414 protein-coding genes, 1 tRNA gene, 2 pseudogenes, 6 riboswitches and 1 other annotated feature (1 of these 424 only partly in view) are annotated in these 434,440 nt (G+C 35.0%); of the genes and pseudogenes, 118 read left to right on the plus strand and 299 right to left on the minus strand.

The window, feature by feature from the left end:
• From spoVE to BLQ56_RS04735, 13 genes are all read right to left on the minus strand, one after another.
• Nucleotides 1–106, minus strand: partial view of a stage V sporulation protein E gene (gene spoVE / locus BLQ56_RS04675; protein WP_090850456.1) — the start only. 995 nt of this gene lie to the left of the window's left edge; only the first 106 of its 1,101 coding nucleotides appear in the window; the start codon lies at nucleotides 104–106; the stop codon falls past the left edge of the window.
• A gap of 121 nt (nucleotides 107–227) precedes the next feature.
• On the minus strand, nucleotides 228–1,580 hold the full coding sequence (murD, locus tag BLQ56_RS04680; protein WP_090850458.1) for a UDP-N-acetylmuramoyl-L-alanine--D-glutamate ligase: 1,353 nt from the start codon (nucleotides 1,578–1,580) through the stop codon (nucleotides 228–230).
• Entirely contained in the window at nucleotides 1,581–2,558 is a 978-nt protein-coding gene (gene mraY / locus BLQ56_RS04685; RefSeq protein ID WP_090850460.1) for a phospho-N-acetylmuramoyl-pentapeptide-transferase, read from the minus strand. It lies immediately after the preceding gene.
• The gene (locus tag BLQ56_RS04690; protein WP_090850462.1) at nucleotides 2,558–3,025 is read right to left on the minus strand and encodes a hypothetical protein; all 468 of its coding nucleotides are present in this window, start codon (nucleotides 3,023–3,025) and stop codon (nucleotides 2,558–2,560) included. The genes mraY and BLQ56_RS04690 overlap by 1 nt, the downstream gene beginning before the upstream one ends.
• 2 nt (nucleotides 3,026–3,027) lie before the next feature.
• Nucleotides 3,028–4,491 carry a UDP-N-acetylmuramoyl-L-alanyl-D-glutamate--2,6-diaminopimelate ligase gene (locus BLQ56_RS04695; RefSeq protein WP_090851290.1) on the minus strand — a complete coding sequence of 488 codons (1,464 nt, stop codon included), beginning with the start codon at nucleotides 4,489–4,491 and terminating at the stop codon, nucleotides 3,028–3,030.
• 321 nt (nucleotides 4,492–4,812) lie between these two features.
• A complete protein-coding gene (locus tag BLQ56_RS04700; RefSeq protein ID WP_090850463.1) occupies nucleotides 4,813–6,750 on the minus strand; it encodes a stage V sporulation protein D in 1,938 nt (645 codons plus the stop codon).
• A 111-nt stretch (nucleotides 6,751–6,861) separates the two neighbouring features.
• The gene (locus BLQ56_RS04705; RefSeq protein WP_090850465.1) at nucleotides 6,862–9,093 is read right to left on the minus strand and encodes a penicillin-binding transpeptidase domain-containing protein; all 2,232 of its coding nucleotides are present in this window, start codon (nucleotides 9,091–9,093) and stop codon (nucleotides 6,862–6,864) included.
• Nucleotides 9,094–9,098: 5 nt separating this feature from the next.
• Nucleotides 9,099–9,455: a cell division protein FtsL gene (ftsL, locus tag BLQ56_RS04710; RefSeq protein WP_090850467.1), complete on the minus strand. Its 357-nt coding sequence runs from the start codon at nucleotides 9,453–9,455 to the stop codon at nucleotides 9,099–9,101.
• A gap of 17 nt (nucleotides 9,456–9,472) precedes the next feature.
• A complete protein-coding gene (gene rsmH / locus BLQ56_RS04715) occupies nucleotides 9,473–10,405 on the minus strand; it encodes a 16S rRNA (cytosine(1402)-N(4))-methyltransferase RsmH (RefSeq protein WP_090850469.1) in 933 nt (310 codons plus the stop codon).
• 81 nt (nucleotides 10,406–10,486) lie between these two features.
• A complete protein-coding gene (gene mraZ / locus BLQ56_RS04720) occupies nucleotides 10,487–10,915 on the minus strand; it encodes a division/cell wall cluster transcriptional repressor MraZ (RefSeq protein ID WP_090850471.1) in 429 nt (142 codons plus the stop codon).
• Between the two features lie 150 nt (nucleotides 10,916–11,065).
• Nucleotides 11,066–12,694 (minus strand): bacillithiol biosynthesis cysteine-adding enzyme BshC, encoded by a 1,629-nt coding sequence (gene bshC, locus BLQ56_RS04725; RefSeq protein ID WP_090850473.1) that lies wholly within the window; start codon nucleotides 12,692–12,694, stop codon nucleotides 11,066–11,068.
• 97 nt (nucleotides 12,695–12,791) lie between these two features.
• Nucleotides 12,792–13,178 carry a DUF3397 domain-containing protein gene (locus BLQ56_RS04730; protein ID WP_090850475.1) on the minus strand — a complete coding sequence of 129 codons (387 nt, stop codon included), beginning with the start codon at nucleotides 13,176–13,178 and terminating at the stop codon, nucleotides 12,792–12,794.
• 1 nt (nucleotide 13,179) lies between these two features.
• Entirely contained in the window at nucleotides 13,180–14,076 is an 897-nt protein-coding gene (locus BLQ56_RS04735) for a 2-dehydropantoate 2-reductase (RefSeq protein ID WP_090850477.1), read from the minus strand.
• Nucleotides 14,077–14,347: 271 nt separating this feature from the next.
• Here BLQ56_RS04735 and BLQ56_RS04740 point away from each other — a divergent pair, with 271 nt between their 5' ends.
• Nucleotides 14,348–14,833, plus strand: a complete 486-nt coding sequence (locus tag BLQ56_RS04740; RefSeq protein WP_090850479.1) for an N-acetyltransferase — start codon at nucleotides 14,348–14,350, stop codon at nucleotides 14,831–14,833.
• Nucleotides 14,834–14,907: 74 nt separating this feature from the next.
• Here BLQ56_RS04740 and BLQ56_RS04745 read toward each other — a convergent pair whose 3' ends face one another.
• The 3 genes from BLQ56_RS04745 to BLQ56_RS04755 form a co-directional block, all read right to left on the minus strand.
• The gene (locus tag BLQ56_RS04745) at nucleotides 14,908–15,537 is read right to left on the minus strand and encodes an RsfA family transcriptional regulator (RefSeq protein ID WP_090850481.1); all 630 of its coding nucleotides are present in this window, start codon (nucleotides 15,535–15,537) and stop codon (nucleotides 14,908–14,910) included.
• Nucleotides 15,538–15,740: 203 nt separating this feature from the next.
• Nucleotides 15,741–15,917, minus strand: coding sequence for a 50S ribosomal protein L32 (gene rpmF, locus BLQ56_RS04750; protein ID WP_090850483.1), 177 nt, complete (start codon nucleotides 15,915–15,917; stop codon nucleotides 15,741–15,743).
• Between the two features lie 107 nt (nucleotides 15,918–16,024).
• Entirely contained in the window at nucleotides 16,025–16,549 is a 525-nt protein-coding gene (locus BLQ56_RS04755) for a YceD family protein (protein ID WP_090850485.1), read from the minus strand.
• A gap of 226 nt (nucleotides 16,550–16,775) precedes the next feature.
• Between BLQ56_RS04755 and BLQ56_RS04760 the strand changes: the two genes are divergently transcribed.
• Nucleotides 16,776–18,020 (plus strand): nucleotidyltransferase, encoded by a 1,245-nt coding sequence (locus BLQ56_RS04760; protein WP_090850487.1) that lies wholly within the window; start codon nucleotides 16,776–16,778, stop codon nucleotides 18,018–18,020.
• A 245-nt stretch (nucleotides 18,021–18,265) separates the two neighbouring features.
• Here the strand turns inward: BLQ56_RS04760 and BLQ56_RS04765 are convergent, their stop codons facing one another.
• The gene (locus BLQ56_RS04765; protein WP_090850490.1) at nucleotides 18,266–19,279 is read right to left on the minus strand and encodes a SepM family pheromone-processing serine protease; all 1,014 of its coding nucleotides are present in this window, start codon (nucleotides 19,277–19,279) and stop codon (nucleotides 18,266–18,268) included.
• A gap of 1 nt (nucleotide 19,280) precedes the next feature.
• The gene (locus BLQ56_RS04770) at nucleotides 19,281–20,069 is read right to left on the minus strand and encodes a patatin-like phospholipase family protein (protein WP_090850492.1); all 789 of its coding nucleotides are present in this window, start codon (nucleotides 20,067–20,069) and stop codon (nucleotides 19,281–19,283) included.
• 211 nt (nucleotides 20,070–20,280) lie between these two features.
• On the opposite strand from BLQ56_RS04770, the gene ylbJ reads away from it, so the two are divergent.
• Nucleotides 20,281–21,504 carry a sporulation integral membrane protein YlbJ gene (gene ylbJ / locus BLQ56_RS04775; RefSeq protein WP_090850494.1) on the plus strand — a complete coding sequence of 408 codons (1,224 nt, stop codon included), beginning with the start codon at nucleotides 20,281–20,283 and terminating at the stop codon, nucleotides 21,502–21,504.
• A gap of 76 nt (nucleotides 21,505–21,580) precedes the next feature.
• On the opposite strand, the gene coaD is transcribed toward ylbJ, so the two are convergent.
• The 4 genes from coaD to BLQ56_RS04795 all read right to left on the minus strand — a co-directional run bounded on the left by coaD (nucleotide 21,581) and on the right by BLQ56_RS04795 (nucleotide 23,873).
• Nucleotides 21,581–22,060, minus strand: coding sequence for a pantetheine-phosphate adenylyltransferase (coaD, locus tag BLQ56_RS04780; protein WP_090850496.1), 480 nt, complete (start codon nucleotides 22,058–22,060; stop codon nucleotides 21,581–21,583).
• Nucleotides 22,053–22,631, minus strand: a complete 579-nt coding sequence (gene rsmD, locus BLQ56_RS04785; protein ID WP_090851293.1) for a 16S rRNA (guanine(966)-N(2))-methyltransferase RsmD — start codon at nucleotides 22,629–22,631, stop codon at nucleotides 22,053–22,055. The genes coaD and rsmD overlap by 8 nt, the downstream gene beginning before the upstream one ends.
• 404 nt (nucleotides 22,632–23,035) lie before the next feature.
• Nucleotides 23,036–23,311 carry a YlbG family protein gene (locus tag BLQ56_RS04790; RefSeq protein WP_090850497.1) on the minus strand — a complete coding sequence of 92 codons (276 nt, stop codon included), beginning with the start codon at nucleotides 23,309–23,311 and terminating at the stop codon, nucleotides 23,036–23,038.
• Nucleotides 23,312–23,429: 118 nt separating this feature from the next.
• Nucleotides 23,430–23,873, minus strand: coding sequence for a YlbF/YmcA family competence regulator (locus tag BLQ56_RS04795; RefSeq protein WP_090850499.1), 444 nt, complete (start codon nucleotides 23,871–23,873; stop codon nucleotides 23,430–23,432).
• Between the two features lie 246 nt (nucleotides 23,874–24,119).
• Between BLQ56_RS04795 and BLQ56_RS04800 the strand changes: the two genes are divergently transcribed.
• Entirely contained in the window at nucleotides 24,120–24,941 is an 822-nt protein-coding gene (locus tag BLQ56_RS04800) for an ATP-grasp domain-containing protein (RefSeq protein ID WP_090850501.1), read from the plus strand.
• Nucleotides 24,942–24,982: 41 nt separating this feature from the next.
• On the opposite strand, the gene BLQ56_RS04805 is transcribed toward BLQ56_RS04800, so the two are convergent.
• The 3 genes from BLQ56_RS04805 to ylbD form a co-directional block, all read right to left on the minus strand.
• Entirely contained in the window at nucleotides 24,983–25,417 is a 435-nt protein-coding gene (locus tag BLQ56_RS04805; RefSeq protein WP_090850503.1) for a hypothetical protein, read from the minus strand.
• A 77-nt stretch (nucleotides 25,418–25,494) separates the two neighbouring features.
• Nucleotides 25,495–25,734, minus strand: coding sequence for a YlbE-like family protein (locus BLQ56_RS04810; protein ID WP_090850505.1), 240 nt, complete (start codon nucleotides 25,732–25,734; stop codon nucleotides 25,495–25,497).
• A 26-nt stretch (nucleotides 25,735–25,760) separates the two neighbouring features.
• Nucleotides 25,761–26,174 carry a YlbD family protein gene (ylbD, locus tag BLQ56_RS04815; protein ID WP_090850507.1) on the minus strand — a complete coding sequence of 138 codons (414 nt, stop codon included), beginning with the start codon at nucleotides 26,172–26,174 and terminating at the stop codon, nucleotides 25,761–25,763.
• Between the two features lie 165 nt (nucleotides 26,175–26,339).
• Between ylbD and BLQ56_RS04820 the strand changes: the two genes are divergently transcribed.
• Both BLQ56_RS04820 and BLQ56_RS04825 read left to right on the plus strand, forming a co-directional pair.
• Nucleotides 26,340–26,828, plus strand: coding sequence for a PaaI family thioesterase (locus BLQ56_RS04820; RefSeq protein WP_090850508.1), 489 nt, complete (start codon nucleotides 26,340–26,342; stop codon nucleotides 26,826–26,828).
• Nucleotides 26,829–26,859: 31 nt separating this feature from the next.
• Entirely contained in the window at nucleotides 26,860–27,228 is a 369-nt protein-coding gene (locus BLQ56_RS04825; RefSeq protein WP_090850510.1) for a hypothetical protein, read from the plus strand.
• Between the two features lie 56 nt (nucleotides 27,229–27,284).
• Here the strand turns inward: BLQ56_RS04825 and BLQ56_RS04830 are convergent, their stop codons facing one another.
• Nucleotides 27,285–28,358 carry a CAP domain-containing protein gene (locus BLQ56_RS04830; RefSeq protein WP_238457173.1) on the minus strand — a complete coding sequence of 358 codons (1,074 nt, stop codon included), beginning with the start codon at nucleotides 28,356–28,358 and terminating at the stop codon, nucleotides 27,285–27,287.
• A gap of 226 nt (nucleotides 28,359–28,584) precedes the next feature.
• Complete coding sequence (locus BLQ56_RS04835; RefSeq protein WP_090850512.1) at nucleotides 28,585–29,019, minus strand: CBS domain-containing protein; 435 nt, start codon at nucleotides 29,017–29,019, stop codon at nucleotides 28,585–28,587.
• A 300-nt stretch (nucleotides 29,020–29,319) separates the two neighbouring features.
• Here BLQ56_RS04835 and BLQ56_RS04840 point away from each other — a divergent pair, with 300 nt between their 5' ends.
• Nucleotides 29,320–29,676, plus strand: coding sequence for a YugN family protein (locus tag BLQ56_RS04840; protein WP_090850514.1), 357 nt, complete (start codon nucleotides 29,320–29,322; stop codon nucleotides 29,674–29,676).
• Nucleotides 29,677–29,980: 304 nt separating this feature from the next.
• Here the strand turns inward: BLQ56_RS04840 and BLQ56_RS04850 are convergent, their stop codons facing one another.
• Complete coding sequence (locus BLQ56_RS04850) at nucleotides 29,981–30,337, minus strand: Asp23/Gls24 family envelope stress response protein (RefSeq protein WP_139163068.1); 357 nt, start codon at nucleotides 30,335–30,337, stop codon at nucleotides 29,981–29,983.
• 206 nt (nucleotides 30,338–30,543) lie between these two features.
• On the opposite strand from BLQ56_RS04850, the gene ytvI reads away from it, so the two are divergent.
• Entirely contained in the window at nucleotides 30,544–31,602 is a 1,059-nt protein-coding gene (gene ytvI / locus BLQ56_RS04855; protein ID WP_090850520.1) for a sporulation integral membrane protein YtvI, read from the plus strand.
• A 46-nt stretch (nucleotides 31,603–31,648) separates the two neighbouring features.
• On the opposite strand, the gene BLQ56_RS04860 is transcribed toward ytvI, so the two are convergent.
• From BLQ56_RS04860 to cyoE, 8 genes are all read right to left on the minus strand, one after another.
• Nucleotides 31,649–32,167 carry a GNAT family N-acetyltransferase gene (locus BLQ56_RS04860; RefSeq protein WP_090850522.1) on the minus strand — a complete coding sequence of 173 codons (519 nt, stop codon included), beginning with the start codon at nucleotides 32,165–32,167 and terminating at the stop codon, nucleotides 31,649–31,651.
• Between the two features lie 138 nt (nucleotides 32,168–32,305).
• On the minus strand, nucleotides 32,306–32,773 hold the full coding sequence (locus BLQ56_RS04865) for a DUF420 domain-containing protein (RefSeq protein WP_090850524.1): 468 nt from the start codon (nucleotides 32,771–32,773) through the stop codon (nucleotides 32,306–32,308).
• A gap of 127 nt (nucleotides 32,774–32,900) precedes the next feature.
• On the minus strand, nucleotides 32,901–33,800 hold the full coding sequence (gene ctaG / locus BLQ56_RS04870; RefSeq protein WP_090850526.1) for a cytochrome c oxidase assembly factor CtaG: 900 nt from the start codon (nucleotides 33,798–33,800) through the stop codon (nucleotides 32,901–32,903).
• Nucleotides 33,801–33,956: 156 nt separating this feature from the next.
• Nucleotides 33,957–34,289, minus strand: a complete 333-nt coding sequence (ctaF, locus tag BLQ56_RS04875) for a cytochrome c oxidase subunit IVB (protein ID WP_090850528.1) — start codon at nucleotides 34,287–34,289, stop codon at nucleotides 33,957–33,959.
• A 2-nt stretch (nucleotides 34,290–34,291) separates the two neighbouring features.
• Nucleotides 34,292–34,912, minus strand: a complete 621-nt coding sequence (ctaE, locus tag BLQ56_RS04880) for a cytochrome c oxidase subunit III (protein ID WP_090850530.1) — start codon at nucleotides 34,910–34,912, stop codon at nucleotides 34,292–34,294.
• Entirely contained in the window at nucleotides 34,912–36,789 is a 1,878-nt protein-coding gene (gene ctaD, locus BLQ56_RS04885; protein ID WP_090850532.1) for a cytochrome c oxidase subunit I, read from the minus strand. Before ctaD ends, ctaE begins: the two co-directional genes overlap by 1 nt.
• 33 nt (nucleotides 36,790–36,822) lie before the next feature.
• Entirely contained in the window at nucleotides 36,823–37,893 is a 1,071-nt protein-coding gene (coxB, locus tag BLQ56_RS04890; protein WP_090850534.1) for a cytochrome c oxidase subunit II, read from the minus strand.
• A gap of 296 nt (nucleotides 37,894–38,189) precedes the next feature.
• A complete protein-coding gene (gene cyoE, locus BLQ56_RS04895; protein WP_238457194.1) occupies nucleotides 38,190–39,062 on the minus strand; it encodes a heme o synthase in 873 nt (290 codons plus the stop codon).
• A gap of 856 nt (nucleotides 39,063–39,918) precedes the next feature.
• Between cyoE and BLQ56_RS04900 the strand changes: the two genes are divergently transcribed.
• On the plus strand, nucleotides 39,919–40,878 hold the full coding sequence (locus BLQ56_RS04900; protein WP_139163069.1) for a COX15/CtaA family protein: 960 nt from the start codon (nucleotides 39,919–39,921) through the stop codon (nucleotides 40,876–40,878).
• Nucleotides 40,879–41,125: 247 nt separating this feature from the next.
• Here BLQ56_RS04900 and ftsW read toward each other — a convergent pair whose 3' ends face one another.
• Nucleotides 41,126–42,334 carry a putative lipid II flippase FtsW gene (gene ftsW / locus BLQ56_RS04905; RefSeq protein WP_090850538.1) on the minus strand — a complete coding sequence of 403 codons (1,209 nt, stop codon included), beginning with the start codon at nucleotides 42,332–42,334 and terminating at the stop codon, nucleotides 41,126–41,128.
• 151 nt (nucleotides 42,335–42,485) lie between these two features.
• Complete coding sequence (locus tag BLQ56_RS04910; RefSeq protein WP_090850540.1) at nucleotides 42,486–42,767, minus strand: Fpa/YlaN family protein; 282 nt, start codon at nucleotides 42,765–42,767, stop codon at nucleotides 42,486–42,488.
• Between the two features lie 258 nt (nucleotides 42,768–43,025).
• Between BLQ56_RS04910 and BLQ56_RS04915 the strand changes: the two genes are divergently transcribed.
• The gene (locus BLQ56_RS04915) at nucleotides 43,026–43,523 is read left to right on the plus strand and encodes a molybdopterin-binding protein (RefSeq protein ID WP_090850542.1); all 498 of its coding nucleotides are present in this window, start codon (nucleotides 43,026–43,028) and stop codon (nucleotides 43,521–43,523) included.
• A gap of 94 nt (nucleotides 43,524–43,617) precedes the next feature.
• On the opposite strand, the gene BLQ56_RS04920 is transcribed toward BLQ56_RS04915, so the two are convergent.
• Nucleotides 43,618–44,946: a PhoH family protein gene (locus tag BLQ56_RS04920; RefSeq protein ID WP_090850544.1), complete on the minus strand. Its 1,329-nt coding sequence runs from the start codon at nucleotides 44,944–44,946 to the stop codon at nucleotides 43,618–43,620.
• 276 nt (nucleotides 44,947–45,222) lie between these two features.
• Between BLQ56_RS04920 and BLQ56_RS04925 the strand changes: the two genes are divergently transcribed.
• Nucleotides 45,223–45,816 carry a YhcN/YlaJ family sporulation lipoprotein gene (locus BLQ56_RS04925; RefSeq protein ID WP_090851303.1) on the plus strand — a complete coding sequence of 198 codons (594 nt, stop codon included), beginning with the start codon at nucleotides 45,223–45,225 and terminating at the stop codon, nucleotides 45,814–45,816.
• Nucleotides 45,817–46,034: 218 nt separating this feature from the next.
• Here the strand turns inward: BLQ56_RS04925 and BLQ56_RS04930 are convergent, their stop codons facing one another.
• On the minus strand, nucleotides 46,035–46,499 hold the full coding sequence (locus BLQ56_RS04930; RefSeq protein WP_090850546.1) for a pyridoxamine 5'-phosphate oxidase family protein: 465 nt from the start codon (nucleotides 46,497–46,499) through the stop codon (nucleotides 46,035–46,037).
• 166 nt (nucleotides 46,500–46,665) lie between these two features.
• On the opposite strand from BLQ56_RS04930, the gene BLQ56_RS04935 reads away from it, so the two are divergent.
• Complete coding sequence (locus BLQ56_RS04935; RefSeq protein ID WP_090850548.1) at nucleotides 46,666–46,866, plus strand: YlaI family protein; 201 nt, start codon at nucleotides 46,666–46,668, stop codon at nucleotides 46,864–46,866.
• Nucleotides 46,867–46,892: 26 nt separating this feature from the next.
• Here BLQ56_RS04935 and BLQ56_RS04940 read toward each other — a convergent pair whose 3' ends face one another.
• The 3 genes from BLQ56_RS04940 to typA all read right to left on the minus strand — a co-directional run bounded on the left by BLQ56_RS04940 (nucleotide 46,893) and on the right by typA (nucleotide 49,806).
• Complete coding sequence (locus tag BLQ56_RS04940; protein WP_090850550.1) at nucleotides 46,893–47,183, minus strand: hypothetical protein; 291 nt, start codon at nucleotides 47,181–47,183, stop codon at nucleotides 46,893–46,895.
• Nucleotides 47,184–47,197: 14 nt separating this feature from the next.
• Nucleotides 47,198–47,515 (minus strand): YlaH-like family protein, encoded by a 318-nt coding sequence (locus BLQ56_RS04945; RefSeq protein WP_090850552.1) that lies wholly within the window; start codon nucleotides 47,513–47,515, stop codon nucleotides 47,198–47,200.
• Between the two features lie 452 nt (nucleotides 47,516–47,967).
• On the minus strand, nucleotides 47,968–49,806 hold the full coding sequence (gene typA / locus BLQ56_RS04950; protein WP_090850554.1) for a translational GTPase TypA: 1,839 nt from the start codon (nucleotides 49,804–49,806) through the stop codon (nucleotides 47,968–47,970).
• Nucleotides 49,807–50,111: 305 nt separating this feature from the next.
• Here typA and BLQ56_RS04955 point away from each other — a divergent pair, with 305 nt between their 5' ends.
• Nucleotides 50,112–50,297 carry a DUF5325 family protein gene (locus tag BLQ56_RS04955; protein ID WP_090850556.1) on the plus strand — a complete coding sequence of 62 codons (186 nt, stop codon included), beginning with the start codon at nucleotides 50,112–50,114 and terminating at the stop codon, nucleotides 50,295–50,297.
• 25 nt (nucleotides 50,298–50,322) lie between these two features.
• On the opposite strand, the gene BLQ56_RS04960 is transcribed toward BLQ56_RS04955, so the two are convergent.
• The 8 genes from BLQ56_RS04960 to BLQ56_RS04995 form a co-directional block, all read right to left on the minus strand.
• Nucleotides 50,323–51,117 carry an inositol monophosphatase family protein gene (locus BLQ56_RS04960; RefSeq protein WP_090850558.1) on the minus strand — a complete coding sequence of 265 codons (795 nt, stop codon included), beginning with the start codon at nucleotides 51,115–51,117 and terminating at the stop codon, nucleotides 50,323–50,325.
• Between the two features lie 163 nt (nucleotides 51,118–51,280).
• Entirely contained in the window at nucleotides 51,281–52,912 is a 1,632-nt protein-coding gene (locus BLQ56_RS04965; RefSeq protein ID WP_090850561.1) for an ABC transporter substrate-binding protein, read from the minus strand.
• A 66-nt stretch (nucleotides 52,913–52,978) separates the two neighbouring features.
• Nucleotides 52,979–53,905, minus strand: coding sequence for an oligopeptide ABC transporter permease (opp4C, locus tag BLQ56_RS04970; protein WP_386756442.1), 927 nt, complete (start codon nucleotides 53,903–53,905; stop codon nucleotides 52,979–52,981).
• Between the two features lie 28 nt (nucleotides 53,906–53,933).
• On the minus strand, nucleotides 53,934–54,884 hold the full coding sequence (locus BLQ56_RS04975) for an ABC transporter permease (protein ID WP_090850565.1): 951 nt from the start codon (nucleotides 54,882–54,884) through the stop codon (nucleotides 53,934–53,936).
• A 17-nt stretch (nucleotides 54,885–54,901) separates the two neighbouring features.
• The gene (locus BLQ56_RS04980; RefSeq protein WP_274380204.1) at nucleotides 54,902–55,921 is read right to left on the minus strand and encodes an ABC transporter ATP-binding protein; all 1,020 of its coding nucleotides are present in this window, start codon (nucleotides 55,919–55,921) and stop codon (nucleotides 54,902–54,904) included.
• A complete protein-coding gene (locus tag BLQ56_RS04985; RefSeq protein ID WP_090850567.1) occupies nucleotides 55,918–56,937 on the minus strand; it encodes an ABC transporter ATP-binding protein in 1,020 nt (339 codons plus the stop codon). The genes BLQ56_RS04980 and BLQ56_RS04985 overlap by 4 nt, the downstream gene beginning before the upstream one ends.
• 23 nt (nucleotides 56,938–56,960) lie before the next feature.
• Complete coding sequence (locus BLQ56_RS04990; RefSeq protein ID WP_090850569.1) at nucleotides 56,961–58,160, minus strand: M20 family metallopeptidase; 1,200 nt, start codon at nucleotides 58,158–58,160, stop codon at nucleotides 56,961–56,963.
• Nucleotides 58,161–58,426: 266 nt separating this feature from the next.
• The gene (locus BLQ56_RS04995; RefSeq protein ID WP_090850572.1) at nucleotides 58,427–58,615 is read right to left on the minus strand and encodes a hypothetical protein; all 189 of its coding nucleotides are present in this window, start codon (nucleotides 58,613–58,615) and stop codon (nucleotides 58,427–58,429) included.
• Nucleotides 58,616–58,829: 214 nt separating this feature from the next.
• Here BLQ56_RS04995 and BLQ56_RS05000 point away from each other — a divergent pair, with 214 nt between their 5' ends.
• Nucleotides 58,830–59,459, plus strand: coding sequence for a YktB family protein (locus BLQ56_RS05000; protein WP_090850574.1), 630 nt, complete (start codon nucleotides 58,830–58,832; stop codon nucleotides 59,457–59,459).
• Nucleotides 59,460–59,493: 34 nt separating this feature from the next.
• Here BLQ56_RS05000 and BLQ56_RS05005 read toward each other — a convergent pair whose 3' ends face one another.
• Nucleotides 59,494–59,760, minus strand: a complete 267-nt coding sequence (locus BLQ56_RS05005; protein ID WP_338011838.1) for a UPF0223 family protein — start codon at nucleotides 59,758–59,760, stop codon at nucleotides 59,494–59,496.
• A 230-nt stretch (nucleotides 59,761–59,990) separates the two neighbouring features.
• Here BLQ56_RS05005 and BLQ56_RS05010 point away from each other — a divergent pair, with 230 nt between their 5' ends.
• Nucleotides 59,991–61,463 carry an aminotransferase class I/II-fold pyridoxal phosphate-dependent enzyme gene (locus tag BLQ56_RS05010; RefSeq protein WP_090850576.1) on the plus strand — a complete coding sequence of 491 codons (1,473 nt, stop codon included), beginning with the start codon at nucleotides 59,991–59,993 and terminating at the stop codon, nucleotides 61,461–61,463.
• A 156-nt stretch (nucleotides 61,464–61,619) separates the two neighbouring features.
• Here the strand turns inward: BLQ56_RS05010 and BLQ56_RS05015 are convergent, their stop codons facing one another.
• Nucleotides 61,620–61,739 carry a GapA-binding peptide SR1P gene (locus BLQ56_RS05015; protein WP_090850578.1) on the minus strand — a complete coding sequence of 40 codons (120 nt, stop codon included), beginning with the start codon at nucleotides 61,737–61,739 and terminating at the stop codon, nucleotides 61,620–61,622.
• 233 nt (nucleotides 61,740–61,972) lie between these two features.
• The gene (locus tag BLQ56_RS05020; RefSeq protein ID WP_090850580.1) at nucleotides 61,973–62,272 is read right to left on the minus strand and encodes a DUF3055 domain-containing protein; all 300 of its coding nucleotides are present in this window, start codon (nucleotides 62,270–62,272) and stop codon (nucleotides 61,973–61,975) included.
• 155 nt (nucleotides 62,273–62,427) lie between these two features.
• Between BLQ56_RS05020 and BLQ56_RS05025 the strand changes: the two genes are divergently transcribed.
• A complete protein-coding gene (locus BLQ56_RS05025) occupies nucleotides 62,428–62,835 on the plus strand; it encodes a DUF1885 family protein (RefSeq protein WP_090850582.1) in 408 nt (135 codons plus the stop codon).
• 162 nt (nucleotides 62,836–62,997) lie between these two features.
• On the opposite strand, the gene BLQ56_RS05030 is transcribed toward BLQ56_RS05025, so the two are convergent.
• Complete coding sequence (locus BLQ56_RS05030) at nucleotides 62,998–63,240, minus strand: hypothetical protein (protein WP_090850584.1); 243 nt, start codon at nucleotides 63,238–63,240, stop codon at nucleotides 62,998–63,000.
• Nucleotides 63,241–63,408: 168 nt separating this feature from the next.
• On the opposite strand from BLQ56_RS05030, the gene BLQ56_RS05035 reads away from it, so the two are divergent.
• Nucleotides 63,409–63,774 (plus strand): hypothetical protein, encoded by a 366-nt coding sequence (locus BLQ56_RS05035; protein WP_090850586.1) that lies wholly within the window; start codon nucleotides 63,409–63,411, stop codon nucleotides 63,772–63,774.
• A gap of 53 nt (nucleotides 63,775–63,827) precedes the next feature.
• Here the strand turns inward: BLQ56_RS05035 and lpdA are convergent, their stop codons facing one another.
• The 5 genes from lpdA to BLQ56_RS05060 all read right to left on the minus strand — a co-directional run bounded on the left by lpdA (nucleotide 63,828) and on the right by BLQ56_RS05060 (nucleotide 69,908).
• Nucleotides 63,828–65,237 carry a dihydrolipoyl dehydrogenase gene (gene lpdA / locus BLQ56_RS05040; RefSeq protein ID WP_090850588.1) on the minus strand — a complete coding sequence of 470 codons (1,410 nt, stop codon included), beginning with the start codon at nucleotides 65,235–65,237 and terminating at the stop codon, nucleotides 63,828–63,830.
• 3 nt (nucleotides 65,238–65,240) lie between these two features.
• Nucleotides 65,241–66,554, minus strand: a complete 1,314-nt coding sequence (locus BLQ56_RS05045) for a dihydrolipoamide acetyltransferase family protein (RefSeq protein WP_090850590.1) — start codon at nucleotides 66,552–66,554, stop codon at nucleotides 65,241–65,243.
• Between the two features lie 114 nt (nucleotides 66,555–66,668).
• Entirely contained in the window at nucleotides 66,669–67,646 is a 978-nt protein-coding gene (locus tag BLQ56_RS05050) for an alpha-ketoacid dehydrogenase subunit beta (protein WP_090850592.1), read from the minus strand.
• A gap of 3 nt (nucleotides 67,647–67,649) precedes the next feature.
• Entirely contained in the window at nucleotides 67,650–68,765 is a 1,116-nt protein-coding gene (gene pdhA / locus BLQ56_RS05055) for a pyruvate dehydrogenase (acetyl-transferring) E1 component subunit alpha (RefSeq protein WP_090850594.1), read from the minus strand.
• Between the two features lie 468 nt (nucleotides 68,766–69,233).
• Entirely contained in the window at nucleotides 69,234–69,908 is a 675-nt protein-coding gene (locus tag BLQ56_RS05060; protein WP_090850596.1) for a YkyA family protein, read from the minus strand.
• Nucleotides 69,909–70,175: 267 nt separating this feature from the next.
• Between BLQ56_RS05060 and def the strand changes: the two genes are divergently transcribed.
• From def to rnjA, 3 genes are all read left to right on the plus strand, one after another.
• A complete protein-coding gene (gene def / locus BLQ56_RS05065) occupies nucleotides 70,176–70,727 on the plus strand; it encodes a peptide deformylase (RefSeq protein ID WP_090850598.1) in 552 nt (183 codons plus the stop codon).
• Nucleotides 70,728–71,288: 561 nt separating this feature from the next.
• On the plus strand, nucleotides 71,289–71,498 hold the full coding sequence (locus tag BLQ56_RS05070) for a DNA-dependent RNA polymerase subunit epsilon (RefSeq protein ID WP_090850600.1): 210 nt from the start codon (nucleotides 71,289–71,291) through the stop codon (nucleotides 71,496–71,498).
• A 6-nt stretch (nucleotides 71,499–71,504) separates the two neighbouring features.
• Nucleotides 71,505–73,172 (plus strand): ribonuclease J1, encoded by a 1,668-nt coding sequence (gene rnjA, locus BLQ56_RS05075; RefSeq protein ID WP_090850602.1) that lies wholly within the window; start codon nucleotides 71,505–71,507, stop codon nucleotides 73,170–73,172.
• Between the two features lie 259 nt (nucleotides 73,173–73,431).
• On the opposite strand, the gene BLQ56_RS05080 is transcribed toward rnjA, so the two are convergent.
• The 5 genes from BLQ56_RS05080 to BLQ56_RS05100 all read right to left on the minus strand — a co-directional run bounded on the left by BLQ56_RS05080 (nucleotide 73,432) and on the right by BLQ56_RS05100 (nucleotide 79,288).
• Complete coding sequence (locus tag BLQ56_RS05080; RefSeq protein WP_090850604.1) at nucleotides 73,432–74,094, minus strand: potassium channel family protein; 663 nt, start codon at nucleotides 74,092–74,094, stop codon at nucleotides 73,432–73,434.
• 153 nt (nucleotides 74,095–74,247) lie between these two features.
• The gene (locus BLQ56_RS05085) at nucleotides 74,248–76,074 is read right to left on the minus strand and encodes an ABC transporter ATP-binding protein (RefSeq protein ID WP_090850606.1); all 1,827 of its coding nucleotides are present in this window, start codon (nucleotides 76,072–76,074) and stop codon (nucleotides 74,248–74,250) included.
• A 14-nt stretch (nucleotides 76,075–76,088) separates the two neighbouring features.
• The gene (locus BLQ56_RS05090) at nucleotides 76,089–77,843 is read right to left on the minus strand and encodes an ABC transporter ATP-binding protein (RefSeq protein WP_090850608.1); all 1,755 of its coding nucleotides are present in this window, start codon (nucleotides 77,841–77,843) and stop codon (nucleotides 76,089–76,091) included.
• Nucleotides 77,844–78,191: 348 nt separating this feature from the next.
• Complete coding sequence (locus tag BLQ56_RS05095; protein ID WP_090850610.1) at nucleotides 78,192–78,647, minus strand: TlpA disulfide reductase family protein; 456 nt, start codon at nucleotides 78,645–78,647, stop codon at nucleotides 78,192–78,194.
• 98 nt (nucleotides 78,648–78,745) lie between these two features.
• Nucleotides 78,746–79,288 (minus strand): peroxiredoxin, encoded by a 543-nt coding sequence (locus tag BLQ56_RS05100; RefSeq protein WP_090850612.1) that lies wholly within the window; start codon nucleotides 79,286–79,288, stop codon nucleotides 78,746–78,748.
• A gap of 290 nt (nucleotides 79,289–79,578) precedes the next feature.
• Here BLQ56_RS05100 and BLQ56_RS05105 point away from each other — a divergent pair, with 290 nt between their 5' ends.
• Nucleotides 79,579–80,427, plus strand: a complete 849-nt coding sequence (locus BLQ56_RS05105; RefSeq protein WP_090850614.1) for a mechanosensitive ion channel family protein — start codon at nucleotides 79,579–79,581, stop codon at nucleotides 80,425–80,427.
• Nucleotides 80,428–80,759: 332 nt separating this feature from the next.
• Here BLQ56_RS05105 and BLQ56_RS05110 read toward each other — a convergent pair whose 3' ends face one another.
• The 13 genes from BLQ56_RS05110 to BLQ56_RS05175 all read right to left on the minus strand — a co-directional run bounded on the left by BLQ56_RS05110 (nucleotide 80,760) and on the right by BLQ56_RS05175 (nucleotide 91,222).
• On the minus strand, nucleotides 80,760–81,005 hold the full coding sequence (locus tag BLQ56_RS05110) for a YkuS family protein (protein WP_090850616.1): 246 nt from the start codon (nucleotides 81,003–81,005) through the stop codon (nucleotides 80,760–80,762).
• Nucleotides 81,006–81,091: 86 nt separating this feature from the next.
• Nucleotides 81,092–82,219 (minus strand): N-acetyldiaminopimelate deacetylase, encoded by a 1,128-nt coding sequence (locus BLQ56_RS05115; RefSeq protein WP_090850618.1) that lies wholly within the window; start codon nucleotides 82,217–82,219, stop codon nucleotides 81,092–81,094.
• A 65-nt stretch (nucleotides 82,220–82,284) separates the two neighbouring features.
• Nucleotides 82,285–83,004, minus strand: a complete 720-nt coding sequence (dapD, locus tag BLQ56_RS05120; protein ID WP_090850620.1) for a 2,3,4,5-tetrahydropyridine-2,6-dicarboxylate N-acetyltransferase — start codon at nucleotides 83,002–83,004, stop codon at nucleotides 82,285–82,287.
• 303 nt (nucleotides 83,005–83,307) lie between these two features.
• Nucleotides 83,308–84,180, minus strand: a complete 873-nt coding sequence (locus BLQ56_RS05125; RefSeq protein ID WP_090850622.1) for a LysR family transcriptional regulator — start codon at nucleotides 84,178–84,180, stop codon at nucleotides 83,308–83,310.
• Nucleotides 84,181–84,294: 114 nt separating this feature from the next.
• On the minus strand, nucleotides 84,295–85,815 hold the full coding sequence (locus BLQ56_RS05130; RefSeq protein WP_238457174.1) for an MDR family MFS transporter: 1,521 nt from the start codon (nucleotides 85,813–85,815) through the stop codon (nucleotides 84,295–84,297).
• A 30-nt stretch (nucleotides 85,816–85,845) separates the two neighbouring features.
• Nucleotides 85,846–86,283 (minus strand): cyclic-di-AMP-binding protein CbpB, encoded by a 438-nt coding sequence (gene cbpB, locus BLQ56_RS05135; protein WP_090850624.1) that lies wholly within the window; start codon nucleotides 86,281–86,283, stop codon nucleotides 85,846–85,848.
• Between the two features lie 175 nt (nucleotides 86,284–86,458).
• Nucleotides 86,459–86,695, minus strand: coding sequence for an antirepressor AbbA (gene abbA, locus BLQ56_RS05140; RefSeq protein ID WP_386756438.1), 237 nt, complete (start codon nucleotides 86,693–86,695; stop codon nucleotides 86,459–86,461).
• 83 nt (nucleotides 86,696–86,778) lie between these two features.
• A complete protein-coding gene (locus BLQ56_RS05145) occupies nucleotides 86,779–87,297 on the minus strand; it encodes a ribonuclease H-like YkuK family protein (RefSeq protein ID WP_090850626.1) in 519 nt (172 codons plus the stop codon).
• A 509-nt stretch (nucleotides 87,298–87,806) separates the two neighbouring features.
• The gene (locus tag BLQ56_RS05155; RefSeq protein ID WP_090850630.1) at nucleotides 87,807–88,181 is read right to left on the minus strand and encodes a YueI family protein; all 375 of its coding nucleotides are present in this window, start codon (nucleotides 88,179–88,181) and stop codon (nucleotides 87,807–87,809) included.
• A 52-nt stretch (nucleotides 88,182–88,233) separates the two neighbouring features.
• Nucleotides 88,234–88,470 (minus strand): YkuJ family protein, encoded by a 237-nt coding sequence (locus BLQ56_RS05160; protein WP_090850632.1) that lies wholly within the window; start codon nucleotides 88,468–88,470, stop codon nucleotides 88,234–88,236.
• Between the two features lie 306 nt (nucleotides 88,471–88,776).
• Nucleotides 88,777–89,466 (minus strand): DUF3993 domain-containing protein, encoded by a 690-nt coding sequence (locus BLQ56_RS05165; protein WP_175490188.1) that lies wholly within the window; start codon nucleotides 89,464–89,466, stop codon nucleotides 88,777–88,779.
• A 232-nt stretch (nucleotides 89,467–89,698) separates the two neighbouring features.
• Entirely contained in the window at nucleotides 89,699–89,938 is a 240-nt protein-coding gene (locus BLQ56_RS05170) for a hypothetical protein (RefSeq protein ID WP_090850636.1), read from the minus strand.
• A gap of 69 nt (nucleotides 89,939–90,007) precedes the next feature.
• Nucleotides 90,008–91,222 carry an EAL domain-containing protein gene (locus BLQ56_RS05175; protein ID WP_090850638.1) on the minus strand — a complete coding sequence of 405 codons (1,215 nt, stop codon included), beginning with the start codon at nucleotides 91,220–91,222 and terminating at the stop codon, nucleotides 90,008–90,010.
• Nucleotides 91,223–91,414: 192 nt separating this feature from the next.
• Between BLQ56_RS05175 and BLQ56_RS05180 the strand changes: the two genes are divergently transcribed.
• A complete protein-coding gene (locus tag BLQ56_RS05180) occupies nucleotides 91,415–92,278 on the plus strand; it encodes a metallophosphoesterase (RefSeq protein ID WP_090850640.1) in 864 nt (287 codons plus the stop codon).
• Nucleotides 92,279–92,316: 38 nt separating this feature from the next.
• Here BLQ56_RS05180 and BLQ56_RS05185 read toward each other — a convergent pair whose 3' ends face one another.
• A complete protein-coding gene (locus tag BLQ56_RS05185) occupies nucleotides 92,317–94,419 on the minus strand; it encodes a bifunctional diguanylate cyclase/phosphodiesterase (protein ID WP_090850642.1) in 2,103 nt (700 codons plus the stop codon).
• 268 nt (nucleotides 94,420–94,687) lie between these two features.
• On the opposite strand from BLQ56_RS05185, the gene BLQ56_RS05190 reads away from it, so the two are divergent.
• Nucleotides 94,688–95,155 (plus strand): YkyB family protein, encoded by a 468-nt coding sequence (locus BLQ56_RS05190; RefSeq protein WP_090850644.1) that lies wholly within the window; start codon nucleotides 94,688–94,690, stop codon nucleotides 95,153–95,155.
• Nucleotides 95,156–95,284: 129 nt separating this feature from the next.
• Here the strand turns inward: BLQ56_RS05190 and BLQ56_RS05195 are convergent, their stop codons facing one another.
• From BLQ56_RS05195 to BLQ56_RS05225, 7 genes are all read right to left on the minus strand, one after another.
• Nucleotides 95,285–98,176 carry an ATP-binding protein gene (locus tag BLQ56_RS05195; RefSeq protein WP_238457175.1) on the minus strand — a complete coding sequence of 964 codons (2,892 nt, stop codon included), beginning with the start codon at nucleotides 98,174–98,176 and terminating at the stop codon, nucleotides 95,285–95,287.
• Nucleotides 98,173–98,535 (minus strand): response regulator transcription factor, encoded by a 363-nt coding sequence (locus BLQ56_RS05200; protein WP_090850646.1) that lies wholly within the window; start codon nucleotides 98,533–98,535, stop codon nucleotides 98,173–98,175. The genes BLQ56_RS05195 and BLQ56_RS05200 overlap by 4 nt, the downstream gene beginning before the upstream one ends.
• 13 nt (nucleotides 98,536–98,548) lie before the next feature.
• Nucleotides 98,549–101,785 carry a hypothetical protein gene (locus tag BLQ56_RS05205; protein WP_175490210.1) on the minus strand — a complete coding sequence of 1,079 codons (3,237 nt, stop codon included), beginning with the start codon at nucleotides 101,783–101,785 and terminating at the stop codon, nucleotides 98,549–98,551.
• A complete protein-coding gene (locus BLQ56_RS05210) occupies nucleotides 101,778–103,136 on the minus strand; it encodes a glycosyltransferase family 2 protein (RefSeq protein ID WP_386756444.1) in 1,359 nt (452 codons plus the stop codon). The genes BLQ56_RS05205 and BLQ56_RS05210 overlap by 8 nt, the downstream gene beginning before the upstream one ends.
• 70 nt (nucleotides 103,137–103,206) lie before the next feature.
• Nucleotides 103,207–104,241 (minus strand): HEAT repeat domain-containing protein, encoded by a 1,035-nt coding sequence (locus tag BLQ56_RS05215; RefSeq protein ID WP_090850650.1) that lies wholly within the window; start codon nucleotides 104,239–104,241, stop codon nucleotides 103,207–103,209.
• 1 nt (nucleotide 104,242) lies between these two features.
• Entirely contained in the window at nucleotides 104,243–105,868 is a 1,626-nt protein-coding gene (locus BLQ56_RS05220; protein WP_090850652.1) for a GGDEF domain-containing response regulator, read from the minus strand.
• Between the two features lie 178 nt (nucleotides 105,869–106,046).
• Complete coding sequence (locus tag BLQ56_RS05225) at nucleotides 106,047–106,697, minus strand: glycoside hydrolase domain-containing protein (protein WP_090850654.1); 651 nt, start codon at nucleotides 106,695–106,697, stop codon at nucleotides 106,047–106,049.
• Between the two features lie 145 nt (nucleotides 106,698–106,842).
• Here BLQ56_RS05225 and BLQ56_RS05230 point away from each other — a divergent pair, with 145 nt between their 5' ends.
• On the plus strand, nucleotides 106,843–107,241 hold the full coding sequence (locus BLQ56_RS05230; RefSeq protein ID WP_090850655.1) for a hypothetical protein: 399 nt from the start codon (nucleotides 106,843–106,845) through the stop codon (nucleotides 107,239–107,241).
• 113 nt (nucleotides 107,242–107,354) lie between these two features.
• On the opposite strand, the gene BLQ56_RS05235 is transcribed toward BLQ56_RS05230, so the two are convergent.
• Nucleotides 107,355–108,614, minus strand: coding sequence for an ATP-binding protein (locus BLQ56_RS05235; protein ID WP_090850656.1), 1,260 nt, complete (start codon nucleotides 108,612–108,614; stop codon nucleotides 107,355–107,357).
• Nucleotides 108,615–109,051: 437 nt separating this feature from the next.
• Complete coding sequence (locus BLQ56_RS05240; RefSeq protein WP_090850658.1) at nucleotides 109,052–110,311, minus strand: PLL family lectin; 1,260 nt, start codon at nucleotides 110,309–110,311, stop codon at nucleotides 109,052–109,054.
• A gap of 247 nt (nucleotides 110,312–110,558) precedes the next feature.
• Here BLQ56_RS05240 and BLQ56_RS05245 point away from each other — a divergent pair, with 247 nt between their 5' ends.
• The 4 genes from BLQ56_RS05245 (at nucleotide 110,559) to BLQ56_RS05260 (ending at nucleotide 112,706) form a co-directional block, all read left to right on the plus strand.
• Nucleotides 110,559–110,762, plus strand: coding sequence for a hypothetical protein (locus BLQ56_RS05245; RefSeq protein WP_090850660.1), 204 nt, complete (start codon nucleotides 110,559–110,561; stop codon nucleotides 110,760–110,762).
• Between the two features lie 159 nt (nucleotides 110,763–110,921).
• On the plus strand, nucleotides 110,922–111,161 hold the full coding sequence (locus BLQ56_RS05250) for an IDEAL domain-containing protein (RefSeq protein WP_090850662.1): 240 nt from the start codon (nucleotides 110,922–110,924) through the stop codon (nucleotides 111,159–111,161).
• 23 nt (nucleotides 111,162–111,184) lie between these two features.
• The gene (locus BLQ56_RS05255; protein WP_090850664.1) at nucleotides 111,185–111,433 is read left to right on the plus strand and encodes an IDEAL domain-containing protein; all 249 of its coding nucleotides are present in this window, start codon (nucleotides 111,185–111,187) and stop codon (nucleotides 111,431–111,433) included.
• A gap of 121 nt (nucleotides 111,434–111,554) precedes the next feature.
• Entirely contained in the window at nucleotides 111,555–112,706 is a 1,152-nt protein-coding gene (locus BLQ56_RS05260) for an aminotransferase A (protein WP_090850666.1), read from the plus strand.
• Between the two features lie 61 nt (nucleotides 112,707–112,767).
• Here the strand turns inward: BLQ56_RS05260 and BLQ56_RS05265 are convergent, their stop codons facing one another.
• The 8 genes from BLQ56_RS05265 to BLQ56_RS05300 all read right to left on the minus strand — a co-directional run bounded on the left by BLQ56_RS05265 (nucleotide 112,768) and on the right by BLQ56_RS05300 (nucleotide 122,514).
• Nucleotides 112,768–114,597, minus strand: a complete 1,830-nt coding sequence (locus BLQ56_RS05265; RefSeq protein WP_090850668.1) for a PAS domain S-box protein — start codon at nucleotides 114,595–114,597, stop codon at nucleotides 112,768–112,770.
• Nucleotides 114,598–114,717: 120 nt separating this feature from the next.
• Nucleotides 114,718–115,728, minus strand: coding sequence for a LacI family DNA-binding transcriptional regulator (locus BLQ56_RS05270; protein WP_090850670.1), 1,011 nt, complete (start codon nucleotides 115,726–115,728; stop codon nucleotides 114,718–114,720).
• A gap of 279 nt (nucleotides 115,729–116,007) precedes the next feature.
• Nucleotides 116,008–117,498: a UxaA family hydrolase gene (locus BLQ56_RS05275; protein WP_090850672.1), complete on the minus strand. Its 1,491-nt coding sequence runs from the start codon at nucleotides 117,496–117,498 to the stop codon at nucleotides 116,008–116,010.
• Between the two features lie 12 nt (nucleotides 117,499–117,510).
• Complete coding sequence (locus BLQ56_RS05280; protein ID WP_090850674.1) at nucleotides 117,511–118,980, minus strand: tagaturonate reductase; 1,470 nt, start codon at nucleotides 118,978–118,980, stop codon at nucleotides 117,511–117,513.
• Nucleotides 118,981–119,033: 53 nt separating this feature from the next.
• Nucleotides 119,034–120,458, minus strand: a complete 1,425-nt coding sequence (gene uxaC / locus BLQ56_RS05285; protein ID WP_090850676.1) for a glucuronate isomerase — start codon at nucleotides 120,456–120,458, stop codon at nucleotides 119,034–119,036.
• A 143-nt stretch (nucleotides 120,459–120,601) separates the two neighbouring features.
• Entirely contained in the window at nucleotides 120,602–121,003 is a 402-nt protein-coding gene (locus BLQ56_RS05290) for an acyl-CoA thioesterase (RefSeq protein WP_090850678.1), read from the minus strand.
• A gap of 369 nt (nucleotides 121,004–121,372) precedes the next feature.
• A complete protein-coding gene (locus BLQ56_RS05295; protein ID WP_090850680.1) occupies nucleotides 121,373–121,555 on the minus strand; it encodes a hypothetical protein in 183 nt (60 codons plus the stop codon).
• A gap of 71 nt (nucleotides 121,556–121,626) precedes the next feature.
• Nucleotides 121,627–122,514, minus strand: coding sequence for an NAD(P)-dependent oxidoreductase (locus BLQ56_RS05300; protein WP_090850682.1), 888 nt, complete (start codon nucleotides 122,512–122,514; stop codon nucleotides 121,627–121,629).
• A 154-nt stretch (nucleotides 122,515–122,668) separates the two neighbouring features.
• Here BLQ56_RS05300 and BLQ56_RS05305 point away from each other — a divergent pair, with 154 nt between their 5' ends.
• Both BLQ56_RS05305 and BLQ56_RS05310 read left to right on the plus strand, forming a co-directional pair.
• On the plus strand, nucleotides 122,669–122,776 hold the full coding sequence (locus tag BLQ56_RS05305) for a YjcZ family sporulation protein (RefSeq protein WP_090850684.1): 108 nt from the start codon (nucleotides 122,669–122,671) through the stop codon (nucleotides 122,774–122,776).
• A 27-nt stretch (nucleotides 122,777–122,803) separates the two neighbouring features.
• Nucleotides 122,804–122,923: a YjcZ family sporulation protein gene (locus tag BLQ56_RS05310; RefSeq protein WP_090850685.1), complete on the plus strand. Its 120-nt coding sequence runs from the start codon at nucleotides 122,804–122,806 to the stop codon at nucleotides 122,921–122,923.
• 68 nt (nucleotides 122,924–122,991) lie between these two features.
• Here BLQ56_RS05310 and BLQ56_RS05315 read toward each other — a convergent pair whose 3' ends face one another.
• Nucleotides 122,992–123,213 carry a hypothetical protein gene (locus BLQ56_RS05315; RefSeq protein WP_090850686.1) on the minus strand — a complete coding sequence of 74 codons (222 nt, stop codon included), beginning with the start codon at nucleotides 123,211–123,213 and terminating at the stop codon, nucleotides 122,992–122,994.
• A 93-nt stretch (nucleotides 123,214–123,306) separates the two neighbouring features.
• Between BLQ56_RS05315 and BLQ56_RS05320 the strand changes: the two genes are divergently transcribed.
• Nucleotides 123,307–123,969 carry a GNAT family N-acetyltransferase gene (locus tag BLQ56_RS05320; protein ID WP_090850688.1) on the plus strand — a complete coding sequence of 221 codons (663 nt, stop codon included), beginning with the start codon at nucleotides 123,307–123,309 and terminating at the stop codon, nucleotides 123,967–123,969.
• A gap of 284 nt (nucleotides 123,970–124,253) precedes the next feature.
• Here the strand turns inward: BLQ56_RS05320 and BLQ56_RS05325 are convergent, their stop codons facing one another.
• The 6 genes from BLQ56_RS05325 to BLQ56_RS05350 all read right to left on the minus strand — a co-directional run bounded on the left by BLQ56_RS05325 (nucleotide 124,254) and on the right by BLQ56_RS05350 (nucleotide 133,019).
• Nucleotides 124,254–125,054 (minus strand): S1 family peptidase, encoded by an 801-nt coding sequence (locus BLQ56_RS05325; protein ID WP_090850690.1) that lies wholly within the window; start codon nucleotides 125,052–125,054, stop codon nucleotides 124,254–124,256.
• 77 nt (nucleotides 125,055–125,131) lie between these two features.
• Entirely contained in the window at nucleotides 125,132–126,844 is a 1,713-nt protein-coding gene (ptsP, locus tag BLQ56_RS05330) for a phosphoenolpyruvate--protein phosphotransferase (protein WP_090850692.1), read from the minus strand.
• Between the two features lie 6 nt (nucleotides 126,845–126,850).
• Nucleotides 126,851–127,111: a phosphocarrier protein HPr gene (locus tag BLQ56_RS05335; RefSeq protein ID WP_090850694.1), complete on the minus strand. Its 261-nt coding sequence runs from the start codon at nucleotides 127,109–127,111 to the stop codon at nucleotides 126,851–126,853.
• A gap of 28 nt (nucleotides 127,112–127,139) precedes the next feature.
• Nucleotides 127,140–129,203, minus strand: coding sequence for a glucose-specific PTS transporter subunit IIBC (ptsG, locus tag BLQ56_RS05340; protein ID WP_090850696.1), 2,064 nt, complete (start codon nucleotides 129,201–129,203; stop codon nucleotides 127,140–127,142).
• A gap of 195 nt (nucleotides 129,204–129,398) precedes the next feature.
• Nucleotides 129,399–130,244 carry a glucose PTS transporter transcription antiterminator GlcT gene (gene glcT / locus BLQ56_RS05345; protein WP_090850698.1) on the minus strand — a complete coding sequence of 282 codons (846 nt, stop codon included), beginning with the start codon at nucleotides 130,242–130,244 and terminating at the stop codon, nucleotides 129,399–129,401.
• A 378-nt stretch (nucleotides 130,245–130,622) separates the two neighbouring features.
• Nucleotides 130,623–133,019: a sensor domain-containing protein gene (locus tag BLQ56_RS05350; RefSeq protein WP_090850700.1), complete on the minus strand. Its 2,397-nt coding sequence runs from the start codon at nucleotides 133,017–133,019 to the stop codon at nucleotides 130,623–130,625.
• 235 nt (nucleotides 133,020–133,254) lie between these two features.
• Between BLQ56_RS05350 and BLQ56_RS05355 the strand changes: the two genes are divergently transcribed.
• A complete protein-coding gene (locus BLQ56_RS05355) occupies nucleotides 133,255–134,034 on the plus strand; it encodes an alpha/beta fold hydrolase (RefSeq protein WP_090850702.1) in 780 nt (259 codons plus the stop codon).
• Nucleotides 134,035–134,096: 62 nt separating this feature from the next.
• Here the strand turns inward: BLQ56_RS05355 and BLQ56_RS05360 are convergent, their stop codons facing one another.
• The 4 genes from BLQ56_RS05360 to BLQ56_RS05375 form a co-directional block, all read right to left on the minus strand.
• A complete protein-coding gene (locus tag BLQ56_RS05360) occupies nucleotides 134,097–135,326 on the minus strand; it encodes a hypothetical protein (RefSeq protein ID WP_090850703.1) in 1,230 nt (409 codons plus the stop codon).
• Nucleotides 135,316–136,506: a DUF58 domain-containing protein gene (locus BLQ56_RS05365; RefSeq protein ID WP_090850705.1), complete on the minus strand. Its 1,191-nt coding sequence runs from the start codon at nucleotides 136,504–136,506 to the stop codon at nucleotides 135,316–135,318. Before BLQ56_RS05365 ends, BLQ56_RS05360 begins: the two co-directional genes overlap by 11 nt.
• On the minus strand, nucleotides 136,506–137,483 hold the full coding sequence (locus tag BLQ56_RS05370) for an AAA family ATPase (RefSeq protein ID WP_274380209.1): 978 nt from the start codon (nucleotides 137,481–137,483) through the stop codon (nucleotides 136,506–136,508). Before BLQ56_RS05370 ends, BLQ56_RS05365 begins: the two co-directional genes overlap by 1 nt.
• A 119-nt stretch (nucleotides 137,484–137,602) precedes the next feature.
• Nucleotides 137,603–138,886 (minus strand): ATP-binding protein, encoded by a 1,284-nt coding sequence (locus BLQ56_RS05375; protein WP_090850709.1) that lies wholly within the window; start codon nucleotides 138,884–138,886, stop codon nucleotides 137,603–137,605.
• A gap of 594 nt (nucleotides 138,887–139,480) precedes the next feature.
• Between BLQ56_RS05375 and BLQ56_RS05380 the strand changes: the two genes are divergently transcribed.
• On the plus strand, nucleotides 139,481–140,548 hold the full coding sequence (locus BLQ56_RS05380) for an AbrB family transcriptional regulator (RefSeq protein WP_238457177.1): 1,068 nt from the start codon (nucleotides 139,481–139,483) through the stop codon (nucleotides 140,546–140,548).
• Between the two features lie 74 nt (nucleotides 140,549–140,622).
• On the plus strand, nucleotides 140,623–141,675 hold the full coding sequence (locus BLQ56_RS05385; RefSeq protein ID WP_090850711.1) for an FUSC family protein: 1,053 nt from the start codon (nucleotides 140,623–140,625) through the stop codon (nucleotides 141,673–141,675).
• Between the two features lie 357 nt (nucleotides 141,676–142,032).
• Here the strand turns inward: BLQ56_RS05385 and BLQ56_RS05390 are convergent, their stop codons facing one another.
• Nucleotides 142,033–142,443 carry a VWA-like domain-containing protein gene (locus BLQ56_RS05390; protein ID WP_090850713.1) on the minus strand — a complete coding sequence of 137 codons (411 nt, stop codon included), beginning with the start codon at nucleotides 142,441–142,443 and terminating at the stop codon, nucleotides 142,033–142,035.
• Between the two features lie 173 nt (nucleotides 142,444–142,616).
• Here BLQ56_RS05390 and BLQ56_RS05395 point away from each other — a divergent pair, with 173 nt between their 5' ends.
• A complete protein-coding gene (locus BLQ56_RS05395; protein WP_090850715.1) occupies nucleotides 142,617–142,901 on the plus strand; it encodes a hypothetical protein in 285 nt (94 codons plus the stop codon).
• Between the two features lie 145 nt (nucleotides 142,902–143,046).
• Here BLQ56_RS05395 and BLQ56_RS05400 read toward each other — a convergent pair whose 3' ends face one another.
• Both BLQ56_RS05400 and BLQ56_RS05405 read right to left on the minus strand, forming a co-directional pair.
• Complete coding sequence (locus tag BLQ56_RS05400) at nucleotides 143,047–143,295, minus strand: MerR family transcriptional regulator (RefSeq protein ID WP_090850717.1); 249 nt, start codon at nucleotides 143,293–143,295, stop codon at nucleotides 143,047–143,049.
• Nucleotides 143,285–143,683: a DUF1540 domain-containing protein gene (locus tag BLQ56_RS05405; RefSeq protein WP_238457178.1), complete on the minus strand. Its 399-nt coding sequence runs from the start codon at nucleotides 143,681–143,683 to the stop codon at nucleotides 143,285–143,287. Before BLQ56_RS05405 ends, BLQ56_RS05400 begins: the two co-directional genes overlap by 11 nt.
• 372 nt (nucleotides 143,684–144,055) lie before the next feature.
• On the opposite strand from BLQ56_RS05405, the gene moaA reads away from it, so the two are divergent.
• A complete protein-coding gene (moaA, locus tag BLQ56_RS05410) occupies nucleotides 144,056–145,090 on the plus strand; it encodes a GTP 3',8-cyclase MoaA (RefSeq protein WP_090850721.1) in 1,035 nt (344 codons plus the stop codon).
• Between the two features lie 90 nt (nucleotides 145,091–145,180).
• Here moaA and BLQ56_RS05415 read toward each other — a convergent pair whose 3' ends face one another.
• Nucleotides 145,181–145,699 (minus strand): spore coat protein, encoded by a 519-nt coding sequence (locus BLQ56_RS05415; protein WP_090850723.1) that lies wholly within the window; start codon nucleotides 145,697–145,699, stop codon nucleotides 145,181–145,183.
• 107 nt (nucleotides 145,700–145,806) lie between these two features.
• Nucleotides 145,807–147,591 (minus strand): DNA helicase RecQ, encoded by a 1,785-nt coding sequence (gene recQ / locus BLQ56_RS05420; RefSeq protein ID WP_090850725.1) that lies wholly within the window; start codon nucleotides 147,589–147,591, stop codon nucleotides 145,807–145,809.
• 166 nt (nucleotides 147,592–147,757) lie between these two features.
• Here recQ and BLQ56_RS05425 point away from each other — a divergent pair, with 166 nt between their 5' ends.
• On the plus strand, nucleotides 147,758–147,841 hold the full coding sequence (locus BLQ56_RS05425) for a YjcZ family sporulation protein (protein WP_090850726.1): 84 nt from the start codon (nucleotides 147,758–147,760) through the stop codon (nucleotides 147,839–147,841).
• A gap of 60 nt (nucleotides 147,842–147,901) precedes the next feature.
• On the plus strand, nucleotides 147,902–148,042 hold the full coding sequence (locus BLQ56_RS23745; RefSeq protein WP_090850727.1) for a YjcZ family sporulation protein: 141 nt from the start codon (nucleotides 147,902–147,904) through the stop codon (nucleotides 148,040–148,042).
• A 71-nt stretch (nucleotides 148,043–148,113) separates the two neighbouring features.
• Here the strand turns inward: BLQ56_RS23745 and BLQ56_RS05435 are convergent, their stop codons facing one another.
• Complete coding sequence (locus BLQ56_RS05435) at nucleotides 148,114–149,355, minus strand: HD domain-containing protein (RefSeq protein ID WP_090850729.1); 1,242 nt, start codon at nucleotides 149,353–149,355, stop codon at nucleotides 148,114–148,116.
• A 179-nt stretch (nucleotides 149,356–149,534) separates the two neighbouring features.
• Here BLQ56_RS05435 and BLQ56_RS05440 point away from each other — a divergent pair, with 179 nt between their 5' ends.
• Together BLQ56_RS05440 and BLQ56_RS05445 are read left to right on the plus strand one after the other, a co-directional pair.
• Nucleotides 149,535–150,230, plus strand: coding sequence for a gamma carbonic anhydrase family protein (locus BLQ56_RS05440; RefSeq protein ID WP_090850731.1), 696 nt, complete (start codon nucleotides 149,535–149,537; stop codon nucleotides 150,228–150,230).
• A complete protein-coding gene (locus tag BLQ56_RS05445; RefSeq protein ID WP_090850733.1) occupies nucleotides 150,230–150,952 on the plus strand; it encodes a DUF421 domain-containing protein in 723 nt (240 codons plus the stop codon). The genes BLQ56_RS05440 and BLQ56_RS05445 overlap by 1 nt, the downstream gene beginning before the upstream one ends.
• Nucleotides 150,953–151,060: 108 nt before the next feature.
• On the opposite strand, the gene BLQ56_RS05450 is transcribed toward BLQ56_RS05445, so the two are convergent.
• From BLQ56_RS05450 to BLQ56_RS05460, 3 genes are all read right to left on the minus strand, one after another.
• Complete coding sequence (locus tag BLQ56_RS05450; RefSeq protein WP_090850734.1) at nucleotides 151,061–151,348, minus strand: hypothetical protein; 288 nt, start codon at nucleotides 151,346–151,348, stop codon at nucleotides 151,061–151,063.
• Between the two features lie 196 nt (nucleotides 151,349–151,544).
• The gene (locus tag BLQ56_RS05455) at nucleotides 151,545–152,090 is read right to left on the minus strand and encodes a VUT family protein (RefSeq protein WP_090850736.1); all 546 of its coding nucleotides are present in this window, start codon (nucleotides 152,088–152,090) and stop codon (nucleotides 151,545–151,547) included.
• 49 nt (nucleotides 152,091–152,139) lie between these two features.
• Nucleotides 152,140–152,183: riboswitch (PreQ1 riboswitch) on the minus strand.
• A 75-nt stretch (nucleotides 152,184–152,258) separates the two neighbouring features.
• Nucleotides 152,259–152,684 (minus strand): hypothetical protein, encoded by a 426-nt coding sequence (locus BLQ56_RS05460; protein ID WP_090850738.1) that lies wholly within the window; start codon nucleotides 152,682–152,684, stop codon nucleotides 152,259–152,261.
• A 208-nt stretch (nucleotides 152,685–152,892) separates the two neighbouring features.
• On the opposite strand from BLQ56_RS05460, the gene BLQ56_RS05465 reads away from it, so the two are divergent.
• Nucleotides 152,893–153,879, plus strand: coding sequence for a Gfo/Idh/MocA family protein (locus tag BLQ56_RS05465; RefSeq protein WP_090850740.1), 987 nt, complete (start codon nucleotides 152,893–152,895; stop codon nucleotides 153,877–153,879).
• Between the two features lie 103 nt (nucleotides 153,880–153,982).
• On the opposite strand, the gene BLQ56_RS05470 is transcribed toward BLQ56_RS05465, so the two are convergent.
• The 10 genes from BLQ56_RS05470 to BLQ56_RS05510 all read right to left on the minus strand — a co-directional run bounded on the left by BLQ56_RS05470 (nucleotide 153,983) and on the right by BLQ56_RS05510 (nucleotide 164,987).
• Complete coding sequence (locus BLQ56_RS05470; protein WP_090850742.1) at nucleotides 153,983–154,741, minus strand: hypothetical protein; 759 nt, start codon at nucleotides 154,739–154,741, stop codon at nucleotides 153,983–153,985.
• Between the two features lie 115 nt (nucleotides 154,742–154,856).
• Nucleotides 154,857–155,822, minus strand: coding sequence for a bile acid:sodium symporter family protein (locus BLQ56_RS05475; protein ID WP_090850744.1), 966 nt, complete (start codon nucleotides 155,820–155,822; stop codon nucleotides 154,857–154,859).
• 36 nt (nucleotides 155,823–155,858) lie between these two features.
• On the minus strand, nucleotides 155,859–156,647 hold the full coding sequence (locus BLQ56_RS05480; protein WP_090850746.1) for an ABC transporter ATP-binding protein: 789 nt from the start codon (nucleotides 156,645–156,647) through the stop codon (nucleotides 155,859–155,861).
• Nucleotides 156,648–156,721: 74 nt separating this feature from the next.
• Nucleotides 156,722–157,399 (minus strand): beta-phosphoglucomutase, encoded by a 678-nt coding sequence (gene pgmB, locus BLQ56_RS05485; protein WP_090850748.1) that lies wholly within the window; start codon nucleotides 157,397–157,399, stop codon nucleotides 156,722–156,724.
• A 169-nt stretch (nucleotides 157,400–157,568) separates the two neighbouring features.
• On the minus strand, nucleotides 157,569–157,721 hold the full coding sequence (locus BLQ56_RS23325; RefSeq protein WP_175490189.1) for a hypothetical protein: 153 nt from the start codon (nucleotides 157,719–157,721) through the stop codon (nucleotides 157,569–157,571).
• A gap of 145 nt (nucleotides 157,722–157,866) precedes the next feature.
• Complete coding sequence (locus BLQ56_RS05490) at nucleotides 157,867–158,643, minus strand: C39 family peptidase (protein ID WP_090850750.1); 777 nt, start codon at nucleotides 158,641–158,643, stop codon at nucleotides 157,867–157,869.
• A gap of 478 nt (nucleotides 158,644–159,121) precedes the next feature.
• A complete protein-coding gene (locus tag BLQ56_RS05495) occupies nucleotides 159,122–159,412 on the minus strand; it encodes a DUF6407 family protein (protein WP_090850752.1) in 291 nt (96 codons plus the stop codon).
• A 30-nt stretch (nucleotides 159,413–159,442) separates the two neighbouring features.
• Nucleotides 159,443–162,067: a DUF2309 domain-containing protein gene (locus BLQ56_RS05500; protein WP_090850754.1), complete on the minus strand. Its 2,625-nt coding sequence runs from the start codon at nucleotides 162,065–162,067 to the stop codon at nucleotides 159,443–159,445.
• Nucleotides 162,067–163,599 (minus strand): NADH dehydrogenase subunit 5, encoded by a 1,533-nt coding sequence (locus tag BLQ56_RS05505; protein ID WP_090850756.1) that lies wholly within the window; start codon nucleotides 163,597–163,599, stop codon nucleotides 162,067–162,069. Before BLQ56_RS05505 ends, BLQ56_RS05500 begins: the two co-directional genes overlap by 1 nt.
• A gap of 398 nt (nucleotides 163,600–163,997) precedes the next feature.
• Nucleotides 163,998–164,987 carry a YeiH family protein gene (locus BLQ56_RS05510; protein ID WP_090850758.1) on the minus strand — a complete coding sequence of 330 codons (990 nt, stop codon included), beginning with the start codon at nucleotides 164,985–164,987 and terminating at the stop codon, nucleotides 163,998–164,000.
• A gap of 120 nt (nucleotides 164,988–165,107) precedes the next feature.
• Between BLQ56_RS05510 and BLQ56_RS05515 the strand changes: the two genes are divergently transcribed.
• Both BLQ56_RS05515 and BLQ56_RS05520 read left to right on the plus strand, forming a co-directional pair.
• Entirely contained in the window at nucleotides 165,108–166,001 is an 894-nt protein-coding gene (locus tag BLQ56_RS05515; protein ID WP_090850759.1) for a selenium metabolism-associated LysR family transcriptional regulator, read from the plus strand.
• Between the two features lie 72 nt (nucleotides 166,002–166,073).
• Nucleotides 166,074–166,253 carry a small acid-soluble spore protein H gene (locus tag BLQ56_RS05520; RefSeq protein WP_090850761.1) on the plus strand — a complete coding sequence of 60 codons (180 nt, stop codon included), beginning with the start codon at nucleotides 166,074–166,076 and terminating at the stop codon, nucleotides 166,251–166,253.
• 96 nt (nucleotides 166,254–166,349) lie between these two features.
• On the opposite strand, the gene BLQ56_RS05525 is transcribed toward BLQ56_RS05520, so the two are convergent.
• Nucleotides 166,350–166,472, minus strand: coding sequence for a YjcZ family sporulation protein (locus BLQ56_RS05525; protein ID WP_090850763.1), 123 nt, complete (start codon nucleotides 166,470–166,472; stop codon nucleotides 166,350–166,352).
• Between the two features lie 183 nt (nucleotides 166,473–166,655).
• Between BLQ56_RS05525 and BLQ56_RS05530 the strand changes: the two genes are divergently transcribed.
• A complete protein-coding gene (locus BLQ56_RS05530) occupies nucleotides 166,656–167,348 on the plus strand; it encodes a Crp/Fnr family transcriptional regulator (RefSeq protein WP_090850765.1) in 693 nt (230 codons plus the stop codon).
• A 54-nt stretch (nucleotides 167,349–167,402) separates the two neighbouring features.
• On the opposite strand, the gene helD is transcribed toward BLQ56_RS05530, so the two are convergent.
• The 8 genes from helD to BLQ56_RS05570 all read right to left on the minus strand — a co-directional run bounded on the left by helD (nucleotide 167,403) and on the right by BLQ56_RS05570 (nucleotide 177,828).
• Nucleotides 167,403–169,745, minus strand: coding sequence for an RNA polymerase recycling motor HelD (gene helD / locus BLQ56_RS05535; RefSeq protein WP_090850766.1), 2,343 nt, complete (start codon nucleotides 169,743–169,745; stop codon nucleotides 167,403–167,405).
• Between the two features lie 274 nt (nucleotides 169,746–170,019).
• Nucleotides 170,020–170,634, minus strand: a complete 615-nt coding sequence (locus tag BLQ56_RS05540) for a protein kinase family protein (protein WP_175490190.1) — start codon at nucleotides 170,632–170,634, stop codon at nucleotides 170,020–170,022.
• 253 nt (nucleotides 170,635–170,887) lie between these two features.
• Nucleotides 170,888–172,291, minus strand: a complete 1,404-nt coding sequence (locus tag BLQ56_RS05545) for a PAS domain-containing sensor histidine kinase (RefSeq protein WP_090850768.1) — start codon at nucleotides 172,289–172,291, stop codon at nucleotides 170,888–170,890.
• Nucleotides 172,292–172,447: 156 nt separating this feature from the next.
• Nucleotides 172,448–173,374, minus strand: coding sequence for a DMT family transporter (locus tag BLQ56_RS05550; RefSeq protein WP_090850770.1), 927 nt, complete (start codon nucleotides 173,372–173,374; stop codon nucleotides 172,448–172,450).
• A gap of 196 nt (nucleotides 173,375–173,570) precedes the next feature.
• Nucleotides 173,571–174,545 (minus strand): aldo/keto reductase family protein, encoded by a 975-nt coding sequence (locus BLQ56_RS05555; RefSeq protein ID WP_090850772.1) that lies wholly within the window; start codon nucleotides 174,543–174,545, stop codon nucleotides 173,571–173,573.
• 115 nt (nucleotides 174,546–174,660) lie between these two features.
• A complete protein-coding gene (locus BLQ56_RS05560; RefSeq protein WP_090850774.1) occupies nucleotides 174,661–175,218 on the minus strand; it encodes a GNAT family N-acetyltransferase in 558 nt (185 codons plus the stop codon).
• Nucleotides 175,219–175,533: 315 nt separating this feature from the next.
• The gene (locus tag BLQ56_RS05565) at nucleotides 175,534–176,769 is read right to left on the minus strand and encodes a Zn-dependent hydrolase (RefSeq protein WP_238457179.1); all 1,236 of its coding nucleotides are present in this window, start codon (nucleotides 176,767–176,769) and stop codon (nucleotides 175,534–175,536) included.
• Nucleotides 176,770–176,874: 105 nt separating this feature from the next.
• On the minus strand, nucleotides 176,875–177,828 hold the full coding sequence (locus tag BLQ56_RS05570; protein WP_090850778.1) for a DMT family transporter: 954 nt from the start codon (nucleotides 177,826–177,828) through the stop codon (nucleotides 176,875–176,877).
• Nucleotides 177,829–177,936: 108 nt separating this feature from the next.
• Here BLQ56_RS05570 and BLQ56_RS05575 point away from each other — a divergent pair, with 108 nt between their 5' ends.
• Nucleotides 177,937–179,349 (plus strand): aminotransferase-like domain-containing protein, encoded by a 1,413-nt coding sequence (locus BLQ56_RS05575; RefSeq protein ID WP_090850780.1) that lies wholly within the window; start codon nucleotides 177,937–177,939, stop codon nucleotides 179,347–179,349.
• Nucleotides 179,350–179,523: 174 nt separating this feature from the next.
• On the opposite strand, the gene BLQ56_RS05580 is transcribed toward BLQ56_RS05575, so the two are convergent.
• The 15 genes from BLQ56_RS05580 to BLQ56_RS05650 form a co-directional block, all read right to left on the minus strand.
• Nucleotides 179,524–180,993: a glycoside hydrolase family 32 protein gene (locus BLQ56_RS05580; protein ID WP_090850782.1), complete on the minus strand. Its 1,470-nt coding sequence runs from the start codon at nucleotides 180,991–180,993 to the stop codon at nucleotides 179,524–179,526.
• Between the two features lie 116 nt (nucleotides 180,994–181,109).
• Nucleotides 181,110–182,543 (minus strand): sucrose-specific PTS transporter subunit IIBC, encoded by a 1,434-nt coding sequence (locus BLQ56_RS05585; RefSeq protein WP_090850784.1) that lies wholly within the window; start codon nucleotides 182,541–182,543, stop codon nucleotides 181,110–181,112.
• A gap of 177 nt (nucleotides 182,544–182,720) precedes the next feature.
• Nucleotides 182,721–183,698, minus strand: a complete 978-nt coding sequence (locus BLQ56_RS05590) for a LacI family DNA-binding transcriptional regulator (RefSeq protein ID WP_090850785.1) — start codon at nucleotides 183,696–183,698, stop codon at nucleotides 182,721–182,723.
• Nucleotides 183,699–184,114: 416 nt separating this feature from the next.
• On the minus strand, nucleotides 184,115–187,096 hold the full coding sequence (locus BLQ56_RS05595) for an EAL domain-containing protein (protein WP_175490191.1): 2,982 nt from the start codon (nucleotides 187,094–187,096) through the stop codon (nucleotides 184,115–184,117).
• Nucleotides 187,097–187,304: 208 nt separating this feature from the next.
• The gene (locus BLQ56_RS05600) at nucleotides 187,305–189,077 is read right to left on the minus strand and encodes a methyl-accepting chemotaxis protein (protein WP_238457180.1); all 1,773 of its coding nucleotides are present in this window, start codon (nucleotides 189,075–189,077) and stop codon (nucleotides 187,305–187,307) included.
• A 296-nt stretch (nucleotides 189,078–189,373) separates the two neighbouring features.
• A complete protein-coding gene (locus BLQ56_RS05605) occupies nucleotides 189,374–190,534 on the minus strand; it encodes a serine hydrolase domain-containing protein (protein WP_175490212.1) in 1,161 nt (386 codons plus the stop codon).
• 53 nt (nucleotides 190,535–190,587) lie between these two features.
• Nucleotides 190,588–192,507, minus strand: a complete 1,920-nt coding sequence (locus BLQ56_RS05610; protein WP_090850789.1) for a glycoside hydrolase family 127 protein — start codon at nucleotides 192,505–192,507, stop codon at nucleotides 190,588–190,590.
• Nucleotides 192,508–192,707: 200 nt separating this feature from the next.
• The gene (locus BLQ56_RS05615; protein WP_090850791.1) at nucleotides 192,708–194,906 is read right to left on the minus strand and encodes a DNA topoisomerase III; all 2,199 of its coding nucleotides are present in this window, start codon (nucleotides 194,904–194,906) and stop codon (nucleotides 192,708–192,710) included.
• 78 nt (nucleotides 194,907–194,984) lie between these two features.
• Nucleotides 194,985–195,716 carry a DUF2161 domain-containing phosphodiesterase gene (locus BLQ56_RS05620; RefSeq protein ID WP_090850793.1) on the minus strand — a complete coding sequence of 244 codons (732 nt, stop codon included), beginning with the start codon at nucleotides 195,714–195,716 and terminating at the stop codon, nucleotides 194,985–194,987.
• Between the two features lie 261 nt (nucleotides 195,717–195,977).
• Entirely contained in the window at nucleotides 195,978–198,098 is a 2,121-nt protein-coding gene (locus BLQ56_RS05625) for a glycoside hydrolase family 52 protein (protein WP_090850795.1), read from the minus strand.
• A 39-nt stretch (nucleotides 198,099–198,137) separates the two neighbouring features.
• Entirely contained in the window at nucleotides 198,138–198,992 is an 855-nt protein-coding gene (locus BLQ56_RS05630; RefSeq protein WP_238457195.1) for a carbohydrate ABC transporter permease, read from the minus strand.
• A 51-nt stretch (nucleotides 198,993–199,043) separates the two neighbouring features.
• Nucleotides 199,044–199,922 carry a carbohydrate ABC transporter permease gene (locus BLQ56_RS05635; protein ID WP_090850799.1) on the minus strand — a complete coding sequence of 293 codons (879 nt, stop codon included), beginning with the start codon at nucleotides 199,920–199,922 and terminating at the stop codon, nucleotides 199,044–199,046.
• Between the two features lie 262 nt (nucleotides 199,923–200,184).
• Nucleotides 200,185–201,507 (minus strand): extracellular solute-binding protein, encoded by a 1,323-nt coding sequence (locus BLQ56_RS05640; protein WP_090850801.1) that lies wholly within the window; start codon nucleotides 201,505–201,507, stop codon nucleotides 200,185–200,187.
• Between the two features lie 321 nt (nucleotides 201,508–201,828).
• Nucleotides 201,829–202,611 carry a response regulator transcription factor gene (locus tag BLQ56_RS05645; protein ID WP_090850803.1) on the minus strand — a complete coding sequence of 261 codons (783 nt, stop codon included), beginning with the start codon at nucleotides 202,609–202,611 and terminating at the stop codon, nucleotides 201,829–201,831.
• A complete protein-coding gene (locus tag BLQ56_RS05650) occupies nucleotides 202,604–204,349 on the minus strand; it encodes a sensor histidine kinase (RefSeq protein ID WP_090850805.1) in 1,746 nt (581 codons plus the stop codon). Before BLQ56_RS05650 ends, BLQ56_RS05645 begins: the two co-directional genes overlap by 8 nt.
• A gap of 203 nt (nucleotides 204,350–204,552) precedes the next feature.
• Between BLQ56_RS05650 and BLQ56_RS05655 the strand changes: the two genes are divergently transcribed.
• Nucleotides 204,553–205,608 carry a M42 family metallopeptidase gene (locus tag BLQ56_RS05655; RefSeq protein ID WP_090850807.1) on the plus strand — a complete coding sequence of 352 codons (1,056 nt, stop codon included), beginning with the start codon at nucleotides 204,553–204,555 and terminating at the stop codon, nucleotides 205,606–205,608.
• A 266-nt stretch (nucleotides 205,609–205,874) separates the two neighbouring features.
• On the opposite strand, the gene BLQ56_RS05660 is transcribed toward BLQ56_RS05655, so the two are convergent.
• From BLQ56_RS05660 to mnmH, 11 genes are all read right to left on the minus strand, one after another.
• On the minus strand, nucleotides 205,875–210,002 hold the full coding sequence (locus BLQ56_RS05660) for an alpha-amylase family glycosyl hydrolase (protein WP_238457181.1): 4,128 nt from the start codon (nucleotides 210,000–210,002) through the stop codon (nucleotides 205,875–205,877).
• 298 nt (nucleotides 210,003–210,300) lie between these two features.
• Nucleotides 210,301–210,732 carry a hypothetical protein gene (locus BLQ56_RS05665; RefSeq protein ID WP_090850809.1) on the minus strand — a complete coding sequence of 144 codons (432 nt, stop codon included), beginning with the start codon at nucleotides 210,730–210,732 and terminating at the stop codon, nucleotides 210,301–210,303.
• A gap of 93 nt (nucleotides 210,733–210,825) precedes the next feature.
• The gene (locus tag BLQ56_RS05670) at nucleotides 210,826–211,188 is read right to left on the minus strand and encodes a MazG nucleotide pyrophosphohydrolase domain-containing protein (protein ID WP_090850811.1); all 363 of its coding nucleotides are present in this window, start codon (nucleotides 211,186–211,188) and stop codon (nucleotides 210,826–210,828) included.
• Nucleotides 211,189–211,227: 39 nt separating this feature from the next.
• The gene (locus BLQ56_RS05675) at nucleotides 211,228–212,775 is read right to left on the minus strand and encodes a polyamine aminopropyltransferase (protein ID WP_090850813.1); all 1,548 of its coding nucleotides are present in this window, start codon (nucleotides 212,773–212,775) and stop codon (nucleotides 211,228–211,230) included.
• A gap of 26 nt (nucleotides 212,776–212,801) precedes the next feature.
• Nucleotides 212,802–213,197: a DUF350 domain-containing protein gene (locus BLQ56_RS05680; RefSeq protein WP_090850814.1), complete on the minus strand. Its 396-nt coding sequence runs from the start codon at nucleotides 213,195–213,197 to the stop codon at nucleotides 212,802–212,804.
• 14 nt (nucleotides 213,198–213,211) lie between these two features.
• Nucleotides 213,212–213,808 (minus strand): DUF4247 domain-containing protein, encoded by a 597-nt coding sequence (locus tag BLQ56_RS05685; RefSeq protein ID WP_090850816.1) that lies wholly within the window; start codon nucleotides 213,806–213,808, stop codon nucleotides 213,212–213,214.
• An 85-nt stretch (nucleotides 213,809–213,893) separates the two neighbouring features.
• Nucleotides 213,894–214,565 carry a PspA/IM30 family protein gene (locus BLQ56_RS05690; RefSeq protein WP_090850818.1) on the minus strand — a complete coding sequence of 224 codons (672 nt, stop codon included), beginning with the start codon at nucleotides 214,563–214,565 and terminating at the stop codon, nucleotides 213,894–213,896.
• Nucleotides 214,566–214,582: 17 nt separating this feature from the next.
• Entirely contained in the window at nucleotides 214,583–215,089 is a 507-nt protein-coding gene (locus BLQ56_RS05695; RefSeq protein WP_090850819.1) for a DUF4178 domain-containing protein, read from the minus strand.
• A gap of 223 nt (nucleotides 215,090–215,312) precedes the next feature.
• Nucleotides 215,313–216,167 carry an MBL fold metallo-hydrolase gene (locus tag BLQ56_RS05700; protein WP_090850821.1) on the minus strand — a complete coding sequence of 285 codons (855 nt, stop codon included), beginning with the start codon at nucleotides 216,165–216,167 and terminating at the stop codon, nucleotides 215,313–215,315.
• Between the two features lie 162 nt (nucleotides 216,168–216,329).
• The gene (locus BLQ56_RS05705) at nucleotides 216,330–218,117 is read right to left on the minus strand and encodes a S9 family peptidase (RefSeq protein ID WP_090850823.1); all 1,788 of its coding nucleotides are present in this window, start codon (nucleotides 218,115–218,117) and stop codon (nucleotides 216,330–216,332) included.
• A 33-nt stretch (nucleotides 218,118–218,150) separates the two neighbouring features.
• On the minus strand, nucleotides 218,151–219,209 hold the full coding sequence (mnmH, locus tag BLQ56_RS05710) for a tRNA 2-selenouridine(34) synthase MnmH (RefSeq protein ID WP_090850825.1): 1,059 nt from the start codon (nucleotides 219,207–219,209) through the stop codon (nucleotides 218,151–218,153).
• A 270-nt stretch (nucleotides 219,210–219,479) separates the two neighbouring features.
• On the opposite strand from mnmH, the gene BLQ56_RS05715 reads away from it, so the two are divergent.
• Together BLQ56_RS05715 and BLQ56_RS05720 are read left to right on the plus strand one after the other, a co-directional pair.
• Nucleotides 219,480–220,097: an acetate uptake transporter gene (locus BLQ56_RS05715; RefSeq protein ID WP_090850827.1), complete on the plus strand. Its 618-nt coding sequence runs from the start codon at nucleotides 219,480–219,482 to the stop codon at nucleotides 220,095–220,097.
• Between the two features lie 179 nt (nucleotides 220,098–220,276).
• On the plus strand, nucleotides 220,277–221,446 hold the full coding sequence (locus BLQ56_RS05720; protein WP_090851337.1) for a chromate transporter: 1,170 nt from the start codon (nucleotides 220,277–220,279) through the stop codon (nucleotides 221,444–221,446).
• Nucleotides 221,447–221,557: 111 nt separating this feature from the next.
• Here the strand turns inward: BLQ56_RS05720 and BLQ56_RS05725 are convergent, their stop codons facing one another.
• The 5 genes and pseudogenes from BLQ56_RS05725 to BLQ56_RS05745 all read right to left on the minus strand — a co-directional run bounded on the left by BLQ56_RS05725 (nucleotide 221,558) and on the right by BLQ56_RS05745 (nucleotide 226,253).
• Nucleotides 221,558–222,187 carry an exonuclease domain-containing protein gene (locus tag BLQ56_RS05725; protein ID WP_090850829.1) on the minus strand — a complete coding sequence of 210 codons (630 nt, stop codon included), beginning with the start codon at nucleotides 222,185–222,187 and terminating at the stop codon, nucleotides 221,558–221,560.
• A gap of 111 nt (nucleotides 222,188–222,298) precedes the next feature.
• A pseudogene (locus tag BLQ56_RS05730) lies at nucleotides 222,299–222,874 on the minus strand (peptide-methionine (S)-S-oxide reductase); the annotation flags it as partial.
• 189 nt (nucleotides 222,875–223,063) lie between these two features.
• Complete coding sequence (locus BLQ56_RS05735; protein ID WP_090850833.1) at nucleotides 223,064–223,429, minus strand: group I truncated hemoglobin; 366 nt, start codon at nucleotides 223,427–223,429, stop codon at nucleotides 223,064–223,066.
• A gap of 182 nt (nucleotides 223,430–223,611) precedes the next feature.
• Entirely contained in the window at nucleotides 223,612–224,562 is a 951-nt protein-coding gene (locus BLQ56_RS05740; protein WP_090850835.1) for a nuclease-related domain-containing protein, read from the minus strand.
• A 257-nt stretch (nucleotides 224,563–224,819) separates the two neighbouring features.
• Nucleotides 224,820–226,253, minus strand: a complete 1,434-nt coding sequence (locus BLQ56_RS05745; protein ID WP_090850837.1) for an amidohydrolase — start codon at nucleotides 226,251–226,253, stop codon at nucleotides 224,820–224,822.
• A 283-nt stretch (nucleotides 226,254–226,536) separates the two neighbouring features.
• On the opposite strand from BLQ56_RS05745, the gene BLQ56_RS05750 reads away from it, so the two are divergent.
• The gene (locus BLQ56_RS05750; RefSeq protein ID WP_090850839.1) at nucleotides 226,537–226,734 is read left to right on the plus strand and encodes a hypothetical protein; all 198 of its coding nucleotides are present in this window, start codon (nucleotides 226,537–226,539) and stop codon (nucleotides 226,732–226,734) included.
• Nucleotides 226,735–226,798: 64 nt separating this feature from the next.
• Here the strand turns inward: BLQ56_RS05750 and hpf are convergent, their stop codons facing one another.
• Together hpf and BLQ56_RS05760 are read right to left on the minus strand one after the other, a co-directional pair.
• Nucleotides 226,799–227,350, minus strand: a complete 552-nt coding sequence (hpf, locus tag BLQ56_RS05755; RefSeq protein WP_090850841.1) for a ribosome hibernation-promoting factor, HPF/YfiA family — start codon at nucleotides 227,348–227,350, stop codon at nucleotides 226,799–226,801.
• Nucleotides 227,351–227,559: 209 nt separating this feature from the next.
• Complete coding sequence (locus BLQ56_RS05760) at nucleotides 227,560–227,952, minus strand: thiol-disulfide oxidoreductase DCC family protein (protein WP_090850843.1); 393 nt, start codon at nucleotides 227,950–227,952, stop codon at nucleotides 227,560–227,562.
• Nucleotides 227,953–228,038: 86 nt separating this feature from the next.
• Here BLQ56_RS05760 and BLQ56_RS05765 point away from each other — a divergent pair, with 86 nt between their 5' ends.
• The 3 genes from BLQ56_RS05765 to BLQ56_RS05775 all read left to right on the plus strand — a co-directional run bounded on the left by BLQ56_RS05765 (nucleotide 228,039) and on the right by BLQ56_RS05775 (nucleotide 232,112).
• Nucleotides 228,039–229,757 carry a sensor histidine kinase gene (locus tag BLQ56_RS05765; RefSeq protein ID WP_090850846.1) on the plus strand — a complete coding sequence of 573 codons (1,719 nt, stop codon included), beginning with the start codon at nucleotides 228,039–228,041 and terminating at the stop codon, nucleotides 229,755–229,757.
• Between the two features lie 29 nt (nucleotides 229,758–229,786).
• Nucleotides 229,787–230,515 (plus strand): LytR/AlgR family response regulator transcription factor, encoded by a 729-nt coding sequence (locus tag BLQ56_RS05770; RefSeq protein WP_090850848.1) that lies wholly within the window; start codon nucleotides 229,787–229,789, stop codon nucleotides 230,513–230,515.
• 154 nt (nucleotides 230,516–230,669) lie between these two features.
• Nucleotides 230,670–232,112 (plus strand): carbon starvation CstA family protein, encoded by a 1,443-nt coding sequence (locus tag BLQ56_RS05775; RefSeq protein WP_090850850.1) that lies wholly within the window; start codon nucleotides 230,670–230,672, stop codon nucleotides 232,110–232,112.
• A gap of 49 nt (nucleotides 232,113–232,161) precedes the next feature.
• On the opposite strand, the gene BLQ56_RS05780 is transcribed toward BLQ56_RS05775, so the two are convergent.
• Nucleotides 232,162–234,225: a cation:proton antiporter domain-containing protein gene (locus BLQ56_RS05780; protein WP_090850851.1), complete on the minus strand. Its 2,064-nt coding sequence runs from the start codon at nucleotides 234,223–234,225 to the stop codon at nucleotides 232,162–232,164.
• 232 nt (nucleotides 234,226–234,457) lie between these two features.
• Here BLQ56_RS05780 and BLQ56_RS05785 point away from each other — a divergent pair, with 232 nt between their 5' ends.
• The gene (locus BLQ56_RS05785; protein ID WP_090850853.1) at nucleotides 234,458–235,684 is read left to right on the plus strand and encodes an MFS transporter; all 1,227 of its coding nucleotides are present in this window, start codon (nucleotides 234,458–234,460) and stop codon (nucleotides 235,682–235,684) included.
• Between the two features lie 76 nt (nucleotides 235,685–235,760).
• Here BLQ56_RS05785 and BLQ56_RS05790 read toward each other — a convergent pair whose 3' ends face one another.
• From BLQ56_RS05790 to BLQ56_RS05800, 3 genes are all read right to left on the minus strand, one after another.
• The gene (locus BLQ56_RS05790; RefSeq protein WP_090850855.1) at nucleotides 235,761–235,943 is read right to left on the minus strand and encodes a DUF4083 family protein; all 183 of its coding nucleotides are present in this window, start codon (nucleotides 235,941–235,943) and stop codon (nucleotides 235,761–235,763) included.
• 119 nt (nucleotides 235,944–236,062) lie between these two features.
• Nucleotides 236,063–236,833 (minus strand): membrane protein insertase YidC, encoded by a 771-nt coding sequence (gene yidC, locus BLQ56_RS05795; protein WP_238457183.1) that lies wholly within the window; start codon nucleotides 236,831–236,833, stop codon nucleotides 236,063–236,065.
• Nucleotides 236,834–236,861: 28 nt separating this feature from the next.
• On the minus strand, nucleotides 236,862–237,152 hold the full coding sequence (locus tag BLQ56_RS05800; protein ID WP_090850857.1) for a hypothetical protein: 291 nt from the start codon (nucleotides 237,150–237,152) through the stop codon (nucleotides 236,862–236,864).
• 264 nt (nucleotides 237,153–237,416) lie between these two features.
• Here BLQ56_RS05800 and BLQ56_RS23330 point away from each other — a divergent pair, with 264 nt between their 5' ends.
• Complete coding sequence (locus BLQ56_RS23330; protein ID WP_175490193.1) at nucleotides 237,417–237,743, plus strand: hypothetical protein; 327 nt, start codon at nucleotides 237,417–237,419, stop codon at nucleotides 237,741–237,743.
• Between the two features lie 94 nt (nucleotides 237,744–237,837).
• Here BLQ56_RS23330 and BLQ56_RS05810 read toward each other — a convergent pair whose 3' ends face one another.
• The 4 genes from BLQ56_RS05810 to BLQ56_RS05825 form a co-directional block, all read right to left on the minus strand.
• On the minus strand, nucleotides 237,838–238,116 hold the full coding sequence (locus tag BLQ56_RS05810; RefSeq protein WP_090850858.1) for a hypothetical protein: 279 nt from the start codon (nucleotides 238,114–238,116) through the stop codon (nucleotides 237,838–237,840).
• A 120-nt stretch (nucleotides 238,117–238,236) separates the two neighbouring features.
• Entirely contained in the window at nucleotides 238,237–238,818 is a 582-nt protein-coding gene (locus BLQ56_RS05815) for a YitT family protein (RefSeq protein WP_090850860.1), read from the minus strand.
• Nucleotides 238,819–238,938: 120 nt separating this feature from the next.
• Complete coding sequence (locus tag BLQ56_RS05820; RefSeq protein ID WP_090850862.1) at nucleotides 238,939–239,583, minus strand: SDR family oxidoreductase; 645 nt, start codon at nucleotides 239,581–239,583, stop codon at nucleotides 238,939–238,941.
• Nucleotides 239,584–239,677: 94 nt separating this feature from the next.
• Nucleotides 239,678–240,811: a CAP domain-containing protein gene (locus BLQ56_RS05825; protein ID WP_090850864.1), complete on the minus strand. Its 1,134-nt coding sequence runs from the start codon at nucleotides 240,809–240,811 to the stop codon at nucleotides 239,678–239,680.
• 283 nt (nucleotides 240,812–241,094) lie between these two features.
• Between BLQ56_RS05825 and BLQ56_RS05830 the strand changes: the two genes are divergently transcribed.
• On the plus strand, nucleotides 241,095–242,327 hold the full coding sequence (locus tag BLQ56_RS05830) for an aminopeptidase (RefSeq protein ID WP_090850866.1): 1,233 nt from the start codon (nucleotides 241,095–241,097) through the stop codon (nucleotides 242,325–242,327).
• Between the two features lie 64 nt (nucleotides 242,328–242,391).
• Here BLQ56_RS05830 and BLQ56_RS05835 read toward each other — a convergent pair whose 3' ends face one another.
• From BLQ56_RS05835 to nirB (BLQ56_RS05855), 5 genes are all read right to left on the minus strand, one after another.
• Nucleotides 242,392–243,198, minus strand: a complete 807-nt coding sequence (locus tag BLQ56_RS05835) for a uroporphyrinogen-III synthase (RefSeq protein WP_090850868.1) — start codon at nucleotides 243,196–243,198, stop codon at nucleotides 242,392–242,394.
• A gap of 150 nt (nucleotides 243,199–243,348) precedes the next feature.
• Complete coding sequence (nirD, locus tag BLQ56_RS05840) at nucleotides 243,349–243,672, minus strand: nitrite reductase small subunit NirD (protein ID WP_090850870.1); 324 nt, start codon at nucleotides 243,670–243,672, stop codon at nucleotides 243,349–243,351.
• 32 nt (nucleotides 243,673–243,704) lie between these two features.
• On the minus strand, nucleotides 243,705–246,116 hold the full coding sequence (gene nirB, locus BLQ56_RS05845) for a nitrite reductase large subunit NirB (protein ID WP_090850872.1): 2,412 nt from the start codon (nucleotides 246,114–246,116) through the stop codon (nucleotides 243,705–243,707).
• A gap of 39 nt (nucleotides 246,117–246,155) precedes the next feature.
• The gene (gene nasC, locus BLQ56_RS05850) at nucleotides 246,156–248,291 is read right to left on the minus strand and encodes an assimilatory nitrate reductase catalytic subunit NasC (RefSeq protein WP_090850874.1); all 2,136 of its coding nucleotides are present in this window, start codon (nucleotides 248,289–248,291) and stop codon (nucleotides 246,156–246,158) included.
• A gap of 35 nt (nucleotides 248,292–248,326) precedes the next feature.
• A complete protein-coding gene (gene nirB / locus BLQ56_RS05855; protein WP_090850876.1) occupies nucleotides 248,327–250,693 on the minus strand; it encodes a nitrite reductase large subunit NirB in 2,367 nt (788 codons plus the stop codon).
• A gap of 382 nt (nucleotides 250,694–251,075) precedes the next feature.
• Here nirB (BLQ56_RS05855) and BLQ56_RS05860 point away from each other — a divergent pair, with 382 nt between their 5' ends.
• The 7 genes from BLQ56_RS05860 (at nucleotide 251,076) to BLQ56_RS05890 (ending at nucleotide 258,326) form a co-directional block, all read left to right on the plus strand.
• Nucleotides 251,076–252,590 (plus strand): NarK family nitrate/nitrite MFS transporter, encoded by a 1,515-nt coding sequence (locus BLQ56_RS05860; protein WP_090850878.1) that lies wholly within the window; start codon nucleotides 251,076–251,078, stop codon nucleotides 252,588–252,590.
• A gap of 464 nt (nucleotides 252,591–253,054) precedes the next feature.
• A riboswitch (ZMP/ZTP riboswitch) is annotated at nucleotides 253,055–253,141 on the plus strand.
• An 86-nt stretch (nucleotides 253,142–253,227) separates the two neighbouring features.
• Entirely contained in the window at nucleotides 253,228–254,073 is an 846-nt protein-coding gene (locus BLQ56_RS05865; protein ID WP_090850880.1) for a bifunctional 5,10-methylenetetrahydrofolate dehydrogenase/5,10-methenyltetrahydrofolate cyclohydrolase, read from the plus strand.
• Nucleotides 254,074–254,432: 359 nt separating this feature from the next.
• Nucleotides 254,433–255,812 (plus strand): L,D-transpeptidase family protein, encoded by a 1,380-nt coding sequence (locus BLQ56_RS05870; RefSeq protein WP_090850882.1) that lies wholly within the window; start codon nucleotides 254,433–254,435, stop codon nucleotides 255,810–255,812.
• 128 nt (nucleotides 255,813–255,940) lie between these two features.
• The gene (locus tag BLQ56_RS05875; RefSeq protein ID WP_090850884.1) at nucleotides 255,941–256,336 is read left to right on the plus strand and encodes a DUF2500 domain-containing protein; all 396 of its coding nucleotides are present in this window, start codon (nucleotides 255,941–255,943) and stop codon (nucleotides 256,334–256,336) included.
• Between the two features lie 178 nt (nucleotides 256,337–256,514).
• Nucleotides 256,515–256,742 (plus strand): DUF1858 domain-containing protein, encoded by a 228-nt coding sequence (locus tag BLQ56_RS05880; protein ID WP_090850885.1) that lies wholly within the window; start codon nucleotides 256,515–256,517, stop codon nucleotides 256,740–256,742.
• A 14-nt stretch (nucleotides 256,743–256,756) separates the two neighbouring features.
• Complete coding sequence (locus tag BLQ56_RS05885; protein WP_090850886.1) at nucleotides 256,757–257,989, plus strand: DUF438 domain-containing protein; 1,233 nt, start codon at nucleotides 256,757–256,759, stop codon at nucleotides 257,987–257,989.
• A gap of 25 nt (nucleotides 257,990–258,014) precedes the next feature.
• Nucleotides 258,015–258,326 (plus strand): metal-sulfur cluster assembly factor, encoded by a 312-nt coding sequence (locus BLQ56_RS05890; protein WP_090850887.1) that lies wholly within the window; start codon nucleotides 258,015–258,017, stop codon nucleotides 258,324–258,326.
• Nucleotides 258,327–258,385: 59 nt separating this feature from the next.
• Here the strand turns inward: BLQ56_RS05890 and BLQ56_RS05895 are convergent, their stop codons facing one another.
• The gene (locus BLQ56_RS05895) at nucleotides 258,386–259,342 is read right to left on the minus strand and encodes a calcium/sodium antiporter (protein ID WP_090850889.1); all 957 of its coding nucleotides are present in this window, start codon (nucleotides 259,340–259,342) and stop codon (nucleotides 258,386–258,388) included.
• Between the two features lie 377 nt (nucleotides 259,343–259,719).
• Here BLQ56_RS05895 and BLQ56_RS05900 point away from each other — a divergent pair, with 377 nt between their 5' ends.
• The 3 genes from BLQ56_RS05900 to BLQ56_RS23335 all read left to right on the plus strand — a co-directional run bounded on the left by BLQ56_RS05900 (nucleotide 259,720) and on the right by BLQ56_RS23335 (nucleotide 261,200).
• Nucleotides 259,720–260,646: a CobW family GTP-binding protein gene (locus tag BLQ56_RS05900; RefSeq protein WP_090850891.1), complete on the plus strand. Its 927-nt coding sequence runs from the start codon at nucleotides 259,720–259,722 to the stop codon at nucleotides 260,644–260,646.
• A 100-nt stretch (nucleotides 260,647–260,746) separates the two neighbouring features.
• Nucleotides 260,747–260,938, plus strand: coding sequence for an alpha/beta-type small acid-soluble spore protein (locus BLQ56_RS05905; RefSeq protein ID WP_090850893.1), 192 nt, complete (start codon nucleotides 260,747–260,749; stop codon nucleotides 260,936–260,938).
• A gap of 88 nt (nucleotides 260,939–261,026) precedes the next feature.
• A complete protein-coding gene (locus tag BLQ56_RS23335) occupies nucleotides 261,027–261,200 on the plus strand; it encodes a hypothetical protein (RefSeq protein WP_175490194.1) in 174 nt (57 codons plus the stop codon).
• Between the two features lie 14 nt (nucleotides 261,201–261,214).
• On the opposite strand, the gene BLQ56_RS23340 is transcribed toward BLQ56_RS23335, so the two are convergent.
• Nucleotides 261,215–261,388, minus strand: coding sequence for a hypothetical protein (locus tag BLQ56_RS23340; protein ID WP_175490195.1), 174 nt, complete (start codon nucleotides 261,386–261,388; stop codon nucleotides 261,215–261,217).
• Between the two features lie 175 nt (nucleotides 261,389–261,563).
• Here BLQ56_RS23340 and BLQ56_RS05910 point away from each other — a divergent pair, with 175 nt between their 5' ends.
• A complete protein-coding gene (locus BLQ56_RS05910) occupies nucleotides 261,564–261,752 on the plus strand; it encodes a hypothetical protein (protein ID WP_090850895.1) in 189 nt (62 codons plus the stop codon).
• Between the two features lie 46 nt (nucleotides 261,753–261,798).
• Here BLQ56_RS05910 and BLQ56_RS05915 read toward each other — a convergent pair whose 3' ends face one another.
• Entirely contained in the window at nucleotides 261,799–263,418 is a 1,620-nt protein-coding gene (locus BLQ56_RS05915) for an ABC-F family ATP-binding cassette domain-containing protein (RefSeq protein ID WP_090850897.1), read from the minus strand.
• A gap of 243 nt (nucleotides 263,419–263,661) precedes the next feature.
• On the opposite strand from BLQ56_RS05915, the gene BLQ56_RS05920 reads away from it, so the two are divergent.
• Nucleotides 263,662–263,814, plus strand: a complete 153-nt coding sequence (locus BLQ56_RS05920) for a YpzG family protein (RefSeq protein WP_090850899.1) — start codon at nucleotides 263,662–263,664, stop codon at nucleotides 263,812–263,814.
• A gap of 63 nt (nucleotides 263,815–263,877) precedes the next feature.
• Here the strand turns inward: BLQ56_RS05920 and BLQ56_RS05925 are convergent, their stop codons facing one another.
• The 3 genes from BLQ56_RS05925 to BLQ56_RS05935 form a co-directional block, all read right to left on the minus strand.
• A complete protein-coding gene (locus tag BLQ56_RS05925) occupies nucleotides 263,878–264,630 on the minus strand; it encodes a glucose 1-dehydrogenase (protein WP_090850900.1) in 753 nt (250 codons plus the stop codon).
• A gap of 94 nt (nucleotides 264,631–264,724) precedes the next feature.
• A complete protein-coding gene (locus BLQ56_RS05930) occupies nucleotides 264,725–265,318 on the minus strand; it encodes a cell wall hydrolase (RefSeq protein WP_090850902.1) in 594 nt (197 codons plus the stop codon).
• Nucleotides 265,319–265,637: 319 nt separating this feature from the next.
• Entirely contained in the window at nucleotides 265,638–265,832 is a 195-nt protein-coding gene (locus BLQ56_RS05935; protein ID WP_090850904.1) for a hypothetical protein, read from the minus strand.
• A 183-nt stretch (nucleotides 265,833–266,015) separates the two neighbouring features.
• Here BLQ56_RS05935 and BLQ56_RS05940 point away from each other — a divergent pair, with 183 nt between their 5' ends.
• Nucleotides 266,016–266,729 (plus strand): hypothetical protein, encoded by a 714-nt coding sequence (locus BLQ56_RS05940; protein ID WP_090850906.1) that lies wholly within the window; start codon nucleotides 266,016–266,018, stop codon nucleotides 266,727–266,729.
• 6 nt (nucleotides 266,730–266,735) lie between these two features.
• Here the strand turns inward: BLQ56_RS05940 and BLQ56_RS05945 are convergent, their stop codons facing one another.
• Together BLQ56_RS05945 and BLQ56_RS05950 are read right to left on the minus strand one after the other, a co-directional pair.
• Nucleotides 266,736–267,380 (minus strand): NUDIX hydrolase, encoded by a 645-nt coding sequence (locus tag BLQ56_RS05945; protein WP_090850908.1) that lies wholly within the window; start codon nucleotides 267,378–267,380, stop codon nucleotides 266,736–266,738.
• Nucleotides 267,381–267,444: 64 nt separating this feature from the next.
• Nucleotides 267,445–268,293 (minus strand): patatin-like phospholipase family protein, encoded by an 849-nt coding sequence (locus tag BLQ56_RS05950; RefSeq protein WP_090850910.1) that lies wholly within the window; start codon nucleotides 268,291–268,293, stop codon nucleotides 267,445–267,447.
• Nucleotides 268,294–268,487: 194 nt separating this feature from the next.
• On the opposite strand from BLQ56_RS05950, the gene BLQ56_RS05955 reads away from it, so the two are divergent.
• Complete coding sequence (locus tag BLQ56_RS05955) at nucleotides 268,488–268,664, plus strand: YkvS family protein (RefSeq protein ID WP_090850912.1); 177 nt, start codon at nucleotides 268,488–268,490, stop codon at nucleotides 268,662–268,664.
• A 171-nt stretch (nucleotides 268,665–268,835) separates the two neighbouring features.
• Here BLQ56_RS05955 and queF read toward each other — a convergent pair whose 3' ends face one another.
• The gene (queF, locus tag BLQ56_RS05960; protein WP_090851342.1) at nucleotides 268,836–269,333 is read right to left on the minus strand and encodes a preQ(1) synthase; all 498 of its coding nucleotides are present in this window, start codon (nucleotides 269,331–269,333) and stop codon (nucleotides 268,836–268,838) included.
• A gap of 82 nt (nucleotides 269,334–269,415) precedes the next feature.
• A riboswitch (PreQ1 riboswitch) is annotated at nucleotides 269,416–269,460 on the minus strand.
• 90 nt (nucleotides 269,461–269,550) lie between these two features.
• Complete coding sequence (gene rarD / locus BLQ56_RS05965) at nucleotides 269,551–270,492, minus strand: EamA family transporter RarD (protein WP_090850914.1); 942 nt, start codon at nucleotides 270,490–270,492, stop codon at nucleotides 269,551–269,553.
• A gap of 257 nt (nucleotides 270,493–270,749) precedes the next feature.
• Between rarD and BLQ56_RS05970 the strand changes: the two genes are divergently transcribed.
• Complete coding sequence (locus BLQ56_RS05970) at nucleotides 270,750–271,229, plus strand: DUF2062 domain-containing protein (RefSeq protein ID WP_090850916.1); 480 nt, start codon at nucleotides 270,750–270,752, stop codon at nucleotides 271,227–271,229.
• Nucleotides 271,230–271,261: 32 nt separating this feature from the next.
• Here the strand turns inward: BLQ56_RS05970 and BLQ56_RS05975 are convergent, their stop codons facing one another.
• Together BLQ56_RS05975 and adh are read right to left on the minus strand one after the other, a co-directional pair.
• The gene (locus BLQ56_RS05975; protein ID WP_090850918.1) at nucleotides 271,262–271,621 is read right to left on the minus strand and encodes a DUF779 domain-containing protein; all 360 of its coding nucleotides are present in this window, start codon (nucleotides 271,619–271,621) and stop codon (nucleotides 271,262–271,264) included.
• Between the two features lie 4 nt (nucleotides 271,622–271,625).
• Nucleotides 271,626–273,146 carry an aldehyde dehydrogenase gene (gene adh / locus BLQ56_RS05980; protein WP_090850920.1) on the minus strand — a complete coding sequence of 507 codons (1,521 nt, stop codon included), beginning with the start codon at nucleotides 273,144–273,146 and terminating at the stop codon, nucleotides 271,626–271,628.
• A 296-nt stretch (nucleotides 273,147–273,442) separates the two neighbouring features.
• On the opposite strand from adh, the gene BLQ56_RS05985 reads away from it, so the two are divergent.
• Together BLQ56_RS05985 and pgmB (BLQ56_RS05990) are read left to right on the plus strand one after the other, a co-directional pair.
• Nucleotides 273,443–275,761: a glycoside hydrolase family 65 protein gene (locus tag BLQ56_RS05985; protein WP_090851345.1), complete on the plus strand. Its 2,319-nt coding sequence runs from the start codon at nucleotides 273,443–273,445 to the stop codon at nucleotides 275,759–275,761.
• An 18-nt stretch (nucleotides 275,762–275,779) separates the two neighbouring features.
• Nucleotides 275,780–276,451 carry a beta-phosphoglucomutase gene (pgmB, locus tag BLQ56_RS05990; RefSeq protein WP_090850921.1) on the plus strand — a complete coding sequence of 224 codons (672 nt, stop codon included), beginning with the start codon at nucleotides 275,780–275,782 and terminating at the stop codon, nucleotides 276,449–276,451.
• A 249-nt stretch (nucleotides 276,452–276,700) separates the two neighbouring features.
• Here the strand turns inward: pgmB (BLQ56_RS05990) and BLQ56_RS05995 are convergent, their stop codons facing one another.
• The 4 genes from BLQ56_RS05995 to BLQ56_RS06010 form a co-directional block, all read right to left on the minus strand.
• Entirely contained in the window at nucleotides 276,701–277,720 is a 1,020-nt protein-coding gene (locus BLQ56_RS05995; protein ID WP_090850923.1) for a LacI family DNA-binding transcriptional regulator, read from the minus strand.
• A 311-nt stretch (nucleotides 277,721–278,031) separates the two neighbouring features.
• A complete protein-coding gene (locus tag BLQ56_RS06000; protein WP_090850925.1) occupies nucleotides 278,032–278,874 on the minus strand; it encodes a sugar ABC transporter permease in 843 nt (280 codons plus the stop codon).
• 1 nt (nucleotide 278,875) lies between these two features.
• A complete protein-coding gene (locus BLQ56_RS06005; RefSeq protein WP_090850927.1) occupies nucleotides 278,876–280,159 on the minus strand; it encodes a sugar ABC transporter permease in 1,284 nt (427 codons plus the stop codon).
• 97 nt (nucleotides 280,160–280,256) lie between these two features.
• A complete protein-coding gene (locus tag BLQ56_RS06010) occupies nucleotides 280,257–281,534 on the minus strand; it encodes an extracellular solute-binding protein (protein ID WP_090850929.1) in 1,278 nt (425 codons plus the stop codon).
• A 348-nt stretch (nucleotides 281,535–281,882) separates the two neighbouring features.
• Between BLQ56_RS06010 and BLQ56_RS06015 the strand changes: the two genes are divergently transcribed.
• Together BLQ56_RS06015 and BLQ56_RS06020 are read left to right on the plus strand one after the other, a co-directional pair.
• Nucleotides 281,883–283,652: a glycoside hydrolase family 13 protein gene (locus BLQ56_RS06015; protein ID WP_090850931.1), complete on the plus strand. Its 1,770-nt coding sequence runs from the start codon at nucleotides 281,883–281,885 to the stop codon at nucleotides 283,650–283,652.
• Between the two features lie 197 nt (nucleotides 283,653–283,849).
• Nucleotides 283,850–284,185: a hypothetical protein gene (locus BLQ56_RS06020; protein WP_090850933.1), complete on the plus strand. Its 336-nt coding sequence runs from the start codon at nucleotides 283,850–283,852 to the stop codon at nucleotides 284,183–284,185.
• A 25-nt stretch (nucleotides 284,186–284,210) separates the two neighbouring features.
• Here BLQ56_RS06020 and BLQ56_RS06025 read toward each other — a convergent pair whose 3' ends face one another.
• On the minus strand, nucleotides 284,211–285,278 hold the full coding sequence (locus tag BLQ56_RS06025; RefSeq protein ID WP_238457184.1) for a YkvI family membrane protein: 1,068 nt from the start codon (nucleotides 285,276–285,278) through the stop codon (nucleotides 284,211–284,213).
• Between the two features lie 284 nt (nucleotides 285,279–285,562).
• Between BLQ56_RS06025 and BLQ56_RS06030 the strand changes: the two genes are divergently transcribed.
• Nucleotides 285,563–287,698 (plus strand): ATP-dependent Clp protease ATP-binding subunit, encoded by a 2,136-nt coding sequence (locus BLQ56_RS06030; RefSeq protein WP_090850937.1) that lies wholly within the window; start codon nucleotides 285,563–285,565, stop codon nucleotides 287,696–287,698.
• 50 nt (nucleotides 287,699–287,748) lie between these two features.
• On the opposite strand, the gene BLQ56_RS06035 is transcribed toward BLQ56_RS06030, so the two are convergent.
• Nucleotides 287,749–288,723 carry a DMT family transporter gene (locus BLQ56_RS06035; RefSeq protein ID WP_090850939.1) on the minus strand — a complete coding sequence of 325 codons (975 nt, stop codon included), beginning with the start codon at nucleotides 288,721–288,723 and terminating at the stop codon, nucleotides 287,749–287,751.
• An 89-nt stretch (nucleotides 288,724–288,812) separates the two neighbouring features.
• On the opposite strand from BLQ56_RS06035, the gene BLQ56_RS06040 reads away from it, so the two are divergent.
• A complete protein-coding gene (locus tag BLQ56_RS06040) occupies nucleotides 288,813–289,124 on the plus strand; it encodes a hypothetical protein (protein WP_090850941.1) in 312 nt (103 codons plus the stop codon).
• Between the two features lie 50 nt (nucleotides 289,125–289,174).
• Here BLQ56_RS06040 and map read toward each other — a convergent pair whose 3' ends face one another.
• A complete protein-coding gene (map, locus tag BLQ56_RS06045) occupies nucleotides 289,175–289,924 on the minus strand; it encodes a type I methionyl aminopeptidase (RefSeq protein WP_090850943.1) in 750 nt (249 codons plus the stop codon).
• A 148-nt stretch (nucleotides 289,925–290,072) separates the two neighbouring features.
• The gene (locus tag BLQ56_RS06050; protein WP_090850945.1) at nucleotides 290,073–291,767 is read right to left on the minus strand and encodes a M3 family oligoendopeptidase; all 1,695 of its coding nucleotides are present in this window, start codon (nucleotides 291,765–291,767) and stop codon (nucleotides 290,073–290,075) included.
• Nucleotides 291,768–292,010: 243 nt separating this feature from the next.
• Here BLQ56_RS06050 and motA point away from each other — a divergent pair, with 243 nt between their 5' ends.
• Nucleotides 292,011–292,805, plus strand: a complete 795-nt coding sequence (gene motA / locus BLQ56_RS06055; protein WP_090850947.1) for a flagellar motor stator protein MotA — start codon at nucleotides 292,011–292,013, stop codon at nucleotides 292,803–292,805.
• The gene (gene motB, locus BLQ56_RS06060; RefSeq protein ID WP_090850949.1) at nucleotides 292,798–293,559 is read left to right on the plus strand and encodes a flagellar motor protein MotB; all 762 of its coding nucleotides are present in this window, start codon (nucleotides 292,798–292,800) and stop codon (nucleotides 293,557–293,559) included. The genes motA and motB overlap by 8 nt, the downstream gene beginning before the upstream one ends.
• A 415-nt stretch (nucleotides 293,560–293,974) precedes the next feature.
• Here motB and BLQ56_RS06065 read toward each other — a convergent pair whose 3' ends face one another.
• The 3 genes from BLQ56_RS06065 to cbpA form a co-directional block, all read right to left on the minus strand.
• Entirely contained in the window at nucleotides 293,975–294,922 is a 948-nt protein-coding gene (locus BLQ56_RS06065) for an aldo/keto reductase family protein (protein ID WP_090850951.1), read from the minus strand.
• 255 nt (nucleotides 294,923–295,177) lie between these two features.
• Nucleotides 295,178–295,414, minus strand: coding sequence for an aspartyl-phosphate phosphatase Spo0E family protein (locus tag BLQ56_RS06070; RefSeq protein ID WP_090851351.1), 237 nt, complete (start codon nucleotides 295,412–295,414; stop codon nucleotides 295,178–295,180).
• Nucleotides 295,415–295,695: 281 nt separating this feature from the next.
• Nucleotides 295,696–296,325 (minus strand): cyclic di-AMP binding protein CbpA, encoded by a 630-nt coding sequence (gene cbpA / locus BLQ56_RS06075; RefSeq protein ID WP_090850954.1) that lies wholly within the window; start codon nucleotides 296,323–296,325, stop codon nucleotides 295,696–295,698.
• 285 nt (nucleotides 296,326–296,610) lie between these two features.
• Between cbpA and BLQ56_RS06080 the strand changes: the two genes are divergently transcribed.
• Nucleotides 296,611–297,402 carry a carbon-nitrogen family hydrolase gene (locus BLQ56_RS06080; protein ID WP_090850956.1) on the plus strand — a complete coding sequence of 264 codons (792 nt, stop codon included), beginning with the start codon at nucleotides 296,611–296,613 and terminating at the stop codon, nucleotides 297,400–297,402.
• 101 nt (nucleotides 297,403–297,503) lie between these two features.
• A riboswitch (SAM riboswitch) is annotated at nucleotides 297,504–297,658 on the plus strand.
• 120 nt (nucleotides 297,659–297,778) lie between these two features.
• Nucleotides 297,779–298,990 carry an S-methyl-5-thioribose kinase gene (mtnK, locus tag BLQ56_RS06085; protein ID WP_090850958.1) on the plus strand — a complete coding sequence of 404 codons (1,212 nt, stop codon included), beginning with the start codon at nucleotides 297,779–297,781 and terminating at the stop codon, nucleotides 298,988–298,990.
• A 118-nt stretch (nucleotides 298,991–299,108) separates the two neighbouring features.
• On the opposite strand, the gene BLQ56_RS06090 is transcribed toward mtnK, so the two are convergent.
• The 3 genes from BLQ56_RS06090 to BLQ56_RS06100 all read right to left on the minus strand — a co-directional run bounded on the left by BLQ56_RS06090 (nucleotide 299,109) and on the right by BLQ56_RS06100 (nucleotide 304,431).
• Nucleotides 299,109–300,899 carry a methyl-accepting chemotaxis protein gene (locus BLQ56_RS06090; protein ID WP_090850960.1) on the minus strand — a complete coding sequence of 597 codons (1,791 nt, stop codon included), beginning with the start codon at nucleotides 300,897–300,899 and terminating at the stop codon, nucleotides 299,109–299,111.
• 223 nt (nucleotides 300,900–301,122) lie between these two features.
• On the minus strand, nucleotides 301,123–303,417 hold the full coding sequence (locus tag BLQ56_RS06095; RefSeq protein WP_090850961.1) for a thiamine pyrophosphate-dependent enzyme: 2,295 nt from the start codon (nucleotides 303,415–303,417) through the stop codon (nucleotides 301,123–301,125).
• Entirely contained in the window at nucleotides 303,418–304,431 is a 1,014-nt protein-coding gene (locus tag BLQ56_RS06100) for a 2-oxoacid:acceptor oxidoreductase family protein (protein ID WP_090850963.1), read from the minus strand.
• Nucleotides 304,432–304,727: 296 nt separating this feature from the next.
• Between BLQ56_RS06100 and BLQ56_RS06105 the strand changes: the two genes are divergently transcribed.
• Nucleotides 304,728–306,500: a B12-binding domain-containing radical SAM protein gene (locus BLQ56_RS06105; RefSeq protein WP_090850965.1), complete on the plus strand. Its 1,773-nt coding sequence runs from the start codon at nucleotides 304,728–304,730 to the stop codon at nucleotides 306,498–306,500.
• Nucleotides 306,501–306,532: 32 nt separating this feature from the next.
• On the opposite strand, the gene BLQ56_RS23345 is transcribed toward BLQ56_RS06105, so the two are convergent.
• Entirely contained in the window at nucleotides 306,533–306,688 is a 156-nt protein-coding gene (locus BLQ56_RS23345) for a hypothetical protein (RefSeq protein ID WP_090850967.1), read from the minus strand.
• A 5-nt stretch (nucleotides 306,689–306,693) separates the two neighbouring features.
• Nucleotides 306,694–306,837, minus strand: a complete 144-nt coding sequence (locus tag BLQ56_RS06115) for a hypothetical protein (RefSeq protein ID WP_175490197.1) — start codon at nucleotides 306,835–306,837, stop codon at nucleotides 306,694–306,696.
• Between the two features lie 418 nt (nucleotides 306,838–307,255).
• Between BLQ56_RS06115 and BLQ56_RS06120 the strand changes: the two genes are divergently transcribed.
• Entirely contained in the window at nucleotides 307,256–307,618 is a 363-nt protein-coding gene (locus BLQ56_RS06120) for a DUF3905 domain-containing protein (RefSeq protein WP_090850971.1), read from the plus strand.
• Between the two features lie 40 nt (nucleotides 307,619–307,658).
• Here BLQ56_RS06120 and BLQ56_RS06125 read toward each other — a convergent pair whose 3' ends face one another.
• The 4 genes from BLQ56_RS06125 to htpX all read right to left on the minus strand — a co-directional run bounded on the left by BLQ56_RS06125 (nucleotide 307,659) and on the right by htpX (nucleotide 312,629).
• Nucleotides 307,659–308,795, minus strand: coding sequence for a zinc-dependent alcohol dehydrogenase (locus BLQ56_RS06125; RefSeq protein WP_090850973.1), 1,137 nt, complete (start codon nucleotides 308,793–308,795; stop codon nucleotides 307,659–307,661).
• Nucleotides 308,796–308,811: 16 nt separating this feature from the next.
• Complete coding sequence (locus BLQ56_RS06130) at nucleotides 308,812–310,056, minus strand: bacillibactin exporter BcbE (RefSeq protein WP_090850975.1); 1,245 nt, start codon at nucleotides 310,054–310,056, stop codon at nucleotides 308,812–308,814.
• A gap of 156 nt (nucleotides 310,057–310,212) precedes the next feature.
• On the minus strand, nucleotides 310,213–311,565 hold the full coding sequence (locus BLQ56_RS06135; protein ID WP_090850978.1) for a TrkH family potassium uptake protein: 1,353 nt from the start codon (nucleotides 311,563–311,565) through the stop codon (nucleotides 310,213–310,215).
• Between the two features lie 185 nt (nucleotides 311,566–311,750).
• Nucleotides 311,751–312,629 carry a protease HtpX gene (htpX, locus tag BLQ56_RS06140; protein WP_090850980.1) on the minus strand — a complete coding sequence of 293 codons (879 nt, stop codon included), beginning with the start codon at nucleotides 312,627–312,629 and terminating at the stop codon, nucleotides 311,751–311,753.
• A gap of 149 nt (nucleotides 312,630–312,778) precedes the next feature.
• Here htpX and BLQ56_RS06145 point away from each other — a divergent pair, with 149 nt between their 5' ends.
• Nucleotides 312,779–313,465, plus strand: coding sequence for a DUF1836 domain-containing protein (locus tag BLQ56_RS06145; protein WP_204381068.1), 687 nt, complete (start codon nucleotides 312,779–312,781; stop codon nucleotides 313,463–313,465).
• Nucleotides 313,466–313,481: 16 nt separating this feature from the next.
• Here BLQ56_RS06145 and BLQ56_RS06150 read toward each other — a convergent pair whose 3' ends face one another.
• Entirely contained in the window at nucleotides 313,482–314,045 is a 564-nt protein-coding gene (locus BLQ56_RS06150) for a DNA-3-methyladenine glycosylase I (protein ID WP_090850984.1), read from the minus strand.
• A gap of 109 nt (nucleotides 314,046–314,154) precedes the next feature.
• Between BLQ56_RS06150 and corA the strand changes: the two genes are divergently transcribed.
• On the plus strand, nucleotides 314,155–315,096 hold the full coding sequence (gene corA, locus BLQ56_RS06155; protein WP_090850986.1) for a magnesium/cobalt transporter CorA: 942 nt from the start codon (nucleotides 314,155–314,157) through the stop codon (nucleotides 315,094–315,096).
• Nucleotides 315,097–315,218: 122 nt separating this feature from the next.
• Nucleotides 315,219–315,410, plus strand: a complete 192-nt coding sequence (locus BLQ56_RS06160) for an alpha/beta-type small acid-soluble spore protein (protein WP_090850988.1) — start codon at nucleotides 315,219–315,221, stop codon at nucleotides 315,408–315,410.
• 337 nt (nucleotides 315,411–315,747) lie between these two features.
• On the opposite strand, the gene BLQ56_RS06165 is transcribed toward BLQ56_RS06160, so the two are convergent.
• The 4 genes from BLQ56_RS06165 to BLQ56_RS06180 all read right to left on the minus strand — a co-directional run bounded on the left by BLQ56_RS06165 (nucleotide 315,748) and on the right by BLQ56_RS06180 (nucleotide 319,326).
• Nucleotides 315,748–316,806, minus strand: coding sequence for an anti-sigma factor domain-containing protein (locus BLQ56_RS06165; RefSeq protein WP_090850990.1), 1,059 nt, complete (start codon nucleotides 316,804–316,806; stop codon nucleotides 315,748–315,750).
• Nucleotides 316,803–317,543: an RNA polymerase sigma factor SigI gene (sigI, locus tag BLQ56_RS06170; RefSeq protein ID WP_090850992.1), complete on the minus strand. Its 741-nt coding sequence runs from the start codon at nucleotides 317,541–317,543 to the stop codon at nucleotides 316,803–316,805. Before sigI ends, BLQ56_RS06165 begins: the two co-directional genes overlap by 4 nt.
• A gap of 123 nt (nucleotides 317,544–317,666) precedes the next feature.
• On the minus strand, nucleotides 317,667–318,461 hold the full coding sequence (locus BLQ56_RS06175; protein WP_090850994.1) for a TerC family protein: 795 nt from the start codon (nucleotides 318,459–318,461) through the stop codon (nucleotides 317,667–317,669).
• A 39-nt stretch (nucleotides 318,462–318,500) separates the two neighbouring features.
• Nucleotides 318,501–318,639, minus strand: a riboswitch (yybP-ykoY riboswitch).
• A gap of 54 nt (nucleotides 318,640–318,693) precedes the next feature.
• Nucleotides 318,694–319,326, minus strand: a complete 633-nt coding sequence (locus tag BLQ56_RS06180) for a DedA family protein (protein WP_090851354.1) — start codon at nucleotides 319,324–319,326, stop codon at nucleotides 318,694–318,696.
• Between the two features lie 144 nt (nucleotides 319,327–319,470).
• On the opposite strand from BLQ56_RS06180, the gene ku reads away from it, so the two are divergent.
• Nucleotides 319,471–320,376, plus strand: coding sequence for a non-homologous end joining protein Ku (ku, locus tag BLQ56_RS06185; protein ID WP_090850996.1), 906 nt, complete (start codon nucleotides 319,471–319,473; stop codon nucleotides 320,374–320,376).
• Nucleotides 320,377–320,411: 35 nt separating this feature from the next.
• Nucleotides 320,412–322,241 carry a DNA ligase D gene (locus tag BLQ56_RS06190; RefSeq protein ID WP_090851357.1) on the plus strand — a complete coding sequence of 610 codons (1,830 nt, stop codon included), beginning with the start codon at nucleotides 320,412–320,414 and terminating at the stop codon, nucleotides 322,239–322,241.
• Between the two features lie 42 nt (nucleotides 322,242–322,283).
• Here the strand turns inward: BLQ56_RS06190 and BLQ56_RS06195 are convergent, their stop codons facing one another.
• The 4 genes from BLQ56_RS06195 to BLQ56_RS06210 form a co-directional block, all read right to left on the minus strand.
• Entirely contained in the window at nucleotides 322,284–325,547 is a 3,264-nt protein-coding gene (locus BLQ56_RS06195; RefSeq protein WP_090850998.1) for an efflux RND transporter permease subunit, read from the minus strand.
• Between the two features lie 246 nt (nucleotides 325,548–325,793).
• Nucleotides 325,794–327,665, minus strand: coding sequence for a PAS domain-containing sensor histidine kinase (locus tag BLQ56_RS06200; protein WP_090851000.1), 1,872 nt, complete (start codon nucleotides 327,663–327,665; stop codon nucleotides 325,794–325,796).
• A 138-nt stretch (nucleotides 327,666–327,803) separates the two neighbouring features.
• Complete coding sequence (locus tag BLQ56_RS06205; RefSeq protein WP_090851002.1) at nucleotides 327,804–328,013, minus strand: methionine aminopeptidase; 210 nt, start codon at nucleotides 328,011–328,013, stop codon at nucleotides 327,804–327,806.
• Between the two features lie 246 nt (nucleotides 328,014–328,259).
• Entirely contained in the window at nucleotides 328,260–329,921 is a 1,662-nt protein-coding gene (locus tag BLQ56_RS06210) for a glycoside hydrolase family 13 protein (protein WP_090851004.1), read from the minus strand.
• Between the two features lie 249 nt (nucleotides 329,922–330,170).
• On the opposite strand from BLQ56_RS06210, the gene BLQ56_RS23350 reads away from it, so the two are divergent.
• Complete coding sequence (locus BLQ56_RS23350) at nucleotides 330,171–330,308, plus strand: hypothetical protein (protein WP_175490199.1); 138 nt, start codon at nucleotides 330,171–330,173, stop codon at nucleotides 330,306–330,308.
• 120 nt (nucleotides 330,309–330,428) lie between these two features.
• On the opposite strand, the gene BLQ56_RS06215 is transcribed toward BLQ56_RS23350, so the two are convergent.
• The 8 genes from BLQ56_RS06215 to BLQ56_RS06250 form a co-directional block, all read right to left on the minus strand.
• On the minus strand, nucleotides 330,429–331,277 hold the full coding sequence (locus BLQ56_RS06215; RefSeq protein ID WP_090851006.1) for a sugar phosphate isomerase/epimerase family protein: 849 nt from the start codon (nucleotides 331,275–331,277) through the stop codon (nucleotides 330,429–330,431).
• The gene (locus BLQ56_RS06220; protein WP_090851008.1) at nucleotides 331,274–332,251 is read right to left on the minus strand and encodes a DUF6005 family protein; all 978 of its coding nucleotides are present in this window, start codon (nucleotides 332,249–332,251) and stop codon (nucleotides 331,274–331,276) included. The genes BLQ56_RS06215 and BLQ56_RS06220 overlap by 4 nt, the downstream gene beginning before the upstream one ends.
• Nucleotides 332,248–332,520 (minus strand): petrobactin biosynthesis protein AsbD, encoded by a 273-nt coding sequence (gene asbD / locus BLQ56_RS06225; RefSeq protein ID WP_090851010.1) that lies wholly within the window; start codon nucleotides 332,518–332,520, stop codon nucleotides 332,248–332,250. Before asbD ends, BLQ56_RS06220 begins: the two co-directional genes overlap by 4 nt.
• A complete protein-coding gene (locus BLQ56_RS06230) occupies nucleotides 332,517–333,755 on the minus strand; it encodes an AMP-binding protein (protein ID WP_090851012.1) in 1,239 nt (412 codons plus the stop codon). Before BLQ56_RS06230 ends, asbD begins: the two co-directional genes overlap by 4 nt.
• Before the next feature lie 14 nt (nucleotides 333,756–333,769).
• The gene (locus tag BLQ56_RS06235) at nucleotides 333,770–335,482 is read right to left on the minus strand and encodes an IucA/IucC family protein (protein ID WP_090851014.1); all 1,713 of its coding nucleotides are present in this window, start codon (nucleotides 335,480–335,482) and stop codon (nucleotides 333,770–333,772) included.
• On the minus strand, nucleotides 335,454–337,271 hold the full coding sequence (locus BLQ56_RS06240) for an IucA/IucC family protein (RefSeq protein WP_090851016.1): 1,818 nt from the start codon (nucleotides 337,269–337,271) through the stop codon (nucleotides 335,454–335,456). Before BLQ56_RS06240 ends, BLQ56_RS06235 begins: the two co-directional genes overlap by 29 nt.
• A gap of 141 nt (nucleotides 337,272–337,412) precedes the next feature.
• A complete protein-coding gene (locus BLQ56_RS06245) occupies nucleotides 337,413–338,378 on the minus strand; it encodes an ABC transporter substrate-binding protein (RefSeq protein ID WP_238457186.1) in 966 nt (321 codons plus the stop codon).
• Nucleotides 338,379–338,481: 103 nt separating this feature from the next.
• Complete coding sequence (locus BLQ56_RS06250; protein ID WP_238457187.1) at nucleotides 338,482–340,029, minus strand: AraC family transcriptional regulator; 1,548 nt, start codon at nucleotides 340,027–340,029, stop codon at nucleotides 338,482–338,484.
• A gap of 161 nt (nucleotides 340,030–340,190) precedes the next feature.
• Between BLQ56_RS06250 and BLQ56_RS06255 the strand changes: the two genes are divergently transcribed.
• Both BLQ56_RS06255 and BLQ56_RS06260 read left to right on the plus strand, forming a co-directional pair.
• Nucleotides 340,191–341,237 (plus strand): FecCD family ABC transporter permease, encoded by a 1,047-nt coding sequence (locus BLQ56_RS06255; protein WP_238457188.1) that lies wholly within the window; start codon nucleotides 340,191–340,193, stop codon nucleotides 341,235–341,237.
• Entirely contained in the window at nucleotides 341,237–342,268 is a 1,032-nt protein-coding gene (locus BLQ56_RS06260) for a FecCD family ABC transporter permease (RefSeq protein ID WP_090851019.1), read from the plus strand. Before BLQ56_RS06255 ends, BLQ56_RS06260 begins: the two co-directional genes overlap by 1 nt.
• Before the next feature lie 227 nt (nucleotides 342,269–342,495).
• Here BLQ56_RS06260 and BLQ56_RS06265 read toward each other — a convergent pair.
• A tRNA-Val gene (locus BLQ56_RS06265) sits at nucleotides 342,496–342,572 on the minus strand.
• Nucleotides 342,573–342,726: 154 nt separating this feature from the next.
• Nucleotides 342,727–342,880: riboswitch (cyclic di-AMP (ydaO/yuaA leader) on the plus strand.
• Nucleotides 342,881–343,035: 155 nt separating this feature from the next.
• Here BLQ56_RS06265 and BLQ56_RS06270 point away from each other — a divergent pair.
• Nucleotides 343,036–344,259: a dicarboxylate/amino acid:cation symporter gene (locus tag BLQ56_RS06270; protein ID WP_090851370.1), complete on the plus strand. Its 1,224-nt coding sequence runs from the start codon at nucleotides 343,036–343,038 to the stop codon at nucleotides 344,257–344,259.
• 288 nt (nucleotides 344,260–344,547) lie between these two features.
• On the opposite strand, the gene BLQ56_RS06275 is transcribed toward BLQ56_RS06270, so the two are convergent.
• The 7 genes from BLQ56_RS06275 to BLQ56_RS06305 form a co-directional block, all read right to left on the minus strand.
• Complete coding sequence (locus BLQ56_RS06275) at nucleotides 344,548–345,081, minus strand: hypothetical protein (RefSeq protein ID WP_090851021.1); 534 nt, start codon at nucleotides 345,079–345,081, stop codon at nucleotides 344,548–344,550.
• Nucleotides 345,082–345,261: 180 nt separating this feature from the next.
• A complete protein-coding gene (metC, locus tag BLQ56_RS06280) occupies nucleotides 345,262–346,437 on the minus strand; it encodes a cystathionine beta-lyase (RefSeq protein ID WP_090851024.1) in 1,176 nt (391 codons plus the stop codon).
• Nucleotides 346,430–347,548 (minus strand): methionine biosynthesis PLP-dependent protein, encoded by a 1,119-nt coding sequence (locus BLQ56_RS06285; protein WP_090851026.1) that lies wholly within the window; start codon nucleotides 347,546–347,548, stop codon nucleotides 346,430–346,432. The genes metC and BLQ56_RS06285 overlap by 8 nt, the downstream gene beginning before the upstream one ends.
• A 576-nt stretch (nucleotides 347,549–348,124) precedes the next feature.
• On the minus strand, nucleotides 348,125–348,721 hold the full coding sequence (locus BLQ56_RS06290) for an SCO family protein (RefSeq protein ID WP_090851029.1): 597 nt from the start codon (nucleotides 348,719–348,721) through the stop codon (nucleotides 348,125–348,127).
• Between the two features lie 75 nt (nucleotides 348,722–348,796).
• Nucleotides 348,797–349,816: an aliphatic sulfonate ABC transporter substrate-binding protein gene (locus BLQ56_RS06295; protein ID WP_090851032.1), complete on the minus strand. Its 1,020-nt coding sequence runs from the start codon at nucleotides 349,814–349,816 to the stop codon at nucleotides 348,797–348,799.
• A 22-nt stretch (nucleotides 349,817–349,838) separates the two neighbouring features.
• Nucleotides 349,839–350,591: an ABC transporter permease gene (locus BLQ56_RS06300; RefSeq protein WP_090851034.1), complete on the minus strand. Its 753-nt coding sequence runs from the start codon at nucleotides 350,589–350,591 to the stop codon at nucleotides 349,839–349,841.
• A complete protein-coding gene (locus BLQ56_RS06305) occupies nucleotides 350,578–351,360 on the minus strand; it encodes an ABC transporter ATP-binding protein (protein ID WP_090851037.1) in 783 nt (260 codons plus the stop codon). The genes BLQ56_RS06300 and BLQ56_RS06305 overlap by 14 nt, the downstream gene beginning before the upstream one ends.
• 192 nt (nucleotides 351,361–351,552) lie before the next feature.
• On the opposite strand from BLQ56_RS06305, the gene BLQ56_RS06310 reads away from it, so the two are divergent.
• The 4 genes from BLQ56_RS06310 to BLQ56_RS06325 all read left to right on the plus strand — a co-directional run bounded on the left by BLQ56_RS06310 (nucleotide 351,553) and on the right by BLQ56_RS06325 (nucleotide 354,375).
• Nucleotides 351,553–352,281: an alpha/beta hydrolase gene (locus BLQ56_RS06310; protein WP_090851039.1), complete on the plus strand. Its 729-nt coding sequence runs from the start codon at nucleotides 351,553–351,555 to the stop codon at nucleotides 352,279–352,281.
• A gap of 103 nt (nucleotides 352,282–352,384) precedes the next feature.
• Complete coding sequence (locus tag BLQ56_RS06315; protein ID WP_090851042.1) at nucleotides 352,385–352,900, plus strand: YjcG family protein; 516 nt, start codon at nucleotides 352,385–352,387, stop codon at nucleotides 352,898–352,900.
• Between the two features lie 7 nt (nucleotides 352,901–352,907).
• Nucleotides 352,908–353,330 carry a GNAT family N-acetyltransferase gene (locus BLQ56_RS06320; RefSeq protein WP_090851046.1) on the plus strand — a complete coding sequence of 141 codons (423 nt, stop codon included), beginning with the start codon at nucleotides 352,908–352,910 and terminating at the stop codon, nucleotides 353,328–353,330.
• A 370-nt stretch (nucleotides 353,331–353,700) separates the two neighbouring features.
• Complete coding sequence (locus BLQ56_RS06325; RefSeq protein WP_090851049.1) at nucleotides 353,701–354,375, plus strand: DUF421 domain-containing protein; 675 nt, start codon at nucleotides 353,701–353,703, stop codon at nucleotides 354,373–354,375.
• 15 nt (nucleotides 354,376–354,390) lie between these two features.
• Here BLQ56_RS06325 and BLQ56_RS06330 read toward each other — a convergent pair whose 3' ends face one another.
• Nucleotides 354,391–354,630 carry a hypothetical protein gene (locus BLQ56_RS06330; protein WP_090851052.1) on the minus strand — a complete coding sequence of 80 codons (240 nt, stop codon included), beginning with the start codon at nucleotides 354,628–354,630 and terminating at the stop codon, nucleotides 354,391–354,393.
• 164 nt (nucleotides 354,631–354,794) lie between these two features.
• On the opposite strand from BLQ56_RS06330, the gene BLQ56_RS06335 reads away from it, so the two are divergent.
• Nucleotides 354,795–357,074, plus strand: a complete 2,280-nt coding sequence (locus BLQ56_RS06335) for an ATP-dependent helicase (RefSeq protein WP_090851055.1) — start codon at nucleotides 354,795–354,797, stop codon at nucleotides 357,072–357,074.
• A 62-nt stretch (nucleotides 357,075–357,136) separates the two neighbouring features.
• Here the strand turns inward: BLQ56_RS06335 and spoVIF are convergent, their stop codons facing one another.
• The 6 genes and pseudogenes from spoVIF to BLQ56_RS06365 all read right to left on the minus strand — a co-directional run bounded on the left by spoVIF (nucleotide 357,137) and on the right by BLQ56_RS06365 (nucleotide 360,238).
• Complete coding sequence (gene spoVIF / locus BLQ56_RS06340; protein ID WP_090851058.1) at nucleotides 357,137–357,391, minus strand: sporulation-specific transcription regulator SpoVIF; 255 nt, start codon at nucleotides 357,389–357,391, stop codon at nucleotides 357,137–357,139.
• Between the two features lie 104 nt (nucleotides 357,392–357,495).
• Nucleotides 357,496–357,729 carry a hypothetical protein gene (locus BLQ56_RS06345; protein WP_090851060.1) on the minus strand — a complete coding sequence of 78 codons (234 nt, stop codon included), beginning with the start codon at nucleotides 357,727–357,729 and terminating at the stop codon, nucleotides 357,496–357,498.
• A gap of 108 nt (nucleotides 357,730–357,837) precedes the next feature.
• Nucleotides 357,838–358,518: pseudogene (locus BLQ56_RS06350) on the minus strand (DUF421 domain-containing protein); the annotation flags it as partial.
• 77 nt (nucleotides 358,519–358,595) lie between these two features.
• Nucleotides 358,596–358,952: a stage V sporulation protein AE gene (spoVAE, locus tag BLQ56_RS06355; protein ID WP_090851063.1), complete on the minus strand. Its 357-nt coding sequence runs from the start codon at nucleotides 358,950–358,952 to the stop codon at nucleotides 358,596–358,598.
• Between the two features lie 83 nt (nucleotides 358,953–359,035).
• The gene (locus tag BLQ56_RS06360) at nucleotides 359,036–359,500 is read right to left on the minus strand and encodes a YhcN/YlaJ family sporulation lipoprotein (protein WP_139163073.1); all 465 of its coding nucleotides are present in this window, start codon (nucleotides 359,498–359,500) and stop codon (nucleotides 359,036–359,038) included.
• A gap of 384 nt (nucleotides 359,501–359,884) precedes the next feature.
• Nucleotides 359,885–360,238: a DUF1360 domain-containing protein gene (locus BLQ56_RS06365; protein ID WP_090851069.1), complete on the minus strand. Its 354-nt coding sequence runs from the start codon at nucleotides 360,236–360,238 to the stop codon at nucleotides 359,885–359,887.
• 184 nt (nucleotides 360,239–360,422) lie between these two features.
• Between BLQ56_RS06365 and BLQ56_RS23355 the strand changes: the two genes are divergently transcribed.
• From BLQ56_RS23355 to BLQ56_RS06380, 4 genes are all read left to right on the plus strand, one after another.
• A complete protein-coding gene (locus tag BLQ56_RS23355; RefSeq protein WP_175490200.1) occupies nucleotides 360,423–360,572 on the plus strand; it encodes a hypothetical protein in 150 nt (49 codons plus the stop codon).
• A gap of 113 nt (nucleotides 360,573–360,685) precedes the next feature.
• A complete protein-coding gene (locus BLQ56_RS06370) occupies nucleotides 360,686–361,111 on the plus strand; it encodes a spore coat protein (protein WP_238457189.1) in 426 nt (141 codons plus the stop codon).
• Between the two features lie 133 nt (nucleotides 361,112–361,244).
• The gene (locus BLQ56_RS23360; RefSeq protein ID WP_175490201.1) at nucleotides 361,245–361,550 is read left to right on the plus strand and encodes a hypothetical protein; all 306 of its coding nucleotides are present in this window, start codon (nucleotides 361,245–361,247) and stop codon (nucleotides 361,548–361,550) included.
• A gap of 92 nt (nucleotides 361,551–361,642) precedes the next feature.
• Nucleotides 361,643–362,113, plus strand: coding sequence for a spore coat protein (locus BLQ56_RS06380; protein ID WP_090851075.1), 471 nt, complete (start codon nucleotides 361,643–361,645; stop codon nucleotides 362,111–362,113).
• Between the two features lie 98 nt (nucleotides 362,114–362,211).
• Here the strand turns inward: BLQ56_RS06380 and BLQ56_RS06385 are convergent, their stop codons facing one another.
• Entirely contained in the window at nucleotides 362,212–362,457 is a 246-nt protein-coding gene (locus BLQ56_RS06385) for a hypothetical protein (protein WP_090851077.1), read from the minus strand.
• A 247-nt stretch (nucleotides 362,458–362,704) separates the two neighbouring features.
• Between BLQ56_RS06385 and BLQ56_RS06390 the strand changes: the two genes are divergently transcribed.
• On the plus strand, nucleotides 362,705–363,181 hold the full coding sequence (locus tag BLQ56_RS06390; RefSeq protein ID WP_090851080.1) for a CotY/CotZ family spore coat protein: 477 nt from the start codon (nucleotides 362,705–362,707) through the stop codon (nucleotides 363,179–363,181).
• Nucleotides 363,182–363,356: 175 nt separating this feature from the next.
• Complete coding sequence (locus BLQ56_RS06395; RefSeq protein WP_090851083.1) at nucleotides 363,357–363,779, plus strand: CotY/CotZ family spore coat protein; 423 nt, start codon at nucleotides 363,357–363,359, stop codon at nucleotides 363,777–363,779.
• Nucleotides 363,780–363,827: 48 nt separating this feature from the next.
• On the opposite strand, the gene BLQ56_RS06400 is transcribed toward BLQ56_RS06395, so the two are convergent.
• From BLQ56_RS06400 to mgtE, 5 genes are all read right to left on the minus strand, one after another.
• Complete coding sequence (locus BLQ56_RS06400) at nucleotides 363,828–364,265, minus strand: CotO family spore coat protein (protein WP_090851086.1); 438 nt, start codon at nucleotides 364,263–364,265, stop codon at nucleotides 363,828–363,830.
• A gap of 116 nt (nucleotides 364,266–364,381) precedes the next feature.
• Nucleotides 364,382–365,062 (minus strand): N-acetylmuramoyl-L-alanine amidase, encoded by a 681-nt coding sequence (locus BLQ56_RS06405; protein WP_090851089.1) that lies wholly within the window; start codon nucleotides 365,060–365,062, stop codon nucleotides 364,382–364,384.
• A gap of 116 nt (nucleotides 365,063–365,178) precedes the next feature.
• A complete protein-coding gene (fabI, locus tag BLQ56_RS06410; RefSeq protein ID WP_090851092.1) occupies nucleotides 365,179–365,952 on the minus strand; it encodes an enoyl-ACP reductase FabI in 774 nt (257 codons plus the stop codon).
• A 340-nt stretch (nucleotides 365,953–366,292) separates the two neighbouring features.
• A complete protein-coding gene (locus BLQ56_RS06415) occupies nucleotides 366,293–368,155 on the minus strand; it encodes a monovalent cation:proton antiporter family protein (protein ID WP_090851095.1) in 1,863 nt (620 codons plus the stop codon).
• 44 nt (nucleotides 368,156–368,199) lie between these two features.
• Nucleotides 368,200–369,528 carry a magnesium transporter gene (mgtE, locus tag BLQ56_RS06420; RefSeq protein ID WP_386756445.1) on the minus strand — a complete coding sequence of 443 codons (1,329 nt, stop codon included), beginning with the start codon at nucleotides 369,526–369,528 and terminating at the stop codon, nucleotides 368,200–368,202.
• A 331-nt stretch (nucleotides 369,529–369,859) separates the two neighbouring features.
• Here mgtE and BLQ56_RS06425 point away from each other — a divergent pair, with 331 nt between their 5' ends.
• On the plus strand, nucleotides 369,860–371,023 hold the full coding sequence (locus BLQ56_RS06425) for an FtsW/RodA/SpoVE family cell cycle protein (RefSeq protein WP_090851101.1): 1,164 nt from the start codon (nucleotides 369,860–369,862) through the stop codon (nucleotides 371,021–371,023).
• 143 nt (nucleotides 371,024–371,166) lie between these two features.
• Complete coding sequence (gene prpE / locus BLQ56_RS06430; protein ID WP_090851104.1) at nucleotides 371,167–371,904, plus strand: bis(5'-nucleosyl)-tetraphosphatase PrpE; 738 nt, start codon at nucleotides 371,167–371,169, stop codon at nucleotides 371,902–371,904.
• Here the strand turns inward: prpE and BLQ56_RS06435 are convergent.
• The 4 genes from BLQ56_RS06435 to BLQ56_RS06450 form a co-directional block, all read right to left on the minus strand.
• Nucleotides 371,901–372,797, minus strand: a complete 897-nt coding sequence (locus tag BLQ56_RS06435; RefSeq protein ID WP_386756441.1) for an RluA family pseudouridine synthase — start codon at nucleotides 372,795–372,797, stop codon at nucleotides 371,901–371,903. The genes prpE and BLQ56_RS06435 overlap by 4 nt on opposite strands.
• An 18-nt stretch (nucleotides 372,798–372,815) precedes the next feature.
• Nucleotides 372,816–373,610: an NAD kinase gene (locus BLQ56_RS06440; RefSeq protein ID WP_090851110.1), complete on the minus strand. Its 795-nt coding sequence runs from the start codon at nucleotides 373,608–373,610 to the stop codon at nucleotides 372,816–372,818.
• Between the two features lie 28 nt (nucleotides 373,611–373,638).
• Complete coding sequence (gene yjbM / locus BLQ56_RS06445) at nucleotides 373,639–374,274, minus strand: GTP diphosphokinase (RefSeq protein ID WP_175490202.1); 636 nt, start codon at nucleotides 374,272–374,274, stop codon at nucleotides 373,639–373,641.
• An 81-nt stretch (nucleotides 374,275–374,355) separates the two neighbouring features.
• The gene (locus tag BLQ56_RS06450) at nucleotides 374,356–374,739 is read right to left on the minus strand and encodes a UPF0738 family protein (RefSeq protein ID WP_090851113.1); all 384 of its coding nucleotides are present in this window, start codon (nucleotides 374,737–374,739) and stop codon (nucleotides 374,356–374,358) included.
• 156 nt (nucleotides 374,740–374,895) lie between these two features.
• On the opposite strand from BLQ56_RS06450, the gene BLQ56_RS06455 reads away from it, so the two are divergent.
• The 5 genes from BLQ56_RS06455 (at nucleotide 374,896) to BLQ56_RS06475 (ending at nucleotide 378,141) form a co-directional block, all read left to right on the plus strand.
• Nucleotides 374,896–375,474: a CYTH domain-containing protein gene (locus tag BLQ56_RS06455; protein ID WP_090851115.1), complete on the plus strand. Its 579-nt coding sequence runs from the start codon at nucleotides 374,896–374,898 to the stop codon at nucleotides 375,472–375,474.
• A gap of 12 nt (nucleotides 375,475–375,486) precedes the next feature.
• Entirely contained in the window at nucleotides 375,487–376,113 is a 627-nt protein-coding gene (locus BLQ56_RS06460; RefSeq protein WP_090851118.1) for a lytic transglycosylase domain-containing protein, read from the plus strand.
• A 251-nt stretch (nucleotides 376,114–376,364) separates the two neighbouring features.
• Nucleotides 376,365–376,775, plus strand: a complete 411-nt coding sequence (locus BLQ56_RS06465) for a globin domain-containing protein (protein ID WP_090851121.1) — start codon at nucleotides 376,365–376,367, stop codon at nucleotides 376,773–376,775.
• Complete coding sequence (locus BLQ56_RS06470; protein ID WP_238457190.1) at nucleotides 376,772–377,650, plus strand: ClpXP adapter SpxH family protein; 879 nt, start codon at nucleotides 376,772–376,774, stop codon at nucleotides 377,648–377,650. Before BLQ56_RS06465 ends, BLQ56_RS06470 begins: the two co-directional genes overlap by 4 nt.
• Before the next feature lie 305 nt (nucleotides 377,651–377,955).
• Nucleotides 377,956–378,141: a hypothetical protein gene (locus BLQ56_RS06475; protein ID WP_090851124.1), complete on the plus strand. Its 186-nt coding sequence runs from the start codon at nucleotides 377,956–377,958 to the stop codon at nucleotides 378,139–378,141.
• A 98-nt stretch (nucleotides 378,142–378,239) separates the two neighbouring features.
• On the opposite strand, the gene pepF is transcribed toward BLQ56_RS06475, so the two are convergent.
• The 4 genes from pepF to mecA all read right to left on the minus strand — a co-directional run bounded on the left by pepF (nucleotide 378,240) and on the right by mecA (nucleotide 383,888).
• Entirely contained in the window at nucleotides 378,240–380,057 is a 1,818-nt protein-coding gene (gene pepF, locus BLQ56_RS06480) for an oligoendopeptidase F (protein ID WP_090851127.1), read from the minus strand.
• Nucleotides 380,058–380,243: 186 nt separating this feature from the next.
• The gene (locus tag BLQ56_RS06485; RefSeq protein ID WP_238457200.1) at nucleotides 380,244–381,443 is read right to left on the minus strand and encodes a competence protein CoiA; all 1,200 of its coding nucleotides are present in this window, start codon (nucleotides 381,441–381,443) and stop codon (nucleotides 380,244–380,246) included.
• Nucleotides 381,444–381,573: 130 nt separating this feature from the next.
• Nucleotides 381,574–383,085, minus strand: coding sequence for a cardiolipin synthase (gene cls / locus BLQ56_RS06490; protein ID WP_090851382.1), 1,512 nt, complete (start codon nucleotides 383,083–383,085; stop codon nucleotides 381,574–381,576).
• Between the two features lie 134 nt (nucleotides 383,086–383,219).
• Nucleotides 383,220–383,888 carry an adaptor protein MecA gene (gene mecA, locus BLQ56_RS06495; RefSeq protein ID WP_090851132.1) on the minus strand — a complete coding sequence of 223 codons (669 nt, stop codon included), beginning with the start codon at nucleotides 383,886–383,888 and terminating at the stop codon, nucleotides 383,220–383,222.
• Nucleotides 383,889–384,225: 337 nt separating this feature from the next.
• Between mecA and BLQ56_RS06500 the strand changes: the two genes are divergently transcribed.
• Nucleotides 384,226–384,900, plus strand: a complete 675-nt coding sequence (locus BLQ56_RS06500; RefSeq protein WP_090851135.1) for a TerC family protein — start codon at nucleotides 384,226–384,228, stop codon at nucleotides 384,898–384,900.
• A gap of 517 nt (nucleotides 384,901–385,417) precedes the next feature.
• Here BLQ56_RS06500 and spxA read toward each other — a convergent pair.
• Nucleotides 385,418–385,813 carry a transcriptional regulator SpxA gene (gene spxA, locus BLQ56_RS06505; RefSeq protein ID WP_090851138.1) on the minus strand — a complete coding sequence of 132 codons (396 nt, stop codon included), beginning with the start codon at nucleotides 385,811–385,813 and terminating at the stop codon, nucleotides 385,418–385,420.
• Nucleotides 385,814–386,127: 314 nt separating this feature from the next.
• Nucleotides 386,128–386,697 (minus strand): GNAT family N-acetyltransferase, encoded by a 570-nt coding sequence (locus tag BLQ56_RS06510; protein ID WP_090851141.1) that lies wholly within the window; start codon nucleotides 386,695–386,697, stop codon nucleotides 386,128–386,130.
• A 151-nt stretch (nucleotides 386,698–386,848) separates the two neighbouring features.
• Here BLQ56_RS06510 and BLQ56_RS06515 point away from each other — a divergent pair, with 151 nt between their 5' ends.
• Complete coding sequence (locus BLQ56_RS06515; RefSeq protein ID WP_090851144.1) at nucleotides 386,849–387,028, plus strand: hypothetical protein; 180 nt, start codon at nucleotides 386,849–386,851, stop codon at nucleotides 387,026–387,028.
• A gap of 289 nt (nucleotides 387,029–387,317) precedes the next feature.
• Here BLQ56_RS06515 and BLQ56_RS06520 read toward each other — a convergent pair whose 3' ends face one another.
• From BLQ56_RS06520 to BLQ56_RS06540, 5 genes are all read right to left on the minus strand, one after another.
• Nucleotides 387,318–388,259, minus strand: coding sequence for an ABC transporter ATP-binding protein (locus BLQ56_RS06520; protein WP_090851146.1), 942 nt, complete (start codon nucleotides 388,257–388,259; stop codon nucleotides 387,318–387,320).
• Nucleotides 388,260–388,273: 14 nt separating this feature from the next.
• Nucleotides 388,274–389,311 (minus strand): ABC transporter ATP-binding protein, encoded by a 1,038-nt coding sequence (locus BLQ56_RS06525; protein ID WP_090851149.1) that lies wholly within the window; start codon nucleotides 389,309–389,311, stop codon nucleotides 388,274–388,276.
• Between the two features lie 19 nt (nucleotides 389,312–389,330).
• Entirely contained in the window at nucleotides 389,331–390,362 is a 1,032-nt protein-coding gene (gene opp3C, locus BLQ56_RS06530; protein WP_090851152.1) for an oligopeptide ABC transporter permease, read from the minus strand.
• A complete protein-coding gene (opp3b, locus tag BLQ56_RS06535; protein ID WP_090851155.1) occupies nucleotides 390,362–391,291 on the minus strand; it encodes an oligopeptide ABC transporter permease in 930 nt (309 codons plus the stop codon). Before opp3b ends, opp3C begins: the two co-directional genes overlap by 1 nt.
• Nucleotides 391,292–391,690: 399 nt before the next feature.
• Nucleotides 391,691–393,355 (minus strand): peptide ABC transporter substrate-binding protein, encoded by a 1,665-nt coding sequence (locus tag BLQ56_RS06540; RefSeq protein ID WP_090851158.1) that lies wholly within the window; start codon nucleotides 393,353–393,355, stop codon nucleotides 391,691–391,693.
• 361 nt (nucleotides 393,356–393,716) lie between these two features.
• Between BLQ56_RS06540 and BLQ56_RS06545 the strand changes: the two genes are divergently transcribed.
• Nucleotides 393,717–394,082 carry a DUF3899 domain-containing protein gene (locus tag BLQ56_RS06545; RefSeq protein ID WP_090851161.1) on the plus strand — a complete coding sequence of 122 codons (366 nt, stop codon included), beginning with the start codon at nucleotides 393,717–393,719 and terminating at the stop codon, nucleotides 394,080–394,082.
• A 50-nt stretch (nucleotides 394,083–394,132) separates the two neighbouring features.
• Nucleotides 394,133–394,367: a binding site (T-box leader), on the plus strand.
• A gap of 77 nt (nucleotides 394,368–394,444) precedes the next feature.
• Nucleotides 394,445–395,455, plus strand: coding sequence for a tryptophan--tRNA ligase (gene trpS / locus BLQ56_RS06550; RefSeq protein WP_175490204.1), 1,011 nt, complete (start codon nucleotides 394,445–394,447; stop codon nucleotides 395,453–395,455).
• 41 nt (nucleotides 395,456–395,496) lie between these two features.
• Here trpS and BLQ56_RS06555 read toward each other — a convergent pair whose 3' ends face one another.
• The 15 genes from BLQ56_RS06555 to BLQ56_RS06625 form a co-directional block, all read right to left on the minus strand.
• Nucleotides 395,497–396,249, minus strand: a complete 753-nt coding sequence (locus tag BLQ56_RS06555; RefSeq protein ID WP_090851167.1) for a YjbA family protein — start codon at nucleotides 396,247–396,249, stop codon at nucleotides 395,497–395,499.
• A gap of 138 nt (nucleotides 396,250–396,387) precedes the next feature.
• Nucleotides 396,388–396,603, minus strand: coding sequence for a YuzI family membrane protein (locus tag BLQ56_RS06560; protein ID WP_090851170.1), 216 nt, complete (start codon nucleotides 396,601–396,603; stop codon nucleotides 396,388–396,390).
• Between the two features lie 540 nt (nucleotides 396,604–397,143).
• Nucleotides 397,144–398,061 (minus strand): oligopeptide ABC transporter permease, encoded by a 918-nt coding sequence (gene opp4C / locus BLQ56_RS06565; RefSeq protein ID WP_090851172.1) that lies wholly within the window; start codon nucleotides 398,059–398,061, stop codon nucleotides 397,144–397,146.
• A gap of 15 nt (nucleotides 398,062–398,076) precedes the next feature.
• Complete coding sequence (locus BLQ56_RS06570) at nucleotides 398,077–399,027, minus strand: ABC transporter permease (RefSeq protein WP_090851175.1); 951 nt, start codon at nucleotides 399,025–399,027, stop codon at nucleotides 398,077–398,079.
• Nucleotides 399,028–399,167: 140 nt separating this feature from the next.
• Nucleotides 399,168–400,811, minus strand: a complete 1,644-nt coding sequence (locus BLQ56_RS06575) for a peptide-binding protein (protein ID WP_090851177.1) — start codon at nucleotides 400,809–400,811, stop codon at nucleotides 399,168–399,170.
• A gap of 101 nt (nucleotides 400,812–400,912) precedes the next feature.
• Nucleotides 400,913–401,935, minus strand: coding sequence for an ABC transporter ATP-binding protein (locus BLQ56_RS06580; RefSeq protein ID WP_090851180.1), 1,023 nt, complete (start codon nucleotides 401,933–401,935; stop codon nucleotides 400,913–400,915).
• Nucleotides 401,932–402,915: an ABC transporter ATP-binding protein gene (locus BLQ56_RS06585; protein ID WP_090851183.1), complete on the minus strand. Its 984-nt coding sequence runs from the start codon at nucleotides 402,913–402,915 to the stop codon at nucleotides 401,932–401,934. The genes BLQ56_RS06580 and BLQ56_RS06585 overlap by 4 nt, the downstream gene beginning before the upstream one ends.
• Before the next feature lie 694 nt (nucleotides 402,916–403,609).
• Nucleotides 403,610–404,500 carry an oligopeptide ABC transporter permease gene (gene opp4C, locus BLQ56_RS06590; RefSeq protein WP_090851385.1) on the minus strand — a complete coding sequence of 297 codons (891 nt, stop codon included), beginning with the start codon at nucleotides 404,498–404,500 and terminating at the stop codon, nucleotides 403,610–403,612.
• Nucleotides 404,501–404,544: 44 nt separating this feature from the next.
• Nucleotides 404,545–405,495: an ABC transporter permease gene (locus BLQ56_RS06595; protein WP_090851186.1), complete on the minus strand. Its 951-nt coding sequence runs from the start codon at nucleotides 405,493–405,495 to the stop codon at nucleotides 404,545–404,547.
• Between the two features lie 187 nt (nucleotides 405,496–405,682).
• On the minus strand, nucleotides 405,683–407,329 hold the full coding sequence (locus BLQ56_RS06600; protein ID WP_090851189.1) for a peptide-binding protein: 1,647 nt from the start codon (nucleotides 407,327–407,329) through the stop codon (nucleotides 405,683–405,685).
• 105 nt (nucleotides 407,330–407,434) lie between these two features.
• A complete protein-coding gene (locus tag BLQ56_RS06605) occupies nucleotides 407,435–408,460 on the minus strand; it encodes an ABC transporter ATP-binding protein (protein ID WP_090851192.1) in 1,026 nt (341 codons plus the stop codon).
• A complete protein-coding gene (locus BLQ56_RS06610; RefSeq protein WP_090851388.1) occupies nucleotides 408,457–409,431 on the minus strand; it encodes an ABC transporter ATP-binding protein in 975 nt (324 codons plus the stop codon). Before BLQ56_RS06610 ends, BLQ56_RS06605 begins: the two co-directional genes overlap by 4 nt.
• Before the next feature lie 527 nt (nucleotides 409,432–409,958).
• Nucleotides 409,959–410,762 carry a DUF2268 domain-containing putative Zn-dependent protease gene (locus BLQ56_RS06615; RefSeq protein WP_090851194.1) on the minus strand — a complete coding sequence of 268 codons (804 nt, stop codon included), beginning with the start codon at nucleotides 410,760–410,762 and terminating at the stop codon, nucleotides 409,959–409,961.
• A gap of 118 nt (nucleotides 410,763–410,880) precedes the next feature.
• Nucleotides 410,881–412,119 (minus strand): beta-ketoacyl-ACP synthase II, encoded by a 1,239-nt coding sequence (gene fabF / locus BLQ56_RS06620; protein WP_090851197.1) that lies wholly within the window; start codon nucleotides 412,117–412,119, stop codon nucleotides 410,881–410,883.
• Between the two features lie 37 nt (nucleotides 412,120–412,156).
• Entirely contained in the window at nucleotides 412,157–413,089 is a 933-nt protein-coding gene (locus tag BLQ56_RS06625) for a beta-ketoacyl-ACP synthase III (protein WP_090851199.1), read from the minus strand.
• 277 nt (nucleotides 413,090–413,366) lie between these two features.
• Here BLQ56_RS06625 and BLQ56_RS06630 point away from each other — a divergent pair, with 277 nt between their 5' ends.
• On the plus strand, nucleotides 413,367–413,708 hold the full coding sequence (locus BLQ56_RS06630) for a hypothetical protein (protein ID WP_090851202.1): 342 nt from the start codon (nucleotides 413,367–413,369) through the stop codon (nucleotides 413,706–413,708).
• A 53-nt stretch (nucleotides 413,709–413,761) separates the two neighbouring features.
• Here the strand turns inward: BLQ56_RS06630 and BLQ56_RS06635 are convergent, their stop codons facing one another.
• From BLQ56_RS06635 to BLQ56_RS06650, 4 genes are all read right to left on the minus strand, one after another.
• Nucleotides 413,762–413,944: a ComZ family protein gene (locus BLQ56_RS06635; RefSeq protein WP_090851205.1), complete on the minus strand. Its 183-nt coding sequence runs from the start codon at nucleotides 413,942–413,944 to the stop codon at nucleotides 413,762–413,764.
• Nucleotides 413,945–413,965: 21 nt separating this feature from the next.
• Nucleotides 413,966–414,928, minus strand: a complete 963-nt coding sequence (locus BLQ56_RS06640; protein ID WP_090851208.1) for a BMP family ABC transporter substrate-binding protein — start codon at nucleotides 414,926–414,928, stop codon at nucleotides 413,966–413,968.
• Nucleotides 414,929–415,036: 108 nt separating this feature from the next.
• On the minus strand, nucleotides 415,037–415,906 hold the full coding sequence (locus BLQ56_RS06645; protein WP_090851210.1) for an NAD-dependent epimerase/dehydratase family protein: 870 nt from the start codon (nucleotides 415,904–415,906) through the stop codon (nucleotides 415,037–415,039).
• Nucleotides 415,907–415,991: 85 nt separating this feature from the next.
• Nucleotides 415,992–416,723 carry an alpha/beta fold hydrolase gene (locus BLQ56_RS06650; RefSeq protein ID WP_090851213.1) on the minus strand — a complete coding sequence of 244 codons (732 nt, stop codon included), beginning with the start codon at nucleotides 416,721–416,723 and terminating at the stop codon, nucleotides 415,992–415,994.
• 232 nt (nucleotides 416,724–416,955) lie between these two features.
• Between BLQ56_RS06650 and BLQ56_RS06655 the strand changes: the two genes are divergently transcribed.
• The gene (locus BLQ56_RS06655) at nucleotides 416,956–417,141 is read left to right on the plus strand and encodes a YjzD family protein (protein ID WP_090851214.1); all 186 of its coding nucleotides are present in this window, start codon (nucleotides 416,956–416,958) and stop codon (nucleotides 417,139–417,141) included.
• A 65-nt stretch (nucleotides 417,142–417,206) separates the two neighbouring features.
• On the opposite strand, the gene BLQ56_RS06660 is transcribed toward BLQ56_RS06655, so the two are convergent.
• On the minus strand, nucleotides 417,207–417,398 hold the full coding sequence (locus BLQ56_RS06660) for a YjzC family protein (protein WP_090851217.1): 192 nt from the start codon (nucleotides 417,396–417,398) through the stop codon (nucleotides 417,207–417,209).
• Nucleotides 417,399–417,555: 157 nt separating this feature from the next.
• On the opposite strand from BLQ56_RS06660, the gene BLQ56_RS06665 reads away from it, so the two are divergent.
• On the plus strand, nucleotides 417,556–418,371 hold the full coding sequence (locus BLQ56_RS06665; RefSeq protein ID WP_090851219.1) for an undecaprenyl-diphosphate phosphatase: 816 nt from the start codon (nucleotides 417,556–417,558) through the stop codon (nucleotides 418,369–418,371).
• 72 nt (nucleotides 418,372–418,443) lie between these two features.
• Here the strand turns inward: BLQ56_RS06665 and argF are convergent, their stop codons facing one another.
• From argF to BLQ56_RS06725, 12 genes are all read right to left on the minus strand, one after another.
• Nucleotides 418,444–419,400, minus strand: a complete 957-nt coding sequence (gene argF / locus BLQ56_RS06670; RefSeq protein ID WP_090851222.1) for an ornithine carbamoyltransferase — start codon at nucleotides 419,398–419,400, stop codon at nucleotides 418,444–418,446.
• A complete protein-coding gene (locus BLQ56_RS06675; protein WP_090851224.1) occupies nucleotides 419,400–422,537 on the minus strand; it encodes a carbamoyl phosphate synthase large subunit in 3,138 nt (1,045 codons plus the stop codon). Before BLQ56_RS06675 ends, argF begins: the two co-directional genes overlap by 1 nt.
• A complete protein-coding gene (locus BLQ56_RS06680) occupies nucleotides 422,530–423,600 on the minus strand; it encodes a carbamoyl phosphate synthase small subunit (protein WP_090851227.1) in 1,071 nt (356 codons plus the stop codon). The genes BLQ56_RS06675 and BLQ56_RS06680 overlap by 8 nt, the downstream gene beginning before the upstream one ends.
• A 62-nt stretch (nucleotides 423,601–423,662) precedes the next feature.
• On the minus strand, nucleotides 423,663–424,823 hold the full coding sequence (locus BLQ56_RS06685; RefSeq protein ID WP_090851230.1) for an acetylornithine transaminase: 1,161 nt from the start codon (nucleotides 424,821–424,823) through the stop codon (nucleotides 423,663–423,665).
• The gene (argB, locus tag BLQ56_RS06690; RefSeq protein WP_090851233.1) at nucleotides 424,823–425,599 is read right to left on the minus strand and encodes an acetylglutamate kinase; all 777 of its coding nucleotides are present in this window, start codon (nucleotides 425,597–425,599) and stop codon (nucleotides 424,823–424,825) included. Before argB ends, BLQ56_RS06685 begins: the two co-directional genes overlap by 1 nt.
• Nucleotides 425,600–425,611: 12 nt before the next feature.
• The gene (gene argJ, locus BLQ56_RS06695; RefSeq protein WP_090851237.1) at nucleotides 425,612–426,844 is read right to left on the minus strand and encodes a bifunctional ornithine acetyltransferase/N-acetylglutamate synthase; all 1,233 of its coding nucleotides are present in this window, start codon (nucleotides 426,842–426,844) and stop codon (nucleotides 425,612–425,614) included.
• A gap of 18 nt (nucleotides 426,845–426,862) precedes the next feature.
• Nucleotides 426,863–427,903, minus strand: coding sequence for an N-acetyl-gamma-glutamyl-phosphate reductase (gene argC, locus BLQ56_RS06700; protein ID WP_090851240.1), 1,041 nt, complete (start codon nucleotides 427,901–427,903; stop codon nucleotides 426,863–426,865).
• Nucleotides 427,904–428,202: 299 nt separating this feature from the next.
• Nucleotides 428,203–428,919 (minus strand): YwiC-like family protein, encoded by a 717-nt coding sequence (locus BLQ56_RS06705; RefSeq protein WP_090851243.1) that lies wholly within the window; start codon nucleotides 428,917–428,919, stop codon nucleotides 428,203–428,205.
• Between the two features lie 149 nt (nucleotides 428,920–429,068).
• On the minus strand, nucleotides 429,069–429,302 hold the full coding sequence (moaD, locus tag BLQ56_RS06710; RefSeq protein ID WP_090851246.1) for a molybdopterin converting factor subunit 1: 234 nt from the start codon (nucleotides 429,300–429,302) through the stop codon (nucleotides 429,069–429,071).
• Nucleotides 429,299–429,769 (minus strand): molybdenum cofactor biosynthesis protein MoaE, encoded by a 471-nt coding sequence (locus BLQ56_RS06715; RefSeq protein ID WP_090851249.1) that lies wholly within the window; start codon nucleotides 429,767–429,769, stop codon nucleotides 429,299–429,301. The genes moaD and BLQ56_RS06715 overlap by 4 nt, the downstream gene beginning before the upstream one ends.
• A complete protein-coding gene (gene mobB, locus BLQ56_RS06720; protein WP_090851253.1) occupies nucleotides 429,762–430,292 on the minus strand; it encodes a molybdopterin-guanine dinucleotide biosynthesis protein B in 531 nt (176 codons plus the stop codon). Before mobB ends, BLQ56_RS06715 begins: the two co-directional genes overlap by 8 nt.
• On the minus strand, nucleotides 430,277–431,545 hold the full coding sequence (locus tag BLQ56_RS06725) for a molybdopterin molybdotransferase MoeA (protein ID WP_090851256.1): 1,269 nt from the start codon (nucleotides 431,543–431,545) through the stop codon (nucleotides 430,277–430,279). Before BLQ56_RS06725 ends, mobB begins: the two co-directional genes overlap by 16 nt.
• 475 nt (nucleotides 431,546–432,020) lie before the next feature.
• Here BLQ56_RS06725 and ric point away from each other — a divergent pair, with 475 nt between their 5' ends.
• Nucleotides 432,021–432,725, plus strand: a complete 705-nt coding sequence (ric, locus tag BLQ56_RS06730; RefSeq protein WP_090851259.1) for an iron-sulfur cluster repair di-iron protein — start codon at nucleotides 432,021–432,023, stop codon at nucleotides 432,723–432,725.
• Between the two features lie 66 nt (nucleotides 432,726–432,791).
• Here ric and modB read toward each other — a convergent pair whose 3' ends face one another.
• Complete coding sequence (gene modB / locus BLQ56_RS06735) at nucleotides 432,792–433,448, minus strand: molybdate ABC transporter permease subunit (protein WP_090851262.1); 657 nt, start codon at nucleotides 433,446–433,448, stop codon at nucleotides 432,792–432,794.
• Between the two features lie 245 nt (nucleotides 433,449–433,693).
• On the opposite strand from modB, the gene BLQ56_RS06740 reads away from it, so the two are divergent.
• Complete coding sequence (locus BLQ56_RS06740) at nucleotides 433,694–434,323, plus strand: Crp/Fnr family transcriptional regulator (protein WP_090851391.1); 630 nt, start codon at nucleotides 433,694–433,696, stop codon at nucleotides 434,321–434,323.
• Nucleotides 434,324–434,440: the final 117 nt, after the last annotated feature.

Below are 434,440 nucleotides of genomic sequence, written 5' to 3' on the forward strand. Positions count from 1 at the left end.
TAGCCCATATTGCACTTGCACTATAGACCATAATTAAGCCAACAGTTAAAAGAGATAGGGTAATAACAACTAAAATAATATCTGGTGTTGATTTTTTGGTCGACAATGCACACACCTCAACGTTCTTAAATTAAGAGCATGTGTTAAAAACGGTCTGAGTACTGCACGGTAAAGAGTAGCGCTGTTAAATGTGTCTTAACAGCTAAACCATTTATAAGACGAGCCCCTTACTTAAGCTTATGCACCGCGTTAATAAAAATGTCTCCTCTTTCTTCAAAAGTCTTATATTGATCCCAACTAGCACAAGCTGGTGATAACAATATAATATCCTTTTCAACAGACGTATCATATGCTTCTTGCACAGCTATTTCTACATTATCGACATGTTTTATTGTATCTATTCCAGCATCTTTACCCGCTTTACTTATTTTATCTGCCGTTTCACCAAAAACGATAAGCGTCTTTACATTCTTTAGTTCTGGAACTAACTCATCAAAATCATTCCCACGGTCTAGTCCTCCTGCAAGTAAGATAACAGGTTGATTAAAAGCTGAAATAGCCTTTTTTGTCGCAAGAATATTGGTTGCTTTTGAGTCATTATAAAATTTCCGATCTCTAACTGAGTCTACATACTGAAGACGGTGCTTCACACCCGTAAAAGTTTTTAACACTTGAACAATAGCCGTGTTATTCACATTCATAATCTTCGCTACCGCAACTGCTGCAAGTATATTTTCAAGATTATGCAGTCCTGGAAGTGCGATTGATGAAAGGTTTATGATCTCTTCTTGGTTAAAATAAAGCTTATCATTTTTTACATATGCACCTTGTTCTAGGACATCTTTCGTTGAAAATAAAACCTTTTTTCCTTTACTCTGTTGAGAAATTCTCATAACCTCAAAATCATCTGCATTTATCACACTGTAATCTTGTTCAGTTTGATTTTTGAATATGCTTCCTTTCGCTTTCACATAATCTTCTTTCGTTCCATGATAGTCTAAATGTGCATCAAAGATATTAAGCAGAACCGAAACTTTAGGTGCAAAAGTCGGAATTCCCATTAACTGAAATGAAGATAACTCTGTCACAATTACGTGATCGGTTTTTGCATTTTTAGCAACCTCACATGCCACGGTTCCTATATTTCCTGCTATTAAAGGATTTTTATTATCTTCATTCAACATCTCAAAAATCATTGTGGTTGTTGTTGTTTTTCCGTTTGAACCTGTAATTCCAATAAAGGGAGCATTTGTTAAGTGGTAGGCTATTTCTACCTCTGTAATCACTTGAATGTCCTTTTCGATAGCTAGCTTAACAATTGGATTTGAATAAGGAATGCCTGGATTTTTTACAACAACGTCAAAATGGTCATCCAAAATTGAGACTGGATGACCTCCACATATTACCTTAATCCCCTTTGCTTCTAAGTTCTTTGCAGCATCGTTTTGTTCATAAGGCTTTTGGTCGTTTACAGTAACCTTTGCACCAATACTATGTAATACTTCTGCAGCTGCAAATCCACTTTTAGCTAATCCGAGTACTAAAATCTTCTTATTTTGATATACTTCAATATTTTTCAATTAGATCCACACCTCTATATAGATTCCGAGTATGGCTAACAGTAAACCAACACTCCAAAAAGTTACAACAATTCTCCATTCATTCCAACCTACTAATTCATAGTGATGGTGTAATGGACTCATTTTAAAAACACGTCTTCCAGTCGTTTTGAAAGAGATCACTTGGATGATAACAGATAGTGTCTCAATCACAAACACACCACCAATAATAATTAACAGTATTTCAAGCTTTGTTAAAATGGCAACTGTCGCAATTGCACCTCCAAGTGCAAGTGAACCAGTATCACCCATAAAGACCTTCGCAGGATGCGCGTTAAAAACGAGGAAGCCTAGCACAGCACCCACTACTGCTACAGAGAAAATAGCAACCTCATATTCTGACTGGTACCAAGCTAAAACGGTAAAAGCACCAAATGCAATGGCAGCAGTTCCTGAAACTAGACCATCTAAACCATCTGTTAAATTTACTGCATTAGAAAACCCTACCAACCAAAATACAATGAATAGCACATAAAAAATACCTAAATCAATTCCATAATCGATTCCTGGGATGCTTACAACTGTCGAAAAATCATTTTGTTTAAAAATAATATAGAAAATGATTGAAATAACGATTTGTCCAAGTAGTTTTTGCATAGAAGTTAAACCAAGATTACGTTTCATGACAACTTTAATAAAATCGTCTAAAAACCCTAATAATCCAAACCCTACTGTAACCAAGAGTAACAATAACGTCTTTGCTGTAATCTCTTCACTGAATCTCCCATTCATCACCAAGGTTGTAATGATAATAGAAAGTAAGATAATTACTCCGCCCATCGTCGGTGTTCCGGATTTTTTTTGGTGTGATTTAGGACCTTCTTCTCTTATACTTTGCCCAAATTTAAGTCTTCTTAGGAAGGGAATAAACACAGGTGATAAAATCACACAAATGAAAAAGCCTAGAAAGATTGTAAATAGGATCACTTGTTCATTCATTACGATTCCCCTCCTTTCCTTTTATTTCTACTATCTTCAACCTTCTTTTTTAATTCATTTATTTGATTGATTACAGCACTATCATATGTGTTTCCTTTGTCAATATGAGTATTTCCATAAGAAAGAGAAATTCTTGTTTCAATATCATCACCTATCTCTTCTTCTTTCTTTTCACAAAATTCAATAACATTTTGTATAGCTGCTACTGGATTTACTACGATGAAAAGAGGAAAATGATTCGGAAGGAACCTAGGAATGTGGGATTCTTTTTTCCAAAGCGCGCCAATAGCTCCATTATATAATGCTGTCTTTAACTCTTCTTCTTGATTTTTATCACTAAGAGAAATAAATAGCCCTTTATTTACCTTCTGATCAGGATCAATGAATACCTCCTTAAACAGAATTTGATTATCAGGAATCCCTTTTGTTTCTGTAAATAAAGATTGCAAATCACTATAAGTCAACACAGTCAGTTCAACTCCTTAATTGCCTCTAAAGCAACAAGGCGATCATCGAAGTTATCTATTTTATCGCCAATAATTTGATATGTTTCATGTCCTTTTCCAGCGATAATGATAATATCATCTTCTTTAGCATGTGATATTGCATATTTAATGGCCTCTTTACGATCAACCAATGATACATACGCTTGACCTTGAACACCTTCTTCCATGTCCTGAAGAATAGCCTCAGGCTTTTCAGATCGAGGATTGTCAGAAGTGAAAATTGATAAGTCGGCATGGTCTACAGAAATTTTTGCCATTAATGGCCTTTTCGAACGGTCTCTATCACCACCACATCCAACTACAACAATCGTTCTTCCTTTTGCCAATTGATTAACAGTTGTTAACACATTTTCCAAACTATCTGGTGTATGTGCATAATCTACAACAACGGTGAAGTCTTGGCCACCATTCACAACTTCAAACCTTCCAGCTATTCCATCTATTTCTCCAAAAGATGAAATAATTTGCCCTAGAGGTATTCCTGATACTAAACAAGCAGTAATTGATGCTAAGACATTGTAAACACTAAATTTACCAATCAGTTTCATTGAAACTGACTGACTTTCAAATGGAGTAATCAACTCGAAGGTTGTTCCAGTAGAAGTCATTCTTATGTTTTTAGCCATGATATCACTTTTTGTATGAATTCCGTATGTAATAATGGTAGCCGCTGTGCTTTTACTATACTCCCCTGAGGCAGGATCATCAGCATTTAAAATAGCGAATTTAGGTTTCTTATGATTAAACGAGTTACCTAACCCCGAAAATAATAAGCCTTTTGCATGTCGATATTCGTCCATTGATTGGTGATAATCTAAATGATCTTGAGTTAAGTTCGTAAATACTGCAACATCAAAATCACAGCCATGAACACGCCCTAAATCTAAAGCATGTGATGAAACCTCCATAATAGCCGTTTCCACATTTGCCTCTACCATTTGGTGAAATGTCTTTTGAAGTGTTAGAGATTCCGGAGTTGTATTCTTAACATCTAGAGTTTCTTCTCCAATCTTCATGTACATTGTTCCTATAAGACCTGTCTTCTGTCCATAATCATTACAAATTTTATCTATTATATGTGTTGTAGATGTCTTACCATTTGTTCCTGTTACACCTATTAGATGAAGTTTCTGTGTAGGTTGTTTATAGAAGGCATCAGATAAAACTGCCATCACTCTCTTAGAATTCTTTACCCTGATCGTAGGAATACTAACGTTCACTTCTTTTTCGACGACTAATGCGACTGCACCATTTTCTTCGGCTTGCTTCGCATAATCGTGACCGTCCACAGTATACCCTTCAATACAAAAAAACAGACTGCCTTCCGTAACATTGCGTGAATCCATCTCAAGTGAAGTAATTACTGGATTTTCTTCAACATTCGGTATAAATTCATGTAAATAAGCGAGTAACGCTTTTAATTGCATCATTACCATTTCCTCTCAAAAAAAAATACAAAAGATACTTTCCAAAATTACATATTACGATAAATTCTTAATTTCTGTCTATAGGATACCTTACGTAATTTATTATCTTTATAAGTACGTAAACACTCGATTTTGAATAAAGTTATTTTGTATATGAAAAAATATCCCCAATTGCTATTGTAATGATAGATTGTATAATTGTAAATTATCCTGAACAAATAATCGAACTAATCTTACACAAAAATTTGTTTCTTATCTAGCAATTACTGAGAATTATAGAAAAAGAAGCCCATAGGTCAACCCTATAGACTTTTTTTATTTCTACTCTCCTCCTTGTTGTTTCTCGTCTCCTAACAGAATCCTTAAAGGTGTGCCTTGTTCAACCTTCTCACCAGGATTAGGCGCTTGATCGATAACAACACTTCCATCACCACTCATCTCGATCTTCAAATCAACTAATTGTTGCGCAAGCTCACTTTTACTTAGCCCAATCACATTCGGTACTGAAATTAATTGAGGGTCAAGCCAAGTCGTCTTCTTTTCGATTTGATTTTCTCTTGGTTTAACTCCTATCGCACGTAATGAGTCTTCCATAATATTTCCGACGATTGGAGCTGCTACTACACCACCAAATTGTACTGTGCCTTTAGGATTATCTACTGCTAAATAAACCACTAGCTCTGGATCATCTGCCGGCGCGAACCCAATGAAGGATACAACATGGTTATTCTCTAAATATCTACCACCTTGGGCTTTTTGGGCAGTCCCTGTTTTGCCCCCCACCCGATATCCTTCTACAAACGCCCCTCTTCCTGTTCCTAAGGCAACTACACTTTCTAGAGCATATCTAATTTCTTCAGATGTTTCTTCAGAGATAATTCTGCCTTTTGGCTGAGGTTCAGTTTTACTGACTACTTCACCAGTGATTGGATCAACCCATTCTTTAGCAATATATGGAGTATAAAGGATTCCTCCGTTAACAGCTGCTGCTACAGCAGCAACCTGTTGTATTGGTGTAACAGATACACCTTGACCAAAAGCAGTAGTTGCTTGCTCTACAGGACCGACACGATCAAGATTAAATAAGATCCCTTTCCCTTCACCTTGAAGGTCAATCCCTGTCTTTTGTCCAAATCCAAAGTCTTTTATATACTTAAATAACATGTCTTTCCCAAGTCTTTCCCCTAACTCAACAAAACCTGGGTTACAAGAATTCTGTACAACTTCTAAGAAAGTCTGATGACCATGGCCACCACGTTTCCAACATTTCAATCGTGCATTAGCAACTTTTACAAAACCAGGATCATTGAACTCGTCTTTTGTAAGGTCAACCTTTCCTTCCTCAAGTGCGGCAGCTAGTGTAATGATTTTAAAAGTTGATCCTGGCTCATATGAGCTCCAGATTGGCAGATTTCGGTTATAAATATCTGGTGATACATTCCTGAAATTTGCAGGATCATAGTCAGGACGACTAGACATTGCTAAAATTTCTCCTGTCTTAGGATTCATCGCTATAGCAATAATTGCATCGGGGTTATATGTCGCTTCCGCATTATCTAGTTCTCTTTCGATAATTGTTTGAACACGGGTGTCAATGGTTAAATTTAAATTTAAACCATCCTTAGGAGGGGTGTAATCATCTGCAATATCAGGAATTCTTTGTCCTTTTGCACTTGCATAAAATTTAACACTTCCTCTTTCTCCCTTTAGTTCATCATCGTAATAAAGTTCAAGACCTGTCAACCCTTGATTATCTATACCTGCAAACCCAAGTACATGGGATAAATAACTCCCAAACGGATAATGCCTTATTGAATCTTCAGCAATGTAAACGCCCTTTAAGCCCAGAGCACGAATTTCCTTTGCCTTCTCATGCGAGATTTTTCTACCCTCTGGATTAATCCGTTCTATATTTACTCTTTTGGTAACATGTTTATATGCTTCTTCTTTTGACATATTTAAAATCGCAGCTAGTTGCTCAGCGGCTTCTGCTGGATCTTCAATTTGCCTTGGTACAACCAGTACAGAAGGGGCACTTTGATTTGTTGCTAATGGGACACCGTTGCGATCTAGTATTTCTCCACGTTCCGGCTCAAATGGAATATCTCTACTCCAGGAATCCTCTGCCAGTGCAGTTAGCTTATTTCCAATAAAGAATTGAACATACCCTAATCTAATATCAATAATTAAGAAAATAAGGAAACCAAATAGTAATACAGTTGCTAATCTTTTTCTTACAGTAACATTTGAGACCCGCATATAGTAGAACCTCCCTTTAATCTAGGCTCGTTCCAATATATGCTTGTACCTTTAGTCATAGAACATTAAAAAAAGCCTAAAAAAAACAACACATGAAAGTGTTGCTTTAAATTATTCTGATTCTTTTTTCGAATCCTCAACCTTTTCCTCTTCTTCGGTCGTGTTATTATAAGGTGGTGAAAGTTTGACTTTAAGTAGGTCTTTCTCTTTTAGTATCGTACCTGGTTTTATACTTTGAGTTGTAACATAACCGTTACCTTCTACTTCTAATATGACTTTTGATAGGTTTGAGTATCTATTAAGATCGCGAAAAGACCATCCAGTCATATCAGGCATACTTACATCTCCACTAGTCTTTAAAAAGACTTTATCACCAGGTAAAGCAAACACGCCCTCATTAGGCAGTTGTTGAATAACTTGGGTACCATTTCCCAATACAACAGGAACAATGCTTTTTTCAACTAGGCGATCAGTTACTTTATTTACTGATTCATCCTCAAAACCACTTAATTCAAATCCTAACTTATCAACTTTCGCTTGTTCTGTTTCCTTTTGCTCTTCAGGTTCTATATTTAAATATTGTAAGCTATTTTTCATCACAGGATTAAAGATCTTCGATACAGGTTCTGCACCTGAAACCTCAAAACCTTTCAATTTTGGTTGCTGTACAGCAATATAAACGATTAGACGAGGGTTGTCTTTTGGTGCCATTCCTAGGAATGAGAATATGTTATTTCCATGACCAGTTAAGTAACCACCTTCAGGGTCAGGTATTTGAGCAGTACCAGTTTTACCTGCAACTTCATACCCTTCAATGTTATATAATTTTCCGGTTCCATTTTCAGTCGGAGATACAACTGTTCTCAATATTTCTAAAACACTTTGGGCTGTTTTTTCCGAGATTGGATTGCCCTTTATAACTGGTTCATGATCTTCAATTACTTCGTTTGTATCATGGTCCACAATTTGATCAATTACATATGGTTGCATCATTTTCCCATTATTCGCAATTGCAGTGGCTGCTTGTATTTGTTGGATTGGAGTAATTGCAGATCCTTGTCCAAAAGCAGTCGAAATCTTATCTCGTTCCCATTTGAAATTAATTGTACTATTAACTTCACCCTCAAGTTCGATTCCTGTAGGCTCTGTTAAACCAAAACGACCTAGGTATTGCTCTAGTCGATCGGTTCCTAATTTTTCATTCGCTAAAATCGCAAACCCTACATTTGATGACCTTTGAACACCTTCTAAGAACGAAATCGTTCCCCAGCCAACTTTATTATGATCTTGTATCGGTTTTCCACCTTTTATAGGATAGGAACCTGAATGGAAACGATCATCCCCGTTATATACACCTTCCTCTATTGCAGCAGCTAATGTAAAGATTTTCATAGTCGAACCTGGTTCAAACCGATAAGAAATCGCATCATTTAAGTAATTACTAATGTTCCTAATATTCGGGTCAAAGCTCGGTCTAGTACCCATCGCTAGTATCTCACCCGTTTTTGGATCTGCTACAATTCCAATGATTTTTTCTGGCTCATATTCTTCTATTACATTATTCATTGCATCCTCTAGAAAGGTTTGTATCTTTTGGTCAATAGTTAAATAGATATCATTTCCATTTTCTGGTGCTGTAATCTGTTCCTTGGCATCTGGTAAGCGAAACCCTTTTTTATCGCTTTTGTATGTCATAAACCCATCTTTCTCTTTAAGATAGGAATCTAATGACTTTTCCAACCCCAATTGTCCAATTAATTCTACCTTTGTTGGATCTTCTTCATCATATACTTTCTGAGCATAACCCACTACATTTGAAGCGAATGTTCCACTTGGATAATAACGCTTATAATCCCTGATAAAAGCAATCCCAGGTAACTCTAAGTCTTCAATTTTTTGTTTTAAGCTGTGGCTAATATCACGACCATTCGATCCAAACTCCACTTGCTTTTTATCTTTTGTCAAGATTTCTTCAACTTCAGCTACTTCCATATTCAAAAGAGGAGCAAGCTTTTTTGCAGAGTCTAGCGGATCTATAACATGACGAGGCTTATCCTCCTGGACAGTTAAGCTTTCATCCAAAATGGCTACAACCGTATATGCGGATGTATCTTGTGCAATCGATAATCCATTTCGATCAAAGATTGATCCTCTACGTGCTTCTATAATTCTTTTTTCACTATACTTCTCTTCTGCAATCGCAGCGAGGACTTGCCCATCGACTTCACCGTTTAATTGGATATACATAAATCTAGAAATCAATATAAAAAAGAGCACGGTAAAAAAAAGACTCACCAATGCTGCTCCTCTATTAATATTCTTATTCTTTATTTTCATTTTCATAAATATCAGTCTACAACCTTCACGTTATTCTCATTCAAGAACAAACCCATTTCTCTTGCTTTCGCCCATATACGCTCATACGAACTTTTTTCTTGTACCTGTACAGTTAAATCACTATTGATCTTAATTTGATCTTGTATGGAAGCTTCCATTGTTTGGATGTCAATGTTCTCATTATAAATCGTGACTTGATTAGAAATAATTTGAATCGACCCTAGAAGCATAGCACACACAAATATACTTGCCAATACTTTTTCCCCAAGAGTAATTTTTTTCCTTTTTCTAATAGCCACTTTTGTTTGAGGTGCTTCCTGTGGTTGAAACTGATGATTTGGTTTTGTTTTATAAGCTAAATTGCTCATGCTATACCCTCCCTAAGTTATACTCTTTCTGCAATCCTCAATTTTGCAGAACGTGCTCGATTATTCTCTTCGATTTCTATATCTGTTGGTATGATTGGTTTTCGTGTTATTAATTTTAATTTCGGCTTATATTCTTCAGGTATCATAGGAAGCCCATGAGGTAATTGCGGTCCTTCACTTCCCTTTTTAAAGACCACTTTACAAATACGATCCTCAAGAGAGTGAAAAGTAATCACACAAACTCTTCCATTTGGCTTAAGTAATTCGATTGATTGGGCAATTGCCTCTTCAAAAACTTTTAATTCATTATTTACAGCTATCCGAATTGCTTGGAACACACGTTTTGCGGGATGGCCACCTGTTCTCCTAGCTGGAGCCGGAATACCTTCTTTTATTAGCTCGACTAATTCTGTTGTTGTTCTTATAGGAGCTTGCTCCCGTGCGGCCTCAATCTTTCTAACTATTTGTTTTGAAAACTTTTCCTCACCATATTGAAAAAAGATTCTTAAAAGCTGCTCATAACTCCAATTATTGACTATTTCATAAGCTGTTAATGGCGAATCTTTATCCATTCGCATATCAAGTGGTGCATCGTGGTGATAGCTAAATCCTCGCTCTGGTGTATCAAGTTGTGGTGATGAGACTCCTAAATCAAATAAAATACCATCTACCTCGGTAACCCCATGCTCGTTTAACTTTTCAGTTATATGAGTAAAGTTACTCTTGATTAATGTAACTTTGTCAGTATACTTTGATAATTTTTCTTGTGCATGCTTAATTGCACTATCATCCTGGTCAAATGCATATAGTCTGCCATTACCTGTTAATCTTTTTGCAATTTCAGAACTATGTCCTGCACCACCAAGTGTACAATCTACATATATCCCATCTTCTTTAATATTTAAGCCTTGTACAGCTTCATCTAATAGAACTGTTTTATGTTGAAACATCGTAGCACCTCATTAAAAGACTTTGCTTAATTACTTATATTGTTTACAAAGAAAAGACTATTATATGTATCTAACAGAACATTAAATGTCAAATCCCATATTTTCAGCCATATCTGCGAAAGTATCTTCAGAATCTGTAAAGTACTCCTCCCATACTTCCTTGCTCCAAATCTCAATTCGGTTTGAGACACCTATAACAACGCATTCTTTTTCTAACTTCGCATATGAGAGTAGTGGTGTAGCAATGTTTATTCTACCTTGCTTATCCAATTCACATTCACTTGCACCAGAAAAGAAAAAACGTGTAAAAGAACGAGCATCCTTTTTGGTTAACGGGAGAGATTTTAATTTTTCTTCTAGTTGCTTCCATTCCTCGTAGGGGTATCCAAATAAACATCGATCCAAGCCTCTAGTCAAGACAAAGGCATCTCCAAGATGCTCTCTAAACTTAGATGGGATGATCATGCGGCCTTTGATATCAATATTATGATGGTATTCACCCATGAACATACCCTTGTCCCCCACTTTCTTCCTTCATGTTACCACAATCCCCCACTTTCCACCACAATAAATATAATTTTCCTCAAAATAAGAACTATTTTTTAATAATAAAAACCCCCTCTGGATCACCGAGGGGGTTTTGTACTCATATTTAAATCATTAGAGTCTAATGATTTTATGTTTACCATCTACTTCAAGTGGTACTTCTAACAGCTTATTTACAAAATCTAAACCATACTTATTTAAATAATAATAGATATTCCACACTCTTTCCTGTGGTGTTCTATTTGGTAAAATGGATGTTTCAATTCTTTCATACTTACTCAATTCAACATGATGTTTAAGCAGTATCTTTTTTTGAACAGCTTTAGTTACAAAGTCTAACTGCGATTGTATAAATTGGGAATTTTTTCCTAGTAGTTGTTCTAAACTATCGTCTACTCCCAACGCAGCTTCTCTTACCCTTTTATGAATTTGTTCTACTTGTTGTTTTGCTTCATCCACGATTTTAGTAATATCGTGGCCTGTTTGATTCATTAACCATTGTTCCTTGCTTGAGAATAATCCACCATTTAAAACGTTATTTATTGAAATATCTCGATCATCTAAGTCGGTTTCAATTGATCGCTCTAGGATCGTCATTGTTATACGCGGAACAATCGGTGGAAGTTTCATTCCCCATATCTCAAACATTTTTTTCAGTTCGGCCCAATAAGCAACTTCTCCGGGACCGGATATGAATGCGAGGGATGGAAATAATAATTCCTGCATTAAAGGTCTAGTGACTACATTATTACTTAATAAGGTCGGATGTTTTTTTGCAATCACCAATAGTTCTTCTTTAGTTATTTCTAATTGCTTATTTCTATTTCGAAAAAGCAGATTCTCTTTATCATATTCCAGTAAAAACCGTTCATTTTCATGATGATAGAATAAATTAGAGGATGATTCTGGCATTTCTATATTTAATGGATAACCTGCTTCCGTAAGGAATTCCTGCTGAGAACGAACAGCATCATACATTTCCTCATTTTTTTCGATCATTGAGACAAAGAATTCTGATTCAATTCCCCTTAATTCATTAGATGCAGAATCAAGCAACACAATTCCTGTGTGTCCAAACAAATCACTGATTATGGCTGCAAAAAAGTCAACATAGGATGTCGAGCGATCTAGATGTTGATTCAGCCTACTTAAAATATCTCTTGTAAAGGCTGTTTCGCCATACGATTCTAATACTTTATCAATCCACTTTTTGCATTCAACTTTGTCAATTTCAACTGAAGAAACCGGGGTTTTATCAAGTTGTTTTTGCTCAATCATCTTCTTTTTTATAGATTGTTTATTTTTGATATATATGTGGTTTATTTCTTGAAAATCGTGATCTTCACCAGCAATCCAGAACACTGGAATGACAGGAACATTCAGTTTTTCCTCCTGTTCCTTTGCAAGAGTCAATATTGAAATAATCTTATGTATTGTAAATAAAGGTCCTGTTAATAATCCTGCTTGCTGACCACCTATTACAACAAGACTTGTTGGATCAAGAAGTCTTGTGATATTATTAAACGTTTTCCTTCCAAGTCCGTACCTTCCATTAAACCCTTCTAAATATGAGGCTAATTTCTCTCGTGGGAATTCACGTAAAAGAAGATCTTTTTTTCTTTCCTCGTATATGAACTGGGATTGAAAATCATAATGAAAGAGTTCAGATGTATCCTTATCGGCCGAAACATAGTCAGCTACAAGTTTATTTGTAGAAGGAAGTGAAAGAGAGATAACCTCCATTATATTTACGTCCTTTCTAATATGTAAGTTTCTAGAATTGAGTATAGCATTTATTTTGAAGAAAGAGAAAAATCATGCTTACTCTCATACTTACTAATTATGTTGCACGTATAGCACTATAAATGACGCCAGTAACTAATAACACTAAATAACTTATGGCAAACAAAAGGAATGTAAAACGCCAACTTCCTTTTAATACTTTTTTCATATTAATTTCAGTGTTTTTTCTCCAATGAATCCAACCAAAAATTAAGACAGTACTTATCACTACAAGAATAATTAGCCATAAGTATGATTGATTCAACAAAACCAATAACAAATAATGAACAGAGAATATCAATAGAAGAGTACTTAAATCAATAGTGAGCAAAACAGTTTTTTTTCCATTTTTCAAGAATATAAATGATAAAAAATAGATAACTGCAAGTCCTATAATTGGCAATGTAATAATAGTTGCTGATAAGCTAGCTAATATTGAGACCATTTCAGTTCCTCCGTTCTTCTAGACCTTTAACTGCAGAATATAAGAAACTCGTTACCGGTAGTAACTTATTTTGTTCACGAGCTCTCTCCAATATATATCCTAGTATTGAATCAACTTCCGTTTCTCTACCTAAATCTATATCCTTAAGCATTGATGAACGGTTATTGGCGGTATTATGACAAATTGATACAATAAGGTCCCAAAGTTGTTCCTTATCCTGGATACTTATAACAGAGATCACTTCATCAAATAATTCCTGCATGGTTTTAATGAAAAACTGGTTGGACAATAGCCAACCATTCTCTACCCTGTAAAGAGCTGTTAATGGATTAATGACTGCATTAATAACTAACTTCGTATTCATGCTGGTTTGTAAACTCTTTTCGTTCCTTACATTTAACATATTTGCTTCTTCATAATTGAACATTGATATTAAATCATCAACACTGCCTTTATAAGCACTAATCTTAACTGCTCCAATGCCAGTATGCTTTACTGTCGTTACTGACATTTTCATTGCTCCATGTTCAACTATGCCGACCCCTACAGTTTTGTTATCCAATAAATCTAAAAGTCTCAAATGGCTCATTCCATTTTGTAGGAACAAGAGAGACGGTATCGTTCTTAATTCTTCTTCAGTTTCAATCAATAGATTTTCTAGATCATATTGTTTCACAGCTATAATAACAACCTGATGCTGTAACAGACCTGATGTCAAAGACTTTGAGTTAACCTTTCGATTTTTTAGTTCTCCCTCCCTTTCAAGAATAATACCACCTTGTCTCAATGCATTAGCTTGCATCTCATTTCTTGTATAAATTGTCACTTCATGAAAGGTTGATAAGTAGTATCCAAAAAGTAAACCTATTGATCCTCCACCGATTATACCGATATTCATTTCAATCTCTCCGTCAATTCAATATATTCTTATATTAACAAAAAGTAGGTCTTCCGTTTACTATTTTCGCTCTACTCTGACAAAATAAAGTAAAAAACAACAATCTCTTAGAAAAGGGCTTTGAAAAAATGTGAAATTCTACACAATAGTGAAAACGTTTTCTGTTACTTCCTATTACATTTATTGTATAGTATTAATATAGAATATTAGACATAAATATCAGAGTTAGATAACAGATTTAGTAAGAAATAGGCAGAGAGGATGTTGAGTTATGACTATTAAGGTTGAACGATTATTATTGAACTATAAAACACTCGAAGAGTTCAAAAAATTTAAAGAATATGGGATACAAGAGCTTTCGATGCTAGAAGATCTTCAAGCAAACATCATTGAAAATGACAGTGAATCACCTTTTTATGGAATTTATTTCGGTGGAAAACTTGTTGCTAGAATGAGTTTATATCAGGTAGATAAGAAATTTGATAAATATTTTTCTCCTCCTCAAGATTATCTTGAACTCTGGAAATTAGAGGTCTTAGGAGCATTCCAGGGTAACGGGTTTGGAAAAGCTCTAGTTGATTATGCGAAAGGTAAGGACCTTCCTATCAAAACAAATAAAAGAATACAATCAGGTGATTTTTGGCATAAAATGGGGTTTGAATCGGTAACTTATGATATGGAGAGAGATTTAGGGGAAAATCCACTCGTATGGTATCCAAAAGGTGTAAAAGAACAAAACAATTCTGAGCATGCCTAAAATTTTATTGCTATAATCCAAAAAACACGAGGAAGCTGTTTATAGAACGGCTTCCTCGTGTTTTTAGATCATCCTTATTTTTCAATTCGCTCTAAATTTCCGTTTCGATCCATTTGAAACTTCACTTTCTTACTTCTTTCATCTTCTTGCAATACAACCATTTTTCTTGCTCTTTCCATTATTTCAATTAAGGCTTTATAATCCTCTTCAATAATTTGAAGGTTATTTTCTAAAGCTACTTTCTCCGCTTTAATAGTATCTACTTCAACCTGCATCTGTAAAACCTGATTTTTCAACTGCTCATTTTCTTTCATTACATTGTGTAAATCCCTTTGTGAAGTTTCATATTTCTCTAAAAAGGATATAACATTTTGAATCGTTAAGGTGTTTGACTCTGCTTCAACTGGTTTTGCTTTACTACTATCCTTTGGTTCGTCTTGCTTTACAAACTCATCATCCATAGTAGGAACTTGTTTTCTCGATTCTTTTCTTTGTTTCTTGGCTAATTCAATACCTGATTTATATTGCTTACGCACATAGGAATTCCATCTAAAACCGCATGCAGCAGCAGTTCTTGTTAATTGTCTCCCTACTTCCTCAAATGCCGATAATTGAGTTCCACCTTCTCGAATATATCTTAATACAACCTCAGCAAGTAATAAATCTTCATCTTGTGACCATGCATCTTGACGAGTTGCAGTCATGTCTTCCCCTCCTAATACACGTTTTTTCTATACATATGCAAGTAGTAGAAAAGATAGACTAATGAACATTCTATTAAATGAAGAATTGGTTATTCTGTTATACCTTTAAATCTTAGAAAAAAGGAAGTTTAAGACTTTCTTTATTTATACAAAAAAAGTGATATCCCAGTCGGGATATCACTTTTTTGTTAACCATTAAGAAATTAATCGTTAACTACAACTTCTTTTCCTTTGTAAGTTCCACAAGCTTTGCACACACGATGAGCAAGTTTCATGTCACCGCAGTTTGGGCATTCTACCATACCTGGTACTGACAATTTGAAATGCGTACGACGTAGTCTTTTTCTTGTTTTAGATGTTCTTCTGAAAGGTACAGCCATATTCCCACCTCCTTAAAAGATAGTTAAGATGGATATGAAGGCCGGTAATATGCCGGTTCTTCTTTATCTTTTTAATCTTAGTTTTACATGAGTAATTTTTAAATTACTCACTTTTCTTTGTCGTCTTCAAAAAACTTAGCTAAGCCCGCTAGACGTGGGTCGACTTTTTTTGCCTTATCTTCTTCAGATATGACTTGCCAATCCTTCCCTTCTTGCGGTGCAGCTCCCTCAGCATTTAAGTCATTACTAAGGACTTGCATAGGTATTTCAAGGATTATAAGTTCCTTTATTAAAGGTAACAAATCGACAACGTCTCCTTGAACTTGGTGTGTTTCCTCGTCAGTATCATAATCTGACGTATGTCGTAGCAAAAATGTTTCAGTTGTAGTTATCTCAAACGGAAAAGGAACATCCACTAACGTTCTTGAACAAGGAAGTACCATTGAACCGGAAATTGTTAAATGAAAAGTTGCTTTTAAAGAACTAAGATCTACTCGACCTGTTACTCTCACAGGTGAAATATCTCTAATACTGTTCTTATCAAGTTCTTTTAAGTCTGTAACATCTACAATCTCATCAACAGTTAAACCTTTATGCTGCAACTGATTTAATTGACTAATTGTCCATTTCATATGAAATCACCTCAAGGCAACAAAGGTAATTATAGCTTTGCATAATATATTTGTCAATATTTTTTCTTTACACTATAATATAATCAATGTTGTTATTTATAAGTTTTACCATAAAAACAGGTAATATAGCAAGTAACGGTTTGAAAAATACAAATATTAATCTTACATTTAGGTGATATCCTTCCTTTAAATTGGAAGTTCACCTTATACTAAAGGAGTAGCTATTTTGAAAGCAGTTGGAGTGGTTGTAGAATATAATCCTTTTCATAATGGGCATGAATACCATTTAAGACAATCAAAATCGCAAACTGGAGCAGATCTTGTAGTCGCTGTGATGAGTGGAAACTTCCTTCAACGTGGTGAGCCTGCCCTGGTGTCAAAATGGTCAAGAACAAAAATGGCTTTGGAAAATGGTATCGACCTTGTTGTTGAATTACCATATGAATATGCTACACAAAAGGCAGAAACATTTTCAAACGGTGCTATTGCAATTCTAGATAAATTAAAATGTTCTTATTTATGTTTTGGAAGTGAACATGGTTCCATTCAATCATTTAATAATACTCTAAATTTGATTCAAAAAAATAGCAAAAGGTTTAATGAAATCATACGTACCGAAATGAAAAAAGGAATTAGTTATCCTATGGCAACATCACTTGCTTATCATTCACTAAATCCAGAATCCGCATACATTAACTTATCAACACCAAACAATATATTAGGTTTTCATTATTTGAAAGCTATAGACGAACAAAACTCAAAAATGCAACCACACACTATTCAAAGAACAAGTGCAAATTATCATGATGAAGATTTTACTTCCTCAACGATCGCAAGTGCAACGAGTATTCGAAAAGCATTATTTGAACAGAATAGAAACTTATTTATCGTACAAGACTATATCCCTCACACTACTTTTAAGGAACTGGAGAAATACATAGAAACGTATGGGCAATTACATCGTTGGGAAGATTACTTCAATCTTTTAAAATATAAGGTTCTTACCTCATCCCATGAAGAGTTATCAAATATATACGAAATTGAAGAAGGGCTAGAGTACCGATTCAAAAGAGAAATCATCGGGGCAACTAGTTTTAATGAGTTCATGGAGAACGTCAAAACAAAACGATACACTAGGACTCGACTACAAAGAGCATGCTTGCATATACTTACCAACTCTAGAAAATCTGTCATTAAACCTGATGATAATGATTGGAATAAACCAACATATATTCGCCTACTTGGCATGTCAAAGATTGGACAATCTTATCTACGTTCAATTAAAAAGGAAATTGACATTCCTCTCATATCCAAGTTATCATCATTTAATCAAAATCGAATTCAGCTAGACATAAATGCAACCTATACATATTCTATGGTCTTGCCTGAAGCAATAAGATCTCAGTTTATAAAAGAAGAATTCTCCACACCACCACTTCGATATGATGAAGATAAGGAGAAATACTTATAAAAAAGGCTGTTTTCACATAGATTGTGCTTTCATAGCCGCAGGCTGAATACACTCCGCGTCCGGCGGGTGACCAGTGAGCCTCCTCGTCGCTAAAGCTCCTGCGGGGTCTCACTTTGGCCACTGGTCCCGCAGGAGTCTACGTGTATTCCGCCTGCTTATAATTACTGTTTTAAATATTTTTGTCTAAAGCAACAAACTTTGAGAAAACAGCCTAAAAAAATGAAGCTATTAATAGCTTCATTTTTTTATTCCCTTATTGTTTCTAAATATTTAACTGCATCCTCAAAATAATCTACAGGTATAATCTTCATATCCGTGTTTATCTTCTTTGCAGTAGCAATTGCTTCTTTGTAGTTTGATCCCTCAATTCCTTCTTCGTTTGGAGCAAAGAATATATCTACTCCAGAAGAATCAGCTGCTACTATTTTTTGGGAGATTCCACCAATACGCCCGACTTTCCCTGCATCATCAATTGAACCCGTACCTGCAATTTGTAAGCCTCTAGTCATGTCTTCTTCAATTAATTGATTATAGATCTCAAGAGCAAACATTAAACCTGCAGAAGGACCACCTATTTTCTCAGTATCAATGACAATATTTGGTTCCGTGGTAACCTCTCGATCGGTCACTAAAGCAATACCAACTCCAATTTTGGTAGGATTATCCGGAAAAGGAACAATTGATATTTGGGTTGTAAGCTCGTTACCTTCCCTTTGATAGGATAAAGTAATTTGGTCCCCCTCTCTCTTTTGTCCAACATATTCTATAAATCCCTCAGCTGTTTGAAGTTCCTTCCCATCTACTTTAACAATTCGATCACCTGGCTCCAATTTATCTTCAGCAGGCATCCCCTCTATTAAGCTCATGACATAAATTCCATTATATTTATAATGAACATCTTTTTTTGCGTAATTATAAGCTACAATGACAGCTGACTCTTTAGAATCTTCCATTAAATGTAGTTGTCTATTCGTATATTCAGTATCACTTTCACCCTCCCTACGAATATCCTCTGTTGGATAAATCATATGGAAATCACTAACATGTGCCCATAAATATGAGAAAGGATTTGCTTTTCCCATTTTTACGGTTGTTAGCATGAAACTACCTTCTTCACTGAACCCATTTTCAACCTCTATGATTGGCTGGAGTTCTTGGGCCATACCTGGTTTTGTTATGTAATATGGTAGTTGGATAAATGATAGAATTAGCGCAATTCCAACTACTAATGCAAATACTCTAAAATAGGACCTATTCATTTTACATATCGTTCCCCTTCCAATTATCGATCAAATCCCTGATTTGTGGAATCATCACCCTAGCTGAATCTTCCCCAATCCTAATTATATCTTCAATATTTGTAAACGCACGTGAACTATATTGTGTTACAAGAGGACTAATCATAACATCAGCCTCCATAACCCTGTACTTCATAATTTCATTTTGCATAATTTCAATACTCTGCAAAATGACATCATAAATAGAAGTGATCTCTTCAATCATTTTAACCGAAGATACATCGACTGCAATAACGATATCTGCACCCATTTCTTTCAAAATGGATATAGGAACTTTATCTACTACCCCACCATCCACTAAAACTCTGCCGTCAATTCGTTCAGGAACAAGAATTCCAGGAATCGCGATACTTGCTCTTACAGCACTCGCTACAGGTCCTTTATTAAATACAACTCTTTCTCCCTTTAACAAATCAGTCGCAACTATTGAAAGAGGGATTTGGAGGTCCTCTATGTTTTTATTTTTGGTAAACATCCTTATAAGTTCTTTAACACGATTACCCGAGATAAAGCCCATTTTAGGAACTGTAAAATCTAAATAATATTTTCGTTTAAATGCATAGGCTAGCTTATAAAGTTTATCAATATCTAAACCTGTTCCATAAAAAGCACCTACTAACGCTCCCATGCTACTACCAGCTATAAGATCTATCGGTATATTTTCTTCTTTAAGTACCTTTATTACTCCTAAATGAGCAAAACCCCTTGCACCACCTGAACCTAGAGCTAATCCAATTTTAGGATTGTACAAACTATCCACCTCATCTCTTTATTTAAGAAAAAATAAATGTTGATTCAGAATATCTTGTACAATCTTATGGTCTAAATCCTGCACCTATACACGTATATTTAATTATATGTTTTAATTTATCTTCTTTTCATGTCCTGATGGTAAGTCATATTAATTTTACCATTTTGATTTAGTAAATGTATAGAAAGAAGAAAATAGGAGGCAGCTTGATTTGTTACATTCAAAAATAAAGACATTATTTTTAGCTTCTGGTGCATTATTTTTAGCAATCTCCCTTATATCTTTTCCAAAAGAATCGCTAGATGCTTCTATTCGGGGACTTAATATGTGGTGGGAGGTAGTATTTCCCTCACTTCTTCCTTTTTTCATAGTTTCAGAATTATTAATTGGCTTTGGGATCGTTAAGTTTATTGGTGTCTTACTTGAGCCATTAATGAGACCTTTGTTTCGGGTACCAGGTGTTGGTGGTTTTGTATGGGTGATGGGGCTTGCATCAGGATTTCCCGCTGGAGCAAAATTTACAGCAAGACTAAGACAGGAAAAGCAATTAACATCTTATGAAGCTGAAAGGTTAGTAAGCTTTACGAATGCTTCAAATCCACTTTTTATATTCGGGGCCATTGCTGTTGGCTTTTTTCATAATCCTCACGTAGGTGTAATCCTTGCAGTTGCACATTATATTGGTAATTTGTGTGTCGGATTAATAATGAGATTTTATGGACCTAATGAAAAAGGAAGTGCAAGGGATGGAAGGAAAGGTTCACAAATTCGGGAAGCTTTCAGAGCTCTACACTATACCCGTCTAGAAGAAAAGAGACCATTTGGTAAAATGCTCGGAGATGCAGTGACATCATCGATACAAACACTTTTAATGGTAGGAGGCTTTATTATCCTATTTTCTGTATTTAATGCTCTATTAGCACTCGTTAACTTTACTGATATATTAGCCCTTATGTTTTCATATGCACTTAAACTTTTCACTTTACCTGTAGAATTAGCAACACCTTTAATAGCAGGGTTATTCGAAATTACATTAGGTAGTCAAATGGCAAGCAATACGGCTGAGGCTTCATTGTTCTATCAGATTATCATTACAAGTTTTATTCTAGGTTTTTGTGGACTTTCAGTACAAGCACAAGTAGCAAGTATTTTGGCTGAGACCGATATACGCTTTAAGCCATTCTTTTTCGCTCGAATTCTTCACGGATTTATTGCAGCCTTCCTAACTATAATTTTTTGGAAACCGCTCTATATCAACCTTCAAGATCCAGCAAATGCAAGTCACGCTGTCACGGTATTCTTCCATAACCAAACAACCAATTGGGTCATACCCTTTTGGGAGAAAATATCTCAGTTCGGCCCAATTATCACCATCGCTTCTTTAGGAATTTATCTATGTATTTATGTCCTGAGAATGAGAAGTGTTCTACAATAGAGCCTGGGTTTTACAAATTATACTTTGTCTACACTCCGAAGAAGAGACTGTCCAGCGACAGTCTCTTCTCTATTTTCTATTTATACTTTGATATAAGCGCATTTTTAACCGTAGTTGGAACTAGTTCTGATATATCTCCTTTGTACTTAGCAACTTCCTTAACGATACTAGAACTTAGGAATGAATATTGATTATTGGTCATCATAAAAAACGTCTCAATATCTTCCTCCAGCACTCGATTCATTGAGGTAATTTGCATCTCATACTCAAAATCTGTTACTGCCCGTAGTCCTCTTAAAATAACATTTGCCTTTTTCTCCCTGGCATAATCAACCAAAAGACCACTAAATGCATCTACCTCAACATTAGGAATTTCTTTAGTAACCTCTTTAATTAATTCAATTCTCTCTTCAACTGTAAAGAGTGGACTTTTAGAAGAATTATTAAGTATACCTACATAAACGCGATCAAACACATTTGCCCCTCTTTTTATGATATCAAGATGTCCGTATGTAATTGGGTCGAAGCTTCCAGGACAGACTGCTATTCTAGCCATGGGTATTACTCCCTTCTAAGCCTTTATTACCATAAACTGATATAGCCGTTATTCCATATTTTTCATATTTCATACGACTATACTTTCCTAATGTATTTGATAATTCAACTTCATAATCATGTTCAGCAACTATGTAACCATGTTCAGCAAGAAGATGATGATCACTAATCACCATGATAAGCGCTTCCAATTGCTGATGATTGTATGGAGGGTCTAGAAATATATAATCAAACTGTATTTCTCTTTTTATTAATGCCTTTAGAGCTCTGGTAGCATCATTTCTATAAATTTCAACTCTACTTCCGAATTCACAATTCCCCACATTTTCTTTAATTGTTTGTATCGCTTTAAATTCTTTATCAACAAAAATCGTTTTTTCTATCCCTCTACTTAATGCCTCAATTCCTAAACCACCACTTCCACCAAATAAGTCTAATGCAATACCACCATCAAAATAGGGACCTATCATATTGAAAATAGCCTCTTTAACTTTATCGGTTGTTGGACGTGTAGATGTTCCCGGAACTGCCTTTAAGGGTCTTCCTTTACATATACCTGATATAACTCTCAAATAATCACCACATTTATCATTAAATATACTACCTATTAACACCATTCATATCCTACCATAAACGTTACTTTGATGCTAGAGATGGATTTATAACGTAAGTAGAATGAAAAGGACATCTCTTACTACTTCAATGTTATTGTCTACTGAATCTAAAAAAAACATAAACAATAGGTATACTCAAATAGCAATTGGTCATAATTAGTAAAGACAACATCGTTGATGATGTTGTTGCCAACCGCGGAGAAGACTTACGTTTCCCCATAAGTTCTTCCTCCGGTTTCTCCTCTCCCTTTGCCTTCTACCATGAAGAGGTTTGTTTGTACAAACTTCAAAATGGATATAGAAGGACCCTGCAGAACTTGTTTCTGCAGGGTTTTTTTTACCTTTATAGTTTAGACAATAAATTAAAGACCAATTTTATAATCGTATTCTTTAGCTTTATCAGGGTTTGAATTTTCATATTCAAGCTTCAAATACGGCTTATATGAAGGTTCTACCTGTTTTACATAAGGTAAGGCACGAATCTTTCCAATAATTGAGTCGATATTCTCCATATCATTATAAATCACCATGTATTTCAATCGTTTGGACACATAATGGATATTTCCAAATCTTCTCATCGATTTTATATGCTTTAAAGAATGTAGATAAACAATAATTCCTTGCCTTTGTCCGAACATTGTATTTTCTCCTTTTTAAATAAATCAGATGAAACACAAAAACTATTATTAGTGTAGCATAGTGGAGAATTAATTTAAATAAATACATTTCAGACAATTTAGAAGATCTGTGTGCCTTCTAACTACAACCACAACTTCCACCACTACCACATCCACCAGAACATGAGGATAGAGAATCAAAATATGGATTTCCTGTAGGCACTTTAATATTCTCGGAAACCGCAGTTCCAATCATTCTACTCACTTCATCCAAAAGTGTCTGAATTTCTTGTTCTGCTTTCTTAAAAGCAGCAATGGTTTCATTTAAATCCAATTGTCTCTTTAAGTCCCTGGTCTCTAAAGTGACTGTACGATAGTCTGGATGATATTTCCCAAAACGTTGTACTTCCTCATATTTATCTTTCATCTTTGAAAAATGCTTAATTAACTTTTGAGATTCTTGGTTATGTCTTAATGTATATAAAGAACGATTATATTCGTCCATTAATTCTGACTGTAGAATCATGTTCGCTATTTCATCACTTACATCTAGTATTTCTAATCTTTCTAATGTAGCAAGCATAATTTCACCTCCGACAATTAATATATCATGAAAAATGTGTTATAGCGACTTTTTCAGTAATCAGTCTTCTTAAAGCTCCAGTTTAATTGGCCTGCTCGAATGATCCCACAAATAATTGGGGAATTTTATTATAACTCAGCTTTAACAATGTTAAACCTAAAAATACTATTTGACGAAACATACACAACAAATTATACTTTTCTAGATTCAAAATAAGTTCACTTTCTTATAAAGGAGAAACACTTCATGAAACTTATTACATTTAATCCATTTAGAACCATCGGAATCCCAAATATAAGCTATATTAAACCTGAGCAAATGTTTAAAGAAATTGATCGCATTAAAGATGCAGACTTTATACTTTTCCCAGAAAACTGGCAGGTCAATTCTCTAGTTTATGGATTAAATAAAAACATCTTTCCTAGCATTCAGTCTATTCAATTAGGTTATAGTAAAATTGAGATGACAAGAGCATTATGGACAGTATGTCCTGAACATATTCCTTATACAGAGATCCTTGGCTCTTCTAGTGAAAATATAGAAAAAGTACTAAATACCTTCCCGTTTCCTTTTGTTGCGAAAGAAAATCGAAATTCAATGGGGAAAGGCGTATTTCTTATAGAAAATGAAGAGGACTTTTATGAATATGCAAAAAAAGTTGATACATTTTATATACAAGAATATTTAGAAAATGACGGAAGAGACCTAAGAGTTTGTGTAGTCGGAAATGAGATTGTTGCTTCTTATTGGAGAATTGGAGCAAATGGGGAATTTCTTCATAATGTTGCAAGAGGCGGAGAGATCTCTTATGATTTCGTCCCAAAAGAAGCTTGTGAATTAGTATTATCGATCGCAAAGAATTTAAATATTAACCACGCAGGTTTCGATATTATGTTTAGTGAAGGCAAACCTTATATTCTTGAGTTTAATACTCTCTTCGGTAATCAAGGAATGAGTAGACTTGACACTTCCATTGAGACAAAAATATTTGAGTATCTGTTAACACAATACAAACCACCATATCCAACAGGACCAATATCCCCATTAACAGGAGAACAAATATCATAAATACTTACTAAAAAGAGGCTTAACTGTTAGAGCCTCTTTTTCTATTCAATTGTAACCTTAAATTCTTTACTTAAATGATACCTTTTACCATGCATCCCTTTTAAGTCTAACTTTATATTATGTTTTCCCCTTTGCAAACCTTTAATTATAAATGCAGCAGTTGAGAATTGATCTACTTTTTTTCCGTCTACTGATAGTTCTATATATCCATCACCATATGAATTCTCCTGTTTATTAAGCCTAATATCAGAAATCATGCATTCTACATATACATCATTTCCTATAACTTGTTGACGAACGTCTAAGATTCTCTCAGTTTCTTTTCTCATTGCACTAACATGCCTGGTTTCTGGCTTAAATATTCTATTGTTCTCTAACATCACAATATGAACTACCAATGCTTCTGGAACTGGTTTATCGTTTGTACATGCAGTTAACAAAAAGGTACATAAGGCAATGGTAATGAATTTTTTCACTCTGTTTCACTCCTTCTTTTCCCTTAGTGTTATAAGCATGTCCGATTTTTAAACAAAAAAATAAGGGCTATGAGAATTCAATCACTTTTTCTCATAGCGCCATACATTTGCATCATCATTGAAGCAAACTCTAGCCCATTAGAAATCTTACCTACCTTATGTGGCCAAGTTTGTTTGAAATAGTCTTTTGTTTGTATTTCAAGCTGTTGCCTTTCATTCGGATATCTTGTTAGTTTTCGATACCAAATTGGATGACTTCGAACAAATTGTTTCATTTGTGGATTAGCTTGAAGCCATTCAAGTACATCCCTTCGCATAACAATCTCCTTTCTATACTAAATCTCTAATCTTTACGAAACGCAAAGGGATGGTTCTCTGTCTGTGCTTGCTTTTCGCTTCTTATAGAGTCTGATCCATTATTAGATCCACCTTGAAATTGTGTGATAACTTGTTGGATTGTCGAAATGGCGCTACCAACATTTGTAATCTGTTGTTGAACATCATTCATTTTTACATTTTTAAAAGACGAGAGAACTTTTTTCATCAAATCTGTTTTCGAAGTCTCTTTTTCGTTCGATTCTTCACGATTTTGATTGTACTTTGTCCATGAATCATCATTTTCTCCAAGCAAATACCAATCTTCATATATTTCTTGCCATGTTTTTTTCCCTTTACGAACTTCTTGTATTAAGCCTGGGTGTTTTTTTACAAAAAGTTTAAATTCTTCGATAGTAGGATTCTGACTTTGCTTTGCCATTTAAGTCACCTCTTCATATTACATTTGCCTACTATATCATATCTAAATAGCTCCTCATTTGTTCGCCCATTTCAGGTAATTAAATTTTTTGCAAAAAATTGCAAGAGATCATTAAACATTGTTAAAATAAATATGAAGAGATAATCATTCAAAGGATGGATAAAGATGAAGGAAGAGTTATTAAATCAATTAAATGAAGTCTATAGTGAAGCTTCTGAGGCAGAAAAAAAAACGATCGAAGAACTAATCAATGCAATATTGCGAAAACAAAAAAATGAAAACTCCTCTTATTTAAGTGAGATATTACAAGCTAAGGGAAGATTTATTGATAATCACTATGAAATAACAATTCCAAACTCCGAAATTATACAAAATTCTTTAAATATTGTTCATGGTGGTATTACTGCTACACTTATTGATTCTGCAATGGGGGGATTAGTTTTTGAATTGTTGCCAGAACATCAAGCAGCAGTTACAACCGAATTAAAAGTGAATTATCTTGCCCCTGGAATAGGATCTTCCTTAACTTGTATTGCTACTCTTATTAATAAGGGCACAAATCTAATTGTAACCGAGGGAAAAGTATACCGTGATGACGGAAAGCTAATGGCTCATGCTACAGGAAGTTTCTATATTATCAAGAGGAAGAAGTAAAATATAAATTATATCTAAATGGGGGAAATGAATGGTTGCTGCGATTTTAATTCCCATAATCTTCATTTATTTCTTTATAAAATCAAAAAAGGAAGCTAATAAGTATCATAGAGAGTGGATTACAATGACTGATATTAGAATAGATTCATCAGTCATTGGTACTGTTAGTCAAATATTCACACAGAAAGAACGTTTCTATTATAATAAATTTCTCTTCGAAACAACCTTAATTATTCAAACGACCGAAGGACGAACTATTAAATTAAAAAAAATTGAGCCAATTACACCAGAGTTTACACCGCCACTTTTCCTTCCAGGGGAGCAATTGGCTTTTTATGGATTTTGGGATCAAGATTATTTCCGCTTTTCTTTGTTTGAAAATTTCAATACCCAAGAATAATAGAAGGTATGATGGTTGTTTGATCCTTTCACACCTTCAGATTAGTTTGATTTAGATCATTCCCATTTCCGAACGAAATTTTGTGTATAGTGTTTCTCAAATACCCCAACACCAAGATGGGTGAATTCTTCATTTAATAGTGTTTCCCTATGTCCTTCACTATTTAGCCAACCTTCTACAGCGGCAATTCCATCTACATACATTGCCGCAATGTTTTCACCAGCAAGTTGGTAAATAATTTCACCTTTTGCCAGACGGTCTGCTAATCCACCAAATGTAGGTGAAGTATGAGAGAAATATTCATTTTGGTTCATATCCTTACTATGGTTATAAGCTACTGTAGAAGTACTTTCATCCCATTTCACAATTTCAAGTCCATGTCTTAATCTAATCACATTTGTAATATCTAGAATTTGAGCTGCATTTCCTTTTTCAACTTCCTCCCATTCTTCTTTACTAAGATCTTCTGTAGTTAACAGTTCCCCCCGATAAATAAGTTCATACGGACGTTGTTTAACAAGTGTATCACTATCCATATACCTAATACTCGATAGTTTATTTGTAAATGTATCAAAATAAAGTTGAACGAACACTTCACCCATTTTTAAAAGTGGCATCTTACTCATTTCAGTTTCATTTAATTCAAAACGATAGGAATTATTTTGTGAAATAAAGGAAACTTTATTTGAAAATGATACTTTTTCTTTTATTGCTTCTACAGTTTCATCAATCTGAAAAGGTTGTGTTTCTAATTTTTTGCCTATGGCGAAGATTGTTACTACTTTTTCATTTGCTATCCCTACTTGTAAATACTCTTCACTATTTTCATTATAGATCCACCAATCATAATCATATGAAGAACGATCCACTCTTACAGGTTTTCCTAATAACCCCTCAACTTCATCAGCATTCAAGCCAATATAAGAGATTAAACCCTCTTTTGGCTGTTGCTTAAATATATTATCTTCAGTTTCAAATGAATTTTCTATTTCGAGCTGCTTGTCCAGTTCCTGTGAGAGAAAGTGGGATTCTTCATCAACAGTTACTTTTTCAGTATTAATACTCTTAGCATAAATTAAAATAATAGAAACAATTACTAGAAAGATTATAATTATATTACTTGTTCTCAAAGGTATACCCCTCTCTAAAAGACTTGTCCATTGTTTCTATCATTATATTAATGGTTAGTAGATTTATGACTAATTGCTTTATTTTTAAAATAGCATTCTCAAAAATTGTTGTTTTAAAAATTTAAACATTGAAAAGGTAGTTTCTAGCAAGCTTAATCCACAGAATGGATATGAAGTATATCATAAAAAAAAACACCACAAGGGTGTTTTTTATCAAAAGAATATTCTAATGATGCACTTGCTCACTTTCTGATATCTCACTTAAAGCATAACCAGCACTTTCATCAGACATTTTTTCTACCGCAAGGTCACCAAGAGCAATAATACCTACTAGTTGGTCATTTTCAACTACTGGTAAACGTCGGATTTGATGCTCAGCCATAAGTTTAGATGCTTCTTGCAGTGAAGTATCAGGGCTAACTGTAATTAAGCTTTCACTCATTACATTAGTAACTTGATTAGATCCAGATCTTTTTTCAGCAATACCTCTTACCACTAAGTCACGGTCTGTTATCATTCCGATTAACTTACGTGTATCATTGTCTACAATAGGAATTGCACCTACATCTAAGTCCTTCATCTTTACTGCTACTTCAAATACATTATCAAGTTGAGTACAGCAATCCACATTAGATGTCATTACATCACGTACAGACTTCATTTAGTCAAACCCCCTTAGAACATTTTTAACTATTTAGAACCTAAAATCGTCATTTTTATGACGGTAACTATAGTATGGTCTTTAGCTATTCTGAACTATTCATTTAAAATTGTTTAGAATATAAACATTTTAAATGAATGGAGGTAATATTTCTTCTGCTTTGACAACTTTAATTCTTGCTAACATAAGCATCTTTATTACTATTTTAAACCATCTTAACATTGCAACTTATACGTTTTCATACTATTATTAAAAAGAAGGTATTTAACGGTTTATGTTTTCTAGGAGGGACTATAAAAAATGAAGTTTGATAATACAGGACTCGAAAATCAGACAATTGATTTATCTAGATTGAACGATGTAATGCAAGAACTAGGATTTGTTCTTGCAGGACAATGGGATTACGAACGTGTTACATATGATCGCAAGTTCGAACTTAAGGGAGACGTATTTTATTTGCGTGTTCAAGCTTTTACGACTGAAGGAGAAATTGAAGGTAAGCATGCCATTGTGAAACTTCTTACACCGTTATTAGGTAAGCATTATTATCCCCACGGTGTTGAATATGGTGATGGAGAAACATTCCCGAAAACCATTGTAGAGCAATCGACAAGATTGTTAGCACAACTATCAGATGCGCTTGAAAAAATAAAATAAATCAAGAAGAGGCTGTCCCAAAGTTATATTGATTGACATCATATTCACAAAATCTTAGACACCAAGGGTTAACCTGGGTACATAAGATTTTGAGGAATGATGTCCACCTTGGGGCAACCTCTTTTTATAATCTTAATAGAAAGCTGCTCACTATGTACTTGGAATTCGCTGCGAGCCACTCATCTACTGCAGGATTTGCGGTCCAAGTGAGACCTCGCAGGAGTGAAACGACGAGGAGGCTCACTGAACGCCCTGCGGAAAGGGAGTGGCTTGTAGCGAATGGAAAGTGTGCTAATTTCTTTTCTTAAATATCGTTTCTGTAAGAGATATCTTCAATTATAATATGAACGCGAGATACATGAATACCTGTTAGCTCTAGTATTTCATCCATAATAATTTTCTGAAGATGCACACAAGTATTTACAATATTCTCTCCTGAAATAATTGTTAGACGTAATTGAATTGTAATTCCATCATCATTCTCCAGTACACTGATTCCAGTTTTTTTTGTAATCTTCTGGATGAATCCAGTTTTTAAGCGAGTAGAATTAGTTGATATCTCTTCATACTCATTTATGCAAATCGTCGAAATGATTGATAATACCTCTTCTTTAATGTATAGAGAGCCCATAGTAAGTGCTTGTTTTAAGATGAATAACAACCTCCTTGTCAGGTTAGGAAATGTACAAAATACTGCTGAAATAATACACTTCTTCAGCTTATTGATATATGTAAAGATATACTATGTCACTTAACACTAAATGGGCACAAATTAGCTTAAATTATTACATTTTATAGTTGGTTTTAATTTTAATCTCAACTATAATTTAAAGTACTGAGTTTTTTTTGGAAGGGAGCAAACAGCATTTGTCTCAATTATTTAACAAACGCACTGCTATAATCACTTTTATTATTATATTGATTGTGGTTATTGCTTATTTCATTCTACCGATATCTCTACCACTAATCATTGCCTTTATTACCGCTCTTTTTCTTGATCCATTGGTAAAATTGCTACAGAAGAGGGCCGGTTTAAAAAGACATATGTCTGTTTTAATCATTTTTATTCTCTTTTTACTTTTAGTGACTGTAAGTGGTTACTTTATCATCACGAAAGTAATAGGTGAAGCCATAAATATTATTGAAAATGCACCTATGTATATCAATGAAATTAATCGAGTCATTCTTGATCTTGAAAAGAACCTTGCTTACCGATCACAAGATTTACCTCCTGAATTTGTTGAGGCCATCAGAAAGCAAATTGAAGGATTTTTAGTAACACTACAAACTTATATTGTTTCCTATTTTAATATCAATAATCTAAAGTCATTACTTACTGACATTCCGAATTATTTAGTTAGTTTTCTTGTTTATATGATTGCTTTATTCCTATTCATGTTAGATATTCCTAATATGAGACAACGAGTCAATGCTCATTTAACAGAAAAGACAGCGGACAAAGTCAATTTTATGGTATCTAGATTATCATATGTTGTACTTGGCTTTATAAAAGCACAATTTTTAGTAAGTGTTCTCATTTTTATCACATCACTAGTTGGCTTATTTATTATTGCTCCAGAGGTTGCCTTACTTATGGCCTTCATTATTTGGATTATTGATGTAATACCAATTATTGGTTCTATTATCGTAATGTTACCGTGGGCTTTATTCCATCTTATAACAGGTGATATTGTTTTAGGAACAAAACTTGCTATACTCGGTGCTATTTTACTAATCATTAGACGAACTATAGAACCTAAGGTTATGGGAACTCACATTGGTTTATCACCATTATCCACGTTAATCGCAATGTATTTAGGGCTAAAATTATTTGGAATCCTTGGCTTTATTATTGGTCCAATGATTTTAATTGCTTTTAATTCAGCTAGAGAAGCTGGAATCATTAAACTGAATTTTAAAATATAAGTTTAATATCAGCTAAAAGATAAAAGGAGGGAAATGCTCCCTCCTTTTATATTGCTTCTCCCATTTCCCACTTCAAAAATGCTCCTTCTTTTTTCGTGCATTTCATACCTAGTTTTTCAAACAGTCGAATCGTTTGAAAATTACTATCGCTACATTCAGTTATCACCTTTTTCGCTTCTGTTTGCGTGATTACCCATTCCATTAGGGCATCAATTGCTTCATAAGTTAAACTGGTGTCTTCTAAATCCTTTACCATATTGAAATGTATATTTACAATACCCCTTTTATCTGGCTTACCTTGTAAATAGATATCACCAATAATGGTCTTATCTGCATAATTAATGATTAACCATAATCCCCATCCATAAACAGACTCATCTTCTTCTAAATTCTCAATATAAATGGGAAGCATACTCTTAATCAAAGGAGACGGCCAGCCTTGAGGAATAATAATTGGTGACCTTTTTTCAAGTTCCTCTCTATGGAAGACAAGCGATTTTGCGATATCCAGGGAACAAGGTACAATTAATAAGCGCTCCGTAAAAATCTCAATCATTTTTATCATCTCTCCCTTTCTCCTAAGATGTTTCAGCAAAACTCAAAATCATAACTCAAAAATATGTAATGAAAAAATAACCACTATTAAAAACCAATAAAAAAAGTGTTATAGAATATCCTATTCCATAACACCTAATACATATTACTAAAAACCTAATATCGCTTTTATCACAGAGGTTGTTTCTCCCCCATGATAAAACACGTATAATAAAAGATATACAGCAACACCTGTAATTGCAGTAAAAAACCAAACAATACTCGTAATTGGTCCTAATTTCCTATGCTTTGCTAACTGATTCTTATATCCCGTCAGAAGTGTTATGATACCAAGAACAGCTCCAGTAGTAGCAAGACATATGTGAAAAATTAAAAAGACAGTGTAGTAAATTTTTATACTATCAGGACCACCAAATTGTGTATTTCCGACAAAAATTGTTCTGGATGCATAAATAATGAAAAAAATAATAGCAAAAATCGCTGCTAAAAACATCGCCTTTTTATGAGCTTCGATTTTTCTTCTAATAATAAGAGACCATCCAATTGCTACTGTAATTGCACTTAAAACAATAAAGATTGTGCTAATTGTAGGTAATAGCGGTAAAGAAATATTCATTAAGTTTCCTCTTTCTATATAAAAGTATCTTTATTAATTTTAGTAGAGATATTCGTAATTTGCAATCATTAGTTATTATATGAAAGCAAGTACCCATATTATTGGGTACTTGTCCAAAGAATTCAACCTATTTAATTGGCTGTGGGTTCAATAAGTCTGAATCCACTTGATCGTTTTCTTTTTCCTTACGAACCCATTGAAAAAAGATTACCCCTAGAATTATACCATAGACAATTTCCTGGATGATTTTCATGATCACTCCACCAAGCTGTTGATCCTCCACAAGTGGTAATGAATTAAACATCTGCGGTCCAACCAAGTCAATCGTTGCTAACATTCCAGGAGGTACACAGAGTTCTAGTGCAGTTGCCCATGCTGTAGCATCTGTGTATGTAGCGTATAGAGGAATATCAGCAAAAATAATCAACGCACAAGCCGGGGTAAGAAGAATACCATCAGCGAAAATATAACCAACTCTCTTAAGGCCGTTCAGTGTTTGCCATTCTGGTAACGGATTAATTAATGGCCACCACATCATAATCGAAGCAAAAAAGAGTATAAGTGTTGTGAATGTATGAAGCAACATATCAGTTTTGACGAAATCAAAAATTAATGGAATATGATAGAACGAAAATACACCGTTAAAGAATAGTAGTGCAAATAAAGGTAATGTTAAAAATTTAAAGATAGGTTTAACATACCGATTATTAACAAATGATCTTAGAATCCAATGAGGGATCCCTAGTATCAATAAGGGTGGAACTACTAAGTATAGGACACCCATTTGTATCATATGAGCACTAAACATTAAATGCCCCAAGAGGTCTACTGGACTCCCCTTACAAACATACACTAGTAGCATCGCTATCGAGAAGAAAATAATTTGTTTTTTAGTAGCTTTCTCTTCGATTCCTAAGCGCTGTCTTAACGGACCTATAATAACAAAATACCCGATTGTAATAGCCAGGATAACTAAAAAGAAATATGGACTCCATAATGCACGAAAACCAAATATTTCAATAGACATCTTCTACACCACCTAAAAAATTAAACATTCTATATTTAAATTATACAGCTCATTTTACATATATACAATTAACCAATACTGGGGAATTACATCCAATATAATCTCTTAAAAAAAGAAAATCGGCATATCCGCCGATTTTCTCCTAATCCCTTATGATTACCACCAAATGATCGTCATAAAAGCTAATACTGTAATTAATCCAACCAAAACACCTGAAAAAAGAAATAGAGTAGGTGCTTCATGTCCCTTGTGACTCATGTGCATGAAATAATATAGTTGGAAAATTAGTTGAACTACTGCTAACAGAATGATAAAAGGTACAGTGAACCAGCCACTAAAATCTGATGCAACTGCTAAGAATGCAGTAAGTGTTAAAAAGAGTGTGATTGCAAAAGTAACTAACTGATGCCTCATATCCTCTGCATTCTTTCTTCTGCGATAAGCTATGTCAACCTTTGGGTTTCCTGAATTCGAATGATTAGTCACCATTTTTATCCCACCATTCCCATTAAGTATACTACTGTGAAAATAAATATCCAAACTACGTCAATGAAGTGCCAATAAAGACTTGCTACATAATATTTAGGTGCATTATATAAATCAAGTCCACGACCAGCATTTCTAAACATTAACGTAAGGATCCAAAGTAATCCAAATGCAACGTGTGCTCCATGAGTTCCAACCAAAACGTAAAACGCTGAACCAAAAGCACTACTAGTAATAGTATGTTCAAGATGAATATAATGATTAAATTCATATATCTCAAGAGCTAAGAATCCAGCACCTAGTAGTACTGTAATACCTAACCACAATTGCATTTTTTTAAAGTCAAAATTCTTCATATGATACATAGCATACACACTAGTCAATGAGCTTGTTAAAAGGATCATTGTTGCAAAAAAGACTAGAGGTAACTCAAAAAGATCTTGACTAGTAGGTCCACCATTCGTTTTATCTCTGAGTGCTAAGAATGTAGCGAACAAAGAAGCAAAAAGAACCGTTTCTCCACCTAAAAATAACCAAAAACCTAAAAATTTATTTTTCCCTTCGAGGGTTGCCTTTTCCGGTGATGCAGGAAATGTTTCTGCAGTCAATTTTTCTTCAACATGCATTATGCTTTAACCCCCTTATTGTCATCATCATCCATTAAATCTTCTTTATGAATATGGAATCCATGATCATCAATTACTGAACGTAAGAACATTGAACCAAAGGTAATTGCCATACCAATGAATATGACTGGGATTGCCCAAGCATGCTCATCACCAAATTGATAAATAAATCCGAATGCAGCAATAAACAGTCCTAGAGACATTGTAAATGGTAAGAATGAGCCATTTGGCATATGAATATCACCAATTGGTTCAGCAGGTGTCATACCTTTCTTTCCTGCCATTTTCTCTACCCATAATGCATCAAGTCCTCTAACTAATGGTGTTTGCTTAAAGTTATACTCAGGAGGTGGTGATGGTATTGACCATTCTAATGTACGACCATCTCCCCAAGCATCAGCTTCTGCTATAGGACCATTAATAGATGTTTTCACAATGTTAATAAGTAGGATTAACGTTGAAATCGCCATAAAGAAAGCACCTACAGTACTAACTAAGTTTCCAAGTTCAAGCCCCTGTCCTGGTAGGAATGTGAAGATACGACGTGGCATCCCCATCAAACCTAAGAAATGTTGAATAAAGAATGTTAAATGGAATCCAATTAAGAATAGCCAAAAAGTCCATTTTCCTAATGTATCATTTAGCATACGACCAAACATTTTTGGCCACCAATAGGTAACTCCACCTAATAGACCAAAGACAACTCCTCCAACAATAACATAGTGGAAGTGAGCAACAACAAAGTAAGTGTCATGGAACTGATAATCAGCTGCTGCTGCTGCAAGCATAACACCCGTTACTCCACCCATTGTAAATGATGGGATGAATGCAACTGCATAAAGCATAGGAACAGTAAATGTAACCTGACCGCCCCACATTGTTAAAATCCAGTTGAAAATTTTGATTCCTGTTGGAACAGCGATGGCCATCGTCGCTACTGCGAAAATTGCGTTTGCGATAGGACCTAATCCAGTTGTAAACATATGATGCGCCCAAACCATGAATCCTAAGAATCCAATAAGTACAGTCGCAAATACCATTGATGAATAACCAAACAATCTTTTTCTCGAGAATGTTGCAAGAATCTCCGAGAATACACCGAAAGCAGGTAAAACAAGAATGTATACTTCTGGATGACCAAAGATCCAGAATAAGTGCTCCCATATAATTGTGTTTCCACCCATTTCAGGAACAAAGAAACCTGTTCCGAATAATCGGTCAAACATCATAAGTGCAAGCCCAACTGTTAATGGAGGAAAAGCAAATAATATTAGAGCAGAAGCTACAAAAGTAGACCATGTGAATAAAGGCATACGCATGTAAGTCATTCCTGGAGCTCTCATATTAATAATTGTTACGAGGAAATTAATACCACCAATTAAGGTACCAATCCCAGAAATTTGTAAACCTAATACATAAAAATCAATACCATGCCCAGGCGAATCTAATGCTAATGAAGCATAGTTAGTCCAACCTGCATCAGGTGCCCCACCTAAAAACCAGCTCATATTAAGGAATACTCCTCCGAAGAAGAATAACCAAAAACCTAGAGCATTAATAAAGGGGAACGCCACATCACGTGCACCAATTTGTAATGGCATAATAGCATTCATTAATGCAAACAGCAATGGCATGGCTGCTAAGAAAATCATTGTAGTTCCATGCATGGTTAAGATTTCATTATAAAAACCTGCGCTTACAAAATTATTATCCGGAACAGCAAGTTGAATCCGGATAAACATTGCTTCAAGTCCTCCGACTACGAAGAAGAAGCCACCGGCGATAAGATAAAGGATGGCGATTTTTTTATGATCAACTGTTGTTAAGTAATCCCAAACAGTTGCGCCAAATCCTTTTTTCTGAGTTAACGTACTCACTATGTAACCTCCCTTTTATTTTTATAAATACAATTAATCTTGTACTTTAAGATTTAAAAGATATTCAGATAACGCATCTAGTTCTTCTTCTGTCATACCTTCATGATCATAGCTACCTGTCATTTTGTTTCCAGGCTTAGCCGATTCTGGATCTTTTATCCATTTTTTGAGATTTTCTTCAGTAAACTCATAACGACCAGCTATACTAGAACGTTCACCAAAATTTGCTAAGTTTGGTGCAGTTGGTCTTTGTTCACCAGTATCAATCGCGTGACAGGCTATACAATTATATTGAGTGAATAACTCTTCACCTTGTGCAGCTAGTTCATTTACTGGCTCACTTACCTCAGCATTTTGCATATCAGATACCCATTGATCAAACTCTTCTCTTGGTAGAGGCTTTACCTTAAAGTCCATTAATGCGTGTGATGGTCCACAAAGCTCAGCACATTTGCCATAAAAAAGACCATTAGCTTTATCAGTACCTTCTTGGCTAAACTCTAACCAAAATTTGTTTACGTTATCTGTGTTTGTATCCATTTTCCCACCAACTGATGGAATCCAGAATGAGTGCTTCACATCAGAAGCCTTTAAGTTGAAATATACTCTTTCATCTGTAGGAACAATTAGTTCTTGTGCAGTTATGACACCTAGGTCAGGATATTCAAATTCCCACCAATAAAGATTAGCTGTCACATTTACAATGATTGCATTTTCATCTCTTGTCTCTTCTTCCATCGGTGAAACATCAGCTAATTTAAATGTCGCTGAAACAACAGGGACTGCAAACACAATAAGTAATAAGATTGGAATAATAGTCCAAATCATTTCAAGTTTATGACTGCCTTCCACTTGTTTAGGGATGATTGCTTCATCACCTTTCTTACGGCGGAATCGAACTAGTACATAAATAAATAGAATAGATACAACAATAATTACAAGAACCATAATCGATGTACTCAATAACATTAATGAATACTGCATATCCGCAACTTCACCTGCTGGTTGAAGTGTAGATAGATATGGTTTACCGCAACCTGCTAACAGTAGCGCCATTAAACCAATTAATGAAAAAAAGCGCATATTTGGTAGCCATTTTTTCATAGCGAAATCAAACCCCTCTTTCAATTTTAATGATTGAATATCACCCTATAATCGATACCATTTATTACCATCCCCAATGTTTAACTAAATTTCCGCAATAGTTCCTTAGGTGAGAACATGAATACACATTAAATTTATGTACGGCGCGAAAAATACCGCGCCCCAAAGGATCATTTGAACAAGAAACAGATAACAGTATGGTTTCAATTTCTAGGAGATACAAATTCCTTCTATATATAATTTTCATGGAGAAAGAATTACCTAATAAGTGTTTACCCTAGATTCTAGGTCAAACTCTAAATAGCAGTGACAATTACCATTGCTACAAACAGAATGGTCAAATAGTTAAGTGAGTATACAAACATATACTTTGCCCACTTAATATCATCCTGCATTTTAAATCCCATCATACCAATCACTAACCACCCTATATTCAATAGAGTAGCAAGTATTAAAAATGGAATACCTAGTGAAAATAGATAAAATGGTAGAGGTAATAGGCATGCTACCCACACAACCATTTGCCTTTTTGTAACAGCAAATCCATGTACTACTGGCAGCATGGGAATACCTGCCCTTCTGTACTCTTCACTTCTTTTCATCGCAATTGCTAGAAAATGTGGAGGCTGCCAGATAAACATAATTAGAAACAATACCCATGCTACTGCATGAAGACTTGAATCAATTGCAGCCCAACCTATTAAAGGCGGTACAGCTCCAGAAATACTTCCGATGACAGTGTTGATCGTATATCTACGTTTTGACCACATTGTATATAAAAAGACATATGTCACAAAACCAACTAGCCCAATAATAGTGGCTGTAATTGTAGTAAAAAGAAGAAAAACTGTTCCGATAAAAGTAAATATTATTCCCATGTATAAAACATGTATAGGAGTAACTTTACCGGTCACAGTAGGTCGATCCTTCGTACGTTCCATTAAATGATCTATATCTCGATCATAATAATTGTTTATAGCGCAGGAACCAGCTATGACTAAGGAAGAGCCAATTAGAGTAAAAATGACCGTACTCAAATTCTCTAATAAACCTCCTCCAGTAAAGTATAAAGCTAACCAAATACCGGTGAAGGTTGTGATAAAGTTCGAATTTACAATTCCAATCTTTATTAACGCTAGAAAATCCTTGAAAACGGTTTTTTCTTCCATTTTCTGAGGACTGATTTTTTCGATATGAGAAACTGCATCAGGCAATGTTCTCGTATTTTCCATGTTAAATCCTCCCTTTTATTGGACATCATGTTTAAATAGCATTTGCATCAGAAACGTTTTAGTCTTTATAACTTTTATGTCCATTGACTAAGGAAATATTTTTTAAACAAATCTATATATGATCCATCCACCATTTTATAACCGTTTGCAATTAATATATCCATTTAATACATTAGCAACGTCTTTATAGTATAAAGAAGTTTACAACTTTTACAATAAATTATATTAAAAAACTCCTTCTTTGTATATTAAACCATACTTTCTACCGGAATTGTGAACAATTTTTGAATAATATTTGACTTTTTTATGACCTATTTTCTTTAATACCCTCTATTAACTATTATACACGGTAAGATATAAAAACATATCACTTTACCTATTTTATCAATAAGAAAAACCGATAAGGTATCTCACTATTTCCACAATGTTTATAGTGGATACAACATGTGCTATTTATTGAACAACTTCTATAAAAAGTAACCCTTTATATTTCTAGCAAACTCTCTCGTAATTTTCAACCAATTTTGTGATTCAACAATAAAAAAAACTAAGGTAAATGAAACAAAATTTTCCTTACCTATAATTGTATGATGGATTATTTATACTTTGATATTTCATTTAAATTAATATATCATTATAGTCGTATATTTTTGATAGAATTTCTGCTTGTAATATTATTATACAACGCAAAAAATACCAAAACATACGATACGAATCGTTAATCTAAAGCTTCCTTCCTTAAGGGTATAGCTATAATTAACGGATGTAATCATACACGAAGAAGGTGGATTTAGTGCAGCGGTTTCTAAAATGGTTTGCTGTTTTAACAACGATTGGAATGTTATTCGTTTTGCTTGGTGGTGCATTAGTTACCAAGACTGAATCAGGAGCTGGATGTGGTGACTCGTGGCCATTATGCCATGGACAACTTGTTCCTAGCAACATTACCCCCGAATTAATTATTGAATTGAGTCACAGAGTCGTATCTGGTGCTGTGGGAATAATGGTTCTTACATTATCTGTGTGGGCTTATAGAGCGATCGGTCATATTAGAGAGGTAAAGTTTTTATCCATACTATCATTTACTTTTTTATTATTACAAGGCTTGATTGGGGCTGCCGCTGTAGTTTGGGGCCAATCTGATGCGATTCTAGCATTACATTTTGGTATATCCCTTATATCCTTCGCCTCTGTCTTTCTATTAACACTCTTAATATTTGAAGTTGATCGTAAATTTAGTGTTGATTCCGTTCAATTAAATAAAGTTATGTATTTTCATATCTATGGAATTACGATTTATAGTTACTTAGTTGTCTATACTGGTGCATTGGTTCGTCATAAGAGTGCTAGTCTAGCTTGTCCTGATTGGCCAGTTTGTAATTTTGACAACCCTGGGTTACCGACCACTACATATGAGTGGATTCAAATGGGGCATCGGTTAGCCGCGGGAATTATCTTTATCTGGATAATCATTGCAGTTATACATGCGGTAAGACACTATAAAGGACAACCTGTTATTTTCTGGAGTTGGGTAATCTGTGGTACCTTAGTTACATTACAGGTGATTTCAGGAGCTACTATTGTTTACACAAATCTTAATCTATTCGTTTCACTTGCTCATGCATTGTTTATTTCTTGTCTGTTCGGTGTACTAAGCTACTTAATATTAATTGCATCACGATGTAGAAGTAAAAAAATCAACAGTGCGAGTGATATAAACAAACAAGACAATGATCCATCGATTACATCATAAAAGGGAAGGGTAGTCCAATTAAGTCTAAGACTTTTTCGGACTACCCTTCTTTTAGTTTAACAATTTTATCAAAGTATGTTTTTATATAGATTGTTGCTAGCAAAGCCGCAGGCTGAATACACTCCGCGTCCGGCGGGTGACCAGTGAGCCTCCTCGTCGCTACTGCTCCTGTGGGGTCTCACTTTGGTCACTGGTCCCACTGGAGTCTACGTGTATTCAGCCTGCTTGTATGACCAGTTTAATTTAGTTAGTGTGAGCTATATTTCGAAGCGAATCTCGGTTCGGTATACTGCACTTTTTCTTTTGTTTTCTGACTATAGTTATCATGATAATTAACAAACATTGATACATTTACAAGAATCCCCATAGAAAGTAGTAACAAAATCAAAGAAGAGCCTCCATAACTAATAAAAGGTAGGGTAACACCTGTAATCGGTATAATACCAGTTAAACCTCCCAAATTAATGAAGGCCTGTATTGCAAGCATTGAGGATATACCAATCGCAAGGAGGCTTCCGAAAGGATCTTCGCATTTTCGAGCAATCATGAACCCTCTCAGTATAATGAATAAAAGAAGCAACAAAACAAATAAAACACCAACCACACCCAATTCCTCAGCTATGACAGCCATAATAAAATCGGTATGTGCTTCAGGTAAATACCCAAATTTTTGAACACTCTGCCCTAACCCTAAGCCGGTAAATCCTCCAGAACCTAAAGCAATATAAGAATTTACCAATTGATAACCAGCATCCTCTTCCGTTTCAAACGGGTCGATAAATCCATGAAACCTTGACATTCTTTCTTCTGTAAACACTTTGTCATATTGCATCATAATAATGGGTGAACTAATACCTATACCTATCATCGCTAGCAATGCCAACTTAGTCAATGTCTTACCACCCATTCCAGAGCAAAGAATAATTGTGACAGCAATCATCCCAATGATAAAAGCTGTTCCTATGTCTGGTTGGATAGCAACAAAGCCACATATTATCAAAGTAAATAGAATCGGTGGCATAACTGCCTTATCAAATTGATCAATATAGGACTGCTTCTTAGCGTATACCGCAGCTAAATAGATAATTACACTTAATTTTGAAAACTCAGAAGGCTGAATACCTCTTGTCCCTAACATTAGCCAGCTTTGAGCATTATTAGCGGTGTGCCCAAATGTATATACAATTACGAGCATTCCTATTGAAAATAAAGCCATTGCAATTAACAATTTCGTATATGAATACGCCTTATAAGGAAAAGCCATGGTAGCTAGGAATCCAAGGAATCCAAGAATTAGGGAAAATTTCTGTCGATCAAAGAAAAAGGTTGGATTACTAAACTTTGTTGCAGCTAAAACCATACTAGAACTATATACCATCACTAGTCCGAAAAGACAGAGTAAACAAACTGCTATGATTAAAGGGTAATCATAAGATTTAATTATTCGTTTTAACATAAATATCGCCTCTAACATTATAAAGAATCAATATAACCATTTTACTATACTTCTTCGATTTAAGATGCATTTATCCTGCAATAACTTCAAACTTTCATATAAAAAAAACCATAAAAAAACTCAAACTAGCTTTTAGTTTGAGTAGTTTGTTTTATTTCCGGGTAGAAGCATCATGCAAAGAAGATAATTCATGTTCTAATGTATCTAAAAGATCTTTTCCTTCTGAAACTTCAATTAAACCTAACCTTACAGCAAAATCTATTTCCCTTGATAACCCAAACATTTGAGTATCTAAAACTTCTTCGTATAAAGGACATTGAGGCATTGTGAGGTTATCCATTTGAACCTTTATCAATTTTAATATTTTATCAGCATCAGCTTTTAATATAGCATATGCTTTTTCACGATGATCAATTGCAATCTCAGACGCCAAGTTAAAACCCCTCCGTTCACGAGCGATTACCTTTTCTTATCTATAAATATTAACTCTAATATAGTAAAAAAGCAAGGAAAATCAAACAATATAATATGGTAGTGAAGTACTAATATATCATAAGATTTTTTAAAAGATAAATAAACAATTATCTGGAAAAACCAATTAACTTAAACACTTTCATAATAAAAAGGATTTATAACATGTGACAAACTAATTTTAATTCCTTATACTTTAGGAAGGAAGGTGGTATTTAAGGTGGAGACTATAATTTTATTGACAGGAAATGTCAAATATAATATTACATTAGACCCTGGTGTCTGGATTTTCGATGATAGGAAAGTGGATCTTACTACATATTTTGATTCTGAAAAAAAAAGTGAAAATCTTATAGAAAAATATACAAAAGAGGTTTCTGCACATTGGGACCGGGAAATTAAAGAAGGAGCTATTATACCTCCAACTACCCAATCAGAGAAAAAATTTAAAAAAACTGAGATCTTAAATGGAACATTCGGGATTCATTTCCATGACTTTCTAAAGCACTCTTCACCAACTCAGGATGCAAAGAATTTGAAAATAGTCACAACAACTGAAACCGTAGTAATTTCATTACAAGAAGCATTTGATGCAATTCTTGGATTTTCACTGAATGGAAAACCCTTAAAAGAAGATGGGCCAGTTCATTTTTACTTTGGTGACGGTTCTAATAGACATAACCCTATTAAAGGTATAACTAAATTTATTATTGAGTAGCATTAAGTAAGAGGGGCTACCATCATTTAACAAAGGGTAAGTCCCCTCTACATTGTTATAAACTAAATAATCTTAAAGCCTAAGAAATTAACCATTATAATAAGTCAGCCGCAAGTTGTGCTAGTCCCGAACGCTCTCCTTTAACTAAACGAATATGACCTGCTATTTTTTGCTCTTTAAATTTTTCAACAACGTAAGTGAGCCCATTGTTATATTCATCTAGGTAAGGATGATCAATTTGTTCAGGATCCCCCATCAATACAATTTTGCTTTTCTCTCCTACTCTAGTCAAAATTGTTTTTACCTCGTGTTTCGTTAAGTTTTGTGCCTCGTCAATAATAATGAATTGTTCTGGGATACTTCTTCCTCGTATATAAGTTAGTGCCTCAACCTCAATGGAACCCATTCCAGCAAGTATTGCATCAAGTTCTCCCGGTTTTTTCGTATTAAATAGATACTCCAAGTTATCATAAATTGGTTGCATCCATGGTCTTAGTTTTTCTTCCTTTTCACCAGGCAAGAAACCGAGATCTTTTCCAACTGGAACAATTGGTCTGGCTACTAATAGCTTTTTATATTCACCCAAATCTTCTGTCTGCATTAAACCTGCAGCAAGTGCCAAAAGTGTTTTTCCTGTTCCCGCCTTACCTATCAAAGTAACTAACGGAATATCTTTTCTTAGCAATAGTTCGAACGCCATTGTCTGTTGCGCATTTCTTGATCTGATTCCCCATATATGCTCATGATTAAAGATTAGTTTTTTGACCTTCTTACCTGTTGAATCAACAACACCTATTGCAGATGCTGAACCACCTAAGGAATCCTTCATTACGATGAACTGATTTGGATAAAATGGGTGATTAGTTAATTCTGTTACATTCAATTCACCCTTTTCGTAAAACCTATCCAAGAGGTCATTATTGATATAAAGATCAATTAAACCGGTATAAATGTGATCAACTTCAACAACACGATCACTTAGAAAATCCTCAGCTTGTAATCCAAGAGCGTCTGCTTTCACCCTAACTAACGCATCTTTACTAACAAGAATAACTGGTCTTCCATTTTCTTTTTCTTCTTCTTCAAGTGACAAATTTTTAGCAACCGCCAATATGCGATTATCATTTGTCTTTTCTACGAAGATATCCTGTAATTGATGAAATGATCGGTGGTTCAATTCAATTCGAAGAACACCACCATTTTCCAATGGTATCTTTTCATGCAATTTACCAGTTTCTCTCATATTATCGATTAATTTAGAAACTTGTCTTGCATTTCGCCCTATTTCATCCATATACCGTTTTTTTGAATCCACCTCTTCTAACACAACCGCTGGAATGACTACTTCATTATCTTCAAATGAAAAAATGGACCTCGGATCCTGCAATAACACATTCGTATCCAATACATAAATTTTACTCAAACTTTCGCCCCCTACTCCGACTTTTTTTTCTGTAATTAAGGGTGAAAAGAAGTCCACCTAGTTTCTATGTTGTATGATTTTCTCTTGGGTTCTTCATTATTTTCAACGAAGTTTAAGATGAATGGACTGACTATTGATAAAAATATATGTAAACATGCATAAAGATAGAAGAAATATTAAACAATAAAAAAGAAAAATATATAGTTTTCAAAAAAAAAAGAGATTTAGGAACTTATAAAAATCCAAAAAGATTTGAGGAGGGACTTCGTGAAGAAAATACCAATCCTTTTTATAGTGACAATAATACTATTGAGTACTGGATGTGCAAATAATAAAGATCAAGCTACCCAAGATCAAGATGATCGTATCCATGTAAAAAATACAACAGATCAGCATGTTGACAAAAAAACTGGAAAAGAGATTGCAGCACATCTTGTAGACCTTGCTTCAAGCATACCTGATGTAAATGATGCAACCGCTGTTGTGCTTGGACATTATGCAGTAGTTGGTATTGATGTTAATTCAAAAATGGACAGATCAAGAGTAGAATCGATTAAATATTCAGTCGCTGAGAGTTTAAAGGATGACCCACATGGTGCAAATGCAGTCGTTATAGCGGATGCAGATACTGTAGAGCGCTTAAGACAAATGGGTAATGAGATTCAAGAAGGCAGACCTATTGGTGGTATTTTAGATGAACTTGCACAAATTGTGGGAAGATTAATGCCAGATATCCCAAGTGATATCATTAATAACGAAAACGTAGATCCAACAGATACAAATAACAATCAACTCGAAGGGTCTCAACAAAAAGAACTAGAGAAAGAACAACAGGATCAGTCAAAGAACCATATGAAAGACCAAAACTAAATTAAACTCTAAATAAGTATTAGGCTGTTTCGTATAAATTGTTACTTTGAAAGCCGCAGTCTGAATACACTCCGCGTCCGGCGGGTGACCAGTGAGCCTCCTTCGTCGCCAAAGCTCCTGTGGGGTCTCACTTTGGCCACAGGTCCCGCAGGAGTCTACGTGTATTCAGCCTGCTTATAACTAACATTTCAATTTTGTAAACTTTGAGAAAACAGCCTTTACTTATAATAGCCTCCCTTTAATGCCTCCATCACCTGCTTATCAAGTTTTGCAGCAGCCAGAGCGTCATATGTCTTTTCATAAACTGGTTCTAAGGAAATCTTTGAACCATAGAACATTATATCTCTCACTTCTTGTATCGATAATCTAGCAGCCGATAATTTTAATGGAACTCCTTCAAGTATTTCTTTTACAATTTCCGTTTTGCCACTTATTGAATAAATAGAATCGTTAGCAATTAATGTGATGACAACATGCTCATTTTGCAGAATATTTTTTACAATCTTTGAACGACTATCAATTGCAAATAATATTTGCTTTTCATCTGAAGCGAACACCCAAGAGATAGCGTTTACATTAGGGCCTCCTGTAACATGATCTATCGTTGATATAGTTACTAATCGCTCTCTTTGTAAATAATTCTTTAAAGAATCTACTAATCGATCCTCTACTTGATTCGCCATAAAAAAAACCTCCCGTTTTTATAATCATCATACCCTTTCTTTATTTCATATGAAAGAGATTTAAGTAAAATCCTGTTTAGTTAACCAATCTATCATGTTATACTTAATTAAAAGATTTACCATGAAATGTAATAATCGAAATTGAATTTTTTAAGAGGGGTTTAAAATGAGAGTAAAATGTGTGATTTGCGATAAAATCGAAAATATAAAAGATGAATCTAGTATAGCCAAACGATTGAGAAATAGACCTATTCATACATATATGTGTGATGAATGTAATGCCCGAATTGAAGAACGAACAAAACAAAGAATTGATACAGGGAAATTTAAATTATATAGAAAGAAACAAACTGAAGAAGATTGGTAAATAAACCAAGCAAAAATTGACTTGGTTTATTTTTTTTGGTAATTTTTATATTTTTCAGGTTCTTGTTCAATTTGATTGTACATTATATCAATTAACTCAATTGGAAATCTTGTTTTTTTCGGCTCATCTTGAAGCAAATAAGAAAGATGGTAAAACGTATCGTCTTTGATAATCTTAATATCGGTTACACCATGTTCCTTAATTAATATTTGATCAAACAGCTCATAGGTTTCTATTGCTGCATGGTCATCTGGTCTTGCATCTGCAACAATCTTAATCGTAAGCCAATTATATAGAGCATCCTGAATCGAATTCACCCTCAATCACTCCTCTACTCTATAGGTGGAACATTTTGTTTCTTAGATTGGTAAAGACGCACTTTGTATATGATTAATATAAGAGCAGCTACTACAAGCCCTTCCGTTACAGGTAAGAATATCCCTAAAAACGTTAGGATCGTGCATCCTAATCCTAAAAACAGATAAATCAAGACTGACTTTAAAATGGGCAACTTTTGAGCAAATCCTAGCTTGTAAACTAAAATAGATAATCCGAAAATAGTCAGGTAGAGGAACCACATATTTAAATCGGGATTTTCATCCACTTTATACAAACTAGCAAAAAAGGATAAGCGATCACTTATATCCACGTAAATTCCTCCTTTAATTCTCATATAAACGTACCAAAAAGATAAATGGATAACAAGTCTTTTACTCAAAAAGAAAAGCGCAAGCGCCTTGTTCAGCCTCAGACAGGCATAAGGCGAAACACGCAGGAAATCTTGATTTCTGGAGTGATTTGACTTATGACCCCGAAGGGCTAGGCGCTGGAGCTAGACACTAAAACTTAGTTCAAATTTTATGCTTTCCTATAATTACAAAAAGGAGAGAAATAAATCTCTCCCTTCAGGCTGTTGAGAAACGCTCGCATTCTTCGTTGCAAACCCTCGCTCGGTGCTCATTACCCTCATGGTAACTCCGCTCCTCCCGAGGGTTTACGCCTCGACTTCAAGCGTTTTCAATCAGCCTGATTTTCCTAAGTAATACTTTGTCTAAACACTGAAAGGAGAGAAATAAATCTCTCCCTTCATAAATGGTATTATTATTTTGTTTCAGCCATTTTCTTTTTCTTAGCTGCTTTTTCACGCTCATTCTTGTCAAGAATCTTTTTACGTAAACGAATTGATTCTGGAGTAATTTCACAATACTCATCTTCATTCAAATACTCTAAAGATTGTTCCAATGACATTAGACGTGGTTTTTTCATACTAACTGTTTGATCTTTATTAGCAGAACGAATATTTGTCGCTTGTTTCATTTTACAAACATTTACTACTAGATCGTTCTCACGATTGTGCTCCCCAACTATCATACCTTCATAAACATCTACACCAGGTTCAATAAAGATAACTCCACGGTCTTCAATTCCCATGATACCGTATGATGAGCCTTTTCCATTTTCCATTGAAACTAGAACACCCTGGCGTCTTCCGCCAACTTGACCTGGTTGCATAGGTTGATAGCTATCAAATGAGTGATTTATAATCCCATATCCACGAGTAAGTGATAGGAATTCTGTTGAATAACCAATTAGCCCTCTAGCAGGAACCATAAAGATTAAACGAACTTGACCACTACCATTGTTAATCATATCAACCATTTCACCTTTACGGGCACCAATTGATTCCATAATTGCACCTGTATGCTCTTCTGGTACATCAATTTGTACTCTCTCAACAGGTTCACAACGAACACCATCTATGTCTTTTACAATAACTTCTGGCTTAGAAACTTGCAGTTCATAACCTTCACGTCTCATATTTTCGATTAAAATAGATAAGTGAAGTTCACCACGACCTGATACTACCCATGCATCTGGAGAATCTGTATTCTCAACACGTAAGCTTACATCTGTTTCAAGCTGTGCTCTTAGTCTTTCTTCAATCTTACGAGATGTTACGAATTTCCCTTCACGACCAGCAAACGGGCTGTTATTCACTAGAAAAGTCATTTGTAGAGTAGGCTCATCAATTCTTAATACAGGAAGTGCATCTTGGTGATCAACAGGACATACTGTTTCACCAACGTTTATATCTTCCATACCAGATAACGCTACAAGATCTCCTGAAATAGCTTCCTCAATTTCAACTCGCTTTAGTCCAATAAAACCAAAAAGCTTCGTTACTCTAAGTTGTTTAACAGTTCCATCAAGCTTCATTAATGCAACCTGTTGGCCAACTCTCATAGTTCCACGGAACACACGACCAATTCCAATACGACCAACATAATCGTTGTAATCTAATAAAGCAACTTGAAACTGAAGTGGCTCCTCACGGTTATCGATTGGTGCAGGAATATTATCAACAACCATATCGAACAATGCTTCCATGTTCTCATCTTGCTTTTCTGGATTAGTACTAGCCGTACCATTAATTGCTGATGCATAAACTACTGGAAAGTCTAACTGTTCTTCAGTTGCGTCTAACTCGATAAATAAATCAATAACCTCATCAACTACCTCTGATGGTCGGGCAAAATCACGGTCGATTTTGTTTACAACCACGATTGGAGTCAAGTTTTGCTCTAATGCTTTCTTTAAAACGAAACGCGTTTGTGGCATTGTACCTTCATATGCATCAACAACAAGTAATACACCGTCAACCATTTTCATAATACGCTCTACTTCACCACCAAAATCGGCATGTCCAGGCGTATCCATAATATTGATTCTTGTCCCTTTATAGTTGATCGCAGTATTCTTAGCTAAGATGGTAATTCCACGCTCACGCTCTAAATCATTTGAATCCATTGCACGTTCTTCTACCTGCTCGTTCGTTCTGAATGTCCCTGATTGATGTAGTAGTTTGTCAACTAGCGTTGTTTTTCCGTGGTCAACGTGGGCAATAATTGCGATGTTTCTTATGTCATTACGAATATTCAACCTCTGTCATCTCCTATATTTCCATTAATTTAAGTAGACGAATGAAGCCTAAATCTACAATTGTACGACTTATTAAATGGTTTATAATAAATTCCACATAAAAAGTGGTCCAGATTTATAGCTTAAATTTAGTCTAATTAGCAACTTTTTCAATAACTAAAACATTATACCATAAACATACTAGAAATGATGAATGTTATTTTGTTAAAATAAGCTTAAGAATTGTAAATTACGCATAAATATACCTTTTGGTATCATTTTTTGCGACTATTGTTATAAAAAATTTCAGAAAAAGAGGTGTTCAAGTGAAATCAATTAATGTAACTATGCTTATTTTTTCTTTTATAACTGTGTTTCTCATGATGGTTATTGGTATTGCCGTAGCTGAAAGAAGTATTTTAGGTATTATTATTTCCATTATCGCTGTAATTATAGTCACAGGTTTTGGTTTTGTTACAAAGAAAAAAATGCGCGAAAAAAGTACCTTATAAAATAGGGTACTTTTTTCAAACTGTTTTACTTTTTAAGTATATAAGATGATATGATTTCATCATGAATCTTAGTTTTTGCAACCAAGACACTGTTTTCTTCCAATAAGTTTACTGGTTTACCTTCGAGATTAGTTAATCTCCCACCAACTTCCTCAATAAGAACTATACCAGCCGCAAAATCCCAAGATGATAGTCGCATAGTCATATATGCATCCAGTCTTCCTGTAACCACGTATGCAATTTCAAGAGCAGCTGAACCATATGATCTTGTGCCTCGAACATCTTTTATAAGAGGTGCTAAAATTTGTGGATTTATTCGAGTGTTTTCGGTTACCCAAGTCGCATTTATACCAATAACCGCTTCACTTAAATTAGTGTCTCTGAGATCGGGAATCCTTGCATCATTTACGTATGCACCTTCCCCTTTGATTGCATGATATAATTCATCATGCACTACGTCATAGATATAACCTAATTTCCCGATACCGTTCTCAAATACAGCTACGGAAATCGCAAAGTTTCTTTGCTGATGAACAAAGTTCATCGTTCCATCAATAGGGTCAATAATCCAAATAATTCCTTCTAAATCTGTAAGCTTGTGACCAAATCCTTCTTCGCCCAATATTTTGTGTGAAGGGTATGTGTGATTAATATTTCTAATAAAGAATTGCTCTGTTTCTTTGTCCATATTTGTTACGAGATCATCTGCATTTGATTTAGTTTGTATGGTTAATACCTCTTTAAAAGACTCTCGTATTTTCTCTCCTGCTTCGGTAATCCACTGTTTAGCATATGTATCAACTTCATGCCAATTCATCATTGATCTACCCCACTTTACTAAAGTAACATTATTCCCTTTAGCTTACTAAAGTGTGTAGAGGAAATCAAGTATAAGTACATATCATTGAACAACAATAATATAGTAAAAAAGCACAAAGATCGAATGATCTTTGTACTTTTCATTGTTAAAGTTAGATTAATTACTACTTAGCCCCAGAAACAGCCCATTTTTGTAATTCATGATGAAAACCAAAAACTTTCGGTTTTCCAAATAAGACATCATTGGATACCGCTGAGTAATCACTATCTGAGTAAAGAGAAATATATGGTAACTCATTATGATGAATCTCTTGCAATTCATTATAAATTTCTTTCCTGACTTCTGCGCTAGGCTCTGCTTTCCCAAGAGTTAATAGTTCAGTCACTCTTTTATTTTCAAAACTCATAAAATTGTAAGTACCGTTAGGAGCATAGAGAGCGGAAATTTCAGGGTCAAGTGTAAATGTAAAACCAATTAAAAGTAGATCAAATTCACCAGCCGCTCCTTTTTGCATAATAGTCGGAAAATCATAAGTAGTCATCTCAACCTTCAAACCAATCGCTTCTAAATCTTGTGTGATTAAATCTGCAGATTGTTCACGAACTTTGTTACCAGTTGGTACAACTAACTTAATGGTTTGATCAAAATCCCAACTAACTTCCTCTAGCAACTCTTTTGCTTTTTCTTGGTTATACGTGTAAGATTCCACATCTTTATTCAAGTATGGACTTACTGAAGTATAAGGACCGTCCACCACTTCACCATTTCCCTTTAGTAAGTTATCAACAATTTTCTGACGATCGAGCGCGTAAGTTATAGCTTGACGGACCTTTACATCTTTTATTGTCTCTGTATTAAACATCATCGTCTGAAAACCAATTGTAGGCTCAATACTTGTCGTAATATTTTCCAGCTTATCAACAGTTTCATAATCAGTCGGGATGATTTTCCCGATTCCACCGGCAACATTCATATGAAGCTCACCAGTTTGAAGCTGTGCAACCATATTAGCTGCAGGCATAATTTTTACAAATAGCTTTGATAATTCAGGAGCCCCTAAGTAGTAGTCAGTGTTAGCTTCAAACTCAACATACTGGTCTTTAGCATATTGAACAAATTTGAAGGGACCATTTGTAACAGTTGGCTTTTGCATAAATGGATGCTGTGATAACTTTGCAGGATCAACCTCACCTAACACATGCTTAGGCAATATTAGCAACTTGGCACCTAGCTGTTCTTTAATCATGTTAGGGTCTACTGGTTTTACTGTTTTAAATTGGATCGTCTTCTCATCGATAATCTCAACAGAAGGAATTTCCGTCTCACCTTCAGGTAATTTCCCTCCTGAATCAAGTCCTTCAAATGTTGAAATATAAGCACCAACTGAAGTTTCAACTAGTGGATTTGCTACTAAGTTGAATGTGAATTCTACATCTTCAGCACTAACTGGAGTACCGTCTGACCATTTTGCATCCTTATTTAGTTTTATTGTAAATGTTTGATTATCTGTCGTTTCAAATGATTCTGCTAACTTAGGTTCAAAGTTTAATGCACCGTCCATTTCTAAAAAACTTTCAAACATAAACTTTTGAAGGAACACAGCTGCAACATCTCCAGAATTTATTGGATTGAATCCTGTAGGAGGATTAACCATCCCAAGGAACATAGTCCCACCACTTGAACCTGCTTCATTAGATGAACCAGAAGTTGTTGTTTTTTCCTCTCCACTACAAGCTGTTAAAAGAAATAAAGTTAGAATTACGAATAAATTCATTGCTAGCTTAACAGTTTTCATAATTTGCCCCCTTCGATATGTTTATACATTCGATTAAAATAAAAATATTAATCTATATAGTTGATCTTATTTTAAATTTTTAGGATCCATTGCATCTCTTAACCCATCACCCATGAAATTTATTGATAATACAGCCAGTAGAATCATTACTCCAGGCGGGATCCATAGCCAAGGTTGGGTAGACAATACAGTCAAAGACTGGGCTTCATTCAACATATTCCCCCAACTAGCTGTAGGTGGTTGTACTCCCATTCCTAAAAAACTTAGTGAAGCCTCTAGAATAATCGCTGAAGCAATCCCAAAGGTAGCATTAACTAATATAGGTGCTAGACAATTAGGTAAAATATGTTGAAATACAATTTTAGGAGTTGAATAGCCTAACGCGACACTAGCCTTAACATAATCCATCTCTTTAATTGATAAAACACTACCTCGAACTAAACGGGCAATTGAAGGCCAACCTAACAAACCAATCACTAAGATAATATTAAAGAGACTTGGACCCATAATGCTGACCAATACCAGAATAACCATTAAATAAGGAAATGACATAAAAATGTCGGTTATTCTCATAATAATCATATCTACCCATTTACCAAAATAGCCTGCAATTGCACCCAGTATTGTTCCGATTACAACATATATTGCTACAGCGCCTATACCGACAGAAAGTGATACTCTAGATGCATAAATTAATCGACTCAACAAGTCCCTTCCAACTTGGTCTGTTCCAAGTATATGTGTGGTCGATGGACTTGCTGCAAATACAGCATTAATCTTGTATGGACTTAAAGGCGCTATAAGTGGTGCCAATATGGCAGTTAATACGATTAAAGTAAATACAACTAAACCAAAAACTGCTAGTTTATGCTTAAAAAACCTTTTTCTTATTAATTGTAAATAACTTTCCTCCTCACCTAGATCTTCAATTGGTTTTAAAGGCGGATATTTATTATTTATTAGTAAACTCTCTTCAATCTTCGCTTTTGCCATTGACATTCAACTACCTCCCTCCATAGCATTAGTTATACTTAATCCGAGGATCTGCAACAGAATATAGAAAATCAGCAATTAAATTTGACCCTAATACGACAATCGCAGCCATAAAGTTAATAGCCATTAACGTCGGATAATCACGTGATCCAATGGATTGTATGGTTAATTGCCCTAAACCAGGCCATTGAAAGATTTGTTCAGTCACAACTGCTCCTCCTATTAACAGAGGAATATCAAGACCAATCACTGTGATAATTGGGATTAAAGCATTCTTCAAAGCATGCTTATTTGTGACTACAAATTCCCTCAACCCTTTTGCACGAGCTGTTCGTAAATAGTCTTGCCCAAGCACCTCGAGCATGCTAGATCTAACATAGCGCACCATATTGCCCGCTGAAGCAGTTCCTAATACTAAAGCAGGGAGAACTAAATGCTTAAACGTATCTACAATTCCTCCATCACCGCCAAGCGTATTCATTCCTCCAGTAGGTAGGACCTGAAATATAACTGCGAATACATAAATAGCTCCTAGTCCTAAGAAAAAGTTTGGAATCGATATCCCTAGAAATGAGACAGTCGTGGTAAAATAATCAATCCAAGAATATTGCCTGGTTGCACTTAAAATTCCAATTGGGATTGCAATTAAATATGCAACTACTAATGAAGCACCCATTAATAGAAGTGTAGGTCCGATTCGTTTCGCGATCATTTCACCGACAGGTTCATATGTAGAGAATGAATAACCAAAATCACCCTTTACAAGATTTTGGAGCCAATGGACATACTGGACATAGATTGGATCATTTAATCCTAGCGCTTCCTTTCTAATCTCTCTATCAGCTTCTGTTGCAAAGGGATTCACCTGCATATCAACTGGATTACCAGGTGCTAAATTCACAATAAAGAAGCTAAATATAGTTACTCCTATTAAGACAGGTATTGCGATAACTAGACGCCGAACAATATACTGAAACATCATATCCCCCCTAGCTTTTACGATATTGGAAAATGGCAAGCTACTGAATGTTCTATCCCATTTAACTCAGGTGTTTGCTCCCGACAAATGCTCTGAGCTATAGGGCATCTCGTATGAAAACTGCACCCTTTAGGAGGATTAGCTGGGCTAGGAACATCCCCTTCTATGACAATTCTTTTACGATTCCTAAGATGTGGATTAGGAATCGGATAAGCACTTAGTAAAACTTGTGAATAAGGGTGCTTCGGATTTTTGAAGATATCCTCTGTTTTTCCAATTTCCACAATCTTCCCTAAATACATAACGGCAATTCGATCACTGATATACTTAACGGCTCCAAGACCATGAGCGATAAAAAGATAAGTCAGATTGAACTCTTTTTGCAAATCTTTTAACAAATTAAGAACTTGAGCTTGAATTGATACATCTAGCGCAGATACTGGCTCATCACAAACAACTAATTTAGGATTCAATATTAACGCCCTAGCAATTCCAACTCTCTGTCTTTGACCCCCTGAAAATTCATGTGGATATCTAGCACGGTGACCTTTGGTTAAACCAACAATCTCTAATAATTCATCGACTTTCCTATTAACTTCAGCCCCATTAGCTAATTTATGTGCCAGTAAAGGCTCTGCTAATAAGTCCCCTACTCTCATTCGGGGGTTTAAGGATGAGTACGGATCTTGGAAAATGATCTGCATTTTGGTCCGAACTCCCCTTAATTCTGAACCCTTTATTGATGAAAGGTCCTTCCCATCAAAAATGACCTTTCCATCTGTAGGCTCTTCCAACTTAACAATACCTCGACCTGTCGTTGATTTCCCACACCCTGATTCACCAACTAGAGCAAGTGTTTCACCAGGATAAATATTAAAGTTAAGCCCATCTACAGCTTTTACATTACCAACTGTTCTTGTAATAATTCCTTTTTTTATTGGGTAATGAATTTTCAAATTTTGAACTTGCACTAACGGATCATTCATGTTGTGCTTACTGTTTTTATTCCTTTCCGAGTAGATGGTTGCGGTACTCATAATTTTACCTCCTTCCTTATATGTTTGTCGGAAGTTCCATGATCATTTACATATAACCAACACCTAACCTTATGTTGTAATTCTTTATCAACAGAAATAAGATTTGGTTTATCACTCAAACATTTTTTAGTTGCTTGGGGGCATCTTGTATGAAACCTACAACCCTCGGGCATATTTTGCAAAGTCGGTACTGAACCTGGAATAGAATACAATCGTTTATGATTTTCATATTCAAGATGTGGAATGGACTCAATCAGCCCTTTTGTATATGGATGTTTAGGCTCATCAAACAGAGTATAGACATCAGCTTCTTCTACAACTTGACCTGCATACATAACCATTACCTTATCGGCCATCTCAGCAATTACTCCTAAATCGTGTGTAATCATCATAATGGCGGTATTAGACTTTTCTTTTAATTGTTTCATCAATTCAAGAATTTGTGCTTGAATGGTTACATCAAGTGCAGTAGTTGGCTCATCCGCTATTAATAGCTTAGGCTGACAAGACAACGCCATTGCAATCATTACTCGTTGTCTCATCCCTCCAGATAATGCATGTGGGTATTCATCAACTATTGCCTCAGCCCTGGGGATCCCAACATTATTTAACATTTCTATCGCGTACAGCTTTGCTTTTTTCTTAGGCATCTTCATGTGTAATATAATTGATTCAATCATTTGGTTTCCAATCGTAAATACAGGGTTTAATGACGTCATTGGCTCCTGAAAAATCATTGAAATTTCATTTCCACGGATCGTTCTCATTTCAGCCTCTGTTAATTGAGTCAAGTCTTTTCCATTTAGTGAAACAGAGCCTCTCTTGATAAAGCCTGCCTTGCCAAGTAGTCTCATGATTGAAAGTGAAGTTACGCTCTTCCCACATCCTGATTCGCCAACAATACCAATTGTCTCTCCCGGATTTAATTGAAATGAGACTTCATCAACTGAAATCACTTCACCTTTTTCCGTTTTAAAAGCAGTTTGTAGTTTGTCTACCTTTAAGATACTCGTCACTAAAGTTCACCCCGAACATTATATTATAGTAATACCTCTTCCTTCGTCTTTTCTGATTGTTCAACTACATAATGATAAGCTAAGTTTAGAAAAGCCTTTCCGGCAAATAGCATTGCTTTTTCATCGAAATTAAACAACGGATGATGGTGTGGCGCATCCGCACCAATTTCAGTATTTTGAGCTCCTGTAAAGAAGAATGTACCTGGTCTTTCCTCTAAATAATAGGCAAAATCTTCACTACCCATAATAGGGCTCATTTCGAATACATGATTTTCTTCTTTCATTACTTGTTTAAAAACCTCTGTTTCTTCTTCATGATTATTGACTGACGGATATCCATTTTTATAAACTACTTCGTAGCTAGCATGAAAAGATTCGCAAACTCCCTTCACAATATGTTTTAATTCATTTTCCATATATCCTCTTAATTCTTTATCAAAAGTTCTGACCGTTCCTGTTAAACGAGCCGTATCAGCGATTACATTGTTTGCATTTCCTGCATGGAATGAACCTACAGATAATACCGCTGATTTCTGAGGATCAACACCCCTACTTACTATATATTGAAGTTGATTAACAATCTGAGTTCCGATTGCAATTGCATCAATCGTTTGATGTGGAGATGAACCATGTCCACCCTTACCTTGAACTGTAATATCAAATGAATCAGCAGCACCCATTGTATAACCTGAGCGGTATAGGTATGTTCCTGTTGGTGCTGAAGTGGTTAGATGAGTTCCATAAATGTAATCCACTCCGTCTAAACAACCATCTTCAATCATTGCAATTGCTCCACCAGGAGACAACTCCTCAGCATGCTGATGTATTAAAACAATATTTCCAGATATGTTTTCACGATGAGCACTCAATACTTTTGCAACTCCTAATAAAGTAGCTGTGTGACCATCATGACCACATGCATGCATGACACCTTCGACCTTCGATTTGTATGCTACCCCTTTTTCATCTTGAATTGGAAGTGCATCAAAGTCTGCACGAAATGCTATTGTTTTCCCCGGCTTGGCACCTCTTATGATTCCAACAACACCTCTTCCCCCAACATTTTTTCTCACTTCTATTCCATAGCCTTCTAAAATACTAACAATCATTATGGGAGTCTCTATCTCTTGAAAAGATAATTCTGGGTATTGATGCATGTACCGTCTCCATTCAACCATTTGTTCATACATACTTTCCAATTGGTCATGCCATTCTTTCAACATAAAAACTCTCCTTTTCAAATCGTTTTTAAAGTTAAAGTAAGATTTGTTACGAGTATACTTAAAGTTTTTTTATAAGACAACAAATTATTTTGTAAATTCAGAAAATTTAGTATATAATAAAAGCGCTTAACATAGTAGAAACACTTAGTTGTAACCACTTCCAAAAAATATTTTTTACTATGTAAGGAAAAGTTACAAGCTATGTTACTTATAAACTGCGTTTTTAAACATAAAAAAAGAACCTTAAAAGGTTCTTTTTCTAAAAATTATGCTTCTAAGTGAAGCATTTCTTGTCTTAGTCTTTCTAACTTCTGTTTACAACGCCTTTTTTTCTGATCATCGTTTTCCTTCATCGCATCATAAAGGGTAGCTAATTCATAATCTAATTCTAATCGAAGAACAGCAATTCTTTTCTCTCCATCATTCCTTTTAAACGTATTCATTACTTGTTTCATCCTTTAAGCACCCCTTCCATTTTTTTACACACACAGCTTGGTGATTTGTTTAAATTTTCAGTTTTTTATATATATTATGTTTACCTTGTCAACTATGCAACAAATATGTGCGTTAACCTATGGTGGATTTATTTATGAACTTATAATGCATCTATTTATCATTTAATATCATTTTATGCTAAAATATGATGAATATTGATACGGAGGTAAACAAATGGACTTTAATGGTTTCAAGGAAGCAGACTTTAAAGTATTTCAAATTGATGGGTTAGAACCAAGGATGGAGGCTCTTAAATCAACTATCCGACCAAAATTAGAGGCTCTTGGTTTTCATTTTGCCCCAACTCTATCTACATTAGTAGGTGATGAATTATTTCACCATGTAGCAAAACACGCTAGGCGTACCATAAATCCACCTAAGGATACTTGGGTAGCTTTTGCAAATAGTAAACGAGGTTACAAACAGCTGCCACATTTTCAAATAGGATTATGGGAAACACATGTGTTTATATGGTTTGCCATGATTTATGAAGCACCTAACAAAAAAGAATTTGGCCAAAAATTAAAACAGAAAGTCGAAGAGATTCAAGATATCATTCCAACACATTTTGTTTGGTCTGATGATCATACAAAACCAGAGGCTAAGTCATTAGATCAAGAAGGATTAGTCACTTTATTCGACCGTGTGATTAATGTTAAGAAAGCTGAAGTTTTATGTGGTCTTAATATTCCAAAAGCTGAAGCGATTGATATGGGAGAAAAGGAATGGATCAATTTAATAGATGATACGTTTAAGAAGTTAATACCATTATACGAAATTGCTAAACTAAATTCCAACAAATAAAAATAAAAAATTAGGGCATAAACCCTAATTTTTTTTAGCCTTTTATCTTTTCCGAAGAAGTTTCCTTTGCCTTTTTTAACAAAAGATAAGTTGAATATCCACTTCCCTCTTCAAAATCCTTACAAAGCTTCTTTTCTTCAGATTTCGATGGCACAATTTCTTTGAAACGCTGATAAGCTGCAATAAGAATATCCCTCTCAATCCCTTTCTCATATGCTAATTCAACACATTGAAAGAATCGGATTACATCAACAGTTTCATTCGTTTCCCAAGAATAATCAATTGGATATTGGTAATTCACATATATCACCTCTTTGTTTGTCTTCGACTTATTTTAGCATCTTTCTAGAAAAAATGTTTATTCACCGATTGTTTGTGTAAAGTAATAGAGAAGAAAAAAATTTTCCCTTTGCAAACTTGTCTATAAATGCTATAATTCATTTGTTTTATGTATAGAGACGGAATTCAATGTTAGATTGTATAATACCGTTAGAAAAATAAATATAAAAAATAAAGAGGTGTGATTATACATTGCAACAATCCGAAACACCATTATTCACTGGATTACTCCAACACGCAAAAAAGAACCCCATTCAATTTCACATACCTGGTCATAAAAAAGGAACGGGAATTGACCCGGAATTTAGGGACTTTATAGGAGATAATGCTTTATCTATCGATTTAATTAATATTGGTCCATTAGATGACCTTCACCAACCTAAAGGCATGATTAAACAAGCACAAGATTTAGCTGCTGAAGCCTTCGGAGCGGATCATACCTTTTTCTCAGTACAAGGAACAAGCGGTGCCATAATGACAATGGTCATGACCGTCTGTGGCCCTGGAGAGAAAATTATCGTACCTAGAAATGTACATAAATCGGTTATGTCTGCAATTGTCTTTTCAGGAGCAACTCCCATATTCATTCATCCTGACATCGACAATGATCTTGGAATTTCCCATGGAATTACAACAGAATCAGTTGAAAGAGCACTAGATCAACACCCTGATGCAAAAGGCGTCCTTGTTATTAATCCTACTTATTTTGGAATATCAGCGAACTTAAAAAAGATTGTTGAAATTTCTCACTCATATGGTGTTCCGGTTCTTGTTGACGAAGCCCATGGAGTTCATATTCACTTTCATAAAGACCTACCATTATCAGCGATGCAAGCTGGTGCTGACATGGCAGCAACAAGTGTGCATAAATTGGGAGGGTCAATGACTCAAAGTTCAGTCTTAAACGTCAGAGAGGGCCTTGTATCGTCTCATAGAGTCCAATCAATATTAAGCATGCTAACTACTACTTCAACGTCCTACCTCTTGCTAGCGTCATTAGATGTTGCTAGAAGAAGACTTGCCACTGAAGGTTTTGAATTAATAGAGAAAACGATAAATTTAGCAAATGAAGCTAGACGACAAATTAACGAAATAGATCGTTTTTATTGTGTAGGTAAAGAAATATTAGGCACAAAAGCCACTTATGATTACGACCCTACTAAGTTGATCATCTCTGTAAAAGGATTAGGTTTAACAGGTTACGATGTAGAAGGCTGGTTACGTGAAAAGTATAATATCGAAGTTGAACTTTCTGATTTGTACAATATCTTATGTATTATTACTCCTGGAGATACAGAGCAAGACATTCAGGCTCTTATAAAAGCATTAAAGGAATTATCACAAGAAGCTAATGATCACTCTGAAGATCGATTCTTACCTGAGGTATTATTACCAGATATTCCTGTTCTCGCTCTAACTCCAAGAGATGCATTCTATTCGGAAACAGAAGTAATTCCTTTTAAGGAATCAGTAGGGCGAATTATTGCGGAATTTGTAATGGTTTATCCTCCAGGCATCCCTATTTTTATACCTGGTGAAATTATCACACAAGATAATTTAACTTATATTGAAAAGAATATCGAAGTAGGACTTCCTGTACAGGGGCCTGAAGATTATGAACTTAAATCAATCAGGGTAATTAAAGAACACCGTGCAATTAAGTAAAAGAAAAGTAAGAACAAGGAAAAAAGCAGTGTATGACGCACTGCTTTTTTCTCATTTTACGGCTTTTTTCATATAGATTGTTGCTTTTAAAGCCTCAGGCTGAATACCATTTCAGTCATATGTTTAAAACAACAAACTTTGCGAAAAGAGCCTATTTTATCTATTCTCTGGCTTCCTACACTGACAATCCTTACTATCCACATAAAATGTAGTTACTTTTTCAACCTCAATGTGTTCGATTGTGTTATTACAAGTTTGGCAGACGACTGTTCCCATCTTTCAAAAACCCCTTCCAAATGTTTTTGTTTGTTAAGATATAAACCGTGTTCGTTACCATGCTTATAATTGAAAACGCTTACTACTACTAATAACAATAATAGTATGACACAATACTTTTGTCAATGATAAAAAGTATAACTCATTAAAAACAAAAAAATCCTAGCCCTTCAAATGTTATAGTTATAAAAACTAACATCATTTGAGAAGCTGGGACTTATCGGATTGCCCGATTATTCATATTGAGTTTCAAATGGGCTAGTAGGAAGTGCTTCACTAAAAAATTCTGCGAGGTCTGACGCTTCTTCAAGAGTGTCAATGCGGAACACTTTTTGTAGGTATTCTAGGTTCTCTATGTCCTTAGGGTCTAGTAATGTTGAGCGGCCAGTTTGCATACACACGACCAACGGTTTACCAAAAAACATATTTGTATAAACAATCCCGAAATCATATCTTACATTTTTTGTAGTAAAACCAACAAAACGAACACCTGCTTTTTCTTGCTCGTCATATAACTTGTCAAATAATTCCACTTCATTCACCTCCTTTTAAAACAATTCAGAATTTTATTATAACTTAATACCCCTTATAACTCAATAGACCATTCTATACAATTAGTTGGCACATAGAATAACAAGTGCTAGAATAAAGGTATAAAAGAGACAATGAAATAAGGAGTGTTTTAAGTTTGATAAATGCTTACATAAAATTAGTAGCTGGTTCGGTAACTCAAGAGGTTACCCTCGATGATGTCAAGGATTTATTGCACTATTATCAAGAAATTACAAGTAAAACAGGTTCACAATTAGACTGGGATTATTCAGAACATGCATTTCCATATAAAATAACAAAAGAACAAGAAGATTATTTTGTACTTGAGTCAAAAGACTCAAGATATCGCAGCATCATCATAGGAGTAGGCAAAGAACTTTCTGGTGGAAATACTCAAGCTTATATTCAGGTTTCTTTACCACAACAGTCCACACATGGTGATAAAGGTAAAGCCAATGAATTCTGTAAATTTCTTGGTAAAAAATTCGAAGGTGAACTACATATGTTTAATGGTAGAGTCATGTATTATTATAAACGTAAATAACTTTCCCCCCAAGTAAAAAAGAAACTATTCACAAAATTGTTAAAAGATGTCTAGAATGAATGATCCTTGTCCGTCAGACAAATCTTAAACAAAAAATTATATTTTCAAAACCATCTACCCTACCCTTTTCAATCTGAAAAGGGTTATTTGTTTACCGAGTAACTATATAATGATATTCCAGAATAACTGTTGAAAAATAAAGAATATACTAATAGTTGCTAATGTTGTTATGACAGCCCGTTTTCTAGTCAACCCAAATTTAGTAGCTGTCAAAAAAGCGAAATAACTAAAAATGATGAGCAGAATCATTTTAGACTTGTATCCATCAGACTGGGATATCCATTCCACAATTGAGTATATACTCCATATGATAAATTGAATGATAACAACTGTATAATTTTTCATTTATATAAGCTCCTTATAAGAACTGTTTGTAATATGTATGCACCTAATTCGTATACTATTTTTCATTTATGTAACAATTAGATAACAATTGCTTGTTCCATTTAAATCCATGATAAAATAACGGTGTATTTTGTCGGAATATTCTTTAGTCGAAAGAAGTGAACTTATTTGAAAAACGTTTTAGTTTTGATGATGTCTATGATTATACTTACTTCTTGTCAACGCGAAGTTAAGGAAACCGATTTATTTGCCCAAGAACGCGAAAAGTATATCGTATTTTTTTCAGATGAGGAAAATCTAGATAAAGAAGGAAATTATTATGATGCTTTACTTGAACTGAAGAAAAACTATCCAAGTAATTCATTAACAATGAAAGTAGTCCCTTTAAAAGAATATGATAAATATTCTAATTTTAATATTAACACATTCCCTACACTATTGGTTATGAAAAACGAAACAGTCGTTAAACAAATTGATGGTGATGCGGCAACTGAGGAAATCATAACTTCAATTGAAGAAGCATTAAAAAAATAAGGCTGCCCTATAGTGAAAACACCTAGGAAAGCCTTATTTTTTATTATTTCTATTTATTTTACGATATGAATCGGACTTCCCATTGCAACTTCTGCCGCTTCCATTGTGATTTCTCCCAATGTAGGATGAGCATGAATCGTCATTGCAATATCTTCAGCAGTCATACCTGCCTCAATAGCAAGACCTAATTCTGCAATCATGTCAGAAGCACTTGGTCCAGCAATTTGTGCTCCAATTACTAAACCATCCTCTTTACGAGTAATTAACTTTAAGAAACCATCTGAGTTATTTAATGCTAATGCACGACCATTTGCACCAAATGGGAATTTAGATGCAATAACATCAAGTCCTTCATCCTTCGCTTCTTTTTCAGTATAACCAACTGATGCAAGTTCTGGATCTGAGAACACAACTGCTGGAATACCATGGTAATCAATTTCTGAACTATGCCCAGCGATTGCTTCAGCAGCGATTTTTGCTTCATATGATGCTTTATGTGCTAAAGGTGGTCCAGGTACAATATCACCAATCGCATAAATATTACTTACACTTGTTCTACATTGTTTATCAATTTTAATAACGCCTCGGTCTAGGAATTCAATCCCAACCTGTTCTAATCCAAGTTCATCAGTGTTTGGTTTTCTACCAACTGTTACTAAAACATAGTCAGCATCAACTGTTTGAAGTTCACCTTTTACTTCAAAGGAAACAGTCACACCATCTTCCTTTTCTTCAACACCTTTTGCTAAGGCGTTTGTATGAATTTCGACACCCTTCTTTTTCAAGCGTCTTTTCACAAGTGAACTCATTGACTTTTCAAACCCTGATAGAATTTCGTCTGCACCTTCAAGAATGATAACTTCAGTACCAAAGTTAGCATATGCAGTACCAAGTTCTGTCCCGATATATCCTCCACCAATTACTATCATTCTTTTTGGAATCTCTTGTAATGCAAGGGCACCAGTTGAGTCAATTACACGTTTAGTATATTTAAAAGTTGGTAATTCTATCGGTCTTGAGCCTGTTGCAATTATTGCATTTTTAAACTTATAAGTTTGGGCTGAATTCTCATCCATTACTCGAGCAGTGTTGCCATCAACAAAGTATGCTTCACCTTTAACAATGTCAATTTTGTTACCTTTTAGTAAACCTTCAACTCCACCAGTAAGCTTATTAACAACACTTGCTTTCCAAGATTGTACTTTACTGAAATCAACTGTAACATTTTCAGCTTTTATTCCCATATCTTCAGAATGGAGTGCATGTTCATAACGGTGACCTGCTGAGATCAATGCCTTAGAAGGAATACATCCAACATTTAGACAAACTCCACCAAGAGTTGCTTTTTCTACTATAGTTACTTTTTGCCCTAATTGAGCTGCACGGATTGCCGCAACATATCCTCCAGGACCAGCACCGATGACAAGTGTATCAGTTTCGATTGGAAAATCTCCTACTACCATTTGTTACGCCTCCATTATTAATAATTGTGGATCATTTAATAAACGCTTGATATGGTTAAGTGCGTTTTGAGCTGTAGCTCCATCGATCATACGGTGATCAAAGCTTAGTGATAATGCTAAAACTGGAGCAACAACAATTTCTCCATTTTTCACTACTGGCTTTTCAGCAATACGTCCAATCCCTAATATAGCAACTTCTGGGTGATTGATGACCGGCGTAAACCATTGTCCACCTGCAGAACCAATATTAGAAATCGTACATGAAGCACCTTTCATTTCTGTAGGAGCTAATTTCCCATCACGTGCTTTCACAGCTAAATCATTAATTTCATTAGAAATTGAGAAGATAGATTTACGATCTGTATCTTTAACAACTGGCACTAGTAGGCCTTTTTCAGTATCAGCAGCAATACCGATATTATAATAATGCTTATGAACGATTTCATCAGTAGCATCATCAAGGGATGTATTCAATGCCGGATATTCACGTAGCGCTGAAGTTAAGGCTTTAACGACATATGGTAAATAAGTTAATTTAATTCCTTTGCTAGCAGCCACTTCTTTAAACTTTTTACGATTTGCAACAAGTTCAGTGACATCTACTTCATCCATCAAAGTAACATGTGGAGCAGTATGTTTAGAATTAACCATTGCTTTTGCAATTGCTTTACGAATTCCACTCATTTTTTCACGAGTTTCAGGGTATTCACCTGCAGGAATTGGTTGTTTAGCCGGTGCTGATGCTTTTTCTTCTTTAACAGGTGTAGACTCTTGAGCTGGCGCTGAAGCTGCTTCTGTCGTAACTGGTGCTGACTGTGTACCACCATTTTGGAATGCATCAACATCATCCTTTGACACACGACCATTTTTACCAGTTCCTGATACAAGACGGATTTCTACACCTTTTTCACGAGCATACTTACGAACCGATGGCATTGCAATTACACGCTTAGACTGATCAACCTCTACTTCTTCTTTAGCAGTTTCAGTTGAAGTAGCAGCAGTTTCTTCTTGCTTCTCAGCTTCTTTTGCAGGCTTCTTCTCATCATCATGGCCTTTAAAAACAAGGTCTTCATAACCAGGTGCATCAAAAGTGATTAGTGTATCTCCTACAATAGCAACTGTTCCTTCTTCAACTAGTACATCAATTACCTTTCCTTTTACAGGGGAAGGTATTTCTACAACAGCTTTATCATTTTGTACTTCACATAGTACATCATCTTCATTAACTTCGTCACCCGGTTTTACGAACCACTTGACAATTTCACCCTCGTGGATACCTTCACCGATATCAGGCAATCTAAATTCAAATGCCACGGTATTCGCCTCCTAATTAGTTGGAATTTATTTTTTTAAGCACATTTAAGTTAAAGGTAACTCTCAAACTCAATATAGTATTGTGTATAGAGAAGTTACCTAGCAATTTATGGATTAAAATTCCAATACTTTCTTTGCTGTTTCAATTACATCTTTATAATTTGGTAACCAAACTGATTCTGCTGCAGTAAACGCAAAAACCGTATCTGGTGCCGCTACACGAAGAACAGGAGCTTCCAAGCTAAGGATTGCACGGTCATTGATCTCTGCAACAACATTTGCAGCAATACCTGCTTGCTTTTGAGCTTCTTGTACAACAATCGCTCTTCCAGTTTTTTCAACAGAAGCGATTATTGTTGGAATATCTAACGGGCTAATCGTACGTAAATCAACTACCTCTACAGAAACGCCTTCTTTTTCAAGTTCTTCTGCTGCTTTTAGACATTCATGTACCATCGCGCCGTATGTAACCATCGTAAGATCAGTTCCTTCACGCTTTACATCAGCTTTTCCGATTTCGATTGTGTATTCTCCTTCAGGAACTTCTTGACGGAAAGAACGGTAAAGTTTCATGTGCTCTAAGAATACAACTGGATCATTATCGCGAATTGCTGATATTAATAATCCTTTTGCATCATAAGGAGTAGCAGGAATAACAACCTTAAGTCCTGGTTGTTGTGCAACCAAACCTTCTAAACTATCCGCATGTAGTTCTGGTGTGTGAACTCCTCCACCAAACGGTGAACGAATCGTAACTGGAGAATTATAACGTCCACCTGAACGGTAACGCATACGAGCCAATTGTCCACTTACCGAATCCATTACTTCATATACAAATCCAAAAAACTGAATTTCCATTACAGGTCGGAAGCCTTGTAAACTAAGACCAACTGCAAGACCACCAATTCCTGATTCAGCTAGTGGTGTATCGAAAACACGTTCTTCACCAAATTCAGCTTGTAGTCCTTCTGTCGCACGGAACACACCACCATTAAGTCCAACGTCTTCTCCAAAAACTAAGACATTTTCATCTTTCTTTAACTCGGTGCGTAACGCATCAGTGATTGCCTGAATCATTGTCATTTGCGCCATGGCTTACTTCGACTCCTTCTCTTTGTAGATTTCATACTGTTCTTGTAGGTTAAATGGTAATTCCTCATACATAATTGACATTAGGTCTGTAACCTTTTGTTTAGGTGTTTCATCTGCCTTTTTAATCGCTACTTTAATTTCCTCTTTTGCTTCTTCAATCACTTTATTTTCTTCTTCTTCACTCCATAATCCTTTGCCTTCAAGGAACTTTCGGAAACGAACAAGTGGATCTTTCTTTTCCCATTCTGTATCTAAATCTGAAGAACGATAACGAGTTGGGTCATCTCCAGCCATTGTGTGTGGTCCATAGCGGTATGTTAGTGTTTCAATTAGAGTTGGTCCTTCACCATTAATTGCACGTTCACGCGCGTCACGAACAGCCGCATAAACAGCAAGTGGATCCATACCATCAACTTGAACACCTGGGATACCAGCAGCTGCAGCTTTTTGCGCAATTGTTGTAGCAGCAGATTGCTTCTCAACAGGTGTTGAGATTGCGAAACGGTTGTTTTGAACAACGAAAATAGCAGGTGCCTTATACGCTCCTGCAAAGTTGATTCCTTCATAGAAATCACCTTGTGAAGCTCCACCATCACCAGTATAGGTGATTGCCACAGATTTACTACCACGCTTCTTCATTCCTAGCGCAACACCTGCACATTGAATAATTTGAGCACCGATAATAATTTGTGGAGAAATAACATTAACACCTTCTGGCATTTGGTTTCCAAGGAAATGTCCACGAGAAAATAAAAATGCCTGATATAGAGGTAGACCATGCCACACGATTTGTGGAACATCACGGTAACCAGGTAAGATAAAATCTTCTTTCTCTAATGCAAACTGTGAAGCAAGTTGAGAAGCTTCTTGTCCTGCTGTTGGTGCGTAAAACCCAAGACGACCTTGACGGTTTAGAGAAATTGAACGTTGATCCAAAATACGAGTGAACACCATTCTTCTCATTAATTCTTTTAATTGATCGTCACTTAAATCTGGAAAAGCTGCCTCATTTACGACAACTCCCTCTTCGTTAAGAATTTGTAATGTTGGAAATTGCTCAGCAACTTTTTGAAGTTGCTCTTGGCTATCAAATAAAACTTTTTTAGTTTTAGCCATTATAATGTCACCTCTTCCTTTCTATTAGGCGTTTCTTTAACCTTGACAATATCTTTAAACATCAGCATTAGGTTACCCAAAATTATCATTTAAAAGACATTTTTCGACTTTCTTATCAAGAAGAAAATAGACACAATTTGTATCCAATATGTATTAAAAATGCCATTTAAAGAACTGTATTAATTATTCTAATAAAAAAATTAATACAATATCGCTTACTTTTTAATTTTACAACAATACATTTTATCACGTCAATCTCTTTGTTTTATGATTTAAATTTGTTTTTATTCGCACAACAATATGTTTAACCGTAATTATTCACACCCAACTGTATTAATACAATAGTTGGAGCTGTATTATAATACTAACTCGTTCACATTTACATAACTCTAACCAATATTTTTACACTATTCGAACGATCTCGAGTCCTTTACGATAAAAAAAATGAGCATACAACAGTATGCTCATTTTTTATTCAGCTGAATCCTCGTAAACGACCTCAAGCCCTGCATTCTCGTAAAACTTAATTTTTGCTTGATTATAACTTTCTGTATAGTCATTGAACTTTTCATTTGCTGCAATAACCTTATCATAACTTTTATTAATCGTGTCAATTTGTTCTTGTAGATTTTCTATCTCTAACTCTTTATCTTGGAATAGTACATATAATTCTTTATCAAATTGAACTGCCTCGTTATAGCTTTCATAGAGTTCATCATATGAATTATATCGGTTTGTCATTAAATCAACTAATTCCATTGCATCTTGTTCAAGATCTTCATTTTCAAGCTTGCCAATTGACTCCAAAACTGTATCGAACTTTAGTTTTGATTCTTTAATGCTTTCATATTCAGTATCGATTCGTTCTTTACGTTCCTCGACTAAACTTTGCGCTTCTTTTGATAATGTAACAATTTTATCAAAATCTTTCATACTTAACGCAATAATCTCGTCATACAATTCCTTTTCCTTTTGTTCAAGTTCTACCAATGGATTTTGTTGTTCCTTAAAGCTCTCCTCTAATTTGACCACATCTTCAAGTACCGCATAGATCTCTTCCTCTGGAGTTGGTCCATTACTACATCCCGCTATTATAAGTAGAAGTACACTAATAAACACTGTTTTAAAAAAATAAACGTTTCTCACAAAACTACGCCCCCTTACTTCTCTACATGATAATACTATAAAAGTTAAAAGCTTTTTTAACAACAATTATAGATCTCTTTATTGATTTATATATAAAACTAATTACTTTAAATCTTATGTACTTGTCCAAACATTAGACCACAATTCCGAGTTAAGACACCTTATCTTTATTTTATTTCTTCTATTTAATTTTATTTTATTTTTTTAAATCATACGACTATAATCATACTAGGATATATACAATTTAAAAAGGAGTGACTACTATATATGATTACTATGGATGATATTATTAGAGAAGGACATCCATCCCTGAGAATGGTTGCCCAAGAAGTAGTAACACCTTCTGAAGTTGATAGGAAAACACTTAGACAAATGTTAGAGTTTGTTAAAAACAGCCAGGATCCAATTCTTGCCGAGAAATACGGTTTACGGCCAGGAATAGGAATTGCCGCTCCACAAATAAATGTTTCAAAACGAATGATTGCAATTCATCTAAAAGATCAGAATGAAAACTTATACAGCTATGCTCTTTTTAACCCAAAGATTATTAGTCATTCTGTTGAAAGAAGTTATCTGACAAATGGAGAAGGTTGTCTATCAGTTGATCGAGAGGTCAAAGGAATCGTCCCACGATATGCGAGAATTAAAATTAAAGCACTCTCTGTTGATGACGAAGAAGTAATCATTAAACTTAAAGGCTTACCATCAATTGTATTCCAGCACGAAATCGACCATTTAAATGGAATTATGTTTTATGATCATATAGACAAATCCGATCCTTACCGCATACCTGAAAATTCAATAGCGATTGAAATCTAATCTTTACCAAAAAGATAAAAGAGGGGCAATCTAGTCATCCCCACTTTTATCTTTTTTTCATTTATGTAGAATCGTGCTAAACTTTCCATTTTTACCCATGAAAAGGTTTTAATAAATACCACATACTATACATGAGAGAAAAATCCTCTGCAGTTATATATAAATCATTTGTACAAGTATTTCGAAAACACTGTAATCTGATATTTTCGTTTTAAAACGATAAAAAAAGGAGAAGATGTAACCATGCTTAAAAAGCTTAGAAAAAAAATAATGAAACAATGGTCTGATTTATTAAAAAAGAAAACCATCGCATGAATCATTCTTAAAAACTCTTCATTTTATATGATTCTTTTGGCCCTTCATTACAGAAGGGCCTATTATGTAAATTTAAGGTATAATTAAAACGAGCCATTATCTAGATATAATGATAAAATTAAAGAAATAGTCACTTAATATAAGAGTTTTTCAGTAATTGAAATAAAAAACATGAAAAACTTACTAATATTTTATATAATAGAAAAAGTGATTCTAACATTCGGAAATTAAGGAGAGATTTGGCAAATGATTTTTAAAGTATATTTTCAGGAACAAGCGAACGAGGTACCTGTTAGAGAAAATACAAAAACTGTATATCTTGAAGCAGAATCTGAACGTGACGTTCGTATTAAATTAGCTGACCGTAAAATTAATATTGAATATATTCAAAAAGTAGAAAACGCACACTTAGAGTATGAGCAACAAAATGAAGACTATAACGTATTGGAGATTTGATAACGTATGAAATTTGTAAAAAACGACCAGACCGCAGTATTTGCCCTAGGGGGACTAGGTGAGATCGGTAAAAACACATATGGTGTTCAATTTCAAGACGAAATTGTTTTAATTGATGCTGGAATTAAATTCCCAGAAGATGAGCTATTAGGAATCGACTATGTAATCCCTGATTATAGTTACTTATCTAAGAACATCGATAAAATCAAAGGACTCTTTATTACTCATGGACATGAAGACCATATAGGTGGTATCCCATATTTATTAAAAGAAATTAATATACCAATCTATGCAGGCAAGCTGGCTTTAGCACTTATTAGAAATAAATTAGAAGAACATGGCCTTTTAAGACAAACAAAGCTTATTGAGGTACAAGAAGATGATATCATTAAATTCCGCAAAACTTCTGTAAGCTTTTATAGAACAACTCACAGTATTCCAGATGCTTTCGGTATCGTTGTAAAAACACCTCCTGGGCAAGTTGTACATACTGGTGATTTTAAATTTGATTTTACACCAGTAGGTGAGCCTGCAAATTTAACGAAGATGGCTGAGATCGGTAAAGAAGGTGTGCTTTGCTTACTATCAGATAGCACAAATGCTGAAAACCCTGAATTCACAATGTCAGAACGCCGTGTGGGTGATAGTATTAATGATATCTTCAGAAAAGTAGATGGACGTTTGATTTTTGCGACATTCGCATCAAATATTCATAGACTTCAACAAGTAGTTGAAGCAGCTGTTCAAAATGGTCGTAAGGTTGCTGTATTTGGGAGAAGTATGGAAGCCGCAATTGATATAGGGATAGATTTAGGTTATATCACTGCACCAAAGGAGACTTTTATTGAAGCCTCACAAATCAATCGAATACCAGCAAACCGTGTGACCATTTTATGTACTGGAAGTCAAGGAGAACCAATGGCCGCTCTTTCAAGAATTGCTGGTGGTACACACCGACAAATTCAAATCATACCTGGAGATACAGTTGTTTTCTCATCTTCACCAATTCCTGGTAACACAATTAGTGTAAGCCGTACAATCAATATGCTTTCTCGTGCAGGTGCAGAAGTTATTAGTGGGCCATTAAATGACATTCATACGTCTGGACATGGTGGGCAAGAAGAACAAAAACTAATGCTTAGATTGATGAAACCAAAGTATTTCATGCCAATCCACGGTGAATACCGTATGCAAAAGATGCATTCTAAATTAGCGATAGATTGTGGAGTACCCGAAGAAAATTGTTTTATTATGGATAACGGGGATGTTTTGGCCTTAGGCGAGAATGAAGCATCTGTTTCAGGAAAAATTCCATCAGGAAACGTTTATATTGATGGAAGTGGAATTGGTGACATTGGAAACATCGTTCTTAGAGATCGACGTATTCTTTCTGAAGAAGGGCTTGTTATTGTTGTTGTAAGTATCAATATGAAGGATTTCAAAATTGCTGCAGGACCAGATTTAATTTCCCGCGGATTTGTCTACATGCGTGAATCAGGTGACTTAATTAATGACGCTCAGAGTCTAATCTCGAAGCATTTAAATAAAGTCATGGAGAGACGTACTACTCAGTGGTCGGAAATTAAAAATGAAATTACAGACACTTTAGCTCCTTTTCTTTATGAAAAAACGAAACGCCGTCCAATGATTTTACCTATCATCATGGAAGTATAATAAAAAGTGGACAACCTATATATTAGGTCGTCCACTTTTTTTATATGGCAGTTTGCGTATAGATTGTTGCTTTCAAAGCCGCAGGCTGAATACACTCCGCGTCCGGCGGGTGACCAGTGAGCCTCCTCGTCGCAAATGCTCCTGTGGGGTCTCACTTTGGCCACTGGTCTGAGCAGGAGTCTACGTGTATTCAGCCTGCTTGTATCTAGCATTTCAAAGTTTTATGTCTAAAACAACGAAAACAGCCTTTTATATAGATTTATTCATCAACTAAATTTTTCTCAAATCGGTTAATATCCGTATCCGCACCTATTACGATTAAAATATCCCCTTGATGAATTAGTTCGGTAGCTTGTGGAGAAACAATGATATTTTTACCTCGTTTAATGGCAACTATATTAATTCCATACTTTGCACGAATATCCATATCAATTAAGGTATTACCATCCATTCTTCTACTTGCAACAAGTTCAACGATACTATGTTCATCAGATAACTCAAGATAGTCCAATACATTATTTGAGATAATATTATGAGCAATTCTTTTCCCCATATCTCGTTCAGGATGAACGATTTGGTCTGCACCTATTTTGCTTAAGACTTTTTCATGATAGTCATTTTGAGCTTTAACTGTAATGTGTTTTACTCCTAATTCTTTAAGAATTAATGTAGTAAGTATACTTGCTTGGATATTATCTCCAATTGCAACTATTACATGATCAAAATTTCGGATTCCTAAACTTTTAAGAACAGATTCATCTGTTGAATCACCAACAACAGCATGTGATGCAATTGTGGAATAACCATTTACCTTATCTTCATCCATATCCATAGCCATTACTTCCATACCTTCTTCACTAAGTGCCCGGCAAATACTTCCGCCAAAACGCCCTAATCCAATGACTGCAAATTCTTTTTTCACAAGTAGTCCCCCAATAACTAAACATCCTTAATAACAATGACACAAGCATTCTTATTTCTTAGTTTATCATATTTAGAAATACTACTGCCATCCTTAGACTAATAAAAAGAAGGAAGAGGTTGCCCCTTCCTTTTATAATAGAATTGATTTTGATTAACCTACTTCTAACATCTTAAATTGTGCTTTAACAAGGTGATAGTATTCTCCTTGTAAATCCATTAATTCAGCATGAGATCCTTGTTCCAAAATTTCTCCGTGGTCAAGAACGAAAATGTTATCTGCTTCCCTAATGGTCGAAAGTCTATGTGCAATAATAATCGCTGTCCGATTCTTAAGCAATTTTCTAAGGGCAAGTTGGATATTCATTTCTGTCTCTGTATCTATACTTGCTGTTGCTTCATCCAGAATAAGAATTTTTGGATCTGCAAGTAATGCCCTAGCAAATGATAATAGTTGGCGTTCTCCAACTGATAGGATATTCCCTCTTTCTTCAACTTCTGTATGATAACCATTTGATAGTTTTTCAATGAAATGATTGGCACCTACGGCTTTTGCAGCGTCAATCACTTCATCATCAGTTGCATCTGGGCGTCCAAATCGTATATTTTCGATAATGGTACCAGAAAAAATAAAGGTATCTTGTAAGACAACACTAATTTGAGAGCGGACACTGTCCAGTTTCACATCTTTAATATCAATTCCATCAATCTTAACCGTACCACTTGTTGCGTCATAAAAGCGGCTAATTAAGTTAGCGATCGTTGTTTTACCTGAACCAGTATGTCCGACCAATGCCACAGTTTGACCCGCTTTCATTGTTAAAGAAATACCTTTTAAAGCCTTTCGTTTTTCATCATATGAAAACTCAACATTATCGAACTCGATTTTCCCTTTAATATGTGTTAAAGGCTTAGCATTTTCCATTTCAGAAACAATGGGCTTTTCATCCAGGTATTCAAAAATACGTTCAGATGAAGCCATACCCATCAGTAATTGATTATACACCTGCCCTAAACGTGAGATAGGCTCCCAGAACATCCCTAAGTATACGGCAAACGAAACAAATTCACCGATACTTAATGAGTTTGTACTCGTAATTAAATAGGCTCCATACCATAAAAGAATCGCAGTACCCAATGCATTTGTCATTTCCACGAAGGGGCGGAACATCGCATTCTTTCTTGTCGCATCTCTCCAACTTTCGAAGGTCTCTGTGTTCACACCGTCAAAAAACTCCATGTTTTCTTTTTCCTGTGTAAATGATTGAGTAACACGAATACCTTGTATACTTTCATTTAAATGTGAATTCAATTTTGCTTGTTTTATACGAACCATTTGCCAAGATCTGCGGATTTTTTTCCGTAGACTAGTAGAAATAAAGAACATCACAGGTAAAATAACCATAATCGCAAGTGTTAGCTCTGGACTTAGCGCAAAAAGAATAATGAAAATACCTATTAACAACAGGAAATCCATGAGTAGGTTTATGACACCATTCGTAAATAATTCCTGTAGCGAATTAATGTCGTTCATGATACGTACTAAAATAGATCCTGCTGAACGTTGATCAAAAAAGCGATGTGATAGGTTCTGGACATGTGTAAACAAATGTTTTCTAATATCATAAATGACATTCTGTCCTAACTGATTCATCCACCTAATTCTAAATACATTCGCTACATAAGATAATGTGTAAAGCCCAGCAATAATAAGAACAAGATTTATTAATAAATCGGTATCTTTGTTAGCTACTGCATGGTCTAATGTGTAGACCCCTATTAAAATAGGGACAACTAAGCGTACCGCAGTAGCAATGATAACAGCTAAGAAAGCCAGTGGTAACAAATTCTTTGAATAAGGCTTCATATAACTAAAGAGTCGGGACATTTGTAACCAGTTAAACGGTTTTTCGATTGCTTGGTCTGTTGAATAATGAAATCGTTCATTCACATTATTTTTTTCCTCTTTTTTTTCATTCATAGATCTCACCTACCTCATCCTGTTTGTGATTGAAGGATTGTTTTTTGGTCTTTATACTGAATATCGTAAATTCGTCGATATACCCCTTCATTTTGAACAAGTTCATCATGTGTGCCTCTTTCAACAATTGCACCTTCGTCTAATACAATAATCTCATCAGCATGTTTGAGTGAAGAAATTCGGTGAGCAATAATAATAGTTGTTCGCCCCTTCATGACTTCTTTTAAATCTCTTTGTATATTAAACTCAGTTTCCATGTCAACCGCACTTGTAGCATCATCAAGAATCAAAATGCTCGGATCAATACATATGGCTCTCGCAATAGCTATACGCTGCTTTTGCCCTCCGGAAAGCCCCATTCCACGTTCCCCAAGAAGGGAATCATAGCCATCTGGAAGTTCCATAATGAATTCATGCGCCTGCGCTCTCTTGGCTGCATCAATAATTTGCTCCATTGTTGCATCAGGGCGACCATAAGAAATATTTGATTTGATCGTTGAAGAAAATAGAAATGACTCTTGTAGTACAAAACCGATGTTTTTTCGTATTGTGTTTAATGAATAATCTTTTACATCACGACCGTCAAGAATAACTTGACCGTTCACAGGTTCGTAAAATCTAGTAATTAATTGAGTAATACTCGTTTTACCTGAACCAGTGGAACCAATTAGTCCAATTATTTTACCAGGTTGAGCGTTAAATGAGATAGATGACAGAGCTGCTTCATCATCTTCAGTATACTTTAATGTCACATTTTTGAATTCTATATGTCCTTCAAGGCGCTCTTTCGTTATGATTTGATTTCCTTCTACGATCTCTTGATCAGCTTCTAAGATTTCTAGTAGTCTTTCACCCGAAGCCTTTGATTGAGAAAATTGATTGATAACAAAACCAAGATTCATGATTGGCCACATAATATACCAAACCAGACTAAAGAATGCGACTAAAGCACCGTGAGAAAGATCCCCGATGATGACAAGATAACCTCCATATGACAGAAGAGCAACAACACTAATGTTACCAATGAATTCCATTAACGGAAAGAATTTCGCCCAAATATCAGCTGTATGCAAATGGTTCCCTTTATAATCATTGTTCGATGTATTAAATTTATTGATTTGGAACGATTCTCTAGATAAGGATTTTACTGTGTTTATACCACTAATATTTTCTTGAACATTTGTATTTAAACGTCCGAATGATTTTCTAATACCGCGAAAAGCAGGATGAACCTTTTTATCAAATTTATAAACAACGATAGCCAAAAACGGTAAAGCTGCAATTGTAACAAATGTAAGTGGGACTGAATAAGAAAACATAACGACTAAGCTAATACCTACAAGTAGGACAAATCGTAATAACTCGGAAAAGCCAAATGATAGGAAGAAACGAAATCCTTCAACATCCGCTGTCAGTCGAGACATTAAATCCCCTGTTTTAGCATTATCATAATATCTAAATGGTAAGTATTGTAGTTTTTTATACAATGCGTTCCTAAGCCCATAGACAGATTTAATCCCAAACATATCCCCTAGATACTGTTGAAAGTAAGTTGTAATCCCCTTCACAGTCATGATTCCAACAAAGCCTATGGCTACATATGGAACATAATCGTAATTCCCTGCGATGACAATCTCATCGATTGTATACTGTAATACAATTGGATATACGACAGTAATACCGGTTACAAATAAAAGAAAAAACATCGACCATAAAAATAAAGCTTTATTCGGCCAATAAAACTGTTTCAGTTTTTTAAACGTTTCCATTTTAAGCCTCCTCTAATTGTTGTATAATTTATATATATTTCCAACACATAGTAACTAATATATCGACTTTCGAAATAAATTTCTAGTGTAAAATTCAAAATACTCGAATTTTTACAAAGAATACGTGTTTTTTCCTATTTATTAATAAAGAAAAGCGCAAGGCGCTCGCTTATCAGCGACAGGCATAAGACGAGCCGACTAGAAGGGTGCTTTTAACCTTCTAGTCGGCTTGGCTTATGACCCCGAGCTGATAGCGCCTGGAGCTAGACACAAAAACACGTTGAAATTTGATATCCTTTGTTAACCGCCAAAAAAGGTTGACCATATTGGCCAACCTTTTGTTGTTTATTATTCTGATTTCTCATTTTCTTCTAGTACACGATTTACCCTCTTTGTTAACATTTTCATTCCACTACCACCAGCTTGGAAATGACGAAGCTTTCCTTCAGCATCAAACACATAATATGCAGGCACATATTGATTCTCAAAAGCATCAGTTAGTTTATGATCACTGTCCACAAAAATTGGTTGACTTATATCGTGCTCTGCAGCTACTGCTTTAATTTCTTCGAGATCTAAGTCTTTTTCAGATCTCGGCATATGTACAGCAACAACATTTAATTTATCCTTGTATGCATCTCTAAATTCATTTACTTGTGGCATTGCCTCTTTACATAGACCACAACTAATTGACCAAAAATGAAATAGTGTAGGTTTCTCTCCAATAAGATCTGACTTATTTAGTTCTCCATTTAACCATTCTGTCGCACCATTCAGTTCGGGCATTTGTTCTCTTAATTTCATTACATTACCTCCTAGTATTAAATTAGGTCAGTATTCATTAGGCTAAAAAGGCCTAACAAATCTGTTAGACCCTATCGTATGTATGCATTGTATGATTATTAAAGAGTAGCTTGACCTGGCTTCCAGTTTGCTGGACATAATCCACCAGTTTGTAGTGCTTGAAGTACACGAAGAGTTTCATCGACATCACGACCAATGTTGTTATGATTTACAACTGAATACATCATTTCACCTTCTGGGCTAATGATAAAAAGACCACGAAGTGCAATACCTTCTTCTTCAATTAGAACTCCATATTCACGAGAAACAACATGGTTTGTATCAGCTGCTAAAGGATATTTAAGATCACCTAAACCGTTTTCAGTACGGTCTGTGTTAATCCATGCTAAATGTGTATGTATTGTATCTGTAGAAACACCGATTACTTCTGCATCTAAATCTTCAAACTCATCATATCGATCAGATAAAGATGTTATTTCTGTTGGACAAACAAATGTGAAATCCATTGGATAGAAAAATAATACCGTCCATTTGTCATTCCTCATATTTTCTTCTAAACTTACTTTCCCAAATTCTTTGTTAGCAAATACAGCATCCATTTCGAATCTAGGCGCTTGTTTTCCTACCATACGTTCTGCCATGTGTAATCCCCCCAAAAATAAATTAATTAGCAATATTTAGTTCTTTTACAAGAATATTGCAGTTTCTTGACTCTAGTCATTATAGAATAACTATATTTGGTAGTCAAACTTATAGAGCCTTTAACTAACGAAGGTGGATCAGGCTAGGTGCATAACTGATAGTTGTTGGTATAAAATGTCATTTAAGAGCTATTACTTGAAATAGCTTGTCACTATGTTACAATTTCCAATATGTTTAAATTACACTTATAACATACAGTAGCAATGAATAATTGAAAGGATTGAATAATATGATATTGGACTACTTAAACCCCGCCAACTATGACTGGAAGCTTATTTTAGGAGGAGCAGGCCTAATTATTCTAAAACTAATAGGTATCATTATTGCTTTTCTTATTGTAAAGAGCATTGGAAAGCGAGTCATACAAAACTCTTTTAAGAAGGTTGTTGATCGTGAAAACATATCTCTGGGACGAGCTAGAACACTTGAAAGCTTAAGTCTCAACATATTCTCTTATGTACTCATCTTCATATTTGTTGTGATGATTTTTGAAATCTTTGATTATGATGCTACAGCATTACTTGCAAGTGCAGGTGTCATTGGACTTGCAATAGGTTTTGGTGCACAAGGACTTGTTAGTGATATTGTAACTGGCTTCTTTCTCCTACTTGAGAAACAGATCGATGTAAATGATTATGTTACGACTGCTGGATTTTCAGGAATTGTTGAAGCTGTCGGCCTTAGAACCACACAAATAAGAGGGTTTGATGGTACCCTTCACTTTGTACCAAATCGTCAAATCTCAAGCCTTAGTAATCACTCTCGAGGCAATATGAGAGCTCTTGTAGATATCGGCATATCTTATGACGATAATATTGATCAAGCGATTGAAGTATTACAAAGTACTTGTGATCGCATTGCAGCCGAAGATGATTCTATAAAAGAAGGTCCAAATGTAATCGGTGTTCAATCATTAGGCTCTTCTGATGTCGTCATTCGAGTAATAGCCAAAACTGAAAATATGGGACAATGGGCAATTGAAAGAAAGTTACGTAAAGCATTAAAAGAAGCATTAGACTCTAACGGAATAGAAATTCCATTCCCACATCAAGTATATATTGAAAAAAAATCAGAGTAACTAAAAAATATAAAAAAGCTATTCTCTAAAGGTTTGTTGTTTCAGACATAATAGAAAGTGTAATTACAAGCAGGCTGAATACACGTAGACTCCTGTGGGATCAGTGGCCAAAGTGAGACCCCACAGGAGCAAAGCGAAGAGGAGGCTCACTGGTGTCACACACTGGACGCGGAGTGTATTCAGCCTGCTGGCTTTAAATGCAACAATCCATACGAAAACAGCCTAAAGAAAAGACTGCTAAAAATACTAGAAACTTCTATTTCAATGTGAATAGATTGTTCTAGTATTTTTTTTACAGTCTTTACGATAAGTATATTTGATACGGAAATAGCTTATTTCCCTATTCTATTTTCAACTTCTTGACAAATTTCTTCTGCAGTTAGACCATTAGCTTCGATAACTGGACCTTTAATCACAGAATCAGCCATCCCCATTACATTAGAATCTAATCCTGTAACCACACAGCAATCACAGCCCTTAGCGTCATTCTCTTGACGAAGTTCTACAATCTCATACCCACGCTCTTGAAGAGCTTGTTGCACGTCAGTTAATGTTCCTTCAATACCTATTTTAGCCATTGTATCCACCTCCTATAAAAGTAATGTGTCTCATTAAGACGGTGTTTATTCTTTATTTACACATTACCGGAGCAAGATCAGTAAATTTAATTTCCTTTAAACTGTAGATACTTGGTAATAGCTTGAATCCCTAAATCAATTGCAGATTCATTAGGCATTAATTTTGAATGATGTAATCCATAATCTGACTCTACACCTAACCAAAACATAAAACCAGGTGTATCCTTAATCATATAACCAAAATCTTCACCAGTCATTGCTTCTCTACACTCAATTAAATGAATATTAGGCTGAGTTTCGATGAAGTCCATGAATTCGCGTGTTAAATACTCATGGTTGAAGACTTGATGATACATGGCACCATAGTCAATACTAGTTTTACATTGATACCCTACTTCTACCCCTTTTACAAGTGATTCGATTCTTTCCTTAACTTTTAACATGGAATCAACAGAGAGAGTTCGAATCGTACCTTCAAGCCTTGCATTCTCAGCAATCACATTTTGTACAGTTCCACCTGTAATTTTTCCAATTGTAATGACTGCACTATCTAATGGATCAACATTTCGAGAAATAATTGATTGAAGCTGTGTCACTAATGAACAAGCGGCAATAATCATATCATTTGTTTGATGAGGATAAGCAGCATGACCACCTTTACCTACAAAATCGATGAATAATTCAGAGGTATTAGCAAAAAGAAGCCCTTCCTTCGTAGCAATTGTTCCTAACGGTTGCTCAGGGGCAATATGTAAGCCGATAATAATATCTGGATTCCAATGTTTCATAATATCACTTTGTAACATTGGTAATGCACCACCCGGCCCTTCCTCTGCTGGTTGGAAAATAAACAATAAATCATCCTTTATTGGTGTTTGGACCATGTTAGTAAGCACGCCCAATGCTATACTCATATGAAAATCATGACCACATGCATGCATTTGACCTACATGTAATGAACGAAATTCATAGCCTGTCTCTTCTACAATTGGTAAACCATCGATATCTGCACGGTAACCTATCATTTTGGTTGGGGCTGTTCCATTGACCTTTACAAAGATCCCCGTTTCCCACGTCTTAATCTCAATTCGTTCCTGCGGTAAGCTTCGAATGTATTCCAATAAATAAGATTGAGTTTTAAACTCTTTAAACCCCAATTCAGGAATTTGATGAAGATCACGTCTAATCTTCACAAAAGGATTAATAGTAACCATCATACTCACACCATTTCTAATAGATATAATAGAAGCGTGGATGATTAAATCCACGCTTACAGGTCTTACTCTTCATTTAATTGACGAAGCTCTTGTTTAATTTCTGTTTTCGATTTAGTCTTTTCATCAATTTCCTTAATAACACGAGCAGGAGTACCTGCCACGACAGTGTTTGGTGGAACATCTTCAATAACAATAGCGCCTGCAGCAACTACTGCACCTTTTCCAACTCTAACACCTTCTAGAACAACTGCATTAGCACCAATTAACACATCATCTTCCAAAATAACTGGCTGAGCTGAAGGTGGTTCAATAACACCAGCTAATACTGCCCCTGCTCCAACATGGCAGTTCTTACCAACAGTTGCTCGTCCACCTAAGACTGCGTTCATATCAATCATTGTACCTTCACCAATTACAGCACCAATATTAATAGAAGCACCCATCATAATAACGGCATTATCTCCAATTTCAACTTGATCACGGATAATTGCTCCTGGTTCAATTCTAGCTTTAATTCCTTTTAGATCTAATAGAGGAATAGCTGAATTTCTGCGGTCATTTTCTACTACATAATCTTCAATCTTAGAAGAGTTACTCTCAATTGCAGCTTGAATATCCTTCCATTCTCCAAATACGATTCCTGTATTACCTGTAATAAAGGTCTTTGAATTAGCACCAAAATCTAGGTCAGCTAATTCCCCTTTAACATATACCTTAACCGGTGTTGACTTAACACTATTTTGAATAAATGAGATAATTTCATTTGCATCCATCATTTTCATATGTATATATCCTCCTTATGTAAAAAGTAAGTGAGTGGCAAAGATAGTAGCCAAGTTCACTATAGTTAATTTAACAAACTAAAGTGTACATGACAAGAGTAAAGTCTTATATGATGGCTATTTTCGTAAACATTGTTGCTATTAAAACAATGGTACGTTGATTTGCACTCCAGGTGTGTGCTTTCCGCGGGGCAGGTGATGAGCCTCCTCGCTCGTGCGGGGTCTCATCCTTCCTGCAATCCCACAGGAGTCACACACCTTACGTTCCAATCAACCGGTCCACATAATAATTAAAGGTATATATTATTGAGTAAATGTTTCTTCGATTATTTCAACAAATGCCTTCACTTGTTTCAACTCAAAGGCAGATTCATAACCGATTAACCAGGTATCCCTTTTAATTGGCTCATTCACTTCATTTAACAACGGAATTTTATAGATGGGTGAATCCTCTTGATCTAATGTAATTGATGGGAGAATTGCATAGCCAATTCCGTTTAGAACCATTTGCTTACATGTTTCAATTTGGTCCACAATAATCGTTCTCTTAGGTACCATTTGAAATGTACGATGCCACCATTCCTGAATTTCCTGATAATAGGTAGAGTCACTTTTAAATTGTATAAAAGGTCGATCTGTTTGTAGTACTTGTTCAATTGATTGGATTTCAGTGTCCACCATATACATTGTATCTGTGATTAGATGTTGCTTAATTCCCTTCCAATCTGGGTTACCACGGATAATACCAACATGTACGGTTCCGTCATATAAATTTTTCAGTATTTCGCTACTCCATCCAGTAATTAAAGAAATTTTTGCATGAGGATATTTCGTAACAAACTTTTTTAGTACCTCAGGTAACCAATTTTGACCAATAATTGTAGCACATGCAATCTTTAATGTTCCATGAACCTCTGAATCCAATGCATTGATTTGTTCTCTAATTCTTTCTTCTTTTTCAACTACCTCCTTCGCAAACTCTATAATCTTTTCCCCAGCAGGAGTAGGTGTTAAACCTTTTTGTGACCGTACGAAAATCTTGGTATCCCAGGATTTTTCAATTGATTGCAATCTTTGTGATAGTGCCGGTTGGGAAACAAATAATTTTTCTGCAGCCTTTCTCATGTTCATTTCTGTGTCTAAAACAACTAAAAGTTGAAATTCAGAAAATTGCATTTTTTATCCTCAATTCTACAACAATCCGTTTTTTAATAATTTATCGACTCTTTCACAGAGTAAATGGTATATAAAAATAGAATAGCATAAGCATATGCTATCCCTTTTCTTTGCCTAATTACTTGGCTCCTTCTCACCCTTTGGCAAGAAAAAGATAAAAAACAAACTAACAATTGCAAAAGTTAGCACACCCCAGTATACGTAATGAAGTGACAAAGTAAGTCCTTCTTGTAATACTGCTTTCATAGGAGCCGATAGTGCGCTTCGCCGTTCTTCGTCCAAAAGAATATTTGTTGAGTCTATGGAAAGATCCTTACTTAACCCTTTTGAGTTGATATATGATTGTAAGGTACTATTTAAGATTCCCCCTAATAAAGCGGCACCGATTGTACTTCCTAAGTTACGCATAAACATATTTGAAGCTGTAGCAACACCTCTTACCTGCCAACTAACAGTGCTTTGAATTGATACAATAAAAGCTGTTGTTGTTAGTCCCATACCAATTCCTATGAGAAATGATCCAAAAGCTGCCCAAACAGGTCCATTTGCTGGTGATAGAATAACAAAAACGACGCTTCCAAGAATCAAAGCAACTCCTCCAATAAGGGAAGTCATTCTATAACCAATTGTTAATAATAATCTTCCTGCAATAGTCGCAGCTATCGGCCATCCAATTGACATAGTGGTTAAGGTGAAACCCGCAACAATTGGAGATCGTTCCATCACCCCTTGAACAAAGGCTGGTAAAAAGCTGGATATTCCTATTAACATCACACCGGTTGTCAAAGAAGCAATATTTGCTATAAATATCGAGCGTTCCTTCCAAATAGAAAATGGCATCATAGGCTCTGCAGCTCTTCTCTCCTGAAAGATAAAACATGCAAGAGTGATTAAAAACAGCAAACTTAATAAAATAATCGGTATAGACGTCCATGGAAGGTGAACCCCACCTTCCACTAGGATAATCATTAGAGCACTCACAGAAATAAACAATAAACCAGCACCGATAAAATCAATGTCATGCTTTTTCTTTTCAATTCCCTCATGTAAATATAAGCTTAGAACAATAATGCAAATAATACCAATAGGGATGTTTATCCAAAAGACATATCTCCATGAAACATACTCAACAAGAATCCCGCCTAGGGCTGGACCAAGCACTGCAGATATCCCCCAGACACTTGATAAATACCCTTGAATTTTTGCACGCTCTTCCTTTGTGTACATATCACCCACAATTGTTGATGCAATTGGCATTACTGCTCCCGCTCCAAAGCCTTGGATAAATCGAAAGAAAATCATCCATTCCATCGATGGGGCAATACCACATAAAAATGAGCCTATCAAAAATACAATAATACCGAATGTTAGAATAGGTTTTCTTCCAAATAAATCTGACAGTTTTCCATAGATCAACACAGTTACGGCATTCATTAATAGATACGCAGAAAACACCCAGCTATATAATGAAAAACCACCAAGATCACCGACTATTGCAGGCATCGCTGTCGAAACAATTGTTGCCTCAATTGCTGCCATAAACATTGCAAGCATTACTGCAGCCAATGCTAGTGGGCGCCTAGTTTTACTACTTATATCTGTTTCACTCATTCTTTTCCCCTGCGAACTCCCCATCATTAACCCCCGACAAGTTTTCGTAAATCGTTATGATTTCTCTAAATCATTTTTTAATAGCTTTAATATGGATCTTCTAGTCAAAATCCCTTCAAATACCTGTTCATTATTCTCCACACATACAAAAGGATGGTCTACAACCAACTTTAATCCTTCCACCAATGTATCATTGAGGTTTAATCTAGGTATACTTTTGTTCATAACCTGCTCCACTTTCATTTTTTCAAGTTGTTCAAATTCGATGCGTTCAAGACCTAAAATTGAATCTAGTATTCCTGTAGTATTAATTAGACCGTGAAGCTTATAATATGGATCAAGAACAGGCACAGCTGTATAACCTGTTTTTGTAAGGACAAGTAAAGCATGCTCTAAATTATTTCCAATTTGAACATGTGCAACTTTGTCTGCAAGAATTAATAAATCCTTAATCTTATGCTCTAAAAATTCTTCTCTTTGAAGACTAACCATGATAGATTCTCCCTCTCATCTAGAAATTTCTCTATTGACATAAATAGCTTAATATTTCAGAGTAAAATAACATATGTTGATCATACACTTGTATTTCCCATCCTATATTTTACCACAACATTATTTCAATATCTTATAATTTCATTGTTTTATCAAAATTACATATAAAAAAAGACTACCCTTTGATAGTCGAAATGTGCGAACTATTATGTATATTTGAGATGCCTGTTTCTAACTTCTCGAATAATTGAGTGAATTTCTTATACTCTTCAATTGAAATTTTCTTGTCTCCGTTTTCAATATCAACAAATTCGCAGCAGAGTAGTTCAAGCGCATAGTTCTGACTAAATAAAATTTCCAATAACAAGTCCTTCTCATCACCTGATAGATCCATACGTTCAAGTACGTTCATATAATCCCCCTAATGACTAATTCTACATATAGACTTATATTTTATTATATTAGTCCAATTCAAAAACTATTACATGATAAGAGCTATTTTGTAAAACGATTAGCATAGCTAAATGCTGTATATGAATCAGGCTTAATCTTAGCTTCCAATCCCATAGCAGTAATTCTTCCTGTCATTTCTGTAATAAGATCCTTTGTTACGCCCCCTTTCCCTATGTCTAGATGTACTTCTAATGTAAGATCTGCACCATCATCTGTATACGGTATTAGTAGGTCCATAATATCCATCAAATAAGTATTGGTGAACATGTATGCCAATTCTTGACTAAATGAAGTTTCTAAGGAAATCTTTTCACGAACACTCCTAATGGGTCGATTCAATGTAAAATTACGTAGGCATCCCCATGCACCTTTTCCTACCCTGTGCAGGTGAACAGCAGTAATGAACCGTGTTTCTTCCTGATGAACTTGTGAATCGGTACCGATAGATAAAACATACTGTGAGCTTGGATCTTTTTGAATAAACGACTTTATTCGTTTAATAACATCTTCAATTTTCATGTTGTTATCTGAGATATTATAAAATTGTGAGGATAAGTCCATTTCCAGCTCCCTTTCTTTTTCCTTTTGATATTAATATATGTTTTTATTCATAGTATTGTTAATATTAAGAATTATTAACAATAAAAATATTATCAAAGGCTGTTTTCGTATAGATTGTTGCTTTTAAAGCCGCAGGCTGAATACACTCCGCGTCCGGCGGGTGACCAGTGAGCCTCCTCGTCGCTTATGCTCCTTTGGTGTATCACTTTGTCCACAGGTCCCGCAGGAGTCTACGTGTATTCAGCCTGCTAGGAACTACCGTTTTAATGTTTATGTCTATAACAACAAACTTTGAGAAAACAGCCTTATCATAAGAAATAAAAAAAGAGCCTTCAATAAATGAAAGCTCAGCCCTTACTAGTTTCTATATCTCTCTTAATAAAATTACATTCTGTACACTTGTAAATAACATTTTGGTTTGACTGTGCTGTCAAAACCTCTTCGAGACTAGCTTGTTTCCGGCAACTCGGACATATTACAAGAGGTTTAATAGTAAACCACTCCTTAAGCTAAAATTGTTCATTACTTACAAAGACTTCATCTTTATTAATTGCGTGTTTACTTGCCAAAACTAAACCAATATTAGTCTTTTTCTGAACATTATCCACAATTGTGAACGGTACATTTAAGCTATTGGCTAGTTTCACATATTTTGATAAATATGAATAGCTTATATCACCGTCCAAAAAAAGGTGACAATCAGAGTATTGTTTCATTAACTTTTTTATCGGTTCATATACAATTGATTTCATTACCTGACCATCTGTAAGAGCAATTATCACTCTCTCTCGAATGGTAGAAAGAAAAACCTGGCGTTCGTCAGACTTAATTTCTTTTGCACCATAAATCCCACGTTCAAGATAATCATCTATATTATCAGCCATTGTACACCTCTTTGACACCTCAGGAATTAGGTGTTCCTGAATTAATCATTAATTAGCTAATTAAATCAAAAATTTCAATCGCAATCATATCTATATTATCAAACTGATATGTTTTTGGCTTTTCACCTTGTTGGTAAACCTCTAATTCAAATGTAGTTGTTTTATCAAAATACTTTACACTGCAAATTCTTTCTCCATTCACTTCGAAAAATCGTTGTGGTGGCTCTCCTCCATTTGCGTTTTCTTGTAAACTAATGAGACGCGATATAATACCTTGTAATTGTGACATTATAGTCTCTCCTTCCTGACAATTAAATTGTTAACCCTATAACTAGTTTTAGCATTCCTGGTTGTTCTATCCAAGAACACGCTATTTTATTGCTAAATAATCTTAACAAATTCAGGGTTAGCTTCATGTAAATTGTATGTATTTAACTTAGCTTTAAAAATCCTACCATACCAAGTCATTCATTCACCATTTTAGTATATATAATTCAATAAGCAAAGGTATTTTTTATTGAAAGCGGAAACTCTTTCCGATTCAGTTCAGAAATCAGCCAAAATATTGTTGAGTTTTACATAGAAAATAGCCCCTTTATAAGGGGCTCACGGGACTAAATCTCTGATATTTGTATTCCATCTCTAAAATTCGATCGCTAAATAACAAAAAGCGATTCATGTTTTCCACAGGTTCATACCTTTTCTTGACCGATTTACTTTCACCCTTAGATTGTTTCGATTGAACAGGAACTTCTTCAGTGACCTGCTCTTTTAATTCTAAAATATCCTTATTAAGTTCTTCATTAATAGTTATATCTGAAATTTTCCAATCCAGTCCATCTTGTTGAATTGTAATAAGAGCGTAATGCTCATTATAGCTAACAGGACCGTCATTGCTTGCATCAAACTTTTCATAAACATAATACTTTTGATTACTACTATCGTATACGAACTTAGTACGTTCTGAATAAGAAAAATACGGGATATAATAGGGTGCAAAGTCAGAGCCGTATATAATAAAGCCATCTCCTTCTTCAAAGAGATTTTCATCTAAAAATTTCGAGATAAAATCCTTTGTAAAACTAGTTTCTAGAATTTCATTAATTTCTTCATATGTCCGAATATATTCACTTAGAGAAACTTGGGCCTGAAAACCTTCTTTAAGAAGTGAAAACACCTTGTCACGGTCTAGAGGTTCCTCTGTCGAAGTAGCAGTGACATTAGTACCTATAATAAGGACTGTGTACATTAAAATAAACACGCATATGAAATATATCTTCCTCAAAGTATCATTCCTCTCTACAACTCGTCCATTAGAATTTTATTTTACCAAGCTTTTTATTAAAATAGACATGTAATCGTGCCCAAAATAACTGCAACATTTGACACAGTATTATGTATATGTACAAATTACCCCTTTATGATTTGTATCTAACATAAAATTTGGCATATTATGCAACACAAAAAGAGAGACATATAAATGTCTCCCGAAAAAAGGATCTCCTTTATATCAAACATTACCAGTTTGAAATAATCGCCATATAAATGATATAAGCGATAGCTAAAGCGGCTGCTATTGCATAAGTTAAAAACACCGGATTCCGAGTATAAGGATGATCTTGAACCTTCTCATTAATTTCAGTATCAAATTGCTGTCTCATACTATGCTGTTTCTTTCCTAGCTGGTACGTATAGAATAGACCTATTGCTAAAATGAGGACTGATAATATGGTTAATATAAAATTTAACCGATCCACGGATAACACACCACCTTACTTCGGTATATAATCCTTACTTTTCCACATTTCCAATCATTCTATTCTAAATTACAGTAATCCATCATGCTCAAAAAGGAATTCATAGGGAATATCAATGAACAAAAAATGCTCATTGTTTAGTGGATAGGAAAATGTTCGAATGGTTTCCCCTGACTCGACATCACTATACAAATCGGATAAAATCCCTTTTTTATTATATTTCATTCTGACAATATTCTCTAAGAAATATGGTCTCCAGCTCCAATTCTTAAAATAATATTCTTCTTTAACACTCCAACCTTGGTCTTCTTTAATTACATTTGCAGACTGTTGAAAACCATCTCCATCACAAATATAGATTCTGAAGCATCGCTCATTTAACTCCACTGCTAATAACATGATTAATTCGTTATATTCTTCAACTTTTTTATATTTTTGCACTAAACCTTGAATTGTTCCATTCAATTGCTCCGATAAATCATACACCGAATACAACTTTTTCTTTTCATGTCTAATAAAGACTTGAGTATCATCTCTTAAACGTTCTTTCATGATATCATCAGCAACTAAATATTCTGAGGGCTTATGTAGCAGAAAGCCCTGATAGTATCTCCCACCATTTTTCCATGCATATTGGAGCTGAAACGAAGTTTCTACATCTTCATATAAAAGGGTTGCACCAATCTTTCGCGCCAATAGTGAAATGGAATATAAGACATCATGATAAGATTGTGCTGTTGTCGTTTTCAACAATTCCTTCAAATCAATTTTTAAGATATCTGGATTTAGCAATCCTATCCGGTCAAAATTGCTACTTTCTTTACCGATATTATCAACCGCAATTTTCAAACCATAGGTTCTATAATAAGTAATCAAATGATTTAGTCTTTCAAGATCACCAGTAAAATTATGTTCTGTTAACTCAATGACTACTCTATCAAGTGCCAATCCTTTTTCTTGATATACCAATAGTAGTTCTAGTAAAGATTCACCATGATCGATCATTAGTAAATTAGCATCTCTATTAATAAATAGAAATGGGTGATTCTCCAGTTCAATAAAATGCCCTAATGCTCTATGTAATATAATATCGTCTACTTCAATTCTATATTCTTCTGGTATGGCTTCATCATGAAAAAACGCACCTAGACTTCTATATTCTTCGTTAAACTTAATTCTTCCCAATACTTCATAACCTATAACTCTATGTTCATCAGCACTAAATACAGCTTGATAAAATGGAACGACAAGATGTAGGTTTGTCATTATATCTATTGCATCCATATACACTCTCTCCTCGGACCAAAACCTAAATAATTTTCATTATAACACAAAAAACAATCTGAATATTAAATCTTAAAATACCATAGTTGAAAGACTATAAAGGCTTTTGTAACTTAACTTTAAAATAAATAATATACATGATATGTTATAATCTTGCTTATAAAATAGATACATAGAATAGGTTGGTTACGCATGTCCAATATATATACAAGAAGGCAGTTTTTAAAAAAGGGCCTTAAATCTTTATTTACGACTGTTCTTGCTTCATCTCTAGGTTATTTTTATGCTAGGTATGTTGAACCCAAATGGTTACAAATTACAAAACATACAATTACCCATCCTCTTATCCCAAAGAGTTTTGATAATATTAAAATTGTTCAATTCAGTGACACACATATTGGTCATTCTTTTGACATTGATCATTTTAGAGTTGTTGCAAGTAAATTAAATGAGTTAGAGCCAGACATCGTCTTCTTTACCGGTGATTTGATTGATAACCCTAGCATCTTTCCAAGTCCAGACGAACTAATCCCTATCTTGTATAATATAAAAGCACCACTTGGAAAATTCTCTATCTATGGTAATCATGATCATGGTGGGTACGGTTCTGACATATATAGAGATGTAATGATTAATTCGAACTTTACTACTTTGTTAAATGAATCAATCGAAATTAAAAAGGAAAAAGGAAAAATCATTGTTGTTGGGTTAGATGATATCATGCTTGGTCGCCCTGATTTCACAGGTGCTTTCGAGAAAATTACCGGGGATCATTATACGATCGCTTTAGTACATGAACCCGATGTCGCCCCGAGAGTTGCGTCTTTTGGGGCCCATCTACAACTCTCTGGTCACACACATGGAGGACAAATCCAATTTCCATTCCTTGGTCCAATTATCACTCCTCCCTTAGGTAAGGATTATCCTGAAGGGAAGTTCACAATAGGTGCAACTAACACACTTCTTTATGTTAACAGAGGATTGGGAACCACGAGGCTTCCATTTCGTTTTTTATCAAGGCCTGAAATTTCTGTTTATACGTTAAAATCTATTTAAATGACCATTACAACAAGGATATCCCAATCACACACGTATTACCCATTGGGTATATCCTGTAAATAATGCTTTATAACAGCTTCTTCTGGAATAGGTCGACTAAAGTAATAGCCTTGAGCCTTCTGACATTGCTTTAATTTTAGTAATTCTAATTGTTCAAGCTGTTCTACTCCTTCTGCAATAACATTAAGACCTAGGCTATGCGCAAGATGGATAATGGTCGTGATGATCGCTTCATCTTTTTCATCTAAGAGAACATCTTTTACGAATGATTGGTCAATCTTCAATGTATCAATCGGATAACGCTTTAAATAACTCAGAGAAGAGAACCCTGTACCAAAATCATCCACTGCAATTTTAACACCTAATGATTTTAGTTGATTTAAAGTTGTTAATGCTTCCCTCGAATCTTGTATCGCACCTTCTGTTATCTCAAATTCCAATTGTCCTGGACTAAGTTTATTAATGATCATTTGCTTTTTAATAAACTCAACAAGACCTGCTTGTTGGAACTGAAGAGGAGAAAGATTAATAGCAATTGAAGCTGGTTTATAGCCTAACCTCTTCCAATCACAAAGTGAACTACAGACCTTTTTTATTACCCACTCTCCAATAGGACCAATGAGTCCTGTTTCCTCAGCTAGAGGGATAAACTCTAAAGGAGAGATAAAGCCTAAATGAGGATGTTGCCATCGTAATAATGCCTCAAATCCATCGACAACTCCACTCTTTAAGTCAACTTGTGGCTGGTAGTATAGAACAAGCTCATCTTTTACAATCGCTTTACGCAATGCTGTTTCAATTTTCATCGTATGTTTTGTACCACGTTTCATTTTCTCGCTATAAAAACGAAAATGGGATCTACCGCGGTTCTTGACTATGTAAAGAGCAGTATCAGCATTTTTGATTAACGTTTCTGGATCTTCTCCGTCGTAAGGGTATTGACTAATTCCAATACTTGCTGACACAAAGAACTCCTGATTTGCATAAGTAAAGGGATGTTTGAGCTTATCTAGCAACTTTTCAGCAAATTCAGCGGTTAACTCTCGCTCAGTGTTTTCAAGTAATACGATAAACTCATCTCCACCTTGACGATAAATATGATAATCAACAGTATGAGTAAGAGTTAATAATCGATCTGCTAAATCTTTTAATAACATATCTCCAATATCATGTCCCATTGTATCATTTATGAATTTAAATCGGTCTAGGTCGATATACATTAACGCAATTTCTTGCTGCTTATCCTTTGCATGTTCTAACGCAGTATGGAGATTTTTCATTAGCGAGCTTTTGTTTAAAAGACCTGTTAATTGATCATGAAAAGCCATGTATTGTAACATTTTTTCTGACAGATGCTGTTCAGTAATATCCTTTATAATAATATAAATCCCTAGCACCTTATCGTCTACTACGATTGGTACTGTCTTAACATGGACTGTTAATGTATTTCCATTAAAGTGAATTAATCTACAACCTTTAAACTCATTTGGTTGTCCAACCGCAGTTGTTTGAAAGATAGTATGAAAAGTAGCTCGGTCTGATTCATGTAATAATGAAAAGATTGCTTTATGAAGCAAAGCTTCTTTATGATACCCTGTAATCGTATAAGTTGATGGATTCATTTGTAAAAGGTTTCCTTTTAAGTCAACAGAAAAAACCGCATCCATATTATGATCAATTAGAGATTTATATCTTTGTCTTGTTTCATCTAATTTCCTTTTTTCTAATACACTTCCAGTAATATCTCTAGTCACACAAACAATAAACTGTATCTTATTATTTTCATCAAAAATTGGTGACAGTTTGGATTCACCATAAACAATTCCGTAGTTAGGTAGCGTAATATTATCCTCAAATGAGTAAGCATCTCGGATTCGTAAAACAGCACTATATTGTTCGCTTAGATGGTAAGCAATCTCAAACGGTAATGCCTCATAAAACGTTTTGCCTATATAGTCATCAGATATTCTTGCTTGAGTTAAGGCCATTTCATTCATAAATACATACCTAAAAGTATTTTCCTCTACCTTCATCACATAGACAAGATCGTTTATATGCTTGAGAATAATTTCAAAGATTACGTCCTGTATTTTTGTTTCGCTATTATTTGCCTTAAAAAAACTTTCGTTACTATCCATTTTTTACCATCCCTACTCACATGTATTTACTCTTTTTAAGGATCTAATCGGTATAATCATATGGTACTATGTTCAATATTAAAAGAATAAAAAAGAATATCATCTATTATTGTTCCTTAATCACTTAGTTTTTAACATGTTATATAAAAACAGCCTATTTTAAAAACAAGAATCTTTTAAAAATCAGCTTTATCTATTTAATCCTAAGTAATTGATTTGCAAATATATAAAACAACAGTATAATAAAAGTGAAGAAAGGAGAGAAAAAATGAGGAATCAGGATAGAAATAATACGCTTGAACAAACAGTTGATAACTTGGCAAGAGCCATTTTTATTGTTAATAAACACGCAAAAGCTGCACCAAATCCAAAGTTTTTGTATCTCTTAAAACGGAAAGCACTGGAAAAACTATTAAAAGAAGGTAAAGCAAAAAAAGAAGGTCTTCATTTCTCTCGAAACCCAAGGAACAGTCAGCAGCAATCTGATGTACTTGTATCAGCTGGTGACTACTACTTTCATATGCCTCCTTCAAAAGAAGACATCGAACAGCTCCCACACTTAGGGGACCTTAACGAAACATATAGAAACCCAAAAACTCAACTTTCACTTTCAACAGCTAAAAATTTGTTACAGCATTATGTTGGTCTAACTGAAAACCCCCAACAGCCTGTTAAAACAACAACTAAAAACTACAAAAAGCCAGTCTTTAAGAAACTTGGACAAAGTTATTTTTAAATCAAAAACTTCTCATATGTAATGGTAGCGATTTCACTTTCTAAGAAAAAACTAAAAGGATGACCATTAGGTCATCCTTTTAGAGTCTAGACAAAGTATACCTTGAAAACCCAGGCTGATTGAGGCTCTTTATTCTATCTCGGGGTTAGGCACATGAATTTGACCAGTACGATCTCTTTGTAAAATGGTCTGAAGAATGATCTTCGTTAACTTACTCGGACGATAAGGCTTGACCAAATATCCATTCGCACCAAGTGATAGTCCCTTTTCTTGTTCTTCAATTGCACTTGAAATAAAAATTGGTATGTCTAATAAGCTATCATCGGATTTAATCATTTTTAAAATGTCCCAGCCATCCATTCCTTTTTCTTCTAACATGATATCCAATACAATTGCATCTGGAATTGTTTGTTTGATAGCTTGTATAGCTGTTTCGCCGTTTTTAAAATGCCTCACTGTGAAACCACTATCCTTCAACTCAGCTTCCAATAAAGATGCTAAGCTAACATCATCTTCAACAATAATTACATTTGCATGCTTGATAGAATCACTCTCATCCGCTTGTATCTCTTCATTAGATTTACGGTTTTCAACCAACGGAAATGCTAAACTGAAGGTAGTTCCTTCTTTTAAGATAGAAGACACGCTAATATCCCCATCATGAGCCTTTACAATCTCTTTAACAATTGATAACCCTAACCCAGTTCCACCAATTCTACGACGATCTGAATTATCTACACGATAGAATTTAGTGAAAAGGTTCTTAATGGCTTCTTCAGGTATACCTAGTCCTTCATCACTCACATCTATTAGAAGACTATCCTCATTTTCTCTCAACACAATTTGAATTGTTCCACCCTCAGGAGAATACTTAATTGCATTATTTATTAAGTTATTAAATAACTGTGATAATTTATCTCTATCACCTAAAATCCAAGAATGCTCTGTTTCTTGTAAGATTTTCATTGTGTGTATTGAAGTATTTACTTTCTGAGAATCAATAACGGATTCAATAATAGGAATAAGATCCTCGTATTTTTTTTCATATGTTTGTTTACCTGATTCCATACGTTGAACATCTAAGAAATCATTGATCAATGCAGTTAACCTTTTTGCTTCTTGATAAATGGTTGTTAAATATTTCTTTTTTCTTTCGGGTTTTAATTCCTTATTAAGCATTAACTCGGTAAAACCAAGTACACTCGCCAATGGTGTTCTTAGCTCATGACTAACAGTACTTACGAATTCCGATTTCATTTGATCTACTTCATACTCTTTGGTTATATCACGATGAACAAATATAGTTCCTAATCTTTGTTCATTCCTAAATAGTGGTTCGCAATAAACTAATATGACTCTATTCAAAGGTGGCTTCGTATGGTAAATAAGAGTATGGTCATATGATCTAGCTTCCGAATCGACAGCTCTTCTTATGAAATCAGTTAGTTCAACACTATTTTCTACAACAGATCCTAAATTTAATGTCCACATCTCAAAGGGCTTGTTTATTAGTAGCTTATAGTCTTCAACATTCATTATTTGACACATCTTTTTATTTACCTGAAGAATTTCACCTCTTGTATCAATTAATTGAACACCTTCAAGAATCGTGTTTAATATGTCTTGTGTCATGACTCTATTTTCTTCGGTTTGGCCAAATAGCTTAACGTTATCGAGAGAAATCGATATTTGTTTTGATAATGATTCATATTCCATTACTTCTTGAGCATTGAAGCTTGAAGCAAATCTTGTATATACCATAACAGCGTTCACGTCTTCTCCAAATGACACAACTGGGATAAAGAGGTCACTACACTTCATCATCTGTTCGTGATACCCATTTTCTGCTGAGACCGCCTCTCTGTTTATAACAAATGCTTCTCTCTGTGTCTTAGCTCGATGAACATGCCCTGACTCAATATGCTCAAGGAACTGCTCAATTCCTTGCTTTGAAATTCCGTAACCAGCATATTCTTTTGTATCAAGCAAAACAATAAGCCCTTGATCAGCTTCAACAATCTTACACATACTTTCTACAATATTATTAAGAGTTTTTGTACGGTCTAGTGAATTAGATAGACCCTTTATTAATTCATTTCTTTTCTTAAGCGCTTCTTCTCTATCTTCCATTGTAGAAAGTGCATTCTCTAACTCTAATTGTTGTGAGTGTAATTCATCTTGCTGGGCAATGAGTTCTTCATTTTGTGCAGTTAAGTCTTGTTCATTATCTTGGATACTTCTGACCATCGTCTCAAAGGCTCTAGATAATACCCCAAGCTCGTCATCACGATTGGTTTGTTCTAACTTGAAGAAGTTCTTACCTTCGCTTATATCTGTTGCAGCAAGAGCTAATCTTTGTAGTGGAAGACCAATTCTCAGCACCATTGCACGTGATATTAATAAAAGTAGAACTAACATTAACCCAATATAAATAATATAGGCAATTTGACTATTTGTAATTTTATTTGACAACTCTTCAAAATTTTCTTCGAGTTGTTGGTCTTTGCTAAGCCGGAAGTTTTTTAAGGTCGTCTGAAAATCATTAATTTGATGTGTCGCACCACTTTGTGATAAGTCGATTAAGTCTACTTGATTCTCATCTTCATAATAGTTAATTGCTAATTGAAGTACATTTTCAAAGTAGTATGAAGTAAATTCTAATACATCATTATAAAATAATAGTTCTTCATCAGTATCAGCCATCTTATAGAGGTCGTTTGTTAAGTTAACAATAATTGTTTCTTGGCTTAATGCACTCTCTTTCATACTAGGATTCCCGTATGCAAAATAGCCACGACTATCAAAGAAAGCCGTATTAAAGGCTTGGTCTAAACGTTGACCAATCGCCTCCTTTTTCTCCAAAAATAGGTTTTTGTCACTATACTCCTCAGTAATCATGTGTTGATAAAAAAGCAACAATGATGCACCAAGCAAGGAGAATATAAAGAAGCTTATCAAGAGTCCAGCAAACTGCCTCGCCAGACTCTTGCGGAAATACTGTTGAAACTCTCTAATTTTCACCCCAAAATCTCCTCAATTCTATCAACTAATTCCTTTGGACTAAAGGGCTTTGACATAAAATAATTTGCTCCTGCCTCCATCACCTTTTGTTGGTCTGTTTTTTGGTTTTTAGCAGAAAGCATCATAATTTTTGCATCTGCTTTTCCTAGTTCCTTTCTTACTTTCTCAATCACATCTAACCCAGTGTAAATTGGCATCATATAATCAAGAAGAATCAAATTATAATTATTATTAGTAATGAACTGTATGGCTTCTTCACCATCTCTAGCCTCTTCAACTTCATGACCTTCATCCTCAAGTGTATCAACAACTAACATTCTTAAAACTTCTTCGTCTTCTGCTAGTAATATTTTCGCCAATATGATCATTCCCCTACTTTATTTTGTGAAATAGCTCTTGAAGAATGTAGTATGATTGCTTTAATCGCTCATGGTAGGTCGGAAGTTCCCACGTATCCCAACTATATTCTCTAAATTCTGAAGGAGGGATTATCCCATTTTCAGTCTGTGGAAATGATTGAACCACTTCATTATTACTATCGGTAACAACTGCCCCAATTTTTATACCTTTTACAAACTTACTATTTTTCAGACCCTTTTCTGACCAAACATCCCCCATTACTTCACGTTGACTTGGGTCTTTCACATTTAATAGTGCCCATGGTAGTCTTAACTCAAGTATGTTGGTATCCCGATTGAAATTTATATCTGTAAGCGAATTATAGTGGGTTGAACGAGGATCTCCGTTTCCGAAGTGGAGGATTCCCGTTTCATAGTAATCAATAGGATCTTTCATTAGAGCTAATCTAATGGGATGGAATACCCCATTATTTGTTTGGTCCACATATAACTCTTGCTTTAATCTCTTTTGTAAAAAGGCATAATCATAATAGAACGTATCATAGTAACTGTCGACCAATACACGTGAATCAGTTTTCCCATCCAATTGAACGATAAAATCGACTCCACCAGTAGAAACTCGATTAATACCTGGGATCTTGGATTGCCCCTGATTATCTATAGAATCCACTAAAATGGTCGTATTTAATTGATTGTTATCTATGTTTTTTTCTTTATCATACTGAATCTTTAAATATAGATATCGTTCATCATGGGTGACCGATAGGTTGCTAAGGAGCCCTTCAGATTCATACATCTTCTTAGTCATATTTTTTTTCCAATCATTCTCGTTACCGTCGACTTTTATCATTTTTTTGTAACTCTCTGCTGGATCAAAACTTAACATGCCGAACTGTTGTTCATTTGTTTGGGCGTTTGACCAATATACTCTTTGATTTTTATTGTCATATGCCATAGTGTTCCATGTACGTTTGAACCATTCGTCCTGCCACGTGAATACAATACCGCCAGCCATCGTTTCGTCCACAATGTTTTGATATAGTTTCGCATTGATTTGACCTTGTTCAGTTTCAGAATGATGGCCTTGATCCATACCATATACATTTCGATGTGTTAAGCCTCTTGAAGATGGCACACCAAACTCAGCGATAAGAATTGGCATTCTATGGGACTCTTTTAAGTGCTGTAAATATCCAGCATAATTATTTAATTCACCTTGCTGATCTTCATAGGAAATATATCTAGATTCAGTATTTAAGAAGTCTGGATAATATGGGTATGCATGATAAGATGCAAACAAACCTGATTTGTAATGATCAGTTTGGTAAATAGCATTGGGGTTTAAACCAACTCTATTTTCATTATTATCTTTTTCACTAGGATGTTCTAAATAATCAGTAGTTGGCCAATTAGTGAAACTCATTGGTCTTTGTACTTTATAGTTTTCAGTTTCATAAGCAATCGTTTCATCCATAGCCATAGCCAACCATTGCTCAAATGCTGAAGCACCTTTTGTATAAAGATAGTTACCGTTATATTCCGACTCACTATTATGCTTGAGGTTAGTAGATTCGACGACACCTGGATCCCACTCTATCCCCATGATCCAACCTAAAACATATGGTGAGATGTCACTAGTATATACACCACTAGAATGTCCTGCTTGGTCAGGAATTGTAATATTACCATGAACAACATCAACAGCATGTTTAATTTCACTTATAAACTCACTAATGACTTCTTTATCAAATGAATCTTGTGACTTTACAAGTTTTTCTTCATTTACCCATACACCATGAAATAGATAGATTGGTTCACTCGCTTTTAAATTATATTCCAAAAGAGCTTCGTAAAAGGATGGAGGATGAATCGTGTATACACGAATTGCGTTTGCACCCATTTCTCCGATTTGTTCAAACCAACGACTGTATTCAGTTTTGGTTATCGCTCCTTCCCCAGGCCATGTACCTGGCTTTGCCATCCCAAGATTAACTCCCTTTATAAGAAAATCGTCCCATTTGCCATCCTTATATATTTGAAGATAATCTTTACCGACTTGTCCGATTATTTCAAGGTCATCATCTGTATATACCTCTTGCTTATTCCCTGGGATCTCAGATGGAGGCTCTTTAATGTTTTTAAGTATTTTTGACATCATTGGAATATATGCCTTGTAATAAAACGGCAAAGTACTCTCTAAAGAGTTCGGTGTTATCCATTCTCTCAAAGTAGTCAATCCCACAGTTCGGTAGATTGAGGGAAGTTCTGCTTCATCCGCAAAATCACCTGCAAAGTAAAAAGATTCATATACAGGGTTTTTATGATGAATGACAGCAGGGAAAACAGCTGGAATTTCATTTTCTTTTAGTTTCTCATTCCCTTTTTTATTTACTGATACCGAATAAGTCGCTAATACTTCACCTTCACTTTTACTACTAATTACATCAAACCAATAGTTATAATTTACAGTTACATCTTCCTTAAAAAACTCTTTCCCTTTATCTGTGAAGGTAAAAACAACTCCTGTTCCGTTCATATCCTCTTGATCTAAGATTACAACCTGATCATTTTTAGCCACAAATACATAACCTGAACCAGAGAATTGATACTTTTCTTTAGTTTGATTTTCATAATTCTCTTTCACCCAAATAGGCACTTCACTACCATTTAAATCTGTGAAATAGCGCCCAATCCACCCAGACCAACTTAAATTCAACAGTTTATAAAACTCTTGCCTTACATCTTCATTAGTAGGACTTGCAAAAGTATTAAACTCGGCAATTAAGGTTGTCCCATTTTTGTATACTGCATCTCTTATTTGTGATATTTCTTTTCCTGTTATTCCACCATAAATCTGCTTTGAGCGTGTACCTGTAACGTTACCATCACCTTGAAATTCTTCTTCATATACACCATATCCATCTGCAAAATAAATAAGATTATACTTATCTAATTGATCTGGAAGTGGTCTTACCGCATATGTTTCATTCTCTTCTGGAACAAAACCAACATAATCCCTCTTAAATTGATAATTATGACCATCAGACTGAACATATTTCTGCTGATTTAACAACCACATTAGACCTTTATGTTCTCTATAGGTTTGGTCTGGTACAGTTTTATCGACAATTAGAACATCTAATTCTGTTTCCGATTTCAACTGCCATAGCCAGAAAGGAGCTATTATTAGCAAAATAAGAAGTAATATAGAAAGCATAAATAAGATATTACGAGTTGTTCTTTTACGCATGATCATTTGATACACCTTTTCTAATCATTTCTCCCCACCCTTTTTTTCGGATGATGAGATGAAATATCCCTTCACAACGCCAAAGCACAGTTAAGGGTCTGTACCATAAACTTTCTGTTAACGAAAATAAAAAGAGGATGATTACATCTTTGACTCGCGGGAATTTACGTAGACTCCATTCCTCTAGCAAAACCGCAGCCATTGAAAAAATAGAGCCATAAAGAATGGAGATTAAGAAAATCAAAATAGCATACTCAATATAGATTCCTCCGATAAATAAAGAAATCACCATAAAAAGATAACCAAGTAATTCGATAACCGGCCCAAGAAATTCAATAAAAATAAAATATGGCATCGAAACAAAACCGATTGACCCGTATTTCGGATTAAAAAATAACTGTCGATGGGTCCAAAGGCTTTCGAATAAACCTCTATGCCACCTACTTCTTTGCCGTCTTAGATATGTAATGGACTCAGGTGCCTCTGTCCAACAAACTGGATCTGGTACATAAACGATCTTTTTATTTAATTTCCTTTCTTTTATCATTCTATGTAGTCTCACAACAAGTTCCATATCCTCACCAACGGTATGTGAATACCCGCCTGCTTGGACAACCCAATGTTTTGAAAAAACTCCGAATGCGCCTGAAACAATTAAAAGTAAATTATGACGGCTTAAACCCACTCGCCCCATTAGAAATGCTCTTAGATATTCAATGATTTGTAAAACAACAAGAGGCCTTTGTGAGAGCCTTATTTTAACAATTTCTCCACTTTCTATTTCACATCCATTAGCAATTCGAATAGAACCTCCTGATGCAATGATTTCATCATCAGATTCAATAATCGGCTTCATTACTTTTAAGAATGCATCTCTCTCTAATATTGAATCACCATCCATCGAACAGAAATAAGGATATTGCGAAAAATTGATACCAGCATTTAACGCATCTGCTTTACCTCCGTTTACTTTGTCTACAACATATAAATTCGGATATATACTAGACTGGTATACAGCTTCAATTTCTTTTGTTGAGATTTGTTTCCGGATTACTTTATTAAGTTTAATAAGATTGAAACTTGTTTTTAATTTTTCTAGTGTATCATCTGTTGATCCATCATTAATAACAATAACCTCAAATTCAGGATATTCTATCCCCAATAGTGATCTGATGCTCCCATTAATGCCAATGGATTCGTTATATGCTGGAACAAGAATTGAAATAGGTTTTGTGTAATTAAGTGTTAATAATTCCTCATAAGGTTCCTGGTCATCTAATTGAAACTCCTTTCTTAAATGAAACAAAGAAATAATTAGCATAATAGAATAAAAGATGATTATAAAGACCATATATATAATGATAAATGTGCCTACAACACTCAGTAGATTTAGCCATATATTACTAATTATTGTCATACAATCACCCTCTTTCTAACCACTCAGTTGCTATATCCTTTGTATAAGAGTCAGGACTATTTTCAGATAGTTGACGCAAGATATCCTTGCCCTTCGGAAGCCTACCAATTGATTGAGCAGCTTGGGAACGAACCAAAAAATGCGAATCTGACATAAGTTCCTTTAGTATATCGATACAACTTAAATCATTACCTCCACCACACACCTTTGCTGCCATCATTCGTTCTTGCCATTGTGTTGCAAACAAATGCTTTACTAATGTATCAGTTGGAATAAATAAGCCTAATTCAGCAATTGCTTTTAAAGATCGTATACGAACTTCAAACTTTTCACTTGATAACAGCGCTATTAAGTGTTGTTTGTATGAGTATAAATTCTTCACTGCAATCAAATCAATCAATGGTAGTTGAAGCTCTACATCCAGATCATCGTATCTCTCAAGTAGATCATTAAATTTTTCTAGAGGCATTCTATTATAGATTGATCGAACCATAAATTCCGACAAAGGATATTTGGGATTACGTATATGTTCTTCAAGTCCCTCATACCCATATCCCGCCATTATTTTCAATATCTGGGTTTCTTCAGATGACGTCAGTCGCTTCGATTCATATAGTCTTAGAACCTCCGGGAATAAATTTTCCATATGAAAATCATCAATCATATACAATGTATTCATTCGAATGCTCCATCTTCGATGAAACAGACTTCTTTTATATGAATCTTTAAAATAAGTGGTTGCAAAAGTTCTTATTCTTTCAGTAGCTGTTTCACCTTCAAGTAACTTTGTATACCCAGCAAGAAGTTCCTCTAATGCTTTAAACTTTACCTGTGAGGTTGGAACAAAGTTTTGGGAATCTTCATTAGATGAAATGTATCGATACATTTGTTCTCTAGTTAATTCTTTATAAACATCTATTTTACATCTTCTATTATTAGCAATGGCTTTTTGAATGATTAAATAGAGAAGCAACATACTTAAAACAAAAAATAATCCAAGCAAAAGGCTTATAAAAAAATGAATTTCATTATAGAGCAAGCTATTTCACCCTTTTTAAAAGATGATGAATTCTACTTTCTAGCTCAAGTATCTTAAATGGTTTAGTGATATAATCGTCGGCTCCGAGTTGAAGCGCTCTTGATATATCTCGTTCACTATTTCTAGATGTCAGCATTAGTACAGTAAATCGATCAGAACGCTCAAATGCCCTTAAACGTTGTAATACCTCCAAACCATCCATCTTTGGCATAATACCATCTAGTACAACTAAATAAGAAGAATTCGTTTGCAAGTATTCTTCGTTTGCAAGGAACACTTGTCCATCTCTAAACACTGATATTTCCATATCCAACCCCGAGTTAACACTTACCTTATTAAACAAATCATTTAACATTGTTCTAATAATAGGGTCATCATCAACAATTGCTACTTTTATTTTCTTCCGATGAGGAACTGTTACTGTATCATTAGCTAATTTGATATTTTTACGACCATGTTCTTTTGCTTCATATAATGCACTATCCGCAAGATCAAGCCAATGGGATAAAGGCTTACCCGCTTGGTTAACTTCAACTATTCCTCCAGAAAAAGTACAAATAAACGAATCTTCTCCTCCAGTAAATTCCAACAATGAGAATTTATGTAACAGACGATTCAGGACATTATATGCATTGTTAATCTTCATTTGTGAGAACAGTAATACGAATTCTTCCCCACCAAATCGAACAACAAGATCACCATTTCTACTGTGATCATTCATAAATGTTGCAAATTGTTTCAATACGTTATCTCCAACAAGATGACCATATGTATCATTTATTTTCTTGAAATAATCCAGATCAAGCATAGCCATACAAAATGGATGGTTATTTCGACTTAAGTCTGCTTCTAACTGCTGGAAAGCTTTCTGTAAGTATTTTCTATTGTAGACTCTTGTTAATTCATCAATGAGTAATAGATTATCGATGTGCTTCTTTCTCTCTAAATGTCGATTAATTTTAACGATTAGTTCATCCAATTCAAAGGGTTTAGCAACAAATTCATCTGCACCCATTTCATAGCTTTTTAATCTAATATCTTTTTGATTTTTTACACTCATCATAATTGTAGGAACAAACTGTTGCTTCATCTTTTGTTTTAAAAAGGTAAGCACTTCAAACCCGTTATGTTCCTTCATAAAAACATCTATAATAAGACAATCAGGATGAACATCATAATACGTAGAAACAGCTTTTAAAGGATCTGCGATTGCAACAACATACCATCCTTGTTTTTGAAGCTCTTCTTTAAGATACATTAACATACTTGTATCATCATCAATAATCATTACAACTGATTCATCATTATTCAAAGTAATATTGTCTTCTAGTATTTGTTCAACTATGTCCTTTTCCTCATCAACCACTAAATTAAAATAAGAAATGAACGAAAATAGAAGTTCTTGGATTTCGGAGATTGTATACCTTTTACCTATAGAATCCTCTATTTCATTCATTATGTTTCTTGCAGCAGCGCCTAAGTTATCTAATCCAATTGTTGGAGCAGTTCCGGCTATTGAATGAAGAAACCGGTATAACTCTATATGATCAACATCCTGATCCTTTTGAAACCATGAATCAAGCTTAGCTTTATTTGTTTCCATAAATTTTTTCTTATACTTTTTCATGTTGTCACCATTCTTTCAAGCTGATTGTCCAAATTACACATTATCTTATTATACATTATCCTTATGATTTGCATTAGTTTGAAATCAAGCCAAAGAGTTATTATTAATTAGAAAAAAAAATGGAATAAAAGGCCCGGGCTCCTTAAGAGAAATAACTAACCGGACCCATTATTATTTGCTAATATAAATAATTAAATCCACGTTGATCAATTAAATTTGTATCAACTGGGCAATCTGGTGCATCACGCCCATATTGCCATACCCACACATTACTTTTGCATTTTGGAGAAGTGGGCTTATATTTGGGGGCATTTTTTTCTTTTGATACACCTAGGTGGGGGTCTGTACACCAAAGAATGGACTGAATTGCGATTTGTTTATTCTTTGAAACAGCTTCACAATATGACCTAGCAAAATCACCTTCCACTGGGTCATGATAGATTCCAGGTCGATAACCTGTTGGGTAGAGTGATTCAACCCAACCTCTAATCCAAGCCTCATCTACATTAAGAAAGCCCTCAATATCAGCGAATAAAGCTATATGATCAGGGATACCCAATCTCCTTGCATTGTAAACCGCATTCCGAGCTGATAATTGACCATTGGCGTATCCAATAGCCTCTGTTAAAACATTATAAATAGGCAATACCTTCATTCCTTTATTGTGAATGAAGGTAATTTCTTTTCTCGTTAACCCTTCTGAAACATTTGGTACTTCAGTTAAATATCTACCCCAATATTTAGGAGTCCCATAGTTTGACTTTACACATGAATAAAATTCTTCAGTAACAGTTGCCACCGAATCTACTCCCCACAAATACCTTGGCATCTATATCACATCTCCCAACATAATCCATGTTTACATGTATATGACATGAAAGATTGTCCCCATTAGTATTTTTGTGAATAAACTTTTACTCGTTTTAAATACTAAGATAGAAATGAAAATAGGTAAAAGAAAGGAAGGCTAATAAATGAACCGGTTTCTTTATGTATTTTTATGTTTAGTAATCCTATCTGCTTGTGGGCTATCAAGGAATGAATCTTCTCCTTCAGATATTGATTTAAATGAAGGAATGAGCGACACTGCTGAAGATGGAAATCAAAGTGATGAGGAGTTATTGGTTGAATCTAGATCTGCAAGAATTAACATTAATCATCAAAATGGATATTCCCGATTAGAATCAGAAAAATTGGTTCGTAATTATTTAAATATCAATGATAAAAGTAATGCTATTGTGTTATTTGATCGAGAAGAAAATGATAATTATATTCTAAAAGTAGTTGAAACTACAAACGATAATGAAAAATCAACACCATACAAATGGTACTCAGTTAATCCTCAAACCGGTGAAGTAAAGCCTTATAAATAAAAGTGAAAATACAACACACTTGCTATAAATGAACAAACTGATTGCGGTAAATGTGAGGACCTCAGAGTAGCCAAGTACGAGGTAACTCACAGACCGCTCTGAAGAAATTTTACCTAATGAATCCCTAGTACAGAAGAGGCTAAGGTAATTCGAACAATCGTACCTTTATTTGGTGTACTCACATATTCAATAGAACCATCCATTTCAAAAATTAACCGATTAGTGATCATACTTCCCAAACCTGTCCCTTTTGATTTAGTTGTAAAATACGGTAATCCCAATTTTGATAACTCGTCCCTAGTCATTCCCTTACCGTTATCCTCAATCTCAATTATAACTTTCCTTTTATCTTCAGTAGATCGTTTTGACACTTTAACATAACCGCTGCCATCACTCACAGCTTCAATCCCGTTTTTTATGACATTAATAATACTTTGCTTTAGATGATCTTCATCCCCAAGAACATAATGGGTACCTGAACCATTATAGAACAAAGACACATTTTGGTATGTTCCATATGGCTTTAGCAAATCAATCGAATCAACCAGTATTTTATTAAGATTGATCTCCTTCATTTTAAAATCATTTGGTTTAGATAATCTTAAATAGTTAGTTATAATCATATTTGTTCGATCCAATTCTTGTAGTATTAAGGGAGCATATTGCTTTAACTTATCGTCCATCGTGTCTTTTTCAAGAAATTGAATAAAACCTCGAACAGTTGTGATCGGATTTCTTATCTCATGGGCAATCGAGGCAGCCATCTGACTCACAGTTGAAAGTTTGTCAGAATAAACTGTTTCATTAAATTGTTCATTTACTTTTATTAATTTTTCGATAATAAATACCAGGGAAATTGAGGTGAGAATACTGCCTCCAAAATAAATAAAATAAAAATGGGTTTCTAAATTAGGAACAAAGTATAGGAGAGTGACAAAATAAAAACTGAAATAAATAAGGATAATTGTAACAGCTTTAGCAAATTTTCTAGCAGGAATGTACCATTGCCTTAACAACACGGCAATAACATAAGCCAAGAATGATACAAAAATACCAACTGGAGCCATTGTACCTCCAATAAAAAACCTAACAACTATGACAGTTATTGTACAGATCCCCCCAGCTTTAACGCCACCATAAAGTGTAACAATGAAAATAATAATCATACGCAAGTCAAAATGGGTTTCACCAATACCTTCAATAGGAAAGAGCATACAAAGGGTTGCAGCAAAAGCACTTATAACTCCGTAAATCAAGTTCTGCTTCTTAGTAGAAGGCTTCTTACTATTAAAAGGAAAGAACAAATTAGCATTGAAGGTAAGTGAAAACAAAATAGTTATATTAACGATGATTGGTTTAATAAGATCAATCATTAAAGTATCCTCCGTACAATCGAATTACTTTATTTTAACATAACTTTCAAACCATCACATCGACTAATATGTTCTTGTATTATTATCAAAGGCTGTTTTCTAAAAGTTTGTGTTTTAGACATAGAAACATCAGTAGTAACAAGCAGGCTGAATACACGTAGACTCCTGCGGGATCAGTGGCCAAAGTGATACACCAAAGGAGATACAGCGACGAGGAGGCTCACTGGTCACCCGCCGGACGCGGAGTGTATTCAGCCTGCGGCTTTAAAAGGAACAAACAATCTATACGAAAACGGCCTTATCAAAAAAATAGAGGCTTTCCTATAAGTCATGACACAGGCCCTCTTCACAGTATCTAGTCAATGAACGTCATTTATTGACTAAATATTGGAGTGCCTGGAACTAATAGAAAAGCCTTTATTTGTATAATGATTTAACTAGCCAAGGTATTTATATAAAAGTTGATTGTTTTTTCCTTTCGCAAATAAATAAATTTGATTTTCCTGACACAGGGTACAAGTTGGTTCAGATGTAATCTCTCCTTCAATTACTTCTCCATCAGTCCAATCATTAGTATCCCATTTTTTATAAACCATTTGATTTTCACTACCTTTTGCAAAAACATAGATATGAGATTCACTTGAGATCATAGCTGACGGACTTGAGAGAATTACACTTCCCAAACCTTCCCATTCGCTCCAACAGTCTCCATTCCAAAATGCATGTTTAAGCTCTCGATTAACCCCCCTTGCAAAAAGGTGGATCTTATCCCCATCTAATGTTACTGCTGCAGGTGCAGACGTAACTTGCCCTATAACGGTAGGGTTCCACCTACTCCATTCTTTCCCATTCCATTGGATGTGTTGAATCTGTTTATTTGTATCTCTAGCAAACACATCAATACAATTACCACTACTTTTTGTGACAGCCGGAGATGACGTCAATTGTCCACCCAAATCCTCCCATTTACTCCATTTTCCATTCTCGAACCAGCGATGAACAAGCTGACTAGACTCTCCCCTTGCAAATACATGAATACGTGACCCATTATTTGATGTGATCGCAGCAGGAGAAGAAGTTATAGTTCCACTATACTTTTTCCAATCTAACCATGAAATTCCATCCCAATCTAATGACACTAATCGTTTATTCCTTCCCCTTGCAAAAACTGTTAATTTATTATGTCCCACATTCACACCTGAAAGACCCGATGACAATGTTCCTTCTATCTCATTCCATTTTGACCATACCTTATCGACTGAAGGATAGCGGATACGAAGGGTTTTTATTATTACATCTTTAAAAATCTGCTCAAGATTCTTTTTAGGTATTCGATACGGATTTAATATAGAGAATAACTGTCGATATTCCTCTTTTATCTTTGTGTACAAGATTTGTGCCTTTTCTCCACTTGTTCCCGATAGATCTTCTTCATTCTCTAAAGTATACCGAACAGTTTGAATGAATAGGCTCTGTGATATAGTTGGACTAACGTTATACTGAAGTAATTGGTTCATAAAATAATTTAATTCCTTTTTCCTTAGCTTCCATATTAACTCATCACTCTCTCTTCCTAAGTGGTTATAGGTAAATTGCTGCTCATTCATATGGGGTCTTGGTTTTGGCGGTGAGTAGAAATGTGCTTGTTGAAATACTTGTTGTTTTGGCCCATATGGTAATTTACTGTAATGTACCATGATAAAACCTCCTTCTAAGCTAACAAATTACTATTAGTCTATAAATCAATTGTATGACACACCATTGATGGTTAATCACAGAATTTTAAACCTTTATTAAGATACCCATCCTAATGTGTGTATTTCTAACTATATACACAATCATATGGAAATTTTGTGAACCATATCTTACACATATAGACGTTTCAGTTTAATACAAATACAATATAGATGTTTGAATATTAACTAGATGAGAAGGTGAATAGCTGTGACGGGAACAGCCATTTTATTTCAGCCAGATCAACAAATTCGTTTTATAGAAAATATCGAGTTAGCACAGTATGAACAATTACGAAGCCAATGTGGATGCACAAATTGTACATGTGATTTAAATGGAACAAAGGTCGTCTTTGATGAAGTTTCACCTGTTTATTGGCATGAAGATGAGATCGATTGGGATTATGGATATTAAAAAATGATGAATGAAATTATAGTTAATTTTTATAATACATCTCAGTTTGAGATGTGTTTTTTTATGATTGTTCTGATATATCTAAATTTTCTAAAAAAACTCTTTACTTTCACTTACTTTTCTAGCATAATATAAAAAAGGATTGAAGGAGTGAATGTAATGAGCCATTTAAATAAACACCAAAAAAATGAAATTGTCCCTTTCACCGCTGTAACAAATGAAACAAGTATGTATCAAAAAGAAGCTGAAATGGTTCTCTTGAAATCACAGATATCCTTCCAAAAAGGACAACTTTTGGATAAAATCGACAAAACCCTTATTAATCGTGACGAACAAAAATTTTCGGAACTTTCCAAGCAATATATACAGTTATTAAACCAATATAGTTATCTTAATTAAAATTTTCAAATGGAGGGTTCCTCATGTACACATACAAAAAAACACTTAAATTAATGAAATATAAAAAAACGACTTCAGTTTGCTATACCTTAACAAAAGAACAATCTTTTGCATTCAGCTTATATGCACAATTATTCTTAGATGAATGCTGTTATAAATTTAACCAAGAAAAGCTTAAATCTTCTATAAATGACGCATTGGATATGAAAGATAGCAAAACTTTTATGAAATTATCAAAAGATTATAATAGACTACTTGAAATCAACACATGATAGATAAAGATACTCAAAAAAGAAACAGCCTCATAACAGGCTGTTTCTTTTTATTTTAGTGGTGAATCTTCTATTCAAGATGGTAAAATAATTAAAACTACTTATTGAAAGGAAGTATGATTTGGAACATCTTATTAATTCACGTATAAAAGGCATTGAAATTTCTGGTATAAGAAAGTTTTTCAACTTGGTATCGCAATATGATGATGTCATATCTCTTACAATTGGACAGCCTGATTTTGAAACACCGGGTCATATTAAAGAAAGTGCTAAGAATGCAATTGATCAGAACTTCACTACATATACACAGAACGCTGGAATCCTTGAACTAAGGAAAGCTGCAACAACCTTCATGAAAATTAAATACAATCTTGATTACGATTTTGAAAATGAAGTAATCACAACAACCGGTGCTAGCCAAGCAATAGATATTACTTTTCGAACTATATTAGAAGAAGGTTCCGAGGTTATTCTACCCGCTCCTGTATACCCTGGATACGAACCACTAATTAAACTGTGTGGAGCAATTCCCATTTTTGCTGATACGAGAGATACTCAATTCAAGTTAACCGCAGATTTAATCGAGAAATTATTAACTGATAAAACTCGTTGTATTGTTCTACCATATCCATCAAACCCAACTGGTGTAACCTTAAGTTCACATGAGCTAGAAGAGATTGCTGAACTTATTCGAGGAAAAGATATCTTTGTTGTTTCTGATGAAATCTATAGCGAGCTCGTCTTTGAAGGACAACATCAATCAATAGCTTCAAACTTAAGAGAGCAAACCATCGTTATTAATGGACTATCTAAGTCTCACTCGATGACAGGATGGAGAATAGGATTTACCTTCGCACCTAAAGAAATCACTCAACACATGTTAAAAGTACACCAGTATAATGTTTCATGTGCTTCATCCGTTTCTCAGATGGCTGGTATTGAGGCACTTACAAATGGCATAAATGATGCACATGAAATGAAGGAACAATATATGGAAAGGTTAAACTATGTTTATGATCGACTAGTTGATATGGGAATTTCTGTTGTAAAGCCAAATGGTGCCTTTTATTTATTTCCATCCATAGAAAAGTTTAATATGACATCTTTTGAATTTGCAAGGAAGCTTTTACAAGAAGTAGGACTTGCAGTTGTTCCTGGTGATGCATTTTCAATTTACGGTGAGGGGTATATACGTATATCCTACGCATATTCAATGGACACGCTTGTAGCTGGAATGGATCGACTCGAGAAGTTTATTATGAAACTTAATTAAATAAAAATATAATGGAAATTTTTTCCCATAAAAAAAGAGCAAGGTAATAGAGCTTTAATCTCTATTTATCTTGCTCTTTTTTTGTTAGTTCAGCCCTTGGGAGCACTAACTTAAACGTTGTACCTTCATTCATCTTACTTCTAACTGAGATCATCCCATTGTGGTTTTCAATGATCTTATAACTAACCATTAAACCTAAACCTGTCCCCTTTTCTTTAGTTGTATAGAAAGGTTCTCCTATACGATCTAAAATGGTTTCAGGAATGCCACAACCGTCATCTTTGAATTTCAGGACAACTTTCTCATCACAAAAGCATATATGAATATATAAGTTGCCCCCATTTTGCATCGCCTCAATCGAATTCTTTATTAAGTTAACAAAGACTTGTTTTATTTGATTTTCATCACAAATAATAAAGGTTTCAACGCTCGGAATCTCTAAGTGTATTTGGATATTTTGTAAGATTGCTTGGGTATCCAACAGTGTAACAACATCTTTTAAGATTTCTCTAACATCCACTTGACGGAAAGTATCTTCAGTTGGTTTAGCTAGTACTAGCAATTCACTTAAGATCAGTTCTACCCGGTTTAATTCTGAAAAAATGATTTGAAAATAGTTGTTATTCGCCACCGAAGTAGTTTGGATCAATTGCAAAAATCCCTTAATAGATGTTAATGGATTTCTTATTTCATGAGCAATCCCAGCAGCCAGTTGACCAGCGATGGACAGCTTTTCTGATTTCACCATTAAATCTTCAGCATTTTTCCGATCGGTTATATCCCGAATAATAACTTGAACAGCTGGCTTGTCTATGAAGGTAGCCGGAATACAAACAAACTCTGTATAAATTTGCTTCCCTTTTAATGTTGACCATGATTGTTTTGTAATCGTATGCTCTCGATTTTCTTTCATTACATAATTGATCATATCTTTTGTTTGTTTATGGTATTTAGGATCTAAAAACGTATAAATATTTAAGCCTAATAATTCAGTGTAACTATCAGCATCAAACATTTTCACGCCCGAATCATTAATAAACATCCAAGTATCATTATAGATAACAGCTATTGCGTCAATAGAATTATGTATAATTTTTTGATATCGCTCACGGCTATTTTGTAGTACTCTTTGAAACTTCTTTTTTGAACTGATATTATTAACAACAAAGTATTCAATTTTTTGTTCTTCTATCGAAATAGGGACCGCTTTTAACTCAACATCAATAATTTCACCATTTTTTTTGATCCACCTTTGCTCGCTTAAACCAAAATTATGCCCTTTTGATAAAAGGTAGATTCCTTTTGATATAACAGAATGATAGTCTTTATGAATAAACTGGAGCAATGATATCCCCTTTAAATCTGAAAGATTACTAACCCCCAGTAATTCTTTTGCATACCTATTCAAGTAGTTTATTTTACCGGAACTTGTAATAATAACAGAAACAGGTGCCATATCAATTAATGGACTATTAAAAACTGAAGGATATATATAGTCTTTTTCTCGCTCGCTTTCTAATTCCGGTGTTTCATTGATTTTACTCATGGTCATTAGAACTTCATCACATATCTGATCATCTTTCCCATATATAAATCGAATGGTGGCTGCAATCCAAATAAATCCATATTTCTTTGTCTTAATCCTAAACACCAAAGATTCAAGTTGCTTTTGTTCAAAAAAGCTACTTTCTACTAAAAACATATCCTCTAAATGGATTAATTCTTTCAAGCTAGTCCCAAATAATTCCTCCTGTGTAAACCCAAGGAAATTAGTTATACTCTTAGACACATATATAAACTTCCCACTTAATGTTAAAGAAGTAACTAAATTTATTGGAACAGCATCGTTATCTTGAACGGAAAATGGTGAAAGTTGATTACTAGAGTTCATTATTGCACCCCTTTGGTAAGTTATGGCTCAATTTGCCTCTTTTAACCACGGACTATATTAGTAACTTACGAATTGCCATATGTATACAATAATTTACAATAATAGTGATATCTATAGGTATTAAGATTCATATTTCGTCCTATTTACTGAATTTCTAATAACCAGCTCGGTATTAAGAAAGAACCTATTTTGAGTTGGTGCTTCCCCATTAATTAATGAAAATAATTTTTGAAGACCCATAATGCTAATTTCCTCGATAGGTCTCTTTATAGTTGTTAATGAAGGCGTCGTATATTTTGCAAATCCAATATCATCAAACCCTATAATAGATAAATCCTCTGGTACTTGATATCCAAGTTCTAAGGCAGCATTAAGACCACCTATTGCCATTTCATCATTTGAACAAAAAACAGCTGTAGGTTTTACTGGTTTATTTAGAAGCTCCTTCATTGCATTATAACCACTTTCCATATCATAATTACCTTTGACAATTAATTGATCATTAATAGATATGTTATTTTCAATGAGAGCCTTTAAATAACCATCTCTTCTTTCTTGGCTGGATTTAAATCCTTCTACACCCTCAATTAATCCAATCTGGCGGTGCCCATACTTAATTAATGTGCTAATCGCTTCGTAAACTCCTTCTTTATCATTTGACAAAATGTTCAGAATGGAAGGGTCTTCTATTTCCCTATTCAAAACGATAAGCGGGATCTCTTTTTGTATAACATCATATATAAAAGGGTTATCTATATTACTTTGACTCATTAGAATAATTCCATCAAACCGTTTACTATTTACGATTGAAAAATCTTTAATATCGGATACTGCACGTATATACAGATTGTAATTCTCATCAATAACACGGTTTACCCCTTTTATTGTATCAGCTAAGAAGGATGCGGACGTCCCATCACTTATATATGAAAAGAATAATCCAATTGTATAGGATTTTTGCATTACTAAGCTCTTTGCATTAAAATCTGGAGTATAGTTAAGCATGGTAGCGATTTCCATAATCTTATTCTTTGTATCTGGTTTGATTAAAGGACTATTATTTAATGCTCTAGAAACTGTTGTATGAGATACATTTGCTAATTTTGCAATATCTTTGATAGTTACTCCCATTCTTATTCCTTCCTTAATAAAGACTTACTACAGATAGAATATTATAAGTACAACATCGATAATCATATCATACCAATTTTTTGAAGTTATAGGGTGAATAGTTTGTATATTTTTTAAAACATACACTAAAATTGTGTGAATTACTAAAGTTACTATTTCTTCACCCTTGTAAGGTTTCCAATTTATCTTCTTTTTTATTTAGTTTTCGTAAAAAAGAAGCACCTGATACCTTTCACAGTAGGCTATCTGGTGCTTTTTTATAAAGGTACATAAAAAAATCTATAAAGTTACCCCAGATTTAAAAATAGCAATTTCCCTAAAGTCATTTTTCTCATTGTTAACTAATTCTCCACTAGCAACCCGTTGAATATACTCAATAAATTCCGAAAGTACAAGTTCGGGATCTTTATCTTCCACTAAGGTGCCTGCATTAAAATCAATCCAGTGTGGCTTATTTTGATATATTTGTGAATTAGTTGAAATCTTCACAGTCGGTACAAATGCACCGAAAGGGGTACCTCTACCTGTAGTAAATAAAACAATTTGACAGCCTGCTGCAGCTAATGCAGAAGATGCGACTAAATCATTTCCTGGCGCGCTTAATAGGTTTAAGCCTTTTGTTGTAAGTATTTCTCCATATTTCAGAACATCTACTACAGTTGAAGTTCCTGCTTTTTGAGTACAGCCAAGTGATTTGTCCTCTAATGTTGTAATTCCACCTGCTTTATTTCCTGGTGATGGGTTTTCATAGACAGGCTGATCATGACGAATAAAGTACTGTTTAAAATCATTAATTAGATCTACTGTTTTATGAAACACTTCTTCATTAGCTGCTCTTTCCATTAAAAGTGTTTCAGCACCGAACATTTCAGGCACCTCTGTTAATACTGTTGTTCCACCTTGGGCAACTAAAAAATCTGAAAGACTACCAAGTAATGGGTTAGCTGTTATCCCAGAAAATCCATCTGATCCCCCACATTTTAAACCTATTTTAAGCTCAGAGAATGGGACTTCTTCACGTTGATCATTTTTCGCTTGTTGATGAATCTCAATTAATAGCTTCAGACCCTCTTCAACTTCATCACTAACGTCCTGGGATAACAGAAACTTTACTCGATCTTCATCATATTCACCAAGTGTATCTCTGAATTCAATAATGTTATTATTTTCACACCCAAGCCCGAGAACCAATACTCCACCAGCATTGGGATGCTTAACTGCATTCCCTAAAATCGTTCTTGTATTCACATGATCATCACCGAGCTGTGAACAGCCATAGTTGTGTTTTAGTACTTGTATGTTCTCAAAAGGAGCAATATCCCCTACCTCCTCTTTGAATCTCCTAATCATCAATTCTGCAACTCCATTAACACATCCCACAGTCGGTACAATCCATAGTTCATTTCTAATTCCAACATTTCCATTTTTTCGTTTATACCCTTTAAACGTAAGATTTTGTTTTGCCATTGTATTTGCTACTACTTTTGGTTCATATTTATATTCCTGAACACCACTTAAGTTTGTTTTTGTATTAAGAGTGTGAACCCATTCGCCAGTCTTAATTGTTGTGGTTGCATGACCTATAGGGAAACCATATTTCACAATATTTTCATCTTGATTTATTTCTCTTATTGCAATCTTATGGCCTCTGTCAACCTGTTCTTTTAACTCAATTTCATTATCATCAACAATAAGTATTTCTCCTTTTGTCAATGGCTTTAAAGCCACAATCACATTATCTTTTTCATTTATCTTAATAAACGTTTTCATAAGATCCCCCCCTTAATTTCCTAAACTAATTTTCGTAACATCCTTAATTGCTACTTTCATCCCACTTCTCTCAATTTTCACAAGAAATTCGGTTACCATATCCGTTAAACCAGGAATGATAGTAAGATCCAGCTCCCAGTTTTTCTCATAGGCTAAAACAGTAGTTACTATTTCTCTTATTCTATCTTCAGATCCATCATAGTCCTTCCATAATGATGAATAAAGCTCCATTACATGATCATCATCCTGTAGATTTATTTCCTCTGAATCTCGCTTTCCCTTATATAAAGCAATTAAAGCACTGAGTGAGAACACTAGTCTTCTAGGAAGTTCCCCTGTTCTTCCGTGATATTCGATTAGTGTAGGTAAATCTCTTGTTTTAAATTTAGACATAGAGTTTAAAGCAATGCTAAGTAGATAATGATTAACATATGGATTCATGAATCGTTCAAGAACAGCTGAAGCAAATGATTTTAGTTCTTCTTCTGGCAAGTCTAAGGTAGGGATAATTTCATCAAAAATTAACCGCTCAATAAAATCCCTTGTCACTTCATCCTTCATAGAATCACCAACCGTATCCAATCCATAAAGATAACAAACAGGTGTCATTGCTGTATGCGCCCCATTTAAGATTCTTACCTTTCTTGTTCGATATGGTGTCATATCATTAACAACCTTGACATTCAATCCTGCTTGATTTGTTGGAAATTCATCACTAATCCATTGAGGACCTTCTATCACCCATAAATGAAATTGTTCTCCAACTACGACTAACTCATCTTTATAGCCAAGTTCTGTTGTGATTTCATCGATTGTATCTCTTGGATAACCAGTAACTATACGGTCAACAAGTGTACAACAGAATGTATTAGATTGTAGCACCCATTCTTTAAACCCTAGTTCTAAATTCCACAACTCTATATATTTCAAGACAATTTCTTTTAATTTTTCACCATTACGGTCAATTAGCTCACACGGTAAGATAACAAATCCTTTATCCTCTGCACCTGCAAAAGTATTGAAACGATGATATAACAAAGCTGTCAATTTCCCAGGAAAGCTTTTTTGTGGGCTGTCACTCAGTCTATCGTTTTCTTCAAAAGTAATACCAGCTTCAGTAGTATTTGAAATAATGAACCTAAGTTCTGGATTTTCTGTTACCTCTAATAATTGATCATAATTTGCATAAGGATTTATTCCATAATTAATACAATCAATAACCGAGTGTTCACGAACAGCCTCTTCATTTTTTATTCCTTGTAAAAAGAGTGTATATAAACCTTCTTGTTCATTTAATTTGTCAATTAAGCCAAATTCAATGGGTTGTGCAACAACAACTCCACCGTTAAAATCAGTCTCCTTATTCATCTTATCTATTTGCCAATTCACAAAGGCTCTTAAAAAGTTCCCTTCCCCGAATTGTAATACTTTTACTGGATACTTCTTAGACTCTTTCCATGTGTTTCTATTCAGTTTTTCCATTGATATATCCCCCATCACCTTTTTTTGCACACGTTAACATTTTATTTATTAATCTAGCTGGATGAAACAGTTGATCTAACGAAGCCAAAGTATTCCTTCGCATTATTGTAGGAGATGCCCTGGATGATTTCTCCTAATAATTCCATGTCGTTTGGAACTTCTCCATTCTCTACCCAATTACCGATTAAATCACAAATTAATCTTCTAAAGTATTCATGTCTTGTATACGATAAAAAGCTTCTGGAATCTGTAAGCATCCCTATAAAACGACTAAGTAACCCTAAGTTAGCGAGTGCTTTCATTTGATCCAACATTCCATCTTTCTGATCATTAAACCACCAAGCCGTACCTAGCTGCATTTTCCCAGGTACTCCGCCCCCTTGAAAACTTCCTAATAAAGTGGCTAAAACATAATTATCTTTTGGATTTAAGGAATATAAAATTGTTTTTGGTAGTGCATCTTCTCGGTCAAGTGAATCTAATAATTTGCAAAGTGGTTTTGCAAGTTCTCCATCATTAATACTATCAAACCCTGTATCAGGGCCTAATCTATTAAGCATTCTTGAATTATTATTTCGATGTGCACTAATATGGTATTGCATTGCCCATCCAAAGTCAGAATATAATTTCCCTAAGAACTGTAATGTGAATGTTTTATATTTGCTTTCTTCTTCTAAGCTGACTAGTTCACCATTGAGTGCTTTTTCAAAAATAACAGCTACTTCTTCCTCGGTGGTCTCTTCGAAAACGATATCGTCTAAAGCATGGTCTGCCACTTTACCTCCAAGTGAATTAAAAAATTCAACTCTTGATTGTAACGCTTTCAAAAGCATACGATAATTTGTAATTTGTAAACCACTAACCTCTTCGAGTTTATGTACCCATGTTGAGTATCCTTCACGATTAATTTCTAAGCCTTTATCAGGTCTAAAGCTTGGATATACACTTGTATTGAAATCGCCAACATTTTGTAGCATTTGATGATATTCTAAAGAATCTGTTGGATCATCTGTTGTGCAAATAACCTCTACGTTAGATTTCGTTATTAAATCTCTTACTCTATAACCTTCACTATTTAGTAATTGATTAACTGTATCCCATATTTGTGGTGCGGTTGATTCATTTAGAATTTCATCGATTCCAAAAAAACGTTGTAGTTCAAGGTGTGTCCAATTGTATAAAGGATTTCCAATGGTCATTGGGACCGTCTTCGCCCAAGCAATAAATTTATCATAGTCACTAGCCTTACCTGTTATATACTCTTCATCAATCCCATTAGCACGCATTGCTCTCCATTTATAATGATCTCCATATAACCAAACTTCTGTAAGATTAGTAAATCTCTTATTTTCATAAATTTCTTTCGGATTTAAATGGCAGTGATAATCAATAATAGGTTGATCTTTTGCGAAATTGTTATACAACTCAACTGCCGTCTGATTTGACAATAAAAATGAATCATCCATAAATTTCTTCAATACTATCAACTCACTTTCTTTAAAATTGTTCACGTTAACATCAAAGTAAGATAAAGATGAAAGAAAAATGTTAACGTTAACATTGCTTACCTTTTATTCTAATCAGTTTCGTAATTAATTGCAATATTTTATTTAAAGTTCCTTTATTTTGTCAAAAATTGATTTAGTTGTCCACGAAGAACCTCTGGAATTGGTTCACTTCTTTGCATATCAAAATTAAAATAGACCATCACCACAGAACCTGTTGCAATTAGACGATTCGTGCTTTTCTCGAAAATATTATGTTCCAGTTCAAAACTTTTGTTACCAACCTTAGATACTCTAGTCGTAACCGTTAAGTTGCGATTAAAATAGCCTTGACCAACAAAATCACACTTTATTGAAGCTACTATGAATTTCCAATCAGAAAGATCTGAGCTGGTCCCAAGCATCTCGAAAAACTTAACCCGAGCATCCTCTAAATAGATAAAATAGCTTACATTATTAACATGACCGAGAGCATCTGTCTCACAAAAACGAACGGAAATATCTAATTCATGCTTCATTTGAAACCTCCTAGAAATCGCGAATAAGCTTACGCTTACTCAATTAAAACGAAACTTAAAAACCTATATATTAATAATATTGTATTTCCCTTAAATTATTCAAGTAAAGTAAATTATTATTTGAGCTGTTTAAAAAGACCACAACCTAATTGAGTTGTGGTCTCAGGCTGTTGACAAACGCTCGCATTCTTCGTTGCGAACCCTCGCTCGGTGCTCATTACCCTCATGGTAACTCCGCTCCTCCCAAGGGTTCGCGCCTCGACTTCAAGCGTTTTCAATCAGCCTGGGTTTTACAAATTATACTTTGTCTACACTCTGAGACCACAACCTTATTGTGTTGTGGTCTCTTTTAGGAGTAATAATTCCTACTTATAACGAACCTTTATACTTTCCATCATTTTTTGAAGACGTCTGTTTCTTATGTTTTTCTTTTTTCTTCTGATTCGCATCATGACTTCCTACTTCGTGACTGAATTCAGAATCAGTTTTAGCAGAATCAAAACCTTGCTTATTTTTTTGATCTGCATCATTCTTCTTTGTACGTTTAGCCAATATACTCACCTCTTTGCTCAAAGTAACATCATTCTATTTTTTTACAAAGAGGTATTATTCATTCCTATTTTTTAAAAAGTCTTTTTCGACAAAAGTGTAAATAAAGCTTGGGTACCACTATTCTCTTCGCCCAAATTTGCTAACTCTTCGTAAAGGGATTTCGCCAGTTCCAATCCTGGGGTGTTCATATCCATTAGCTCAGCTTCATCAAGAGCAATCTGCATGTCCTTGATAAAGTGCTTCACATAAAACCCAGGTTCGAAATCTCCAACGATCATCCGAGGTGCTAGATTACTTAAAGACCAGCTACCTGCCGCGCCAAAAGAAATACTTTTCAATACATTTTCAGGATTAAGCCCTGCCTTAGTTGCATATGCCATAGCTTCTGATACCCCTATCATATTAGAAGCAATAGCAATTTGATTGCACATTTTTGTATGTTGACCAGCTCCAGCATCTCCTTGTAGTACTATATTGTGCCCCATACATTCAAGGACTGGCAAACAGGCATTATACGCTCTTTCTTCACCACCGACCATAATCGTTAGTCTAGCTTCTTTCGCACCAACATCTCCTCCTGAAACAGGAGCATCTAATGAATTTATATCTCGTTCTTTTGCTTGACGAAAAATCTCTTTAGCTAATGAAGGAGTTGAGGTAGTCATGTCAATTATGTATGTACCTTTCATAGCGTTATTTAGCACGCCATTTTCCCCTAAATACACTTCTTCAACATCACTTGGATAACCTACAATCGTAATAATCACATTCGCTTCTTTTGCAAGATTTGCAACCGAATCCTTCCAAATTGCCCCACTTTCGAGGAGCTCACTAGCCTTTTCTTTCGTTCGAGAATAAATAACTACTTTATACCCCGCCTTTAATAAGTGACCTGCCATACTTTTTCCCATAACTCCAGTTCCAATAAAGCCAATAACAGTATTATTCGTTGTTAACATTAATCTTTCCTCCTCATCATATTAAGTCTGTTCCTAAATATTATCATACCTATTATCAAATCATTTATTTTTTTATAAATTTGGGGATTTGTACCTGTCGAAAGAGTTTGTTATTACATAAATTATATCAAATCGCTTGAGGAGGTGTTTCGTAATGGGTGCAGTTGCAGGCGCTGGATATGGAGCAGGTTTTGCATTGATTGTTGTATTATTTATTTTATTGATCATTGTAGGTTCTGCTTACGTAGGTTACGGATATTAATTTTTTGAGATAAAGGAGATAAAAATAATGGGCTATTGTGGATATGGATATGCTGCTCCAACAGCACCGGTAGGTTATGGTGGAGGATTTGCTTTAATCGTTGTATTGTTCATTCTTTTAATCATCGTGGGAGCCGCTTGGTTATAAGATAAGATAAAGCCACTTGGTTTGTGAGTAAATCACATACCAAGTGGTTTTTTATATTAAAATCTTGGTTACTGTTTACCATTAAATAGCTTGCTAAATCTTTTCAGTTCCTTATCTTCTTTAGGCTTTAGATGATATGGATTTTTTGGTTGGTTTATATTCTCCGGATTTACATCACTGCGAATTCCCATCTTTTGACCTGCAGAGGATAGGGAATCATTAATTACACCTTCATACCGTCCGTCATTGTTTGGTTCATGTTCATGTATGATATCTTCATCTTTTACCATGAATACACCTCCTCAGTTTTAAAGTTTGTTTCTTACTAAAATTTATGTATAGTATTTATAAGAAACTCTTAATACTTGAAAGAGGTGTATTAGATGTATAAAAAAGAGTTCTATGTATTTGAAGGTTCTATTCCAAAAAAAGCAATCATTCGTAATTATACAACTGATGACTTTGAGGATTTAATTAGGATACAACAAGAAACTTTCCCGCCACCTTTCCCTTCTGAACTTTGGTGGAACAAAAATCAATTATCCAATCATATTGAATTATTTCCTGAAGGAGCACTTTGTGTTGAGGTAGACGGCGTCCTTTGTGGATCAATGACTGGATTAAGAGTGGATTATGCCCCTCAACAACCTAATCATACATGGGTCGAGATTACCGATAATGGATACATCACAAACCACTCTGCAACAGGAAACACATTATATATTGTAGACATATCTATAAGTCCCAAATATCGTTCATATGGACTAGGTAAATGGTTAATGCAATCGATGTACGAGGTTGTTGTTTACCTAGGTATAGAAAGATTGTTAGGAGGGGGCAGGATATCTGGGTATCACAGATATGCCGAGACCTTGACAGCACAACAATATGTCAATCAAGTGCTAATAGGGAAGCTAAAGGATCCAGTGATTACATTTTTACTAAGATGTGGCAGAACACCTGTCCATTTAGTTGCTGACTATTTAGAGGATAATGAATCGTCAAATTATGCATTATTAATGGAATGGAAAAATCCTTTTAAATAAATGCGGTTTTAAAAGTTTGTTGTTTTAGAAAAAAATAAAGAAATGATAGGTACAAGCAGGCTGAATACACGTAGACTCCAGCGGGACCAGTGGCCAAAGTGAGACCCCACAGGAGCATGAGCGACGAGGAGGCTCACTGGTCACCCGCCGGACGCGGAGTGTATTCAGCCTGCGGCTTTAAAAGCAACAATCTATACGAAAACAGCCTAAATAAAACCTAAGCTTATATAACAGCACTTACAATGTTTCTTTATACCTGAAACATGTGTAAGTGCTAATTACATTTAGGGCGTTCTATCCTCTGTTAAATATTTTGAAAACTGCTCAATCGGTGTTGCAAAGCCTTGGACTAGATCTTCTTTCCCAACTTTTGGTATGCTCTTTGCATAGATAACACCAATTACCATTCCATCTTCATTAATTACAGGACTCCCACTGTTTCCTTTATGAATTGGAGCTTCGATTTTAATAGACCCATTAGGTTCCTCACTAACAATTTTCCCGTCAATAGCAATTCTAGTATATGCAAGCGGATTCCCAATAATATACACACGATCGCTAATATTCCACTTACCTTTTTGTTTTTCTGCAAGTGGTAAGTAGGGTAATTCTTGCTCAGGACTTATGTTAACGATCGCTATATCAATTTCTTTCTCATCCAAAACAACGTCGCCTTTATAAAAATCACCATTAGGAAAACTCACTACAATTTGGTTCATCCCATCAATAACATGAGAATTTGTAATAATTAACCCATCTATTGAGATGTTAAAACCTGTACCCTTAACCCCATTTCCCTCAATCGTAACAACAGCTTGCTTATATTCCTGAATCATCTCTTCCTTTGAAAGCACTGAAGATCTTTCTAAGAAATCAAATGACGGAAGATTAAACACCTTTATCCAAACCCCAAATATACTTGATAATAGGGAAAGTGAGATTAACACAACTATAATTTTAATAAAGATTGGTCTTATTATAGGTTTTTGAACTTTTTCATCATCTTCTTCGAACAAAAAGTCTTCTATTGAAGGTTCTTCATATACATTTTCTTCAACCTGTTCTGGCTCATTTTCATGTTTCATCCACTTCACCCTATTTACGTATTATTATGTTTAGTATATCAAAAAAATCAGACCCTATTGGATCTGATTTTTAATGTTTATAAATTTTTCTGAACAAAATCAACTACTTCTTCAGTCGTACTCATTGAAAGAATTTTTTCTTTTAGGCTTGAAGCTTTTTCTTTTGAAAGCTTCTTTATTTGTGAGCGTGCTGGGAGAATTGATGTTGCACTCATACTGAATTCATCTAAACCAAGGCTTAAAAGAATCGGGATAGCAATTGGGTCTCCTGCCATTTCCCCACACATACCAGCCCATTTTCCTTCCTTATGAGCTGCATCAATAACAGTGCTAACTAGTCTTAGAATCGACGGATTATATGGTTGATATAAATACGAAACTCTTTCATTCATACGATCTGCTGCCATAGTATATTGGATGAGATCATTTGTACCAATGCTAAAGAAATCTACTTCTTTAGCAAACTGATCCGCAAGAACAGCTGTTGATGGAATTTCAACCATAATTCCTATTTCAATATTCTCTGATACTTGAATTCCACTCTCTACTAATTTTTTCTTTTCGTCTAAGAGTATTGCCTTTGCCTGACGAAATTCATCAAGTGTAGCAATCATAGGGAACATGATTTTCAAGTTACCATAAGTACTAGCTCTCAATAATGCACGTAGTTGAGTACGGAAAATCTCTTGTTCTTCAAGACATAGACGAATTGCTCTAAATCCTAAGAATGGGTTCAATTCCTTTGGAAGGTGGAGGTAAGGAAGTTCTTTATCTCCCCCAATATCAAGAGTTCTAACAACTACAGGCTTACTTTCCATTCTTTCAAGAACTGTCTTATATGCCTCGAATTGCTCTTCTTCAGTAGGAAGTTGATCTCTACCCATATACAGGAATTCTGTACGGTAAAGCCCAACACCTTCTCCACCATTTGCTAAAACACCTTTTACATCTTCTGGTGTCCCAATATTAGCAGCTAACTCTACATGGTGATTATCACTCGTAACAGTTGACTCATTTACTAGCTTAGCCCACTCTACTTTTTGTACTTCATACTTTTCTTTCTTTGCTTGATACTCAGAAATAGTTTCATCATTTGGATTAACAATTATTTGGCCATCTAGACCATCGACAATTACAGTTACACCATTTTCAATGTCAGAAGTAACTGTCTTCGCACCAACAACAGCAGGGATTTCCATTGAACGAGCCATAATTGCTGAATGTGATGTACGTCCACCAATATCTGTTGTAAAGCCTAAAACAAAATCTCGATTAAGCTGTGCTGTATCAGATGGTGTCAAGTCCTCTGCAATGATAATAACTTCTTCAGAAATCATACTTGGGTTAGATATTGTAACACCCAACAAACGTGCCAATACGCGTTTCGTAACGTCTTTAATATCTGCAGCACGTTCTTTCATGTATTCATTATCCATAGACTCAAACATTTGGATAAACATGGTAGCAGTTTCATTTAACGAATACTCCGCATTCACATTTTCACTTTTAATTCGATCTTTAATTGGGTTTATTAATTCTGGATCACTTAATACAAGAAGATGCGCAGCAAAAATTGCTGCTTTATCTTCTCCTAGGTCTTTATTTGCTTTTTCTTTAATTACTTCAAGTTCTTGCTTAGCTGTTTCCAGTGCATCATTGAAGCGCTGGATTTCTTCTTCTGGGTTGGAAATCGACTGCTTAACAATCGTTAAATCAGGATTTTCTAACCGGTAAGCTTTAGCAAATGCTATTCCTGCTGATGCGGCAATACCTTTAATAATCTTAGACATATATTTTTACAGCCCTTCGTTTTTGAATGCTTCTGAAATTGCTTCAATTGCTTCTTGTGCATCTGCACCTTCAACAATTACTTTAATTTCTGCCCCTTGGCCAATACCAAGTGACATAACACCCATAATTGATTTCAAGTTCACAGAACGACCATTAAATTCTAAATTGATGTCTGAGTTAAATTTACCTGCAGCTTGTACCAATGCAGTTGCTGGACGTGCATGGATTCCTGATTCACTTGTTACTTTAAATGTTTTTTCTGCCATTTCTATTCTCTCCTTTGTTTTTAAGCAATTATTTGATGGTAATGATGTTTTCTTCACTTAGATTAACATTACCTTCTTTAACAATTTTAACTTCTTGTCCGTTTTTAAGGTTTGTAAATACAATTGGTGTAATAATTGAAGTTGCATTTTTTTCTACAAATTCAAGGTCAACCTTAAGTAGAGGTTGCCCTTTTGTAACTTTATCTCCTTGAGAAACAAGTGTCTCAAAGCCCTCACCTTTTAAGTTCACTGTGTCAATTCCGAAATGAATCAAAATTTCACGACCAGTTGTTGTTTCAATTCCAATTGCATGCTTCGTTGGGAATAAGTTAACAATTGTACCATCTGCTGGAGACACTACAGTTCCTTCTTCAGGTAATATTGCGAATCCGTCTCCCATCATTTTCCCCGCAAATACTTGGTCAGGAACTTCTGTAATAGGTAAAATTTTACCTTTTATGGGAGCAACGAATGAATTTTCATTTTCTTCAATATCATTTCTCATTTCTTCTGGAACAACATCTTCAATTTGTTCATTTACTTCTTTGTTTGCTGATACTTCAGTTGGAACAGGCGTATTCCCATCCATAATGTCTTTAATCTGTGACTTTAATGTATCAGACTTAGGACCAAATATAGCTTGAATATTGTTACCTATTTCAAGAACTCCAGAGGCACCAAGTTGTTTTAAACGATTCTTATCAACACTTTTAATATCATTTACTGATACACGAAGTCTAGTGATACAAGCATCAAGGTGTGAAATATTTGCTTTTCCACCCATTGCCTGAAGTACATTAAAAGGTAATTCGCTAACTTGTCCTTTGTTTGCTACTGCACCTTCTTCTACATCTTCACGACCAGGTGTTTTAAGATTAAATTTTCTAATAGCAAATCTGAACCCAAAGTAATAAATAGCTGCAAACACTAATCCAACTGGGATGACTAACCACCAATCAGTTCTGTTTGGTAGAACTCCGAAAAGAAGAAAGTCAATAACTCCCCCTGAGAAAGTCATTCCAATCTTGATATCTAGAATGTGCATGACCATAAACGATAAACCAGCAAAGATTGCATGGATTCCGAATAGAATTGGAGCAACAAATAAGAATGAGAACTCTAATGGCTCAGTAATACCTGTTAAGAAAGAAGTAAGAGCTGCAGAACCCATAATTCCAGCAACTAATTTCTTTTGTTCTGGACGAGCTTCATGATAAATAGCTAGTGCAGCTGCTGGTAATCCAAACATCATAAATGGAAACTTACCTGTCATAAATGTCCCAGCTGTAAATTCAGCACCATCTCTAAGTTGCGCCATGAAGATACGTTGATCACCACGGAATGTTTCACCTGCAGCATTTGTCCATTGTCCAAACTCATACCAAATTGGTGAGTAGAAAATATGGTGTAAACCAAATGGTATTAATGAACGCTCGATTACACCGAAAATAAACGCAGATACTGTACGGTTAGCATCAATTACATAATATGAAAAATGATTAAGACCTGTTTGAATTGGAGGCCAAATGAAGACCAATGCAACACCTACAAGCAATGCAGTTACAGCAGTAATAATTGGCACAAAACGTTTACCTGCAAAAAATCCTAAGTATGCTGGTAGTTCCATTTTGAAGTATTTATTATACATGGTGGCGGCTAGTACACCTATTATGATACCACCAAACACCCCAGTTTGTATTGTTGGTATACCCAACACAGTCGCATATGCTGCTGAATTTTCAGCAACCATCTCGGGTGTTACTCCAATAATTGCACCCATTGTTACATTCATGATTAAGTAACCAATAATTGCGGCTAGAGCTGCAACACCTTCTCCTCCCGCTAGACCTACAGCTACCCCAACTGCGAATAGCACTGGAAGATTTGCGAAAACAATATCTCCAGATCGTTCCATAACTGAAGCTATAAGTACAATCCATCCATTAGCAAGAAACGGTAATCGTTCTACTGTGTCTGGATTTTTCATCGCATTACCAAAGGCCAGGAGAAGTCCAGCAGCCGGTAATAAAGCAACCGGTAACATAAGAGCCTTACCAACCTTTTGTAATGTTCCAAATAAATTCTTGAACATCTTAATAGTTCCTCCTTTTACTAATTTTGTGATACTAACAAACTCCTTTAACCGTTTACACATTTTGGATATAGAAAAAGGCATGAGAGAACGATGATAAAAATTGTATAAGGATATAGTACCCCTATTACAAAATTTAAATCATCAAATTCACTCATGCCTGATCGAATCAGTAACACGTAAATTTTTACGTAATTATTCAGATTTAGATACCAATCGTTGTAAATGCATTGTTAAATAAACAGCTTCTGCTTCATATACAGGTAACTTTAATGTTTGTTGCATCACTTTAATGACTTTCCACGAAAGATTATAACATATAGGATATTCTTCCTTCAATACTAAAGCTAATTTTTCTGGTTCTTTCACATTTTCGCCTTTTTTTACTCGCTCAATTGTATAGCGCAAGTGTCTGATCAACCGTAAATAATGGACGCTTTCTTTATCAATCTCAATTTTTAAACTTGTTTCAATAAGAATGAGTAATGCATTAATTAGCTGAGAATGTTTATTGATTTCAGATATTTCTTTATTTACAATTGCACTATGAATGTGCAATGCAATAAAACCGATCTCGCCTTCAGGCAGAGTTACACCAATACGGTCAGAAATAATATTTACTACTTCACCAGCAACGTTATATTCAAGGGGATAAAGAGATTTAGTCTCAATTAGAAATGGATTAGCCATCTCTAACCCTTGCTTTATACGTTTTATAGCAAATGAAATATGATCAGTGAGTGCAACATGGATATGTTCATTTAATGGTGCATGCACAGATTGATTAATGTAATGTATAATTTCATTCATTACCTCAATCACATTCTCATCAATATGAGGTACTAGCTTTTTGTATTGCTCCTGCTCTTTCTCATTTTCTAATATAAATACCTTTTCAGCGGCAGTGGGTGTTACTTGATCTCCACTTTTTTTATTAAAACCTATCCCTTTGCCAATTAAAACCACTTCTTTATAAGAAGTATGTGTAGCTATAAGCACATTATTATTTAATACTTTCTTTATTGAAAAGGACTCACTCATCGAATCCCTCACTCCTTTAAGGTAATCCTCGAATTTAATAAATATTACAAGTAGTTACCGTTATAGTCAAATATAAAAAAAACAAATTGAAAAACCTTCCTTTTATATCAAGAAATAGTTGTAGAAGACTTTTTCAGAAAAACATGAATAAAGAACAAAACTTAAACAAAGTATATACACAGATAATACGAAAGGAGGTCAAGAATCTGTCGGCATACAGTCACTAGCAAGTGATGATTTTTAGCCAAGTAAACTGAAAATACACTTTACTTCACTATACTTAACTACACACAATAACAAACATACACCCATGACTACACACACCAAGAAAAAGGAAGCGGACTATGTAATCCGCTTCTTTTTTATATTTAAACTCATTCAACTTATTAATAAAGGTTTTAAAATTTGCGTTTCGAAATCATGACTGGATAATGGTTGAGAAAAATAAAACCCTTGAATTTCTTCACAGCCGAGTTTCATTATTAAATTCAATTGTTCATCCGTTTCTACGCCTTCAGCAATAACTTTTAACTGAAGATGATGTGCCATAGCTATGATTGTTGATACTATAGCTTCATTCTTATACATCTCATGAATGAAAGATTTATCAATTTTCAATCGATCTATAGATAGTTTGTGAAGATAACCTAATGAACTGTATCCAGTACCAAAATCATCCATGCTAACCTCTATCCCTATTTCTCGAAGCTTTTGTAGTGTTTTATTAGTCTCACTTTCGTTATGCATCATCATTGTTTCTGTAATTTCTATTTCTAAACAATTTGCGGCTAAACCATTCTTAGATAATATTTGTGAAATTGTTTGAACAAGATCACTCTGATAAAAGTGAATGTGCGAGATATTAACAGAAATTCTTCCATAATCAACACTTGTGTATTCCCACTTTTTTATTTGTTCACAGACAGACTCCAACACCCATTCTTCAAGTTGAATAATTAAACCAGTTTCCTCAGCCAACGGTATAAATTTACCGGGAGAGATCAGCCCTAGAGTAGGATGATTCCATCGTACCAAAGCCTCCGCCCCTAATAGTAGATTCGTTTTAGCATGGAATTTCGGTTGATAATGTATGGTTAATTCACTTGCACCTATTGCTCGCCGTAAATCATTTTCCATTTTAATTTTTTCAATTGTCTTATCATTCATTCCATTATTATAGATTTTGAAATCATTAGTCCCGTTTTCTTTAACCTCATACATCGCAATATCGCTATATTTAACAAGGGATTCTAAATCATTAGTATGCTCGGGAAATAAGACAATACCAATACTAACGGTTAATAGAAAATCTTGATTTTTAACCTTTAATGGTTTTCTAAATTCATCCAAGATTAATTCAGCAAGATTAGTAATTTTTTCCCTATTTTGTTCATTTTGTACAATAACTGAAAATTCATCCCCACCCATTCTCGCAATAAAATGATGATTTCCAAGTAGATTCTTCAAGCGATCTGCAATTACAACAAGTACTTGATCTCCAAATGCGTGACCGAACAAATCATTAATCTTTTTAAAGCGATCAAAATCCAAATTCATTATGGCAAATTGACTATTTTGCATTTTTAATTGATGCAGCCTTTTTGTATATAATCTCCTGTTTGGAAGGTTCGTTAATTCATCATGATAAGCTAGGTAATTTATCGTCTTCTGAGCTTTATCACTTTCAGATATATCTTTAACAATATTATAAAAACCAATGATTTCATCTTTGATATAAATAGGAAATGAAGTAATCTTGACATTTGTTATTTGTCGATCTTTTCTCACTAAACGGATTTCAAACACGTTCTCTCTGTCACTATTTTCATTTTGATAGTAACGGATAAATTCCTTTACATCATCTCTTTTGACAAGTCTTGAAAAATACATACCTAGTAACTCTTCTCGTTTGTAATAAGTCATTTGAGTCGCTACTTTATTTACGCTTATGATTTTGCCTTCCATGTCAATTGAAAAAACAGCATCCGGATTATAATTAAAAAGTGATTTAAAGTGCTCCCGATTAACATGAAGCTTATTCTTATTTTCCAGGAAACTCTTATGGCCAAGGAAATCTGGAAGGACCATTAGAATTAGGTATGAAACTAGTATGATAAAAACCGCGATAAGTTGTAATGATTCCATCTGAGAACTTGTGAATGACGGAATATCTAGTATAGAGTTCATATATAAGTAAGCTATCCCAACTGCAGATATGCCAGAGATAACGCTTGCTATCTTCCCCCAAGTCTTAGAGAATGATTTCTTTTCACTTTGTTCCATTTGTGCTTTAAATCGAAGTAATGAGAAACAAATTCCTAGTGTTAATAGGATAGCTAAAATAAGATGTGGAATATTTGTTTGGACGAATGGTTGAAACAGTATAGAGAATAGGAAATAATTCTTCGTTAGTATTATGATTGTCAAAAGAATACTCGTAATAAGACTCATTAAAGGGATTACAATATTGATTTTCATCATCTTAAAAAAAATAAAAAATGCGACCATGTTTATTGCACTTAGCCAAATAATTGAAAAGAAAATATCACTAAACACAAGTTGGATATTTAAAGACAAGACCATAAAAACATTTGAGGTTGTAATAAGGAATGATACTAGAATAAAGATTATCTGATTAGAAATGTGCAAGGATATTAGACGTCTTTTCCTATAAAAGCTACTCCCAATCGTGAAATACAATCCTAAACTACTAAATATGATCGATATTACCAAAAATATATAATTAAGATTAATTAAATGAAATCCTTCGAACAATAGAAAACCTCCTTAAAGGAACAACCTTGCGCCAAGAAAGTCGTAATAACCTGAATGTATCACAAACTTAATAAACATATTAAAATTATAATTGATATATCAGACTATATCTACAAAATTCAACACAAAATAACAAATTCAGCACACTGACAGAGGAAGATCTATCGTTCATGTACATAATTTCTTGTCACGAAAACAATACTACATAAAAATACTTCATTTGGGAGTGTTATCAATGCCTGTAGCATATTTAAGTGACCAATCCGAAATTTATTATGAAATCCATGGGAGTGGAAAACCTATATTATTCATTCACCCACCTGGAATGGGGTTAGTAACCTTTAAACAGCAACTACCTCTCTCCGAATCCTATCAAGTCATTACATATGATATGAGAGGAAATGGGAATAGCAAGGCTAGTAGAGAGGAAATTTCAATTTCTCTGTTAGCTAAGGATATTAATGAGTTATTGAACCACCTTAAATTAGAAAAGGTTTGCATTTGTGGATATTCTAACGGGGGCTCGGTCGCGTTAGAGTTTGTTCTTACTTTCCCTGAAAGAGTAGACGGTGTCATATTATTGGGGGGGTTCCCAGAAGTAAATACATTTCTATTACGAACTGAATTTCTTTTAGGGATTTATACCGTAAAAATGAGGGGCCTTTCTGTTTTAGCAAGAGTACTAGGTAAAGCACATGGGAAGTCAAAAGAGTATCAGAAAGAGATAGAGAATGATGTCTTAAAGGCAAACCCTACTATTTTGCATCGAATGTATGTAGAAGGCCTTTCATATAAATGCACAGATCGGTTGTCAGAAATTAAATCTCCCGTCTTACTTGTTGATGGAGCAGTGGATTTTTATTTACATAAATATCAAAAACACCTAGAACAAAATATTAAAGATTCTACATTAGTGTTCATCAGTAAAGCCAAACATCAAATTCCAACTAAACATGCAAAAGAACTAAATCAGATTATCGCAGGGTTCCTGGAAAAAATAAGCTATACTACCTAATAAGAATAAACTAAAACAAATCCAACTAACTAAAAATCTCGCTAGTTGGATTTTGTATCACTCTATTTCTTTAAAGAACGAAGTTGTAATTTAAGTTGTTTTACAATATCTTCACAAATCTCAATTTCGGACTGTGTCAGACTATTACCACCATATCTGACTTTTTCATAAGACTCAACAAGCTCACTGTTTAAGAAATGATTTCGTTCTAACCATTCTTTGACTGTTTCAGCCTGAAGTCTTCCTTTCCCTTTTTTCCCTGATAGAAGTTCTAGCTCTAAGATGAGTTTTCTAATTTTTTCAGTAGGGTATGATTTTTTGTTAATCACACTTACTCTAGGACTATTAACAGTATCTCTTCTAAATGCATATTTAGGTACTTCAACATTGTCAGCGTTCACCATAAACCTTTTCCTAGAAAGAAGGATAAAAATGATTCCTAAAATGATAAGCCCTATTATTGATAAGACGGTCCAGATATTAATAGCTGAAAGAAACTTAAAGTAGTCTTGTAGTGGGGTTAATTCCTCTAACGCTCCATCAAGTCCAACACGATCATCTTCCTGTCCATTTGGTCTTATTTTAAAGTCAGCATTTTCAACAGCATTAAAGAAGGGTACTGACACTGTATACAGGATCTTTCCAGCAATAGAAAAAAAGAGAGAGAGTAGATTCTTAACTATAAAAGGCAAGGCAAAAGCAAGGATGACTGCGCAAATGATCAATCCTCCAAAAACCCCAAATAAAGACCCTGAATGATTGGCTAGATGTTTTGATAGGATCCCATTTTCTTGTATTAAGGAATTGTTTAAAAAAGAGACCAGCATCTTACTCATAATCATCCATAATAATTGAGTTATGATTAAATAAAGGATAATGTCACTATATTCGTATCCTTGTACAACTGCCCCTAAATAGATAAGTAGTCCGACACCAAGTGTAAGAAATAAAAGCAAAAAATCTGAGAGTTTCGAATCTCTCTGAAAGTGACCAACCATTCTCCAACAAATAACCCCAGCTAAAAAGAAGCAAATCCCAAAGCTAAGCCCAAAATTACTTCCAAAAAAGGCTAGGATCGGAACAAACATCATCACAAGAATATAGGGTGAATTTGATTTCATTAGATAAAGTAAGAACGAAAACAGCCCCCCTCCTCCAATCACAATAATCATAAACGGTAGTAAAGGAGGTAATACCTCAGTATGAAAATAAAATAATACGAGAATGATATATAACAAAATAATCTCCATCATATATAAATAAAATCTAGAGAATGCATGTTTATATTGCATCGTAGTCCACCTTTCTATTAGATAGACTATAGTTTGATAGTAAAACTGAGCCATCACGCTCGTGTAATTGATAACAAACTACTCCGTTTTTTCTAAACCTGAGTAAAATTTCTCCGAGATCCTCCTCTTCGTTTCCGCAAAAAATGACATAAGGAGAAAGTTGAAATTGTCTTTTTGCACTAAATACCATTTTAGAAAAAGGAACGATTACACTGTGCTTACTAAGTCTTGCAATCATCTCAAGAGCCTTTTGTAGATGCTCTCTACCAGTACCTAATGGGTGATGAACAAATGGGATTCTCCCTGCTTTTCTTACATTTACGAATAATTCAAATGGGATATTCTTTATTGTTGCATACTCTAATAAGTAAGTAAGTCCACTTAGTAAATCTTCAAGCTTCCCCTCTCTTACATTAACAAAGATCGACCATGAATATTGAGAGGTTCTTTCATAGATTCTTGTTTGTAGGGTGTTCGTTTTCGCAGAGGCTTTCCAATGCACTCGATTGAAGGGGTCTGTTGAAACGTACGATCTAGCTCCAACCAATGCAGACATATCTTCAAAATAGGATTGTTTCATTGGATACTCACCAAGATTTTTAGGAACGATTCGGTTAATTCCTCCAATTGTTTTGGGTGAAGAATATACAACCGTTTCAAAAGGCAGCGGTTGATCATATTTAAGATAAACATCCCCAAATCCAAACAAATGCGGAATTCGGATCTCTAACGTCCTTACTTTAGCTACTCCTCTTTCAACAGCTTGAAAGGGCAAATGAATACTAGCACTTTGTCTACCTAATAAAGATAACGGAAATTCAATTTCATTTTGTTCATGGTTAATCATTTTACGTTCATGTTCAAATTGAAGGACACTATCTATTGTCATCCTTACCCTTGCACCAAGGATGGGATAAATACCATTTTGGTTAAAAGAGATGGAGAAAGTATCCTGTTCATTTTTAAATAATTTAATTAAATCCTTATCAATACTAACAGTTAATCGATTAGCTACACGCTTTAAATACAGTTGATTCGTATATGAAAATAGTAAAAACAATAATCCTATCATAACAAGAAAAAAGTTTGATCCTATAAGACCTATAAGAAGGGTAATTACGGACAATCCAACGGTAAAAGAAATCTCATTCCCTAAAGAAATTTGGTTTTTCCAGTTCATTAATTTACAGCTCCTGCCTCAACTGGTACAGACACAGAAGTTAAGATTTCCTTAATCACCTGTTTATTCGTTTTCTTTAAGGAACCGTCCATTGTTAAGACCAATCTATGGGGTAAAACAAATGGTGCCATAAATTTAATATCCTCTGGTGTTACGAAGTTCCTGCCTGAAATATAAGCCCTGCCCTGCACAGCTTTCATAAGAGCAAGGGTGCCTCGAGGACTCACTCCTACTTCAACGTCTTGACTATTTCTAGTTGCATGAACGATACGTACTAAATAATCCTCTACATCTTCGCTAATCTTCACCGCTTGAACATCCTGTTGCATTTGTTCAATTTGCTCTTTCGTAAACACTGCTTTTATTGTATCAATTGGATTTCCAGTTCTGTAGGTTCTCATTATTTCTTTTTCCTCTTCCAAAGAAGGGTATCCAAGATCAATTTGGACAAAAAAACGATCCATTTGAGCTTCTGGCAATGGAAATGTACCTTGTTGAGATTCAATCGGATTTTGTGTAGCAATGACAATAAAAGGGATAGGTAATTTTCTTGTTTCACCATCAATTGTAACTTGTCTCTCTTCCATAACCTCTAAAAGACTTGATTGTGTTCTTGGAGTTGCTCGATTAATTTCATCTGCTAATAAGATATTTGTCATAACAGGACCTGGACGAAGTTGGAAGTCTTGTTCTTTAGGATTAAAAAACTGTATTCCTGTGACATCACTTGGAAGTACATCTGGTGTAAATTGTATTCTTTTAAATGTAGCACTTATCGATGCAGCAAAACTTTTAGCTAACATTGTTTTACCTGTACCTGGTACACTTTCTAGTAATATATGACCTTTGTTAATTAACGCATTAAGCACTAACTCTATTACATGACCTTTTCCAATAATGACTTGACCTATATTTTCTTTAATTTGCTTTACATTTTCATTTATATTATTCATCATATCTCTCCTTAAATCTTGTATTCTCAATAATAACAATTTTCCTACAATAATTTGTATTAGTCAATTAATTCCAAATAAAATATTTAACGTAAAAAAAGAAGCGAGAACAATTAATTATGATAAAAAAAAGATAACATCAGTTATCTTTTTTTTACCTTTTGTTGAATTTTATATACAGGTAAGAGAATTTTAACTGTTGTCCCTTTTCCTAATCTACTTAAAATTTGCATTTTCCCTTTATGATTATGAATAATTTTGTTACTAATGGTCAGACCAAGGCCCATGCCTTTCTCTTTTAACGTAAAAAAGGGTTCACCAATTTTGTTAAGTCTTTCTTCTGGAATTCCCGGTCCGTTGTCACTAATACTAATAGCTATTTCTTGATCTTCTTGTTCAACCAAGATAATGATATTTCCACCTTTAGGCATTGCTTCAATTGAATTTTTAATAATATTAATAAAAACTTGAATGAGCTGATTACGATCTCCATACATAGTAGGGTCTTTTGTTCTATCGTTAATAGTAATGTCAATTCCATATAATAAGGCTTCATGAGATGTTAGCTTAATTACATGCTCAATTAAATTCTTTAGTTTAAATGGATTAAAAATTTTCATTTGTGGCTTTGCCAGAATAAGCATCTCACTTACAATTTGGTTAATTCGATCGAGTTCTGACAAGACTATATCAACATGCTGTTCAGGAGTAGATTTCGTTTCTTTCATTAATTGTACAAATCCTTTAATTGAAGTTAATGGATTTCGGATTTCATGAGCGATTCCTGCCGCTAATTCTCCCACAACAGACAATTTTTCCTTTCTTAGAAGCATTGATTCTGCAGCCTTTAGTTGTGTAATATCTCTTCCTATTGTTAGTAAGCCCTTCCTATTATTGGAGTCATCGTATAAAGGAACCTTTATTACATCAAAGGTCATAATCTCACCAGACAATGCTGCAAAAGACTCTTCACACCGAGAAAGCTTACCAGCTTCCCATGCTTTTTGATCAGATTCCATACAGTATAAAAATGCTTCTTCAAAAAAAGGAACAACCTTCACCAGTTCTGCATCAGTTTTACCGTAAAAGTCTACCCCATCAAGAGCATACAGTTGTTTACCAAAGTCATTAACCTTTAACCATCTTCCTTTACCATCTTTGAAATTAACAAAATCAGGCATCGAGTTAATCAGAATTAATAACTCGTTTTCATTTTCTTCTGCCTGTTTATGGGCTTTATGCTTTTTTATAATAAAATGAATTAATATAGCAGTGACAATTGCAAATAGTAACCCTTTAGTAAATTGTAAATTTTCATATAAAGGCGATGATTGTTCAATTTTATTAATAAGCATGTCTGTTAATGTAATCCACACAAAGCTTATTATTAAATATATTAGTGCCAGATATTTTGAAATAAACCTCATTTTACACCCACTTACTTGTTTAAAAAAAGCTAACCGTTCCATTCGATCCGATTATCATTTTTTACATATAATTATTACCAATACTCTCGATTATATCTCACATTTGACAAAATGCAAAAGTGATTATATAATTAGTAATTGTTGTACTCTTAATTTAAACGTAATGTTACATTTCATATATGAATTATTTGCAAATTAAAATTTTGGCATTCCACTCAGTACTTGAGATGAGCTTATTCACACTGGATCGGCTTCGGAGCCGTTAGGACGAGAGAGAGGTAGGGCTTTCGTTGTTTAAGGATTTCAGCAGCTACCAAGGAACATTACCGCGGCCATTTGGTAATGATAATGTATTACATTTACGGATTAATTTCGTGTCTCTTAATAAACAGGAAGTTCTCTAAGTGCAAATAGCATATGAGAACTTCCTTTTTTTATATAAATTAATGTAGGCTATATTGAAAAGAAAACTTGTTAATTCAAGTCTGGATGAAAAGCTTTTGCTCAACCTAGTCACTTTGTTGTTTCGTGTATAGAAATATTGTCTTACTCATGATAAACTTTTTATATTCTACTTAGAAAGGTCGACATACTATGACTTCTAATAAAATAATTCAAGTTCTGCTTATGTTTTCTATCGCTTCTCTTGGAGCTTTTCTGTTTTACCTCTTGTCTTTTCCCATTCCTTGGATTCTCGGACCACTTTCAGTCATTCTGCTTACGAAACTCATTACTAAAAAATCAACCAACCTTCCAATAGTCTTTAATAACATCGCATTGATGCTAATTGGTATTTACTTTGGTCTTTCGTTTACCAATAGTACAATTGAAACAATTATTCCTTACATCTTCCCTTTTTTACTTTCCACCGTATTATTACTTATAGTGAGTATTGGTATAAGTATTATTTTATCAAAATTCATAGAGTTAGATCCTATTACTAGTGTCTTTGGGTCCATACCTGGGGGATTATCTGAAATGGTAGCAGCGAGTGAATCGCTTTCTGCCAATTCTGCGATGGTAACGATTCTTCAAACGGTTAGACTTTTGACTGTTGTGTTTACAGTACCTTTCCTTGTTGTACATATGTTTTCTTCTAATACAGTTCAATTTGAGCCGATTGTCTCGATCACTCAAACAGGCAACTTCCTTCATTATGGATGGTTTTTGTTAGCTATGCTAGTCGGTTGGTTGATAAGAGACCTTTTGCCAGCTGCATTCGTACTAGGCCCACTTATCGTAATTGCCAGTTTAAGTGTTATAGGAATCCCACTCCCTAATCTTGCACCTATATTATTAATTGCTGCTCAAATAACAGTAGGAATGAGTATGGGTAATAAAATATCTATCAAAGATCTAAAACTAGCTGGTAAGTACGGGGGATATTATTTCGCTTTAACACTTCTATTAATTTTGACTTCCTTTGGTATTGGATACCTATTTTCAAACTTATCGACGCTTTCGTTATCTACATCTATTCTAAGTTTAGCTCCAGGTGGTATGGTAGAGATGGTACTAACAGCTCAAAGTGTAGGTGCAGATTCTTCTGTTGTCAGTGCACTTCAACTTATTAGACTTTTATTTATTATCTTGGTTGTACCGAGCTTCTTAAAATTCATGTTTAGGAAGGCGGAAAATAAAACCGTTAAAACAACAGTCTAAATTATTCCTATAATTTTTCATAAATTAGACGATACTACCAAATGTAACTTCTCTCCAGAATTGAGTGAATTTAGATGAAAAGACTAACTAATTTATTAGGAAGTAGAATATTAAAAACAGGACTAGCGGTATTTATAACTGCTTCAATATGTCATTTACTTGGTTTGTCTTCAATTTTTGCGGTGGTAACAGCGATTGTAACAATTGAACCAACCGTATCAGACTCGATACGGAAGGGAATTGTTAGATTACCGGCTTCTGCAATAGGAGCTGGGATATCAATGACATGTGCGTCTCTCTTAGGCGATGCTCCAATTACTTATACTCTTTCTGCAATTCTTACGATATTTTTATGTCATAAATTCAAACTGGATGCCGGAATACTTGTTGCTACTTTAACTGCTGTCACCATGATACCCTTTACTCCAGATCATTATTTATTTGCCTTTTTCACAAGACTAGGTACAACTACTATAGGACTATTTGTTTCAACAATTGTCAATTTATTAATTTTACCACCTGATTATTCAAAGAGGATTACTCAAAACATTCTTGATGGATATGAAAATTGTTCAATCATACTATCTGAGCAATCAACAAACCTTGTAAAAGGAACACTTACATATAATCATCTAGAATCCCAGCTAAGCATGATTGAAAAAACAATTAAAGATACATTGGTGCTTTGTGAATATAAGCGTGAGGAATGGAAATATCATCGATTTACGAAAAAGGAAGAAGATCTATTTCAATTTGAATGCAACCATCTTAAAACACTAAAACAAATACATAATCATATGCAAAATCTGTTTAACGTTCCAAACGATCGCAAGTTTTGGTGTGAAAAAGAGGAATTAAAAGTGATTACTGGAGTTAGAGCACTTTCAAATGTATTAAAGAATCCATTATGTCCGACTTCAAATAACCACCTTCTATTGATTAATGAATTAGATAAATTGTTTATCGAAGCTAAAGGATCTAAACAACAATATACCGACTCTGGGACAAGATTTGTCCCGGAGATGATCATTTTGTTTGAAATTATTACAATTAATGATCTAATAATTGAAGTAGCAAATAGATCAACTCAAAATACAAGTGAAAGTCGTTCAAAAATAGAAGCTTGAACTAGGTTTTGAATGAGCAAAAAAAAAAGACACTCTTTGCATAATTGCAAATGGGTGTCTAAATAAATAGGAGAGTTAATTAAATATAATTAACATCTTGGGTGGCCCAACCATTCATCTTCAATCCACAACAATCCTTGATTAAGATTTACCAAATCAATTTAAGTCTAAATTAGTAAGCGTTTACTAAATATCACAGGATTTTTACGTTCAAACTCAGCTGGTTGAACCACCAAAGATGTTATTTATTTTATCTAACACTTTACATTCTTACTATAACATACCAAAGCGTCGGATAACGCTTACATTATGGCTAATTTGTGAATTAATAGCGGTGTTTTACCACCGCTATTTCCCTTATGCAACCATAATCGCTTTTCCAAATGGAACCTTTGGTAAAAATTCGTCCGGTACAAGCCAAAATACTTCCGTTTTCACTTTTAATTCTTCATAAAAGTAACCTGTTACATCTGTTATATAGAACAAACTATCAATATTTTCTTTTTCTGCCCATTCAAACACTTCTGTATATGAGGATTTACCATGCGTAAAATATTTTATCTGAGGCGCCTGCTTTATAGGTGATACCTCTCTAATTTTATAATCCGCCTGTACAAGTAATGATTCTGGATTCATTTCTCCAAAAAATGTAACAATATTATTAATCAGGATTGACCTTACTTGATTACTTGAAGTATCTATTGCTAAAGCTACCTTCTTATCTTTACGATCTTTTAACATAGTAAGTAAAGACCTTTGCCATCTCATCTTGTTGACCTCCTCATTATGTTTTTCTAGGGCAAGGTTATTGTACCCTTTAATTTAGTGGAATTATCATAAATTGCGAGGAAAGAAATAGTAGGCCTACCAAATTATAATTTTTTCTTTGTACATTCTTTACACCTAATGACCAAATGCTAAATAAAATGGAGGGATACAATATGCTTGTCACTAAAGAAAAACTACTTAATCTTGTAAAAGCTAACGGAGATAAAGGAATCATAACCATTAATGATATCCCCTACGAAATTGAACTAACAGAAGAAGGAAACGTCAGCCTGACCGGTTTTTCCTGGTCTTGGGAAAAAACTGAAGTACCGTCTGCCCACCAAGATTATGACATAAAGACAGATGATTTAGTAAAGAACAATGTTGATGACTTACCGTCATTAAATAATGTAAATCATTATAATTACTACAATAATGTTAACGAGTTAATGATTTAAATATCTTGCACACATATTTTTTCAAAAAAAACATAAACTATATTTAGCCGCCCACTACCAAAAGACGCTTCGTTGCGGGACTAACCAGTTCGGATGTGGGCGGTTTTTTTATGCCCCAAGCAAAAAAGCCCGGAATCCGGACTATTTATTCATCAACTTTCATTTTTGAATAGTATGTTTTTTCCACATCAATGGTTTGATTAACCGAGGAAGACCATTCCAAAAACTCCTTGCCATTAATAGTAGTCAACCCATTTTTATCTATTCCTGTTAATTTGCCCTCATTAATTAGCTTTTCAATGGTATTTTTCCCTAATCCGGTAAGTCCCATCAATACATCTATTGGGTAATCTGTGTAATCATCAATTTCCTTCACATGCATTTTATATTCCATATGAATCACTCCTCAACACAAAGGTTTGACAGTTGGTATCTTGACATTCATTACTGTTCATCCCATTAACCTCGATTGCTTCTGCAATACAGATTGAACCTTCACCCCAATATTTGCAACTAGATACACTGCACATTACGTTCGGATTTACTTGATATTCTGGGTTTACCAAACCCGCTGCCGTTCCTAAAACATTAATATTATCGGCAGAACCTAAGTAACTCCATACGTTTTTAGCATCATGAAATGTCTTACACATTGTTTGATCAACAATTTCTGACATTTGTGTTTCTTGTTCATGAAGAATATCAATATTTGCTGCACCACATCTGTCACCGTATAGATAATGTGTACATGTATTCACATTACATTTAACATTTGGATTCATTTTCATCACCTCTAAAATAGGTTACCCAAAAACCTGTTTAAAAAATGTGCTAAATCATTAGAGGTACATGCACTACAACAAATACGATCATAAACATAAGATAAAGCAAGGTGCTAGTCACCATTTCTCCTACTCTGTCTTTCGAGGAAGTAATCTCCTTACTTCCTCTCCCTACATAAATCAAATGTATTTTAACTGTGAGGAAACAGTTGTATAATAGAAAATACTATATTGAACTTGTTTTTTACTTCTAAAAAGTAAAAAGTGACCTAAATCACGAGATCATGTTTCAAGAACTGCTATTATGAAACTTATGTAATTTAAATATCAAAATAAAAAAACTATTGTTCTTAAATTAAGGGATGTGTTTTTATGAAAGAACTAAATCATGAATCATTGCTGGATAAGCTAAATCGTCCATTACGTGACTTAAGAATATCTGTGACAGATAAATGTAATTTTAGATGTCAATACTGTATGCCCGCTGAAATATTTGGTCCTGATTTTCCATTTTTAAAGAAAAATGAAGTTCTCTCCTTTGAAGAAATTTATAAGCTCGCTAAATTATTTGTTGACTCATTTGGAGTGAAGAAATTGCGTATTACTGGAGGAGAACCAATTATGCGCAAGGAGTTATCAACGTTAATTCAAATGCTATCATCAATAAAAGGTGTAGAAGATATTGCGATGACAACAAATGGTTCCCTTTTATCCAAACATGCCAAAGACCTTAAAAAAGCAGGACTATCACGAGTAACGATTAGTCTTGATTCTTTAAACAATGAAATCTTTGGAAAGATGAACGGTAGAGGTGTAAAAGTTGAGGAAGTTTTATCAGGTATCTCAGCAGCAGAAGAGGCTGGGTTGGGTATAAAGATAAATATGGTTGTTCAAAAGGGAGTTAATGAAACCGAAATTATACCTATGGCTAAATTCTTCAGAAAGAAAGGCCATCCGCTTCGGTTCATAGAATTTATGGATGTAGGTAATTCTAATCAATGGAATTTAAAGGATGTCTATCCTAAAAAGCAAATAATAGAAGATATTCATTCTGTAATGCCCATTGAGCCCATTGACCCTAACTATACAGGTGAAGTTGCGACAAGATACCGATATATAGGATCTTCAGACGAAATAGGTGTCATATCATCTGTGACTGATGCATTTTGTTCAACATGTAATCGAGCAAGACTCTCGGCAGAAGGAAAGCTTTTTACTTGCCTATTTGCTTCAAATGGACATGATTTACGTGAACCTCTTCGTTCAGGCTTTTCAGATAAACAATTAATTAACCTCTTATCTACTATTTGGGGTAGTAGAAATGACCAATATTCCATCGACAGAAACTCTTATCTAAAAGAAAACAAAAAAAGAGAAAAAATTGAGATGTCTCAGATCGGAGGATAAGATACTCTAAGGGGGGCAATAACTAGAGGATCTCCCAAAGCATAAGCGCTAGTTACTAATGGGACATCCTCTTTTTTATGATGAAATCTGTTAATATCTCATTGATAAAGCTTGTTTTGCTAGCATAACATCATTATTTAATAATTGCCCTAAATCATATGCAGGATACATGCCACGTTGATACATATAATTGAATACTTGGGTATGACCTTTAATTGCTCTTTGTAATTGCTTAATTAACACAGCCTTTAATTCAGGAGTGGCTGTTTCAGTAATCGCAATTGCATAATTTCTCACAGATGCCTTTAAGAATCCTAATAAATCTCCAGCATAAAAAGCTTTATCCCAATCAGACGTTTGGTCGCTGTTATTCCTAGGTGTCATTGGGTAAAAAACCAGTAGTTCGTTTAAATTTGTTTCCAAATCATTGATCATTTTTAAATAGATTCCCTTTAAGGTACTACATTTTATTTTCCCAACTGCCATTTTTAACTTCATTAAACCATTAGATTGGAATGCCACTAGCTCATGAAGTTCTAAAGTTTCATGGTACGCTAATGTTTTTTGACGTTGTTCCACGCTATAATTTGAATTTGGTAAATAATTCATCCTTTGTTCCTCCTCATGTGAATAAGTCTTTACACTTATATTCAGAAGTAACAGAAGTGGCCAATTGTCCAATAAAAATAGGCTTCTTACCAAATCTAATATGATTATTATACTCCTTCAGAACCTTCGAGATATTTCTTTATTCTCTCGAGAAACCTAATTCCGTAACGTTCAAACTTCATTTCAGCAATTCCCTTAATTTCAAGCATATCTTTTTTCTCCCTCGGACAAACTTGACTCATCTCTCGTAGCGTACGATCAGAAAAAACAATGTATGGAGGGAGATTTTCTTCTTCCGAAATTTGCTTTCTCAATGCTCTTAATTCCTCAAATAGTTGGTTATCCTCTACAAGCTGACGCTGATTCATCTGTACTTTTCTAATAACTTGTAAATCACCTTTAAAAACTAAATATGCCTTTTTATCTAGAGTTAAAACAGGATATTGTCCAGACGTTAATTCAATGTATCCTTCGGCAGCAAGAAAATCAATCATATCAACAATGTCTTTTTCTGTTTTGTTTTTCAGAAGTCCATAAGTTGAAAGTTTCATAAAATTAAATTGTGTAATCCTTTTATTTTTTGAGCCCTTTAACACTTGTGCTACAAGCGTTTTACCAAATCGTTCATTCATCCTCTTTATGCAAGAAAAGATCATCAAAGCCTCAGTAGTCATATCATGCTTTTCTCGTTGATCTGTACAATTAAGACATTTTCCACATCTATATGTTTGGTTATCCTCTCCAAAATAAGCAAGAATATATTGCTGAAGGCATTTATCGGTATGACAATAATCAATCATTTGTTGAAGTTTTTTGTATTCGAATGTTTTTACATGATCATTCATACTTGATTGTTCAATAAGGAATTTCTGAAGTTGAACATCCTGAGGATTAAAGAGCAATAAGCATTCTCCTGGTTCTCCATCTCGACCTGCCCTACCAGCCTCTTGGTAATAAGCTTCAATATTCTTTGGAAGATTATGATGAATGACATATCTTACATTCGATTTATCAATTCCCATACCAAATGCATTCGTAGCAACCATAATGGTAATTCGATCAAATAAAAACATTTCCTGTGCTTTATATCTTTCTTCTTCAGTCATTCCAGCATGATATTTACCAACTAAATAGCCCGTTTTTTTCAAAAACTGATAAAGCTGGTCGACTTCTTTTCTTGTTGATGCATAGATAATACCAGCTTGTCCTTGATTTCTTTCTAAATATCTAAGAATAACATCACGTTTATTCTCGCCTTTTACAAGAGTAAATGATAAATTTTCTCTTGTAAAACCTGTAACAAATACATGCTCAATTGGGATATCTAAAATGTTACATATGTCGGAAATCACTTCTCTTGTGGCTGTTGCTGTTAGAGCTACGATAGTCGGTTGATTCTGTAATTCATTGATCACCATTTGAATATTTCTATAACTTGGTCTAAAGTCATGCCCCCATTGAGAAATACAATGGGCTTCATCAATGGCAATAATCTTAATTGGTAACTCTTTAAGAAGTTGGCGGAATGCTCTTGATTCTAATCTTTCTGGTGCTACATATATAAATTTATATCTTTCTAATTTCGCATCATTTATTCGATCTTCAATCTCTAATGAGGATAGTGAACTATTAATATAAGTTGATGGTATTCCATTATCATTTAGAGCATCTACCTGGTCTTTCATTAACGAAATTAATGGACTAATTACCAAGGTAACACCATCAGAAATCATACCTGGTACCTGATAGCATAGAGATTTACCACCCCCAGTGGGCATTATTGCTAGGGTTGGCACTTTTAATATCACATTACTAATAATCTCTTCCTGACCTTTCCTGAAAGAGTCATATCCAAAATAGTTTTTTAATACCTTTTTTGCTTCATTAATCAACTAAACTCACCTCAAAATTCAAATTATAAACTTATCCTTAATTCCCAGTTACTCCACAGCGTTGGAACGGCTAATTCATCATTTATTAGAAAAAAGGGCAAATACCCAAACATTTCTGAATCAATCCCATAGTATGAATGTATAACACGTTAGGAGGTGTTATTGAATGAGTCACGCATACGGAAGTGGATTTGCATTAATCGTCGTGCTGTTCATTTTGTTAATCATTGTTGGTACAGCATTTGTTTAAATTGAATCGACAAAATTAAATGGAAGATAAAAAATAATTATTAAAAGGAGAGATTTATTCATGCATTGTGGATATAATACAGGATTAGCTTATGGTTACGGAGCTCCAGTTGCAGCACCTACTACAGGTGGTATGGGAGGATTTGCACTTATCGTTGTGCTTTTCATCCTTCTTATCATTGTTGGCGCTTCTTGGATGTAAATTAAAATATAGTTTAACAGAAGCTATCTCATGAGTCTATAATACTCATGGGATAGCTTTCTATTATTAATTTACTTTATCTCTTCTGTTCTTTCATATCTCGAATCCAGATAATCAACAATATGAATTAAAAAAGCTTCTACTGTTTTGGGTTCAATATTTGCTCCCCATTCTAATTTTCCATGATGAGCAAGAATACTGTGTTGCAGAGCATGAACATCCTCTAATGAAATTATAATATCTTCTACTTCAATCACTTTGTTTACAAGCAGCATCCCATAAGGAATGTGCCCAATTAGCACACCTAACTCATCCATTGTTATTCCTGTCGCTTTCCTCTTAGAAAGCGAAGAATGATCAGCAGTAGGGTAAAGAAATTTAAACTCCTCAGTACCTTTCCCAACATGATGGTATTCGAGTAATTTGCCCATGTCATGATAGAGGATTGCGCATATAATTAATGAATAATTAGGGCTATTTTCTTTATACTTGCTCATACCATAAAACATCGTATACAAATGATCTATAGAATCCTTCCAGACAAGATTTCGCCAATTAGATCCCGCTTGCTCTGATTGAAGGTCCTTCCATAATTCTTGTTTATACACCTTCTCAACCTGATTAATAAGTTTAATTACAGCTTTATAATGATTTGCCTCTTGCCTCACTATATACCTGGCAAGACGCATGAGCCCAACTGTATGTTTAAGTAATCCTCCTAGGTATGCATGATGATGGCCCATAGCTGCTGGCCTTATGCAAAACTCATCCCAAAACCGTTCCATAGCTCCCATACATATTGATTTAAAAGGTTCCTCTATTTCATTTATATACTCAAAAAGCTCGACAGTGAAGTCCTCTAATGACTGTTGCGTAGAGGAAATTAGATTAAAAGGCTCCTCATTGTTTTCACAAGGAATTAATTGATAAATAGTCATTGATTTAAATCCTCTAAACTCCTCAATCTTCCCTGACAATTTAAATACACTATATTCTTGTAGTAACGGATGGTATTTATCAATTGCACCATCATTATCCCATATTTTCGCACTATAGCTACCAAGATGATTAGAAAATCTCAATTTTAAGTAAGGTCTAGGTTGAGACCCCTGCGTCTTTTCAATTGAGAAATCAACTAAAAGGAATGTTTCCTCATTAAAACTTTCCCCATGAACCTGGTTGTCAATTGAGAATCCCTCAGGTGTCTTTGATAGGGAAGGCACTGGAAATTGTTTTAATATTTTTGACCTTTCTTCAGCGGTCATGGTGATTTCCGTTGAAATAAGCCCATAAAAGTACTCTATAACAGACATTAGTTTCTCCTCTACTCTCTTTCTTAATATCAACGTTACTTATCTAAGTGTACTAAAATTTTAAACACATGAACAGAATCATACTCTCCTACTCAAAGATGTACATAAATTGAACAAAAATATCCATAATACTATTATCAAGGTTTGAAAATCATCACACAAATTGGAGGGTGTTTTTGATGAAAACAAGTAATAAATTAATGGTTGGATTAACAGTGGCTTCAGTTGTTGGGAAGATCATTGATAAAAGTATAATCGCTGGGAATATCAAAAAAAACACTCAAACTACATTTAATCTACACAAAGATAGTCCAGTAATTGATTCATCAACTTATGTACATCCATTTGCTTCTATTATTGGACAAGTTAATATTGGAAAAGATGTATTTATAGGTCCTTTTTCTTCGATTAGAGGTGATGAGGGATTGAGGATTCACATCTCAGATAAGTGTAATGTACAAGATGGCGTTGTATTACACGGTCTTAAGAATTTCGAATATACGAGTGTCTTATTCGAGAATTCTGTCTATCATAACGGCAATCCCTATTCAATTTATATTAGTGATCGTGTTTCATTAGCTCATCAATGTCAAATTCACGGTCCTGCTAAAATTGGAAAAGATGTATTTGTTGGGATGCAAAGCTTGGTCTTTGATTCTTTAGTTAATGAAAAAGTGGTTATTGAGCCAGGTGCGAAAGTAATAGGAGTAACGATTCCCGCTGGACGATATGTTTCTGCAGGAAAAGTAATTACTACTCAAGAAGAAGCAGATAATTTGCCAACGATAACTCCTGAATATAAGTATGCAAAATTTAACAACAAAGTCGTTAATGTAAATACTGAATTAGCTAAAGGATATAAGGACGATCAATAATGATAGAAATGGTTAAGGATATACTTCTTGTTCAAGGAAGAATCATTACAATTATTCCATTATTGTTAATCATAACCCTTATTGTTGGAAAACGATCTATAGGTGAACTTCCTGTTTTCGACTTTATTATTATTATTACTTTAGGTTCTTTAGTAGGGGCTGATATTGCCGACCCTAGTGTTGATCACATCCCTACTGCCGCTGCAGTTATTACAATCGGTATACTTCAACGAATCATTCAAGGAACGTCGATTAAGTATCGTAAGTTTGGTCAATTAATTACCTTTGAACCAACTATTGTCATTAGGGATGGGTTCTTCTTAGTGAAAAATATGAAGAAAATTAGGTATTCTGTAGATAATGTATTAACAATGCTTAGAGAAAATGGAGTTTTTGATACAGAGGATGTGGCACTTGCTATAATAGAAGCGAATGGCAATCTTACTGTGCAGAAGAAGCCTATGAAAACAAATGTCACTATTGAAGATTTGAAACTAAATAAATTGAAGTCAGGGATTGCTTATCCTGTTCTAGTTGAAGGCAGAATCTATTCCTCGATATTAGAAAAACTAAATCTAGATAATGAATGGTTGATAGCACAATTACAAAGAAAAGGGTTGCAAGTTGAAGATATCTTCTTCGCTTCTGTAACAGCCGATAATAAATTACACATATCACTAATTGATTATCCAAATGATTTACAGCCTACAATACTTCATTAGCACTTAAAAGGGTTGACCCCTTGTGTTTTTACTATAGAACTAGTTTACTTCTAGTTTCCAACTAAGGGGTCTCTTAAACCTGGTCAAGCATCTTTAGCTTTATCATGTTTAAGCTGTAATTAAACTATCTTTTATACTTTTATTAATTGCTTTTCGGTGCAGCCAAACAAATTTTTGATTTTCTTCTACAGTTAGAGCTGTTTCTTTTGGATCGCAATAGCCTTCACCCAAACCATGATATAACCATTGGTTTTCTGACTGCATAAGAGTCAGTTGTCCCCCACGTTCTTTGTCTTGAAAAACAAAATAGTATATATTTTTTGAAGAATCGTAGGCAGCAAATCGATTAAAATCTTTCATGAACATTTCAATGTCACTTGAACTTCTAATTATCATCTGCTCTCCTCCTTCTACCTTTTGTTAAAGGATTCGATATATCTAACAAATATCCTCTAAAAACTTTGATTTTTTTCAGTTATTTTATAAAAACAAATGTAAAAGCGGTTTCATTTTCAATTGAAATAGAATGGAAAAAGTGTTAGCTCCCCTGAAACTCATTGAAGAGACTAACACTTTATATTACAGACACATATTAACTCACCTTAGAAACTGTCTGATCAAAAGATTTATTCTTCAATTGGCTAACAATAAATGCACCAATTGCTTGGATTAATGTTTTTACTATTACCTGCCCCATAATCGCTGCTGGCACAGCTTCCCATGGAATAATTCCAGCACCTAGTGGACTTAGGCCAATTAACACAAAAATAACCGAATCTAACAGTCCACCAACCATACCGCTATAAAAGACTCTTAAACTAAGCGGTAATTTAAGTCGGGTGTAAATTTCAGTATCAGTTGTTTCAGCTATTGCAAATGATAAAGCAGATGCCACAACTATAAGTAATGTATCTCCTAGCGAGAATGAAGCAATTGCTGATAAAATCAATGCAATCCCTATAAATAAATATGTCTTTTTACGACCATATTTATTTTGAACTAAATCACGAAAAATAAATGTTCCACCTATTAAAAATGTTCCCATTGGAACTAGAAAAATTCCCAATGCAAGTGGAGCGAATTTCGCTGTTATAACATTGGCTAAAACGATTGAAGCTAAATACAAAAATAATCTCATGTTTCCTTCCTCCAAATAGAAAAACAGCACCACTAAGAAAGAGTACTGTTTCTCCTTAGTTTTTTAAAGAGGGTAGCTAAAAACCTCTACCGCTATAAGCGGTTTAATTCAATTAATTCATTTTATCATTATACCATCGAATTTATGTGTAACTTATTTTTTGAAAATTTATTTTTTGTTTGTTCTGTAATTAGTTAGACGATCTGGTACTAGTAGGATTGTATTTTTCGGTAGATGAAATACGGCATTTGCTCTAGGTTTCTTTTCACATAAGTTTAATAAACTTCTAAGTTGATCTCTTAAAATCAACTCTTCCACCGTTTCACTTTGAACAGGATAAAACCACTCAGTTAGTACTCTTTTTGTTTCCACACTAGGTCTCTTTTTTATTCGTTCATAGAGTTCAGCTTCCATTTGTTTATATCCAATAAATTTACTTGGACCAAATAAATTCAAATGGGGAATATAATACCAGTGCATAAATTGTGGTAACTGCTCTTTTATTTCTAATTGCTCCAATAAATCTCTATTAAATTGTTTCATATTAATAATAACGTCATTATAATCGGTGACCAGTTGACTCTCATTATACATATTCATACACCCCTACTACCTTTTTACTCTTAAATTTCATTTTACATGATGTTTAGAATATCTCCAATTTATTTCTATTATTCTAGCTCTTTATATTAAAAATTTACAAAACGACCGAAAAGTTAGTCAAGATGAATCTGTCTACATTGTTTGATATAATAGGAAATCATGATTTATTATTAAAAATTTAATTTGGAGGAATAACACTATGATCAGATTTGGAGTAATCGGGACTAACTGGATTACTGAATCGTTTATTAATGCAGCATCTGAAATACAAGACTTTGAATTAGCTGCTGTTTATTCAAGAACTAAAGAACGCGCCGAAGAATTCGCTTCTAAATTTAGAGTATCTACCATTTTTACTGATTTGGAGGAAATGGCTCAAAGTGAATCAATTGATGCAGTTTATATTGCCAGCCCAAATTCTTTACATTCGAAACAAGCCTTGATTTTTTTAGAGAACGGTAAACATGTTTTATGCGAAAAGCCTATTGCCTCTAATTCAGATGAATTGAAACGTATGATTAGCACGGCAAAGGATAATAACGTGTTATTAATGGAGGCACTTAAGACCACTCTTTTACCTTCATTTAAAAATATACAGAAACATATACATAAACTCGGAGAAATTCGTCATTATTTTGGTGGCTATTGTCAATACTCATCACGTTATGATGCTTACAAATCAGGGATGATCCTCAATGCATTCAAACCTGAGTTCTCTAATGGTGCTATCATGGATATTGGTGTTTATACAATCTATCCAATGGTCGTTTTATTTGGTAAGCCTGATGAAGTAAAAGCGAATGCGATTATGCTTGAATCTGGAGTTGATGGGGAAGGAAGTATTCTATTTAAATATAAAAACATGACAGGCTCTGTTATGTATTCTAAAATTACCAATTCGTATATTCCGTCCGAAATTCAAGGTGAAAATGCAAGTATGATCATAGATAAGATTCATACACCAGAACACATTGAAATTCGTTATAAAGATGGAACCATTGAAGATATATCGATACCAAATGAACATCCTCCGATGTATTATGAAACAGAAGAGTTTATTAAATTAATTAAAAATCAAACATATGAATCATCTGTTAATTCTTATACTAATTCATTACATACTCTTCAATTGCTGGATGAAACGAGAAAGCAAATTGGTTTACATTTCCCTGCAGATCAACGATAACGTAAGAAAAGCGTAAAGAAGTAGAGATTAGCTAATTTTATATTTTTCTATCAAATTAAAAAAGGCAGTTCACGAGGCCCCTCTTTGTGAACTGCCTTTTCAATTATAAATCGACTTTAAAGGCAAAATCAGGATGACTTTCTACAATTTCAAAATCGGGATGATCTAAAGATTTTGTATAAAGGTCTTCAGGTGCGAACCATAAGTGGTCATTTTTAAATTCGATCCCGGCTCCAAAATAATACGCCATCCAAACAAGTTTGGAGCAATAAATAAACTCATTCTCATCTAGTGGTTCACTTAAAGTGAATTTAAATTTTGGTTTTTTCGTTCCTTCTTTATTATAGTCATCCAAATATTTTTTCGCATATTCAGCTGCTTTCTTCCCAACGTCTGATGAATTCGGCCGTATGACAACATGTTTTGGATGATCATTTTTGAAACTGGTAATAGAAACTTTTCGAATAATTGGGTGAATAGGGATCGCCTCAATCCCATGTGTAGAATCTACCGCAATCACTGAATGGCCCATGTATCCATAGGGCAACCCATTTACATTATCACATGCTACAAGAATGTCTCCAGGTTTATAACTAATTTCAGCTGTTTCATGGTGATTTCGAAGCCTAATAGGATGTTGCTCTGTTAAACTATATAAATATCCATTTGAAAGTATATCTGCCTTTATAATTAGAGTATCCGCATAATTATAAGGTAAATTCAACGACATGTCGTTTAAATACGATATACTACCTAAATAAAATTGATCAATATAAAGAGAGATATTGAATAACTCGGTATCTGATTGTTTAACGATACGTATTTTATCTTCATATCTCTCCACATTAAAAAGCATGTACATATTAGTTTCACTCCCCTATCTCCATATAAGATATTCTTAAAAAGAGGGAATGTGAAACTAACTAATGTAAATACTTTAAATATCAAATATTGAATAAAACAGTTTCCAGCTCTTACTAAGCTGCGTTCATTTCTTTAATCTCTCGGGTCTTAAAGTACCTGTTTATCACAAACCCAAAAAAGGAGGCAAGTAACTGTTGGAATAACATCCCAATTACGACCGGAACAGCAACAGGCGCAGGAAAATAGGAAACTGCCAAGACAGCTCCTGCACTAATATTCCTCATTCCACCCGAAAAAGTGAGAGCAATGATCGTCTCTTTGTCTCTTTTAAAAAGGAATCCAATAATAAAGGAAAATAAGTAGCCAGTAAAAGCGATTATTAAAACAACGATCGAAATGACCGCCAACTTAAAGTCTATTTTTTGTATGTATGGTGCAACAACCGATCCATTAATCATAACAACTATACCTAGGCATATTTTTGAAAATGGGGATAAACGAGGGCTCCATACTTCTTTGATTCGTCCTTTAGTATACTGATTTAAAACCATACCCAGCAAAGAAGGAAGAACAACCATACCAAACAACCCCATCATGATATGTAAAACATCCATTTCTACCTTTTCTCCTACAAATAGGGAAAGAGTAAGCGGAACAATTAAAGGTGATAAAATTGTATCAATAAGAATAATGGATAGGGTGAGAGCAATATTCCCTTTGTAAATAGATACCCATAGGAAACTAGTAATTCCGGTTGGAATAATCATCCCAAGAATGAGTCCTGTCATTGTAAAGATATCTTCTTGAAAGGTTATTAGCCCAATTCCCCAAGCCCATAGTGGCATGATCACGTGTAGAATTAACATGGCTATAACCAAAGGTAAGGGGGTTGTCATAACTCTCTTTAATGAGGAAAAACTTGAGCTTAAACTCCCTGTAAAAGTAATAAATGCGAATATCCACGGGATTAGGTATGATAACCCCTTTAGTTCTGCGCTAAATAACACACCTAAAGCCAAACTCACTGGTGTAATGAGAGGCAAGTATTTTTCTAACATTCTATTCATTCGTAATAACACTTGAATATTCTCCTAGATTACTTATTTATTCAAACACTAACACCTAGTCTTTTTCTTTGACAATAATGGACGTCCATTTTGCCATACTATATCAACAAGTAATTCAAAAAAAGAGGATAAGATTTTTGTAGAAATCATCTCCCGTGTTAATCCGGAAGAAAAAATCTTTCCTTTCCTTAATAATATCGTATGTGTAAAAATAGGAAGAATTTCTTCAACATGGTGTGTGACATATAAAAGTGTTGGAGCATCAGCCCTCCTAACGATTTGCTCAATCGCTTCTAAAAGATTTTCTCGAGCAATAAAGTCCAGTCCATTAGTTGGTTCATCTAATATGAGTAAGTCAGGTTCAGCCATTAAGGCCCTAGCAATTAGGACTCTTTGTTTCTCTCCCTGTGATAGAGTTTCATAATTTCTGTCAGCATACTCAATACATCCTAGCTCTTTTAATAACGATATGGCTTTCTCTCTCATTTCATCCGTTGGCGTCTGATACAAACCGATTGAAGCAAAACTTCCACTCAATACAATCTCATAGGCACTATCACTAGGATAAAATTTCTGCTGTAATGAGGATGAAACCATCCCTATATTCATCCTTAGGTTCTCTCCTAATGGACTTTTCCCAAAGGTTTTTCCTAATACGTCCATCTTGCCTTCGGTTGGAAATTCATAAGCATTCAAGAGATTTAATAAAGCCGTTTTTCCAGCACCATTTAGCCCAAATATTGTCCAATGCTCACCTTTGTTAACTTTCCAATTGATATCTTGTAGTATCCATTTTCCATCCTTTTTTAGAGAAACCCCCTCTAATCGAAAAACCATATTCAGACTCCTTTCAGGTACTTTTTAACTATTTGACTATCATATCATTATTACATGATAAACGAATAAGGATTCTAACTATTAGAACTATTGAAACGTCTTTTCAACTCATCATAAGTTAACTCATTCGTATTTTCAACATGCCAGTTTGACTGCTTCACAAGAGAGCATCCGTTTCCAATCCCTACAGAAAACATGTCAGTTGATAGAATCGCTGTCATACCTGCTTCTCCGTCTTCAAGTGCAGCACAATTTCTATAAGGAACACCTAAAGAATCTGCTGCTGTAAGAAATATTTCGGGGTCTGGTTTTCCTTTTAACAGGGTCTTAGGATCAACCATTACATCGAAGTAGTGACCTAATCCAACCTTCTGAATGACTGTTTTCTGATTAGAGCTTGAAGATGCAAGACCCATTTTTATCTGATTTTTCTTTAATTCTTCTAAAAATGGAACAATTCCAGGGAGTATAAATGTTTCATCCAAGGAGTCTATAAAGGCTAGAAAAGTCGTATTTTTTTTTGCCGCTAACCTCTCCTTTTCTTCCAAAGAAAAATGTTTCCCTGTTCTCTTTACCATTAGTTCAATTATTTCCATTCGTGGTATTCCTTTTACCTTTTCACTATCGTTGTATGTAAATGGTATTGATAATTCTTCGGCAATCACTTGATTAGTGCTATGATATATTTGGTCAGTATCTACAATTACCCCATCCATATCAAATATTACTGCTTGGAGTTTTTTTATATACATAGGCTCCCCTTTTTCAAATGTGACATAAATAAATAATAACGATATGGATGAACTTCGTAAAGAAGGCAAGAGGTTGTCTCAAAACAATAACCCCTATGATGACAAACGAACAGGTTTTAACACACTGTAAGGGCAGCGACCTCACTCCCCCTACAGTAATGCCAGTTATTTAGCCTTGATTCTTAGTTGTTTTTGCTGCGTTATTATCTACCGGGGAAGTTTCATTTCCTGTTGTTGCCTCATATCCAACACGGTATGCATAATCTTTTTTTTCTTTTAGTGCATCTGGCATTTGGTATTGTTTATTATTTTTTTGTACCATATTTCCTCCTATAAAAAATTGAAGTTAGGCCTCTTAATAGACCCTCAATCATTACTATCTCTTTCCCTATACAATCTATTCACAATGAATTTTCGAACTACCTTTAAACAAATAAAATCCGCCTAATAGACGGATTAAAGTTCGCTTAACGTTCTACAATTTCCAATAAATTTGAGTCTTTTATCGAGATTGCTTGTTTTCCAAATTGCTCCCAACCTGCGATAAATTTGTCAATTGCAATTTTACTGTTTTTCTCTGTTTTAAATGGATCATTAAAATAAACGAAATCCTCATCGAAACCAGTTAATAAAACGGAGTGTTCCCTCATTGTGATTCTAATATCTCCATTTGCTGTCTTCCACGTTTCCCAAGCGCTATCAGGTAACTTATTAAATGTGCTCGTCACAATCACCCATACAGGCTTTCCTTTTAATAACTGATTCTTTATTTCGTTAAAGTTACTCCCGGAAAGGTTTAATACTTTTCCTGGTAAATATTTTTCGGCAAGATCCTCAATTGGTTTATGATAAACTGCATAGCCTGGCTGACTAAAAGAATATATATCTCCTACAAAGCCCTCATTTGGATCTCCATAATGCCCGTCTTTACTAAATGGAACTTTCGGTATTTCTTCAGCTAATGTGAGCTTATCTACCTTAATTCCTGCAAATTGTAAAAGCATAGCCAGACTTGTTATTTCGCAGCCACGATCTAATTCTGGAAATTGAGTAAGAATTGGAGCGTCAATCAAAATTTTATTATTTATCTCCTTATAACTAATATTGAGTGATCTTCTTTCAACTTTCTTTACCATTTCGTCTAATTGAATCTCATTATTCTCATCTATAGCTTTTTCGATATAACTAAAGTAAGCCATCATAAGAAGTGAACAGCCCCACATGAAATTCTTAAATAATAGCATAGCCTACCCCTCTCGGATCAAGGTTTGATGTCAAAAACGCCGACATTTCAGTTACCTATGAGCCAGGAGACACATCTAATTTTTCGCAAGATAGAAATATGAAAGACTATGACATTGTATTATTACTTTTTGATATTTATTCATATAAGTGCGATTCAAGACACTAAAGGACCAATTCTCGCTGTACTGAGAATTAGTCCATATAATGAATGATTCAATTATTGTTTAACATAAAGGCTGTTTTCGTATAGATTGTTGCTTTTAAAGCCGCAGGCTGAATACACTCCGCGTCCGGCGGGTGACCAGTGAGCCTCCTCGTCGCTCATGCTCCTGTGGGGTCTCACTTTGGCCACTGGTCCCACAGGAGTCTACGTGTATTCAGCCTGCTAGTAACTACCGTTTCAATGTTTATGTCTAAAACAACAAACTTTGAGAAAACAGCCAACATAAATCACATCGAACAAGTTGGTGTTGTGTATTAATAGGTCCTAATAACATACCCTTCATATACACCTTCAATATTCAAATCTTCTTGACTGTTTCTTAATTCTTCTACAATTTTGGAAAGAAGATTTTCTTCTACAATAGAGTGTATATATAAAAATCTAATGGAGCCTATATCAGTCTCCTCTACTTCCTCATAAGATTTTAAATGATAAGTATCAATTGCTTTTCTAATGATCCTTTTTATACATTCAAGATTCCCAGAATCAAAACTATTTATCTTACTTTTTTCTTCATTTACAAAATCAATTAAATTAGAACCCATTAAACCTTCTCCTTTTAAAATAACGATCTATTACCAGTTTTTCCAACGTCCTTCTGGATCAACACTTGCAAGCCGAACCCATCCATTTTTAACTTTTTCTCGGAACCCAGAATCTTTATTTAATAACCGTTCTATATACTCATTAGGTGCTTGAATGACTATTAGCAAACGAAGAGGAGAATGATAAGCCTCGATATCTGATTTCATCACAGATTGCCATGGTAGCCCTGTCAACAAATCACTTGCATTCCCCTGCATAACACCAAGTCCTGCTGTTACGGTCTGAGTTGCTTTATTTCCGCTGCCATAATAGTGAGGAGCTACCGTTGATGCGTAATATTGCAGATTAATCCATTGGGTCACCGTTCCTGGTCCTGCAATGATGTTTCCTAAGAGATCACCACTAGTATCCCGCTTCCATTCATAATTATGAAGGAAGGCTCTACCTTCCAAGTCACAGTCCTTAGTTAGTTCGCGTTGGCCGATAATAAAAGCGGCATTTCGAGCTAATCCCCATTCCGGACGGATTTCACTCCAATCTTCAGCAAATCTGTGTGCCTCAGCGTTTGGATTTATAAATTTAGATTGAAAATTCGGTAATTTTGATAGACGTTCTGTATTTGCATTATGGCTCACTTTCGGCATAACAGCCGCGAGACGTTCAAACGCTTTTTTCGCAGCTTCAGAAAGTTCAGGAACATAAATCCATTGCAATTCATCTACTGTTGTTTTATGCTCAGCAGCTATGAAAACAGTGTCCTTTGGGATCTCTATTTCTTCATAAAAAAGCTTTTCTCTTACCTCTGGAAGATTGCATAAAGTAGCTAAAACCCTTGCATTAAATCCACCTGCTGCTCCACCGCAGGCACCACAGTCAAGCGCTGCAGCAAAAGGATTATTGGCACTTTGACTACCATGTCCGCATATTACGACTAATGGTGCGAAATTCTCTGTTAGCCCCATCATTTTTAGTGCTTGACTCGCATAACTCACTTTTTCTTCGTCTGAAAAACCAACAGGTACCTCATCTTCGTTGTTGTGGACCTGATTGATTGAAAGCTTTGTTTTAGGTTTGCGAAGCCAATTCTCATGAAGGTTACGCATAAACCGATTTGCTCTTCTAGGTACAAAACTACTGGCTATCATCTGTAGGGTTGACCATGGTCCACTTATCTCAGGTAAAACTAAGCTCGCAAGTACATTCTGTTTCATCGCTTTAAATGTATAGCTTAAGGAATTAACTGCTTTCTTACGTTGTTGATATGATTTGAGTTCTGATTCATCTGTGGACTCTGTTATTTTGTGCAGAGGCTTTAATATAACCGGCAAGGAAGAATGACTGTGATTACTCCCGAGTTCATTAGTTGCAATCGGCAAGCCAAAGAAACCAGCAATTCCAATCGTTTCAAACGGACCTTCTTTTTCAATTTGACGACGAAAAGGTTCTGAGCGTACATCAATGCAGAATGCTAATTGGGCTAATACAGACTTTTCATTTTTGATATAACTTTGCTTAGAGCTAATCTTCTGACTTAATCGATCTGTGTGTGTTTGTTCCCATGCTTCTAACCAGAGCTTCCTGCAGAGCGTCTCGTCAAACCTGTAAGCAAATATTAAATAGTCGTTTTGTTCAGCTTGAGACATTTTAGACCATTCCTCGATTGAGAGGCCCCCCCAATGAATCCAAGAAGCTAAAAGGGGAGTAATTGAAACCTTTATCTTAGATTGTTGTCTGGGACAAGGTAAATAAGGTTGCATCAGAGCCCATTCCAAAGTAATCCGAATTGCCAAATAGTCTGTTAGGATTGCATGTTCATGGGTCGAATTTCGGGAGCGCCAAAGCATCATTCCTGCCCACCCAGGCAAGGAAAGCAAATGACCCTCTAGATAAGTCTGAATCTCAGGTTCAGGAATCTCTAGTTCGAATAACGCTTTCTTTAAAGCAGTAGGTGCATCTTGTGGCAAATTCTTCAAATGTTTACGTTGATGTTTACTCAGGGCAGGATCATATTGAATGAGACGTTGCCAAGCACTATAAAAACCTTCCTCACGATTTGGCATTGCCCATCCTGCCTGAGAATCATCAAGATATAATTTACACCACTTGATGACATGATGATCTAGTATATCGACTAACCTTTCACCATCCTGATTCTCTATATGTGAACTCATTGGTTTGATTAGCGAACTTTCGTTACGATCCGTATTCAGTCCACTTAATTCCTCTACAAACTTATCCAACTTATGTGATGTTAAAAGGTCGGAAGGTAATGGTTCTAATTTTAGTGCAGCATGACAAAATCGCTCTGCCACGTTCCGTGGGACATTAAACGTATGTGAATCAAGCCAGTCCTGTAGACCCATAGCTACAAAAGATTCATCGATCTCACCTTTACTTTTTGCCGAAAGGATCATAGAAGAACAAGGATAGATATCAATATCACGAATATTTTTTAACCAATCTGCCACCTGTTCAAAAGATTGCGTTTCAAAACCCATCCAGGGATTACGTGCCGCAAAAGTAGAGATTGGCCAAAGTGGTGCAATCACCCGACTAGCTAGTTGAATTAGATCGTCAATATCGCGTTCTGGAAGATCAGTATTTCTATCTTTACTTTTTACATTTTCTAACGTTAATACAGATGTTCTACTCATCACTGATTACCTCCTTGTGATAAATATTGTTTAAGGTACGTGGGATGACTTTCTACCGATTTTGTTTTTGCTTCACCTAATCGGACTAACCAAAGATAGAGCAATGAAAAGGAAGCAGAAGAACGATTTCGTGCGACCCAAGTACCTATAGCACTACCGAATAATAAGAAGCATAAGACAATGATAACAACTGACATTGGAGGTTGAACACTTTGGTAAACAGTTGTATGCAACCACTCATAGAAGAGGTGATGAATGATAAAATAAACAATGGCAGATCCACCCAAAAATGATAATCCAGCAATTCGCCCCATTTTCCCCTCTCCAAAAGCTACGAGTTGTGTCCAAGAAACAGAAAATGACCACCCTAAGATTAGTGCACTAATTAATTGATAACCTTCTCCAGGAGCCAAGGACCAAAAAGCAACACCTACAATTAAGCCCAAGGTTCGTCCAACAATGATCCATAAATAAGATGATCGATCATTAACGCGAGTAGACACTTCAAGACGACGTACTGCAGAACCAGCCTGTAAAAACAGGGTAGCCTTGAACAACCCATGTAAAATAAGATGAATGATGGCTGCTATATATGCACCTAATGCACATTGAATGAGCATAAAGCCCATTTGTCCAATCGTGGAGCCCACTAACTGACGTTTATAGTCAACTTGGACTAAACTAATTCCAGATCCAATCAATACAGAAATACTTGCAACAATAAGTAAAATGATTGATGCTACATCACCGTTAAATAGAAGTGAGAATCTAGTTAGCAAAACCCCTCCTGCATTTACTAAACCTGCGTGCATAATCGCAGAAACAGGAGTCGGTGCAACAACAGACTCAATTAACCATCGTTGGAAAGGCCATTGGGCTGCAGGGATGATTACGGCTAATACAATCAACAAATTAGTCCCTGTTCTCTCCCACGCTCCAAATAGAGCTACATTTTCGTCTGTTAGAGCTAATGATAATTGCCATTGACCTGTCACTTGAAAAAGCCAAATCACCGCAACTAATAATGAAAACCAACTTAAAGTAAATAAACGACCAGAGATTTTGGATGCTTCACTAGCTAATTTCCATCCACGGTTTAACCTAATAAGTAAGGTTAAACCGACAAGAGTTGCTCCCCAACATAAAACCATCAAGCGTAGATCATCACTTAGCCATGCAGTTGACGCAACACCAGTAGTGAATGTAAAAAGCAGAAAATATAGTCGATAACACCGATCACCCATTAAGTAACGCATGGAAAAACGTTGAATAATTAAACCAATTGATAGAACAAAGAAAGCCATTAACCACGCTAAGGAATCAAGGTTCCAGGGACCAACAACTCCATTCAGTGCGGGATTAGCAAGAGCCAATATGGAAACCAGTACCGGTAAAGCAAGGACACCGATATGTATGCGAACAAAACTCAAGGGTACGCGTGGGTGTAAAAATAACAAACCACTTAGCACTGATGTAATAAGCAAAATAAAAAATAAGGTTACTAATGATGACGAACTCAGCCATAATAACATTTAAAATTCCCCCTTCTTAATGACGTATCTTATATAACTCGTTAAAATTCAACAATCTTTTAGAAAAAAGCCAATAAAAAAACCGACAACTTTAAAACTCCAATGATGATTTAAAATCATTGAAATTTTGAAAATTGTCGGTTTCACTTCAACTAACTTAAATGATGTTTTTTGAAGAGCTACCTCTTATAGGTGTAATTAATTTTCCGAATCCCTCATAAGGAAAAAAATCGATATATCTCTAATCTAATCCATAGATTATGAAATATACCGATTATTAAGTTACTTATAGGATAAACCGAATTAAAAAAACTGTCAATTAATAAACCCTATTTTAAATATCCAAAAAGATTTAAATTTAACATTACTGATCAAATTGATTTCTCCCTTGTTTTTGCTTAGTTATAGAGTAAAACTACAAACGCATAACCAATCAATGATAATAAGGTTGAACCGATGAGTCCAGCAATAAAAGTCTCTTTCCCACGCTTAAATAAGTTCCTAAGGTTAACATTCAGCCCGAATCCAGCCATCGCCATCGCTAGTAGAAAATAAGCGATGTTGACAATTCCAGTGGAAACAATTTGCGGCAGTAAATTTAAAGTATTAAACCCGCTCATGAGAAGAAATCCAAAGATAAACCATGGTACAGGTACTGAGGAATTATCTGCTGACTGACCCTTTGGTTTCATTATAAAACTAAGTGCAAACGCAACTGGCACTAATAATAGTACTCTAGTTAACTTTACAATCACTGCCATATCTACTGAAACCTCACTTCCTACCTCTGACGCTGCGACAACATGCGCAATTTCATGAAGAGTAGCTCCTGCAAATATTCCATAAGCAAACGGACTTAAATCAATGAATGAAAATAAGAAAGTATAAGCTAATGTGAAAATTGTACCTAATACTGCAATGATCGCCACACTTGTAGAAACTTCCTCTTGATTAGATTTTAATTGCGGAGCTAAGGATGCTATAGCTGCAGCACCACAAATAGCTGTTCCACAGGCTGTTAATAATCCTATTTTTTTATCTCCACCTAACCAGAGATTTAGTAGATAAACGACAATTAGCGCAAACACTAGACAACATACAGCAATTAAAAATAGACCTATTCCAGAATGATAAATATCCAATAAATTAAGTCTCATTCCTAACAAAATAATCCCTAACCTTAATAAAGTTTTACTAGAAAACTCAACTCCTACTGAATATTCTTGTCTTATCGGAAGCAAACACTTCCATGAAATACCAATCAGTAAAGCAATAACCAACTGGCCCAAAATATCAATGAAAGGAATAAAGGATAGTCCCTTTGCCATAAAGGCAATAATAAGCGTTATTATAATCCCACTTACGAAATGAATATTCTTCTTAGCCATTCCTATCTACCCTTCTATAGATCATTTATACTTTTTTACTTTATAAGAAGTTGAATTATTAGTAAAATAGTATTTAATTATCTTAAAGATTAAAATTATTAATATTAGGAGGGCATTACCATCTACTATGATGCGCTAAAGACGTTTGTTAAAGTTGTAGAGGAACAGAGTTTTTCAAAGGCAGCAGAAAAGTTACTAATATCACAGCCAAGTGTTAGTGTTCATATAAAAAATTTAGAAAGAGAATTTCAAACACAATTATTTGTGCGCTCACCCAAAACATTTAAAATAACTCCCACTGGTGAAATACTGTATCAAAGAGCAACTCAAATGATTAAAATGTACGAATTAACGATACGTGATATATACGAACATCACCATTTAGTCAAAGGTTTAATAAAAGTTGGTGCTAGCTTTACGATTGGAGAATATATTATTCCGGCTTTCCTTGCCGAACTTCAAAAAACGTATCCAAACTTAGAATTTGAAGTCGTGATTGGAAACACAGAAAAGGTGGTGGAACTTGTCCAGCTTTTCAAAGTAGATATTGGATTAATTGAAGGACAAACTAATGAAAGAGACTTAACGATTTTCCCTTTTCTAGAGGATGAACTTGTTTTAATTGCTCCTATTTCACACCCACTCTCTCAGAAAAAACAAATTGAAATCGAGGACCTTCAAAATCAAACATGGGTCACTAGAGAGAAAGGGTCTGGTACCCGTGAATATTTGGACCATGTAATATCTTCAAACGGGCTAAAAATTGACCATTTAATGGTGATTAGTAGTACACAAGGCATAAAAGAAGCAGTCATTAATGGAATAGGACTTTCACTGATTTCACGTTCTGCAATAACACGTGATTATGAACAAAATGTCATTTCAATATTATGCATTGAATCCATTCCATTCTTCAGAAAATTTTCTTATGTTTACTCTAATTCTGGAGGTAAGAATAAGAATGTGGATCTATTAATTGAAGCGTTGAAGAAACACTCAACAAAAAAAAGTTAACATAAAATTTTTGCATATTCCTTCTTAATCAGTTAACGATATGTATATATGTATTTAAAGGAGGACTAATCCATGCAAAGTCAAAGAGCAAAAGAAATTGCAGGTTCACCAACAATGGTTAATGTTACCTATAATGGTACTCAGATTTATATCCAGCATGTGGATGAAGAAAATGAAACTGCAAGAATATACCCATTAGAACACCCACAAGCTGAACAAAGTGTACCTCTCACTAGCTTAACTGAACATTAAAATTTATAAACTAAAAAGATGATGTCCCACAAACGCAAAGAAACAGCGCATGTGGTCATCATCTTTTAATCTATGATCAGAATATACTAGGATTTATTAATATGCTCCATATCCTCCAGCCCAGCTTGCTCCGATAATAATTAACAAAATAAATAAAACGATTAGTAACGCAAATCCTCCACCGTACACACCAGTTCCTGCACCTGCTACTGTACTCATCAAAATCCACTCCAATTCATGACTAATATTCACTACATTTATAGACTATGCAACTACCACCTAAGTTGTTTAGGATTTTTTCATCCATCTTCGTCATAGAAAAGAATTAATGTTTAAAGACTCTTTGTCTGATAAAATAAAATTATTAATGTGATCATGAACTTAGCAAAGGAGTGCGTTTAGTTGACCTCAAATACAATAAAGAGCCATTTGCAGAGAGTCTCCATTTTTAACGAGCTGTCTGATGAAGAGTTACAACCAATTATTGCAATTTCACATCTCAGGTTGTATAAATCAAAGACTTTTGTCTTTATGCAAGGAGATGAATTAGACCGGGTATTCTTTATTCATGAAGGTAAAGTCAAGATACATAAAAACGATATCTCTGGTAAGGAACAAATTGTTTCTGTCCTTCAGAAGGGTGAAATGTTTCCACATACAGGTTTTTTTCGCAAAGGTAGTTTTCCAGCTCATGCGGAAATACTTGAGGATGCTCAATTAATAGTTACACCTATAGCCGATTTTGAAAAGATACTTCTTCTACACCCTGAATTATGTATAAAACTTTTCAGAGTTCTTGGAGAAAAAATAATAGACCTACAGAATCGTTTAGAAGAACAAATTCTACATGATACATACGAACAGATTGTCATGCTCTTACTTCGTTTATGTAAAACAAATGGAACACCTTTTGATAATAGCTTTAAAATTACCACACAATTCACTAATAAACAGCTTGCCAATATGATAGGTACTTCAAGAGAAACAATGAATAGGACAATAAATCAATTACGGAAGAAGAATTTAATTACAATGGACAACGACGGATGTTTTATTATTGATTCTGATAAATTAGAGGCAGAGCTATCAATATGAAGCTTTTGAAAAAATAGACTGTCCTATGACTCTTATAGGACAGTCTATCTGATATTATTGTGTCATTATTTCATATGTTTCCCTATCAACATTCTGAAGAAAAGGACTTTTTTCACCTAAAGAAAACATATGTAATTCATGCATTGCTCTTGTACATGCTGTATAGAATAGTTTTCTTTCAGATTCCTGATTATAACGATTACTAGAACAGTCATATATGATGACACCATCAAATTCAATTCCTTTTGCTAAGTATGATGGAATAACGATTACCCCTTTATCAAACTCCCTCGTTTTACTGGTAACTAATTTCAAAGTTAATCTTTCGCATAAAGCCTCATATACATCCTTACATTCCGATGCTGTCTTGCATATAATTGCGATCGTTTCATTACCCTCATCTTGTAGTTTTTCTGTTCGAACAATCAGTGCTTCGTGCAGACTTTCTAATTGTGAAACTTCTGTTAAAGTGGGCTTCTCACCATAACGATTAAATGCCTCAATTTTTTCTCCACCAGGTATTAATCCCTTAGTAAATTCAACTATTTGTTTCGTTGAACGATAACTTCTCATCAGCTTAATTCTTGATTCTTGTTCATCTGACTCTTCTTCACTTGCAAAAATATTAGACTCATTCATCGCATGTGTATAGATTGTTTGATTTATATCTCCTAAAACTGTCATACGACTATTCGGGAACAGTTGTTTCAAAAACGCAAACTGGAAAGGTGAATAGTCTTGTGCTTCATCTATAAATAAATGGCGAATTAATGTATCCGTTCTTTTCCCTTCTATTTGTTCCTGTAAATATAAATATGGTGTTGCATCCTCATAAAGTAACTCTTGCTCCTCTATCCTATTTAAGGTCAAGTCGCACATTTCTTTCCAACAGTCCGGAAGCCTGAATATCGCTCCCTTTTCTATACTCCAATGAAGCATATTTAAATAAATTGCTTTCATGTTGATAAAGCCACCTGCCTTTATAGCTTTCTTTATAGGACGAAAGCTACGTTTTATTACAAACTTGGCAAGTAACTGTTCCTCACGTTCATAATCATCAAACGTGTTCTCATTAAATCTATTATCTTTTTGAAGCTTGTTATATACCTTCAAATAATCTTCACGATCTAGGAGCTGAGCTTCCTCGATTACCCAGTCCTTCGTCCGTTCAACTTTCTCTATTTTCGAGAGTTTTTTCAATAGCCATTCTGATACTAAATTAATTCGATTGGATATGGTGATTGATTTCTCTAAAGAATAAAAATAAGATTGTATCTGTTCTGAAGAAATAATGGTTTTTCCACGAAAATCTATTTTCTTGAAAACTAGACCTTCTTCACTCAACGTTGTTAAATATTGATCAATGAGATTTTTGTAATCTAGACTTGCTTTATACTTTATAGCCGTGAGTCTTATCTTATATAACGGGTCATTTATATCATTAAGGACATATTCAATTTGAGTAAATGGATCCTCAAGACGATATTGATTACCTAATCGAGACTCGAGATAGGCTTGAAAAGTTGTTTGTTTCATATTTTCTTCACCTAACTCAGGAAGAACAGTAGCAACATAGCTATTAAACATTGAGTTCGGTGAGAAAAGCATAATATTATCAGCACTTATTGTGTTCCGATAACGATATAGTAGATAAGCCACCCGCTGTAATGCAGCTGATGTTTTACCACTTCCCGCAACTCCTTGAACAATTAGAATCTTACTTTTTTCATTTCGAATAATTTGATTTTGTTCCTTTTGAATGGTTGAAACAATACTTTTCATTTGCGTGTTCGCTTGGTTCCCAAGTACCTCTTGAAGAATTTCGTCTCCAATTGTCACACCCGTTTCAAACATGCTCTTAATCCAACCGTCTCGAATAATAAATTGTCTCTTCAACTCCATGTTCCCTTCAATTATACCCTCAGGTGTATCATATTTTGCCGGTCCGGGTGCGTAGTCATAATAAAGACTTGAAATGGGTGCACGCCAATCATAGATAATAAAGTTTTCATCATTCTCGTCCATTAGTGATGAAATCCCTAGATAAATTTGATCCACCTCTCTCTCTCCATTTTCATGGAAATCCACTCGACCAAAGTAAGGTGAATGTTTTAGTCGATCTAGATTTTTCATTTGTTGGTAGAACTGACGATGACTCCGTTCTCGTTCTGAGAGAAGTTCATTTTGTTGTTTAATACTTGTAAATGTTTCTCCTAAATCATCCGCTTCATCAAAATTCACAGTGACATCTTCCCAGAATTCTGATCGAATCCCGATAATGTCCTTCTTTAAACCTCCTGTATTATGCTCAAGTAACTTTATTTTCGAATCAATTTGCTTCATTACATTGTCAACACGTAGTTGTTCTTTTTCCAAATCCTTATTTAATTCAGTCATTATTTACAACACTCCTATCAAAAAACTTGACAAGCAAAAAAAAAAGGTATAAAATAATAGTAGGATTTATGCAGTTGGTATATCTTATTTAAATATATAAATACATATTGCCTTTAATCATACCATGCAAAAAATGGTAATTCAAGTTTACTTTACAATAAATATAAATATATTAAATCAGGCTGACTTCTATCATAGAGGTCAGCCTTTTTGTATTTCTTTGAATTTCTTGAAGGTTATTCTACCCATACACACCATTCTTTAGTAAAGGTGGTTAAAAGAAAGGGAATAATCGTTTTTTATAAAAATAGGCAATAATATTAAGAATTAGAGCTGGAATCTTTTTGGGTATATGTCTAGTCTTATAGAACCTTATATAGGCCTTTTTTAAGTCATTCCATTGAGTGCATTGTTTCTCCTGTCTAAAACGAGCAACATCAATTAGCTTAATTCGTCCACCTGAAGATAAAAAGATGTTCCTAAGATGAATATCAGAGGGATTTAGCCCCCTAGCTTTCGCTACCTCTAATGCTTGATCTATTTCCTCTATATTTTTCTCTGTGATTTCTACCCCTTTTCTTATACAATTGAAAAGTGTATCACCTTCTATATAATCAATTACTATATAATTCATTCCTATCTCATACAATCTAGGATAGAAAGGAGTATCTGAAAGAATTTCGTATATTTCTGCCTCTTCTTTTGCTAAAGAATGGAATGCTGGGAAATACACTTTTAACACTTTATTTGTTGATTTAACCTTAAATGCATATGCACTTCTTCCTTCTCCAATTAATTCCAATTGTGGATCTATGTCATTCAGCTTGATTTTAATCCCTTTTTCATTAACGTATATTACACTTTGCGCTAAATCACTGAATGATTTCAAGTTGTTGCACCCTTTCTCTACCACTTTCTCTTCTTCTACTTCCTAGAGAGAAACGTCCGTTTCCTTTTTCTTATTACATTACTACATGTTACCCCTTTTTCACATTCTATACAATATTTATTGCATCCACTCCTACTCTCAACACCATAATTAAATGTCAGTCTACTAGAAAAAGACTAGCCAATTATTTATTGGTCAGTCTTTTTCCAGTAGGCTATTTTCGCTTAGATTTCTGAGAAAACAGCCTTCTATTTCAACCATCCACTAGAGCATGGCCTTTTAGGGTAGGTAATATGATGTCAATTATTGTACCCTCCCCAACCTCACTTGCTAATTTTATTGAGCCCTTATGATGCTCAATAATTTTAATTGTTGTCATCATTCCTAAACCTGTGCCCTTATCTTTTGTTGTATAAAATGGCAATCCAATCCGATTTAACAAATCCTCTGAAATTCCACATCCTTGATCCACGATCTGAATGTGTATAGATTCTTCATTGAGTTTCATTAAATCAATTTGAATAACACCACCATCTCCCATTGATTCAATTGAGTTTTTAATTAAATTTATAAACGCTTGTTTTAGTTGATTTCTATCACAGATTATCATTGGAAGTGTGGATGTACTTACTTCAATTTGAATATGATTCATTAGTGCTTGTGGCTGTAATAAATTCACAACATCCTCGATGATATCGATTATATTTTCAGTATACTTTTTCACTGCCTGGGGTTTCGCTAATAATAATAACTCTCCAGTAATCTTCTCGATTCTATTAATTTCATCGACCATTATATCAAAATAACTTGCTTCTATCTCTTTCAATAAAGGTTCCATAAGCTGGAGAAAGCCTTTAAGTGACGTTAATGGATTTCGAATCTCATGAGCAATTGATGCTGACAACTGACCTACAGCCGATAGCTTCTCCGATTGTATTAATAATTGATCTTGTATCTTTTCTTTTGTAATATCTTTTGCTATACCATATACCCCAACAACCTTGCCATCAACGATAATTGGAATGTTGGTGACAGACACGTCAATTAGTTGGCCATTCTTATGTTGCGCTTGAGTTTCATAATGTTGGATCTCTCCTAGAACAGAGCGATTGAACTTTTCTGTTACCTCTTCTACATTTTTTTCGTTAACTAATGGTTTATAGGATATATTCAGATACTCTTCACTTTTATACCCAAGTAATTCTTCCATTCCTTTATTTACACTTTGATAAAATCCATCTAAATTAAACGAGAATACAGCATCTGGATGATGTTCAAACAAAGAGAGATAATGCTGATCTTTCTTTGAATTTTCTCTTTTTTTCTCGGTTATATCCTGAAATAAAACTGACAAACCGTTAGGAGAAGGATAGGCTCTTACACCAAACCATCTATCAAGTGGAGGGAAAAATGCATCAAAACTAACTGAACATTGTTCTGCAAAAGCTTTATGATATTGTTCATAGAATATCAAATCAACTGCCTCCGGAAATTGGACCCAGATGTTTTCACCAACAAGATCTTCTTGATTTCGAAATAATAGTTTAGTTGCTATAGTGTTCACATATGTAAACTTCCAGTTTTCATCGACAGCAAAAAAACCGTCTGTTATTCTTTCTAATATATTATTCGTATATATTTCTGATAAGTTCACCATCTACCTCCTAAATGATTAACAACAAGCATAAAAAAATACACAGTTTAGACACAAATAGTATCTTTCGTTGTAAATTGCTAAAATCCTTTAATTTTTAATAGATTTTAAAATTTTTTACACAGTATTTGTTTTAACAAGATATTGTTAGTAGGAGGATTAAATCGTTTCCTTACGAAGTGTTCTGTTTCTAAAAATAGCAAGCCTTCTGTCTAACGTACCAGATCCTAGTAAAACACCTATTACAATGAATAAGAATCCTGAAACTTGGAGAATTGAAATTTTTTCATTTAAAAAGGTAACTGCTCCAATTAGAGAAAAGAATGGAATTAGGTTAATAAATATAGCTGATTCTGCTACTCCTATTTCCTGAATGGCTCTGTTATAAATCATATGCGAAATGCCTGTAGCAAAAATGGCTGAAGCGAAAAATATCAACCAAACTTCTAAACTTCCATTTCTCATCGAACTTAACCCATCCGGTTCAACAATAGTGCTTAGTATGAATAAGATAATTGAGCCAAATATCAGCATATATGCCGTCATAATTGTCGGGTCGAGTGTAGATGTTACCTTCTTAATCATAACAAAACTAAATCCTTGTGTTGCAATGGATAGGAAGATAAAAAGATCTCCAATCGATATACCTGAAATATTACTCGCCCCATTAAGAATCACAAAACAAACTCCCGTGAAGCCAGTTGAAATTCCAATAGCCTTTGTAATTGTTAATTTATTTTTTAAGATAAGTGTAGCTAAAACTACTGATATTAGTGGGGATAATCCAAGGATTAGTCCAGCGTTTGAAGCTGAGGTTTTGGTGAGACCAATAGACAAGAAAAAATGATGTCCAACTACATTGAATAAAGAGGCAATAAATATATACCGAAGCTGTGTAAAGGATACCACTTTTACCTTCTTAAATGAAAAAAGAATGAGGAAGGCAACAATACCAGCAGTGAAAATACGGAAGGAGGTCATTGTAACAGGAGCAAAAGTTGTAACTAATATCTTGGTAGCAATAACATTAAGTCCCCACAACAATGTTACAAATAGAAGAGATGAATATATATAGATTTTTGACAAAGGAAATCCCCCAATTAAAAACCAATAGAACGTTACAATATATCTAAACTAGAGAGATTAGGATATTTATAAACAGGATGAATGGTCTTTTTTAAATATAATAATTGATAATATCAGAAATCCTTTAAAGTATCAAAATATTGAAAGACCAAAAGGAAAGCTGTCAAGTGAATACAGCTTCCCCTTTTTAATATATTTATCTCAGAGGAGAAAAACCTTTAATTTCCTCAAGAATAACTTCAATTTGTTTTAACACCTCAGAATCTAACTTTATTCCGACAGCTTTCACGTTTTCTTCAATTTGTTGCGGTCGACTTGCTCCGATAATCGCAGAGCTTACCCCAGGTTTTCTTAAAATCCAAGCAAGAGCTAACTGACTTAATGAAAGATTTTGCTCGGATGCTAGGTTATTTAATTTTTCAACACACTCAAGGACGTCATTACGGAAATAACTGTTAATCACTCCATTAGTCGTATCATTTGCTGCTCGACTATCTAAAGGTTTGTCAGCATTTGGTTTGTATTTACCGGTCAACACTCCCTGAGCTAATGGTGAAAACACCACTTGTCCAATTCCAGATTGCTCGCAAACAGGAAGTACATCTTCTTCAATATATCGTTCAATCATGTTATAGATTGGTTGATTTGAAATGATTGGTCTTAGGTGCTCTGCTTTTTGAATTCCGACTGCCTTTTCAATTTGCGAACCAGTCCATTCACTTACTCCTGCGTATAAAATCTTTCCTTGAATTACTAAATCATGAAGTGCATATAATGTTTCTTCCATCGGCACGTTTGGATCGAATCGATGACATTGGTATAAATCGATATAATCTAGACCAAGACGTTTTAAACTTGCATCACATTGTTCAATAATATGTTTCCGTGAAAGCCCTTTGTCATTTGGCCCATCCCCCATAGGGAAAAACAGCTTTGTTGCAACCACATAACTATTTCGAGAATACGCTTTCAATGCTTCGCCTAAAACCACTTCTGCTTGACCATTTTCATAGGCATTTGCTGTATCAAAAAAGTTAATTCCTAGTTCATATGCTTTATGAATACAATCATGTGCAGTTTGGTCTCCAACAGCCTTTCCGTATGTTAACCAACTTCCCAGCCCAATTTCACTAACCTTTAATCCACTATTACCTAACCTGCGGTATTGCACGGTTATAACCCCCTTGGATAAACTCAATTGTTAAAACTATGTTATTTATTATACCTCACCTTAATGAATAAATAAAATATTAACAAAAACATTAATCATACTACTAAAAGAATGTTTAGTTATAATTCTTATAATAAATAAGATGATCAGTCCATTCATTATTTTCATAAATGAACCCTTTTCTTATACACTCAAACTCCATACCTACTTTTTCAGCAAGTTTAATAGAAGGGATATTATCGATATTAATATGAGCTTCAACCCGGTGAAATTTTAACTTCCTAAAACTAAATTCTAAAACCCCACGGACTGCTTCCTCTCCAAATCCTCTGTTCCAGAATTGATTATGAATCGTATAACCAATTCTTGCCCATTCAAAATTATCTCTCATGAGAGTAGATAAATCAATCACACCAAGGTGAGTCCCTTTTTCTTTATGAAAGATTCCAAAAATGTATTCAACATCATTACTCGCAAGTTTTTTATGTTTTTCTACTAAAGATTGAAACCAAACGTTGGTGCATACGCTCATATCCACGATTCCTTCATCATACTTATTTTGTGATGATAACCTATTAGTATATTGACTATACCAATTATTAAAATCATCATTTTTGTAAGGTCTTATGACCAACCTTTCAGTTTCAGCAATCAATTCTTTTCCTTTTACCATTTATAATATTCCTCCATCTATACTAGAATCGAATCATAGGTTTCAAATTATGGATAAGGTGATTATTCCAATTTAGTCCGAAAGCGGTTTACCTTTTTTCCTATACTTTTAGTAGAGTTTAAAGAAATACCAATTCTAATTTATGGGGATACTACCATCTATTGGAATTGGACAAAGCGAACACCCTGACCGGTAGTTTTGTTTAATAGAAGCAACCTCTATTAGAGATATAATAGTTTAAAATAGCCAATACCTCAGTCTCAAATGGAAAAAAAGAACCAAAGCTTTCACTATGATTCTTTTACTATAACTATGTTACTCTTCATTCGCTAATTTCAACACCGCTTTATATAACACTTCTGCCCCAATACCTAGGTCTTCTTTGTCTGACCATTCTTTAGGATTGTGACTAATCCCATCCTTTGACCGAACAAAAATCATACCCATTTCTGAAGCTCTAGACATAATCATTGCATCATGCCCTGCTCCACTAGGCAATTCAATGGGTTTAATTCCTAATTCTGATACCGAATCATAGATAGCGCCCTTTAGTGCATCTGAACAAATCGCTGAAGGAAGACGATGTAAATCTTCTATTACAAATTCAATTTCCCTAGTGTTACATACAATGGATATTTCCTCATGTAGTTGTTTCTCTACCTTTTGAAGAACTTCCATAGATAAATCTCGTAAATCAATGGTGAATTCTACTTCACTCGGAATAATATTAACACCTCCAGGTTCTGCTGAAATTCTCCCTACCGTTATAACAGTCCGTTCTTGTAGTTTCGCAAGTTCCTCTAATTTCGTTAAGATAATAGCTGCAGCAGCCAAGGGATCTTTTCTTAACCACATTGGGGTTGTACCAGCATGACCAGCTTCCCCTTTTAGTTTTACTTTTAACCAAGTAACGCCAACTATGCCACTTACTATACCGACAGGAAGATTCTCCTGCTCAAGGATCTTGCCTTGTTCAATATGAAGCTCTAAATATCCTTTTATTGTACTTGGATCCCTCTTAACATCCTTAACTTCAGATAGATTGTATCCAAATTTCTCCATTGCTGTAGCGATCGAGACACCATTTTGATCAATACTTTCAGTTAATTCATGATCACTAAGTTGTCCAATCAGCGCTGAACTCCCCAACATTCCCGTTGAGAACCTCGCTCCTTCCTCATCCGTAAACGACACAACCTCTACAGGATGAATAGTTGTTTTGTTTTGCTCATGAAGAGTATGTAAAACCTCGATACCTGTTAATACACCAGCAGGACCATCGAAGATACCACCATTGAAAACACTATCAATATGAGAACCAATCATAACAGCAGGTGCCTTGGGATTCTGTCCTTCTTTTCTACCAAATAAGTTTCCAATCGCATCTTCCCATACTCGTAGTCCAGCATTCTCCATATATTGTTTCACTAACTTCTTAGCTTCTCTTTCTGACTCAGTGAAAGATAAGCGAGTAATTCCACCTTTAGGATCTTCTCCAATTTGACCAAGCTCCTGAATATTCGACCACAGTCGTTCTTGATTTATATTCAATATTTTCACTCCTTTCATCTACCTTGCCACACTGTATTCATCATAATATTTATTGAAGTCCCTTGTAAATATTAATAGTCACCCATGCTATATTCGATAAGCAACTTATTTACTACTTTTCACTTGTAGTGACCGTTTCTTTATTAAATGAGTCCCCACATTACTAATCCTCTTTATTAAAATTTTCAATCCCGAAAAATTTACTAGAACAACTCCAATTATAATTGTTATAACTCCAACCCACATAAAGCCAGACATTTTTTCTTGGTAAAAAACAACACCTAATACAATTGCAATTAGTGGGGATATATAAAGCCATGTCGATGGAAATAAAGGATCTGTCTTAGCAACAAGCCAATAATAAAGACTATGTCCTATCATAGAACCAAAAATAATTAAATAAACTAATGATCCTATAGAATTCCAAGACCCCAATGACTCTAGTGTCATCGTTTCTGTAAAAAATGATAACAGTATCAGCATTAATCCTCCTATAACCATTTGAGCTGCATTTAATGCAATGGGAGAAGTCTCTTTGAAACGAACAATAACGTTCCTTGAATAAAGGGTGCCACTCGCATAACCAATTTCTCCTATTAATATAAGTACACACCCAATAAACCAAAACAAGCTTACCTCAAAAGAAAAACTAGGGAGTAGTAATACAATGACTCCAATAAAACCAATTAAACAACCTAATATTGCCAATTTAGAGGTTTTATATCGTAAAACAAATTTTCCAAGCAACAAGATCATAATAGGGCCAGTAGCTGATAATATGGCTGCAATTCCTGAAGAAATGTATTGCTCTGCCCAATAGAGAGTTGCAAATGTTCCGAAGGTTAAGCAGAATCCTGTTATAACCATCTCTTTTTGGAATAAAAGTGATAATCTAGCTTTCTTCTTAAAAAACAGAACAGAATAAATAATCACCCCGGCAAGAAAAAACCTTAGTCCTGCAGACATAAACGGTGCTGCACCAGCATCAATTCCTATCTTAATTGCCAAAAACGTTGTTCCAAAGATAAAGCACATCACAGTATAACCAATAATAATCATAGAATCCTCTCCTTTCTCCCCATCATAACTGGCAATACATAGAACAGATGATAAAAACAGAACAGATTGAAAATTTATCTGTTAAAATGATTTAAAAGGAGGGAGTCTATGAAGAGTTCACATCGTAAGAGTAGGTCGGTTTATCTTTATGAAGAAGTATATAATTACATTCAAACTCGTATGGAAAGAGGAGAGTGGAAAAAAGGTGACAAACTGCCCTCTATTCGTGAGCTTTCTTCTATACTCCAAGTTCACCGTTTGACCGTTTTCAAGGCATATCAGCAATTAAAAATTGACAAAAAGGTAACCGTAAAAGATAAATCCGGATATTATATATTGGATCATTCACCATTGATCACTCTTCAAACAGATGATCATATTCAAAACGCGTTCTTACATAAAAGTACATTGTCAGAAATTCATCAAATCCCGGTAAAGTTTCAATTTTCACAAGCTCTTATCGATCCCAACCTTTTGCCAAATCGTTATTTCTCTGAATATGTGAAGAAGGTTTTTGACTTATATCCAAAAGTACTTGGGACGTATTCAACAGTACAGGGAGATGAAGAGCTTAGAGAAACATTAGCAAACTACTTCAGAAAAAAACATAATTTACATGTAGAACCAGAAGAATTATTAATTACATCTGGTTCACAACAAGCGATAAACTTAATTGCACATTCATTAATCAAACCAAGAGACACAGTTCTTATGGAAAGGCCAACCTATAGTGCAGCCATTGATATATTCCGAGGTCAAGGTGCCAACATCTTGACTGTTGATATTTATCAAAATGGATATAACATGGACATCGTAGAACAACTTATGAAAAAGCATAAACCACGTCTTTTTTATCTAAATCCGACCTTTCATAACCCAACAGGATATACCGTGCCAACCGAACAGCGTAAGCAATTGGTAGAGCTTGCTGAAAAATATAAGTGTTTACTTGTAGAAGATGATCCCTTTCATGATATCTACTTTGATAAAGCACCTCCTGCCCCTCTGTTCACATATGATTCAAGTGGATATGTCATGTATATTAGTAGTTATAGTAAATATGTGGCACCTGGTTTGCGGATTGGCGTAGTTGCAAGCAGGCAGCCACTCATGAAGATTCTTCTAACTGCAAAATCTTTAGCTGACAATGGAACACCCTTACTAAACCAAAAAATGTTTCTCCATTATTTCACCTCAGAAAGAATGCAGCAGCATCTAGAAAAACTAAGAATCGCGTTGCAGATACGAAAAGAGATTATGGAAGATGCTCTATCTCAAAGTGAATTAAAATGGGTAAGTCCAAATGGAGGGTTAAATTTGTGGGTAAAGCTACCTTCAAATATAGATTCAATGGCATTACTATCAAAGTGTGTGGAGCAATCTGTTTCATTTGTTCCAGGACATATCTGTGATTCTAGGAATCAATTACACTCATGGATTAGATTAAGCTATTCATTTGCGAGTGAGAAGGATTTAAAAGAAGGGATAGAAAAGCTTTGTTATTGCTTAAGAACTCTTTAAAACAATTACCTTCTTTACTTTACTAAAGTGTTCTAATTTTATCGTTACATAACCTAGTAGAGAGAACATAAGTATTAATGTTCTCTCTACTTACTTATCATATAGCAGGAGTAGCTATCCTATTCTATCCAAAGAAAAAAAGAGGAGAGGGTACCTCTCCTCTTTATCCTACATTTAGAAGTCAAATTTTGTTGCTTGGAATTTAACTGTACCATGCTTTGAAAAAAAGCGAATATCTCTACTATTTGCTTTAGGAAAGATCCGACTTGTGAAGACTTCTTGACCGTCATTCACAAAGATTTCTACTGATGAGATATCAACAAATAAATGGAGCTTTAGTTTATCTACAGCCATGCTGCACTGCCGTATCGCTCCATATTCCTTTCCCACTTCTTCGCCAGATAGTGAACGATCTAGCATTAACTTCCCCTTTAAGGAATCATATTTCAGCACCGTTTTTTCATCATCTGACGCCCGAAACTCAATTCCAAATTCCTCAGCATCATTGGCATAAAATTCACAGATTAGTTCATAGGAATCACCTGAGAAATCATCAAATGATATAACTTGATTTTCAATTGTTCCGTTCACCCTCAATTCATCTTTCCTTAGTAATTGAAGTTCTTCCACCGGCTGTTGAATAAGCTTTCCATCTTTTAATGATAATTCTCTAGGTAAAGTTAAACAATGAGCCCATCCATCAGAATCTGTTGGATAATCAATCTCAGGTAACCCCATCCATCCAACAAGCAACCGTCGCCCTTTACCATCAAGCATTGTTTGAGGAGCATAAAAATCAAATCCACGATCTAACTCATAAAACTCACCATGTTCAAACTCTTTAGTTTCTAGATTTAGTTCTTCCCCGACAATATAACCAGATTGATAGATATTATTGAAGAAATCATCTTGTGGTGAAATACCTTGAGGAGAAAACACCAAACATCCTAGTCCATTAAGTTCAAAGTAATCAGGACATTCCCACATATACCCGAAATCTTCTAATCCTGTTTTTAGTTCACCTTCAAATTCCCATTCAGTTAGATTATCAGATTTATATAAAACAACGCAGCCGGTCTCGTCACTTCTTTGTGCACCTATAATCATGTAAAAGTTGTCTTCTTCCTTCCAAACTTTTGGATCACGGAAGTGGTCTGTATACCCAGCTGGAACTTTAGATATTACAGGATCATCAAGTTTTTTAATCTTTAAGGATTCATCCATTATGGCCAAGCATTGGTAAGGCTTACGGTTCCAGTTCTGATCACGAGTATTCCCTGTGTAAAGCAGATGTAGTTTCCCTTCATATTCAATTGCGCTTCCAGAATATGATCCATGAGATTCGAAGTATTCTCTAGGCTCAATGGCAATCCCCACATTTTCCCAGTTTACCAAATCCTTTGATTTTGTATGATACCAGTATTTCAACCCATGTACTGGGCCTAGTGGAAACCATTGATAAAACAAGTGATATTCTCCATGGTAGAAAGAGAATCCATTTGGATCATTTAATAGGCCGGTAGTTGGTTGTATATGAAAGGTTTGTCTCCATTGAGAAGCATTCACCTTACTAGTTAGTTCATGCATTTCTGACTTACTTGCTTGCTCCAATCGTCTGTATCTGCTTTCTTTTGTCCATTCCAATTGTTGTAACCTCCTTCAATCTGTAAACAAAAAGTGAGAACAGATTAGCGATTCTTCTCTAGACATACACATAGATTGTGATAATGCTAGATTCTATAGTAAAAGGGCTATATTTATTAAGCTACTTTCTGTCCCTTTTTCACTTCTCTTTTTGCCAATATGAATGTAACTATAAATGCAACAGCAAAAGAGATTAACATACCAATTACGTAAAATAGGATTGTATCAGGACGAATCGAGATGATTCCAGGTATTCCAGCTGCACCAAGTGCAATTGCTTTTGTCTTAAATAGTGTTACAAACGCAGAAGCGACTCCGGCTCCAACAATTGCTCCAATGAACGGATATCGAAGCTTTAAATTGATTCCAAACATTGCTGGCTCCGTAATACCAAGTAGTGCTGAAATACCTGCTGCTGAAGCAGTACCTTTTTGTTTCTTATCTCTAGAAGTTGCAAACACAGCAAGCGTTGCTGCTCCTTGAGCTACATTGGACATCGCCGCAATAACAAAGATGAAAGATCCACCTGTCTTTGCTATATCAGCAAGAAGTTGTGTCTCTACAGCAATAAAACTATGATGCATTCCTGTAATGACAATCGGTGCGTATGCTAAACCAAATAGAGCTCCACCAACAAACCCTGTTGAATCATACAACCAAACTAAACCGTCTGTTAATAGGTTTCCTGCAGAACGTGTAAGTGGACCTACAACTGTAAAAGTCAATAATCCAGTTACAAAAATGGATAATAAAGGTGTAAGTAAAATATCTAATGCAGCAGGTACATATTTTCTTAACGTTGTTTCGATCTTAGCTAATATAAATGAAGCTGCTAGAACTGGCAGAACCGTTCCTTGGTAACCAATTTTTTCAATTTCAAAACCAAAAATAGTCCAAACAGGGATTTCTCCACTAACTAATGTAGCTCCATAATTCCAACCATTTAACAAATCAGGATGAACCATGAGCATTCCAAGTGTTGCTCCTAAATAACCATTACCACCAAAACGTTGTGTAGCAGAGAACCCAATCAATATTGGCAAAAAGACAAATGCAGCATTTGCAAATGTATTAATCAGCGCAGCTAAATCAACCATTCCTGGATTTGCTTCAACAATTGATTGTCCTTCTATAAATAAATCTTGTGCTGTTAATAAGTTATTAATTCCCATTAATAATCCACCTGCAACAATGGCAGGTATAATTGGTACAAATATATCTGAAAGCATTTTAACAAATCGTTGAAGCGGATTCATTTTCTTTGCACCAGCACTCTTCACATCACTAGTAGACATATCTGAGAGCTCAGTTAATTTCCTCAACTCTTTGTAGACCTCATTAACTGTCCCGGTTCCAATAATGATTTGATATTGTCCTCCTGTTGAAAATGTCCCTTTTACAACATCCATTGAGTCTAGCTTTTCTTGATCAACCTTTCCCTCATCCTCTAATACAAGTCGTAATCTTGTTGCACAATGCGCTGCAGCATTTATATTATCTTTGCCACCAAGTGCAGCAAGAATGTCTTTTGCAACTTCCTTAAAGTTCATATTGTACTCCTCCTACTTAATTTCTATTTTTCCCAATAATAAAATATCACACTCTCAACGGAACCGGTTCCAAATTAATCGAAATAAAAAACGCTTTCGGGAACCGGTTCCAAATTAAAGCATTTTTATGAAACCAGAAAAGGAACCGGTTTCATAATTGAATTATATGATAGTGGATTATTTTTTGTCAACACTTTCTCTCTCAATAAGCTCAAAGTTTGATAACGTTAATCTTTCAGTATCATCACCTCTTATAAGTCTCAATACCTTTTTAGCTGCAATTACCCCAGCCTCCTTATAGAAAAATTTAACTGTAGTTACACCTGGATGCATCATCTCTGTCACTTCATATCCACCAAATCCGGTGACTGAAATATCTTTAGGAACATCCATTCCTTTAGAATATGCCGCCTTCATCGCTCCAATTGCAAGATTGTCAGTAGCACAGACGATAATTGAAGGGTTAAATTCATCGATGATAGTAGGAACAATCTCTAGTGAACTTGAAATGTTAAAACCAGCCTCATAGTACTGTACATCACAGCTTATCTCACTAACCGCTTTTTGAAATCCTTCTTTTCTATTAATTCCAACAGCAATATCTTGCTGGGATACACCAAGGTAAGCAATTTTACGATGACCCTTTGAAAGTACATATTTCCCCAAGTGATAAGCAGCCTCAAAATCATTGTGAATTAAACTATATACTTTTTCATGTTGTTGTCCTACTAATAAAACTGGGACTTCTACTTGAGTAAACGCTTCAAGATGTTCATCAGTAATTTGTGTAGCTAGTAAAATAATACCGGCTACCTTTTGTTTGGCAAGTGTGTAAATATTATCAATTTCACGTTCTAAATTTTGACTTGTATTTGAGACTAGCATTTGAAAGTTCTGCTCTCTTAATTGTTCATCAATTCCTATAAGTGTTCGTGATGTCGCGTAAGAATCTAAACGTGGTACAATCGTACCAATGATATTAGTTTTCTTCGCTTTTAAGCTTTGAGCAAAAGCATTCGGGCTATATCCTGTATCATTCATTATTTGCTCAATTTTTTTCTTTGTATCTTCACTAATTGAACCATTATTTAAATAACGCGAGACAGTGCTCTTAGCTACCCCCGCTTTTTTTGCTATATCTGCAATTGTAAGCATTTCCTCAACTCCGTATACTACAACCTTTACTCAATTATACACTTTTTTCCTGCTAATCGTATCATTTCCCTTATTATTAGAAATTGAAAAAATATGAATAAATTAATTTAAAAAGCCGAAGTTTAGTTATCAACCGACGGCTTTTCAATTGTAGATAATTATGAAAAGTTTCCATATATTTAATCTTTTGCTGTTTTCGTATAGATTCTTGCTTTCAAAACCACAGGCTGAATACACTCCGCGTCCGGCGGGTGACCAGTGAGCCTCCTCGTCGCTACTGCTCCTGTGGGGTCTCACTTTGGCCACTGTTCTGAGCAGGAGTCTACGTGTATTCAGCCTGCTTATAACTGTCATTTCAGTATATATGTCTAAAACAACAAACTTTGAGAAAACAGTCTTTTAAATATAAGGATTTTCTATTTCCTTACAAGTACCCGCCGAAATAACTCTTCAATCTCCTGGACCGGTAATGGTTTACTAATGTGATAGCCTTGGATGTAATCTGCTTTTAACTCTCTTAGGACATCCATTTGTTCACCTCTTTCCACTCCCTCTGCCACGACTTTTATAGACAGGATATGAGACATCGTGATAATTGCTTGAACAATTGAACTACGCTTTATATCATCTGTGACATCATCAATAAACGATTTATCAATCTTTAAAGTTTGGATGGGCAATTCCCTTAACAAGGATAATGATGAAAATCCTGTACCAAAGTCATCCATGGAAATACTTAGACCAAGATCTATTAGCTCTTTAAGAATTTTTTTACTTAAGATTAAATCTTTTAACATCGTACTTTCTGTAATTTCTAGACATAAATCATTTGGATAACAACCGGTTTTATCAAGAATATTTTTAATAGACTGTACGAAGTTTGTATGATTAAGTTGTTTAGATGAAATATTGACATTTATCTTTACCCCGGGAAACCCCATGTCTCTCCATGTCTTATTTGTTGCACAAACCTCCTCAAGAACCCACTCACCTATAGGTATAATTAATCCAGTCTCTTCTGCAACTGGAATAAAGTCCATAGGCATCACCATCCCGAATTCAGAAGAATTCCACCGTAATAATGCCTCAACACCAATAATATTTCCTACTTCCATTGAATAGAGGGGTTGGTAATGAATTAAGAACTCATTTCTCTCAAGTGCCTTTCTTAATTGTTTTTCAATATTAACACGCTTGGAGTTATGGTTATTTATCTCATTACTAAAAAGCTGGAGTCGATTTCTTCCCTGAGATTTAGCATTATACATTGCAATATCAGCTTGTAGAATAATCGTTTCTGCATCAAGACCGTTATCAGGAAAAATACTTAATCCAAGACTTGTCGAAATGTGATATTCTCGGTCTTCATCACAAAAAGGCTCTCTCAATAAAGTTACAATTCTCGTTCCAAGTGTATAAACCTCATCAAAATTTGAATCGAAAGGAATTGCAATAATGAACTCATCTCCACCCAACCTCGCTATAACATAGCTTTCTTTTGCAATCCCCAGAACTCTCCTAGCTACATGTCGAAGTAATCTATCTCCTGTCTGATGACCATAACTATCATTTATCACCTTAAATCGATCAATATCAAATAATAAAATGGCAACCTTACCATTATTTTTCTTCGCTTCGTCTAGTAAAATAGGTAACTTCTCCTCGAAATATAATCGATTAGAGAGCCCTGTTAATGTATCCTTATAAGCTAATTGATAAATTTTTTCCTCTACTTTTTTCCTTTCGGTAATATCCATTATTGATCCTATTATTTCGTTCACATTTCCAAATGTATCTATGAGAGCTTGTCCTGTAATGTACATCCAAATATAGTATCCTTCTGTATGAAGAATTCTACATTCAACTTCAAAAGGTTTTCCTTCCGCAATATGATGTTTAAAACAATCTTTTACATGTAAATAATCCTTGGGATGAATCAATTCAATGAATTTCGATAATGATATTTCAAAGTTGTTTATTGAATAACCAAGGGTTCTATTAATTCCGCCCCGGATCGACAATTGTTTTGTTTTATAGTCCAATCCCCAAATTCCGTCATACATAATATTTGATATAAGTTCCAGCTGTTTAGAATATGACTTTATTTCTTCATTCATATTGGCTCTAATTAAGGCTGCTGCAAAAAAATTAGCTAGCTGATAGGTCATATTTAACGGAGTAACCTGAGTTGTAATATCTGATAAGCCTACGAATCCGAATACTCCTAATTCTTTTTCTTCTTGAGTAATCGGAATAACAATTATTACATTCTCCTCTTTTAAAAAAGAGTCATTAAGTATCATTTCCTTCAACGGAAATAATTCCGGGAGACAATTACTTGAATGAGTAATATCATGTTTATTTTCATCTGAGTTTTTTTCATACACACTTACAGAAAGTTCACCTTCATGACTCTTGTCCCACAACCCTAATAGCACTTGACTAAAGGGTGTATGGTTTAACCAATCCATTTCTGTAAGACCCTTATAATCGTAGGATTGCATTAATTGTCCTAAATTAAAATTTCGAGATACCATATTACTCAAAAAATTAATAGTATCAGAAGTATTTTTTAACGGTAATTCGTTCAACACTTTCTGGCACCCACAACTTTCCCGGAAGATTGGAAATGCTGATACAAGAGAGGAAATGGTCGTATCATTTTCTTCATTCAATATATCAAACAAGACAGAAACAGCTCTTTCACCAACCTCGAAAACTGGTAGGTGTATTGTAGACAAGGATGGCGTACTCTCGATCGCAGTTGGATTATCATCAAATCCAATTATGGCGAGATCATTGGGAATCTCTAGATTATGTTGTTTAATATAATGAATTAATTCATTAGCAACAGTATCATTTACACAAACAACACCAGTGCATGGTATTTGAGCAGTAACCATTCTTTCAACAATTTCTTTAATACTATGTTTTTGGGTATTATAGAACCAAGAATTTTCATAATCAATACCATGAACTGCTAATGCGTTAACATAACCTTGGAAACGTCGCTTGGCATCATGAAAATAATAATCACCGACATAAGCAATTTGTTTATGCCCATGCATGACCAAATGTTCTATAGCGCTTCCCATCATTTCTTCATTATTGATATTAATCTTAATATCACAATCTAACAATGTGTTAATGCCTATAATAGGTGCTCCTAGTTTTTTTAACTCTTTTAAATAATGCTCATCAACAGCATCCATTATAACAATCCAACCGTCAACAATCTCTGAACCATACATCCGAGAATAGTTGCTCGCAGATGTCCCTATTACTACAACTTTCGCATCGTATTCTCTTGCCTTTTCCGAAATGCTTATTAATAGATTTCCGAAATAAAATCCATCTAAAATAGGTGTTAACACACCAATTATTTTTTCTGTTCTCATTGGTTCCACCCTTGATGTTTTATTATTAAAAAAGAGATTAATTCTAATCATTATCTTACAACCACTTTATTAAACGCTTTCATTTTTGCGGATTAAAGGTTTGATTTATCCGATGTTTGATAAATCTATTTACAATTAATTGGATGAAAGATAGGACAAATACGACATTAACCAATCATAAGAATCCTATCTATTCAGTCTCATATAATCACAACTTAAATTTGCCTACTACCTCTTTCAATCTTTCTGATAATTCGGTAAGTTCTCTGGCGTTATTTGCAACTTCTTCCATCGAGCTACTTGATTGTTCAGTTGTTGCGGAAATTTCTTCAACTCCAGCAGCTGATTCTTGAGAAATAGCTGCAATTTCCTGTATAGAATTGTTCATTTCTTGACTGGTAGTAGAAAAGTTAGATAAATGTTCTGTAACAGTTTGAATATTGGTAACCATGTTAGTAACAGCTTGACTAATTTGGTTGAATGTTTTTCCAGTTGTTATGATTTGATTAGTACCTTCTTCTACCTCTGTATATCCGCTTTTTAATGATTCCGTAACAACATCAGTTTCTCCTTGAATACTTTTTACTATAATCGTTATATCATTTACAGACAACCTAACTTGCTCTGAAAGTTTTCGAACCTCATCAGCAACTACCGCAAATCCTTTACCATGTTCACCAGCACGAGCTGCTTCAATCGCTGCATTTAAAGCTAATAAGTTTGTCTGATCTGCAATACCTTTGATCACAGACACCAATTTTGAGATTTCTAAAGACTGTTTATCTAACCCTTTTACTTTTTGTACTGCTTGATTAACAATCTCATCTATTTTTGTCATTTGCTTTATTGATGCATCCATTAAGCTAGTTCCATCTTCTGTCATACCTAGGACATTTCGAGAAGACATATATATATGTTCGCCATTCTCATTAGCTTCACTTACCTTTTCTGTAAATGTGCCCATCATAAAGGATAGCTTACTCACATGATCTGCTTGTAATTCTGTACCTGAAGCTATCTCCTGCATAGTAGAAGCTACCTGCTCAGTTCCTACTTTTACTTCATTTGCAGATAGAGTCAGTATTTCACTCTGATTGTTAACAGTCTCAGAAATATCAAAAATTTGTTGAATCATTTCGCGCAAATTAACACTCATTGTATTCATAGCAAAAGCAATTCGGCCAATTTCATCCTTACCATTGTATTCAATGTTTTGTATAGTAAGATCTCCGTTTGCAATTTTGTTACTAACCTCAACAACTTCGTTTAAGTTCCGGGTAATTATTTTGCTTAATAAGAGTAGAAGAATCGTTCCAATTATAATTGAAACAACCATCGATATAACTAAAGTAAATAGTGTAACACGTTGACTTTCTTCCACTTGATCAACCGCAAGCTGGCTCTCTTGATTTACAAGTTCACGAAGCATATCTAAAACAGAGGCTGCTTCTAATTGTAACAACTCCACCTCTTTAGCTGCTCTTTTCGCTGTTACATAGTCACTAGCTTCTACCGCTGGTATAATTACTTGGGTAAATTTCTGATTAATAGATACATTAACAGTTACCATTTGATTAAACAATGTAATCTGTTCCTCTTTATCCATTTCTGGCTTTATTTCTTCAGCGATTGAATCAAACTGAGATAGATATCCCTCATATTCACTTATATATGTTTTAGTTGAGTAGTGGACAAAATTTGAAATTCTCAAACCCATCGATTGGGTCAAATTATTCATTTCGGCAATGTTCATTGCTCGGTCTGCCCTTCGGTCTAGAGCCTCTACATTATCACCAATTTCAGTAATAAGCTTTGTTACATATATAGTGGACATTCCAAATAAAAGAAAGATAATAGCCATAACTAAACCGTATTTTTTGCCAATGTTAAAATTCTTTATCATATCGTTTTTGACTCTTTTTCTTTTAAAAAAAGAAATAGCTTTTCTCATTTTCCTCAAATAGTCTGTTTTTTCTCTCATGACAATCCCCCATTTGTACGTACATATATAATATTCACTATCAAAAAACACAAAAAACTGAAAGCGATTTCATAAATGTTTTTCGTTGAATACTCACCCTTCCATCTGATATGTATATTAATTAAATATATTAACTTCATAATCTATAATAGTATAAATCGGAATCAAATTACAACAAAAATCGACAAAATGTCCGTACAAGTTTTCTATAAATGAACTTTTTGTGAGAGGTAAATATTTCTAAATAAATAAAAAAGGCTATCTAAGGTATACCTTAGATAGCCACTTAGCCAAATTTAATTTAAGGCTCCATAAATTACCGCTCGGAGCCTTGGTTGATGATAAGCTTCAAAATTAGGTAGCATCTGCTGCATATAAACAGCAGATAATTTTTCTTTTGGATCAACTAACATCCATGTACCAGCTAAACCGGACCAACCAAATTCACCAATAGAACTATTAAGTCCACCAACTGCTGGATCTATCATTGTTCGAACTCCTAGGCCGTAACCATAACCAGCAAGATAATCCCAATTATATTGTTTCATTTGCTCAGATTGGAGATGATTTGTGCCCATAAGACTAATCGTATTCTTTCCTATGATTTTAACCCCGTTTAGTTCTCCCCCATTAGCCAACATATGTGAAAAATTGCTAAAGTCCTTTAAAGTGGATAATAGCCCAGCCCCACCTGATTCGAATGTTGAGTTAGGGTGAAATTGTCTATCCATACTCTCGTTTCTGATTAGTACTCCATCTTCACTTCTATCATAAATTGCAGCTAGACGGTGTTGCTTATCATCTGGAACTTTAAAGAACGTATCTAGCATCTCAAGTGGTTTAAAGATTTCCTCATTTAAAAAATCACTAAAACTTTTTCCTGATAAAACTTCAATTAAAGCACCTAGTACGTCATGGCTGAATCCATAACGCCATTGTGAGCCTGGATCAAACGCCAAGGGGATAGAAGCAAGGAGCTTTGATAAATTTCGAACCGTCGCTTTCTCTCCATACATATCTCTATCATTTAATTCACTTAATGCTTTGCTTACTTGTCGTTCTGACTCATCACCTTCTCCACCATAAGTTAAACCAGAGGTCATTGTAAAAAGATCTTTCACCAATATCGATTTTTTCGCTGGTGTAACAATCCATTCACCTTGTTCATTTAACCTATAAACACTTGGATTTTTAAATTCAGGTAAATATTCCTCTAGAGGATCATTAAGAAGAAAGTAGCCTCGTTCATATAACATAAGTGCAGCAGTACAAGTAACCACTTTAGTCATCGAATAAATTCGGAAGATTGTTTCTTCAGTAACGGGTTTTTGTAAATCCTTGTCAGCAAAACCTACATAATCCTCAAAAACTAGTTTACCTTGATGCATCACAGCCAATGAACAACCTGCAGGTCCTTTTTCAACGAAACTTTTTAATAATGGATGAAGCCTTTGCATTGTATGCAATGTGAATTCTCTCCTTTTTCAAATAAAATTCTTCTATTGATTTACTAGATTTCCTTAATCCAAACTAGCATCTCTTCTCTCTTATTACGATTACCCCAATACCAATATGGTACCGCTTTTGCTGTTGTTTCATTGAACACATTTTCATCTGATGAATATAGCTTTCCGTTCCATGTTGTTTCATCAATTTTCACGCCTTTTATCTCAATAGCTTCAAAACTATTAAATTCATTAGTAATTAGAGGTTTTGCATGTCTATGAATAAACAGATTCGATAAACTCTGTCCATTATCTACTTGTTCTAAACAATACACAACCGGTCCACGTTTTAGAGCTATTTTCCCATTATTTTCTCTTACTAAAGGATTTGCTCGAACCTTTTCTATCTCAATCGAGAGGCTTAGAGTGACCTGATCTCCCCGTTTCCATTCACGATTGATTATAATATAGCCACCATTATCAAACTCAACATCTACATCTTGTTCATTTACCTTTACTACATGGTTCCTACACCATGAAGGAATTCTTAAATACAAGTCAAACTCTACTTTTTCCTCTGTGTTTATATCCAAGACAACTTCTCCTGTTGATGGATAGTTTGTATTTAACCCAAGATGAATTTTCGTTCCTTTCATTTCAATTTCAGTCTCATTTGCAATATATAGATCAACATTTAGACTAGTTTCTCTAATTGTATAAATATATTGTCCTAGTGATGTGATTAATCTTGCTATGTTAGGTGGACAACAGGCACATCCAAACCAACTTACTCTTTCTGGTTCAACATGTTTATGGTCATATCGATGTTCGACTGCAGCAGGAACCACCTCAAGAGGATTTACATAAAAGTACTTTGTCCCCTCAGTTGATATCCCACTTAATACACCATTATAAAGTGCTGTTTCCATAACATCCGCATAAGATCGATCCGTCTCTATTTCTAGCATTCTCTTTGCCCAGAACATTAGCCCAATCGAAGCACATGTTTCTGCATAGGCGACATCATTAGGTAAATCATAAGGAAATGTAAATCTCTCACCATGACCTTGCGACCCAATCCCACCAGTAATATACATTTTACGAGTAGTTACATCATGCCATAATTGTTCTAAAATACCTTTGAGTTCAGAATCACTTGTTTCAATTACGAGATCAGCCATTCCAGCGTATAGGTACATCGCACGAACAGCATGTCCATGTGCTGTTTTTTGATCACGTACAGGTAGATGTGCTTGGTGATAATCTAAACCAAACCAGCGATCTCTTTCACCAATTAATGTGACTTCTTCTGAAAGAAACGAAGGCTGCTTCCCTCTCTCATTAATAAAGAACTTACATAAATTTAAATAATCTTGATTTTTTGTCACCTTATACAGTCTATATAAAGCTAGCTCTATTTCCTCATGTCCTGGATATACCTTTCTCTTACCTTCCTCCTCTCCAAATATCGAAACGATATAATCTACAAACCTACAAACAGTGGTAAGAAACTTTTCCTTACCCGTAATTTCATAATAGGTGACAGCAGCTTCAATTAAATGACCAGCGCAGTATAGCTCATGCCCATGAGAAAAGTCAGTCCACTTTTGATCAGGCTTAGCAACTGTATAATAAGTATTTATGTAACCATCTTCTTGCTGTGCAGCAGTAATCAAATCAACTAATTGGTCAATTTTCCCCTCTAATTCATCATCAGGAAAATGCATTAGACTATAGCTAGCTGCCTCAATCCATTTAGCTACATCACTATCTTGAAAAGGCATTCCATGGAATTCACCATTGGATAATCCGGCCGCAATTCGAAAATTCTCTACAGAATGACTAGGGGGTGCACCAACTATTTCATCGTTTAGTGCTCTCCACTGGTATGGTATTGTTTTCTTTGTAATTAATTCAATTAAGGGGCTCCAGAATGAATCCGTAATCACTGTTTTCTTTTCTTTGTGCTGTCCTACTTTTGCCATTAACTATACCTCCCTTTCAAATAAAACGCTTTCATATTCTACAGTTATAAATTAGTTATTTTATAATTATATTAACAAATGTATAAATCTTTCACCAGAATATATTAAGGCCATTTTGAAAATATACTTTTTAAAAAAAGGCTTTCCTTTAAGTAATGGCTAGTACCTTTACTTGTCGGAAAGCCCTCAATCACTTGTTATTACTTATTTAGCTTCAGTTTTGCCAAAGCCTCGGCTAAGGCCGGATTAAATGGCTCTTCTTCTTGCTTATTCTGTTTCTTAATATATTTAGCTACATCACTTTTTGAAACTTTTGTGTTGGATTCTTTTTTCTTTCGCTCATTAAAAGTAGAAAGTTTCTCTCTATGTCCACATTTACATGCAAACATTTGACCTTCACCTTGTCCACGAAGTTCTAGCTTTTTCTTACATTGTGGACAACGAGCATTGGTAACCTTTGAAATATTTTTGCGATGTCCACATTCGCGATCTTGGCAAACATGCATTTTCCCTTTTTTCGTATTCACCTCAAGCATCGGCTTTCCACAATCCGGACATTTCGAACCTGTCAGGTTGTCATGCTTGAATCTCTGTGTACTATTTTTAATTTCATGCACAATGGTTTTGGCATAGCTTTTGATTTCACTCATAAAGACATTTTTATTTAGTTTGCCTTTAGAAATTGCTTCAAGCTTCTGTTCCCATTCAGCAGTTAGTGCAGGTGACTTTAAGTCTTCGGGAGCTAAATCTAAAAGCTGTTTTCCCTTTGATGTCATGAAAATGTCTTTTCCCTTCTTTTCGATTAAGAAGGAATTGAAGAGCTTCTCAATAATATCGGCCCTTGTTGCAACCGTACCAAGTCCACCTGTTTGGCCAATGGTTTTAATTAAGTCTTTATTTTCACTAGCCATGTATTTCGCTGGATTTTCCATAGCGGAAAGTAATGTTGCTTCATTAAATCTCGCAGGTGGTTTCGTTTCACCTTTTGTTTGAGTAACTGAAGTGATTGTTAGTGTCTGTCCTTCTTCAATTTTCGGCAACAATTGTTCCTTCAGATCATCGCCTTCATCTTCGTCCTCAAACCGATTCTCATATACCTCTTTCCACCCCATATTGATAACGATTTTCCCCTTGGCAGTGAAGGTTTCTTCGCCAATCATCGCTTTTAACGTTGTTTGTTCATATTCGAAGGCAGGATACAAAACAGCTAAGAACCGTTTTACGACTAAATCATAGACTTTTCGTTCTTTATCAGACATCTTTGCAAGAAATACAGTCTCCTCTGTTGGAATAATTGCATGGTGATCAGAAACCTTTGTATCATCGACAAATGATTTGTTTGCTTTAATAGGCTTTTGTACAATTTTATGAGCAAGCTTCGTGTAAGGTCCAACCCCACTAGCCTTGATTCGGTCTTTTAAGGTATCGACAATGTCAGAAGATAAAAACCTAGAATCTGTTCTAGGATAGGTTAACACTTTGTGCTGCTCGTAAAGCTTTTGCATAATCGACAAAGTTTCTTTTGCTGAATAACCAAAAGCTTTATTCGCATCTCTTTGTAGTTCTGTTAAATCATATAGTTGGGGTGCGAAGCTTTTTTTGTGTTTTTTATCAACACTTGTAACCTTCGCTTGTTTTTTGTTTGTTTTATTTAGAAGCTGATCCGCTTTTTCCTTTGAAAACATCCTAGTATCATTGGTTTTTGCATCTTGCCAAGTAAGTGTTAATTTTTCGTTTGTTAAAGCTTTTAACCCGAAATATGGATTAGGAACAAATTGTTTAATTTCTTCCTCTCTTCTCGCAATGATTGCAAGAGTTGGCGTTTGGACACGCCCAGATGATAGTTGGGCATTGTGTTTAGTCGTTAGCGCTCTTGTTGCATTTAAACCTACATACCAATCTGCCTCAGACCGCGCAACAGCTGAAAGATAAAGGTTTTCAAACTCTTTCCCATTTCTAAGCTTCCCGAAACCTTCCTTAATCGCTTTATCAGTGACCGAGGATATCCATAAACGCTTTGTAGGCTTATTCACCTTTGCCTTCTTGATAATCCAATCTGCCACAAGTTGCCCTTCTCTTCCTGCATCTGTAGCCACAATGATTTCCCCAACATCATTACGAATTAGCTGTGATTTCACTGCATGGTATTGCTTACTTGTTTGCTTAATCACAACTAGCTTTAAATCATTAGGCAACATAGGAAGATCTTCGATTTTCCATGTCTTATATTTATCATCATAGGTCTCTGGATCAGCTAATGTCACTAAATGTCCTAAAGCCCAAGTAACAATGTATTTGTCTCCTTCTATAAATCCATTTCCTTTTTTATGACAATTCAATACACGTGCAATATCACGTGCAACTGAAGGTTTCTCTGCAAGAACAACACTTTTTTTCATATTGTAAAACATCCTTCCTCACCAATCATTAACCACTACTATATCATATTTATCAGTAAAAACTGATTACTCAAGTTATCAGTTTTGTTCTTCAAGTAGCTTCCTTTGATAATATTCAACTAACTCGGGAAATTGATTTACCTCTTGCTTACCTGTGTCATTAATTTCATAGACACCTCTACTAACTTTCTCAAACCAACGATAATAATTTTTATTTAAGATCGACAATGTTTTTTCACCTGTTCCAAGACTTCTTAATTTTTTCGGAGATAATGGTCCATATTTTTCTAGATAACAGGCAATTTGGATACAGTTCTCCTTATAGGCGGTCATAATTTTTGTACGGGTACTTCCACCTATATTATAATCACCACTTCGTCCATTCACTTCTTTGATTAGTGAATTTCGTTTATGCTTATTTTGACTATAGCTTTTCTTTTGATCAAATGGTGTAGGATAAAGATGTATATCTACTCTTGCGCGATTTCCAGAAAAAGAAACAAGAATCAACCCTAGTTCTAAACGCCGTATTAAATGACAAATGTCCTTCCACTTTTTTGAACGAAAATTTTGTTTTCCTCTAGGTATTGCAATATAGACTTGATCCGTCAGCTTCTGACGCTTAGCTCCTTGTACCAAAAGTTCAATGTTTAACGTTTTCTTTAGTTCTACTACAACCAACTCTTCTTCTTTCATGGCAACTAAATCACAATCATTAACCTCACCATACACTTCAAATCCTTGTTTTACAAAATATCTTTGAATAGGTTTATATAAATCTACTTCTAGTAGTTTCTTTTTTTCACTCACGAAAAACACCTGCAATTCTTTAATACATTCCTTCATATTGTATAGGAGTATGAAGATTAAGAAAAGCGCAAGCGCCTTGTTCAGCCCCGACAGGCATAAGGCGAATCACGCAGGAAATCTTGTTTTCCGTAGTGATTCGACTTATGACCCCGAGGGGCTAGGCGCTGGAGCTAGACACCAAAACTAAGTTTAAACTTTTATACTTTCTTACCTTATGAAAAAAAGAGCCTAATCATATGATTGGCTCAACATCTTCTACTATTACTTATTCTTATCCTCTAATAACCATAGAATACTTGTTACACCTCGCGGGTAATATTTACTACCAGTAATTTCTCCTGAAATGATTTGGTCACTCCAACTCCATACAGATAATGTAGGATGTGTTAACCATTCCACATGTGCTGCATCAGCCTTTGCACCTTTTTCGCCCCATTCTAACCCAAGGATTTCTCTTGCTATAAATTGGCACAGGTAGACTTTACTTAGCCATGAATTGTTACTTGTTGATGAGATTTTCCAACCACCATCTTCAAATAAACACACATCATCTACTAAAACCGTTTCTAAATGTGTTTTTAATACTTTTATATATTCATGGAAGCGACCATTCAGGTCTAAAGCTTCCTTACAATTAGTGAAAAACGGGAAGATTAAACCTTCGATGGCAGGAATAATTTTCGAATCATTTCCTTCTCCCACAACTGCTGGAATATATCCATCAGGAGTTACATGGCTTACAATACTATTTGCACATTTTTCTGCTTGTGAACCGGCCTGTCTAGAATATTCTGTTAGCCCTTTGTTAGCGAATATACGCTCAAGTGCGAGATAAGATGCCCAGCACTTACCAGCCATATAAATATTGTTTCTTGCCTGACCTAATGAAACATCTAGACTATCATATGTTGTGATTTCAGCTCCACCCATGCAACGAGTTGAATCTAGCCCCATAATTCCATTTCTTTTTTCAGGAATTGGATGATCTCGATTTAGCATGCTTTCAAAGCACTGTTGAAAAGTTGGCAAGTTATCTATTAACCATTCTTCATCCTTTGTTTGTTCATAATACACAGCCCCACATAACACCCAGTTGACTAATTGCTCATGGGTCATATGTGAGAAACATCCATCTAAACCATATAATTCATATGACGAGTATTCTGGTCTGGAAATTGTATTTGCTACACCCATATCATGTGTAAAGCTTAAACCACCAGGATAAACATGATCATCATCTGGGAACCTGACACCATCTTGGTAACTAAATCTCTTCACAAACATTTCTAATTCATTTTTCACAGTCCATGGGTTCATCTTCATTTCGAAGAAAAGTTGATCGACAGTTAAGTCAAAGGTATTCATCATTCGATATTCACCTTCGTTAACTACCCAGAATGGCTCACCACCATGATCTAGTAACTGAGTGCAACCATAATAGCTTCGGATTGCGTGAACAAGCTGAAATTTTTGATTTTCTGACAAATGCTCTGCATCTGTAATAAGCTTATTAGCAGAAACTGCTCTTTCTACAATTTCTTCAAAATGGCTTAAGGCATACACTGAAACTTCTTCTATGTCTTTAAAGAAGCGGGTGTAATAATAACTTGTATCTAAGCCTGCAGTAACAAACCCAGCACGATAGAAGCTTACAGCAAATTGATACGTACGAACCTCACCAGGAGGAACATCCATGATCATCGAGCCAATTGGACCAAGACCAAATGTCCAATTTTCCTCAAAAGGTGTTGTCAGAATATTTTCCAAGCTGAAATGAAGAGCAGATTTTACATCTGGATCTGATGAAGTTATAGCTGTCAGTCGACCTTGACCGATACCTGATAGTTCACAAGTATCATCCATTCTTCTCATGGAGTTATATGGGTCACTACCTTCATACCCAAAGAAAGCGCGACGACTTTTTGTTCCTTTTGTATTATCAATTGTTAGTTCTGCTAGAATTGCCGGCACCAGTGTCATTTTCAATTCGTCTTTTGGTGCGTTCGATGGGTCTGGTACAGACTGAACCTGTGAATATAGTTTAAAGATTAAATCACCAGCACTCCATGTGTCCGATCCAAGTTGAAAGTCTCTATCAATCTTCTCTCGGGCAAAAGGAAAAATGATTTGTGGTTTATTTTGATTTGGATCAGGATTTTCAATATCATATCGTTTACTATCATCTTCACTATAGTCAAAAAACGGGAGAGCTTCGTAAATCCCATCTCGATCGATAGATTCGACACCTACGTAAATATTTTTTTTAGGTGATCGACCTAGCTCTAAATCAAGTCCACCTCCACTACCTGGAAATCCAAGAGTAAAACTTGAATAGGCACCTATTGGTGAGTGATGTGCATTAAAAAAGATATTTTTTGGCATTTTTCCCCCAACTTTCTTATAATGATCGAGTTATTTCACTTAACCTTTTACAGAACCAGCTGCTATGCCTTCAACAATACGGTTACTTAAGAAGAAGAACATAATTAAGATGGGGATAATGCTTATCATTAAAGTAGCACCAATTGCTCCCCAGTCGGTTGCATATTGTCCAATGAAGTTTTGAATCCCTACTGTAAGGGTCTTATATGAGTCAGAGCTAATAAATGTATTAACAAACACAAATTCATTCCAGTTATAAATCATATTAATGATAACCGTTGTTGATAACACTGGCGTTGTCATCGGCAATGTGATTTGAAAGAAAATCCGATGAACCGAGCACCCATCCATCACAGCAGCTTCCTCTACCTCGCGTGGTAATGTGTAATAAAAACCTAATAAAATCATTATTGTTAATGGTAGATTAAATGCCGTGTAGGTAAGAATAATCGCTAACGGATGATCAATTAAATGAATCTTCATGAAAAATTGAAATAACGGGATTAAGGTTGAATGAACTGGAATCATAATTCCAACCATAAACAGTCCAAGAACTAGCTTATTCAATTTCCATTGCATTCGAGTAATTGCGAACGTAACAAAGCTTGCCAATAAAACGGTCAATACTACAGCAGAAACTGTAACCAGAATACTATTAAAGAAATATAAATCTATATTCCCTTGGGACCAAACTGTTACATAATTTTCCCATTTTGGACTTTCTGGTAATGCAAAAGGCGAATTACTAAAAATTTCAGCATCCCCTTTTAAAGAGAAAAAGAATAACCAAATTAATGGGTAAATCTGTAATGCTGCAATGATCCCTAAAACAGAATATAGAACAATATTACCAAGGCGTCTAGAAAGCCTTCCTCTTTCTCTAGGTACCGGCATTTTTTTATTTAATTGTTGTTTTGATTGAATTTCCATCACTTGCCAGCCTCCTTAATATTGAATTTCATCTTTTGTTTCTGTTACTTTTCGGATTAGCCAAGTAAGTACTAAACAAATGAGTAGTAAGAAGAAACCAATTGCACTCCCGTAGCCAAAGTCATAGGACCCAAATGCTTTTTGATACATATAAGAAGCCATGACTTCACTAGAACCATTTGGCCCTCCACCTGTCATCACATAAATTAAATCAAAATATTTTAATGATCCTACAATTGCAAGTACAACAGTTACTTTAATGACCCCTGCAATTAGTGGGACTTTTATTTTCCATGCAATTTGTAATGGATTTGCTCCATCAATCTTCGCAGCTTCTACTAGGGACTCTGGGATATTCTTTAGTGCAGCATAATAGATTAAAATATAAAAACCTGCATATTGCCAAATAATTGGAACAAAGAGTGCTTGTAACACTAAATTGGGCTCTGCAAGCCATGCAGGTGGATTATCAACACCAAAGGTCATAAGCAAACTATTAATAAGTCCGTTTGATGGATGGTATACTTTCAACCATAGTTGAGCAATGGCAACTGAAGAAAGAAGCATCGGAATGAGATAAATTTTTCTCAAGAAATTAGCTCCCTTAATTTTCCCAGCGAGGATCAGAGAGATTATTAAATATCCTATTAAACTAAATGTAGAAAAAATAGCTAGAAGAAATGAGTGATAGGCGCTATCCCAAAACATCGTGTCTTTCAGTAGCTTTGTATAATTGGCTAAACCAATAAATGTCATTTCACCAATGCCATCCCATTTCATTAAACCATAATAACCTGTCATAATAATCGGAACATAAATTAATGTAATGAGGATCAATAGTGCTGGGAGTACATATAAAGCAATAACCGTCTTGTTAGACATTACTCTATTCATAAGGTTGTTTCAGTCCCTTCTTAACGTGCAAATCTAGTTCTATTATAAGAAAAGCGCAAGCGCCTTGTTCAGCCCCGACAGGCATAAGGCAAATCACGCAGGAAATCTTGATTTCTAAAGTGATTTGACTTATGACCCCGAGGGGCTAGGCGCTGGAGCTAGACACTAAAATCGAGTTCAAAATTTTATACTTTCTTACCTTATAAAAAAAGACATACCAGAAACGTTAGATATGTCTTTTTCATACGATCTATCCTATCTCTTATTCTTCACTAGCAAGTGCTTCCTCGTGCATTTTCGCAAACTCTTCAGGAGTGATTTGTTTACCGAACAGTGATTGAATCATATTTAAATGTTCGTTCGCAACTCCTGCACTCATTTGTACATCTGCGTAAAGAGTAATGTTACTTGCATTTGCTAACTCGTCTAAAACATCGATATACATTTGTGGAAGATCCACTGATGCTGTATCAACCTTTGTTGCTGGAATAACACCTGCATCTGTTACAGAACGCTCTCCCCACTTTTCAACAAAGAAAGTTACAAATTTCTTTGCTTCTTCTTTTACCTTTGAGTTTTCTGATACGAATAATCCTACACCCGGTCCGCCAACAAAGCTGTTAATATCCCCTTTTCCACCTTCAACTGTCGGGAATTTAAAGAATCCAATTGAGTCTCTAAATTCTTGTGGTACATCTTCATTTGTTGTATAGTTCGGGAGCTCCCATGACCCCATTAGGTACATGGCTGCTTGGTTGTTCATAAATGGACCTTTCGCTTCATCATTTGATAATCCGTTAAATCCTTTTACGAACGCATTCATATCTACTAAACTTTGAATCTCTTGTGCAGCTTGGATTAGAGCTGGATCTTCAAATGTACCTGTACGGTTAATTGCATTTGTTAATGTTTCCGGTCCGCCAAATCGATCAGCAAGGTACATATACCACATTGATCCAGTCCAACGATCCTTATTACCAACAGTAATTGGAGTTACACCATTATCAGCAAGTGTTTTAACAACATTTTTAAATTCTTCATATGTTTCTGGAACTTCTAGATTATGGTCAGCAAAAATCTTTTTATTGTAGTAAATTGGAGCAATATTTAACTCAAGTGGAAGACCATATGTTGTGCCATCAATGGCATATGCTTCTGTTGTACCTGAAATAAATGATTCATTTAATCCAGCATCTAATACATCATTCAATGGTGCAAACATGTTACCATTTACATATGGCTCAAGGAAACCTGCTGCCCATGTCAAACCTACATCAGGTAGTTCGTTTGATGCAGATAAAACCTTTAGTTTTTCCTTATATTGTTCATTAGATAAGATATCTAATTGAACCTTTACACCTGGATTTTCTTCTTCAAACTCGGCTACGATATCGTTTACGATTTGATTATGTTGCTTTGAACTTCCGGCAGGCCATAAATGCATGAACTTTAATGTAACTTGGTCAGATTTTCCTTCACTACCATTGTCATTTCCATTACTAGAACTTGATCCCGAGCATCCAGAAAGAATTAGAGATAAGATGATCATGCTCAAAACCATGAATGAAATCGCTTTCCTTTTCATGTGTGAATCCCCCTTTTTTGTTTTACTACAGTTTAAATTTTATCATTGAACCGCTTACAAAAAAGGTACCTACGATTGTGGAAAATACTCTTATTTTTAGAATTGGGTTCATTTCTTTTAAAACCGCAGGCTGAATACACTTCGCGTCCGGCGGGTGACCAGTGAGCCTCCTCGTCGCTCATGCTCCTGTGGGGTTTCACTTTGGCCACTGATCCCGCTGGAGTCTACGTGTATTCAGCCTGCTTGTAACTAACATTTCAATGTTATGTCTAAAACCTTTAGAAACCAGCCTTTTAAATTGAATGTTAATATTCAATATGTTTATCCTTCAAACGGAATTAGCTTTCTATATTTACTAGGAGTTAATCCTTCATGCTCTTTAAACAGTTTAATAAAGTATTTTGAAGTACCATACCCGGCTTCTTCAGCGATATTAGTAATGGTCTTGTCTGTATTAATTAATAACTGCTTCGCTAATTGCAGTCGACTTCTAGTCACATATTCACTAAAGGTCATATTTACTTGTTCTTTAAATAAAACACTCAAATAACTAGAATTCAAGTGAACATGTTTTGCCACATCATTCAAGCTTAAATGATTACTCAAATTATCATCAACATACTTTATTGCTTTAGTTATAGGAGAATCATCTTTTTTTGCCTCTAACTTTAAATCTACTAACTTATGGTCCACCACCCTTTGAATCATATCTATTCTTTCTCTACTTGATTCAAACTCAAGGGCTCCTTCAACAACCTCTATTAACTTTATTTTATTTACTGGCTTTAATAAATAATTATGCACACCAAGTCTGATTGCTTCTTGGGCATAAGTGAACTCTGAATAAGCAGAAAGTATGATTACCACTGGGTCTTGTTTCTGTTTTTTTAGTGTATCCAGCATCTCTAAACCAGTCATTTCAGGCATACAAATGTCTGAAATAAGAAGATGAACCTTTTGTTTTTTTAGAATTTCAATTGAATATGCTGCGCTTTCAGCGTCCAAAATATCATGCCTACCACTTGACCAAGTCTCTAACGTTTTTTTAATACCTTGTCTAGTTCTTGGTTCATCATCTACAACTAATATTGTCTTTCTACTCATAGTTCCTCTTCCCTCCTGTTAAAGGTATTTCAAACATAAAACATGTTCCTTTATTCACTTCACTTGTTATTGTGATTCCTTTGTATGTTGAATCTTGATAATAAAGCTGTAGCCGCTTATTCACATTCGCAATTGCTACACCATTTCCTTTTAATGAAGACACTTCACCTGTTCGAACCTGTTTTAATATCCGTTCAATTGTCTCTTGGTCCATTCCCACTCCATCATCAATCACTTTAATTGATAGATTGTTAGAATCCTTAACAAGCTCTACAATGACTGATACTGAACCAGTGCCTGCTTTATTGCCAATCCCATGTGAGATCGCATTTTCAACCAAAGGTTGAATAAGTAGCTTTGGTAGTTGTAATTCCTCATATTCCATCGGTGCTTTTATGTTATAGGTGAAACGATCACCAAATCGAATTTTCATAATTCTCATGTAGCTTTCTACATGTTCAAGTGCTTGTTTAAGGGAAACCCATTCATTTTTTTCTTGGTTACTTATTGTATAGCGAAATAATTCACTCATAGCGATCACAATCTCTGCTAACTCATTTTCACCTTTTTCTTCTAAAGACCAATAAAGTGCATCTAATGTGTTAAATAAAAAATGAGGGTTAATTTGTGCTTGCAAAGCCTTTAATTCGGTTCGACTACGAATTAATTCTTTTTCATAAACTACCTGAATTAAATGATTCGTATTGTCAACTAACTGATTGTAAGATTCGTTTAAATGCATGATTTCAATTGAAGATTTAGTTTCAGGAGTTTTCTTTAATTCACCCTTTTTTGCTTTTAACATCGTTTTACTTAAATGATTGATAGGTCTAGTAATTAGTGTAGAAAGTATATAAGAGAATAAGAAGAAAACAATACCGCCTATTCCGGCTGACAGTAGTATCGTTGATCTTACAATCGAAATCCCCTCTGTTAATGTTTCAACAGGAGTTAGTATTGTTAATGTCCAATCAGTGGTAGAAGACTCTTCTTTTATTAAAATATATTCATCTCCACCTATGACGATATTATTTTCATGCTCAAAAAGTAATTGATTAATATTTCCATTGAAATTAGATGTAATAGGATTAGAATACTGATCAATAAGAATCATAACCTCTTTTTCCGTACTTTTATTCACGAAATCAAAATAATTAGCATTCAGTTGAACTAACAGATATCCTCCATTAGAAAATCCCTTATCTATTAAACTTACACGTTTAATTGCAAGAAAAAACTCTGGTTCTTTAGGATCTACGCCTACCCAAACAAGCTTTCCCTTAGCTTGATCAGCAAGTTTGATCCAGTTGTCTTCAAGTCGATTAATTAAAGATTCTTCGTCAAGGGGGAGAATCTTCTTATAATCATATGTATACAATTCAATATTGGAAATACCGTTAGAATAGGCTTGAAATGAATTTGATATTTGCATAATGGTTTGTCTTTGCTGATAACTTAAAGGATGACCACTATTATACCTTTGTAATTGTTGTTGAACGATTGAATTTGTAGCTATTTGAGTTGAAAGCATGTCAATTTGTTCATAGAGAGAATCTACTCTACCTGTTGCTTGAATGGCCGTTTGATAAATTTGCTTCTCTGCATTTTTCTTCAATAAATCTGATACCTGGCTAAATATTAAACTACCAACAAAAGTCAAAACAAACAGCATGACTAGCAAAAATACAAACAAGATTTGATTTCTTAATGTATTGTGTTTTTTAAATTTAAACCTCATCCCTATTCATCCTTTATGAAAGAATCTATATTAGTACAAACTTAGTTTATCACATAAACTAAGTATTAAATAGAATTTATTAAACGCTTACATTATTTAAGTTCTTCAAAAATAAGTGACTAGAGCCAAAGGATGTGATATCGCAAACCAAAAAATGTATACTAGTAATACAACACATTCCAAAGCAGAAGGGAGAACTACTTTTGACATACCCAAACTCACAGGATACCCTAGAGGTTATTAAAAAATTAGTTTCAATTCCGAGTCCATCAGGAAATACAAGCGAAGTTATCGGATTTGTTGAGAAGTTTTTAGCTGAATATAATGTTGAAACAAAACGAAACCGTAAAGGAGGTCTGATCGCTACTATTCAAGGTAAGAATCAGAAAAATCATCGAATGTTAACCGCTCATGTCGATACGTTAGGAGCAATCGTTAAAGAGATTAAACCGAGTGGTAGACTAAAGCTTGATTTAATTGGGGGATTTAAATACAACTCTATTGAAGGTGAATACTGTGAAATCGAGACATCTTCAGGAAAAAAAATAACTGGGACCATTCTTATGCATCAAACGACTGTCCATGTTTATAAAAATGCTGGCACCGCAGAGCGAAACCAGGAAAATATGGAAGTAAGAATTGATGAAAAAGTACATACAGCAGATGAAATACGATTACTTGGAATCGAGGTAGGAGATTTCGTTTCTTTTGATCCAAGGGTTCAAGTTCTTCCAAATGGTTACATTAAATCACGTCATCTAGATGACAAAGCTAGTGTTGGCATTTTACTACAATTAATGAAACAGATTCAAACAGACAAAATTGAACTTCCTTATACTACTCATTTTCTCATTTCTAATAATGAAGAAATTGGTTATGGTGGAAACTCTAATATTACTCCTGAGACTGTCGAGTACTTAGCCGTTGATATGGGTGCAATGGGGGATGGGCAGTCTACTGATGAATATACGGTTTCCATCTGTGTCAAGGATGCAAGTGGTCCTTATCATTATGCCTTCAGAAAGAAATTAGTCGAGCTTGCTAATGCTAATAAGATTGGTTACAAATTAGACATTTATCCATTTTATGGATCAGATGCTTCTGCAGCTATTCGCTCTGGACATGATATTATTCATGGTTTAATAGGTCCTGGGATAGACTCTTCACATGCTTATGAACGAACACATATCTCTTCCATCGAAAATACAACGAAATTACTTTATCATTATGTTCAATCTGAAATGGTTGAATATAAATAGAAGGCTGTTTTCTTAAAGTTTGTTGGTTTAGACATAAAAAATGAAACCGAAGTTTAAGCAGGCTGAATACACGTAGACTCCTCCGGGACCTGTGGCCAAAGTGAGACCCCACAGGAGCATGAGCGACGAGGAGGCTCACTGGTCACCCGCCGGACGCGGAGTGTATTCAGCCTGCGGATTTCAAAGCAACAATCTATACGAAAATAGCCAAATAGAAAGAAAGCTTGTAGGGTCAGATTAAACCTGTCCTACAAGCTTTCTTTTGTTTACATTTGACCTTTAGACCTTCTCATTTGGAAGAGTACTATTAAAGCTCCGGCAATTGAGAAAAGGATTCCTACCATTAATAAATTAAACGAATTTGTAGCTGTACTCGGCAACTTATTTTCACCTTTTGGTCCTGGAATTTCAGAGAGCTTCTCTGATTCTTCGAATCTCTCAAAGCCACCATAAATACTGAAATGACTCGTTTGTGCTGTAACTACTCCATCTTTATAGATACCACCCATGTCTTCCCATTGATTTTTATCTTCATTAAAGTAAAGAACAGTTACATTATTAGGATTTTTCACTTTCTCAGAATCTATTTTAAACACTAAAGTCATCATTTCATCAAATATATGATATTCTGTGCCATTTACAGTGAGTTTAAAATCATATATTTCACTAAGCGCTTCTTTCATCGGTTTCATTTTTGTCAGGTGTATTTCAAATGCCTTGTTCGGTAAATTTGATGTAGGAATATGTAGCTCCACATCATTGTTTGAAATAACTGTTTGTATGCCCTTTATTTTTAGAAGTTTAACTTGTTCTTCAGTAAACGCAACTTTGAATACAGTGTTTCTACCTACGTTTACTTCTAATTGAGCTTTATCTTTTAATAGCTCAATCATACTCGTTTCAATTGTAACAATCCCGTTTTTAATTGTCGGTTTCACTTCTTTTGGTTGGTTTGGGATTGTCCCTTCATCACCTTTTCCTGGTGGTGTTTCTCCATCTCCATTCCCTGGTGGTGTCGCTCCATCTCCATTTCCTGGATCTTGTTCATCCGATTCTTGGGCAACGAGTATAACTGTACCACCGTTTGCACGAGAAGGTATATCCACCGTCAGTTTTTGTTCCTCTGAAACGGTATAGGTTAAACCATTGTATAAATCAGTCAAAGTTGTTCCTGCTGGATAATTTACTGTAAATGATGATTGATTAGCTTCAGTATCCACGTTCAACCCAACATAGACAGACTGATTTTTATAATTACGTTCAAATACTAGGTATTTTTCAGCATCACTACCAGCTATAGTGGCTCTAGTACCTTTAGAAAAAGTCTTAGAAAACTCCTTACGGATGTTTAATAATTTTTGATAATGGTTGTGTAAAGAAACCATCGTTTCATTACCATTTACAAACTCTTCCCATGGCATATCATCACGATTTTCATTAAATTCTCCTGCATCCATATTACCTGCGTGATCACCTGATTGACCCAACTCTTCACCATAATAAATGACAGGTTGACCTTTTGCAGTAATTTGTAGTGCAGCTGCAACCATTAGTTTAGAAATATCACCATCAGCACGTTCTGTTAAAAAACCATTTTCATCATGACTACTTAAGAACTGTCCAAGTGTAGCAGAACTAGTTAAATTGTTATTTCGATATTCAAGGTTTGCTGCAACCTGTTCCAAATCTCCATTAATAAACGATTCAGCTTGATACTTAAAGTCAAAGTCTAGTAGTGAATCCATTTGCCCGCTATTTAAGTAGCCACCTGTGTTATTTATCGTAGCCCCATAGTGTTCACCGATCATTTTAAAGTCTGGTTTGATTTTAGTTAATTCATTTTTAAATGCCTTCCAAGTTGTATCATCAACGTGTTTAACAGTATCAACCCGGAAATAATCAATCGTATCTCCACGATCAGTTTGGGCCTTCTCTAACCAATCTGTTTGCCACTTAATAATTTGATCTCTTACAATAGCATCTTCTGTAATCAAGTCCGGTAATCCAGCTAATTCCCCTTGTATAACATCAGTTCCACCATCTCTAAGCATGCCTTCGAATCTTTTACGATCCTCATCAGTAGGATATAATGGGATGTTTAGACTATTGCTAGGATCATTTTCTTTTAATCCATAACCTGTATGGTTTAACACGACATCAACCATTAGTTTAATTCCACGGTCATGTGCTTTATCAATTAATTCCTTAAATGTATCTAAATCTCCTAGATGCTCATCGAGCTTTGTAAAATCATCTGCCCAATATCCATGATAAGCAAACTGATTTCCATTCTTATCATACCTTAGGTCCCATTCAATGTTATCAACAATAGGTGTAATCCAAATGGTATTAATCCCTAGGTCCTCAAGGTAATCTAACCTATCGATAATTCCTTGGAAATCACCGCCATGATATGTTTCAGGGTGTGATAAATCATAATTTGCTCCATTAGGATCATCATTAGCTAAATCTCCATTTTCAAATCGGTCTGTTAACATAAAGTAAATTCTTGCCTCATCCCAGTCAAAACCAATGTCTCCAACTGCTTGTTTAGGAACAACAGTTAGTTCAACGATTTCAGTATGCTTATTTCCATAAATATCAACAAGTGTTAAGGGAAGTTGTTTCTTTCCTGCTGTAACAGAATCATTAACAGCGATTGTTTGTGACATTAAACTTAGATCAATGTCTAATTTAGGAGTTCCTCCAAGTGATGTTACATCAATATATAGTTCCTGAATTAGTTCTGGTTGATCCACAGATACTGCTAAAACAGTATTTTCAGAGTAATCAATTGATGATTTAGTTAATTCCGTACTCAATTTGATATCAGGGTTAAAGAATTCTACAATCGATTCTCCATTTTGATCTGTATTAAATGGATCGTTTAGTTCACGAGTTTCACCATCAACGGTTACTAGAAAACTATATTGATAGCTACCCTCGCTTGCATTTTCCAGTGTATAAGCAAAGTATTCATTTTCTGGGTTGTAGACCATTTCATACTCTTCCCCAGAAACTTTCACTTTAACTCCATCTAGAGTATTCATAGCATTTTGTTCATACAACTCCTGGTCTCGATAATAAAAAGTTATGTTTCCATCATCTATTCTTGGACCATTTACTGAAGGAACTATACGAATTTCTTCGACACCTTCTTTAACAAATACCTTTGTAAGCATCTGGCTTGGTTCTGCATTAATATAACGATCTTCTCCGAAAGGATCCTTTACAACCCAATCAGTTCCTTGTCTTAAAACAAAGCCCACACTTGTTGTATTAGGGCCAATTTCAAAGGTTGAAACTGCACCTTTTTCTGTTATCTCTTGGAAATCCTTTTGCCCATCTGACACACCAGTTTGCCAGGTCCACATATTCCAATCATCATAATCACCATTATTTCTTTCATAAACAAATTGTATTTTACGTTGTGCAGGAGGTGGCCCAACTAAAGCATCAATAGCTGATTCTTCGCTTGTGAAAATAGTTGCGAATCCTTGAACCAACCACACCTCAGTTGAGTTTGAATTTTCGGGCATTTGTACTATATACTGATTATCCTGAGTCTCCCAATCTCCTTTTCTAGGAATTATTTTAATCTCGTTACCAGGGAAACGATGAACACCTTTAGCAAACTTATAATCAGTACCATTTATACTTTGGAATTCATAACCAGCAGCAGCATAGCCACCGTCAAAAATCCACATATCCCAACTATCTAAATTGTTGTCTGTTCTGTAATAATTAACTGTATATTCATTTAGTTTTTCACTAATCGTTAATTCCTTAGTTGTTTTGTATCCGTCTTGTTCAGCTTCAACTTTAACAACTGATCCAACTGTTGCACTCGTTGATACTCTTAAATTGGATCCGTTTACAATTTCAACACCACTCGCGCTATCTTGAAGTGTCCAATTAACAGTTGTTGAAATATCTTCCTGAGACCCATCACCGTTAATTTTCTGCGCCTTAAGAGCGATTTCACTTCCAACTTCTACTAGAGCAGCATTTTGATCAAGATTTAATCCTTCTATTACAAGTAAACTATTGCCTCCAGATTCTTGGTTATTAAGAGGATCTAGTATCCATTGATCTTCATTAACAATCAGTTTGTATTGATATGTATTAGGAGTTAGAACACCAGTTGTAACTGACCAAACTCCTTCACTCTCTACCATCTCTAAGGCGTTGTCCTGCCAATTTGTAAAACCTCCTGCCACACGCACCCGATCTGCTACATTATCATTATAAAAGAATGTAACAGTTCCATCCTGATTCAATACCGGACTAGAAACATTAGCATTTGCTTCAGTACTAGGCACGTAGTTTGAAAAAAGACTTACTAAAAGAACAAAAATCAAACTAATAGACATCCACTTTCTTTGTTTTTTCACTTTTTTATCCCCTTCCTTTAAGTGCAATCGCTTGCACAAATGAGCAATTAAAATCTCGACCGTTAAAGGTTGAGTCAATAAATAACATGCTCCGTTTTTACGCAAACGCTTTCTTTAATTAAATATATCATAGGGAAACATCTATATCAATACATGAATGTAGAGATTTATTAATTCTATTAAATAAGCAAAGAGATCCTATGATCCTTTTTATTTTTTATGAAAAAAGGCTGTACCCAATTTGGGTAACAGCCTCCAGTTTACTCGTGTATTAATTAGTATAGAACTCTTCACTATATTATGTAAACTGCTCTGATACTTCCTTGTCTTTTCTAGTCTTCAATATGTCTTGAATGATTTCTATATGAACCGCTGCCCATGCTTTTTCTCGAAAATGAATAATTACACTAACTGTTAAAGTAAACAGATAAATGAAGCTAAATAGAACCCATAAAAAACTTCCTTCTTTAAATAAGATTTGCTGTAATTGCTTTGAAAACAGAAAGAAAAACCACGGAACAGATGTGACAAATATCGGTATAATTCCTGATCCATTTTTCTCTTTGATCATTCGATAATAAATAATTTTTAATATGGAACTGTCAAGATTTTTGTAATAATCTTGAAATTCTTTAATCTCAGTTATCACTTTAATTTCTTTCATTTGATCTATTGGTGTTTGTTTGAGTTTCAAGTAAAGTTTGTGAGCATCTCCTCGAAATGAAATCATATTTCTCCCTCTCCTATCAATTCCCATAATAGAAGACTTAACAAATATAGAAGTATTTATACTAAATTTTTACGCGATGTCATTTAAGTATTTTTATACATCCTTATTCTTTCTAAGTTGAACTTCCTTCATCTTCGAGTAAAAACTCTCCTCTAAGTCTATTTCAAAATAATTAGCAAACTTAATTAAATAAGCAAAGCAATCAGCTATCTCATTCCCAATATTTTCTTTATGTTTATCTTTAGCTTCTTTAAAAGCAAATTCGATATCTTCCGGGTGGCTAATTCTTGTTTCATTGATTATTGACCGTATCTCTTCAGCAATCTCACTTACCTCAGTAGTCAAAAGCATATAGTTATGTAATAAAGATGTTTTTGCTTCTTCGTAATTTTCATTACTGATTTCCCAATTCATTTCCTTTTGGTAGACCTTCAGAAATTCCTGTACTTCTTTCATTTTAAGCACCTCTTACAATTAATCAAAATAAGCTTTTAATTAGTAATGTTGCCAAGCTTGCATATATTTTTCTAATAATACAGGGTGAATCAGTGTATTCACCTCAAGAGAAATTTCGTTTCCAGATTCATCGATAATCGTTTGATCTATATCTTTTCCGAATATACCCATTCCCTTTATTAACTCATTAGTTAGAAATTTCGTTTCAACCGTGATATCTATTTCCTCTAAATCAAACTCTTCACGCTTCGCTAGAATAAACCCCCAATCACCAAAACTTGGGATATCAACATGCAGTGTTGAAGTATGAAGTCCAGCAGCAGAAATGGTTTTCTCAATACCCCAATAAACCTCTGTTGCAAATGTCGGACTTGTTGCCTGTACCATTACACTTCCTCCTGGTGATAAGTGATTTCTAATAAGCTGGTAAAATTCTAGTGTATATAGCTTGTTTAAAGTCTCATTATTAGGGTCTGGAAGATCAACAATAATAATATCATAAAAACCTTGAGTATTTTTTAAAAAGGTGAAGGCATCCATATTCTTTACTCTAACTCTTTTATCCTGAAAAGCTTGATTATTCAATTCTTTTATTTCATGATTTGTTTTAGCAAGCTCAATAATTCGAGGATCTAAATCAACAACAGTTATGTTCTGTATTTCATTATATTTCTTTAACTCTCTTATCGCTAAACCATCTCCACCACCAAGAATCAATACATTTGCCTTTTCTTTTGCTAACACAACTGGTGGGTGAACAAGTGTTTCATGATATCGATATTCATCAGATGAACTAAATTGAAGTTGACCGTCTAGAAACAATCTTAAATCTCCCTGTTCTTTGGTTAAAATGATTTGTTGATAATTTGAACGCTCTGAATACACAATAGGATCACGGTATAACCTTTGCTCAAAGTTAAATGCCATCTCTTCTCCAAAAAAGACTCCAGCTAATAATAGAAGTATAATAAAAAGACCTGCAATTCCATGGCGTTTTGAATGTCTTATTTCCTTTTTAAAGTAATTCAATAGCCACATAGAGACACATGCATTAATAAGTGCAACTACAAACGCTGTTTTGACTAATCCTAATTGTGGTCGTAATATATAAACAAATAATAGACCACCAATTAAACCACCTGTATAATCTGAAAATAGAACCCTTGCTGCACTTCGATTTAAATTTTCTCCAATTTCATTTGCTTTTCTAATTAAAATGGGTAACTCTACACCTGTTAACGCACCTACCAGTAAGGTAATTGAGTAAAGAAAAAAGGCATCAGTTCCAGCACTTAAATAAGCTGTTACCCCAAACAAAAGAAAGATAGAGAACCCACCTATTAAGGCAATGAGAAACTCAATCCAAACAAAAGAAAGAATAAGATTCCGTGTGACTTTTTCACTCAGCACAGACCCTATCCCCATACCAGTAAGAAAGAGGGAGATGGTTAACGTGTATTGCTTTACACCATCCCCCAATATGTAAGAACCTGCTGCACCAAACAGGACCTCAAAGATGATCCCACATATCGAAACGATCCCTGATGCCCAATAAATCGCTTTTGCTTTTCTTAAGCCATCCTGCATTCTCAATGGTCCTTTCTACATTTCAATCAAGTAATAGATGCTCCTATAACAAAGGCTAATCCAACAGATACTCCAAAACTAATGATTCCAACAGCTAAATTACCCTTTAACAATTGTTCTTCCACAGAAAATTTACGAGTAAATAATTCGAAAAGAAGATATGCGATCATTTGTAGTATAACCCCGACTACTCCCCAAATAAGTGTGTCTAGAATATGTGAGCTATGATAAATTGAAAAAGCTAGGATAATACAAATCCCTATAATCTTTCCAATAATTGATAATGCAACAGCTTGATTGCCCTTTTTAATTTCATCCCAATCTTTATATTGTTTTGTTAAGGCTTCAAATATTGCTAAACCAATAATGACAATAATAATGGCAATGAAAAAGTATAATATTGTTAATAAAAATGGTTCCATACTCATACTCCCTTCTATTTACCTGCTCCTGGTCCTCCACCTCTAACTGATGAACTTCCTCCACGAACAGTTGGTGTTTTATTTATTCCTTTAAAGCCTCCACCTGAATAACCATAGCCACCATAGCAATTTTCAGGATTAAGCTTACACTGATTATTACGTTTCTTTCCCCAATCATCTACATCAAGTACGTCATCTAATACCCAAAGTAAAAATAAACCATTAAAAAAACTTGGAGAATAATTGTTACGAACAAAATCATGATTAGCAATTTCAATGAAAGTATTTGACGGATTTTCTGGATCCTCAGTTATAATGACGAATAAGTTATCATAAATTAGAGCCTGTTTCCCTTCGACTAAATCACTAATCTCCTTTGGTTTTTCATGTGATGTAATATTTGCTGTTACTTCAGGTATAGTTTTGTTTTCTGCTATATACACCTCAGAATAATTAGAAGAATCGGTCGTATCGTTAACAGTATCATGAATTATATATTCATTATTGATAAATTCTCCTACACCTTCTTTGAACAATCCTCCCTCTGATGAACAAGCAGATAATAACAACATATTAATTGAGAGAATAAAAGCCAGAAGTGGTTTATTCATAGTTTCACCTACTTTTCATTCAAACTATAGGCTGATTTAAACATTTGCTATTCAAGCATTCTCAAATCAGCCATTTACCTATTCGTTATTCTTGACCAAGTCTTTTTTTCAAAGCAGCTAATTCATCATCGACACCACTATTTTTCTCAAGTGAAGCAAACTCATCATCTAAACTACGATTCGAAGAACGTAAATCCTCACTTGTTTCTGCTTCTGCTTCGAAACGAAGAACCTTCTCTTCCATTCTTTCAAATCCTTGACGAGATTGATCACCACCAATGTCAGACATTGCACGATTCATTTTTGTTCTTGTTTGTGCTGATTGAGCTCTTGCTTTTAATGAGTCTTTCTTTAGCTTCATTTGATTGTATTCACTTTTCATCTCATCTAGCTTTGCTCTTAAAGAATCAGCATCTTGCTTAGCTCTTACATAAGACTCTTTTAAAGAATCTGCAGTCGCACTTTGGGCTTTCTTATCTTCTAGTGCTCTTCTTGCTAAATCTTCATTTCCTGCTTCTAACGCCTTTATTGCTTGCTCCTCACGCTTTGCTACCATCTTTTGGGCTTCATCAACCTTCTTTTGTAGCATCTTTTCATTCGCAATTTGTTTAGCAACCGCGGCTTCTGCATCACGAATATCAGCTTCCATTTCACGCATGAATTGATCGAGCATTTTAACTGGATCTTCCGCTTTATCTAACATTGCATTTAACTCAGAACCTACAACCGTTTTTACTCTCTTAAAAAATGAAAACATCTTCATTCCTCCTATTATTAGCTTCCAGCAATAATTTTTAATTCATATTCCTCAATTTCAAAACCATAACTTACTTCAATCTCAGATCCCCAAATCTCAACAGAAAGAAATTTCTCCTCATCCTCATCACAATAGTCGAAATATTTACATTCTGCGTTGTTAACATTCTGTCCTCGTCCTTCACCTTTGACCCTTGCTACACCAGATTCATCCAAATAATACTTAATTCCATCTTGGATAAGCTCTTTTGGCATGGGTTCATGAAGCTTCAAAGGTAGTTTCTCATAAATGGCTACACCAAGTTCATCATCCATTTCAGCACTTAACCAAATTGTTTTACCAATCCCCTGTAACTGATATGCTAACCATTCAAATCCATGAGAATGATAAGTCAATTTACCAACCACTTCAAAATCCTCAAGGTCATACGTAACAATATCACCCACTTTGATCGTGAGTGCTGTTCTTTCTTCTACCACTGTTACTTTTTCTTTTTGTCCAAATAGCTTCTTAAAAAAACTCATTAAACACTACACCTCCTATTCGTATTCGTAGTATTTAAATGGTGATAATTACATGTACGAATGGAATTTAATATGGTTTCACTTTTAATTAAATATCCCACCATCAATTATATAGAAGTGAATTGGCAATTTCTATCCAAAATACTCATTTACGACCATAAACAAAAATCTCCTAAGGATCTATTAGTACCAAAGGAGATTCTATGTAACATATGTAATTTATCTAGTGTAGATTATTTTTATTTATATATTGACCGTAATCAGGAATGGCGATGGTTTCGAATTGATTGCCAAGTCTTTTTAACCCATCTTCCAATTCTTTACCCGACATTGGTGCCCCATGACCCGTCACTGCAACTAGAGGTTTAAGCTTCTCTAATTCTCGAACAGAATCCCATGCAGCCTGCCAATCAGTTGTTAAATATCTGGGAGGGCCATTTATTTCTTTTTGTTGAGTGAAGACCTTATATAATTCATCTTGTTTAACTGTAACAAATGCATCTCCCACAATTAATGTACGGTCTTCCTCTCTAAAAAACGAAACATGTCCTGGACTATGTCCTGGTGTATGAATCCACCGCCACTCTGGCATTTCTGGAACACTTCCGTTCGGAGGAAGAGGATTAACATGGTTTGTTAAGTCAATTGGTTCATTAGGGAACATCGGAGACATCTTCGCAACCATTCCACCCTCTACGGTTGAATCAGGAAGTGGATAACTCTTTTCACCTCTTAAATATGGTAACTCTAATTCATGGGCATATACTGGAACTTCCCATTTATTAACTAGTTCAATTATTCCCCCAATATGATCAAAATGCCCATGTGTTAATATGATGGCTTTAGGACGACTGCCATTTCCATATTGCTCCTCTACCATCGATAGAATATCGTCTGAAGACCTTGGCATACCAGCATCGATTAGAACAAAATGATCAGTGGTACCAACAACACACATGTTTACAACTTGATTTGTGTAACAATAAACATCAGGTGCCACTAGTTGTCCTAGTCCACTAGCAATTGATGTTACTGGAATAAATTTATAATCTTTTCCATATTCCATCTCTTTATCCATCCGCTTCATTCCTTTATGTAGATAGTAACTGACATAAATAGTTTCCTCATTAAAATTTGAATTATGTAGTACGAACTATTTTTTATTAGGATAATAACGGATATATGTTCAAAGTTACAAAAAACAAACTACCCCCTTACTTAGAATAAGGGGGTCAATCACTTACTTTAAATATTTATTTAAGAAATCTACCATTTGCTTATATACTCTAATTGCATTTTCTGTTTTCGAAAAGCCATGTCCTTCATCTTCCAACACAAGATATTCGATATCTTGACCACGTTCCTGCATCGCTTGAACGATTACATCAGATTCGATTTTCACTACTCTTGGGTCATTTTTACCTTGAATAACTAACATAGGTTTTGTCATTTGATCGATATAGGTCATCGGCGAGTCTTCTATTAATTTATCACGGTCAACAACAGAGTCCCCAATGAGCTCTCGGTCAGCTTCTTTCCAATGCTCTGGCGCAGTCTCAATCGTTGTAAATAAATTACTAGGTCCAAAGATATCAACGAATGCATTGAAGCGATCTGGATGACGTCCGTGCAGAAGGAGTGTCATATAACCTCCATAACTTCCCCCAATACAAAACCACTTATCTCTAGTAGATTTATCTTGGTTATCTAACCAATCCATCCCAGTCAGAATATCTAAGCGAGGCCCTCCACCCCAGTCCTTATTAACAAGCTTCATAAAGCTTTCTCCATATCCAGTACTTCCACGAAAGTTAGGAGAAAATACCCGGTACCCTTGTGTGCACAAATATTGGAATAATGGACTGAAATTCTTTCTAATCGCATGCTGAGGTCCTCCATGAGGCCAAAGAATTGTATAGCCATTATCGTTCTCTGGATTGGGGGAATAGAACAATCCTTCAATTTCTAGTCCATCATAACTTGAATATGTAAATACTTCAGGTTCAATTAACTCTGAATCACTTACCCCAATAATCTTATGTTCTGATAATTGCACCCATGCTTTTGCATCAGTATAACGGAATAAATTAGCTGGTAAAGTAGACGAACGTCCAAGTGCAAATAAACTCCCTTTTTTCCCTAAAACTAACCTATCGACTATATCGAAAGGAGTCTTTATTACGTTTAGTTCTTTTGTTAAGAGATTATATTCATATAAAGAATCTTCTACACCTCTTTGTGCAACGAAATAAACTTTATTACTACCCTTGTCTAAAGTTAAATCTGAAAGTTCATGTCCTTCAACTGCAATTAGTTTCTCGAACTTTCTTTCACTAATTGAATATGTTGCAAGATAACTAAACTCCGTTTGATAATTGGTCAACATTAATACTAAATTATGATCAAAATATACGGCTTGCTGAACACGGTGTGCCTCCTCTTGAGACGGGGTAATTGCAACTTCCTTCTTATCAATGAATAGATATCCATACTCACTTGTATTACCAACAGCTTTAGTATAAGCAAAGGTTGTTTCATCAGGGCTTACTGCTAACAAATCACAAGGACCACCCTCACCTGTGACTAGTCGCTCTACCTTACCATTTACTAGATTAAGTCTTTCTATATTCAGATAGTTTGGATTATCAACACTTGTTGTATAATAAAGTGTTTGTCCATCTTCAGACAAATCTCCGAAATAGTACTTTTCTTGGGTAGTCTTTAATAAAGGAGTTGTTTCGCCTCCATTGGTAGGCAAAGCATAAATATGATAATCTTCATCACCGTCTGTATCATATCCTGTTAGAATGTGTTTTCCATTTGGATCAAATTTAACAAATGAGTTCATTTGGTTTACTGTCGTTAGTTGATAGGGATATCCTTGCTTTAAGTTCATCCCCCAAAGGTTATAATATCCGTTAAGATTAGTGGAATAAACAATCTTCTCTTCTGATGGATCCACATCAAAGTCAAGAATATTTAGGGTCCTAAAAAAGGAATCAATTGAAGGTCTATCAAATTTTATCATGTTTTCTCCTTATCATTTCAATAATTTTTACCTTTACTTCGTAGGCATTCCATTTATTTTCACTTCTTTACAAAGTATCTCTTCAATCATTTCGGCAGCTTCATTCACATTCTTTGCTTTCACCTTCACAATATTATGCTCAGGATATAACAAACTTGTATGCTTATATCGTGGGTCATAGTAAAATTCAAGCAAGAGATGAATAGCAGAAGCAAAATTGCCAGACAGTAAGTTGGTTTCAATTTCCCTAGAAATGGGTGTGTGTATCCGATTTTTGATCACTTGAAATGCTTCAATATATTGCTGTTGATACCCAGAAGGATTGTACTCCTCTAATATATGTTTCACTCTTTCTTCAATTGGCAACTCAATAAATAATTGCTTTCCGAGTTCTTTTTTCTTCATTAAGAAGTCAGGTAACGCAATTTTACCAATACGTTTACTCTCCGCCTCGAATAAAACATATGATTCATCCTTGATACGTTCTAATTCTTTTAGAAGGAGAGAATCAAACATCTTTTGATTATTTGGTTGAAGTCCAACTTGTCCAAAAGTTGATCCTCGATGCCCAGCTAACCCCTCTAAATCAATCACAGGGTGTTCTTTCTGATGAAGTCGTTTTAGTATGGCAGTTTTACCTGTTCCTGTTAGACCATTAAGGATATAAACATCTGGCTTTACAACCCAATTTTCAAGTTCATCAACAACCCATTTACGATATGCATTTAAACCACCCAGTAAACGAAAAACCTTAATGCCCATTAAATCTGTAACTGTTGCAGAGGTTTTACTTCTCATCCCACCACGCCAGCAATAAACCAATTTGTCTCCTTCAATTTCTTGAAACTCTTTTATAAATGTTGGTAGCTTTGCAGAAACAATTTCAAGTCCTCGTTGCTTCGCTGCTTCAACACTTACTTTCTTATAAATTGTGCCTATTTCAGCACGTTCCTCATCATTAAAAATAGGAATATTCCTGCTACCTGGTATGGTGCTTTCCTTAAATTCTGAAGGCGATCGAACATCAATGAAGATCAGTTCTTTCTTCTTCTGTAATTCATTTAACTCTTTTATATTGATATCCTTAAACACGGTTGTTTCCTCCTGACAAATGAAAGGATATTCTATTTCTTTATTATTATATAATAAATCATCAATCAAAGTGTATTTGTAAGGAATGAAACACAAAGGATACTTATCCACTAATTTTAATCGGTAGTTATGATTAATTATTTTGACAAACGCTTACACTATTAATGGAAAAAAGTTTCGACTATTCATGTGTAAAATTCACTAAAAATCAATTGACACTCCCTCTTATTTTCTGTATTTTATTTAAGTATGTTTTTTTAGGAGGTAACAATGGAAAATCAGAATACACAACATGTCAAAATTACAACAGCAGACCCTTCAGCACTAGGACTTTTTGGACTAGCTATGGTAACGCTTGTAGCATCATCACAAAAACTAGGCTTAACAGAGGGCTTGTCATTTGTTATCCCTTGGGCATTCTTCTTGGGTGGAATCGCTCAACTATTCGCTTGTGTCCAGGATGCTAAACATAACAACACATTTGGAACTACTGCGTTCGGAGCATTTGGCTTGTTTTGGTTTGGTGTAGGAACATCGTGGTTGATCCAATTAGGTTTCTTTGGTGAAAACCTCGCTGCAAATGTTGATCCGAAGCAACTTGGAGTTGCATTTATTGGATATTTAATCTTCAGTATCTATATGACTATTGGAGCAATGGAAACACATAAAGTGCTTTTCTTTATCTTTGTATTTATTGATTTCTTATTTATCGGATTATCATTAAGTTCATTGGGTATTATGCATGAAGCAACACATATGCTTGCTGCTGTTTCTGAACTCATCATTGCTTTATTATCATTTTATGGCTCAGCTGCTGCCGTATTAAATAATCATTTTGGTCAAGTCGTATTGCCTGTTGGAAAGCCTTTTGGGATCTTTAAGAAATAATAGTAACTCCTGTGCTCCTGTGCTAAGCACAGGAGTTATTTTTCTATTCTAATCGTTAAGCTTTTGTAAATTACCCTCTTGGCTTTTAAAGGATGTATAAACATGCTACAATTTTAAATGATTCTTTATTATATGAAAAAGATAGTTGAGGTGAAATAGTGAAAAAAGATCAATCAAATATGATTAATACTCTATTAGAGATTTTACTTGTATCTACTAGGCTTGGATTCACTTCATTCGGAGGTCCTGTTGCACATTTAGGATATTTCCATGAAGAGTACATTCGAAGAAGAAAATGGATGGATGAGAAAAGCTATGCAGACTTAGTCGCGTTGTGTCAATTTTTACCTGGACCAGCGAGTAGTCAGGTTGGAATTGGGATTGGAGTCATGCGCGCTGGCGTTTTGGGTGGCATTACATCGTTTATTGGATTTACGCTTCCTTCAGTTATAGCACTCATTGTATTTGCAAATATTTTAAATGAACTTAACATTGGTGATGCCGGTTGGATTCATGGATTAAAAATAGTAGCAGTTGCTGTTGTCGCCCATGCGATTGTAGGTATGGCGCAAAAACTTACACCTGATACAAAAAGAAAAACAATTGCTCTATTCGCGTTAATAAGTACGCTTTTATGGCAAACCGCCTTTACTCAAGTTGGGGTAATCCTTATTTCAGGATTTATTGGTTATCTTCTCTATAAGCAGCATAGTGAAAGTGATGATTCTAGAATTCACTTTCCAATCTCTCGACGTTTAGCAATCATATGCTTATCATTGTTTTTTGGTTTATTATTTATTTTACCAATTGCAAGAGAAATATCTCCCTTAAATTGGATTGCTATGTTCGATAGTTTCTATAGATCTGGTTCTCTTGTTTTCGGTGGTGGCCATGTTGTACTTCCTTTATTAGAACGTGAATTTGTACCAACCGGTTGGATGAGCGAAGAAGCCTTCCTTGCGGGTTACGGTGCCGCACAAGCTGTACCAGGCCCATTATTTACTTTTGCAGCCTATCTTGGTGCTGTAATAGATGGATGGAAAGGTGGACTAATCGCCACGATCGCTATTTTTTTACCAGCATTTCTCCTTATTTTAGGAACACTACCTTTTTGGGACTCTCTACGTCGAAATCCAAAAATAAAAGGAGCATTGATGGGTGTGAATGCCGCAGTTGTCGGAATATTAATCTCCGCATTTTATCATCCTATTTTTACTAGTTCTATCCTAGAACCTATTGATTTTGTATTCGCAGCATTATTATTTAGCATGTTAGTGTACTGGAAGCTCCCCGCTTGGGTAATTGTTGTGATTGGTGCAATTGGTGGATCATTAATGTCCTTGTTATAAGAATTAAACAAAGAAAGAGCCTGTCTACAAAAGAGATAGGCTCTTACTATTTAGACTTTTAGTTGATAGAATTTGAACTAAGTTCTTCGTTCCGGACACCGCAATAATTTATCACACAAAAAAACTCGACCCTGTTTTTTTAGGCTGAAAATCCATCTTTACTTTAGGTTGATATTTGCGCATTGCTTTAGTAGTTATTAGCTCTTTTAAATAGAATTCATCTTTTGGACTCTTTAATTTTAATAAATTCAATAGCTGAATTGTATCATCTAATGCTCTATGTGATTGAGTGGAGGCAATTCTATGCCCCTTCACCAAGGTAAGAAGCTTCTTATTTAGAAACCCATAATCTTTCCATTTGATATTTCTCATGGAACAATACCATTTCTTCTCATTAATATTTGGATACATTCTAAATAAGAAGCTTCTATCAAATGAAGCATTATGTGCAATGATTAAATCCGTTTTATTAAACGTTTCATTAATAAGGTAATCATCGAACTCTTTCCCCTTTACATCACTAAAGGGTATGCCATGTACTCTATAAGCTGCATCATAATTTGATCTAGCAGTAGCTGCTAAAGGTTCCCTTAAATAAGTATGCTCCTCAAGTATATCGATTACTTCGCCTGTCTTCTTATTGAACGAAAATAGAATTAGTGCTACTTCAATCATTTCATCGTAATCTGGGCTTAGCCCAGTTGTTTCTACGTCAACAATACACCCAATGTTTATGTTCATGCTAATCTCCTTAAAAATATATCAGTTTATATAATCTATTGTCTCACGATTCTTTCATGTATTGTTATTGTTTATTTTTGGAAGTTTTATACAAAATCATTGTGAAAGTATTTACCATTTTATACTATTAATCAAATCAATTAGTTTTGTTTGATTCACTTGCGAAGTGTTCCACGATCTAATCTCTTCTTTTATATTAGTTAGGGTACCATATCCTTTCACAAATCCATTTAATCTAGCTACAAGAGTCGAACTAAAATATTCGTCGTCTGTAGGATAGATTGTTCTCATTTTCTCTACAGCATCGGGATACTTCTTTAAATAATATTTTTGATGATAGTCCTCTGCCAAAGTGAAATGTTTACATGGTGAAACCTCTGTTTGAATCTCTTCTTTTAACTCATATTCTAATTCACTTTTCATCTTTTCAATTAATACTCTTTGTTCTTCATTTTGATAAAGAATAATAGAGATATATTGTCGTTCTTTATACAATGCTCTATTGGGATTATGGTTTTCCCAAAACACTTTTAAAAGATTCCTAAACGATATGACCTTAGGATTAAATTCAATTTGGAGAGTTTCTGTATGATCTCCCATCTGTTTATAAGTAGGGGCTTGGGTTGTGCCACCCGCATATCCAACACGTGTGATAACCACTCCAGGTAAATGCCCGAACCGAGCATCTGGTCCCCAAAATCAACCCATTCCTAATGTTATTGTTTCTATCTCATTCTGAACATTTTTCATCATTTATTCTCCTTTTCACCAGAGCGTTATTTCAAAATATATATGTTACCACCTAATAACCATTTTAGCTGATTATAATTGTAAAAAAAATAAAGAACTCCTGCACAAAGACAGAAGTTCTTCATTTTATTTATAAATAATATCGTCTTTTAGTGTCGCAACCTTAGCAATTACTTGTTCAATGTCTGATTCAGCTACACCAAAGTGGGCAAGTGCATCATGTAGGTGTTTAGCAATTGCTTGAAATTGTTCTGGTTGAATATTCATGCCTTTATGAGCTGCAGCCATTGATGTACCCGTATACTGGTTAGGACCACCTAATGCAAAACTTATAAACTTTGTTTGATGCTTACGCTGTTTTTCCATATGAGTGTGAATAAAGAAATCTTTTACAGTTGGATCCTTTAAGACTAGCTCATCATAAAAGTAATCTACAACCTTGCCAATCGTTTCTTCCCCACCAAATTTTTCATATAAAGATTGATCTGCCATAGGTAATCACTCCTCAATTAATTTCGAAGTTAAAATATAGCATGGACATAAATACTATATTTACTAAGTTAATGTAACTAATGGTAACAAAGATTCTTTTCAAAAGATGTGATGTGCATCACAGTCTTTTGAACTTCTTACTATATATTAGAACATGTCATCAATAAAATCCGAGCCAAAAATTAATTAAATCTATAAATGATTCCTTTGTTTTTACCACTGGACTCTAGTTTCAGAGATTTCAATATTGATGTAGCGATAGATCTAGAAGGTAATTGAAGAAACTCCCTTAATTGTTCGTTTGTTATTGTAGGTCGAACCAATAATGAATAGTCCTTTAAAGAGTCTACATGGGCGTTTTTTGATATGTACTTACATTGATCACAACACCACTTCCCAAGCATTCTTTTCATCGGGATTTTACTACACTTTGGGCAATGCACCCCTCTAACAATATCATTCTTATCAAGTTGATATAACTCGAATACATCAGGATCATGAGAAATGTGTTTGGTTATTAATCGTGAAGAGAGCTTTTGGAGGTCTTTTTTCGTATAGCAAGCCTGCTTATATTTTTTTTCGAGTAATTCTAATGCACGATTGAAATTTGAACTGTGGCTAACAAGATGGGATATTTGTTTATTACTTTTGATTATAGTTGAAGGATTACTAATTACTACGAGAGTCTCGACGGGGACATTAGGCAGTTCTAACTTTTTTATCCATCTTGTGAATTCTGAAGACTGACTTTGAACTTGAACAATTGGATCTACAAACCCTTCCTCGAGATGTTCCATTTTTCTAATTAATTGATGAAGTTCTTGATCAAAAAATATAGTTCCAGCTATGTTCTTTACTTCTATGATTAGAATAAAAACAACAGAAATAATGACTACATCCATTTGAAAATATTGATCATTGTGCTTGAGCCTTAAGCCATGAAAGATTATATACTTCTGCGAGTCAACCTCCTCCAAATAATAACAAAAAGACTTTTCACCACGATAACCTGCTAAATTTCTAGATAACTCTCTCTCAATCTTTGAATAGGATGAATGAGACTTATGCACTCTTCGGATTAAAGCTTCTAATTTACTTAATTTCCTTGATTTTTCTATTGGCTTTTTTATCATTTATTAAACTCCTTTCTCATTTTAATAAGAAGTTCTACTTATTTGCCCTAAATCCCTGTCCATGAGAGGTATGAAATGTGACATTTTCTTGGATATGAACGAGGTTTCTGGTATATGCACAAGAATTTTTGATATATGCACAAGAGGCATCAAAATATGCACAACTTTTTCTATATATGCACTAAATTCTCGATATTTGCACATACTCTATTTTCATTCATAAAAAAAAGCTGGTTGGACCAGCCTTTTTACCCAATTCACCTTAGTGAAACAAGTTTTTTTCGATTTAACTTTGTTGGAACCGGGGGCATTACATCACTTGGAATCGCAGGAGTGTATTGTTTCCCACCACAATTTCTTTCGAATTCTTTCTTAGCGTTTACTAAAACTTCTGATTGTAATAAAAGGTCGTACATAGACAGAGCCATTGTTTTTGCAGCCAGATGCATTCCCTTGTAACCAATCGATGACCCATAACAAGCGGTCGCCTGCCAAGAATGCGCTTGTACACCAACAGGAGCACATGTGGTCATGACTTGCCCAATCGGCACAATCCAACTTACATCTCCAACATCTGTTGATCCTGCCATCGTTGTACCCTTTAACTGTGGGTAATAATAGTATCCAGTTGGCAAAAGATCATCTACAGGATTACCAAATAATTTCTTTGAATTTTTTACAACTTTGGGATCAACTGTCTCCAAAATATTCCTAGCGAAAATATATTCTTCATCTGTAAAAAGTGGTGACCCAGCTAGTTTCATATTTTCATACATAAGATTATTTAATACATCGTTCGGTAATGTATCATAAGCAAATGCGAGAATTTCATGATGAACCTCTGTTTCTGTCATTAAGGCCGCACCTTGAGCTATATTATGTACCCTCCTAAGAATATCATCTACTTCATCCTTTGTAGTTGCTCTTAAGTAATACCATACACTTGCATGGTCTGGAACAATATTTGGAGCTAAGCCACCATTTGTAATGACATAATGAATCCTTGAGCCTTCAGGGATATGCTCCCTTAAGTAATTTGACCCTACGTTCATTAATTCAACTGCATCAAGTGCACTGCGACCAGCCTCTGGCGCACCTGCTGCGTGAGCTGTTATTCCTTTAAAATGATATTTAATTGATACCATTGCTTGAGTACTCATATTAACACTGAAGTTTGCAGTTCCAGGATGCCAAGTAAGTGCACAATCTAAATCATCAAACACTCCTGCACGGGCCATAAACGTTTTACCTGAGAGCACTTCTTCTGCTGGACACCCATAATAGCGAATCGTCCCTTTTAAATCCTCAATATCCATAATCTCTTTCAAAGCAATGATCGCTTCGACACCTGCGGTTCCTAACAAATTATGGCCACATCCATGTCCAGGTCCATTGGGAACAACTTCTTCCTGAACTACACTAACTTCCTGTGATAATCCAGGCAATGCGTCATATTCACCGAGAATTCCAATAATAGGTGAACCGATTCCATACTCAGCAATAAATGCTGTCGGAACTCCTCCAACACCTGCGGTGATTTTAAATCCTACTTCTTTTAAAGTGGCCATTTGCAAATTTGACGCGAATGTTTCTTCATATGCAACTTGTGGGTTGTCCCAAATTTGTCTAGCAATATCTGTAAACCTGAATTCATGTCTCTGTATCCAATCTAAAAGGGTTTGTTTACTCATGAGTCATCACTCCCTATATTTATCTTTAAATCTAATCAGTAGAAGTTACGTTGTGCTAATTTTTTAAATAGTGAATACACTCAGATTAAACGACTCTTTTAAAAAGAACAAGTTCTTAGTTAGATATTCTCACCTATAAATTATTATAACGTCCTAACGACTTACAACAATTTGTCGTAAATCATTCATATTTTATATAGCTAAAATTGTAAAAAATAATAAGGAAGAATCTGTTTTATTAAACAGCATTGTCTATGGAGTTCATATGAAAGGGGTTTTTAAAATGAAATTATTTCATGCTCCTCAATTTTTTACATTGTCACTTGCTGTTATTATGCTATGCACGATGCTTTTGTTTATCTATTATACAAATGATGTAACACAGAGAAACAGCCAAATTCAAAAAACAACTATTTACGAAATTCACCCATCTGCTACAGAGCTTTTTAAACAGCTCCCTACTAGTGCTTCAAAACTATAATAAAGATATAATATCTAATAGAAAAGGTGAAGGTTATCTTCCCCTTCACCTTCTCATGTTCTATTTAACCAACTTGGTTAATCATTTTTGTTTGGTTAGGAGTAATTAAACCATAATTCCCATCACTCGTTTTATATATAGCTCTTAACTCATTAGTAATGTCATCAAAGAAATAAAGATGTTTTTGTTGATACAACTCCAATTGTAGGATGGCCTCTTCTACATTCATTGGTTTATACAACTTTCTAAGAGAGAGTTGATTACTTTTTATCTTGTTTATTTTACGCTTTTTATTAGAAGATTGTACAATCGGTGGTTGTTTAGGTTTCCGATTATATTTTGTTTTATATTTTCGAATTTGACGTTTCATTTTCTCTTCTGCGATATCGATTGACTTGTAGAGGTCATCTGAATGTGCTTCAGCACGTATAAACGTCCCATGTAACGATATATTTATTTCAATACATTGTTGGTTTTTTTCTACATATGCATTGACATGAACGTTTGCGTCGATTGGCTCCTCAAAATATTGTTCAATACGTCCAACTTTTTCGTGGATATAATATTTTATTGCTTCTGTTAGTTGAAGATTTTTTCCATAGATGATCAAGTTCATTTCTTATTCATCTCCTGTATTATGATTTTTTTCACAAAAAACATAAGACATTGCAACTAACCCCCCAAGACGACACGTCCTAAGGCACTTTGATAACCTCCTTTCATTTGTTTATAACCCTAGTATTCCACATTTTTACCATTTTTTTATTTTGATTGTTACAATAATGTGAAATAAAATTTTATAAATAGAGGTTTCTGATATAATTTCTAATCCAAAAATCGTTTCCTTACATCTGGTTTTGGAATCATACAACTCTCCTGTTTACCAAACCACCTATAGCGATTTTTCGCAATTAGTTCGTATACTGTATCTCTCATAAAACGTGGTAAAGCTTGAAGAACACTCATATATTTCCATGGACTCGTTAAATCACTACAAATCCTTAATACTGCATCTGATTTGGTATAAGCTTGCTCATCAACAATAAGCACGATACTATCAATTTCTTCTTTAATTTTGTATTTTTTTAACATCTCTTTCCCTGTTTTACCCTGAAGTGAAGCAAATAAAAATGAAGATTTTGGATCTCTGTTTATAATGAACTGGACACTTGTATTACAAAAGTTGCATGTACCATCATATAATATCGTTTTTTTCAAGACTACATCTCCTTTGAAATATAAGGTTATTAATATATACTTTCCATTGATATAATAGATTTAATATCATGTATAGGAGAATCTATATGTTTGAACTCATGTTAACAATGTTAGAGCGTTTAGGTATTATTGTCACGATCGCCTTTATCTTAACTCGTTTTCGTTTCTTTAGACAAATGATACATCAAGAAGATATTACGTGGAAGCAACAAGTAAGTGCAATTATCTTCTTTGGATTTTTCGGGATTATCGGGACTTATTCAGGACTAGCATATAGTACAGACTCTCTTCAATTTGACCGGATTACATACGATTTAACACAAGACGAAGCATTAGCAAACTCTAGGGTCATTGGTGTGATTATCGCTGGTATCTTAGGAGGATATAAGGTCGGAATCGGTGCAGGCTTAATTGCTGGCGTTCATCGTTTCTCCTTAGGTGGATTTACAGATTTGGCTTGTGGTCTATCAGCAATTATTGCTGGTATCATAGCTGGATATTTTCATACAAGAAACAAACATATCACCCTCACTTCTGCATTTATTATCTGTGCATTAGCGGAAGCGTTTCAAATGCTCATTATATTATTAATGGCAAGACCCTTCTCACAAGCACTAACTTTAGTGGAGAATATTGGCATTCCAATGATTATTGCAAATGGAATTGGCTCTGCTCTATTCTTATTAATCATTAGAAACCTTGTTGGCGAAGAAGAAAAGGCAGGTGCCCTACAAGCACAAAAAGCATTAAGATTAGCAGAGTTGACGCTCATCTATTTACGTAAAGGCTTAAATGTAGAATCTGCCAAAGAAACGTGTGCCATCATTTATCGAGAAGTAGATGCAAGTGCAGTATCGATTACAGATAAGGAAAAGATATTAGCACACATCGGTTCTGCTAGTGATCACCATAAGGAACTTTTACCGATTCAGACAGATGTTACTAGAAAAGTAATACAAAGAGGAAAACTTGTTGTTGCAGGCCATAAAGAAATTCATTGTACTGTAAGAGAATGTCCATTAAATGCCGTTGTGATTGCCCCACTTAAACAAAGAGGTGAAGTAATTGGCACTCTAAAGTTTTACTTCAAAACAGAAAGAGAAATCACAAATGTCGTCATCCAATTAATTAAAGGGCTGAGTTCCCTTCTTAGCAATCAATTAGATATGGCAGAGTCTGATAGAGCTTATCAACTCGCAAAAGAAGCAGAAATAAAATCACTACAAGCACAAATAAGCCCACATTTTTTATTTAATACGTTGAATATTATCGTCTCCTTAATACGGATCGATCAAAATAAGGCTCGACAGCTACTCATCGCACTTTCGCACTTTTTAAGGCAAAATCTATCCGGTACTACTATGAAGTGGACTACACTTGAAGCTGAATTAAGACATGTACGTGCATATCTTTCAATCGAAGAAGCCCGTTTCGTTGATAAATTAATAGTGTCCTATAGCATTGATGATCACCTACTATTAACTAAAATACCTCCATTAACATTACAACCGATTGTCGAAAATGCAGTTAAACATGGGATAAGAGAGAAACATAGTGATTGTAGAATCTTGATATCTATTAAGAAAACAGGGAAGTCCACTGTAGTTTCTGTAACAGATAACGGTAAGGGAATCGATGAAATTGAACTTAAGAAACTAGGTAAACGTTTTATTCCATCTGAAGAAAGTACGGGAATAGGTCTATATAATGTAAATCGTCGACTTGTGATGATGCTCGGCGAGAAATCAAGATTAACAATTGAGAGTGAGGGTGGAAAGGGTACAAAGGTATCGTTCACCATCTAACTTATATAGGCGGAAGGAAGGAAAATAAAATGAAAACATTAAAGGTTTTAATCGTAGATGACGAACGGTATAGCCGAAATGAATTGTCACATTTACTAAGTTGTTATGAGAACATAGAAATTGTTGGTGAAGCTGATAATGGAGAATCTGCTATTATGAAAAGCATCCAGCTTCAACCTGACGTGGTATTTCTTGATATTGAAATGCCACAATTAAATGGAATGGAGGCGGCCTCATCACTCAAAGAACTCAAAAAGAAACCTCTTATCGTGTTCGCAACTGCTTATCCAGATTTTGCTGTTGTGGCTTTTAGACATGAAGCTGTAGATTACTTAGTTAAACCATATGATGAAGTACAATTAAAGGAGACGATATTAAGATTAGAAAAGCTTCTTTTATTTACTCCTACAACCGAGGAATTACCTTCTTTAAATAAATTAGCCATTGAAGGTGACGAAGAAATTAACTATATTGATCCAAAACATGTCATGTATATTTATCGTGAGGAACGGTATACTCGGCTCGTTTTAGAAGATCGCGAATTTGAAACCAAATCACCTCTAAAGGAGTTTGAAACTAGATTAAAAGATTATTCATTTTTCCGAATCCATAAAAGTTATCTTGTGAATTTGTCATATGTTGCTAAATTAATTCCTTGGTTTAATGGTGCCTATCACTTAGAACTTAAGGGAAAGAAAGAACTACTCTCTGTTAGTCGAAATTATGTAAAAGGTTTACGAACCAGACTTGAATTATAATCCAATTCAGTTTGATATCCTCAGAGTGCATGTTATTCTCCATTTTTAACATGTTAAACAATATTCTCGACATCTTACTCCTTGGTCCCCCTTTTTGATAGCTTTTTCAAGTAAACTGTGTTTGTAAGCGTATTCAACAAAAGGAGGAGTTAAGATGTTTACATTTCTCGGGGGAGTTATATTATTAATCATCGGGTATTTCACATATGGAAAATTTGTAGAAAAAGTATTTGGACCAAAGCAAGAACGTAGTACACCTGCATTTACCCATAAAGATGGGGTTGATTACCTTCCAATGAGTGAAAAGAAAAACTCACTCATACAATTACTAAATATTGCCGGAGTAGGACCTATCTTCGGACCAATCATGGGAGCTTTATATGGTCCTGTAGCATTTGTATGGATTGTGATCGGCTGTATTTTCGCAGGGGCTGTTCATGATTACTTAACAGGAATGATTTCAATTAGAAACCGAGGAGCTCACCTTCCAGAGCTAGCAGGCAAGTTCTTAGGGAAATTTATGAAGCATGTTGTAAATGGATTTGCTGTTCTATTGTTGTTATTAGTTGGAACTGTATTTGTCACTGCACCAGCAGGTCTACTTAACAATTTACTAGGTGATTGGTCATCAATGGGGATGATCCTAGGGGTAATCTTCGTTTATTATGTATTAGCAACATTATTACCAGTTGATAAAATCATTGGTCGTTTTTATCCAATCTTTGGAGCATTACTCTTAATTTCAGCTGTAGGTGTTGGAGGAGCGTTAATTTTCACTGGTGCTCCAATTCCTGAATTATCATTTTCAAACTTTCATCCTGACAATGCACCGATCTTTCCATTATTATTCTTAACAATCTCTTGTGGTGCACTTTCAGGATTTCATGCAACCCAAACACCTATCATCTCGCGTACAACCCAAAATGAAAGCCAAGGACGCAAAATCTTCTATGGCATGATGATTACAGAAGGTGTAATCGCTATGATTTGGGCTGCGGCAGCAATGAGCTTATTTGATGGTCCAGTTGGATTAAATGAAATTCTTGCAACAGGCGGAACTGGATTAGTAGTTAGTGAGGTTTCGACTGCAATGTTAGGAGCTATCGGTGGGACTTTAGCTGTACTTGGAGTCATTATTCTACCAATTACTTCTGGAGATACCGCTTTTAGAAGTGCTCGGATGATTATTGCAGATTATCTCAAGATCTCACAAAAGAAGATTGCTTCCCGTTTATGGATTGCGGTTCCATTATTTATCATTTCATTTGCACTAACAAAAATAGACTTTACCTTATTGTGGCGTTACTTCTCATGGGCGAACCAATCAACTGCAGTTATTGCACTATGGGTTGCTGCAATGTATTTATTCATCGCGAAGAAAAACTACTGGATTGCAATGATTCCAGGAGTATTTATGACAATGGCTACATCAACCTATATATTAAATGCTCCAATTGGATTCGGGATTAATTTAACTACCTCATATATACTTGCTGCAATTATAACAGTTGCGATAACTGTAATATTCTTCGTAGCAGCAAAAAAGGCTAGAAATAGTGATATTGAGCTTGATGAAGATATTACAAAAGTTGCATAGAAAAAGGTGCCTCTGGCACCTTTTTCTATATCTAACATTTATTTAATTATCAGTAAAAATCATTCTTAAATAAAACTTCCTTTGGAAGCTCTGTACCAGTTGTACCTCGAACATCGATTTCTTTTTCCTCTTGTGGATAATAAATAATGAAGGTTTCATGGTTCATGGCTGCAAGTTTACCTGGTATTATTTCCAACTCTGGGTGCCATGCAACTGTGCCTTTTCTTGCACTTACTACTATAATTAAATCATCATTTCTTTGTGGACTTGGTTCGAAGTATAATGTATCCCAATCTTCTACTTCTTTTACACTCGTCACAGGGTTTGATTTAATTTCCTTTAAGAATTTTTCATATTTACTAGCCTCATCATCTATTACAATGCATACTAACTGTGCACCAAGATCATTGGTCATCATTTTTATTTGCATCAGTGCTTCTTTAAACCCTCTAGAATGATCAATTCCTTTTGGCAAAATAGCGATAATTCTCTTTGTTGTGCTTAATGGATGTTTTAGCTTCGCTATTATAATTGATTGAGAGGTTTGTTCTACAAGCTGATCAAGAACATTCCCAAAAATACGTTGTGGAGTAGAACGCTTCCCCTCCCACCCAACAATGACCATCGATATTCTTTCTTCAACAATTGCTCTTGCTATCCCATTTGCAATATTATGGTCAACTCTAGTCACCAATTTAACGGGTACATCAGCACCTGATGCATACATTACGGTATGTCCTAACATCTTTTCTGCATTTGCAATTTCACCCTCAGCTGTTCGCATGTCTTTCTTAACAATCCTTAATGGATATAAAGGCTGATCCATAGATGTGTTTTTTCTAAGCACAAATCCTAGATCTAGTAGTGATTCCATTGTATCAGGGTTTGCCATAGGAATCATGATACGTTCTGGTGCATCACCTTTTTCATATGGCTGTTGTTCTTCATGTAATGAAATTTCTCTACCAAATTTCTCAACTAAATATGGACCTACAATACAAGTACCTAGAATCATAATAATAACGCCATTAACTGTAGATTGATCTAATAAACCAACATCAAAACCTACTAATGTAGCAGCTAATGTGGCAGCTGCTTGTGGGATGGTTAAACCGAATGTTATATTTCTCTCTTCATTACTATATTTGTAAATTTTGCTTGTGATCCATGCTGCTGCATACTTTCCAATCATTACACCAACAAGAATCAATATAGTTAGGATCCATGCTTTTGGGTCACTTATTAACACACCTAAATCCATTAACATCCCGACAGAAAGAAGGAAAAAGGGAATGAATAAAGCATTTGCTGTAAAACGAATGCGATTCATCAGCGGCCCTTGGTCAAATACAAGACGGTTTAATGCCAGTCCTGATAAAAATGCACCTATAATTGGTTCAACACCTGCTAAGATTGCCAAAAATGCAGAAAGAAATAATACGACAATCACATATGTAAAAACCTTATCTCCTTCATTTCCCATGTTTTTAAATATCCATTTAGACAAAATAGGAATTCCAATCAAATTTAATATCGTGAAAATTGTCAAAGAAATGATTAGAGTAACGAAAAATGCAATCGATAAATCCCCTGTAGCAGCCCCAGTAATTACGGCTAGAATTAAGAGAGCTAAAGTATCTGTTAATAAAGTCCCACCGACTGCAGTCGTTACTGCCTTATTTTTAGATATACCTAATCGGCTAGCAATTGGATATCCAAGTAATGTGTGTGACCCTAGAATTGAGCCTAAAAGAATTGAAGCTGCTAAACTATATTCAAGAAAAAGTCCAATCCCAGTTCCTAAGATGAGTGGAATAAAAAATGAAAGCAACCCAAAAGTAATACTTCGATTCCGATATTTTTTAAATCCATCTATATCCATTTCAAGGCCAGCAATAAAAATAATAAATAACAATCCAACAGTCCCGAGTAATTCAATCGTTTGACCGCGCTGAAGTACTCCAAGTCCGTGTGGCCCTATGACTACACCAGCAATAATTGGACCAATGATACCTGGTATTTTTAAAAGTCTCATTAACATTGGACTAATTAAAAAAACTGTCATAGAAAGAGCAAAAACAATAACAGGATTTGTTAGAGGTAGCTCAAACATATCAATCTCCTCCTTTTTAAGTCTTACATTTGAATTTCTCATCATCTTTTCTAATCATTATTAAAATCAGGTTTTTTAATAATATATCATAGAAGAAGTCTCTTCTTTTACTTCATTTCCTCATTATGCATTTTAAAAGATAGAATTTGATTAAAAAATAAATTTCGTGTTGCGAAATACCTTTCTTATCATTAAAATAGAATTTAGTTTGTTAATTTAAGGAGAACACAACATGAATCGTAAACTAATTCTTTATGTAAAAGCTTTATCTGATTTTGGTACCTTTATGGATTTGATCGTTTTAAATGTTGTGATCTACGCTGCAACTGGGAGTCCATTATGGTTAGCTGCAGCGATGGCAGCTAGAACAATTGGCGGCGTGTTATCAAGTCTATTCTCGGGAGTTGTTGCTGATCGTTTCGATCGAAGGAAAATCATGATCTATACAGATATACTAAGAGCAATCATCATACTTGCACTTATTCCATTCCCTAGCCCAACTTTCATCATCATCGCTTCTTTTTTAATCGGATTAACTAGCACGTTCTTTGGTGTTAGCTTTAGTGCTGAAATACCAAGGATTTTTGGTGAAAACAGAGTACTTGAAACAAATGCAATTATTGCGAGATTAACGTCAATTAGCTTAGTTGCAGGATTTATAGCAGCAGGTGTAATTACTGATTTCCTGGGCTATAAAATCACCCTTATTATTGATGCGTCCACCTATCTCGTGTCAGCTCTTGTACTCGTAAAAATGAAATGGGAAACGGCTATACCTAGAACTGACACTGCACTTACTTCTGGTGCAAGAGAAAAAATAATGAGTGTTATGAATGACTTAAAGGAAGTGTATAAATATCTTAGCTTAGCACCTATGTTGATGATGATCAATGTCGTATTCCTGGTGGGGTCCTTTGCTGGTAGTTCTCACAACTTAGGAATCCCCCTTTTAGCTGAGAATTTAGATGCCGAAAGACAAGGTTTTTATTATGGAATGATCTGGGGAGTCTGGGGAATTGGTTCAGTATTAGCAACGATGATTCTCCCAAGGTTAAGATGGTTACTTGATCAAAAGCTATACTGGGTTTGTTTCAGTTCAGCCATTCTTATGTCAACAGGGTTTATCATCTTTTTATCCACATCTTTCGTCTGGATTATCTTCCCATTTGCATTTTTCACTGGTATTTTTGATGCATGCTTCACAACACTTCATGCTACCATACTGCAAAAGACAGAAAATCATATTCGCGGAAGAATTTTTGGAGTTGGAATGTTATTAAAATCATTAGGATTTGCTCTTGGTTTTATTCTCGCACCACTCCTACTAGAAAGAATGACAATGCCGAATATGGTATGGATTTTACATGGTACACTTATTATAACTACCATAATCATTACATGTATTGCTTTTCATTATCATACTAAGAAGGTAACACCTCAAGTTACTAAAGAAATATAAGTAAATTTGAACTTATGTGAGGATGTCCAATCAGTTTTATTACTAATAGGACCCTCACTTTTATGTTGCCTTCTTTTTAACTTTTTTTCGATTTTTGTAGCTCAATCACTGTATCTAGTTTTTCTTCAATTTTTTTCAATCGTTCATTTCGTTCACTTTGATTTTTTAATAGTAACTTAACAAACAATGCGATAGATGTAAAAAATAATAATGTAATTAGAAATAAGAGTACTGGACCAAAAAAAGAAAATATGTTCATTTACTTTCTCCCTTCCCTTTATTAACCACTGGTTCTATCTTCATTATTCATTCATCAGACTTTGTCATAAGTTAAACCAAAAGAGCAGTCCAATAGTTATTGAACTGCCCGCCCCAGCCTTAATCCAACTGTGCATTATTTAATGTTGACTCTTCTTGCTTATATAACCGTTGGCCAAGTAAGGTTTGACAGATTAAAAACAATCCACCAACACACCAATATAACGGAAGAGCTGCAGGTGCAGTAAATGAAAACACCATAATCATGATTGGAGAAAGCATCCCCATTATTCGCATTTGCTTTTGTTGTTCCATTGAGAGATTAATCTGACTTACTTTAAATTGTAAATAATAGATTAACCCGGCAATCAATGTAATAAATACATCAGGTTGACCAAGATTAAACCATAGAAATGAATGTGTAGCAATTTCCGTTGAATGACTTATTGCATAATAAAGGGCCATTAATATTGGCATCTGTATGATGAGAGGTAAGCACCCCATCGAAAGTGGATTAACATTATGCTTCCGATATAAATTCATCATTTCTAGTTGAAGCACTTTTTGTTCTTTTGCATCTTTCGTGTTTTTTAACTTTTCTTGTATTGAATCCATTTCAGGTTTCAAATTGGCCATTTTAACCTTCATGAGTTGTTGACTTTTATACTGCTTTAGCATTAAGGGCATCAATACTAATCGAATGATAATCGTGATCAGAATAATCGCAACACCGAAGCTTCCACCATCAACTTCAGCCAGAAAATAAATGAAGTTTTCCATGGGATTAACTAGATATAACTGAAACAGAGATGGATCAGTTGAATCATGTTGAGAGCATCCTGTCATAAATATGAGTAATAAAAATAATGAATAGCTTATTTTTTTGAACAATTCTTTTTCCTCCTTGTTTTTGTTTTTCTTAACAAACAGGGAGGATGTTCACTTCTTCACCATCATCATTGGGACAAACTTTTCTTCGTATTACTTTTGAAATCCATTGGTTAATTGAATCACTTCGTTTGATCTGAGAACGGAAATGAAGCTCTGACTTTGAGCAAACATTAATTTTTGAAGTGTAATAAAGAGAACTAATAAAAGAGTCATCAACACCAAATTTCCAGGCAACTTTTATCGTGATCCCTAAAAGCATACTAAAATAAATACTGTATATTGAATATAAGTTATTGAAATCTAATAGGATATCAAACATTAAATCATCACCTTATATGTATTACAAAACTTGGTTTAAATTATATCTCTTTCTTATAAATACTGCAATGACCGTAACATAATGAGTCATTTTTTTAACGATAACGGAAAATATGAGTATCTGGGCGTTTACCCATTTTTTTGATAATTAGGCTAATGACTAGGACAGATATCTCATAAATACATAGGTTGTAGTGTAATCAAAAAACCTAGTTAATTAAATCGTAAAAAGAATGATGGTTGAAATAAGAAAGGGGATTTTTTTATGTATAACACATATGGCTATGATATGAGAAACGTACCTGTTTATGGTGCCCAAGGTGACGAACGCTTCGGATTTGGACCACTTAGCGCAGGATTATTAGGCCTTGGAGTTGGCGCTTTAGGAGGTAGCTTACTAGATGGACCAGGTTATGGTGGATTTGGTCCTGGTTATGGCGGATTTGGTCCTGGATACGGTGCTGGATATGGATATGGTGCTGGATTTGGTCCTGGATACGGTGGATTCGGACCACGCCCACGTCCTGGTTATGGTTATGGTTATGGCCTACGTCCACGTCCTGGATACGGATATGGTGGATTCGGATTCTAACCACGATTTATTCTAAAGATTACTTTCCAAAACAATGATTAATATCTACCTTACTTTATATTGCATTTGTAAAGTAAGGTCTTCTTTATACAGGTTATAAAAGAAAGAAACGTACAAATGTAATAATAATGGCCGTTATACTGACCCCAGTCGCTATCATCCATTTTATAAATAACAACTGATATCTATTTAATTCAAGAGCAACGTCTCTTTTTGTTGCATTATCTTGTTCACCTAATAGTTGTTCTACAATTGCTCTAACATCGTTCTCATCCAATTGATTCCTTAAAGTTTCATCTATATTTTCTTGTTGTGATTCTAATTCATCTACTCTTAATTCAAGTTCTCTTACTTCTTTATCTAATTCTTCCACACTCACCCCTCCTTAGAATATTCTATTCAAAAAGGGGACTACCTGATTGGGGTCATGTCTATAATTTGTTTATAATTATTTGTAATTTTAGAAGGGGAATCCATTTTTTCTTATAATATTCTATGATCCATAACTAGGTTTCATTTTCCATGTACATAGACTTGTTGTTAAACCAACTGATAAAATCGTGATTGTTGAGAGAAAGAGTGTCTCTGTAGAAACTAATAAACCCCCAACAAGGATAATGATTGCATCAAGAATAAATATTAATAAACCTACATTTATGCTAGTTATATCTGAAATAAATTGAGCAATTAAATCCGTACCTCCAGTACTCGTCTTATATCTAAGCATTAGACCTATACCTAATCCAACTAAAACCCCTCCAATCACTGAGCTAATGGCAGGTTCAAGAACAAACATCCGAGGAAATTGATTAAACAAATCAATAAACAAGGAAGAAATAAGCATCCCATGAAGGCTATTATAAAAGTATGGTCTATATTTAAACCACGCAATTAGAAAAATGGGAATACTTAAAATAAGGATGGCAAATCCTGCTTCAAATCCCCAAAGATATCTCATCATTAACCCAACACCAATTACTCCACCATCTAACACTTTATACGGAACCAAGAAAAGATTAATCCCAATTCCGAGTAACATACTTCCAAATATGATAACTAGACCCTTTTTTAACATGCAAACACCTCAAAGATTTGGACATGTTTAAATGTATGCAAGATTCATAGGGGATTGTACATTTCATTCACAAAAAAAAACAGAAATCCTATTTACAGGACTTCTGTCGTTCAAAAGTATTTATAAAGATTTTATAGCTTCGGTAATAGATTGATTACCAGATGTAAGATCAAAAGATCGTCTATACGTATTTTTCTCATTTAGTACACTTATCAATGTCGCAGCGACGTCTTCTCGAGGAATACTTCCTCGGTTTAGATTTTCTGCAACTTGTACTTTACCAGTTCCTTCATCATTCGTAAGACCACCTGGTCGAACGATTGTGTAATTCAAACTGGAAGTTCTCAATATACGATCAGCATAATGCTTAGCAACAAAATAAGGCTTAATAACTTGGCTCCAGTTTTCTCGGTTGTGTGCCTGAATCGCACTTACCATTACAAATCTGTCGATTCCGTTTTTTTCTGCTGCCTCTATTGTTTTAACTGCACCATCAAGATCAACTAATAATGTTTTATCATCACCCGTACTAGCACCAGAACCTGCTGTAAAGATGATTACATCAGTTCCCTCTGCAGCACTAGCAATTTCCTCAACTGTCCCTTCAAGGCTTGCAACAACCGCTTCAATTCCTTTTGAAGTCAACTCTTTTTGTTGTTTTTGAGAACGTACCATTGCTTTAACTTCAAATTCCGAACTTTGATTTAGCAAATGAACGAGATGTTGACCAATTTGTCCATTAGCCCCAACTACAAAAACCTTCATTAATCATCTTCCCCTTTCAAATTGAACTACTTTCATTATTTCAAATTGTAAAAGAGGTATCAAACATACTGCTTATATCAATCAACAATCACGCCTACTTAGAATAAAAGTTCTCAGTATAATAAGGGTTTGACTTTTCATTAAACGCAACACCAACCCCTAATAACTCAAAATCAGGATGCAAGATGTTTTCTCGGTGCCCTAATGAGTTCATTAATCCTTCATGCGCAAAAATACTGCTAAACTGGCCTAATGCTAAATTTTCACCAGCCACTGTGTAGGGAATATTATCTTCAAGCATTCGATCAAACGGGCTTTGACCTTCTAAGTTTATATGATCAAAAAAGTTTTTTTCGGCCATATCCATACTGTGTTTTCTTGCAGTTATTTTAACTTGATCATCCCATTGCAAGATATTCAATCCATTTTTCACTCTAGCTGCATTAGTTAAATCAAATAATTGATATTCAAAGCCTTCCTTTAACTCCTCTGTTGCAGTAGAGTAAAAGTCCTTTCTGCTTTGTTCAAGTTCTTTATCTATGAGTTGAATGGCAGTAACCGTGTTATCTTGAAGTTGATCATAAAAGATGGTTACATAGCTATTTTCAAACTCAAACATATCGTAATCACGATCTACAGGAAATTGATAATTAACTAATCCTTTATTGATATATTCCATCGGCTCATCCAAATTTTTTAGTACCGTTTCTTTCGGAGTACCTAACTCAATTCCATTTTTAGAAGTGATTAAGTCTTGATTCGTATACAAACCAATTATTCTATCTTCTTCATTGAAAGCAACCATCATAAAATGTTGGTAGTTTTCATGATATGAATACCACTCGACTCCATATTCATTGTAAGAAACTCGTTCTGCTGGTCCAACTATTCCTTCAACTTCTTCCCTTGTATCCCCAAGCTCCACATTAAAAATAGAAAAGAATTGGTTTGTTGGAGCTTCCAGATTGGGAGATTCTAATTGCGAACCTTCTTCATCTCCTTTTATTACACCTTCTTCTACCTTTTCTTCACTAAAGATTTGTGAAAGAGTTATAATGGTTTTGTCAATCAATCCTGTCATTTCAGGACTATTCTTAATATCATCAAGTTCTGTTTTTAGTGTCTCTATTGCAGCTTCATATTTAGTATCGGCAATCTTTTTTTCAATGACAGTCCAAGAAGCATAAAGAAAGAAGATTGTTGATAACAATAGTAAAAATCGCCTCATTGGCCCATCCTCCATTCGTATTAACCATTTTAACCAAATGTCTTAAAAAACAATCAATAGGTATAGTAATAAGCCTATAAATTAAGGCTGTATAATGATTGTTAAAAACTTTACATCTTTATCATTATTATAAGTCTTATCGTTCTTGCTTGTGAACCAATATGATTATCTCCTTTTATAAGGAAGGCTTGGAGTACTGAAAAGTTTTTAGTTGTTCTTATTATTTTCTCTCTTTTTCTAATCGTGGTAATATGAGAACATACATAATGAAGGAGGATTCTAAATGAATACATTTGAGCAGAATCTTGAAAAGTATGCAGATCTTGCTGTGCGCGTTGGTGTCAATGTCCAAAAAGGTCAAACCCTGATCGTAAACGCACCAATCTCTACTGCGGATTTCGTTAGAAAAGTGGCAAAGAAAGCATATGAGGCTGGAGCAAAGAACGTACATATTGAGTGGGCTGATGAGGAAGTAACCCGTATAAAATATGATCTAGCTCCAGATGAGGCTTTTACTGAATATCCAACTTGGAAAGCTAAAGGCTACGAAGAAATGGGAGAAGAAGGTGCTGCAATTCTCTCTGTGATCTCATCAAACCCAGACCTTCTTAAAGGTGTAGATCCTGAAAGAATTGCAAATGCAAATAAAGCTTATGGAATCGCAATGGAGAAATTCAGAAGCTTTATTCAATCTGACAAAATTAGCTGGTCTATCGTTGCAGTACCTTCTGAGGCTTGGGCTGAAAAGGTATTTCCGGATGCACCAAAAGAAGAGCAGCAAGCTAAACTATGGGATGCAATCTTCATGGCAACAAGAGTAAACCTAGAGGATCCAGTTCAAGCCTGGAAAGAACATAATGCAACACTTCAAAGCAAAGAACAATATTTAAATGAAAAGAAATATCAAAAATTACATTACAATGCTCCTGGCACGGACCTAACTATAGAGTTACCTGAAACACATGTATGGATTGGTGGTGGAAGTGAAAATGAACAAGGCACAGCATTCGTTGCTAATATGCCTACTGAAGAAGTCTTCACTGTACCACTAAAGACAGGCGTAAATGGATATGTTTCTAGTACAAAACCACTCAGCTATGGTGGTAACCTAATTGAGAATTTCAAAGTTACCTTTGAAAACGGACGAATCGTCGAGGTTAGTGCTGAATCAGGTGAAGAAACATTAAAGAGATTAGTTGAAACAGATGAAGGCTCACACTATTTAGGAGAAGTTGCTCTTGTCCCACATAATTCTCCTATTTCAAACTCAAATATTATTTTCTTTAACACTCTATTTGATGAAAATGCTTCACATCACCTTGCAATCGGTAATGGATATTCATTCTGTATTGAAGGTGGAAAAACAATGTCAAAAGAGGAATTAGAAAGCAAAGGATTAAACACTAGTATCACACATGTGGACTTTATGATTGGCTCAAGCGTTATGGATATTGACGGAATTAAAGCCGACGGTACCGTTGAAGCGGTCTTCAGAAACGGAAACTGGGCATTTTAATAAAAGGTATTTATTACGAGATTAAAAAAGAATGGCTCTAGTTTTTAGGCCATTCTTTTTATCTCTAATTTTTTTTGTAGTAGTCTGCCAACTCAACAATCATACTTCCCATTCTCTCATTTTCAGGGAAAACCACTCTCTCAATTCCAACCTCACGTAACGCTTGCGCTGTTACTTTCCCGACTGCTAACGCAATCACTTGAGTAGAAAACACTTCTAAAAGTTTTTCACGCACACCTTTTTCTTGAGCATAACTCATTAAAAAACGTACCTGTGGAGTACTTGTAAATGCTACTGCATCAATTTCCCCTTTTAATAACTCCTCAACTAATAACTCAAGAACATGTTCTTCAGGTGGGGTATGCTGATATGGTAAAAGTTCTTCATATGTAGCATTTTGATTTTCTAAAAACTCAATTAATAATGGCGCAGGATCTCCATGTAATTGAAGCGCAACATTTTTAGAACTTAATGAATGGGTAGCAAGACTACGCACTAAACCTGCTGTACTTCCATCATCATCTCTAACAAGTGGAGATAATCCTAGTTTTTTTAAAAAATTGACTGTTTTATAGCCTCTTGCAGCGATATTCATTCGTTGTAAAATAGCAATAAATTGGTCTCCCAGCCCTAAATTTATTGACGTATTATATAATCTTTCCGTTCCAACACCTGTTGTAAGGATGATCCAATCAAAATCCCCATTTATAAGACGTTTGATCTCATTCTCAACATTTGAATCATCTAAAAAGACCGTACCCTGAGCAGGTCTTACTAGCGGTATGCCACCAAGATTTTGAACAATGATACTCATTTCTTCTGCTTTACGCGGTCCTACTAATGCAATTCGTTTGCCTTCTAACTTTTTCAAATAATGCCCCTCCTTTACCCTTGTCTCTTTGTTAATTAAAAGCTATCACATTAGAAGTTTGTAGTAAACACTTTTAAATGTTATTTAAAGATTATAGGAACAAAATGAAAAGCATCCAAACACACGGATGCTTTTCGTGAAAACTTATTATTAACCTAGATGAAGATAAACTTCATCACCTTCAACAGTTGTTTTATAGGTTTTAACACAGCCATTGTCGGGTTCCTGAACATTCCCATCATCTAAACAAATTTTCCAGTCGTGCATAGGACAAAACACGAACTCACCACTCACTATCCCCTCGGATAGAACTCCACCCTTATGAGGACAACGGTTCTCAACAGCTTTTACACTTCCACCTGACAATTTAAAAACTGCAACTTCTAATTCACCAACACGTACTGTTTTCCCGATCCGATCCGGTAACTCATCCAATGTACCTACCAATACTCTTGTTAAGCTTTTGTTTACCATCTAAATGTCCCCCTTAGAAATAGAATCCTTATTTAAGACTTCACTAGCTCAAACAATTCCTTCTTCGTTTTTTTATTTTCGATAATTTCTTTCCAAGGATCCTTATAAACGGAAAGGGTTGTATCCATTCTAGCATTAAGTTCATCTCTTTTTTCTTTATCATCTAATACGGTCTTCACATGTTCAAGACCAACACGTTCAATCCAAGCGGATGTCCGTTCCAAATAATTAGCTGTTTCACGATAATATTGTAAATAAGCACCAGTAATCTCGATGGCTTCTTCATCTGTTTTCACTTTGTAAAGTAAGTCACCACCACGAACATGGGTACCTCCGTTTCCTCCAACATATAGCTCCCATCCTCCATCAATCCCTATAAAACCAATATCCTTAAATCCTGACTCAGCGCAACTCCTAGGACACGCAGATACCGCCATTTTAACTTTATGTGGTGTTTGTAATCCTTCAAACTTCTTTTCGAGCGTAATTCCAAGTCCCATCGAATCTTGTGTACCGAACCGACAGAACTGTTCTCCAACACAAGTTTTAACCGTTCTTAATGATTTTCCATAAGCAAATCCCGATGGCATATCAAGCTCTTCCCAAACACTTGGCAAATCTTCTTTCTTTACTCCAAATAAATCAATTCGTTGCCCTCCAGTTACCTTCACAAGAGGTATTTCAAACTTATCAACCACATCAGCAATTTTTCTTAGATCATTAGCGTTCGTTACTCCACCATACATTCTTGGTACAACAGAATACGTTCCATCTTTTTGAATGTTTGCATGCATACGTTCATTAACAAAACGTGACTCTCTTTCATCTTGATAGGTCACAGGATTTACCATGCCTAAGTAATAGTTAAGGGCTGGACGGCATTTTGAACACCCTTCAGTTGAACTCCAACCAAGTACATTCATTACCTCTTTTACGTGCGTTAAGCCTTTAAGTGTTATTTCTTCTATTACTTCCTCTCTTGATAATGAGGTACATCCACAAACCGCTTCTTTTTGTACGGAGGTATCAAAGTCAGCTCCAAGAGTATGTTGAAGAAGGTCAGCTACAAGTGGTTTACAACCACCACATGAACGAGAAGCCGTTGTGCAGCCTTTAATTTGATCAACTGTTGTACATCCTTTTTCTTGAATTGCTTGAACGATTGCCCCCTTTGAAACTCCATTACAACCACAAATAATTTCTTCATCACTCATAGTAGCAACAAAGCTCTCACCAGCTTCACCGCCAATAGGTTGTAAGATTGCTACTTTCATTGTATCTGATACATCTTCTTGTTTCTGGATCATCGAGAAGAGTCGGTTTCCGTCTCGACTATCTCCAAATAATACAGCACCAACAATTTTATTCTCTCTAAATACTAATTTCTTATAGATACCATCTTGGTCATCAAACACCTTAAGTGCTTTTTTCTCTTCATCCTCAATAAAATCACCAGCTGAAAACACTTCTACACCTGAAACTTTAAGCTGAGTAGACAATACAGAGCCCTTATATGGGATTGTTTCTTCACCACAAATATGTTTTGCTAGTACCTTTCCCTGTTCATATAAAGGCGCAACCAATCCATATGGGATTCCATTATGCTCAGCACATTCCCCAACAGCATAGATATGAGGGATATTTGTTTGTAGATAATCGTTCACAATGATTCCACGGTTTACAGCAAGACCACCTTCTTTAGCTAGAGCAATATTTGGTTTAATTCCGACAGCCATTACAACGAGGTCAGCTTCCACTTGAGTACCGTCCTTAAACGTTACTGCCTCAACTCTTTCATCACCTATAATTGAATCAGTGTTCTTTTCCAATAAGAATTTCATTCCTTGTTTTTCTAACTCATTTTGTAGCATCTTTCCAGCTGTTTGATCCAATTGACGTTCCATTAAGAACGGAGCAATATGAATAACAGAAACATCCATTCCTAAGTTTAATAGCCCTCTAGCAGCTTCTAATCCAAGTAACCCTCCACCAATAACAGCAGCCTTTTTAAACTGTTTTGACGCTGCTAACATTTCATCTGTATCCTTTATATCCCTAAATGCGGTGACTCCTTTTTTATCAGCACCAGGTATAGGAAGGATGAAAGGAAGAGAACCAGTAGCCAAAATTAATTCATCATAAGGTTCAATTCTACCTTTATCAGTAACTACTACCTTTTTTCCTGAATCAATGCTTGAGACAGACTCACCTGTATATAAAGTTATATTATTTTCCTCATACCAAGCCCAATCATTAATTGTAATATCCTCTACATCTGTATCCCCTTGTAACACCTTTGATAATAAAATTCGATTATAATTGGGATGTGGCTCACTCCCAAAAATTGTTATATCAAATTTTTCCTCATTTACTTTTAAAATCTCTTCAATTGCCCGTACACCAGCCATTCCATTACCAACTAAAACTAACTTTTTCTTTCCCATCCTTACTCCCCCTTATTCATATTGCAATCCTCAAACCCCTTAAATAACTTTGCTGATTTTTACTGCACATACTTTAAATCCAGGCATACGACAAGTTGGATCTAGTTCATTCCCTATCAAATTATTGACATTTTGGGTCTCTGCCCAATGAAAGGGAACAAAAACTGTATCTGGTCTTATTTCAGCCGTTATCTTACTTCTAACGACAATGGTTCCTCTTCTAGAGTCAATTTGCACGAGAGATTTATCCTTAATTCCATACCTTTGTGCAGTTGATGGATGAATCTCAATGTAAGATTCTATATTTCTTGCAGCTAGAGAAGGACTTTTTCGTGTTTGTACACCTGTCAGATAATGAGCCATGACTCTTCCTGTAGTAAGTAACAAAGGATAGTCTTCACTTGATTGTTCCTTTTCTATTTCAGGACTGTTACGAACAGGAATCATGATTGCTCTATTGTTTTCATGAGCAAAAACCTCTTCAAAAAGTCGGTCTGTACCTTTATGGTTCACATCTGGACATGGCCACAAGATTCCACCTTCTTCCTTAAGTCGTTGATAAGTGATTCCATAATAGTCTGCAATCCCTCCACGACTAGCAATTCTAAGTTCATTAAAGATATCTTCTGCAGATCTGTAAGGGAAATATTCGCCTTTTCCTAGTATTCTCGCAATCTCAGAAAGAATTTTCCAATCATGCTTCGCTTCGCCTGGAACGTTCTTCTTTGCTTCACGCAAGGTGACCCGCCCTTCGACATTTGTCATTGTTCCTTCATCCTCGAGATAGGAAGTGCTAGGTAGGATTAAATCGGCAAGTGCAGCTGATTCAGAGATAAACATATCAACAGCCACAAAAAACTCTAGTTTCCCCAACGCCTTTTTTACAAAATTAGCATTAGGACTTGAAACAATAGGATTTGAAGCAACTAAAAGCATACCTTTTATTTCACCTTCATCAATTTTTTCCATCATCTCGTAGGCTGAGACACCTTTTCTAGGTAAATTCTCTTCTTTAATGCCCCAAACTTCTGAAATATACTTTCGATCGATCGGGTTTTCAATTGATCGATAGCCAGGCAATTGGTCTGCCTTTTGACCATGTTCTCTACCACCTTGCCCATTTCCTTGACCGGTTATAGCCCCATAACCACAACCTTCCTTTCCAATCTTCCCTGTAACTAACAGAATGTTCAAAAAGTTTCTTACAGCTAAGTATCCATCAGTTTGCTGTTCAACTCCCCTTGCAGTGAAAACCATTCCAGATTCAGAACTCCCAAACATCGTAGCTGCTTTATGGATTTGTTCAGCCTGGACACCTGTTAGTTGACAAATCTCATCGATTTTAAGTTGTGATATATGCTCTTTTAAAGCTTGATAACCTGTCGTTCGATCGTCAATAAAGGTAGAATCAATGAAATTTCCTTCCATTATTGTTTTCAATAAACCATTTGCAAGTGCAGCATCAGTTCCAGGTTTTACCTTAAGATGTAAGTCAGCTATTTTAGAGGTCGCTGTATTTCTTGGATCGATAACAATAATAAAAGAACCATTTTCTTTTGCCTTCTCAAAATAAGGCATGATGGTTGGCTGACATTCTGCAATATTAGTGCCGGCCAGAATGATACATTTTGAATTAGGTATTTCAGATAAGCTATTGGTGATTCCTCGATCGATTCCAAACGCTTGATTTGCAGCAGTTGCTGCTGCCGACATACAAAACCTACCATTATAATCAATGTATTTTGTCTTTAATGCTACTCGAGCAAATTTGCCTAACAAATAAGATTCCTCATTCGTAAGTGACCCACTACCATATACAGACATTGCATCTTGACCATAATCAGACTGAATTTTTAACACCTTTTCTTTTATAAGTGCTAGGGCTTGCTCCCAGGTAATCGGAACAAAGGTACCATCTATTTTTAATAATGGTGTTTTAATACGATCTGAGTGAAATGCATGTTGATGTGCACTCATTCCCTTTATACATAATCTCCCTTCAGTTGTTGGATTATTTAGGCCAATAACCCGGTAATTTTTTCTCGTAACAATTGATTGTTCGATTAACTGCATTTTGCATTGCATACTACAAAACGGACACTGAGTATCGTAGATCTTTTCTGATTCAACTTCTTGCTGCTTCGAACGAAAATACTTCAATAACAATTCTGTCAAAAGTACCCCCCCTTTCAATAAATCAATCTTGAATTTTAATAATTACTTTTAATAAAATCCATTTTCCTTGCTAAATACTTTTTGTCTACTTCGAGGCGTTTTTGTAGTACTTCACACAATTCCTGATCAAAAAGTACTTCTCTTATATGAATAAGACCAAGCCTTGTTATCCATTGCCATGATCGTTCTAAATAATTCGCTGTTTCCCGATAGTATTGAATTAGACTAGTAATCATTTTGATAGCATCTAATTCTGTTTGAACAACACACAATAACTCTCCTTCATGAACATTTCGTCCACTACTTCCTCCAATATAAATCTCCCAACCTCGATCAATCCCAATTACGCCAATATCCTTAGTCGTTGATCCTGCCCCATTATGGATACAAGCAGAAACCCCTAGTTTCATTTGATAAGGTGTTTTTAAGAATTCCACAGTTTCCTCAATAGCTACTGCTATATTTAAAGCTTTATCCTTATCACATTTGCATTTATTTTCTCCAATACAGGTTTTTACATTTCTAACTGTACTTCCATAGGTTAAGCTAAGCGACATATTAAGATCATTCCACACATTCTCAAGATCCTTCTTTTGTACACCCATTATCTGAATTCGCTGTTCACTAGTTATAGCAACATGAGGTATTGAATATTTTTGTACTATTCTTCCTATTGTTTGAAGTTGCTCCCCATTTGTAAGCCCACCATACATTTGAGGAATAATTGTATAAGTGCCATCTTTTTGGATAAATGCATTTTTATTCTTATTAATAAATATCGTTTCTTGTTCTGTCTCATATTCAGGGTAAATCATGCTAAAATAATAATTTAACGCAGGTCTACATGTTCTACACCCTTGATTACTTTTCCAATTAAAGGTTTTAAAAACCTCGTTTATAGATGTCAGAGATTTTAATTGTATTTGTGTAACCACCTCTTCCTCAGAAAGAGAAGTACAGCTACATAACGTCTTCGCCTTGTAAACTTCGTTATGATCTGGGGATTTTGTAAAATCTAAAATATCTTTCACCAACGGTTTACAACTTCCACAAGAACTTGATGCTCTCGTACATTTCTTCACTTGTTCAACCGTTTCTAATCCATCTCTGGTAATACTCTCGATAATCATCCCTTTCGTCACATTATTACAATTACATACAACACTACTATTCGACATTTCAAGAATAGAAGAATTTGATTTTTCTATTGACTGAAGAAGGGACCATTCATCCATTGTTGAAACATCGATTTTCTTTTTGATGAGATCTAGTAATCTAGGTCCATTTGTTGTATCTCCATACAACACTGCACCAATCAACTTGTTATTCCTTAAAACAACCTTCTTATATACACCTGTTTCCTCATTAAACAATGTTATTGATTTTGCACTATCTGTTTCTTGAAAGTCCCCTACAGAAAAGACTTCCACTCCAGATACCTTTAATTGTGTTGTAAGAACTGAACCCTTATAACCGTCGTGCTTCATCCCACAGATTTGCTTCGCAAGAATTCGTCCCTGCTCGTAGAGTGGTTTTACTAACCCATAAACATTCCCCTGATGCTCTACACATTCACCCACTGCATAAATGTCTTTTATACTAGTTTCTAAGCGATCGTTCACAATAATTGCACGATTCGTTTCAATTCCACTAAGTTTAGCCAATTCGATATTTGGTCTAACACCTACCGCCATAATCACTAAATCAGTCTCTACTATAGAGCCATCTTTAAAACGAATACCTTGCACTCGTTCATTACCGAAGAACGCCTCTGTCTTTTTATCTAAAAGAAACTTCATACCTTGTCGTTCAAGTGCTTGCTGTAACATCTTAGAGGCTGATAAATCCAGTTGGCGTTCCATAATGACGTTTGAGTTATGAACTACACTTACATCCATTCCTAGATTCAATAGACCTCTAGCTGCCTCTAATCCTAGTACACCACCACCAATCACTACCGCCTTTTTATCTCCAACTGAACTTTTAAGGATTTTTTCGCAATCATCTATTGTACGAAATGTAAGAACACCTTCTAAGTCATTCCCTGGTAGCGGAAGAATAAAAGGCTTAGAACCAGTGGCAATGATAAGCTTATCAAATGTGAAGATTCGGTTTTTATCAGTTTTTACTGTTTTATTTTCTTTATCAATCCCGATAACCGATTCTTCTATATAGAGATAAATTTGGTTTTGTTTATACCACTCTTCTGTATTCAATGTGACCTCATTAATAGAGGCATCTCCCTGAAGTACTGAAGATAATAAGATTCGGTTATAGTTTAAGTGTCGTTCAGAGCCAAAAATGTAAATTTCAAATCTCGTAGGATCATTGCTGATAATTTCTTCTACACAACGAACACCTGCCATCCCATTTCCAATGACGATTAGCTTTTCCTTTCTCATTTCATTGCACCTCCAGTAAGGGGAAGAAAATTAACTAACACTTTTTAAATATTCAAATAATTAATCTCATGTTAGATGTTATCACATTAAAAGTTAAAAAACATCACTTTTTTCTAAAAAAACCAATACTTCTTTTCTCGAAACATTCCACCCTTTATCGCGATAACGCTTTCAAATTAATCCACTTAAAAACACCGGTACGAAAGTAAAACTTTTTTTATTTTTAACTGTAAGCGCTTTTAAACTTATCATTACAGTGATAACGAGATAATACCAAGTTACTTAGTTGTGTTAGATTTTCTTACATAAAGGGTGACAAAATTATACCGATGTGTATATGATTAAGTAATTTTAAAATTCTGAAATATGAAGGAGGGCTTTTATGAAGGTCGCAGATTTATTTAAGTACAAAGATGAGCGAATGAAAATTTTACACTTTACCTGGCTAGCATTTTTCATCTCTTTTTTCACCTGGTATAATATGGCGCCAATGGCAACAACAATGATGCAAAGTATGAATTGGTTAACACCTCAGCACATTGCTGCATTAGGAATATTAAACGTAGCATTAACCATTCCGGCTCGTATCATAATCGGAACACTTTTAGATCGTTTTGGTCCTAGAGTTATTTACTCCGCCCTATTGATCGTCATGTCGATTCCAGCAATTGTATTTGCATTTGCTGACACTTGGCTCCAATTAATGATTTCAAGGTTAATACTTGGAAGTATTGGAGCTAGCTTTGTAATCGGGATTCGAATGGTATCTGAATGGTTCCCACCAAAAGATGTTGGGTTTGCAGAAGGAATTTATGGTGGTTGGGGAAATTTTGGTTCAGCCGCAGCTGCTATGGTTCTCCCGTATATCGGTTTAACACTTTTCGGTGGTGAAGATGGTTGGAGATACGCTTTAGCAATAACAGGAGTTATTTGTTTCGTATATGGTATTATCTTTTACTTTGTCGTTCGTGACACACCAGAAGGAAAGCCTTTAATTAAACCTAAAAAAACAGGTGCTATGGAGGTTAGTACCTGGGGTGATATGGTACAGTTGATCCTCTGGTCTATTCCTCTAGGAGGAGCACTAGTAGTTAGTTCTTGGCGTTTAGAACAACTTAACTTTATAACAGAAAATGTGTTATATACACTTTGGGTGGTAATTGGTCTAGTATTAATTTATCAAGTATATCAAATCTTGAAAGTGAATGTTCCTATTCTAAAAGTTGGTGTACCAAAGGATGATCAATATAAATTCAAAAATGTCGCAGCATTAAATAGTACTTATTTCGCTAACTTTGGAGCTGAACTTGCTATTGTATCGATGCTTCCGATGTTCTTTCAATTAACATTTTCCCTTACACCTGCAACAGCAGGTTTAATCGCAGCTTCCTTTGCTTTTATCAACCTAGTTGCCCGCCCTTTGGGTGGGTTACTATCAGACCGAATGGGTAGCCGAAGAAATGTTATGCTTGTTTACATGATAGGAATATCCTTAGGCCTACTAGGTATGGGATTCATTGATTCAAGTTGGCCTCTTGTATTCGCTGTATTACTAACAATGCTAACTTCTGTATTTGTACAAGGAGCTGAGGGAGCAACATTTGCAGTTATTCCGATGATAAAGAAGAGAATCACCGGACAAATAGCTGGAATGGCTGGAGCTTTCGGGAATGTTGGAGCTACTATTTACTTAACTTTATACACCTTTGTTACACCACAACAATTCTTCTTCATTCTCGCAGGTGGTGCAATTACAAGTTTTGTTATCTGTTACTTTTGTTTAGAGGAACCCAAAAATTCATTTGGAGAAGAATATTATTTGTCCTCTCAAGATCAACAACCAGAAGAATCACCTGCTTTTGTTGAAGAACCCCCGCTTAAGAAGAACGCTCTATAAGAAGACAAAGAGGATGGGTTTATCCCATCCTCTTTGTCTGTCTATTTGATTATATCAAGCATGTTTTTACTTAGATTTCGGGCACCTATCTCCGTTTGGATTACCTTTTTCCATCCTTCACCGTGATCACGGGCACTTATCTCCGTTTGGATTACCTTTTTCCATCCTTCACCATGATCAGGGGCACTTATCTCCTCTTTGGTTACCTCTTTTCATCCTTCACCGTGATTACGGGCACTTATCTCCTCTTTGGTTACCTCTTTTCATCCTTCACCATGATCACGGGCACTTATCTCTTCTTTGATTACCTTTTTTCATCCTTCACCGTGAACACGGGCACCTATGACCACTTTAATAACCGATACCTATTCAAGCTCAAAAAACAGAATTTTCAGACTTAAATAATCTTATTTCCTCACATTTAAAATCATGTTATGATAATGATGAATTTAACCATATATAATGCAAATCGTAGTAACTGACGAAAATGTGGATTCAACCACAAGGGAGCTACGTAATAGCCAAAATAGCCGTTCGTCTGGGCAAGAGGCAAGGGATACCCTTGTCTCTTTTTTCAATTTCATTTTGTACAAACCTAGAAACTAGAAATCCATACTAAACCTCGGGAGGAATTTTAATGAAAAATGAAAATGTTCTATTACTAGATGGTTCTAAAGTTGCAGGAGAGATTAAAGATCAACTACAGGTAAGAGTTAATCAATTAAAAGAAAACGGAATTACACCTTGCCTAGCTACTATTTTGGTTGGTGACGATCCTTCATCAGCAACTTATGTAAAAATGAAAGGAAATGCTTGCAAAAGAATTGGGATGATCTCTAAAAGAATTGATTTACCAAAAGAAACGACTACTCAAGAATTATTAGATGTTATTGTTGAGCTTAACAATGACTCATCAGTTCATGGGATATTACTTCAACATCCTGTTCCTGAGCAAATCGATGAAAGAGCTGCGTTCGAGGCTATAAGCATTGAAAAAGATGTTGATGGAGTAACTAGTTTAGGATTTGGACAAACTGCTCTTGGATTTGGAGAATATCCTTCATGTACCCCAGCAGCAATTCTAGAAATCATAGATTATTATAAGTTACCAATCGAAGGTAAACACGCTGTTGTAATAGGAAGAAGCCCAATCCTTGGAAAACCGGTCTCCATGTTACTATTGAATCGAAATGCGACAGTAACAACTTGTCACTCTCGTACTCAGAATTTACCTGAACTTGTTAAACAAGCTGATATTATCGTTGCAGCTGTTGGAAAAGCGAACTTTGTTCAAGGTGACTGGGTAAAAGAAGGAGCAGTTATTCTAGATGCAGGTTATAATGAAGGAAATGTCGGCGATGTTGATTATGAAGCTTGTTTACCTAAGGCAAGTGCAATAACCCCCGTTCCCGGAGGAGTTGGCCCTGTTACAATCTCAATGCTTCTAAAACAAACTGTTGCAGCAGCAGAAAAATTAGTTTAATAAACTTTTAGCAGACATAGTTGTCTGCTTCAGAGTGTAGACAAAGTATAATTTGTAAAACCCAGGCTGATTGAAAACGCTTGAAGTCGAGGCGCGAATCCTTGGGAGGAGCGGAGTTACCATGAGGGTAATGAGCACCGAGCGAGGGTTCGCAACGAAGAATGCGAGCGTTTGTCAACAGCCTGAAGCAGACATAGTTGTCTGCTTTTTTAGTTCTATTTACACCCTCTATTAGGGTACAAATAACTACCCTATCCCCTTCAAAATAAGTGATTCAACCCATTGGAAACATTCTCCTTAATTAGTAAAATTATTAAGAAAAAACGGGAACTTACGACATATTTTTTAAGGGGACTTTTATGAAAGAAGAGTTAAACCAATCACGAAAGACTAAATTCAGTAGAAAGAGAAATAAAAAATCAGGTTTTATATTTGCAGGTTCCTTTTTCTGTTTACTATTAATTTTGATAGTAAATAAACAAACATTTTCAAATGATCAACAGCAATTTCTAGCCTTAAATTCTATAAAGGAGAGTAAGAAAGAGACACTTTTATTAGACTCTATTCAAGTTCCTAAGGAACAAGAAATAGTTGAAACGGATGCTGTTAAAGAAACAAGCATGCAAGAGGGAAAAAGCTTGAATCATGAGGGAAATGTCATTACTGAAGTTCCGCAGGAAGTTTTAGAAACTACCAATGAGTCTAGCAATCCAAAATTGACACCAATTACAATGCCTTCACCTGATAATAAACATGTAGAGATACCTAATGAAATTATCCCAGTAGATATTAAGCCAGCAAACAAAGTTATGGCACCTAAACAATTAATCATCGAACATATCGTTTCTAAAAGCCAAACAGCGTTTGGTATTTCAAAGCTCTATTATTTGACTAACGAGGCACAAACGATCCTAACATTTAATGGCATTACAAATCCTTCAAACGGACTTAAAGAAGGAATGAAAATAAAGATTCCTAACCCTGATATCATCGCACATATAACAGTAAAAAAAGGGGATACATTATTTAGCATTTCAAATACTCAATATAGTAAATCAAACTATCTAGCATTTTTAATGGAATTTAATGGGATACATCAACCTGAAGTTGATTTTAAAATCGGAAATAACCTTTATATACCAACAGATAAACAAGTTATAACCCATCAAATAAAACCTAAACAAACGATTTATAGTATTATGAATCAATATTATGATTTACCTTCTATCCAATCTAAAATTGCTTCCTTCAATCGGTTTTCAAACGTTAACAAAGATATAAAAGTAAACATGGTTATTAAGATTCCTAATTTATTTAAAGCCAACCTGAAAAACCCTCCGGCTCCAAAAGAAGTAGATAAAAACTTATATATTGAGATTAATCGAGCAAAGAATGAGTTATCACTCTTTAATAAAGGAAAAGTTATCTACAAAACCAAAGTAGCGACAGGCCAAAATTGGTCTACACCTAAAGGTACATTTACTGTTTCTATCAAATTCGTTAACCCTTATTATACACCCCGTAAAATTGCTGGAGGTGATCCGTCAAATCCATTAGGTACTCGTTGGTTAGGACTGAGTATACCAGGGACTGAAGGTAGGACATATGGAATCCATGGAACAAATAAACCTTCTTCTATAGGAGGATTCGCTTCTATTGGTTGTATAAGGATGTTAAATGAAGAGATTGAGTGGTTATATGATAAAATACCTATTGGAACAAAAGTTATCATTCTATAAATATACTTAGAGAAAGTTGAACTATTCGTGCTAGTTAATCAACTATTCACTCAGTGAAGCCGATAGAAAATGAAACCTAAAGCACAAAGATCCGTATACTTTTACATCAGGGTTTAGGAGGTGTAAGAATGGAGGTTCCTTTTTTTGCTGGTGATCTCATGTTTCAATTTGTCTCGATTTTTATTGGAATCATTTTTGTTATTATCATTGGAACCATTTTATTCTCAATTTTTAAAGGCATTGGCCAATGGCAAAAAAATGAGAATTCACCTAAATTAATAGTTCCAGCGATCGTCAAATCTAAACGAACAGATGTTAGACGAAGCGGAAGTATAAATAATGAGCATCATCACACAACATCACATACAAGATATTATGTAACTTTTGAATTTGAAAGTGGTGATCGCTCCGAATTTCTTATTTCAGGGAACGAATACGGTTTACTCTCTGAAGGCGATATTGGTAAGTTAACCTTTCAAGGTACCAGGTTCTTGGGTTTTACTAGAAAACAAGTGAATAGTTAATTGATTAAAGAAGGAATTTCTCATGTAGTAATAATACTGAGATTCCTTTTTTATTATGATGATTTTTTTATGTCACCTATTGTTCACACCTCATGTGACGCACATCACAATCTCCCCCTCTTTATCTATGTTAAAGTGTGATTGAGAAATATTATCACTAATTAACGAGGTGATTCCTATGACTAAGATCATAGACTTATCCCAATCAGTTTACGATTTGTGTACACTTTATCCGGAGATCATCCCTATTATGAAGGACCTAAACTTTACAAATATCACCAATCCCACTATGTTACAAACTGCCGGGCGAGTAATGACAATACCAAATGGGTGTAGAATGAAGGGCATTTCCTTAGATACAGTCAAACAAGCTTTCCACGAAAAAGGTTTTAGCATTATAGAGTAGAGGAGAAAAAACTAATGAGTGAAATAATTAATAACCGTGAAAAAGAACAATTAAGTGATGGCAAACGCCAAGAAATGTTAAAAAGGATCATCAAAGAATTGCATAATGGTAAAAGCGTTGATGACGTAAGAGCACAATTTGAGGAGGCAATTGGAAGTATATCAATTGCAGAAATCTCACAACTTGAGCAAGCACTCATGGAGGAAGAAGGCATTCCTGTTTCTGAAGTTCAACGATTATGTTCCGTTCATACAGCCGTTTTTAAAGGATCAATCGAACAAATCCATCAGTCGAACAAACAAGAAGACCAACCAGGTCATCCTGTTCATACATTCAAGCTTGAAAATAAAGAAATTGATTTACTAGTTAACTTTAAGCTTCAACTTCATCTTGAACGTTTTGAAAAGGATGATTCTGAGGAAACAATCTATAAGCTTCTTGAAGATTTAAACCTTTTATTAGATATAGACAAACATTATAGTCGTAAAGAAAATTTATTGTTCCCCTATTTAGAAAAGTACGGAATTTATGGACCTACACAAGTGATGTGGGGGATTGATGACCATATCCGTAATGGAATAAAAATCTCGAAACAAAAATTGCTGAACTATCATGGAGAAAAACAAGAAGTAATCGATGAACTCCGCTTTGTCATTAAGGAAGTTGGAGAAATGATATTTAAAGAAGAGAATATTCTTTTACCGATGGCATTATCTACCTTAACAGAGGATGAGTGGGTAAAAATAGCTTATGAAAGTGATGAAATTGGTTTTTGTTTAACTGGACCAGCCGGTGTTTGGAAACCTGAAAGAGCACCAGTCGAAGAGAAATCAATCTCTGAAGGATTTATCCAATTTGAGACAGGTATTGTATCACTAAAGCAATTAGAATTAATCCTTAATCACCTCCCTGTTGATCTTACTTTTATTGATAAAGATGATATAGTGCGTTACTTTTCCCATGGTAAGGAACGAATTTTCGCAAGAACAAAAGCAGTGATTGGTAGAACTGTTCATAATTGTCATCCTCCTAAAAGTGTTCATGTGGTAGAAAAGCTACTTCATGATTTCAAATCAGGGACAAAGGATCATGAAGATTTCTGGATCAAAATGAAAGATAAAACGATTTATATTCGATACTTTGCTGTGAGAGATGAACAAGGAAACTATATAGGTACACTTGAATTTACTCAAAATATTGCACCAATCCAAGCCCTTGAGGGTGAAAAACGGATACTTTCTGAATAACTATTTTAAAAGGGAGGTATAAACAATGGCTAATGAATTATATGATAGAGTTTATGAAGTTTTAGAAGAAGTAATCGATCCTGAACTGGGAATTGATATAGTGAACCTTGGTTTAGTATATGAGGTTATACTTGAAGATGAACAAGCGATCATCAAAATGACGATGACATCAATGGGATGTCCTTTAGCAGGACAAATTATATCGGATGCAAAAATGAAGTTAACGACCAACATTCCAGATTTAAAAGATGTACAAATTGATATTGTATGGAGCCCACCTTGGACAAAAGAACTTATGTCACGATATGCAAAAATTGCATTAGGCGTTCATAATTAATAATAAGTGGAAACTTCTTGTCGGCAAAAAAGCTACCCGAAAAAAAAGGGTAGCTTTTCTTAATTTCTAATAATAATGTAAACCATATACACGATATATGCTATAGCTAGTGTCAATCCCTCATATCGACCTATTCTCGATCTGGAATTTGAGAATATGAGAAGTACAACTGTAAAAGCAATCATAAAAATGACATCGGCAAACATTTTTGAATCAAACGGAAGTGGTGCGATTACAGATGTCGAACCTAGCACGAAAAGTATATTGAATATGTTACTTCCCACAATATTCCCCAAGGCGATCTCACTTTGCTTTTTAATCGAAGCAGTTACTGAAGTAATTAACTCTGGTAAAGATGTTCCAACAGCAACAATCGTTAATCCGACTAACGTTTCACTCATCCCAAGACTAATCGCAATCTTCGTACTACTTTGAACGACTAAATTACCACCATAAATAATCGCAGCAAGACCTGCAATGGTAATAACTATATTCTTCCCCCAAGTTCCCTTTTCCTGAACTTGTGTGTCCTGACTATTGGTTTCACGACTACTTAGTGCAACTTCAATAATATAGTACATAAATACAGAGAAAAATAGTAAGAAAATAATCCCATCACTTCTTGTAATTAAATTAATATTTGTTGATTGAAGTACAACATCAGCCATAAGTACTAATAAAGCCGTGCTTGCTAACAACGTGAAAGGAATTTCCTTTCGAATGGTTGAATTTTCCACCTTTAATGGATTTAATAACGCAGTTAGTCCAATAACAAAGGTAATATTAAAAATATTACTTCCAACCACGTTCCCTACTGCTAAATTTGGATTACCATCAAGTGCAGCGATAATACTAACTGTTGCTTCCGGTGAACTAGTTCCTAAAGCTACAATTGTAAGTCCAACAAGTAAAGGTGGTACTTTAAGCAATGTAGCAATTTTTGACGAGCCCTCTACGAAGAAATCAGCTCCTTTTATTAACAAAGCAAATCCAATAATAAGAATCAAATAGGTCATAAAACCCCATTACCCCTTTCCTGAAAAAAAACATTATACAATTCTTTCTCTTTATACTGAAATAGATACAGAACCTAAAAAACAAATTCACTTCGTATAGATTATGATTTTAATCCTATAAATAATTATTCCTCATTATCTCAAGAATATCACTTTGAATCAGGAATTTAACTTACAAGCTCAGACCTCTTTCTCCCGCACCTATTTTAACATAGTTTTCCACAATTTAGTTATCAAGAACAATCACATTTATTGATTTAGAAAAGTGACATCAATGGTTTAACTACTAGTTGTTTCTTCAAATACTCTTCTTAAATATTGACGTCCAAATTTTAAATAGGCTACTATTAGGTGAATATGTTCATAAGGAGAATTATATGAAGAAGGCTGAAGTATTTATCTTATCAGGGTTTCTCGGTAGTGGCAAAACCACTCTCTTAACAAATCTTTTAACTCAAGAAAAGGAATTAGATCGAAAAGTAGCAGTTGTTATGAATGAATTAGGTAGTGTGTCGATTGATTCTGATGCAATAGATAAGGATACGCCACTTAAAGAACTGTTGAATGGATGTGTGTGTTGTACCATCCAAGGGCAACTTGAAGTTCACCTACAAGGATTACTAAAAGAAAATGATCTAGATTCCATTTATATTGAAACAACAGGTGTCGCACATCCTATTGAAGTACTGGATGCTTGTCTCTCACCTTTGTTCGCAGATCAATTATCGGTTCAATCCATCATTACAATGGTTGATGCTAAACGTTGGCAAGAAAGAGCCTCAATTAGCATCCGACTACATAAGTTACTAAAGGAACAAGTCAGACATGCTGATGTTATTTTAATTAATAAAATTGATCAACTTTCTGAATCAGAACAAGCACAAACAGTCATGGAAATACAATCCATTAACCCTAAAGGGAAATGCTTATTGACACAATATGCTAGAGTAGGATTAGATGCATTAAGATTAGATCGGCCACATAACATTGATGCTCATGAATCAACACATGTTGAGCGTGATTTACATGTCAAATCCTATGTTCACCAATTCAGTGTACCTCTTGATTTAGATCTATTTGAAGAATGGTTGAAGAAAATGCCAGATACGATCTACCGAATTAAAGGATATCTCAAATTTACACATTCACAGAATACTTATTTGTTTCAATACTCTTATGGCATGCCCATCTATATGAAAGAACTAATGGATTATCCGATGAATGTTGTTTTTATCGGGGAAGATATTAGTCGTGATTGGCTTAAAAACGAAATGAATCGTCTTGAGGTATTATCAACTTTATAAGTCGGAAATCACTAGCTGAATAGAACCCTCCTTTTTGGATAAGTTAAAAACGAGTAATTAACAAATTAATTACTCAAATATACGTCGGGAGTGATGTATCATGGCAAGAAACAAACTTTTGGTTCCTGGTTCAGCTAATGCGCTTGATCAAATGAAAGAGGAAATCGCCAATGAGTTTGGAGTTCAACTTGGTGCTGATACGACCGCTCGTGCAAATGGTTCTGTCGGTGGAGAAATGACTAAACGTCTAATCAAAATGGCGGAGCAACAATTAGGGAATCAACAACGATAACGTTCCCAAATGGAGTGGCTGTCCCAGAAGGAATGCGCAAGGCACTTATGGGGCAGCCTCTTTTATCAAGGAGGAAAGAGGTTGTCCAATGAATCCTGTGAAATTAATACTTATTTCTTCGGTTATCACAGATATTTTCCTAATCTTATTTCTTAGCACAATGATTGAAGAAATTGGAATTATGTTCTTTCTCGTTATTGTTTTGATCATTATTTCTGGAACAGCCATTCTTTTTACCATTTTAAAGAAAAAAACTAAATGAAAAAAAGCTGATCTCTAAGTATCAGCTTTTTCGATGTTAAGCGGTTGTATTAATACTATGTTAGTACCCATTTCTGCTTGGGTCATCTTTTTCCCCTTCGCCTCAATCATCGTTACTCCGAAAAAAATCATACAAACTAAGAGAATTCCAAAAAGCATAACAATCATCACATTTTTTACCAATGCCATTTTTTTATCACCCTACAATATAGTCGTAATAGTCGTAAAAATAGTTACTATCCACTATATTTAACAACAGTCAATTTTATGTATTATTTAAACTTTTTATTTTTGTTTAATTTATAATCCTCCTCACAATTGTAAAAATTTGTACATACCATATAGTATGAAAGGAGGTTAAATAATGCCATATTGCATATTGTTATTTCTAGCATGTATTCTCTCTGGTTTCGCACTGTTACAAATCACTTTAACTGGTGCTTTAGCAGGTTTAACACCTATTCTTCATATCATAGCCACATTAGTAATCCTCGTATTTGCATTAGTCATAATCTATAAAGGCTTTGTTGCCCTTATCAAAAAGAAATGTTAATAGTGCAAAACAAAAGAAGGCTATCACTAGGACAGCCTTCTTCAATTTATGCGTACATTTTTTCAACTTGTTTTTGCAGCTCTTCATTTTCTAAATACTCATCATAAGCCATTTGCTTATCAACAAGTCCATTTGGCGTAATTTCAATAATACGATTTGCAATTGTTTGAACAAATTGATGATCATGTGATGTAAATAAGATTGAACCTTTAAATGCAATCAAACCATTGTTAAGGGCAGTAATTGATTCTAAGTCTAAATGGTTTGTTGGGTCATCAAGGAGTAATACGTTTGACCCGCTTAACATCATCTTAGATAGCATACAACGGACCTTTTCTCCTCCAGAAAGAACACTTGCTTTCTTTAGAACTTCCTCACCAGAAAATAACATTCTTCCCAAGAATCCACGTAAGAAACTTTCACTTTGATCATTAGGAGAAAATTGACGTAGCCAATCAACTAAAGTAACGTCACTGTTTTCAAAGTATTTAGAGTTGTCTTTTGGGAAGTAAGCTTGTGAGGTTGTTACCCCCCATTTAAATGTTCCACTGTCAGCTTCCATTTCACCCATTAGAATTTTTAATAGTGCTGTTTTAGCAATTTCGTCTTTGCCAACAAGAGCAATTTTATCTTCTTTATTCATGATAAAACTTACATTATCAAGTACTTTAACTCCATCAATCGTTTTTGATATGCCGTCAACTCTCAACAAATCATTTCCGATTTCACGTTCTGGCGTAAAACCAACAAAAGGATACTTACGAGAAGATGGTCTAATATCATCCAATGTGATTTTATCTAGTAACTTCTTACGAGAAGTTGCTTGCTTAGACTTCGAAGCATTTGCACTAAAACGAGCAATAAACGCTTGAAGTTCTTTAACCTTTTCCTCTTTTTTCTTATTACCTTCTTGAGTTAATTTTGTAGCTAACTGGCTTGATTCATACCAAAAGTCGTAATTCCCTACATAAACTTGTATTTTCCCATAGTCTAAATCAGCCATGTGAGTACAAACTTTGTTTAAGAAATGACGGTCATGTGACACAACGATAACTGTATTGTCAAAATTGATCAAGAAGTCTTCCAACCATTTGATTGCCTTTAAGTCCAAGTGGTTTGTAGGCTCATCTAATAGAAGAATGTCAGGTTTACCGAATAAAGCTTGAGCTAAAAGCACTTTCACTTTATCTCCACCAGTTAAATCAGCCATTTTCTTAGTGTGCAAATCTTCTGATATACCTAAGCCTTTTAATAAAATCGCAGCTTCTGATTCTGCTTCCCAACCATTTAACTCTGCAAACTCACCTTCAAGCTCAGCAGCTCTCATTCCATCTTCATCAGAGAAATCAGCTTTCATATAGATCGCATCTTTTTCTTGTTTTACTTCATAAAGACGTGCATGCCCCATAATGACAACATTTAACACTTCATGTTCTTCATATTCAAAGTGATTTTGCTTCAATACCGCTAATCTCTCTCCTGGTGTGATATGAACATCTCCAACTTGTTGTTCAATTTCACCTGAAAGAATCTTTAGGAATGTTGATTTCCCCGCTCCATTTGCCCCAATAAGTCCATAGCAATTACCCGGTGTAAATTTTATATTAACATCTTCAAATAATTTTCGATCTCCGTATCTTAAGCCAACATTTGTAACTGTAATCATGTAATATAAATCCTCCATTTCAAGAGTTTATTTATGCACCCTTGATATATTAAACATTATGTTATTTTCTATAGGATACCAATTAACAATTATATATAAAACCAATAGAAATGTCCACTTTCCTTCACTGTAGGTCGGAAGGAATTTGTATAAGAATATCGTGATTGTGTCACACTAACAGTGATATTCCTTTGAGTATCAATCGTTTCAGGGGTATCCAATCCAACTATGAGGTGATAATAAATGAGTTATAGAAATCATTTAGATGAACACTCGAAATTGTTTCACCATAATTGGACACGACCTAAACGTGCTAGTTCTCAAGTAAACGGGCATACTAAAAGGTCTCAATCAATTATTATTACTTTAAGTAACGCGAAAGCGCATAGGTACTAATAATAGATTCGGATGTACGAATGAAACGAAATAGAAGGCACAGATTTGTGCCTTCTTTCCTTTCTAGTGCTCATAAATCATTTTCCTAGTCATACCTCCATCAACAACAAGATCAGTACCAGTTACAAAATCATTACTGTCGTCCGTTAAATATAGACATGCTCGCGCAATATCTTCAGGTTTTCCAACTCTTCCAGTTGGATGCTGTTCATGATCAATCTCACGTAATGATTCATAATCACTAACCTCGATCCAGCCTGGACTTATTGAATTAACTCTAATGTTATCCGGCCCTAAAGTAATGGCAAGTGCATGTGTTAATGCCAAAATTCCACCCTTAGATGCAGAGTAGCTTTCGGTATGTGGTTCAGACATCGTTGCTCTGGTTGATGCGATATTGACTATTGCTCCACCTTGACCATTATTTCTCATGTACTTTGCAGATTGTTGAGAAACCATAAACACACTTCTTAAGTTTGTATTTAGGACTTGATCCCACTCTTCAACTTTTAAGTCATAAAATGATTTAAAAGTTGAAATGCCAGCATTATTAATGACAATATCAATTCTCTCAAATAATTCAATCGTCTTATTAATTAAGTAAATAACTTCATCTTGAATCGTAACATCCGTTTTAACAAAGATGGCTTTTCCTATAGCTTGCTCATTAATTTGTGAAACAACTTTTAGACCTTGTTCTTCATTTTTATCAGCGACGATAACATTTGAACCAAGTACTCCATAAGCTAAAGCAATTGATTTACCAATACCATTTGCCGCGCCAGTTATGACAACAACTTTATTTTGAAAGCTCATCTATATTACCCCTTTAGCGACTTAATTTAGTGTAGTATAACATCGATTGATTATGTAATAAAAGCTCCCCATTTAGAGAAGCTTTTATTGATTATTATTTAGCGAATTTGTGATTACCAATGGTTGTTGTAACTTCCCTTGTTAAAATCCACTTATTTGTACTTTTCGCTGGATTGTAAAAGTATAAGGATCCTCTACCTTGTCCTCGAAATGCAATTGCTTCTTCTACTGCACGCTTTGCACTCAAGTCTGCTGGTTGATTAATTGTTCCATTTGCAACAGGAGAAAAAGCATAACCACCGTTCGAAGTTCGTTCATAAATAACACCTTGAATTGTATTCGGAAATAACCCACTATCAACACGATTTAAAACGACTGTTGCCACAGCGACCTTTCCTGCATATGGTTCTCCTTTTGCTTCTGCATGTACAATTTTAGCTAATAAATCTTTTTCTGCAGCTGTTAAAGATTTAGGAATAACTAATTTTTGTCCCGGATAAATGATATTACTAGTTTGTTTGTTTACTTGCTTTAACATATTAACTGAAACACTGTTCCACGTTGCAATTTTCCATAGAGTATCGCCTGATTTAACAGTATATGTGGTTGATGCTTCTGTATTGGCATTAAATAAGAACATTGATACAGCAAGAGTTGAAATAATTATTAGCTTATTTGTTAATTTCATTATTGAATTCCTCCTAGTAGTCTATTTCTCTACTAGACGGTAACAGTTGTAATATAATTAATCATTCTCTAATAAATGGGAATTCTTTAAGACCGTTGATAGTAAAATAGGAAGCTAAGAAATGGAATTAGTTTCCTTCTATAAACAAGTTCCATAATAAGGAATAACAGGGGGATAAAGGATGGATTATGACAATTAGCAGATTATTTGCTAACTGTATTAAAAGGGAGTGAAATGAATTCACATACTCATATCAACATAGTTAACGATAAAAAAAGCCACTCTTAATTATAAAAGGGGCTCTTAGTGTATGTATTACCTAGCTTCTAGCTTCATCCAAGAATGTGTAGATAACCTCTCCACCATGTAAAGCAATTCCACGAAAATGCTTGAAATCATCTCTTTCGACTAACACTTTTCGAAAAGCTAAGAATTCTTTTTTAGAAACACGGTATTCATTTAATTCCTTGTCTCTAAGCTTATTAAAAATTTCGGTAATAAACTCCTCGTTCATGATCCACCTCTACTATTACTATTCAAGTCTTAATTTAATATTATAATCTTATTTATCTTATCCAACAAGGCAAAAACCCATTTCTCGGTTTCCTCTACACGAAAGAATAAGATGCACATAAGATATGGTGGGTATGTCACTTAGGCGTATACTTAACATTCGAATGCGAGAGGAAGTTGCAAAATGAATAAAAAATATAACCAAATGTATACTAGACAAAATGAGCTTGATCCTTGGTTTGGTCCTGATATTGATGATATGGATGAGGGGTTTGCTCCTCAATTACCAGGTACAACACCACAATTACCTTATGGAGGATATAATCCAAATACAGTCGGGATGACAGGGACACCTTCTACTAATAATCATACACACGGTACAGGGTATACGCCTTCGTACGGAAACACTCCAGGTATGTCTGGTTATCCCACTCCTGGAAGCACGTTTACTGACGCTCATTTAAATCCTGGTTTGGGCTATGTACCAGGCACAGGATTTACTCCAGAAATGGGACCTACTCCAAGTGCTGGATTTAATCCTGGCATGGGTTATGCTCCTAGTACTGAATTTAATCCTGGCATGGGCTTTGCTCCTGGTACTGGATTTAATCCTGGCATGGGTTATGCTCCTGGTACTGGATTTACTCCTGGCATGGGTTATGCTCCTGGTACTGGATTTACTCCTGGCATGGGCTTTGCTCCTGGTACTGGAGTTAATCCTGGCATGGGTTATGCTCCTGGTACTGGATTTAATCCTGGTCTGGGCTATACTCCTGGTACTGGATTTGCCCCTGGTGCTGGATTTAATCCTGGCGTGGGCTATTCTCCTGGTACTGGATTTAATCCTGGTATGGGTTATGCTCCATACACACCTGGACCTGGAACAAACAACTTCTAAATTGTCTCAAGGAGAGGAAGGGAAACCTTCCTCTTTGTTCTTGAGATTCTCTATGAAATAATGTAGGATCTTTGCGGTTAAACCCCATATGACTTTATCGTTATAAAAATAAAAATATTCTTTTATAGTTCTATTCTGCCATTGATAATTTTCTCCACCAACAATAAGTCCAAATGGAAAATCTTGCTCAGGTTCAAGTTTAACATTGATATTATACATCTTAGGTTCAGTTGCTAACAAATACGATAACGGAACAGTAAAAACTTCCCCAACTTCTGAAGAGTTTGGGTTGATCACATCAGGTTCTGTAATGACTCCTATAAACGGATAAATAACCATTCCAAAAGGAGATACAACAAAATCCATAGGGACTACATCTGTTATTAAATGTTCTGATATTCCTAATTCTTCTGATGTCTCTCTAATAGCTGTAGACATTTCAGTTTCATCTGATTCATCTTGTCTACCTCCTGGGAAGCAAATTTCACCAGGTTGTCTTCTTAGTTGCTCTGATCTCACTTCAAATAAAATATGTGTTTCATTGTTTATTTTAAGGAGTGGTAATAGAATCGAAAATTTGGAGAATTCATCACTACCAAGAATTGTTGGATGATGATTTTTAAATTTCGTCAGTACAGATTCTATGTGCATATTTTCACCCCAATCATCCCCTTCTCCTTCATGAAAGATTTTATAATTAAAATAAGGACCGTACTTACACCCAATCCATCAGTCGCTCAAGTTGCTCATCTGCATCTCGGTATCCAAGTTCGTATAGTTCCATTAATTTTTTAGGGTTTCTCTCAATCCTACCTACCTTTATCGGTAATGAAGGACTAATAACAAATACGTTCCCCAAACGTTCTTGCTCATAAATATAGTTTATTCTTTCATTATATATGTGATGTCTATTCGCAAGCACTCTAATAAGATTTGGATATTGAGGATATTTCTTTTCTAAATACCATATAAATTTTGATTTACTTTTTATATAGTTTCGATTTTTTGTCAAAATAATCACATGTTTCTCATTTCCATCTTCTTCTGATTTAAGCAATGGAATTGGATCGGAAATCCCACCATCAAGCAATTGCATACCTTGATATGGAATAACCGGCGCAATTAGAGGTAAAGAACTTGACGCTCTGAGAATTTTCAGCATATCTTTTTGTTTATATTGCTCTTTGCCAAAGTATTCAGGTTCTCCAGTTTCACAATTAGTCGTTCCAATCATGAATTCCTCATTATTTTCAAAAAAGGAATCATAGTCATAGGGTACATGGATGTTAGGAATCTCATCAAATAAATAATCCATACCAAATATTTCTCTTTTCCTAATCAAGTTCCTGATAGAAATATAGTCAGGTTGTTTAGCATAATCAATATTAACCACTTTATTTCGACCAACTTGTCTTGACAAGTAAGATGCTGCCATACAGGCACCTGCCGAAACACCTATTACATACGGAAAGAAGATGTCTTTTTGCATAAAACACTCTAAAGCTCCAGCTGTGTATAGCCCTCTCATACCTCCACCTTCTAATACTAATCCTGTATTCTTCACTTAATACAGCTCCTCCCATCAAGGTATATTTATATAAGTGTTGTGATTGTTAAGGTGCGAATAACTCCTTATAATTTTCACTTTTATTATAGACTAATATTTTTCTAGTATTCTAATAAAAAAGTCTTTACGAGGAAGGAAAATTAGGGCAAAATGAAAAAAATGGTTATTTTAAACTAAAAAGGAGCGATAACATGAAAATTGCTGAAATTGGTAATATCATCGAGTTTAAAGACGGATTAAAGGGCATCGTCGAAAAAGTTAATGAAAACTCTGTTATTGTTGATCTAACCTATATGGACAATTATCGAGATTTAGATTTGGAAAGACGTACTGTCGTTAATCACAAAAATTATACAATCGTTAATTGAGAATCTATCATTTTATTAAAATAACAATGTTTTGAAAGCGCAAACTGTAAATTTTTACATTATAGAAAGCAATGCTACAACAGAATGAAAAGTGCCTGACAACACAAATTAACAAATCGGATGCTTCCGATCAATTATTTTTGTGTTATCAGGCACTATATGAATAACTTTTTATCGATTATCTATTTTCTCAGGGTATAAATCATGATTCATCATTCGATATTCAGCCATTTCTTCGAATTTTGTACCTGGACGTCCATAGTTAGTATACGGGTCAATTGAAATACCACCTCTTGGAGTGAATTTGCCCCATACTTCAATATATCTTGGGTCCATTAATTTAATTAAATCCTTCATAATAATATTGACACAATCCTCATGAAAATCTCCGTGATTTCTAAAGCTGAACAAATAAAGCTTTAACGATTTACTTTCCACCATTTTAATCTCAGGGATATAGCTAATATAGATTGTTGCAAAATCAGGTTGTCCTGTTTTAGGGCACAGACTTGTAAATTCTGGACAATTAAATTTCACGAAATAATCTCTATCAGGATGTTTATTATCAAATGATTCTAATATATCTGGAGAATATTCAAACAAGTAATTCGTACCTTGATTACCTAATAAAGTTACATCTGTTAATTCTTCATCTTTTCTTCCTGTCATCCTATATACATTCCTTTCTTTAAAAAGCATAAACCGTGATAGACTTTTAACTAAAACTAAAAAAACTACCCCCAAGGAAGTAGCATCCTTAGTTTTTTATAGAGGGTTTTTCTAGAACCTCTCCCATATCTCAACAAAAAATATGGATTTTCTCGTACTTTACTTTCATACTATACCACTTTCTTTGACACGTAACCACTAAAATTTTCACCTAATCCTAAGCACTTATGGATCGTTTTTTTCCAATCTTAGGTTGTAGGGCTACCATTAATTTTGTCTTAGAGAACGAATAGATAACAAGAGCGGACCAAATGAATATAAATGTAATTAAATGTGTTTTCGTAAATTCTTCATTGAACAAGAACACACCTATCATCAAACTGATAGTAGGAGCAATATATTGTAGAATTCCAACCATTGATAAGGGAATTCTTCTAGCTCCTTGTGCAAACCAAAGTAAAGGTAATGCCGTTGCAACCCCTGCGCCAACTAATAAAAGTTGCTGATCAACACTAGTATTTAAAAACGTTCCGTTACCTTTTGCTTGGATAGATATTAAAAAATAAAGTGCAAAAGGCGTAATAATCATAGTTTCTAACATTAACCCGATCAATGAATCAAGATTCGCCATCTTTTTTACTAGACCGTATAATCCAAAACTTAGTGCTAGGGTGATAGAGACCCATGGAAAACTTCCATATTGAAAGGTTAAGATTAGGACACCTATACCGGCCAGTGCAAACGAAACCGTCTGCCAAAAGCTAAGTCGTTCTTTCAACACAAGTACTCCTAATAAAACACTTACTAGAGGGTTTATATAATAACCTAAACTAGTTTCAATAATATGATTACTGTTTACAGCCCAAATAAAGATAAACCAATTGCTAGTAACTAATAAAGAAGAGATTACAATCCCTAACAATACTTTTTTCCTGTGAATTAAACTACCTAGTTGTTGTTTAAGCTGTTTCCCTTTTTTAGTGATTAATATAATAGCAAACACAAATAAGAATGACCAGACAATTCGATGTGCTAATATTTCAATCGCGGATATTGTATCTAAAAGTTTCCAATATAAAGGTAATACACCCCACAGTAAGTAGGCTGAAAATGCGTACATAATACCTTTATTCTGTTCGTTGCTTTCAACACCCTTCATCCCAAACCCCACTTTCAAAAAATAGACTGTATACAAGTAAATGACTGAATTTCAAGAATTAAAATTAACCACCAAACTTAATTAGCTATGCGCTTTTAAATTATATTTCGTAAACAGAAATATATAATAGTTAATTATAGGTTTAATAATCAAATTTCACAATCAAAAATTCTCTCTTATCACAGATTTAAGATAAATTTAATTGAACAAATATTCCTTTCTTTCTTTCAACATGTTAAAGTAAAGGTATGTATAACATGTTAAAGAACTTACAAAGAAAAACAAAATTATCCTTACTCAAATTATTACGTATTAAGGACAGTGCTCATAGTGTCGCACTAGGTTTCACAGTCGGGTTTATTATTAACTTTATTCCATCCTTTGGATTAGGTCCTATTATTTCAACAACTGCAGCTAGACTTGTTAAAGGAAATTCGATTGCAGGGCTTATCGGCGGTGTTCTATTTATTTGGATTTCCCCACTTTTATTTTATATTAATATTGTTGTTGGCAAATTTTTCGTCCCCTTTGAAATAATAGATGTGGATATGGAAATCGAGGATACTGAAGAAGTAGTTTCTGCTGGATTAACTATCGGAAAAGCATTTATTATTGGCATGGTAGTGAATATGATATGGGTTGGGATAATTATTTATTACGTAATCTTTTATATCATAAAAAAACACCGAATTTCTCTTTTAGAACTAGTACATAAAAAGTGGAAAATTAAAACCTAGTAAAAGGGATGGATCTTAAGACCCTTCCCTTTTCAAAGATTTAAAAAAGCTTTTTCTTCTATTGTAAAAACTCTCGACCTTGTTAGAAACCTTTTACCTTCTGGTCCTTCAATTGAAAACATTCCTCCACGACCATTTACTACATCAATGATTAACTGAGTATGCTTCCAATAGCTATACTGGTCCTTCGAAATATAAAATGGACAACCACCAATCTCGCCAAGCAAAAGGTCAGTGTCCCCTAAAATGAGTTCTCCTTTGTGATAGCACATCGGTGAACTCCCGTCACAGCAACCACCTGATTGATGGAACATTAATTGTCCATGCTTCTCTTTTAGCTTCTCGATGAATTGTAAGGCTGTTTCTGTTGCAACCACACGTTCAACTCTCATGCTCTTAAAAGAATCCTAAAGCGTCTTCACTATAGCTCACTAAAAGATTTTTTGTTTGTTGGTAATGATTCAGCATCATATGATGATTTTCACGACCAATACCCGATTTTTTATATCCTCCAAAAGCAGCATGTGCAGGGTATGCATGATAGCAATTTGTCCACACACGTCCTGCTTCTATTCCCCTTCCAAAACGGTATGCAGTATTCATGTCACGACTCCAAACTCCTGCACCTAAACCATATAATGTGTCATTTGCAAGACTCATTGCTTCTTCTGAATCTTTAAAGGTAGTTACTGCCACAACCGGACCAAAAATTTCTTCTTGGAAAACTCTCATATTATTTGTACCTTTAAATACTGTTGGTTTCACATAATATCCGTTAGATAGTTCTCCTTCGAGCATATTACGTTCTCCTCCTGCAAGAACTATTGCCCCTTCTTCTTTTCCAATTGATAGATAAGAAAGAATCTTTTCAAGCTGTTCACTAGATGCCTGAGCACCGATCATCGTTGCAGGATCTAAAGGATTCCCCTGTTTAATCTGAGCTACTCGAGCTAATGCTCGTTCCATAAATTCGTCATAAATTGATTCATGAATTAAGGCGCGTGATGGACATGTACAAACTTCACCTTGATTTAGGGCAAACATTACAAATCCTTCAATCGCTTTATTTAGGAATGCATCGTCTTTATCCATAATGTCCGGGAAGAAAATGTTTGGTGATTTCCCTCCTAGCTCTAGTGTGACAGGTATGATATTTTCAGAGGCATATTGCATGATTAACCTACCAGTTGTTGTTTCACCTGTAAAAGCAATCTTGGCAATTCTATTACTTGATGCAAGTGGTTTTCCTGCCTCCACACCAAAACCATTAACAATATTAAGAACTCCATTCGGAAGTAAATCTTTAACAAGATCTAACCAAACTAAGATAGAAACTGGAGTCTGTTCTGCTGGTTTCAAAACAACGCAATTGCCTGCTGCTAAAGCAGGAGCCAATTTCCAAGTGGCCATCAGAATAGGGAAATTCCAAGGGATGATTTGACCAACAACACCTAGTGGCTCATGAAAATGATAAGCAACTGTATCGTTATCTATTTGGCTAAGTGATCCTTCTTGAGCACGGATTGCACCTGCAAAATAGCGAAAATGATCAATCGCTAATGGGATATCTGCATTTAAAGTTTCTCTTACAGGTTTTCCATTTTCCCAAGATTCAGCTACAGCAAGCATTTCAAGATTTTGTTCCATACGATCCGCGATTTTATTTAGAATTATCGCGCGTTCTGCTACAGAAGTCTTCCCCCAGCTTGTTTTTGCAGCATGTGCAGCATCTAGAGCTAGTTCAATATCCTCAGATGTCCCACGTGCCACTTCACAGAAAACCTTACCAGTAACTGGCGTATCATTTTCAAAATACTCCCCCTTTACAGGAGGAACCCATTCTCCATTAATATAGTTGTCATATCTCTTTTTAAATGAAACTAAAGACCCCTCAGTGTTTGGATTATTATAAACCATTCAACATTTCCCCTTTTTCTCTTAATCTATTAATCGATTTTCGCAAAAGAGTATGTAAACGCTTTCTTAGTTGCGTAAAATAGAAGCAAGTTGTTAACTAACGGAATGAATTCCACTATTTCCACCTTGCAAATCCATTATATGTTATTTCCAGATCCTTTAAAACCTACTTCATAAAAAAGTTACCAAAATAGTCATTTATTTTTTTCCCATTTCCCTTTATACTGATGATGTAGATATTTATATTTTTTTGCTATTTAGTGCAATCGATTGCACAAACCGCAAGAGAAAGGATGATTACTTTGAATAGATTATTTGATGTTGAACCGTGGAAAATAGTTGAAAACACGCTTAATACTAAAGATTTTAGATTGGCAGAAAGTGTAATGAGTCTTGGAAACGGTCACATGGGCATGCGTGGAAACTTTGAAGAGAAATATTCTGGTGACTTTCATCAAGGCTCATACATTGCTGGAGTCTGGTTTCCTGATAAAACTCGTGTAGGTTGGTGGAAAAATGGATATCCAAACTACTTTGGAAAGGTCATAAACTCAACAAATTTTATCGGAATTAATGTTCTACTTAATAGTCAAGAGCTAGATTTATTTTCTGAAACAATTAAGGATTATTCTCGTGAACTAGACATGAAGCATGGAGTTCTTACTCGAAGTTTTACTGTTATTCAAGATAAAAAAGAAACAAGTGTGAAAGTTACTCGTTTTCTCTCGATTGCTGAAAAAGAATTAGCAGTAATTAAGTATGAAATTATACCTCTTAATTACGATGGTGATGTAACATTTATACCTTATTTAGATGGAGATATTCGAAACGAAGATTCTAACTATGAAGAAGATTTCTGGGTTGAAGTAAATAAGGAGGTTTCATCATTTGAAGGAAGCCTGACAATGAAGACGAAGGACAATCCTTTTAACACCCCTACTTTCCATTTGACAACAACGATGAAGGTTGAAATCGACGGACCAGTAAGAAGTGTTACTAGCAGTATAGAGAATGAGTATGTGGATAACCAAATTGATCTTGAGTTAACAAAAGGACAGTCAACAACATTATATAAATACGTTGCGGTTACAACAGATCGTGATCATGAAGTAGGAGATCTTGTTCAAGTTGGGAAAGATTTATTATCCAAAAATATAGAAAAAGGGTATCAACAAATTCTAAAAGAACATCAAGAACAGTGGTTTAAACGTTGGGAAATTGCTGATGTCGAAATAGATGGAGATCCTGAGGCACAACAAGGAATTCGATTTAATTTATTCCAACTCTTTTCTACTTATTACGGTGAGGACTCTAGATTAAATATAGGACCGAAGGGATTTACTGGTGAAAAATATGGTGGAGCAACCTATTGGGATACCGAAGCATATGCACTCCCTCTCTACCTTGCAACAGCAACCCCAGATGTCGCAGAAAACCTGCTTCGCTATCGCCATAAACAATTAGATGGCGCATTTCATAATGCGAGACAACAAGGGTTAAAAGGTGCACTTTATCCGATGGTTACATTCACAGGTGTGGAATGTCATAACGAATGGGAAATCACCTTTGAAGAAATCCACCGCAATGGTGCAATTGCTTATGCTATTTATAATTATGTAAATTACACCGGAGATAAAGGCTATCTCAAACGTAATGGAATTGATGTTCTATCTAGTATTTCAAGATTCTGGGCAGACCGTGTACATTACAATAATAAGAAAGAAGTTTATATGATTCATGGGGTTACAGGACCTAACGAATATGAAAATAACGTTAATAACAACTGGTACACGAACCTGATGGCAGTGTGGACTTTAAAATACACTTTAGAAGTTATTGAATACTTACAATCTAATAATCTAGATGAACACCTAAAAACACTTGATCTTACAGATGCTGAAATCGCTAAATGGAAGGAAATTACTGAGAAAATGTACTTTCCTTATGATAAAGAACTAGATATATTTGTCCAACATGATACGTTTCTTGATAAAGATCTAATACATGCGTCAACGTTATCCCCCGAAGAGAGACCACTTAATCAGAAATGGTCTTGGGATAAAATTCTTCGAAGTTGTTTTATCAAACAAGCAGATGTGTTACAAGGAATGTATTTCCTTAATCATGAATTTACACTTTCAGAGAAAAAGAAGAACTTTGATTTCTATGAACCAATGACTGTGCATGAATCTTCACTGTCACCAAGTATTCATGCAGTGTTAGCTGCTGAACTGGGGCTTGAGGAAAAGGCATTTGAGATGTATCATCGAACAGCACGGTTAGACCTAGATAATTACAATAATGATACGGAAGACGGTCTTCATATCACAAGCATGACTGGGGCTTGGCTCTCAATTGTGCAAGGATTTGCAGGCATGCGTACTGCAAATGAAGCATTATCATTTGCACCATTCATTCCCGCATCTTGGAATTTTTATCAATTCAACATCGTTTACAGAGATCACTATATTAAATTAAACGTGTGTAAGGACTCTGTCAAAATTTCACAACAGGGATCAGATTTAACTCTAACTCTCTATGGGGAAAAGGTACAAATCCCATCAGAAGGAACTGTCATCATCCCATTAAAGCAGAAAGAAACAACACTTCAATAACTTTTCAAGGAGGATAAAATGAACGAAATAAAAGCCTTTATATTTGATCTTGATGGTGTTATTACTGACAGTGCTGAATATCATTTCCTTGCTTGGAAGGCTCTCTCTGATGAGTTAAATATACCCTTCACTCGCGAGTTTAATGAAGAGCTCAAAGGGATTTCTAGAATGGATTCATTAGAGAAAATTCTAGTAAATGGCCAAATGAGTGGGGCATATTCAGAAAAAGAAAAGGTGCAATTAGCAACACGAAAAAACGCTCATTATTGTACGCTAATTGAACAAATCACTCCACAGGATATTTTGCCAGGAATCAAAGAACTATTAATAGATTTGAAGGAACATGGATATAAAATTGGTGTTGCTTCCGTTAGTAAAAATGCCTTTACTGTGTTGAGTGCTCTTCAACTTAACGATATGTTTGACCATATTGTTGATGCAAAGAAGATTGTTAATAGTAAGCCAGATCCTGAAATATTTTTACGAGCTGCTGAGTATTTAAGTGTATCTCCTGAGGATTGCATTGGAATTGAGGATGCGGCTGCTGGAATTGAATCGATTAAATCAGCAGGTATGTATGCTGTAGGTGTGGGTTCTAAAGACATACTTAAAAATGCAGATATAGTTGTCGAGAGTACAAATGAATTAACATTATCTATGATCTTAGAGAAGTATAATAGGAATATATAAAGGCTGCTTGCGTATAAATTGTTGCTTTTAAAGCCGCAGGCTGAATACACTCCGCGTCCGGTGGGTGACCAGTGAGCCTCCTCGTCGCCTATGCTCCTGTGGGGTCTCACTTTGGCCACTGGTCCCACAGGAGTCTACGTGTATTCATCCTGCTTGTATCTATCATTTCATTTCAATACTTTAGTCTAAAACAACAAATTTTGAGCAAACAGCCTATATAAATAAAGAAGGACTTGAAAAAGTCCTTCCTTATTTTTTACGTATAGATTGTCTTACTATTAATTCATGAGGGATAATAATTCTTTTAGCAGGCTCATCTGGGTTTTCAATCTTTTGGATTAAATTTTTGGCTGCCTCATAACCAAGCCGATAGATGTTGATATCAACCGAAGACAATGGTGGTCTTGAAATTTCAGATAATAAAACATTGTTAAAACTAAACACAGAAACATCATCAGGAACCACTAATCCCATTTGATCTAGTGTATTTAACACACCAAATGCCATAACATCATCTGTTACTACTAGTGCAGTAGGTGGGTTAGCTAAAGAAAACAACTCATTAACCGCTTCCTTTCCGCCTTCACGGAGAAACTCCTCATGTACAACATACTCTTGATGATAAGGCAGATTCGACTCTTTTAATGCATCCTGATAACCTAATAAACGATCTGCGGTCACTACTAAATTGGGATCTCCCCCAACAAACGCAATTAATTGGTGCCCATTTTTAATAAGGTATTCTGTCGCATCTTTTGAAGCAGTATAGTTATCATTATCCACATACGTGATTTGTTGTTCGTATTTATGTGGTTTTCCTACAACAATAAAAGGAAACTTGTTATTTTTTAAATAGTTTTGAACAGGATCATCTAAACGAGAATAGAGCAGTACAATTCCATCAACAAGTCTCCCCCCCACCATATGGGTAACCGCTTCAAATATTTCTTCCTCTTCTTGTCCTGTGGACATATGAATACTATATTTCTTTTCATGCGCACCACCACTTATTCCTCTAATAATTTCAGGGAAAAATGGATTTTGAAATACCTTGTCTGTGGAGCTTGGCATCACCAAGCCGATTGCTTTTGTCGATTTGTTTGCTAGACTTCTTGCAATAATATTTGGATGATACCCAAGATCTGCCATTGCTTGGCGGACTCTTACTTTTGTTTTTTCACTTATTCGGGGGTTATTAGCAATAACTCTTGAAACAGTTGACGGTGCAACATTTGCAAGTATTGCAACATCCTTAATTGTAACAGACATGATTATAGTCTCCTTAAACCATCTATAACTTTTATTTCTATTTTACTATAGATTTACCGTAATTATCTTCCTATTTTTTCAAAATAATTAAGAAAAGCGCAAGCGCCTCGTTCAGCCTCAGGCAGGCATAAGGCGAATCACGCAGGAAATCTTGATTTCTGAAGTGATTTGACTTATGACCCGAGGGGCTAGGCGCTGGAGCTAGACACTAAAACTCAGTACGAAATTTTATACTTTCTTATCTATAAAAAAACAAAACGGAAGTGGTAAGCACATGCTACTCCACCACCGTTTTCTTTAAGAGGCTATCATTACCCTTTTGTTCCACCAGCAGTTAAGCCTGAAACGAAATACTTTTGGAAAGATAAGAAAAGTATAGCAATTGGAATTGCAATTAATACAGACCCAGCTGCAAAATTGGTAAACTCATTTCCGAACTGCTTCGCAATCATGTCATACAAACCGACTGCTAGCGTGTATTTCTCTTCGCTTCTTAGCAGGATACTTGCTAGAATGAAATCTGCGAATGGTGAAGTAAAAGTAAATAATGCAATAACTGCAATGATTGGCTTTGCTAAAGGCATAACAATCTGGAAGAATATTCGTAAATGCCCAGCTCCATCAATTTTAGCAGATTCATCTAATTCCTTAGGAATGGTATCAAGATACCCTTTCATAAGCCAGGTATTCATTGGAATAGCACCACCAACATAGACAAGGATTAGTCCTAGATGGGTATCTAATAAACCTGTTAATAATGCTAGCACAAAAATCGCAATTAATGCTGCAAAGTTTGGAATCATTTGCAAGATTAGGAAAGTAAGTAAACCATTCTTTCTACCGATAAATCGATATCTCGAGAAAGAGTAAGCCGTTAAACTAACCAAAATGACTGAGAAAAGCATTGTTAATGTACTTACTTTTATTGAGTTCCAATACCATTTTAAATAGTCACTTTGCTCAGGATCAAACAAGTATTTATAATGAGCTAATGTTGCATTATCTGGAAACATTTTTGAACCTGAAAGACTTTGTCCGGGATTAAACGATGACCCTACAATCCATAATAATGGATAGAAGATAATTCCGGCCATAATTGCTACTATTAAATACGAAAATGTTAGTCTTATGATTTTCTGTCCTTTAATACTCATATTACATCATATCCTCTTCTTGGAATGATTTTGTTCTCTTAAATTGAATCAATGCAACAGTTATTACAATAATAGATAAAACCATGGTTATGGCTGCTGCTTTTCCATATTGTGCAGATGTCATGGTTAGATTGTAAATCCACGAGATTAAAATATCTGTTCCACCTGCATTTTGACCCGATATAGCAGGTCCACCACCATTAAATAGGAAAATAACATTAAAGTTATTAAAGTTAAATGTATATTGTGTAATTAATATAGGTGCTGTCGCAAATAAAACAAGTGGCAATGTGATATTACGAAATTTGTGCCACATTGAAGCCCCGTCAACAGTAGCAGCTTCGTATAGTTCATCTGGAATTGACTGTAGAACCCCTGTAGTCATTGCGAAAATGAAAGGAAACCCAAGCCAAGTCTGAATTAAAATTAATGCAACACGTGTCCAAAGTGGCTCAGTCATCCAAGGTATGGAATCAATTCCAAAGAAAGCTAGAACCGTATTATTAATTGCACCGAATGATTCATTAAACATTCCTGCAAATACAATGATTGAAACGAATGCAGGTACAGCCCAAGGTAAAATAAAAATTGTTCTTATAATGGCTTTACCTTTAAGATCTTTTTGATTTACTAATATCGCTAAAAAGACTCCTAATCCAACTTGAAGAGTTGTTGCTACAAACGTCCAAATTAATGTCCATGATAGAACAGTTAAGAACGTTTCACGCCAAATATCAAGCTTCACAATCTCAATATAGTTTTTGAATCCGACCCAATCAACCAATTTGGCTGGTGGAGTATGATAGAGATCATAGTTTGTAAAAGATAAAAGAATAACAAATAGAATTGGGAAAATGACGACGAAAACGAGTAGAATAAATCCTGGTGACATCATTAGATAAGGGAAACCATTGTCTACTAAATTTTTATATTGTTCTCTTACACTATTCAACCTAAAGCCTTCATCTCTTCGTCTACCACTTCTAAACGCATCGATTAAATTGAATACATAAAAGCCTAGCCCAAATAGTAGTACGATAACTGCTAATATCCCTTCAACTAATAAGAAGATGGAGTGATCACGAGGTACCTGTTCCCCTAAAGTTACAATTCCCCATAGCCCCATGTTAAGTAAGTCTTTAAAAACAACGATGAATGCTCCCGTTAATATTAAAAAAACAATTCCTTTTAGATATTGTTTATTATATAGCTGACCTAGTCCTGGGATGACAGATAGGCCTAAAGCTCTTTTCCTATGATTTGACTTCAATGAAGTTGGTTCCATGATTGGAATCCCCTTTCTAACTCTCTAAATGAGGATATATTGCATATTTAATGGATAAGCAGTACCCAAGAAGGGTACCGCTTAACTTATAATTTTATTAGTTACCACCATGATTTGTTTCGATATTTGTTTTAATTGATTTAACTGCATCATCTAAAGCTGCTTTTGGCTCAGCTTTTTGATTTGCTACAACTTGTAATGCTGTTGCCATTGGTCCCCAAACTTCTGCCATTTCAGGAATGTTTGGCATTGGTGTTGCATAAGAAGATTGGACTGCAACTGCTTGAGCTCTTTCATTTTCAGCAATGACTGGATCTTCGATTAATGACTTTACTGGTGGAATTTCCTGTGTAAGCTCATAACGAATCTTAGCATTTTCTGCATTTGTTAAATGCTCAACTAACTTAGTTGCCCATTCTGCGTTCTTAGAGAAAGCAGACACATGCCATCCTTTAACACCCATGAACGTTTTAATTGGCTCACCATTAGGAAGCTTAGGTAGTGGAGCAACTCCAAAATCTATACCTGCATCAGCATATCCTTGGAATGACCATGGACCATTCATTACTGAAGCAACTTTCCCTTCATTAAATAGACCATCCATTGCTGCTCCGCCATTTTCCCCGATAATACCCTTAGGGAAAATCTCTTCGTACCATTTTTGAATATATGCTGCACCTTCTACTGCACCTTCATTATTTAGACCAAGGTCAGTTGGATCTAAAGCACCATCATTATTATTAAATACATATCCACCCATTCCACCAAGTACTCCATGAGCGAAATAGTAATTATCCCATAGTGCTAAGAATCCATATTGATCACCTGAGAAGCCTTTAGAAATTTCAAAAAGTTCATCAGTTGTTTCTGGAGCTTTTTCCATTAAATCTTTGTTATAAATAAATACTGGTGTTTCAGTTGCTTTTGGTAATCCATATAATTTACCATCATATGACTGTGATAGGATTGAAGATTCTGTAAATGTATCTATAACACTTTGATCAACATTAATTTCTTGAATAAGACCTTCAATAACTAACTGTCCAATTTGGTCATGTGGTAATGTTACAACATCTGGACCTGTTCCAGCTGGACCATCAAGACGTAATTGATCTCTTTGTTTTGTTGCCATTTCTACTTCTTTGAATTCTACTTTAATTCCATGCTCTTCTTCAAACGTTTTGATTGCTTCTTCTAGAGCAGGACTTTTATCTGTATCTTCCCAAACGACTAACTTTTCTGGCTTCCCAGCTTCTTCTTGACCTTCAGTAGCATCGCCTTCTGGAGCAGTAGTATCATCATCTTGTGGACCACAAGCTGTTAACACCCCTAAAGCTAGTACAAAAATTAAAAACATAGAAAGAATTTTCTTCATAATGACCCTCCTAGTACTATTTATATTAGTTTCTTTGCGCAACCGTTTGCAGTATTCGGCAAAAATAAAATCGTTTTCAAGTGATGAAAGCGATTGCGCAATCTACATTTTTTATTATAATTGCCTATTAACATTTTAACAACCTTTTTTTAAAAAAACTTTAATATTTTTATAGTTCACTAGAAATAGTTCAATATTCATACATATTTTATCCGTTTTCACATAAATAATGTAAACAGCCAACCGCCTTTTATATTGACTTCTAACACTTATTTGCCTACTCTAATGATAGTGTATAATTTCAAATGCAATCGATTGCTTATTATTATCCATTAAAGGAGGAATTTTATGTTAAAAGAAGCGATTTATCATCGTCCAAAAAACAACTTTGCATATGCATATGATGAAAAAACCCTTCATATTAGGCTACAAAGCAAGAAAGATGATCTACATTCAGTAGATCTAGTATTCGGTGATCCTTATGATTGGGATACTCATTATAATAGATGGAACACAACTCAAAAAGAAATGACAAAGACCGGATCAGATGAACTTTTTGATTACTGGCTTGTAGAAATTCAACCTGAGTTTAGAAGACTTAGATATGGTTTTAAACTAACTAAAGGGAATGAAGTACAATATTATACTGAAAAAGGATATTTTGACGAACTTCCAACTGATGATGTTGCCTATTTCTTTTGTTTTCCTTTTCTAAATAAAATTGATGTTTTTCAAGCACCTACTTGGGTAAAGGACACTGTTTGGTATCAAATATTTCCTGAGAGATTCGCAAATGGCGACAAAACCATTGATCCACCTGGAACTTTACCATGGGGAAGTACTGAGCCAACACCAACCAATTTCTTCGGTGGTGATTTTGAAGGTGTGATACAGAATCTTGACTATCTTGTTGAACTAGGGGTAACAGGTATTTATTTTACACCAATCTTTAAGGCAACTTCAAATCACAAATACGATACCATTGATTATTTAGAACTTGACCCACAATTTGGAGACAAAGAAACATTCAGACGTTTGGTCAAAACATGCCATCAGAAAGGAATTAAGGTAATGCTTGATGCCGTATTCAATCATAGCGGCTATTATTCACCTTTTTTCCAAGACGTTGTAGAAAAAGGGGAAGCATCCAAGTATAAGGATTGGTTTCATATACGTAACTTTCCAATTGTAACTGAACCAACTCCAAATTACGATACATTTGCATTTACCTATATGATGCCAAAGTTAAACACTGAACATCCTGAAGTGAAGAAGTATCTATTGGATGTAGGAAGATATTGGATTGAAGAATTTGATATTGATGGCTGGCGACTAGATGTTGCAAATGAAGTAGACCACCAATTTTGGAGAGAGTTTAGAACCGCTGTAAAAGACGTGAAACCTGATGTATATATCTTAGGTGAAATATGGCATGATTCAATGCCATGGTTACAAGGTGACCAATTTGATGCAGTAATGAACTATCCTTTCACAACTGCTGTCTTAAATTTCTTTGCAAAGAATACGATTGATGTTACAGAATTTACAAACATCTTATCAAATGTACTTCATTCATATCCAAACAATGTCAATGAAGTTGCATTCAATTTACTGGATAGTCATGATACTCCTAGAATTTTAACAATAGCAAAGAATCATAAAGAAAAAGTGAAATTGCTTTATTTGTTCCAAATGTCCTTCATCGGTACTCCTTGTATCTATTACGGGGATGAAATTGGCATGACAGGAGAAATGGACCCCGGATGTCGAAAGTGTATGGAATGGAATCCTGCAGAACAGGATCTAGAATTATTTTCACATGTCAAAAAACTATTAGAACTTCGCAGAACTTTCCCAGAATTCGGGAATGGCGGTGAGTTTAAAATCATTGATACCAATCCAGAGACAAATTATCTTGTTTATGCAAAAACGTCAAACGAAAGAACCATCTACTTCGTCGTTAATAATTTAGAACAACAACTTGATGTCAGTTTGTCATTATCTCAATCTTATCAACAACTTATCAATCTTTGGACAGAAGATACTCTTCAACCAACTGAGCATCTTGAATTTCAATTAAACCCACTAGATTTTAAAATAATTTTAGCCAAGCACTAATCCTAAAGCTCAAACGAGGGATAATCTCAGTGATTATATCCCTCGTTTTTTAATGTGAAAAATAAAAAAAGACGATAAATGTAACATTTCAGTACTAACCTACTACTAATTTAATAGTAAGGTACGACATATTTTTTAACGGTTGTCATATTATAAAGACGAACATAAAATTTGAGACCCTATACGAGGTGAAAAAAATGAAGATCATGAAACTGTCCATTCATGTTTCCTTCTTGTTATCGGTCATGTTTTTTCTATTATCGTTCATTTCTATTATAAATTTAGCATTAACTGAAAACAAAATCACAAATATACCTCTAACAAGTTACTATATAGCAAAGATTGAAAATGGCGAACAGGATATCGAAGTGTTTAAAGACTATATGGAACTTAAAGGTTGGAGCATCGTGAATCAAAATGGTGATTCATATCTATTTGAAAAAAACGGTAACCAAAGAGAAGTCTTTAATACTCAAGTAAAAACTTTAATAATTGATGGGAATATAAATATTCAATATTTAAAGAATCTCTAAAAGAGCTGGGCTATCTCCTCCATAATTACTTATGAAATAACTGCACGAAAATACTCGTCGGAATCATTAGAGATACTAGCAGTGCAAGGCTCATATAACCAAAGATCGGATATAAGACAGAAATAAGTGAACCATATCCGAGAAGACTAATCACATAAGCGATTGATAAAATACCAATGATAATGACTATATTTGGAACTCTTAAGATAGGTTTTAATTGACGTTGCAACCCAAATATATCTCCAATTACTGAAGTGAATATCTCTCCATAGATAACAAAAACATATAACCAATGCAAAGAAAATAACGTCGTTCTCATGACATCTGCCATTGGAATTTCTAGATGCATAACATTAGGTATAGATGATAGTGCTACATGGCTTGAGACTAAAATTAAACATAAGGCAGCTCCCCCGAGTATTCCACCCCATGTAATACTCGATACGTTTTTCACCTCTTTTGCTAAAGGCACTAAAACTGCTTGTGCCATAGCAAGATTAAATGCTGTATATGTAAAAGGTGAAACTAGCCAATTGTAATGACTGATTGGCTCAAACCCTTGCTTAAATAAGCTAAAATCTCCACTAATAACGACTTTTAATGCTAGTATTGTGCTAAAGATGATAAGTAATGGTACAACAACCATATTGACACTGAACAAACCTTTAACACCAAAAATTAATACAGCAATCGCAAGAATAATGGTTACAAAAATTCCAGTTTGATAGGGTAGTCCTAATTGCTCTTTAAAGACAGCTCCAGCACCAGATAACATTACTGAAGTAACCCCTATCAAAACAATTAGCATAAGAACGTTAATAATACCTCCAATTTTTCTTCCAAATAAATACTCGTTAAATTCCTTATAAGATTCTGCTCGGATTTCCTTTGATATTATCATCATTTTTGAGCCTAGCCACATAAATAACGTACCACTTATAAAAATGCCAATTAATCCATATATGCCATACTGAGTAAAAAACTCAACGATTTCTCTACCTGTTGCAAAGCCCGCTCCTACAACAGTGCCAACATAAACAGCTGCTACTTGAAATGTTTCCTTCCAATGATTAATGGTATATACACCTCGCAAGAACTCGTCTTTTAATAAATTTTATACATGTATATGTAGAGTTTTACTAATTAAGACGAGCTTTTGCCCTGATTTTCTGAAACATCATTAATCTCTACATTAGAATGATTATTTTCCAATAATTAACTCAATCAAAAAACTTGAAAGTCAAAAAAGGTCAAACTATACTATAAACAAAGGTAATCAAAAAATCTATTTCTTTCCTACATCCCGTTATAGACGGTCAATTATATATCATTCATTGGTCAAAGATAATCAAAATCACCAATTAGGAGGAGTATTAAATGAAATGTCAATTATGTAAACTGAATGAAGCAACAATCCAGCTCAACATTCAAATGAATGAAGAGATGAAACAAACGCTACTTTGCCATACTTGTTATTCAAGAGAAAAAAGTAACTTCCAAATCCCAAACATGTCTAACAGCTCCGCATTTTCTAATTTCGATCAATTTCTTAAGGGATTTTCACCGAATAAAAAGGATGAGAACAATGTTCCAAAATCAGATTCAGAAAAAGGTGGCAACGGATTTCTAGATCAATTTGGTCGAAACTTAACTCAAATAGCACGTGCAGGCTTAATCGATCCTGTGATTGGACGTGATGAAGAAGTTGCAAGAGTGATCGAGATATTAAATCGCCGAAACAAAAACAACCCTGTATTAATAGGTGAACCAGGAGTTGGTAAAACTGCAATTATTGAGGGTTTAGCACTAAAAATTTCGTCAGGAGAAGCCCCAAATAAACTATTAAACAAGGAAGTTTACCTATTAGATGTCGCATCGTTAGTAGCTAACACCGGAGTTCGAGGACAATTCGAAGAGCGTATGCGAAAACTAATTAGTGAACTTAAACAACGGAAAAATGTTATTTTATTCATTGATGAAATACATTTAATTGTAGGAGCAGGATCTGCTGAAGGGTCAATGGACGCTGGAAACATATTAAAACCTGCTCTTGCCAGAGGAGAATTACAGCTTGTTGGCGCGACGACTTTAAAGGAATACCGCCAGATTGAAAAGGATGCAGCACTTGAACGTCGTTTTCAACCAGTAATGGTCCAAGAGCCTTCAATATCTGAAGCACTACAAATTCTCCAAGGAATTAAGTCTAAATATGAGGACTATCATGAGGTGCACTATACTAAAGAAGCATTAGAGGCATGTGTTACTTTGTCTCATCGCTATATTCAAGATCGTTTTCTACCAGATAAGGCGATTGATCTACTTGATGAAGCCGGATCAAGGAAGAACCTAACCTTAAATAAAACAGACGTAAATGAAATTCAAGAGAGATTAAACTCCATATCTTTAGAAAAAGAAAAAGCAGCATCTGAGGAAAACTATGAATTGGCAGCAAAGCTTCGTCATGAAGAAATTCTATTAGAAAAAAAGGTAGAAAAATCGGAAGTAGATGATCAAAGACTCCCTGTCACTCTAGAAGATATCCAGTATATTATTGAAAAGAAAACTGGAATCCCTGTTGGAAAGCTCCATGTTAATGAACAAGAAAAAATGAAGAAATTAGAAGAGGTCTTAGCAAGTAAAGTAATCGGACAAGAAGAAGCGGTAGCAAAAGTTTCCAAAGCAATTCGACGAAGTCGTGCTGGACTAAAATCAAAAAATCGTCCAATTGGAAGTTTCTTATTTGTTGGCCCGACTGGTGTCGGAAAAACTGAGTTATCAAAATCATTAGCACAAGAACTTTTTGGAACGAAGGATAGTATGATTAGACTAGACATGAGTGAATACATGGAAAAGCATACCGTCTCAAAAATTATCGGATCTCCTCCTGGATATATCGGACATGAGGAATCAGGACAACTAACTGAAATGGTACGAAGAAATCCTTACAGTATTATATTATTAGACGAGGTAGAAAAAGCTCATCCAGATGTCCAACATATGTTCCTACAAATCCTTGATGATGGTCGATTAACTGATAGTCAAGGAAGAACGATTAGCTTTAAAGATACTGTGCTTATTATGACAAGTAACGCAGGAGTAGGTCATAAGAAAGTAACAGTAGGATTCGAGCATCATGGAACAGATGCAATACAGGAAAGCAATATTCTAGAGTCACTAGGGTCCTTCTTTAAACCAGAGTTCTTAAACCGTTTCGATAGTATCATTGAATTCAAGCATCTTGAAGAAACACATCTCCTTAAGATTGTTGACTTGTTATTAGAAGAACTAAGTACAACATTACTCGAACAAAGAGTTACATTAACTGTAGAGGCAGACGTAAAACAAAAATTGGTACAATTAGGATATCACCCTGCATTTGGTGCTCGTCCATTAAGAAGAGTAATTCAAGAGCAACTTGAAGATCAAATAGCCGATATTATTCTAGATCAAGAGGATGCAACGACTATTATAATTAAATTAAATGAAAATAAGATTATTGCTGAAAAAAAATAGTAAAAAATAAGGCTTACCCTATTTGCATGAATTGCATTGGGTAAGCCTTGTTAGATTGACTTTGCTTTTTTTACTGGAAAACTCAAAGTAATTCTAGAGGAAAAACTATGAAACATCATTCCAATAATAATGATTATAATACCAACGAATGACATTATACTTGGTATAGCTTCTTGAAGAATAATCATTTCTCCTATTATAACGAAAAGAATTTGTGTAGATTGAGTAGCTTCAACAGCTGCCAACTTTTGAGAATCATCCTTAACCAAATTGGTGGCGAAGAAGAATAGAACAGTTGCGATAACTCCAGAGCTAATCGAAACAATAAATGATTGAAAAACCTGTGATTGACTTGGAAGCCCTTCAGTCATATAACCTATAAAAGCTAATAACCCCCAAAAAGGCAAGGAAGCTAATGTCATACCTAACACACGGCTAAACGTATCAATCTTCCCCTTGCAATGCTCCATCATCTTTCTATTTCCTAAGGGATATGCAAATGCAGCAATAAATACTGGTAAAATACCAACTAAAAACAATTGAAGTGTAATACCTTGACTAGCCTGTTGTAACTGAATAATAATGATTCCAATAAAAATAATACTAGAAAAAAGTAGACCTTTCATAGGAATCCTTCTCCGAACCTTAGTAACTCCACTTTCCCCCTGCACACTTTCAGTAAATAAAGGAAAAATCAGGATTCCTGCAATAATTGTAAATTGCCAAGTCCCGGCAACCAACCAGCCTGGTCCAGAAGCTGCAGCAAGTGTGATCGGTGCATAAAATAGACCAAAACCCACTACGCTCCATATTATCCATATTTTTGGATTAACACGTATATCCTTTAAAAGAACTCCTAAGTTCCCTCTTATCATGACGATAATGATCAAGAATGGGATCATAAAAAAGTAACGAAGAGAAGAACTCCATAACCAGCTTCCACCAGCTAATTCCATAGAACGGTTTAGAATAAATGTAACTGCAAAAAAGACCGATGAAATAATTCCAATTAGTATCGCCTTCACAAGAACCCCCCCTTTTAAACATGTCAATTATCAATGGACAAACGGTATTTTTTACTATTTCTTACATATAAATTAACTGAGGTGATCCTATGTCCATTTATTCCAAGTTATTGATGACTTTGTCTTTTATTATTCTGTTTTTTAACGCGATCCCTACCGGATTTATTATTTTCTATGAAAGACTTGGGCTCTTGTTTGGAAGCCTTTTGTTTACTTTTACTAACTTATTAGGAGCACTTATCGTAACAGTCATTGAACCAAAGGATTCTGAAACAAAATTTTACATAGTCTTGTGTTTTACTAGTAATCTTTTAATTGCTTGTTCTCCACTATTTATTCAACTATCTGCAAAATATATTTTTCCAACGATCTTAAATAAGCTACTCTTCATTCTGAATTAAGTCCTCTGTGGTTCCTTGAAATAAGTGTAGTTAAAAAACAGTCTTACTAATTAACTTTGCTCTGTTAAGATTAAAGGGCCATCCTTTGTGATGGCAATTGTATGCTCATACTGTGCAGAGAGAGAGCCATCCACAGTTCTTGCAGTCCACCCATTGTCATCCATCTTAGACGGCCAATCACCAATATTGATCATAGGCTCAATCGTAAATACCATCCCTTCTTTTAATCTTAATCCTTTGTTTGGAAGTCCATAGTGGGGAACCTCAGGTGGTTCATGAAGTGTAGGGCCTATTCCATGCCCAATAAATTCCCGTACAACCGAGTATCCTTCTCCTTCAGCAAATGTTTGTATTGCATGCCCAATATCACCTATTCGATTTCCTATCACAGAAACATCAATTGCTTTGTATAAAGCTTCTTTCGTTACATCTAATAATTTCTTTGCATCATCATCAATATCACCAACTCCATATGACCAAGCTGAGTCTGCAAGGGCTCCATTATAGTTGACAACCATATCGATTGTAACAATATCACCCGATTTTAAAGCATTATTACGCGGAAACCCATGACATATTTCATCATTTAAAGAAGCACACGTGGCAAATTCGTATCCTTTATATCCCTTTTGCTCGGGAGTTGCCCCATTTTTTTTTAGAAAATTTTCTACAAAATCATTTATATACAATGTTGTCATACCAGGTTCGATCATTTTAGCAATTTCCTTGTGACATGCTGCTAAAATCTTTCCAGCTTCATGCATTAACTGAATTTCTCTTTCAGTTTTTAAGTGAATCATAAAAGCACCCGCCTTTTCTCTCATTTAAACCAAAAGCTAACCCATTAAGGTGATCGATAATAAACTCAGGTCGAAATAGTTTGTTTAAAAACAACTAATATCCGCTTCATTTAGTATCTTACTTCAACAGGTCAGCTTAATCTTCTATCTATAACTCTTTGTCTTCAACACTGTTAAGCCATATTTCGATTTCTCCCACTACCGATTGTACTGTTCCATCTTCAAAAGGTGATAGCAAATTCGCCACTTTAACAAGTTCAGTAAAAGGCTTACTTCCACCTTCTTTACATAAAGTTAAGTAATCATTCCAAGCTTTTGAATGATCTTCTCTTGACTTCTTCCAGAATTGGAATGCGCATATTTGAGCAAGTGTGTAATCTATATAATAGAAGGCTGTTGTGTAAATATGGGATTGACGTTGCCAAAATCCCCCGTTTTCAAGGTACGTATTCCCATCATATTCTCGATCAGGTAAATACTTTCCTTCGATTTGTCTCCAGGCTAAATTTCGCTCTTTAGGTGTTGCTTCAGGATTCTCATAAACAAAATGCTGAAATTCATCTACAGCTACTCCATATGGTAGGAATAAAAGTGCTTCACTTAAATGTGCAAACTTATATTTCTCAGTATCTTCCTTAAAGAATAACTCCATCCATGGCCAAGTAAAAAACTCCATACTCATTGAGTGAATTTCACAAGCTTCATAAGTAGGCCAGTTATATTCAGGCACCTCAAAATGTCTGCTCGAATACACTTGGAATGCGTGACCTGCTTCATGGGTTAAAACATCGATATCTCCTGAGGTTCCATTAAAGTTTGAGAAGATGTATGGTGATTTATAATCCTGTATATATGTACAGTATCCACCACTCGCTTTTCCTTTTTTTGCAACCAAATCCATTAAATTATTTTCAATCATATAATTGAAAAACTCAGCTGTTTCTGAGGATAAGTCTTCATACATCTTCTTACCATTATCAATGATCCATTCAGGTGAACCTTTTGGTACCGCATTTCCTGAACTGAACTTAAATCCTTCGTCAAAATACTTAAGACTATCCAAACCAATACGTTCTGCTTGCCTTTTTCTTAATTGAACCGATAGTGGTACAATGAAATCCTTCACTTGATTTCGGAAATTAGCAACCATCTTTGCATCATAATCAGTCCGTCCTAGTCTTGCATAACCTAATTCCACATAGTTCTTGTATCCCAATTTTTGAGCAATCGTTGTTCTTACCTTAACCAATTTATCATAAAGTTCATCAAACTTTTCCTGGTAGTTGCTAAAGAATTCAAACCTAACTTCATTAGCTTTTTTTCGCATGGTACGGTCCGTAGATTCTGCAAATGGTTGGAGTTGAGCTAATGTTCGTTCTTCACCCTCGAATTCAATCTTCGCTGAAGCAACCAGTTTTGTATATTCTGATGCTAGTTTATTTTCCAGTTGAAGGTCCTCAACAATTTCAGGCGAAAAAGTTTTGAGTTGTGTCTGAGCAAGATCGAAAAGTTGTTTACCCCATTGTTTTTCGAGCTCGTTCTTAAATGGAGAATTGACAAGTGCTTCATAATACTTAGTCACTAACCCTTGGACAAGAGGCTGTATTTCATCAAGATAATCTTGTTCTTCTTTATAGAACTCATCATTGGTATCAATCGTGTGTCGTATGTAACAAATATTAAAAGCGGTATCAATGGTGTTACGAATTTTATTAATCTCTTTCATCGCTATGTTTTGATCATCTAGAGTTTTTGCATCAGAAAATTGATTTAATGCGGTCATAAATTCCGCTTCAAAAGCACCCATATTTGGCCTGATGTATTGAAAATCATTAAAATTCATAGGTATTCTCCTCTTTTCTTTAATCGCCTACTATTAACTATATTCTACAAATCGCTGCCTAATCCTCTATACAGTTAAAGCATTACTTACAACATCTAATTATAATCTTTCACAATTTAAAAATCACCCTTAAAACATTGACGGATATTGTCGATATAATAGATATATATAAATAATAAAAAAAATGAGATCAAGATTCTTTTTAAAGGATCTTATAAATTATGAAAAAGGTTTGGTGATATCATGGATAAAACATCTCTTATAGGAATGATACTGGGAGTGTTAGCTGTTGGTGTAGGAATGGCATTTAAAGGTGTAAGTCCGGTGACACTTATAAATCCGGCGGCCATTCTAATTATTTTACTTGGAACTGTGGGTGCTGTAACGATTGCTTTTCCAACGAGTGAAATCAAAAGAGTACCTCAACTTTTCGGAGTGATTTTTAAAGAAAGAAAGAGCACTTCAATTGGAGAGCTTATTCCTCTATTTACAGAATGGGCAACTGTGGCTAGAAAAGAAGGACTTCTTGCACTTGAAGCAAAGGTTTCAGAAATCGATGATGAATTCTTAAGAAATGGATTAAGTATGGCTGTTGATGGTCAAAGCGCTGAATTTATTCGTGATGTGATGACTGAAGAAATTGAAGCAATGGAAGAACGACATCAAGCTGGTGCATTAATATTTACTCAAGCTGGAACATACGCACCTACCCTTGGAGTTCTTGGAGCGGTTATTGGATTAATTGCAGCCCTTGGAAACATGGCAGATACTGATGCATTAGGTTATGCAATTGCAGGTGCATTTATTGCTACGATATTAGGAATTTTCACAGGCTATGTGATGTGGCATCCATTCGCTAACAAGCTAAAAAGAAAATCGAAACTTGAAGCAAAAGTTAAATACATCATGATAGAGGGTGTATTATCTGTATTAGAAGGACAAGCACCTAGAGCAATTGAACAAAAGCTTTCTACTTACTTATCAATTAAAGATCGCCAAAAAGTATTAATGACTGAAGGTGAGAGCGTCAATGGCTAAGAAGAAAAAGCATCAACACCATGAAGAACACGTTGATGAATCATGGCTTATCCCATATGCTGATTTACTTACATTACTTCTAGCATTATTTATCGTTTTATTCGCTTCAAGTACAGTGGATGTTCAAAAGTATCAAGCAATTGCAAGTTCCTTTAATAATGCATTCGAAGGAGGAACTGGTGTTATGGATTACGACACTCCAGTTCCTCCTGTAAAAGACCCTCCACCAACAACACAAGAGGAGTCTGAAGAGGATGAAGAAGAGAAAGCAGAAGAAGCACGTAAACAGGCAGAGCAAGAGGAGTTAAAATCTGTTCAAGATAAAATAAATGAATATATCACAACAAATAAATTAAATACTGGTGTTCAAACTAGACTTACAGATGAAGGCTTGTTAGTAACTCTCCATAACGATACCTTTTTTAATTCAGGAAGTGCAGAGGTCAGGGGGGAAAAAGCTGAACTTGCAAGAGAAATTTCTCAATTTCTAGTTATGAATCCTGCTAGAAATATAGTTGTAAGTGGTCATACTGATAATGTACCTATACGAAATAGCCAGTTTGATAACAATTGGCATTTAAGTGTGATTAGGTCAGTCAATTTTATGAAAGTACTTTTAGAGAATAAAAATCTTGATCCGCAAAAGTTCAGTTCAAAGGGCTTTGGAGAGTTCAAACCAGTAGGTTCAAATGATACCCCAGAAGGAAGAATGAAGAACCGCCGTGTTGAAATTTTAATTTTACCAAATAACTAAGAAAAGCGGAAGCGCCTTGTTCAGCCCCGAAAAGTACTGGAGGACCCTGACTAGGAAGCTCGCTTCCGCAGGAAGGGTCTGAAGTAATCGAGGGGCTAGGCGCTGGAGCTAGACACTAAGAAAAGCGGAAGCGCCTCGTTCAGCCTCAGACAGGCATAAGGCGAATCACGCAGGAAATCTTGATTTCTGAAGTGATTTGACTTATGACCCCGAGGGGCTAGGCGCTGGAGCTAGACACCAAGAAAAGCGGAAGCGCCTTGATCAGCCTCAGGCAGGCATAAGGCGAATCACGCAGGAAATCTTGATTTCTGAAGTGATTTGACTTATGACCCCTAGGCGCTGGAGCTAAAAAAAAGCATCCCACACTAGTGTCTATTACAAGTGAGGATGCTTCTTTTAATTACTTACTCTTTATTTAAATAGCTAATATTTCTTCGATTCGATGGATTGTTTCAAAGCTTAAGGTGATTTCTGATGCTCTTACGTTTGTTTCGATTTGCTCTGGATTGGATGCGCCTACTAGTGTACTAGAGACATTATGTTGTCTTAAGATCCAGGATAATGCAAGTTCTGAAAGAGTAATATCTAGACTGTCGGCAACAGCTTCTAATCGATCTAACTTTGTAAGAACTATATCATTTATAATCTTTTTGACCCAAGAATTTACTTGTGTATTAGCACCTCTACTCCCCTGTGGTATACTGCCCCCTTTGTATTTACCAGTTAAAACACCTTGAGCTAATGGGGAGAACACTACCTGACCAATTCCATGCTTTTCACAAACCGGAATAATTTCATCCTCAATATCTCGGTGGAACATATTATATTGAGGTTGGTTAACAATAATACGATCTAATAAATACTTATCTGCAATTGATACTGCTTCTAGAATTTGGGCTGCAGACCATTCACTAACCCCTACATACAATATTTTGCCTTGTCTGATTAAATCATCAATCGCTCTTAACGTTTCCTCTACAGGAGTTTCTTGGTCATATCTATGACAATAAAATACATCTACATAATCTAGGTTCATTCGTTTAAGGCTATTATGCACTTGTTCTATTACATGTTTGCGAGACAACCCTTTATCATTCGGACCATCACCCATAGCACCAAAGGCTTTCGTTGTAATCACATAGGATTCACGTGGAAATTCCTTTAATGCACTTGATAAAATTTTTTCACCTTCACCTTTTTCATAGACGTTGGCAGAGTCAAAAAAGTTAACACCTAATTCATAGGCTCTATGTATCGTCTTTTTTGCCATTTCTTCATTGACTGTTTTCCCGAAGGTTAGCCAACTTCCTAAGCTAATTTCACTTACCTTTAATCCTGAACGACCAAGCCGACGATATTTCATAATATATGCCCCCTAAATGTTTCATTAGCACTTCACTTAGAATTTATCAGAAATTTCAAATATCGTAAAGGCTATATCCTGGGAAATAATCTGTCGAATGTTGCAGGACAGGTTTCTTAAATCAACCTAAGTAGGAAGGTTGTTCATATTGATCATGTTGGGTTGGTTTTAATTTTAGTGATTTATATATGAGGATATACTTTTTCTTTTTATCTAAACCCTTAGAGGAAGATTTTGTTTGTGGTTTAATCCTCCTTAGATATTGTGCAATTTTAATCTAGCTCCATATAAAAACAGAAGGCTCTGTTTTATATATTTCTGGAAGGATGGTTGTTCATGTTGTTCTTCTTGTTTTCTGACGTTAATAACTAGACGATGGTATTGATTGATAAGCTCGTCCAATTCTTGACTGATTTTAATTGTATCTTCGTTAGTAAACCCAGCAATCTTTGCGATCGCAATCATTTCCTGTCTCTTTTCACTAATATTCATTCTTAAATCTCCTATACAACTTTCCGTTATCACTTCCATCTTATCTGCCCCTTTTATATTCGAACATAATACTCACTTTGAGATTATTACAAATAATACTAAATATGTAAATAGATTCGCAATATTAGACATTTTTTTTATAAAGTTTTTTGTCATTTCAGTGAATTCACCACAATCTTTCGACTCTCCTCCTGTTTCATTACGGAATATAATAAATTTCGACCTAAATTTCCATTTATAAATTCAAAAAAGCGCCGAATTTGGCACTTTTTCATAAAAAATTATCTTATTTGATCAACATGTGTCACACGAAATTCCTTCTCTTCAAGCTTTTGAACAACCTTCTTAAGTTTCTCTTCACTTAATTCACTTGGTAAGTTCAGTATAATTCTTCGTAAATATTTTTCCCCATTATCTAAAGTAAGCAATCCATCAATATTAATATCCTTTATCAATGAGACCAAGTCTTTAATCGCACCTTTATGTTCAATCGTAGCAATTGTTAAAGTATAGCCTCCTGTTTTCATTCCAAAGGAGTCTTCAAGTACATCCATTACATTCGCATGAGTAATGATTCCTATAAAATCTTGGGAATTATTTAGAACAGCAATAAAAGGAAGCCTACGAATCGTTAGAAAAGTTTTGTAAAAGGAATCTTCCTCAAAAATAAAGGCATCTTCATTCCTAATCAGACTCTCAATTGAATCGGATTCAGTACCCTTTTTTTCGTACAAATACTCTAACAAGTGAACCTTATAGATTAGTCCGACAAATTTTGTTCCTTTTTCAGCTAACACAGGAATTGAGCGATAACCTGTTTCCTTTAAATATTCATACGCCCGTCCTACTGTGTATGACTGATCACAGTATTTCACTTCATTTTTACTTACAAAATTGTACCTAATTTTCATGAGTCCACTCCTCTCTCTACATACTATTTTACCTTTTTATAACAATTAATAACAGACTCCTAAGGAAAGAATTTTCACATAAAAAGGAGCTGGCCAAAAACTGGACCAGACCTGAGAGGTGTTGACTATGAAGCAAAAAACTGTTTAGGAAATTTCTTTAAGAGTTCTGATTGATCAAATTGTTTCATTCATCCACACCTCAAGTAATTCTTGAAATTATAGTCACAAATCATATATTGTTAATAATAACTTGTAAAGTAATTTTTTGAAAAGAGGAACTAATCTATGAAATTAAAAGTGGCACTAATTCAGCTTGATATTGTATTTGGGCGTCCTTTAGAAAATATAAATTCTGTAACTAAAAAAATCAAATCAATTATGTCAAACGAAAACACACCTGATTTGATTGTGCTACCAGAACTCTGGACAACAAGTTATGATCTAACAAGGCTAGACGAAATTGCTGATAATGAGGGGAAAGAAACGACTGAAATGATGAGCCAATTAGCAAAAGAGCATCATGTCAATATTATTGCAGGCTCAATTGCTAAGAAGTCTAAGCAGGGTGTAACAAATACAATGCTTACCTTTAACAGAGAAGGTGGCGTAATTGGCGATTATAGTAAATTACATCTGTTTCAATTAATGGATGAACACCATTATTTAATCCCTGGAAAAGAAATGGGGTTATTTGAGATTGACGGTGTTTCTGCTGCAGGTATGATTTGTTATGATATACGATTCCCTGAATGGATTAGATCTCATACAGCAAAGGGAGCAGAAATTATATTTGTTGTTGCCCAGTGGCCACTTCCTCGATTAAATCATTGGAAAGCTCTACTTATTAGTAGAGCGATTGAAAATCAATGTTATGTTGTTGCTTGTAATCGATCAGGTAGTGACCCTAATAATGTTTTTGCAGGTCATTCTATCATCATTGATCCATGGGGTGAAATTATTTCAGAAGCAGATACTGAAGAAATAGTCCTGACTGGTACACTAGACCTTGATCAAGTCAAAAGTGTCCGTAAACAAATTCCTATTTTCCAAGATCGTCGACCTGATTTTTATAAGTAAATATAGTAAAAAACATTGACAACTGGATTATAATCTTGTTATCATTCAAATCAAGTGAAAACACATAGTTGCATTCAAGTGATTAAATATGAATATATGATCTCTTATCAAGAGTAGGCAGAGGGATTTGGCCCGATGAAGCCCAGCAACCGACCGTAATACCATTGTGAAATGGGGCGCATTTTTTAATAATGAGCCATACTTAAGGCACGGTGCTAATTCCACCAGAAAGTGTGATCTTTCTGGCAGATAAGAGGTGAGAAGCGTAAACTTCAAGCCTCTTTCAAATTAGAAAGAGGCTTTTCTATTTTTCATGAAAGTTAACATACATAGAAAAGCCTCAAGAATTGTTCAAAACATTTTGGAGGTATTAAACATGTCCTTTCCACTAAAGTCTACCTATCAACCCTTAACATCAAATTCAGCGCTTGCATTGGTGAGGAGATTACAACTATTTGAAGAAAGTGCAGCACTTACTTGTTGTGAAATTGGAAATGCAAATTTAAATCACGTGTTTCAGATCATAGATACAAAGTCTCAGGAAGGGGTTATTATTAAGCAAGCTATACCTTATTCAACGGCATTTGGTAAAAATTGGTCACTCACTTTAAAAAGATCTACAATTGAAAGTCATTCATTATTAATAAATGCAACCAATGTACATCAATTAGTACCGAAAGTATTCTATTCTGATGAAACACTTGCAGTAACTGTTATGGAAGATTTATCTCGTTTACAAATTTTACGTACTGGTCTTATTGAAGGAAAATCATTTCCCTTACTATCTGAACATATTGGTATGTACTTAGCACGAACTTTATTTTACACATCAGATTTTGCTTTAGAACCGAAGAGAAAAAAGGAGTTAGTTCAAAAATTCACCAATCCTGAATTATGTAAAATAACTGAAGATTTAGTGTTCACTGATCCATTCTTTGATAGTGCAACAAATGAATATGAAGAAGGTTTGCAGAAGGATGTAGAACTTATTTGGGGAAATCAATCATTAAAACTGGAAGTGGCAAAGCTCAAATATAAATACTTAACACAAGCAGAAGCTCTTCTTCATGGAGACCTTCACACTGGTAACATCTTTGCAAGTGCTACTGAAACAAAGGTAATCTCTCCCGAATTTGCCTTCTTCGGCCCAATTGGTTTTGATATTGGCCAATTTATCGGTAACCTTTTATTAAATGCAATTTCACTTGAAGAGTCAAAACAGGAGCAACTATTTGACTACATTGACCAGACATGGGAAGTATTTAGCTCTACTTTTACTGAATTGTGGGAGACTGATCGTATAGAATTTCACTCAAGAATTGACTGTTGCTTGGAAAACCTATTAGAACAAACCTTTGAAGATATGATTGGTTTTGCTGGATGTGAATTAATTCGTCGTACAATCGGCTTAGCACATGTTTTAGATTTAGATGGCATATCTTCTAAATACAAAAGGCTTCAAGCTAAAAGACATGCATTAGCTTTAGGTACACAATTAATTAACAACCGTACAATTATTAAAGATACACAGCAACTAAGAAACTATTTTACTAATACTCTATCTTATAGTTGTGAGCATCATGCATGAGGAAGTTAAATAAAGACGAGATTTTCTAGAAAAGGGAAATCACAAAAGTTAAGTGCTAGACACCACAAAATCTTAGCTAAAACGGGAGATTTTGAATAGGTGACTAGCACTTTATACCCTATATATTAAATTTCTTGATCATGCTATTTAATTGAACAGCTAAATCTGATAATACTTCTGCATGTTCAGAAATTTGTTCCATTGAAGCATTTGTTTGTTCTAGTGATGCTGAAGTTTGCTCTATACCTGCTGCTGATTCCTCAGATACAGATGCAATATTTTCAATAGAAGTGTTTATTTCATTCGTATTATTTGTCACTTCTAAGAGATGCTCTGATATTCCTTTAATATTTTCTACCATTTCAGAAACATCAGTATTAATATCCTTAAATGTTTGTCCGGTTATATCAATTTGCTGAGTCCCGATTTCAACCTCTTTGTAGCCTAACTGTAATGATTCTGCTACGTTCTTTGATTCTTGTTGAATACTTCCTACAATATTAGTTATGTCAGAAACTGAATCTGCTACCTGAACAGCTAGTTTTCTAACTTCATCTGCTACCACCGCAAATCCTCTTCCATGATCACCCGCTCTCGCTGCTTCAATTGCAGCATTTAATGCAAGTAAGTTCGTTTGGTCTGCTATATCTTTTATTACTTTTACTAATGTTGAAATTTGCTTTGTTTGTGTATCTAGACCATTCACTCTCTCTACAGATGTTTTCATGATTTGATTAATCTTATTCATCTGTTCTGTTGATTCAGTCATATACATATTACCCTTTTCAGTCATCTGCAGCACTTGAATGGAGGACTTATTTATATCTTGTCCATTACTATTTGCAACCTTTATTCGATCTGTAAAGCTATCCATCAATTCTGTTAAAAGATTAGCAGAATTTGCTTGGTCTTCTGCACCAACTGATAATTCTTGCATGGTCGATGAAACTTGTTGGCTAGCTGCTTTAACTTCACTTGAAGAAATTGTTAATATTTCACTTCGATCGCTCACTTGATTAGATACTGCTGAAATTTCTTGAATCATTGCTTGTAAGCTATCACGCATCTCATTAATCGCACCGCTTAAGAGACTGATTTCATCTCTTCCATTAGATTCAATTTCATCGACATTAAGATTTCCACTTGCAATGTTTTCGGAAACATAGATTAATTTTTTTAACTGCCCTGTAATTTGACGACTGATAAAAAACATAACTATAAACCCTAAAATAGAGGCAATTACAATTGAGGAAATTAAAATAAAGATAGTAGCTCCTATATTTGAGGAAGCACTGTTCACTGCATTCGTACTTTCTTTCTTTAAACCTTCTCTTAATTCATTTAAAAGACCTAGATTACTTCTAATAAGTTCATCAGCAATACTAGAAAGTTTCATACTATCAAGCTTTTGTTGATTTTTCACCGAGGGTACAACTTGTTCATTAAATAACGTAACGAGTTCACCTTTGTTTTTAATCATTGCTCCATATACATTTGTCAATAAGGCTGTATCCATGGCTGGTTCAACTTTCTCTGCCAACTCATCAAATTCAGTACTTTTTTGTTGAAATGCATTTAAATGCCTAATATTATTCGTTTGAATAAAGAGATTGATTTCACTACCCAATTGTTGAAAAGTAGAAGCCATCTCTGTAATAAAGATGGCATGTTCTCCATCCTTTTGAACACTTTTCATTTCCTTTTGGACCATTGAAAGTTGAAAAAAGATGATAATTGAAGCAATTGCAAATATAATCGTTGTGAATGAAAAGGCAACAGCATATTTTTGTCCAATCTTCAAATGCTTCCATGCCCTCACATTCATAAGATTTTTTTTAAGATTAGTACTTGCTCTACCCAGTTGAATCCTTCCAAGCACTTCCCTTACCCTTTCAAACACCTGCATCATCTGAATTGCCCCCTAATGTTGAAAAAACTGATTATTTTACTATAATTATTTTTACATTATAGCGTATTTTATCAAAATTTGAAATATTTCGTTGAATTTTGACAATAACAAAGTGCCAGGCACCACATCCGTAATATCTAGTAATTAAACCCGACTTTATATCGACTAGATCATAAGGATTTCAGTGGTGCCTGGCACTTACGGGACAACTTCTTATTTTACATTACAATAATGGTTGCTCATGTCTTGCCTTTAATCTCAACCAACGTCTTTCGATTTCTTGTTCGAATTCTAAAAGCATTTCTTTATTTTCTTCTCTCAGCAAATGTTTAGATTTCCCCATGTATTTCAACCAATCTGTGACTGGTATTCGCTTATTTTTTGTTTCAGGATTATATGTAATCGCCGTTTCACCTTGTTCGATTTCATATAAAGGAAAAAAGCAAGATTCTACAGCTGCCTTCATAATCGTTTCTCCATAACGTTCTTCAGATTTCCAGTTTAATGGACATGTAATCAGAATTTTTCCATACACGGTACCCACATTTTGAGCATACCACTGTGCTTTTGCAGCTTTTTTAATTAAGTCTTGAGGAAATGCCTCCGTTCCGGTAAATACATATGGAATATTCGTTGAAGCCATGATCTGTGCTGTATCCTTATGATGAAACGCCTTTCCTTGTTGTACCTTCCCGACCCCTGTTGTACTTGTCATATGGCCCATTGGTGTTGAATACGACATTTGAGAACCTGTATTCATATAACCTTCATTATCATACTCAAGCATAATAAGTTTGTGATTCCGAAGTGCGGTTCCAATTGCAGACCCCATTCCGATATCCATCCCCCCATCACCAGTAATCATGACAAAGGTAACGTCATCTGATACATTAATCTCACCTCTTCGTTGCATTTCAAAGAAGGCTTCTGCAGTGCCTGATAATGTTGCAGGTCCATTTTGGAATAAATTATGAATCGTCGTTTGCTTATGTGAACTATAAGGATATGAAGTCGTTACAACATAAGCACAACCTGTTTGAAATAATACGACAATATCTCCTTCAATCCCTTTAAAGAAGAGTTCTAGTCCAGGGAAAATTCCACAACCTGGGCAAGCTCCATGTCCTGATGCTAATCTCTTTGGCTTTGTCGTTAAAGCACGAACAGGAGGAATTTTAACTTTAAGTTTATTCGTCTGTTCATCCTTTGTTACTTGAATAAGTCCTGAGTTAAAGCTCTCTCCGTGTAATGGTTCCACTACTGGTTTTTGTTTATGCTCCTCTTTACCTGGATAATGTCCATAATAATCGAAAGGCTTTTCAGCATATCCAGTTTCCATCGCATCAATAGCAACATTAAAGAAATTTAGTGCATCATCTGGATAAAAGTCTTTTCCACCCACACCAAATACTCGACTAATAACGATCGTCTGATTTTCCTGGTCCTGTTGAAGTGCTGACTTTACCTCATGTGTCATATTAGGACCATTTGCTCCATAGGAATCTGCTCTTTCACCAATTAAAAGTGCCTTAACATTCTTCAATGCTTGACGGATTTGTTCAGAAGGGAAAGGTCGTATAATATTTGGACTGATTACCCCCGCTTGAATTCCTTGTTTACGTAAATCATCGACAACATCCTTTGCAGACTCTGCAGCAGAATTTAATAGGAATACCGCTACTTCGGCGTCCTCCATTTCATATAAATCTAATACAGGATATTCTCTTCCCGAAAGACTAGCATATTCATTCATGACTTTTTCATAGATTTCAGCTGACTTATATAAAGCCTCAGACTGCTGAAAATTATTATTAATTAAATCATCACCATTCATATGTGCACCGATTGTTACAGGTTTTCTTGGATCACGTGCTTGTGGATAATTTGTCGGTGCTTCTCCAACAAAATCCTGTACAACTTTTCGATCTTTGAAATAATTTACTTTACGTTTTTGATGTGAAGTAAAAAAGCCATCATATGCAACGATTACAGGTAATCGTACGTTATGGTCTTCTGATATTTTCAAAGCAATTATATTTAAATCGTACACTGCTTGTGGAGTACGAGCTAACAAAATCACCCAACCTGTATTTAGCGCAAAATAAAGATCAGAATGATCACCTCTAATATCTAACGGACCACTAATTGATCTTGTAACGAGATTCATGACCATCGGAAAACGAGTCCCTGATTGAACAGGTAACTGTTCAAGCATATACATCAATCCATTGGCACTTGTTGCATTGAATACTCTCGCACCAGTTACAGCTGCTCCATAACATATACCTGCTGAACCATGCTCACCATCTGCTGCAATTAGTTGGATATCGTGCTCTCCTCGTGCTTTCATCATATCCAGATATTGAGCAACCTCTGTAGAAGGTGTGATTGGGAAATAACCCATAATATGATAGTTTATTTGAGCAGCAGCCATTGCTGCCATTTCATTACCTGATTCAAATGTAGTCAATTGTTCAGTTTCTTTTTTTGTTGATAATTGATTTTCAAGTGTTGCCATTTAGTTTGCACCTCCAACCAATAATGGGAATCTATGTGGTATACGATGTTCTTCACTGTAACCGATCTCTTCTCTAATTTCAGTTAATGCTACTGTTGGACATGCTTCAATACATTTTAAACAACCTTTACAATATTGATAATCAATCCCTTTAAGAAACATCTGTTTACGCCCCTTTTTATCCTCTCCCTCTTCCCACACAAAGCAATAATCTGGACAAACGGTATCACATGCAGCACAGCTTATACATTTATCAACTTCAAATTTGGGGATGAAGCCTTGACGTGAGCCACTCAAGTCTTTTAAAATACTATTCGCATTAGCGATAATCACGCCACCTATTTCTTGAGTCTCATACCCAAGCTGACTCTGCGCACGAACAAAATTCTTGTCCTCCGCATTTAATGGAGTATCATAGGTCTTAAACTCCACTTCCTCGTAACCTCTATTAAACGTACGAATATTCGGTTCTACTAAATGTGGATATTTTTTTTCAAAAGTTTTCCTAATAACATTTCTCATAATATCAGCATCTAAAAAATCACAAATTCTAAATAATGCACCAAGCATTGCTGTATTAACCTTGGTTTTTTCATCCACTGCGATACCTAATCCATCAACAATCGCTAGTGTTCCATATTTAATATTCAAATCAGTTTTTACAGATTCAAAATCTCTTGTTGAATTGACCAGCACAATTCCGTCAGTTGGTAAACCGCTTACTACATCGACCATCTTATATAATGCTTCGTGAAAAACTCCAATTACATGTGGTTGCTCGATTGGACTATGGTCCCTTATTTCAGTATCAGGATCACAAAAGCGAATAAAGCTTTTAACTGGAGAGCCTTTTTTCTCTGATCCATAAGATGAGAAATTGGAACCATTTAAATTTAATCCTAATACACCAGCTTCTGCCAGCATCTTCCCAGCTAAGTTAGCACCCAAACCTCCAATAGATTCCAGTCTTATTTCAAAGAATCCTAACTTATTTTTCTTTGGTAAAGTTGTCATATACATCCCCCTAAGTAATTTCCACATCAACTATTGCAATACTCTTATGTACAAATGCCATGAGTAAATCACTAAATGATCTTTTTTTACTAAATTTTCTTTCTTTTTCCCATTTTATAAAAATTGGTGAGAAAATGATGTGACAAAAGTCAAACATTTAAAAAATTTTTTTAATCTAGTATTTCAATCTTTTTCCACGTATAAGTTTCCTATTTTTTCGTTAATAATGTGATAGAATTAATTAGTTAAAATAAAATATATGATTGATACATTTTTCAATAGAATGGAGTTTTATTTTGAAAGTAATTGCGACCACTTTAAATGCTAAATATATTCATACCAGCCTATCTATTCGCTTCTTAAAAGCGTATGCTTCCCCGGAATTTGATATTGAGTTAGCTGAATATACAATTAAGGATCCAGCAATGAATATTGTTACAGATTTATATAGTAAAAAACCTGATGTTATTGGTTTTAGCTGTTATATATGGAATATTGAAGAAACGATTAAGATTGTCAAAATGTTAAAAAAGATTGACTCTAGCATTGTGATTGTTTTAGGAGGTCCTGAAGTTTCCTATGATGTAATGGAATGGTTAAATAAAGTTCCAGAAGTAGATTTCATTGTTATTGGCGAGGGAGAGCAAACATTCAAGCAACTACTTACTGAACTAGAACAAAATCGCAACTTTGAGAACGTAAGTGGGATCGGTTATCGTCTTGAAGAAAAAGAAATCATCAACCCGCAGCGTAATAAACTGGATCTAAAAGAGCTTCCTTCCCCGTTTCGTTTTGAAGAAGATAAGAAGCATCTAGCAAAACGCGTAGTCTATATAGAGACGAGTCGTGGTTGTCCATTTTCTTGTCAATTCTGTCTTTCTTCGATTGAGGTTGGAGTTCGCTACTTTGACCGTGAGAAAGTAAAAGATGATATTCGTTACTTAATGGAAAACGGTGCAAAAACAATTAAATTCGTTGATCGTACCTTTAATATTAGTCGAAGTTATGCAATGGAAATGTTTCAGTTTCTTATTGATGAACATCTTCCTGGTACCGTTTTTCAATTTGAAATAACAGCAGATATTATGAGACCAGAAGTCATTCAATTTCTAAATGAGCAAGCACCACCAGGACTTTTCCGTTTTGAAATAGGTGTACAGTCTACCAATGATGCGACAAATGAATTAGTGATGAGAAAGCAAAACTTTACCAAACTAACGAGAACTGTAACAATGGTTAAAGAGGGCGGTAAAATAGATCAGCATCTCGATTTAATCGCTGGACTTCCTGAGGAGGACTATAACTCATTTAAAAATACATTTAATGATGTATTTGCGATGCGTCCTGAAGAGTTACAATTAGGATTTCTCAAAATGTTACGTGGCACTGGCTTGAGACTTAGAGCTGAGCAACATCAATATGTGTATATGGATCATTCACCATATGAGATATTAGGAAACAATGTGTTATCATTTGATGATATTACTAGAATCAAACAAGTAGAAGATGTGTTAGAAAAATATTGGAATGACCATAGAATGAACCATACGATTGAATATTTAGTCACGAAAGTGTTTGAAACACCATTTGATTTCTTCCAAGAGTTTGGCACTTTTTGGGATCAACAAGGATGGTCACGTATTGGGCACCAACTTGAAGATTTGTTTACACGATTGCTTAGATTTCTCGAAACAAAGGAGATACAGAATCTATTGTTAATAGAAGGGCTAATGAAGTATGATTATTATCTACATCAGAAATATAAGCCTCGTAAACCTTGGTGGGATCATCTCGTTTCAAAAGAAGATCGTACACAGGTTTATCAACAATATCTTTCAAACCCACACCTTTTAGGTGATGAGTTTGTTTCATTAGGGTTAAGTGAGAAGGAATTATATAAACATACAATTGTTGAGGAGCTTCCTTTTGACCTTTCTACCTATGTAAACTCAGGAGCCATTATTAACAAATCAATAAATACGATCATTTACTTTGATCCAATTTCACATGTATCAAAATTTTATCATGAACAAGATATGTCCATAGATAAGTCAGAAAAAGCGCTGTAGAACAGCGCTTTTTCTGATTACCAAGAATGGAGTTATTCTCCCGTACTATTTCCTTTTTTTGAGTTACGATTTGCACCTTTAATAGGCTCTTCAGCTGTTGCTTCTGCCGCGAATTCATTATCAGGTAAGCTTTCGGTAGGTGTGAAGTTACTTTTTCTTGCTGCATCATGTTTTACTTTACGTTTCATATTCCTTACCCCTTTTCATGTTTATGTTTATTTTCATATGCAATTAAAACAATTTCCTGTCCTGTTTTATCACGAAGTTTTTCTTCCATCGACTTTATTTGTTTCAACTCATTTTGAGAAAGTGATGCTACCGGAAATTCATAAGCCATCTTGTTCCCCACTTCCTTAAAAACTTCAACCTCATCATTAGATTGTTCATTTAGCAAATGCAACATACATGGGATATTTTTAAAAACGGCTTCCTAAATGGAATAAAACTTTTATAAAGGCTGTTTTCTCAAAGTATGTTTTGTTTTATACATAAAGTATTGAAATGATAGATACAAGCAGGATGAATACACGTAGACTCCTGTGGGACCAGTGGCCAAAGTGAGACCCCACAGGAGCATAAGCGACGAGGAGGCTCACTGGTCACCCACCGGACGCGGAGTGTATTCAGCCTGCGTCTTTTAAAGCGACAATTTATACGAAAACAGCCTTTATAAAAATGCTAATTGTAAGTAACCACCTCATAATTCATCCTTGTTTGACTCATACTAAAAACAAGTCTATGAAGAGGAGGATCATATGTCTACTAACAATAAAAAAGAAAAAGAACAAAAACTAAACTCTCCGATTTTAGATGAAACTCAACCACATCAGATAAATGCGCCGACTTTCAAGGGTACGGGTCAAAAAATGCAGAAACCATTTGTTAATGAGCACGGTGTCATTATCGGGGATAGTCTCTACAATTCTCCAGAATCTCCAATTAACAACTGGAGTGAAGATGTTGATCCATCTATTATGGCCGGTGATGATTGGGTACATCCAACAAATGACATTGGATGGAATACAAGTGAAAATCGGGAATTACTTGAGCAACAAAAAGCACCACAGGGTGTACCATTTATGCATCCTACAAAAGATGTTTCTAAAAGTACAGATTGAGAAACAGGAGCTATCAAAAAAACGGGCAATGCCCGTTTTTTTATGGTTTTAAAATGACCTTTATACAATCATCCTTCTTCTCGTCAAATACCTCATAACCATATGCTGCTTTTTCTATTGGTATTTGATGTGTAATAATATCAGTTGGGTCAAATGTTTCATTGGCAATCATTTGATACAGCTCTGGGATGTAATGAATGATTGGTGCTTGCCCCATCTTTAAAGTGACATTTCTAGCAAATAAATCTCCTAGTGGAAACTGGTTATACCTTGTTCCATATACTCCTACAAGCTGTAAAGTTCCACCTTTTCTTACGCACTGTGCACCAAGAACGATAGCCCCCATCGCTCCACCCTGTAACTTTAACGCTGATTCAACCAATTCCACAACGGTCTTTTTACCATCTAAGCCAACACAATCAATGACAACATCTGCTCCACCTTTTGTAATCTCTTTAAGATATTCGCCACAATGTTTAATTTTAGTGAAATCATATACTTCAACATTATTCACTTTTTTGGCATGTTCTAAGCGATAGCCTATATAGTCAACCGCAATGACTCTCTTCGCACCCTTTAGCCATGCAAACTTTTGCGTTAATAATCCTACAGGTCCACAGCCAAGAACGATTACAGTATCTCCCTTTTTTACACCTGAATTATCAACTCCCCAATATGCAGTGGGAATAATATCTGATAAGAACAAGATCTTCTCATCTTCCATCTCACAGTCAGGAGGGACTAAAAACGGTGTGAAATTACCATAAGGTACACGTAAGTACTCAGCTTGGCCACCAGGATAACCACCAAACGTCTCTGAATACCCAAAATATGCACCTGCATCACCGTGTGGATTAGAATTATCACATTGACTTTCTAATTCATGTTTACAATACCAACATTGTCCACATGAAATATTAAAAGGGACAATGACTCGATCTCCTTTTTTTACTTTTGTCACATCAGGACCAACCTCTTCAACGATGCCCATTGGTTCATGACCAATAATATAATCTGTTGGCATATTCGGCATCATGCCATGAATTAAATGAAGATCAGATCCACAAATAGCCGTGCTCGTAATTTTCACAATAACATCTTCACGCTCTTGTATAGATGGTGCAGGCACATCTTTCACTTTTACATTTTTAGGACCTTGATAAGTAACAGCCTTCATATCTTCAACTTCCCTTCTAACTTTTCTGCTTAGGTTTTATAGAGATTAACGATATTATTCCTGCAATGATACAAATTGCTGTAGTGGAATAAAACATGAGCATTGTTGAAGTTTTCATTAATACCGCAAAAACCGGTGGACCAAGCGCAACACCAACAAACCGCATTGAACTGTAGATTGAGGTAATGGTGCCTCTTTCTTCTTTTTCAATCCCCTCTGTTAATAGTGCATCTAAACAAGGAAGACTTACACCAATTCCAACGCCACAAAAGAAAAAAACGGATAGCAAGTACCAAATATTTTCGGAAAAACTTATCACAAAGACTGATGTGGCTACTAATAAAATGCCGATAAATGTTATCCATTTCATTAATACCTTGTTTTTATTAATCTTTTTTCCAGTAATGAAGGAAGAAAGACATAAGGCTGCTAATGGAATAGCTAAGACGAGTCCCTTTTGGATTCCATGTATATTATATTTATCTTCTAGTAAGTTTGATAGGTAAAACAGGACCCCAAACAAGACATACATCAAGATACAGCCGATAAAGAAAATTCCATAAATCCATCGGCCTTTTTCCTTAAAAATAGTTTTAATTTTATATAAAAATTGCTTAAACGGAAGTACTTCACTTTTTTTAGGTGATTTTACCAAAAATAACATCATAATAATTGAAATTAAACAAAACACTGGAAATGACAAAAACGGTAAGTACCAAATAACCCCAGCCAATAATGCACCTAAAATGGGACTTAATACTTTACCAAACGTATTTGATGTCTCAATTATCCCAAGACTGCTTGATACCTCTTCTTCATTTTTAAAGAGATCACCTACTAGGGGTAGAACAATTGGTGAGGCTCCAGCTGCACCTACTCCTTGCAGTACCCTTCCTATAAGGATTAAAAAGTAAGCATCCGATATTTTCCATGATGCCCACCCAGCAATTAATCCACCAACAGCTGCAATAATCAGACTAGGAATGATTACCTTTTTTCTTCCTATCCGGTCTGATAAATAACCTGCTATTGGTATTAGGAAAATAGCGACAAGGGAGTAAACCGTGATAATCATACTAGATTGAAATGATGAGATCCCTAGCTCCTTTTCAAATGTTGGAAGTACTGGTATTAACATGGAGTTTCCAAGGGTCATCACTAATGGAATTGATGAAATTGAAACAATTGCCCATCGTTTTCCATTTTCTTTATGCTGCTTTTTCTTTTGTTTGTTATAGGAAAGACTCTTTGAATACTCCATACATCCATTCCTTTTAAAGTATAGTCAAATTTAATTACTTACCTATGTAGTTTACCTATAGTTAGAAAAGTTATGTGATAACCATAAATTTTTTGTTTTTCAAACTTAATAGAAAAAGGCTAGGTGGAGAACCACCTAGCCAAACCTTATAAGAAGTTAACCAATAATTAACCGTTCCTTTGGATAATGAAATTTCGGATCGACTGCTTTTTTACTAATTAAAAATAGGAAAGATAATATTCCAATTCTTCCTATAAACATTAAGATCATAATAATAATTTTACCTATACTACTTAAATACGGGGTAATCCCCATTGACAAGCCTGTTGTTCCGAAGGCAGAACTAACTTCGAACATAAGTTCTAAAAGAGAGAACGGCTCAGTAATCGAAAGTATTACAATAGAGATAAAGCAGATCATCATTGCCATCATCGTAACAACGAGGGATTTTATTACATCATCATTATGAATTTCACGTTTGAATAATTTTATACTCCTCTTACCCCTAGCAAAATGAAACAAGAATAAGATATTTAAAGCAAAAGTGGTTGTTCGAATTCCGCCACCTACTGAACTAGGTGATGCTCCAATAAACATAAGTCCACATATAACAAGTAATGTTGGATTTGTAAATTCACTAATATCCATTGTAGCCAGACCACCACTTCTAGTTGTTACTGACTGAAATAATGCGTAAAAAAATGCTTTGTGCCATGATTGCCCCTGAAAAAAATGATTAAATTCTAGGATCAGTATTATAATTGTTCCAGAAACAATTAGTAATAAAAAGGTTAAAGTCGTTAACTTTGTAAAAAGAGAAAAACGATATTTTTTCATCTTTTTTGAGAATAAAAAATCTTTCACTTCAATTAAGACTGGAAAACCGATGGCACCTAAGGTAATTAATAAGATTGTAATAAATTGAACGAAATAATCATTCGCATATGGTATTAAAGACTGACCTGTTATATCAAACCCACCATTTGTTGTTGCGCTAACTGAAGCAAAGAAACCATGGAGATATGCTTCTTGCCATGACGGATAATATTCAAGAAAATATGTACCCAAAATGATTGCACCAAATGTTTCAACTACGATCATGATAATAAGGATATGTTTTAATAAGCTTACTAACCCAGATAAATTGGTTTGATTTTGATCAATCATGATTAATTTTCGTTCTCTCAGACCGATTTTACGCCCCATGACTAACCAAATAAATGTACCTAAAGCCATAACACCAATTCCACCAAATTGCAGGACAAAAGCTAATAAGAAAATGCCTGTGACACTAAAAGTATCTGCAGTTGATACAACAGATAACCCGGTTACACTAACAGCACTAACAGCAGTAAACAGCGCATCTATAAACGATAACTCAACACCTTGTTTATGGGCTACCGGAAGGCTTAATAATAAAACCGACACTGAAACGGCAATAAAATAAAAGATTACAATGAGTTGTGCTGGTGTTAACTTTTTTAAAGAGCTTAAAAACTTCTTTTTCATTCACTTCATTCCTAACTATTACTTAAAACTTTATTTTTCTTTCCTCCAAACACTCCCCTACTATCATATAGAAAATCAAATTATAATTAAAGATAGTTTGTACAGAAACAATGATTTTCTTTCTACTATTTAATTAAAAAAAATAACCTAATAGAGAGAAAACACTCCTATTAGGTCATTTTTATTTATTTCGCTTCTAATCGACGAATTCGTTCATTTAAATCAGGGTGACTTGAAAATAACATGCTACTACCTTTTTTATTGTTAATTTTCAAAGTTGCAACTGATGCTTGTTCATTACTTACCCGTCCTGAATAATTCTGTAACGATCTAAGAGCATGAATCATTTTATCTTTACCCGCTAAGTCTGCTCCACCATTGTCAGCGTGATACTCACGGTATCTAGAATAAGCTAAAACAACTAAACTTCCGAGAATTGAAAACATAATTTGAAAGATGATAACTGCAATAAAATGAACGATTGGCGCTAAGTCTTCTCTAGCAAATCTTGAAACAAGCCAAGCAGCAATTCTTGCAAAGAAGACAACAAATGTGTTCACTACACCTTGAAGTAGCGTCATTGTCACCATATCACCATTTGCTATATGTGCGACCTCATGTGCTAAGACACCTTCGATCGCATCCTCATCCATGTTTTGTAGTAATCCTGAGGAAACTGCTACTAGTGATCGACTTTTTGAAGGACCAGTAGCAAATGCATTAACTTCAGGTGAATGATAAATCCCTACTTCTGGCATTTTTATTAATCCAGCAGCACGTGATAGCTTATGAACCTTCTCGACTAACTTTCTCTCTACAGGAGTTAAAGAATCATTCTCCTTTAATACTTTAACACCCATCATCATTTTAGCCATCCAACGTGACATCGCAAGTGACATAAATGCACCTGTAAAACCTATAACAGCGCTAAAAGCTAATAATGTCACAAAGTCTATTCTTCCATTTTGTATATAATTACCTATCGGTAGAACTGAAAGAACAATACCAATAGTTACCATTACTAATATATTTGTAGCTATCAATAAAAATATTCTCTTCCCCATTGTTGCGATCCACCCCTATTTTTAAGTTCATATGAACTTATTATACGATTAAATAGTAAATAAAGCAATTCTCAATACTAAGCATTGTGCTGTTGACGAAAAAATTTTAAATCGGTAGGATAGGTATATATTAAATACTGAGGTGTATGATGGACAGATTCAAAATGACACGTAGTACTCTAGCTACACTACTTATCTCCTTGAGAGAACAATATGAAAAGACACCACTAGAAATTATTGAAGACGCTTTAGATTCTAATGATCCTCTTCAACAAATAAATCTTTCACCCTTATTAATAAAGATTTCAAAATTAAAGCCAGAAACAGCCGGATTATCAATAAATGAAATTGCTAACCTGGGTAATTTACTTGAATATGCAATGGTTACCTCTACAGCCATTCAAAACTGGGTAAAAAGAGATATCAAAGAACTAATAGGAGCTCCCATGCACGGAAAAAAGTATTCGATCGATCAAGCTGCAATACTTTTTATTGTAGAGGATTTAAAAGTTGTATTAGATTTTGAATCGATTCGAAAAGCTCTGACAATGGTATTTAACAATCCTGCTGATCGTTCAGATGATATTATTGATCCCGTCTATTTCTATAAAGGATATGCCGATATCTTCTGTCATTTATATAAACAAGATTTGAATGATCAACTTGAAAAGAGGATTGAAGCAAAGGTTCAACAATTCATATTATCTCTTAATATTGACCCAATACATCATGAAAAAGTTAAAAAGCTTCTGTCAATTTCTGTACTTTCTATCTTTTCATCTTGCTTTCACTCAAAAGCAAAAAGCCTTATGCAAAAAACCATTTTGGAAAGTTAAAGGGAAAGTATGACCTTTAACTTTCTTCCGTTTTATAACAAATACAAGTATTGATATGATCATTAACCATACCCACTGCCTGCATGAACGCATAACAAATCGTTGAACCTACAAACTTAAATCCTCTTTTTTTCAAGTCTTTACTTAGTCGATCACTAATCTCTGTAGTCACTGGTACATCTTCAGGCTCACTAAAGTGATTAATTATCGGTTTCCCATCAACAAATGACCAAATATATGAGCTGAATGATCCAAATTCCTCTTTAATCTGTATATAAGCCTTAGCATTGGTGATAACTGAACGAACTTTTAGTTTGTTTCTAATGATTCCTTGATTTTCGAGAAGCTCTTCAATTTTTTGTTCATTATAATTAATAATTCTTTCAGCATCAAAGTGATCAAAAGCTTTACGATAATTTTCTCTTTTTTTTAGAATTGTGTACCAGCTTAAGCCTGCTTGTGCCCCTTCAAGTATTAAGTATTCAAATAACAATCGATCATCGTATACCGGTACACCCCACTCATGATCATGGTAATCAATATAAAGTGGGTCTTCATTTACCCAACTGCACCTTATCAAATCCACCACTCCATTCATTTTCGTTTTAATATTACGTAAGTTATCAAAATTAATTTTCTAAAGAATTGGAAACACTAAGAACAAAGAATTTTATCTTAGGAGCTTAATAATGATTCAAAGTTTGGCAATAACACATGAAAATGAAGTAGTTACAAATTTTCCAATTGAGGACTATCAGTCATTAAAGTTTAAATGGGCTTGGATTGATTTTAATAAACCGACAGAAATAGAGATACAGCATTTAGAAAATACGTTCAAGTTTCATCCATTAGCCATTGAAGACTGCATCCAGAGATTGCAACGACCGAAGCTTGATTATTATGATGATTATTCTTTTTTCGTCACACATGTCCTTCGAAGTAATCTCATAAAAGAAGAAATGAATTTCTTTATTGGTGAAAATTATATTGTTACTTTCCATATGGATGATTCCTTTGAAGTAAATCATGTCTGGAATCAGATTATTAAAAGACAAACGATAAAAAAATGGGACGAATATGCTGTATTTTATCATATTCTTGATAAAATAGTTGATCATTATTTCCCTTTCATTTATTCAATTGAAGATAAGCTTAGCGCGATTGAAAATAACAATGAAGATAAGATGGACGCATTACTTGAGGACTTATTTGTAGCTAGGCATGCCTTATTAAATCTAAGACACACCATTGATCCTATGAGGGATTTATTATATCGAATGTTAAATTCACATCATCTTGAAGGGATACGTAAAAGAAAAGAGTATTTTGGTGATATATATGATCACTTATTAAAACTATCAGAAATGGTTTCTTCTAATCGTGAAATCACCTCTGATATTCGTGATAGCTATATTTCCATTAATTCTCACCAAACAAACAAAGTAATGAGGATTCTTACTATCATTACATCTATATTTGCTCCATTAACTTTTATTGCTGGGATATATGGCATGAATTTTCTTTATATGCCTGAACTTAACTGGCGGTTTGGATATTTGTTTGCTATAGGACTAATGATTGTTGTGAGCATAGCTATGTATAGTTGGTTCAAAAGAAAAGGTTGGTTTTAACGATCTATTGAATAACTTCTACATAAAAATAGAATCCTTTACCAGTATTAAAATTCACTTTGTCCAAATACTAAGAAATGCAATATAGAACACCTTATAAATTTAAAAGGAGATGTGTAATCATGGCAAACAGTAGTAATAAATTACTTGTTCCTGGAATTGAACAAGCCCTAGATCAAATTAAATATGAAATTGCCCAAGAATTCGGAGTAAAACTTGGATCAGATACAGTATCACGTGCAAATGGATCAGTTGGTGGAGAAATTACGAAAAGACTTGTATCACAAGCTCAAGCACAATTAAAAGGCGAATAATAACAACACAACTTAATATAATTGGAAATAGCCGAAGGAGCAATCCTTCGGCTTTTATTTATAAGATAAGAATGTTTAAAAAATCACTTAGTTTGGTGTCTAGCTCCAGCGCCTAGCCCCTCGGGCTCATAAGTCAAAACACTACGGAAAACAAGATTTCCTACGTGTTTCGCCTTATGCCTGTCGGGGCTGAACAAGGCGCTTCCGCTTTTCTTAGGTGTCTAGCTCCAGCGCCTAGCCCCTCGGGGTCATAAGTCAAAACACTACGGAAAACAAGATTTCCTACGTGTTTCGCCTTATGCCTGTCGGGGCTGAACAGGCGCTTACGCTTTTCTTCTTACTCTCGATTTTTATTTTCTTTTCCCTTCTCTTCTCTATTCCATCCATTTGGAACACTTTTGAATTTATCTTTCAACTTTTCTTTAACATGATTGGGAACTTTTTCATTTTCCAAAATGGATGAGTTCTTTGGCTTTTCTTTGTTATGATTATTTTGACCTTTATTATTGTTAACCTTGCCATTTTTATTTTCTTGTGGTTTTTTGCTATTTTGATCCTCCGAGATTTCCTCTTTTGCTTGAGTGTCATCTTTCTTACCAGCATTATTAGTAGGGGAATTTGACTCGACTTCATCGTTTTCATTGTTATTAGTCTTATCTGCTTCTTCAAGTCCTTTTTCTTCTTCTTGCTGTATTGCCTCTTGTTCTTTTTCATGTTCTTGTTTTTGCTTTTGAACAAGCTTTCCAGTAGATAATCCTTCTTGTTTTGCTTTTTCCCTAGTTTCGATATTGGATTGAATCGTTTTTACAACAATATTACTTTCTTTGCTATAAGTTTTACTAATTTCTTCTAAATCAGTTTGAAGAAGTATCTCATTTTCTTTATTATCTTCAGACTCAGTGACAACAGTAGTCACTAGTACTTCTTCCCCTTGTTCAAGATAACCTTTATCAACACTACCATCAATAATTAGTTCTGTTACTTCATCAATATGCTTGTTCTTCCATTCCGGAAGTTCATTTAGTAACTTTTCGGCATCTTCATTTAGGGGGGTTATACTTAAAACTTGTAATTCATGATCCACTCCCAGCTCTAAACTGGGATTAATATCAATGGAAACATATGCATATACTTGCTTAGATGTAGCAAACATCGGGATAAACGTTATAATTAATATCATTGCAGCAAGTGTACTTATAATAGATATTGCATTTCTTTTTGTTTTCGCAGATTTCCAGACAGTTCTTCTAGTTGTATCCGGTAAAGAAACTGGGAAAAAAGAAAGCTCTTCACCAATTTCAATATTTTCCTGTCTTCTAGCTCTTAAGAATTCTCCATCTGGTGTTAATACAGTTAGAAAATCCTCTTCAATACTCATTACAATTCCTGTTTTCACTCACCTAGCACCCCCTTAATATAGTCTTTTAGATACAGATAATCTTCAGATAAGATAAGAGTCATCGCAATAATGTACTTTCGATTTCTTTCAATCGTTTTTCGACTTACATCAACGATTTTCTCTAGCCTTTTTACAGGTAACTGTTTTTTCTCAAATAAACTGGTTTTAAGAGCTTCGTTCTCAACAATAATCTTCGCAATCGTCATTGCATTTAATCTCGCATCTGCATGCTTTGGAGATTGTTCAACTATTTCAGTAAATGTAAGTCCAAATTCTGTTAGTCGATTATGAAAGCGAAGAATTTCTTCTTTTCGATTACTTTGCTCAATGGCCAGTTGGTATTGATCTATGCTTTGTCTTGATTCGATTGTCGTGAAATAATCCTCTTCTTCATTTTGAGTTGAGTCTAGTCTAATTGTTTTCACTCGAGCTTCCTTACGAATAAAATCAATCACTCTGCGTTTTATTAGAAGATCTGCAAAAGAAAGAAGGGAACTCCCCTTATCTGTTGAATACTTTTCAATGGCTTCATTAAATGCGATTAGACCAATGCTAAACTCATCATCTTGTTCATTGATAAACCTTTTGCACACAGATGATACAGATTTAGCAACAAATGGTTTATACTTCTCTATAAGCTCGTTCTGTAGGATTTTATCCCCCTGTTGGATTCTAAGTACCGAATCTTCTAGCGAACTCTTGCTTCTTCCAAGCTTAAATAATAAACTTAGCATGGTTTCACCTCGGTTCATAATATACTATTCGTAATACTATCTTATTTTTTAGGGGGGTTTCAATAGTAATATTTTCTTAAAAAATAAAAAAAGTTCCAACCGAAGCTGGAACCCTTGTTTTGTTTATTGATTTTCTGCTTTTTTAAGAAGTACTTCTTCTTCTTCTTCAACCTGATCTTTCGAGAAAAACCAGCCTCCAACAGCAATAGCAATTAAGATCACCCAAAACGAAATTTTCCATTCTGGTGATTTAGGAAAACTCTCCGCTATCACTCCAAGTTCGTGATGTGCTAATGTATAAACAGCTAGCTTAACCCCTACCCAACCAACAATTAGGAAGGCTGCAGTTTCAAGTCCTGGTTTACGGTGAAGTAATTTCACAAATTGACTTGCAGCAAATCTCATAATAATTAGACCAATTAAGCCTCCAGCAAAGATAACTGCGAACTGACCTCCATCTAATCCACCTATTTTCGGTAGATTAGTGGCAGGTAATGTCACTGCCAATGCAACAGCCGCTAAAATTGAATCTACTGCAAAAGCAATATCAGCTAATTCTACTTTAAATACAGTCATCCAAAATCCTGAAGCTTTTTTTTCCTTTTTATTTGGTTCATTGCTATCTTTTTTAATTGCATACCGTTTTACTAAATGGTTAATAGCAATAAATAAAAGGTAAACTGCTCCTATTGCTTGAACCTGCCAAAGGTTCACTAAAAAAGAAATTGCAAATAAAGATCCAAATCTAAATACAAATGCTCCAGCTAATCCATAAAATAATGCCTTTTTTCTTTTTTCCTCAGGTAAATGTTTAACCATAATTGCCATTACTAGAGCATTATCTGCTGCCAAAATACCTTCTAGAGCTATAAGTATAAGTAGTACCCATCCATATTCTAATAATAATGAAACATCCATAAATTCTCCTCCTCCTTTTTTCTCCTAACATGTTAATATGAACACAAAAAAAGACCTTTGCCATTTAGGCAAAGGTCTTGCTAAACACAAATTAGTGTCAATAAAGCCGGTGGAGATTCCACGAAATGACGACTTTATTTTCGAGTTTCCTCGAACGCTACTCCCCTTTGAACTGGAAGAATTTATCATATTATGTTACTTTTATTTTATTACTGCTTGAACGAATTGTCAATTATTTTTTTCTTGATGTAAACCCTTTGAATGAAATTGATTGTTCTTTCACTCTTGAGTTCTTCTTCCAAAAATACCAAATCACTAGTCCCAATAAGACCACTAAACCAGCAGGTAATAGATATTGATTCGCAAGGTCACCTACTTCCTTCCAGCGAGGTCCTAACAATAGACCTAGGTATACATAAAGAAATGTTATCGGAAGCATCGCTAAAAATGTATAGATGCTAAAACTGATCACATTCATTTTTGCCAATCCACATGGGATCGAGATTAGCGTTCTAACCCCTGGCAAGAATCTAGCTGTGAATGCAACTGATGCACCGTACTTTTCAAAAAAAGCATCCGCCTTTGCCAGTTGTTCTTCTTTAATAAAAATATACTTACCATACTTAACAATCATTGGTCTCCCACCATATCTGCCTAGAGCATATAAAGTTAGCGGACCAAGTGTTCCTCCCACTGTTCCTGCTAACACAACTAACCAAAGATTCATGTCTCCTTGATATACCCAAAACCCTGCAAGAGGTAAGACAATTTCAGCTGGAATAAATTCAATTGTCAAGGCTAATAAAATTCCAAGATACGATAACTGTTTTAAAAATTCTACAATAGTAATTATAATATGTTCCATAGTAGCACCTTTCAAATTTAGATAAACTTGACTATACAATAACAGATAATTCCTATAAATTCCAGTTGGATTTCTTTACCATTATTTCATCTTTTATATTGGGGAAGATAATTTAAAGACTATCTATGTAAGGGAGTATTGATTATGCATACAATGTGGAAAGGCTCAATTAGCTTTGGGTTAGTAAACATCCCAATTAAACTTTTTGCTGCAACCGAGGATAAAGATGTAAAGCTAAGAAATCTTCACAAAGAATGTCATACCCCTATTCAATATGAGAAAGTATGTTCACATTGTGATAAGGACGTAACAAATGAAGATATTGTAAAAGGATATGAGTATGTAAAAGGGAAATTCATTATTTTAACAGACGAAGAGCTAAAAGAACTTAAAGATGAACATGAAGATAAAAGTGTAGAAATAGTTGATTTTGTAAATCTTGAGGATATTGATCCGATTTATTTTAGTCGTTCTTATTTTATGGGCCCTGGAGATAATGGTAGTAAGGCATATGGATTACTCAGAGAAGCACTTAAAACGTCTGGGAAAATTGGCATAGCAGAAATCACGATAAGGTCCAAACAACAAATGGCTATCATTAGAGTCTATAAAAACAGTCTTGTGATGGAAACTATTCACTATCCTGATGAAGTTAGAAATGTCGATGAAGTTCCAGCAGTACCAGAGAATGTTGAAATTAACGAAAAAGAACTTGAGACAGCCATTATGTTAATTGATCAACTTACAACCGATTTCCAACCTGAAAAGTATCAAGATGACTACAGAACGGCTTTACTAGATTTAATTCAAACAAAGGTCAATAACAATGAAGGGACTACATCAAAAGACACAGCCCCTAGAACAAATGTCGTTGATTTAATGAGTGCCCTCCAAGCAAGTATAGAACGGACAAAAGGAAAAGAAACAACTGCAGTTGCACCGAAAAAGACGACTGCCCAACAAAAAACACAGACAAGTGTTTCAGAAGCCGAGCCTAAAGCCGGAACCACTCAAAAAGTTAGAACAACACGCAAAAAAGTTGGAAGTTAGTTTGATGATTATAGAAGTCTGAGGTGGTTATATTGATTAAGCCAATGCTACCAACTCTTATATTTGATGCGCCTAGTGGATCTGATTGGTTGTATGAAATTAAATATGATGGTTTTCGTGCTTTGTTACATTGGGATCATGACAACATCAAATTGGTGAGTCGTAATGGGAATTTGTTAAATGATCAATTCCCAGAAATCATCAACTATTGCTTAAGTCAAAAAGAGTCCTTTGAAAAAGATCTTCCTATCATATTTGATGGGGAGGTCACTATTTTAGAGTCCCCTTTCAAGGCCAATTTTGAGCATATACAGCAACGCGGGAGACTTAAGAATACTGAGAAGATAGCAGAGTTTTCAAGAAATCAGCCTGCTCACTATTTAGTTTTTGATCTGATCTTACGCAAGGGTGTAAATTTAAGAGGGAATCCCTTCATTGAAAGAAAAGACAGAGTGAGACAGCTATTTGTAGATAATAATCTGTCTTCAGAAATAGCTCATAATAGTCCTCAGCTTCTGCAATTAATAGATGTGAATGATTCATTTCAACAAGTATGGGAACAAGTCCAATTTGAGAATGGTGAAGGTGTTATTGCAAAAAAGCGAGATGGGAAATGGGAAGAAGGAAAAAGAACAACATCTTGGTACAAAATTAAAAATTGGCAACGAGGGAAGTTTTTTATTACTGGTTATGATCGTACAAACGGCTTTTTCCATGTTTCCGTCATTAGAAATAAGGAGATTTACGAAATTGGATTATTTTCAAATGGATTATCGCCTGAAGAACGGGAAGCTCTTTTAAAGGTTATTCAAATTAATCATTCAGAGGAATTAAACAAAGGATTCTTAAAAGTAGAACCAGGAATATGTGTTGAGTTATTTTATTTAGAACTGTATAAGGAACAATTACGTCAACCAAGCTTCACAAGATTTTGTTTTGACATGAAATGGTCGGATTGTACATGGGAAGACCTACAGAGGAAAATTGAGATTCCTGTTCAAGTTACGATTACACATCCAGATAAACCCTTGTGGAAAGACAAAAATATAACAAAACAAGATTATTTGGATTATCTATTAAATATATCTCCCTATATGCTTCCGTTTTTAAAAGATCGATTGCTAACAGTTATACGATTTCCTCATGGTATGTATGGTGAGTCATTCTATCAAAAGAATTGCCCTGATTATGCCCCTGATTTTATTACTAGAAGTCAGCATGAAGGAATTGATTACATTGTTTGCAATAACATAGATACATTGGCTTGGCTTGGGAATCAGTTAGCATTTGAATTTCATATCCCTTTTCAAACCATTTATTCTAAAGGGCCTTCTGAAATTGTATTTGATTTAGATCCTCCTTCACGAAATGAATTCCCGCTTGCAATCAAAGCTGCTTTATTACTAAAGGAGGTATTTGAAGGTTTAGACCTTATTTCATTTATTAAGTTGTCAGGTAATAAGGGGCTTCAAATTTATATACCCTTACCTGAAAATACATTTAGTTATGATGATACTCGAGTGTTTACTGAGTTTATCGCTCATTACCTTATTAACAAAGAGCCTAGCCTCTTTACCATAGAGAGATTGAAAAAAAATAGGAACAATAAGCTATACGTTGACTATATTCAACATGCTGAAGGGAAAACCATCATCGCACCCTACTCAATCAGGGGTAATGACGGTGCATATGTCGCTGCTCCATTATTTTGGCATGAAATCCATGATGGATTGTCCATCAATTCCTTTTCAATGGAGTCCATATATAAAAGAGTTAGTGAATTAGGAGATCCCTTTAAAGATTATTTTCAATCTAAAGACATTCAACCATTTAGACCAGTACTGGACTTTCTTAAACAAAGATAAGAAAAAAGAATGCCTTCTGAAAAAGGGCATTCTTTTTTCTTGTTATTCTTTATTACCTTTATCCTTGTCTTCGTCCTTAACAATCTTTAGGAGTTCTTCTAACATGTGTACCATATCCTGCTTTTTATACTGCTGTCCTTGTGAAACTGGTAGCGATGATTCAGTTTCTTCTTTTTCCACAGCTTTCTCAAATCTTTCTTCGATTAGGTAAGCAGGTATGAGTTGACCATCGGGTGTCACATATTTTTTATTTAAACGGCGAGTCTCCTTATCAAATAAACTATAAACAATCGGAATGATAAATAACGTTAGGAAAGTACTACTAATTAACCCTCCAATTACTGATATCCCCATTGGTTGATTCATCTCTGATCCTTCCCCTAGACCAATCGCAAGAGGCAATAATCCAAGAATTGTAGTCGTTGCAGTCATTAAGATTGGCCTTGTTCGTTCTTTTACAGCGTCTACTATCGCATCATATGTTTTCATTCCTGCTTCTTTCTTCTGATTGATATAATCAATAAGAACAATGGCATTATTAACGACAATTCCCGCTAGAACAATGATTCCAATAAATGCTGTTAGACCTATCGGAGTCCGAGTTGCTGTTAGTGCGATCGCTACCCCAATAATCATTAATGGTACAGTGAACATAATGACAAAAGGATGCTTAAATGACTCAAACTGAGCTGCCATGACTAAATAGATAAACACTAGAGCTAACACGAAGGCTAAACCAAGATCGTCCATAGATGATTCTAATAGTTCACGATCACCACCAAATGTAATCTCTGTTTCATCTGATAAATCTAAATCAGCAATCTCTGCATCAACCTTACTAGAAATATCACCTAAGTTTGTTGTTGTAGCAAATTTTACTGTAAATTGAACTGCACTTTGTTGATCAATTCGATTTATAGTGGTTGGTCCTTCACCGATTTGTATGTCAGTTAATTGACTGAGCTCAATATAACTATTATCTGGCTTTTTGATTAATAAATTACTTAATTGATCAATATTACTTGTTAACTCCCGATCATATCCGACATTTACTGGGTAGATCGATTGGTTTTCATCTGTTAACTGTATGGCAGTAGTGCCACGAGTTACATCATTAACAGTGGTTGCAATTTGGATTGGAAGTAATCCTTGTTCAAATGCCTTATCTCTATCTACTGTAATTTGAACCTCTTCAATTGTTTCTGTTAAATCAGTTGAAACTTCTGTAATATCTTCCAAATCTCTTAGAGCAACGGTAATTCGTTCAACAGCTTCATTTAGTTGGTTTATATTATTATCCTTTACATTAAATGTAAGAGTGTTTGGTGATGAACCTGATGAAGATTGAACATTTAGTGATACTTCTGCAGTTGAATTAGCAGACCTAGCAGCACTTTCAATTTCTCGTTTATGTTCATCCATAAAATCAAACGTAGAAGCTGTTCGGTTATCTAACTCTTTCATTTTCACATAGATTTCTGCTTCATTCGCACTACCTGTTCCTGAATATGCCCCATCCTGTGTCGAACCGATGGAACTCACATAAACATCAACCTCTGTTTCATCACTAAGAACTTCCTCAATCGCTTTGACTGTCTTTTCAGTTTCGCTGAGTGTTGCCCCATTCTCTAGCTCCACACCAACTGTAAAGAAACCTTCATCACTACTTGGTAGAAATTCTGTACCAACAGTGGTTAAACCAAAAATGCTTCCTGCAGTTATAATAATCGTAAGTACTAGAACGAGCGCTCGATTTCGTAAGCTCCATTTTGTTAACCCTTCTAGTGACTTCATAAAGCTTGATTCTTGACGTTTTACTTCTATATTTTCTCTCGGTGTCTTAAGAAATTTACTTGCAAGCATTGGCACAACTGTAAGGGCTACAAACAATGAAGCAAATAAACTAAAGGCAATGGTAAAGGCAAATTCAGTAAATAACTGCCCAATGATTCCTGAGATAAAAACGACTGGTAAGAACACTGCTACCGTTGTTAGTGTTGACGCAACGATAGCTGTTCCTACTTCTTTCGTTCCATCTTCAGCAGCTTCTTTTGGTTCTTTCCCCATTGATAAATGTCGATAAATGTTTTCAATGACAACAATGGCATTATCGACTAACATTCCAATCCCTAGAGCCAATCCACCTAGTGTTAAGATATTTAATGTAAAATCAGAAAAATACATTAATACAAATGTGACAATAACTGAATATGGAATGGCAATTCCAATGATCAGTGGACTTTTTACACTTCTTAAAAAGAAGAAAAGCACCAGCATGGCAAATAAGCCACCTAAGATCAACGTGTTAGACATATTACCAATTGCAATTTGAATAAAATCTCCTTGATCAAATAATACATCTGATTCAATTTCTTCATATTTTTCCTGACTCAACAAATCATCTAATTCTGTTCTAAATGATTCTGATACCTCGGCTGTATTTGCATCTGATTGTTGGAGTACACTAACTAATAATGCTGGCTCTTGATTTGCCCTAGTAATCGTATTTTCTTCTTGTGGAGCTAGTGAGACGTCAGCAACATCCGCTAATGTAACCGTTTCTCCGTTTGCAGGGTTTTTAGTAATGTTGATTTGTTGTAGATTTTCAACAGAATTGACTGTGCTAATAACACGTGTTGTCAACTCTTTCCCTTCCGTTTCTACAGTATTTCCAGGTAATGAAATCGAGTTTGCACGAAGGATGTCTACAATATCCTGTTGAGTTAACGTATACTGTTTCAACACCTCTTCATCTAAAACCACTTTTATTTCTTCAACAATTGTTCCACCTAAACTAACACTTGCAACACCATTAACTTTATTGAGCTCAGTTACAAGGTTCTCTGCTAACTCTTGTAAGGTAGCCGAATCAGTGTTTGTACTCAAAGAGAGTTGAATAACTGGGAATTGTGACGGGTCAAATTTCATAAAGCGTGGTTTATTTGCATCTTCAGCAATCGTCGTTGAATCGATTCTGCTTTGAACCTCACTCTCAACGTCTTCAATTGAAGTAGTCCAAGAGAATTGCATTAACGTTAAGCTTGAATTCTCCTGTGAGGTAGATGACATTGTAGTCAAACCTGGCAAAGTCGAAAGCGATTCTTCAATTGGTTTCGTTACTTTTTCTACAACCTCAGTTGGACCTGCACCAGGATAATTGACAACCACAACCCCAATAGGAGGGTTAATTTCTGGAATTAGTTTAAGGGGAATATTTAATAATGATACAAGCCCTAAAATAATGACTAAAAACATCGAAACTAATGTAAAAACCGGTCTTCTAATGGCAAAGTTACTAATCTTCATTACATTTCTCCTCTTCTACTTATTAAATCAAAAAATCATCAGGTCATTTCTACTATTAACAAAAAGTCTACAAAGAAATCACGAAATTAATGATTACTAATAATCGTAGCAGTCATAACATTTGACCAATTGGTCATTATAATTAACTATAATTTAGACGAAGGGTTAATGCAAGAACAACGCCTAAACTGAAAAAACCTTCGCTAGTAAGGTTTACTTAGAAAAAAAAGACTGCTTAAAAGCAGTCTAAATACAAACAGATTTTATTAAAAGTGGCAAAGTTACTTTAACAGTAGTCCCATGATTAGGGATACTTTCTATTATCATTTCTCCCCCATGTTCCTTTATTATTTTATTACTTATCGTTAAACCTAAACCGATCCCTTTTTCTTTCGTCGTATAAAAGGGGGTACCTAAGTGCTTTAGCCTTTCCTGAGGAATTCCTACTCCATTATCAGAAAAACAAACCTCAACAGTATCATTTTTCATTACCCTCAATGAAACGATTATGTTTCCACCAAATGACATTGCCTCAATTGCATTCTTTATAAAGTTCATAAATACTTGTTTAATCTGATTAGGCTGACTAAATATAATAAGAGGTTCCTGATGTGTGATGATAGTTTCAATCGTTACATTGTGTAAGAGAGCCTGCGTTTCAAAAACTGTCAAGGTTCCCTTTATTAAATCCTGTATATTAGCTTCTTCAAATTCAACTGCTTGAGGCTTTGCAAGTGACATAAACTCATTTACAATCAGTTCGATCCTGTCCAATTCATCTATAATGATCTTAATATATCTAAGTTGATCTGTATCCATCAATGTTGATTGCATAAGTTTTGAAAATCCCTTTAAGGCTGTTAATGGGTTTCTAATTTCGTGTGCAACACCTGCTGCTAATTGTCCAATGATTGAAAGACGGTCTAGATTTCTTATTAATTCATCATTTTTTATTCGATCTGTCATATTTCTAGATACTCCCACAAATGTCTCAATTGTTCCATCTTCATCCACGATTGGAGTAATGATTGACTCTACAAAAACCCACTCGTTCTTTGCCGATCTTAACCTTTTTTCAATAAGGATTGGGACTTTCTTTTTGATTGATTCTTCTAACTGTTCCTTAGTAGTTAATCTGTCGCTTGGGTGGATATATTCGAACATATTTTTGCCTTCCAATTCACTTGCAGAGTAACCAAGCATTTCTTCATGCGATGGGGAAGCAAAATAAATCACCCCATTTAATCCATACATCTTAATTAAATCTGTTGTATGACGGGAGACTAAGTTATACTTTTCACGACTTTTCTTTAATTCACTTTCTGCTAATTTACGATTAGTAATATCTCTGGCAACCAAAACGAGATGATCAAGTTCTCCTAAGGAATTCAGTACAGTGGTTGTCTTTATTTCAAACCATATATATTGTTGGTTAGAATGTTTAATTCGAAATTCAAAAGGATCATGATTTTTTTTCGTTTCTACATTTTCAAATCTATAAATGACCTCTTCTAAATCGTTCTTATGTACATAATTGAAACAAATTTCATCTATCAATTCATCCACAGTATATTGTAGAATGTTTTGGCAAGATGGGGATATATATTTAATTTTCCCCTCATTATTAACGATGATGATAATATCTGACATATTCCTTGTGATTAACTCGTATTTCTCATTGCTATGCTCTAACTTTTTAATCATTTTTCTTCGTTCACTTATAGTTGCATTATATAACTCTTTGTCTCTTAATTTTGTCTCTTCAACAATCTTGGTAATCATGATTAAATGAGTGCAAGCACCATTCTCACTAAAAACTGGCGTAACATAGCCATTACAAAGTCTTTTCCCATTTTTCAGAAAACAAGTATGGTCTACTAAAGTCTTCTTCTTACTTAAGATACATTCTTCGTATTTTCTTTTAAGGTAAGCAGCTCTATCAGAACTGATTACATCTTCAAGCATTTTACCATAGTCGGACTCTTGTATAGTTCCCGCCTCAAGAGCGAAACGATTAGCATAATCATATGTATATATACCTATCTGTTCTACTTTCATAATCATCACGTAATCTCTACATTCATCTAATGCAGATACAAGTACTTTATGTGAGAGCATTTGTCACACTTCCTTAAATAGGAATTTATTAACTTTTATTGTAACCGCTTTATAGACTGAATGAAAGAAATTTTCCCAATACTAGATTGTTTATAATAGAATATAAAAAAAAGAGCTAAGATTAGCTCCAGGTTGTATCTATTGATTTCCTTCAAACCATTCCGAATAATTACCTGATCCATTGCAGCCCGTACAATCAATTGGGTTTGCAAAATATAGATCATACGTGTTGAAGGTATGAAAGCCTCTACCGTTACAATCAGGACATAGTCCTAATCCTTCCATTTCTCTAACTTTCTTTTCATATCTTGAAGAAATCCAATCATTAACTGTGTTTATTAGTCCCATTTCACACACCTCACATCCATATTTTTCTTTAGCATGTGGAAAAAATAGGATATCTATGCATTAGTAGTATATTCATAACAAGTGATTGGGGTGATAAGAAAAGCGCAAGCGCCTTTTTAGCCTCAGGCAGGCATAAGGCGAATCACGCAGGAAACCTTGGTTTCTGGAGTGATTTGACTTATGACCCCGAGGGGCTAGGCGCTGGAGCTAGACACTTCGAAAAGCGCAAGCAAAAAAGTATACCGTTTAAACACGGTATACTCTAGCTTCAAAAGGTTTTAAAGTAAATTCAGTCAAAGCATCATGTGGGGCAACTTCATAGTTATGAAGGATTAGCCCGTCACTCTTAAGAGGAAATTCGCTCATATGGTAATTAGCCTCGTCTTCAGTTAAATTCGTAATAATAACCATCTTTTCTTCATCTAATGTTCTTGTATATGCATAAATTTGAGGGTGTTCGTTCAAGATTAAATCATATGCGCCATACGTGAAGATGCTATTTGCCTTCTTAATTAATATCATCTTCTTATAATAATTTAGAATTGAATCGTCTTCATTCTGTTGAACCTCAACATTGATTTCATGGTAGTTCGGATTAATACCTAACCACGGCTCACCAGTTGTAAAACCTGCATTTTCACTTGCTGACCACTGCATTGGTGTACGTGAATTATCCCTCGAAGAAGACCAAATGTATGCCATAATTTCCTCGTGTGATACACCTTCCTCACGTTTAATTCGATACATATTTTTAATGGAAACATCATTATATTGATCAATCAAGTCAAATTGAACATTAGTCATGCCAATTTCTTGGCCTTGATAGATATATGGTGTTCCTTGCATAAGAAAATACATCGTCCCTAAGCATTTGGCACTTTCTTTCCAGTAATCCTTATCATTACCCCAAGTTGACACAGACCTTGCTTTGTCATGATTTTCAATAAACAAAGCATTCCATCCTCTATTCTCTAACCCTTTTTGCCATCTTGTTAACACTTCTTTCAACCCTATGATATCTAGACCCTTATTTGACTCAGCATCCCAAAGGCTTAAATGTTCAAATTGGAAAATCATATTAAACTTCCCTTTTTCTTCTCCAACCCATTCATCCGCTTGTTCAATACTCACCCCATTTGCTTCACCAACGGTCATAATGTCGTATTTTGCAAAAGTCTCTTCTTTTAATTCCTCCAAGAATGGGTTAATTCCTTCTACATTCATATGTTTATCAAATGAAGGAACATATTTTAATCCCTCAGGATTTGGCATATCCTCTAGGCCTGGCTCTTTTTTAATATGACTTATCGCATCAACTCTAAATCCGTCAATTCCTTTATCTAACCACCAATTAATCATTTTATATATTTCTTCTCTAACCTCTTCCACTTCCCAGTTCAAATCAGGCTGCTTTGTTGAAAAGATATGAAGATAATACTGCTCTGTCTTCTCATCGTATTCCCAAGCAGGGCCACTAAAAATGCTTTCCCAATTGTTTGGTTCCTTACCATCTTTAGCATCTCTCCAAATATACCAATCACGCTTAGGGTTATCCTTTGAAGAGCGCGATTCGATAAACCAAGGATGTTCATCACTTGTGTGGTTAATCACTAAATCAACAATTAACTTCATCCCGCGATTGTGAACCTCTTGTAAAAGTAAATCAAAGTCCTCCATTGTTCCAAACTCATCCATAATATCTTGGTAATCGCTAATATCATAACCATTATCATCATTTGGAGACTTATAAACAGGACAAATCCAAATAAGATCGATTCCAAGGTCCTTTAAGTAATCTAATTTTGAGATAATTCCCTTCAAGTCACCTATTCCATCACCGTTTGAATCCATAAAGCTTCTCGGATAGATCTGATACGCTACAAGTTCTTTCCACCATACTTTGCTCATCTATTTATATCCCTCTTTCAATTATCATTTTAAGGCAACCGTTTGCACTATTTATAATAACAAAATCCTCATATATTTCAATATATATTTAAATATATTCACATTAATAATTAATAAAACCATTATTACCTTTTTAACAACCATTAAAACCATAAAAAAAAGAAAATGCGATTAAGGAAGAGTTTTCGCCTCCCCCATAAATATTTAAGGAACATCGAATATTCTAATTGAAAGGATAAGGTGAGACATTTGAATAAACAAATAATAAAACTGACTTATGTAGAAATCGATAAACTTCTTGAACCAATTGAAAAGGATTGGCTTAAAGAACTTAAGTTGAAATTTGTGACAGATGAGGAAATCGAATCTCTATTAAAGACACCCTAATAAATGCAAACTGACAAATAAAGAGAATTATATACTAACACTCCCACCTTCCTCATATCCTTATTTAACATCAAACTATAAAAAAAGAGTAGGGATTGTCCCTTACTCTTTTTAGAAGAATTATATCTTAAATTGATATAACTTATTCACATTTAGTTGATTAATTAATTCCCTAATTTCATCTCCATCACTCGTTAACACATCCTTCACATTATGACCGAACCATTCTAATGAACCATGTACCTCCATTGTTTTAACAGTTTCTGTCAGAAATTCACGATAGTTTACTTCTCCTTGGAACAAGGGAACCATTCCTTCTCTTGAACCTGAGGCAGCATAAACATTCTCTGGTGCAAATACGGATAACTCATTACGTGATGAGATGTTTTTTAGATGAAAGTGTGAAATAAATGGTCGAAGTTCCTTCATAGCTTCTACTGGATTGACTCCTGACTCCCATACATGTAACACATCAAAATTTATCCGAAGTGCTGGATGATCAATTTCTTGTATTAGCTTTATCGTAGAAGCTTGAGTATCTGCTAGTGTGTTTGGATGAGTTTCCACAAGTAAATACTGACCTTCTAAATAAAGTTTCTGACAAATGATGCGGATTTTTTCGAGTAGTTCACTTCTTTCTTGTTGAGTTGTTTGTTCACTTCCTTTCTTTCCAACAAATGTTCGTATTTTATTTGTCCCCCAATGCTTAGCGATGTTTGAAAGAATTTGTGTTTCCTTGATCATAGTCTCAATACTAGCTTCTAATGGAAGGTAATCGCTGATCATACTTGTTTCTAAACCATATGCATTGAGCCACTCTTTCCCATAATAAGAATTGAGGCCTAAATTCTTTGCATGGACTCCCCATAGTTCTATTTCATCAAACTGTTTTGATTTTGCCCAATGAGCGATTTGATCCATTGAATATAGATGGTGTCGAAAAGAAATCGTACAAATTGATAGTTTCATCTTACTACTTCACCTTCTTTTTGAGCGAGGTTTTGTTTGGCTAACCATTTGTTGAAGCATTCTTGTAAACCTTGTTTAATTTTGAATTCTAGTTCATTTTGTTCGATTAATTTTTCATTAATAGAATGTAGAATTGTCTCTTTGTTTGTCATCTCATACTTCATAGCACGGTATTGAATTGTGGTAAACCCATTAACAAGTCGTTCAATTTCGGTACACCACTGTTCAAAGCCTTCCTCCTCAAGATCAAGGTATTCCCAAAAGTATGCAAATGCATGCTCATATGCATACTTCCTAATTGCTATAACTGGTAATTGCTTTAATGCTACTGATAGCTTAACGTTACGAGAATTTCCAGTTACAAAATCATTTACAATTCTCCGGATAGCCTCTGTTATTGGATTTACTTCATGCTTGATACACGTGTTAAAGTAAGCTTCGATAGTCTCCTTACTTGTTGGACGAATTTCCTCTTCATGAAAGTAATACCCTCCTTCTACGCTAGGTTCATTAATTGCTTGGAGAATTCTTTCCCTAGGGAGTACACCTTCCCATCGAAAATCGGGGTCATACATTAACCACTCATCTTCACTTTCAGTCTTCTCAAGCATGACATAATGGGGAAACGGTTTTTGGTTAAATTTATTCTCTCGCTCGGGTAGCATCGATAAATCAAGCATCACCATTACATATGAATGTTTGGATTTGTTATCTATCAATCTTTGAAGCACATTTATATTTTCCTGTTTGGACTTTTTTTCACAATACCAATTATAAAGCTTGATACCATAAAGTAGTTCATACCATGTCTGAAAAAAGTCATGATTAATAGTAGTAGAATGATAGGTTAACCTTCCATGTTCAATATCAAAATCAGCATCCCACACTCCAAAATAGTAGGGTCTGTGATCAACTCCATTTGTCTTCTTTATCACTTCACATACACAACTAACAAAACAATGTACTTTAATCATTCTATTCCTCCAAGAGCAGTGTTTCGTTGACGCTGTATAAACTCAACAAGAGTGGATATTGTATGAAAATCCTTCGGAACAAGCATTTCATCTGGAATGTTAATACCAAAATCTAACTCAATATGTAAAATTAATTCGAGAATCATAACTGAATCCATGTAAAGATCCTCATTTAGCCGCGCTTCATTATGAAATGACAAAATAGTTGGAAGCTCTAGTTTATGTTTTAAAATATCATAAATGACAGAGATCATTTCTTCTTTATTCATCTATATAACCCCGACAATTGTTTTCTACTAATCTTTCCATTTTGCAGCTTGTCGATCTCCTCTACCTGTCTAAATAAAATGGGTATTTGATGGGGTGCGAGGAATCTACTGCACCAATCCCTTAGCTCAGATTCTTCAATTAAGTCATTTGATACATAAAGAGCACATACTCGTTCACCTGAAAGCTCATTTTTTATTTTGTAAACGACAGCCTCTGTAATTCGTGGTTCATCCATTAAAACATTCTCAACCTCTTGTGGATAAACATTCAAGCCAGCAACATTTATCGTGTCATCGATCCTTGAAAGAAATACAAGAATCCCTTCTTTTATATAGCCCAAGTCGCGTGTATAAATTATTTTCTCTGAAGTATGAATGACAATTTCACCCGGAAGATCAACTACACCAGCTTCTACTTTAAGATGAGGAAGTGGTACCCCCATTTCATTTGGATCCTTCACATCATGGCGGATTGCAACACAACCAGCCTCAGAACACCCATACTGTTGGAGTACCCTTTTTGATGCATTGCTTATTAAGTTAAGCCATTTCAACGGCATTAATGTACCGGAAGTCATGACACAATCCAGTTTTTCACTAGGATTCATTAATCGACTTAGTGTATGAAGCAAAGTAGGTGTTGCGTAAAGTATATGTTTCGGATATTGTTTGAGCTTTTTTATTAAATATTTCGGATTCATATTTGTGATAATAATTGGTTCTACTCCTCTTTTTAGACAAGCCAGAACACCACTAATTAGCCCATATGAATGAGTAATTGGACATGCAACAATAGATGGTGTTCCTCGATTAATTGACAAGGAGGTCACATAGCCTTGAAGTTCTTCCTCAATGGAACTCCAAGTTCGTTCAATTAATTTGGGCTCCCCTGTCGTCCCTGAGCTCATCTGAATGAGACCTCCGACTGTTTCATGCTCAACACTTGTACTAGTCAGTTCAATAACAGAATCCAGTGTTTGGAATAGCAAAAGATCTCTTGAGGCACTCATTGCCATTCGAATTGCTCCACCTTTTGGAGTAGAAGGATGAATAGGCAACACAGATGCCCCCTTCTCCCGAAGATATAAGCAAAGAGCTAGCCACTGAAAAGCATCTGAAAGACAAACAGCTAAACGATGATTCTTACAATCTCTGAGAGATGGTATTTCTTCAAATAAACGATATTGTGTTTCTAAATCCTTTAATGTGTAGTATTGGTCATTCACATAAAACATCTTCCAAATCCTCCTTAACTAAAAATATTGCCTACTAAATGACGATACTCTTTTTGCTTTTTTTTAATCTTTTTTGTTAATAGTGATTCAACATAAATTTCAGAGTTTGAATATTGTATTTGATCATGTCGCTCTTGTAGATTTTGGTGTTTATCTATATGATTAGAAATCATTAATTTTACAAGCTTCCAAAATTGCTCTTCTTTAAACCCACTTTTTTCCTCTAGTAAATATGAAAGCTCACTAAAATGATAAACAAAGAGTGTATCCATCACTAATTCTCTTAACGCTTCGACTGATGACATCCGGTAATACTTGTCCAATGGAGCATTTCTATATTGATAATGAATGGTCTGAAAGTTTGGCACTAAATAAGGATCTGTTATAAACTCACTTGTGTATTCAATGCTTTCATGGAAATCTCGAAGAACGATTCGTGTTGGCCATCCATTTTTATGTAGGAGTATCATATTCTGCGCATGTGCCTCAACAGCAATTCCATGTGCTACTAACAGATGCCATACTGGTATAACACTTACTTCTATTAATCGAGTCACCCATTTTTCTAGTCCATAATGAGAAAGCCATGCTTCAATAAATAATTGACCAGTCTTCTCAACCGTCATAAGAGCTGTAAATGGTACCGCCTCTTCGCCTTCTTTCATATATGTTCTAATACTTTCTCTCCAAATTGCTCCTAGCTGTCCGGTTAGTTCAGATTTACTTTCAGAGTCAAAGCAAATTCCAGCATATTCTTTTAAGATGACAATAGATGCCTCATCTGCTAAATAAGAATCTGATTGTATGACTTTTTGTAGCCAAGCTGAAATATAAGGTGCTGCACATACGGAAGGTGTAGACAATGTCCTTAAGGACGAAGTATTAATCATATTCATAGACAGTTTAATATTCGCCTTCTTTGGGGCGATTTCATTCCACAGTGTTCGAACCGATTGTGTAGCTCTATACCAATCACCTTTACTTTGCAAAATAATGAGTTCTCCCGTTTCAATTAGTTTTAATAAATGATGATGGATAGATTTCCATTGCCAAGGATGTATTGGAAGGAGTGTATAATCTTCAAATGTGACCCCAGCTTCTGCAAGTTCCATGGTGATCTCATCCCACATACCATCTCCTAGCTCCCTTTTCCAAAAATCGCTTTCATCCTCTAGTAGAGAAACTTTTACGTTGTTCCTTCTAATCGCTGTCCAAAGAAGCGGAAATGATTGTTTTCCTTCTGGACCATATTGTTCATGATCTTCTAATGTAAAACCTGTCCGAGACTTAAAGCACGGATGATAAAGATGCCCTTCCATAATCTCGGATTCTAGCTCTTCATAGCTTGAACTCATCCTTGCTAACGGAATCGGAAGGTGCTTCTCATTCCAATCACATAGATTAATAGTTTGTACAAGTTCATATAGTACACGGTTCTTAATCATTTCATCAGAGACGCACTCTTCTAACAACTCGTTAATCGTGACTTGTGTTATATGTTGGTGGTTAGTTAGTACTTGAAATATGCCTTCATCGTTTATACGTATTCGGTCAAATACAGACCTTCTTCCTTTAAACCAATATGTTCTCTCTTGTCCAAAAAGATGAAACAGCCCCTCATTTACCTCTTCAAATTCGATTAACCCTTCATATATCATCGCCTCAACCAACTGTCGTTTAACACGATTATTAATCTTCTTAGAAGGTATAAGATAAGGCGTTTTCATATTCTTCCTCCTTACGCTGAACTACAAAAGGATTTGCTAATTCTTGATATATTGATTGTTCAAGTTCAGCAGTTAACTCATCCACGTCATGAAATCGTGTTAGTAAATTGGCTTTATGAGGTAGCATCTCTCCATGTATTAAACTTTGAACAAACCCTTTACCTTGCCCCTTTAGTTCTTTCTCAAGTGTGCTCAATTTTTGAACTGTTAACTCTATAAGATCTGTTTCCTCAAGCATCTGATCTGCTCCAAAGCGGTAAATCACAGAAAAAAGCTGATTTACAATTAAATAATAAGTAAACCTCTCTTGTATTAGTTCGTCCTCGTAAAAGAGATCAGGAGTCTCTATGAGTCTTGGTTCCGTTAGAATAAGCACTTGTTCATGTGATTTAGATAGATAGTACCCTTGATTATCACGATAATAGTACCTTTCAGGATAACCCGTTGAAATATCTACTAAACTATTTTGTTGGTGTGCTTCAAGTGCAATACCATGATCATCATAAAGTCGAATGATGGGTTCAATCGAACAACTCCAATACTTGTCAAACCAGTCCAAGCTTACCTCTTTTACTGACCGATCTTCTACTTGTGCGTTAGTCATAATCATCTCTTTCAACATTGATCTCTGATTCGGAAAAGGATCCTGTACGATTGCTGCAATAGAGGTAATCCCTTTATCTTTTCCTGTTGTAAATATGTTTGATCGAATAATGACTTCAAACCCAGACTCTCTCATATGTGGAAAGTCCACTGTAATATATGCGGGATCCTCTATCATAGAAAAAGATGGATGGTTATCTAAGAATAGAAGTTTCTGAAGAAGTCGAGACATTACAACTCCCGCTTTAAGCTCATGTTGTTGGTTCTTTCTTAATGAATTCGTTACCTTTACTGGAATTGAAAATTTATACATATACTCTTCCTCAGTACAATAGACAGTTCTTATGGAAGAGGTTGCCGAATAATAAGGTCCTAGGACACCAATATTTACAATCGTTCCCTCTTGAAGTGCTTTCTTCATTTCCTCTTGTTGCAATAACGATTGTGCTTGAAGTGGATGCATCGGAAGAATACACACTTCTTCTGATTTTTGGAAATCTGGTATATATTTCATAACTGATTGAAGAATTATATCACTAGCACTCTTTGCTACACTTGATGATTCTGTTATCATTTTTTTATCAACTTCAAAATAATGTAATTGAAACTTTCCTTTCAATTCAGGGGCATAGCTTTGTTGCTGCCAATTTGACATTCCTTGTCTACTTTTTGGGGTTGGATGAAACCAGTGCCCAAAAACTAGAGACTGCTCGCTTTCAATAAATGTTGCATAAGCCCTCCTAGTACCTGCCATGCTCTCTTCGACATACCTTGTCATCGTTTGGTAGCTTTCTATTAAGCGAAGAATTAGTTCATCAGTATGGGAAGCAAGTTCATCACAGCCATTTCTCCTCGCCATTAGGTGAAGCTCTTGAATAAAAGTGAGGATTACAACAAGGCTGTCTTCTCTTTCCCACTCGTGTTTCTTTGAACAATATTTTAGTGTTATACCAACTACATGTTTCCCAACCTTTGATTTATAAAAGATCTCAAACGCGTACTTTCTTCCTTGAATTGGTAACTCAAGTTCAACAATATCGTTTCCTGTAATTAGAAACGTTGTAAGATTTTCTTTAATCCAATCCTCTGTTTTTACCCAGTTTCCATTATTCACTTCACGAATATAACAATTAAGAAATGCCTCTAATGTTGCCTTAACAGCTATCTGTTTGGCGGTAAGATACATATTTACACCTCTTTATAGAGTCTTAAGTCCTATTAATTGATAACTATTCTCAATAGATAGGAGGAAAATAGTCTTCCTTTTCAGAAAGACTATTTGACTTCCATTTTTCAAATTTTTATACCAAAAAGTGTTTATGAATTCCTATTCACCTAATAATAATGCCTCTATTTCCTTCAAGCCTTTTTGGCGTTCAATTGGATCCCAAAAGCCCCAAGTCGTTGAAAGAGTATGTACATTTTCATTTTTAACAGCATTTAAGTTGTTCCAAACTTCTCCTTCTGTCACTGAATCATAATATTCTCCGCTATTAAAATATGATACATCTAAGATATGGTCTGGATTGTATTTTACTAATCCTTCTATCGAAATATTTTCACCAAAATCTTCAGGTAAATTTTCAGCAGGAGTTAATTTCAAATCATCAAATAGTAGAGAATTTGTTGCGTGATTTGTTTTTCCATAAACACGAATATCTTTTTTATTAATAGCAACTGCCATGAATGTTTGTTCTCCAACTTTTTCCTTAATGCGTTGTCCTATTTCCTCAGCTTCTTTCTCCATGCTCTCAATCACTTTTTTTCCTTCTTCAAGTTTACCTGCTGCTTCAGCAACTTTTAAGTGATCTTCCTTCCAATCTCCCCCTACCTCAACAACTACAGTTGGGATTGTCTCAGATAATTGATCATACAGTGGTTTGTAACGATCACTAATAATTAATAAATCAGGATTAAGCTTTACAATCTCCTCTGGGTTTATCTCATCAACATAAGGTAGAGCTGTTACTCCTTCTAACTCTTCCGTTAAATGTGGCGGGAATTCATTGTCATATGCCATAACTGCATACGGTTTGACACCAACAGATACAAGTGAACCCTCCCAAGATACATGTGATAATAAGACGATTTTTTCCGGGTTCATCGGCACTTCAGCTTGTCCATATAAATGCTCAACTGTACGAGTCTCAGCTACAGTTTCTTGCTTCACCTCTGTTTTTTCTTTATCCTCTTTTTTTGATTCTTCTTCAGAAGCCGTCTTTTCTCCACTTGAACAAGCGGCTAATACTAAAAGAAGTAAAACCATACTCCATAAACCTATTTTTTTAAACACTTTCCTTCCCCCTAAATGATAATGAATTTCATTTTTAATGATAACCATTATCATTTATAGCGTACATGGACTTTATTGTTTTTTTGCATGGATTATTTATTCATTACACAATATGATTTGTCTTTTGAAACTCAGAAGCAAATTGAACAAGCATATGCTTTCTTCCTATTGGACCCCATGGATCCCATTCCTGACTTTTTGGATAATATACATGATTTGTTTGTACTGCTTTCAACATTTTCCACTTTTTAGTTTGAACCACTTTCCACACATCCTGTTCATGACTCCATAAGATTAAAAGTTTATCGGCATTCAAGATTGCTAGTTCTTCTACTGTAACAATCCGATAGCCTGTACTCGGTATACCGGGATGTGCTTCAAATCCAAGCTTATTATAAATTAAATCCAGACACGCATGTTGTTGACGACCATAAAGTCGAATTTCTTTTTGGCGAACCCATATTACTGCCCAGTTCCCTCTCCTTGTGATAGGGCGTAATTCATCTTTCACTTTTGTTTCTAGACAACTAATTTCATTCTCAATTGCATCCACCATGCTTTCTAAGTTAAGTAAGCTTGCGATTTCTCTAAGATAGTCATTCCAATCTGATTTCAAAGAAATATGTTCAACCTTTTGTTCGTGAGATAAAAGGATCGATTGAATTTCTCCTTTATGCAGAGGCGTTTTGATAATTCGATCTGGTTGGGCATAAAGAATTTCCTCAGCATTGAACAATTTTTCTGCATTAAGAAGCCTTGTCCCCTCCAACTGTTTACTTAGATGACCTGGTAGCCCCCTATTTGCAGGGTATTCAGAAGGATATGCTGGAGCTGCCACAGGTTGTATTCCTAATGACAGCAGATGATCTTGTAAGAAAAGTTGACTTACAACAGCTATTCGTTCCTTCGTTCTCTTCATAAATACAGTTGGTGCCTGTCCAACCTTTTGTTTAAAAATACGACTAAAATAAAACTCATCTTGTAACCCTACTTTTAACGCAATTTCTTTCGCTGTGATCCCCTTATTTTGAAGCATGAGCGTTTTGGCCGCTTTAATTCGTTGTGCAATGATATATTCCTTCGGTGAGATCCCTTCCTGTTTTTTAAATGCTCTTGCAAATGAATTTGGTGTCATTTTTGCTTTCTCTGCGAGGGCACTAATCGTATAAACGGTACTTAAGTTATGTATTATTAGTTCCTTTGATTCCTCAATTCGATCCACCTCAGTTTGATCTGTAAGGGAGGAGAGAAGACTCCATACTTTTCCTTGAAATTTACACTGCTCTGAAATTGATTTTCTTTCTTGTAAAAGAATTGCTTCTTCCCATAATGGTACGATCTTTACTGGATCTTGATTAGCTAACAGCAGGGAATCTGGAAAAGTAAAAATGGTTTTGTTCCATGAAATTATATAAACAGTCAAAAGTTTTTGAGATGAAGAAAAAAGATAGCCCTCCTCTGTCATGATATAGCTTTTTCCCTCCATAACCTTAAGCTGTTCATCCTTTATTGCAATCCTACCTCTACCAGAAGCGATATAAATGAGAGTGTTCGTTTGTGTGTCTAAGCGTAAGTGCTCGACGACACCTTCCCTTATTTTTATGGTAGAAACACTAAAGCAATTAACGATCATTGGTTGTAAAGTTGACATCGTACACCTTCCCTTCGTTTCGCGTTCTGCTATATTACCTTCATTCTATTTTTAAAATTGAAAAATAATTGACAAAATTACCCTTAGAATAGTAGATTAATAAACAATTAGAAAGTAATTGAAAATGATAATCAATTTCATATTTTGAAGGGAATGATTTTATGGATAAAACAATTAATCCCGAGATGATAAAACAACACTCCACCGTTTCATCTGTCCAAAAAAGAACAATCATTGCAGGTCTATTAGGATTACTATTCGTTTTTCTCTTTCTGCTCGTTTCAATTGGACTGGGAGCTGTTTGGATTTCTCCATCTGTTGTTGTTGACTCTCTTATTTCTTTTCAGCATGGGAACATTGAACATCAGCTCATTAGAGAGGTACGCATTCCTCGTGCTTTAACAGCCGCACTCGTCGGTGCTGCCTTAGCCGTTGCTGGTGCACTGATGCAAGGGCTTACTCGGAATCCTCTAGCAGATCCCTCCATCATAGGTATTACGCATGGTTCTGGTTTAGCAATCGCAATATCATTAGCTTTTGTTAGCTCAGGTTCCTACTGGAATCTACTTTTATGGTCTTTTGCGGGTTCAGCAATAGGAGCAAGCTTTGTATTTATTTTCTCCCTTATCTCTAAGGACCGAATTTCTCCAGTGACACTCACATTAGCTGGCGCAGCATTAAGCACACTTTTTAGTGCCCTTTCAACAGGAATTGCCCTTTACTTCCAAGTTTCCCAAGACCTTAGCTTTTGGTTTGCTGGTGGATTATCAGGAACAAAATGGTTACATGTGATGATTCTTTTCCCAGCTGTTATATTAGGCGTTATTTTGTCTCTATCGATAAGTCGCTCATTAACGATTCTATCTATGGGTGAAGAAGTGGCGACAGGACTAGGACAATCCCTTCAAAAAGTACGTTGGATTGGAATCATCACGGTTGTACTGCTATCTGGTGTTGCTGTCTCGATCGCCGGTGCAATTGGATTTATTGGTCTTGTGATCCCACATATTATTCGACTGCTACTAGGGTCAAGTTACCAAGTCGTCATCCCACTTAGTGCAGTTGCAGGAGCTTTACTTCTAGTTCTAGCTGATATTGGTGCTCGAATGATCAATCCACCTTTTGAGACACCAGTCAGTGCAATTACAGCATTAGTCGGTGTTCCATTTTTCCTTTATTTATCACGTAAGAAAAGAGGGTATTTATAATGGATTGGAAAGAAGCAATTATACGTTCAAAAGGATGGTTGTTTGTACTTTTATTGTTGATTATCAGTATTTTCTTGTTGAGCCTTTCAACAGGGAGTTTGCCTATTCCCGTAAAAGAAGTAATAGGAACCCTGTCCGGAAATGGAACCCCACAGCAAGAACTAGTTTTATTTCAGCTTCGATTACCTAGAATGTTAATTGCTCTACTTATAGGAGCTGGACTTGCCCTTTCAGGAGCAATCCTACAAGGTCTTTCACGAAATTCATTAGCAGACCCGGGAATATTAGGTATTAATGCCGGTGCAGGACTAACTGTTGTATTCTTCATCTATCTTATCGGAGAAAACAAGAATCATCTTTTATCCTCACCTAGCCTTCTACCCGTCTTTGCCTTTATAGGTGCCCTCACAGTAGCATTTCTCATATATAGCTTTTCTTGGAAAGGCGGTATTGAACCTGGGCGTCTTCTTCTCATGGGGTTAGGCTTTAATGCGTTATGTGGTGCATTATTAATCATTCTTCAATTGAAGATGGATCCAAAAGATTTTCAGCAAGCAACGATCTGGTTAACCGGAAGTATTTGGGGAACACAGTGGACCTATGTTTGGGCTTTACTTCCTTGGATTGTCGTACTAGGACCAATTACTTTTATTAAAGGAAGATCAATGAACCTCCTACAATTGAGCGAAACGGTTCCTTTTGTTCTTGGCTTAAAAGTAGAGTCAGAACGTCGCATTCTATTATGTCTATCTGCTGCATTGGCTGGTGCATGTGTAGCAGTTGGTGGAGGGATTTCATTCATAGGCTTACTAGCACCACATCTGGCACGACGCGTTTGTGGGCCAAATTATTTCTCCGTTTTACCGGTTTCAGCATTGATTGGTGCCCTCCTTTTACTCATTGCCGATATGATAGGGAAAAATCTATTAGCACCTGCTGATATCCCAGTAGGAATTGTCATCTCAGTTATCGGTGCACCTTATTTAATTTACATGCTGATTTCACGTAAAAGTGTCGGACTGAACAGTTAATTGAAAAGAATTCAATTTGTACTATTTACCAGTATAAATAATAATGATAATCATTTTCAATAGGTATTTTGAAGAAAGGTATAAATGACTATGTTTGTATTGTTAGAATTCTTCATACAATAATATATTTAACAGAGTGACCAGTAGGGGTAAAAGAGGTTAATTGGAAGTTTCTAAAGAATTAACTACAAAAAAACCTCTTTATACAAAGAGGTTTCTTAATGATATGGATGACCTGTGAGGGATTCGAACCCACGACCCCTTCCCTGTCAAGGAAGTGCTCTCCCACTGAGCTAACAAGTCAAATTGATATATTACTATCATATATTAATATGGCTTGCTAATTTTGTCAATATCTTTAAAGATGCATCCGATAATATGCTATTAAAATAAATTAAATGATTGACATAATTTCTTACAATGAGATATAAATATTAATAGGGCAAAATGAAACAAAAAATTAAATATTGCTGAATCTCTAACAAAATTAGAGAACGGGGGAACCAAATTGTGTATATTGTTTACACACGGGGTGTATCCTTTAAGTCTAAGGTAGGAGTCTCTTGATCCGAATCCGACAGCTAACCTCGTAAGCATCAGGAGAGAGAATCCTACTAATCTAACTTGTTATTTTTATTCTATTGTAACCAAGCCACGAGCAAATCTCTCGTGGCTTTTTGTTGTCTAAAAGTTTCTCTCTTACTAAAATTGAACAAACTCATTGCCCTAAAAGAAAAAACATTAAATGAGGAGGTCCTAAAATGAAATTGAACTTAACTGCGAAAATTGTAATTGGTCTTGCGCTTGGTATTGTCGTGGGTCTTATTCTAAATCTATTTGCACCTAACTTGTTTGAACCAATTAACACGTGGATTTTGGTACCACTAGGTAAGCTATTCTTAAACTTTATTAAGATGCTTGTTGTACCAATCGTATTCTTCTCGATTACTCTAGGGGTAGCCGGTTTAGGTGATCCGAAAAAACTTGGTCGAATTGGAATTAAAACGATTGTATTCTTTATCGTCACTACGACCATTGCTATTTTTATTGGATTAGGATTAGCAGCCGTTATTCAACCAGGCGCAGGAGGAAATTATGATATTGAGGGTGCATCATTTGAAGCACAGCCAGCACCACCTGTGATTGATACCCTTTTAAACATCATTCCAACTAACCCTATATCCGCTATGGCACAAGGGGAAATGCTTCAAATCATTGCATTCTCAGTATTTATTGGATTTGCATTGACAATCTTAGGCGAAAAAACGAAAGGCATTCATAATCTACTTGAACAAGGTAACGAGATCATGATGTATTTAGTTAATCTCATCATGAAATTTGCTCCATATGGTACATTCGGTCTAATTGCATCTGCTGTGGGTGGTCTTGGAATCCCTGCTCTAAAGGCAATGTCCCTGTATTTCATGGTTGTGTTTATTGCACTAGTTATTCATACAATTGTTACTTATGGCTCAGCTGTTGCAGTTTTAGGAAAACGTAATCCAATTACATTCTTTAAAGGGTTTTTACCAGCAATGACTGTTGCATTTAGTACATCAAGTAGTAGTGCAACACTCCCTATTTCGATGACAACTGCACAAAAGAACTTAGGTGTACCTAAGGCTATTAGTAGTTTTGTTCAACCTCTTGGTGCAACCATTAATATGGACGGAACTGCAATTATGCAAGGTGTCGCTACACTATTCATCGCCCAAGCTTACGGGTCTGATTTAACAACTGCTCAAATCCTAACAGTTGTATTAACTGCCGTGTTAGCTAGTATTGGTACAGCAGGTGTTCCAGGAGTTGGATTAATCATGCTCGCGATGGTACTAACATCTGTTAACCTTCCTGTTGAAGGGATTGCTTTAATTATCGGGATTGACCGTTTATTAGATATGACAAGAACAGCTGTTAACATTACTGGTGATGCAGCTTGTGCTGTATACATTACAGAATCCGAGAAAAAGCATCAGAGTTCCGCAAATTAATCTTTAAAAGTGCTTCAGAGAATCCTCTGGGGCACTTTTTTTGTATAGATTATTCCCTCTAAAGCCGCAGGCTGAATACACTCCGCGTCCGGCGGGTGACCAGTGAGCCTCCTCGTCGCTCATGCTCCTGTGGGGTCTCACTTTGGCCACTGGTCTTATCAAGAGTCTACGTGTATTCAGCCTGCTTATATTACGACCATTTCAAAGTTTTTGGTCTAAGACAACAAGCTTTGAGAAAACAGCCTTTCTTTTTGAAAAACAAAAAAAGACAACACCTAAATGTCATCTTCAATCCAACCCTTTAAATAAACCATTAAATCCTTGGTTTATAATATGTTCATCCTTACAATTCTTTTTATTAAAATTAATTTTTTTACCTTCTACAACCTTTGATTCTGCTACTGACCACTTGTCATCTCCACGATTCATTTTAATCATAACATTTTTATACTGAGGATTCTTATAGAAGATAAACGCTGTATTTAAATCCCCATTGAAGAAGAATAGTTGCTTTTGACCTAATGAAATACTTTCAAATTGTTGAAAAATACTCTTCATGTGTGTTTCAGTTTTACCAGTTAATAAACTTATTTTACGTAAATCATGAATATCGTAAGAAATGACCTCTTCCATGTCCTCTAACTTCACATTATAACTAGAAAGAACGTCTTTCATTACTTTTTCCTCAAACTTACTCTTCTCCTCCTCAATACTCTCGATACAGTCATCACTTAAGTTCTTCGACTTTGCTATTACATGAGGAATTGAATTCAAACTAAATAATGCCAAGCAAACGGCCATTAAGACCAATAAGATTCTCAAAATAAAACACCTCCATTTTTACTTTGCCCAAAATGTAAGTGTTTTAACAATAATCTCTCTTAAATGGTAGCTATAGTGCTTTTTAATATTTCTTTAATCTTTAAAGGTTCCAGTGGTTTCCATCTAAGAGAGTACATAAAAAAGAATCTCCTCTACTAAAGGAGATTCTTAATCATTGTATTAGATTGTGATACTAGCTGATGAAATTTTTTCGAGTGCCTGTTCAAAATCAGCAATTAAATCCTCTGCACTTTCTAAGCCAACAGAAAGTCTTAGCAACCCATCAGTAATACCTCGTTTATACCGTTCCTCTCTCGGCATTGCAGCATGAGACATTTTTGCAGGATAAGAAAGAATCGATTCAACTGCACCAAGACTCACGGCAAATACAGGAATCTTCACGCTTTCTACAAAGGTTCTTGCTGCTTGTTCATCTTTTAACCTGAAGGATAAGACAGCTCCTGGACCTGAAGCTTGATTATTCTGGGTTTCATAGCCTGGATGAGAGTGTAGACCTGGGTAATATACAGCCTCAATTGCAGGATGATTTTTAAGTTTATCGGCAATTTCAATCGCCGTTTCTTGTGACTGTTTTAATCGAACATATAGAGTTTTCATTCCTCTTAGAACTAACCAAGCATCCTGTACGCCTAAAACCGCACCAAATGAGTTTTGTAGCTTATAAAGTTGGTTTCCTAGTTCTTCATCCTTAACCACAGCTAATCCCGCCAGTACGTCACTATGACCCGCTAGAAACTTCGTTGCACTATGTAACACCACATCTACACCTAAGTCTAGTGGTCTTTGTAATGCAGGAGTTAAGAACGTATTATCAACAAATGTTAGACAGTTATTTGCCTTTGCTAATTTTACGATCCCTTGAATATCTGTAATTTTTAATAAAGGATTTGATGGAGTCTCCATATATATTAATTTCGTGTTCTGTTGGATATTTGTAGCGACTTGATGAAGATCTGTCATATCCACAAACGTATAAGTAATTCCGAATCTCGTCAAAACGTCTGTTACCATACGATATGTTCCACCATATACATCTTCAGTAATTACAACATGGTCGCCCTTTGAGAGTAATAAAAAAGCTGTAGAAATTGCTGCCATTCCCGATGAAAAAGCAAACCCTCTTGTTCCACCCTCCAATTCGGCTATTGCCTGTTCTAATGCATGTCGAGTTGGATTACCAGAACGACTATAGTCATATTCTCCATATTGATCAAAGCTTGATTGATGGAATGTTGATGCGTGTTGGATAGGAACACTTACAGCCCCTGTATTAGGATCAAATTTATGTTGGTTATGAAGTAGACTTGTTTGAATTGAATATTCATTGTTACTCATGTAACCCCTCCTTTACTTTTGATAATGCCTGAGTTAGATCGGCAATGATATCTTCCACATGCTCTACACCGACAGAAAATCTTAATAATCGATTACATACTCCATTCTTAATTCTAATCTCTTCTGGGATATCCATATGAGTTTGTGTAGCTGGATATGTGATAAAGCTTTCTATTCCACCAAGACTTTCTGCGAATGATATGACCTGTAAGCTTTGTAAAAGTGGATTTACCCATTTCTCATCCTTAACACGAAATGAGACCATTCCACCCTTTCCAGGATATAGAACATCAAGTATATCTTCATGTGTTTCTAGATATTCTGCAATTCTAGTAGCATTTTCTTGATGCTTGTTCATTCTAAGTGATAAAGTCTTCATCCCACGAACCAAAAGCCAGGAATCAAATGGTGATAATACCGAACCACTCGCATTATGATGATAACCAATTTGAGTACATAGTTCCTCATCTTTTGCTACAACAAGACCTGCAAGAACATCGTTATGCCCTCCCAAATATTTAGTTGCACTGTGAATAATAATGTCCGCACCTAGATCTAATGGTTTTTGAATGATTGGTGTGTAAAATGTGTTATCAACAATTAGTAATATGTTATGTTTTTTCGCAATTTGAGCTACGGTTTCAATATCTGTTTCTTGCATTAATGGATTTGTAGGTGTTTCTAGGAAGATTGCCTTTGTTTCACTAGTAATCAATGATTCTACTTCCTGGCTATCTTTGAAATCAGAGTATTGAAAAGTTAAGCCGAATTTCCTCCAACCTTGTTCAAATAGGCGATAGGTTCCACCATAAAGGTCAGATGATACGATGAGATCATCACCTTGTTTGAATAATGACATCACCGTGTGAATGGCAGCCATTCCAGAACTAAATGCAAATCCTTTTAATCCGTTTTCTAATGTTGCAATTGCGTCCTCGACGATTTTTCTTGTTGGATTACCTGTACGAACATAATCAAATCCAGTGGATTGACCAATTCCTTCATGGCGATATGCTGTTGAGAAATAAACCGGTGGATTTACAGTACCTGTAACAGTGTCACTACGATTTCCAATTTGTGCTAATGTCGTTTCAATATTATGTTTGTTCAAAGTTTGTTTCCCCCATCTGTTGATATGTTAATAACAAAAAAAGCCATCTTATAAGAAGAAGGCTTTCGTACTCGGGCTTCTCCTTATCTTTCGAATGTTTGGACATTCGCTGGATTTAGCACCTGATAACGAGTATGAGTCCGCGAGGGTTGTGAATAAAATGCCTAATAGACATTTTATTCACAACTGGGGACTCGGAAAGGTCTTTTTAAGGTGGTGAGTAGATTTTGATTTTATAAGTTTCTAAAGTTTTAATACTAGGTTTTGGACTCATTAAATAGAAATCTTCGATTTCTATTTACTTTCAGCTTTGCTGAAAGCTTGTGAGAAAAGAATAAAATATCTACGAAAACTTGTTTTCTTCGATATTTTATTCTTTTCTCACAGATGAGTCCTTAGTAAAACTCAAGATTTAATTTCTATAAAATCTAAATCTACTACGTGGGTTAGGTAAGACTTTTCCTCGTTGGTCGGTTGCTGAAGCTTCATTGGGCCAGTCCCTCGGCTTCTCTTGATAAGTTTTTGAATATTTATTTATTTTATAAATTTAACTTATTAACGCGTGTATTGCAAGGGTTATTTTAGTTTTCTTATATCAGAGATGATTTCTTCAAAGGGTGTATCTGCTACTGCGTCGTATTGATTAAGCACTGTTCCTCTTTGATTAACAAGGTAGATTGATGTACTGTGCACAAACTGATTTGATCCTTCTAATTGCGCTGCAGGTGACAGAAAAGATGTGTTAGCAAAGCTTTCAATCTCCTCTTGGTTATAACCTGTAATAAACTGCCAGTTTGTAAAATCTGCATCCATACTATTTGCGAAATCAAGTAATACTTCAGGTGTGTCGTGCTCTGGGTCAATACTAAATGACACAATCTGAACATCTTCCAGTCCTTCTGATTGTAACTTGGTTTGTAGCCTTGCCATTGTTGCTGTCATTGGTGAACAAACCGTATCACAGTTTGTAAAGATAAAGCTAGCAAGCCACACCTTATCCTCTAGTTGGTCTGTGTTAAATGGCTCTTTATTCTGATTCACAGCTTCTAGTTTACCCACATTGATATTCATTGGGAAGGTTTGTTCAATTTCTTCAATCGTTGGTTCTTTTGAACAAGCTATTAGAATCAATACTAAAAACACCATACTCATTATCTTTTTAACATCGTGCATGACCATTCTCCTTAGCTGTTTAATGAAAAAGAAGTGCCGAGATACAAGCACTTCTAAAATAGTTATTTATAAGAATTACTCAGCACTTGCTGTTACTGTTTCAATAAATTGTAAGTCAATTAAGTTTGCAAAGTCTGGTTTTTCTTTAAGGAACTTTAAGTCATGTGATGAATTTGCAAATTGTTGAATTACTTCTGCATCTACATCTGTCGTATAACGAATCTTTTCCCAAGCCATATCTACTACTTCTTTGTCTAAATCTTGTTTTGTTGTTTCTTTAATGCTATCAATAGTAATTTGAATTGATTCTTCTTTATTGTCATTAATAAACGCTACTGCTTGATTATGTGCTTTAACAATACTTTGGATTAAGTCTTTGTCTTCTTCAATTGCTTTATTGCTTGTTACTAGAATCGTATTTGGTAATGTTTCACCAAATGAAATCTCATTACTATCTACGATAATTTTAGCACCAACGTCTTTTACTAATTGTGAAGCCCATGGTTCTGGAACTGCTGCTAAGTCTACTTTACCTGATTCAAACATCCCTGCATACTGAGCAGGATTTCCAGTTAAGTGCTTTAATGATCCACCAATACGAGCAGATGTAATTCCGTACTCTTTTAAAAGTGTTTCCATTTGCACGTCATGTGTACAACCCACACCAGGAGTTATAAATGTTTTTCCAGCAATATCTTCAATGGTTTCGATTCCACTATCTGCACGAGCAACAATGTGTGTCCCACCTGAAGATGCACCAGCAATAATCTTCACATCTGCACCATTTGTATAGTTGTTCATAACAGGACCTGGACCTACTAGACCAGCATGAATCTCACCTGTTTTTAGTGCAGTCATAAATGCACCACCGTCTGGGAATGTTAAATATTCGATTTCAACGTTTTCACCTAACTCATTTTGGAAATACCCTTTTTCTCGTGCTACCATTGCTGGAGCATGATCAATATTAGGAAAATAGCCAATCACAACTTTTTTCGCATCTGAACTTGCTAATTCATCCCCACCGCCACATGCTGCAAGAATTCCTGTTACTAATAATAACAATATACTTAACAAACCTATTTTCTTTTTCACGTTATATCCCCCATTTGTTTTGTTAGTTTTCTAAGCCCCAACGTTTAATAATATTTCTCTCGATTCGTTGGAATACGAGTAAATCCATAATTGAACCAACCGTACCGATTATAATCATGACACCGATAACTAATGACATGTTCCCAAAGTCAGAAGCAAATCGTAATGTATAACCTAGTCCAGGTCCAGTACTTAATAATTCCCCTGCCATCAATGCTCTCCATGCAAATGCCCATGCTAACTTCAGCCCTGTTACTGCATAAGGAATTGAAGCTGGGAATATGACTCTTACAAATAAATCTAGCCCTGTTGACCCCATCGTTTGTGCTGCCTTAATATATAGTGGATTTACGTTTTTGATTCCCATTCTCATATTAATGGTCATTACAAAAGTGGCACCAAGAACAATGATAAATATAACTGAGATTTCATTCATACCAAACCACATAATTGCAATTGGTAACCAGACAATACTTGGTACACTCTGAAGAGCGAGTACAAGCATCCCTAGAGTTTCATCGGCAGTTTTTGACTTTGCTAACAGTACACCTAGTGATGCACCAATTAATACACCGATACCAAGTCCAATGAATAATCGTTTAAAGCTTGCTTGCAAGTCATATACTAGAGTCATATCAGAGAATCCAATATAAAGTTCTTCAAATACTCTTGAAGCAGCTGGCATCAAAGATTCGGAAACACCACTAACTCTGACTGCTACCTCCCATATAATAAGAAGACTTGCAAAGAAAGCGATTCTTTTAATTGCTCGCATATGCTAATTCCTCTTTCACTACTTTTTCTATTTCTTTTTCTAACAAATTCGAAATCTTTGTTTCTAGTTCCATGATTTCCTCACGTGCTGTTGCTCTCGGACGCGGAATTTCCACTTTAATATCTTCTAGTATAATTCCTGGTCTAGTACCCATTACTAAAATGCGGTCTGATAACATAATTGATTCTTTTATACTATGTGTGACAAAAAGAATCGTCTTTTTTGTTTCAAGCCAAATTTTTTCAAGTTCTATGTGTAATCGGGACCTTGTTTGTTCATCAAGTGCACCAAACGGCTCATCCATAAGTAACACGGTAGGATTCATGGCTAAAGCCCTTGCTATCGCTACTCGTTGTTGCATCCCACCTGATAATTCATGGGGTGAATGCTTTAAATAATTACCTAGTTGAACCATTGATAAGTACTTGTGAGCTACTTCAATTGCTTCTTTTTTGCCAATTTCCTTTTTAAGTGGAAACATGACGTTTTCTTCCACAGATAACCAAGGGAATAATGCAGCTTGCTGGAATACCATCCCTCGTTCTTTACCAGGCTTTTTTATCGGGTTCCCTTGAAGAAGAATTTCGCCTGTGGTAGGTTTAACTAAGCCGGCAACCATCGATAATAAGGTTGATTTCCCACACCCCGAAGGACCAAGAATTGAGACAAATTCACCCTCATTGACAGACACATTTATATTTCGTAATACATCACTTACTACATTTTGATTTGTATATTGTTTAGAAACATCAGTGAATTGTAAAAACACTTCCTGATCCACCTGCTTTCATATAATTCTCATTTGTTTTATCGGATTAATATTATTAATTATATATAGTATGTTAATAAAGTCAATCCTTTACTTAAATGTTTGAATAAACAAACGCTAAATGTTTAAGTTATAATGGATAGAACTTTGTAAATACATATATATTATCTCTTTGAATATGGAGGAAACAAAATGAATGACAACAAAGGAACCATGCAAGAACTCATTGTCACTAGCCGTTTTCTTGGTGAAGACATTGAAGTGATGGTTTATCTGCCAAGGAATTATTCTCCGTTGTCCAAGCATCAGCTATTAATCGCCCAAGATGGTCAAGATTATTTTAACCTGGGAAAGATATCAACGATTGTTGATGACCTCCTTCAAAGCGGTGATATCAATCCTATAATCATTATCGGACTTCCTTATAATAATGTTCAAGAACGATGGAGCAAATATCATCCTCAAGGAGAGTTGCATAAACAATATATTCGTTTTTTGGGAGAAGAACTTGTCGCAGTACTCGATGAAACATTTCCTACTTTTCAAATAGGAGCTGGAAGAATTCTGATTGGAGAATCTCTAGGAGCTTCTGTTTCTTTACTTACTGCTTTATCCTATCCAAACACTTTTGGTAAAGTAATTCTCCAATCACCCTTTGTAAACGAAGAAATATTAACGGAGGTACAGAATTTTTCACAACCACATCTTATTGAAATTTATCAAATGGTTGGCCTAAATGAAACAAATGTCAAGATTACAGATGGTACATCAGAGAATTTTGTTTACACAAATCGATTACTTCATGAAGCATTTGAACAGAGGCACTATATTTATGATTACAAGGAGGATGAAGGAGACCATACATGGAAATATTGGCAACCTTCCCTCAAAAGGATCTTGTATAAGATGCTTACTTTCTAAAATCTACTTCAAGAAAATGACATCTTTGTATTAACGACTTAAAAGGTTTGGTATAATAAATTTATCATTAATCAGATCACCTATCTATAAGGAGGAACCTACAATGAAATATGGCATCGCTTTCTTTCCTTCAAAAGAACTTCAAGATCTTGCAAACTCTTATCGTATGCGTTATGATCCGCATTATGCATTGATTCCGCCACACATTACATTGAAAAACCCTTTTGAAGCAGAAAATGAAGAACTAAAGACCATTACAGATAAATTACATGATATTTCAAAGAACCATTCTTCTATTCCATTAAACATTGTAAAAGTGAGCTCTTTTTATCCGGTTAATAATGTGATTTATTTAAAGATAGAACTTAACTCAGAACTTTTAAATTTGCATTCTGCACTTAATTCTGGATTTTTTCATGACAATTCTGACTATCAATTTGTCCCACATATAACAATCGGTCAAAGCTTATCAGATGACGAACATTCAGATGTTTTAGGACAATTGAGAATGTCAAAAGTTCAACATAAAGAAACGATTGATCGTTTTCACCTCTTATATCAATTAGAAAACGGATCATGGACAGTATATGAAACATTCCAACTCGGAAAGGACTGCTAGACTAAAAATGAACGTAATAGAAGTAAAAAACTATCAAGAATTAGAAGACGCATATCTCGTTCGCCGGGAAGTGTTCGTAAAAGAACAAGAAGTACCTGAGGAATTAGAAATTGATGAATTTGAAGACACGGCTAAACACGTGGTTCTTTATGACAAAGAACATCCTGTGGGTGCTGGTCGTTTTCGTATCGTTGATGGAATAGGTAAAGCAGAAAGAATATGTGTTCTTCAATCACATCGTAAATTAGGTGCTGGAAAATTGATTATGAATAAGATCGAGGAACTTGCAAAAACAGAAAAATTGAATAAATTGAAATTAAATGCCCAAACACATGCTGAAGCATTTTATCAACATCTTGGCTATCATACAGTATCTGAAGTCTTTATGGATGCCGGAATTCCTCACGTTACAATGATAAAGCAATTTTAAGAAAACAAGAATGCCCTTTAATTCGGAGAAATACGAATTAGCATATCAATTCAACAATTGATGTGCTTTTTTTCATAGACAAAGCAGTGATTGTTATAACTATGTACTTTTCAACATAAAACATTGAAATGGTAATTATAAGCAGGCTGAATACACGTAGACTCCTGCGGGAACAGTGGCCAAAGTGAGACCCCACAGGAGTAGTAGCGACGGGGAGGCTCACTGGTCACCCGCCGGACGCGAAGTGTATTCAGCCTGCGGCTTTAAAAGCAACACTATATAGAAAACAGCTGTATTTTCAAACGATCACCTAATAATATTCATAAAATCCCGTGCCACTGCTCATCCTATAATAATGGATGGTGATGAGATGGAATTTGTTAGGATAGCTACTGATTTGATTGTTGGATTTGTTAGTTTATTGATTATTACAAAAATCATGGGGAAAACACAAATAACTCAAATAACCCCATTTGATTTTATATCAGCACTCATCTTAGGTGAACTTGTTGGGAATGCTGTATATGATAAAGAAACCGGGATTTTTCAAATCGTTTTTGCAGTTGTATTATGGGGGTCTTTAATCTTTTGCATTGAAATAATTACGCAGAAGTTCCGAAGGAGTCGTACTTTCCTTGAAGGCACTCCAAAAATTGTTATACATAAAGGACAAATAGATCGTGATGCGTTAAAAAAGTCAAAGCTAGATCTTAATCAACTTCAACACCTACTGCGAGGTAAAGGTGCGTTTTCCATGCGTGAAGTAGAATACGCCATATTAGAAAATGATGGAAGCATAAGTGTTTTAAAAAAGGCGCCATATTCACAACCTACAAGGAAAGATTTAAATATAGAAGGTCCACTAATTAAGCTTCCGATTTGTTTAATTAGTGATGGTGAAGTGATTTGGGAAAATGTGAAAAGTATTGGATATGATGAAAATTGGCTTCAAGATCAAATGAAAACATTGGACGTTGGTACTTATAAAGAAATTATATATGCAGAATGGAAAGAAGGAGAAGGTTTTTATGCCCAAAAGGCATAGCCCTCTCCTTTTACTTTAGATCCATTCATTAATGACATGACCTTTTCCTGTTAGTTCAGAAAGTAATTTGTTGTTTTGATTCTTTACATTCAATGACTGCTTTTCTAATGCGTATTCATGTTCTTTTTTTACAAACGCAGAAGTTAAAGTAGTCTTTTTTATTGGAGTTAATTCCAAAGGATCCTTTTTTACAGGTAATTGTCGATTTGCATATTGTGTATATTGGTCATGATTGACTGGCATAATATAACCCATTTATAAATCGCCTCCCTGATTATATATCCATTATATCCCTTAATTGGCAACCCTTCCACTGATAACCATTTTAACAACCATATTTTGGTATGTAGTCAATATACTTCTCCTACCTCTCGAGTTTTGTTATGATAAGATTTGACTCAATTTTAAGGAGATTTTCCATGCAAAAAGCAATCTTAAACGGTCAAGTGATTGATTTAAAGGGAGTACCTAGAGATGAATATCAAATCATCTATGAAGCAGGGATTCATAGTAAGATAACCTGTGGTCATTGTGGTGATTTTGTTAAGCTTTATCTAGGGATACATGATCGTCCCCACTTTTTTCATCAACAATCTAACATAAACTCGACTACTTGCTCTGAATACATGGAGACAACTTATCAACCTATTAAAAAGGTAACAGTTGAACCAACAACATCCATAGAGCACAATGGATTTAACATTCCTAAGTCCAGAGCAATCCAATCAACTGCAACAATTGAAAAGTCCATTAACTGGAAGGAACCGAAATCAATTAACAGGCTTCCACCCTATTCTAAATCTGCCCTACCTAATCAAGAATTTCTCAATTTGAATCTTGATTCATCACAATATAATGCCGTTACTGCAACAGATGGACCATTATTAATTATTGCTGGTGCAGGAAGTGGAAAGACAAGAGTGCTAACATCAAGGACTGCCTTTTTAATAAAGGAACAAATGATTGAACCAAAAAACATCATGCTTGTTACCTTTACTTCAAAGTCAGCAATTGAGATGAAAGAACGATTAATCAAGGTTGCTGGATTAACACCTCAACAAATTCATTCTCTTGTAACAGGAACCTTCCATAGTATCTTTTATAAAATTGTGATGCACCATGAACCATACAGATGGAAAAGTACTAACTTGTTGAAGTGGGATTATCAAAAGGAGAAGATTATTAAAGAAGCGGCTAGGGAATTGACATTAGATGAAAAAGAATTTGCATTTGATCAGGCGCTTCAATTAATTGGGTATTGGAAAAACACCCTTCTTCCTCCAGAACTTATAAAACCAAAGGATCAATGGGAAGAACGGGTTTTATTTTTATACCGTTATTACGAAAATAGGAAGAAAGAATATGGATTATTTGATTTTGATGATATGCTGGTTGGCTGCTACCACTTATTCCTAGAACAACCTGACCTATTAAAGCGATATCAAGAGCGGTTTACCCATTTTCTAATTGATGAATTTCAGGACATTAATAAAGTCCAATATGAAACCATTAAACTTCTATCACACACGACGAAGAATCTTTGTGTAGTCGGTGATGACGACCAATCCATTTATGCATTTAGAGGTAGTGACCCTACATTTATGCTTGAATTTGAGAAGGATTACCCAAATGCTAGAATTGTGACTCTTTCACAAAACTACAGATCTTCCCATATGATTGTGGCATCAGCTAACAGAATTATCACTCGTAATCTTCGAAGAAGAGAAAAGAAGATGAATGCCTCCTTCAATAATGGACAAGCTCCTTTTTTCTTTTTTCCTTACAATGAAGAAGAAGAAGCGACAATGATTGTAACAGATATAAAAGAGAAGATTAAAGATGGGGCTGCTCCCTCTGACTTCGCTATCCTCTATCGAACACATACTGCCTCAAGAGCAATGTTCGAAAGACTTGCACAATCAAATCTGCCGTTTAAGCTAGAACAAGATAGTGATTCATTCTACAATCGTAGAATTGTTCGAGGATTATTAGCGTACTTACACTTAAGTAAGGACCCAAATGACACTGATGCTTTGGGACATGTCCTTTCCTCTTTGTTTTTAAAACAAAATGTAATGAATGATTTAAAAGCAATTAGTATCCTTGAGGATTGTTCGATGATACAAGCTTTGGAAAAGATAACGAATATTCAGCCCTTTCAGCAAAAGAAATTGCGAAAAATTGTCCCGATGTTTTCACGTTTAAAGAGCACATCACCGATAACCGCAATTGAGATGATTGAAAGGGAAATGGGCTTTGCTGAATATGTTAAAAAGAATGGAAATGAAGGCAATACAATTGAAAAAGGATCTGACGATATTAGAGACCTTAAAGTAGTTGCAAAAAAATTCAAACATGTTCAAGAGCTGTTAGATCATGTGTCACATATGGTTGCCATGAATAAAGAAATGAAACAGATTAGTAAGCACTATACTGATGCTGTTCAGTTATTAACAATTCATCGCTCTAAAGGACTTGAATTTAAACACGTATATATTATCGGTACTGTAGATGGTAGTATTCCACATGACTTTGCACTAGAGTCTCTAAGAAATGGAGAAAATGAACCGCTTGAAGAGGAACGACGTTTACTTTATGTAGCAATGACTCGTGCAGAGGAGTCACTTACAATTTCTGTTCCAGAAATGCGACGAAATAAAATTTCACACCCTTCTAGATTTATTAAAGAGTTTCTTTAATACGAGGTTGATAATTTAAATACCTGATCCACTTAGTGGACCAGGCATTTTTTAATTCTGTATTATTTTTTATTCAACATTTGTGAAATTGTACCAAAATCAAGCTTTTGATCTCCACTTACGATTGAATTTACAATTTTATCTTCCATTTGCTTTGGAACAGGCTTATTCGCGATTTGACTTACTTTTTTCACGATGGAACGTACTGTCTTTTCATCCTTGAAATTCGCATTTTGAACAGAATTAGCAAGTTCAAGTACATCCTTCATGTTGACCCCTGTTTTCTTCTCGATATTTTTAAATAAATTATTATCCATTTTTTCAGCCTCCTTACAATCTGTTATATCTTATGACAGAAAGGATAAAACGTGAGACCAAATATTAACATTGCAAAACATTTATTGTGTTTTTTAGTTTTCTTTTACTCATTAAATTTTCTTTCAAGTTCCACTTGTTTTTTTCCTAGCCACTGATTTACTCTTTCAAAACGATTTTCAAAATCCTTTTCAAAACTAGAGGACTTTTGATTAAGATTTGTTAATTCTTTATCTGTTTTTGAAACCCACTTTTCTATTTCTGCTTTAAGTTCCTCATGCTCTTTATAATGATCATTAAAAAATTGTTCTACTTCTTTATTAAGTCTTTTCATATGCATATAAAATCCCTCATTTCATTCCATTACCTTATTTCTATGATGGAGTTAATTGCTGCGTGTAAAATAAATAAAAAATTTCCCAGCCTCTAAATGAGGTGGGAATCTTTATTTATCATTATATAAGTCGATTTTCATTTCACCGTTACTATCAATTTGTGCCAAAAAGACTTCCTTACTGCTTAACCCTTTTTTTTCAAGTTCTTCCAACAACCACCCACGGTTTAATCCGATTGAAATTAATGGCTCGTCCATAATTTCACCATCAATTACAACTGATTTTGGTTCTCTAAATGAAGGAACATATTGATGAAGATCTCCATATGTAAGTGGTTGCTTTTCTCGTTTTAATAAATAGCTTAAATTTCCACATGGTTCAAGTAAAGCATACTCAATATCAGATAGTTGAAACACACGGCTCTTACGAAGCTGTGAGAGTAATTCCTCAGCTGTGAACTTTTCTTTTCGTAAATTACCTTCCATCACTTTTCCTTCTTTTATAAATACAGTCGGTTTACCTTCTATAAACTCTTGAAATTTCTTAGAACGAATGGAAAAAAAGGATATGATGAAGGGGACTAATGACCAAATCAGAATACTAATAATACCACTGGATAATTGTAACTCAGCATCCATAGATAAAGTTCCTGCAATATCACCAATGGTAATTCCGGCTACATATTCAAAAAACGAGAGCTTCGAGAGTTGTTTTTTTCCTAGCAGTTTGGTAATAACAAATAATCCAATAATAATACAGACCGATCTAATTGTAACTTCTAACCAAGCAGGAATGGTGAACACCTCCGTCATCTCATCCAAGAATCATTCCTTCATTCGGGTTGTTGATTCAACACCTAAACAGTTTGTTACTATCCTTTTGGCTTGAAGAATAGAGCACCAATAAACCCGAAAATAATGGCAGCAGAGATCCCTGAACTAGTCACTTCAAACATACCAGTAAGAACACCAATGATTCCATGCTTCTCAGCTTCTTGAAGTGCCCCGTGGACTAGCGAATTTCCGAAGCTCGTAATTGGAATGGTAGCACCTGCACCTGCAAAAGCGATTAATGGTTCATATAGTCCAAAACCATCAAGAATTGCACCCGCAACAACTAAACTACTGAGTGTATGTGCTGGTGTGAGTTTAAAAACATCAAACATTACTTGTCCAATCACACATATGGCCCCTCCAACAACAAACGCCCAAAAAAAAGATTGCAACATTTTATTTACCTCCATTTCCATTAGAACCATCTTTGGTATCGTCAACCTCTTTTGTTGTATACATTTTAAACCTGATTCACCAGCTAGGTTTGTTCTTTACTTAGTTTAATAATTTTCCCCATTCTCTTATCAAGATCTTTTTGATTTATTGTACCTTCTAATATCTCTTTTTTAATTTTTATAGTTTCTATAAATATTTTCAAATCACTTGCTGCATTCGTTTCATAATTTGGAAATTCCTCTTTTAACTTTTTGTTAATTTTAGCTTCAATATCTTTTGTCTTGAACTTTGAAAATTGTTTGATTTTGAACCCAACTAAGAGCTTGTCCTTGTTGTTCACTGCTACAACATCAACAACTTCTTTATAAGATAAAATTTCTCTCTCAGCTTCCTTAGCTATTTCTTGTTCTTTCATTCCAGATGACCTAGTTTGGAGTGTATTCATCTCTTCTAAATGATTACTACTACTTCCTTGGTTCTCTTGATTTGCACAAGCACTTATAAACAAAATCACTAAAACGACCACTAGAAAAGATTTCTTAGTCATAACACCAATCCAATCAATAATTAGTATAATTCCATAAAAAACACAATCCCTAAAATTGTCTGTGAAATAATTTGGAAGAGATTGAGTTATATTACATTATTATGATAAGTATTTTGATAAAAAATATGTCTAACTATTTTTACCATTTTTTTCAAAAGAAAAAACAAGCAAAATTGCCTGTTTTTTGTCCTATCTTCTTTTTTTGCCACACCCGCAGCCTTTTTTCCGTTTTCTTCTACTTAACTTATTCGGTTTAGGTGTCTCTTTTGTTTCAGAGGATAAGTTATTTTGCTTTTTATCCATTCATCATTCCTCCATGTTCATTGTCATAATAGGGTATGATTTGGCTATTACGGTTGTTCCAATATGTATCTACAATAGACTTTAATCCATAAATTTGCTGACCAGTAACTCGATAATCGCTGCAAATCCAGCAATTGCTAAAATGATAATAACAGGCCCAGTGAATTCATAATAGAAAAGCCACGATAAATAGATGATTGCAGAACACCAAACGCCTGTACACCAAAAACATGATAACAACTCACCTATCCATGCACGTAAACCCGATCCTTTTATTTCTATATAAGTACTGATTTGCCCTGTATCATCCATTTCCTCAATTTCTTTGATAAAGGGTCGACGTATGAATTCAGTAATCAGATCGAAGACAATGAGTCGTGTAAGCCTGAAGCTTGCGAAACCAAGTAGGATAAAATCTAGCCAGCTATTAATCAATTGTTTCCATCCCCTTTAACCGTATTTCTCCTTATTCACTTTCATTATATTGGTTGGATTTCCTCTTTAGTCCCTCATGTAGGGGCAAATTATCTGATACAATCGTTTGTTTTTCTCAATATGGGTGGACAGCCCTCTCGTACTTAACTATTGATGAATATTGTTAAGTAGGAGGTGATGTTAGATGAAACGAGACCTATTAACAGAAGTATCAAATAAGATCTTAGAGCAATCAATGAACAGCCTACTTGAAAAAAAACGAGTAGCCTCAAGAAAGAAGTTATTTAAAAGTGAGTTACAGAAGCTAACTAAAGAGCTACAGAAAAACTTATAGTTAATTATTTTCTATTTCTTTTATCCAAAATGTGCGTTTGACCGGGGATAAATGTCCCTTACAAATTCTCTTTCAATGCATTAAATAGAAGTATACCGAAAGGAGGAGTTAAATTGAGTAAAGATAAAGTAAGTCCATTTGATCACTGCTGTGACTCAACAGAAGAAGCAGCCGTACTTCAGGATGCTAATCAAGTTAATAAAACAACTCAACAATCATATGAATCTATTCATATTATCAATTCATGTGATATAGAAGTAGAAACAACAGATACCCAGGTGGCTGTAGCTATACAGGCTGCACTACAAGTAGCGATTGCTATCGTTATTAGTATCACAATTGCAGACGAAGCGCAGGCAGAGTCTGTTACCCAACAATTGTTACAAGGAACACAAACAAAACAATCTAACAAACAAAAATTAGTAATTGAAGGTTCTAAAAAGGTAAAAGTAAAGACAACTGATACAGATGTTGCTGTATCAATTCAAGTCTTGCTACAAATCCTTGTAGCTTTAGTCGCACAGATCGATATTCTGTAACATTTATGATAGAGAGCATCTTTTTGATGCTCTCTATTTATGAATTTCACCCATTTTCTACTGTTTTATAAAAAATAGGTCAATGTCCCTTACTAAACCTACACTTATGAATAGTTATATATGGAGACTTTTAGTGAAAGAGGTGAATACAGTGGGTCAAAATAAAGAAAAATTAACAGAACTTTCTTCAACACTAATGGAGGTTTTTGTTTCTGATGTGTTCAAGAAAAATAATGTATCTAAAGAAACTACTCATAGTCTTTCAGAAGATCAAAAACAAAAAATAAAATCGGTTGTTGAAGATTTAAAAAAACAAGTAGACGATTTCCTAGCTGGTAATACTGCAGAGGCTTCTGAGGAAGAAGTTAAAGAAGCATTAGAACCTCTTGCTAAGAAAACAACACTAAGAGAGATCATTCGAAATAAAAAACAAAGCTAACCAAAAAATGTGCGAAAAACACAGGACATTGTCCTATACAAATTAACCACTTCAAACATCTAATAAAATATAACAGAAAGGAGGAACAAGACATGGCAGAAAAACCTAAAGCGTATAAATGGCAGGCTCTTGACGAAACAATGGAACATCCTACTACAGAATTTGAAACATTCGAATCACCAACTGAGGACTCATTAGTTGAGCAAGAGGCTGATCAAGTGAATAAAGTTAAACAAGATTCAGAGGAAGTCATCATTATAAAAGACTCTTATGATATTGAGGTAACAACAACTGATACTCAGGTTGCTGTATCCTTACAAGCAGCATTACAAGTAGCAATTGCCATTGTAATCAGCATTACAATTGCAGATAGTGCACAAGCAGAAAAGGTAACACAGGATTTACTTCAAACTTCTAAAATCAAGCAAGGTAACTTCCAAGAATTAATTATTAAGAATTCTAGATGCGTCAAAGTTAAAACAACTGATACTGACGTAGCTGTTTCACTTCAAGTATTGCTTCAAATACTTGTGGCCTTAGTTGCCCAACTTGACATTCTATAAGCACACAAAACGGCAGAGAATTTTCTCTGCTTTTTTTTATTGTTTATGATAATTAAAAAAGGATTCCCCTTAAGGAAATCCTTTTTATTTTAATATCCTTATATCCAAGAAAACGGTCTACGTGGTGGTGTGTCGTCAGAATCAACGTCCACATCTACATCTACCTCTACATCATCACCAGCTACTGCATTTACTTCCACGTCAACATCCACATCATCTTGTTGAACTCTTCCAAGCCACGGATCCCAACGTCCGTCTTTCTTGCTGTCATCAACAATAATTACCTCACCTGCATGAATAATAATCTTATCAACATGTATTTCTTTAGGTTTACGTTTTGCCACTCTTATACCCTCCTATAGTTAAAAGTCTAATCGGTCTATTGTATGCTCAAACCAAAAGAAGGTATAGGCTGTTTCCTTATCATGCACACCTTTTCATGACATAATTTAAAGATTTTCAACCATTTATTATTCTAATTTTCATGCCTAATATCATTTACTCAGGACAATCACCCACACCAATCCTTTATATTTTCATACTCTATTAGGGACTAGAAAAGTCAAATCATTAATAAGGAGATGAAAATTAATGGGCTGTGGAAAAGGTCATAAAAACGGTTGTGTATGCGATGCCGTACAACAAATTTTAGATGCACAAGAGGCTGTAGAAGATAGATGTCCTACAAGTTGTTTTGAAAATCTACTATCACCAGTTAACTTTGTAGGTGATACAATTCCGTTCGTTTTAACTGGAAAAAAAGGAGACTTATTTAAAGCATTCGGTAATGTAGGCGGATTTGCAGACGACAATCTTTGCTTCGAAACAATCTTCTTTAGAGTTGAAAAACTAAGAGGATGCTGTGCAACATTATCATTATTAAGAACATATGATGCTGCAGGAGAAACAATTAACGTATGTTCACCATGTGATGATGAATTGTTTGGACTTGAAAGAACGGACTTCTGTATTGAAGTAGACTTAGATTGCTTCTGTGCAATCCAATGTTTATCACCTTCATTAGTTGATCGTGCTTTAGATGTAAAATCTCATAAGCATCGTTATTAATTAAGGTAAGAAAGTGGATGACTGAGTTTCCAGTCGTCCATTTTTTTGTTAGAGTCGCCTATTTTCTACAATTTAGGACATATACCCAACACTAATTAACTTGTACTCTTATATTCTATTAAAGACGATAGGTCATAACACATTAAAAATTACAAGACAGGGAGAGGCGAATAAAATGAGTAAAGATTTAAACTGTGTATGTGATGCAGTACAGAATATTGCAGATTTACAAGATGCTGTTGAGGATTGCTGCCCAACAAGCTGCTATGAAAACTTATTATCACCAGTAGCAAACCTTGGAGATACAATCCCATTCATGCTAACAAACAAGTGTGGAGACTTATTTAAAGCATTCGGTAACGTAGGACAATTGGAAGCAGGAGATTGCTTTGAGACTGTATTCTTTAGAGTTGAAACAATTCGTAACGATTGCTGCGCTACACTTTCATTACTACAACCAACAGAAGCGATTGACTGTGACTGTAAGGAAAAGGTTTGCGATGTAACTGGACTAGAAAAAACAGATTACTGTATTGAAGTAGACTTAACTTGCTTCTGTGCAATTCAATGCTTAAGCCCACGTTTAGTTACAAACTAAACTGGATCAATAAAAGAGCAACCATCATAAATGATGGCTGCTCTCTCTTTAAAAACCAAGAACATTGACACTCTTCAAATGTTGGATAGGTACTTTTACGATATCTGATCGTGACGTTGTCCTTAAACCAATAACCCCATCCTCGAAGGAAACAACAATGCCCTTATAACTTTCTTCTGAAGTTGTAAACTCACAAAGAATTTTCGGTATATTATTTGGAACACTTACCAAATAATTAATTTTTTCTTCTATGCTCATAGCTGTAATTCTATTTTTCTTTGGTTGTTGTTTTACTACTTCTTCTGGAATAGGGACCTCACGGCTTTCAACTACTGGAACTTTTACATCTACAGATGGTTCACTCAAGGATTGTTGTACATTAGCTTTTTTAATAATGTAGCTTTGCTGTTTCGTCTGCCAGTCGCTTTTCACCTGATTAATAAACAACACCGGCTTTTCTTGTGATGAAACCTTATTTTTAGGCATTGATAACTCCTCCTCTTTTCTTATGAATAACCTTAATTATTTTATGCCCAACATATTATTTTGTGTATAATGAATTAGGATTACATAAGGGAGAGAATTGTTCTCTATTTTTTACTCTAAAGAGACTTTTCTATGACAATGGCATCAAATCCTTTAGAGATTAATTCTTCTTTTAGTGTTTCAGCACCTTTTTTCATCTGAAATGCTCCTACTTGAACAGAATATCGCGCCTTAAACTGTTGTACTTTTTTTATTCCATAAAAAGAACTTACACCGAACACAATTGCTTCCGCACATTTCCTCTGATAAGATTCAGTCATCAATAGTTGAGCTTCTTCTTTATTGGTCATAAAACCACACTCACATAATATTGCTGTCATTGCTGTTTCTCTTAATACATAATAATCTGCAGCCTTCACCCCTCTATCTTTACGATTTGTTTTAAGAATTAATTGCTTCTGTACACTTATCGCTAAATCGAGAGCTTCCTTTGGACGAGAAGAAAAAATAAACGTTTCAATACCGTTTGCACTATTCCATTCACCTGACCCAAATGCATTAGCATGTATTGAAATATATAGATCTGCCTTTAGTTGGTTTGCCTTATTAACTCTTTCCTTAAGAGGAATATCTCTTTGATCACTGTGAACAAAATACAAGGATAGGCCCGAGTAATCCAGAAATAATTCCTGTACAAACATCGCCACCTTGCGATTAAACTCATATTCTTTCATGCCATTCTTCGAGCGTTTTCCTGCAGTTTGATAGCCATGTCCTGCATCAATAATAATCTTCATATTTTGACCTCCTTATAACTTCACATAATATATAGGAAAGTTTTCATAAAAAGGAACACCTTTTATCATCAAAAGTCAAAAAAAAGAGAACTCATATGAGCTCTCTCCTCAACCTCTTATCCTAAAATATGATATCCAGAATCTACATGGATGTTTTCTCCTGTTATTCCTCTAGACATATTACTAAACAAGAATACCGCTGTATCACCAACTTCTTCTTGCGTAGTTGTGCGGCGAAGTGGTGCTTTTTCTTCTATTGTTTTAAGAATGACATTGAAGTCACTAATTCCTTTTGCTGAAAGAGTTCTAATTGGTCCCGCTGAAATGGAATTAACACGGATTCCAAATTTGCCTAAATCACTTGCTAAGTATTTTACACTAGCTTCAAGCGAAGCCTTTGCCACACCCATTACATTGTAATTTGGTAATACTCTTTCCCCACCTAAGTAAGTTAAAGTTACTATACTTGCATCTTCAGACATAACATCCTTACTCGCCTTTGCAACGGCCGTTAGCGAATATGAACTTATATTATGAGCTAGCATAAAGCCCTCTCGTGTGGTGTTCATGTAATCACCATCAAGCTCTTCTTTGTTTGCAAATGCGATACAGTGAGCTATTCCGTGAATAACTCCAACTTTTTCTTTGATTTCAGAAAAGCATTTGTCTATATCAGCATCATTTGTCACGTCGCAAGGAAGAACGAGGCTCTCATTTCCTTCGAGGGAATCGGCAAGATCTCGGACACTTTTTTCCAATCTTTCCCCTGCGTATGTAAACACTAAACGTGCACCCGCTTCATGAAGTGATCTTGCAATTCCCCAAGCGATGCTTCGTTTGTTTGCTACTCCCATTACTACATATGTTCTATCTTTTAACGATAATGACATGATTTATGTCCTCCTATTTATTATTACAAGTTATTAGTACCTAGTCTTAAAAAGATTATAACATACCTATATTAAAAATCTAATCCCTTTTTTAAAAAAAGGCTGTTTTCGCAACCGTTGTTGCTATTTGACTAGGTTAGGTTGATTTGCACTCCAGGTATGTGCTTTCCTTGGTGCAGGGATGAACCTATCGTCGCCAAGCTCCTGTGGGGTCTCATCCTTCCTGCGCATCCCGCAGGAGTCACATACCTTCCGTTCCAATCAACGAGCTATACCAAATTTAATTATAGAAAATACCCTTTAAAAAAGAGGACCTGCTCACAAACAGGTCCTCTTGTAATTAAATCGTACCTCCAACAAATTCCATTTCTCTCTTTAGTTCATCCACATACTCACGGGTTCCTGTAACAACTAATCGGTCACCCATTTTCAGTTCTGTATCTCCGTGTGGAACAATTGAATCTTTTCCACGGAAGATTCTTACAAAGATGATATCTCCTGTAAATGGGAAATTTCGGAGCATGATTCCATCATACGTGTAATTATTCATATTGATTTGATATAAAGAAGTTTCTTGGTTTGTCAAGATATGAATTAGACTTGGTGACTCAACAAATGCCCTTAATAATGTTTGGGTAGACAATAACACAGAGAAAACTTCGACCTGCTGGTCTTTTAAAGATTCTCCAAGTTCTGGCGATTCGATTCTTGCAATCACTCGGTTCACTCCATATTCTTTAGCGAATATGGCCAAATCAAAGTTTCTCGCATCATCACCAGTTGTAATAACTAATAAGTCAACATCAAATACTTTTTTGTCTTTTAAATTATCAATTGAATAATCACTTACCTCTACAATGTTAAACAAAGAATCAGCAATTACTTTTTCAATCTTCTCTTGGGTCGTATGAATTAAGGTTGTTTCATACAGTGTAGGATTAAGTTCCCTTGTGACAGGCATTGTCATTTGGTTTGCACCGATAAATGTTACTTTAATCTTCGGTTCTTCCACTTTTGACTTAGGATAGAGCTTCTTAAAACCAATCGGTGTAACAATACTGGTTATTACAGCAACTAATATAAGTGCACCTGACATTCTTGAATCAATAATTCCCATTCTCTCACCGATTGTTGCTGCAGCAATAACAAGAGATAAAGTTGAAGTTAATAAAGAACCTGCAGCTAAGATTCTTCGCCAATCATACCATTTCTTTAAGTACATTATTGGAAGCACCTTTGAAATCACTAGTGCCAAGAACAACAATGGTATAAGAATAAGTATTTTCGGGTCATCAAACAATTGCCATATATCAAGTTGAACCCCAACCATCACAAAGAAAATTGGAATAAGAAAACCATAACCAAAAGAATCTAACTTGTGAACCAAATCAGAATTAGGGGCTAATAGTGAGACAAGTACTCCAGCTAGGAATGCTCCTAGAATGTTTTCAGCTCCAACTGATTCGGATAAAGCCACAAGAACAATAATTAATGTAAAAACTGCTCTTGTTCCAATTTGAATGGTTCCTTTTGACATTGCCTCCAAGAACGATTGATTCTTGAAATAACGACCTAATAAATATAGTAAAACCCCACCTGCAAACAAAAGTAAAAGTAGCCACATATTATTTTGACCTTCTCCATAGATGGAGGCAAAGACTGCAAGTAAGATCATCGTGACTAAATCTGCGATAACAGCTATTAATAAAATAATCTGTCCAATGTTCGATTTCATAATTTGTGCATCTTTTAGAGTAGGTACGACAACCCCTAAAGAAATCGTGGAAATAATTAATGTCATTAAAAAGGCATTATCAATAAATCCTGTCCAAACAAAAATATAGGATAGCATTAGTGAAATGGCAAATATACCGGCAAAAACGATGGAAGATACAAGAAACGCGTTCGGTGCATCTAGACCATTCGGTAATTTTTCCTTCTTCTTTTTCCTTGAAAAGGCCGAGAAATCAATTTCTAGACCACTTAGAAACATTAAAAAGATAAACCCGAGCATTGAAAGGGTTTCAAGCCATATATCCTCATGAACAATATCAAACCCACTTTTACCTATAATTAATCCCATAATAATTTCAGCTACCACTACTGGGATGATATTTAGACGTAAACGGTGCAATAAAATTGGCGTTAGAAACGCAACAATTAAAACAATAACTAATGACGTAACCGAAGGACCGTGTTCCATTAGCTTTCCCTCCTTTTGTTATTTTGTAGATGAACATCTAGCCCTTACTGAACTAAATAATGCATAAAGGCTGTTGCCAATCCAAAATAAATTAATATGCTAATTAAGTCATTAATTGTAGTAATAAAGGGACCTGACGCAACTGCTGGATCTATATTCAACTTGTGCATTAACAAAGGAACAAGAGCTCCGGCAAGAGTCGCAACAATTAATGTAATTAATATAGAAATCCCAACTAAAATGCCTAAATAGATGTCACCTTTCCAAACATATACAACCATAATAACAAGGAACCCACATGAAGTTCCAGTAATTACACCTGTGCCAGCCTCTCTAAGGATCAGTTTTGCTCTACTTTCTTTATCAACATCTCCTGTTGCAATTCCTCTAACTGCAACAGCAAGTGCTTGAGTACCAGTATTCCCTGCCATCCCAGCTATTAAAGGTATAAAGACAGCTAAAATAGCAACTTGATCTAAGGTTGCTTCAAAACGTCCAATAATACTTGCGGTTAACATACCCAGGAATAACAGGATAACTAACCAAGGTAGCCTCTTCTTAGCTGCAGCTAAAGGTCCTTTATCAATCCCATCCATATCAGATACCCCAGCTAGCTTTGAATAGTCATCAGATGCTTCTTCAGCCATTACATCAATAATATCATCTACTGTTATTATGCCTAATAAATGATTTTGAAAATCAACAACTGGTAAAGCCAAAAAATTATAATCCTTCATTTTCCTTGCCACTTCTTCTTGGTCCTCACTCACTGAGACAGACATTACACGATCATACATAATTTCTGAAATAAATGTATCATCTTCAGTTACAATTAAATCTCTTAAAGATATAACTCCCGCTAATCTTTTGTCTTCATCAATAACATATACATAGTAAATTGATTCAGCACGGGGTGCTTCCGCCTTTAGAATTTGCATGGCTGAACGAACCGTTTGATATTCTTTAATAGCAATATATTCGGTTGTCATGATACTTCCTGCTGTGTATTCTTCATAATGCAAAAGATCTTTAATTTCTCTTGCAGCACCATCTTCCATTATCGTTAAATAACTAGCGACCTGCTCCTTATCTAATTCATTAAGCAAATCAACAGCATCGTCAGCATACATACTAGATAACATTGTAGCTACAAATGAGGGATGCATTTCAGAGAGGAATTCTTCATATTCAGTTTCATCTATCTCAATATTTTCAAAAATTAACGCCATTTCTTCAGGTGAAAAATAATGATATATTTGTGTACGTTCCACTTTAGATAGTTTCGAGAAGAATTTTGCTTGATCATAAGGGTGTAATTCTAATAATTGGTTACGTAGTTCTTCCATATTATCTTCTGTAATTGCTTTGATCATTAGTTCTTCCTCAAGAAGCTGAATCTCTTGTTCATTCTTATCAACCATTAATTGCCCCCCCTTTCACAAAGAATATCGTATCAGAAATGAAGAAAAATGTCGCTACTTAAAAAGGAATGAAAAAACAATAAGGATTAGGATTTGCAAACCGAGTAAAATAAGCTAATATGTTAATTGTGAATTCTTTATAACTAACTATGTTTTAATTTAAGGCTGGTTTCGTGTTTTATGTCTAAACAACAAAGTTTCAAGATAATAGCCTTATTTCAAATGATTTCATTTAAAAATGTTCATTTTTATAATAGCCCTTTATAAATAGAAAGGAATGCATATGGAAAAGGAGACTAGTCTACAACAAAAGTTTGATTATACAATGGTTTTCATCTTATTTCTTATGGCGATTGTTAGCTGCGTTGCCTTAAAAAGCGCACAACCAACACTACCTGAAAAATTACAAAATATTAATTTTATAGGCTTACAACTACGCTGGTATGTAATAGGTATTATTGCGGTTGCTGGAACTATGGTATTAGATTTTGATCGGTTTAAAATGATTTCTTGGTATCTATATGGTTTTGGCATGCTTTTATTACTTGGTTTGTATTTCGAAATTCCCGGAACGACGACAACAAAAGGTGCAACGAGTTGGTATACTATACCTGGTGGTACCTTCCAACCTTCTGAATTGATGAAAATTTTTATGATTATTGTACTTAGTAAGATTATTGCTGACCATCGAGAAAAATACCCGGTCAATACAGTTAAGGACGATTTTTTGTTACTAGGAAAAATAGCATTAACTTCACTCCCTCCACTTTATTTACTTAAAGAACAGCCTGATATGGGAATGATCATGGTATATTCTGCGATTGTTGCATCATTACTAATTGTTTCTGGTATTAAATGGCGGATCATCCTTAGCTTTTTATCTGTTGCTTTATTATCTATTTCTACAGTCGTCTATATTTATTTTGCTTTTCCTAACTTTTTCCACACCTATATTATGAAGGAATATCAATTAAATCGTTTCTACGGTTGGTTAAAGCCTGAGGAATATTCGAGTGGTCAAGGATTTCAACTTTTACGTTCCCTTCTCGCCATTGGTTCTGGCGAACTTAAAGGAAAAGGATATCAAAATTCAGAAGTAACTCTTCCAGAAGGACATACAGATTTTATATTTGCTGTGTTTTCCGAACAATTTGGCTTTGTGGGTGCAAGTATTGTCATTTCGTTATTTTTCCTACTGATTTATCGAATGATTCACACAGCACTTGAAAGTCATGATCCGTTTGGAAGCTATCTATGTGCAGGAGTCATCGGTATGATTACCTTCCAGGTTTTTCAAAACATTGGAATGACAATTGGGTTACTTCCAATCACTGGTTTACCATTGCCTTTTATTAGTTATGGTGGTAGTTCACTTGCTACCTATATGATTGCAATTGGGATTGTTTTGAATGTACGTTCAAGAACAAAGAAATTTATGTTTGATTAAAGTTTAAGTAGAAATAAGCCATCTTCCATATAATACAGGAAGGTGGCTTTCTTTATTACAAGCTGTTGACTTAAAAGAAAACAACTACAATCTTAGAGATCAATCTAGTGTCTAGGATAGATTCTGCAGAAAGGGTGTTTTTCGTGAAATTTGATGTAATAGGTGATATACATGGATGTTATCAAGAATTTTTAACACTTACAAAAATGTTAGGGTATTCATGGGAGTCGGGTATTCCACTCCATCCAGAGGGAAGGCTACTTGCTTTTGTTGGGGATCTAACAGATCGTGGACCAGATTCTCTTTCTGTCATCAATAGCGTATACGAAATTGTTAATAGAGGCGCTGGCTTCTATACACCTGGTAATCATTGTGACAAGTTATACCGATATTTCCTTGGGAGAAAGGTTCAAGTTACACATGGATTAGAGACCACTGTAGCAGAGTATGAAGAGCTCTCTAAACAGCAACAAAAAGAGATCAAGAAGAAGTTTATTTGGTTATATGAATCTTCTCCCCTTTATCATTTGTTAGATAATGGCCAACTGATCATTGCACACGCAGGGATTCCTGAAGAATTAATTGGAAAAAACGATAAAAGAGTAAAAACATTCGTTCTTTATGGGGATATTACGGGAAAAACAAATCCTGATGGGACTCCCGAAAGAAGGGATTGGGCTAAACATTATAAAGGACAAGCTTGGATAATATATGGACATACTCCAGTAAAACAGATACGAAAGATTAATCATACAGTAAATGTTGATACTGGGGCTGTTTTTGGAGGACATCTTACCGGATATCGCTATCCTGAACAAGAAACCGTTTCTGTGCCCTCCTCAATGCCTTTTATTGAAGCTAAGTTTCGCTCATTTGATTAGTACAGCAGTAAATTTTTCATATCAATTGGTAACTCCGCAGTAAAGGAATGATTTTCATTTGTTATTGGATGGACAAATGAAACACGGCGACAATGTAACGCTTGTCGCTTCATAACCTTTGTTGAACCACCATATAAATCATCGCCGACTAAAGGATGACCAACATAGGTAAGGTGGACACGAATCTGGTGTGTTCTTCCTGTCTCTAGTTGAATGGCTACATGTGACATATCTTTCTCAGATAACACTTGAATAATTTGATAATGAGTAATCGCGGGTTGTCCATCATCGCGAACCGTTCGTTCTATAATACTACCCGAATTTCTACCTATTGGAGCATCTATGGTACCAGAAGGAGTATGAATCTGTCCATGTGTAATGGCTTCATACTCACGCTTTAATGTCCCTTGCTTTTGTTGCTCAACAAATAGGTGATGCACATGCCGGTATTTTGCTACAACTAATAAACCTGATGTATCACGATCCAGTCTATTGACAATATGAGTGGTCGCTTTTAATCCAATTTGCTGATAGTAATACAATAAACCATTAGCAAGGCTATTCGTCGGATGGTCTCTAGAAGGAATTGTTGGTAAATAGGGTTGTTTGTTAATGACTAACAAATATTGATCCTCATATACAATGTTTAAAGTGATCTTTGTCGGAATCATTTCACTACTAGCAACTTCAGTCGGAAAAATAACCTTTAAATGGTCCCCTACTTGTAATTTATACCTAACATTTTTTACCTCATTATTAACTATGATGGAACCGCCTTTAAATTTAATATCGGTTAAAGCGATTTTTGATACATGGTTAATCTTTAGAAATTCCTTAATTTCATAATTAGACTCATCTTCTTTGATCTTCCACTCTAATGTAAAAGGAGCCAAACTGTACATCTCCTTTTCTTACCCAGAAATAAATGAATCACGAACTCTTCTCCAAAACGGAAAAGGTCGGAATCTTGCAAATCGTATTTTTTCTGCAGCTACTCGACATTGAATAGACTTCACATCTTTATGTAGTAATGTCAAATGATCAATTGTTATTTGAAAATCTACATCATTCACAGGCTTCAACATACATGTGTGATGATTAGGAAGAATTAAGGGTGATCCGATTGTTCGAAAAACTCGATTATTGATCGAGGCCATCTCAGCTACTTGAATTGCTTCAATAGCTGGATGCAGAATAGCACCACCTAATGCCTTGTTGTAAGCAGTACTTCCTGATGGAGTTGAAATGCAAAGTCCATCCCCTCTAAATGTCTCAAATAACTGACCTTTTATTTCTAGATCCATTACCAATGACCCTTCGATTGATTTTACTGTGCATTCGTTAAGAGCAAGGTAACGGGCCTCCCGACTGCCATTGATATAACGAATAATCACCTCAAGTAAAGGATATTCAACAATTTGATACGGTGTTTTTGCAATGGCTATCACCAGTTTCTCAATTTCAGAGGGAACCCAATCAGCATAAAAGCCTAGATGTCCTGTATGGACTCCTACAAAAGCTGTCTTACTTAGCCTACTTTTATACCGATGAAAAGCATATAATAAAGTACCATCCCCACCTATTGATATGACAATATCAGGCTTATCTTCGTCATACTCCATTTCGAAATCTGCTAAATAAGTTCTCACCTTTTGCATTAACGTATTAGAGGTTGGATCTCCTTTTGAAGTTACTGCAAATTTCATACTATACACCCTAACTTTTATTAGACTTTTATTCTGAATTATTCCCCTCTTTTTTCCTTGAAAAAACAGCTTGTGCCTCTTGTATTTCTACACGAATTTGTGACATTTCTTCATCTAATTGAAATGCTGCTTCCGCTGCTCTTTGTAAGCGTAACTCGATATCTTTAGGAAACCGTCCATGATATTTATAATTTAATGAATGTTCAATCGTTGCCCAAAAGTTCATGGCTAACGTCCTAATCTGAATTTCGACTAATATCTTTTTTTCACCATCAATCGCTTGTACTGGATAACCAATCACAAGATGGTATGAACGATATCCACTATGTTTCTTTTGAGAAACGTAGTCTCTCTCTTCAATAATTTCAAAATCATTTCTCTTTCTTAGTAGTTCCACAACTCTTCTTATATCATCAACAAACTGACACATCATTCTAAGGCCTGCTATATCTTGCATTTCATCTGATAACTTATCAAGTGGTATATTCTTTTTATTAGCCTTATCAAGTATACTAGCAATTGGCTTCACTCTTCCAGTTACAAATTCAATTGGGGAGTGAGTACCTTGCATTTCAAATTGTGTTCGCATTCCTTTAAGTTTAACCTTTAACTCATCTACAGCTTGCTCATAGGGAGCAAGGAAATGATCCCAATGTTTAATCACCTGCAAAACTCCACCCTTTTATCTATATCAGATGATCCTATTAATAGGAGACATTCTGACTACGATTGATTAACTTACCTTTTAAATCGTTTTGTTTAGAAAAAGCTCTTCAACCTTTTTAACCATATCTTCTCCATAATTTGCATTACCTTCAATATTACTAATTAAATAAGAAAGTTCGTCTTTCATCCCTTCTAATTCTACCTCATCATTTTGAGTAATAAATAATGGCATATATGACGTATTCAAGAGCTCTTGCAACGATGGCCAAACAGTTACAGGTAAGCTTAAATACAGATATTCCTGTTCATTTTCTATTATGTAAATAAATGATAACCCATCCGAATCAACAAGCATCTGACCGGTCGCCTTTATATTATGGAGTTCAAATCTACTCTCCGACGTATAAAATTCAAATCTATCTCCATTTAATTTAATTTCTGTGATTTCAATCTTTTTTTGCATCTTTCAATCTCCTTTCACATTTTAACCCAAATCCATTTTATCACATTCATTCCATTCATAACATATGACAGCAATTCCCTAGGACAAAACGCTTAAACTTTGATAGTATACAAGTAGTATAGTAAATTGATTAAAATAAGAGAGGACTGAGTATCCTTGACACAAGAGCTTGAAATTGAATATAAAAACATTTTAACTTCTCAGGAATTTAATCATATAAAGAATTTCTTTAACATACAAAATTCTCACTTTATAGAACAAGAAAACCACTATTTTGATACAAAGGATTTTACTTTAAAAAACAATCAATCTGCTCTTAGAATACGCGTAAAGGCTGACCGTCACACATTAACATTGAAGCAACCACAACCAGTTGGCTTACTTGAAACACATGAACCTCTAACTACCAAACAAGTTTCTTCATTACTGTCTGGTGAAAGTAAAATTGAAGGAAAGATTTATTCCATCCTACAAGAGATGGGTATTAATCCAGAATTACTTCAATATTTCGGTTCTTTAAAAACGTCTAGAGCAGAGATTCCGTATAAGAACGGGGTGCTCGTACTAGATCATAGTTTTTATTTAAATGTTGAAGATTATGAACTGGAATATGAAGTCGAAGATGCTAAAGAAGGTTTTCAGCATTTTCAAGACCTGTTAGCCCATCTAAAGATACCAACTCGTCATACGGAAAACAAAATTCAACGTTTCTACCGTCAATTAAAACAAAAATAGGAGATTTTTCGAATGAATATTGATTTTAAACTACTAATGGAACTACAGGCCTTGAAGAGTATGAACGGAGCTCAAACAAATTCGAATGATAGTTCGTCACTTTTCAAATCAATGTTTGAACAATTACTTTCAACTCAATCGATTGATATCAATTCGAGTAATCATAATGGCTCATTACAATTGCCAATTCAATCTAACTCTCAGTTTCTACAGCAGATAAATTCAACAGGTGTCCAAAAACCAGTCAATAATGTAAATGTGCCATCAAAGATTAATGAGTATATTAATCAAGCAGCACAAAAATATAATGTCGATTCAAAATTAATTTCGTCAGTGATTAAACATGAATCAAATTTTAACCCTACGGCAAAAAGTCATGCTGGGGCTACTGGTTTAATGCAGCTGATGCCCGCAACAGCAAGAGGTCTAGGCGTAAAAAATAGTTATGATCCCAAACAGAATATTGAAGGTGGAGTCAAATATTTAAGTCAAATGTTAGAACGGTATGATGGTAATGTTTCACTTGCTCTAGCTGCATATAACGCTGGACCTGGTAATGTTGATAAATATGGAGGCATACCTCCATTCAAGGAAACTCAGAACTATGTAAATAAAGTCACTACTAGCTACTATAGTTAAAAATCAATAATTTTTGCGGACTGTCATAAACCGTTGTATACATTTATGACAGTCCTCTTTCGTTTTACATAAGATAAAAACTTATATCAACCTTTAATTTCCAACCTCACCTGAGAGCTCATTGTTTGAGATATCTTCCAACCATTGCTAAAATAAAGTAAGTGACTTATACATGAGTCAAAATCAATATAACGGATCTTAAGAATGAAAAATAAAAATACAACAACACTACTATATAAGGAGGTAGAATTATGTCCGGATCATTTCGCTCACCATACGAGGCTTTAGGCGGAGAGGATACTCTATCAAAGCTCGTCGATGCTTTTTACAGTCGAGTCGGACAACATCCTGATTTGTCTCCTATCTTTCCTACTGATTTAACGGAAACAGCTAGAGTGCAAATACAATTTCTAACCCAGTATTTAGGTGGGCCCACAAACTATACTGATGAACACGGTCATCCAATGTTACGAGCAAGACATATGCCCTTTGAAATCACTCCAAAAAGAGCCCAAGCATGGCTTGCATGTATGAAGGAAGCGATGGAAGAAATAGGCCTAGATGGGCCACTAAAAGACGACTTCTTTCATCGACTCACTCTAACTGCACAGCATATGATTAATACTCCTGATGAAGAACCTGAGAAAGGAGTTTTATTTTGAGTTCAAACACACCAAACTGGTTTACGACCATTGCATGCCAAAACAGTGGGAAGAAACCACTTGAAATCTATATGTTTATTGACCCTCTTTGTCCTGAATGTTGGGCATTGGAACCTATTTTAAAAAAATTATTTATCGAATATGGTCGTTTTTTTACGATTAGACATATATTAAGTGGACGATTAGCCACTTTGAATCCAGGTAAACAAAAAGTTGAGAATATTGCTCAAGTTTGGGAGAGAACAGCTAGCCGTACCGGAATGTCTTGTGACGGTAACCTATGGTTTGAAAATCCAATCTCAACCCCATATTCAGTATCGATTGCTGTAAAGGCAGCTGAGTTACAAGGAAAACGTTTAGGGAACCGATACTTAAGAAAGCTTCAAGAACTTCTTTTCTTGGAGAAGCAAAATATCTCTGATGAACAAGTATTAATTGACTGCGCATCATCCGTCGGACTTGATGTAGATGAGTTTTATAGGGATTTACATTCAACAAGTGCAGCAAAAGCATTTCAATGTGATTTAAAAATCACATCGGAAATGGAGGTTGATCAAATACCAACTCTTGTCTTCTTTAATGAGAACATTGAGGATGAAGGAGTAAAAATCACTGGATATTATCAATATGAGATGTATGTGCATATTATTCAAGAAATGTTAGGTGAAGAGTTTCTCCCTCAACAACCTCCAAGTATAGAGGAATTTGTCTGTTTCTTTAAATTTGTTGCTTCTAAAGAAATCGCAGAAGTGTATAATATGACCATCAGTGAAGTCGAACATGAGATGAAGAAGTTACTTCTTAAACAAAAGGTAGAACAATTCCCTGCTAAATACGGAACGTTCTGGAGATTTATTGAAGAGCCGAATAACTAATGATGGAAAATATAAAAAAGACTTGGTTATAGGACCAAGTCTTTTAATATTGTCTTTTTAAAGACAATAAAGGGGATGGGAGAAATTTTTCACGGTCAAACAAAGGGGTATATGTTTGGTTTGTGACTAACTTCATGTATTTAATATATCAAATTATGTCGATGAATTACAATAGTTTGTTAGTTATTTCACAATATTGACATATTCTTATTATTTTCTGTCCTGCTCGTACATATTATAAAATAGATGAACTTTTCAACGTACTTTTGAATAAGTATATATTAGTATATAAGGAGGTATCCCATGTGAAGAATATAGGTATTATTATCGGGTGCGTATGCATTCTTATTTCTTTTGTATTTAACATCATTGGTTTGATGGGAGTTATCCCACTTTATATAACTGCCCCACCTTTGTTTTTATCCTTACTAGTTACAATCTATTTAATTAACTACAGAAATCGCTTTAAAGGTTTTAAATCTACACGCTAACACCCTTTGAAAACAGAAAAGCCAAGTCCCGCAAAGCACAACTTTATAAAAGTTGTGTCTATGGGTCTTGGCTTTATTTAGTTCAAGCCTTTAATATCCTAAGATAATAGTTTTTCCATCTCAATCAATTTTTCCTCAAAGACCTTACAAGCTTCCTTAATTGGATTAGATGATGTCATATCCACCCCTGCTTGCTTTAAAACTTCGATTGGATAATCTGAGCTACCAGCCTTTAAGAAATTATTTATATATCGTTCAACAGCTGGCTCTCCTTCTTCTAGGATTTGCTTGCTTAATGCAGTTGCAGCACTATAACCAGTAGCATATTGATAAACATAGTAATTATAATAGAAATGTGGAATGCGTGCCCATTCTAATGCGATTTCCTCATCAATAACTATATCATCACCAAAGTATTTTTTATTCAATTCATAATATGTTTCTGACAATAGATCAGGGGTTAAAGCCTCACCGTCTTGGGCTTTTTTATGAATTGAATGCTCAAATTCAGCGAACATCGTTTGACGGAAAACAGTTCCTCTAAATCCTTCAAGAAAGTGGTTTAATAAGTATAATCGTTTCTTATCATCGTCAATGGTCTTTAATAAATAATCATTTAGTAAAGCCTCATTACAAGTTGAAGCCACTTCTGCTACGAAGATTGAATAATTACCATACGTGTACGGCTGATTCTGACGAGTGTAATAACTATGAACTGAATGGCCAAACTCATGAGCAAGTGTAAATAAGTTATTCACATTATCTTGCCAGTTCATTAAGATATAAGGATTGGTACCATATGCACCTGAAGAGTAAGCACCACTTCTTTTCCCTTTATTTTCTTGTACATCCACCCAACGATTATCAAAGCCCTCTTGCACAATACTTAGGTACTCTTCTCCTAATGGCTTGAGACCATTAAGCAAGTAATCTCTAGCTTCACTATAAGGAATTTCCATTTTAACGTCTTTAATTAATGGAGTATATAAATCATACATATGCAGTTTATCTACACCCAATACTTTTTTCCTAAGTGCTACATACCGATGAAGTAAATGAAGATTATCATTGATTGTGTTGACTAAGTTATCATATACTTCTTCTGGAATACTATTATCACTTAAGGCAGCAGCACGAGCAGATGAATAGTTCCTAACTCTTGCATTAAAATTATCTTTTTTAATAGCTCCATTTAATGTACTACCAAAAGTATTCTTATATTTCCCATACGTTTCATAAACGGATTTAAAAGCTTCTTCCCGAACTCTACGGTCTTCACTCTCTAAAAATCTGATGTACCTACCATGAGTAATTTCAACTTCCTCGCCATTCTCATCTTTTATTGTGGGGAAAGTGAGATCTGCATTGTTTAGCATACCAAATGTCGTGCTAGACGTGGCCAAGACATCTGATGCTTCAGCAAGTATAGCCTCCTCTTTTGCACTTAACACATGTGGGCGTTGCTTATTAATTTCTTCTATTGCGTGTGCATACACCTTTAACTCATCTTTTTCGGATATAAAGGTCTGTATTTTATCTTCATCAATAGAAAGAATCTCCGGAACAATAAAAGATAAAGCACTACCTACCTGTGTATATAGATTCGTAGCTCGATCGTTTAATCCTTGATAATATGAATTGGTCGTATCTTGATCATATCTCATATGTGCATATGTATATAGCTTTCCAAGTCTCATAGAAATAGTGTCTTGATAATTTAGCGCATCGTATAAGAATTCCGCTGATTGGCCAAGCTTTCCTTGAAATTCAGAAATTTTAGGAATCATTTCCTTTATTTCTTGGAATTCCTTTTCCCAATCAATATCCGATTCAAAAATATCTTCCAAACGCCATGTATCCTCAACTGACAATTCGTTTCTACTTTGAAGCTTTTTTACGGTTGATTGTTCTGCCACTGTTGATGACCTCCTAATACATTTTTCATTCGTTATAAGAAAAAGGTAAATGCGCCTTCTGAGCCCTAACAAGAGCTAGAGTATCGAAGGATTTTATCATTCCTATTATTCAAAAAAGGCTATAACGATTCTATTCATTATTATAACTATAAATTCCTCATTTTACTAAATATATGCTATTTACTATTACAAAAAGCAGCTTTCTTGAAATAACAAAGCTAATATTTTTTGATCAGCCTCGAACGTTTCTTCATCACTTTTTGGGAATGAAAATTCAGTAACTTTTGTATATACTCCTTTATTTTTTCTCTCGAGAACCCCCACTGTACATAAACATTCGAGATACTCTAGTACAGCATATGATACATGTGAATTTGCTTTTAACAGAGGTAGTTTTCTAATAATAATATCCCTTGTCCTCACTCTTCTCATAAAAGCATGAAAGACTTGTTTAAATGTTATATTGTCTCCTACTTTTAAAGTGAATAAACAGTCTAGCATAATCCATAGTTGCCATATAAACGAATGGGTGTGTATCCAGTACATTGATTCGCAAGGTAAGCCTATTTCAGGGGGCATAAGAGAAGGTGCAATTCTGCTTTGATACATATTAGTCAAGAGTTTTCTATGACTTTTTTGTGGGTAGATTGAAAATTGAAGTCGATGTCGTTGCTTATGTTGAAGCCATATCCGTTCAATTTGTTTTAGATTAAACTTATATTCATAATGAAGTAACTCATATAAGGTAAGATTGGAAAGGTTCATTTCAAGGAAGTGACCGAATACCAGAGTTGGAGAAATGGGAATAATTGAAGATAACTGAAAGATGGAGTTTGAATCGGGAGAAAAAAAGAATATTCTTGCTGTCTGGTTTGAAATCTTTGTAACAAATTGCCATAAAAAAGGCGACATTTTATATTGGTGACTACCAACACACTTTAAATAACTTTTGTCGATAATCCATAGTGGTTGAATATTTTTTTCTTGATATAGCTCTGTTCGTTTCATAAAAATTTCTTCCGACAATCTTGAGCACTGAAACTCTATTGCATATAGTTGATTGTGATCCTCAACTAATACATCAGGCCTTTGGGCAATTGACTTAATATACGGTTCCAGCTTTGTATTTATATACTGTTCTTTCAACCAATTAAACAATTGGCTCTTTCCATTAAGATGAGTTTCAGATTCTGATTCCACTTGGATTAAACAACTTGAATTTTTATAATGAGAAAAATGATTTGCTTTCTTTTTACCAATCTTCAGTTGGACCTCCTCTTTACATACCGGGCAATAAAAGCTCTCTTCTGCCCGAAGAGCTCTCAATTTAAAGGAATCACCATGGTCTAATAAAGATAGAAACTGACCGTTTTTTCTTAATGCCACATACAAAATACATTTCCTCCTTTCTTTTCATTTTAACAATTCGACATTCACTAAAAAATCCCTTCAAAAAAGAGGATGCTTCCACAAGTAAGTGATAATCAATCACTATTGGGACAACCTCCTCTTAATATTATAATAATGGAGATAATAATCTTGATGTTGATTCAAGGATTCTCTGCATAATTGGGCGATGACTAAAAGCTTCGATTTCTATTTGATTCGATACTTTTATATCTTCTATGAAATCATTTACTAATGTGATTGTACTGTTTGTTTTGTACAAAAAAGCATTTATTTCAAAATTCAAATGAAAGCTTCTCATATCCATATTTGCTGTTCCTATAGAAGCTAATTGGCCATCGACAATCATGATTTTACTATGCATAAACCCCTTTTCATACTCATATATCTTAACTCCTGCTTCTAACAAAATCGGAAAATAAGATCTAGATGCATAGAAAACAATCTTTTTATCTGGTCGCTTCGGTACTAATATCCTTACATCAATTCCACTCAATGCCGCAATTTTTAATGCAGATAAAATGTCTTCATCTGGGATAAAGTATGGAGAGGAAATCCAAATTGATTCCTTGGCAGAAATAATCATTGAAAAGAATAAATTTTTAATAACTTCCCACTCATTATCAGGTCCACCTGCAATCATTTGAACCCCACCGAAATAACTACCTTCAACAAGTTGTGGAGAAAGATAATTTTGATTAAGATATGCTTTACCAGTTATGTAATGCCAATCTTGAATAAAGATTAGCTGTAACGACCTCACTGCTTCTCCTCTAACTAAGAGATGAGTATCTCTCCAAAACCCGAAAAATTTATTTTTACCTAAGTATTCATCACCAATATTCAACCCACCAACAAAACCAATCGTACCATCAATTACAATAATCTTTCTATGATTTCTAAAATTTATCTTATTGTTTAAAAAAGGCAATTTGACAGGTGAAAAGGGAACAATTTCTACTCCAACGGCTTTTAATTCTTCTATATAACTTTTGGATAATTTCCAGCTTCCAACAGCATCGTATAAGAACCTTACTTCAACACCGTTCTTTGCACGATCAATTAGTATTTCTTTTAACCTCTGACCAATACCATCATGTCTTACAATATAATATTCCAAGTGAATATGATGCGTTGCTTTACTGAGAGCATCGAAAATATGGGTGAAGGTTTCTTCTCCATTAGTAAGTACCTTTGTTTCAGATGCAAATGATATTGGACTTTTTGCAAGCTTATGTGCTAACCGAAAAAGGAGTTGCTGATGATCACCCATATGTTCAATCTTGTCTTCATTATGATCAATATTCCCTTCAATCTTCAAAAAAGTTTCTTCATCAAACAAAGCCTTCTGCCTAAATAACTTCTTCTTGCGATAATTTCTTCCAAACAGTAAGTAAAAGAAAAAGCCAAGAACCGGGAAACTTCCTAGTACAACTAACCATGTTAAGGTTTGTGTTGGTCGCCGATTTTCCAGGAAGATAATTGAACCAATAAATATGACTGAGAGTGTTATTAAAATACTTAATAATCCAAGAAGCCAACTTTCCCAATAGCTTTTCGTAAAATACAATAACAGAAAAAGTGAAAGTAGAAATAGTATTACTTGTAGTGTGTTTTTCAATAATTCACCTTCTTTATTAAATGCTGTTTTCACTTTCATTTTGTAAAAGACTGTTTTCTCGTATGGATTGCTAAAACCGCAAACTGAGAAAACAGTCTTGTAAAAAAAGCCGATTTCATAAGTTGAAATCGGTCTTATTTCTGTGGAAAATAGCGTCTAATTTCTTCAAGTGCATTTTCCTTCATTATCTCTTTTCCATATTCACTAAGTCTATGAATCGTCAATGTAGATTCACTACCGTACTCAAGAACGATGCTAAGCATATTTTCTAATTCTTCTTCTGTGTAGTGATCTTCGTTAAACTCTATATATAGGTAGTACTTTCCCTCAAAAGAGTGTAAACTATTTATTAATTTATCAAGTGTTATACGATGCGATAAAGAAATAACATCTTCGAAATCCCTGAAACGGATGATAAATTGAAAGTGATCTTCCTCGATTTGATCTAGAGAAGGTTCATTCAAAGATTTAGGATTAAATTGAGAATCTAATAATGATTCTATTTTCTCATCTACAGGAAATTTATCATCGACCGGCAACTCAAATTTATGCCCTTCTTTTGAAAGTTGAGCCCTTGTAACTAGTACCTCTAATCCTTTATCAAGAGCCTGAATTTGAATCCATAACGGACCCTCGACTGTAAATTCTTCTTCCTGATGAACTTCATCCATCATTTCCCAAAAAAGTTCTTCACTTTTTTCACGGTTATACCATATTTCATCCCGATCAAAACCGCGTTCTTCTATATCAACATATGAGATATAAAACTTAACTGTATGTTCATTAATACGTTCAATTTCCATCATAAAGCTCTCCCTTCTAGCTCATATTTGAAGGGACAATAACCCCCGAGCTTAACGCTCTTATCACCTTACCCAAAATTGATGTTAGGTAATCTTATTATTAATATAATAATTATCTTGTACTCTATTTTATGTTAGTACAATAAGATATGGAAAGGAAAATAACCATCTTTTCAAAAACAATCATTTGACCTAAATTACAATGATTATTCTATATATTATAATATATAGCCAATTTTATTGAAAGAAATAACTCCGGAAACATATATCATAACTGTCATAACTTTGTCCATACTCGCTATATATAGTTATAAGTGATTTAAAGGGAGGGAACAATATGGATATAGAGTTACTAACATCTATCTTAATCATCATTGGAATTGATGTTGTCCTTGGTGGAGATAACGCAATCGTCATTGCATTGGCCTGTAGAAACCTCCCTGAAAGACAGCGCAACAAGGCAATCATTCTTGGAGCAATTCTCGCTATTATTTTGCGCATAATTTGTACAATCCTAGCAGTATATCTACTGGAGATACCATTTCTTCAATTTGCTGGCGGATGCTTCTTAATATTAATTGCTTATAAATTACTCACTGATCATAACGAAGATAATAATAAGATACGTGCTGGGGCTAGCTTAAGTACAGCCGTTAAAACGATTGTCATTGCGGATTTAGTGATGGGTCTTGATAACGTAATTGCTGTTGCAGGTGCAGCACACGGACGTATTCACCTTGTCGTTCTAGGACTGATTGTTTCCATTCCAATTATTATTTGGGGAAGTAAGCTAATTTTATTTTTAATGGAGCGTTATCCGATCTTTATTTACGGGGGTGCGGCTATTTTGGCATATACTGCCGGACAGATGATTATTCATGAACAAAGCTTAACTCATCTATATAGTCAACACACAGGGATTGTAGGCATACTCCCCATTATTATTATCGTTTTTGTCTTAGTTTCGGGTTACTTATCAAATAAAATAAAAATTAGTTATAGTATTAAATAAGAAAAGCGCAGGGTTCGGACACGGTTGTATGCGAAATCACCAATCCTGTCTGAAGTCACGCAGGGTTCAGACTCAGGTGCATTTAAATATCACTATCCTGGTCTGAAGTCACCTTAGGTTCAGACACAGTTGCATGTGAAATCACCAATCCTGTCTGAAGTCGTGCATAGTTCGGACTCAGGTGCATTTAAAAATCACTATCCTGTCTGAAATCACCTTAGGTTCAGACACAGTTGCATGTGAAATCACCAAACCTGTCTGAAGTCGTGCATAGTTCGGACTCAGGTGCATTAAAAAATCACTATCTTGTCTGAAGTCACCTTAGGTTCAGACACAGTTGCTTGTTAAATCACCAATCCTGTCTGAAGTCACCTTAGGTTCAGACACAGTTGCATGCGAAATCACCAATCCTGTCTGAAGTCACTCATCATTGAACAAGGAAAAGAAGAGTCAACATGATTTTAACAAAAACAAAAAACCTCTAATGCTAAAACTAACATTAGAGGTTTTTAAAAAGTTAATTAACTAAGCGTTGTGCTTCACGTAATTGGAAAGTACGAACTTTTCTAGGTAAGAAACGACGAATTTCATCTTCGTTGTAACCAACCTGTAATCTCTTTTCATCAATAATAATTGGACGTCTAAGTAGACCTGGGTTTTTCTGAATTAATTCATATAATTCCTGTAGTGGCATTGACTCTAAATTAACATTTAATTTTTGAAAGATTTTAGAACGAGTTGAAATAATCTCATCGGTTCCATCTTCTGTCATTCGAAGAATTTCTTTAATTTCTTCAATTGATAAATTCTCAGAAAAAATATTTCTTTCAACATATGCAATTTCATGTTCCTCAAGCCAAGATTTGGCTTTCCTACAAGACGTACAACTTGGTGATGTATAAAGAGTAACCATTAATCTATCACTCCTTCGAGTTTATTGATATATGTTACAGTTAGAATAAATCTAACTCATATGAGGATTCTTAAGCTGAAAACCATACTAAATTAAAATTAGTTTAATTAAGTAATTTCTCTTAATTTATTATACAACAAATATACCAAGAAAGATATAGCATTTCATAAAATTACATAAAACTTATACAAAAATGGTACGACAATTTTCTCAAATAGTCTCTTATGTATGATAATAAGATAATTTGATTAAAGTGACCAAGTTGAAATTAAATTGTCAGCTCTAATCAAGGAGCTGACAATAAAACAATCCTACTATTTGAGCTCATCCTTATTTGTTCGATCAGGGTCAAAGCTTAAAACGTCTTCAACATTTTCATATGACTGTCCATAAAATTCTTTATCTTTATACGTGTGTACCATTTCATAAGTTTTTTTCATAGCATTGTATATTTCTTCTTCAGATTGTTCTGAAGGAGACCAATAAAGGATTTCTAATTCATTAATCTGTTTTGTAGCCAATGACCGCCGACGATACCCAATTGAACTTGCATGCTTGAAGCCTTCTCTTTTATAGAACTTCAGTCTTTTTTCTGTATCAGAATCTTTATAATTAATCGGTTCAACCTCTAAGACGATTGATTTTCTTTTCCGCTTAAGCTTTTCAATCAGTTTACGCCCTAAACCTTGACCTCTTGATTCTTGTGAAACAAAAAGATAGTCAATAAATATAAAGTCTTCTAACTCTACATACATTAAAACATGGTGGATACCTTCGTCTTTATGGTATATTTTCGCTTTTTCTCTCAATAGTGTTTCCATATGATCCTGAGATTTCATTTCTTCGATTGGAAAGTACTGATTTAGTTTGTCATACCAATTCATAGTATTCTCCTTTCATTTATTTAGTTTATTTTTTTTAAAAAAAATGGTGACTTTTCATCTTTACATTGCTACTTTTTATTTTACCCCTTTTATTAATAAGGAACATCGCATAAAATAAAAGATAAGAAGTATTTTTATTGGAGGGATACATATGTTCAATTACATCATGGATTTCACGATTGTTGCAATACTTGTAATCGGTATCACTGCAGTTATGGGAATTATCACAAATGGCATTGGTATAAAATTTTTTGGTGGCAGCACAAAATCAGAATTCGTTGATCAATCTAATAAGATGCAAACTGGCTGGAAAAATGTTGGTGGACGATAAGAAAAGCGGAAGCGCCTTGTTCAGCCTCAGGCAGGCATAAGGCGGAGCACGTAGGAAATCTTGTTTTCCGTAGTGATTCGACTTATGACCCCGAGGGGCTAGGCGCTGAAGCTAGACAATAAAACTGAGTGCAAAATTTATATGTTTTTTATCTCAAAATAATAAATAATGTGCCTAACTCCTACGCTATCGCTCAAGGGTTTGGCACTTTCTTTTTTTATGTAGGAATTATCTCTTTTTTCCTATAAAAAGAGGCGGGCACAAAATGAAATGTGTCAGCCTAAATACTTTAGTTATCATTCAATTGTTTGTAAGTTTTATATTCCTCTTCCGAACATGAAACAAAATGCCCAGGCTTTATTTCCCTTAACTGTACTTGATCACTTGGGCCATATCCATGATCCTTAGGATCATAACCCACTCTTTTTCTTGTACGTTCAGACTGTGGATCTGGTAAAGGAATAGCTGATAATAGTGACTTTGTATATGGGTGAATCGGGTTTTTATACAATTCTTCACTATCTGCTAACTCTACAATTTGACCAAAATACATGACACCAATTCGATCACTAATATACTTTACCATGGAAAGATCATGGGCGATAAATAGATAGGTCAATCCTTTTTCATCTTGAAGCTTTTTCATCAAATTAACAACTTGAGCTTGAATCGAGACATCTAAGGCTGAGATAGGCTCGTCTGCAATAATAAATTCAGGCTCTACAGCAAGAGCTCTTGCGATTCCTATTCTTTGTCTTTGACCACCACTGAATTCATGCGGATACCTAGTTGCATGCTCTCGATTTAAACCAACCGTCTCTAACAATTCATTTACTTTATCCATACGCTCTTTCTTCGATGAAGCCAACCCATGAATATCGATTCCCTCTGCAATAATATCCGCCACCGTCATTCTTGGGTTTAAGCTTGCATAAGGATCTTGGAAGATCATTTGCATTTTGCGATTAAATTGTTTTAGCTCAGCAGGTGACTTCTTTCCATGCACATCTACACCTTCAAAAAGAACCTGACCATCAGTAGCGTCATATAGGCGAATAATCGATCGTCCCGTTGTTGATTTTCCACAGCCAGATTCACCTACAAGACCTAATGTTTCTCCTTTATAAATGTCAAAAGAAATTCCATCAACCGCTTTAACCATATTAGGTTTACCAATATTAAAGTATTGCTTTAAATCTTTTATTTCTAATAACTTTTGCTTTTCTTTCATCTTATTCATCCTCCTTATGATTTTTGTGAAGATGAAAATTTTTCTCTGCGTTTCGCTATCTCTACTGGTGGTTCAACTTTAGGCGCGCTGGGATGAAGTAACCAAGTTGCGGCAAAATGTGTATCAGATACTTGAAACATCGGAGGTTCCATTTCAAAATCAATTTGAAGTGCAAATTCGTTTCTTGGTGCAAACGCATCACCTTTAGGTGGGTTTAACAAGTCTGGTGGTGTACCAGGAATTGCATATAATTCCCCAGAAGAATCTAGACTTGGCATTGAACTTAACAGTCCCCACGTGTAAGGGTGTTGTGGATTATAAAACACTTCATCAACCGTGCCAATTTCACATATCTTCCCACCATACATCACAGCCACACGGTCCGCCACATTTGCAACGACTCCTAAATCATGTGTAATAAACACAATCGATGTATTGATTTTTTTCTGAATATCCTTCATAAGTTCAAGAATTTGAGCTTGGATTGTAACGTCCAATGCAGTAGTTGGCTCATCTGCAATTAGAATTTTAGGGTTACATGCTAATGCAATCGCGATAACAACACGCTGCCTCATCCCTCCTGAAAACTGATGAGGATACTGATCAAAACGAGCTTCTGGGTTTGGAATTCCTACAAGTTTTAACAGATCTATTACTTTTTCCTTCGCAGCGCCTTTACTAAGATGTTGATGAATCAGTAACCCTTCCATAATTTGAACACCAATTTTCATTGTTGGGTTTAATGATGTCATCGGATCTTGGAAGATCATTGATATTTCTTTTCCGCGAATTTTTTGCATTTCCTTTTCGCTAGCAGTAGCTAAATCTTTACCGTTGAACAGAATTTCCCCTTGCTTGACTCTTCCTACACCATTTGGTAATAAGCCCATGATTGTCTTTGTGGTTACAGATTTACCTGAGCCAGATTCTCCAACAATCGCAAGAGTTTCTCCCTTATTTAAGTCAAAACTGACACCTCTAATTGCTTTAACCTCACCTGCAAAAGTATCAAAAGAAACATGCAGATTATTTATTTCAAGTATTTTTTCCATAAAGATTCACCTACCTTTTTTAGTCACGCATTTTTGGATCTAATGCATCACGTAGACCATCTGCCATTAAGTTAAATGCAATCATAAGTGAACTAATTACAATTGCAGGAAAGATCATAATATGAGGAAAGATTTGAATAGATTTATAGCCGTCTTCAATCAAAGTTCCAAGTGATGCGGTTGGTGGCTGTAGACCTAATCCAATAAAACTTAAAAACGCTTCAAAGAATATCGCACTAGGTATCGTAAACATTGTGTTAATTATAATTACACCTGTTACGTTTGGTATAAGGTGTCTTAGTATAATGTTTCGATCCTTTGCTCCAAGTGTTTTAGAAGCTAACACAAATTCCTGATTTTTCAACTTCAATATTTGCCCTCGGACAATCCTCGCCATTCCTACCCACCCTGTAATCGTTAAGGCAATGGTTATTGAGAGTATTCCTGGATCTAAAACGAGAATCATTAAAATAACTACTACTAAATTAGGAATACCGACAAGTACTTCAATAACACGTTGCATAACATTATCGATACGTCCACCATAATAAGCAGAGATGCCACCATAAGCTACCCCGATAATCATATCTATCACTGCAGCTAATAATGCGATATATAACGATATACGAGTACCTGACCATACTCTAGTCCATAAATCTCGACCAAGACCATCTGTTCCAAACCAAAAGTAATCAGTAATTCCTTTCTGTTCGTAGACATCCACTCTACCACTGCCATCCGGCGCTTCCATTGTACCATCAACACCAAGCCAGCCAATATGTTCTAACACTGGAATCTTTGGAGGTAATTTAGCACGTGAAAGGTTTTGGTCATCAAACCCATAATTATTCATCATAGGCCCAAAAATAGCTAGAAACGCAACAATAATTAATAGAATCAATCCAAAGATTGCCGCTTTATTTTTGCGTAAGCTTCTCCAAGCATCTTGCCAATAAGTTAAACTTGGTTTTGCTATTTCTTCTCCTTTGGTGCTATCCAATTGTGCTGGTTCAAAAAGTTCTTTCGGTAAATTCTCAATCGTTTGTTTCATTATTTTTTACCTCCAGCCAACCGTATACGTGGATCAATAACTCCATAAAGAATATCCACAATTAGTACGATAAAAATAAATAAAGCTGCAAAGAAAAGGGTCGTTCCCATAATGACTGGATAGTCGTTAGATGTAATAGATCGAACGAACTGTTCACCAAGTCCTGGTATCGAGAAAATCTTTTCAATAACTAATGAACCAGTCATTAAACTCACAGCTAATGGACCTAATACAGTAATAATAGGAATTAATGCATTTCTCAACGCATGTTTGAACGCAATCTTAAAAGGACTAACACCTTTTGCCCTTGCTAGTAATATATAATCCGAATTTAGCACTTCAATCATTTCAGTTCTCATAAATCTTGCAGTTGTCGCTAACGGGAACATAGCCAGTGCAATCGTTGGAAGTACCGTATATTCGAAACCTTCCCAAAATGCCACTGGAAACCAACCCAATTTCACCCCAACAAAATATTGTAAGAGACCCGCAAAAACAAATGAGGGAACAGACTTACCGGAAACAGCAAAGATCGTTGAACCATAATCATAAATCGTATTTTGCTTAATTGCTGCAAGAATTCCCAATAACACACCAATAACGGTACCAACTAGTAATGACTGAAACCCTAAGTATGCAGAAGGTCCGATTCGATCAAGAATTAAACCTGTTACATCTCTTCCATCAAATTGAAAGGAAATACCTAGGTCACCTCTTACTAAATTCCCCATATATTTTGCATATTGAATTGGTACTGGGTCATTTAATCCATACTTTTCCTGTACAACAATTTTTTGTTGCTCAGTCATTTTTTCTTCCGCTGTAAATGGAGTACCTGGCATAAGCTTCATTAAAAAGAAAGTAGCAGAAGCAATAATAAATAAGGTAATAATCATAAATAACACTCTTTGAAACAAGTACTTAATCATCCAGTACACCCCCTATTTGGATATTTTAATTTAAGGCTGTTTTCTAAAAGAGTCTGTTGTTTTAGTAATAAAATATTGAATTGGTAGACAAGCAGGATGAATACACGTAGACTCCTGTGGGACCAGTGGCCAAAGTGAGACCCCGCAGGAGCAAAGCGACGAGGAGGCTCACTGGACACCCACCGGACGCGGAGTGTATTCAGCCTGCGGCTTTAAAAGCAACAATTTATACGAAAACAGCCTAATTTAAAAACGACATACATTTAATAAAATTTTCTAACTATTCTGTTATACTGAAAAAGAGGATAACTAGCAAAGATTAAAGTCAGTAGGTAAATCCCCGTGACAAAAATCTATGCAATAAAGTCATCCTCTTTTTATATAATTTTTAAGGTCTAACTATTTTTCAATCGTAGTCCATTTAAATGAATAATCAGGTCCAAATGAATGGATATAAAGATTCTTCACATGTGGTCTTAAAAGTTGTGATGTTCCTCTTTGGTACAATGGTCCAATTGCTGCATCCTCTTCTAAAAGGATTCTCTCCGCTTCCTGCATTGCTTCGAAACGAGCTACTGGATCATCCGCTAAAGTTGTTCTTGCTTCTTCAATTAAACGATCATATTCAGGATTCGAATATCCCATTTTATTGTTTCCACCATCTGTTACCCAAAGATCCGCAAAAGACATCGCATCTAAGTAATCTGGTCCCCAACCTGCAAGCTGAATATCATAATCCATATTAGTATCTAAATCTAAACGTTGTTTAAATGGTACATTTTTAAGATTAATTGTTAACCCAGGAAGGTTTTTCTCAAGTTGATTCTTGATATATTCTTGCATTTTTACTGCAGTTTCTGTGTCTCCACCAAGAATTTCAAGCGTGACTGCATCAGCACCTAACTTCTCAAGGCCTTGAGTCCAAAACTTTTTCGCTTCTTCAACATTGTACTCATTGAAATCACCATATTTAGCACGGAAATCTTCATTTGTTTCAGGATGTGCAACGAAATCAGCTGGTACTGCATAATTAGCTGGAACAGAACCATTGTTTAAGATCACATCTGTCATACCTTGTTTATCAATTGCCATTGAAATAGCTCTTCTTACATTTACATCTGCTAGTGCCTCATTACGTGTTTGATTATATTTAAACCAGAATATAGTTGGTTCACCATACGACATAAAGTCTTCATGTGATTTATATTTATCAACGAATTCCGAAGATAATGGACCTGACATATCAATTTTATTCGTATCATATAAACCAACAGCAGTTGCTGGATCTTTAACAACCTTTACATTGATTGCTTCAAGCTTTACAGCATCCGCATCCCAATAATCTTCACTCTTCTTCATTGTCCAACCTACTTCATGTTCCCAATTAGAAAGAACAAATGGCCCATTATAAATCATTTGATCAGTTTCTAAAGCGTAGTTTTCACCTTGCTCTGTAACAAACGCTTCGTTTTGCGGGAAGAAAGTTGGAAATGTCATTAACGTATCGAAATAAGGTACTGGACGAAGTAATGTAACCTCAAGGGTTGTGTCATCCACCGCTTTAACAGCTAATTCTTCCGGAGCTAAAGTACCCTCTGCAATTTCAGCTGCATTTTTGATTACACCAGCCATCATGTATGGTCCATACTCAGATGCTGTTGCTGGATTAAGAGCACGTTGCCAAGCAAATACAAAATCATTAGCAGTAACTTTTTCTCCATTTGACCAAGTTGCATCATCACGAAGGTTAAAAGTATAAACAGTACCATCTTCACTTACTGTATGATCTGTAGCAACACCTTCCACCGGCTTGTTATTTTCATCAAGTCGGTATAATCCTTCATATACTTGATTCATTACATTAAATGCCACTGAATCAGTACCCATTACTGTGTCCATTGTTGGGATTTCAGCAGTTTCTAGAATATTTAGTTCTTGTTTAACATCTTCACCTGCTGCTTCATCAGTTTCTTTTGCTGTGTCCCCACCAGTACCACATGCTGCCAAAACTGTACTTAGAAGAAGTGTCAACACAAGAAATAGTAAGTATTTTTGTTTTTTCATTATATGTCCTCCTTATTTATTATTCCGAAAAAACTTATTCGCTTTTTAGGACGTAACAACAATTATACAATTCCAACACAGCGCATGCATTGGTTTTTTTTGGTTAAAATACACAAACGGTTAAATACCAAGGTTAATTTCCTGTAAAATAGGAACAAAGTCCTATTTTAAACCTTTAGGATTCGCTTACATTTTTGGAACCCTACTTCCTTCTATGTATTTTTATGTAAAAAAACCGACAATACTATATACTTGTATAATTTCCTAAACTACAATAAAGTTATACTAAAAAATCAAAACCCTTTACTACACCCTTACTCAGCGCTATAATGAAGAAATCTTAAAAATGGAGATATGAAAAATGATTAATAAACTACTCAAACCTCTAACTTATACCGTGATCACGATTATTCTCGTATTAGTTCTTTCGTTATTCATTTATCAACAAATTTCATTACTACATTTTATAAACATAACATTTATCTTTTCTTCCTGTTTTATACTCTTATCATTATTAATTTTTATATCAAAGGCTGGTTTTTTTGATGGGATTACCTTTGCATTTAGAAAATTTTATAAAAATACAGTAAAAATCAAAGAACTTGAAGAGGACGTTGAACAAATGCGACTACCCTCAGAACAAACTACCAAAGTCTCGATTTCTTCGTTCTTAATGACAGGTATCATTTTACTAATCTTGATGATGATTGCTCTATTAATATATTGATGTTTGCATCTCTCAGAAAATTTATATATAATTGGTTTAATTGAAGGATAAAATATGCACTGATGAAGAAGAGTACACATTTTTACCATTTAAAGAGAGCTTGTGGTTGGTGTAAACAAGTAATGGAGAGTGTGGAATGGGCTTCTAAGCATCTTTACTGAACCTTTTAGTAGGTAAAAGACGGTTGACCTCACGTTATAAGGTTTCTGTTTATCTAAAAACAGATCTAAGTGATTTCAATTTGAAATAACTAGGGTGGCAACGCGGTAACCATTCGTCCCTAATCCTATATAGGGGAGATGGTTTTTTTATTTGGAAAAAAATACATAACAACCTACTAAGATAGCTTCATAAAAAATAATATGTCAAGGAGAGTGTTACAGTTGAAAACCATTTTTTCAGGCATTCAACCTAGTGGTTCAGTTACTTTAGGAAATTATATTGGTGCAATGAAGCAATTTATTGAATTACAAGAAGATAACAATTGCTATTTTTGTATCGTAGATCAACACTCAGTGACAGTACCGCAAGACCGTCTAGAGCTCAGGAACAACATAAGACGTTTGGCTGCATTATACCTCGCAATTGGGATAGACCCAAATAAGTCAACTCTATTTATACAATCAGAGGTTCCAGCACATGCTCAAGCTGGATGGATGCTTCAATGTGTAGCTTATATCGGTGAACTTGAAAGAATGACACAATACAAAGATAAATCAAATGGCAAAGAAGCAGTATCTGCTGGTCTATTAACTTACCCTCCGCTAATGGCTGCTGATATATTGCTATACAATACAGAAGTTGTACCAGTTGGAGAGGATCAAAAGCAACACATCGAGTTAACTCGCGATCTTGCTGAACGATTTAATAAAAAATTTAACGACATTTTTACTATACCTGAACCACGCATCCCAAAAGAGGGAGCTCGTATTATGTCATTAGTTGATCCAACAAAAAAAATGAGCAAATCAGATCCTAATACAAAATCATTTATTACATTGTTGGATGACCCAAAACAAATTGAAAAGAAGATTAAGAGTGCTGTCACAGACTCTGAAGGAATTGTTGAATATAATCGTGAAAATAAACCCGGAATTTCAAACTTATTAACCATCTATTCAGTTTTAAGTAATGAACCTATCCAAGAGATTGTCAGTAGATATGATGGAAAAGGATATGGAGAATTTAAAGCTGATCTAGCCGAAGTTCTAATTAGTACATTAAAACCTATACAAGAAAAATTTAATTACTACATTAATTCCGATGAATTGGATACGATTCTTGATCAAGGAGCAGCTAAAGCTAATCTTGTTGCTTCTAAGACTCTAAAAAAAATGGAAAACGGCATGGGACTTGGGCGAAAAAGAAAATAATCTCTTAAATTGACCGCAAAAAGGATGACATTTATGTCATCCTAATTTACTTTAGGCTCATGCTCCATTTCCCATAGCTTTTCAAAAAATGGCTGACCTTTTATTAAATTCTCACATAATTTTTCATGCTGGCTTGTCCAACCTAATCTAGTTTCATTATAAAGCTGTTCCCAAGCATCTTCAAAATCCATATTCTGAATCATCTCATATTTTAGTGGGGACCACTCAGTAAACCAGTAACGAACTTCAGCTACATTTTTAGTTGACTGTAATTGGTCTAAAGCCATAAATAGCAATTGCTTTAATTGTCTTTCTTTTCTAGTAAGTCCAGCCATTTCTATTGGAGATGGAGATAATATATGATACTCTTTTCCATTACTTATATTAGTAATATCATAGGTGTATTCAGTACTTACTTGGTCACTGATCATATCATACACTAATTGCTCCTGACGAGGAATCAGTCTACTCTTTCTAATAGGTAAGGTATAGCCTATCGTGTCAATCGCAATGATTCCTTTCCCATCTGTAACAATAAAACAATAATCTAATTGAATTCTTTCATGATTTTTACGAACATATGCCTTTTGATAAACATCTTTTAAAAGTTGGCCTGGTAATTCTACTAAGTCATTTTCAATGTAATTAAATAATAATGAATCAATTTTTAGCAAAGGGACCTGATCTAAAAGTTCTACACTATCGTCCTTGCGCCATTCATGAAAATGACACACGTTGTAACCATTCTCTTCGCCCTCAAACCAATTAACCCAAATATCATGTAGATATAACATTTTCTACCCCTCACTTCAACCGTTTGTCAACAGTATAGGCAGTCCTTAAAAAATTTATTCCAATTTATTCATATAATGTTATTTTTTAATGAGTCTCTATCCACATATTCCATCCCAATTGGAAAATAGGTATTTATGTTATTCTCTCTTACGACTAGATGGAACATAGATGCTTAACCATATGATGATTAGTCCAAGTGGAAGCAAATAACATTCTATTCGAGATGAAATATACGATAGATATTCAATAATATTACTACCTGTTGCTAAGAGATTTAGGTAGGCAATGGTACTAATCCCACCAGCAATCGAAATTCCAAAACCTATTAAGAAGATAAATAATCTAAAAATCATAAAAGCTTGTCCTTAGCATCGCCTTTTGATTCCCCATTGGTATCTATAGCCCCCTACACTTGTCCACCTTTATTTCAATCATATGTATTCATTTATAAATTATGACAAATTTAAAAGATGTGCTATTGATTTTATAAGTATTTGTCAGGTTCATAGCTATCAGACAAAGTCACTACTCGGATTGGCAGTTTTGTCTGATAGACGCTTCCTATTAGACAAACTCTCCTCCTGGACCACCTGTTTTGTCTGATAGACGCTTTCTATTGGACAAACTCTCCTCCCGGACCACCTGTTTTGTCTGATAGACGCCTTCTATTAGACAAACTCTCCTCTCAGTCCACCTGTTTTGTCTAATAGAGGCGTCCTATTGAACAAACTCTTATCTCAGACCATCTGTTTTGTCTGATACAGGCCTCCTATTGCACTAACTTCACTATCCGACCGCAGTTTTGTCTGATTCACTTCAGCTTCATAGCACATTTTTCATGCAGACAGCAAAACAAAAAAGCCAAGATTATCTCTTGACTTTTAGTTATTTTTTTAGTCATTTACTTTAGGATCCAATGCGTCACGAAGTCCATCTCCGACAAAGTTAAAGCATAATACTGTTATTAGAATCATTAACCCTGGGAATAATGGATACCACCAAGCTGTTAACATAATTGTAAAGTTTTGAGCATCCTGAAGCATATTCCCCCAACTAGGTGTTGGTGGTTGAATACCTAAACCAAGATAACTTAATGCAGATTCAGCTAGAATAACTCCACCGATTTGTAATGTAGCCGAAACAATAATCGGGCCCATTGCATTAGGTAAAATATGCGAGAAGATAATAGTGTGACTTCTCGTTCCAATTGTTTTTGATGCTAGAACAAACTCTCGAGTTCTCAATGATAAAAATTCCCCACGAACTAGACGAGCTGTACCCATCCATCCTGTTAAAGCGAAAATCAGAATAAGCTTGTCTACACCTGGTTGGAAAATCGTTACTAATGTAATAAGTAAAAAGATACTTGGAATAGATAATAAAATATCTACAAAACGCATTAGTATAGCATCTAATTTTCCACCAAAGTAACCTGCAACAGATCCAATTAATGTTCCAATTGTAATAGCACCAAATACAGAAACAAATCCAACTAATAGAGAGATTCTTGCTCCAAATAATAATCGAGTTAATAAATCACGACCAAATTTATCTGTACCTAATAAGTATTCCTCACCAGGTGGTTTTAGTTTATCGATTAGACTTTGTTCTTCAAATGAATAAGGAGCAATAACTGGTGCAAATACAGCTGCTAAGATAATGATTGTTAGAATTACAGCCCCAATTACAGCTAATTTATTTCGCAGAAATTTATTAATAATAATTTTTGTCATTGTATCAGGCTTATTAGCAACCCCCTGGTTTAAAGCCACAGTATTAGGGGTACCTGGTGTTAAGTTTGGTTGTGACATGAATGTTCCCCCTTCTTAGTACTCAATCCGTGGATCAAACACAGCATATAAAATATCAGCAATAAGATTACCGATTACAACAAACACTGCGGATATAACTGTTAATGCCATGATAACTGGATAGTCACGAGTAAATGCGGAATCAAAGAACAGTTTTCCGATTCCAGGCCAAGAAAACACTTGTTCAACAATTACTGAACCACCAATAAATGTAGGTAGCATTAAACCAAATATTGTTATAACAGGAATTAAACCATTACGTAAACCATGTTTATAAATAACCTTAGCTTCTCTAAAACCTTTTGCACGAGCAGTTCTCATATAATCTTGTCTTATAACCTCAAGCATACTTGTACGAGTGTATCTAGTGAGACCAGCCATATCAGCTGTTGCAAGAACAAAAGCTGGTAAAATTAAATGGTGTATCCGGTCCCAAATACTAAACGGAGCGTTTAATGTGTGGGTACCTCCGGTCGGAAACCAACCTAAATTAACTGATAAAAACATAATTAAAATAAGTCCTAACCAAAAGTTTGGTGTGGCTAGTCCTAAAAAGGATGTGATTGTGACTGAGTAATCCAACTTAGAATACGGCCTCGTGGCGGACATAATTCCAAACGGAATTGATATAAGTACAGCTAATAATGTTGAAACAACCATTAATAATAATGTATTAGGCAGACGATTGATAATCATTTCACTAACTGGTGTCCCTTTACGTACAAGAGAGGTACCAAAATCACCTTTGGCCATATTACCTAACCATTTGACATACTGAACATGAACCGGGTCATTTAGACCATATTTTTCAATAAACTTTTCTCTGTTTTCCGGCTTAATATTTGGATCCATCATCATTGCAGTAGGTCCACCTGGTGCCATTTTAACAATCGCAAATGAAATGATGGTAATTCCAATTAATAAGGGAATAGCCATTAAAATTCTTCGGATGATATAAGATGCCATAGCTTATTCTCCTTCTGTCTCAAAGTGTTGTACTTTTAATTTTGGTGGACGAAACCGCCCATGATTAGAGCTAACTCTTAATTAAATACAAAGGGGAAGGAAGAGCCCCTCCCCTTTGTTCAATACATATTGTCTAACTATTATTCAGCAATCCACCATTTGTGGATATTGTAGAATTCACTCTTTGCATGGAACTCGTAACCTTGTATGTTCTCAAGCATTGCACGGTGAACATTTGGATAGTATAAGAAAGTATAAGCTTGCTCTTCAGCAAGAATGTTATAAATCTTACCATAAATTTCTTTATACTCGTCTTGATCTAGAATTTGTTTTGCTTCTTCCATTAACTTATCAGCTTCAGCATTTGAATACCAGTGCATGTTAAGTCCTTCTTCTCTTTGGCTAGAATGGAAGATATCATATTGGTCAGGGAATGTAGACATACTCCAACCTAATACCATTGCATCAAAATCCCAGTTCGGAGCAGAAATTTGCTCAATATAAGCACTCCACTCAACGATTTCAGGTGTTGCTTCAATACCAACTTCTTTTAATTGTTGTTGTAATACTACAACAATATCTTCACGAATTTTGTTACCTTGGTTCGTTTTGATTGTGAAAGAGAATTTCTCTCCATCTTTATCTAAGATGCCATCGCCATCAGTATCTTCCCATCCAGCTTCAGCAAGTAATGATTTTGCTTTTTCTTGGTCAAACTCAAATCTTGGAACATCATCGTTATAAGCCCATGATAATGGTGATTCTGGAACATGTGCAACTTCTCCATCACCATTCATTACAGCTTGTACGATTTCTTCACGATTAATAGCATGTGTCATTGCTTGACGTACTTTCACATCATTGAAACGTTCTTGTTGTAGGTTAAATGCTAAATATGTGTAAGATAAACCTAATCCAGATTCAACCTTAATTCCATCAAATGATTTTACAGTTTCAAGATCAGTACCTGGAACTTCTGTAAAGTCAACATCACCAGCTTGTAATTGAGCTAATAATGAATTTTGGTCAGGAACAATTTTGTATGTGATTGAATCTAAGTATGGACGACCATCATAGAAATCGTCATTTGCTACAACTTTAACATATTCTCCATCTCTCCACTCTTCAAACTTGAATGGACCAGTACCAACTGGAGATTTTGTATTAAATTCATGTTCACCTAGGTCAGCTACAGGAACCTCACCTAAGATATGTTCTGGTAAGATAAAGTAACTTAAAGTAATTGGGTGGAAAGTAGCATCCACTTGATTAAGTTTGAATTCTACAGTGTAGTCATCAATTTTTGTTACAGTTTCTAATGTTTCAAAAGCAGATCCACGCTCACCAGCATAGTCTGGGTGCTTAGGAACACCAAATGTAAATACTACATCATCCGCATTGAAAGCTTCTCCATCATGCCATTTAACATCTTCACGTAATGTAACAGTGAATGTTAATCCATCTTCTGACATTTTAACATCTGTAGCTAAATCATTAACAGGGTTAAACTCAGTATCACCACTAACTAATCCACTGAAGATAAATCCTTCGATATCAGAACTTGAAACATCAGTTGAATATAATGGGTTGAATAATGTTGGCTCTCCAATTGAACCTACGATGATATCTCCACCAGTAACTGGTTCACCTGTTGGTGCTGCTGTTTCTCCATCTGTGTCTTCTTTAGCAGGCTCATCAGCATTATTTCCACCACAAGCTGCTAAAAACATTGACATAGCTAGAGTTAAAACTAATAATAGCCATGCAGATTTTCTTAACTTCATTTCATTTCCTCCCCTTTTCCTTATATATATGCTTGAGAGTGAAAATAACTATGTTATCTTTCACTCTCAAGGATCAAGACCTTTTTATTACTGCAATCATCTTATTCATAAAGATGACAAGCAACAAAGTGGTCTTTTTCCACTTCCTTAAATTGAGGCACTACTTGTTTACAAATTTCCGTTGCTGCAGGACATCGAGTATGGAACACACAGCCAGTAGGTGGATTTGATGGACTAGGTAGCTCTCCTTTTAGTACAATACGCTCACGTTTAACACCCTTGCTTCCTTTAGGCACAGGAACAGCAGAAAGTAATGCTTGCGTATATGGATGTAATGGGTTCGCATAGAGATCTACTTTATTAGCTAACTCCATCATCTGACCTAAATATAAAACTGCAACTCTATCACTAATATGACGAACAACACTTAAGTCATGCGAGATAAAGATGTAGGTAAGTCCAAAGTCTTTCTGTAAATCCTGCATCAAATTAATGATTTGTGCTTGAATTGAAACGTCTAATGCGGAAACAGCTTCATCAGCAATAATTAAATCAGGTTTTAGTGCTAATGCTCTCGCAATTCCAATACGTTGACGCTGTCCACCGGAAAACTCATGTGGATATCTATTAATGAAGGATGAATTTAATCCAACAGTTTCTAATAACTCTTTTACTTTCTCATCACGTTCTTTAGGTTTATAAAGATTATGTGTATTCATCGGCTCTTTAATAATAGAACGTAATGTTTTTCGTGGATTTAATGTAGCAAACGGATCTTGGAAAATCATTTGGATGTCTTTACGAATAGACTTTCTAAGCTCACTTTCACCCATATGACTAATATCTTGACCCTTAAAGATGATTTTCCCTTCAGTAGGTTCATACAGACGAATGATTGTGCGACCAGCCGTAGATTTACCACAACCAGATTCACCAACGATCCCTAGTGTTTCACCTTTTTTAACCTTTAGAGTAATACCATCAACAGCCTTTACATTTCCAACTGTTTTTTGAAGCAATCCAGCTTTAATAGGGAAATACTTCTTCATATTTTGTAATTCAAGTAAAGTAGTTGTTTCCTCTTTTACTTGTTGCTCTTTTTCAAGGTTTGTTGAGTCAATCATTTAGCTACCTCCCTATCCTCATGTAAAAAGCATCGTACAGAACGATTTCCATTTATTACTTTTAATTGTGGTTGTTCTGCAAAACAACGGTCAAATGCTTTGGAACAGCGAGGAGCAAAACGACAGCCCTTTGGCATATTTTCAGGTGACGGTACATTTCCTTCAATTGATTGTAAACGAGATATCTCACCATCAATAGAAGGTACTGAATTCATTAGACCCTCTGTATATGGATGAAGAGGCATTTCAAATAACTCATCAACTGACGCTTCTTCCACAACTTGTCCGCCATACATTACTACAACTCTTTCAGCAATTTCTGAAACAACGCCTAAATCATGAGTAATTAATAGAATAGATGTATCGAACTTTTTACTAACTTCTTTCATCAAATCAAGGATTTGAGCTTGAATCGTAACGTCTAGTGCAGTGGTCGGTTCATCTGCAATTAGAAGCTTTGGATTACAACTCATCGCAATCGCAATCATGACTCTTTGTCTCATACCACCTGAAAGACGGTGCGGGAATTCACTTACTAATTCAGCAGCTCGAGAAAACCCTACCATTTCTAATAACTCAATCGCCTTTTTTGTTGCTTCATTTTTCGACATTTTTTGGTGATAAGTTAAAACCTCAGTAATTTGCTCTCCAATTGTTAAAACTGGATTTAAAGAGGTCATTGGTTCTTGGAAAATCATAGAAATTTCATTTCCTCGTACTTTACAAAGCTGAGCTTCATTTAAACTCACAAGGTTTTTACCTTCTAGTAAAATTTCACCTTCAACTATCTTACCAGCCGGACTTGGTACAAGTCCCATTATGGATAGCGAGGTAATACTCTTACCTGAACCAGATTCACCAACTAGTGCAACCGTTTCGCCTTTGTTTATTTTAATGTCAACGCCATCAACAGCTGGGATAACTGTCTTCTTTTTAAAAAAGTGTGTCTTTAAGTTTTTCACTTCTAGTAATGTAGACATATCCAATTTCACCCTTTTCTACACATGATCCATTCAAAGAATCTGTTAGAGTATTAATTATTCTGAAAATTTAAATAACAGATCATACAATCTATGATTTTATCAATCTATATTCAACTAAACAAAATTATCTGAAAATAACAATACTTGTATTTTATTATATATATTTCGCAATATCAAGTTTATTTTTAAAAATTTATTAATATTGAATTTTACAACTATTCTTTCATTTATTATTCTATTAAAACTATTCTGAAATTGCAAGACTATTTTAAAATTTTAATTTCCACTTAATTTTACTGAACAATACTTAGGAACACTTAATAATAATTCTTTTTCAAAATAATTTACACTATTAAGAACTTATCATACTTATATAACATCAACATCAATTATATTATGGAAGGGATAACAATTTTTTAATAATTTCTTAACATTTGGCTTGTTTTCTAAATTTTTAAAATATTAATATTATTTAAAGATAACATAATTTCGCACTTTAACGCTTACATGCACTAAATTAGTTTTTTTCATTACACAAAAAAAGAGGTTGCCCCAAAATTAAAGTGCCAGGCACCACTTCTCAGTATCTAGTGGAAGAATCGAGCTTCATCCATTAGATAGAGGATTGGTGTTATCAAACACTTATGGGACAACCTCTTAGAATTTAAATTGAACTATATTTGGCAAACAATTAATTGTTAACCTTAGGATCCAGCGCATCTCTTAAGCCATCACCAACAAAATTGAAACAAAGCACAGTTATTAAAATCATTAACCCTGGGAATAAAGGGTACCACCATGCAGTTAGCATTATAGTAAAGTTCTGTGCATCTTGGAGCATATTACCCCAACTTGGTGTTGGTGGTTGGATACCTAAACCTAAATAACTTAGTGCAGACTCTGCCAAGATTACCCCACCAATCTGCAATGTCGCAGAGACGATAATTGGGCCCATCGCATTGGGAAGGATGTGAGAAAATATAATTTTGTAACTTCTTGTGCCAATCGTTTTTGAAGCTAGAACAAATTCTCTAGTACGAAGTGATAAGAACTCACCACGCACTAAACGTGCCGTCCCCATCCAACCAGTTAACGCGAAAATAAGAATCAATTTATCTACGCCTGGTTGAAAGATGGTAACTAGAGTAATTAAAAGAAATATACTAGGAATTGATAATAATACATCAACAAAACGCATTAAGATTGCATCTAGCTTTCCACCAAAATAACCTGCTAAAGATCCAATTAATGTTCCAATTGTAATTGCTCCAAATACAGAAGCGAATCCAACAAGCAACGAGATTCTTGCTCCGTAAAGCAAACGAGTTAATAAGTCTCGACCAAATTTATCAGTCCCCAGCAAAAACTCAGAGCTTGGTGGCTTTAATTTATCTAGTAGTCTTTGCTCCTCAAAGGAATACGGCGCAATAATAGGAGCTAATATTGCTGCCATGATGATAATCGATAGAATAATTGATCCAATTACCGCAAGTTTATTTTTTATAAATTTTCCAATTATAATCTTTGACATTGTATCAGGCTTTTCACTGATACCTTGGTTCAATGTCACATTTTCCGACATATTTGGTGTCAGGTTTGGTTGCGCCAATAGATATCTCCCCCTTCTTAATACTCAATTCGCGGATCAAATACAGCATACAAAATATCAGCTAGTAAATTTCCAATTACAACAAAGACTGCAGATATTACTGTTAATGCCATAATCACGGGATAATCACGTTGAAAGGCAGAATCAAAAAACAATTTCCCAATACCAGGCCATGCAAATACTTGTTCAACAATAACGGCTCCACCAATAAAGGTTGGTAACATCAAGCCGAAAATGGTAATGACTGGTATCAACCCATTTCTTAAACCATGTTTATAAATTACTTTACTTTCCCTAAACCCTTTTGCTCTGGCAGTCCTCATATAATCCTGTTGGATAACCTCCAACATGCTAGTACGAGTATATCTCGTCAAACCTGCCATATCTGCTGTAGCAAGCACAAATGCAGGTAATATTAAATGATGCAACCGGTCCCATATACTAAACGGTTCGTTTAATGTATGTGTACCACCTGTTGGAAACCAACCTAAATTGACAGACATGAACATAATCAATATAAGTCCGAGCCAAAAGTTCGGTGTTGCTAGTCCTAAAAACGATGTGATTGTAACTGAGTAATCGAGTTTAGAGTAAGGCCTCGTTGCTGATAAAATACCAAAAGGAATTGAAATTAGAACAGCTAATAAGGTCGAGACCACCATTAATAATAATGTATTAGGAAGACGATTAATAACCATTTCACTAACTGGAGTCCCTTTACGAACTAAAGAAGTTCCAAAATCGCCTTTCGCCATATTACCTAACCACTTTAAATATTGTTCGTGTATCGGATCATTCAGTCCATATTTTTCAATAAATTTCTCTCTGTTTTCTGGCTTTATATTCGGGTCCATCATTAACGCCGTTGGTCCACCTGGAGCCATCTTGACTATTGCGAACGAAATGATAGTAATTCCTATTAATAGAGGAATAGCCATTATGATTCTACGAATAATATATGTCGCCATCTCCAATTCTCCTTTACACATTTTTTTATTTATTTTGAACGACTTATTAAAAATTCGTTAGTTTTCAAATTAAAACATTCGTCTACTTTTTTTAAAAGTAGCTGGGGGTGCATATATTATACGTCTTTAAAAAACAGAAAAAGGAAGGGAAAATCCCTCCCTTTTTTAAAGGTTTAATTAGGTTAGTTTATTCTGCTAACCACCATTTGTTAGCATCATAGAAATCGCTCTTTGCGTTAAACACATAGCCTTGAAGATTTTCCGGCATTGCGCGATGTACGTTTGGATAGTATAAGAATGTGTATGCTTGATCTTCAGCAATGATTTTGTATATTTGAGAATAAAGTTCTTTGTATTCATCTTGATCAATTGTTGTTTTAGCTTTTTCCATTAACTTATCAGCTTCTTCGTTTTTGTACCAAACAAAGTTTAAGCCTTCTTCAATTTGATTTGAATGGAAGATATCAGACGCATCCGGGAATGTTGATAAACTCCATCCTAATACTAGGGCATCATAATCCCAGTTAGGTGCTGAAATTTGCTCAATATATGCACTCCACTCAACGATTTCAGGTGTTGCTTCAATTCCAATTTCTTTAAATTGTTGTTGTAATACTACAACAATATCTTCACGGATTTTGTTACCTTGGTTCGTTTTAATGACAAATGAGAATTTCTCTCCATCTTTGTCAAGAATTCCATCACCGTCTGTATCTTCCCAACCTGCTTCAGCAAGCAATGATTTTGCTTTTTCTGGATCATATTCAAATACTGGTACTTCATCATTGTATGCCCATGATAATGGAGACTCTGGTACGTTAGCTATTTGACCATCACCATTCATTACAGCATCAACAATTTCTTGTCTGTTTACAGCATGTGTTAAAGCTTGACGCACTTTTGGATCTTGGAAACGTTCTTGCTGTTGGTTAAATCCAAGGTAAGTATAAGATAGAGCTAAATCAGACTCAATTTTGATTCCAGAGAATCCTTTTGCAGTTTCAATATCTGTTCCTGGAACAACCATGAAATCAATGTCTCCTGCTTGTAATTGAGCTAATAGAGAATTTTGATCAGGTACAATTTTGTAAGTGATTGAATCTAGATATGGACGACCTTCATGATAATCATCATTCGCAACAACCTTAACATACTCTCCATCTTTCCATTCTTCGAATTTGAATGGCCCAGTTCCTACTGGAGCTTTAGTATTGAACTCATTTTCACCTAATTCACCCACAGGTACGTCTTTTAAAAGATGTTCTGGTAATACTGCATAGCTAAGTGTAATTGGATAGAAAGTAACATCAACTTTATTTAATTTAAACTCTACAGTATAGTCATCAATTTTTGTTACACTTTCTAAAGACTCAAAATTGGAACCACGCTCACCAATATAGTCTTCTTGAAGAGGAATGCTGTAAGAGAAAACAACATCATCCGCTGTCATTTGCTCTCCATCATGGAATTTAACATCTTCTCTTAATTTGACAGTAAAAGTTAAACCATCTTCTGATTGGTCAACACTCTCAGCCAAATCCATTTGAGGCTCGAACTTCTCGTCCGAAGTCAAAAGACCATTATAAATTAAGCCTTCGATATCAGAACTTGGAACGTCAGTTGAATAGTAAGGATTGAAAAGGGTAGGTTCACCGATTGATCCTGCAATTAAATCTCCACCTTGTACTGGTTCACCACTCGGCTCCTCAGCTGGTGTTTCTTCAGGTTTTTCTGCTGGTTCCTCCGCAGTATTTCCACCAGAACAAGCAGCTAAAAATAATGACATTGCAAAAGTTAAACAAAGTAAAAACCATGCCGATTTTTTAAAATTCATTATAATTTCCCCCTATCATTTTGATTTAATATAAAAAAGTAAATTCTCTAAACCTTTCCCCTATCCGCTACCGCCCCCTTTCAAGGTAGATTTCAAATTTAATGCTTATTCATACAAATGGCAGGCAACAAAATGTTCTTTATTTACCTCTTTAAATTGCGGGATAACTTGTTTACATATTTCAGTAGCAGCAGGGCATCTTGTATGAAACACACAACCAGTTGGTGGATTTGATGGACTTGGAAGCTCACCTTTCAGGACAATTCTTTCTCTTTTAACACCATTTCTTGACCTTGGTGTTGGAACTGCTGAGAGAAGTGCTTGTGTATAAGGGTGAAGTGGTTCTGTATATAGATCAGTTTTTGGTGCAAGTTCCATCATTTTTCCCAAATACATCACTGCAACACGATCACTTATATGTCTGACAACACTTAAATCATGAGAGATGAAGATATAAGTCAGTCCAAATTCACTTTGGAGATCCTGCATTAGATTAATAATTTGGGCTTGTATTGAAACATCCAACGCTGAAACAGCTTCATCAGCAATGATTAGTTCAGGTTTTAACGCCAATGCTCTCGCAATGCCTATCCTTTGCCTTTGACCGCCGGAAAACTCATGGGGATAACGGTTAATGAAAGAAGAATTTAATCCTACTGTATCTAGTAACTCTTTAACTTTTTCATCTCTGTCCTTTTTAGAGTAAAGATTGTGCGTATTCAATGGCTCTTTGATAATCGAGCGTAATGTTTTTCTAGGATTTAATGTAGCAAATGGATCCTGAAAAATCATTTGAATATCCTTACGTACCGTCTTTCTTAAGTTATTTTCAGAAAGATGAGAGATATCTGTGCCTTTAAAGATAATTTTCCCTTCTGTTGGTTCATACAAGCGAATAATCGTTCTGCCTGCTGTCGATTTACCACATCCTGACTCTCCAACAATACCAATTGTTTCACCTTTTTTTATTTTCAATGTAAGTCCATCGACTGCTTTTACATTTCCTACTTGTTTTTGAAGTAACCCAGCTTTTATCGGAAAATACTTTTTAACATCAATTAATTCTAAAAGTGTGCTAGTTTCTTCATTTTTTATGGTAGGAACCTTAGTTTCTTCATTAACTGATATCATTTAACGTCCCCCTCATGTAAGAAACAGCGAACAGAACGACTCCCAATTACTTTTAATTGTGGTTGTTCAGTAACGCAACGGTCAAATGCTTTTCCACACCTTGGAGCAAACCTGCAGCCTGAAGGCATATGTTCTGGAGAAGGGACATTCCCTTCAATGGATTCTAATCTCGATATTTCTCCATCTATCGAAGGTACCGAATTCATTAATCCCAATGTATAAGGATGAAGTGGATCTTCAAAAAGATCATCAACAGATGCTTCTTCTACTACTTGCCCTCCATACATGACAACAACTCTTTCAGCTATTTCAGAGACAACACCTAAATCATGAGTGATCAATAGTATCGATGTATCGAACTTCCGACTTACTTCCTTCATTAAATCTAGTATTTGCGCTTGAATCGTTACATCTAAAGCGGTTGTAGGTTCATCCGCGATTAAAAGCTTTGGATTACAACTCATTGCGATCGCAATCATTACCCTTTGCCTCATACCCCCAGATAATCTGTGTGGATAATCACTTATAATTTCTGCAGCTCTGGAAAAACCGACCATCTCTAGGAGTTCAATCGCTTTTTTAACTGCCTCATTCTTAGATATTTTTTGGTGATAGGTTAATACTTCTGTTATTTGTTCCCCAATTGTTAACACTGGGTTTAATGAAGTCATTGGTTCTTGAAATATCATTGATATTTCATTGCCACGAACTTTACACAAATCTTTTTCTGAAAGATCCACAAGATTTCTACCATCCAATATAATTTCTCCGTCAACAATCCGGCCTGCTGGACTTGGAACCAATCCCATGATGGAAAGAGAGGTAATACTTTTACCGGAACCCGACTCTCCTACAAGAGCAACAGTTTCACCTTTATGTATAACTATGTCAACACCATCTACTGCGGGAATGACAGACTTTTTCTTAAAAAAATGAGTTTTAAGGTTTTTAACTTCTAATAGAGGAGACATTTTCATCCGTTCACCATCCCTTATCAATTATTGAACGACAATTAATTAGATAGAACTATTAATCTATGAAAACTTGCAATAATAACCCAATGGAAGATTTAAAATAATGAATGTTCAGAAATATCACAATTTATAAATATATAATATTACAGTAAGATTACGAATTCAAGTTAATTTTTATAATTTTATTAATTTTGTAAAAGTTTTGTCTATTTTTTATTATCGCAATATTCAATTATCCTTATTCTGAAAAATTACTTTTAGTCACCTTACATTAACGCCCTTATAAATAACCCTGATTTCCAAACGGTTAACGTCATCTTTAAAGATTTCTCTATTTTTCTAAAATAATGTAAGTACTAGATTTTAATAGTATTCGGTTACCGAAAAAAAATTATAAAGTAAACGCTTTCTTTCACAAATAATGTGAGAAAATCTTACAAGTTCTTATATTAAAAAAGAATTTTTTCACATTTTAATAGATGAAATCCTCGGATTATGTTGAAAAAAAGAGAATAGCCCCTAAGCTATTCTGTTGTAGGTGAATTAGGTGTTTTCAAGATGAATTCTTCTGAAGGTAACTCAATAATATCACTGACCTTTAGATCATTGTTTCTTAAATATTGATTTACAAGATGATACCCAACACAATAACCTAACATTTTAGGATAATGACCAATTCCATATAAAAGTCTATGATATAAATGATCCTCTTGTGTAAGATTTATGTTCGGCAAGATTAATTTAATCCAAAATCTTTCGAGTTGTTTTGTTGAATAGTAGGTGGTCCAGTTCGCCATTTCTGTTTCACCTAATCTTTCTAGAACAGCATTCTCTGCTAAACCTTCAAGGATGATTGTATCTAATAGATGATACTTTCTCTCATTTTTTTTGTTTTTAGAAAGTCTATAAACATGATTATATTCATGTGTAAATACAGCTTTAACCTCTTTTGCACTATTAGTATCCGAAAGAAAAAGAAATAACTTATCACTGAAGGCTATCCCCGATTTTCCATTATAATCTTTCGTTATCATTTTGTTTCTTCGATCAGAAGGTAAAATAAAGATCGGTATATTAGGTACATCCCATTCCTTTTTCAAAGCTTTTCTTTCTTTGCTAACAATCTCCCAAAATTCACAATTAATAAATGCGTTTAAGTGATCAGTCTTATTTTTCTCTGGCTTATACATTCCATTCATACTTAGGAAATCATAGATCTCAGAAGCAGTTACACCCTCATTTTTAAAATAAGCTCTAATTTTTTCACAAATTGTAATTGGATCATCATAATGATTTTCCAACCAACGCTTTGTATTAACTAGTGTCATCAGTCCACACCCCAATTTTTTTGATTACTATTTAAGGTATGCATTGATACTAAAGAAGTGAAATCTAAAAAAAAATGAGACTTTCCCCAAAAGCAGCGGAAAGCCTCAAAATGAATTACTAATTATATTTCTTAAAAATAATGGTTGCGTTATGTCCTCCGAAACCTAGTGAGTTACTAAGTGCAGCTCGAACTGTTTGTTTTCTTGCCTCGTTTGGAACATAATCTAAATCACATTCTGGGTCTGGAGTTTCATAATTAATAGTTGGAGGAACAATATCTTCATTAATTGCCAGGATTGAAAAAATTGCTTCTACTCCACCTGCGGCGCCTAATAGATGTCCTGTCATTGATTTTGTTGAGCTAATTGCCAATTTACCAGCATGCTCTCCAAACACTTCCTTTATAGCCAATGTTTCAAATTTATCATTATACTCTGTACTAGTACCATGAGCATTTACGTAATCAATGTCACTTGGCTCAAGACCCGCGTCCTGAATCGCTTGTCTCATTGCTCTTACTCCACCCTCACCATTTGGAGCAGGCATTGTAATATGATGAGCGTCTCCAGTCGCACCATATCCAACAATCTCAGCATAAATCTTTGCTCCACGTGCTAACGCATGCTCTAACTCTTCAATAACAAGAATTCCGGCACCTTCACCCATTACAAATCCATCTCTATTTTTATCAAACGGACGACTTGCTGTTTTTGGATCTGGGTTAAACGATAGTGCTTTTGCAGAACAGAAGCCTGCAAATGACATATTAGTTAGGGGAGCTTCAGTTCCACCAGTAATCATAACATCTGCATCACCGCGTTGAATGACTTTAAATGCATCACCAATAGAATTTGTTCCTGTTGCACACGCAGTTACTGTACATGTATTTATACCTTTTGCACCTAGCGCAATGGATACTTGTCCCGCTGCCATATCTGGAATCATCATCGGAACATAGAATGGACTCACTCGGCGATAACCTTTTTCTAAGAAGATCTTATGCTGTTCTTCATGAGTTTCCATTCCGCCAATACCTGAGCCAATCCACACTCCAACTCGAGGTGCAATTTCATCTGTAATTGTTAAATCAGCGTCCTTCACTGCCATAAATGATGCTGCTAACGCATATTGTGTGAATCGATCCATTCTACGAGCATCTTTCTTTTCCATAAAGTCTTCAGGATTAAAGTCCTTAAGCTCAGCGGCAACCTTTGCAGGTAACCCTTCTATATTAATCCTAGTTAATGGCCCTATCCCAGAAACACCTGCTAGCGCGTTTCTCCATGAAGTTTCAGTATCATTTCCAATCGGCGTTAAAGCTCCCAGTCCTGTGACTACTACTCTTTTCTTTTCCAATGAGAGTCAGCTCCTATCTATTATTTTAAACTTTCGTTTATTTACCCCATCTTAAAGCAATGGCTCCCCATGTTAAACCGCCACCGAAGCCAACCATGACAATTACATCATTATCATTTATCTTTCCAGCTTCTACTTCTTCATATAATGAAAGCGGAATCGACGCAGCAGAAGTGTTCCCGTATTTATGTACGGTCTTTGACATCTTTTCTTCTGGAAGGTCTAAACGTTGTCTTGCTGCCTCCATAATACGAATATTTGCTTGATGCGGAATTAAGAAGTCCACATCTTCCTTTGATAAACCAGCCTTTTCGAGTACACGGATACTTGATTCACCCATTTGTCGCACAGCAAATTTAAATACTTCCCGTCCATTCATTATAATATACTCATCCTGGTATAAATGCTTTCCACCTGTGCCATCGGCTCCTAATTCAAAGGCTAAGATCCCTTTGCCATCTGATACTGGCCCTAGAATGACAGCACCTGCCCCATCACCGAATAAAACAGCCGTATTTCGATCTTCCCAATCAGTAACCTTAGATAGCTTTTCAACACCTACCACTAGGACATTTTTATAACTACCAGATTCAATAAACTGCTTTGCAGTTGCAATTCCATACATAAATCCAGCGCATGCAGCACTAATATCCATAGCTGCTGCTTTAGATGCACCCAACTTTTCTTGTATCATACATGAAACAGATGGAAAAGGTCGATCTGGAGTAACAGTTGCTACTAGTATTAAATCAATGTCTTCAGGCTTGATGCCAGCCTTTTCAATGGCTTCAATACTTGCATGGAACGCCATATCTGATGTATTAATGTCATCGGATGCAATCCTTCGTTCCTCGATCCCAGTCCTAGTACGAATCCATTCATCAGAAGTATCAATCACCTTCTCTAAATCATGGTTAGTCACTATTTTTTCAGGAACATAACGACCAATTCCTAAGATTCCAGCTTTCATATTCGCATCTCCTTAAACATATCTATTTTTCTTTAACATAAATTTTATTATCAAATATTATGACTTGGTACTAATTTTAATCTATTTTATCTTGGTTAGCAACAATTTGATTTCAACTTAATAATAATTCAGTTATTTTAACGTGACCAAATTAGTAAAACCAATTTTAATTTTTCCCACTCAAGGATACATGTCTATTACACTTTGGTGCATTTTACATAAATTATAAGTAAAGGTATAGAAAATTTTAATTATAGAGTTCAAGGGGGTGTTCATTATGGACAATGAAAAGGAGAAAGAGCAAGTAAGCAAGGTAAGCGAGGTAAGCGAGGTAAGCGAGATAAGCGAGAAAGATGAAGCAATTAATTACGGAGATCCTTTTACAAGAATGATGTTTGGCGCTAATTCAATTGGTCGCTTTCGTGAAAATCACCAGGATATTGTAGATGACAAACCTACAGCTGACTTGGATAAAGATTCAACTCAACAACAAATTGATTATAATCAATACTATCAATTAATGCAGCAGGTTGATGACATTATAGGAACAGTAGAACGGATGAAGCCTGTTTTTAGAGAGTTATCACCTCTTTTAGATTTTTTTAAAAAATGGAAATAAAAAAGATGCTGTCCCAAAGTGCCAGGCACTTATGGGACAGCATCTTTTTTTACTTATTCCTGCTCATTCTTGCCTAGTTCATAAGCATCATTCATTACCTTTGTTAACAATGACATAAATGGTTGTAATTTGTCCATTGTCATTTCAACACCAAGTTCATCTAACATTTCTTTAGCCTCTGGTAAGTATTTCATTGCTATTTGCATAAACTGCATTGATTTTTCCTGTTGTTCCATTTCATAACACTCCTCTTGTTTTTAGTTGGTTTGATTAGGAAGTAGTCCACTTTCTGAGTATTCTTGGATGTAAGATTCTATCTCCTTTTGTATGCCCTCACCTACATTTGAACTATACTTTCCCATCGAAATAACTCCATCTGGAAAATCAAAAAATAAATTACCCGAATCTAATTCGCCTCTATTGAACCGATCAGCAACTAATTCATATAGAACATCCACATGCTGAACTGTACTAGTTAGAACTGTACCTTCGCCTAAATCGGACTGATCTGATACAAATCCTATTGCATAAAGCCCTTCTTCTCTTAGCCTTTCAATTACAGGTACATTATATCCGTCACCAGCTGCGTATACAACATCTACACCATCTTCTAACATTTCATCCAACAATAGTAATGCCTGTTCTCTATCATCCCAGCTTTCAACAAATTTAATGTTGACATTCACATACTCATTTTGAAATGAGGCTCCTTCAAAAAAGCCATTTACTTCAGGCTGCCATTCATATGCAGCTAATATTCCGACATTCTGGGTTTCTGTCATTTCACCGGCAACCATACCACCAAAAAAGCCCATAGCATGAGCTTCAAAGTTTAAGGAAGTAGTATTCTCTTTTTTCGCTTCTCCATTAAAAGAGATAAACCTTACATCAGGATATTCATCAGCAATCTGATTAAAATATTCTGCATATTCATTCCCATGACCAAATATAAGATTTACATCATTTCTGACATATTCTTCAACTGCCTCCGTAGTGGCATCCAGATTATTTATTCCTTCTTTATAAAAAATATCAATCTCAAACTTTGATTGAATCTTCAATAATCCTTTATAACCTTTTGTTCCCCAAACCTGGTCATTGATTGTATCCGGTACTAACATTCCAACCTTTTCTAATTTCCCAGTAGAATTTGATTGACCACAAGCTGCTAAAGTAAATAATTGTATAATAACGAATATAACTAAAAAAGGCCTGTACATGTTTTCAACTCCTTTATACATAAGGATTAATCCCTAAAATATGTACACTTTCCCATTATATATTTTACATTGACCACTTACGAAAGTAAAAGAAAAAATGCAAAATGATTATTTATTGTAATTAGATAACCATTTTGCATATTCATATTGGTTTGTTATTCCGTCAGATAACGAGGTAGTTTTAGCCACTCGAACATTATTTTTAGAAGATGTGTTTTCGTTACGTTTATCAAACTCTACCCTCTCAGTCTCTAAATCTTCAAATTTACCCTTTAATATTAACTTTAACCCCTCAATCCATAGGTTACTCATCCCGCTAGAAAGGGTTGCAGTCCTTATCACTTCAGGTTCTTTCACAATCTTAATGATTTCGTTAACTGCATCATCAATATATAAAATGTCATTTGAATAATCACCAGAACAAATGACAAATTCCTCATTATTGATTTCCGCATTTATTGCCCTCTGAAAACATCTATCATTTGGTTGCCATGGTCCGTATATCATGGGAAGTCTAATAATAGAATAATGAACAGGTAGCGATTGTACATAATCTTTAACAACCTGTTCGATTGGACTTTTTCCCTGTTTTCTTTCTTCATTTAGTTCAGTTGATGAGATAATGACTATTTTACTTTTTTCTGATTGTCCACAAGCTTGGATTGCTTTTACTAACTCAGCTTCAGTTGCTACTTTCCTTTGAAGTGCATCAGATCCTTCCACATTGTCATTTAAATCTAACAATGAAAAAAATATAACATCTGTATCACTTGAAAGTTGTTCGTATCTATCTTCTATATTCATGTCGATGAATCGAAAATTGGCATTTCGACCTATCTGTAATATTTTTTCTTCTTCTAGGCTGTTATCACATGGAGGAAGATCCATTGCCTCAATTAAAACTCCCTCATCTAGCAAACGACAGCAAAGCCCATAACCTACGAATCCTAAAGCTCCGATGACGACTGCTTTTTTCATACACATCTCTCCAGTACTAATCATTACTGTATGTTATGCACACAATCGCAATAATAGTCCCAAAGATGCTAACTTATAAGATTGCTCAAAGATCATTTTCATTTTCATTATAAAATTTACATATTGATTGACCAATGCTAAAACGTTTATCAGATAGATAATAGGTTAGGATAATCGGAGAATTTTTTTCTTGTCTATATTCTTCATAAAAGCGGCTATGTCTATTAGGGTTGAAAGAATAGTTAGTTGTAGTTTGCCAGATTTTCACTGGATTCTCTAAAGATAGTTCAATACTTGGCAGTGTATCACTAAGATTCTTTTTTTCAGAGTGGTTAATTCCATAGGCATTTCGTAATTCTTGAACCAAGCTTTTATAAAAGAATTTATGCTCTTTTTCATCTTCTAAATGCCTTTTTAAGCTTATACAAGGATTCATCATTGCCACTGAGCGTACATCAACTACATTTTCATTCATTAATTGTAATGCAATTAATGCACCCATTCCTTCTGCCAAGATATGAATTCGATGATTTAAGATCTCTGTTTTCATCATAATATGATAAAGTCTTACTGCAAGCGAAACTGCAGGAGGACTCCCCCAATTTCTTCCGTATAGATTTGAATAAAATACCGTATATCCTTCTGAAAGTAGATATTCTATAATCTGGTATCTTCCTGAATTTTGTAACCAAAAGCTACTGGATTCTTCCACAAAATGATTTTTGTCACCAATGATAAACACAGCAAATCCATTTGGTTTCTTAGGAATATGAGCCAGGCACCACTCTCCATCTAGCTGAAAAAAGCGAGAATGCATAAATAAATTCCTCCCTCTCCTCATAAAAAAGCTAATTACAAACATATTGTATGTTTAATTTTTCATTCTGAAAGGGGAAATGCCTACAAAGATTGTAAAGTAGACACTAATCCAGACTAAAAGGAATGGCACCTATTTTCAAACTACATAAAAAATGTTTTATATTATATCCACAGTATGGTAAAATAAGATTATTATTTTGGGAAAATGTGTTTAAATTGAGGTGAAATGTATGCGTTATTTCTGGACTTTTTTCTGGACATTCTTATTAATACAAATGGTATCATATGTAGTGTCTTCAATGCAGGGCGGAACATATAATTTTATGTTGTCAACGACCATTGCAATTGTTGCAGCTGTCTTCATCTTCATAACAGCAGCTTTATTACCAACACCTGAAACAACAGAAGAACATTAAACTGTACGTACATAGAGGCTGCCCCTTTTGGGACAGCCTCTTGTTCATTTAATTAAAACTTAAACTCAATCGCTATCACGCGGTTTTGTCTGATATGACCACTTACGCTCATGATTAGAATTTTCAGGAAATGGATCCCCTGCTTTTAATTTAATTCTCTTTGGCTTCTGAACAGGATCTCCTGTATCACCAATTTCAATATAAATTCCATTATTAGGTGCTTTCTGACCAGCTCTAAACTGATGACTTTGTCCCATCATAATCCCTCCTTCAAAAAATAATCAATATTACTATGCCCTTAACAGCCATTTATTATAGAAATTTGGTTTCATAATGAATGTCCTTTACACATAGAAAGTAATATAGTTAAATAAAATGGGGTTTGCAAATCAAAAGTGGAGGAATATGTAAAACATGGATAAATTATACGAAATTATGAAATACCTATTTTTAGGTTTATTCCAGGGATTAACCGAACCAATCCCAATCTCGTCCAGCGGACATTTAGTACTAGCCCAACATTTCTTAGGAATTGAAATTGAGGGAATGAGCTTTGAGTTATTTGTAAACACAGCATCACTGCTGGCAGTATTACTAATATATCGCCATGACTTAAGTCGTCTAACCTTTAATGGAATTAGGTATATTACAACACGTGAAGAAAAAGCGAAGGCAGATTTTCGTTTTATTATCTACTTAATTATTGCAACCATACCAGCAGGTATAATTGGGGTATTTTTTGATGATGTGATTGCCGGTATTTTTAAAGAAGGAATTCAACTTATTGGAGTCACGTTAATTATTACTGGAATAGCGCTTTGGTTTATCAGAAATCTGCGGGGTCGTAAAAATGATTCTCAACTAACACTTAGAGATGCCATTATTATCGGTCTAGCACAAGCAGTTGCACTTATTCCAGGAATCAGCCGATCAGGAGCAACCATTGTGGCTGCAATGGGCTTGGGTATGACACAAGAGACAGCATTACGATTTTCATTCCTGTTATTTATCCCGATTAGCTTTGGTGGAATGATCCTAAGCTTCTCCGATATCATAAGTGACCCTGATTTTAGTGCCCTCTTCATTCCATATACGGTTGCCTTTTTAGGTTCACTAGTAGCGTCTTACTATTCACTAAAATGGTTTATGGGCATTATGGCACGTGGAAACTTAAAGTATTTCTCCTTTTACTGCTTTATCGCTGGTACGCTAGCCATTATCTTTGGTTAATAAAAATGAGGTGCCAGGCACCTTCAGTGGGACTGTTTATGTCCCGCCGAAGGTGCCTGGCACCCTTTTTGTTTATGCTAATATTGCTTGTAATAAAGCTTTTTGAACATGCATACGATTTCCAGCTTGTTGGAAAATGTATGAGTTTGGACCGTCAATCACTTCTGATGACACTTCCTCACCACGGTGAGCAGGCAAGCAATGTAAGAAGTTATAATCTTTTTTGGCTCCACTTACTAATTCCTCGTTAACTTGAAACCCAACGAATGCTTGAATGCGCTCTTGTTGTTCTTCTTCTTGGCCCATACTAGCCCAAACGTCAGTATAAATAACATCGGCATCCTTAACAGCTTCAACTGGATTATGGCAAATAGTAATGGTAGCATTCGTTTCCTTTGCAAACTTTTCAGCAAGCTTGACAATGTATTCCTTTGGTTCATAATTTTTTGGACAAGCAATCGTACAATCCATTCCTACTTTAGCTGCACCAATCATCAATGAATGTGCAACATTGTTTCCATCGCCAACATAGACAAGCTTTAACCCTTTTAATTTTTTCTTTGTTTCATAAATTGTTAGTAAATCTGCTAAAGCCTGGCATGGATGAAAGTCCTCAGTTAATCCATTTATAACTGGAATAGACGCAAATTTAGCTAATTCTTCAATTTTTTCATGCTCAAAGGTACGAATCATAATTGCATCCACATATTCAGAAAGCACTTGCGCAGTATCTGCAATGGTTTCTCCACGACCTATTTGCAGATCGTTACTATTTAGGTAAATCGCATTCCCACCTAATTGCATCATTCCTGCTTCAAAAGAAACACGTGTACGAGTCGAAGGCTTCTCGAAAATCATAGCAAGAGTCTTCCCCTTTAAGTCAGAGGTTTCCTCACCATTTTTGTGCTTCTTCTTTAACTCTACCGCTAAATCAATAATTGAAAGAATCTCTTCTTGAGTATAATCGGCTAAAGTTAACATGTCTTTGCCCTTAATATTTAATTTATCTAAGCTATATAAAGTAGACATTATACATTCACTTCTTTCTTTAAATAATCCTTATTTTTCCACTCTTGAATCGAACGCACTGAAAATCCACGATTTGTTAGGGCTTGTAGGAAGACTGAAATAAGTTCGATATTCGTAAATACTTGAATTCGATTTTTACTTGCAAGAATTCTGTATATACTTGTTTCCTGAGTAGGTCCTAAATTAAAGTATGCTAATGTTTTCTCACTCTTCAACCATTCAGTAGCATCTTCATCCATTACAGCTTGAAGCCCTAATTCTTTTAGCTTAGAAACAATTTCCGTTAATTGATGTTCTGGAAATGAATTAATCTGATCGATGTACACGCTTGTCGCTTCTGGCTTACCTTCCAAATATTGATGAAACACTTTTATAAATGCTTCTTCAACAGTTTCAGCAATACTGATACCTTCACCAGTTGATTTCATTTCTGGACCAACTAGAGGATCCCCACCTATCTTGTGAGAAGAGAATACTGGAAACTTCGCTGTAAAAAAGGGAGGATCATCAAGTAGTCCCGTTTTTGTAACGAGCTGTTGTAAAGAATTACCTAATAATAATTTTGTGGCAAGCTGAACCATCGGGATGCCTGTCACTTTACTAACGACCGGTACCGTTCTACTTGCTCTTGGGTTCACCTCAAGAACAAAGATTTTATCATTATGATAAACAAATTGAATATTCATTAATCCAACAAAATCAAGCGAATTAGTGATCTTCTGGGCATATTCTTCAATTAGCTTCTTATGGTGATCCCCTAATGATACAGCAGGTAGGATAGCATGACTATCACCTGAATGAACTCCTGCCTTTTCAACATGCTCCACAATTGTTGGAATAAGAATAGACTTTCCATCTGCTATTAAGTCAATCTCAAATTCCATCCCTGGCGCATAGGCATCAATTAATATTGGAAATCCAATTTCAATCTGTTTCTCCATGAATGTGACTAATTCACTCTCATCATTCATGACAACCATTCCTTTTCCACCTATAACATAAGATGGTCTTATAAGGATTGGGAATCCTAATTCTTTCGCCATGGTTATTAACTCTTCTTGGTTCATCGCAATTTTACCAGGAAGATGTGGTACTTCAATTCCTTCAAGAAGTTGGTAAAAACGATCACGGTCTTCAAGCTGATCAATCACATCACTTGTAATACCTAGTAATGTTAAGCCGGCCTTTTCTAAATCCTTTGCTAAATTTATCGCTGTCTGACCACCGTATTGAACTAACACCTTCGAGACATTTTCTGCCTCAATTACATTAAGAACATCTTCTAAAGTTAGTGGCTCAAAATACAATCGATCTGCAATTTCAAAATCTGTACTAACTGTTTCTGGATTATTATTAATTAAAATGGTTTCATAGCCTTCTTCTTGAAGAGCTAGGATTCCATGAACAGAACTATAATCGAATTCAATCCCTTGCCCTATACGAATTGGTCCTGAACCGATGATAAGTACTTTTTCATTATCAGAAGGTTCAACTTCACTCTTTCCGAAATAGCTAGAGTAGAAATATGGAGTTTGTGATTGAAACTCTGCAGCACATGTATCTACCATTCGGTAACTAGGTATAACACCAAGAGCTTTTCTTTTCGCACGAACATCGAACTCAGATTCGTTTAACAGAGTCGCGATATAACCGTCTGTAAATCCTTTTTCTTTTACTACTTCCATAAAATCAACATCTATTTCATCTAACTTCTTAGCTTTAAGTTCAGATTCAACCTGGACAATCGATTGAAAACTATTTAAGAAGAACAAATCAATCGCAGATTCTTCATGAATCACATCTGTCGCGATCCCTCGTCTTAGTAATTCAATAATTGCAAAAAAACGACTCTCTGATCCTTTTTTCATTAATGCTAAAAGTTCCTGATCAGACTTCATTGTTATTTTCTTTAGACTGATTCCAACATTATCACTTTCAAGGGATGACACAGCTTTTTGTATCGCTCTTTCAAGGTTTGTGTCGATCGCCATTACTTCTCCAGTGGCTTTCATTTGAGTTCCTAATGTTTGCTCAGCAGCTGGGAACTTATCGAATGGAAACCTAGGAAACTTCACAACAACATAATCTAAAGCAGGCTCAAAGCTAGCATAGGTCCCTCCAGTAACAGGATTGATAATTTCATCGAGTGTATAGCCAACTGCAAGCTTTGCAGCAATTTTTGCAATTGGATAACCTGTTGCTTTTGAAGCCAAAGCAGAGGAACGACTAACGCGTGGATTAACTTCGATTAGATAATATTTTTTGCTAGTAGGATCAAGAGCAAATTGAATGTTGCATCCCCCGATGATTCCCAGTGCCGAAATGATCTTAATCGATGCTGACCTTAACATTTGATACTCGACATCTGTTAATGTTTGAGAAGGCGCAACAACAATTGAGTCACCCGTATGCACACCAACTGGATCAATATTCTCCATATTACAAATCGTAATACATGTATCATTTTGATCACGCATGACTTCATATTCGATTTCTTTAAATCCAGCAATGCTTCTTTCAATCAAGCATTGTGTAATTGGACTTTCGTCTAATCCACCTTTAACAAAATCTTTATATTCATCAAGAGTTTCTGCAATCCCTCCACCCGATCCACCTAGTGTATATGCAGGACGAATAATCAGTGGGAAGCCAACCTCCTCTGCGAAAAGAAGTGCCTCATCTACAGTGTGAACAATTTGACTCTCAGGTACTGGCTCCTCAAGATCGTTCATGAGCTGTCTGAATTCCTCACGATCCTCTCCTTTTTTAATGGAATCAATAGGAGTACCTAACAGTTTGACATTGTATTTTGATAATACTCCTGCTTCATGCAATTGAAATGTAAGGGTTAACCCTGTTTGACCACCTAAGGTTCCAATTAATCCATCAGGCTTTTCCTTTTGAATAATCTTTTCTAGGCTAGTGACTGTTAATGGCTCAAAATACACCACATCTGCATTCACTTCATCAGTCATGATGGTTGCAGGATTGTTATTTACTAAAATAACCTTATATCCTTCCTCTTTTAATGCACGACAACCTTGGGTACCAGAATAATCAAACTCAGCAGCCTGACCGATAACAATCGGGCCAGAACCTATAACTAGAATTGATTGTATCGTTGTGTTTTTAGGCATACTGTTTTTCTCTCCTAACATTTAACAAACTTTCTATGAAGTCATCGAATACCCAACTACTATCACTTGGTCCTGGGTGTGCTTCTGGATGAAATTGAACAGAAACAATTGGTAATGTTCTGTGAGCAACCCCTTCGATTGACTGATCATTAACATTCTTAAAACGTGCAGTTAAGCTTGTTTTTTTCAAACTTAGCTCATCAACAACATAGCTATGGTTTTGAGATGTGATGAATACCTTATTTTTCAGGGTATCAAAAACAGGCTGATTAGCTCCTCTATGACCAAACGTTAATTTTTTTGTATCTGCCCCGAACGATAAAGCCACTAACTGATGACCTAGGCAAATAGCCAGTGTAGGGTATTTTTCAATCGTCTTTTTAATGGTAGGGAGGTAGGGATTGAGTTGTTTAGGATCTCCAGGGCCATTGGATAAAACAATACCGTCTGGTTTCAATTCCTTAATCTTCTCATACGTTGTATGATATGGGACAACTGTAACCGTACAGTCTCTCTCAACTAAAGACTCAATAATCGACTTTTTGCATCCAAAATCTAATAAAACAACATGTTTATTTCCTCTTCCATATGAAACTTGTGTTTTTGTTGAAACTTCAGACACAGGGAATTTTTCAATCGTACTGCAACCTTTTGTTTCTGTTTGTGCAAGGTAGCCTTGCATTGTACCATGATTTCGGATTTGCTTTACAACTGATCTTGTATCAACATGAGATAATAATGGTACATTCCACTTATCTAGATATTCCTTCAGAGAGTACTTTGCTTCATAATGATTTGTTGCATCTTTACATTCAAGTACAATAACACCTGCAACATGAGGTTTCTTACTTTCAAAATCCTGTTCATTTATTCCATAATTTCCGATTAAGGGATAGGTAAATACAACGATTTGATTTTTATAAGAGGGATCTGTTAATACCTCTTGATAACCTGTCATTCCAGTATAAAATACAACTTCACCTTCAAACTGTTCCTGATTGGATGAAGCTGTTAATTCTCCTTCAAATTTCTCGCCATTTTCTAAAAATAGATAACCTTTCAATGGTTCCACCTCGTATAAATATTTGTCTTATAGTATTTTTATTCACTCTCATGTAAAAAAATTTATACTGGATTCAACATTTCGAAATGAGCCATTTCTATTTTAATTAGCTCGATCGCTTGTGAGATTTCTTCCTTTGACACCGTTAAAGGAGGTAGCATTCTAATGACATTCGGTCCTGCATTTAAAACAAGTAATCCCTTATCTCTTAAGCTATTTATGATTGCAGTAACATCAACATGGCAACTAATCCCTAGCATTAGACCTGATCCTCTTATTTCCTGAACACATTCAACCCCAGCAAGTGCTTCATGTAAACTAGACTTAAAATATTCACCTTTTTCAACAACCTCATCTAGAAATTCATCTTGAAAGATAATTTCTAAAGTTGCTTTTGCGGCTGCAATAGAGATTGGGTTTCCCCCAAATGTTGAGCCATGTACACCAGGACCAAACGCTTCCTTCAAGTAGGATTTCCCTACCATCGCTCCAATTGGCAAACCACTTCCAAGACCTTTTGCAAGGGTAATTATATCAGGTGATAGATTAAAATTTTGATAGGCAAAAGGTTTTCCTGTCCGGCCAATTCCTGTTTGAACTTCATCGATAATGAATAATGCATTGTATTGCTTACATAGTTCTTCCACTTTATTAAGGAATTCAGCCTCTGCTGGTACGACGCCACCTTCACCTTGAATGACCTCTAGTAATACCGCTGCTACTGTATCGTCCATTTCATTTGAAAGACCTTCGCTATCATTATAATCAAGATAAGAAAATTCTTGTAACAGCGGACCAAAACCAGAGTGAATCTTCTCTTGACCGGTTGCTGACATTGTTGCAAAAGTTCTTCCATGAAAAGATTGTTTAAAGGTTATAATTTTTGACTTACCAGTAAATTTTCTTGCAAGTTTAATCGCCGCTTCGTTAGCCTCAGCTCCACTATTACAGAAGAATACAGAGTCACCATCACTATAATCAGTAAGCATCTTAGCAACTATTTGCTGTGGTTCTTGATGATATAGATTTGAGACATGCCAATATTGATCAAGTTGTTCAAGAATCGCCTGTTGTACCTTTTCATTTCGATTACCAAGATTATTAACTGCTATCCCTGAAACAAAATCTAGGTATTCCTTACCCTGATCATCAATAATTTTAGTCCCTTTCGCTGAAGCCACCTTTATATTCCATCGATTATAAGTAGGAAATAAATGATTCATTAAACAACCTCCAATTCTTTGATTAGCTTTGTTCCAGCAAGTGAGCCTTCAAACGTAACAAAGGAAGTTTTGCCACTAACAATCATGATTTCATTGAGTCCATCAGACATGGCTGAAAGTGCTGCCTTCACTTTTGGAATCATCCCACCATAGATGGTCCCATCTAACATTAGCTCTTGAACCGTTTTCTCTGACACTTCCTCTAGCAAGTTTCCATTCTTTAAGATACCGGAAACATCGGTAACAAATAATAAATGCTTTGCTTTTAAGGCACTCGCTATACTTGCTGCAGCTGTATCTGCATTTATGTTTAATTTTTGCCCAGATTCTTGTGCACCAATTGGAGCTATTACTGGAATATAGTCGAGATTTAGCAAATTCTTGATTAGTTCAGTATTCACTTCTTTTACTTCACCAACATGACCAAGTGTATCCGCATTTATTGGTGTAGCTTTTAGCAATTCTCCATCCACACCGGATAAACCTATCGCTTTTAACTTATTAGAAGTAAGCATAGATACTAACTTTTTGTTTACAGAACCTGCTAATATCATTTCAACTGTATCAAGTACCTCTGAAGTTGTTTTACGTAAGCCATTTACAAATTCGCTTTTTATCGATAGTGATGTGAGCATTTGTTCAATCTCAGGTCCACCACCATGAACAATCACAATTTTATTCCCTTTGTTTTGTAATTCTTTTATACTCTCAAAAAATTCATTTGTTAATTCCGCTAGAATACTCCCACCACACTTAACAACAATAATATTGTTCATATGTGATTCCCCCTAAGTTCGATAACTCGCATTTATTTTCACATAGTCATATGTCAAGTCACAGCCCCATGCTGTCCCAGTACTTTCACCAAGGTGTAAATGAACCTCAATTATGATTTCATCTTGACTTAAATATTCTTTTGCTAATTCTTCTGAAAAAGCAACAGGCTGACTGCCCTTTAACATTTCAATCGATCCTATTGAAACATCCACTGTTTCTGGATTCACCTCAGCATCGCTGTGACCGATCGCTCCAATAATTCTTCCCCAGTTTGCATCCGTACCATAAATAGCTGTTTTAACAAGATTAGAACCTACGATTTTTTTTGCGATAATATTCGCATCTTTATTTGTTGTTGCACCATGTACTTTTACTTCAACTAACTTGGTTGCTCCTTCACCATCTCTTGCAATCTGTTTTGCTAAATCTTGAAAAATGAGATGTAAACCTGATTTAAATTTATTCCATTCTGGATGATTTGGTGAAAGAGTTTTATTTTCTGCAAAACCACTTGCCATGACAAGAACTGTATCATTTGTTGATGTTTCACCATCAACTGTAATTTGATTAAATGTAATATCTGTCATTTCACCGATCGCTGTTTGAAGATGTTCTGACTCAATATTTGCATCTGTCGTGATAAACGCCAACATCGTTGCCATATTCGGATGAATCATTCCAGACCCCTTTGCTGCTCCTCCGAATGTAACTGTTACTCCATCAATCTCAAGTTGATAGCAAGCCTTTTTCATAACAATATCTGTTGTTAATATCGCAGTTTGAAAATCCTCTGCTGCTTCACTTGTTTGAATTGGCTGTAACTGTTTAATACCCTCAGCAATCTTATCCATTTGAAGTAGTTCCCCAATTACGCCCGTTGATGAAACAGCCACTAAATGGTTATCTATTCCTAAGTGTTCTGCACATAAATCTCGCATTTTAAATGCATCTAGCATTCCTTGTTCACCTGTACAAGCATTCGCACACGCACTATTTACAATTAAAGCCTGAAGCTTTTGTTCCATAGCAATGCTTTGTTGTGTCACCTTTAGTGGTGCTGCCTGAAAATGACTCTGCGTATATACTGCTCCACAGCTAGCAGGGACTTCACAGTAGATTACTCCTAAGTCCTTCTTTGCATAACGTAGTCCTGCGTGTACTCCAGCGGTTTTAAAACCTTTTGGTGTAACAATCGAACCACTCTTAAGATTTTTGATTTTAATATCCTCTGTTGTCGTGAACAATTTTTTCTCCCCCTATACTTACGGAAACACCGGGATTCGATGTAATCCAGTTCTTTCATCGATTCCCATCATGATGTTTAAATTTTGTATGGCCTGCCCTGCTGCCCCTTTTACTAAGTTATCAATGACTGAAACAATCGTTATTCTCCCAGTTCTTTCATCATAGGTGAGTCCAATATCACAATAGTTAGATCCGTACACTTCTTTTGTGGAAGGAAATTCACCGTTCTGACGGATTCTCACAAATGGTTTATCTTCATAACATTGATTATATAAATCTAGTATTTTTTCCGTTGTTAAATCTGGAGCTTTCACATTGGCATAAATGGTTGCCATGATTCCTCTTGTCATTGGAATTAGATGTGTACTAAATGTAATTGTATTTACTTTCTCATTCCAAGATGAAAGAACTTGCTCAATTTCCGGTATATGTTGATGTTGGTTTACTTTATATATTTTTAGATTTTCATTAATCTCTGCATAATGTGTGGAAAGTGAAGCATTTCTTCCTGCACCAGAAACACCTGATTTTGCATCAATAATAATTGAAGATTCTTCAATTAACCCCTCCCTAACAAGTGGAGCTAACCCTAATAAGGTAGCGGTAGGATAACATCCAGGGTTTGAAATAAAATCTGATGTTGCAATGTTTTCTTTATTCCATTCTGATAAGCCATATACTGCTTTCTCTAAATAAGTAGTGCTCGCTGGTGTCTTTTTATACCAGGTTTCATAAGTGTCTGGATCTTGCAAGCGAAAGTCTCCAGATAAATCAATCACTTTTACATGTAAATCATGTAACTCCACAGCTAATTTTGAAGCAATACCAGACGGAGTGGCTAAAAAAACAACATCCACTTCCTTTGCAATATTTGCCGTATTTATTTCATCAAGATCAAAAGTAATGTGATCAACTAAATGTGGATAGCTTTCTGATAATAAAATTCCTACTTGTGATGACGAGTGAACGGATTGAATGGTCACATATGGGTGCTGATCCAACAGCCTCACTAATTCAATTCCGCTATATCCTGTTACACCTATAATTGCAGCCTTCATTCGTTCCTCCTAGAATTATGGATATTTCCCTTTTTTCAATTTACTTCCTGGTAGAGATATCCTTTAAATTAGTCTCCATTATAATACTGCATAAAAATAAAATCAATTGTATTTTTATAAAATGAGTCAAAAGATTCTTATAATATTTTTTGTTAGAACTTCTAACAAGTATATTTGGAGGATTTTGTTCGTTTTTCACTTACTTGGTTTCAATTCCATAAGAAAAAGGATGACATCAAATCATCCTTCATTAGGGTATGTGCATTATATTAAACTGGTTTACATTATTTTTTATTTTTTCAATTTATTAATAATATAATACAAATGAAAAATAGAACTGAATTAATAATTTCATAGATTCCAAGCCTCATAATTGATAGATTTTTTCCGTACAAGTAAAATGCTCGAATGAAACTAGGGGTATAGGCAATAAGCAATAATGGGTGAGATACTAAAATAAGACCGATCATTACACAAACATGAAATCCCCAAGACACCCACTTAAAAACAGGATTTCTTTTTTCTCGTATCATTGATTTTATAAAAAAAGTACTACCTATAAAAAATAAGGTCGAAAGGACAAAAATCATGTATGCTCTTTGATCTAATGTACCTGTTCCTGCATAATAACTCGCAATTCCACCAATAGAAAAGACAATAACTGCGCTAAAATCATTAAGGAGGGCTCGCTCGTTCTTAGTCTTGGCAAAATAGATGTTAACCAAGAAAAATGGTAACATAAGCAACCCAAAATAAACGAACATTGGGTTATAAATGATTACAAAGCTCAAAGATATCACTACAGGAATTGTATAAATCACTGTCCATTTCTGATATAGTTCTCTTTGTTTATTTTTTAACAGCATTAGTAATGGGTAAGTAGCAAGGTACAGAAAAAACCATCCAACAACTAATGGCACATGGATCCAAGACGGCTGACCTAAAAATACTCCAAATAAAAAAGGAATGAATAACATTGCCCACGCACCATGTTGTTTGGGTAGTAATAGTTTCATATTTTTCACCTCAGGTTATAATACCCTTAGTATATTAACATTAGGATGAAGAAGTTGTGATACATCTCACATACTTATTAATGGAACAGGAAACAAAAAAAGGACCAAGTGTCCTTGGTCGCTTTGTTGAAACTACATCTAATTTATTTTTATCCTCCACTTACTGGTGGAATGATTGCAATTGTATCATGTTCTTTTATTAGATCTTCATCAACTGCATACTCCTCATTAATTGCAAACATCATCTGATCTAACTTTTCAAATCCGAATCTTGTTTGTAACTGATGTTTTAGTTCTCTCACTGTTGTCGGTGCATGGTCCAATATAATCTTCTCTTTCCCCACTACCTCTTGTAGGTGTGCAAAAAGCAAAACAGTAATCACTCTACTTCCTCCTTTTCAGGATGCCCTTTTGGATATTGTGTTGTCTCAAGTTGGTCACCTATCCACATTTCTCCGTCTTCCCAATGCTCTTTTTTCCAAATTGGAACGATTTGTTTTATGCGTTCGATTGCATATTCATTCGCTTTATATGCATCTTTTCGATGTGGTGTTGACACAGCAATAATAACGGCTATATCTGATATATCTAGTCTACCGATACGATGACTTATTGCCGTTTTTGCATCAGGCCACTTTTCACTAATTTCTTTCCCTATTCTCGATAATTGCTTTTCAGCCATAGGAATATATGCATCATACTCTAAATGAAGAGTTCTTTTGCCTTTTGTAAATTCCCTTACAGTACCTATAAAGGTGGTCACAGCACCTGCTTCAGGACGTACTACCTTGTTGACAATCTTTTCAATATTTAATGGTTCCTTTGTTATTAAAAATAGTTTTTCATCCACTGTAATCCCTCACATAACATCGCAGCCACTCTAATAATTGCTGATCTTGGTGTATAGAGAAGATTGGCTGCTCATAAATTTTAAGTTCTTCCAAATCAAGCCATGAAATAATCGCCACGATATTGGTAATCTTGGTAAGCAGCTCGAGATCATCTTTCTTCCTAATCATCACTAATTTAGGATAAGCTTCATTTTTGTAGCCTTCTACAACAATTAAATCAAGAGGAAGTAGATGATAAAATGATAAAAGATCTTCTAAACTCCAGGATTGCTTCATTACTTGAAGCTGCAAGGTGCCATCTCCCTCAATTCCTGTCGCAATAGCACCTGCTTTCCTATGTCGATCAGTGTCCTTCCCGTGATCATTCGCAAGCGGCTTGCCTCCATGACCATGATGCTTCATGGTGCCAATTTTCAAACCCTCGTTGGTAAAATAGGTAACTAACTTCTCTACTAAAGTGGTTTTACCACTATTTTGATAACCTACAACTTGAAGTATTGGTGTAGTTACGCCCACGACCATGTGCTACCTTCTTGCTCTTCTAGTAAAAAAATATCCACCATATCTCCTTTTTGGTATCCTCTTGTTCCGCCTGGAAGTACCATTAAAGCATTGGCTGTTGCAATAGAAGAAACAATATTTGATTTATCAACACCACTCGGAGATACCATAACCTTCCCCTCATGGAAAGCTAGTCTACTTCGTACAAAGCGTGTAAATGGATTAGGTTTCTTGAAATCCTCACCAAGTTCTGCAATTACTTTGACTAAATGTGGATTAGGAGAAAACAAAGCCTTCCGTATGATTGGTCTCACATATAACTCAAATCCAACATAACAGGCAGAGGGATTTCCAGAAAGCCCAAACAAAAGCTTACCTCCGAGTTGAGCTACTGTTGTTACACTTCCTGGGCGCATCGCGATTTTATTAAATAATACTTCTGCACCAAGCTTCTCGTAAATTGCAGGGAGATAATCATAATCACCTACAGAAACCCCACCTGTCGTAAGAAATAGATCAACCTCTTCAACCGCTTTTTTGATCGACGTATAACATAACTCAAAGTCGTCGGGAAGTTTTCCGAGATACTTTGGTATACCACCTGCCCTCTCGATTTGGGCAAAAATCATGTGGGAATTACTATTTCGAATCTTACCAGGAACTAAGGCTTCTTCTACATCAAGAAGCTCAGTACCAGTCGCGTAAATCCCTACTACTGGTTTTTTTGCAACCTTTACCTTGTGATAACCAAAGGTTGCAAGGAGAGCCTTTACACCAGGATTAATAAATGTACCTTTTTTCACCAATGTCGTCCCTTTAGAAGTATCTTCACCTTGAAAAGAGATATTATCACCAGATTGAAAGGATCGCTTAATTGACATGAAGGTTGATCCATTGCGCTTATATTCCTTTGTGAGCTCGAGCATAACAACCGCATCACAATCTACAGGCATTTGTGCACCTGTCATAATTCTTACAGCTTGGAAGGAACCTACTCTTTTATCAGAAACAAAGCCAGCACCTATTTCATCGATCACTTCGAACTCAACTTGATGTTCAAGATTTGCATCCTTTGTATCAATAGACCGAATGGCAAATCCATCATATGGTGAGCGATTAAACGGAGGTACATCATGATCAGCAATTAAATCCTCAGCTAAAAAACGACCATAACATTGATTGATATCTACTTCTTCAATAAGGCCTGTCCTAGAAAAGTTCATGACTTTTTTAACTGCATCTTCGACAGGTATTGGCTTACGCCTTTCTACCATATTTAACACCTCACTAACTCGTGTGTATTCTTTGGCTGTTTTCTTATAGATTGTTGCTTTGAAAGCCGCAGTCTGAATACACTCCGCGTCCGGCGGGTGACCAGTGAGCCTCCTCGTCGCAAATGCTCCTGTGGGGTCTCACTTTGGCCACAGGTCCCGCTGGAGTCTACGTGTATCAGCCTGCTTAAAGTTCTGTTTCATTGTTTTATGTCTAAAACAACAAACTTTGAGAAAACAGCCATTCATTTTTATTTAATTCTAGTTATAACAGTTTTCATTATGAATTGAAATTGATATATGTCACACTTCTTAAACTTAATTTTAACGTACTTTCTTGATAAACCCAATTAATGTCGAAAATGTTACATTAATGATCTACATTTCATGGAATCTCTCAATTGTGATTCACATCACAACAATAAAGAATGAGCAAATGTACTATGGAGGAGTAAAGTGATACTAAGGAGGAAATAGTATGAGCCAATTATTTACAGAGCAATCAATTATCGGTGAAATTGTAACAGAATTTCCTAAAGCTAGCGACTTATTTAAAACATATAAGATTGATTTTTGTTGTGGTGGAAATCGACCACTAATCGATGCACTCGAAGAAAGAAGTTTAGCTAAGGAAGAAGTGCTTGATAAATTGAACAGTTTATATGAGGAAGCCAAAGCACTAAATAATCAAGATACAGATTGGACAAAAGCAACCTTTACACAGCTTATTGATCATATTGTGAATACACACCATAAATTTCTAAACGAAGAGTTACCATTATTAAGTCCATATGTTACAAAGGTGCTACGAGTTCACGGTGCTGAGCATCAGCATTTAGCAGAAGTCCATTCACTATACAATCAATTAAAGACAGAACTTGAACAGCATACAATTAAAGAAGAAGCTGACGCATTTCCGTTATTTATTAATTTCGAAAATAATCCATCAGACTATAATAAAGAGGAGCTAACTAAGCTTGTGACTGAACTCGAGGACGAGCATGATGGTGCAGGTGATCTTATAAAAGAAATACGCAATATCACTGCTGATTTTACACCACCACCTGGAGCTTGTGGTACGTACCGTTTAGTTTATCAACGATTAGCGAATCTAGAGTCAGACTTATTTCAACATATCCACCTAGAAAATAATATTTTATTTAAACGAGCTCGAGAACTATAAGTTTTCTTAGAAGGGTGTCATTTGACCCCTTCTTTTTTATTGAGAGAAATGAGTAAGTGTAAATACTCATTCTCTAATTAAATACGTGCAAAGTAACATAAGAAATGAAATGGCGACTGTTAGTAACACCCATGTCCAAGCTAAGCCCATATTACCGGAATCAATTGCTACATAAATCGCTGTCGGTAAAGTAAGCGTCTTTCCAGGAATCATCCCTGCAAACATGAGAGTCGCTCCGAATTCTCCTAATGCCCTTGCAAAACTTAATACAAACCCAGCAGTAATTGATTTAATTGCTAGGGGGATTGATACAAAGCAAAAGACTTGAATAGTTGTGGCTCCATCCACTCTTGCCGCTTCTTCTACATCTTTATCAACGGACAAGAATCCTGTTTTTGCTGTTTGATACATGAGAGGAAATGCCACAACAGTTGATGCGATAAAAGCAGCCCACCACGTAAACATGAGAGACTGTCCAACAATTAATTCAATCGCACTACCTATTGGGCTATTTCTACCAAAGATAACAATCAGAAAAAAACCTACTACAGTAGGTGGCAAAACTAAAGGAAGCATGAGTATCGTTTCAATAATAATTTTTCCTTTAAAACGCTTTACGCTCATTAATTTAGCTAATACTACTCCAATGAAAAGAACAAATACCCCAGCAAATAACGCAATACTAAATGATAATTTTACAGGTGACCAAAAGAGCTCTTCCATATTTACCTCGATCTGTTAAAAAATGTTCACATATTTAGTTGGAATTGTAATACCAACGTTTTCAACCCATAGATAGTGTTTTGTTCACAAAACTGTGCGGTACATCACATTGACTGAATCGACGTTTTCACGTTAAATCTAAAATAGATACGAAACACTAATAAAAGAGGGTGTTACAGTTGAATTCAGGAAAATCCACTTTATCAGTTGAATTGACAGAGTTGTTAAAGTCAGCCGATCATATCATGCCTATAAAAAAAGGAACCTTTCTATTTCAAGAAGGAATGACAGCAAGAGAACTCTACATTGTTCTTTCTGGTCGTGTCAAAATAAGTAAATTGTCTTCAGACGGCCGAGAACTATCCCTACGTATTTGTACAAGAGATGAAATCGTTGGAGAATTAACCTTATTCTCGGAAGATGCAAAATACATTTTTAACGCTAATGTTGAAGAAGATGGTGAAGTGGCTGTTATCAATAAAGATGAACTTGAGAGAAAACTCTTTGAAAATAGTAAATTAGCATTTGAGTTCATGAAATGGATGAGCGACCATTTTCGAAAAACACAGACAAAGTTCAGGGATCTAGTACTATTCGGAAAAAAAGGGGCTCTCTATTCTACTTTAGTTCGTATGACAAACAGCTATGGTGTTCCTACAGAGAAAGGAATCCTTATTGATCTTACTCTGACAAACCAGGAATTGGCCAATTTCTGTGCAACAACACGAGAAAGTGTAAATCGAATGCTAAATGAGTTGAGAAATAAAGGGATTATCTCCATTTATAAAAGTAAAATAACGATTCATGATTTACATTATATAAGAGCTGAAATCAATTGTGAAGGTTGTCCTGCTGTATTTTGTAGTATTGAATAAGAAAAGCGCAAGCGCCTTGTTCAGCCCCGACAGGCATAAGGCGAATCACCTAGGAAATCTTGTTTTCCGTAGTGATTTGACTTATGACCCCGAGGGGCTAGGCGCTGGAGCTAGACA

Source organism: Litchfieldia salsa (genome assembly GCF_900104555.1).
Taxonomy (GTDB): Bacteria; Bacillota; Bacilli; order Bacillales; family Bacillaceae_L; genus Litchfieldia; species Litchfieldia salsa.

Coding starts and splice junctions, on each gene's coding strand:
- mraY (WP_090850460.1), bottom strand. CDS start 2,558: ATGAATGAACAAGTGATCCTATTTACAATCTTTCTAGGCTTTTTCATT.
- BLQ56_RS04695 (WP_090851290.1), bottom strand. CDS start 4,491: ATGCAATTAAAAGCGTTACTCGCTTATTTACATGAATTTATACCGAAT.
- BLQ56_RS04700 (WP_090850463.1), bottom strand. CDS start 6,750: ATGCGGGTCTCAAATGTTACTGTAAGAAAAAGATTAGCAACTGTATTA.
- BLQ56_RS04705 (WP_090850465.1), bottom strand. CDS start 9,093: ATGAAAATGAAAATAAAGAATAAGAATATTAATAGAGGAGCAGCATTG.
- ftsL (WP_090850467.1), bottom strand. CDS start 9,455: ATGAGCAATTTAGCTTATAAAACAAAACCAAATCATCAGTTTCAACCA.
- rsmH (WP_090850469.1), bottom strand. CDS start 10,405: ATGTTTCAACATAAAACAGTTCTATTAGATGAAGCTGTACAAGGCTTA.
- mraZ (WP_090850471.1), bottom strand. CDS start 10,915: ATGTTCATGGGTGAATACCATCATAATATTGATATCAAAGGCCGCATG.
- bshC (WP_090850473.1), bottom strand. CDS start 12,694: ATGGAGGTTATCTCTCTTTCACTTCCTTCTACAAATAAACTTGTAGCT.
- BLQ56_RS04730 (WP_090850475.1), bottom strand. CDS start 13,178: ATGGTCTCAATATTAGCTAGCTTATCAGCAACTATTATTACATTGCCA.
- BLQ56_RS04735 (WP_090850477.1), bottom strand. CDS start 14,076: ATGAATATCGGTATAATCGGTGGAGGATCAATAGGTTTACTTTTTGGA.
- BLQ56_RS04740 (WP_090850479.1), top strand. CDS start 14,348: ATGACTATTAAGGTTGAACGATTATTATTGAACTATAAAACACTCGAA.
- BLQ56_RS04745 (WP_090850481.1), bottom strand. CDS start 15,537: ATGACTGCAACTCGTCAAGATGCATGGTCACAAGATGAAGATTTATTA.
- rpmF (WP_090850483.1), bottom strand. CDS start 15,917: ATGGCTGTACCTTTCAGAAGAACATCTAAAACAAGAAAAAGACTACGT.
- BLQ56_RS04755 (WP_090850485.1), bottom strand. CDS start 16,549: ATGAAATGGACAATTAGTCAATTAAATCAGTTGCAGCATAAAGGTTTA.
- BLQ56_RS04765 (WP_090850490.1), bottom strand. CDS start 19,279: ATGAATAGGTCCTATTTTAGAGTATTTGCATTAGTAGTTGGAATTGCG.
- coaD (WP_090850496.1), bottom strand. CDS start 22,060: ATGGCTAGAATAGCAGTCTGTCCTGGAAGCTTCGACCCAATTACATAC.
- BLQ56_RS04790 (WP_090850497.1), bottom strand. CDS start 23,311: ATGTTCGGACAAAGGCAAGGAATTATTGTTTATCTACATTCTTTAAAG.
- BLQ56_RS04795 (WP_090850499.1), bottom strand. CDS start 23,873: ATGCTTGCTACATTAGAAAGATTAGAAATACTAGATGTAAGTGATGAA.
- BLQ56_RS04800 (WP_090850501.1), top strand. CDS start 24,120: ATGAAACTTATTACATTTAATCCATTTAGAACCATCGGAATCCCAAAT.
- BLQ56_RS04810 (WP_090850505.1), bottom strand. CDS start 25,734: ATGCGAAGGGATGTACTTGAATGGCTTCAAGCTAATCCACAAATGAAA.
- ylbD (WP_090850507.1), bottom strand. CDS start 26,174: ATGGCAAAGCAAAGTCAGAATCCTACTATCGAAGAATTTAAACTTTTT.
- BLQ56_RS04820 (WP_090850508.1), top strand. CDS start 26,340: ATGAAGGAAGAGTTATTAAATCAATTAAATGAAGTCTATAGTGAAGCT.
- BLQ56_RS04825 (WP_090850510.1), top strand. CDS start 26,860: ATGGTTGCTGCGATTTTAATTCCCATAATCTTCATTTATTTCTTTATA.
- BLQ56_RS04835 (WP_090850512.1), bottom strand. CDS start 29,019: ATGAAGTCTGTACGTGATGTAATGACATCTAATGTGGATTGCTGTACT.
- BLQ56_RS04840 (WP_090850514.1), top strand. CDS start 29,320: ATGAAGTTTGATAATACAGGACTCGAAAATCAGACAATTGATTTATCT.
- BLQ56_RS04860 (WP_090850522.1), bottom strand. CDS start 32,167: ATGATAAAAATGATTGAGATTTTTACGGAGCGCTTATTAATTGTACCT.
- BLQ56_RS04865 (WP_090850524.1), bottom strand. CDS start 32,773: ATGAATATTTCTTTACCGCTATTACCTACAATTAGCACAATCTTTATT.
- ctaG (WP_090850526.1), bottom strand. CDS start 33,800: ATGTCTATTGAAATATTTGGTTTTCGTGCATTATGGAGTCCATATTTC.
- ctaF (WP_090850528.1), bottom strand. CDS start 34,289: ATGGTGACTAATCATTCGAATTCAGGAAACCCAAAGGTTGACATAGCT.
- ctaE (WP_090850530.1), bottom strand. CDS start 34,912: ATGCATGTTGAAGAAAAATTGACTGCAGAAACATTTCCTGCATCACCG.
- coxB (WP_090850534.1), bottom strand. CDS start 37,893: ATGAAAAAATGGCTACCAAATATGCGCTTTTTTTCATTAATTGGTTTA.
- cyoE (WP_238457194.1), bottom strand. CDS start 39,062: ATGGAAGAAAAAACCGTTTTCAAGGATTTTCTAGCGTTAATAAAGATT.
- ftsW (WP_090850538.1), bottom strand. CDS start 42,334: ATGTTAAAACGAATAATTAAATCTTATGATTACCCTTTAATCATAGCA.
- BLQ56_RS04930 (WP_090850546.1), bottom strand. CDS start 46,499: ATGGCGAATCAAGTAGAGGATCGATTAGTAGATTCTTTAAAGAATTAT.
- BLQ56_RS04935 (WP_090850548.1), top strand. CDS start 46,666: ATGAGAGTAAAATGTGTGATTTGCGATAAAATCGAAAATATAAAAGAT.
- BLQ56_RS04960 (WP_090850558.1), bottom strand. CDS start 51,117: ATGATGAATTGGCATGAAGTTGATACATATGCTAAACAGTGGATTACC.
- BLQ56_RS04965 (WP_090850561.1), bottom strand. CDS start 52,912: ATGAAAACTGTTAAGCTAGCAATGAATTTATTCGTAATTCTAACTTTA.
- opp4C (WP_386756442.1), bottom strand. CDS start 53,905: ATGGCAAAAGCGAAGATTGAAGAGAGTTTACTAATAAATAATAAATAT.
- BLQ56_RS04975 (WP_090850565.1), bottom strand. CDS start 54,884: ATGTTTCAGTATATTGTTCGGCGTCTAGTTATCGCAATACCTGTCTTA.
- BLQ56_RS04980 (WP_274380204.1), bottom strand. CDS start 55,921: ATGAGTACCGCAACCATCTACTCGGAAAGGAATAAAAACAGTAAGCAC.
- BLQ56_RS04990 (WP_090850569.1), bottom strand. CDS start 58,160: ATGTTGAAAGAATGGCATGACCAATTGGAAAGTATGTATGAACAAATG.
- BLQ56_RS04995 (WP_090850572.1), bottom strand. CDS start 58,615: ATGAAACAAGTAATGAATACGTTTAAAAGGAATGATGGAGAGAAAAGA.
- BLQ56_RS05000 (WP_090850574.1), top strand. CDS start 58,830: ATGGACTTTAATGGTTTCAAGGAAGCAGACTTTAAAGTATTTCAAATT.
- BLQ56_RS05015 (WP_090850578.1), bottom strand. CDS start 61,739: ATGGGAACAGTCGTCTGCCAAACTTGTAATAACACAATCGAACACATT.
- BLQ56_RS05030 (WP_090850584.1), bottom strand. CDS start 63,240: ATGAAAAATTATACAGTTGTTATCATTCAATTTATCATATGGAGTATA.
- lpdA (WP_090850588.1), bottom strand. CDS start 65,237: ATGGTAGTAGGAGATTTTCCAATCGAAACTGATACACTTGTCATCGGT.
- BLQ56_RS05050 (WP_090850592.1), bottom strand. CDS start 67,646: ATGGCGCAAATGACAATGATTCAGGCAATCACTGATGCGTTACGCACC.
- def (WP_090850598.1), top strand. CDS start 70,176: ATGATTACTATGGATGATATTATTAGAGAAGGACATCCATCCCTGAGA.
- BLQ56_RS05070 (WP_090850600.1), top strand. CDS start 71,289: ATGATTTTTAAAGTATATTTTCAGGAACAAGCGAACGAGGTACCTGTT.
- rnjA (WP_090850602.1), top strand. CDS start 71,505: ATGAAATTTGTAAAAAACGACCAGACCGCAGTATTTGCCCTAGGGGGA.
- BLQ56_RS05085 (WP_090850606.1), bottom strand. CDS start 76,074: ATGAATGAAAAAAAAGAGGAAAAAAATAATGTGAATGAACGATTTCAT.
- BLQ56_RS05090 (WP_090850608.1), bottom strand. CDS start 77,843: ATGGAAACGTTTAAAAAACTGAAACAGTTTTATTGGCCGAATAAAGCT.
- BLQ56_RS05095 (WP_090850610.1), bottom strand. CDS start 78,647: ATGAAATTAAGAGAACAAATGCCCGAACTGAATGGTGCGACAGAATGG.
- BLQ56_RS05100 (WP_090850612.1), bottom strand. CDS start 79,288: ATGGCAGAACGTATGGTAGGAAAACAAGCGCCTAGATTCGAAATGGAT.
- BLQ56_RS05105 (WP_090850614.1), top strand. CDS start 79,579: ATGATATTGGACTACTTAAACCCCGCCAACTATGACTGGAAGCTTATT.
- BLQ56_RS05110 (WP_090850616.1), bottom strand. CDS start 81,005: ATGGCTAAAATAGGTATTGAAGGAACATTAACTGACGTGCAACAAGCT.
- BLQ56_RS05115 (WP_090850618.1), bottom strand. CDS start 82,219: ATGGTTACTATTAATCCTTTTGTGAAGATTAGACGTGATCTTCATCAA.
- dapD (WP_090850620.1), bottom strand. CDS start 83,004: ATGAAAATGATGGATGCAAATGAAATTATCTCATTTATTCAAAATAGT.
- BLQ56_RS05125 (WP_090850622.1), bottom strand. CDS start 84,180: ATGCAATTTTCTGAATTTCAACTTTTAGTTGTTTTAGACACAGAAATG.
- BLQ56_RS05130 (WP_238457174.1), bottom strand. CDS start 85,815: ATGGGGAGTTCGCAGGGGAAAAGAATGAGTGAAACAGATATAAGTAGT.
- cbpB (WP_090850624.1), bottom strand. CDS start 86,283: ATGGTTAGTCTTCAAAGAGAAGAATTTTTAGAGCATAAGATTAAGGAT.
- abbA (WP_386756438.1), bottom strand. CDS start 86,695: ATGAACGTACTTGAACGTATGGATCTATCAGGTGATGAGAAGGACTTG.
- BLQ56_RS05145 (WP_090850626.1), bottom strand. CDS start 87,297: ATGGACTTATCCTCACAATTTTATAATATCTCAGATAACAACATGAAA.
- BLQ56_RS05155 (WP_090850630.1), bottom strand. CDS start 88,181: ATGGCTGATAATATAGATGATTATCTTGAACGTGGGATTTATGGTGCA.
- BLQ56_RS05160 (WP_090850632.1), bottom strand. CDS start 88,470: ATGTCACAATTACAAGGTATTATATCGCGTCTCATTAGTTTACAAGAA.
- BLQ56_RS05175 (WP_090850638.1), bottom strand. CDS start 91,222: ATGGATGCAATAGATATAATGACAAACCTACATCTTGTCGTTCCATTT.
- BLQ56_RS05180 (WP_090850640.1), top strand. CDS start 91,415: ATGTCCAATATATATACAAGAAGGCAGTTTTTAAAAAAGGGCCTTAAA.
- BLQ56_RS05185 (WP_090850642.1), bottom strand. CDS start 94,419: ATGGATAGTAACGAAAGTTTTTTTAAGGCAAATAATAGCGAAACAAAA.
- BLQ56_RS05190 (WP_090850644.1), top strand. CDS start 94,688: ATGAGGAATCAGGATAGAAATAATACGCTTGAACAAACAGTTGATAAC.
- BLQ56_RS05205 (WP_175490210.1), bottom strand. CDS start 101,785: ATGCGTAAAAGAACAACTCGTAATATCTTATTTATGCTTTCTATATTA.
- BLQ56_RS05210 (WP_386756444.1), bottom strand. CDS start 103,136: ATGGTCTTTATAATCATCTTTTATTCTATTATGCTAATTATTTCTTTG.
- BLQ56_RS05220 (WP_090850652.1), bottom strand. CDS start 105,868: ATGAAAAAGTATAAGAAAAAATTTATGGAAACAAATAAAGCTAAGCTT.
- BLQ56_RS05225 (WP_090850654.1), bottom strand. CDS start 106,697: ATGCCAAGGTATTTGTGGGGAGTAGATTCGGTGGCAACTGTTACTGAA.
- BLQ56_RS05230 (WP_090850655.1), top strand. CDS start 106,843: ATGAACCGGTTTCTTTATGTATTTTTATGTTTAGTAATCCTATCTGCT.
- BLQ56_RS05235 (WP_090850656.1), bottom strand. CDS start 108,614: ATGATTGATCTTATTAAACCAATCATCGTTAATATAACTATTTTGTTT.
- BLQ56_RS05240 (WP_090850658.1), bottom strand. CDS start 110,311: ATGGTACATTACAGTAAATTACCATATGGGCCAAAACAACAAGTATTT.
- BLQ56_RS05250 (WP_090850662.1), top strand. CDS start 110,922: ATGAGCCATTTAAATAAACACCAAAAAAATGAAATTGTCCCTTTCACC.
- BLQ56_RS05255 (WP_090850664.1), top strand. CDS start 111,185: ATGTACACATACAAAAAAACACTTAAATTAATGAAATATAAAAAAACG.
- BLQ56_RS05265 (WP_090850668.1), bottom strand. CDS start 114,597: ATGAACTCTAGTAATCAACTTTCACCATTTTCCGTTCAAGATAACGAT.
- BLQ56_RS05270 (WP_090850670.1), bottom strand. CDS start 115,728: ATGGGAGTAACTATCAAAGATATTGCAAAATTAGCAAATGTATCTCAT.
- BLQ56_RS05275 (WP_090850672.1), bottom strand. CDS start 117,498: ATGAAAACGTTTATTAAGATAAATGAAAAAGATAATGTGATTGTGGCT.
- BLQ56_RS05280 (WP_090850674.1), bottom strand. CDS start 118,980: ATGGAAAAACTGAATAGAAACACATGGAAAGAGTCTAAGAAGTATCCA.
- BLQ56_RS05290 (WP_090850678.1), bottom strand. CDS start 121,003: ATGAAGCATGAATTAGATATTTCCGTTCGTTTTTGTGAGACAGATGCT.
- BLQ56_RS05300 (WP_090850682.1), bottom strand. CDS start 122,514: ATGTTAACAACGAATAATACTGTTATTGGCTTTATTGGAACTGGAGTT.
- BLQ56_RS05305 (WP_090850684.1), top strand. CDS start 122,669: ATGGGTGCAGTTGCAGGCGCTGGATATGGAGCAGGTTTTGCATTGATT.
- BLQ56_RS05310 (WP_090850685.1), top strand. CDS start 122,804: ATGGGCTATTGTGGATATGGATATGCTGCTCCAACAGCACCGGTAGGT.
- BLQ56_RS05315 (WP_090850686.1), bottom strand. CDS start 123,213: ATGGTAAAAGATGAAGATATCATACATGAACATGAACCAAACAATGAC.
- BLQ56_RS05320 (WP_090850688.1), top strand. CDS start 123,307: ATGTATAAAAAAGAGTTCTATGTATTTGAAGGTTCTATTCCAAAAAAA.
- BLQ56_RS05325 (WP_090850690.1), bottom strand. CDS start 125,054: ATGAAACATGAAAATGAGCCAGAACAGGTTGAAGAAAATGTATATGAA.
- ptsP (WP_090850692.1), bottom strand. CDS start 126,844: ATGTCTAAGATTATTAAAGGTATTGCCGCATCAGCAGGAATAGCATTT.
- BLQ56_RS05335 (WP_090850694.1), bottom strand. CDS start 127,111: ATGGCAGAAAAAACATTTAAAGTAACAAGTGAATCAGGAATCCATGCA.
- ptsG (WP_090850696.1), bottom strand. CDS start 129,203: ATGTTCAAGAATTTATTTGGAACATTACAAAAGGTTGGTAAGGCTCTT.
- glcT (WP_090850698.1), bottom strand. CDS start 130,244: ATGAGTGAGTCCTTTTCAATAAAGAAAGTATTAAATAATAATGTGCTT.
- BLQ56_RS05355 (WP_090850702.1), top strand. CDS start 133,255: ATGCCTGTAGCATATTTAAGTGACCAATCCGAAATTTATTATGAAATC.
- BLQ56_RS05360 (WP_090850703.1), bottom strand. CDS start 135,326: ATGCAATATAAACATGCATTCTCTAGATTTTATTTATATATGATGGAG.
- BLQ56_RS05365 (WP_090850705.1), bottom strand. CDS start 136,506: ATGAACTGGAAAAACCAAATTTCTTTAGGGAATGAGATTTCTTTTACC.
- BLQ56_RS05375 (WP_090850709.1), bottom strand. CDS start 138,886: ATGAGGTTTATTTCAAAATATCTGGCACTAATATATTTAATAATAAGC.
- BLQ56_RS05380 (WP_238457177.1), top strand. CDS start 139,481: ATGACTTCTAATAAAATAATTCAAGTTCTGCTTATGTTTTCTATCGCT.
- BLQ56_RS05385 (WP_090850711.1), top strand. CDS start 140,623: ATGAAAAGACTAACTAATTTATTAGGAAGTAGAATATTAAAAACAGGA.
- BLQ56_RS05390 (WP_090850713.1), bottom strand. CDS start 142,443: ATGAGATGGCAAAGGTCTTTACTTACTATGTTAAAAGATCGTAAAGAT.
- BLQ56_RS05395 (WP_090850715.1), top strand. CDS start 142,617: ATGCTTGTCACTAAAGAAAAACTACTTAATCTTGTAAAAGCTAACGGA.
- BLQ56_RS05400 (WP_090850717.1), bottom strand. CDS start 143,295: ATGGAATATAAAATGCATGTGAAGGAAATTGATGATTACACAGATTAC.
- BLQ56_RS05405 (WP_238457178.1), bottom strand. CDS start 143,683: ATGAATCCAAATGTTAAATGTAATGTGAATACATGTACACATTATCTA.
- moaA (WP_090850721.1), top strand. CDS start 144,056: ATGAAAGAACTAAATCATGAATCATTGCTGGATAAGCTAAATCGTCCA.
- BLQ56_RS05415 (WP_090850723.1), bottom strand. CDS start 145,699: ATGAATTATTTACCAAATTCAAATTATAGCGTGGAACAACGTCAAAAA.
- BLQ56_RS05425 (WP_090850726.1), top strand. CDS start 147,758: ATGAGTCACGCATACGGAAGTGGATTTGCATTAATCGTCGTGCTGTTC.
- BLQ56_RS23745 (WP_090850727.1), top strand. CDS start 147,902: ATGCATTGTGGATATAATACAGGATTAGCTTATGGTTACGGAGCTCCA.
- BLQ56_RS05435 (WP_090850729.1), bottom strand. CDS start 149,355: ATGTCTGTTATAGAGTACTTTTATGGGCTTATTTCAACGGAAATCACC.
- BLQ56_RS05440 (WP_090850731.1), top strand. CDS start 149,535: ATGAAAACAAGTAATAAATTAATGGTTGGATTAACAGTGGCTTCAGTT.
- BLQ56_RS05445 (WP_090850733.1), top strand. CDS start 150,230: ATGATAGAAATGGTTAAGGATATACTTCTTGTTCAAGGAAGAATCATT.
- BLQ56_RS05450 (WP_090850734.1), bottom strand. CDS start 151,348: ATGATAATTAGAAGTTCAAGTGACATTGAAATGTTCATGAAAGATTTT.
- BLQ56_RS05455 (WP_090850736.1), bottom strand. CDS start 152,090: ATGAGATTATTTTTGTATTTAGCTTCAATCGTTTTAGCCAATGTTATA.
- BLQ56_RS05460 (WP_090850738.1), bottom strand. CDS start 152,684: ATGTATAATGAGAGTCAACTGGTCACCGATTATAATGACGTTATTATT.
- BLQ56_RS05465 (WP_090850740.1), top strand. CDS start 152,893: ATGATCAGATTTGGAGTAATCGGGACTAACTGGATTACTGAATCGTTT.
- BLQ56_RS05470 (WP_090850742.1), bottom strand. CDS start 154,741: ATGTACATGCTTTTTAATGTGGAGAGATATGAAGATAAAATACGTATC.
- BLQ56_RS05480 (WP_090850746.1), bottom strand. CDS start 156,647: ATGGTTTTTCGATTAGAGGGGGTTTCTCTAAAAAAGGATGGAAAATGG.
- pgmB (WP_090850748.1), bottom strand. CDS start 157,399: ATGTATATAAAAAAACTCCAAGCAGTAATATTTGATATGGATGGGGTA.
- BLQ56_RS23325 (WP_175490189.1), bottom strand. CDS start 157,721: ATGGTACAAAAAAATAATAAACAATACCAAATGCCAGATGCACTAAAA.
- BLQ56_RS05490 (WP_090850750.1), bottom strand. CDS start 158,643: ATGCTATTATTTAAGAATTTCATGTGGGGCTGTTCACTTCTTATGATG.
- BLQ56_RS05495 (WP_090850752.1), bottom strand. CDS start 159,412: ATGGGTTCTAATTTAATTGATTTTGTAAATGAAGAAAAAAGTAAGATA.
- BLQ56_RS05500 (WP_090850754.1), bottom strand. CDS start 162,067: ATGAGTAGAACATCTGTATTAACGTTAGAAAATGTAAAAAGTAAAGAT.
- BLQ56_RS05505 (WP_090850756.1), bottom strand. CDS start 163,599: ATGTTATTATGGCTGAGTTCGTCATCATTAGTAACCTTATTTTTTATT.
- BLQ56_RS05510 (WP_090850758.1), bottom strand. CDS start 164,987: ATGGCTAAGAAGAATATTCATTTCGTAAGTGGGATTATAATAACGCTT.
- BLQ56_RS05520 (WP_090850761.1), top strand. CDS start 166,074: ATGCAAAGTCAAAGAGCAAAAGAAATTGCAGGTTCACCAACAATGGTT.
- BLQ56_RS05525 (WP_090850763.1), bottom strand. CDS start 166,472: ATGAGTACAGTAGCAGGTGCAGGAACTGGTGTGTACGGTGGAGGATTT.
- helD (WP_090850766.1), bottom strand. CDS start 169,745: ATGACTGAATTAAATAAGGATTTGGAAAAAGAACAACTACGTGTTGAC.
- BLQ56_RS05545 (WP_090850768.1), bottom strand. CDS start 172,291: ATGGTGAACTTATCAGAAATATATACGAATAATATATTAGAAAGAATA.
- BLQ56_RS05560 (WP_090850774.1), bottom strand. CDS start 175,218: ATGGTAAAAGGAAAAGAATTGATTGCTGAAACTGAAAGGTTGGTCATA.
- BLQ56_RS05570 (WP_090850778.1), bottom strand. CDS start 177,828: ATGATTATTATTGGTTATACTGTGATGTGCTTTATCTTTGGAACAACG.
- BLQ56_RS05575 (WP_090850780.1), top strand. CDS start 177,937: ATGAAGAGTTCACATCGTAAGAGTAGGTCGGTTTATCTTTATGAAGAA.
- BLQ56_RS05585 (WP_090850784.1), bottom strand. CDS start 182,543: ATGAACTTTAAGGAAGTTGCAAAAGACATTCTTGCTGCACTTGGTGGC.
- BLQ56_RS05590 (WP_090850785.1), bottom strand. CDS start 183,698: ATGCTTACAATTGCAGATATAGCAAAAAAAGCGGGGGTAGCTAAGAGC.
- BLQ56_RS05595 (WP_175490191.1), bottom strand. CDS start 187,096: ATGAGAACAGAAAAAATAATTGGTGTGTTAACACCTATTTTAGATGGA.
- BLQ56_RS05600 (WP_238457180.1), bottom strand. CDS start 189,077: ATGAGAGAAAAAACAGACTATTTGAGGAAAATGAGAAAAGCTATTTCT.
- BLQ56_RS05605 (WP_175490212.1), bottom strand. CDS start 190,534: ATGCAAAGGCTTCATCCATTATTAAAAAGTTTCGTTGAAAAAGGACCT.
- BLQ56_RS05610 (WP_090850789.1), bottom strand. CDS start 192,507: ATGGCAAAAGTAGGACAGCACAAAGAAAAGAAAACAGTGATTACGGAT.
- BLQ56_RS05615 (WP_090850791.1), bottom strand. CDS start 194,906: ATGAAAAAAAGTGTTGTTCTTGCAGAGAAACCTTCAGTTGCACGTGAT.
- BLQ56_RS05625 (WP_090850795.1), bottom strand. CDS start 198,098: ATGCCAAAAAATATCTTTTTTAATGCACATCACTCACCAATAGGTGCC.
- BLQ56_RS05630 (WP_238457195.1), bottom strand. CDS start 198,992: ATGCCGGTACCTAGAGAAAGAGGAAGGCTTTCTAGACGCCTTGGTAAT.
- BLQ56_RS05635 (WP_090850799.1), bottom strand. CDS start 199,922: ATGAATAGAGTAATGTCTAACAAGACGGTTATTGCTTTATATGTACTC.
- BLQ56_RS05640 (WP_090850801.1), bottom strand. CDS start 201,507: ATGAAAAGGAAAGCGATTTCATTCATGGTTTTGAGCATGATCATCTTA.
- BLQ56_RS05645 (WP_090850803.1), bottom strand. CDS start 202,611: ATGAGTAGAAAGACAATATTAGTTGTAGATGATGAACCAAGAACTAGA.
- BLQ56_RS05650 (WP_090850805.1), bottom strand. CDS start 204,349: ATGAGGTTTAAATTTAAAAAACACAATACATTAAGAAATCAAATCTTG.
- BLQ56_RS05665 (WP_090850809.1), bottom strand. CDS start 210,732: ATGATTTCATTTCGAGGAGATGCTCACAAACTTTACTTGAAACTCAAA.
- BLQ56_RS05670 (WP_090850811.1), bottom strand. CDS start 211,188: ATGAAAGAAGTACAGGAATTTCTGAAGGTCTACCAAAAGGAAATGAAT.
- BLQ56_RS05675 (WP_090850813.1), bottom strand. CDS start 212,775: ATGCAGGATGGCTTAAGAAAAGCAAAAGCGATTTATTGGGCATCAGGG.
- BLQ56_RS05680 (WP_090850814.1), bottom strand. CDS start 213,197: ATGGAACCATTTTTATTAACAATATTATACTTTTTCATTGCCATTATT.
- BLQ56_RS05685 (WP_090850816.1), bottom strand. CDS start 213,808: ATGAATAAACCACTTCTGGCTTTTATTCTCTCAATTAATATGTTGTTA.
- BLQ56_RS05690 (WP_090850818.1), bottom strand. CDS start 214,565: ATGTTTTCATTTTTTAAGAGAGTAAAAACGGTTGTAGGTTCTGAGTTA.
- BLQ56_RS05695 (WP_090850819.1), bottom strand. CDS start 215,089: ATGAGTTTTTTTAAGAAGCTATTTGGACAAAAAGAAAAAGTAACAGTG.
- BLQ56_RS05700 (WP_090850821.1), bottom strand. CDS start 216,167: ATGGATAAAGAGATGGAATATGGAAAAGATTATAAATTTATTCCAGTA.
- BLQ56_RS05705 (WP_090850823.1), bottom strand. CDS start 218,117: ATGATAAAATTTGATAGACCTTCAATTGATTCCTTTTTTAGGACCCTA.
- BLQ56_RS05715 (WP_090850827.1), top strand. CDS start 219,480: ATGGAAAATCAGAATACACAACATGTCAAAATTACAACAGCAGACCCT.
- BLQ56_RS05720 (WP_090851337.1), top strand. CDS start 220,277: ATGATTAATACTCTATTAGAGATTTTACTTGTATCTACTAGGCTTGGA.
- BLQ56_RS05725 (WP_090850829.1), bottom strand. CDS start 222,187: ATGAACATAAACATTGGGTGTATTGTTGACGTAGAAACAACTGGGCTA.
- BLQ56_RS05735 (WP_090850833.1), bottom strand. CDS start 223,429: ATGGCAGATCAATCTTTATATGAAAAATTTGGTGGGGAAGAAACGATT.
- BLQ56_RS05740 (WP_090850835.1), bottom strand. CDS start 224,562: ATGATAAAAAAGCCAATAGAAAAATCAAGGAAATTAAGTAAATTAGAA.
- BLQ56_RS05745 (WP_090850837.1), bottom strand. CDS start 226,253: ATGAGTAAACAAACCCTTTTAGATTGGATACAGAGACATGAATTCAGG.
- BLQ56_RS05750 (WP_090850839.1), top strand. CDS start 226,537: ATGAAATTATTTCATGCTCCTCAATTTTTTACATTGTCACTTGCTGTT.
- hpf (WP_090850841.1), bottom strand. CDS start 227,350: ATGAACTTGATCATCTATGGAAAAAATCTTCAACTAACAGAAGCAATA.
- BLQ56_RS05765 (WP_090850846.1), top strand. CDS start 228,039: ATGTTTGAACTCATGTTAACAATGTTAGAGCGTTTAGGTATTATTGTC.
- BLQ56_RS05770 (WP_090850848.1), top strand. CDS start 229,787: ATGAAAACATTAAAGGTTTTAATCGTAGATGACGAACGGTATAGCCGA.
- BLQ56_RS05775 (WP_090850850.1), top strand. CDS start 230,670: ATGTTTACATTTCTCGGGGGAGTTATATTATTAATCATCGGGTATTTC.
- BLQ56_RS05780 (WP_090850851.1), bottom strand. CDS start 234,225: ATGTTTGAGCTACCTCTAACAAATCCTGTTATTGTTTTTGCTCTTTCT.
- BLQ56_RS05785 (WP_090850853.1), top strand. CDS start 234,458: ATGAATCGTAAACTAATTCTTTATGTAAAAGCTTTATCTGATTTTGGT.
- BLQ56_RS05790 (WP_090850855.1), bottom strand. CDS start 235,943: ATGAACATATTTTCTTTTTTTGGTCCAGTACTCTTATTTCTAATTACA.
- BLQ56_RS05800 (WP_090850857.1), bottom strand. CDS start 237,152: ATGTTTGATATCCTATTAGATTTCAATAACTTATATTCAATATACAGT.
- BLQ56_RS23330 (WP_175490193.1), top strand. CDS start 237,417: ATGTATAACACATATGGCTATGATATGAGAAACGTACCTGTTTATGGT.
- BLQ56_RS05815 (WP_090850860.1), bottom strand. CDS start 238,818: ATGTTAAAAAAGGGTCTAGTTATCATATTTGGAAGTATGTTACTCGGA.
- BLQ56_RS05820 (WP_090850862.1), bottom strand. CDS start 239,583: ATGAAGGTTTTTGTAGTTGGGGCTAATGGACAAATTGGTCAACATCTC.
- BLQ56_RS05825 (WP_090850864.1), bottom strand. CDS start 240,811: ATGAGGCGATTTTTACTATTGTTATCAACAATCTTCTTTCTTTATGCT.
- BLQ56_RS05830 (WP_090850866.1), top strand. CDS start 241,095: ATGAATACATTTGAGCAGAATCTTGAAAAGTATGCAGATCTTGCTGTG.
- nirD (WP_090850870.1), bottom strand. CDS start 243,672: ATGGTAAACAAAAGCTTAACAAGAGTATTGGTAGGTACATTGGATGAG.
- nirB (WP_090850872.1), bottom strand. CDS start 246,116: ATGGGAAAGAAAAAGTTAGTTTTAGTTGGTAATGGAATGGCTGGTGTA.
- nirB (WP_090850876.1), bottom strand. CDS start 250,693: ATGAGAAAGGAAAAGCTAATCGTCATTGGAAATGGGATGGCAGGTGTT.
- BLQ56_RS05860 (WP_090850878.1), top strand. CDS start 251,076: ATGAAGGTCGCAGATTTATTTAAGTACAAAGATGAGCGAATGAAAATT.
- BLQ56_RS05865 (WP_090850880.1), top strand. CDS start 253,228: ATGAAAAATGAAAATGTTCTATTACTAGATGGTTCTAAAGTTGCAGGA.
- BLQ56_RS05870 (WP_090850882.1), top strand. CDS start 254,433: ATGAAAGAAGAGTTAAACCAATCACGAAAGACTAAATTCAGTAGAAAG.
- BLQ56_RS05875 (WP_090850884.1), top strand. CDS start 255,941: ATGGAGGTTCCTTTTTTTGCTGGTGATCTCATGTTTCAATTTGTCTCG.
- BLQ56_RS05880 (WP_090850885.1), top strand. CDS start 256,515: ATGACTAAGATCATAGACTTATCCCAATCAGTTTACGATTTGTGTACA.
- BLQ56_RS05885 (WP_090850886.1), top strand. CDS start 256,757: ATGAGTGAAATAATTAATAACCGTGAAAAAGAACAATTAAGTGATGGC.
- BLQ56_RS05890 (WP_090850887.1), top strand. CDS start 258,015: ATGGCTAATGAATTATATGATAGAGTTTATGAAGTTTTAGAAGAAGTA.
- BLQ56_RS05895 (WP_090850889.1), bottom strand. CDS start 259,342: ATGACCTATTTGATTCTTATTATTGGATTTGCTTTGTTAATAAAAGGA.
- BLQ56_RS05900 (WP_090850891.1), top strand. CDS start 259,720: ATGAAGAAGGCTGAAGTATTTATCTTATCAGGGTTTCTCGGTAGTGGC.
- BLQ56_RS05905 (WP_090850893.1), top strand. CDS start 260,747: ATGGCAAGAAACAAACTTTTGGTTCCTGGTTCAGCTAATGCGCTTGAT.
- BLQ56_RS23335 (WP_175490194.1), top strand. CDS start 261,027: ATGAATCCTGTGAAATTAATACTTATTTCTTCGGTTATCACAGATATT.
- BLQ56_RS23340 (WP_175490195.1), bottom strand. CDS start 261,388: ATGGCATTGGTAAAAAATGTGATGATTGTTATGCTTTTTGGAATTCTC.
- BLQ56_RS05910 (WP_090850895.1), top strand. CDS start 261,564: ATGCCATATTGCATATTGTTATTTCTAGCATGTATTCTCTCTGGTTTC.
- BLQ56_RS05915 (WP_090850897.1), bottom strand. CDS start 263,418: ATGATTACAGTTACAAATGTTGGCTTAAGATACGGAGATCGAAAATTA.
- BLQ56_RS05920 (WP_090850899.1), top strand. CDS start 263,662: ATGAGTTATAGAAATCATTTAGATGAACACTCGAAATTGTTTCACCAT.
- BLQ56_RS05925 (WP_090850900.1), bottom strand. CDS start 264,630: ATGAGCTTTCAAAATAAAGTTGTTGTCATAACTGGCGCGGCAAATGGT.
- BLQ56_RS05930 (WP_090850902.1), bottom strand. CDS start 265,318: ATGAAATTAACAAATAAGCTAATAATTATTTCAACTCTTGCTGTATCA.
- BLQ56_RS05935 (WP_090850904.1), bottom strand. CDS start 265,832: ATGAACGAGGAGTTTATTACCGAAATTTTTAATAAGCTTAGAGACAAG.
- BLQ56_RS05940 (WP_090850906.1), top strand. CDS start 266,016: ATGAATAAAAAATATAACCAAATGTATACTAGACAAAATGAGCTTGAT.
- BLQ56_RS05945 (WP_090850908.1), bottom strand. CDS start 267,380: ATGCACATAGAATCTGTACTGACGAAATTTAAAAATCATCATCCAACA.
- BLQ56_RS05955 (WP_090850912.1), top strand. CDS start 268,488: ATGAAAATTGCTGAAATTGGTAATATCATCGAGTTTAAAGACGGATTA.
- queF (WP_090851342.1), bottom strand. CDS start 269,333: ATGACAGGAAGAAAAGATGAAGAATTAACAGATGTAACTTTATTAGGT.
- rarD (WP_090850914.1), bottom strand. CDS start 270,492: ATGAAGGGTGTTGAAAGCAACGAACAGAATAAAGGTATTATGTACGCA.
- BLQ56_RS05970 (WP_090850916.1), top strand. CDS start 270,750: ATGTTAAAGAACTTACAAAGAAAAACAAAATTATCCTTACTCAAATTA.
- BLQ56_RS05975 (WP_090850918.1), bottom strand. CDS start 271,621: ATGAGAGTTGAACGTGTGGTTGCAACAGAAACAGCCTTACAATTCATC.
- adh (WP_090850920.1), bottom strand. CDS start 273,146: ATGGTTTATAATAATCCAAACACTGAGGGGTCTTTAGTTTCATTTAAA.
- pgmB (WP_090850921.1), top strand. CDS start 275,780: ATGAACGAAATAAAAGCCTTTATATTTGATCTTGATGGTGTTATTACT.
- BLQ56_RS05995 (WP_090850923.1), bottom strand. CDS start 277,720: ATGTCTGTTACAATTAAGGATGTTGCAATACTTGCAAATGTTGCACCG.
- BLQ56_RS06000 (WP_090850925.1), bottom strand. CDS start 278,874: ATGAGTATTAAAGGACAGAAAATCATAAGACTAACATTTTCGTATTTA.
- BLQ56_RS06005 (WP_090850927.1), bottom strand. CDS start 280,159: ATGGAACCAACTTCATTGAAGTCAAATCATAGGAAAAGAGCTTTAGGC.
- BLQ56_RS06010 (WP_090850929.1), bottom strand. CDS start 281,534: ATGAAGAAAATTCTTTCTATGTTTTTAATTTTTGTACTAGCTTTAGGG.
- BLQ56_RS06015 (WP_090850931.1), top strand. CDS start 281,883: ATGTTAAAAGAAGCGATTTATCATCGTCCAAAAAACAACTTTGCATAT.
- BLQ56_RS06020 (WP_090850933.1), top strand. CDS start 283,850: ATGAAGATCATGAAACTGTCCATTCATGTTTCCTTCTTGTTATCGGTC.
- BLQ56_RS06030 (WP_090850937.1), top strand. CDS start 285,563: ATGAAATGTCAATTATGTAAACTGAATGAAGCAACAATCCAGCTCAAC.
- BLQ56_RS06040 (WP_090850941.1), top strand. CDS start 288,813: ATGTCCATTTATTCCAAGTTATTGATGACTTTGTCTTTTATTATTCTG.
- map (WP_090850943.1), bottom strand. CDS start 289,924: ATGATTCACTTAAAAACTGAAAGAGAAATTCAGTTAATGCATGAAGCT.
- BLQ56_RS06050 (WP_090850945.1), bottom strand. CDS start 291,767: ATGAATTTTAATGATTTTCAATACATCAGGCCAAATATGGGTGCTTTT.
- motA (WP_090850947.1), top strand. CDS start 292,011: ATGGATAAAACATCTCTTATAGGAATGATACTGGGAGTGTTAGCTGTT.
- motB (WP_090850949.1), top strand. CDS start 292,798: ATGGCTAAGAAGAAAAAGCATCAACACCATGAAGAACACGTTGATGAA.
- BLQ56_RS06065 (WP_090850951.1), bottom strand. CDS start 294,922: ATGAAATATCGTCGGCTTGGTCGTTCAGGATTAAAGGTAAGTGAAATT.
- BLQ56_RS06070 (WP_090851351.1), bottom strand. CDS start 295,414: ATGAATATTAGTGAAAAGAGACAGGAAATGATTGCGATCGCAAAGATT.
- cbpA (WP_090850954.1), bottom strand. CDS start 296,325: ATGAAAATTAGGTACAATTTTGTAAGTAAAAATGAAGTGAAATACTGT.
- BLQ56_RS06080 (WP_090850956.1), top strand. CDS start 296,611: ATGAAATTAAAAGTGGCACTAATTCAGCTTGATATTGTATTTGGGCGT.
- mtnK (WP_090850958.1), top strand. CDS start 297,779: ATGTCCTTTCCACTAAAGTCTACCTATCAACCCTTAACATCAAATTCA.
- BLQ56_RS06090 (WP_090850960.1), bottom strand. CDS start 300,899: ATGATGCAGGTGTTTGAAAGGGTAAGGGAAGTGCTTGGAAGGATTCAA.
- BLQ56_RS06095 (WP_090850961.1), bottom strand. CDS start 303,417: ATGGCAACACTTGAAAATCAATTATCAACAAAAAAAGAAACTGAACAA.
- BLQ56_RS06100 (WP_090850963.1), bottom strand. CDS start 304,431: ATGACAACTTTACCAAAGAAAAATAAGTTAGGATTCTTTGAAATAAGA.
- BLQ56_RS23345 (WP_090850967.1), bottom strand. CDS start 306,688: ATGAAACGTAAAGTAAAACATGATGCAGCAAGAAAAAGTAACTTCACA.
- BLQ56_RS06115 (WP_175490197.1), bottom strand. CDS start 306,837: ATGGCTTATGAATTTCCGGTAGCATCACTTTCTCAAAATGAGTTGAAA.
- BLQ56_RS06120 (WP_090850971.1), top strand. CDS start 307,256: ATGTCTACTAACAATAAAAAAGAAAAAGAACAAAAACTAAACTCTCCG.
- BLQ56_RS06125 (WP_090850973.1), bottom strand. CDS start 308,795: ATGAAGGCTGTTACTTATCAAGGTCCTAAAAATGTAAAAGTGAAAGAT.
- BLQ56_RS06130 (WP_090850975.1), bottom strand. CDS start 310,056: ATGGAGTATTCAAAGAGTCTTTCCTATAACAAACAAAAGAAAAAGCAG.
- BLQ56_RS06135 (WP_090850978.1), bottom strand. CDS start 311,565: ATGAAAAAGAAGTTTTTAAGCTCTTTAAAAAAGTTAACACCAGCACAA.
- htpX (WP_090850980.1), bottom strand. CDS start 312,629: ATGGGGAAGAGAATATTTTTATTGATAGCTACAAATATATTAGTAATG.
- BLQ56_RS06145 (WP_204381068.1), top strand. CDS start 312,779: ATGGACAGATTCAAAATGACACGTAGTACTCTAGCTACACTACTTATC.
- corA (WP_090850986.1), top strand. CDS start 314,155: ATGATTCAAAGTTTGGCAATAACACATGAAAATGAAGTAGTTACAAAT.
- BLQ56_RS06160 (WP_090850988.1), top strand. CDS start 315,219: ATGGCAAACAGTAGTAATAAATTACTTGTTCCTGGAATTGAACAAGCC.
- sigI (WP_090850992.1), bottom strand. CDS start 317,543: ATGCTAAGTTTATTATTTAAGCTTGGAAGAAGCAAGAGTTCGCTAGAA.
- BLQ56_RS06175 (WP_090850994.1), bottom strand. CDS start 318,461: ATGGATGTTTCATTATTATTAGAATATGGATGGGTACTACTTATACTT.
- BLQ56_RS06180 (WP_090851354.1), bottom strand. CDS start 319,326: ATGGAACATATTATAATTACTATTGTAGAATTTTTAAAACAGTTATCG.
- ku (WP_090850996.1), top strand. CDS start 319,471: ATGCATACAATGTGGAAAGGCTCAATTAGCTTTGGGTTAGTAAACATC.
- BLQ56_RS06195 (WP_090850998.1), bottom strand. CDS start 325,547: ATGAAGATTAGTAACTTTGCCATTAGAAGACCGGTTTTTACATTAGTT.
- BLQ56_RS06200 (WP_090851000.1), bottom strand. CDS start 327,665: ATGCTCTCACATAAAGTACTTGTATCTGCATTAGATGAATGTAGAGAT.
- BLQ56_RS06205 (WP_090851002.1), bottom strand. CDS start 328,013: ATGGGACTAATAAACACAGTTAATGATTGGATTTCTTCAAGATATGAA.
- BLQ56_RS06210 (WP_090851004.1), bottom strand. CDS start 329,921: ATGAGCAAAGTATGGTGGAAAGAACTTGTAGCGTATCAGATCTATCCG.
- BLQ56_RS06215 (WP_090851006.1), bottom strand. CDS start 331,277: ATGAAACTATCAATTTGTACGATTTCTTTTCGACACCATCTATATTCA.
- BLQ56_RS06220 (WP_090851008.1), bottom strand. CDS start 332,251: ATGATTAAAGTACATTGTTTTGTTAGTTGTGTATGTGAAGTGATAAAG.
- asbD (WP_090851010.1), bottom strand. CDS start 332,520: ATGAATAAAGAAGAAATGATCTCTGTCATTTATGATATTTTAAAACAT.
- BLQ56_RS06230 (WP_090851012.1), bottom strand. CDS start 333,755: ATGTTTTATGTGAATGACCAATACTACACATTAAAGGATTTAGAAACA.
- BLQ56_RS06235 (WP_090851014.1), bottom strand. CDS start 335,482: ATGAAAACGCCTTATCTTATACCTTCTAAGAAGATTAATAATCGTGTT.
- BLQ56_RS06240 (WP_090851016.1), bottom strand. CDS start 337,271: ATGTATCTTACCGCCAAACAGATAGCTGTTAAGGCAACATTAGAGGCA.
- BLQ56_RS06250 (WP_238457187.1), bottom strand. CDS start 340,029: ATGTCAACTTTACAACCAATGATCGTTAATTGCTTTAGTGTTTCTACC.
- BLQ56_RS06255 (WP_238457188.1), top strand. CDS start 340,191: ATGGATAAAACAATTAATCCCGAGATGATAAAACAACACTCCACCGTT.
- BLQ56_RS06260 (WP_090851019.1), top strand. CDS start 341,237: ATGGATTGGAAAGAAGCAATTATACGTTCAAAAGGATGGTTGTTTGTA.
- metC (WP_090851024.1), bottom strand. CDS start 346,437: ATGAGTAACAATGAATATTCAATTCAAACAAGTCTACTTCATAACCAA.
- BLQ56_RS06290 (WP_090851029.1), bottom strand. CDS start 348,721: ATGCACGATGTTAAAAAGATAATGAGTATGGTGTTTTTAGTATTGATT.
- BLQ56_RS06300 (WP_090851034.1), bottom strand. CDS start 350,591: ATGCGAGCAATTAAAAGAATCGCTTTCTTTGCAAGTCTTCTTATTATA.
- BLQ56_RS06310 (WP_090851039.1), top strand. CDS start 351,553: ATGAATGACAACAAAGGAACCATGCAAGAACTCATTGTCACTAGCCGT.
- BLQ56_RS06315 (WP_090851042.1), top strand. CDS start 352,385: ATGAAATATGGCATCGCTTTCTTTCCTTCAAAAGAACTTCAAGATCTT.
- BLQ56_RS06320 (WP_090851046.1), top strand. CDS start 352,908: ATGAACGTAATAGAAGTAAAAAACTATCAAGAATTAGAAGACGCATAT.
- BLQ56_RS06325 (WP_090851049.1), top strand. CDS start 353,701: ATGGAATTTGTTAGGATAGCTACTGATTTGATTGTTGGATTTGTTAGT.
- BLQ56_RS06330 (WP_090851052.1), bottom strand. CDS start 354,630: ATGGGTTATATTATGCCAGTCAATCATGACCAATATACACAATATGCA.
- BLQ56_RS06335 (WP_090851055.1), top strand. CDS start 354,795: ATGCAAAAAGCAATCTTAAACGGTCAAGTGATTGATTTAAAGGGAGTA.
- spoVIF (WP_090851058.1), bottom strand. CDS start 357,391: ATGGATAATAATTTATTTAAAAATATCGAGAAGAAAACAGGGGTCAAC.
- BLQ56_RS06345 (WP_090851060.1), bottom strand. CDS start 357,729: ATGCATATGAAAAGACTTAATAAAGAAGTAGAACAATTTTTTAATGAT.
- spoVAE (WP_090851063.1), bottom strand. CDS start 358,952: ATGTTGCAATCTTTTTTTTGGGCGTTTGTTGTTGGAGGGGCCATATGT.
- BLQ56_RS06360 (WP_139163073.1), bottom strand. CDS start 359,500: ATGACTAAGAAATCTTTTCTAGTGGTCGTTTTAGTGATTTTGTTTATA.
- BLQ56_RS23355 (WP_175490200.1), top strand. CDS start 360,423: ATGAAACGAGACCTATTAACAGAAGTATCAAATAAGATCTTAGAGCAA.
- BLQ56_RS06380 (WP_090851075.1), top strand. CDS start 361,643: ATGGCAGAAAAACCTAAAGCGTATAAATGGCAGGCTCTTGACGAAACA.
- BLQ56_RS06390 (WP_090851080.1), top strand. CDS start 362,705: ATGGGCTGTGGAAAAGGTCATAAAAACGGTTGTGTATGCGATGCCGTA.
- BLQ56_RS06395 (WP_090851083.1), top strand. CDS start 363,357: ATGAGTAAAGATTTAAACTGTGTATGTGATGCAGTACAGAATATTGCA.
- BLQ56_RS06400 (WP_090851086.1), bottom strand. CDS start 364,265: ATGCCTAAAAATAAGGTTTCATCACAAGAAAAGCCGGTGTTGTTTATT.
- BLQ56_RS06405 (WP_090851089.1), bottom strand. CDS start 365,062: ATGAAGATTATTATTGATGCAGGACATGGCTATCAAACTGCAGGAAAA.
- fabI (WP_090851092.1), bottom strand. CDS start 365,952: ATGTCATTATCGTTAAAAGATAGAACATATGTAGTAATGGGAGTAGCA.
- BLQ56_RS06415 (WP_090851095.1), bottom strand. CDS start 368,155: ATGGAACACGGTCCTTCGGTTACGTCATTAGTTATTGTTTTAATTGTT.
- mgtE (WP_386756445.1), bottom strand. CDS start 369,528: ATGATCAAAGCAATTACAGAAGATAATATGGAAGAACTACGTAACCAA.
- BLQ56_RS06425 (WP_090851101.1), top strand. CDS start 369,860: ATGGAAAAGGAGACTAGTCTACAACAAAAGTTTGATTATACAATGGTT.
- BLQ56_RS06440 (WP_090851110.1), bottom strand. CDS start 373,610: ATGAAATTTGCAGTAACTTCAAAAGGAGATCCAACCTCTAATACGTTA.
- BLQ56_RS06450 (WP_090851113.1), bottom strand. CDS start 374,739: ATGCAAAAAAAGATTGAAATCACAGAAATTAAATTAAATGGAGATAGA.
- BLQ56_RS06460 (WP_090851118.1), top strand. CDS start 375,487: ATGAATATTGATTTTAAACTACTAATGGAACTACAGGCCTTGAAGAGT.
- BLQ56_RS06465 (WP_090851121.1), top strand. CDS start 376,365: ATGTCCGGATCATTTCGCTCACCATACGAGGCTTTAGGCGGAGAGGAT.
- mecA (WP_090851132.1), bottom strand. CDS start 383,888: ATGGAAATTGAACGTATTAATGAACATACAGTTAAGTTTTATATCTCA.
- BLQ56_RS06500 (WP_090851135.1), top strand. CDS start 384,226: ATGGATATAGAGTTACTAACATCTATCTTAATCATCATTGGAATTGAT.
- spxA (WP_090851138.1), bottom strand. CDS start 385,813: ATGGTTACTCTTTATACATCACCAAGTTGTACGTCTTGTAGGAAAGCC.
- BLQ56_RS06510 (WP_090851141.1), bottom strand. CDS start 386,697: ATGAATTGGTATGACAAACTAAATCAGTACTTTCCAATCGAAGAAATG.
- BLQ56_RS06515 (WP_090851144.1), top strand. CDS start 386,849: ATGTTCAATTACATCATGGATTTCACGATTGTTGCAATACTTGTAATC.
- BLQ56_RS06520 (WP_090851146.1), bottom strand. CDS start 388,259: ATGAAAGAAAAGCAAAAGTTATTAGAAATAAAAGATTTAAAGCAATAC.
- BLQ56_RS06525 (WP_090851149.1), bottom strand. CDS start 389,311: ATGGAAAAAATACTTGAAATAAATAATCTGCATGTTTCTTTTGATACT.
- opp3C (WP_090851152.1), bottom strand. CDS start 390,362: ATGAAACAAACGATTGAGAATTTACCGAAAGAACTTTTTGAACCAGCA.
- opp3b (WP_090851155.1), bottom strand. CDS start 391,291: ATGATTAAGTACTTGTTTCAAAGAGTGTTATTTATGATTATTACCTTA.
- BLQ56_RS06540 (WP_090851158.1), bottom strand. CDS start 393,355: ATGAAAAAACAAAAATACTTACTATTTCTTGTGTTGACACTTCTTCTA.
- BLQ56_RS06545 (WP_090851161.1), top strand. CDS start 393,717: ATGATTAATAAACTACTCAAACCTCTAACTTATACCGTGATCACGATT.
- trpS (WP_175490204.1), top strand. CDS start 394,445: ATGTCAAGGAGAGTGTTACAGTTGAAAACCATTTTTTCAGGCATTCAA.
- BLQ56_RS06555 (WP_090851167.1), bottom strand. CDS start 396,249: ATGTTATATCTACATGATATTTGGGTTAATTGGTTTGAGGGCGAAGAG.
- BLQ56_RS06560 (WP_090851170.1), bottom strand. CDS start 396,603: ATGATTTTTAGATTATTTATCTTCTTAATAGGTTTTGGAATTTCGATT.
- opp4C (WP_090851172.1), bottom strand. CDS start 398,061: ATGTCACAACCAAACTTAACACCAGGTACCCCTAATACTGTGGCTTTA.
- BLQ56_RS06570 (WP_090851175.1), bottom strand. CDS start 399,027: ATGGCATCTTATATCATCCGAAGAATTTTAATGGCTATTCCCTTATTA.
- BLQ56_RS06575 (WP_090851177.1), bottom strand. CDS start 400,811: ATGAAGTTAAGAAAATCTGCATGGCTATTATTAGTTTTAACTCTAGCT.
- BLQ56_RS06580 (WP_090851180.1), bottom strand. CDS start 401,935: ATGATTGACTCAACAAACCTTGAAAAAGAGCAACAAGTAAAAGAGGAA.
- BLQ56_RS06585 (WP_090851183.1), bottom strand. CDS start 402,915: ATGTCTACATTACTAGAAGTGAAAAACTTAAAGACACACTTTTTTAAA.
- opp4C (WP_090851385.1), bottom strand. CDS start 404,500: ATGTCGGAAAATGTGACATTGAACCAAGGTATCAGTGAAAAGCCTGAT.
- BLQ56_RS06595 (WP_090851186.1), bottom strand. CDS start 405,495: ATGGCGACATATATTATTCGTAGAATCATAATGGCTATTCCTCTATTA.
- BLQ56_RS06600 (WP_090851189.1), bottom strand. CDS start 407,329: ATGAATTTTAAAAAATCGGCATGGTTTTTACTTTGTTTAACTTTTGCA.
- BLQ56_RS06605 (WP_090851192.1), bottom strand. CDS start 408,460: ATGATATCAGTTAATGAAGAAACTAAGGTTCCTACCATAAAAAATGAA.
- BLQ56_RS06610 (WP_090851388.1), bottom strand. CDS start 409,431: ATGTCTCCTCTATTAGAAGTTAAAAACCTTAAAACTCATTTTTTTAAG.
- BLQ56_RS06615 (WP_090851194.1), bottom strand. CDS start 410,762: ATGACACTAGTTAATACAAAGCGTTGGTTGGAAAATCATTATGATGAT.
- BLQ56_RS06625 (WP_090851199.1), bottom strand. CDS start 413,089: ATGAAAGCTGGAATCTTAGGAATTGGTCGTTATGTTCCTGAAAAAATA.
- BLQ56_RS06630 (WP_090851202.1), top strand. CDS start 413,367: ATGGACAATGAAAAGGAGAAAGAGCAAGTAAGCAAGGTAAGCGAGGTA.
- BLQ56_RS06635 (WP_090851205.1), bottom strand. CDS start 413,944: ATGGAACAACAGGAAAAATCAATGCAGTTTATGCAAATAGCAATGAAA.
- BLQ56_RS06640 (WP_090851208.1), bottom strand. CDS start 414,928: ATGTACAGGCCTTTTTTAGTTATATTCGTTATTATACAATTATTTACT.
- BLQ56_RS06645 (WP_090851210.1), bottom strand. CDS start 415,906: ATGAAAAAAGCAGTCGTCATCGGAGCTTTAGGATTCGTAGGTTATGGG.
- BLQ56_RS06650 (WP_090851213.1), bottom strand. CDS start 416,723: ATGCATTCTCGCTTTTTTCAGCTAGATGGAGAGTGGTGCCTGGCTCAT.
- BLQ56_RS06655 (WP_090851214.1), top strand. CDS start 416,956: ATGCGTTATTTCTGGACTTTTTTCTGGACATTCTTATTAATACAAATG.
- BLQ56_RS06660 (WP_090851217.1), bottom strand. CDS start 417,398: ATGGGACAAAGTCATCAGTTTAGAGCTGGTCAGAAAGCACCTAATAAT.
- BLQ56_RS06665 (WP_090851219.1), top strand. CDS start 417,556: ATGGATAAATTATACGAAATTATGAAATACCTATTTTTAGGTTTATTC.
- argF (WP_090851222.1), bottom strand. CDS start 419,400: ATGTCTACTTTATATAGCTTAGATAAATTAAATATTAAGGGCAAAGAC.
- BLQ56_RS06675 (WP_090851224.1), bottom strand. CDS start 422,537: ATGCCTAAAAACACAACGATACAATCAATTCTAGTTATAGGTTCTGGC.
- BLQ56_RS06685 (WP_090851230.1), bottom strand. CDS start 424,823: ATGAATCATTTATTTCCTACTTATAATCGATGGAATATAAAGGTGGCT.
- argB (WP_090851233.1), bottom strand. CDS start 425,599: ATGAACAATATTATTGTTGTTAAGTGTGGTGGGAGTATTCTAGCGGAA.
- argC (WP_090851240.1), bottom strand. CDS start 427,903: ATGAAGGCTGCAATTATAGGTGTAACAGGATATAGCGGAATTGAATTA.
- BLQ56_RS06705 (WP_090851243.1), bottom strand. CDS start 428,919: ATGAAACTATTACTACCCAAACAACATGGTGCGTGGGCAATGTTATTC.
- mobB (WP_090851253.1), bottom strand. CDS start 430,292: ATGGTCGTGGGCGTAACTACACCAATACTTCAAGTTGTAGGTTATCAA.
- BLQ56_RS06725 (WP_090851256.1), bottom strand. CDS start 431,545: ATGGTAGAAAGGCGTAAGCCAATACCTGTCGAAGATGCAGTTAAAAAA.
- ric (WP_090851259.1), top strand. CDS start 432,021: ATGAGCCAATTATTTACAGAGCAATCAATTATCGGTGAAATTGTAACA.
- modB (WP_090851262.1), bottom strand. CDS start 433,448: ATGGAAGAGCTCTTTTGGTCACCTGTAAAATTATCATTTAGTATTGCG.
- BLQ56_RS06740 (WP_090851391.1), top strand. CDS start 433,694: ATGCCTATAAAAAAAGGAACCTTTCTATTTCAAGAAGGAATGACAGCA.